We start from the raw sequence: 452,366 nt of genomic DNA on the forward strand, positions 1-452,366 counted from the left end.
GCTGATCGCCACCCTGACCAGCGGCAAGGATGAGGACTTCGCAGACTTCCTCACCACTGGCGCATATGAACTGTTGGAAAAGGAGTACGTGAGCAAGCCATGATCAACCCCTTCGATGAGTCCACGCTGGGCAGCGTAGAAACGCTGCTGGCCGGCACAGACCAGCTGCTGGAACAGTCCTACCCGGGCGATTCCGGGGCACGCCAGCCCATCCATACCGTGTATGTTCCGGGCGACAAGTACACCCCCGACCTGCCTGCGGCCTGGGGCCGGAACGCCATTGCGGCTGCCGGCGGCCTCATGGGCCTGTCCGCCTTGGCGGCCAAGCTGAACCTGGCCGAGCCGCAGCGCCTGGCGGAGCTGGTGGCCGACAAGCTGGCCAGCGAACCCATCGAAGACTTGCGCATCGACTTTGAAGACGGCTTCGGCAATCGCAGCGATGCCGAGGAGGACGCAGCCGTGCTGGCCGCGGCCGACTCGCTCGCTGCGGCCGTGGCCGCCAACAAGGCTCCCTCCTTCATCGGTATCCGCTTCAAATGCTTCGAAGCTCCGACCCGGGCCCGCGGCATCCGCACCCTGGGGCTGTTTATTTCGCAGCTCCTTTCCCATGGGGAACTGCCTGCTGGCTTGCGGTTGACCCTGCCCAAGGTCACCACTGTGGACCAGGTCAAGGCCATGGTGCTGCTCGCCGAACAGCTGGAGCAAGCCCACGGCCTTGAAACGGGCAAGATCCGCTTCGAAGTCCAGGTTGAAACCCCGCAGGTGATCATCGCCGCCGACGGCACCCACCCCGTGGCCCAGCTGATCCACGCAGGCCAAGGCCGGGTATCTTCCCTGCACTACGGCACCTACGACTACTCCGCCTCACTGGGCGTGGCCGCCGGCTATCAGTCCATGGAACACCCGGTGGCTGACTACGCCAAGGATGTCATGCAGGTAGCTGTTGCCGGCACCGGAGTTGAGCTATCCGATGGCTCGACCAATATCATCCCTGCCGGCGACCCGGAAAATATGGCCGAAGCCTGGGCGCTGCACGCCCGGCTGGTCTCCCGCCACCTGGCCCGCGGCATCTACCAGGGCTGGGACCTGCACGAAAACCAGCTGCCCACCCGCTACCTGGCCACCTTCGCATTCTTCCGCGAGGGCTTGCAAGCGGCCGGCACCCGCCTGCGCAACTACGTCCACCAGATCAGCTCCACGATCATGGATGAGCCCGCCACCGCCCGGGCCCTTGCCCGCTACATCCACCGCGGGGTCACCTGTGGTGCGGTGAGCGCCGAGGAAGTCGCCGAACTAGCCCAGATCACCCTGTCCGAACTTGAAGCGATCGCGCTGAATCGCTCCCACGCCTAAGGATCCTGTCATGACTGTTCCAGCAATCCAGAACTCCTCATCCTATTTCGCTAACTTCGGAGGGCACCCGCCGCAGAGCGATCTGCTCACCGATCGCGCCATCGTTACCGAGGCCTACACGGTCATCCCCAAGGGCGTGCTGCGCGACATCGTCACCAGCGTCTTCCCTGAGTGGACCAATACCCGCGCCTGGGTTTTGAACCGTCCGGTCGCCGGCGGCGCCACCACCTTCGCCCAGTCCATCGTGGAAGTTGCTCCAGGCGGCGGATCCACCAAGCCTGAGCCGCAGGCAGAAGTCCAGGGCTTCATCTTCGTGCTCACCGGCCAGCTGACCGTGGTCATCGAAGGCACCGAGCATGTGCTCGAAGACGGCGGCTTCGCCTACCTGCCAGCAGGGGCCACCTGGTCGGCACGCAATGACGGCACGGAGCTCACCAGTTTCCACTGGCTGCGCAAGCGCTACGAGCCACTGGCTGGCGTGGATGCCCCGGGCCCAGTGGTTGGCAACGAGCGGGACGTCGAGCCCGGTGCCATGCCAGGCACCGATGGCAAATGGCGCACCACCCGCATGCTCGACCCGAACGATGTGGCCTTCGACTTCGGCGTGAACATCGTGACCTTCGAGCCGGGCGCATCCATCCCATTCGCCGAAACCCACGTCATGGAGCACGGCCTGTACGTGCTGGAGGGCAAGGGCGTGTACCGCCTGAACGGCGACTGGGTTGAGGTTGAGGCCGGGGACTACATGTCTCTGCGTGCCTTCTGCCCGCAGGCTTGCTACGCCGGCGGCCCGGACAACTTCCGCTACCTGCTCTACAAGGACCAGAACCGCCAGATCGCGTTGTAAGCTGGCGCGACAATAATCTTCCGGGGCCAGTACCCGCGCAACCCGCCGCATTGCCGGCACGCCGTATCCGATTCACTGTCCGAGTGATGTTTCATCTTTACCAGGACATGGCGGGCCGGTGCAACGGGTTTTGCGCAGGTGCTGGCCCCGGTTTTATTTGCCCACAATTACAATCAGTCCGAATTAATGCCGGTAAGCACTCGGTTTCTGAAATCGCCGGCTGCTCATCAACTACAATTCCGCGCTCAACTAGTCACAGATTCGTCGTCGTCGATCCGCACGTCTTGACGCTGTTCAGCGGGTGAACTGAGGATCAAGCGACGCTCAAGACGCGTGAGACTTTGCGAGGTCGGTTCTGCGAGGGCTGGTTGCAACGAAATACGCAAGAGATCACCGACCCGTTGCTCATCCAACTCCACTCCAACCGCTACCAAGGCGTCATCGGCAGGGTCAGAACCTGGTGTGGCCAACTGAAGATGTGGTTGCCATCCGACCATGTTGACCAGAAAGCGTTGCGTGCCGCGACCGGTCCGCAATTTCACGTGCCCCTTGAGCCGGTAAGCGTCTGCCGGCGGGTTCTCGAGAAAATCCAGCAGGGCTCCCGGATCTGCCGGCTCGGGGCAGGGCACGGTGACTGCGTGGGCATGCGGCGCATGGCTGTGGTCATGTTCGGCCCGTGAAGCAGCGGCCAGGGGAAGCTCATCCGACGGATCTTCATTCATGGCGATATCAAAGACCAGCTGAGGATCTATGGCGGCGTGCGAAGCTGGAACGATGGCCACCTGCGGGTTCGCCTCGCGGACCCTGTCGCTGATCCGCGCGAAGGTCGCGTCCCTCGTCTTTTCCGGGAGCATATCCAGCTTGTTGACCACCACGAGGCTGGCCGCGGTGAAACGGGCAGGCGCCATGGCTGCGGTGTCCACCGTATGTTCGTGCTGCACCGCGTCGATGACATCGATGATGCCTCCGGGGCGCACTCCGGGCGCGTTGCCGTAGCGCAGGAGCCGATCCACATTGATCGGGTCGGCGGCACCGCTGGCTTCAACGATGATTGCGTCCAAGCGGAGCTTTGGCTGGGCCAGCTTTTCCAACAGCTCGTCCAGCCCGCCACTGTCCGGAAGGCAGCACACGCAGCCGCCGGCAATGGATTCGGCGGCATCAATCTGCCCGGTGATCAGGCCGGTATCGACATTGATCTTGCCGATATCGTTGATGATCACTCCAACTCGGGTTCCCGGACGGGTCAACAAGCCATTGAGCAGACTGGTTTTGCCCGCGCCGAGATATCCGGTGAGCACAATAACGGGGATCAAGACCGGTTCCTTTTCAGCTGGACGAGCGGGCCATGCCCATTCTCCCGGTTAGCCAAGGCAAAATCACGGGTGGGCACACGTGGGCGAGGCGGCTACCAGGTTGGAAGGCCGGGAATCGGTCCGTCGGCTTTGATGTTGCGGGTATTGCCCCGGGCCAGCCATTCAGACAAGCCTGCGCGGTTGGCGCGGACGGTCAGCGAGCCATCGCCGACGACCCAAGTGTCGCCTTCTTCGCTGAGAAGTGTCATGCCTGGAGCATTTTTGGCGCGCATGGTGCGCACTGCAGCCTGGATGGCATCTTTTTGGGAAGCCGGATCGGCTTCCCCAATGGTCCAGGCGGTATCGAGATCGTGATGGTGGATGGCCACTTCAGTGATCCGCAAGGCCACGATGTCAGCGGCCGGGATGATCTTGCCGTGCAGGTCGACTTCTTCCACAGCTAGCTCACCAGCCAGGCGCTCGCACTGCTGCGCGAAGTAGTTCGCAGATTCGTCGAAAGTAGCGAGCAGTTCCTCGCGGGGCAGCGCGGCCAGCTGGTCGATTTCGGCGTTGCGAGCTTCCTGCGACGCATAGAGTTTTTGCGGCTCTCCACTGGTGGCCCAGTCGACAAGTTTCACCAGGGTGCGGCCATTGGAAGCCAGGTGCGCGATGACGTGGGCGCGGCTCCAGCCCTCGCACAAGGATTCGGCAGCTAATTCTTCGGCGGACAAGGCATGCACCGTAGCGGACATCATCGCAGTTTCGCGAGCAAGCCGGGAGAGATCCGAGTGCAATTGCGCAGTATTGATCATGTTGCCACCCTACCAACGCGGGCCTTAGCGCAATAAAGATTTCGTCATGGATATGAGCGCGGCCTGGAGTGATAACTTCTGCGCGCCGGCTCAGTTTCGGCCAGCTTGTGCTGTTTCCCGAGCGAGGTTCTTGTTGATTGCTGGGGCTCCTTCCCGCCATCTCTGTTCGGCCCGTGCACCCCACCAAGTGGCAACAAGAAGCACCAGTGCTCCCACGTATCCCAGCGCGCTGATTTTGTCGCCAGCCAAGAGCACTCCGGCGAAGAGCGCCCATCCTGGTTCTGTGCCAAGAAGCATGCCGGCGCGTGAAGCCGACGTGTGCTTTGTGGCCCACAGCTGGCCCAGGAAGGAAAAGATGGTGCAGCCCAAGCAGAGGTAAACAACGGTCAACCAGTTCGCGACGCTGAACCCCGGCAAATGTTCCATCAACGAATTGCTTCCCCACACGGTGAAAATCACCGCTCCGAAAGCGATCTCAACTGTGGTCAATCCCAGCACATCGGCCTTCCGTCCAACGGTGAACCGTGCCTCGGCAACACCGAGCAGGGCCCGCGTGGCCGCAGCGGCGAGCATCAATCCATCTCCCGGATTGATCCCGGAGAATCCGTTGCCGCCCACGAGCAGCGCAATCCCGAGCAGGGCAAGCAGGACACTGGCGGCCAAGGATGCTGAAAGCCGCCTCTTGGCGTGCAGGGATTCGAGGATTGGGGTGAAGAGAATGGAAACGGCGATGATGAGTCCGGCATTGGTGGCACTGGTGAGCGTGACGCCAATGGTTTCCAGCGCAATGGTCGCGGTACGCAAGATACCCAGAAGGATGCCGGGCAGGGTCGAGTCCCGGAGCCGAACAGCGGGCCGGGCGAAATTGATGGAAAGCAGGATCACCGCTGAGGGAAGGAACCTGATGCACATTACGGCTGCGGCAGATGAGGCGTCCGCAAGATCCTGGGCTGCCAAGTAGCTGCCGCCCCACATTATTGCAATGAGCAGCAGGAGGACATCGGGAAGGACGCGGCGGACTGTCGGTGGAACACTAGGCATGTTATTACTGTAGAAAGCTCAACCATTAAGAACAACGGCCATTATCTTCAACATCCAGTAAGCTAAACTTCATGGAAGTGCATCATCTTCGAACCCTGCGCGAACTAAGAGACAGGGGTTCTGTTACCGCGGTATCCCAAGCATTGCATTTGTCCCCATCTGCCGTATCGCAGCAGCTGGCTGCGTTGCAACGAAGCGTGCCCATCCCGCTGACCGAACAACGGGGCCGCGTACTGGTGCTCACTCCTGCCGGAGAACGGCTTGCGGATGCCGGTGGCGAAGTGCTGGAGGCCCTTGCCCGTGCCGAGAATTCCGTCTCGGAGTATCTGACGGGCTCCAGAGAGACCGTTTCTGTTACCGCCTTCCACAGTGCCGGTCTTGCCTGGTTTCCGGCGCTGATCGCCAGCGGCTTGAACGATCCGGATGGGCCCATGGTCCGCTGCCGGGATGAAGACGTTTCGATCAACGAGTTCGCCAATCTGGTCTCCGACCATGATGTGGTCATTGCGCACCGTCCGCTGGCCTCAGAATCCTGGCCGGGCAACAGGGTGCACGTTACGCCTGTCCTGCAAGAGCCAATCGATGTGGCACTGCACCGCGAGCATCCCTTGGCGCAGCAGGATACCGTGCGCCTGGCTGACCTAGCAGGTGAAACCTGGGTCGCGGCGCATGAGGGGTTCGCTCTGGAGCCGCTGCTCGTGCAAGCGATGTTTGCCAGTGCCGGCAACCCAATCCAGATCGCGCATCGCGTGAACGAGTTCAACCTGGTCGCCGCTATTATTGCCGAAACCCGAATAGTCGGGTTGCTGCCTCGATATACCGGGCTGACGCCGAACTTCCGGAAACAGGTAGTGCTCCGCCCGCTGGCGGACCTCTCGCTTGGGCGCCAGATTGATATTCTGACCCGGCCCGAAGCCCGGACCAGGGTAAGCACGCGAACCGTCATTGACCGAGTCATCAAAGTTGCCGAGCAAACCCGCCTGAGTGCCGAAGGGGAGATGCAGCGCTCCTTCAAGTCCTAGGTGCCATTGGCCGGAGGCTCCAACGCGTCGCCGGGAGGGGAGAAACTTTGTCTCCCGAATCATGCGGAAGCAGTGATGCAGGCAGATGGCTCTTTGCTGTTCGCTGTTGAGGCAACGCGGTTCGTTCCCCCTCGCATGAGCCAGTTGGCACGTAGCCTAGAGGTAAGAGAAAAGTGATCAGGGGAGCAGCTCGGTGGCCAAGAAAAAGAAGAAGCAGAAGCCCAAGCAAGGGCACCCGGCACGCCTGCAAGGGGATGTCATCTCAATAGAGCGGGCGAAAGTGAAGCGCGGTTTGGACGCCCTCGCGGTGCAGTTCACCCGGTGGCTTGAAGCCCAGCATGGGGATAGCGAGCTGGCTCCCATGGTGTTGGCCGCAGTGGGCGAAACGCTGGGCTTCTACGCCGAGGCAATAGAACTGCGCAGCGTCACCGATTTTGATCCGCCGCAGCTCTTCACCGTGCTGACCGCGACCATCGAATTTGAAGAAGCCGAGGACCCGGATGATGACTCCGGGGAACTGCGCGATCTCGTGTTCACCGCGTGGACCGTCTACCTGGACTTCTTGCGCGAAAACGGACTATGGGATGGTGACCCAGCGGGTCTTGAATGGCTGCTGGAATCGATCAATTCCGATGACCCGTTCAACGAGCCAAGCGCAAAGAAGCCGTTGGATGTTCCAGAAACCGCAGAGGCCGCGGTGGCTGAAATCGCCCAAATGCAGGTCTCCAAAATGGGCCGCGTGCTCCTTGCCTGGGCCACCACCGCCGGCCATAGCTACTGGGCGGCTGGCCCCGGCCCGGAATTCATTCCCCAAGCAGCCCACGCGGTGCGCGGGCTATTCCCGAAGGATCTTGAAGCTTCGAGCCGGAACAACGTTGCCGCGGTGCTGCTTTCCGCCCTCGAAAGGGCTGGAGCGCTGGACACCAAAATCGCTGCTGTCCCGGAATACGGCAAAAACGCACGCGACTTCATCGCAGCGGACACTGCGACCTCCTTCGAGAGCAATTACGCCTATCTCAAAACCGTTCTTGACCTGGTTCTGGAGCAGCCAGAGCGCAGCGATGAGGCGGGACTTGAGTCGTGGGGCCTAGCGAACCTCTGGTTGCTGGAGGCGGTTGACGGCAAAGCGCATTCGGTTGCTGCAGCCCGCGACGAGTTGTTCCCGGAAGCTGCTTGGGCCGGTGCGCATCAGCGCATGGAGCTGTTGCGTTCCCTTGGCTTGGTGAACGAAGGAAGCACCTACGGCATTCCGGGCATTGTCCGCCTGGCATTGACCGACCTCGACAGCGAAGAACCAGGAGGCGATGCGCCCTTGGAACCGGACATGGCAAACCTTTTTGCGGAATCCGAAGAGCTCCAGGAAGAGCCCAAGCGCCTGAAGCGCACCGAACCATACACCGGCAAGGCGCTGCAGCTCAAGCTCACCCTGCGCGAAGCCAAGCCGCCCATCTGGCGCCGCGTGATGGTGCCCGCCGACCTGAATCTGGCCGACCTGCACGACATCATCCAGATCAGCTTCGACTGGTCCGATACGCACCTGCACCAGTTCTACGGGAAGAACTACAAGGTCAGTTATGGTCCACAGAACCCGCATATGAAGAGCGATATCGACGAGTCGACGGTACTGCTCTCCAAGCTGTTCAAACAGCCCAAGGACCGCCTGGCCTACGCGTATGACTTCGGCGATGACTGGCGGATCGGTATCGAGGTCGAGGACGTCCTCAAGGCCGATGACGGCCAGCTGCCGCGGTGCATCGGTGGACGCCGTATGGCGCCGCTGGAAGATAGCGGTGGAGCGCTGAACTGGAACGAGATGGTCGAAGAACTGAAGAATGAGCAGCCGCTGACCATGATGGATGACGTAATTCCTGAAGACGCGTCACTATACCCAGGCGAGGATTTCGACCCGGCAGTGTTCAGCATCGAGGAAATCAACGAGAACTTGGACGCGGAGTTCTAGACCCGGACGGTTAGCCGCACAGGCTTTGGCTGGCCTTGCGATTGGTGGTTTTCACCGGTGACTTTTCCGGCTTCTCTACGCTCTGGTAGTCCTGGCCCAGGTGCAACTGGACACCGTCAATAGCCGCGGTCACCGGCTTGAGATCCAGGTTCAAGTCTTTGGCCAGGGCCACGGCGGTTTGCTGCGCCTGAACGGTGTCGGCTGCCAGCAAGGTGGTAGCGCTCTGCACGCTCGCCGCATTGCCGACACCGGACACCGTGAACCCTTGCTCGCTGGCCTTCTTGGCGTAGTCGCCGGCGAGATTCGCGACCCGGGCAGCATTGGTGATGTGCACGTTCGCTTCGCGGCCATTGCCTGCGGCGGCCGCGCCAGCATCGGAGTTCTTGCCGGACTTTGTGCCTGCGAGGGCGATCGGCGAGTCTTCCCTGAGGCTCGCAAAAAGTGATTCTGCGTCTGCGGAGGGGACTACGCGATTGCGGTTCTGCGGTGCCGGCGACCAGGGCATGGTCATGAAGGTGATGTTATCGGAAGGAACTGCTTGGGCCCGGGCCGCCAAGGCCGTGAGATCCGAGAGCGAGCTCAAGCCGGGGTCGACCGTCAGGGACGAGGTGGCCGCGTCCAGGAACGAGTACAACCGGTCCGGGCGGGCGAGCGTTTCGCGGCTGGTAGCCTGCTGGACGATGGCAGACATGACCATTTGCTGGTGGCCCAGCCGGGCGATGTCGCTGCCATCGCCCACAGCGTGGCGGGTTCGGGCCAGAGCCAGGGCACCGGTGCCATCGACCTTCTGGTCCCCGGCTGGTAGATCGAGCTTGGCCTTGGGGTCCTTCATGGGCTGCGGCAGGCAGACATTGACTCCGCCCAGCGCATCCACAATGGAGATGAAGCCTTCGAAATTGATCTCGATGAAGTGGTTCAGCTGCACCCCGGTCAACGCCTCAACGGCGGCCACCGAGCAGGCCGGACCGTAATTCAGCGCCGAGTTGATCATGGCCACGCCACCGGACGAGGATCCATGCCCGGTGTCTTCGCAGGCCGGCATGTCAACCAGGGTGTCACGCGGAATCTGCACCGCGTCGATGCGCTTGTTGCCCGCGGCCACATGGACCAGCACCATGGAGTCGCTGCGGGCACCGCTGCCCTTGCCAAACCCCGAGGCTTCAAGGTCGCGGGTATCGGAGCCGAGCAGCAGCAGATTCAGCCCGTGGCTCGAATCGGGGGCGGCGGATTCGGAGTTGCGCATGGATGCTGTGGAGATGTTGCCCTGCAGCTTGAACCAAAGCCCGCTTGCGGCGACAACCAGGGCAATGACCAGTGCAAAGACGAGCAGAAGCGTGATGCGCCGGCGGCGAGGTCGGATTCGAAGCTCGGTCATCTATGGGCCTCCTGCGTTCTTCATCTGGTCATGGGTCAACTTCCAGACGATCACGAGAGCCATGAGTTGCACCAATAGAATTGGCGATCGGATCCATGCATCGAAGCTATGGCAGGACGCGCAGGCCAATCACTGCACGGCAAACCCCCGTGCCGGTGCAATGACTCACAAGAAGTGCAAGAACTCTGCCAGTGCAGGATTCTGGAACGGGTCGCGGCGGTAGATCACACCGATGGCCCTGCCGGTTCCAGCCGGCAGCGCCAGCTGCTTTCCGCCATAGACTTCCGCCGTGCTGGCCATTGTGCTGGGGATCATCGTGATCCCGCCGCTGGCAATGCTCAGAGGCACCAGGGCATCGCGCTGAACCGTGGTGATGATCCGCGGCGGGGTGCAGCCAAGCGAACGGTAAACCTCATCGGTCACCTTGCGGATGGAGGTGGGCTGGGGCAGGCTGACCAGGGTCAAATCCCTAAGCAGCTGCGCGTCGAGCTCGTTGGCGGCGTCCAGATCTGCGGGGAGCACTGCCGAGAATTCCTGGTGGCAGACCAGGTGGGTTTCCAAGTCTGCGGGGACTGCGTGGCTGACGCCGAAGGCCGCATCGGCGCTGCCCAGGCGAATCGCCTCCACCAGTTCATCGTGGTCCTGGACGCTGAGGATTTCCAAATGCACCCCGGGATGCTTTTGGTGGAATTTGCCTGCATACTCTGGCAGCACGCTGCCAATGAGTGACGGCAGGCCAGCGATGCGCAGGGAACCAGTTTTCAGTGCCCTGGTCGAAGCACCCAGGGCATTGATCGAGGCCAGCTCGTCGAGCATTCGACGCCCAGCGGGGACTATGCCGCGGCCGGCAGCGGTCAGCTGCATCGTGCGCCCTGCCGCACGGAATATCGGCATGCCCAGGCTCTGTTCGAGAGACTGGATCCGGCGGGAAAGGGAAGGCTGCGAGATGCCCAGGATGTCGGCAGCCGCGGTGAAGGATCCGTAGTCGACGACGGTGATAACAGCGGCGATCTGGGGAAGGGAGACGCTGCCGAGATCTGATTGAGTGGCCATGGCGTGAAGGTCCCTAGAAGATGTAACGGCAATAGTGCTTTCGCAAAAACGCTAGCATGACCGACTGTGGCCACCGGTTAACGCACGCTGCGGCGGGATGCTCCGTCCAGGAACATCCCGCCGCAGCGGCTGAGCTAGTTGGCCCCTAGGTTTCGGTGCCGTCGATGGCCGCGCCAGCCGGAGTCGCCCCGCCTTCGTCGGTCCAGTCCTGGCCAACCTCATCATTCAGCGCAGGGTCGGAAATGGTATCGGGGACTTCGGCTTCGTCCTTGTTCAGGAATGCGTCAGAGTTATTTGCAGTCATAATTCCATCCCTTTCGTTGGCTGGACTGCCAACCTAGCAAGAGATCCACGGCAAATGCATCCTCGGAGACCGGCTTTGAGGATTTCACCAGCAAGCCGCTAGCCAACGTTGCCTGGGCCCGCCGTGGATTCGCGGATGACCAGCTTCGGAGTGAAAACGAACTGCTCCCGCACCGCGTCTGCGCCAGCCTCGGCTTCGCGCAGCAATACGTCAACGGCGGTTCGCCCGATTTCTTCGGCCGGCTGGCGCACCGTAGTGATCGGGACAACTGCCGACTGCGCGAAGTCGATATTGTCGTACCCCACTAGCGCGATGTCCTCAGGCACGGAAAGCGAACCGGACATCACCAGGGCTTGCAGGATGCCCAGTGCCAGCAGGTCATTGGCGGCGAAAATGCCATCAGGGCGTTGGTCTGGGTTCATCGCCAAAATGCGCTCGCCGACAGCGCGTCCTTCAAGGACTGTCAGCTGCTTGGTGGGCATTACCTGGAGGACCGCATCGGCGGTGCCGGCGATCACAGATTGGGCGCCTTCCAGGCGATGCTGCACCTGTTCAATGCTTTGCGGGCCGCCAACAAACGCTATGTTCTTCCGGCCGAGATCCACCAGGTGCTGTACTGCAATGCGCCCGCCTTCGACGTCGTTGACCGAAACGGAGGAGAAGCTGCGATCCCCGCTGCCGCGGTCAACCAAGACCACTGGGGTGCCTGCCTCGCGGATTTTCCAGAGGCGGCTCAGGTCGCTGTGCATAGGGGAGATGAGTATTCCGGCCACCCGCTGCTCATCAAAGAGATCCAGGAGCTGTTGCTCGGTTGTCAGCGAGTTATCGCTGGCGCCCATGAGGACCGTGTAGCCATTTGCCAGGGCCCGGTGCTGGGCACCCTGGGTGAGATCCATGAAGAAGGGGTTGCGCGCGTCCAGGACTACCAGCCCAAAGTTTCGGCTGTGTCCCGCGCGCAGCTGCCGGGCAGCATCATTGCGGACAAAGCCGAGCTTCTCGATGGCTGCGGTCACCTTGGTGACGGTGCGTTCAGAAACTACCTCGGGGCGGTTGAGCACATTCGATACGGTGCCCACAGAAACCCCGGCTTCGGCGGCGACTTCCTTAACGCTGACGGCCACGGAGGATTCCTGTTCTGATTGAGGTTGCTTGTCTTGCGAGTATATCCCGGGCTCTGAAAATCAACTCAACCCAAGAATTATTGAAAGGTTTCAAATAATGTCGAGGCCGATCCTCAAATTGACTTGCTGTCAGCGCGTGAAATGCCTTACACTCAATAAATCGTGACATTGAAACGATTCATTTTGTAAAAAGTGAGACGGTCGCGGGAATACCGACAACGACGTTTGGCACAGAAGGGAAACACCGTGCGCGTTTGCTTCCAGTTGCAAGTTCTCCCGGAACTCATGGATCAATACATTGAACGCCACCGGAAAGTCTGGCCGGAAATGCTCGAAGCCATCAATGACGCCGGGCGCCGGAACTACTCGCTCTTCCTTCGTGGCGACGGGCTGCTTATCGGTTACTACGAAACCGACGATGATCAAGCGGCCCAAGCGGCCCTCGACACTGATCCACGCACCGCGGCATGGGAAGCGCAAATGTCGCAATTCTTCCTCAGCCTCGACGGGCGCGCAGACCAGCAGGCCCAACGGCTCACTGAAGTATTCAACCTCGAAGACCAGCTGGCAAGCCTTCCAGAAACAAAGAACTAGCACACCGCAACCGCAGAAATGGAGAGGTCTATGGGCGCAACGCTGAGCCCCGAGAACCTGCAAACCCTCAACCGACTGGCCATCGAGGTCCCTTCGTGGGCCTACGGAAACTCCGGCACCCGCTTCAAGGTCTACTCCACCGCGGGCACGCCCAGGGACCCCTTTGAAAAGATTGCCGATGCCGCCCAGGTGCACCGGCTCACCGGCCTCGCGCCCTCGGTGGCCCTGCACATTCCATGGGACAAGGTTGAGGATTTCGCCGCGCTGCGTTCCCATGCCGAGAATCTCGGGGTGCGCCTGGGAACGATCAACTCCAACACCTTCCAGGACGATGACTACAAGTTCGGCGCACTGACCCATGAAGATCCGAAGATCCGCCGCAAAGCCATCGACCACCATCTGGAATGCATCGAGGTCATGGACGCCACCGGCAGCCAGGATCTCAAGATCTGGCTGGCAGAGGGATCCAACTACCCCGGCCAGGCCGACATGCGCGGGCGCCAAGACCGCCTCGCGGATTCGCTGGCAGAAATCTACGCCCGGCTGTCCGGCGAGCAGCGCCTAGTGCTGGAGTACAAGTTCTTCGAGCCGGCTTTCTACCACACCGATGTTCCCGACTGGGGCACCTCCTATGCCCAGGTGGCTGCCCTGGGCGATCGAGCCATGGTCTGCCTCGACACCGGACACCACGCGCCAGGCACCAACATCGAATTCATCGTGATGCAGCTGCTGCGCCTGGGCAAGCTGGGCTCCTTCGACTTCAACTCGCGCTTCTACGCCGACGATGACCTGATCGTCGGATCCGCGGATCCATATCAGCTCTTCCGCATTATGGCCGAGGTGATTCGCGGTGGCGGGCTGGAGGAGCAGAGCACTATTTCCTTCATGCTTGACCAGTGCCACAATGTCGAGAACAAGATCCAGGGCCAGATCCGCAGCGTGCTCAACGTCCAGGAAATGACCGCCCGCGCCCTGCTGATCGATCGCGTCGCTTTGACCGAGGCGCAGATTTCCGGGGACGTGCTGGCCGCCAACGAGATCTTCATGAACGCGTTCTACACCGATATCCGCTCGGAACTTGAAGTCTGGCGCGCCGAACGCGGCCTGCCGGCAGATCCGATGCAGGCCTTCCGCTCATCGGACTACCAAAACCGCATTGAAGCCGAACGCGTCGGCGGGGTTCAAGCAGGATGGGGAGCATAAATGCGTACCGCAGCAACGAAGCGCGGCATCTCTGGATGGAAAGCCACCATCGCGGTGGCGATGAGCAACTACATCGAGGCTGGCGCCATTATAGCCCTGGCCACCAGCCTGAGCTTGTGGCAGTCGACATTCGGCTTTGACGACGCGCTGGTCGGCGTGATTGCCGCTGTGTCCGCCAATGCCTTTGGCGCGGCGCTGGGCGCCATGATCGGCGGCCCATTGTGCGACCGCCTGGGCCGCAAATTCATCTACACCTATGACCTGATTCTCTTCATGATCGGTGCCTTGCTGATCACCTTCACCTTCAACACCACGCTGCTGGTGGTGGGAGTGGTGCTCATGGGTATTGCCGTGGGCGCTGGCGTGCCGGCTTCCTGGACCTACATCGCCGAAGAGGCGCCCGAGGAATCACGCGCCGCCCATGTGGGCACCGCACAGCTGGCCTGGTCCTTTGGCCCGGCCGTGGGCTTTGCCCTGGCCATCATGGTCGAGCCGATGGGCGTGAGCGGATCGCGGCTGATCTTCTTCCACCTGTTCATCGTCGCCGCGGTAACCTGGTGGGTCCGCCGAGGCCTGCCGGAATCCACCCGCTGGAAAGAGCAGCGGGCCACCGAGCTGGCCAATGGAACCAAATTGTCCTTCTTCTCCGGCATCCGCGGATTGCTGGCCGAACGCAAGAACTGGTCGGCACTGCTGTTCCTGATCGGGGTTTACGGCCTGTGGAATACCGTGGCAGGCCAGGCCGGAATCTTCCAGCCGCGCGTCTATGAAGCTGCTGGCGTTGAATCGGCCACCCAGCAGAACCTGCTCCAGGTCCTGGTCTGGATGCTGACCGCCGCGGCCACCTACTTCGGCTTCATGAAATATGGCGACCGGGTCTCGCGCCGCTGGTTGTACTTTGCCGGGGCCCTGCTGGGCATCGTGGCCTGGGCGGTGCTGATCTTCGTTCCGCCCGGAGCGTTCTCGTTGCTGTTCTACGCGGTGGCCTGGGGTATTTCAGCCGGCATCGGTGCGCAGGCCTTCTATGGCCTGTGGACTGCCGAGCTGTTCGCCACCACGTACCGCGCCAGCGCCCAGGGCATGTTGTTCATGCTCGCCCGCGTCATGGTGGGCCTGCTCTCGCTGGTCTTCCCGGTGCTGCTCACCAGCATGGGCCTGGAAAAGCTCGGCCTGCTGATCCTGGGCCTGCTGGCAGCGGCACTGCTGATCGGAACCATCTGGGCTCCCGAAACCCGCGGCAAGTCCCTGGAAGAAATTGAAGTAGCACGCTACGGCAAGCTGGTCGCACCCCACAAGGTCGACGCGTAAGCGCCTGCGTGGATCCCCGAGAAGAACTACCGAGAGAATCATGACACAAAGCATCGCATCAACGGGCACCAGCACGGCAGCTCAGCTCATCGAGCGCTCCAACCGCCTGGGCCAAGACAAGAAGAACACCAATTACGCCGGTGGCAACACCTCGGCCAAGGGCAGCGCCATCGACCCGGTCACCGGGGAGAGCGTCGAATTGCTGTGGGTCAAGGGATCCGGTGGCGACTTGGGAACGCTGACCGAGAAGGGCCTGTCCACCCTGCGCTTGGACCGGATGCGTTCGCTGGTTGATGTCTACCCGGGCGTAGACCGCGAGGATGAAATGGTGGCAGCATTCGACTACTGCCTGCACGGCAAGGGCGGCGCAGCCCCCTCCATCGACACCGCCATGCACGGACTGGTCAACGCCAACCACGTTGACCACCTGCATCCAGACTCCGGCATCGCCATCGCCACCGCCAAGGATGGCCGGGAACTCACGGCCAAGATTTTCGGCGGCAAGGTGGCTTGGGTGGATTGGCGTCGCCCTGGCTTCCAGCTCGGGTTGGATATCGCGCGGATCAAGGATGAGAATCCACAAGCTATCGGCTGCATACTGGGAGGCCACGGAATCACGGCCTGGGGCGATACCAGCGACGAGTCCGAGGCCAATTCGCTGTGGATCATCGACACCGCTGCCGCATACATCCAGGAACATGGGGAGCTTGAGCCATTTGGTGCAGTCGTCCCCGGCTTCGAGGCCTTGGCTGACTCCGAGCGCCGAACCCGCGCCGCGGCACTGGCCCCGACCATCCGCTCCCTGGCCAGTGCCGACAAGCCAATGGTCGGCCACTATTGCGATGACGAGCGGGTCCTGGACTTCCTTTCCCGCGAGAAGCTGGCGCAGCTCGCGGCACTGGGCACCAGCTGCCCAGATCATTTCTTGCGGACCAAAATCAAGCCATTGGTCCTGGACCTGCCCGCCTCGGCCAGCATCGAGGAACAGCTGGAGCGGCTCAAGGAATTGCACCTCGAATACCGCGAGGACTACCAGCGCTACTACGAGAACCACAAGGACGAGAACTCCCCGGCCATGCGCGGCGCCGACCCGTTGATCGTCCTGGTGCCCGGGGTGGGCATGTTCTCCTACGGTGCCAATAAGCAAACCGCACGGGTAGCCGGAGAGTTCTACCTCAACGCCATCAATGTCATGCGCGGCGCAGAAGCGCTCTCGACCTACACCCCGATCTCCGATGCGGAGAAGTTCCGCATTGAATACTGGGCTTTGGAAGAAGCCAAGCTGCAGCGCATGCCGCAACCCAAATCCCATGCCGGGCGCATCGCGCTGGTGACCGGAGCGGCTTCCGGAATCGGCAAGGCCGTGGCCAAGCGGCTGGCCGCCGAAGGCGCCTGCGTGGTGATCGCCGATCTTGATCTGGCCAAGGCGAAAGAGGCCGCGGCGGAATTGGGCGGCACGGATGTGGCCGTGGGGGTCGCCGCCAACGTGGCCGATGCCAGTGCCGTTCAAGCTGCGATCGACGAGGCCGTGCTGGCCTTCGGCGGACTGGACCTGGTGGTCAACAACGCCGGCTTGTCGCTGTCGAAGCCGCTGCTGGAAACCACGGAAGCGGACTGGGATCTGCAGCATGATGTGATGGCCAAGGGATCGTTCCTCGTCTCCAAGGCGGCAGCCAAGGTGCTGATCGAGCAAAAGCTTGGCGGGGACATCATCTACATCTCATCCAAGAACTCCGTATTTGCCGGTCCGAACAATATCGCCTACTCGGCCACCAAGGCAGACCAGGCCCACCAGGTCCGGCTGCTGGCTGTCGAGCTCGGAGAGCATGGCGTCAAGGTCAATGGCATCAATCCGGATGGCGTTGTGCGCGGTTCGGGGATCTTCTCCTCGGGCTGGGGTGCCCAGCGCGCCGCGACCTACGGAGTGGCCGAAGAAGATCTCGGCCAGTTCTACGCGAACCGGACGATCCTCAAGCGCGAGGTCATCCCGGAAAATATTGCCGATGCGGTATATGTACTGACCGGACCAGAATTGACCCGCACCACAGGGTTGCACATTCCAGTAGATTCTGGGGTTGCTGCAGCGTTCCTGCGATGAGCGAGAACGAGACGAGCCGCCTGGTCGCGGCCATCGATCTGGGGGCCACCAGCGGCCGGGTCATGATTGGCGAGCTGGTGGACGGGAAGGTGCAGCTCACCCTCGTCCACCGCTTCGCCAATGGGCCGGTGCCACTGGAGCAGTTCGAGCCCGGCGCCTCGGCGCAAGGCTTGGCCTGGGACATCGATGAATTATGGTCGCAGATCCGCCAGGGGCTCAAAATGGCCTTTGAGCTGCGTCCGGACATTTCCAGCATCGGGGTCGACTCCTGGGCTGTGGACTATGCGCTGCTCAAGGACGGGCAGCGCCTGGGGCAGGTGCGCCACTACCGGGATCCGCGCAATGAGCTTGCCGTTCCCAGCCTGGAAGAGAAGTTCAGCCGAGCCGAACTTTTCGAACGCAACGGGCTGCAATTCCTGCCATTCAACACCGTGTACCAATTGCAAGCCGAGCAGCAGGATAGCCGGTTGGAATCGGCAGACCAGTTGCTGCTCGTGCCCGACTACGTCAACTGGCTGCTGACCGGCCAGGCTCGCTGCGAGTGGACCAATGCTTCTACTACGGGGCTGCTTAATCAGCGCACCGGTTCCTGGGACGAGCCACTGGCGCAGGCGCTCGGGGTTGCCGGCAAGCTTGCCCAGATGGTGCATCCGGGAGAGGCAGTCGGTGCCTTGCGCCCCGAGCTGGCCCGGGAATTCGGTGCCGCAGGCTCGGTGCAGGTGGTGGCCGTTGCTTCGCATGACACCGCCAGTGCCGTGGCGGCGACCCCGCTAACGGGTGATAAGTCGGCGTACATCTCCTGCGGAACCTGGGGACTAGTCGGTGTAGAACTGGCCGATCCGGTGCTCACGGCCCAAGCCCGGGCAGCGGGTTTCACCAACGAATTGGGCCTGGATGGCTCGGTGCGCTTCCTCAAGAACGTCACCGGAACCTTCTTGCTCAGCGAGTCAGTGAGCCACTGGAACCAGCAAGCCGAGCTTGCCGGTCGACCGGAAATCCACTTGGCCGACCTGCTCAGCCAGGCCGCGACGCTGGCTGTTCCGCCGGTGCTGATCGATCCGCAAAATGAGCAGTTTCTTGCCCCGGGGCAGATGCCAGCACGCATCAGCGACGCGATCGCCCTTGCTGGCGGAACAGCGCCAGAAACTCCTGCCGGGCTGATCCGCGTGGTTCTCGAGTCGTTGGCCGCCAGCTTTGCCGCCCAGGCCCATGAAGCGGCCCGGCTGGGCGGATTCGAGCTGGAAGAGATCCATATTGTCGGCGGAGGGTCGCAAGGTGAACTGCTCTGCCAGCGCACCGCTGACCTCGCTCGGGTGCCGGTCATTGCCGGGCCTGTGGAATGCACCGCGTTGGGCAATGTGCTCGTGCAGCTGCGGGCGATGCCGCAGGGTGCCGAGAAGGTCGAAGATTTGCGTGCGATGGTTCGCAGGTCTGTAGTTTTGCGTGACTATCAACCAGTTAGCGCGCTCAAGCAGGCATAGATCCGTGTGGGAATCTATGCCACCAGTGATCCTCCAGCTGCGCAGGCTGGGGGATCACTTCTTTTCAAGCCTTGCGCTGAACGAACACCACTGAATCTTCCATAACCGCCGGTTCGCCGGTCGGAGCGATGATGCTGCGTTGTACGACCTCGGCCTTCACGATGTTCCACTGGTCCAGATCCAGCGATAGCGCTTCGAGTTCTTCGGCCGGCGTAGGAAACGCTGGAAACTCATGATCCACCGGCGGCGCCCATGAAGGACGCGCCGCATGAGACAGGGCCAGCAGGTGTCCGCCCGGAGCCACGAAGCTCGCGGCCTTCCGCAAGAAATCAGCGCGAGGGAACTCGAACGGTGCCTGGAAGAAGCTCAGGGTGACCAGATCGAAGGTCAGATCCGTGTCCCACTGGCCAAGATCGGAGGCCACAAATTGCACATCGGCTTCGTCAATATCGTGTTTTTTGGCCTCTTCGCGGGCGCGGTTGATAGCGGTGGGGGAGATGTCCAAGCCGGTGGCCTTCCAACCGTGCGTTGCGAGCCACAGGACATCGCCTCCTTCGCCGCAGCCGATGTCCAATGAAGTTCCCGGCGTCAGGGGCGACACGAGATTTTCAATGACCTGGTTGACCTTGCCCGACCATATGCGCTCGGATTGCCCGTAGTGGTTTTCCCAGAAAGCTACGCCGTCTAGTTCTTCGGCGCTGTGGTGATGGCCCATGGTTTTGCTCCTCCGGTTGTGTGGCAGATGCTCTGAAACGACCTTATCCACCAATTCGTTCCTCGCGCGAGGGGATTTGCGCCAGAAGCAAGTTCTGGTCTGCCTAGCGGGAGCTGACCTTTCCGAAGAGGCCTGCGATCGAAGAGAGGACCATGGGCCTGCACGCAATCCAGGCCCCGGCGATAGCCAGCAGCGACAAGGCAAAGAACAACAGCCCTGTCCAGTTGTCCGCATACTGTGCCGGATCTGCAGAACCCTGGGCCGCGTACATATGGTTCAGATTGCGCAATGCCCCGGTGGAGAACACCAGGATCACGTGAATCACGATGAACAGGACGAAGTAGATCATGGTCGGGAAGTGCAAGGCGCGTGCTAGCTCGATGGGGTAATTCTTGTTCAGCGATGGGTTCTTCGGCCAGAACGCGCTTAAGCGGAATCCGGTGATCACCGCCAAGGGCGCGGCGATGAATACGGTGATGAAGTACGCCAGCTGCTGCAGCGAGTTGTAGTTCACCCAGCCATTTTCCGTAGGCCAATCCAGCGTCAGATATTGCAGGGCTGCCGAAAGCGCGTTCGGGAACACCTCCCAAGACGTCGGTACGATTCTCATCCAGTGTCCCGAGGCGAAGAGCACGACGATGAACGCCAGGCCGTTGATAATCCACAGCAGGTCCAGGCTCTGGTGAAGCCAGAGGTTGATGCTGACCTTGGGGCTGCGCTTGGAGGTCCAGTAGGCAGGCGGCTTTTTCTGATGCCGCACCAGCAATCCGGAACGGATGATCAAGACCATCAGGAAAAAGTTGAAGGAGTGGTTCCACGCTAGCCATGCGGGTACTCCCACGGGTGCCGACTCGGGCAAATGATACTCGCCGGGATAGCGCTGGATAAAGGCCGCGACCGAGTCGGTGCTGGTGATGCCGCGAGCCACCAGAACCACTGCGGTAGCCATGCCCAAGGCGCAGAAGGCACCGAGAACACTTGCGAGCACCCACTGTTTGCTGGTCAGCGGGCCATGGCGTTTCGGCTCTGGCTTGGCTGGCTTGGCAGACGTGGGTGCGGGTGCCTGGGCGGGCGCCGTGGCAGGAGGCTGAACTGCGGCAGGCTCAACAGGCGGCGCTGCCTCCTGCTTCGTCATAGACTCAGGTTCTGCTGGGACCTGCGCCGGGGCTGGAGCTTCCACGGCTTCCGGAGGGGCAGCCGTGCTTAGCGGCGCTGCGATGAAGCTGCTTGGAGGCCAGGGCTGGCCATCGGCCACCCGGGGCAGGCCCCGTCGAATCCCGGGAGAATCCGAACTGGCCGCAATCACGCTGGCAGCCGGGGGCTGCGCAGATTCTGCGGCGGGTTCAGGCGCCGCCGGGGTTGGTTCTGGCGCCGGTGCTGGTGTTGCCGCAGGTGAAGGCTGGGCCTTAGCCGTACTGCTCGGGATATTCGCAGTGGTGCCGGACGGCGGCCAAGGATCCCCGCCCGCTACCCGGGGCAGTCCCTGGCGCAGTGCTTGCGTGGGCGCCGTAGCAGCTGCTGCCGGCACGGCGATAACTTCCGCGACCTGCGGGGCAACAGTGTTTTCGGCTTCCACCGGTGGCCATGGATCGCCGCCGGGAATCCGGGGCAGGCCCCGCCTCAGGTTCTTGGATGCTGGGCTCATGGTTACTGCGCCTTGCGTGCTTCCAGCGCAGAAATCACCTGGGGAACCACCTTGCAGACGTCGCCAACGATGCCGAAGTCGGCGATTTCAAAGATGGGGGCATCCCCATCCTTGTTGATGGCCACAATGGTCTTGGCGGTCTGCATTCCGGCCTTATGCTGGATGGCTCCGGAGATGCCCAGTGCCACGTAGAGCTGCGGGGAAACCGCAACGCCGGTCTGGCCAACCTGCGCGCCATGCTCGATGAACCCGGCATCCACCGCGGCGCGCGAGGCGCCCACACCGGCTCCCAGGGCATCAGCCAGCTGGTACACCAGTTCAAACTGCTCGGCGCTGCCTAGCCCGCGGCCGCCGGAAACCACCCGGGTGGCCGTGCGCAATTCGGGGCGAGCCGAATCGGCCTCGGCCTTGCTGACATCCTGCACCTGGATCTCCGGGCTATTGCTCCCGGGCACCTGCAGGGCGGTCATCGCCATATCCTGGGCTTGGGCCCGGGCCTCGATGCTGCCCACGCGCACAGTGATCACCGGTGCGCCAAAGGTCGGGGCGCTGCTAGTCGAGTAGGCCCCGCCATATATCGAGTGGCTGGCAATTACACCCTGGTCATCACGCTGGACTCCGAGCGCATCCACGCTCAAGGCCAATTTATTGCGTACCGCGAAACGGGCCGCCACCTCGCGCGAGGCCAGGGTATGGCCCAGGAGCACCGCTTGCGGCTGCACCACTTCGTAGGCCTGCTGCAAAACATCGGCCAGCGGGGAAGTGGGCACTGCGGAGACGACGCTTGCGGTCAATACCGCCGCGGCGCCGGAAGTGGCGGCCTGGGCGGCAAAAGCTTCGAGATTTTCTCCGGCCGCGGCAATGACCGCCACCGGGGTGCCAACGCCGCCGGCCGCGCCAAGCAGCTCGGCGCTATTTTTCGCCAGCTCGCCAGCGGCAGTGGTTTCCAGGAATACCAGGATGGAATCCGGGGCAAAACTCGTCATGGTCATCTTTCCGTTCACACCAGATTGTTCTTCGCCAGGAATTCGACCAGCGCCGCACCGGCCTGTCCGTCATCATTCATGATGGTGCCGGCCTCGCGGGGCGGCCGTTGGGTCACCGAGAGCATGATCGACCGGGCGGTATCGGCCGGCAGCGCTTCAACTCCCAGATCGGCCAGGGAAAGGACTTCGATCGGCTTCTTCTTGGCGGCCATGATGCCCTTGAAGTTCGGGAAGCGGGCATCGGGCAGGGCCTCGGTGATCGAGGCGATCGCCGGCAGCGGGGTGCTGACCTTGGCGGTGGCTCCCTCCAGCTCCCGGGTGCCGGAGAGCACCCCGTCGGCGATGGAGATCTTGGACAGCGAGGTGGCTGCGGGCAGGGACAGCAGCTCGGCCAGCATCACTGGCAGCATTCCCGCCGAGCCGTCGGTGGACATGTTCCCGGCAAGGATCAGATCGTACTCGTGGCGGCGCAGTGCCGCCGCCAGCACCTGCGCGGTGAGCACCAGGTCGGCGCCGAGCAGCTGTTCGTCGGTGATCTGCACGGCGTCGGCTGCCCCCATGGCCAGGGCCTTCCGGAGGGTGGGCTGGATGGAATCCGGTCCCATGCTCAGCACCGTGATCTGGGTATCCGGATCTGCGTCCAGCACCTTCAGCGCAACTTCCAGCGTGCGCTCGCCGATTTCATCAAGCACCGCTTCCGAGGCGGCCCGATCGGCCAGGCCGGTCTGTTGATCCAGAGCACGGTCCGCGCCGGTATCCGGGACCTCCTTGATTAGAACGGCGATCTTCATTCGGTTCTCCCTCGTACCGCAGGTGCTAGGACTTCCAAGTTCCTCTGTTGCTCATCTTGTCCGATTCGCACCGATAGGTCAATGGATTCTCCCCGGACACCGTAGGCTTGAAGCACAGCGCACCATCGAGAACCCAAAGGATCGCCCATGGCCAGCAAAAAGCGTCAAAGCAAGAAGAACTCCGGCGCGGGAAATCCAGCAAAAGCTGTCCAGCGCGGACGCAGTGTGTACCGCATCCAGGTGGAGCAGCATGTAGATTCGCTGCGCGAAGACTACGCCGCCTGGGTTGCCACCACGGTCCCGGCCTTCTCCCCGGAAGATGCCGCCGCCGCGGCGAATATGCAGTTGTTTGTGATCGGGGCAGTTGGCACCGAATACGCTCAAAGGGCCGGCAACTCCAACCTGCGCGATATCGATATCGACCTCTTCGGCGAAGCCCTGGCCGAGCACCTGATGAGCATTCCCGAGACCATGGCTCCGGAACCGATCTTCAGCTCGTGGCTGGACTACCTCAGCTTCTTGGAGGAGAACAGGCTCTGGGAGGGGGCGCCGGAGAACTTCGAGGCGCTGCGCGAAATGCTCGAGGACACCCTCGACGGCTTTGCCGAAGGCGACGCGGAAATCTGCGAGCTGCTGCGCGGCACCGAGCTGTTCACCAAGGTCAAGGCCTTCGCCCTGGCCCTGGGCGACGGCGTGGACATGTCCGATGACAGCGAAGCGGGCATCCAGGCCCGCACCCGGGTGCTGCTCGCGCTGGGCCTGGATCCGCAGGCCTTCGACACCGACGGCCCGGCACCGCTGGTCTTCACCTACATCTGGGGTGCCGCCAGGCTGTCCGTGGTGGACTTCGAAGGCCCGACCATGTACCTGGACGAAGAATCCTACGACCTCATGGTCGATGGCGACCAGGCCGCCAGTGCCCAGATCCTCTTCGAAATGGCTGTCGGCTGCGTCCAGGCCCACCTGAATCCGGCCTTTGACGTTACCCTGCGCGATGAAGCCCACTACCTGGTGCTGCGCAACCTGCTGGTCACCGCCTCCACCGGACGCGATGGCGATCTCGAAGGACTGCGCCGCAATGTCGGGCCGAAGAACTACGACGCGGTGCTGCCCGAGGCCCAGTCCGCCATGGAATCGCTGGTCCACTATGGCTTGCTCGCCAAGGACGGGGAAACCTACAGCATCGACGAACGCCTGGTGCCGGTCATCTCTGCGGGCATCACCGAGGTCGAGACCTTCTTCGAAGAAGCCGAATAGCGCCACCGCGCCCGGATCCGCCTAGCTTGCTCCTTGATCCGGGCGCGCAGCGGCAATTGCGATCAGCTTCTTCAAGACCTGGACGTTGATGTCCTCCAATTTTTTCACGTACACGCAACCGGCCCCCTCGGTGTACTTGCCAAGCTGGGGTAGCAGCGCCTCCCCCTCGGGAAGATCCTTCAGCCCATAGAGGGAGAGCTGGGCCTTGCGCGGTGAAAATCCGGTTTTGGGCCAGGTTCCGGTGTTTTTCGGGTTGGCCGGTGATGCGTAGACATAGGTTCCGTAGCCTACGATGCTTGGCCCCCACATCACCGGCTTTTCGCCGGTGGCCTCGCTGAAAATCTTTTCCAGCGCCTCGCCATCCACCCGGCGCTTTTCTGGCGTGGCGGCCGCGATGAACGCATGTGGATCAACGTTGGTGGGTAGGGTCTTCTGGGTTGCTGCCAAGGGCTTGCTCCTGTGGTGTTGCGGGTTCTTCTGCTTGGAAAATCGTTGAGAGCTTGCGGTACTGCTTGCTGCTCATGGCCAGCAGCGCCACAAGGATCATGATCAGCCCGCCCACCAGGAAGATCAGCGCGATGCCGCGGGCCTGTCCAGACCCCAGCAGCCAGCCAAACTGGTCATCGCCCTGCTCGCTGCGCATGAAGGGGATGATCCAGTACTGGGCGATCGGCGCAATCAAGAACGCGGTGATCGGCGCCGCCGCGGCCTCCATCATTTGCGCAAAGCCAAAGACCCTGCCCTGGCGGCGGAAGGGCACCACCTTCTGGATGACGGTTTGCTCCGAGGCCTCAACCGCCGGAATCAGCGTCATGTACAGCCAGATGCCAGCGATATACAGCCATGTCCATTCGCGGATCGTGAAGATCGCGCCAAGCAGGCCCATGGCCGCCACCAGCCACAGCATCGTGCGGATCGGGTTTTTGCCCAGCCCGAATTTCGCGATCAACAGGCCGCCCACGATAAAGCCGGTGGATGCCAATCCGAAGGTCAGCCCCCAGGCTTGCACGGACATGATGGTCAGCCCGTAGGGATCCATCAGCGCCATATAGGTTCCGCCGATGAAGTTGTTGAACATCGAGAAGATGATCAGCGCGAACAACCCCGGTATGGCCATCACGGTGCTGAAGCCCAGGCGCAGATCGCTGGTCTTGGTGCGCCCTTCCTCCTTGACTGGCTCTTCCTCTGGAATCTTGATCTGGATCAAATGCAGCATGGTCAGCACCACCATCACGATCGAAATCGCCAGGGTCCAGCCCATGCCGAGCCAGCCGATGGCCAAGCCGCTGAACACGCTGGTGATGATGAAAGCGATGCCCTGCACCGTGCCCACCAAGCCGTTGGCATTGGCGTGGCGTTCGACCGGAATCAGCAGGGTAACCGTGGTGGACAGGGCGATGCCGCGCATCTGTTCAACGATGGCGCCAAAGAGGATCACCAGGCAGAAGAGCCAGAATTGCCAGCCGCCTACATCCAGGATGTCCTCGGTGGGCAGCCACAGATAGATCAGCCCGGCCAAGCTGAATGCGACTGCGGTGATCATCGCTGAAAACAGGAACACCGACTTTTTGCGGTGGTTGTCCACGATGGTTCCGAAAATCATGGAGAACAGCGCGATCAGCAGCATGAAGGCACCGCCGATGATGCCGGTGGCCATCACGTTCTGGGTTTCCAGGTACACCCAGAAGGTCAGTGCGAACCACAGGAAGCTGGTGGTGAAGTTCGCGACGGCGGTATTGATGAGAACATGCACAAAGCTGCGTTGCCCATCAGCAGGTGCCACGCGGTCTTCGGGCGTGGACGGCGCGGTGTTTTCGGTGTGCTCTTCACTCATGGGGCGACCTGCTTCAAATGGTGCCGGTGGTTGTAGGAACAGAATACTCTGCGAACAGGCGGGCCGGCAGGTGTCCCGTGGCTTGTTATCCCGGATCCCTCGGTGGCCTCGAGCCGAAGGATTTAATCCGTCAGCAAGCAGCCCGCTGCCCGCCGGATGCCTCGGTGCTGAAGCCAGCACAGACTCAACCGCCAGGTGCAGTGCATAGGAGCGAGGCACACCAGGGGACGGAAGGCGAGCCAATTAGAGCCACTGCCTTGAAGGGCTGGCCGTTCTGGGGTCGGGGCTTATGGGAGATCTGGTTCGTGTGACGTGACGGATAAATTCCGTCATTCAGGATCCTTGCATTCCAGCTGGCCGCTCAACCCGAATGCTGAGATCGCCATCGCCAAGATCGGGAATGCCCAGAACTCGTCGAAGGTCGGCAGGTGAAGCCACCCTGCGCTCAGGACACCGGTTGTGCACGTGTTCAAAGCGTTCGACGTTCTCTACGCTGCCGGGAATGACCAGTGAATTCAGTCCGTGGGGAGTGCGCCAGCACTTGGATCCGTCCGGTCGGTTGGTCACTCGCCAGCCCAGCGCGTGCTTGAACATCTGATGTTGCTTGCACAATAGCTCGGTGTTCTCGCGGTTGGTGTGGCCACCGGTTTCCCACGCTTCAACGTGGTCAACCTCGGAGTTATCCGCGGTGCGCCGGCATCCGGGGTAGCAGCAATGCTGATCCCGGGCCCGCAGGAATTCCTTGAGTACCCGGGTTGGCTTGTAGCGCTTGCGTCCGACATCCATCACGGCGCCGCTAAATGGGTCGGTGAGCATCGGGATGATTGAAGGGGCGTCCTTGGCCACCTGCATGGCTGCACCCAGGGGGATTGGCCCATAGCCCTCCAGGTCCGCCATGCCGTACTTTGGATTGGCCAGCATCTGCAGAGCAGGGATCGTCAGGACTACCCGGGGCTTCAGCGGGGTGCCGTTGGTGGTTGGCCAGCCATTGATCAGGGCATCGCAGAATATGTCGGCCATCAGCTGGGCCTTGGTGCGGGTGTCCTCCGGATCCTTGTGTTGGGATGCTTCGTAGTCCAAGGTGTTCAGGATGGAGCGTACGTTGACGATGGGCGCGACGAGCTTGATGGCGCCCATCCCATCTTCCATGTCCCAGCTGGTCACCTTCCTCGCATCGGCCGCCTTTTCATGCCGGGCGGAGGCCGCTTCGGGACTCGATCGGTCGTGGAAACGGCGGGCTCGCTGGCTGATCGTGTCATCGCTGGCGGTAGCGGCAACAGGCAAAAGCTGGTGCTCCATCAATTCAATCTGCTCCGTGGAGAGGTCCTGCGAATTCTTCACGATGGAGCGTGCCGCCGACGGCGTAATCTGCCCGGCGGCCAGGGCCAAAAGAGTCTGTGGGCAAACGTGGCGCAGGCCCTTGGCCGTGAACATCCGAGCGCGAGCCTTTTCGCTTGTCACGCGCAGGGCAATCGCCGCTTCGGCAATGAAGTTGGACGTGATGATCTGGTCGCTCGCGCGGTCCACTGCATAGTAGTTGGCACTGAGCCGTTCACGACGTTCCTGCTCGGATTCAAGATAGGGCTTGGCGACCGCATCCTCGGCAAAAACTTGGGCGACCAGCTCAACGCTGTCAGCCATGATGACCGAGGACGCAGCATCAAGCATGCTGTACATCTTCTGGATCTTCTGCAGTCGAACTAGGCCTTCGCCGGGGTCCTTGAGCGGGCCAGCGTTGAAGAGCTCGTCAGCAAGTTTCTTCATCGGCCCATAGAACATCTGGTGCTCGATGTGGTCGGCGAAGAACGAGTCGGATTGGGATTCGCCGCGGGTGCCCGGCGGATCTAATGGCAGGCGATGCTCGTCGTCATCGCCGGGGGCAAAATAAAGATTTTTCATACCTAATTTTCCCGCGGATTCCGGACAGTTTGGCTGGTTATCCACAGGTTTTGGGTGCTTCATCGGGTAGGTTATTGAATTGTTAGGCAAAGAAGTTGCGGTCACAATTGGGCCACAATCAATACAGCCGAAATCCGCGATAGTGGACGGGCGATCCGAGGGAGAGAAAAGCATGATATTTGGCAAAAAGGGCGACGAAGCAGTGCGCAACAAGTTGGCATCCACACCGGCCCCGTACCGGGAGATTGCCCTTCGCCTGCACGAGATTATTTGTGAAAGCGCGCCGTCGCTGGAACCCGTGGTTCGCTGGGGCCTTGCGTTCTACGTCAAGGAAGGCAAGGACGTCTGCTACATCAAGCCAGACAAGGCATACCTCGCATTCGGGTTTGGCGAAGTAGTGAATCCGGCCTTTGAAGAAGGCGCGCTGATGCATCCGGTCGCGTGGACGATCACCGCGCTGGATGAGGCGACCGAACAGAAAATTCGCGCCCTGGTGCAGAAGGCTGCCAGCTGATCACCTAGCTGGAAGCGCGGCGCGGCCGAGAACGGCAGCGGATGATTACCCGAAACAATGGCATAGCGAGAAGCATAAAAAGCAAGACCATTGCTCCGATGCTTAGCAAGTAGAGCGGTAGCTCTAGGGCAGCAGCCGCGTCGACGTCCCAATCCGCAAAGGTATCGCCCACGGAGTTCATATTCGCGAAGGACGCGAAAAAGTACGCGGGTGCTCCCAGCATCAGGATGAGGCTGCAAAGCGCGCTGGTTAGCCAGGGGGCAGGCGCGAATTTTTCGGAAAGTGCGATCCAGGTCCACATGCTGGCAAGGAACAACCCCGATGCCGCAAATACGACTCCGCCAAGGGGGCTGTAATCCTGATTCGCTATGCCCATAGCTGCGATTGTCTCATCCAGGGGTCGGTGGCTGGCCGCAGTCACAGCCCAGTTGTTCATCAGCATCAGGCCTGTGAAGGCGTATCCGGAAATCATAATGAACCCGGTGATGGCCAGTGCCTTTTTCATAAGTGAAGTGTAGCGCGGCATGGGGGCATGCTTGGCAGGCGGGAGACCCCGGACTATGGTTTGAATGTGATGCAGGGCACTATTTGAAGTGGGTCGAAGGAGCAGTCGATGAAGGCTTATGCCAAGGGCGAGAGCGAACCGAAGCTGCTCGATGAGACCATTGGAGCCAACTTCGAGCGGACGGTGGCCCGGCTGGGCGACGCCGAGGCCTTGGTGGAAGCCAGCACGCAACGCCGCTGGACCTGGCAGCAGCTGGATGGGGAGATCAACCGGCTGGCCAAGGGCATGATCGCCGCCGGACTCAATCCAGGGGACCGGGTGGGGATCTGGGTGCCGAACTGCGCCGAATGGGTCTTCACCCAGTATGCGACGGCCAAGATCGGCGTCATCCTGGTCAATGTCAACCCGGCCTACCGCACCCATGAATATGCCTATGCGGCCAACCACAGCGGGCTGCGGATGCTGGTGGCGGCCTCTGAATTCAAGACCAGCAACTATCGGGCCATGGTGGAGCAAACGCGCGCCGAGACGCCGGGCCTGGAACGCGTGGTGTTCCTGGGCACCGATGATTGGCAGCGGCTGCTGGACGAGGGGTCGTCGATCGAGGATGCCGAACTGGCCGCCCGGCTGGCGGCAACCAGGGCAGAAGACCCGATCAATATCCAGTACACCTCGGGGACTACCGGATATCCCAAGGGCGCGGTGCTCAGCCACCGCAATATCCTGAACAACGGCCATCAGGTCACCGGGATGATCGACCTGGGCGAGCACGACCGGCTGTGCATCCCGGTGCCGTTCTACCACTGCTTCGGCATGGTCATGGGCAACCTTGGCTGCACCTCGCGCGGTGCCACCATGGTCATTCCCGCCCCGGGATTCGACGCCGAAACCACCCTGAGGGTGGTTGCCGAGGAGCGATGCACGGGCCTGTACGGGGTGCCCACGATGTTCATCGCCATGCAGAACCTGCCCAATTTCAAGGAGTTCGACCTCTCCACGCTGCGCACCGGCATCATGGCTGGTTCCATCTGCCCGGTTCAGGTGATGCGCCACTGCGTTCAGGACATGGGGATGAGCGCGGTCTCCATCGCCTATGGGATGACCGAAACCTCCCCGGTCTCCTGCCAGACCCGCAGCGACGACGACGTTGAGCGCCGCACCGCCACCATCGGCCGGGTGCACCCGCACGTGGAAATCAAGGTGGTCGATCCGGCCACAGGCGCTACCCTGCAGCGCGGGGAAACCGGCGAATACTGCACCCGTGGCTACTCGGTGATGCTCGGCTACTGGCAGGACGAGGAGAAAACCCGCGCCGCCATCGATCCCGACGGCTGGATGCATACCGGCGATCTGGCGGTGATGCGCGAGGACGGCTACTGCACCATCGTGGGCCGGATCAAGGACATGATCATCCGCGGCGGCGAAAATATCTACCCGGCCGAAATCGAGGAATTCCTCTATCGGCACCCGGATATCGAGGATGTCCAGGTGGTGGGCGTGCCCGACGAGAAGTACGGCGAGGCGGTCTGCGCCTGCGTGCGCATGAAAGCAGGGCGCGAGCCGCTGGGCATCGAGGCGGTGCGCGAGTACTGCAGCGGCCAGCTCGCGCATTTCAAGATCCCGGCCTACGTGCAGATTCTTGATGATTTCCCCACCACGGTCACCGGGAAGATCCGCAAGAACCAGCTGCGCGAGGACGCTGCGAAATTGCTGCAGCTCTAGGGCGCGCCCTGTTCGTCCGGTGCTGAGGAAAAGCGGTGCTTTTGCTGGGGGTGATTTGCATCTCCGCGCGGTGCCTGGCTGCGCGCAAGATGCTAGCTTGGCTAAATAACTTTCTTGGCCAAAATCCACCGGAGGCGCGCCTCCGACAGGCCCGTCCGTGCGGTGCCGCACGGTGAACCTGTAACGTGAACGGAGCGCGTACGTGCAAAAGCATTTCAGCCGATGGGTGGGCATCGCTGTTGTCCTGATTGTCGTGGCCGCGGCCGCGCTGCTGCTGTGGTCCATCAGCCTCAGCGGCAAGCCGGTGGCGATGTGGAACCCAGTGGAGCTTCGGATCGGCGCGCTCTGGACCACGTTCTACAGCACCGAGCTGCCCGATCTGTCCATCTTGGTGTTCGCCGTGTCGGCCGCGGTCATGCTGGTGCTGCTCGTGGTGCTTGGCGAGCGCTTCGTCACCTGGCGCTATCGGCGTACGCCAATCCAGAAATCGAGCCGTCCGCTGGCGCCGAAAGCAGTCATGGCCCGCACCCGCGGTGTCCACGCAGGTGAAGTCGCCGTGACCGTGCTGATTCCGGCGCATAACGAGGAAGCTTCCCTGCCCCTTACGCTCAAGGCCCTCGAGGAGCAGAGCTTCAAGCCATCGCGGATCATCGTGGTGGCCGACAACTGCACCGACGCCACCGTTGCGGTGGCCCGCGAGCACGGTGTCGAGGTCTTCGAATCGGTGGAGAACAAGCACAAGAAGGGCGGGGCGCTGAACCAGGCGCTGCAGGCGATTCTGCCGTCGATGGGCGATAACGACTGCGTGATGGTGATGGATGCGGATTCGCAGATCGGCACCGGATTCCTGGAAACCGCGAAGGACCGGTTCTCCTGGGACCGCGCGCTGATGGCGGTGGGCGGGCTCTTCCACGGCGAAGAAGGCCATGGGCTGCTTGGCCAATTCCAGCGCAACGAATACACCCGCTACCAGCGCGAGATCGAGCGCCGCAATGGCCGGGTCTTTGTGCTCACCGGCACCGCCTCGGTCTTCCGCGCAGCAGCCCTGCGCGAAGTGGCCGCTGCCCGCGGCACCATGCTGCCGGGCAACCCGGGCGAGGTCTACGACACCGCCGCGCTGACCGAGGACAATGAGCTGACCATTGCGCTGAAGACCCTCGGCGCGCTGACCACCTCGCCGAAGCGCTGCACGGTGGTCACCGAGCTGATGCCCAGCTGGAAGATGCTCTGGGCCCAGCGCCTGCGCTGGCAGCGCGGTGCGCTGGAGAACCTGGGCGCCTACGGGGTGAGCGCGCAGACCTCGCGCTACTGGGCACAGCAGATCGGCATCGGCTACGGGGTGATCGCCCTGTTCAGCTACTTCGCGCTGATGCTCATAATGCTGGTCTCGATGGACACCTGGGTATGGTTCCCGTTCTGGATGCTGCTCGGAGCGCTCTTCGCGGTGGAACGCATCGTCACCGTCTGGCATGGCGGATGGCGCGCGCGGATCGTCGCGGCGCTGGTCATCCCGGAGCTCGTCTACGATGCCTTCTTGGACCTGGCCTTCCTCAAGGGCGTGGCGGATATCGCCTTCGCCCGCAGCGCGGACTGGAAGCATGTCGAGCACGCAGGTGCCGCACGGAAGGAATTGGGCTGATGGTGGAACTTCTGGTGCACGTGCCGCGCGGGATCATCCTGCCCGAGAGCGTGCTGCTCAGCGACTGGTTCGCGGTGCTGGCCTCATTCGTCGCGATCAACACCGTGCTGTACCTGGTGCTCGGGCTGGTGAAGCTGCTGCCGGTGATCCGCCTGAAGAGCATGCAGGGGCGGGAGCGGCGTTCAGAAACCCGGAACATCGATCCCGAGGCGTCCGCGTAGCACGGCCATCGCTTCAGGCAGATGCTGTGCTTCGAGGCCGGGGCTGAAGTAGAAGCCCTGGGCGTAGTCGAAGCCCAAGTCCAGGGCCAGAGCCAGATGCTGTGCGGTTTCCACGCCTTCGACCAGGGTCTGCGCATTGATCGCCCGGGCCGCGGCCAGCAGCAGATCCACATGCTCGTGCGCTGCGGGCGATGACTGGTAGTGGACGAACAGCGAACGGTCCAGCTTCACGATGTGGGGCTTGAGCATGGTGATGCGTTCGCGGGTTGCGTAGCCGATTCCAGCATCGTCAACCAGCAAGAGGCAGCCGAGCTCATCGGCGCTGATCCGGGCCCTGCCGCACAGTTCCGGTGCGGAGAGCTCATGCAATTCCAATCCCCAAGCCAGCCGGCGGTCCAGCTCCGGGCGTTGCTTGGCGAAAGCATCGATGGCTGGCCCCGAAGCATTCATGGTGAGCAGCAGGCCATCGGGAATGGCATTGCTGGCGGCAAGGACCTGCTCTAGAGCGCGCAGTTCCAGTTCAACTAGACTGCCTGCAAGGCGGGCTTCATTGAAATGCGCCTCTGGAGTGCGGCCATCACAGAACCTGGCCAGCGCTTCGAAGCCCGCGAGGGCATGGCGCTGCAAGTCTATGAGTGGCTGGAATACAAATTTCATCATCCGCCGATCAGGCCGAAATTGAAGGACTTTGCCGTCGCTGCATTGCGCGGCTCGCTAGTGGAAATCTTACAATGGACTGGATATGGATACGCGGTTTCTGGGGAAAAAGGACCGACGAGCACAGGTCGGCAGCAGCTGGTGGTACCGGCTGGTGCCGCCCAGGGCTCGCGCAATCAAGCGCCCTGAAGTAGCGGTAACCGGGTTCATCGCCTGCTTCTTCATAGTTTTCTACCTGATCAATTTGACCTACGACTTCGAGTCGGCGCTCAGGCAGTCCCTGGGCTATATCCGCTTTGCCGGCGCGATCCTGGTGCTCTTGCTGATCTACATCAAGCTGGACCGCTTCCCGCTGTGGATCAGCTACTTCTGGGTGCTGACCGAGCTCGTCGCCTTCGTCTGCTTCGTGGGACTCTCCTCGGATTTCGAGCAGATCGCCTTCCGGCTCCAGGAATTCCCGTTGATCACCCTGTACCTGGCCTGGCTCTTCAACCCCAGGCTGGTGCGAGGGACCATCTACCCGGTGCTGGCGTGCACCCTGTACCTGGCCTACTTCTACGGGCCGCAGTCAGGCATGGCGCTGCACAGCGGATGGCTCAATGTGCTCAGCCTGCTGCTGCTGACCATCGGCGCCTCCGTGATCGGCAGCTATGTGAAAGCCCGCTTCCACTACCAATCCGAGGTCGACGAACTCACCGGGGCGGTCAATCGCCGCGGGCTGCAGCTGCGCGGAGAACTCATGCTTGCGTCGTCACAGCGCTACCGGCGGCCGCTGGCGGCGGCCCTGCTGGATATGGACAAGTTCAAGGCAATCAATGATGAAGGCGGCCACGAGGCGGGCGACCGGGCCCTGAAGGACCTGGTGGCGCATCTGGAGACGAGCACGCGCAAGAACGACCTGGTAGCCCGGTTGGGCGGCGATGAGTTCGTGATCCTGTTTCCGGGCACCACGCGCACCCAAGCCCAGCTCCTGATGGATCGCGTGCAGGGCTCGTCGTCGCAGGCGTGGAGCTTCGGTGTTGCGCAGGCGCGTACGGACGACAACCTGAGCACGATGATCCTGCGTGCGGATCGAGACATGTATGCCTCGAAGCGCGATCGGGCCTCGCGCGAAGGCCGAAATCCGGGGGACATCGGCGCGAAATAAAACCGTGGCAGGCTTGAGCCATGGATATCAGGATGATCGAAGCCGATCCGCTCGCCGAATCGATGCAGCGCATGGTGCAAGAGCATTTGGCCGATATGGCGCCTACTGCGCCGCAGGAGAGCCGGCACGCCTTGGATGCCAGTGCGCTGGCCGGGGAAGGCGTCACGCTGTTCCAAGTCTGCTCCGGCGAAACGGTGATCGGCATGGGCGCGTTCAAGGACCTGGGCGGGCAGGTGGCGGAGCTGAAAAGCATGCGCGTGTCCCCGGAGTTCCGAGGACAGGGCATCGGCCGGCGGCTGCTGGACGAGCTGATCGGTTGCGCCGCGCGGCGCGGTTTCACCCAGCTCTGCCTGGAGACCGGAACCCATGAGTACTTCACCGCTGCCCGGCGCATGTACCAGGCTGCCGGCTTCACCCCGTGCCCGCCTTTCGGCGGCTACCAGCTCGATCCGAACAGCATGTACTACCGGCTGCAGCTAGCCTAGTTTCCCGCCGAGGCGGTCCTGCATTTTCTGGCTGGCCACATTCAGCCCGCGGATCTGGACGGTCTTGCCGTAGTTCTGGTATTTGGCGCGAATCGAATCCACCGCCGCGATGGTGGAGGCATCCCAGAGGTGCGAATCGGACATGTTCGATGACGATGCGCTCGGGGTCCTCGGCGTAGCGGAACTGGGTGTACAGGTCGTTGGATGAGGCGAAGAACAGCTCGCCGTTGACCGCGTAGAGCGCCTGCTCGCCGGACACCGTGCGGGTAACCGTGACCATGTGGGCCACGCGGTTGGCGAAGAGCACCATCGCCGAGAGGATGCCCACGCCCACGCCGATGGCGAGGTTGTGGGTGGCCACGGTGAGCACCACGGTGATGGCCATGACGAAGGTTTCGCTCTTGGGCATCATCTTCAGGGTGCTCGGGCGGATGGAGTGCCAGTCGAAGGTGGTTGCCGAGACCACGATCATCACCGCGACCAGCGCGGCCATCGGAATCTGCGCCACCACATCCCCGAGCAGCAGCGCCAGCAGCAGCATGAAAATGCCGGCAAAGGCAGTGGAGATGCGGGTGCGCCCGCCCGAGACCTTCACCCCCACCATGGTCTGGCCGATCATCGCGCAGCCGCAGATGCCGCCGAAGAACCCGGTGACGATATTCGCGGTGCCCTGCGCCCAGGACTCGCGGGTTTTGCTCGAAGGGGTATCGGTGATGTCATCAACCAGCTTGGCGGTGAGCAGGGATTCGAGCAGGCCCACAAAGGCCACCGCGATCGCATAGGGCGCGATGATCTTCAGGGTCGCCAGATCCAGCGGCACCCCGGGCAGGTGGAAGATGGGCAGCGAATCGGGCAGCTCGCCCTTGTCGCCTACGAGCGGGACGGCGACCTTCGCGAAGATCGTGATCGCGGTGAGCACCACGATGGCGATCAGCGGCGCCGGCACCGCCTTGGTGATCTTCGGGAAGTAGCAGACGATCCCCACGCCGAGGATCACCAGCGGGTAGACCTGCCAGGGAACATGGCGCAGTTCGGGCATTTGCGCCCAGAAGATCGAGATGGCCAGGCCATTGACGAAGCCGATCATCACCTGCCGGGGAATGAAGCGCAGCAGCTTGGCCACGCCCAGCAGCGCAAGGGCCACCTGGATGACGCCAGCCAAAACCACCGTGGCAAAGAGGTACTCCACTCCGTAGCTGCGCACCAGCGGGGCCACCACCAGCGCCACCGCGCCGGCCGCCGCGGAAATCATGGCCGGGCGCCCTCCGGTGATCGCGATGACCACGGACATGGTGAAGGAGGCGAAGATGCCCACGCGCGGATCCACGCCGGCAATCACGGTGAACGCGATGACCTCGGGAATCAGCGCCAGGGACACCACCAGCCCGGCGAGCAGCTCGGTCTTGAGCAGCCGGGGGGATTTGAGGGTGCGCCACACCGACTGTCGCTGCATCGGGGTCAGTTCTGCGATCGCGGTGCTCACCGGGACTCCATTCAAAAAAGTGCCCCGGGACAAGTTGGAGCGGGGACCTATCTACGGTATCGCACCGGGCGCTGGCGGCGGTTAAATTCGAAGCCCCAGCCGGCCCGGATTGCTCCGGGGGCTGGGGCTTCTCGATCATCACTCGCACCTTCATGAGGTGATTTCCACTCTAGGGCCGCTGGCTGTGCGTCCAATTAGCAGGGACTGCGCGTTGTCTGCAGGTGTTCGCCGGCCGTGATTCCGCCGGCGCCAGAGGGCAAAAAATTGGCCCTGCCGCAAGACCGGCAGGGCCAATTTTTCGTCATCACTCGCACCTTCAATGAGGTACTTACCAGCCTAGGGGCGGCGCCTGTGGATGAAATAAGCGTGCACTGCATGCTGCCCATGGATCCGCTCGCACCTGCGTGCGGAGCCGGGTTAAAGAAGAATTCCCGCTGGGCAATATCCAGCGGGAATTCTCACGATCATCACTCGCACCTTCAAGGAGGTGTTTTCAACAGTAGCGGCGCTTTCTGTGTCGTCCCTTTGGCTCAGCTACGCATTGCCGATGATTGGGCGCAATGCACATAGCCAGCCCGGTGCTGGTGCGGCAAATACAGTCATGGGCCCATAGTTCCAGGCAGGCAAGCTGCCTAAGCTGGGAACATGACTCCTCAGCAGAAACCAGTCCCCGCAGCCAATGGCGTGCTGCAGGTGGCAATTGTTCCCGACTCCTTCAAGGGAAGCGCCCGGGCCAGCGAAGTGGCCACCGCGCTCGCACAAGGATTCTCCAAGGGGGCCGCGAGCCGCCAGCGCCAGATCGAGATCACCGCGGTGCCCTTTGCCGACGGCGGCGAAGGAACACTGGAGGCGCTGATCGATGCCTGGGGCACCGAAGCGATCACGGTGGACACCACCGACGCCCTGGGCCGCGCGGTCGCTTCCCGGCTCGGGCTGTCCGCGGACAAGAAGATCGCCGTCGTGGAAGCCGCCGAAGCTGCCGGTCTGCCGCAGGTCAGCGACGTGCCGCGCAAGCCGCTTCAGGCCACGACCCGGGGTCTGGGCCCGCTGGTGTCGCGCGCCTTGGATCTCGGGGTGCAGCAGATCATCCTGTGCCTGGGCGGGTCCGCCACCACCGACGGCGGCACCGGCCTGCTGGGCGCACTGGGCGCCAAGTTCCTTGACGAGCACGGGCAGCAGCTGCCAGCAGGCGGCGGCGCACTGTCGAAGCTGGCGAAGATCGACATGTCCGAACTGGATCCGCGGGCCGCCGCGGTGCAATGGCAAATCGCCTGCGATGTCACCAACCCGCTGCTCGGCGCCCAGGGCGCGGCAGCGATCTTCGGCCCGCAGAAGGGGGCTTCCGAGCAGGACGTGCAGCTGCTGGACCGCGGCCTGGGCCGCTTGGCCGACGTTCTTGAAGCGGATACCGGCCGGAAGCTGCGCGAGCAGCCGGGCATGGGAGCAGCCGGAGGCCTGGCAGTGTGCCTGGCCTCGTACTTCCCGGTGGAGCTGATCCCCGGATGGCAACTGGTAGCCGAGGTGCTCGATGCGCACCGGATCCTGGGTGCCGCGGACCTGGTCATCACCGGCGAGGGGCGGCTCGATAGCCAGTCGCTGAACGGCAAGGTGGTGTGCGGGGTGCTGGAAGCGGCCGGGGAGCATGCTGAGGTGATCGTGGTGGCGGGGTCCGTGGACCTGGGCGACGAGCAGCTGGACCAGGCCGGGATACTGGCGGCCTATTCCATCGCACCCGGGCCGGCGAGCCTGGCTCAATTGTCCGCCGATACCCTCGCATTGGTTGAGCGCACGGCGTTCAGCGTGGCCAGGACCTACCTGCCGCCGGCTCCACCGAGGGGATGAAAAGGCGCATCCGGTTTTCCGCCAGGAAGACGATGCGCCTAGCGGCGGCCGGTTTCTACGATTGAATCATGATGAAGAAAAAGTATGCAGCCAGCGCCTTGCTGGCTGCGCCCATGGCCCTGCTGCTCAGCGGATGTTCCGTTTCGGATCTGATGGTTGATAAATACGATGAGTCCACCGAAAAGTCTGCCAAGACCTCTGAAGAAGGCGTTTCGAGCGGATTGCTGCCCGCTTGGGTCCCTGCCGGCGGCACCAACGTGGAGCTCGTGCAGCGCAATACCGGGATGGAAAGAATTTTTGCCATGGACTTCACCGGGGATTTGCCCGCCGAAAAATGCCTGCCGATTAAATCTGCTGGACACCCATCCGAAGCGGAACTGAAGAAGGCCTATGCTTCGGATCCGCGCACCAAGGATTTCGATGCCAAGGAGATCTCCTTGACCAGGACCCTTGAAGCGCAGTGGTGGCCGCAAGGCGCTGAAGACAAGACCACTGAGCTCTGCGGCCGATTCTGGGTCCACCTCGCCGATGGCAAGCTCTATGCTTTCGCGCCTGACAGCACGAGCACCGCCACGGCAGTGCTGCAGGAGCGCGACGCTTCCTAGGCTTTCCGTGGATCTCGCTGGCGGGGCTGGTTCCGGGCGGCATAAAACCGGCAAGCGGCCAACCCGGCCAGGCTCAGCGCAATCAGTCCAGGGCCCAGCAGCCCGGGCAAGCGCTGATTCCATGTCATGTTGAGCACTACCAGCAGGCTGACGAGGAAACCTCCGGTGAAGTAGCTGATCGCCGAACTCATGATGGACCTTTCAACGCGATGCTTGACTGGGGTGAGCCTAGCATCACCGGGCGGCAAGGTGAAGGAGCCCCGGGCCTTCCCTGCCCGAAGCAGGGCGGGGAAGCTAGGATGATTCCATGAGCGAAAAGGAGCAACCTCGACTGTCCGGCGCATTGGCGCAAAAGGTCGTCGATACCATTGCACCGACAATTAATCGCCATGTGAACATCATGAACGCCCATGGAATCATCATCGCCTCCAGCGATGCTTCGCGCGTGGGCACGCTGCACGAAGGAAGCGTCGAAGCCATCCGGCGCAACGAGATCATCAGGGTCACCCAGGCCGATGAAACGGCGGGAACCCAGCCGGGAGTGAACCTTCCTTTGGCGCTGAACGAGCGGTTGTGCGCAGTTGTCGGCGTGACCGGCGCGCCCCACGAGGTCGAGCCCCTGGCGAATCTGATTGCGCTCACCGTCCAGCTGCTGTTCGCCCAGGAGCGGGAGCACTCGCGCAGCGCTCGCCGGGCGGCCGAGGCGAGGGACCTTATTTCGGCCTTGCTAGCCGGGCGGGTTGCCGCGGAAGTTATCGACCGGGACCTGGGGGCGCACGGACTGCGCGGGCCAGTGCAACTTGAACTGTGGCTGCCGCGCGATGGCCAAGACCCCTTATTGGGATTGCCTGCTGTCGAAGGCGCGCGCACTTCATGGGTCAACCTGTTCGGCGCGCACTGGCGGCTGCGGACGAGCGCCGATGATGCACCAGGCCAGGATCCGGAATCCAGCGATCGTTATCTTGGCGGAGCGGATGCATTCGATGCCGGTGCGCTTTTGGCGCAGGCCGAAATGATGCGCACCCTGGTGGCGCGTCCCGCGCTGCTTCCGCAACGAGCACACCGGGAAATCTGGAATCAGGACATCGCGGTGGCCGTTGCGCGGACTCCGGCTCGGAGCCTGGCCTATCTTGCGGCACCGGCCCGGGCGCTGAATCAAGAACAAGCAAAAACCCTGCTGGTGGTCGCCGCGGCATCCGCCATGTCGCAGGCCTCCGAAGCATTGCACATCCACCGCAATACGCTGGTGCAGAGACTGGAGCGGATTGGCCAGGTCACCGGCGCTGATATTCGCCAAGCCAATGAATCGCTGCGGCTGCAGCATGCCATTTACGCGCGCATTGCACGTGATGAGATGCAGATTTTCTAGCTGAAGTTCCTCAAGGATCGCCGATTTACGTCAAAACAAGCCGTTGTCTCGGAGCGCAATGTTCCGATCATTGCATATCCTGCGGATCCTCGGCATTCCCATTGACGCGTCGTGATTCCGGGATGGGCGATGCCACGCTGCCGTTGGCGCCCGGGCAGGCCATGAACTGGCTTCCGTTCGCCAGGTGAATATCCTTATTCGACGTAATATGCGGAAATATGACGCTGATTTAGCGCCTGCCCGCCGCTTCGAAACCTTGCCAGCCCGGGATTTGTGACGAGATCTGACGCAGTGTTCCCTCCAGTGACGCGTTGACGGCAAGCTCCAGGGATCAATGCTTGACTCGGATAACACCCCATCCAGAGCGGCTGAGAGACCTGGCTCCACGACGCCGCAGCAAGTCTGCCTCCTGCAGATAGTGCTAACGCCAGGTTCGATGGAACTCCCGGGGCAAGAAGCGTGAACTTCTGCCCGGGATCCCTCGGTTCGATATGTCCAAGAGAGGGACGGCATGACTCGCACTCGCCCGAACACCCTGAAATTTGTTGCTGCCGCACTAGCGGCAGCAACGCTGCTCTCCGGTTGCTCGCTGAAGGAACCACGCCCCGAAGCAGCGCCGGCCGTGGCGCCAAGCAGCAACCCGCAAACCCAGCAGAAGCTCGACGATGTTCCTTCGCTCGAGGGCAAAAAAGTGGGCATCGCGGCAAAGGACATCCTGCACGACTACTCGCGCGTGGTGTATCAGCAAATCCAAGAACGCATCAAGGAGCTCGGCGGAGAGGTCATTGCCACCCAGGCCGAAGCCAAGGACGAGAAGCACGTTTCGGACGTGGAAAATCTGATAACCCAGTCGCCCGATGCCATCGTGGTGATCCTGGGCGACGCCCAGACGCTCACCCCGGCCCTGGCCAAGGTGGATGCTGCAGGAATTCCGCTGTTCACCATCGACTTCCAGAGCGAATACTCGAAGAACAACGTCACCAGCGATAACTGGAACGTCGGCACCACCCTGGCTCGCACCATGGCCGAGGACCTGCACGGCAAGGGCAAGATCCTGGTCTTCAACGGCTTCCCGGGCGTGACACCCTGCCGGATCCGCTACAACAGCCTGAACCTGGTGCTCGAAGACTACCCGAACATCGAGAAGATCACCCCGGAACTGCAGGACAAGTACGAAGGCACCATCGAAGATGCCAAGAACCAGATCCAGGATCAGCTGCGCAGGCTGCCCGAAGGCGAAGTGGATGCGATCTGGTCCTGCTGGGATATGCCGCTGATCGGCGCCGCGCAGGCCATCGATCCCACCGATAATGACATCAAGCTCTACGGAGTCGATGCGGAACCCGGGGCACTGGATTTGATCGCGAATCCGCAGAGCTCCTACCAGTTCACCGTCGCCCAGCCCACCAAGCAGATTGCTGCCACCTCTGCCACGAATATTGCGCTGCTCCTCAACGGGCAAGCCGACCAGGTTCCGAGCACCAGCTACGCCGAGCCGATTTTTGTGGATAAGGACAACGTGAATCAGGTGCGCAATGACAACGGAATCTAGCCTACTGCTGAGCATGGTCGGGATCGGCAAATCCTTTGGCGCCGTCACCGTGCTGGACGATGTCCACCTGCAGCTGCGGGCCGGGGAAGTGCTCGGCCTGGTAGGTGAAAACGGTGCCGGAAAATCAACCTTGATCAAAATCCTCACCGGGTTGTACACCCTGGATTCGGGGCGGATCGAGCTTGCTGGCCAAGAGGTGCAGATACGGCGCCCGGCCGATGCCGAAGCGCTGGGCATTGAGGTGATCCACCAGGACCGCCACCTGGCCGGACGCCTGACCGTCGCCGAACAGCTGTATCTTGGCACATCCAGGAACCGCGGATTATGGCGCCAGGAGCGCACCGTGCAAGAGGCGGCCCGGGCCGATATCCTGCGGACCACCGGCCAGGAGCTGGACACCGCTGCCTTTGTCGACGAGCTGAGCGTTGCCCAGCAGCAGCTGATCCAGATCGCCCGCGCCGTGCTGGCCGAACCCAAGGTGCTGATTCTTGACGAGCCGACCGCTCCGTTGGCCAATGACGAGGTCGAGCAGCTCTTCGGCACCATCGGCCACCTGCGTGATCGCGGGGTGGGGATCATTTTCATCTCCCACTATCTACAGGAACTGCAGCAGGTCACCGACCGGATCACGGTCTTGCGCAACGGCAGGAATGCCGGGGATGCCAGCTTTGCGAACGGCGACAGCATTGAAGATGTCATCGGCTTGATGCTGGGCAGCCAAGTCAGCGAATTCTCGCACCAGCAGCGCGAGGCCCCCGCCCGCCAAGGCGAGCCTGCCCTTCAACTCTCGGGCCTGTCGGTGGCGGGCAAGCTGGACGGCATTGATCTCACGGTGGCTCCCGGGGAAATCGTGGCCGTCACCGGGTTGGTGGGATCAGGCATCGAGGTGCTCGCCGATGCGGTCACCGGCAATCATCCGCATGCGGGCACTGCCCTGCTGCACGGCCGCCCGGTGGCTTCTGCCGCGGACTTTGTCGCCCGAGGCGGCGCCTACGTCCCATCGAACCGGCACCGCGATGGCATCTTCCTGCGCAACACCGTGCGGGAGAATATTGCCGCCGCCAGCCTGCGGAAGGTCGGCAGCCGGCTTGGGCTGCTCAACGCACGCAAGGAGCGGGATGCTGCGAGCGGGCTGGTGCGGCACCTGGATATCCGCCCGGGCAATCCCGAAGCGATTGCCTCCGGCCTTTCAGGAGGCAACCAGCAGAAGACCGTCTTGGCCCGCTGGCTGGCCAAGGGCTCAGACGTGCTGGTCCTGGACCAGCCCACCTCGGGCGTCGATGTGGGAAGCCGCGCGCATATCTACGCGGAGATTTCCCAGCTGGTGCAGGACGGGGCCGCCGCGCTGATGGCCAGCGTGGATCTGGAAGAAGTGGTGGGCCTGGCCGACCGGGTCCTGGTGCTTTACCGCGGCCGGATCATCGCCGAGCTGCCGTCCAGCCAGGCGAACACCGAAAGAATTCTGCAACTGGCTTCCAGCGGGCAAGCCAGCGGAGAACCACGCGAAGAGGTGAACGCATGAGCACCACCCTTGTCCCCGCCAGCCAGGCGCCGGCGCGCATCGCTCAAGGCAGGAAGCCGGGGCTGGCCGCCTGGATCGGCTATGCCGGCATTGGAGCAGTGCTGCTGCTTTTCGCTTTCGGTTCCCCTTTTTTCCTGACAGCTTCGAATATCGCGACGATTCTCACCCAGGCCTCGGTGTTCGGCATCGCCGGAGTGGGGCTCGCGATCGTGATCATCGCCGGCGGCGACGACGTGCTCAATGGCGGCATCGACCTCTCCACCGGAGCGGTGGCGGGACTATCGGGCACGGTGACCGCGCTGGCCGCGGCTGCCGGAACCCCCGGACTGTTGTCGATGCTGTATGGAGTTTTGGTGGCCACCGTGATCGGCGTTGCCAACGGCCTCTCGGTCACCTTGGGCTTGCGTCCGCTGCTGGCTACCCTGGCCACCATGGGCGTGGCCGCTTCGCTGGAACTGGTCTTCAGCCAGAACCTGAAGATCGCCGTGTCAGGCAGCTTCTTCGAAGCAGCCCGGGCCAGCGTCTTCCTGGGGATCCCTTTGGCTGCTTGGATCATGGTGCTCATCGGGGCACTGGGCTGGTGGGTTTATGGCAAGACCAGCTGGGGCGTGAACTCCTACGCCGTGGGCCAGAATCCGACGGCCGCCCAGGTGGCCGGATTGGATCCTCGCCGCTACCGGCTGGCCAGCTACATGCTCAGCTCGGCGCTGGCTGGCCTGGCCGGCACGCTGCTGGTCGCCAGGCTTTCGGCCGCAGTTCCGGGCATTGGAACGCAGATCCTGCTGGACATCGTTCTGGTGGCCTACATGTCCATGATCTTCTCCCGGCGCCGGCTGGCCAGCGTCGTTGGCACCGTGCTGGCCGCGGTGTTTGTCGCCGCCTTGGACAACGGACTGACCCTGCTGGGTGTCGCAAGCCAATGGGTGGGCGCGGCCAAGGGCCTGCTGATCCTGCTGGTGCTCGCCAGCGTGACCCTGCGCGGAAGGAAGAACCGATGAATGCCGCACAAACCCTGGCCGCGCCACCGGCCCCGGCCCCTGGCGCCGCGGTAGTGGGGGGCGGAAAGAAGCGTGGCAGGCTGCAAGCATCGCGGCTGGTGGCTCCGGCCACGCTGGCCTTGATCCTGATCACCTTCTCGGTGCTCAGCCCGGTGTTCTTCACCGCGGGAAACCTCGTGGGAATCCTTGGGCAGGTGGCACTGCTGGCGCTGGTCGCCATCGGGCTGACCCTGGTGGTGCGGGCCGGCGGCATTGACCTGTCCATCGGCGTGGCCCTGGATTTGGGCGCCTTGGCCAGTGCCTGGCTGATCCACGACGGCTATCGTGCCTGGGTGGCCGTGGCCGGCGGGCTGCTCTTCGCCCTGGCGGTCGGGCTGGTCAACGCGCTGCTGATCGTGATCCTGCGGATCCCTGCCTTCCTGGCCACGCTGAGCGTGTGGTTTGTCGGCACCAGCGTGCAGCAGCTGTTCACCGGCGGCGGCGCGCCGATCTACCTCTCGGCGCCGCTGGTGCCGGACGGTTTTGCGGTGATCGGTCGGGGCTACTTCCTGGATATGGATGCCGCGGTGATCAACGCGGCATCCGTTGCCGTGGCGGTGGCGCTGCTGCTGGGAATCACCCGCTACGGGCGCAAGCTGACCATGGCCGGCGAACAGCCAAGGGCCGCAAAAATCTCCGGCCTGCGGATCAATGCGCTGATCATTAGCGCCTATCTGTTGTGCGCGGTGATCGCCGGATTCGCCGGGGTGGTGCTGGCCGCGCGTTCCAACGGCTATGTTCCGGGCAGCGGGCAGGCCTATTTGATGGATGCCATCGGCGCGGTTTTCATCGGTGCGACCATCAGCCGCTACGGGCGGGTATCGGTGGGCGGCACGCTGATCGGCGTGGTGATCTTCGGGCTGCTGGATAACGGGCTGAACCTGATCGGGCTGTCCTTCTTCTGGCAGGATCTCGCCCGCGGACTGGTTCTGCTGGCGATCCTGCTCGCCGCCGTGGTGCTCGGGCGGTCCAAGGGCCAGCCGGCCACCGGCATCTTCGCGCTGCTGCGCATGGCCCAGCGCCAGGCACAATCCACCACAGTGAAGGGAAGCACCAGAATATGAGCAAGCGCATCCATCTCAACGCCTTTGACATGACCTGCGTCAGCCACCAAAGCCCCGGGCTGTGGCGCCACCCGCAGAACCGGGCCGACGAATACAACACCCTCGAATACTGGGTGGATCTGGCCAAGACGCTGGAGCGCGGCGGTTTCGACGCCCTGTTCCTGGCCGATGTGCTGGGCATCTACGACGTCTACCAGAATTCCAGCGGTCCCGCCCTGCTGGATGCCGACCAGGTTCCGCTGAATGATCCCTTCATGCAGGTTTCCGCCATGGCTGCTGCCACCAGGAACCTCGGCTTTGCGGTGACCAGCGCGCTGACCTACGAGCAGCCCTATGCGCTGGCCCGGAAGTTCTCCTCCCTGGACCACCTCACCCGCGGGCGCATCGGCTGGAATGTGGTGACCAGCTATCTGGAATCGGCGGCCCGCAATCTGGGGATGACCCGCCAGCTGGATCACGACGCGCGCTATGACATCGCCGATGAGTTCATGGACGTGGTCTACAAGCTCTGGGAAGGATCCTGGGAGGAAGACGCGGTCATCAAGGATCGGGAACGCGGCGTGTATACCGATCCATCCAAGGTGCACCCGATCAACCACCACGGCGAATACTTCAACGTGCCTGGCATCCACCTCTCCGAGCCATCCATCCAGCGCACCCCGGCGATCTTCCAGGCCGGTGCATCCTCGCGCGGCCGGCGCTTTGGCGCGCAGCATGCCGAAGGCATCTTCCTGAATTCGATCAATACCGCGGTCACCCGCCGCCAGACTGATGCGATCCGCGACGAGTTCGAAGCGGTGGGCCGGCCCCGGGATGCCGCGAAAATCTATGCGCTGATGACCACCGTGGTGGCTGATTCGGATGCGCAGGCGCAAAAGCTCTACCGCGAGTACCAGTCCTATGCCTCGCGCGAAGGCGCCATGACCTTCTATGGCGGCTGGTCCGGGTTGGATCTGAGCCAGTATGCGCCGGATGAGGAGCTGCAGTATCTGGAAACCAATGCGGCGCGTTCGGCGGTCTCGATTTTCACCACCGCCAGTCCGCAGCAGAAGTGGACGCCCAATGCCATTGCCGACTACCTGGGCGTGGGCGGCATCGGGCCGGTGCTGGTGGGGTCGGCGGAAACCGTGGCCGACGAAATCGAGCGCTGGGTGGATGAGTCCGGATTGGACGGGATCAACCTGGCCTACGCCATCACTCCCGGCTCCTTCGAGCAGTTCACTGATCTGGTGGTTCCCGAGCTGCGCAAGCGCGGACGGACGTGGGCCGGCTACGAGGGCAGCACGCTGCGCGAATATCTGACGGGTCCGGGCAGCACCCGCGTGGCCGACGACCACCCCGCAGCTGCCTATCGCGGCGCCTATGCGGGCAAGGCCTCTGCGCAGGAATCCAAGGCGAGCCAAACACCGGACGCGGTCCTGGGCGCCAAATGACATATCGGGAAATATGACGGTGCTTCCGCCCGTGCGCAGGGCGCTGAAGATGTCGATTCATGACGATATTGAGGCAGATGACACCCTGTCTGCCAAGCGTCGCCCGACGATGTTTCACTGGTAGCACACGCCATCCCAGCGGCCCAGAGACCTGCAGGAAGTGCTAACCAAGTTCGATGGATCCGCAGAGCTTTTCTGCGTCCTTCGGAATCCATAACCCACAAGGAGAACGAAGATGACTGTACTGCCTACCCAGGTGCCGCGCGTGCCCTACACCGGCACAGCCGATGAGGCAGAGCTGGCCCGCTGGCGCGAGATCGCCCAGCAGGCAGCAGGCCAGCTGGCCGCTGACGCGCTGGAGCGGGACCGGAAGAATGCCCAGCCTTTTGCCGAAGTGCAGTTGCTGCGCGAAGCAGGCTTGCTGAATCTGCTGGTTCCCGCCGAGTTCGGGGGAGCAGGGGCGCACTGGGAAACCGCTTTTGAGGTGGTCCGCATCCTGGCTGCCGCCGATGGCTCCATCTCGCAGCTGCTGGCCTACCACTACGTGAACCAGTCGGGCATCGCCTTCTATGGCGCCCCGGAAACCCAAGCCGAATGGTGGCAGCGCACCGTCGAGGGCGGATGGCTCTGGGGCGACTCGGTCAACCCGGTGGACCCGACCCTGAGCCTCGTTCCGGAAGGCGATGGCTTCCGGCTCAATGGCGCCAAGCGCTTCTCCACCGGCTCCGGGGTGGGCGAGGTCATTGTGGTCAACGCCGAGGTCACCGAGGGCGAACGTGCCGGCCAGGTGCTGGCCTTCGTCATTCCGCGCGCCCGCGAAGGCTTGGAAATCGTGGATGATTGGGACTACCTGGGACAGCGCCTGAGCGCCTCGAACTCGCTGAAGTACCACAATGTGCGCATCGAAGCCCGGGACCTGCTCGGCGAGGTCACCGAAGAACCAGTATCGACCCTGCTCACCCCGGGCATCCAGCTGGCTTTTGCCAACTTCTACCTGGGCATTGCCGAAGGCGCGCTGGCGCGCGGCAAGCAGATCCTGCTGGGACGCAAAAACGCCTGGTTGTTCTCGCAGGCCGAGACCTACTCGCAGGATCCGATCTTCCAGCGCACCGTGGGCGAGCTCAAGGCCCGCACCGCCGCGGTGGCGGCGCTGGCCGAAAAGCTGGGGCGCAAATTTGATGCCTTGCTTTCCAAGGGCGCGGAGGTCACCGGGTCCGATCGCGCGGCGCTGGCCGTGGACATCGCCGAAGCGAAGGTGGTCTCCACCGAGGTCGGCGTCGAGGTGGCCAACCGGATCTTCGAGGTCACCGGATCATCGTCCACGGCGAACTCGGTCGGGCTGGATCTGTACTGGCGCAATGTGCGCACCCACTCGCTGCACGACCCGGTGGACTACAAGAAGATCGAGGTCGGCGCGTACTTCCTGCGCGGAGAATCCCAGCCGCTATCGCTCTACACCTGAGAACTTCTACACAGAGGAACCTGAGATGACTGTACTTGCCACCGGCAACCGTCTGAGCCAGCTCAAGGCTCGTTTTGCCCCGCTTTTCGAGCAGATCGCGGCCGGAGCCGCCGAACGGGACCGCAGCGGGGAACTGCCCTACCAACAGATCGCGGACCTGGCCGCCGCCGGTTTTGGCGCGGTGCGCGTCCCCGAATCCCACGGCGGCGCAGGAGCCACGCTGCCCGAGCTCTTTGAACTCCTTGTCGACCTGGCTGCCGCTGATTCCAATATCGCCCAGGCGCTGCGCGCCCACTTCGCCTTCGTCGAAGACCGGCTGATTGCCGCCCCGGGGCCCGGCCGGGACAGGTGGCTGGCGCGCTTCGCGGACGGAGAGCTGGTAGGCAACTCCTGGACCGAGGTCGGGGCGGTGAAGGTGGGCGAGGTGATCACCAAGGTCACCCCGGATGGAAACGGCGGGTTCCGGATCAACGGCACCAAGTACTACTCCACCGGTTCGATCTTCGCGGACTGGCTGGACACCTACGCGGAGCGCACCGACACCGGCAAGCGGGTCATCGCCGCGGTCAGCCGCCATCAGCCCGGCGTGGAACTGGCCGATGACTGGGACGGCTTCGGGCAGCGCACCACCGGTACCGGAACCTCGACGTTCACCGATGCGCTGGTGGCCGAGGAAGACCTGATCGACTTCGACACTCGTTTCAAGTACCAGACCGCCTTCTACCAGCAGGTGCTGTTGGCAGTGCTGGCTGGCTCGGCCAAGGCAGCAGAGCGGGACTTCGCCGCGGAATTGAAAGCCCGGAAGCGCACCTTCAGCCATGCGGCCGCCAATGTTGCGGCCGAGGATCCGCAGTTGCTGCAGGTGATCGGCGAGGTGTCGGCGGCGGCTTTTGCCGCGGCCGGAACCGTTGAGCGCGTGTCGCAGGCCCTCCAGCGCGCCTATGAAACCGCGCTGGCCTTGCAAGCTGGGCAGATCACGGAGGAAGAAGACGAGGCGGCCAATGATGCTGCCGAGGTGGCCAGCGCGCAGGCGCAGGTGGTGCTCACTCCGCTGGTGCTCAACGCCATCACCCACGCCTTTGATGCGTTGGCGGCCTCGGCTACCAGCGTGTCGAAGAACCTGGACCGGCACTGGCGCAACGCGCGCACCGCGGGTAACCACAATCCGTGGGTGTTCAAAGCTCGGCTGATCGGCGACCTGGCAGTCAACGGCACCGAGCTGCCACGCGTGTGGGCCATCGGAGCTTCGAAGTAGCCGCCACTGTTCTTGCAGGCCCAGCATTCTTTGGAAGATGCTGGGCCTGCAGTCTTTAGATCAGTGTTTCAATTCTGGCAGGATCAAAAGTGATGGATTGGGCCAGCAATTGAACTGCTTCAGCACGCTTGGTTTCCGCATCGACGTCTTTTCGGAATTGCGTGTTTCGAGCGACACGTTCACGTTCAAATTCCTGTTCAACACCAGATAGTTCCTGCGCGAGGGCCACAGATAGGCCATCGCGGAGTTCTTCGAGGGTTGTATTGGAAATTTCCAGTCTCCGGTTGACCACATTCAGTTCAACATCGGGATATCCGGCGGAACGCAAGCGATCGCTGACCCCGGTGCCGGTGAGGAAGTCGACTTCCTCGGGCTCAGCGCGTCGATTAAAGACCACAGCTACCAAGTACTTCTCTGGTGCTTGATCGGTAAGCAAGCTGCTTGGAAGGCTGTCCAGCAGCACGGACCCAAGTTTCAGCGATTCTCGTTTGGAGTTGGAGGAGTTAGTTAAGGAGTCCATGATTGATGCCTTTCATTGTTTACGAGTGTCGGCCGGTCTCTTGGGTGAGCTGCGTGGGCGTGGGAAGCGGCCGCTGTTTGGATTGGACGAACTTTTCAATGCGTCGTTCGGGTCCAAGAATTGGTTCTTGGGAGCTATAGGCGATCTTTTTCCATCCACAGGAGGTGCACGTCCAGACCACCTCGCGCATGGTCATTTGGGTGTCTTGACGTAGTCCTACGTCATGGCCGCCTTCGTTGTCCCATCTCTTGAGCTGGTTTTGCTCATCGATGTATCGGCGGGTTTCGGTTTCGACCAAGGCGTTTCGATAACACCTTGGGCAACTGATCGGCTTGTCCATGACTGGTTCTCCGTTGCGTCTTAGCCGTTATTGCTGCGAGAGTCGCAGACTGTGTGATTTGCTGTGGATGCCATGTCACGGTGGCGAGTCGTAAGCCCCCGATGTGCAGAAGCGGGAGACGGCGTTTGCAACGAGGAAGAACAGATGCAAGCGGAGCAAGCTGCGCTGCCAGCGGTGCAAAGGCGGCGGGGTTGTTCGGGCCAGAATCCTAGGATCCGAAGCATGAGAGGGATAAGGCTGGCAGTGTCAGCCGCCCAGAAGAATACTTTCCGGTTCAACACTGGTGCGTTAATCTGAACGCCGTCCTGGGAATCTAGGGACGGCACAAGAGCTCAATGCCGGAAGGAGGAAGCCTCCAAAATGGTACAGAAGTGGAAGTCGGCTCCATCTCCAGTCTACTCCGCTTTCGCTTAGTTAAACCGGGAGTTTTCAGCGAGTTCCAGTGCGTCCTGGTTCGCAGTGATAGATAGCTTCGCTAACTGTCGCGGATCTCACTGGTGAATGAGAGCCAGCGCACTGCTGTTCGAAACTAGAATTGTTGAGGACTTTCAACAATTTCGAGGAATACCATGACTGCTCAGGGACAACCAAATAGCCCTTTTAACTTCATCCAGGTCGTCATCGCCGCACTGGGCGCCGGCTACCTCAATGCCATCATCTTTTTCATCGGCATCGCTTCGGGCGCCTCGATGAAGGTTGGCTCCAACCCTGAGAAGGTTGTCGGCTTTGACAACATCCTGCAGTTCACCTGGCTGCCGCTGCTGGTCTTGGGTTTTGTGGTCTTTCTGATCGGACGTGCCAGCAAGGGCTTCGTCAAGGTAGCGCAGTGGATCGGACTAGCCGTTGCCGTTCTCTCGATGATTTCCCCGATCATGACCGCAACCGATGTAGCGACCGGCGTGACCCTGAGCGTCATCCACGTCGTCACCGGTGCTGCCTGGTTCTTCGCCGTGCACTACGGCAACAAGAAGCTGCACGTTCCGTCCAAGGATGTAGTGCTTGCCTAGGGCTCCTGAATTGAACACTTCGGCACCGCAGATATCCATCTGCGGTGCCGAAGTGTTTTCACCAGCAATTCCCTAGATGCCGCGCAACCATGCGGTCGTCGCCGAAGGCAAAAGGCCATCGGCATCCAGCGGCGCACTGGAAAGCAGCAATGTGCCCTCGGGAAGCGCTTGCGGCTGGGCGCTGAAGTTGGTGATGCTGATCCAGCCATTTGGGCGGGTGAAAGCGAGCACTCCTTCGTTCGCGTCGAGCCATTGGAGGGACTCCTCGCTTTGCAGTTCCCGGCGCAGGCGCAGTGCCTCGCGATAGAGCTCTAGCGTGCTTCCTTCCATGCCGTCTTGGGCCACGACGCTCAGCGGGCCGAAGGACTGGGGTTGCGGCAGGTGGGGTGCTGCTGCGCCAAAGCCGAAGGACGGCCCTTCGGTGTCCCACGGGATCGGGACGCGGCATCCGTCGCGACCCACCTCTACGCCCTTGTTCCTGAAGAAGGCGGGGTCCTGACGCTGGTCATCGGGGATCCTGCTGACCTCTGGCAGGCCCAGTTCCTCGCCTTGGTACAGGTAGGCGCTGCCGGGCAAAGCCAGTTCCAGCAACGTGGCCGCGCGGGCGCGTCGAAGGCCCAGCGGCACATCCAGCACCGACGGATCGGCTCCATGCAGCAGCCATTTCTTGGCAGAGTCCGGATCTCCTGCAAGCGGCAGGCCATAGCGGGTTGCGTGGCGCACGACGTCATGGTTCGAGTAGACCCAGGTGGTCGAGGATCCGGCGATGCCCGCCTGCTCGAGGTTGAAGGAAATGATCTTCCTGAAGGCCGCCGCGTCAAAGTCGGCCTGCAGCAGATCGAAGTTGAAGGCCTGGCCCAGGCCCGTGGATCGCGCGTAGGCCGGGCGGCGGTCGGATTCGGTCCAGGCTTCGGCCACGGCGATGCGGGGAGGATCGTACTCGTCGAAGACTTGGCGCCATTGCACGTAGATGTCGTGGACCTCATCGCGGTCCCAGATGGGGTGGGTGCCATCCCAAGGGTGGGCGTCAAGCTCGGCCTTGGTCGGCAAATTGGCCAGTGGGATGTCTTTGGCCAGGGCATGGGCCACGTCGACGCGGAAGCCGTCCACGCCGCGATCGGACCAGAAACGAAGGGTCTTCAGGAAGTCTTCGCGGACCTCTTTGTTGGCCCAATTGAAATCGGGCTGTTCCTTGGCGAAAAGGTGCAGGTACCACTGGCCATCGCCCACTGGCTCCCATGCGGGGCCTCCGAAGAGGGACTCCCAGTCTGCAGGAGGCAATTCGCCATTGGCACCGAGACCGTCGCGGAACACATAGCGATCGCGCTCGGCTGAGCCCTTGGGCGAGGCCAGAGCGGCCTGGAACCATTCGTGGAGGTTCGATGAGTGGTTGGGGACGATATCCACGATGACCTTGATGCCTGCTTGATGAAGCTGCTGCGTCATGTGGTCGAAGTCTTCCAAGGTGCCCAGCCGCGGGTCCACATTGCGGTAGTCGTCCACATCGTATCCGCCGTCGGCCAGCGCGGAGGGGTAGAAGGGGGAGAGCCAGACTGCATCGATACCCAGATCCTTGAGGTAGCCGACTCGCGAGCTGATTCCCTTCAGGTCGCCGAGGCCATCGGCGTTGGAATCCGCGAAGCTGCGGGGGTAGATCTGGTATACGGCAGCTTGGCGCCACCAGGTGGCGTCCTTGGATAGGGCGGTGCGGTCTTCGGTGCCTTGCAGGGTCATGGGGTTCCTTTCGGGATGTTTCCAGCCTAGGGGCGGCCAGATGAATCGGGTAGTGCGGTTTCAGGATTTAACGGCGCCTTGGGTCAGGCCTGACATCACCCAGCGCTGGGTGAAGAGGTAGGCCACTACGCTGGGAGCCATGGCCATCAGGTAAGAGGCAAAGGACACATGGTAGTTGTTCGAGAACTGGGTTTGGAACAGTTGCTGAACCACCGGAAGGGTCTGGTTCACCTGTTCGGAGATGATCAGTGATGGCATCATGAAGTCGTTCCATGAACTGAGGAACGCGAAGATGGCCACCGTGGCACTCATTGGGGCCAAGAGCGGAAAGATGATCCGCCAATAGGTCGTCCAGTTGCTGGCTCCATCGATCCGCGCGCTTTCTTCCAGTTCGCCGGGCAGACCCCGCAGGAAAGAGGTGAAGAGCAGGACATTGAATGACAGCCCGAACATGACATGCAGGATGGCGACACCTGCCGGATTATCCAGCCCGAAGATCCCGGTGAGCTTGACCTGGGATAGCGCCAGGACCGGGAACGGGAGGAACATCGCCCCCAGAAGGTAAAAGAAGCTAAAGCGGTAGAAACGCTTATTCCAGTTCCGGTGGATCGCATATGAGGCCATGGAAGCCAAGAGCACCGCACCGAGGACTGCTACAAGGGTAATCACAAGCGAGATGGTGAAGGCCCGCGGGAAGTTCACCAGGTCCCATGCCGCGGTGAACCCTTCAACCGAGAAGGGCTTTGGCAGTGAAAAGGCTTGCCCGTCGACTGCCTGCTTGGCTGATTTGAAAGCCATCGAGACGGTGACGAAGAGGGGTGCCAGAACCGCCAGTGCGCAGACACCCAAGATGCTGGTGGCCCACCAGTTGACGCGTTCGCGCCCGATGCGTGCTCGTGAGCGCTTGTTGAGTCTTTGCTGCAATGTGAGGCTCATTTTGCTTGTCCCTTATTGGTCAGGCGCAGCTGGAAAAGCGCGATAATCAGCGAAATGATGAAGAAGACCGTGGCATTGGCCATCTGGTAGGCATAGTCGCCACGCTCGAATCCGGTGAAAATTGTCATGGCGATCGACCGGGTTTTCACTCCTGGTCCACCGTTGGTCAAGCCGACAATGATGTCGTAGGCGCCCAGAAAATTCTTGAAGCCGATAATGATGTTGATCCCGATGTATCCGATCATCAGGGGAAGCGTGACATGCATGAGTTGCCCGATGGCGCTGGCGCCGTCCAACGATGAGGCTTCGTACAAGTCGTAGGGGATCGCCATGAGGCCTGCGATGTAGATGAGCATTGCCGAGGGAACGGCCTGCCAGGCGGTGACGATGACGATGGATAGCCAGGCGAGATCCGGGTTCGACAGCAATGACGATTTAAGGACTTCAATGCCCAGATTCTCGCCCACGGTGGGCAAGGTGTTGGAAAACAAGAAGTTGAAAACGTAGGCGATGACAATTCCTGAAATGACCATGGGCATCACAAAGATGGTCCGCAAAGCGACGCGGGCCCGGATCTGCGCGGTGAGCCCGACCGCCAGGAGAAACGCCAGCGCATTGGTCAGCACCACGGTCACCAGGGCGAAACCGATGGTGAAGCTGTAGGCGCCGATGATGGCAGGATCGGTAAAGAGCGCGGCGTAATTAGCCAGCCCGATAATGTTGAAGTCCCCGAATCCGACCGAGTCGGTGAAGCTGAAGAAAATGCCCATGATTGCGGGAACAGTAATGGCAATGGTGAAGCAGATCAACGCGGGGACAAGGAAACCCAGGTAGGTGGCATCGAAGTGATGCCGCTTCACCGAACGGCGGGGAGCGGCGGGCGCTTTTTCGCTCCGGGGCCTGGTTGGGGCAGTTAATGACATGGTGTTCTCCTGGCCTGGCTAACTGCGCTGGGCCAGCCGGGCCCAGTCCGCATCGAGGGTTGCTAGGGTTTGCTCTACGCTGCCGCCGGTCACCAGGCCCTGCATGTAGTTTTCAAAGGGGATGGTTCGCGGAATCGCGGTTGAAACTCCCTGATAAAGGCGCCCGGAATCGATGTAGGGCTGCAGCTGCTTCAGCCGCGGGTCCTTCGTCGGCGGGGAGTCGGAGCGGACGCCAAACCCGAGGGCTGATTCGTTATACGCATCCTGGATATCGGGTTGGCAAAGGAAGGCGAGAAGTTCGCGCGCCTCGGCCTGGTGATCGGACTGTTCCGGGATCCAAAGCGCGAGGTCGAGATTGACCCTGATTTTCAAGTCCTGGGGGTCTTCGGTCATCGGCAAGGGGAAGGTGCCAATATTGGCGTCGGGATTGGTCTTGGCTATTTCGGGCAGCGCCCATGGTCCTTGCATGTACATGGCTGCCTGGCCATTTGCGAAGGCAAGGTTGCCGTCGCCGTAGCCGCGATTGGCTGCATCCGAATTCGAAAACTTTGCCAGTTCCTGCATCTTGGTCAGAGGATCGGTGAAGGCCTTTGAAAAGGAAACGGCGGCGTCGGGGGTGAAATCCGAACCGATGTCCCGCAATGCGGCAAAGTGCTGGTTGATGTCGAGGGCACCGCCCAAGGTGTAGTCGGCCAAGCCCTGCGAAGCAGTCCATGCATCCTTGAACGTGGAGTAGATGGGGGTGATTCCGAGGTCGGACAGCTCCCCGCAAAGCTCCAGCAGCTCTGAATAGCGAGTAGGGATGGCAAGATCGTGCTTCTCAAAAATGTCCTTGTTGTAGAGCACCGCGGCGCCCATCATCGAATAGGGCAGCACCGATGTCCGCCCAGGATAATCCGGGTAGAGATCCAGCAACTGCTTGATGAATGGGGCGTTCATTTTTTGCTGAGGCAGATCAGAGAGGTCGGAAAGCGCCCCGCGTTCCTGGAACCGCGCCATTTCGAAGTTGTAATTGAGGCAGCCCAAGTCCGGTGGGTCGTTGCGGGCAAACGCTGCCGAGAGCCCGGCGGTTACTTCGTGGGTTGCGTTCACGATTTTCTGGGAAGCATTGAACTGGCCCAGCAGGTCCCGGAAGTAGGGAACCACTTCCGGCTTGGACTGGTTGAACCGAATCGTGGTTCTGGGGTCGCTGTTGCTGCAGCCGGTCAGCGCCAGCGTTCCCGCCGCCATCATCGATGCAATGAATGACCGCCGTTTCAGGGGTCGAGACAAGGCGCTTGATCCAAAATTCATCGGCTTCTCCAGTGGTTAAGTGAGGCAAAACACTTTATTTCCGAAGTAAATTTAGCATCTAAATAAAGTGCCGTCTATACTTTGAACGTGAGTCCAGTGAAAAATATCGATGCTCAGGGAACCCAGCCCGCAGAAAGCGCTACCGCGTTGCGCCGCCTAAACACCCGGCGCGTCCTGGACGCCGCATGGGACCGCGAAGCAGTGACAGCCAGTGAACTCATCTCGCTTACCGGCTTGACCAGGGCAACAGTGCTCAACCAGGCAAAAGAACTGGTTGAATCCGGCTGGCTCACCGAGGCCAAGGACACCCGGGCTGCCGGAGCGTATTCCAAGGGACGCCCGGCGCTGCGCTATGAATTGAACCGGACACATGGCTTCATTGCAGGGATCGACGCAGGCCAACACCGCATCAGCCTGACGCTCAGCGATCTGCGGGGAGTTGGGCAGACCCGCACCGAGGCAAAGGTCGACCCGCTGGCCTCAGGGCGCCATCGAGTGGAAACCACCGAAAAACTGCTGGCCGGCGTGCTGGCCGAATTCAAGGTGGACAAGCTGGCAGCCGTGGTGATCGGTGTCCCAGCGCCGGTTGATTCAAACGGTGCCTCTCCGGATGATGACAATGGCTTCTGGGGCAGCATGAACCCGCAGTGGCAAGCCGCACTCGGCAAATACACGCACCTGTTGAGGATCGAAAACGACGCGAATCTGGCTGCCATCGCCGAACTGGCAAACGGCACTGATGGCTCCTTTGCCTCGCTGATGGTTGGCGAGCGCATCGGTGCCGGAGTGGTGGTTGACAACCACCTACTGCGTGGAGCCAAAGGGCTAGCCGGGGAAATGCGATTCCTCGCGCACGTTGCCGGGGTCGGGGATGCCCACGGGCTGGGCTACCTGGCTCGCGAACAAGCCAAAGCAGCTTTGTCCCAAGGCGCCAGCAGCAGTTTGGCGTCGCTGGACGAGGATTCATTGCGCGCAGAAGACGTATTCCATGCGGCTGCACAAGACGACCAGCTGGCCCAGTCAATCCTGGAATCCCTTGGAGCCCGGCTGGCCCGGATCAGCGCCGTCATTTCCGGTTTTGCCGGGTTGGAGCGTGTGGTGCTCTCCGGGGCGATGGCAGAAATCCTGGAGCCGGTCGTTGCCATCGCCCAGCGCGAGCTCGCCCAGGAACCAGCCCTGACCTGTGTCCAGTTGACCACTTCGACCTTGGGTGCAGAAGTCGCGATGCGCGGAGCAATCGACCTCGGCGTGCAGCTGGTGCGCACCGCGGCCCCCTTCTAGGCCACCGAGCGCATGCGCCCGGAGCGCCAGATAGAGCAGAAAGGCCTTGTGCATGGCACCGATGGAGTACCGGGGCGATGCCATTGCAGCCTAAGCTGCGGATGATCGAATACCCGCGCCGGACTCCGGATCCCGGTTCTTGCCTGTGCACTGGGCCAGGACAAGTGCGGCCCGATAGCTGCCATCCTCAAGCACGGACATGGCATCCAGTTCCTGCAGCCCGATGGGCAGGCACGTCGCATCGACCCAGCTCTCGGAGCTGCTTTGATTCACCCACGAATCTTCCACTATCAGTACAGGGCTTTGTGCAGTGCCTGCTATCCCATGGCAAAGTATCCAATGCGGAACGTCGAAACTAAGCATCTTTTCCAGCGATACCAGCAACAGCACCTGGGCGCCGTTGGCTACCGCATCACTGATCTGAGACATATCCAGGCGTTTGGCGTGCATGGCGAGTCCTGCGGCTTCGGCATGCAGCCGTGATTGCCCCTGGAGTATTCCGCGCCAGTCGCGTTCGGTCTGCGAATAATAGTCCACCATGACCGGCTGGTCCGTATCGAGCCACACTGACACCAAGCTCTGCGGCCAGCGCCGGGTTAAGGCCAAGCCCAATTCAATCGGCTCGCAGGCCATGAAGTTGGTCGCCTGGCGCCACAGCACCAGCTCCGCAATACGCAGTTTTTCGAGAGACTCGATTTTGGAAGTTTCTTGGTGTGCAGCGAGCGCGGCGACTGCTGCGCACGTGAAGTTCTCGCTCTGCTGGTAATGCGGGCTCTGGATGTATTGGGCTGGATTGAGCCAATGGACGTAACCGGCCATCGGTGCGGGGCAGGCGGTCTGCGCGGTGCGCCGTGGAGCGGGCAGCCGCTGGAATCCGAGGTCCTCGGCCAAGGCGGGCAGTTCGGGATTTTCTGTCCAGATCTCCCATTTGATGCAGGCCAGGCCTTGCTGCCGGGCATAATCGAGGACTTCCCGTACAACCCGTTCCCGGTGCGTTGCCGTGCGCGCAAGCACGCTGGAAATTTTTACATAGGCTCCGGCCGAACGGGCAGTAAGCAACGCACCGCCGGTGACGGTGCCGTCGGCTGCTTGAACGGTTAATACCCGCGCGGACGATGCGGAAGGGCCACGTTCCCAGGCATCATCGAGGGGCCCCAGATGCTTCAGCCGGTCTTCATGGCACGAGGTGGCAAAGTCTTGGACGGCGACAGCGGGGGCGGTGTGCTGGGACATGGATTCTTTCCTAGGGGAGGCTGGACATGGAGCCGATTTCCGGGAGAAATCTAGCCGCGCGAGCGGTAGAGCAGCCAGATGAAATACGGGGTTCCCAGGAGGGATACGAGCAGACCGGCTGGAATCTGCGCCGGAGCGATGATGGTGCGCCCCAGAGCGTCAGCCAAGGCGACAAGGAATGCTCCGAAGAGGACCGACACCGGAATCAGCCGGTGGTGGCGTGAGCCGACCAACGACCGGGCCAGGTGAGGAGCGATCAGTCCGACAAAACCGACAACGCCGATGGCCACGACGCTGAGAGCAGCCAGCACTGCCGCGAGGGCCAGGGCGACGAGCCGGGTCCGTGCAGTGGCGACCCCCAGCGTCGTGGGCAGGTCCTCGTCAACGGCGAGCAGATCGAGCGTGCGGCTCATGAGCAGGACTATCGGAAGCGCAAGCAGGAGCATTATGGCCACCGGGATGACATCGGCGAATTCCCTGCCGTAGGTCGAGCCGGAGAGCCAGGTGTAGATCCTCGGGGTCTCCCACGAATTGATGCTCAACAGCAAATAGGTGGTGAGTGCCGAGAGCGCGTAGCCCGTGCCGATGCCGATCAGCACAAATCGTTCCGGGGAGAAACCTCGCCGCCACGCTAGTGACGCGACGACGGCAAAGGCCGCCAAGCCAGCAGCCACTGCAAAAATCACCAGCAAGGATCGGGAACCGCCAAAAACGGTGACGACAATGGCTGCGCCCAGGCCCGCTCCTGCGGTGATGCCCAGAATCCCGGGTTCTGCCAGCGGATTGCGTACCGTGCCCTGCACCAGGCATCCTGCTAGCCCCAGGGCGGCTCCAGCGCACAACGCCGCTGTGGTGCGTGGCGCCCGTTCGGAGAAGGCCCTGTCGATCAGTGCCGGGGCGGTGTCTTGGAGCCATAGCGCCAAATCTCCCAGGCGCAGCAAGATGCTTCCCGATAGCAGTCCAAGCACCGCCACGCCGATGAGCAGGACCAGGCCCAGTGCAAGGGCGAATGCGAAGTGCCGGCGGCTGCGCAATGTGCTGGCCACCTGCAGCCGGTTGCGGGCATGGGACGCTTCAGGAAGCCTGAGAGCGAGAGTGACGATCAGCACTCCGCCCAGCACCGCGGTGGGAACACCGGTTGGAATGGAGGCCGCCCCCTGCGCGCCAAGCAGCGCCCGTAGCACCACATCGGCCAGCAGAATCAGCAAGGCGCCGATCAAGCCGGTCGCCGGGAGCAAAAACAGCTGGCGGCGCAGCACCACGAGCCTGCGTGAAAGCAAACGAGCCAGCACCGGAGCGCCGAGCCCCACAAACGCAATGGGCCCGGCAAGCGAAACGGAGACGCCGGTGAGGAGCACCGCGCATAGCAGCACCAGGATGCGAGTAGAACGAACCGGAATCCCCAGAACCATCGCGTTGTCATCCCCGAGGGAGAGGACATCTAGCCTGCGTGAGAGCAAGAAGCATATGGCCAAGGCCACCAGCATCACTGGCAGGCTGCGCAAAAACGCGTCCAGATTCAACTGGGCTAGCGAACCTGAACCCCAGGCGTACAATCCTGTGGTGTTCTCCTTGAAGAGCAACAGGATAATGCCGCTGCCAGCTTCTAGCGCCATCGCGATCGCCGAACCAGCAAGGATCAACCGTGTGGTGGCGCCCCCACTGTTCCGGCCTGCAAGTGCCAGTACAGTTCCTGCAGCCAATAGGCCGCCGGCAAAAGCCACCGCACTGGATACCAGGGTGGACAGGCTGAGCCCGAGCGCTGCCACAATGCACAGCGCGAAATAGGCGCCGGAAGTAACAGCCAGGGTATCCGGCGAGGCCAGCGGATTGCGGGTGACTGATTGCAGCAATGAACCCGCAACGCCCAGGGCGAGTCCTACTGCTGCCCCTGCGCAAAGACGCGGCAAGCGGGAACCAGTGAAAATCTCGGAGGCCTGTACTCCTCCCACGCTGGTGCCATCTCCGGTCAAGGCCCGCAATAGTTCAGGCAGCCCTACCCCCGAAGTGCCCTGGGTCAGATGCCATGCACCGACCACGAGCACTGCGGCAAGCAAAGCTGCCAGCACCCCGGCCCCGGCCGCGAGGTGCGTGCCGCTGGCCGAAACAGCCAATGGTTGCAACTCGCGAGCCGGAGCAGCGGGGTTCCCGTGGCGGGCTGGTGGCTCTGCGGTTTTTTCAGCGGTGTTCATTGCAGCGGCGGACTACTTGGCTTCCGAAGCGGAGGTGAGTGCGTCGGCGAATGCATCCACAGCTTGGCTGGTGGACTTTGGTCCACCGGCACCCCAGATGTTCGGGAACTGGTAGGTTCGCCCTTCCTTGACCGCGGTCAGGTTCTTCCAGATCTTGCTGGATTCAAGTTCGGTGCTCCAGCCGGTACCGGCATCATTGGAATAGAAGAGATTGGCTTCGCCGACACCGGCCAGGCCTTCTACGTCGGTCTGGGCCAGGCCGTACTCCTTGTTCACGCCACCTGAGCCGAAGGACTTATTTACCTCGTCGTTCCAAGCCGGTGTCAGTCCCAGCTCCTTGCCCAGTTCAGTGAATAGCGCCCCATCGGTATACGGCCGGATGGTGAGATTCGATCCTTCAACCCAACCGTCAAAGAACAGGAAGTCAGTTGTCTGAGGTTGCATATCGGCTACTTCCTGCTTCTTCTGGGCTAGATGGGCGTCGAATTCCTTCAGCACGGCCTCGGCGCGTTCGGTGCGTCCGGTGGCCTTCGCGACCTGGGAGAAGACGTTCTTCATGTTGCCAATGGGATCTGAAGAATCGTTGCCCTTCAGTGCCAGGACTGGGACATCTCCCTTGTCGAGCTGGGAGAGCACGGGGTCGTCCTCGCTGAAGGCGTCCACAATGATCAAATCCGGGTTGAGCGCGTAGATGGAATCCAGGTCTGGCTCGCCGCGCTCACCAACCGATTCAACGCCTTCAGGGAGCTTTTCAGCGGTGACATAGGTGTTGTAGCCCTCCGGGGAAGCAACACCCACGGGGTTCACGCATAAAGTCAGTGCGTCTTCGATCTCCTGCCATTCAAGGACAACCACGCGTTCGGCTGGCTTCTCGAGGTTCAGGGTTCGTCCTAGATCATCGGTCATCGATACCGGATCCGTGCTGGTCTTTGTTTTGTCCTCAGCGCAGCTGGCCGAGGCGACCGTGGTGCTTTGAGCGGGCGCAGAGCTGGAGGTGTCGGTGACGCCGCAGCCAGTTGCGGAGATGAGCAGGGCAAGTCCGGCCAGACTGGTGACGGCGCTACGGGCGAGTGCAGGCATGAGTTTTCCTTGGTGATTGGTGGGGTGATAGTTGAATTTGCGGGTTAGCCACGACGGTGGCGGCTGACCGGTTCAACGCGAAGCGTTCCGCCAGCTGCATCGTTGTGCACCTGTACGGTGATCTCATAAACCTCCGTGAGGTTTTCCGCGGTGAGAACTTCAGGAGGGGTTCCAGTGGCATGAACACGGCCGTGTTTCATCAAAACCAGGGTGTCGGCGAGGGCCGCCGCCTGGTTGAGGTCATGCAGCACGATGCCGATGGCCAGTGCGTTTTGCCGGGCGAGATCATGGACCAAGTCCAGGGTCTCGACTTGATATCTCAGGTCCAGGTGGTTGGTTGGCTCGTCCAGGAGCACCACGTTGGCTTGCTGGGCCAGGCACACGGCTAGCCAGACGCGTTGGAGCTCACCACCAGAGAGTTCCCCCGCGGCTTTGCGCGACATGCTGCTGGTGCCGGTGAGGTCCATGGCTTGGTCGATAGCGGCGCGGTCTGCGGATGACAGCCCAGCGAAACCCCTCCGGTGCGGATGCCGGCCAAATGCGACAATATCTGCCACGGATAATCCTTCCGGCGTGGCATGGGACTGGGCGAAGAGGGTGACTTCATGGGCGAAGTCACGACCGCTCAGGGTGCTGATTTCGCGTGGCCGGCCCTGGGGGCCGGTAAGCGTGATCGTCCCCGCGGTGCGCTCGTGCAATCTTGCCATGGAGCGCAGCAAGGTGGACTTGCCGCTGCCATTGGGGCCGATGAGCGCGGTGATTTTACCCGGGGATAATCTGATGGACGCGTTCTCGACAACGGTCTGCTTGCCGTAGCTCAGCACGACATTCTCTGCGTGCATGCTGCCTGTGGCCGCAGTCATGACAGCTGGCATGCGTGTTCAAAGGACAAAATAAGTCCGTGACGAGTATGGATTTTCACTTAGGTAAGTCTAAGTTAACTTAGAGATGTCGGCAATCGATGATTCTCGACAGATAATCAGGTTTTCCGGTCAAATATCCGTATTGCCACTAGTGAATGCGCCAGGCGTGCATCCCATAATGCGCCGAAAGGCATCGATAAAAGTGCTCGGCTGCGCGTAGCCCAATAGGTCCGATACATCCTGAACGCTCTCGCCGCTAGCCAGCAATTCCAAGGCGCGATGGATTTTCACCGCCTGGCGCCACTGAGCGAAAGACAGCCCCGTGGATTCACGGAAGGCGCGTGTAATGGTCCGGGCGCTGATCCCGCTGTCTGCCGCCCACTGATCAAGGGAACGCTGATCTGCGGGGTCTGCGAGCAAGTGGTCGGCCATGGCGCTGATCCGTGGATCATCGGGCAGGCGCAGTGCAAGTTCATTCTCTGAGGGTTTGAGTACGTCAAAAACGACCGACTCCGCCCTGGCTCTCGCTGTTTCTTCCAGATCCTTCTGGGATAAATGCACCAATAGGGACTCCAGCAAGGGCTCCATCGTGATGACCGTGGGGTTCCTGAACGCAGTGGAAGTTCGTTCGGGGGCGAAGAAGGCGCTAAAGAGCTTGATGCGCGCGGTCAGCCGCCCGCCGTGGAGCTTCCTGGCTGGAATCCACAGTCCATACCCTTCGGAAACGGTAAAAATCTGTCCCTCGATCTGGGCGGTCAGCGTTCCCTCGCGTGCCCACAGCAGCTCATGGGCATCGTGGAAATGAGGTTCCCACTCCGTGGAAACGTCTATGGCGTGGGTCTCACTCAAGATCACGAAAGACGAAGTGGCACCGCTGGGCAAGGCGGATGCTTGCGCCAAGGCTGTGCCTGGCTCACGAGGCCACGCGCCGAGCCCGGAAGCGGAGGCAGGGAGGTAGGTCATGCTAGCAGTATAGAAAGCGAACCGGCAGTGAGCAGCAACCCGCGGGGCTGCCGCTCACTGCGAGCGCACGTCAAAAAGGTACTGGTCCAATTCATCGGTGCGGGCCTTCAGGATGAATCCGCGGTTGGCCAGTAGGGTTGCGGACACCGAATTGCCCGGGGCGACGCTGGCACTCAGTGTTGTGGCTCCGAAGAGTCCGGGCACCATGGCCATGGTGCGATTAAGCATTTCCCCGCCAACGCCGCGTCCCCAGTGCGCCGGTGAGACCCAGTACCCAATTTCTATACTGCTCTCCTGCCGAGTGGAAAAGATCAGGCCGACCGGTTGCTTGGCCATGGTGGCCACAAACCAACGTGATGTGCCGACGTGCATGGGATCCTGGTTCTGCATGGCGGCCTCGACGCACGAGTCGATGTCCTGTTGATTCCACGGCTGTCCAAAACCGATAAAGCGGACTACGCGTTCATCGGAAGCCAAGGCGGCAAAGAACTCTGCGTCGGCAGCGTGAAATGGGCGCATTTCCAGCGATGGAGGGACCAGTTTGTGCTCGCTTTCAAGGGTGGATAAACGACAATGATGCGTCGGGCCAACGGGTACCGGGCCGTTGAACCCGGTGTCTGGATCGTGGGCGGCCACCACGATCTTGCGCGAGCTTTCGTTCACGTGGCGCGCAAGGCCAGTCTAGCCGAGGACACCGTGCCGCGTACCGGGTGCGATAGCGGAGTCCTTGCTCATTGCCGGCCTGCTGGCACGCCGCAATGCGTTAGGCCAACTTGCCTGCGTGATCCAAGGTTGCACGGGCTTGCTTGAGCAGTGGCTCATCCACCATTTTCCCGTCCAGGGAGAAAACCCCGGGATGGCGCTCGGCTTCAGCCAAAACGCGTTCGGCGAGCTTCACTTCCGCGGGTGTCGGGGCATAGGCCCGGCGAATGATCTGCATCTGGCTTGGGTGGATAGACGCCTTGGCTGCGAATCCCGAGGCCTTGGCATCCTGGGATTCCAGGAACAGTCCTTCGCTATCCGGGATATCCAGATACACCGAGTCGATGGCCGCCTTGCCCTGCGCGGCCGCGTGGATCAGCACCTGGGAACGGGCGAAGCTGGCCACCTGGCGGTAGCTGCCATCCTCATGGCGCGAGGAGGTCCCGCCTAGCGAGGCGACCAAATCCTCGGCACCCCACATCAAGGCCACCACATTCGGGGTGGAAGCAATCTGCGCCGCATTGGCAATGCCGGCAGCCGTTTCGCACAGTGCCACGACCTCGTAGTCCGCGAGCCGGGCCGATTGCGCGCCGGACTGGACCTTGGGCAGCATTACTGTGGTGTAGCTGGTGTGCTGCAGCGCTTCGAGGTCCTTCGCGAAGTACCCGGTATCCACGGGGTTCACCCGCACGATGGTGCGGGCAGGATCCAGACAGCTTTCGCGCAAAGCGCGCCGGGCGGCCTCCTTGTTTTCCTGGGCGACGGCATCTTCCAGATCGAGGATTACCGCGTCGGCGCGGCCAGCCGCCTTGGCGTAGCGCTCGGGCCGGTCGGCGGGGCAGAACAGGATGGCCGGGCCCATCAGGAATTCACTCATCATCCGCCGCCTTCTTCGACTCTTCATGGGCCTGTTTGGTCCACATCAGGCAGGTGCGCGTGGCGGTAGCGACCACCTCGCCGTGCTGGTTGCGCCCGGTGTGGGCCATCGATGCCAAACCTTGGCCGGGCCGGGATTTCGAGGGGCGCAGCGCGGTGATCTCGGTTTCGGTATAGAGCGTATCGCCGTGGAACATGGGGTGGGGAAACTTCACGTCATTGATCCCCAGTTGTCCGATGATGGTGCCCTCGGTCAGCTGCGCCACCGACTGGCCGATCATGGTGCTCAGCGTCAGCAGCGAATTGACCAGGGGCTTTCCGAAGGGCTGGGTGCTGGCCCACGCCGCATCCAGATGCAGTCCCTGGTTGTTCATGGTCATCGTGGTGAAGGCGATATTATCCGCTTCGCTCAAGGTGCGCCCCGGTTTGTGGGCGTAGATGGCGCCCAGGACCAGCTCGTCGAAATACAGCCCGCGCTGTTCAATCTTTTGCCCGCTCATGCCGAATGCTCCTTGTCCTCGACGTGCAGTGGTTCCACGGTGGCAATGACCTGCTTGGCCTTGACGAGGTCACCGGCCTTCAAAGCCGGCAGGCGCACGATTCCATCGGCCGGGGCCAGCAGCTGATGCTCCATTTTCATCGCTTCCACAATTGCCAGCAGCTGGCCGGCGGCTACCTGCTGGCCGTCGGCCACCTGGACCGAGATGACGGTGCCGGGCATCGGTGAGAGCACCTCTGGGCGGTAGCTGCCAGATTCCTTGGCGAGGCTCTCCAGCGCTCGCTCCAGCACCTCTTCGCGAGGCAGCGCGCGCAGCGATGCATTCCAGCCTCGATCACTCAGCCACAGTGTGCCGTCGGCGTCCCAGGCGTGCTGGATTCCGCTGCGCACGCCGTTGATCTCGAGGCCCGAGCCGAGCTCCCGGAGAAAGTGCTCCTGGCCGCCAACGCTGACCTTGTTGCCCTCGGGCGTGACGAGCAGGAAGGTTGCGGCCCGGTCCTGCCCGGTGTCGAAGTGCCGGGTGATCGGGTGGTGGTGTTGCGCCCGCCAGCCATCGCGCATGCCCCAGGGGCTGGTGCCGGCGGGCCGTCCCAGGTATTCCAGATGCGCCGCCAGCGCCAGCTCGAGCGGGCCGGATTCGCGGAATCTGAACTGCTCCATCTTGCGTTCGATCAGGTTCGTATCCAGCTTGCCGGCAATGACGTCCTCGTCGGCCAAGAGCAGGCGCAGGTATTCGATGTTGGTCAGCACGCCCAGCACGACGGTCTCGGACAGCGCGCGGTCCAGGCGAGCCACCGCTTCGGCGCGATGCGTGCCCCAGGCGATCACCTTGGCGAGCATCGGATCGTAGTGGGCGCTGATTTCCAGCCCGTCGCGCAGCGAGCTGTCCACGCGCACGCCGGTCGGCTCGCGCACCTGCAGCACCGTGCCCGTCGAGGGCAGGAAGCCGGCGGCAGGGTCTTCGGCGTACAGGCGTGCCTCGATGGCGTGGCCAACGAGGCTGACCTGGTCCTGGGCGAAGTCCAGCTGCTGCCCGGCGGCGATGCGCACCTGCCAATCCACCAGATCCAGTTTCTGCCCGTTGACCCGCACCACTTCTTCGGTGACCGGGTGTTCCACCTGCAGACGGGTATTCATTTCCATGAAGAAGAATTCGTCGGGATTCTCGCTGCTGGCCAGGAACTCCACGGTTCCAGCACCCACATATCCCACCGATTGCGCCGCCGCGATCGCGGCCGCTCCGATGCGTTCGCGAATCTGCGCCCCGTGCTCCAGGTTCTCGAACAGCGGGGCGGGGGCTTCCTCGATGACTTTCTGGTGGCGGCGCTGCAACGAGCATTCACGCTCGCCGAGGTGCACCGTATGGCCGTGGGAGTCAGCCAGGATCTGCACTTCGATGTGCCGCGGGTTGCGCACCAGGCGTTCCAGGAAAAGAGTGTCGTCCCCGAAGGCCTTGAGGGCGGTACGCCGGGCGCTGGCCAGCGCCTCGGGGAGCTGGCCTGCGGATTCGACGGAGAACATGCCTTTCCCACCGCCACCGGCAGATGGCTTGATTAGCAGCGGGAAACCGACCTCGGAGGCGGCCTGGATGAGCTGTTCATCGCTCAACGCGGGTTCCGCGATCCCGGGGACCACCGGAACCTGGTGGGACTGCACATGGTTCTTGGAGCGGATCTTGTCACCCATGAGGTTGATGGAGTTCACCGGAGGGCCGATGAAGGCAATCCCCGAAGCCTCCAGGGCGCGGGCGAAGTCCACATTTTCGGATAGGAAGCCGTATCCCGGGTGGACCGCCTGGGCGCCGCTGGCCTTGCACGCATTGATGACCGCGCTGATATCCAGGTAGCTCTCATTGGCCGGTGCTCCGCCAAGGCGGATGGCGGTATCGGCGTGGGCAACATGCAGTGCATCGGCATCGGCGTCGGAGTAGACGGCCACCGAGCGAATGCCCAGGGCGCGCAGGGTGCGGATAATGCGCACCGCGATTTCCCCGCGATTCGCGACCAGTACCGTATCAAAAAGTTTTGTGTTCATCATGGTCTCCTCGGCTACATCCGGAACAGGCCGAAGCTGGTCTCGGGCACTGCGGTGCGGGCGCAGACATCCAGCGCAAGGCCCAGCACCCGTCGGGTATCGGCCGGGTCGATGACCCCGTCATCCCATAAGCGTGCGGTGGAATAATACGGGTTGCCCTGGGTTTCGTACTGTTCGCGGATCGGAGCCTTGAAGCTCTCCTCGTCTTCGGCGCTCCAGGTTCCGCCGGAGGCTTCCAGCCCGTCGCGTTTGACCGTGGCCAGGACAGAGGAAGCCTGGGTGCCGCCCATCACCGAGATGCGGGCGTTCGGCCACATCCACAAGAAGCGCGGGGAATAGGCGCGCCCGCACATGGAGTAGTTGCCGGCGCCGAAGGAGCCGCCGATGATCACGGTCAGCTTCGGAACCCTGGCGGTGGCCACCGCGGTGACCATCTTGGCGCCATGCTTGGCGATGCCGCCGGCCTCGTAGTCACGGCCAACCATGAACCCGGCAAGGTTCTGCAGGAAGAGCAGGGGGATGCCGCGCTGGTCGCAGAGCTCGATGAAGTGCGCGCCCTTCATGGCGGACTCGGAGAAGAGCACCCCGTTATTGGCGATGATGCCCACCTGGTGGCCGTGGATCTGCGCAAAGCCGGTGACCAGGGTGGTGCCGTATTCGGCCTTGAACTCGTGGAACTGGCTGCCGTCGACCAGCCGGGCGATCACTTCATGCACGTCATAGGGGGCATTGACATCCACCGGGATCACCCCGGCCAGCTCGCTGGCGGGATAGCGGGGCTCCTCGATCTGCTGGACGATGTTCCATGCCGGGGCAGGATTCGGCGGCAGGGTGGAGACGATATCGCGGATGATCATCAACGCGTGCTCGTCGTTCTCGGCCAGGTGGTCCACCACCCCGGAGGTTTTGGCGTGCAGGTCCCCGCCGCCCAGTTCCTCTGCGGTGACGATCTCGCCGATGGCTGCTTTCACCAGCGGAGGGCCGCCGAGGAATATGGTGCCCTGGTTGCGCACGATCACGCTCTCGTCGCTCATCGCCGGGACATAGGCGCCGCCAGCGGTGCAGGAGCCGAGCACTGCGGCCAGCTGCGGGATCTTCTTCGCGGAGAGCTGCGCCTGGTTGTAGAAAATGCGCCCGAAGTGCTCGCGGTCGGGGAAGACCTCATCCTGCATCGACAAAAACGCCCCGCCCGAATCGACCAGGTAGATGCAGGGCAGGTGGTTCTCCAGCGCGATTTCCTGGGCGCGCAGGTGCTTCTTGACGGTCATCGGGAAGTAGGTGCCGCCCTTGACGGTGGCATCGTTGGCGATGACCAGCACGTGCCGGCCGTGCACCAGCCCGATGCCGGCGATCATCCCGGCGCCGGGGCTGGCACCGTCGTACATGTCCTCGGCAGCCAGCGGGGCAATCTCCAGGAACGGGGATCCCTCGTCAAGCAGATGGTCCACGCGCTCGCGGGGCAGCAGCTTGCCACGCTCCACGTGGCGGGCGCGGGACTTCTCCGACCCGCCTCGGGCGGCGCGTTCCAAACGCTGGTGCAGTCCGGCCAGCAGCGGTGCGTTGGCTTTGGTATTGATCTCGAATTCTGCGGGATCCGTGTGGGAAGAAAGCGTCTTCACTTTTCAGTCCTTCGGTTCGGGTTCGCTGGCAACGATCGGGGGCGCGGGGAGGTCTTCGCCGGCCAGTGGCGAGTCGTTGGCGACAGCGAGCATTCGCATGGCCAGGGAAACAAAGTTCAGCTGCACCTCGGACAGCGGAAGCCTTCCATCGCGGCGGTACCAGTGGTTGGCGCCGGTACCCATTTCCATGATGGCCAACCGGGCAATGCCAAGATCCACGGTGTTGAAAATGCCCCGGTCGGATCCGTCAAGAAGCACCTGAGCGAAGAGCCGTTCGTAGTCATCGCGCAGCACTTGCATTTGCTGCGCGTTCCCGGGAGACAGTGCGCGCATTTCATGTTCGGCCACGCGGGAGGTCTTGGGATTGGAGGCAGTGAATCCGACATGGAAGGCCACCAGCAAGGCCAATTTCCGGGTGGGGTCGGTGCTGGTGGCAAGAACCTGGCGGGCGCCGTCGATCATGGATTTGAGGCAATTTCTGATGATGCCGACCAGCAGCTCCTCTTTGCCGCCGACGTAGTGGTAGAGGGTGGCGGAATTCAGGCCCACCGCGGTGCCCAGCTCGCGGATACCGGTGGCGGCGAATCCACGACGCGCAAAGCAGGTCACCGCCGCTTGCTGTACTTTACCCAGTTCCAATGGACACCACCTCGTGTTTTCAATCAATCGATTGACAGTGTCTATCAAATCTGAGAACAAGTGTGGTGTCAATCACTTTTGTGATGGGTTGTTAAGCCGCCGTCGGTTCGAGGTGGTGAAATATTTGGCTTTTCGTTTATGAATCAAATGCAGAAGATTAGACTTCATGATGATATTTACCGATGAATCTGAGTTAATCCCATTCGGGTGACCATGAACTACGACCGGAGAGCACTATGCCGCACCCCATTGACAGCGTCGTCAACACCAGCAAGACCAGCCGCCGAAATCTGATTGCTGGTGCGACTGGCCTGCTGGCGCTCGCAGGACTCGGCGCCTGCGCGAGCGACAAGTCCGTGCAAGCCACCCCTGTCAACCACGTCGCCGTGCCCAAGACCCCGGATGATGTGCTCAAGGCACTGGCTGAAGGGAACCAGCGTTACGTTGCGGGGAATGTGCAGCATCCCAACCAGGATTCGCATCGGCGCGATGAGCAAGCCGAGCACCAGACTCCCTTCGCCCTGATCCACGGGTGCGTCGACTCGCGAGTCGCCCCGGAGATGCTCTTCGACCAGGGGATCGGCGACCTCTTTGTCACCAGGACTGCAGGGGCCGTTCTGGATGACACCCTGGTAGGCAGCATGGAATTCGCCGTTTCCGCGCCGTACTCGGTGCCCCTCTTGGTCGTCCTCGGGCACACCGCCTGCGGTGCCGTGACCGGAACCCTCAAGGCCATGGAGGCAAACCCCGAGGATCCAGCGCTACCCGGCGAAATGGATGACTTCGCAGAGCAGATCGCGCCGGTGGCCCGCAGCCAGGAAGTCTCGGGAACCGGCAGCGCTGCGGTGAGCGAAGTAGTAAAAGCCAATGCGCTCGCCGTAGCAAAGCAACTCGTGGAACGCTCGGAGATCATCCGCAAAGCGGTCCAAGAGCAGCGCACCCGTGTGGTGCCGGCCGTTTATGACCTCGAAACCGGTGAAGTGAGCTGGCTGCAGAGCTAGGTTCAACTGCGAAGCCGCGGCCAAAGAGAAATCCCCGCCGGCTATGCCGGCGGGGATTTCGACGATCATCACTCGCACCTTCAATGAGGTAGCTACTACGTTACGCAAGCATCCTATGCCCCAGCTGAGCACGGGCTTCGTGCGGGCAATGCATCCGGGGCACGACCCCGCCCAGCGTCGCGCTGCGCGAGAAGGCGCTCCGCTAGTTCTTTTCGCGCAGCGTGACGGACTCGATGGCCTGGCCGTGAAGATCCTCAATGACAAGGTCGACGACTACTTCGTCCCAGCTGATCAGCGGGCTGATGGCCTCGCGAACGATGCCAAGGATCTGTGGCTCGATGGTGCTCACAGTGCTGTCATCGGCCATGCTCACATGGCACTGGATTTTCCAGCGAAGGTGCGGGATCATCGCGTCGGTTGCTTTGATTTCGGTGTAGTTCAACTGCGTGGTTGTCGAAACGGTGAACGCCTTGCGGATGGCCTTGATCAGATCGAGGGATGACAGGCGCTGGGGCAGGCCTGTGGCGGGATCCTGCACATCCCAGATGCGCTGGCGGGGCCCAAGGCTGGCAATTTTCCCAAGGATGCCCTTCGAGAAGGCATCCGGCTCGTGCTCGGGGGTTGAGGTCTGCAGCAATCGGGTGATGAACCCGTTCTGGTCCTTGAGCCGCTGGCGTTCGGCATGGCACCAGCGGCACTGCAATTCGTGCAGGTCGGCGGGTTCGTCCAGATTCAGCAGGACGTCTTCGGAGGTACGTCCGCAGGGGAGGGTTGTCATGACACCGCCTCGCTGATTGCATTGCGTGCTCGGGCGAGTCGCCCTCGCACCGTTGATTCTGAAACGTTCGTGACCAGGGCAGCTTCCTTGTAGCTCATGCCTTGGAGCGCGACCAGCACGAACGTCTGGCGTAGCGCCGAGGGCAATCCATTGATGATCTGCCAGGCATCGGCAACTTCACCACGTTGCACGGCCACGTTCTCGGGCAGTTCCCGGTCGGGCACCGGGGTTTGCTCTAGCACTTCATCATCCACGGTTTGCTGGTCGTTGGCACGTTGGCGGATGCGATCAAGGCAAATATTTCGGGTCATCCGGTAGAGCCAGGTCTTGAATGCGGCACGTTCGCGCAACGAGCCCAATGACTGCCACGCGCGGATCCAGGCGTCCTGGGTAGCGTCCTCGGCATCGTGCCAGCTGCTGAAAAAAGTCTTGCAATATTGACGCAGGCCGGGCGTCATCACTGTGACGAGTTCGCCAAATGCTTCGGGGTCGCCTTCCATTGAGCGACCAACAAGCATAGCCAGCCGGGTCGGTTCCAAGCACCCTCCTTGAGTGACCTAGATCACATTCAAAATGTGTGAGGATTTCTTTACAGCTCTCGTCTGTATGAGTGTAAGGCAAAAAATATCCCTTCAATGACTGAGGAGACCATCATGGTGCAACGAGATTCCCAAGGGCCGATCATCAAGCCAACCGGCGAAGAGCTGGAGCGCCAGGCCAAGGCGGCGTCAGCCAATGAAGCGCAAGCCAGCGAGAAGCTGCGCGGTCCGCTACACACCGAACTGGGCAAGACGACCATCGAGGACCGCGTTGTCCAGAAGATCGCCAGCATCGCCACCCGCGAGGTATCCGGCGTCTACGCAATGGGTAACGCCGCCCGCCGGACTTTCAACTCGCTGGCCGAGCGCATCCCCGGTGCCCAGGCCAACGCCGCTGGCGGAGTGAGCGTTGAAAAGGGCGAGCAGCAGACCGCGATCGACGTGTCGATCGTCGTTTCCTACGGATTCTCCATCGTCGAGGTCTCCAACGAGATCCGCTCGAACATCATCGCCCAGGTTGAGCGCGCCACCGGCCTGGAAGTCATCGAGGTGAACGTGGAAGTCACCGACGTGCACCTGCCAGAAGACGATGACGATGACACTGAAACCCGTGACGGCCTGAAATAACTGTCCGCAGCTAAGGAGCAGAACATGTTACACGTCAAGTGGGGGCTGGCTATTGGATGCCTGGCCGGGCTGCTGATTGCCTTCGGTTCATTCACCCAGTTTGTGGTGGTGGCGTTCTTCACCATCATCGGCGCGGGAGTGGGTTGGCTATTGCAGGACAGGGTTGATCTCGGCCAAGTGTTCAGCAAACGCCGGCGGTGAGGCAGATGGCAAAGCTGTCCTCGCACCGTGGAAGCACCACGGTGAACACGGGCGTCTATTCAAAAATTGCTGCCCAGGCGGCCTATAAAGTTCCGGTGGTCGGCTCGGCCGCTGGCGGGATCCTGGGACTGGGCAAGTACCGGGACTTTGATAGCCGGCCCAAGGCCAAAGTCGAGGTGCTCGGGAACATGGTGGTTATCGACCTGGATCTCGGCCTGAGCTATCCGAGCAATGTCCAGCAAGCCTGCGAAGACGTGAGAAATATGATCGCTGCGGATCTGCGCGCATACCTTGGCGTTGAACAGGTGCAAACCGATATCCGGGTGAGCTGGATGTCGGCACCGGATGAAGGAACCAGAAACAGGAGGCTGCGATGAACAGGTTCTGGCACGTTCGCAGTGCTCGCACTTTGACCCTGGCGATCAGCTTTGCCATCCTGTTGGCCGCAAGCATGATCCTGGCGCTGTCCTGCATCTTGCGTTTGGCCGACGGGCGTTGGCCCGGCATTGCCGAGCAGGGCGTTAATGCGCTGCGCGGCCTGCGCTTCAGCGACAACCTGGCAGTTATCGCCATGGCGGTCCTTGCGGTGCTCGGCCTGCTGCTGATGCTCAGCGCGCTGATTCCGGGGCGCCGGCAGAGCATCCTGCTCACCAGCGATGATCCTTCAGCTGGATCGGAACAAGCAATCTCATGCCGGGGAATATCGACCTTGGTGGGGCATGAAGTTGAGCGAACCGATTCGGTCACCTGGGCAAGGGTGAAAACCAGTCCGGCCCTGGTGCACGTGAGAGTGCAGACTCCGGCCCACTCGGTCCAGCGCGTGCAGGAAAACGCGCAGGCGCGGGTGCAGGGAGTGATCGATGGCTTGCCATTGCAACGCGCTCCCAAGATCAAGGTCTCGGTGCAACAGCGAGGTGGGAGCTGAAATGTTCAAAACGCATGTGGTGCGACAGCGAATCATCCTTGTGATCCTCGGTCTGGTGCTGTTGGCCGGCGGCGGTTGGGGCCTGGCCTCCGTCTGGCGGGGGCGTCTTTCAGGCAATGATTTTGGCCAGGGCGAGATTGGCAACAGCCTGCCGATCGATCAGCAGTACCTAGTGCCATTGGGATTGGCGATAGGGATTGCGGGCATGGTGCTGTCGCTGGCCGTGTTGATCACCGCCATTCCACGCCGCCCATCGGCACACAAATTCAGATATCAATCAGGAACGGAAGGGGTGAGCGAGATCGAAACTTCGGTTATAGCCAAGGCCGCAGAGACCGCTGCGCAGACGCAACCAGAAATCGTGGACGCGAATGTCCAGATTGGTGGAAACGCCACCGAACCTGTGCTCTATGCGCGGTTCACCTTGCGCGCCGATGCTCCGGCGAATCGCGGTATCGAGCTGGTCAATGACCGAGTGATACCGGATCTCGAAATGGTGCTGGGAGCGCCTTTCGCCAGCAAGCACGTTTCATTCAGCTTCCAGAAGCCGGAAAAGCAGGATTCCCAGAAGGCCGTGCTCATCTGAGCCGGCCCCGGGCATCAAGAAATAATCATCAGCGGCAGGCTGTTCGTGCCACAACATTGGGGAGTAGAAACAAATGGGAATTATTGGTTGGGTCATCCTTGGCCTCATTGCCGGTGCGATTGCCAAGGCCATCAAGCCGGGAAGGCAGGGCGGGGGCTGGCTGGCAACGCTCCTGCTGGGCGTAGCCGGTGCGCTGCTTGGCGGTTGGATCGGTTCGGCTATTTTCGGTGTCGGCATTAGCCAGTTCTGGTCATTGTCGACGTGGCTGCTGGCCATCGGAGGTTCCCTGATCGTGTTGATCGTGTGGGGACTGGCGACCGGCAAGCGAGGCTAGAGCTCAAGGATGTGGGCGGGATCCATTTCGGATCCCGCCCACAGCCTTGAGTTCTGGAACTTCTACATGATGCCGGTTGGCACCAGCAGCAACCAGGACAGTGCCGGTGCAATCAGCACTACGGCGCCTGCGTACATCATCAGCTGCTTGTAAGTGCGGGTGCGATCGCTTTCCTTCACGTTGGCCACGACCAGGGCGCCGGCGGTGGAGAACGGGGAGACATCAACCACGGTCGCCGAGATCGCGATGGCTGCCACTGTGCCCGAGGCGCTCAACGAGCTGACGGCCAGCAGCGGTCCGGCCAGCGGAATGAACGCGGCAAGCAATGCGGTGGATGAAGCGAAGGCCGATCCAATGCCGATCACATAGCACAGCACCAAAGCGATCAAGACCGGTGCGCCCAGAGCCAAAGCCATATGGGCCAGGGTGTCGATCACGCCAATGTGGGTCAGCAGCGAGACGTAGGTGATCATGCCGGCCACCAGCAAGACGGTGGACCAGGAGATGCCGGCGACGAACTTCTGCTGCTCCTTGATATTCAGCAAGGCCAGCAGCAAGCCTGCGCTCAAGGCGACAAAGCCGATGGGCAGGCGCAGGACCAATGCGCAGAAGAGCATGACGCCGATCAGCACCAGGGTGTAGATCTGCTGTCCTCGCGGACGGGTGGAGCGGATCTCTTCGACTTCCGCATAGCCTTCGCCCCCGGCGGTGCGCAGCTTGCCCATCAGGGCAAAGACGATCACAGTCAGGATCGACAGGATCAGGTTGATCGCAAAGCTGGCGGCAAACAGCGCGTTGGCCGATACCGGGAAGCCGTTTTCCATGGCGATGTCATGGACCAGGACGCCGGAGACCGACAGCGGGGAGAACCCGCCGGCGTGGGCGCCATTGATGATGAAGGCGCCCATCAGCAGCGGGTGGATGCGCGACTCGTAGGCAAAACCGATGGCTGCTGGTGCCAGCAAGGCGACGGCTGCAGGGGAGAAGGTGCCCAGCGAAGTCAGTGCCGCGGCGACCAGGAAGAAGACCCAGGGGAGCAGCATGGTCTTGCCGCGAACCATGCGCACGCAGTTGCGCACGATGATATCGATGGTGCCGTTGTGCTGCGCCATCGAGAAGAAGTAGGTGACGCCGATGATGGTCAGCACGATGCTGGCAGGGAAGTCCGCGAGGATCTCCTTGTCATCCATGCCCAGCATGAAGTAGCCGATGCCGAAGGAGGCGACCAGGCCCATCACGCCGATGTTGACCGGCCACTTGGTCGCGATGATGAACATCAAGACCAGCACGACCAGGGGGATGACCTGTTCGGTGCTCAGCGAGGCTCCGGTGCCCGAAGGCTCGGCGCTGGATAGCGCCGGCCCTGCCACTACGGCGATGAGCACCGCTATGAAGGCGAGCGCGGCAACGATGAGCAGGTTGCGCTTGGAGCGCCGGTTCTGGCGGCGCGGGTCCACCGTATCGACGTCGAGGTTTTCTTGTCCGGCTGGGGGTGCAGCTTTGAACCCTGTATTAGTCATGGTCGCTCTCCTCAGCGGCTGGCGCTTGCTAGGTCGGTCCCGGCAACGCTGCCGAGGGACTCCGGGAGGTGGATAGTGGAACTGGCGATGGAGCGGGCGGTGCGATCCACTCCGACGTACATGGAGCCCTCGCGTTCTTCGCTCCAGGTCTCGATCACTCCGGCGGGAGTGCGCAGGCGCAGCGTGGGGCGGGGAGCGCCACCGGTGATTTCGCCCAGCACCGTGCCCGGTGCCTGGGCACCGAGGGTGAGCGCGACGCTTCCGGTAATCGCCAGCGCCGGGTGGGGCTTGCCCATGGAAAGCATCATGACGCTCGCATCGCTGTCCTTATCCTGTGGCGCCGCGGCAATGGCGAGCTTGGGGATGGCCCGGGCGGCCTGCCCGGGGGTGGCGGCCAAACCCATGCGCACCGCGGCTTCGCGGCGCACCTGATCCAAAGCGGCGAGTTGCGGGTCGATGGCAGCCATCCATGAATCATAGTTGGCGGTGTCAAGGCCGAGTTCTTCCGCCCGCAATACGACGACCGGAGCTCCGGCATCCAGCAAGGATGCTGTCCATGCGCGGCCTGCGGCAACCAGGGTGTCCGAGGGATTCCCGGTGGGCAGGAAGCTGCCGGTGGTCTTGCCTGCCGGGTCGCGGAAGCCGAGCCCGACCTTGTAGCCGGCGCGTGCGACGCCTGGCATCTGGGCTTGGGGAACGATGGGTAGTGCTCCATTGGGCGTATCAACACGCTGGATGATGATCTGGCCGGTATTCGTATTGCGCGTGATGACCCGGGTGATGTCGCCGGAGGGCGTGATCCATCCCTGCTCGATGGCGTAGAGTCCGACAACTGCCGAGCAGTTGCCGCAGTTGCTTCCCCAATCGACGGTGGCTTCTTCGATGCCTACCTGGGCGAAGGTGAATTCCACGTCAATTTCGGCGTCTTCGGAACGGTGCAGGATGACTGCCTTGCTGGTGGTCGAGGTTGCTCCGCCGACGCCGTCGATCTGGCGCGAATCAGGGCTGCCGAATACTTTCGGCAGCAATTCATCGAGGTTGGCACCAGTTTCTTCCAGGTGCTCGGATTCGAAGACCCAGCACTTGCTGGTTCCTCCACGCATCCATTCAGCTTGTATGTTCATAGTCATTCCTGCATCTCGTCGTGCCGCGCGTTTCGCTCCCGGTCACTCGGTCCGGATCCATCGTCATCCGGCTATGGAAAAACCATAATCTGCATCACATTTGAAGTCTACGTACATAAGATGCAAGGCATTGTAGGAATACTTAATTTGCATTGATTTCAGGACTGTGGGCCAAGATTTTCAAAGCTTGGCTCCTTATAAAAAGGTAGGTGTCCAACATCAGAACCACTGATTTTAGAGATTGAACAAGATATTCAGTTCCTTGAAGTACTGCTTATGCCTTCTCGCTGTTACGGGCGAAAAGAATTTTGGGGCGACCTGCAGAGCGACGTGACGGACTGTGCCAGTAGAGCAAAATGCCGTTGCATCACGCGGCGCGCGATGCAACGGCAGGGCAAGCATAGGGTGCTGCAAATAGTAGGTTGCTTTGGGGGTGCGTTGCAGCTAGTGCGGGATCAGCCCGCGACGATGATCTCTACGTTGGCCTTCTTGAACGGCGCGAGCTGGCCCGTGCTGGCCTGCGCGTCCGTGATCAGCGTCCAGCCATCGGGCAATTTGGCCCACGCGTGGAAGGGGTGCTGATTGAGCTTGGAGCTGTCGGCCAGCACAAAAACTCGTTGTGCCCGCGAAGCCATTTTCTCCTTGAGGCGGGTCTGCACCAGGTCCGCTTCGCAGATGGCGTCAGGGGTGACCGCGTCGGCACCGAGGAAAACGGAATCAAAGCTCATCCGCTCCAGGCAGTATTCGGCCAGCGGCCCGACAAAGGCCGCGCTGCGGTGCCGCAAAGTTCCGCCAAGGCACTCCACATGCACCGACTCCGCCTCGGCTAGTTCCTCCACCACCACCAGAGAGGTGGTGGCTACGGTGAGGTCGCTGGCATCACGCAGTTCATGAGCCAAAGATGCGACTGTTGATCCCGAGTCAAGCAGGATGGTTTGCCCCTCGGCCACCAGCGAGCGCGCCTTGCGCCCGATGGCGTTTTTGGCGGCGGCGTTCTCCATGTTCCGCTGGCGGAACGTGGACTCGATCACCGGGGCGGTCAAGGGCATCGCGCCTCCGTAGGTGCGCGCGATCTTCCCTTCGCCGGTCAGCCGCGAGAGGTCGCGCCGGATCGTGGAAGCAGTGACACCGAAGCGTTCGGAAAGTTCCTCGACACTGGCCAGGCCGCTGGTATTGGCCAGTTCGAGGATTTGCCCTTGGCGCACCTTGGCACTGGTTGACATGGGACCCTTCCCCTCCTGAGTCGGTGAATCTACTACGCCGAGTGTATCGGCATTGCTCCGGTTCGCTTACTTGACCGGGACCGATGCCAAGTTCACCGATTGCGCCAGTGCCTCGATCATGCTTCCCACCTCCACAATTCCCTTGCCTGCGATATCAAATGCGGTGCCGTGGTCCACTGAGGTGCGGATGACTGGCAGACCCACGGTGATGTTCACGCCGGCTTCAATGCCGAGAACCTTCACAGGGCCGTGGCCCTGGTCGTGGTACATGGCGACTATGAGGTCGTAATCGCCCCGGCCTGCCAGGAAGAAGGCGGTATCGGCGGGCAGCGGGCCAATGGCGTTGACCCCGTCGGCCTGCAGCTTCTCAAGTGCGGGGGTGATCTTTTCTTCCTCTTCGCCGTAGCCGAACAGGCCATTCTCGCCGGCGTGCGGATTGATGGCGCAGACGCCGATCTTGGGATTCGGATTGCCGGCGCGGACCAAGGCTTCATGTCCGCGGCGGACAGTGCGCTCGACCAGACCGGGTTCGATTTTCTTGATCGCATCGATCAGGCCGATATGCGTGGTCACGTGGATGACCTTGACCTTGGGAGTGGAAAGCATCATCGATACCTCCTCGACGCCCATGAAGTGGGCGAGCAATTCGGTGTGCCCGGGATAGATATGGCCGGCTTCATGCAGTGCCGCCTTGTTCAGTGGAGCAGTGCAGATGCCGTGGACTTCGCCGCGCATGGCCAGCTCGCAGGCGATGCGGATGTAGTGGTAGGCGGCATTGCCGGCTTCGCTGGAAATCTTGCCCCATTCGAGGTCCTCAGACAGCAGGTGGGGGTCGATGACATTGATGCGTCCGGGGGCAAACTGGGCTTGCGCGACTTCGGAGATCTCCACGATCTCGGCCTTCAGGCCCAGGGCGGCGGCACCGAGCGAAAGCCGGTGGCAGTCGCCAATGACGATGGGGCGGCTGATCTTGTAGGCATTAGCATCCAGCAGGGCTCCGACGGTGACTTCGGGGCCGACGCCTGAACCGTCACCCATGGTGACGGCGATAAGAGGGCGGGTGTCCAGGGTGGTTGTGCTCATGGATTCTGGCTCCTGTGATAGAGGGGCGCGTAGCTCGCGCAGGGTGGTTAATGCTGTAGTGAGGATGCTGGGGCTGCCGAAGGAGCCGGGTTTGGTTCCAATCAGCCGTCCATCGGGGGCCTGGCAAATGACAACTCCGGGCTCCAGTTGTTTCAGCGGAGCCAGGGAGGTGACGCCGAGGTCATCGAGGACGGCTCGGGCAGTTTCTCCTCCCGTGAGGAAAAGGTCCGCCCCGGGGTGCTTGGCCAGGAAACCTGTTGCCTGTTTCCTCAGCTGCCGGAGCACCGCGGTTGGATCGGTCCCGCTGCGCGTTGCGCGCAGAATCACCGGGGCTCCCGGCGTGGGCGAAGGCAATTCATTGATGGTTTCGCTGCAGGGAATTCCGGCCTTCCGGGCAAGTTCTAGCTGCTGCCCGGAGGGGCTGGAGGCGGAACCGATGACGCCGAGGATGCAGCGCGCTGGCCCGCCCGGCGGGGCAGGAGCTTGCAGGGTCATGCCCTGGGGTGGTGCCGAGCGCCGGGACAAGGTGCTGACCAGCTGCGTGTTCAACGCGCCGGTGCCCACCAGGATACTGCGCTGGAATTGCTGCGGATTGGTGGTGCGCAAGGTGAGCCAGGCATCGGCAATGCCCAGCAGGTCGTCCTCGGTCGCGCAGTCCACGATGAGCGCTGACGCGGAATTCGCCGCGGCGGCCAGCTGGTCTTGGAGCGGTTTCCCGTCGGACAAGCTCGCTGTAGCTGTGTCGAGGTCGCCGAGAAGCTCCGTGACGGTTTCTGGGGCCTTCGCGGCTTCTACTTGCCAGGCATCCGTGGATGACAAGGGCCGGCCGGCAACCAGCGGTCGGCCATTTTTGACACTTCGTTCCATATGGGGCAGCGCGCCAGCAATAATGAGCCGGTAGCCGGCATCGGTCAGGGCGCCGAGCTCCGCATTGAGATTGCCGCGCCACAGCGAATCGATCTTCTTGAAGATCATGGTGCCTTGCGGCAGCCCCTGGACCAGCTTCTGGATGCGCCGGTGGGCGTCTGCCGGTTCCAGGTACCTGCTATCGGTGTCCATAACGGTGACGCGGCTTGCGCCGCTTGGAGATCCTGGGGCGGAGCCGAGGGAAATCCGAGTCGGAAATCCATGATCGCTCCACGGCAAAGATACTTCGCAGGAGCCGGAAAAATCGTCGGCGAGAATCAGGAATTCCTGGTGCTTCTTGGCCATTTGAGTGCTTGTCACCTCCTTGAATGCAGTTCCGGGTAGCTCCGGAGATCCGCGTGCTTCTGGAGCCATCATGGCACAGTTGCGCGAAATGCGCTATGCCTATTGCGCATTTCGCGCAATCGTGACAAAGTGACATTGCGATACACATCACAGCGAGTGGACGGCCCTTCAAACAATGGGGCAAAGCGCTCCAGAACATCGATTGGGAGGTCGAAGATGACCGCACGATTCTCAGCCCCTGGGGTGTCGCGGCGCCAGCTGTTGAAGCTGGCCGGAGCCGCTGGGCTCTTTGCGGCAGTGGGGATGAGCGCCACCGCGTGCGCAGGACCCACCGGATTGCCGGGAAAGGACACGCTGACCCTGGCTCTGAACCGTTCCCTGGTTTCACTGGATAACAAGCTGAACCAGTTCGATGCGGCCGTCACCGTGCAGCGTTCGGTCCGCGAGGGCCTGACCGCCATCGGCCCGGATATTGCCCCGATTCCGATGCTCGCCGAATCCATGGTGATGGCATCCCCGACTCGTTGGACCGTCAAGCTCCGCGAAGGGATCACCTACTCGGACGGGCGCCCGGTCAAGCCGCAGGATGTGGCCACCGCCCTGGAAATGTACGCCAAGGTGCAAGGCTCCTTCGTCGCCAGCTTCTTCCCCGAATTCCCCACAGTGACCGAAGTGGATGAGCGGACGTTCCATTTGGACTCCAAGGGGCCCATCCCGATCCTGGATGCGCTCATGGCGCTCATCCTGATTTCTCCTGCCGAGGATAACAAGGCAGAAGAGCTACAGACCGGTGTGGGCACCGGGCCCTACGTTGTCCAGTCCTATGACCGCGGCGCCGGGACCTACACGCTGGTGCGCAATGAGAAGTACTGGGGCGAACCGGCACCAATCCGGCAGGTCAACGTCCGCTTCCTGCCCGAAGAATCCTCCCGCGTGATCGCCTTGCGCAGTGGCGAAGTAGATGTCATCGATTCCATCTCGCCCAATTCCATGGAACAGCTCCAGGGCCTGCCCGGCGTCACCATCGACACGGCCTCCTCGCTGCGCTTGAACCAGATCTTCTACAACTTCCGCAAGCCGAAGTCCCATCCGCTCGCCGATCCCAAAGTCCGCCAGGCCCTGTCCTTCGCCATCGACGGCAAGGCCCTGGTGCACGATGTCCTGATCGACACTGTGGAACAAGCGCAGGGCGTGACCCCGACAAGCCTGTCCGGATATGCCAAGACCGGTGATTATGTGTATGACCCGGGTAAAGCCAAGTCGCTGCTCTCGGATCTCGGAGCGGAGAATCTGAAGCTCAAGATCATCTGGGAGACCGGCGAATTCCCCTCGGATACCGCCATCATGGAGGCTCTGGTGCAGATGATGGGGGATATCGGAGTGAAAACCGAGCTCCAGCAGTTTGAACCCGGCGGCAATATCCTGCAGTGGCGCCAAGGCAAGGAAGGCGACTGGGACCTGCTCGGCAACGGTTTCTCCAGCCCCACAGGTCTGGCCATCACGATGCTGCAGGGCATGTACGCCGGCACCGCGGAAAAGGAAAAGACCCGCGACACCTACCAGGGCTACGTCAACAGCGATGTCGAACGCAAAATCGCCCGCGCGGCCTCTGAAGTCGATGAAGCCAAGCGCACCGCATACCTCAAGGTCGCCCAGCAAGCAGTCTGGGACTCGTGGCCCTGTGCCTGGGCCTTTACCCCCAAATCAATTCTTGCCCGCCGCAACCGCGTGCAAAACCTGGAACTATCCGCCGCCAACGCCTACCCGCTGGCCCGTGTGGGATTGGAGAGCTAAGCCATGCTGACCTATCTTCCCAAGCGCATCGGACAGGGACTGCTCACGGTATTCCTTACCGTATCCGTCGTCTTCCTGCTCATCCGCATGGCACCGGGCGACCCGGCTGCCTCGTTTGCCGGGCCCCTGGCCACCAGCGAACAGCTGGCCGCTGTCCGCGAGCAATTCGGCCTCGACAAGCCGCTCTTGCAGCAGTACGTGATCTTCATCGGGCAGCTCTTCACCGGGCACCTCGGCCAGTCATACTCCTTCCAGGCACCGGCCGTGCAGGTAGTCATGGACCGACTGCCCTATACCCTGACCCTGGCTACCAGCTCCATTCTGCTGGCCGCACTGGTCGCCATCCCGCTGGGAATGTGGATGGCCCGCCGTTCCGACACCGACGCCGAACTGGGCGTGAACGTTGTGACCATCGCCGGGCAGTCCATGCCCGACTTCTGGACCGGCATCATGCTGCTGACTGGATTCTCGGTGCTCATCCCGCTGTTCCCGGCGTCCGGCTTCACGACCTGGGGTGGCCTGGTACTGCCCACCATCACGGTTGCGATTTTGCAGATCGCCCTGGTTTCACGCATGGTCAAGCGCGAGATGGTCACAAATTTCAACGCCCCCTACCTCACCATCGCCCGATCCCGCGGTGTGAGCGAGCGCGTACTGACCTGGCGCTACGCACTGGGCAATGCCGGAATCCCCGTCTTCACCGCACTGGGTACCCGCTTCGCGGCCATGCTCAACGGCGTGGTGGTAGTCGAAGTCGTCTTCGGCTGGCCCGGCGTGGGTTCGCTGATCGTCCGGGCCCTGGAAACCCGAGATTACCCCCTGATCCAGGCCACTGTGCTGATCACCGCCCTGCTGGCCGTCGCTGTCCAGCTGCTGATCGACCTGGCCTACCCACTGTTGGACCCACGGGTCCGCCTCGGAAAGGCAGCGTCGGCATGAGCGCAACAATCCAAAACCCCACGCATACCCCGCAGCCGGCAGCCCGGTCGGCCGTCACCAAGGAGATGCTGAAGAAGTCGGCAGCCGCCCGGCGGGCCCGTTCGACCCGCATCAAGCTATGGCTCGGGACCATCCTCACCTTGCTGGTCGTCCTGCCGATCGCCCTGGCGAACTTCCTGCCCATCGCCGACCCGAATATGCAGGATCTGGGTGCGCGGCGCCTGGCTCCCCTGGTGGACGGACACCTCTTCGGCACCGACCAGCTGGGACGCGATCTGCTCTCCCGCGTCCTGTTCGGCGGCCAGACTTCGCTGATGATCGGTGTGCTGGCGGTCGTCGTATCGGGCGCCGTGGGCGTGGTCCTTGGATCCATCGCCGGGTTCTACGGCAAGTGGGCCGACGTGATCATCTCCCGGGTCCTTGAAGCCCAGTTGTCTTTGCCCCTGCTGATGATGCTGCTGTTGGTGGTGGCCCTCTTCGGCCCATCGATTCCAGTGATCACCGGTGTGATCGCCATTGCGCAGTGGCCTGAAGTTGCCCGGCTGACCCGGTCCCTCGTCCTGGTCGAGCGCGAGAAGCCGTATGTTGATGCCGCCAAGACCCTGGGTCTTCGCAAACTGGAAATCCTCGCCAAGCACGTGATCCCCAATGTCTTCAAGCAGGCCAGCCTGGTCATCCTGCTGCTGCTGGCGCAGGCAGTGCTGCTGGAGAGTGCCTTGTCCTTCCTCGGCGCCGGGCCGCAGCGCCCCTTCTCCACCTGGGGCCGGCTGATCTCTGATGGCCAGGACTACATCACCACCTCATGGTGGATGGTGACACTGCCAGGCCTGTTCATCGTCGTCCTGGTGGTCGGGGTCAACCTGCTGGGCGATGCCCTGCGCGATGGAAACCTCCGCCGCACTTCCAAGAAAGAAGGCCAGTGATGAGTGAGCAAAACACCGCAGTACTGGAAGCCAGCAACTTCAGTGTTGAACTGATGACCGACAATGGCGTATTCAAAGCGGTAGACAACGTCAGCTTCCGCATCGGCCATGGCGAAACCGTCACCATCATTGGCGAATCCGGTTCCGGCAAATCCACTACCGCGATGGGACTGCTTCAGCTGCTGCCCCGAGGCTTGGCAGCACTGTCCGGCCAGGTAAGCATCAAGGGCGAAGATGTGCTGGCCAATCCAAAAGCCATCGCCAAGTTCCGCGGGCGAGGCTTGGCCCTGATTCCGCAGGATCCCATGACGGCGCTGAATCCGGTAGCTACCATCGGTGCGCAATTGCGCGAAGCGATCAAGGTCGCCGGACGGATCACGGGAAAGCACGAGCTTCAGGAGAAAGCCGTTGAACTGCTCGAGCAGGTACGCATCCCATTGGTTGAAGAGCAGCTGAAGAAGTTCCCGCACCAGCTCTCGGGCGGCATGCTGCAGCGAGTGCTCATCGCTATCGCGCTAGCCAGCGAACCCGAGCTGTTGGTGGCTGATGAACCGACCAGCGCGTTAGACGTCACCGTGCAGGCCGGCATCCTCGACTTGCTGTTGGAACTGCAGCAACGACGCGGGATTTCAATCTTGATGATTACGCACGATATTGGTGTGGCACGGCTAGTTTCCGACACAATCCATGTGATGAAGTCGGGGAAGTTTGTCGAGTCCGGCCCGGCGGCGCAAATTGTCGATGCGCCAGTGCAGGAGTACACCCGCAAGCTGCTTGCCGCAGTGCCCCGGCTGGGAACCTGGGATGAAACAACGATGGAAGCAGAGGGAGCATCATGAACCAGCCAGCACCGTTCCTCTCGGTGAAGAATCTCAGCATCGAATACAGCACGCGCAATGGAATCTTCCGGGCGGTCGACGATGTCTCCTTTGACCTTGAACGCGGCACTACCTTGGCCGTGGTCGGCGAATCAGGATGCGGCAAGTCGACCATCGCAAAATCCATCATGCGCCTGCTCAAGCCCGCCAAGGGGCAGATCCTGCTGGACGGAACCGACCTGGTACCGCTGAACGAAAAGCAGCTGCGCCCGTTGCGGCGCAAATTCCAGATGGTCTTCCAGGATCCCTACGGCTCGCTTGACCCGAGCCAGAGCGCGGAACAAATCATCACCGAACCGTTGAAGATCCAGAAAACCGGGACCCCTGCAGCACGCCGCAAGGAAGCCCTGCGCTTGCTGGACCGGGTGGGCTTGCCCGAAGGGGCGTTGCATAAGCGGGCGAATGAATTTTCTGGCGGACAGCGCCAGCGCATCGGCATTGCCCGGGCTTTGGCCTCCAAGCCAGAACTCCTGGTCTGTGACGAGGCCACCAGCGCACTGGACGTCTCGGTGCAGGCGCAGGTGCTCAATCTGCTGGCCGAGATCCAGGAAGACACCGGTATTTCCTACGTGTTCATCTCGCACAACCTGGGCGTGGTGCAGGAAATCAGCCAGCAGGTCATGGTGATGCAGAAGGGAAAGCTCGTCGAACTGGGCAGCACCGAACAGGTGCTCACCTCGCCGGCAGAGCAATACACCCGCAAGCTGCGCCGTGCAGCACTTGACCCGAGCCACATGGAAGGCGTGAAGCCACGCCACATCCTGGCTGGGCTCACCAGCTAAAACAGCAAGATAACTATCAAGGAAGCAAAGACGATGGCTAACAACACCCCGGCGGCCCTGGTTCTCGGAACCATGACCTTCGCAGACACCGCGGACGCCCAGGCCAGCGAGCAAATGCTCAATACGGCACTGGAAGCAGGAATCACGCACATTGATACCGCCAACGCCTACGTCGGAGGAGCCACCGAAGAACTGCTGGCCACCTTGCTGGAAGGCAAGCGCGACTCGGTATTCCTGGCCTCCAAGGCGGGCATGCCCCACGCCGATGCCGGAAAAGATTCTCCGCTGTCCCCGGCGGCGTTGCGCCGAAGCGTCGAGTCCTCCTTGCGGCGCTTGAACACCGACCGGCTGGACCTGTTCTACCTGCACCAGCCTGATTACGCCACCTCGCTGGAGGCTACCCTGGGCGAAGTCGCGAAGCTTTACCAGGAAGGCAAGATCCTGTCCCTGGGAGTCTCCAACTTTGCCGCCTGGCAGATTGCGCAGGCCAGCCATGTGGCCGAGTCAGTTGGAGCACCGCAACCGGTGGTGGCCCAGCAGCTGTACAACCTGGTAGCGCGGCGCATTGAAACCGAGTACCTGCCTTTCGCCCAAGCCAGCGGGGTGCAGACCATGGTCTACAACCCGCTTGGCGGCGGACTGCTCACCGGGCGCCATAGCTTCGCTCAGCAGCCGCAGGAAGGGCGCTTCGGCAGCTCCCGCTTGGCCAGCATGTACACCGAGCGCTACTGGGACGAAGACCTCTTCAAGGGCATTGAAGCGCTCAGTGCGCTGGCCAAGGACGCTGGCATCAGCCTGATCGAACTGTCCCTGCGCTGGCTGGCCTACCACCAGGGCGTTGACTCGTTGCTGCTGGGCGGATCCAATGCAAGCCAGCTGAAATCCAATATTGCCGCCATCGCCAACGGGCCTTTGGACCAGGCGCTGGCTGAAGCCGCCGCTGCGGCCACGGCCTCATTGCACGGCCCCATGCCTGCCTACAACCGCTAATCACGAAAGAGATACCAACACCATGACTTCAGCAGTTGCCACCGAATTCGCCCGCAAAATCCGAGACCGCGAGCCGGCTGTCGGGTACTGGGTGGTGCTCGATTCGCCGGTCTCCACCGAGCGCATCGCACGCCTGGGCTATGACTATGTCGCCCTCGATGCGCAGCACGGGCTGATCGGCTACAACGGCATGCTCACCGGGCTGATGGCCATCGATGCCTCCGGCCAGGCCGCCGGAGTGGTCCGCGTGGAAGCCAACAGCGCCACCGCCATCGGCAAGGCACTGGATGCGGGCGCGGTGGCTGTCATCGTGCCACTGGTCAATGACGCGCAAGACGCCGCCAACGCGGTGAAGGCTGCCAAGTACCCGCCCCACGGCATCCGCTCCTACGGTCCGATGCGTTCTGCCCTGCGCGTGGGCCCGGTACCCGCGGAATCTGATGCCACCACCATGGTCTTCGCCATGATCGAGACCCCCGGCGGACTGGAAAACGTGGAAGAAATCGCCGCCGTGGAAGGCCTGGACGGACTGTACGTCGGGCCAAGCGACCTGGCCTTGGCCATCGGCGCCGCGTTCCCCGGGGATCCGGCGATCAAGGAGGAATTCGAAGCTGCGCTCAAGCGGGTCAGCGCGGCCGCGCAGGAAGCCGGCATTGCCGCCGGAATCCACAATGCCAACGGCGAGCTGGCCCAGCAGCGCCTGGGCGAAGGCTATACCTTCGCCACGGTGGCCTCGGACCTGACCCACCTGGAAGCCGCCGCGGCAGCCCACCTGCAACAGGCCCGCTCCTAGCCAATCCCCAGACCCCAAGGAAGCACACGATGTCGTTGACCGAATTTTCCACCATCACCCCCGACGGACAGATCCACGAGGACGGGGCGCTGGCGTACGCCTACCTGCCGGCACCCACCGTGCAGTCCCACGCCGCCAACCTGATGACTCTGGGCAATGGGGATTTGGGCTGCGTTTGGTTCGGCGGGACCCAGGAAGGGGTGGCGGATATCAGCATCTACTTCTCCACCCTGCAGCGCCTGCCCGAGGGGCAGTGGGCCAAGCATTGGTCTGCCGCGCGGCAGCTGTCTTTTGACTCCACCCGCTCCGAGCAGAACCCGATTCTCTACTGCCACGGTGAAGAGCTCTGGCTGCTCTACACCGCCCAGCATGCGGGAAACCAAGACACCTCCGAGGTGCGCCGCCGCATCTCCATCGACCACGGAAGCACCTGGTCAGAACCAGAAACCCTGTTTGCCGCCACCGAGCACGGCGGGGTCTTTGTCCGCCAGCCGCCGGTGCAGGTCGGCGGGCGCCTCTTCGTGCCGGTGTTCCGCTGCGCCACCGTGCCAGGGCAAAAATGGGTGGGGGACTTCGATGATTCGGCGTTGATGGTCTCCGCCGACGGCGGGGCCACGTGGACTGAGCAGATCATCGAGGGTTCCACCGGCTGTGTGCACATGAACGTTGCGGCGCTCGCCGACGGAACTTTGCTGGCGTTGTACCGCAGCCGCTGGGCCGATTGGATCTATGCGTCGCGTTCGGCAGATGGGGGAGTTACGTGGAGCGTTCCTGAGGCTACTGAATTGCCGAATAACAATTCCTCGATCCAGTTCGTTTCCATGGATGACGGGCGCCTTGCCCTGATCTACAACCACTCCCAGGCTACTGAGCAGACTGAACGGCGCCTCTCGCTCTACGACGAGATCGATGATGAGGGATTGGATTCCAGCGTAGATGGCCCGGTCGTTTTTGAACCGGTTCCTGCCGAAGACAGCGGCGTGCGCAAGGCCTTCTGGGGCACACCGCGGGCACCACTGACAGTGGCGATCTCTTCGGATCACGGGCACAGCTGGCCAGCACGGCGGAACCTCGAAGTGGGCGACGGCTACTGCCTGTCCAATAATTCCCGCGAGGGACTGAACCGGGAATTCTCCTACCCTTCCATCCATGAAGGACAGGACGGGGCCTTGCATCTGGCCTATACCTACTTCCGCCAGGCCATCAAGTATGTGCGCATAGATCCGTCATGGGTCAGCGCGCCGGAGACAAGCGATCATGCCTAGCGCACTGGTGACCGGAGCCAGCTCGGGCATTGGCGAAGCGATTGCCACCGCCTTGCTGGATGCCGGATATGAAGTCACCGGACTCAGCCGCCGGGCCCCGTCGATCAGCAATGACCGGTTCAGCTGGCGAAGCACCGATTTGGGGGACTTGGCCCAAGTCCAAGAAGCCGCCGGGGAGCTGGCGGCTCCCGACCTTTTTATCCATGCCGCAGGCTATATGGCGACCGGGGTATTGGGCCAGCTCAAAGCAGAGGACCTGGCAGGGATGCACGCAGTCCATGTGCAGGCGCCGATGGTGCTGCTCAATTCCCTGGCACCGAAGATGGACGATGGTTCCCGCATCATCCTGGTCGGCAGCCGGACCATGAGCGGTGTCGCCGGAAAGAGCCAATATGCGGCCACCAAGTCGGCGCTCGCCGGGCTGTCGCGCAGCTGGGCCATGGAGCTGGCGCCGCGGGGCATCACCTGCAATGTCGTGGCGCCGGGCCCGACCGACACCCCGATGATGGTTGATCCGCGACGTGCAGGCGTGCCCCCGATGACCCCGCCGTTGGGCGCCCTGGTGGATCCGGCCGATGTTGCCGCGCTGGTGCTGTTCCTGGGCGGCGAGCACGGCAAGTCCATTACCGGCCAGGTGCTGACCATCTGCGGTGGCGCGTCTCTGAAGGGCTAAGCCGATATGCATGGCTGGCGCAAACCGTCAGGGCGATGCCTGCGGTTTGCGCCAGCGCAGTGCCGCTAGAGGCCTTGCAGCAGCATGCCGCTGATTTTGCGTCGTCCGGAGAACAGCAGTCCCGCCGCGATGAGGCCTGCCAGGGCGTTGATCGAAAAGAACCCCGTGGGTGTGGTCAGCGAGTAGATCTGGGCGAGGGCTCCAGCGAGGGTGCTTCCAATGGCGAGGTTCAGGAAGCTGAGCCCGACAAGCTGGGATGAGAAGGCCGCCGGGCCAATCGCGGTCGCCAGCGAAAGCCCTGTCGGGCCCACAAGCATTTCAGAGGCTCCATGCACCATCATGCATCCCAGCGCAATGAATAGCGGTATGGGAACTGCGCCGTAGACTTGCGATGCGAAGGCCAGCGCGACGTATCCCAGGCCGACGCAGAAAATTCCCATGGATACCTTTGCCGGGGCAGAGGGCTGCCTATCGCCCAGCCTTTTCCACAGGGCCGCCAAAAAGGGTGCCGACGCGGCGCTGGCAACGGTGCCGGCCATGATGATCCAGGCAGCCGGGACCTTCCAGCCCGCGAACGATGCATCGACGAATTCGTCGATGAACATCGGAGCCGTGGTGTACATCTGCATGAGCAGGCTGAAAAAGATCGTGATTCCCGCGAAGACGAAGATGTATCCCTTGACTCGCTGGTGTTCAGCAGCGGTGACCTTGGCCGAGCGCAGCATGAGCGCGAAGTACACCACGGCAGCGCCGACGGTCAGGACAGACGCATAGATGGTGAGGCTGGCCAGTGCCAGGACGCCCGTGGACAGCGCTGCCGATACGGCTCCGATGGTCATCAGCAGGGAGGTGACGGCGGCGGCCTTTCCGGCTCTGCCCAGCGGACGGGCTACCACTGCGCTTTGGGCGGGCAGATGCTTCATCAGCACTGCGTACTGGATCAAGCTCAGGCCGATCACCACTGCGGCCACGGCGAAACCTGCATGGAAGCCATGCTGGGTTTGGGCGAACCCGGTGCTCAGGGGGCCGAGAATCGAACCGACGCTGATGCCCATGAAGAAATAGGAGAATCCCGCGTCGCGCTCGCTGCGCGGACGTTGCGCATACAGCATCCCGACGATCGCGGTGATGTTGGTCTTCAGGGCGCCGGTGCCCAGGATGATCAGGCCCAGGGCGATTCCCAGCCCATTGAGCCCAGGGATGGCTGCCAGGCAAATGTGCCCCGCCGTGATTGCCGCGGCACCGTAGAGGACCAGGAGCTTGGGCGGCATGACACGTTCGCTGAACCAGGCTCCAACGAGCTGCGACAGGTAGACGGCTCCGCCGTAGGCCCCCGCTACGCCACCAGCCTCCAGCGCATTCAGGCCCAGCCCTCCCCGGTTGAGCTCGTAGATCAAATAGAGGGTCAGGATGCCCTGCAGGCCGTAGAAGGAATAGCGTTCCCACATTTCAACGAACGACAGCGCCAAGACGCCTCGGGGCATCTTTCCGGCCTCGGAGGGCGGCGGAATCGTCGCAGTGCCGACATCGGCGGATGGCCCAGTTTCTTTCATGATGCATGACTCCCAGTGAAGTAGTGCGAGCTTGGTGATGGACTGGGATCAGCGTAGGTCAGCAGTGGCGCGCGCCACATTGTCTCTGATGCTAATTTTCTGGGCTGCCTTTGTCAGGGGTGACAAGTTCATTGTGGCGCGCCATGGGAATTGCTGCCGATGGGTTCAGGCGACCCGTTCGAGTTGCCGCAGCGATTTCGATTCGCCCCATTTGACGCAAAATATGCCGGCGAGGAGCACTATTCCGCCGACGATTTGGCTTACGGTGGGAAACTCGGAGAGCAGTAGCCAAGCGAGCAGGACTGAGAACGGCAGCTCCATGTAGCTCGCAAATGAGCCGACGGTGGCACCCAGGAATCGCAAGCCCAGGATCCCGAATGTGTACGCTGCGACGGTGCCGATCACCAGAAGCGCGGCGACCAGGTACCAGGGTGCGGACATGCCGCCGACGGCAACGTCTTGTGAAGAGATCTTGAACGGCAGCACCCCGAGAAGCACGCACGCCCCCGACGTGGCGGCGCCGATCATCATTCCCAAGCCGGTGAAGGGGATGGAAGGAACGCTGATCCGTTGACTCGCTGAAACCAGGTAGTAGACCGCCAGGCACAGAGCGGCGGCCAACGCCAAGAAGATGCCGATACCGCTGAACGAGGCACCGCCTGGATCGAGGATTCCGAGCATTCCGGCACAGGAGACGGCCAAGCCGATGGATGTGGCCAAGGCCGGGGGACGTTGCGAGCGCAGGCAGGTCCAGGCAACGACCAGCAGCGGCGCCGTCATCTCCAAAAGCAGGGCCAGCGCCACTGGCAAATACTGAATCGAAGCAAAGTAGAAGCCCTGCATGCCGGCGAATGAGGCGATTCCATACAGCGAGATCGCCAACCAGTTGGACCGCGCGTTGGACCAGTGCCCGCGCATGAGCCATAGCGTAGGCGCCAGGAGCAGCAATGAACTGCCAAGTAGGCGCAGCAGCAGCACCGCTCCCGGCGTCCACTGCGTTGTATAGAGCGCCTTGGCCCATGGCCCTGAGGCGGCGAAAAAGAGCGCCGATACGAGGGTGAAGGTGAATCCTAGGATGAAATTTCTGGTCAACGCTCTGTACCTGCTAGCTGACGGGCGGGGTTGTCCTCGTGCCGGGTGGACTGCAGCTGGCCGGCACGATGATCGGATCTGGTCCCATCCTAGATTTCTTGCCTTGGGTGGGCTCTTGTGAGCTTGCACGATTATCCGAATTTCTTTATCAGATGTGCTAAGTCATTGGGCCTGTTGTGCGTGGCGCGACCAGCGCCCTGCTTGCTGTCCAAGCGTCGCGTTCGGAGCCGTGAAGCGTGGGCCGCGGTCTCTTTCGATGGCGCTGCAGTCCCTTGCTTGTCCCTGAATTGCGGTCGGCGCCTGAGGTTTTTCGGGCGCAAGAATTGCGGTTGAAAAAAATGTGGCCTGGGACGCATTTTCGTATTGACGGAGCAACCGGAGAGACTCTAAGCTGTGATCATTAGATAAACATATAGTTCACCTGATGAACATTAAACGAAGGGGTTTGGGATGACTAAGGAGATGCGCGTCTTCGCGTTCGACTTCAATGGCCCGGCGCATCTTTCCGCTGGAACGTGGCGCCATGCAACCGACCGGGGCAACGAATACAAAAAGCTCAGCTACTGGATCGAATACGCGAAGCTTCTGGAAGAGGCATGCTTTGATGGCATCTTCTTCGCCGACAACGACGGCTACCACGAGATGTACAAGAACTCGGTGGACGACTCCTTGAAGGACGCGGCGCAGATTCCCACCAATGACCCCTCGTACTTGATTCCGGCAATGGCCGCGGTGACCAAGCACTTGAGCTTCGGCGTCACTTCTTCCACTGCCTATGACGTGCCCTACAAGCTGGCTCGGAAGTTCTCGACCCTCGACCACCTGACCGACGGTCGGATCGGCTGGAACGTCGTCACCTCGTACACCAACAGCGCTGCCCGCAACATTGCAGGCCTGGAAAAGGCCCAGGCGCATGATGACCGCTACGCACGCGCCGAAGAGTTCATCGACGTTGCCATGAAGCTGTGGGAATCTTCATGGGAAGATGACGCGGTCGTCCGCGATGTCGAGTCGTCGACCTACGTGGAACCGAGCCGGGTTCACAATATCGAGCACCAGGGCGAGCACTTCAGTGTTCCCGGAATCCATCTGTGCGAGCCATCGCCGCAGCGCACCCCGGTGATTTTCCAGGCTGGCGGATCGCCACGCGGAGTGGCACTGGCCGCGCAAACGGCCGAAGCGGTATTCCTGAACGCCATGAACAAGGAAGCGCTGAAAAAGCAGGTCGACAATCTGCGTGCCAAGGCCGAAGAATTCGGCCGCAACCCGGATCACATCGCAACCCTGCAGATGATCACCGTGATCAGCGCCGCCACCGACGAGGAAGCCCAGGCCAAGTACGAAGAGTACCTGGAACTCGTGTCCTATGAAGGGGCGATGGCCCGCTACAGCAGCTGGTCGGGAATCGACATGTCCCAGTTCGGTCCGGATGTGCCGTTTAAGAACGTTGAAACGAATGCCGGCCAGACCATGCTGAACTTCTTCTTGAAGATGGATCCAAGCAAGGACTGGACCCCACGCGACATTGCCGAATACAGCGGCATTGGCGGAACCTCCCCGGTGATCGTGGGAGGACCGCAGAAGGTGGCTGACGAACTGATTTCGTGGATCGAGGAAACCGGTGCTTCCGGATTCAACCTCGCCAATGCCGTGAAGTTCCAGGACATCAAGGATTTCACCGAGTTCGTCGTCCCCGAACTCCAGAAGCGCGGTGCCATGCGCACCAGCTTCACCGGCAGCACCTTGCGTGAAAGCCTCTTCGGCGAAGGCGTCGCCCGCCTGCCAGAGGACCACCCGGGTGCCGCGTACCGCAAGCAGCTGGCAGCCAAGGCCTAAAGGAGAAAAGCCATGTCGATTATCGTCACCCAAGAATCCCCGGATATCGATCCGGCCGAGTACCGGAAGGTCTTCGGCGCGCTCCCCACGGGCGTCACCGCGATCACCGGCCTGACCGCCGAAGGCAAGCCCATGGGGTTCGTCGTTGGCACGTTCATGTCGTTGTCGCTGGAACCGCCATTGGTCACTTTCTGCGTGGACAAGGGATCGAGCACCTGGCCGACCCTGCGTTCGCTGGGCCGCTTCACCGCGAATATCCTGTCCACCGAGCAGCTGCCAGTCTGCCGCGCACTGTCCCGCAAAGGCGAGGACAAGTTCCAGGGCCTGGACTTCGAAATCGGTGAAAACGGCACTCCGCGCATCGCCGGTGCCACCGCCTGGATCGACTGCGAAGTGCTCTCCGAGGTCGTTGCAGGAGACCACTACATGATCGTGGGCGGCGTGGACGCCATGGAAGCCAGCGAGCGCGAAGCCCTGCTGTTCCGCGGTGGAAAATTTGGAGAATTCGAGCTGTGGCCAGCCCCGGCTCCTGAGGCAAAGAAAGCATAGCGCCATGTCAGAAATGCTAGATAAGATCACCAGCGCCTGGACCCGTGCATGGAGCCAGGGAGAAACCAAGGCCTTCGAGGAATTGGTCAGTGCAGACTACGTCCGCCACTCCAAGTCCGGAGCGGAGGCGCTGGAACAGGTAGTCGCGCAGATCGAGGAATCCCACCGTGCGTTCAGCAACTTCACGATGGAAATCCTGCGCGCCATCGAAGGCGAGAATGAAGTCGCGATCCACTGGCGCAGCGTAGGCCGCCACACTGGCGAGTTCATGGACGTGCCGCCAACCGGACGCGAAGTGATTGTCTCCGGAGCATCCTTCATCCGCTTTGACCAGGGCAAGATCACCGAAGAAGACGTCATCTGGGATCCGCGCGAAATGCTCTCCGCGATGAGCATCTGGCACCTGGGCGACACCCGCCGCAAAAAATAAACCGCGAGCTGGCGGGCCGGGCCATCTGGCCTGGCCCGCCACTGCCGCAGCATTCACACGTCGTATCCGCGAAGGTAAGAGATCCCTATTATGTCAATCAACATCGAACAGACCGCCCAGCGTCTCATTGACGCCCGTGCCACCCGTACCCCGGTCGAGAAGCTCATCGACGAGTCGCTGAACCCGACCACGGCCCAAGCCTTCGCAGTCCAGCAAGAACTGGTGCGGCGCAATGTGGAAGCCGGGGATGCGATCGCCGGCTTCAAGCTGGGAAACATCGCCAAGGCCATGCAGGACAAATTCGGTGTTGACGAGCCGGACTACGGCTACATCCTGGCCAGCCAGTTCTACCCGGAAAACCTGCGCATCGCCGAAACCGAATTCATCGAGCCGTTCATCGAGCTGGAGCCCGGCTTCGTGCTGAAGAAGGACCTGGGAGGACCACATGTCACCGCGGCCGACGTCATGGCCGCCACCGACTTCGTCGTTCCCGCCCTGGAAATCATCGATTCGCGGATCCGCGATTGGAAGATCGGCTTGTTCGATACCCTGGCCGACAACGGATCCATTGGCGGGATCCTCATCGGCGGCCAACCGCGCAAGCTCTCGGAGGTGAACCTGGCCAACCAGCCCGGCGTCATCGAATTCGATGGACAGCAGGTAGCCAGCGGAAACACCAATGAGGTCTATGGAAACCCGATTTCCGCCATCGCCTGGCTGTGCCGGCGCATCGCGGAATACGACGTGACCCTCAAGGCGGGGCAATTCATCCTGCCAGGCAGCTGCCTGGCCGCGGAAAAGATGATCCCGGGCACCCGCATCACCGGCCGTTTTGAAGGCTGGGGAGAAATCTCCTTCGATTACACGGCAGCGAACTAGCCTCGCTGGGTGCTGCGACCCGTCGACCGACCTACAGAAAAGAGAGACACCATGGCACTGGACATCGCCCAGAGCACCGAAAACACCACCAGCGAACAGCTGGAATCCTATCTGTCGGCAGCCCACAGCGCTTTCGGAGCCTGGGCAGAGAAAACCCCGGCGCAACGTGCAGATGTGCTCGACGCCGTCGGCGACGCACTGGATGCGGCCGCCGATCAGCTCATCCCCGTCGCCATCTCGGAGACCAACCTTCCGGAACCTCGGCTGCGCGGCGAGCTGAAGCGCACCACCTTCCAGCTGCGAATTTTTGGCGAATTGCTGCGTGCCGGTGGCTATCTAGATGCCCGCATCGACCACGCCGATCCGCAATGGCCGATGGGCGCGCCGCGTCCGGACCTGCGCCGAACCCGGATTCCGCTGGGACCGGTGGTCGTCTTCTCCGCCAGCAACTTCCCGTTCGCCTTCTCCACCGCAGGCGGGGATACCGCCAGCGCCCTGGCGGCAGGCAACCCGGTAATCGTCAAGGCCCACTCAGGCCACCTTGAACTGACCCGCGCCACCGGCGAGGTCGTAGCCAAGGCCCTGGACGAGGCCGGCGCTCCGGCGGGCCTGTTCCATGTTGTCTTCGGGACCGAAGCCGGGCGCACCGTGCTGCTCGATTCCCGCATCAAGGCAGCGGGATTCACCGGTTCGATTCCTGGCGGCCGTGCCCTGATGGACCTGGCGGTCTCGCGCGATGAGCCGATTCCGTTCTACGGGGAGCTGGGCAGCAACAACCCGGTCTTCGTGACCCACGCCGCCGCCGACTCCCGCGGCGAGCAGATTGCGGCGGACTTCGTGGGCTCCTTCACCATGGGCTCGGGCCAGTTCTGCACCAAGCCGGGCACGCTGTTCATCCCGCGCAACTCGAACCTGCGCGCAGCGCTGCAGGCCCAGGCGATTCCCGCCGGAGCCCCGATGCTCAATGAACGCATTCGCGAGGGATTCACCCAGGTGCTCCAGCAGCTCGCTGGCCACGACAGCGTATCCGTGCTGGCCCAGGGCCAGGAGCCGTTTGGCGCCGCCCCTTCGCCGACCTTGCTGGTCACCGGGATCGAGGATCTGCTGGCCGACCCGCATATGCTGCAGACCGAATGCTTCGGACCCAGCGCGCTGGTGGTCGAATACGATACTGAAGACCAGCTGCTGCAGGCAGCGCGGACCTTCGAAGGGCAGCTGACCGCCACGCTGCAGGCTGAAGACGATGACCATGTAGCCGAGCTTGTCTCGGTGCTGGCCAACAAGGCCGGGCGCGTATTGTGGAACCAGTGGCCCACCGGGGTTTCGGTGACGTATGCGCAGCAGCATGGCGGACCCTACCCGGCGACCACTGCGGCCGGTTCGACCTCGGTGGGCACCGCTGCCATCGAGCGCTTCCTGCGTCCAGTGGCTTTCCAGAACTTCCCGCAGCACCTGCTTCCAGCACAGCTGCAAGATGCCAATCCTGCCGCGGTGCCGCAGCTGGTCAACGGAAAGCCGGTGAACTAGCGTGGCTGCTACCTCCGCGCCGCGGCCGCAGGCACAGGTCCTGCACAATGCGAAGAACGCCTCGCTGGCCGATCTGGTGCCCAAGCCGACCGCGGTGAACGGGACCACGCCAGCCGATGCGACGGACCAGTTGGCCAGCTTGCAGGCCAGCGCGGTGGATATCGGCTTTTGGACGTGTTCCGCCGGAGAATTCGCGACCGCCCGCCACGGCGTGAACGAACTCATCCTCGTGCTGGAAGGTTCCGGAACGCTGATTTCGGAAGCTGGCGAGCGCACGGATCATGTGGCCGGCGACGTGGTGCTGATCCCTGATGGCTGGTCCGGGACATGGCAGATCCATGAGCAGTTCACCAAGCAGTACATCACCGTGGCGATCTAGCCGCGGACGCTGCCGATTGCGGCCCGCCGGGCATTGTCCTGGTGGGCCGCTACCCGGTTAATGACCCGGTGGCCGGCGGCGACATGGCGGAAAGGGCCTGCTGGACTTCTGCGCTGGCGCGCTGCAATTCATCGGCGATCCGCCGGGCGCCGAGAAGTTTCATGCGCTCGGTGGGGCCGTAGGCCGCCATGGCGCCCAGCAATGCCCCGGATCTGTGGCGCACCGGGACGCTGAGCGAGAAAAGGCCAGTTTCCAGCTCGCCATCCAGGACCGCAAATCCGTCCTCGCGCACCCTGACCAGCTCTGAGAGCAGGTCCTGCCGGGAGGTAATGGTCTGTTCGGTGGACTACTGGTAGCGGTGCCTTGGGGGCGCTTGTCGATCCAGCTATGTTGGCCCCGGGTCCCAAGCGAGTATGCGCTCGTGAGGCTCCGGTTGACGATGTGGCGCGGGACACTATAAAATAATGATCATTAGATAAACATTACGTTCATCTAATGATCACTATTTTGACTTTGGCCTTGGTCTTCCGGGGAAGATCCAAGGCTGGCGCATCATGAACATTTCAGGAGAGGAGTACGCCATGCAGGTAGTCAGTGGAGTCGTTGAGCACGGAGATGCACGCGGCCGTGAATTGGGATTTCGGACCGCCAACATTTCCATGCCCCAGCGCGATGAGCTCAATGGCGTGTGGGGTGCCCAGGTGCGGCTGCCGGACGGTCGCTGCGTGATGGCCACGGTTTCCATTGGCCGGCGCACTACCTTCTACCGCGTCGGCGGCCAGGTGCTGCTCGAAGCGCATCTCCTGGATTTCGACGAGGATCTCTACGGCCAGTACCTCGAAGTAGTGCTGCTGGACTTCCAGCGCCCGCAGTATGCCTATGCGGACGTCTCGGCGCTGGTGCACCAGCTTCATGAAGATGTGGCTGTGACCAGGGAGCGCCACGCAGTGCTTGAGCAGGTCCCCGCATGAGCGTCGAGGCTGTGCCGCGGACTCTGGCTCCGCCGGCCTGGGCGGTGCAGCGCGTGGCGACTGCTATCGAGCGAGGGGTGGAGGGGCAAAGGCGCCCCGATCCCAAGCGTGTTGCCCAAAAGACTGGCATGAGCAAAAGCCTGGCTCGCCACTGCCTCGCCTATCTCAGCGACCGCAGCTAGCGCCGGAAACAGCCCGGCCCCCATGGAGACGAGCTACTCCATGGAGGCCGGGCTGTTGGCTATGCAGGGGAGTTGTTCAAGGAATCAGCACCAGTGCTCCGGTGGTCGAACGGGACTGCAAATCGGCATGTGCCTGGCGCGCTTCGCTCAGTTCGTACGCTCCGCCAATGGCCACATCGAGCGATCCGTTGTACACGCCCTGGAGCACGTCGTTGGCGCGCCACAGTAGTTCTTTCCGGTCGCGGACATAGTCGCCGATAGTTGGGCGGGTCAGGTACAGTGATCCGGCGGCGTTCAGGTCCTGGGGATCGAAGGGTGGCACCGGGCCACTGGCTGCGCCAAACAGGGCTACCGTTCCGCGTATCGCGGTAGCCGCCAGCGATGCCCGAAAGGTGCTCGCGCCCACTCCGTCGTATGTGGCGGCCACACCGCGGCCGTTGGTCAGCTCCCTGACCTGTTCAGCGACCTCGGGCCCGTAGCGCACAACGTGGGCCGCCCCCGCCTTCAGCGAGGCCGCGGCCTTGACGTCGCGGGAGACCGTCGTGATGACCCTGGCGCCGCGTGCGACGGCCATCTGGGTCAGCAGCAGCCCCACGCCCCCGGCTCCGGCGTGGATCAGAACGGTGTCCTCAGGCTGGATCGCATAGGTCGAATGTGACAGGTAGTGGGCGGTCATCCCCTGGGCGAGGCACGAGGCCGCCTTGGCGGCATCGAGCTCGCGTGGCACAGGTACTGCGGCTTCGGCAGGGACAGCGACGAGCTGCGCATATGAGCCGTGCGGGGATGTCCATGCCACGCGGTCCCCGGCTGCGAAGCCGGAGACCTCGGAGCCCACGGCTTCGATGACCCCGCAGGCCTCGTCACCGGGGATGAATGGCAAGGGCGCCTTGTAGATGCCTTCGCGGTAATAGATGTCGATGTAGTTCACGCCGATGGCTTCGGTGCGCACCAGCAGTTCGCTGGCGCCAACGGCCGGTTCCGGAGCCGAAACGTATTCGAGGACTTCGGGGCCGCCGAAACGGCTGAGTTGGATGGCTTTCATGGTGCTCCTTGCTGGATGCCGGGCGCCGAGCGCGTCGTCCGGATCAATCGCTGCGCCGTTCGGACAGCGGCGCAGCCGGCATCCGGAAGCGACAGGTCGATGTGCTGCTCTGCGCAGCGTCGCATGGATCCGGATGCCGGCCACCGGCAGTGCAGTCATGACCACCAGTCAAGCTGTCCCCGTGAGCAGGACTTGCCGTGGCACCACCCTATATCTTAATGACCATTCTGTGAATAGTATGGTCATTAAATGAACTCTTGTTGCGTGCGCCGCTTCTTGCCGCTGGTGGCATCGGCGGCTGCGCCGCGCGGCCGAAGAGCGACTGCTCCCGCACCGATGGCCAGAGCTGCGGCAAAAGGCGCGGCCTCGCCGAACGCGCCGGCGATCAGCCCGAGTAAGGGGCTGGCCAGGGCTTGCCCGAAGGCAATCACCAGGAATGCCGTGCCCACTCCGACGGCAGGTGTCTGCGGATAGACCGTGGTGCTCCAGATCATCAATATTCCAGAGGCCCCGATGTAGCATGCGCCGAAGACGGCCATGGCGGCCCATCCAATAACTGCGGAGCCGGGGTAGAGCAGCAACAGTGTTGTGCCGGCCAGGGTACCCAGGCCTGCTCCGGTCCAGCAGGCGCGCAGCCCGAACCGCGGTGCCAGGGAGCCGGCGAATCCTCCCACCAGTCCGCTGGCCCCCCCAGCGGCACCCAGGCCACGGTGGTGGCAGAACTGCTTTGGCCACCGGCCTGCACCTTGAAATCGATGCCGAAGTTCAGCACCGCAGTGCTCATGGCGCCCAGCCCGGCCGCTGCCAGCAGCAGCCGCGGGGTGCCCGAGGGGAGCAGCGGGGACAGCGAGAAGCGCTCCAGGGCGCTCGCTTGCCCGCCGGGCGGGCCTGGGTTCCGGCGGGCTGGGGGCTTGGGGGTGGCCTTGGCAATCCACAGCGTGCTCAATATTGCCAAGGCGGCAAAGAGCAGCCAGGCGGTGCGCCATTGCGTGGATGCGGCGAGGGCGAGCGGGACGCTGATGATGATCCCTATCCCCGCGCCTGAATTCACCATGGTCTGCACGCGATGCTGGTAGGTGACGGCAACGTTCTCGGCTATCACCGTTGTCAGCGGTGGGGAGACCAGGCCTGTGCAAAGCCCGGTGGCGGCCACGCCGAGGCCGAGGGCCGTGGTTTTGGGCGCGATGGCAATGAGGGCCATCGCCGCCGCCGCGATCATTCCGGAGCAGATCACTAGCTTGCGGGCTCCGAACCTGCTGGTCAGTGTCGTCCCGGCGAAGATCGTCAGGCAATACGCGAAGTAGGAGGCCGGGGCGAAGAATCCGATGCTTGCTGGCGACAGATTGAATTCCGCCCGGAAGATCGGGGTGAAGAAGCCGTAGCCGAAACGAGCGAGCCCGTAGCACACGGCGACCAGGGCAATGCCGGCGCTGGCCAGATTCAGGGTGGGGGAGGCGCGCAGGGGCCTCCGCCTGGGGGGAGGGTCGTTTCCACTTCACCTTCTTGGGATTGTGCACGGCAAGGCCAGATGCCTAGCAGGCTGCGCTGGCTAGCGAAAGCGCGCAGGGGCGCAGCCAGGCCTTGCGATGCGGGGGAAAGATGGCAGGTACCAATGGGCGATGAGCCGGATCATGGGACTGCTGTCAGATCTTGGGGCGCTGGGATTTCGGAATTTTCGATTCGAGGTGTGGTCAATTGTTTCGCGCTCGCCGCGAGGCTGAGGCAAACAGGGAATACCTAGGTCACCCGCGGTTTACTGGGCGGTTTTCGCCCGGGGGTAGCGCGGCGCGATGTGATCTGCACCAAGAAATCTTTTCAAAATGTGTTGTGAATCACCGTGGATTAATGTTCACTAGATAAATCAAGTGATCATCTGCTGAACGTAGTTCGGTGGAGGTCGGCGTCAACGCTGGAAGATCTGTTGTCGCCTCGAAAGGGCAATGGGGCCCGAATTATTCCCGGCAGGAAAGAGAACACGGTGAGCGAATCATCGAAGGTGCAGCGTCCAGCGCTGCCGAAAACCACTCGCAGGTTGCAGGCCGATGACTGCATTGTCGTGGACCAGAAAGAACTGCGCCAAGCGCAGATCGGTGCGGGCATCGGCAATTTCATTGAATGGTATGACATCGGCGTGTATGGCTATCTTGCGGTGACAATGACCGCGGTCTTCACCGAGGGCATGGACCAGTCCATGGGCTTGCTGGTCACGCTGCTCGGTTTCGCGGTCTCGTTTGTGGTCCGCCCGCTGGGCGGCATGATCCTGGGCCCGCTGGGCGACCGCATTGGACGGCGCAAGGTCATGTTCTTCACCATCGCGCTGATGGCAGCGGCCACGACGCTGATCGGCCTGCTGCCCACGGCCGGGCAGGTGGGACTGTGGGTGATCATCCCGCTGTACCTGCTGAAGATGATGCAGGGATTCTCCACCGGCGGCGAGTACTCCGGCGCAGCCACCTACGTTGCGGAGTTCTCTCCGGACGGCCGAAGGGGCTTCATGACCGCTCTGCTGAACTCGGGCTCCATGCTCGGCTTTGCCGCCGGTGCCGCGGTTGTCGCGGTGACCACCATGCTGACCACCTCGGCATGGGGAGAAAACGCCATGCTGGCTGGCGGCTGGCGTATTCCATTCCTCGTGGCCCTGCCCTTGGGAATAATCGCCATCATGCTGCGGCACCGGATTCCGGAGTCGCCAAGCTTCGAAGTGGCCCAGGATCATGCCGATGCCAAGGATGTTAATCCGATCTTCGTGCGTCACAATCTGCCAAACATCTTCCGTCACTACTGGCCGCAGATCCTGCTGGGCATTGCGCTGATCGCCGCTGACGGCACCTCGTCCTACATGCTCACCAGCTACATGCCGACCTACCTTGAAACCGAGACCGGATCCCCGGCGGTGCATACTGCGATAGCCGCAGTCGCGGTGCTGGTGCTGCAGGCGATCCTGATCCCGCTCGTTGCCATCTGGTCAGACAAGATCGGACGCCGCCCGATTTACATGATGGCCACCATCGGCAACCTGGTCCTGCTCGTTCCGGCCTTCGCCCTGATGCATGTCGGCGAGCTGTGGTCGCTGTATGTCTCGCTGGCCCTGGTCATGCTGCCCAGCGCGTTCTTCCTCGCGCTGACCGGAGCCGTGATGTCCGAGCTGTTCCCGACGGCATCCCGTTTCGGGGGAGTTGGGGTGACGCACAACATCTCGATCTCGATCTTCGGCGGCACCACGCCGCTGGTCAGCCAGATCCTGGTGAACGTGACCGGAAACCACTATGCGCCTGCCTACTACATTATGTTCTTCTCGGCGGTGGCGCTGTTCGCGGCATTCAAGATGCGTGAAACCGCTTCGCGGCCGCTGCTCGGATCCGTTCCAGTGGTGCGCAGCCGCCAGGAAGCCGAAGCACTGGCCCAAGGCCAGGACACCAATGAGCATCTCGATACCTCGACCATGATGCTGGTGTCAGCTCCAGCGGTCGGCGAACGCCACTAAGCCTGCTTGAAGTGACTAGCCAGCAGTGCGGCTGCCGTCTCCCTGCGGGGAGGGGCAGCCGCACTGCTCTTGGGCGGGCGGTGGAATCCCCTCCGGCCCGAGCGCGATCCTGGCCCGCTCATCGCAAATACATCGAGCAAAGAGGGAAAGCCGATGGCCATGTTCTGCCACGGCCGCGGCACCAGTGAAACGCATGCATCAAGAAAAGGACGCGCAACTATGGAACTTGCCGGAAAGACCGCCATCATCACCGGAGGCGGACAGGGCATCGGCGGCGGAATCACCAGCCGCTTCCTGGAGGCCGGAGCGCGCGTGGCGGTAATCCAGCGGCGCCCGCTGGCGGAGCCGTTGGCCAGCCAGCCAGGAGTCATGGGCGTTCAGGCGGATCTCAGCGACCCGGCGTCGATTCCGCACGCGGTCGACCAGGCGACTGGGTTCCTGGGGACGATCGACATCCTGGTGAATAACGCCGGGATCATGCTGGAGCGCAGCGTGGAAGACCTTCAGCTGGCCGAGTGGGAACTGATGATGGCGTTGAACCTGCGCGCGCCGCTATTGATGGCCCAGGCCCTGCTTCCGCATTTCCGCGGCAATGGAGGCGGAAGCGTTATCAATATCGGCTCCATAGAGGGCATCGCAGCCAATCCGGGGCATGCGGCCTATGCGGCGTCGAAGGCGGGCTTGCATGGGATGACCAAGGCACTGGCCGTGGACCTCGGCGCAGACGGAATCCGCTGCAACGCCATCGCCCCAGGATGGATCCACTCTGCACTCAGCGAGAACTATCTCGAGGCCCAGGGCGATCCGGCTGCGGCCAGGGCCGGGCTGAAAGCGCTGCATCCGGTGGGCCGCACGGGGAGGCCCGAGGACATCGGAAATCTCGCCGTGTTCCTGGCCAGCGATCGCGCGGGATTCATGACCGGGGAAGTTCTGGTTCTCGACGGCGGGCGCATGTCCAAGCTTCCACTCTCGTTCTGAGCGGGCGGTGGGCGCTCAAGCCAGGGGAACAGCATGGCGGCGGGCCGGCATTCGGGAGAATGCCGGCCCGCCGCCATCTGTGGTGGCCGCTTGCCCGTTGCCTGGCTAGGCCCGGTGGTCTGCAGCGGGCAACGGGAAGGTGCCGGTGTCGATCAACGGGTCGTTGTCCTGGTTTCCGGCGAGGGCCACTGCTTCTTCGCGGGATTGGACCACCGGGAAGGAGCCGAGCAACGGACGCTTGGCGGTTTCGCGCATCTTGAACAGCGCCAGCAGGGCGATCAACGAGAAAGCCATGACATACAGTGCCGGCGAGTACCAGGCGCCGGTGCCTTGGACGAGAGCCTGGGAAACCAGCGGCGTGGTGCCGCCAAAGATGGAAATCGCCAGATTGTGCGTGATTCCCACGCCGGTGTAGCGCGACGCGGTAGGGAACAGCTCCGACATCACCGCGGCGGTCAGGGCGAGGAAAGCCGAGCTGGGGACCGAAACCAGGAACAGCGCCAAATACAGCGAAGCCAATGTGCCAGATTGCATGAGCGCGAAGGCAGGCAGCAGCAGGATCAGGTTGCCGATGGTGGCAATCATGTAGACCTTCTTGCGCCCGATCCGGTCGGCCAGGATGGCGAAGAATGGAATCATGGCCGCTTGGACCGCGAGGATGACCACTGCGGCCAAGGCGGTATGCGAAGCGTGCACGCCGACCTGGGTCTCCAGATAGGTGGGCATATAGCTGGTCAGGGTGTACGAGCTGGTGCCGTCGGCAGCGATCAGCGCGATGCCCACCAGGATGTGCGGCCAGTACAGCTTGATTACTCGGGGCAGGCTATGGCGCACGAAAATGGAATCCGGGTGGTGCTTGACCGGAGCGTCGCTGGCTGCCTCGAAGGCCGGGGATTCAGGCAACCTGCTGCGCAGCGTGACCGCCACGATGCCCAAGGGCAGGGCCAAGAGGAATGGAATGCGCCAGCCCCCATTGAGCATGGCCTCCGGGCCCCAGTTGGATTCGGCGATCACGGTGGTCAAGGCAACCACCCCGGCGCCAGCGGCGAATCCGAGCTGGGAGCCGACATTGAGCAGCGAGGTCATAAAGGCCCGCCGGCCGTCTGGCGAGAACTCAGCGATGTAGGTGGAGGCGCCGGAGTATTCGCCGCCGGTGGAAAATCCCTGCATCATCTTCAGCAGATACAGCGGGATGATCACCCACAGGCCGACCTGGCCGGCGCTGGGAAGAAGCCCGATGAGGGTCGTGGCGATGGCCATGAGCATGATCGTGAAGAACATGACCTTGCGCCGTCCGATGCGGTCTCCCAGCGGACCCAGCACCATGCCGCCAATCGGGCGAACCACGAAGGAGACCGCGAAGCCGAGCAGGGTTACCAGCAATCCCCATGAGGAATCCATGCCCTCGGTGAAGACCTTGGTCATCAGCACCGCGAGGTAGCCGTAGACGCCGATGTCGTACCATTCGATGAAGTTGCCTACGCCGGCTCCGATCTGCGCCTGGCGCAGGGATTTCTTGTCGGCGATGATGCAGTCATCGGGCCGCAGCCGTCGAGACGGCCCGCTGATCTGGTTGCGTTGGGGTCTTGGCTCTGACATGTTTCCGCCTTATCAGTTTCCGGCCGCCTGCGAGTTTTGGGGCCTGTGCGAGCGCAGCCCGTGCGCTGCGCTGCGCGGTGCTGCATCGCGGGGTGGATGCTCAAAGTTCTAGGGTGCAGGATCGGCATTTCGTTGGTCGGCCGACGCTATGGCTCCTTGCGGGCCAAGTGCTCTTGACGACTCGTCCGGGAAACAATAGTGTTCACTTGATGAACGGCTTGATTACCTGCTGAACAAAAGAATAAGCTGAATTGTGTGAGCCAGTCAACATCAATGTTGGCATGGAGTGATATGCATCCCAGCGGAAATCGACCTGCACAGCGTGCCGGTCGGTGCCCATTTTCCGGGTCCAGCACTGTGGCCGGGGCCGGAGCACCTTGAGGAGTGGAACTTGAAAATTCATGGAACAAGCTCGCGGAGCAGCCAGCAGCCATTGCCTGTAATGGACTTGGAAGCCGATGGGCCGCACTTCGGCCTATGGGTCACCTGCCGGGATGCCGCCGTGGTCGAAACGGCGGCCGCCGAGTCTTTTGACTGGATTTGCGTCGATGGCCAGCATGGCCATGCCGAGCTGGGGGATTACCGGGCATTGTTCGAAGCCTCCCATGTCTTCGGGGTGCCTGCGGCGGTGCGCGTTCCGAGCCACGAGCTCGGGCATATCGGGCGTGCCATCGATGCCGGGGCCCGCATGATCATCGTGCCCACGGTGGAGAATGGCGAGCAGGCCAGCGAACTGGTCAGGGCCTGCCGCTTCGCGCCGCGTGGACAGCGAAGCTACGGGCCCACTCGGCTGATTCCGCGCTATCCGATCGATGCTCCCGGCGCGCCGGGCAGCGATCCACTGGTGGCGCTGATGATTGAGACCGCTGCGGGGCTGGATCGCCTGGATGAGATTCTCGGCTCCGGTCCCGACGCGATTTTTGTCGGCCCCTACGACTTGGCTCTCAGCAGTGGCTGGAGCCTGGAGCAGTTGACCCAGGGCGACAAGCGGCATGTGCTGGAAGAAATCGCCGAACGCGCCGCCGCTGCGGGTATCGTGCCCGGAATCTACGCCGGCGAAATCGGCTTGGCACGGCAAATGACCGCCCTGGGGTTCCGGTTCATGCCGGTGGCCACCGACGGAGCGCTCATCGCCCTCGCGGCGCGGCAGATCCTGGCCGGTGGAAAATGACCCTCCGGCATCACATGGCGAGCGTGGCACCGGGGCCATGGGCCCATTTGCGCCGCGGGGATATTGTTGCCGTCCGGTTGTCCCCGGGGGCCAGTGCCTGCGCAATCATCGACACCATTGACAGCGAAGGCCGGTTTCTCTGGATCAGGTTCCCGCACCAGAGCGGGCGGCGGCTGATCCATCATCTGGATGGCATCAGCGTGCAGCCGCTTGATGGCGCGGCCGCATCCAGGCCGGGGCGGCCGCGCCTCTAGCTAGGTGCGCTGATCCATATCCAGCTGTTCCCAGGCCTTGCGGGCCAGATAGAGCTCGGCGAGATCGGCGACTTTGCGGACGCTGCGTCCGCACAGGGTTTCTGCCTGCCTGATCCTGTAGGCCAGGGTTTGCCGGTGGATTCCCAGTCGCGACGCCGTCTTCTGCCACTGCAGGTCATCATCCAGCAAGGCGAACAGCGAGCCGCGGTACGTTCCCACCGAAGCAGCGCCGGCGCCGAGATCGCCGAGCACGCTGGCCACGATCTGCTCGGCTTCGCTGGCGGATCGGGCCAGAAGCGAGACCTGGGCGCCACTGTACTCGGCGACCGGGTGGCTGTCCGTCGCGTCCTGCAGCGCATTGCGTGCTTCTTCTGCCGCGCCGGCAAGATCCGCAAAGCGGTGCTGCGGCGCACTGAGCCCCAGATGCGTCCCGGTGCCATGCGCCAGCGACTCGAGCACGGCTGCGTCGCGGTCCCGCACCACGGCAAGGGCCTGCTGCTTCCGGCTGAGCGCCAGCGGCGGCAACCCGGTCAGCGCGAGGGTCATGGAGAGCAATCCCAGAGCGCTCTCTGCGGCGCAAGCCACCCTGAACGATTCCCCCGCACTGAGCCAGCGTCCGTCCATCAAGTCCTTCTCGCCCAGCTGCCCATCGAAGGCCAGGCGCAGTTTCGCCTCGGCCGACGTGGATTCGCTGACGGCCTCTTGCAGCAGCGCGTTGGCGTCCACCGTGAGGATCTGCTTGAGATGGACCAGCACCAGGGAATCGAGTTGCGCCTGGGCAGGCAGCAGCAGCTGGGTGGGGCGCAGTGTCGGCAGCGAATGCCGACGCGGCACCTCGGGCACCTTGTCCCCGATGACCAGGCAGCCGGTGGCCGTATCCTGCACGGCCACCTCTACGCCGCAGAGCTTTTCCACCCAGCGCCCGCGGCGCTTCTCCAGCTTGGCCTGGGAACCGGCCTCCTGGTAGAGCCGGGAGAGGATGAGCACGCCGCGGTTGAGCTCGTTGGTGGTGACCGCGGCCACCGTGCGGGCTATGACCACGAAGGGTGTCATGGGCCCGGTGGACAGCAGCGGGAAGTCCAATCGATCGGCTTCGGCCAGCATCTGCGGTGAGAGCTCTGGCGCCAAGCCATCTTGGCCGACCGTCATCCCGGCGATTCCCGCGCCGGCGGCCCGGAACACGAAGTCCACTTGGCCGGCTGGTTCCGCAGGGAGGTTCAGCCCCAGGGTCATCAGCAGCTCCTCGTCGCCCAGCCAGCGCCACGGTTCTGCGGACTCGCTGGTTTGCGCCCAGCGCACGGTGCGTTCAAGACCCCCGGCACCGGCCAGCACCTGGGTATCCAGCGCCGGGTCGGCGATGAGGTCGGCGATACTCAATAATGCAGGCACGAGGAACTCCTTTTATCAGTTGTGATAATCATGGCCGAAAAATCATGTGCATGTATAAGTGTGACGAACTTGTCGGCATCCTAGGCTGGGAGCAAAGACCACGCTATTGCATCAAAGGAGCCACTATGAACACCGCATACGACACCGACGTCATCATCATCGGCGCCGGATTGGCCGGGGCCACCGCAGCCCGCGAACTGGGAGCCAAGGGCGTGGACACCATTGTCCTGGAGGCCCGGGACCGGTTGGGCGGCCGGCTCTATACCGAACAGCGCTTCGGCCGCTACCTGGAATACGGCGGCAACTGGATGCACTGGACCCAGCCGCACGTCTGGGCCGAGGTCACCCGCTACGGCCTGGAAGCAGACCGGTTGGCCCGCGCCGAGGAGACCTTCTGGTTCGCCGACGGAAAGCTGCAGAAGGGCGACCTGCCCGGCTTCATGGAGCTGATCGACCCCGGCATGGAAGCGCTGGTGGGCAATGCCGGAAAGATCCTGCCCCGTCCGGACCTGGTGGCCGGCAGCGAGGAATTCGCCGCCGCTGACCAGCTGACCCTCCAGCAGGCGCTGGACGCGCTCGACTTGAGCGACGACGAGCGCCAGGCCAATGAAGCCGCCTGGGTAGGCCACTGCAACGGGCCGCTGGACCAGGTGGGCTTCAGTGCCGCCCTGCGCTGGTCCGCCGCCACCTCGGGAGCCTGGAAAGTCATGCACGAGGCGAGCGCCGTCTACCGGCTGAAGGACGGCAACGACCAGCTGGTCAACTCCATCGCCGCGGACATCAAGGGGGACATCCGGCTGAACAGCCCGGTGACCTCCATCGCCCACGATGACCAGGGCGCTACTGTGGTCCTGGCCGATGGCTCGGCATTGCGTGCCCGCAAGATCATCCTCACCGCTCCGTTGAACATCCTGCACGAGCTCCAGATTGAGCCGGCGCTCTCTGAGGTCAAGCTCGCGGCCAGCAAGTCGGGAACCGCATCCCAGGGGGTCAAGCTGTGGATCCGCGTCAAGGGGCCGATCACGCCGTTCTTCGCCTATTCCACCCAGGACCACCCGCTCTCGGTGGTGCGCACCGAGTTCGTCTCCGACGAGGATGCGGTGCTGGTCTCCTTCGGGGCCGATGCCTCGCGCATCGACGTGACGAACGTGGATGAGGTGGCCAAGGCCCTGAGCGTGTGGCGCGACGACCTGGAGATCCTCGAAGTGGCCGCCCACGACTGGAACGCGGATCCGTACGCCAAGGAGACCTGGCTCATCCACCGTCCGGAAGCCTACACGCAGAGCCAGGCAGAGCTGCAGCGGCCTGAAGGCAACTTGCATCTGGCGGGCGCCGACATCGCCAACCTGTGGGCGGGCTTCTTCGACGGGGCCATCGAGAGCGGCCTTCGGGTGGCCCGCGAAGTTTCCGAAGAGCTTAACCAGTCGAACTAAGTGTTCACTGTGCGGTCAACAAGTTAGGCTGAGTAGAGGACAACTCGAAAGGCAAGGTCCCATCATGGGAGCAACGACCGAAAAAACCAGTGGCGGAGTCGCCTCGAACCGTTCGGTATCCCGGGCTATCGCCGTGCTGCGCGCCCTGGCTGCGCACAGCACGGCGATGACGGTCACCGAGATTGCCAAGCGGGTGGAACTGCCCCGGGCCACGGTTTTCCGGTTGCTGCTGACCTTGGAAGAAGAAGGGTTCGTGGACCGCGACGACACCCATTATTCCCTCGGCTGGGACTTGGCGCGCATCGCCCAGGACGTCGACCCGGCGGCGGGCCTGGTCTCGCGGGTGAGCGATGTCGTCGACGACATCGCCGAGGCGATGAAGGAAACCGTGACCTTGAGCGTGCGGCGCGGCCGGTACGACCTGGATCTCGTGCAGCAGGCCTCGCCACGCTCGATCGGCGTGACCATGTCGGATATGAAAGGCATGCGGTGGCCGCTTCACGCCTCGGCCACCGGAAAATTATTGCTGGCCGAGCTAGAGCCGGAGCAGGTGCGTGTTGCCACAGGCAACAAGCTGGAAAAACTGACGCCTTCCACCATCACGAATTTCTCGGCGCTGGAGCGCGAACTGGCATCGGTGCGCGAGCAAGGCTGGGCCAGCACGATCGATGAGCTCGAAGAAGGCATTATCTCCGTGGCTGTGCCGCTGCGCGGTGCCGGCGGCGACTTGGTGGCGTCGCTGGCATACATTGCGCCACGCCACCGGGTGGGTACCGACAAGCTGGAAACGCAGAAAATCGAGGAGCTGCTGCGCGGGGCCCAACAGCTGCGCAAGAGGATCGTCTCGCTCACTGACGCCGAGCCGGCCCTGGCCAACTAGCTGCCCTGATATGTGCCCCGCCTATTATAACGCCGCCTCCTGCCCTTGTGCCGCGCACTTCCCAGCCTTAGGCCAGCATCGCATTGGGCAGACCGCCGTAGGGATTGCCATCAAGGGTGGAATACCGGAGATCGACGCAGACGTTGATGCCGAGAGCTCAGTTCTGGCTGCGAGGCAATCACGACGGGACGGATTCTAGGGCCCCATGCGGCAAGCTGGCACGAGTTTCTGATGGCCTCTTTCTTCCTCTGGTCTCACACAGTGCTTCGTGTACCTGTTGAAGGAGAAGGCGGATTCGGTGGCCGGGCAGCCGGTAAACCTTGCCCCTCAAGAAAGTGCTGTTCGCAGTCCAAGGCGGTATTCCAGCGCCTTGCCCCAATGCTGCCTCTGCAGTAGATGACGGGGTTTTCTTGCGCTTGATGAGGCAACCGGTTTGAACCATGACGCGGACCGACGCGCCCGATCCTGCGGCCCTGCACGGGCGTGGGAACGAGCGCGTCGGGCGCCTTGCCTAGTGCCAGAGGCCCAAGGCGAACTCGGCAATGACCGTGGCCAGTATGAAGGACGCTGTGATGGCTACCAGCCCCACCGGGACGATTTTCCAGCCGATCTTTTTCAGCAGGCCTACATCCTTGCCCAGCGACAGCCCGGCGCAGGTCAGCACCACAGTGGTGATCGAGAGGAACGGGATCGCGGTGAGCGTGTCGACGAAGAATCCGGCCACCGGCGAGATCGGGCTGGTCAGCACCGCGATCAGCGTCGTCAGCCAGATTAGCGACGGGATCTTGTTCCCGGTCAACTTGGCCAGGTAGCCGCCGAGAACCACAAAGAGGCTCATGACCGCGTAGGAGAGGACCAGCTGCCAGCCGAAGCCCTCGGCGATCGAGGCGGTGGCGATGCCCATGATCGAGAGCACCGGCAGGGTGGCCCACAGCGGCACATTCTCCACGGCACCCACCTCGGAGGCGGACTGGGCGAACTGCGCATTGGCGTCTTCGATCTTGCTGCGGGCGGAGTCCTGGTCCGGCAGCGTGCCGGTAGCCTCGGCGACCGCGGCCAGCTTGGCCTTGCGCTTCGCGCCGGTGAGCAGGTTGTAGACCTTGTTCGCCAGCGGAAGGGCTACGAACATGCCCACATAGGTGCCCATGATGGTGGTGATCAGATTCGAGACCGCGGCCATGGACAGGATCGCCTGTTCCATCTCCGGGTGCACGGCCGCGATGCTGGCAGCCGAGGCGGCCATCATGGAGCCGGAGCCCACGCCGGCGCCCATGGCCATGGCCAGCGGATCGAAGATGCCCCAGCTGGCCACCACGGAGGTCACCAGCGAAATGTAGATCGCGCCGAAAATGGTGCCGAAGACGTACATGGCCAGCACGCCGCGGTATTCGTCGGAGTTGGAGCCGAAGCGGGCCGAAACCATCGCGAAAGAGGACTCGCGGTCGATGGAGAAGGTCGCGCCGACGGTGGAGCGCCCCATGCGCAGCAGCACCGCCAGCGGCAAGGCCAGCACGATCGTGCCCAGCAGGTGTCCGATCTCCTGCAGGAAGAGCGCCGGGCCGGCCTGGACGAGCACCGGGATCTGCGGGCCGATGTCCGCGGAGAGGCGCACCACCAGCAGCAGCACAGCGATCGCGGAGAAGCCCGCGGCGATCTTCTGCGCGCGGATGGAGACGGGCTTGATCTTCTGCAGGGTCAGCACCGTGCCGATGACCAGGCCCCAGACCATCGGGAAGATCAGCAGGGTGCCGATCCCGACGTCGAAGGTCTTCTTGCCGATCAGCTCGGCGATGACGGCCACCAGCAGGGCGAGGGCCGCAATGGGCAGCGCATGCTTGGCGCTGATGCCGGCGGGGGTGGAAATGGTTTTCATGATGGGTCCTATGTGCGAGTGGGAGCGGGCGGCTAGGCCCGGCGGTAGGCGGCGGAGAGGTAGCGGTCGCGGTCGGCCAGCACTCCGGCGGCCACGGTGGCGGCCAGGGACAGCGCCGCATCATCCATTGCGCTGTAGGCCTGGCCGGTGTTGGCCGCGGCGGTGAAGCCGGCGGAGTGGATCGGGGCGCTGGCCCCGGGAACCGGGAACATCGGATGGATCGCGGGGATGACCTGCGAGATGTTGCCCATGTCGGTAGATCCGCCACCTCCGGTGCCGGCCGCGAGCAGCGTGACGTCGACGCCGCGGGCGGCCATGGCATCATTCCAGAAGGTGCCGAGTGCATCGTCTTGGAGCACCGGCTCGTAGACCGGCTCGGTGGCCTCGAATTCCAGGGTGGTGCCGGTGGCGGTGGCCGCGCCCTCGAAACAGCGGCGCACCTTGGCCAGGGTCTGCTCGTAGGCGTCGAGCGAGAAGGCGCGCACTTCGAAGTGCACCTCCGAGTAGTCCGGGATGATGTTGGTGACGTGCCCGGCCTCGGCGATGTAGGAAGCCACCCGGTGGTTGTCCGGCAGCTGCTGGCGCAGCAGGCCGATGGCCACCTGGGCGATCGTTGCGGCATCTGCGGCATTGACCCCGCGGTCCGGCATGGCAGCGGCGTGCGCGGCCTGTCCATGGAACATCGCCTTGAAGCGTCCCACTGCCTGGGTGGTGGTGCCCAGCGGGTTGGTGCTGCCGCCCTCGGAACCGGGATGGGCCATCAGCGAGAGCCCGACCCCGTCGAAGGCCCCGCGCTCGAGCAGCAGGGCCTTGCCGCCGCCGTGCTCCTCTGCCGGGGTGCCGATGGCCTTGAGCGTGATGCCCAGCTCGTCCACCAGCGGGGCCAGTGCCAGCGCCGCGCCCACGGTGGAACCGGCGATCAGGTTGTGGCCGCAGGCATGGCCGACGCCGGGCAGGGAGTCGTACTCCACGCAGATTCCCACGACCAGCCCGCCGTGGCCGATGGTGCCCTCGAAGGCGGTGGGGATATCGCAGATGCCTTCGGCTACTTCGAAGCCGGCATCGCGCAGCACCTGCGCGATGGTGCCTGCTGCGCGGCGCTCTTCGAAGGAGAGCTCGGGGTGGGCATGGATGTCCTGGGCCATGGCCACGACAACTTCGCGGGCGGCCTGGTAGTTCTGCTCCAGGCGGGCGGAGAGGTCCGGGTTCTGGGCGATCAATGTGCTCATTGGTGCTGTTCCTTTGTTAGCGGTCGTAGACGCCGAGCTCATCCCACAGGTCGTTGACCTGTTCGAGCTGGGGTCGAATGGTTTGTGATTCGTGGGCCTCCATGCCGGCCAGCAATCCGTACACCACAGATAGCGCGGCGGTGGCCGACTGGAAGGAAAAGACTCCTTCGCTCGGGACCGGCAATACGTAGGTGCTGTGCTTGGCCACGGGCGAGGTGGACAGATCGGTGATCGAAATGACGGTGGCCGAGCGCTCGGAGGCGATTCGGGCGGCGATTCCCAACTCGCTGATGGGACGCCAGAGGTGGGTTATGAACACCACGTCCCCGGGCCCCAGCGAGTTCAAGGCAGCAGCCAAGTGCACGCCAGAACGTTGTTCATGGGTCGCTGGATAGCCCATCACCGCGGCCAGGTGGGCCAATGCGAGAGACGGTGCGCCATGCGAGCCTTGGCCGAGGCACAGTATGCGTCGTGCTGTGCACAGCGCCTCGATGCTCGCGTCCACGGTTTCCGCGCTGATCAGGGAACGGGCAATTTCCAGGTTCTTGTGGTCCTGGGCCAGGGAGTCGTGTACCGGCGAGGTGACGGGCACCAGATTGCTGAAGGGCTCGCTATGCGAGATGTAGACCAGGAACTGTGCGCGCAGTTCACGCTGGAAGTCGCTCCAACCGCTGTAGCCGAGGGCCTGGGCAGTACGCACCACAGTGGAACTGTTGACCCCGGCGCGAGTGGCCACTTCGGTCAATTCTCCGTAGGCCGCGAATTTCGGGCCCATGCTCAATGCATCGATGACCCGTTGCTGGGACTTGGTGAACTTGACACCGCTGAAGAGCTCTCCATGCCAGTCGCTGGACTGTGCGGCAGATGCCGTATCTGACAACTTTGACTCCCTTGACTCATGCAGCATCAGATGTGATGCAGGACATGGAATATTCCTAACTCTGCAAGAGTAGATGCAAAATTAAGGTTTTGCATAGGGTGATGCAAAAAATTGCGGTGGCATGACGTCCGTTGTTTTGCCGTCAGCGGAGGGCCCAGACACCTGGGCATGTATCCGGATGAGCAAGAACAAGGCGCGATTGCCCAGGTGGCCGCAGCCGTTGGAAGCCCTGGCATCTACCCGCATGCAGCAGCTATCGGTGCCTTACCTGGAACAAACCCGAGAGTGGATATGTCGCATAGCGTCGTCGGAGGTACGGACACACGAGGTGGCTTTGCAGTTCATATTTGCATCTAGAGGGCTCGCTCTCGTCCGGCTCAGCTGCGGCAATCATGCTTGGCGATCGTCAAAATGCCCGCGAGTTCGACCCGGGGCAGCGGTAAGCGAGGTTACCGTGAACACGGGAAAAAAATAAAGCAGCCATCGGGCGGACGTACTCATTTGGGGCACTGCCTTGCGCTGGCGCCGGAGCCCGGACGGGCCTGCCCTGAAGCGAAAGCCGCATCTGACATACTGGGAACGTGCAACATTCCTCCCGTTCAGCCCGTGTGCTCAGAGGCATGGTGGTCGCGTTCTGCGTGACCGCCGTTTCCCTGTTATCCCACGTGCTGGCGGGAGGCCCAGTCCCGGGGTTGTTGAATGTCGCGCTGCCGCTGTCGTTATCGGTGCTCCTGTGCATTCTGCTCGGCGGACGGCATTTGACACTGATCCGGCTGATCATCATGGTGGCTGCCAGCCAGATGCTGTTTCACCTGACGTTCTCCATGGGGTCGGGCCATGCATCGATGGTGGAGCCGGGCCCCGGCAGCCATGGCGCGCATGACATGTCCATGATCCTGGACCTGCCACAGGCTTCGGCAATGCCGGTCGCCCAGCACAGCGGCACTTCGATGGTCGTCGCCCACGTTATGGCTGGCATTGCAACGGTGTACTTCGTGCATCGCGGGGACGAGCTCCTCGCAGTCCTTGCCGGCCTCGGCGCCATTTTCACCTGGACCAGGTTCTGGGTGCTCCTGGCCTATTCCTGCCAACCCGCTGCACCCCAAGCCACCGTACTGGGTTGGGAAGAACCCCGGACTTTCATCATGTCCGTGTACCACTCGAGCGTCATCCGGCGCGGACCTCCGGCCGTGGCAACAGCGTAGAAGACCTCACTGCGATCGCCGCTTGCGGCAATGCCGCATCGTGATTAGGACTTGAGGCCGGTCTTTTTGGCATGCCCAGGATTTCCCCTGCTCGGCCAGGCCATGTCCACAGCACATTGGAAGATGCCAGAGCTTTCCGCAGGACTGGACGATCTCGGGCGGCGCATCCATCATGCAGCTGCCCCGCGGGCTTCAACCGACGCGCGGCGTCGCGAGTATCTGCGCGTTCCCATCCCCGGATGACGGGGCTCAACCACGCTCACGGCGTCAGAGCACACTGCCCGAATCTTCGGATCACGGGGAGGCCCGTTGCTGCCTTGCGCCTTCACGAAGCCTTATCGGGGTTTCGTGCACACTTCACAGGATGACCATTGAAAAAATCATTACGTTTTCACACCGCCATGCTCTCTGCCAGTGCCCTTGTTTTCCTGGCCGGCTGCTCCTCCGCCGAGACAGGAGAGCCGCAGGCCTCCCCGGCAGCATCCACCATCGAGGCGAAAGACCTCTGGCTCAAGGCGACGGAGGACGACATGTCCTCGGCCTTCGGCACCATTGAGAACACCGGCGACCGTGAAGTCACAATCATCAAAGTCGCCAGCGCCGTATCGGCGAATACAGGGCTGCACGAGACCGTACCCAACGAATCCGGGTCCATGGTGATGCGCGAGAAAACCGGCGGTTTCATCATCCCGGCCCATGGAGAACTGAAACTCACTCCAGGCGAAAACCACCTGATGATCATGGACCCCCAGAAGCCGCTGCAGGCAGGGGACGACGTGACGCTGACTCTCGTGTTCTCGGATGACAGCAGCATCGAGCTGACAGCGCCGGTCAAGGATTTCGCTGGAGCCAAGGAAAGCTACGATGGGGCCTCTTCGCAGAGCGGGCACGGACACTAATGGCCGGGGAAAATCCAGTGGCCGCCAAATGGCCAAGCCGCCGGGGGCTGCTCTTTGCGGGGGCGGCAACCGGGCTTGGAGCCATCGCCGCCCTGGGCATCGACTCGCTCGCGCAGTCGGCATCTCCTGCCGGGGCTTCCGAACCATTGCACGGGCCAGAGACGGTGCCTTTTTATGGCGAGCATCAGGCCGGGATCACCACAGAACCGCAGGCCTACGCAACCTATGTCGGCTTGTCGCTTCGCGAGGAGGCAGATCGCGACGGTGTCCAGAAGCTGCTGCGTTTGCTCACCGACGACGCGGCCAGGCTCACCCAAGGACGCGAGGCCCTGGCGGATACCGAGCCTGAGCTGGCGGGCCTGCCAGCCCGCCTCACCGTGACCTTCGGTTTCGGCGCAGCAGTGCTCGAGCTGGCCGGTTCGGCAGCCACGCACGTCAAGCCATTGCCGGAATTCGGAATAGACCGGTTGGAGCAGGGCTGGTCCGGTGGAGATCTGCTGCTGCATATCGCCGCGGACGACCGGCTCACGGTGTCCCATGCCCAACGCATGCTCTTGAAGGATGCCCGAAGCTTCGCCACGGTGAAGTGGATACAGGATGGTTTCCGCCGGGCTCGGGGTTCCGAAGCCAGCGGAACGACGATGCGCAATCTTTTCGGCCAAGTCGATGGGACCGCCAACCTGGTTCCCGGAACCGAAGATTTCAACCAGCTGGTCTGGAACGAGGATGGAAGCACCACCATGGTGCTGCGCAGGATCCACATGAATCTGGAAACCTGGGATGAAGCGGACCGGGCCGGACGGGAATTCAGCGTCGGCCGGACCTTGGACAACGGTGCTCCGCTGACTGGTTCGCAGGAACATGATGAGCCGGATTTCCGGCGGCTGACCGTCAACGGCTTCGCCGTGATTTCCGACCAGGCCCACATCCGCCGAGCCCGCTCGGAGAATCCGGGCGAAAGGATCTTCCGCCGGGGCTACAACTACGATGTGCCTCCCACCGGCGAGAGCATCTCTGATTCCGGGCTTATTTTCGTGTCCTATCAGAAGAGCGTTTCCAAGCAGTACGTGCCATTGCAGCAACGGCTGGATCAGCTTGACGCGCTGAACCAGTGGACCACCCCGATCGGCTCCGCAGTCTTTCTCATCCCTCCGGGCTGCCAGGAGCAGGGGTTCATTGGCGACAGGCTTTTCGGCGCGTAGCTAGTCATCCGTATCCGGCTTTTTCACCAAGGAATTTCCATGACTCTTTTGGACGCAACAATCCCAGAACCACAACCATCCCAACTACCGGCCAGGCCAGCTGCATCGCATAAGGGCTGGCTCGGGCAGCTGCTGCTGCGCCTGCACTTCTACGCGGGGATCTTCATCGGTCCCTTCATCCTGGTTGCCGCGCTCAGCGGGGCGCTGTACTCGCTGACACCCCAAATCGAACAGGCAGTCTATGCGAAGCAGCTGCAAGCACCCGTCGCAGCTTCCTATTTGCCGCTCGCTGACCAGATCGGGGCAGCCAATGCCCATGTCGGCGAGGGGAACACACCCGTCGCTGTTCGTCCTGCGCCCAACCCAGGAGACACCACCCGGGTCATGTATGCCGACCCGAACCTGGGCGAGAGCGAGACGAGAGCCGTATTCGTGGATCCTGCTACCGCCGAAATCCGAGGCGACCTCACCGCCTACGGAACCAGCGGCTCCCTCCCGCTTCGCACCTGGGTAGACCAGCTGCACCGGAACCTGCACCTCGGAGAGGCAGGCCGCCTGTACAGCGAATTGGCGGCTTCCTGGCTGGGGATTACTGCCCTTGCCGGAATCGGCTTATGGGTTCTGCGCATCAGGAAAACCAAACTCAAAAAGGACCTGCTTCGTCCCAACCCCAATGCCAAAGGCTACCGAAAGCTTGCCAGTTGGCATGGGGCCCTAGGTCTTTGGATTCTTCTCGGCGCGCTTTTCCTTTCCGCTACAGGAATCACTTGGTCAACCCATGGCGGTGCAAACGTCAGCGAACTGCGTTCGGCTTTGAACTGGGGCACTCCCTCAGTTGCCACGGACCTGTCCGGGTCTGCCGATGCTTCCGTTGACGAGCATGCCCACCATCATGGTGCTGCGGCTTCCCCTGCCGGAGCAGCGGTCAATCCAGCGGCCTTCGACACGATGCTGTCAATCGGACGGGAGATGAACATCAACACCGGGCTGGTGGAAATCAAGCCTCCGCCAGCGGAAGGCAAAGCCTGGGTCGTGCAGGAAATCCAGCGTTCCTTCCCGACCGAAGTCGATGCGGTATCGATCAATGGGCAAACGCTACAGGTGATCGACCGGGTCGATTTCAAGGAGTTCAGCCTCGCTGCGAAGCTTACGCGCTGGGGCATCGATATCCACATGGGATCCATGTTCGGCCTGCCGAATCAAGTCCTGCTGTTCGTGATCGCCTCGGCCATCGCCGCCCTGGTGGTGCTCGGGTATGCGATGTGGTGGAAACGCCGCCCGACGCGAATTCCGGCGCGGCCAGTGGGGAAGCCGCCGGCGCGCGGAGCCTTCGCTCGCGCGCCATGGTGGGGACCAGCCCTGGTTCTGCTAGCAGCTGCCGGACTGGGAATCTTCCTGCCGCTGCTCGGCATCAGCCTGGCGGGATTCCTGGCCGTGGATTTGATGGTTGGAACGTTTCAAGCCAGGCGTGCCCGTCGCGCAACATGCTGTAACTGAGCAGCTGGAACACTAAGCACAGTGTGTCCAAGGCAGGGCCATTCTCCACGTCAAGAAGCCGCGGCGTACGGCCCTGCCTTTGCCTTGCCGAAATAGGTATGGTTCCAGGTCGCGGCGTACGGTGCACCAGAAATTGTGGTGACTCGAGGATGGCCAGAAAAAGGCCGTGCCCGCGCCAGCGACTTTGCGCGGGCCCGCGGACTCCCAGCTGCTCGGTTGCGCGGCTGGCCAGATTCCGATGCCAGTTGTTCCGTGGATCGATCCAGGAAGCTGCGGATAGGCGTTTTACGAGCCCGAATGGATCTTTTGCGAGCCCGCTGCGAGAGGATGACGAGCTGGTGATCCACAGTTTGTTTTGTCGTAGCGAATCGTACAAATTCAGCAGTTCTGCACCCTGAATGATAACTGCCAGCAAGCTGGTAACCAGCTGGATGGTGTCCGATTATGCAGTTGGTGCCATCCTACTAAAGTAGTATTGACGTTACTCAATTCTTGTGCTGACCAGTGGGTTTAATGAACATTTGATGAATCTGGACGTAATATTTGCGCACATAGGTAATTCTCAGGAAATTGCTTGCTAGTTTGACGGTACACATGCATCAACCGAAACTGCCCAGATGTTAGTCATTGCAAGCAACGGAGGACGAGAAATGAATATGGTCACTGCTCTCTTTGATTTCCACAAGGAGCATATCGGCGGCCTGTGGAGCTAACCGTAGGCCCCGCGGCGCCATTCCAGCTGAAACCCGTTGATTGGCGCTGTTGCTGAATGAGGATTCGGCACCCTCTATGCGGGTTTGGCCAGTCCCATTCGTTGATCCATAGGCGCTTTTATCTCTCGCGCTAGGGATTCGGACTCAAAACTACCGATGCCCCGCAGGGATAGGCGTTCCAGCGACAAAAATACAGCCCCCATCAGTTGGAAGTCCCGGATGGGATGTTTGCCGACTGCAATGGCCCTGCCAAGGCAGGTCGACGCAACGTCTATTGCTGGGCAATCCGGGTCTCCATCCTTTCGCCATCTGGCGGACAAATGTTTAGTCAGATGCTTTAATCGATTTCGCGTGTCTTTTTTCAGTAGTCAAACGCGAATCATCGAAGAGATTAATTTTAAGAAACTTTTGTAAATCACTTGTGTTTCCCCCTTCGAGCACGCTTGGATAAACCTTGGGGAAACCTTGAGACGACAATCACAAGCACTTCAAAGCAAGGAGGGTGTCCGTATGCGACGCTCAGAACGCAAGACAGCACCAGCAGTAACTGCCGGATGGTGGAGACGCCCAGTAGCACTGGGGATGGTCTCTTCGGTTGCTGTCACGACTTTCGGCCTCCCTGCCATGGCCGACGTAGACACCCAGCCAGATGAAACCACTGAAGCAGCGGCCAGCAATATCGACCTGAGCCTGATTGGCCAGGAACTTGCCGGCGGCGGACAGAGCCGAGCTCTGTTCCCGAGCGGACCCGCAACAGATGACGGAGCACTGAATGCTTCTCTGCTGGGGGGACAGCTGCTTGACCTGGGCGGAGTACAGCTGCCTATCGACGACATCATCGATTACGGAGAGCTTGGTGCCCTGCTCTCCCAGTCCACGGCTACCGATGCCAAGAATGGCGAAGCCATTTCCGGTATCGCTGGGGCCGACGGATCCATCAGCCTCGATGGCGAGGCCGGTGGCTTTGGCACCGCGAAACTAGACCTACTTTCTCTGTTCCGTGCAGCTGGTGCTGACGGACTCACCGACGACATCGTCAGCACCGCTGAATTGACCGCGGGCGTCGGTGGAGCACATGTCCAGGCCATTGACGGCGAATTCCAGGATCCTGATGGCGTGGGTGGCGACGGGCAGTACCGTGTCGCTGAAGCCAACCTCGAGCTGGAATCGCCAATTGTCAGCCAGCTTGCCGACGGCCTGTATGACCAGCTGGGGACAGTGGACCAGACGCTGGAAGACACCATCAATGGGATGAGCCAGATCACCGACCTGATCGATGGCATCACCAGCGCACTCCCAGTGGGCATTGACGCCAACGTCACCGCCGAATCGAACATCCGGGAAGAAGTCTTCCAGGAGCTGTTGGCGCAGCCGATCACGTCGAAGAACGAAGTACTGAGCATCGACCTCTCCACGGGCAAGCTCTATGTCGACCTGGACAAGGCCTACTCCGGTGAGCGTCCAGAAGGCGTTGACCTTCCTGACGGCATCAACAACCAGAATCCAAACACCGAGCTGGTCAGCAACGAGATCTACCCGATCATCGCTGAGACGATCCACGATCTCATTGAAGAGGTCATCAAGGTCGCCACCAACGCGATTGAAGGCGCAATCTCCAGCATCACGCTGAACTTCGATATCACCCAGTCCTCGCCACTGGGCGATACCAATGCCAGCTGGAGCGTTAACCTCGGCGCCGAGACCGTGGAACCGGTCGATTGCTCCGGCCCAGCATGTGCTGTTCTTGAGCCATTGATCAATTCCGCAGTCATCCCGCTGGTCAACACCGCAGTTGTGCCGATCCGCGACTTCCTGGTCGGCGACGGCGGACATGCCATCTACGACCTGCTGATCACCGACATCAAGACCAATGCGATGACGCTTCCAATCCGCCAGGTATTGGAACCAGTCTTCACGCTAATGGCCCAGGTTGTTTCGGTACAGCTGAACCGCCAGGTCACCACCACCTGCGAGGGCCCAGACGGCGAGCTCACCGACAGCCTCGAAGTCTCCGCGCTGAGCATCGGCCTCTTGCAGGCTGCTGACGCAGGCCGCTTGAACCTCGGCACCGCCGGTGTCCGCATCGGTGCGTGCGACGACGCGGCAGTTATCAACCCGGCGATCACCTTGGATCCAACCTCGGTTGCTCCAGGCGAATCCACCAACTTGACCGGTACCGGCTTCACTCCAGAGGGCGACGTCAGCCTGCAGCTGACCGACCCCGAGGGCAACCCGGTCGGTGATCCGATCACCGTCCCAGCCGACCCAGAGGGCAACGTTCCTTCGACTGCAATTCCAGTGCCTGAAGGTTCCGCACCGGGCGATTACAAGGTTGTGGCTACCGACGTCACCACCGATACCCCGGTAGAGAGCCCACTGACCGTCACCGACGGCGGCGTGCAGCCAGGCAACGGCTCCATCGGAGACCTGGTCTTCGACGATGCCGACATGGACGGCGTGCAGGACGAAGGCGAAGCCGGCGTTCCAGGCACCACCGTGAACCTGCTGGATGCCGATGGCAACCCGGTCAACGATGCCGAGGGCAACCCACGCACCACCACCACCGACGAAAACGGCAACTACTCCTTCGGCGAATTGCCGGAGGGCGACTACACCGTGCAGTTCGTTGCTCCTGAAGGCAAGGCATTCTCGCCTGCAGATCAGGGCGGCGACGACGCGCTGGACTCGGATCCAAACGCCGAGGGTGTTACCCCGGTTATTTCGGTCACCGCTGAGACTCCAACCACCGACGCAGTGGATGCTGGTCTGGTTGACGACGACGCGGCAATCGACCCGGCCATCACCTTGGACCCAACCTCGGTTGCTCCAGGCGAATCCACCAACCTGACCGGTACCGGATTCACCCCTGAAGGCGATGTCACCCTGCAGCTGACCGACCCAGATGGCAACCCGGTCGGCGATCCGATCACCGTGCCAGCCGACCCTGAAGGCAACGTTCCAGCCACCGAAGTACCGGTTCCAGCTGACGCCCAGCCAGGCGACTACACCGTTGTGGCCACCGATGTCACCACCGATACCCCGGTAGAGAGCCCACTGACCGTCACCGACGGCGGCGTGCAGCCAGGCAACGGCTCCATCGGCGACACCGTGTTCTCGGATGACAACGGCGACGGCCTGCAGGACGAGGGCGAAGCCGGCGTTCCAGGCACCACCGTGAACCTGCTGGATGCCGAAGGCGACCCGGTCAATGATGCCGAGGGCAACCCGCGCACCACCACCACCGACGAGAACGGCAACTACTCCTTCGGCGAATTGCCAGAGGGCCAGTACAGTGTCCAGTTCGTTGCTCCTGAGGGCAAGGCATTCTCGCCTGCCGACCAGGGCGATGACGACTCGATCGACTCGGATGCTGGCAGCGATGGACGCACCCCCGCGGTGGCACTGACCTCGGCAGCACCGGCTAATGACACGGTTGACGCCGGTCTGGTCGACGCTGATGGCGAGATCAACCCGGTACTGTCGCTGGATCCGACCTCGGTCGCTCCTGGCGAATCCACCAACGCCACCGGTGACGGCTTCACCCCTGAGGGCGATGTCACCCTGCAGCTGACCGACCCTGAGGGCAACCCGGTCGGTGACCCGATCACCGTGCCGGCTGACCTTGAGGGCAACGTTCCAGCCACCGAAGTGCCGGTACCAGCTGACGCTCAGCCAGGCGACTACACCGTCGTGGCTACCGACGTCACCACCGATACCCCGGTCGTCAGCAACCTGACCGTCACCGACGGCGGCGTACAGCCAGGCAATGGTTCGCTGGGTGACTTCGTCTTCGAAGACACCAACAGCGATGGCCTGCAGGACGAAGGCGAGCCAGGTGTCCCAGGAGTTGTCGTAAACCTGCTGGATGCCGAGGGCAACCCGGTCAACGACGCTGATGGAAACCCTGTCACCACCACCACCGACGAAAACGGCAACTACACCTTCGGCGAGCTGGCGCTCGGCGGCTACACCGTGCAGTTCGTTGCTCCTGAAGGCAAGGCATTCTCGCCTCAGGGAACCAACGAAGATGGAGCAGTCGACTCGGATCCTAACGCCGAGGGCTTGACCAACGTCTACACGCTGACCGAGGAAGCGCCAACCACCGATCAGGTGGATGCCGGCCTGGTTGACGATGACGCTGCCATCGACCCTGCGGTCACCCTGGACCCAACCTCGGTTGCTCCAGGCGAATCCACCAGCCTGACCGGTAGCGGCTTCACTCCTGAAGGCGATGTCACCGTGCAGCTGACCGACCCCGAGGGCAACCCGGTCGGTGACCCGATCACCGTCCCAGCCGACCCTGAGGGCAACGTTCCAGCCACCGAAGTACCGGTTCCAGCTGACGCCCAGCCAGGCGAGTACAAGGTTGTGGCTACCGATGTCACCACCGATACTCCGGTAGAAAGCCCGCTGACCGTCACTGATGGAAGCCTTCCAGGCGGCAACGGCGAGCTCGGCGACCGGGTTTGGAGCGACCTGGATGCCGATGGCGTGCAGGATGATGGTGAAGCTGGCGTATCAGGAGTCACCGTCAACCTGCTGGATGCCGAAGGCAACCCGGTCAACGACGCTGATGGCAACCCTGTCACCGCAACCACCGATGACAACGGAAACTACACCTTCGCCGGGCTTGCACTGGGCGAGTACACCGTGGAATTCGTTGCTCCGGAGGGCGCATCCTTCTCACCGGCCAACGCCGGCGATGACGATGCTCTTGACTCCGACGCAGCCGAGAATGGACGCACCGAAGTGGTGGCGCTGACCTCCACCGCTCCTGCGAACATGACGGTTGATGCCGGTATTGTCGACGCTCCAGCCGTGGACGAGGCCACCGTGACGGTGGACCCGACCGAGGTGAAGCCAGGCGAGGAAACCCAGGTGACCGGCGATGGCTACGCTCCGAACTCGGACGTGACCGTTCAGCTGGTTGACCCAGAGGGCAACCCGATCGGCGACCCGATCACTGTCACCACGGATGAGAATGGCCACTTCACCACCCCGCTGCCAATCGGCGAGGACGTGGAACCAGGCGATTACAGCGTGACCGCAGAGGACGCCGAAGGCAACAAGGACACCGTGGACTTGACGGTCGCCGAACCAGACGGCGAGAACCCCAACCCGAATCCGGGTGGCGACGGAGAGCTCGGCGACCGCGTATGGCGCGATGCCAACAGCGACGGCATCCAGGACTCCAACGAATCCGGCCTGGCCGGTGCCGTGGTGAACCTGCTGGACGCCGAAGGCAACGCCTACACCGACGCCGATGGCAACCCGATCACCACCACCACGGATGAGAACGGCAGCTACGCCTTCACCGGCTTGGCACTGGGCGAGTACATCGTTGAATTCGCGGCACCTGAGGGCGCTTCATTCTCGCCGGCAGAAGCTGGCGACGATGCGGCAGTGGACTCCAACGCCGGTGAGAACGGCCGCACCAGCACCGTCACCCTGACCGCCGCGGCTCCGGCTGACCGGACCATTGACGCTGGTATCGTCGATGCTCCTGCAGTCGAGGAAGCAACGGTTACGGTCAACCCTGACGAAGTGGCTCCGGGCGAGAACACCACCGTCAACGGCGAGGGCTACGCTCCGAACTCGAAGGTCGCGGTCCAGCTCAAGGACGCGGAAGGAAACCCTGTCGGAGAGCCGGTAGAGGTTACTACCGACGAGAACGGCAGCTTCAGCACCGAGATCACGGTTCCAGAAGATGCAGTTCCGGGCGACCACACCGTGGAAGCCACCGACGAGGACGGCAACTCGGACGACGCTCCGCTGACCGTCACCGACCCGGATGGCAACTCCGGCGAGGACAACGGCGAGCTGGGCGACCGCGTATGGCGCGATGACAACGGCAACGGCCTGCAGGACGATGGCGAGTCGGGCCTGGGCGGTGTCACGGTGAACCTGCTGGATGCCGAAGGTAACCCGGTAGCAGGCGAATCGGGCGATCCGGTCACCACCACCACCAACGAGAACGGCACGTACAGCTTCGCTGGCCTGAAGATTCAGCAGTACATCGTTGAGTTCGAAGCACCAGAGGGAGCATCCTTCGCACCGGCAGGCGTGGGCGCGGACCGCGGCATCGACTCCGACGCCGGGGAAAACGGACGCACCGAGGTCGTCACCTTGACCAGCCAGGCTCCGGTGAACCAGGGCGTGGACGCCGGCATCACCGATGCACCGGCAGTGGAGGAAGCTACCGTTACGGTGAATCCGGAAACCGTTGCACCGGGTGAAAACACCACGGTCACCGGTGATGGCTACGCACCGAACAGCGAAGTGACTATCACGCTGACCGACAAGGACGGCAACCCGCTGGGCGATCCTGTCAAGGTCACCACCGACGAGAACGGGCACTTCAGCACCGAGGTCACCGTTCCTGAAGATGCCGAGGAAGGCGACTACACGGTCGCTGCCGAGGATACCGAAGGCAACAAGGACACCACGCTCCTGAAGGTCGTCGATTCGGATGGCAACGGCAACGACGGCGCCTCGATTGGTGACTTCGTCTGGGACGACTCCAACAAGGATGGAATCCAGTCCGCCGATGAGGCCGGAGTACCAGGTGTCGGTGTCAGCCTGCTCGATTCCGAAGGCAACGCAGTACTCGATGCCGATGGCAACGCAGTGGTCACGACCACCGGCGAAGATGGCAAGTACGGCTTCGGCGACCTGAACTACGGCGAATACACCGTACAGTTCAACGCCCCAACCAACGCCAGCTTCACCACCTCGGGCGCCGGGGATGACCGGTCCAAGGACTCGGATGCAAACCAGGACGGACGCAGCGCTGCAGTTCAGCTGTCGACCGCCTCGGCCAGCAACCAGAGTGTTGATGCCGGTCTGATCATCGATGAGAACGCCGAAACCCCAACCTTCACCGTCACCCCTGACGAGGTAGCACCGGGCGAGGAAATCACCATCGATGGCGAAGGCTACGAGCCGAACACCAACATCACCATCGAGTTGCGCGACAAGGACGGCAACGTGATCGAGACCATCGACGTCATGACCGACGACGAAGGCAAGTTCACGACCAAGATGACCGTCCCTGAGGATGCGGAAGAAGGCGATTACAAGGTCGCCACCGTTGATCCAAAGGGTGTCGAGCAGACCCGCGACCTGCGGGTCACCGACAAGGACGCCAACACTTGCGCCGCTGAAGAATCCATCACGGTAACTCCTTCGAAGGTCAAGGCCGGAGAAACCGTAACCGTGAAGGGCCAAGGATTCACCGAAGGCCAGGTTGTTGAAATCACCGTTACCGGTGAGGACGGCAAGCAGGTCGAGGTATCCATCGCTGAAGCCGCATCGGCCCAGTTGATCACCATCGATGAAAGCTGTGGCTTCGAGTTCAAGATCCAGCTGCCTGAGGACATCAAGGAGGGGCCATACACCGTAGACGTCAACGACGAAGACGGCAAGACCATTGACTCCGGCGAGTTCGAGGTAGTCGGTTCGAACGACAACAACGGCACCGACAATGACGGTGACAACAATGGAACCGACAACAACGGTGACAACGACAGCGACAACGACAATGACGGCCTGGCCAACACCGGTGCTGAAGTTATCGGATACTCGGTGCTCGGCCTGCTGGTTGCGGCCGGCGGTGTCGCCCTGACAGTAATGGCTCGCCGCCGCTCGCAGCGCAGCTAATCAAGACAACGACAGATGCCCGTGATCTGTTGTAAATAACACCAAGATGGGGAACCTGGTTGTGGGTTCCCCATCTTGGCGCGTTAAGGCACGCGAATCCAGGAACGCAAGAGAAAGCCAGCTTTTTACTAGACTCATGACTGTGCTCAGCAACTTAGTTTCGAAATCATTGACCGGCCTGGGCCTCGCCGTGGCCGTCACGCTGCTTGCCGGCTGCCAGAACGCCGCCCCGCCTGCAGTAACCCAGCCCTCGGCTTCCGCCTCGCCCCAGGGGCAGGCGAGCTGCCCGGAAGGAAGCCAATCGCTGGCCAAGGACATGACCAGTGGCGCCACCTGGTCGATGTGCTTCTCCGTTGATCCCAAGCTCGGCATGGTCTTGAGCGACATCGCCTTCGCTCCACCGGCCAGCGAGCCGATCAAGCTGATCAGCTCGATGTCGCTGGCCCAGCTGGAAGTGCCCTATGACGACGGCAACCGGTCCACGTCGGATATCACCACCGCCGGATTCGGTGGTTTGAATATGCATTCGCTGACGGAGATCGAATGCGCAGGCGAGCTGAAGAGCCACCCGATTCCCACTATCGGGGACGGCACGAAGTTCGGGTCCGTCGAGGAGCGCCCGGTGCTCTGCAGCGACATGGTCGATGCCGGGTTGTCCTACCGCTCGGCAGAGGTCGGCGAATTGCTGGCCAAGCGCAAGGACGACTGGCAGCTGTCGACCATTTCCAAGGTCGGCTGGTACGAGTACATCAACCAGATCACTTTCGGCGCCGATGGAACCATTCGCCCTTCGCTGGGAGCCACCGGCGATCTCTCGCCGGCGGACTACAGCGACGCGGAGCACGGCAGCGCCGTCGGCCAGGGCGATCAGGATCATGCCTCAAGCCACTCGCACAACGCCGTGTGGAAAATCGACTGGGCGCTGGGCGGGGACACCGGCCAAAAGGTCCAGCAGTACGATTCCAAGCCAACCGGCAAGGACGGGGAGCATTCACCCATCGTCGAGGGCAAGTACTCGACGATCCCCGCACCGGCCACGGCCCAGTGGACCGACAAGCGCTGGTGGAAGATCTCGGCACCCGGCATGCTCAACGAAGACGGGCATGAGATGTCCTACGAAATCAGCATGGGGAAAACCGACAGCTTCACCTTCATCGACGACCAGCGCAACCACGAGCACTCGGGCGATTCCGATGACAGCATCGGCTACGATGTCGCCTTTACCAATGCCGATGACTGCCAGGTATTCGCCACCTATAACCGCGGCGGCTGCGGTCGCGGAGTGCTGGATTACGTCCAGAAGCAGCAAAATGAGAAGCTCGACGACCTGATCTCCTGGGTGGCCGTGGGCTATCACCACGTCCCCCGGGATGAGGAGCAGTCTCCGATGGAGGTGCACTGGCAGGGGTTCAACCTGGTGCCGCGCGACTTGACGGCACAGCGCCTGGACGTGCCCGAAAGCCGGCAGGATCTCAACGGCCAGCCCCAGGACTGGGACGGGCAGATGCCGCCAGCGCCGTAGCGCCGGCGGCCAGCCGGCCCATGGAAGTGCTACCGGGCGTTGGTCCGCTTTCCATCGACATAGGTGGCCACGACGTCGACGGTGCACAACTCTTCCGGGGCTATCATCAGCGGATCGGCTCCGAACACCGTCAGGTCCGCGGCGGCGCCGATGGCCAGCTGCCCGCCGGTGGCGCCGGTGCTGGCGTGCACATTGACGGTATAGCCTTCCAGGGCCTCGCGTGCGCTGAGCTTATGCCGGGGACCGGTTGAATCGCTGCCTTCGACTTCCGTGCGCCGGCGGGTCTGGGCATCGGCCATGATCAGGCGCGGATCGTAGGGGGCCACCGGCCAGTCCGAACCCAGTGCGAGGGTGATGCCCGCATCGGCGACATCGCGCAGCCGGAAGGCGAAGGACGCCCGGTGTCCGCCGAGGCGGCGCGACCACGGATCCGAGCCGTCCGCGCGCACGAAGTGCGTGCAGTGGGTCGGCTGCATGCTCACCGTCGCGCCGCTGGCCTTCAGTGCCTCGAAATCCTCATCGGTCATCTCTTCCAGATGCTCGATGCGGTGCCGCACCCCGTTCTGAGGCAGGCCGCTGATCGCCTTGATGACATAGCCGATACCCTGGTCGCCAATGGCATGGGTCGTGGTGGTGACTCCTGCCTGGGCCAGCCGGCCCAGATTGGCCAGGTACTGCTGCGGGTCGAGGTACAGGGATTCGGTCGACTCGCCTTCGGCGTCCGGCTCGTAGAGCCAGGCCGTGCCGTTGTCGATGGTGCCATCGATCATCAGCTTGGCGCCGCGGATGTTCCAGCGCCGCCCTTGGACTCCCTGCAGCTCGATGACCTTGTCCACCGCCTGCGGCCCGTCGCTGGCCATGACCCAGGGGGCAACACGCAATTTCAGCGGCAGGTCCCCGATCTCCTCCATCAAGCGCAGCACCTGGAGCGAATCCGGGTCTCCCAGATCCAGCATCTCGGCGCCGGTGAGGCCCTTGGCGGCCATGTCGCGCAGCAGCTGGAAGGTGCCTTCGGCCTTGTCCTGCGCGGTGAGCGTGGGCAAAGCCTTCTCCAGCAGGGCCATGGCGGCGAATTCCAGGATGAAGCCGTTGGGCTCGCCCTGCTCGTTGGTGGCGAAGCTGGAGCCGTCGGCGAACTTCTCGGTGCCGGTGATCCCGGCAGCCTCCAGCATGGGCTGGGAGGCCAGGGCCGAATGCGCGTCGAAGCAGGTGATGTACGATTCGCGTCCGGGCGCCGCGATATCCAGGAAAGACCCGCTGGGTTTTCCGGTGCCGAAGATGGCCACGTTGAGCCCATAGCCGAGGACTGGCGAATCTTCCGGCTGCGCCGCGGCGTACTCCCCGAAGACCGTGATTGCCTCGTCGACGTCCTTCACATCGCCCATGAAGATGCCGCGGGCGATGTTCTGCCCGTAGATCGGGTGGACGTGCGCATCAACGAGCCCCGGAGTGATCGTCGCCGAGCCATGGTCGATGACCGCTACGCCTGGCTTGATCCACTGCTGCGCCTCTTCCCGGGTGCCCAGCTTCTGGATGATGCCATCGGCAATGCCGATGGCCGAGTGGTTCTCGGTTCCGCCAAGGCTGTGGATGGTGTCAGCGAGGATGATCGTGTCGAGGGCAGGCATCATGGACTCCTAAATGAACGGCATTAATTATTCCTATAGTAACGGGCGCTGCAGGCGCGGTCTATGGGCTGCTGGCCGCACTGCCCGCCAGCCAGCAGCTTTCCGCTATTCGAGGTGAACTTTCTTGGAATGCGGACATGGCGGTATCTTCGGAGCATGGTGAACGCATCTGCAGGGACTCGGGCGATCGAGCCATTCGTGGACCGGGACTGGCCGCTGGCCCACCATGATGAGGTGGTGGTTGCCGAAGTCCGCTGGCGCCTCGACGGAGCCTCCGGCGGGCAGGGCTATCGACGCGGCCATATCCCCGGTGCGGTGTCCTGCTGTGGTTCCGGGATCACTGCATGCCGCAACCTGCTGGCCTTGGAGCAGGCCGGGCTGGGGATTGGGAAGTTCTATCCCGCGGGATGCTCCGAATACGCGGCGTCCGGCGGGCGCGGCTCAGCGCTGCGGGAGGCCGCCCGGGGGCAGTTCCAGGAATAATTCTGCGGCGGTGCGGATCACCGGGGTCAACTCGGACAAGGCCAGCGGATCGGTGGTGTTGACGTAGCTGCCGGCTCCGTCGATGATCACGAAGATTCCAGTGGCTGCCCGCTTGGCGTCGGCCGCGGTGATCCGTCCTGCTTCCTGAGCGCGGGTGACCAGCTTGGTCAGTTCCGCGAGCGAGAGGGCTTCCTGCGTGCTGACCAGGCTGCGCAAGGAGGGGCGATAGCGGGCGAGGTGGCGGGCATTGAGCCAGAGCTTGCCGAGATTCTCAAAGTCCGGAGCGGACACGTTGGACAGGAACTGCGAGATGTTCCCCAGTTCATCGCCTTCCAGCATCCCCTGCGAGAAAATCGCTTCGCGTTCCCGCGAGGCCGCCAGCTCGAAGGCGGCGCAGGTCAGTTCGTCGATGCTCTTGAAGTAGTGGCTGATCAACCCCGGACGCACATCCAGCTTCTCAGCGACCAGCCGCATGGTGACCTTCTCCAGGCCGAGCTGCAACGCCAGTGCGGCGGAGGTGTCCAGGATCTGGGCGCGACGGTCTTCCGGATTCTTGCGTATCCGCGGCCGGGGAGTGCTTGACGTCATGCGTTTACCCTAATAGATTTGGAACCTACAGTCTATTGGTGTAAGCACCAATAATTCGGAATGGTGGGGCTAGTGAACGCAGACTTGATTGTCCGTGCGCGGGGACTTCGGAACCCGGGCGGAGATCCGCTGGCAGCGACGACGCTGGCCATCCGCGGCGATCGCATCGTGGCCATGGGCGGAGACGAGATCCTGCGCGAACACGCCGCAGCGCACACGCGCATCGAAATGATCGACGGCGTGATCCTCCCTGGTCTGGTGGATATCCACACTCACCCGGTCTGGGGCTCCATCGAACGCGGCACTTCCCTCGACCTGGACCGCATCGGCACGCTGGGCGAATTGCTGGCCGCAACCGGCGAGCGCATTGATCAGCTCGGGACGCGGGACTGGATCACCGGCTTCAACCTCGACGTCAACCTCTTCGACGGCCAGCCCAGCGGGCAGATCCTCGGCGAACGCTTCCCCGGGGTGAAGATCAGCTACATGACCGCGGACGCCCACGCCCTGGTGGTCAGCCCGGCCGTCATTGCCCACCTGGGCATCACCGGCCGCGAGCAGTTCGCCGATGCCTCCCGGATCCACACGGACGCTCAAGGCGCCCCCACCGGCTACATCGTGGAGCTTCAGGCCATGGATCTGGTGATGGCGCACTACCCGGACCTGCCCATCGAGCAGGCAGCGGACCATGTCCTCGCCGAGCTGAGCCAGATGGCGGCCTGCGGGCTCACCGGGGTGCATGCTCTGGACTTCGCAGAGCCCTCCGAGGCCGTATATAAGTATTTGGACGACCGCGGCCTGTTGCCGCTGAAGGTACGCTGCTCCCCGCTGATCCCCGCCGATTCGGGGCCCGAGGCCTGGGAACGCGCCGTCGAACAGCAGGCCCTGGGCGGGAGGCGCTGGCAAGTCGCCGGGGTGAAATTCATGCTGGACGGGACGGCGGATAACGGCTCGGCTTGGTTCGCCCACCCGGACTGCTACGGCCAGAACACCGATAGCCTCTGGCGCAATCCCGAGGCCTACCGCCGGGCCATCGCCTATTTCAGCGCCCGGGGCATCCCCACCGCCACGCATGCCATTGGCGATGCGGCCGTGGCCTATGCGCTGGACGCCATCGAGGCCGCCGGACCCGTCGCAGGTGGGGCGCATCGGATCGAGCACCTGGAATCCATCGGCGACCAGTTGCTGCCGCGCTTCGCGCAGCTCGGCGTGATTGCCAGCGTGCAACCCGTGCATGGAATCCGGTTGACCAGCCCCGACGGCAGCGATAACTGGTCTGTCCGGCTGGGAAGCGAGCGCAGCGCGCATGGCTGGCGCACCCGCGACCTGCTCCGGGCCAAGGCGCCGCTGGCGCTGGGCTCCGACTGGCCCATCGGTGCCGCCGATCCACGGATCGCCCTGGCCGATGCGCAGTTGCGCCGCCCGGTGGAACAGCCAGGGGCCATGCCGCTGCACTTGGAGCAGGCGCTTACCGCCGCCGAGGCCTATCACGCGATGACCAGCGTCCCGGCCCTGGCTGCGGGCCAAGAAGGCGGGGGGATCCTTGCCCCCGGGGCCTGCGCCGACCTGACGATCTTCGCCCGTGACCCGCTCAGTCTGGAACCGCGGGCCCAAGCCGCGAACCCGGTGCTGGCCACCATCGTCGATGGCAAGCTGGAAGACCACCGGTGTGACGCCCCAGGGAACGGAAGCTAGGAAAAACCGCACCGGCTTTTGGCGCAACTGTCGCGTGCCGTGGATGTATGGGCGCATGGCCCCCGAACTTCTGGCGGAGGGGCTATCAACGAGGCTGTCTAATCCAGAAGGCTCAAGTGCAAGGCGCGGCTTCGTTGCAGACCACCCGCGGACGTACCGTCATGGAGGCGGGCCTGCGACAGGTTCTCAGCGCTGTCACTTTTCCCAGGGCAAGTACGTCCTGCACGTCTTCTTGCCAGATTCCCCATTCCCTCGTGCGCTTGCCGAGGGCTAAGGGCCTTGAGGGCGAGCAGCTGACGACCGGGCTAGGTGGACAGTATGGATCGAAGCAAGATGCGCAACTGGCGTTTTGGTACCGTCAGGAAAGCGAAGCCAGCCAACTCAACAAGGGACGCCTGGTGAGGTTACTGCTTGGGGTGAGTGTGGTTACTTTGCCTTTGGGCCGCTGGCTTGAGACCTGCGGCTTGCGCTGAGCCGGCTACCGGATTTCGTTCCCTGGATGTTGGGCATCATAGATTTCACGGGAATGACTGATTTCTTCTCGGTGCGCAAGCGACCAATCAGCGAGCGCCTTTACAAGGTGGGTCAAGCTCGCCCCTGTCTCAGTGAGCCGATAATCCACTTGAGCAGGCATTGTCGGATAGGCCGTACGAAGAACCAAACCATCACGTTCCAGCCGCCGTACGGTCAGTGTCAGCATCCGCTGGGAGATGCCATCGATGGCGAGTTGCAGCTGTCTAAAGCGCCTCACACCGTTCGCAAGCTCTACGATCACGAGAACTGACCACTTATCACCCACCCGATCTAGTACGTCCCGAATCCCGCAATCAGGGTGGTTCTGTTGCCCGCAGGGCTCAAGCTCTGCTGGCTGAGTGGTTACTTCGGTGTTCGTCACTGACATCAAACTGCCTTCTTGTGGACCTGTTTGGAACGGTTGAGACTGATTGTAGTTACTGGTAAGAACCACTTGGGAGAATCAAACAACATGATCATGGTGACAGGCGCAAAAGGTCAGCTCGCAACACTCATACTCCAGGCGCTCTCCGATCGGGACATCCCAGCCATAGGTGGCAGCCGCGCTGCCGGCGATGGCCAGCGTTATCTTGATTTCGACAATTCCACGAGTCTAGATTTCATGGGTATTTCAATTCTTGTCCTAGTTTCGGCCGGGTATGCCGAGGACGATCAAGTCATCGCACGTCATCAATCTGTCCTCGAAGCTGCCGTTCGCGACGGAGTTCATCATGTGATTTACACGAGCCTGACCAGCGCAGGTGATCATCTCGGTTTTGCGCTGGCCCACCGCGCCACTGAAAAACTGGTCAAAGCCAGCGGCCTTGGCTGGACGATTCTGCGCAATGGCTTGTATGCCGAACTTTTCGGAGCATTGCTGACCTGGACGTCTGATGGTTTGGAATCAGCCTTTGGCGACGGGGCGCTTTCTGCCGTTGCCAGGGCAGATTTAGCTACCGTGGCAGCAATAGTCGCGAGCGACCCTGCCTCACACACAGGTAAGACCTACGATTTGGTGGGAGCACCGATCACGGTCAAAGATGTTGCGGATCGTCTCGGCGCCCGTCACCAGAAGATCAGCCTTAGCGAATATCGTTCGCAGCTCCTCCACGATGGAACTTTGCTCCCGTTCCAACCTCCGATGCTGACTTCGATTGCCAGCAGCATTCGGCACGGGCTCCTCAGCAACGCCAGCCCTGATCTTGAACAGCTACTCGACCGGCCCATCACCGACGCGCTAGCCACAGCTGCTGGTGCCGTATCCGCAATGACCACCAGTTCGCACTGATCACACGGATTCTCCGGCAACCCAGCAGGGCCTGCCTGCGCATAGAGCGTCCCAGATCGAGAGGTGCAAGCAGCCCGAACGAATGACCAGTATCTGCTCTGAAGCCTTGCATGGGGAAGCACCGGGGCGTATCACCAGCCAAGGGGTATTCCGTGACATTTCGGGACAGCGGTATCTAGATGCTCTGGTTTAGCCAAATGCTCCGGCCACGGCCAGCTCCGTGAGCGCACTCGCGGAGCCGTCTATGACTACAGATCTCAATCCGGGTCAACCACACCCTCAGCAGCAGGCTGCGTTCGTCTACAGAGCGGGGAGTCATCGTCTTTTACTGAAGAAGACACTGCAGAAGCTGGCATCGGCTTCCTATTCTTGACCCAGGCAGCGAGCGCCTTGGGGTCCGGGAATGCCTCGGCGCACCAACCATTTCTTTGCCCCCTTCGCCAGCCTTGATTATTGGCACTGGCCAGTGAGCGTGTCGCAGATGGCAGAAAACCCGTGCGGTTCATCGAAATGATCGATGGGCCGCACGGGTTTTGCAAGGGATGGCGCCGAATCTAGCCGAGCTGCGCGGTCGCTTCGCTCAGCTCCAGCAGCAGGTTGGTCTGCACCTCATGCCATTGGGCAGTATCTGGCTCGGGCCAGCTTGAGAGCTTGACGATCACCAGGTCCTGAGAGGGGTCGATCCAGAGGTTCTGCCCGTGGATGCCGATGCCGGAGATGATGCCGCGCTCATTTCCGGTGCACCACCATTGCCGGGCATAGGATCCCCGCGGGAAGAGCTGGGCGAAGCCCTCGCTGGCCATGTGCTCTGGCAGGCCCCCGGCGAAGACCTCGGCCACCCAGCTTTCTTCGACCACGCGGCCTCCGGCGGCCATTCCGCCGTCGAGCATGAGGCGGCCGACCTTGGCCAGATCGCGGGCGGTGCAGCTGATCCCGCCGTTGGCGAAGCCGAAGCCGCGATCGTCCACGGTGATCATGGCATCGTGATCGGCACCGAGCTTCTGCCACAGGAAGCGGCCCAGCGCCTGCGCGTAGCGCAGCGAGCTGGCGCGCTCGATCACCCAGGCCAGCACGTCGGTGCCCGCCGAACAGTACTGGAACTTCTCGCCGTGCTTTCCGCTGCCGCGCAGCGTGGCCAGGAAATCGCCGGTACTGCGCGGGTCGCCGTCCAGCCGCGGGCGCCACCCGGAGGAACGGTCATGGCGTTGCACCTCGGAGGCCGGGTTCTGGTAGTTTTCGTCGTAGTCCACTGCCACCAGCATGTCCAGCACCTGGCGCACGCTGGCATCGCCGTAGGCTGATGGCGCCAGTTCAGGGACGTAGTGGCTCACCGGAAGGGATACGTCCAGCAGCCCCTCCATTTCCAGGGCGCCGGCCACGAGCGCGCACAGGGATTTCGATACGCTCATCAGCAGGTGCGGCTGATCCGCATCGCTGCCGCCGTGGTAGTACTCGGCCAGGATGTCATTGCCCCGCAGGACCACCAGGGAGTCGGTGCAGGTTTCTTCGAGCCGGCGCTGCAGATCCGGCATGGACTGCGCTAAGGCGTCGAGGCGAACCGTGGGAACTGCCGGCAGTGCAGACCTGGTGATCCTCGCGTGGGCGGTGACCTCCTCCATGTGCGTGAAAGCCCAGCGATTATGCCCGGCCTCCTGCCAGGTGGCGAGCAGTTGGTTGTCGGGGGCGTCGAACGGGTAGCGCGCTGGATGCGCCGCGGCGCGCTGGGCCGGGGACGAGGATGGCATCAGGCGACCTCCTGCTTTCGCGCCGATTTCTTGAACAGCAGCGTGTAGACCAGGGCCGATACGGCCATGCCTGCCGGCACCGAAAGGTCGATCCCGCCCAGCAGCAGCGCCAGGGGGCCAGCCCAGACATCGGTGGAGAGGAACAGCGCCGACGCCAGGCCGCCGGCCACGAGCGCCACGATCCCGGCGACGCTGTAGCCCGAGCGGTACCAGTACTTGCCCGAAGGGAACTGCTCGAACAGCTGCAGGGAATCGTAGCGGTTGCCGCGCAGCAGGATGTCGGTGGCGTAGATGGTGATCGTCGGCACCGAAATGATCAGCAGGAACTGCAGCATCAGGTTCACTGCATCGATCAGCGAGGTGGAGACCGCAAGCACAAAGGTGAAGATTGTGCCCAGCACGCCGATCAGCACGGCCGAGGGGATGCGCTTGATCGGCACGCCGATGGATTGGAATACCATGCTCGCCGTGTAGGTGGTCATGCCGTTCAGCGCCACAGTGTTCAGCACCACTCCCACGACCAGCAGCACGCCGAGCCAGCCCGGCAGCATGTCCATGAGCGCGAAGTCGATGCCGATCTCCAGAGCATCGAAGGAAACGAGGGTTCCCAGCAGGGCGCCGACGCTCAGGAAGATCACGCCCGGTACCGCGCCGCCGAGCGCGGTAGCTGCGATCACGCGCGATGTCCTGGTTTCGCTGGGCAGGTAGCGCGCCATATCCGCGCTGTTGGAATAGGACAACGGGGTGGATGCCAGGATGGCGAATCCGATGCTCAGGGAGATCCACAGATCGAGGCCGCCCAGCGGCTCAGGCTGAACGAAACCGAAATCGGCCTTCGACAGGATGAACACCGTCACTACCACGAAAATCGCGAGCAAAGCGGCGGTGACCACCGAGTAGCTGCGCAGGATCAGCCCGTGGCCGTAGACGGCGACCAGCACGGTGATTCCCGACACCGCAATGGTCACCAGTGCCTTGGCCAGAGTGTCGTTGCCCATGCCGAGGCGCCGCAGCAGTTCTGCGCCCATGAAGGTGGAAGCCACCCAGTTCAAGGCGAGGAAGATGCCCGACACGAACCAGCCGTAGAAGGCAATCACGATGCGGTTTCCGCGGATGCCGTAGATGGCACGGGTGATCACCGAACCCGAAGTGCCTGCCGACGGGCCGCTGGCCGCGACGATTCCCGGAAGGATCCAGAGCAGGTTGCTGGCGATGATCACGAGCACCGCCTGCCAGAGCTCGAGGCCCAGCACGAGGGTGAGCGTAGCTCCCATGGTGAGGCTCAGGATGCTCACGTTAGGCGCGGCCCATACTGCGAACAAGGCCCATGCGGTGCCGTGGCGTTCTGCGGGGGCGATGAATTCGATCCCGCGTTTTTCTGGATGTTTGGCGGAATCCGCGACTTCGGAATCAAGGTGCGCGCTACTCATGGCTCGCAATCCTTCCTGCTGGGTTTGGCCGCATCGTTGAGGCGTCATGCTCAGTGTTTGCGCTTGTTGGTCACGTGACCAATTAGTTTCAAGGTTCAATTACAGCGCCCGCAATCCGGCAGTGTCAAGCCTCACAATCCATCGCATCGGGGCAGTTGGCGACAAAGTCCAGCGTGGGCTGGGTAATTGCAGAAAAATTCCCCCCCCGGCCCAGCATGCTCCTAATCCGGCCTCGGCCGCCCAGGGGGCCGCGTTTCCGGCCGATGGCGGGTGCCACGGAAAACTAAGTTGTAGACAAGTTGTATACAACTAGTCTACAGTACTTGATGTGCATTACATCACCCTGAAATCGCGGCTCTAGCGGCCGCCCCCTTCCACCGTGAAACAGAGGAGAACTAGATGACTGAAACTGCATCTACTCCAAAAATCCGCAAGCACACATCGCTTCCCACTGTCGCCGCTTCGAGCCTCGCCGGCACCGCGGTGGAGTGGTACGACTTCTTTCTGTACGGCACCGCCGCCGCACTGGTATTCAACAAGTTGTTCTTCCCCAGCGATGACCCCTTCGTGAGCACCATGCTCGCCATGGGAACTTTTGCCGCGGGCTTCTTGGCACGCCCGCTGGGCGCCATCGTTCTCGGTCATCTCGGCGACCGCAACGGGCGCAAAGCCACGCTGGTGGCCAGCCTGATGCTCATGGGCGTATCCACCACGTTGATCGCGTTGATCCCCACTTATGAGGCCATCGGAATCGCCGCACCGCTCCTGCTGTTGCTGCTTCGCCTGATCCAGGGCTTCGCGCTGGGTGGCGAATGGGGTGGGGCCGTCCTGCTGGTTTCCGAATACAGCAACGACTCGAGCCGCCGCGCATTCTGGGCTTCATGGCCCAACGTGGGACCGCCGCTGGGGAACCTGATGGCCGCAGGAGTGCTCGCATTGCTCTCCGCCACCATGGCCCCCGAGGCCTTCCTCGCCTGGGGATGGCGCATCGCCTTCGGGCTTTCGGCCCTGCTGGTGATCATCGGGCTGGTACTGCGCCTGTACGTGGAGGAGACCCCGCTGTTCAAGGCGCAGCAGGCCAAGTCCGCAGGCCAGGCCAAGGGGAAGCTCCCGCTGGCACGGCTGCTGCGCGGGAACTGGCGGCAGATCCTGATCGCCGCCGGAAGCCGCATGGGGGAAAACGCGGGCTTCTACATCTACTCGCTGTTCATCATCACCTACGTCACCGAGATCCTGAAGCTGGAGCGCGGGGTCGGGCTGGGCGCGGTGATGATCGGCCAGGGCGTGGCGGTGGTGGCCATTCCGCTGATGGCCATCCTCGCCGACAAGCTGGGCCGCAAGCCGATCCTGTTTGCCGCCTCGGTGGCGACCATGGCCTGGGGCTTCGCCTTCTTCGCGCTGCTCGATACGCGCTCCACCGCGATGATCGTGATTGCCGCAGTCGGCGGGCTGCTGATCTTCTCCGCCTACAGCTCGGTCATCGGGGCATTCTTCTCGGAACTGTTCCCCACCGAAGTGCGCTACAGCGGAACCTCGGTGGCCTACAACATCGCCTCGCTCATTGCCGGCTCGCTCTCCCCGCTGATCGCCCTGGCCCTGTACCAGGGGTTCGGCACCGGAATGGCCATCGGACTGTATCTGGCGGCCATGGGCCTGATCTCGGTCATCTCCGTGGCGTGCGCCAAGGAGACGAAGAATATCAAGCTGACCGACCTGGACGCATAAGCTAAGAGAAAGGGCTTGCATCGTTGCCTCGAGAACACCACACCAGGACATGGACCATGAGCATATTCCAGACACCAGCCGCCACTGCGCCCGAGCGTGCCTACCAGTGGCTGCGCCAGCAGATTGCCGAGCTCCCATGGGACCAGGAGGCGTTCTTGAGCGAGAACTCCATCGCGGAAGCCGCGCAGAGTTCCAGGACCCCGGTGCGCGAGGCGCTGTTGCGGCTGGAGGCCGAGGGCCTGGTGCGGCGCATTCCGCACAAGGGCATCTATGTTCCCGCGCTGACCGCCGCGGACATCGAGGAGATCATGGAAGTCCGCCAGGTCATCGGGGAATGGGCGACCTGCCAGGTCGCCCAGCGCCGGCCGGAGACTGTGAACCGGCTCCAGCAGCTGCTCGATGAGCAGCGCGGCTGCCTGGATGACGCGGTCAAGTTCATCGAGCTCGACATCGCATTCCACAAGACCATCGTCGAGGCGGCCGGAAATGCCACCCTGGCCCAGGTCTACGACTCCCAGCGTATCAAGCAGGAACGCGTGGGAATCCAGGCGGTGCTCGCCACCGCAGAACGCTACGCGGCGGTGCTGGCTGAACATGAGGCCATGCTGCAGGCCATCGCCTCGGGCGATGCCGAGCAGGCCCAACTGGCCGCCCGGCGCCATATCCACTCGACCCGGGACGCGATCAGCGCCCGCAGGGCCCGCTAGAAAACACCCCTGAGGCACCCCGGCCCGACGCCAGCGGCGTCCGGGCGTGGTTCCGTGCACCCAAAAACCGTCCATTAAGGCCATGATCCATGGATTTCAACCTTGTCCACCTCACCGGATCCGAGCCCCGGGGCACCGTGCAGCACGCCGACTTCGGCCTGCTGGTGCTCGCAAGCCTGGACCCTTCGATAACCCTTACCCAGACAACTGCCAGGAGCAACGCATGAGCAGCAGCACACCATCCCTACTCGAGTTCGAGGTCGCTGGAACCGGCGAACGCCTGGCTCTCGCCGACTTCACCGGAATGGTCGCCGGCTACACCGGTCGCGATGAGCACGCGGTGCGCGAGCACATCGATGAACTGGCCGCCATTGGCATCGCCCCGCCGCCGGCCGTGCCGATGTTCTACCCGGTCGAGGCCAGCACCTTCACCAGCGCCGAATCCCTGCAGAGCGCGGGCAAGGCCACCAGCGGGGAGGTGGAGCCGCTGTACATCCGCCACCGCGGCCGCTACTACCTCGGCTTGGCCTCCGACCATACCGACCGCGAACTCGAAGCCGTGGACATCCCCGACTCCAAGCGGGCCTGCCCCAAGCCGGTATCCCGCCAGGTGGTGGCCATCGATGACCTGGAAGCCTTCAGCCTGGACGGGGCCCGCGCCCGCAGCTGGGTCGACGGGGTGCTCTACCAGGACGGAACGCTGGACAACCTGCGCACCCCGGCCAATGTGGTCGGGCTCTTCCTGGAGCGCCATGGCATCGGCGACGGGGACTTCGCCTGCCTGGGCGGGACCCTGCCGGTGATCGGCGGCAAGTTCACCTATGGCACGCACTGGCGGCTCGAGCTGGAGCTCCCCAGCGGCGAAACCCTGATCCACACCTACACCATCCATCACGAAGGAGCCTAAGCACATGCGTACCGGAACCGAGTACCTGAACTCCCTGAAAGACAACCGCCGAATCCTGCTCGACGGGAAGGTGGTCAGCGACGTCGCCAACCACCCGGCCTTCGCCAGCGTGGCCAAGACCGTCGCGGAGCTCTACGACATCGCCGCCGACCCGGCCAGCAACATGCAGTACCACGCCGAGGAGATCAACGGCCCGGCCAACCTGGTCTTCAGCGCACCGCGCACCGCAGAGCAGATGCAGCGCCGCCGCGACGCGGTGCAGCGCTGGGCCGAGCACACCCACGGCTGGGTGGGGCGCAGCCCGGACCACGTGGGCACCTTCTTCGCCGCCTTCGGCACCCACCCTGAAGTCTTCGAGCACCCGGAGCGCGACTTCGCCGGCAACGTGCGACGCTACTACGAGCGCATCCTGCGCGAAAGCCTGTACGTCTCCTACGCGATCATCCCGCCGCAATACTCCCGCGCCACCACCGCCTCGGGCTGGGAAGGCGACTTCCTGCAGGTGGGCGTGGTCAGGGAAACCGATCAGGGGCTGATCGTGCGGGGCTCGCAGATGCTCGCCACCGGCGCGGCCATCGCCGATGAAATCTTCATCACCTGCATCAAGCCGCTGGGCCCGGACGATGTGGACTTCGCCGTCTCCTTCGCCCTGCCGGTGGACACCGAGGGCCTGAAGCTGCTGTGCCGCCGCCCGTTCGCCCCGCAGGCCTCCAGCGACTACGACTACCCGCTGACCAGCAAGTACGATGAGCCGGACTCCCTGGTGATCTTCGATGACGTGCTGGTGCCCTGGGACCGGGTGTTCATCGACCGCGATCCGCAGAAGCTGCGCCGCCAGTTCTTCGACACCGGCGCGCACGCGCTGGGCAACTGGCAGGCGCAGACCCGGCTGAACACCAAGCTGCAGTTCATCGGAGCCGTGGCCCGCAAGATCACCCAGGTCAACGGCACCGAGCGCATCCCGGGCGTGCAGGAGAAGCTGGGCGAGCTGGCCGCGACCATCTCCTCGGTGGAGTCCGCGCTGATCGCGGCCCAGCATACCGCCACCGTGGACGAGGCAGGCTGCCTGATCCCGGGCAAGCGCGCGCTGTACGGCGTGATGGGCCTGCAGTCGGAAACCTACCCGAAGGTCATCGAGATCCTGCGCGACCTGGTGGGCGGCGGCGTGCTGCAGATGCCATCGGGCGTCAACGACATGCACAGCCCGATCACCGGCCCGGATGTGGCGCGCTACATCGCCTCGCCGGATGTGCAGAGCGAGGAGCGCATCAAGCTCTTCCGGCTGGCCTGGGACATCATCGGCACGGAATTCGCCGGCCGGCACCAGCAGTACGAGATGTTCTACGCCGGCGCCCCGTTCGTGGTCAAGGGCGCGTACACCTTCCGCAACTACGGCTACGAGAAGCACGTGGCCCAGCTCGACGAATTCCTGGCCAGCTACAGCTCCAAGAGCTCGATCCTGGCTGCATCAAACTAAGAGGAGAATTAACATGGCAAAGCCAGAGTACGAATTCGGACCGGCCTCCCGCGTCGAGTTCAGCAACTGCAATCCGCATGTCGAGGGCCTGTCCGAGGCCATCCTGGCCCGCGACGACTCCTCCGATGCGGTCACCCGCATCCTGAAGTTCGAGCCGGGCACCGACACCAGCCCCAACGGCCCGCTGCGCCACGACTTCTGGGAAGAGGTCTACATCTTCGAGGGCTCCTTCGTGGACCAGCGCCTGGGCCAGACCTTTAGGGCTGGCGACTGGGCCACCCGCCCGCCGGGAATGGAGCACGGACCGTGGATCTCGGAGAACGGGGCGAAGATGTTCGAGGTCCGCTACTACCAGAAGGACAGCTAGCCATGGCATTGCCACAGACTTTCTGCGCACCGGACCCGCTGGCCATGCGCCAGGCCATGGGCCGCTTCCTGACCGGCGTCGCCGTGGTGACCACCGAGCATGGGGGCGAAGGCTCGGGCATGACCATCAACTCGCTGACTTCCATCTCGCTGGAGCCTCCAATCCTGATGGTGTCGCTGAACTTCAACACCCGCACCGGGGATGCCATCCGCGATGGAGGGCGCTTTGCGATCTCCATCCTTGGCGCCAAGCAGGAGGCGGTGGCCCGCCAATTCGCCACCCGCGGAGGATCGCGTTTCGAGGCAGGCAGCTTCGACACCACCCCCGGCGGCCTGCCGGTGGTTGCCGAGGCGCTGAGCCAGCTGGAGTGCCAAGTCGTGCACCAGTACGACATCGGCGACCACCAGGTCTTCTTCGGCCAGGTCGTGGCCAGCCGCGACCGCGACGGCAGCGGCCTGGCGTTCAATGCCGGCAAGTTCGGAAGCTTCGAAGACTTCAATCACGAACGGGCACCCTGGCTGTTCTAACCGGGCGGCAACGGGAGCACAATGATCTTCATTGGGCCGCAAGCTTTGATCTTACGGCCCAATGAAGCATTCAACGGCTTTACGTACTAACTACTAGGAGAAAACGAATGAAAATCGCACTTGCGCAGATCCTCAGTACTGCAGACATCCGAACAAACCTCGAGCTGGTGAAATCCCACAGCGCCGAGGCTGCTGCACAGGGTGCACAGCTGATTGTTTTCCCGGAGGCGACGATGCGTTCATTCGGCAATGATCTGCAGTCAGTAGCTCAGGAGAACAGCGCGGACTGGGCTGACGCCGTGCGTGCCATAGCAGCCGAACACAACATCACTATCGTGGTAGGCATATTCACCCCCGGGGAAGGCGAACGCGTCCGCAACACACTGCTCATCACCGGACCTCACGTGGACAGGTCCTATGACAAGATCCACCTCTACGATGCTTACGGCTACCAGGAGTCGGATTCCGTCACTCCGGGTGACAAGACACTTACCTTCGTGGTGGACGGTGTAACGTTCGGAGTTGCTACCTGCTATGACGTGCGCTTCCCTGAAATCTTCTTTGCGAACGCGGCCAATGGAGCTCAGGTGAACATCGTGTGCGCATCCTGGGCCATGGGGCCGGGCAAAGTGGAACAGTGGCAGCTGGCAACCCGTGCCCGCGCGATGGATAGCACTACATATGTAGTGGCTGTAGACCAAGCCGACCCGCATACAGTGCCCGGGGCGCTGGTGACCAACGACCCGCTGGGCGTGGGGCATAGCTCTCTTATCGCACCGAATGGAACCGTGCTGGAAGACTTAGGTGATGCACCTGCCCTACGCATCGTTGACATTGATCCTGAGGAAGTCGAACGTGTTCGCACGGGCCTTCCGGTGCTTGCCAATGCCCGCTTGCGTTCGAAAAACTGAGTCCGCCAACGGACAAGTAGTTTACTTATTAGAAAGATTTGGGGCGGTGTTATCGAAATATCGCCGCCCCAAAAAATGGTGCAGGAACACAAGTGCATGAAAGTTAGTTTCGAATGGTGTCAAGCCCCGGGTTTAGAAGAGGATTCTCAACTAGTTTTCCTGCGAGGCTTCCACGACCGTGCAATTCTGTTCGTCCCACTGTTGATGGATCTGGGCTGGCGACCTCTAGCCAAGTGCTGAGTGCAGCCTCTTCGTGTTGTGCCAGCCAACCCACCTCAGGGCCTCGGCCATAACTTCAACCTGCCCTGACCACACGCCGGTTGATCAATTCTGCATCGTAGACCGAATTGAGCGCCTCGGCCATGGCGTTGTCGAACGAATCGCCCTAGGAATCCACCGAAGCGATGGCCTTGGACTCGGCCAGAGCTTGCCCCTATCTGATGGACAGGAATTGGACGCCGCGGTCGCTGTGGTGGACGAGTCCGGTCACGTCTTCGCCATCCCTGTATTTCTTGGCAGGGGCCATCATTAATGCGTGCCTGGCCAGTGACTCTCGCATGTGGTTGGCGACTTGCCAGCCCACGATTTCGCGGCTGAGCACATCAAGAATGAACATGGCATAGACCCACCCAGCCCGGGTAGGGATATAGGTGATGTCAGCGACCCAGAGCTTGCATGGTGCTGCAGCGGTGAACTGGCGATCCGCCAGATCCACAGGTCATGTTTCCGGGTCCGCGAAGAGAGTCTTGGGCTACTTCCGTTTGCGGCGAATCCCGTCAATTCCAGATTTCTTCTTTAATCGTTCCACCGTGCACCGGGCAATTGGCCCGAACGCTTCGGCATGCTGATTGTTCATTTCATGCCACATCTTCCATACCCCGTAGCAGGTGTCCCTGGGTGCGGACGAACATGACAGCCGTGGCGGCAGCCAGAAGAGATGCCAGAACCATGTGGAACCCGACCGCCAGTTCGGGCAAGCCGTTTCTGGCCTGGAAGATGCCCAAGGCTGCTTGCAGTGCCTGGATGGCTACCAGCAGAGCCGCCCACTTCCATGATTCATGCTTCTTCGAGTGAAGCACCAGGGCCAGGATCAACGTCATCGCGATGAGCAGGTAGCTGGGCCAGGCATGGACATGCTGGAGAATCACCGCATTGAATCCATTCCTTCCTGCCGCCGCGTCCCCTGAATGAGGCCCGGCTCCGGTAGTGAGCACACCGAGGATGACCGTCACGGCGGTGAGGCTGGAATTGGCCCACAGGCTATTCTTCAGCCATCGCGGGGAGGCAAAGCTCGCGGGGGTACTCGCTCCGGCTCCCAGCCGGTCCACGAAAAGCGCGCTGAGGCAGACCAGGGTGAGCGACGCCAGGTAGTGGAATCCGACGATGAACGGATTCAGCCCGGTGAGGACGGTGATTCCTCCGACCAGTGCCTGGGCCATGACGCCGACAAGTACCGAGCTGGCCAGGATGTACAGGTCCTTGCGTTGTGCTCTGAGCTGGAAGACGCACAGGAGCACGGCAAGAGCGAGCCCGCCAACCAGTCCGGTCAGGGTCCTGTTCCCGAATTCGATCAACCCGTGGATGCCCATTTCAGGGGTGTTCACGAGTGATTCCTGGGTGCACAAGGGCCAGGTGGGGCAGCCGAGGCCAGAGGAGGTAAGGCGCACGGCGCCTCCGGTTGCGATAACGAGGACTTGGGCCACGAAGGAGCACCAGGCAAGCACGGTGACTTTGCGGTCCAGGCGGGTGGGCAGGCGGAACGTGCGCGCCAGGGATGCGGGATTCTTCACGGGGGTGGCGGAGGAAGGCCGATTCGACATGGATCTTCTAACGGTCTAGGAGGAAGGGGAGGAAGCGTCCGGAGATCAGCTGGTGGGCTTCGGATAGTGAAACCAACGCCGTGCCATCACCTGGCTGGAGGCCGTAGTCGCCGAACTGCGCGTGGGTCACGCCGTTCAGGGTGGCGCTGCTGGCATTCTCCGAGAACTGGTTTTCGAAGCCTTCGACTTTTTGCCTATTGATGACTTCGTCCCGGTCGCCGTAGAGGGCCAGCACATCGAGGCCTGGATGGTCTTCCACCTCGGTGGACGCGCAATACGACGCGAAGAGCAGCAGCTTCGCCACCCGCTGGTCGTCTGCGTATTCGCAAGCCTTGACTCCGCCCATGCTGTGGCCTCCGACAGCCCAGGAATCGACTTCAGGCGCCAAATCCATGATGTCGTCGAGGCTTCCAAGGTGGAGCAGCGCGATATTCAGCGGCGGCTTGGCAATGAGGACAGTCACTCCGTTTTCAGCCGCTTCCGAGAGTACCGATGCGTAGGCCGGGGGCTCGACCTTGGCGCCCGGGAAGAAGACCAGGCCTTGCCCGGTTGGCTCTTGGGCCGGCTGTAGCTTGATGGCCTTGCCGAGGTCCTCGTAGGTCAGATCCTCGTCTGATTGCACGCTTTCCAGCCGCTGCGCGTCTGCAGGAAAGCTTGACGAAACCCATACGATCGAGGCTGCCAGGGCGCCGAGGATGAGGATTGAAACGGAGATGAGGATGATGGTCCACAACCGGCGCCGAGAGCGCTTTTTGGGTGATCCCGGCGGCGTGGCATCTCGGTCAGGGGTATTGGAGGCGGGCGAAGGCATGGCATCTTTCATGAAGGGAAGTAGTACGGTAACCGTAGCATATTGTGGGTTAGAATCACTAGGTGAGCCTTGACCCCAACCACAACCAGGAACTGTCCGCCGCTGCCCTGCGGGAACTCCAGGACGCATTCGGCGCCGCCAGCGCGGAGCTGGCCCGCAGGATGGCGATGAATGCCACGGATGCCCTGGCCATCGAATATATTGCGCTCTCGGCCACCGCGCTGAGCCCCGGGGAGCTCGGGGAACGCTTGGCCATCACCCGCTCCTCGACGACGGAGGTGATTGACCGCCTGGTTGCCGCGGGGCATGTCGAGCGGATCAGGGATGAGCGCGACCGCCGCCGATTCAGGCTCATGCCTACGGCCCGGGCGACGGATCGGGTCCGCACCGAGCTTGCCCCGCTGGTCACGGCGCTCAACGACGCTTCTGCGGGGTTTTCCGGCCCCGAGCGCCTGGCCATCTCCAGCTATCTGGCCCGGGTGGCCCATGCCTATCGGGACTTCGCCTCCGATGCGCAGCAGGCGGATTGCTGAGGCAAGGCGCACGGCAGCTTCCGCGATGCGGCGACCGGCGCCGGCGCCATGCGGGATCTCGCGCAGTCCCCGGGATCAGTAATACACGGCCAACGGCCCATTGGGGCCGGGGATCACTGTAACCGGGGTCTCGAAGACTTCGCTGAGAACGTCGTCGCGCATGATCTGCTCCGGGGAACCGAATTGCACGACCTTGCCGTGCTTCATCGCGCAGATGTGGTCGGCGTAGTGTCCGGCGAAATTGATGTCGTGCAGCACGATGACAATGGTGCGGTTCAATTCGGCCGCAGCCCGCTTCAGATGCTGCATCATGACCACCGAGTGCTTCATGTCCAGGTTGTTCAGCGGCTCATCGAGCAGGACCGTATCGGTGTCCTGCGCCAGCACCATCGCGACATAGGCGCGCTGGCGCTGTCCGCCGGACAGCTCGTCGAGGTAGCGTCCCTCCAGCTCGCCCAGATCGAGGAAGTCGATGGAGCGCGAGATGATTTCCTCGTCCGCCTGGTTCAACCGGCCCTTGGAGTGCGGGTAGCGGCCAAAGCCCACCAGCTGGCGCACGGTCAGCCGGGTGACAAAGTGGTTTTCCTGGCGCAGGATCGACACGATCTTGGCGAGGTCCTTGGAATTGGTGGTCGTGACATCGTAGCCCGAGACTTCGATGGTTCCCTCATCGATGCCCAGCAGGCGCCCCACCATCGTGAGCATGGTGGATTTGCCGGCGCCGTTGGGTCCCACCAGTGCGGTGAGGCCGCCGGAGGGAATCTCCAGGGTCACCGGGCCGATGGAGACCGTGGAGCTGTACTTCTTGCTGACGGATTCTAGGGTAATCACAGTCGTCCCTTTCGCAGGATGAAGATCAAGAAGGTGATGCCGCCGACGGCTTCGATGATGATGCCGACCACGCCCTGGGCGTAGAAGACGTTCTTCATGATGAAGTAGGCGCCCGCCAGGACGACAAAGCCGATCAGGAAGGACATCGGGTAGATGTAGCGGTGGTCGTAGGTGTCTGCCAGCTGGTAGGCCAAGGTGGCCACCAGGAATCCGAGGAAGGTCAGCGGCCCGACCAGCGCGGTAGTGACAGCCATCAGGATGGAGACGAAGAAGAGCGTCTTCATGACCTCGCGGCGGTGGTTGAGGCCCAGGTTGGTTGTGGTTTCCTTGCCCAGGGCCAGGATGTTCATCTTCTTGGAAGCGAGCACCAGATAGCCTCCGGCCACCACGACTAATGGAATGGCCACTGGCATGTAGCTCATATCCGCGTTGGACATCGAGCCGAACAGGCGGGCGGTGAGCACGTCGAATTCGCTGGGGGTCAGCAGGCGCTGCATGAAGGTGGAAATCGAGCCCAGCCCGGTGCCGATGATGATGCCCACCAGCAGCATGATCTGGATATTGCCGAGCCTCCCCGAGAGCAGCCAGCCATAGAGGGCAACCGAGAGCCCAACCATGATGGCTACCTGCAGCACGAATTGGCTGACTCCGGTGAAGAATGTGATGCCAGCGGCACCCAGGAAGAAGACCGCTCCGGTCTGCACCACCCGGTACAGGGCCTCGAAGCCCATGATGGACGGGGTGATGATGCGGTTGTTGGTCGCTGTCTGGAAGGCGACGGTGGCGATGGCTTGGCACAGCGCCACGATCACCATGGTCAGGATATTGCTCGCGCGCAGCTTCGCGATAACCCAGAATCCGGTGGATCCCAGCGGCATGGGGTTATCCCAGGCCAGTGTCGCGAAGGCGAAGAGCACTGCCAGCCCGATCAGGATCCACAGGGTGATCCAATAGCGCTTGCGGACCTTGGGCGTGGGCAACGGGCCCGATGAACGGCCGGGATGATGGGATCCCAGTGCGGGGGAGATCATGGAATTAGCCAACTTTGCGCTGCCTCAGCAGAAGGAAGATGAAGACGATCGCGCCGAGTACGCCCAGGATCAGGGAGACCGGCACTTCGAAGGGCATGATGATGGTGCGCCCGATCAAATCGCACAGCGTGGTGATCGCGATGCCCAGCAGGCACACCCAGGGCAGATTGCTGCGCAGGTCGTCGCCGCGGATGAGCGAGACGATATTCGGCACGATCAGGCCCAAAAACGGCAGGTTGCCAATCACCACGGTGACCACGCCGGTGGCGACAGCGATCAGCGCGGTGCCCAGCAGCATCACGCGGCGGTAGTCCAGGCCCACGTTGGTGGCGATCTCTTCGCCCAGGCCTGCCACTGTGAAGCGGTCGGCCACGATGTAGATGGCCACGGCGACCAGGGCGACAATCCACAGCACTTCGTATTGGCCGCGGATCACCGAGGTGAAGGACCCGGCCATCCAGATGCCCAGCGACTGGAGCTTGTCGGTGGACAGCGCGAAGAACGTGGAAAAGGCGCCGACAACGGATCCGAGCATGATGCCCACGATCGGGACGGTCAGCGAGGCCTTGAGGGACACGCGCTGCAGGAACAGGAAAAAGACCATGGTGCCGATAAAGGCAAAGACGATGGCTACGCCCATTTTGGCCAGAAGGCCCGCGGTGGGGAAGAGCACCAGCATGGTCAACAAGCCGAGGCCAGCCCACTCTGTGGTGCCGGTGGTGGTGGGTTCCACGAAGCGGTTCTGGGTCAGCAGCTGCATGACCAATCCGCTCATGGCCATGGCTGCCCCGGCGAGGACCAGCGCGATGGTGCGGGGGATGCGGGTGATGGCGAACATCTGAGCGCCATCGTCCTTGCCGAAGATGTCGTAGACGCCGGTGAACAGCGAGAGGGCCAGGAGCAGGAGAACCCCGAGAATTCCTAGTGCGAGTTTGCCGGTGAAGACCTTGGATTTGGTCCGCACGGGCGCAGTGGTGCTTGTCATGTTGCCGCCGTGGAAAAGTGTGGTGGGAAAACAGCTTTAGTGGCGACGCCGGAATCCGGCGTCGCCACTAGAGCTGGTGGAAATGCATGGCTGCTACTTGGCAGCTTCCAGCGCATCGGCGAATTCGTTGAGGAATTCGGTGTAGGTCTGGATGCTCTCGTTGGTGTAGGTGTCCGCCGGCATGACCACGACGTGGCCTTCCTTGGCAGCGGTCACATTCTGCAATGCCTCGGAATTCTCCAGCAGATCCTTGGCGGGCTTGTAATCCTCCCCGTCGGCGCCTACCGCGGCATCGCGGTCCATGACGATGATCCAGTCCGGGTTGGACTTGGCGATGGCCTCAACCGAGACATCGTCGCCTTCATGATCGGTGGAGGACTCGTCCAGCTCCAGTGCCGGGGTCAAGCCCAGGAAGTCGAACATCGGGCCCACGGTACGGCCGGTGGTTGGAGCGGAGTAGCCCAGCTCGCCGCCCGAGGCAATCAATCCCATGACAGTGTCGTCGCTGTTGTAGGCATCCTTGACCCGCTGCTCGGCAGCTTGGAAGTCGTCAACCAGCTTCTTGGCTTCATCCTGCTTTTCAAAGATTTCGCCCAGGGTGGTGACCTGGCGTTCCAGCTCGGAATCGAAGGCTTCGCCATCGCGCGGATCCAGCGAAACGATGGTGGCGTCGGGGGCCAGTTCCTGGAACTTCTCGGCATATTGCGTGTAGCGCTGCCCGTTGATGATCAGGTCCGGATCAACCGTGACCACAGATTCCAGGTTTGGCTCCTTGTGGCTCCCGAGGTCGAGGATTTCCTGGTCCTTGGTGTAGGAGATCGTGTCTGGCATCAGCGAGACCGCACCGGCGGTGAGCTTGATGCCCCAGGCATCGAGCGTCTCGAAGGTGCGGTTGTCGGTGGCGACAACAGACTTGGCCGGCACAGCTACGCTCTTTTCGCCGTCGTTGTCGGTGAAAGTCACTGTCTTGGCGTCGGCAGCGTTTGCGTCAGCGGCCGTGCCGGTGTTGGAACCGCAAGCGGTGAGAGACAGTGCAGCAATGCTCAGAAGGGCAGTGGCACGCAGCTTCATGGAGGCCATGACGTCCTTTTCTTATGGCAACCTTCATTGGTTGCGCGTGTGAATGTTCTGGTAATTAGCTTAGCCTTAGCTGATCAAATTAAGCCAAATCTTATTGGTGTTGACTATGTCACTTTAGGTAGTATTTCCACACCAAAATATTCGCGAATAATACAAATTTTTCGACAGTTCGCCTTTGATCTGGCCGATCATCGCAAAAATTAGCAATCAAAATAGTTCTTTATTTGAGCTTCGGGCGTGCATGAGCGACGCCAGGCTGGCCCACGTTCCTGTCGAAGATTCGGTAGGATGCGCTTATGACTGCTTCCCTGGACCAAGTCACTTGGCCGGCCACTGCTGACAGGGTTTCCCTGCGCCGCTTGGCCGAAGACGATTTGGCAAGGACATGGAAATACCGCAAATTGCCAGAAGTGACCGAATGGATCACCTCGGCTCCCCAAGACTTTGAATCATTTCGCGCGCAATTTCTAGAGTCGGGGAAAATCAATCGCGATATCGCAGTCGAGATCAGGGGACCGGGTGGCGAGTCCCAATTGATTGGAACGATCATGGTCTTCATCAAGGATGCCTGGGGCCAACGCGAAATTCTGGATCGGACCCAAGCGGTGGAAGCGGAACTCGGGTGGAGCTTTGACCCGCAATTCACAGGTCAGGGCTATGCGACTGAAGCGGTACGCCGGGCCATGAAGCTATGCTTTGAAGAATTAGGTCTCCGCAGGATCGTTGCGGGATGTTTCGCGGCCAACGAACCCTCGGCCAAGCTGATGGAACGTGTGGGCATGCGAAGGGAAGCCTTTGAGAAATCCAATAGCCTGCATCGCAGCGGTGAATGGATGGACAGCTATTCCTACGCGATGCTCAGGGATGAATGGGTGGCAGAACCCTAGTGGTCTTGCCGGGCAGTGTGCAGGACTAAATCCAGTAGTTCTTGCACGTCTTGGGAGCGCGAGGTCCAATAGCCGGTATCCAGCCCGAAGCCGAGCATGGCTTCATCGGCACGTTTCTTGAAGTAGTCCCGGTGGTCTTCCAGGGCGTTGGCAAGGTCGGCAAATTGATCGTTGCTCAATTCCAGGGTCAATGTTTTCTGATTCATGAGCGTTTGTCCTGTGTCTGGTGTGGGTCTATGCGCAAAAGATTACGCCCGGGTCGCCTGGAATGAAAAGTGATTCGGAGCGGATTGCCAGCTTGAGCCTATTTATTGGTGATCATGGAATATCCCGCTGGCGATGGCGGTTATGCCGACTGTAGCGATGTGAACAATGATCAGAAGGAGTAGCGCATGTCTGAAGATCGTCGAGTTGTATTCGTAGGCGGCCACGGGAAGATAGCTTTGCTGGCGGCGCCCAAATTGGCCGAGCGAGGTTTCGCTGTCGACTCCGTGATCCGCAACCCGGAACACTCCGGGGAAATCTCGGGGATCGGGGCCACTCCGGTAGTACTCGACATCGAAAGCGCCGATGTCGATCAGCTTGCCGAGGCTTTCCGCGGTGCCCATGCCATTGTCTTTTCCGCAGGTGCCGGAGGCGGAAATCCGCAGCGCACCCGCGCTGTGGACTTCGAGGCCGCCGTGCGTTCCATGAAAGCCGCCGAACGGGCCGGCGTCAGCCGTTATGTGATGGTCTCCTATTCGCGTGCCCTGGTGGATGTCGAAAACCTGAACCCCGAGAATTCCTTCTACACCTACGCGAAGGCAAAGCACGATGCGGACGCTGTGCTGCGAGGCACCGGCTTGGACTACACCATTCTTGGTCCGGGCGCGCTGACCTTGGAGCCAGCCAGCAAGAAGATCTTGATTGCCGACGGCGCCGGCAACATCGATGGAAAGTCGCCCAGCCCGGAGACCGGCAAGGTTTCCCGCGAAAATGTCGCAGAAGTCATTGCGCACGTGGTGGATGCCGGAGCTGCGGTCCGCGCGACGGTGAACTTCTACGACGGCCAGACCCCGATTGCCGAAGCAATCCGCTAAACAATTCAATTGCAATTGATCCCTGCATCCTTGTGGTTGCAGGGATTTTTTGTGCCCGCAGTGAACTCGATGCTCGTAACGAAAGCGATGATGTGAAGCGGGTTCGCAACATGCATAGGGGATCATCAGGCGGTGACCTACGCTAGGCACTGATTCGACCGTAGTGAAAGATGAACCAATTATGCCTAACGTTCCCAACTCCCATGACCCAGCGAGAATGCACCTGGTCTTGATGCTTGTGCTGACCTTTTCGACAGGGATTATCGACGCCGTCGGCTATCTGGGCCTGGACCGGGTCTTCACTGGAAACATGACCGGAAATGTGGTGATTCTCGGCATGGCGCTCATGGGCGCCGATGGGCTTCCTGTGCTGGGTCCTTCCGTGGCGCTCGTGGGTTTCGTATTGGGCGCAGCCATTGCCGGCAGGGTGCTGAAAAAAGAAGATGCGGGATGGAGCCAGCGGACTACTGTATTGATTGCGGTGGTTGGCCTCTTCCTGGTATTGACCGCTCTAGCGCTCTTTGCCGACCTCCACCAGGTATCGGCAGGCGCGGCCCTTTCTGTGACTGGATTCATCGCGGGGGCCATGGGCCTGCAGGCCGCAACCGCACGTCATCTGGCCGTTAAGGATGTGACCACCGTGGTGGTCACTTCAACACTGACCGGCCTCGCCGCGGACTCGCCACTCGGCGGAGGAAGCGGCAAATACTGGGAGCGGCGGTTGCTCGCGGTGGCGCTCATCCTGCTCGGAGCGGCCGCCGGTGCCGCCTTCTTGCAGGTGCATATCGGCGTTGGCGTTCTGTTTACCGGTGTGCTTGCCATCGGTGTTGCCATGGCAGGGGAACGCTCGCGGCAGCAGATGGCCTTAGCGCGTGCGCTGGTCGAGGCGAGCTAGAAACTGCGCAAAAAAGTTTGGTCCCGATGCCGAAGCATCGGGACCAAACTTTTGTCATCACTCGCACCTTCATGAGGTAATTACGACTCTAGTTGCACAGTCTGTGCGCTGACTGGGATGAGCCTGCGCATTCACTTGGCACTGCGGCTAGGGCTCATCAGGCCGGCGGCCGGATCCCCGGCAAGACGGGATCCCGCCTTGGTACAGCCGCTGGCTTGAAGCCCGGAGCAGACCATCGCCCGTACCACCGTATGACTCCGCGGGGCGAAATGTAGACTCCAGGGCGACGAAGGCATATCCTATGATGTAGAGCACTATTCCGACTGGCGGAATTAAAGTTTCATCGTTTGAAAGGAATCTAACGCCCATGAAGGATGTCATCGACCTGGACAGCCCCCGTGACCTCATCGGCTACGGCCGCCATACTCCGGATCCGCAGTGGCCTGGCGGTGCAAAGCTCGCCGTCCAGTTCGTGGTGAACTACGAAGAAGGCGGAGAAAGCAACATCCTCGACGGCGATGACGCCTCGGAATGCCTGCTCTCGGAAATCGTCGGGGCTGCGCCCTGGCAGGGCCAACGAAACCTGAACATCGAGTCCATCTACGAGTACGGTTCACGCGCCGGTTTCTGGCGCCTGCACCGCATGTTCACGCAGTTGCAGCTGCCGGTAACCGTCTACGGTGTCACCACCGCCATGGCCCGCAACCCCGAAGCCGTCGCGGCGATGAATGAAGCCGGCTGGGAAATCGCCAGCCACGGCTATCGCTGGCTGGAATACAAGGACGTTCCCGAGGAAATCGAGCGCACCCACATCCGCGAGGCCGTGCGCCTGCATACCGAAGTCGCCGGCGAACGCCCCTATGGCATTTACCAGGGCAAGCCCTCGGACAACACCCTGCGCCTGGTGCAGGAAGAGGGCGGCTTCCTCTACTCGGCCGATACCTACGCTGACGACCTGCCGTATTGGGTCGCCACCGACGAAGGCAAGCCCTTCTTGATGATCCCCTACACCCTCGAAGCCAACGACATGCGTTTCGCCAGCGCCCAGGGCTTCAACTCCGGCGACCAGTTCTTCTCGTACCTCAAGGACACCTTCGACACCCTGTACCAAGAGGGCCAGGAAGGCGCTCCGAAAATGATGTCCATCGGCCTGCATTGCCGCTTGGTCGGCCGTCCTGGCCGAGCCGCGGCGCTGCGCCGCTTCCTCGAGTACGTGAAGTCGCATGAGGACATCTGGGTCACCCGCCGCGTGGACATCGCGCGCCACTGGCATGAAAAGCATCACCCGGAGAACGCTTCCCGCTAAACCGGGGAGTGCGTCCTGAACTGCTTTTGAAGTAAGTGAATAGATTGTCTGCGGGCACCGTGCCCTCTGGTGGAAACCGGAGGGCACGGTGCCCGCAGGTGCATCTGAAACTTGTGCCTTGGCAGTTGTGGCTATTTTGTTGCGACGCCGTCAATGTCCAAGAATAGAAAGTTGGTGGAGCGGTCACCGTACGTGGATAATTGAGTCATAAGTAATACGGTGTAGAAATGCCCGACCCCTGTGTAGGATCGGGCATTTGAAGAGCAGGAATTTGCATCGCACTTTCCTGCTGCCATACGACTAAGTAACGGGCATCAACGTGAATCCATCAGAATCAGTCGGCCGATCTAAATCATTAGTCCAGTAATCTTCCACGGCAGGAACTATCACGGCATACTCTGTCCAGTAATCAATGTCGGTGCTCTCTTCGACGTACTCGTTCCAGATTTCGTCACCGATTTGCGAAGGAATCTTGACCAGTGACTTGAACTTTCCAGTTCGCTCGCCAGTGCCTGAGTACCTGACTTCGAGCACAGCACCGTCAACCTCTGCAGTAATTGAGCCTAGCTCATCAGCCGTTCCTGAACTTTGCAGAAAATTATTAATGCGTTGCTGCAGCTCTTTGTCTGTGAATTCTTTCATGTTCCCTACGCGACTTCTCGGACCCAGTTAGGGCCAACAGAGACACCTTCACAATAAGTTGTAATGACGCCCCTGTGATACCCATCGTTCAATCGGTTGTTGCTGACGACTTCACGAACCATGATCGTTTTCTCAATCACGCACACAACCCAGCACTTGTATTTAGTGGCCGGGGTTCGGTAGACAATAGTATTTCCAATTACGGTGCGGTACTTGGGAAACTGGGTGGTTTTCTGAATCATTCTGAGCGACACGTTGTGCTTCTGGACATGGCGCCAACCCCAGGTCGGGGTCCCCCACCTGATGACTGTCGTCTTGGCTTTGTTGTCCTTCCACTTGGAATAGATGCCGTAGTTCAAAGCCGCCGGCGAGGCCACCTTGAGTCCAACAGAATCTTCCTGTTTCGCGTGAGCATTCTTCATATCCGTCCGCGCGATCTTGCCCGACGCGGTTTTCGGAACATCACCAAAGACAAACCTAATTTCTTGTAGCCTCGCCTTTGAGGATTTCTCTGAGTATTATCAAGCAGTGTGGTCGTTGTAATACCTGTCACGATATGTAATATTTCTTTACCGTTTCGACATTGAGTTATCACCTCACATGGTGTGAGGAAATAGCCTCAGCATCATGTCAAACATTGTTGCGGCTGATAGGTCGATATCGTCTAGGAATGGTGCACTGCTCTCGTTCGCCTTCATCGCGGGAGCTTTCGCTCTCGGTACGAGCGAAAATGTCATTGCAGGTATCCTTCCCGAGCTAAGCGCATCATTTGATGTTTCAGCCGGAACAGCTGGAATACTTGTGACAGCATATGCCGGGACTGTTGTTGTTGCCGGACCAATTCTGACCCTCTTTGTGAACCATCTGAGCTCGCGTCGGGTACTCATTGGTTCTTTGTGCCTGTATCTGGTGGGTGCACTTGTAGCGGCGGTGAGTCCAAACTATTCGACGATGTTGATCTCCCGCATCTTGGGAGGTCTGGTCCACACCACGATCATGGTTGTTTTCATGACGACGTCGATGCGCTTAGCGCCGAAAGATCGACAAGCATCTGCTGCAGCAAGAATAACTTTAGGCCTCTCAGTGGCTACAGTCCTTGGCGTTCCGATCGGCGTGGCAATCAGCCAAGCGTTTGACTGGAGATGGGCCTTCTTGCTCATTGCAATACTCACAGCATTTAGTCTTGCTGTGATACTGCGAGCGTTTCCCAGAGAAGAGCCACAAACTGAACCTGTAGCACGGGCTAGCAGTCTAGATTCACTACGCCGACCTCAGATTTTGCTGGGAGTCATCACCACGGCCCTGGCTGCAATGGCCGCACTGACATTAGTGGTATACATTGCCCCGTTCCTAACAACAAGTGTCCTGTTCCCCTCTTGGTCAATTACTTGGATCATGCTTGCCTACGGCATCGGATGCATCCTAGGGAACAGCCTCGGCGGCATGATTGCCAACAGAAATCTCGTTTACGCACTCGTCGGTACAGTCACTGCGACATTTATCGCGCTCCTGTTTCTTGGCATATTCCCATCCAACGGTTACCTCACCGTCATGCTGATAGTCCTATTGGGACTAGCATATTTCTCGACTTTCCCAGCGCTTAATACATGGATCGCTCAATCATCTAGCGATGTCTCACCCAATTTGGCTCTCGCTGTTAACAGCTCGGCTTTCAATATCGGCATCGCACTCGCTGGAGTACTTGGCGGCAGTTACATCAATAGTGGCAGTCCAATAAGTGGTTTGCCCATCGTCGCAGCGATCCCCGGGGGGCTGGCAGTGTGCGCCGCATTTGCAGTCTTCATGTTTTTTCGGAAGACGACGAGCATCAAAACCCCGCTTCGCTAAATCTTCCATTACGTCAATCAGCAGAAAATTGAAATGTCTGCCGAAACAACCCTCAAAAGGACAAAATTTTGGAAATCATGACTGAAGGTCTATTTCGGCTCAGCGAAAATAGTTGGAGAGTGTCTGCATCCAATCCTGTGACCTATGAAGTCCACACGCACCGCTCGTTGTTTAATCTTGAAGATCCGTTTCTTGCCGAAACGTTGCTCAACACCGGCGGCCTAGAAGTAGTCGGCCGACGCTCGAATCGCCGACTCGTGGTCATTGATTCGGTTGTTTACGGAATCTACGGCTCAGAAATCCATGACTACTTTGCAACCCACGGTATCTACATTGTTGTGGAGACTATTGATTCAAACGAAACCACTAAGCACGCTGCAACTGTTGAGACAATACTTGAAGCGATGGCTACTTTTGGTATTGATCGCCGACGTGAACCTGTAATTGTCATTGGCGGTGGCGTGCTATGCGACATTGTTGGATTTGCGGCAAGCATATATCGACGCGGTACACCATATGTCAGGATTCCGACTACTCTCATTGGGCTGGTAGATGCCGGCGTTGGAGTCAAAACAGGTGTGAACCACGGGGGAGGGAAAAATCGGATCGGCACCTATGCTCAGCCCAGTGTTGCTTTGCTCGATTCAACATTTCTTCGGACAGTCCCCGAAAGGCATCTCTCCAACGGAATGGCAGAGATACTCAAAGTAGCTCTCGTAAAATCCTCTGAGCTGTTCAAAGTCATTGAGCAGGCTAACCTCATAGGCGTTTCTGAAGTCTTCTCGAACCCCGAACATGCCGACATTGCAGATCATCTCATGAATGAATCAATTCAGCTCATGCTCGAAGAATTGCAACCGAATCTCTGGGAATCCAACCTCGAACGATGCGTCGATTATGGCCATACCTTTGGACCCACACTGGAAATGCATGTGCTTCCTGAACTACTTCATGGCGAGGCCGTTGCCATCGACATGGCGCTCACAACAGGAATTTCCTTCCACCGAGGACTGATGAGTAAGGACCAAGCGCACCGAGTACTCGACGCGATCAAGGGCATCGGTATTGATCCGTGGTCAGAAACCCTTAACGACGAACAACTCATGATGACAGCAGTAGACGACATCACGAAACATCGAGATGGATTGCAGCGAATCCCGCTGACACGGGGATTGGGCGGCCATCTCTTCGTCAACGATATCGGTATTGACGATGTCCGCGCCGGAGCAAGGTTCATTCAGTCTTCTGTTCTTTCGGAAACAAACTAAGGAGAACCCATGGAATCCCATGGTTACGTCGCACCTGGTTATGAGAGCGTACGTGAACAATTCGATGTGAACCTGGCCAGTGTGGAGATTGGTGCAGCCTTCGCCGTTTATCACCATGGCCAACCAGTCGTAGATTTATGGGGCGGAATTGCAGATGCTGCTACCGAACGCCCCTGGAACCGGAACACTAGCACGGTAATCTTCTCCGGCAGCAAAGGTATCCTTTCCTCTGTTCTTTTATGGTTGTGCGACCAGCGAATCTTAGATCTCGATAAACCGGTCTGTCACTACTGGCCAGAATTCTCTTCTCTTGGGAAGTCCCACGTCACAGTGAGCGATTTCGCCACCTACGCTGCCGGAGTACCCGCTATCCGGCAGCAAGTCCTTGGACAAAATGACATCAATGATCCGCGGGCAATGGCGAAGCTGATCGCGCAAGAACCAATTACCAAATCTCCACAACTGATCTATGGCCCATTCACCCTCGGATGGATCCTTGACGAATTGTGCGTTCGTACTACAGGTTTGGAAGCAAGAGAGATTTTTAGGGAGAGGATTGCGAACCCTCTTGGACTAGAGTTCGGGTGGGGTTCCAACGCTGTCCAAGATCTTGCCAGCGTGCATCATGACGATGAGTTCGCTCGCCAGTACGACGTTCTTAATTTTCACGAAAGCGCGCTTGTTCGTGATATTTGGGCAAACCCCATCCCTTTTACTCAAGGTGAGAACCAGTGGAACCGGCCAGAACGCCGAGACTCGTATATCCCTGCAGCAAATGGTGCAGGCACAGCACGCTCCATTGCGAAGCTTTATTCGACGCTCATCGACGATCTCCACGGAAAAAATGGCACCGAGGGAGTCGTTGCTGCCCCGCAGTCAGTAGCCAAGGCCATTGACCTTAAATTTCGTGAGAAAGACGAAGCTTTAGGTTTCCCTTTTGCTTATGGCTATGGCGGATTCCGTCGACGTAGTCAACCTCGTGAAGGCCTCGACGGCGACATGTTTGGTCACGATGGTGGAGGAGGGTCGGCTCATTTTGCGTGGCCGGCGGCCAGAATCGCACTGTCATACACCCCGAACAGACTACTTGATATCGGAAACAACGACCACCGTGCCAGCTCTCTCATCCGAGCACTCAAAGAATCTCTGGCTAGCTTAATGGCGGAGAAAATCAGCTTATGAAACAAATTGGAGGCGGACGAGCCTCGACCGCTGAAAGAGAAGACTACGGAATTTCTCGACGGGGGGTTGTCGCTGGGCTTCTTGGAGCGAGTTTTGCTTCGTCGCTCCCCGCGTCAGGAGCCTCAGCGCAGCAAGCACAACGAAATTTAGTGGCGGCTAGCGTCAACGTTCCCATTATCAAACGTGACCAAGACCCACAATACGATTCCATGGTTGCTGTCTATAACCGCCGAATCCGGGCAACGCCTCAACGAGTATTCGCACCCCGCACGGGGCAAGAAACAGTGGCAGCAGTCCAGCAAATTATCGACTCCCACGAACGTTTGAGCATTATCAGCGGCGGCCATTGCTTCGAAGAATTTTCTCTACCTAAGGATGTTCAATCCGTTATTCACGTTGGCGCGCTCAACCACGTCGGGTTCAACTCTGACCGGCAGAGTTACGGTGTCGGAGCTGGAGCGCGACTATTGAACGTTTATGATTCGCTTTTCCGCGATCACGGCGCCACCCTCCCCGGGGGTGTGTGTTACTCAGTGGGCGCAGGAGGTCACATCACGGGCGGAGGATACGGCTTGCTTTCACGTGCCCACGGGTTGACCGTCGATCATCTCATTGGAGTAGAAGTAGTGACCGTCGATCGCCAAGGAAAAGCCTCCCTCGACTACGTGACAAAAGAATCGGAACGCGACCAAGCTGACTTGTTTTGGGCACACACCGGTGGCGGAGGAGGAAATTTCGGAGTAGTCACGCGATTCGACTTTCACAGTGAAGGAACCACAAAGGGTCTCCCATCACCGCCTGCAACTGTGCACCTGGTTAATTGCAGTTGGCCCTGGGACGGTGTTACTGAAGAACAATTCGATGCCTTTATAGGAGTCTTCGCTGAATGGTGCATCACCCATAAAGTTTCTGACAAGACAACCAACCTCATCTTTCCATGGTTGATCGTTCGTCATCGTGACCATGGTGGGCTTGGAATGGTTATGCAGGTAGCCTCCGAGTCAGCAATTCCTATAGCTAGGCAACTCGTCGAGGACCTAGCCCGTGCTCTGCACCGCGATACGCGAGACGACTACGTGAGTTGGGAACAAATGCCATGGATGAACGCTGTCAGGCTTATCGGTACAGCCAGCGGCGAGAACCATGACCCCAACCGTCGAGGAAAGCAAGGATCAGCGAACCTTATCCGAGGGTTATCACCCGACCAGACCGCACACCTCTACAAGGCAATGACAACCTCCATTCCGGGTTCCGTCTCCGCCGGAATGGATATTGCGGCGCTCGGTGGCGCCATCGCCGAAATTGAAAACGACGCAACCGCCGTATACCAACGCAACAGCACCATGAAGTTCCTGGTCCAAACTTTCTGGAAGTCCGAGACAGACGACACCGCCAATATCGACTGGCTAAGGAATACCTACCACGGTCTCTTTCCCGAGGGCGCACCTACTTACGACAAAAACACTGCCGGCAGCTACATTAACTATCCCAACTCAGATCTCTCTGATACGCGCTGGAATACATCCGGGCTCAGCGCTGGAGAGATCTACTACGGAAAGAACTATCCCCGTTTACAGCGAGCCAAACGTAGATGGGATCCGAACAATATCTTCCACCACACTCAATCAATTCAGGCATCATGACTATTACCCGCTCATGGACAGCTAAAGGTCTATTATTCGACCTTGACGGAACTCTAGTAGATTCCCACCAGGAAATTGCTTCCGCATGGACAACAATTGCTAACAAGCATTCCCTGTCGGTAGACAACGTCCTTGCATTACTTCCAGGAAGGAGGGCAAATGAAATCCTGCGATCGCTCAATATTGCTGATGACGAGATCGAAACCGACCTTCATTGGCTAGAACGCAAACAAAACAATCCAGGCCAGCTCGATTCCATCGCTGGTGCACACCAATTGTTGAAGGTACTTCCACCCGAATCATGGGCTGTCGTGACGGCAGCTCCGAAAAGCGTTGCTCTCGCACGGCTTGATGCCGCAAAATTGCCCCGGCCACAAGTGCTCGTTGCTGCAGAGGACGTAGAACACGGTAAACCCGCACCGGACGGATACCTACTTGCAGCACAGTTGCTTGGCTTCTCCCCGAAAGATTGCGTTGTCTTCGAAGATGCACAAGTCGGAGTCGACGCAGCCTTAGCTGCAGGTTCTCGCGTCATCAGCATCGGCACGCTGGTTGGTAGAAGCGAGCAATCAATTCAGGATTACCGCCAACTTCAAATAGAAAGCATCAACCTCGATGCGATTTCTTGGAACATACCTCGCAAAGACTCGGTGCAGGTCCAATGACACAGCCGCGTGACGTAGCAATGGACATCGGAGGAACTTGGTTTCGAGTACTGGACAACGGAATCCAACAGAAAACTCCGAGTCCCAGTAAACTCAACAAACCAACGACTCCGTCACCCGAGCTATACAGGCGATTAGTGGAAAAAATCCTTGATGCTGCACCATCCGCCGGCACTGTAGCAATCTCGCTAGGGGCAGCAACTGATGATGTCGAGAATAGGATTCTGGGCTCGGGTCCTCTCTGGGGGAACTGGACACCACCCCACGACCTGCTTCAGGCTCTGGAACGAGAACGACCTGATCTCAACTGGTCAGTATTCAATGATGTTTCTTGCTCACTGGCCCACTTCGCTAAAAACTATGGAAATTCGGAGACCAGACACATTGGTTTCCTTACCGTGAGTTCGGGAATCGCACTTCGAATTGCCAATCTAGAATCTGGCACCATCGTTGTTGATTCTTCAGGAACACAAGGGGAAGTAGGGCACCTACGATTACCCTTGCATCGAGATACAAGAACAGTCCAAGGCCTTACCTGTGAGTGCGGCGGTGAAGACCATATAGCTTCCGTCAGCTCAGGGCCCGGAATTAGGAGAAGTGCAGAGGCGCTCAACATGCCTGACTTCACACCCGAAGGATTCGTCGATGCACTTAACCAGCGCAATGACAAAGCGCAAAAGCTGTTGGATACAGTCACCGCGCCGATCGCTGAACTACTCCGAACTGTCTGGACTGTAAAACCGGAAGTGGGACTCATCGGTATCGGCGGAGGTGTCCCCGAGGCACTGAGCGAACATTACGATCAAGCACTAAGACGGCACCTGTCTCAGGACGCTGGCTATGCCTCACTCGATCCCAGAATCTGGGAACAAGGTTTTCGAACTCTCAGCGCTGAGAACCCCGTCAGCAATTTACAGGGCGCACAACTACTCGCGCAAGGCTACCTACTCATCAAGAAATCAAGGACACTCACACATGCCAGATAAGGGCCCATACAAAGCGATAGTGAGACATTCAGGTTCCAGCACCATTGTCGAAAAACAGTATCCAATCATCGAACCAGGAGATCTAGTATTAGCCCCAGAATCCGTCAGTTTGTGTGGCACCGACCACCAGATGCTAAGAGGCATTCGAAATGACCCCTCACCTATCCTCGGGCATGAAGGAGCCTGTCGAATAATTGATGGGGCTAATGAAGTTAATGGATTCACACTTGGGCAGCGTGTAACGCTAAACCCAACCAACCCAAATGATCCATCCTTTCTACTCGGGCATAACATCGACGGGCTATTCCAGCAACGAGTTGTCATTCCACGCCGAGCAGTTGAATCCGGAATGGTGGTGCCAATTGAAGACGAACTTAGCTCAGACATAGCAACCCTCATTGAGCCATTGGCAGTGGTCGATTATGCGCTGGCTTGTCTCCAATTATCCAAAGCTGAACAGCTCGTGATTATTGGCGATGGTCTTATCGGAAACCTTGCTGCATGCCGCGCATCAATGAGCGACCGCTGGTCGCATGTTGTTCTAGTGCATTCCACGGAACAAGGAAAAAAATGGAGCGAAAACACCTGGGATGGTACAAAAGTTCAGAGCTTCTCAACAGATGAATTCAACAACAGCTTGGCCGACGAGCCAATTGGATGTCTTATTGCTACCCACCGGGATCGCACACCTGAATCCATAGACCTGATTGCAAAAGCAGCTGGAGTGCACTTGCTGGCAGTGCATGTCATCGGCGGAGTCGCACCGCAAGATCAATCGAGACACTTCCCAGGCGTGGACCTCACAGGAATCAGGGCAGCAAATACGGGTGGCCCTTGGCCCCCTAATCGCACGATTCACGAATCCGAAAACGCAAAAGTAGCCTTCACCGGCAATCGGGGCGTTACCAGCAACGCCCTAGCCCAAGCTGCAACTGATCTGACAGGAATCATTCCAGACGTAGCGCCACTGATCTCACACAGCCTTGATCTTCAACCAGCAGTTGAACTCATGAACCATATGGTGGCAACGCAGAGCAGGCACATCGACAGTCGCCCCATCATGAGGCTAGTTATTTCCATGAACCCAGAAATGACCTCGAAGTGAAGACAATCCCCACATCCCTCCCCACAGAAAACAGGAGAACCCAATGAAACCGCTCGCACTAGTCACAGGAGCAAGCTCGGGAATTGGGCGTCAAGCAGCACTGTCCTTGGCCCAATCGGGGCACAGAGTCATTGTTGGCTACGGGAAAAACCACAATGCTGCTGAACAAACAGCTGCCGAAATCAGGACGCAGTACGGGGTATGGGCAGAAACTGAACAGATTCAACTTGATGAACCAGAACAAACCAAGAAGTGCATCGATTCGATCCTAGGTCAGCATGGACCCGTTGATGTCTTAGTAAACAACGCTGGAATTAATCGCAGAGAATCTTTCCTCACAGAAAGCATCACATCGTGGAATCGGCTTCTGGACGTCAATCTCACCAGTCCCTTCGTCATCGCACAAAGGACTGCCAAAGCCATGGTCGAAGAAGGAATTCCAGGACGAATTATCAATGTCACCAGTGTCCACCAGCGTATACCGATTACTGGCGGTAGTAGCTACTGCGTGGCAAAAGCTGGACTAGGCATGCTGACTCAGAGCATGGCACTTGAATTGGGGGAGTATGGCATCACGGCGAACGCTGTAGCTCCCGGAGAAACAGCAACCCCCATGAACAGCTCAGATCCGAATTACACCGCCTACACGGTTTCCCGGCCAGTGCTACCAATCCCCCGACCAGGTGATCCCAAAGACGTAGCACAACTGATTACGTTCCTGACTTCCCCCGCGGCAGGATACGTCACCGGGCAAACCTTCGTAATTGATGGAGGGCTTGAATTAATTGCTGCAGATGCAAACGTACGATCAGTATTGAACTAGTTGGATTCGGGACCGCTTAACAAGGACGCGATGTAATCACGGGTGCTCATGAGGTCCCGAATCTCACTATCAATCCGGTTCACTTCATTTTGAAGATCTCCGAGCAGTTCACCACAGAGATCCCTGACATTGATGTGTTGAGCGATGCAATCAAACAAGAACCGAATCTGATTTGTCTGGAACCCTCCCCGAATAAGGAAACGAATCAGATTAGCCCGTGGGATATCAGACGAAATGTACAGCCGATGCCCACGGGTCGTACGTTCTGGGTGGAGCAACCCTTTATCTTCGTAATACCGAAGGAGGCGTTCGCTGATTCCAGTGCGGGATACCATTTCTCCAATCGACAATTCGACCGAATTGGGTACGGCTGTTTCAGGAACCGGGAATGAGGAGCCAGAAACAGGGGGATTACCTTCGTGCAATGGAGGTTGTCGAAGGCTCTGCTGTCGGGTCATACTCCTATAGTAATTCGGCAGGGTGCTTATGTATGGAAATGCGCAGTCCTGTAGAGACCACGGAAATAATTGATCAAGAGGCGTTTAAGGTTCAAGATCGCTGATCAATCAGACACGTAAAAGAATCTTCCCTGGCGAATGTAACGTCATGTTCGCTTTCAGCGCTTGTACAGCGTCATCGAAAGCATATTCGGCAGCTATTCGAACTTTTAGCATTCCCTGGGATGCAAGCTCAACAACACGTTCCAATTCGTCTTCTGGATGTTGAAGTCCAGGAATACCTGCAGCCTGCGAGTATTTAGTACCCCAGACGGTGACCGCTCTTGAACAATGTCCGAGTAACTGATGAGTAGCTTCAGCTGGCTCTTTCCCCCCGATTGCATCAGCAATGGCAGATACTGCCGCAATCGACTTCACAGCATTGACAACTTCAGGACCATACTCGACAGGCACCACCCCAAGCGAGCGGAGGTATTCGTGATTATGGGTAGAAGCTGACCCGATGACAGTCGCACCCCTGCCTATAGCAATCTGGGCCGCCGAAGCGCCCACGCTTCCAGCAGCACCGTGAATCATCAAAGTGTCACCAGAAGTAATTCCCAACTGGTGAATTATTGAGTAACCTGCAACTGCTGATGAAGGTAATCCGGCTGCCTGCTCAACCGTCAGTGACGAAGGAAGCGGCACCACGAAGCGGCCATGAACAATCTGTCGTTCTCGGTAGCCTCCCGCGCGGCTGCCCACTACTACCTTCTGTCCGATATGTAGATGAGAAACCTCGGATCCGACGGCTTCGACAGTACCGACGCTTGCCCAACCGGGCACACCATTCGGAGGCCGAGATTCTTGGGATCTGAAAGCACCCGAGATCATCTTCCAATCAATCGGGTTAACGCCAATAAGTTCGTTGACGACAAGAACCTCCCTCTTCTGGGGAACGCGCAGAGACTCAATCTCAACCTGAAGAACATCGGGCGTGCCGTATTCCCGGTAAACAAATTTCTTGTTCATCTAAAATCCAATTTCTAACCGTTTTTGCAGCTGCTTCATATAGACAATTTGTCTCTAAAAGTCAGCATCTCCATGTGCAGAAGCGAAGTATCGACGTAGTGAAGCAAGAGCCAATGAATCACCCCATTGACCTAGTTCAACCGATACTACGACCTGACATGATGTGAGGATCTAAATTATTGGATAGTGCGGTCACCTGTGTGTCATATCTATGGGGAGATCTCACCAGATGCTCCTGACGAACAGTCCACTGCGCCCTTTCATGGATATCGCCCTGCAGGTGCGACAAAAACCATTGAGCTTAGGCGCGAAAAAGCGATCACACTCTGTACCTATCAAGTGTTGAAGCTGAAATGTCAGCAAGTATTGAAAAAGGGAAACGATGATCATGAAAAGGCGGAACATGTGAAAACGGCAGGAAAAGAAAGCATAATCATGCTTCTCTAAGCCTGGCGAGGTGAAAACGCGATCTCAATAAACAGATGAAGTAGATCGTCTAACAACGCATTGCTGGCGCATGCCTGTAGCTTGATGTGTCTGACCTATCTCACCTGCAGGTGAAAGTACTATTTAGCGCCTCATCAAATAAACCAGTCCGGAAAAGATCATCACTATGCACGAAAGGAAAGTATTCGAATGAACCTAAGAAAAATAAGTGTTGCCGCTGCTGGCGCAGTCCTAGCTCTGGCCTTGGCTGGATGCTCATCATCTGTGACCCTCCAAGGGGAAAAGGTGGGTAACGCGGGTGAATTCTTGGAGGAAGCTGACCAGCTTTTTACTGAGACCGTTGCTAACGCACCGGCCGACTCGCTAAGCAGCAGTGATGACTCCCGATGCTTCTATGAGAAGAACGGGGAGGACATTACTTCCGTTGTGCATTGTGGCCCTGTGAAAATCCTTGGACATGAGGGCAACTATTTTCCTATAAGCTTCGAAACCAAAATCGACTCTGATAGTAAAAAGATTCTCAGCGACCCGCAGGTCAGCGAAGCGGCAGCCAACCCTGCCGGGGAGCTTTTCCGTCCCGACGGCAAAAAGCCAGCAGACATCGGAAGCGTTGCTCAACCAGCAGGCCCTCAAGCAACTCAGAAGAACTTCGCAGTGGTCATGCCATTGGACTCGGTGAGTTCTCCATTGAATTTCGAGGACTTGGAGAAGCGTTCCTTCCTGAAAGCGCCGGCAGCGAATGTGAGCGTAGCCCAAAAAGCGACAAATGAGCTGATTCCTGGCGAAGTGCTCAGCAAACTGCAGGGCAATGACGCTTCGTCCGAGTCGTCCTCGGGAGGTAGCCAGGAGTTTTATCGTCCTGCCGAAGACCAAAGCTTGTCGATGTACAAGATCTCCGTAGGCTCGCCTGACGAGCTCGGGCCGAAACTCGACACCGGGTGGTCCCAGCCGGAAGGAGCCAAAGATGCTGGCCTTTCACTGTCGATCAAATCAGGATCGCAGCGTCTTAACGTTGCTGGTTCATTGACTTCAGTTTCCTTTGGAACAAACGAATCGAAAACCGCCACGATTTCCTGCAGCTCCGTCCCGTGTCAGGCCCTGGATGGAAAAGACTACCTTCTGGTGGTCTCGTCGGAAGACAGCGCAGCTCCGTCGTTGGTGGGCACCACTGACGGGAAGGACCAAACTGTTGCCCTGGGTACCGGGCAAGTTTCTTCGGAGGTTTCCTCCGTGGCTTATGAGCGCGAACGCCTGCGCCAGCAAGTGTCTGCCGCGTGGGGTACCCAAACCGAAGAGATCGTGAGCCAGAAGGCTGCTGGTGAAAACGGCGAGCCCACTGAGCTAACTTTTGGTGGATCGGTTGGATCCGCGTATCTGACTCCGTTTGAGACGACCGCTGGGTGGGCGCCAGAAGGTAAGGCATGGCTCGTTCTGCAGGTCGATGACATGGTGCTCGATGAGGGCTACTACTCTTCGGATGCCTCGGTGGATTGGCCAAAATCCTGGACAGCGAAGGTAGGCAAGCAAAGCATCGCAGCGCAGCCTGAAGCGATTAGTGATCGAGCAGTTTTCGAGGTGCCAGCAAATCTGAAAAAGGCTGACGTTTCCTTCCAGCCTTCCGGTGTCGTGACTTACCGGCATGCTGACGAGAACTATAGCAGCAACAAGAAGCAGAAGGCGTTCACTGTGGAAAAGGCGCTGAAAGTCGAGGTGGAAATCCCATGAGCCTGAAGTTGAAGAAGTCGCTGTCGCTCATCGCGTCCGGTGCGGCCGTACTAGCACTGTCCGGTTGTTCGGATCCACAAGATAATCCGGCGCAAACCGCTCAGGAAGCGATGAGTCGCATCATGGATGGAAAAACGGAGGAAGCCTGCGAGCTCATGGCGTCCTCAGAGGGAGCCTTCGTGGAGGGCACCGAAGACCATGCCGGGTGCATCTTGATCATGACTCGCATGAAGTCCTTGATGGAGCCCTACAAAGAGCAAGACCTGGTCGTGAGCTCATCGTCGATCGATGAAGCCGAAGGCGCAGCCGAAGTCACCGGCGATGATGTCAACGATGAATTCAAGGAATTCTTCGACGACAATCATTTGGACCTGATCCGCATCGATGACAAGTGGTACATCGAACTGCGGTAATACCCAGCACTATGCTTCTGGTCGTGGCCAACTGAAAAATTTTCCAGTTGGCCATGGCCAGAAACATTTAATCATCGCAGGAAAAGGAGCAATCTTTAATAACCTCGGTTCTCCGCTGTTTAGGGCTGCACAGAGCAGTGCCATTCGGTCAGAGCTACTCGCTAAGCTAGCCGGAAGTTCAACGACATGGTTACCCGCTCTACCGCCTCAGTTCTTGTTCAGCCAAGTAGCACGGTCACAGTAGGCACCATCAGGGGTCGATTTGGTCCCAGTGCAGAGCAGGAATCCAAAGGTTTTCCCTCGCGCAGCGCGGCCGCCGGCGCCTTTCGTGAGGGCCCTGGCCTTCGGGGAGACAAACGGTACGACCCTCGGGCTCCTTAAGCCGAGGCAAGAGAAGACCACGCAAGCCATCACCTGCCTGGACTCCATCCCACTGGAGGTACGTCCCGCCAGGACAACCACTGCACTTTGTTCCGTGGGCGCTCGCCGTGCGCTGTGCCGTCTTACTTGCACTCAGCGTTCAGATAGTGGTGCCTTCCGGACCATCCGGGCTACCTCGGTGCGCTAGAGGGGAGTCCCATCGCCCGCAAGGCACATAGGTGCCGCGGCCAGCTTGCTGACACCGCATCCTTTCGGGCACTCGGACGATGTGTGAACTTTGAGCCCCGAGCTCTAGACTCACTCAGGATTTGCGGGGCTTTCAACTGGTGCGTTGGCTGGTGCTTTGCTGCGCACTTTTCCCATGTCGCGTGGGATGACGCTATTCTTTTCCTTGCGGGTTTTCGAGTGGCCTGCACGCTCCCGCAGCGGGTCACCTGATGGTGGCCCGCTGTTCCTTTACCCCAAGGGAATCGGTTGTAGCCAGGCGCCGGGGACATACCATCATCGGCAGCCAGGTAGCGAGGACAGGTCGGGGCCTTTCGCCACTCGGTCTCTTCCCTGGGTGCTGAGAGTAGGACCCAGTACTTCTCTTCAAAGCCTTCGCTGCTAGTTTCTGAATTCAGCGTTCAAAACCCAGCCGCCAAGCGCGGCGGCAAACCCGTCAGTATCAGTTGCTTCCAGAGTTGCCAATGAAATGGCCCCACTTCTTGTGCTCAACTCGATGTCTATTTTTGAGAAGACATTGCGCTCCCACTGGCCCGTGTTACGCATATTGATGTCAGGACTAATGTAAAGCACTGCATCGCCACGCATAAACTCTTTGCTCGCAGCATATTTCCGATACTCTGCGGCAAGGATGCTCTTATCTACATCAGCGTGAACCTCCTCGGAAATCTTAGGACCATCTTCTCCGGAATGATCTAGATGGACTCCGAAGAGAGACGCCGGCAGTACGAGGTGGTCCATAAGGCTCAGACCGGTTTCTAACTCGGCTCCGCCACGAGCATTGACTGTCTTTGATGCAGCTTCCAGCTGTTCAAGCCGGTGAATCAAAGTCCGTGCCCCCCACCGTTCAGCAGGTCCGTGATCAATGCCGAATACACGTACCAACCACCCGGCGGAGCCGTCCGGTAGGTAGTTGCCGTTAAGGCCCATTTTGGTCGCCCTCGTGATATCCGCCGCCTGCCAGACGCGAGAGTCAGCATCGACCGGATCATGGCCGGTAGGCAATAACTGAAGCGATTCTTGACGGGCCCTAGCATCGATCTCTAGTTCATCAGCAATTGAAAGACGTTGTGCTCGCGTGAGGGTGTTTGCCACCGTGGGAAAACCGAAAGATAGGCCTTCGGCCAGGTCACTTCCTGTCCATGAATCATAGTGACGGCAGCCTTCGAACATTGGGCCACTGATCGTGGGTACGTCCGTAGTTTCGCGCAAAGCACGGATGAGCGATTGCAGATGTGCTTCAGCTTTATCGTAGACGTCAAGCCAAGCCGCTGCGTCCCACATGGATTCTGACATTCGAGTCAGGCTATCTGCAATTCGAGAGGCTTGGGTTGAATCGGTGAAGGTGGTGATTTTCAGGCTGTGCGATTCGGCGTATTCGCCAGGCCAGGTAGCGATGACAGCAGTTTTTCCTTGTGATGGCAGGCAACTGTATAGAGTCAATGTGTACTCCAATTTTGAATGATGCTGAGCAAGTCGTTGAACTGCGTCTGTGGTTTGGGCAACTACTAGGAGCAGGCGCAATGAAGTCAAGGCTTGAGCAAAGCTAAGAATATTGGGGATAACGGTAACTTTGCGGCACTACCGCGAAGCCAATCCGATATTGAAATGATAGACCATGGGTCGAAGGTATGAGCGGAAAACACGCTGAGCGATCGGACCCGCACGACGATCGCCGATGGTTGTGTTCAGGTCGATGCCTTCACACTCAGGAGCACCACGATGATCCTCTGGGGACAGGTCCACCACGCACGAGGATACTTTCTGGATACCGTCTACGTGAATGAGAAAAAGCCTGCCGTCAGACTCCAAAAGGAGGTGCTTGCAGGGCTGCTGCAAGCCAAGAACCTGTCTGGTATCAGTGACTTCAGCGGGTGGTACTTCATTGTCGAAGGCCGCTTCCAGGAGAACGTAAAGGGTGCACCCTACATGGCGCTCGACAATGCCCAGAAGATCGCGTTCCTCCCGCCCCAGAACTCGACAAGCGACCAGCAAGGAGGACCTTGGAAATCCCATGCTTGAAAACCGCCGCGACGCAGAAAGAAGGTCCGCTCCATCTTGATGCTGATTGATGGAGCGGACCTTCAGCGTTGGCGGCACAGCGTTATATTGCGCTAGCTGCCTGGGCCAGCGGCCAGCCGGTCACGGTCTTTGGCCGCGGGGGAGCGTAGGTGCGCACCTTGGAGGTGCTCAGACCCATCCGCACCAGCGATTCGGCGATGGTCACCGCCGCGCGGACACCATCGACAATCGGCACCCCGGTGGCTTCGCGGACCTGTTCTTCCAGCTCGGCCATGCCGCCGCAGCCAAGGCAGATGACTTCGGCCTTGTCCTGCTCGACGGCGATTCGCGACTGCTCGACGATGGCGGCCACGGCACGCTGGGGATCTGATTCCAATTCCAAGACGCCCAGGCCGCTGGCCCGTACCGAAGCCAGGCGGTCGGTCAAGCCCGCGAGTTTCAAGCGGTCTTCAATCAAGGGCACAGCACGGTCCAAGGTGGTCACCACGGAGTACTTGTGCCCGAGGAATTGCGCGGTGGAGGCAGCGGCTTCGGTGATGTCCACGACCGGAACATCCAGCAGTTCCTGCAGGCCTTCGCGCCCGTGCTCGCCGTAGCCGGCCTGGATCACTGCGTCGAAGGGCTCCGGGTAGCGGACCACCTTGTCCATAACGGCAATGGCGGCGAGGTAGCTCTCGAAGTTGCCTTCGCAGGAGTCGGCGCCGAAATCCGGGGTGAGCTCGACGATTTCCGTGCCCGGCGACGCGACCTGCCGTGCCGAATCGCCGATGGCCTGGGTCATGGAAGCAGTGGTATTCACATTCAAAACAAGGATTCGCATGACGCTCCTAGTGGGTTGGGGTCACGGCGATCGGCTCGCCGTCGATGTCTGCCAGGTCGTGCTGGCGCTTGGCCAGGGCCAGGTACGCGAGGGCGCCGGCGCCGGATCCAAGGAACCAGGCAAACGGGCCGACGCCGCTCAATGCGGGGACGAAGGCCAGCACCAGGGCGATCACCGAGCTGATCACCAACGCGCCAACGGCACGGAAGTTCACGCCGCGGGTGAAGTAGTAGGTGCCTTCGGGGTTCTCCCGGTAGAGATCCATGACGTTGATCCGGGCTTTGCGGATCAACCAGTAGTCGGCCATGATGATGCCGAAGAGCGGGCCGAGCAAGGCGCCCAGGCCCCCGAGGAAGTAGTTGATGATTTCCGGGGAGTTGTAGAGGTTCCACGGCAGGATCACCAGTCCGATGACGCCGGAGATCATGGCGGCGCTGCGGAAGTTCAGCTTCTTCGGGAGCAGGTTGGTCAGCGCGTAGGTGGGAGCCACGAAGTTGGCCATCAGGTTCACGGCAATGGTCAGCACCAGCAGCGCGGCCGAGGCCAGCAGCAGCAGGAAGGTGTTGGGGATTGCTCCGACAACATCCGATGGCGAGGTGATGACCTTGCCGTTGATGGAGAACTGGGTCCCGGTCAGGACCACGACGATGGCGCCGAAGAACAGCATGTTCAACGGGATGCCGAAGAAATTGCCCTTGACGATGGATTTCTTGGAGACGGCCCCGCGGGTGAAATCGCAGAAGTTCAAGACGAAGGTGCCATAGATGGAGACCCACAGCGCGGCGGCGCCGAACATCGCGGCCCACATGGCGCCGCCGGTCTTGGTTTCACCGGTGCTCAGCGAGATGCTGAATCCCGATTCGATGAGCATCCAAATGGCCAGGGCCAAGAAGGTCGCCAGAATCACCGGGCCGGCGAAGGCCTCGTATTTGCGGATCATCTCCATGCCGTAGCTGACGATGACCAGCTGGATGGCCCAAAGCGCCACGAAACAGATCCAGCCCAGGGTGTTCAGCCCCAGGAAGCTGGAATCTTGCAGGCCGGCAGCGCCCGGGGCCACGGCGATCACCATGACCGAGAGCACCTGCGAGGCCAGGTACGTCTGGATTCCGAACCAGGCGATGGCCACTGCGCCACGTATGAGGGCCGGGATTTGGGCGCCGTTGATGCCGAAGGCAATGCGGCTCATTACCGGGAAGGGGACTCCGGTCTTTTCGCCCATGAACCCCGAGAAATTCAGCAGGGCGAAGAGCAGGATGGCGCCGATGGCCAGCGCGCCGAGGATTTGCCCGGCGCTCATGCCCAGGGCGAAGAGCCCGATGGCGAAAGCGTAATTGCCCAGCGAGTGCACGTCGTTGGCCCACAGCGTGAAGATGCTGTAGGCGTTCCACGAACGGCCCTTGCGGGTGGTGGGCGCCAGGTCCTGGTTGTACAGGCTGGGGCTGAGCTCGTGGGGGTTCGAGCGGTCAATGCCCTGGCTGGCAGATGAAACGATGATTGGTTCGGCGGAGCTGGGCTCCGAAATTTCTTGCCTCATGGTGAGGTCCTCTTCTCAGAAGCATGCTGAGGGCAGGACGATGCGGCCCGGTGTTATTTGGCGGGGTATCGTGCGCCGTCAGCGCGCATGCTCGCGGCATGCTGGTCTATTCGTAGTCGGTGGAATGCGTGGGTCCGCTTCAAGGGGACCGGAGCACGCGCTACGGATAGATCGGCTGGCCGAAGTTCCGGTAGAACTCCGAAGGGGTGCCAACAACTGGCTGAATGGCAAACGGCTGTTGCCAGTTTGGGCGTCCTGCTGGACTGCCTATGTGTCGTGCGCTCATGGCTGCTCCTGAGCTAGAAAAATTCACTCCGAGATGTGTGCCACATCACCTGCACAACAACTGTAAGTCTCCAGGGCGTCTACCGCAATAGAAAATCCGGATTTCATATAGCGGAAATGCCAGTGAAACCCATTTGCCATGTCAAGGCCTTGCCGGATTCCCCATGGATCCGCTTCTGACGATTGAGTTTCGCATATTAAGCAAAAGTTACTCGATCGATAGCGGAACCATGCGGGCATTGGTGCGATGCGCCGGGTCGGCCAAGAAGTCGCCCGCAAGGGTTGACAGCCCTTCGCCCGGGGACTTAGTGTTTTCATAAAGCAAAACCTAATTTCCATAAAGCGGAAAATTAGGAACGTGGTCTTGGAGGGAAATCCGGTGTCCTACACTCTGAATTGCTCGATTCTTCTAACTGAACTGCCGCTGCTCCAGCGCGCTGAGGCAGCACGCCAGGCAGGATTCGACAGCGTCGAATTCTGGTGGCCCTTTGCCGAAGCCGTTCCCGCAGACAAGCAGGTCGACGAGTTCATCGACTCGCTCAAGAATGCAGGCGTCCAGCTCGACGGCCTGAACTTCTTCGCCGGCAACATGCCCGAAGGGGACCGGGGCCTGGTTTCCTGGAAGGGACGCTGCAGCGAATTCAAGGACAACGTCGCGGTTGTGGCCGCCATCGGCGAAGCCACCGGCTGCACCTCCTTCAATGCCCTGTACGGCAACCGCCTTGAGGACTACACCCCCGAGGAGCAAGACGAGCTGGGGCTGACGAACCTGCTTGTGGCTACCGAGGGCGTCGCCAAGATCGGCGGCACCGTGCTGATCGAGCCGGTCTCCGGCACCGAGGCCTACCCGCTGAAGACCGCCGCCGACGCGCTGAAGGTCGTCGACGCCGTCAAGGCCGAGGGCAAGGGCAATATCGCACTGCTGGCAGACTTCTACCACCTGGCCGTCAATGGCGACGATGTCGCCGCGGTGATCGAATCCCACGCCAAGGACTTCGGCCACATCCAGATCGCCGACGCACCGGGCCGTGGCGCACCGGGCACCGGCAACCTGCCGCTGTTCGACTGGATCAACCGCTCGGTCGAACTGGGCTACACCGGCAAGGTCGCCCTGGAATACAAGCAGGATCGGGCCACCGCCTTCGAGTGGCTCAAGACCGCCTCCGCCAACGCCTAAGCATCCGCACCACCTAGATTTTTGGAGAAAGACATGTCGCAGAACGTTGCATTCATCGGCCTAGGCATCATGGGCCTGCCGATGGCGAAGAACCTGGTCAACGCCGGCTTCACCGTCACCGGTTTCAACCGCAGCCAGAAGGCCATCGACGCGCTGGTCGCCGCCGGCGGCAAGGGTGCCGGCTCGATCGCCGAAGCCGTCAAGGACGCAGACGTCGTGATCACCATGGTTCCGGATTCCCCGGACGTGGAAGCAGTTGCCACCGGCGCCGAGGGCGTTTTCGCCAACGCCAAGCCCGGCGCCCTGTGGATCGATAACTCCTCGATCCGCCCGGACGTCGCAGTGAACCTGTCCAACCTGGCCCGTGAAGCAGGCCTCCGTCCGCTGGACGCCCCGGTCTCCGGCGGCGAAGCCGGCGCCATCGAAGGCGTGCTGTCCATCATGGTCGGCGCAGAAGCTGCCGACTTCGAGGCGGCCAAGCCGGTGCTCGAGGCAGTGGGCAAGACCATCGTTCTGGTTGGCCCCTCGGGCTCGGGCCAGACGGTGAAGGCCGCCAACCAGCTGATCGTTGCCGCCAACATCCAGGCGCTGAGCGAAGCAGTGGTCTTCCTCGAGGCCTACGGAGTTGACACCGACTCGGCCATCAAGGTCCTCGGCGGCGGCCTGGCCGGCTCCAAGGTCCTGGACCAGAAGGCCCAGAAGATCCTGGACCGCGAATTTGCCCCGGGCTTCCGCCTGGCCCTGCACAACAAGGACATGGGCATCGTGACCTCTGCCGCCCGCGAAGCCGGAGTGGTTCTGCCGCTTGGCGCACTCGTGGCCCAGCTGGTGACCTCCACCGTGGCTTCCGGAGACGGAGCGCTGGACCACTCGGGCCTCTTCCGCGGCGTCCAGCGCCTGTCCGGCAAGGTCGAAGCGCCGGTTCCTGCCTAGTTTTCCCGCAACTTCCTGCGGCGGGCGGCGCTGGTAGCGCCTGCTCCTCAGATCACGGCACGCAATGACCGCCATGCGGGCGCCGGTCCCGGCTTTCAGTGCTCAGTTGGCCGCGGCCGGCACCGCCGGCGGTGCGTGAGGGCCCCGTTCCTGCCCGTTACCAGTATCTGGTGCTCAAGGAGCAGGCGTTGTGGTGACTCATGCGCCGCGCCGCCCGCCGCAGGTACTTAATAACTTTTCTTCCCAGCTACCCATGAACAGCTTGCTTGTTCTTCCTAAAGGACGTGTTTGACATGCCAAAGATGCGCGCAGTTGATGCCATCGTACAGATCCTGGAAAAAGAGGGTGCCACCGAGGCCTTCGGCCTGCCAGGAGCAGCCATCAATCCGCTGTATTCGGCGATGAAGGACCATGGCGGCATCCGCCACACCCTGCACCGCCACGTCGAAGGCGCATCGCATGCGGCCGACGGCTACTCGCGGGCCACCGGCAAGATCGGGCTGTGCCTGGGCACCTCGGGTCCTGCTGGCACCGACATGATCACCGGCCTCTATGCCGCCATCGCGGACTCCATCCCGATGCTGTGCATCACCGGACAGGCGCCGACCAGCGTGCTGCACAAGGAAGACTTCCAGGCCGTGGACATCGAGTCCATCGCCAAGCCGGTGACCAAGTACGCCTCCACCATCCTGGAGCCCGGCCTGGTTCCGGGCACCTTCGCCAAGGCCTTCCAGATCATGCGCTCCTCGCGTCCGGGCCCTGTGCTGCTTGATCTGCCGATCAACGTGCAGATGGCCGAGATCGACTTCGACATCGACGCTTACGAGCCATTGCCAGTGGACAAGCCGAAGGCCACCCGCGGCCAGGCGGAGAAAATCGTCGACCTGCTGCTCAGCGGCCAGAAGCCGCTGATCATCGCCGGCGGCGGCGTGATCAACGCCAACGCCTCGGATCAGCTCGTCGAGCTGGCCGAAGAGTTGAACATCCCGGTTTCCCCGACCCTGATGGGCTGGGGCGCGATCGCCGATGACCACCGCCTGCAGGCGGGCATGATCGGCATCCAGACCCACACCAAGTACGGCAACGCCACCTTCCTGGAATCCGATGTGGTGCTGGGCCTGGGGAACCGCTGGGCCAACCGCCACACCGGCGCCCTGGACGTGTACCGCGCGGGACGCAAGTTCATCCACGTGGACATCGAGCCGACCCAGATCGGCCGCGTCTTCTCGCCGGATCTGGGGATTACCTCGGATGCGGCCGCCGCGATCGACGCCATCCTGGAGGTGGTGCGCGAGCGCAAGGCCGCAGGCGCCCTGCCTGACTACAGCGCGTGGGCCGATTCGGCTTCGGCACGAAAGGGCACCGAGCACCGCAAGACCAACTTCGATAACATCCCGATCAAGCCGCAGCGCGTGTACCAGGAAATGAACGCGGCCTTCGACCGCGACACCACCTACGTGTCCACCATCGGCCTGTCGCAGATCGCCGGCGCGCAGATGCTGCACGTCTTCGGCCCGCGCCGCTGGATCAACGCGGGACAGGCTGGCCCGCTGGGCTGGACCGGTCCGGCAGCGCTGGGCGTAGTGCGCGGCAAGCCAGGTCAGAAGGTCGTCGCGCTCTCCGGCGACTACGACTTCCAGTTCATGATCGAAGAGCTGGCCGTGGGCGCGCAGTTCAAGCTGCCCTATGTGCACGTCGTGGTGAACAACTCCTACCTGGGCCTGATCCGCCAGTCGCAGCGCGGCTTCGAGATGGATTACCACGTGCAGCTGGGCTTCGACAACATCAACTCTCCGGAAACCAACGGCTACGGCGTGGACCACGTCAAGGTTGCCGAAGGCCTGGGCTGCAAGGCCGTGCGTGTCGAGGATCCGGCCAAGCTGGCCGACGGCTTCGCCGAGGCGCAGCGCCTGGCCGAAGAGTTCCAGGTGCCAGTGGTGGTCGAGGTCATCCTGGAGAAGGTCACCAACATCGCCATGGGCGCAGCCCTGGACGCTGTGAACGAGTTTGAAGATCTGGCATTGACCGCCGAAGATGCACCAACCGCGTTGGTGCCGCTCGGCGCAAATGTCACCGTGAGTGCCTAAAGGTTAGTCGTCACTACCTGGACACGCACAACTGTTTTGGCGCGGGGCACCGGTTCACCAATTTCGGGTGTGCCCCGCGCCATAACCATGTCATCTGGCATAAAGCTGCCGGATGCATAGTACTTTCAACCAGAGGCACCAACTGCGACAGCACTTATTGGTCTCGTGCTGCGCGGCATGCAATTGATGGCCGTCGATTGCGGATATGCCGCTGAATTCCAGACCCCGCGCGGTGGGCTGATCCGCAAGGAGAACTAGCCTTCTGCTGTTCAATGCTCCTCCCGATTCACGGATAACGCCGTGAATCGGGAGGAGCATTGCCATATCCAGCACTTGGCACATGGGCTTTGCGTAACGAACCCATATCAATTAGCTGAGAACCATGATTCGCCCGTCAATCACGGCTTAGGGTGGAAGCCTATGGGGATAGCGCTGCAGTTACTTTCGATGACAGGAACAGGTATGGACGCGAACTCTGCCCCCTCGCTGGTGACCAAGGAAATCAGTGATCTATCCTTTGGCGAAGTCTTGTCCACTTCATTGATCTGTGTAGTCATTCTCCTGACTGTCCTGATCGGTTTTGGCATCAAGACCTACCTGCACCTGCGCAAGACTAGAGGGACCAAGGTCGAGAAAGCAGATGTTGAAGCGGCCGCTCAACCCAGCACCACGGCTGCTGAGCCTGATCCGGATCACGGTGCCCCAACCCGTGAAGTGCACTCGATGCTTGGCGCGATTCGCAAGTCCGAGCCGGCACTGGGCAAGTTTGACCCTGGCAATTGACGGAATTTTTCCTTCACCACAGTTTTAGCGACGTGCATTTGCCGGATACGTGTTCCTGGCCTCAACGCCTTAGGATCAAGGCATGACCGAAAATACTGTTCAAGAACTGCCGCCGGTTAATGGCCAAGCGGCTGCGGCCATGTGGGACGACTACTTGGCAAGTCGAGGTATCAGCGAGGACGAGGCCCCGCATCATGTCGCAGAATCATTCGGTGATCACCCTGCGCTGGCCGATGAGCTCTTGAACGAGATTCTGCATGGAACCAAAAGAGCCACGTCATCACTGGCCAGCGAGTATGCCTATTATGGCGAGCGCGTTCCACAGCCGGAAGACCACTGCATCATCTGCAACGGAGCGGGGGAGCCCCGGGCAATCTTGCGGATTACCAGCGTGGACCGTGCCAGCTTCTACGAAGTTGATGAGCAGTTCGCCGCCGCTGAAGGCGAAGGGGATTTGAGCCTGGCCTACTGGCGGCGCGAGCATGAAAAGTTCTGGCGCCGCACGCAAAAATCCATTGGCCGCCAGTGGTCCCCAGAAGATACTCAAGCACCTGGCGGCGAACTGATCCTGGAAAGATTCGAAATCTGCTGGCCCGAAGACTACGCCGACTAGCAGGCAGTGGAGCACGGCATTTGTTGTACTTCGCCATGAAATGCAGGAGCAGAAAATTCGGGCGTAGGCTGGGTTCAGAAGCTTCCACCACGGTGAAGCGCAATCACGAAAGGCTATCCATGTCGATTGTCGTCATCAATGCACTGTCGGTTCCCGCGCAGGCCGGAGAAGAGCTTGAGAAGCGCTTCGCGGCACGCAAGCAGTCGGTAGACTCCTCGCCAGGCTTCGAAGGTTTCAAGCTGCTTCGCCCGGTCAGTGGCGAGGACCGCTACTTCGTATATACGCAGTGGGCCACACGCGAGGACTTCGAGAACTGGCGAGACCAGCGTTCGGGCGCCGCCCACTCCGGCAGCGAGGGCAAGAAGCCTGTAGCGCAGGGCGCGGATTTGATGGAGTTCGAGGTCGTAGAACTCTAAGCCGAGCTGGAACTAGGCGAAGGGAGGGAAGGCCCGCCGGATCTTCCCTCCCTTCTGCATGCTTGGGCCCGGCTCCTTCAATCGACTTGCAGCGGAGCCGAGTAGGTGGTTCGCGAGGTGCGGATGGCGGAATTGATCAGCAGCGCTGCACCCAGCGCGATGCACAGCATCGCTCCGAGCATGAAGGTCATGTTGATGCCGCTCGGGGTGGCTTCGCCATTGAAACCAGCATGGGTGGCAAGGATGGCCGAGGAAATTGCAGTGCCAAATGAGGAGCCGACGGTGCGCAGCACCTGGTTGAAGCTCACCGAGCTGCCCAATTCCTTCACGGCAACGCTGCGCGCAATCAGTGCTGGCATGGCTGCATAGCTGGCACCCATGCCAAGACCGAAGACCAGCATGCTGATCAGGATCTCCCATAACTCGGAATGCAGCAGCCACAACAGCGTTCCAGCCAAGGACATGATGATGGCGCCAATGGGCAGCATGATTTGAATGCCGGCCTTCTTGGCCAGGGTGCGCACGATCCTGTTGGCCGCGAAGCTTCCCACCGAAAGCGGGAAAATCACAAAGCCGGCCGAGAATACGGGCAATGCCAGCCCGTATCCGGTGGATTCATCAGCCTGGGCAACGAGGGATGAAACGGACATGCCGATATACAGGGCTGCACCGAGCGCAATTGCTGAGATATTGGCCAGGAGCACTTCGCCCTGCTTGAGCGTGCGGAGGTTGATCAGCGGATGTTCCAGCTTGCTCTCGACCAGGACCCACACCGCCAAGATGATGGAGGCAAAGACGAGCAATGCCAGGATCGGTGTCGAGCCCCAGCCCCATTTGGGGCCTTCCGAGATGGCCAGCAGCAAGGACCCCAGTCCGAGGGTCAGCAGCAGGGTGCCCAGGTAATCAAAGGGGCGGGATTCGGCTTGCGAATCGGGACCGGCCGGGACGACTTTCCAGACCACGATGATGGTTGCCAGCACAAAGGCGGCGCCAAACCAGAACGCAAAACTGTAGTCGAAAAGCCCGGCAATGATTCCGGTCAGCGGGTAGCCAATGCCGATTCCCGAGGCGACCGTTACCGAGAGGGTTGATATGGCTGGCTGGATCTTGCCCTGTTCTACATAGCGGCGGGCGATGGAGATCGTAATCGGAACGATGCCGTAGGACAGGCCTTGCAGGGCCCGGCCGACCAAGAACAATTCGAAGTTCTGCGCCGCGGCAGCCAGCACCGATCCGATGAACATGATGCCCAGGGAAACCAGCAACAGCCGCTTTTTGTGCGGCCCGTCGCTCAATCGACCCAGAATCGGCGTGGCGACGGCACCGGCGAGCAAGTTAACCGTGAGCATCCACTGGGCGGTAGCCACGTCGACATTGAATTGGGAAGCAATCGAAGGGACCAGCAGCATGCCCAAGGAGGAAACGATGGCGGTGGCCAACGCGGCAAAAACCAATGCGGGAAGCAGCACGTTGCGGGTGGTTGCGCTGGTCATCAGTTGGCCGCCTTGCTGATCTTGGCCAGCGCCGGAAGGGCATGGTGGATGAGCTTGAGCTCCTCGGCGGACAGCTCGTTGCCGATCGCGTTTTTGAGTGCTTGGCGGCCCATTTCGACTTCGGATTCCAACTTCCGATGACCGGCCTCGGTCAGGTGGAACCACAGCTTGCGGCGATCGGATTCATCCTTGCGCCGCTCGATTAACCCCAGCGATTCCAGTTCCTTGGTGGACAGCGAGATGGCCTGCTGGCTTACTCCGATCGCGCGGCTTAACTGCGTTGCGCTGACGTGCTCTTCTGCCGCGAGGGTCCGCAGAATGCCGATTTTTCCCGGAGAGATGGTGCGTGCCGAGTGCATGAGGTTGAGCAGGGGGGATAGCGCGTCAAAGAGCAGCTGCGGCAGGTCGGGGTTCTCTGGGGAATATTGCATAGCTATAGAATACAATTAACTTGTACAAGTTTGTTGACGAGTTCTTGTCTCCTCGATCACCAGCATTCCGGAATCCAACGCGCAGGTTCCGCGCCTTTCCGGATGAAACCGGAAAGGCGCGGAACCTTGACGCGGATATGGATTATTTTCCGGGTGATGCCGGCTCAGTCCTGGGCCTTCACCGCCAGCACCGGGCAGTCGGCCTCGATGAGGATGCGCTGCGCGATGCTTCCCATCAGCAGCTTTCCCACCCGGGAGCGCTTGCGCAATCCCAGGACAATCAGGGTGACCTGATGGTCCTGTTCGGCCTGGAGAACAAAGTCGGCGGGATCATGGACGGTTCCGGACTGCGGCAGGATTTGCAGGGGGACACCGAAGTCGAGCAGGGCATTCAAGTCGATGCCAAGGCTCGCCTCAGAGATCGGTTCCCTGTCGAGGTTAGCGATCAGCAACGAGTCCTGGGCCTTATGGGCTTCGGCCAATGCCCGTCGTATGGCAGCCTTTCCGGCTGGGGTAGCGCTGAAACAAGCGAGGATTGCCATGGAATTCTCCTAGGTGAAAATCGGATCAGAGCCACGAGGCCAGCAGGCCCTGGGGCAGATCGATGGGTAGCAGGGAAGGCAGCGCCAACATCAGGACGAAGAACACCAGGGTGTAGATGATGGTGGTCTTGATTCTGGCGCGAGCCACGATCAGCAGGAAGGCCGGGAGGAAAATCGAGATGGCCGCGAGATAGCCCAGCAAGGCGGTCAGGACGAGGAACCCGGCCATCCAGGCAAAGGTGCGCAGTGCAAAGGAAGCATCGGCGGTCCACTTCGGGCCCCACGCAGCGCCGCCGGTTGCGGCCGCGGCACCCGTCATTCCCTTGATCGGGCCACCGGGAGGAGCCGTTGAAGCCGTGTCCCCGCCGGTAGGCGTCGCATGCCGGCCCGGGGAATCCGGACCGCCGTGGGCTGCGGCGGCATTCGCAGGGATTGCCGCCTGGCCGGCCAAGTACGCGGTGGCATCAACGGATACCCGATTCGAAGCAGCCGCGGCCAGCTTCCGGGTTCGCAGCTCTGTGACCAGCAGGACCAGGGACATGATGACCCCGACCCAGCCGACCAGTTGCGGAACCAGCTTGGCATCGGGCGAGTAGCTGGCAGAGAGCACCAGCGAGCCGGCAAAGACCAGCAGCAGGACGGCAGCTGCACTCAGCGACCAGACAGAGTTCTTCAACGGGGCCTCGGCATCCGGGGCGCTGTCGGACTTCGGGTCATCATCCGCGCCGAGCTGGCGGCGAGCACGGAACCACTTGAAGATATTCCAGAGGATCGGCAGCACCAGGATGGCGATGAACACCATCGTGCCCGGGCGCAGCATCCAGTCGAAGCCCTCGTACAGGCTGTCGGTCAGGAAATAGTAGCGTTCCATCGGGATGGCCAGCACAAAGCCGATCAAGAAGGGCGCACGCGGGAATCCGGTGGACTTCAAGACCCATCCGGCCACACCGAGCAGCAGCATGATCCACAGGTCCCCAAGCTGTCCGCCTTCCTGGAAGGAACCGAGCAGCATGATCACCACCAGGCCGGCGGCGAGGATGGAGAACGGGACCTTGGTCAGCGAGGAAAGCGGGCGGACCGTCATGAAGCAGAACAGCGCGCCGAGGACCGAAGCGATGGCGAAAGCCCAGATGATCATGTACATCAGGTCCAGGTGTTCGTTGATGATGCTCGGGCCTGGCTGGATGCCGTAGGTCAGCAGCATGCCCAGCAGCATCGCCGAGGGCACGCCGCCGGGAATGCCGAAGAGGAAGGTGGGGATCAGGTCGCCGGCTTCCACCGAGTTGTTGGCGCTTTCCGGGCCGACGATGCCGCGCGGGTCGCCCTTGCCGAACTTGCGCTTGTCCTTGGCGGTCGCGACGGCCTGGCCGTAGGCCAGCCAGGTGCCAGCGGTGGCGCCCACGCCGGGCAGCACCCCGGCCCAGATGCCGATCAGCCCGCCGCGCAGCACCTGCGACCAGTGGGTGAGCCATTCGCGGATGCCCGAGCCCCAGCCGCCGGTGACTTCCACCGACTGCTTGTCGCCGCGGCGCTGGCTGGCGCGCGAGGCGATCTCGGCCAGGCCGAAGATGCCCAGTGCCACGGCCACCAGGGACAACCCGTCGCCGAGGAACAGCGAACCGAAGGTGAAGCGCTCCTCGGCGGTGGTCGGCGCGGTGCCGATCATGCCCACCAGCAGGCCGGCCAGGCCGGCGGTCAGCCCCTTGATCACGTTGCCGCGCGAGAGCACTGCGGCCAACGCGACGCCGAGCACCGTGAGCATGAACAACTCCGGGCTGGCGAAGGAGAGCACCAATGGCCGGGCCAGCGGGATGGCCAGGGTCAGGCCGATGGCGCCGATGATGCCGCCGGCCATGGACGAGAGGAAGGCCAGGGACAGGGCGCGCTTGGCTTGGCCCTTGCGGGCCATCGCGTAGCCGTCGAGCATGGTGACCGAGGCCGAGGCCGAGCCCGGTGCGCCGAGCAGCACCGCCGAGACGGTGTCCGAGGTGTGAACCACGGCCAGGGCGCCGATCAGCAGGGCCAGCGCGGAGGCCGGTTCCATGCCGAAGGTCACAGGCAGCAGGATCGCAACGGCTGCGGTGCCGCCCAGTCCCGGGATCAGGCCCATGACAAGGCCCGAGATAACGCCGATCAGCAGCATGAGCAGCATGCCCGGATCGGTCAGCGAGGCCAATGCGGCCAGTGCGGAATCCAGCATTGTCGTGCCTCCTTAATCTAATTCGATGCCGTAGGAGTCCTTGAGCAATGCGGTGACATAGCCCTTGGTCTCGTCGGTCACGGTGTAGGCGTCCTTGACGCGCTGGGACAGGTTCTCATCAGCGACGATCGGGTAGCCGCCGAGCACCTCGGCCGCCTTCTTGTTGAACTCCTCGTCGCCCGAAAGCTCATGGGCCGAATCACGCAGCAGGTCCACGGCTTCTTCCGGGGCATCCTTCGGTGCCCACAGGCCCTTCTGGTAGGTGTAGGTCAAACCCAGCAATGTCTTGTAGGCCTCCAATTTCGGCCCGCTTGGCTCCTTGCCATGCAGGTCCTTGTACACCTCCACCACGGTGGGGGCATCCGGGAAGTTCGGGTCCCGCACGACCTCACCGTGCTCATCGAGCTGGCCGAAGGACATCAGCACCGTGGCGGAGCCTTCCTTGGCGATTGGCTCGACCGCTGAGTGGTAGGAGGAGGTGGTCGAGTAGTCGATGTCCACCTCGCCGCGTTGCAAGGCCAGGTTCACCGGTCCACGTCCCTCGAAGCCGAAGGTCGCCGTGATGTCGGCTTCGAGCAGGTCGAAGGCGACCAGGGTGGTCAAATCCAGGCCGGTGGCCGAGATGCCGCCGAAGACCAGGGGCTTCTTGCGGTCGATCAGGTCCCGGGTACTCTTGACCCCGGCAGCGGTGCGGGCGTAAATCACCCCGCCGGTGCCGTTGACCAGCACCGGCTCGAGGTCCTCGAAGGAATACTTCACCACATGGCGGTCCAGCACCCAGGGCACCACGGTGGTCGCGGTGCTCACCAGCAGTTCGGTGCCGTCATCGGCGGCCGAGGAGGCGAAGCGGTTGCTGCCGGTGATGCCTTCGCCTCCGGCATCGTTGATCGGGGCGAAGCCCGGTTCCCCGGGAATGTCGTGGACCAGTTCCTGGCCTACGAAGCGTGCCCAGGTGTCGGTGCCGCCGCCTTCAGCCAGAGGGATCACCACCTCCAGGGTTTCCCCGGCGTAATCGCCGTCGGCCGTGGTAGCTGGTGGGTTCAAGAGCCCGCCGCCCACCAGGGTGGCGCCGAGCCCGAGCACCGCGAAGGCCGCCACGGAGGCGAAAACGGTGCGCCGGCCGTGGGGTGGAGGGTCCGGCTCCAGCTGCTGCTCGTCCAGCCCAGTGCCCTGGGCCAGGATGACGGCCGGATTCTCCGTGCGCTCGCCGGCCGGATCGAAGCTGAGGGTCGCATCAGCCAGTTCTCGGGCGGTGCGTGAGGTGCCCACGGCCAGCTGCCCGTCGATCTGGCGTTGCCAGGTGGTGATCAGCCCGGCCGGGGTCTGCAGGCGCAACTCGCCGTCCGGGGCGCTGGCCAGCTGTTGGGCGATCAGCGTTCCGGGATGGTGCGCGCCCAGGGTCAGTGCGACGCTGCCGGTGATGGCCAGGGCTGGATGAGGTGCTCCCATCGAGAGCATCATGACCTTGATGTCGGCATCGCTGCCAGATTCGGCAGGGGCCACAATGGCAAGCTTCGGAATGGCCCGCTGGGCGTCCTCTTCTGTCTTGGCCAAGCCCATGGCCACGGCGCCGGCACGGCGGATGCGCTCCAGCCGCGGCATTTCGGCCGTGCACGCGGTGGGCCACTGGCGGAAGTCCGCCGTGCCCAGTCCTGCGGTCTGCGCATCGATGATGACTACCGGGGCGCCTGCATCGATGAGCGTTGCCGTGATATCGCTGCGGGTACGCGGGTCCTCATCTTCCACGCTCAGCGTAGATAGTTCCTTGCCATCTGGGAACAGCGCACCCGTGGTGGCTCCTGCCGGATCAAGGAATCCGATGTCCACGGCTTGCCCGGGGAATGGCACGCCGGGGATGAATGCTTCGGCTTCGGAGCCGTCGAGGTTCATCCGCTCAATGAGGATCTGCCCGGTGTTGGTGTTGCGGATGCGCACGGTGAGGATGCCGTCCTCTGGTTCCACCCAGCCCCGCTTGAGCGCGTAGGGCGCGATGACTGCCGAGCAGTTTCCGCAATTGCTTCCCCAGTCGACGACCGCTTGGTCGATGCCGACCTGGGCGAAAGTGTACTCGACATCGATGCCGGGCTCGTCGCTGGGGCCCAGGATCACCGCTTTGCTCGTCGTTGAGCTGCCACCGCCGACTCCATCAATTTGGCGTGGGTCAGGGGAACCGAAAAGCCGCAGCAGGACTTCATCGGTGGTGAATCCCGGGACGTCGAGTTCGCTTCGCTCGAAGACCCAGCATTTGCTGGTACCCCCGCGCATCCAAGTCGCCTTAATTGTGTGTTTCATTGGGCTGAACCAATCTATCGAGAACCGCGAGCCGCCGATAGATGTGATCGCCGACACGTAACCTGCTATCGATAATCCGTGAAGAGTCACTTTATTAGTAGTTACAAGAAATTCATTAGACTTAAGCGATACTTAAATCATTGAGATCACGGGCAGGATTCTTATTCCAAGCGACGCGGGGAAGCGAAAGGGTTTCTGGAACTGCTCAATGTATCCAAGAGAATCCATGAAGTGTAAGCTTTCTGAAATATAGTTAAGTTCCACTAAAGGATTCCGCTGTGCTTGATATAAAAAGATTGCAAATCTTGCTTGCTGTGGTCGAGGGCGGATCGGTGACTGCCGCGGCCGATGAGCTTTTCTACACCCCGTCGGGTGTTTCGCAGCAATTGCGCAAGCTGGAAGAAGAAGTCGGCCAGCCGCTATTGCAGCGCCGCGCCCGAGGCATGGTGCCCACCGATGCCGGGCACGTGCTTGCCGGTCATTCCCGCTCGATCTTGCGGCAGATGGACGCGGCGATTGCCGACCTGGACCAGCTGGCGGGACTGAAAAGCGGCAGCCTGAGCCTGGGCACGTTTCCCACCCTCGGCAGTTCCTTCCTGCCCTTGGTGATTAGCAAGTTCCGGAAGCTCTATCCCTCGATCAAGCTGGATGTGCGCAGTACCCGTTTGCAGGAGCTGATGGGACTGCTGTCGCGCGGAGAAATCTCGCTCGGCCTGCTCTGGGAATACGAATGGATGCCGTTGGACCGGGCCGACTTTGAACTCACCACGCTCTTCACCGAGCCAACGGTGCTGGTGGTAGGAGCGGATCACCCGCTAGCGCAATTCGAAGAGGTGGATATGGCTGCCACCGCGAGCGAGCAGTGGATCGTCAGGGCCAATATGCATCCTGTGGCAGAGCTCTTGGAGCGTTCGTGCAACGCCGCTGGATTCTCGCCGAAGATTTCCTTCCAGGCCAATGACTACCAGGAAGCCCAGGCCATGGTGTCCGTGGGCTTGGGCATCGCGTTGGCCCCGCAGTCGGCCGTCATGAATCCGCACCCGGGGGTCAAGATCCTTTCATTGGGCCCGGGCGCGGCGGCCAGAAGCGTCGTTCTGGCCCAGCGCCGCGATCGAGTCCGCGCGCCGGCGGAAAATGCGTTCCAGACGCTGCTTGTCGACATGGGCAAGACCTGGATTGAATAGCGCGAGCAGCTAATCCGCGGGCCTCGCCTCCCTGCTTATCGAACGCGCCGAAAAATACCCGATGCGACGGGCGGGCAGAAAAACCTTGACCCGACTCTGGTGGTGTTCTAGGCTTCAATATAAACTGATATACCAAGTGGATACTAAGCGGAATGGGCTGATGAATTTTTCCCGCCTCCCACATGCTGGCAAGCTGAAGCGCTGCTGAAGCTCGCCGACTTCCCTTGGCCTTGGACTGTCTTGTCGCGAATTCTGAGCGAGGAAAAATTCCCATGATCACTACCGAAACCGTCACCAGCTATCTTGAGCGCCTCGCCTCAAGAGCCCCGGCGCCCGGGGGCGGTGCGGCGGCCGCGCTGCACGCCGCGCAGGCTGCGGCACTGGTGTCCATGGTTGCCGAGTTCACCTCCGGCCCACGGTATGCCGAGGTCGAAGAGCAAGCGCAGCTCATCGCCAAAAATGCAAAGCAGCTGATGCGCGAAGCGCTGTTTGCGGCCCAGGAAGATGAGCGGCTTTTCGGCCTGCTCAGTGCAGCCTACGCCCTGCCCAAGGACACCGAAGAGCAGAAGGCCAGCCGCCGCGAAGCCATCCGCCATGCCACCATCGAAGCTGCGGCGCCGCTGGTATCGACCGTTGACCTGGCATCCGCAGCCATCACGCTGGCCCAGGAACTGCTGCCTATTGGCAACCGCTCGGTCTGCAGCGACGTGGCTGCCGCGGCGGAGTCGGCCCGTGCTGCGCTGGGCACCGCTTTGGCCACCTTGGAAATGAACATCGCTGCCATCAAGGACGAAACTGAGCGCGAACGGCTGGGCCAAGCCACCACCAAGGCAAGCGAAATGATCAACCACGCAGAAGAGCTCAGCGCAGCAGTTCGTTCGGCGGTCTCGGCATGACGGCTCGGCGCTTGAGCGGAAAACCGGTGGCTGACGAGATCCGCGCCAAGACCGCCCACATGGTTGAAAATCTGAACCGCGACGGCTTCAAGGCCAAGGTTGCCGTTCTGCTGGCCACGGAGAATGAAGCCACCGCGTGGTACGTGCGCTCCATCGAGCGGGCCGCAGCTCAGCAGGGCGTTGAATGCCAGGTGCTCCAGATGCCTGAAGCTGATCAGGATCAGCTCGCGGCGGCAATCACGGCCCTGAATGAAGACGAATCCGTGCACGGGATCATTCTCCAGACTCCGTTGCCCGAAGGCGTGGATACCGCGGCCCTGGTGCAGTTGATCGATCCGGCTAAAGACATCGATGGAGCCAATCCATTGAGCCTTGGCCGGCTCAGCGTAGGACAACCCGCCTTTGCCCCCGCCACCGCGCGTTCGGTGGTTGAAATCCTGGAACATTACCGGATTCCAATCGCTGGCCAGCATGTGGCCGTGGTTGGTCGCTCGGCCGTGGTGGGCAAGCCCTTGGCCCAGCTGCTGCTGCAGCGCGATGCCACAGTGAGCATCTGCCATTCGCGAACTGCGCAGCTGGCCGATTTCACCAAGCCTGCGGCCATCACCGTCATGGCCGTTGGCCGTGCCAACCTGCTTACCTCCCAAGAAGTTGCCGATTCCTCGGTGGTCATCGACGTGGGCACAAACGTGGACGAAGCAGGGCAGCTGGTCGGAGACGTGCACGCGGCGTCGGTCCAGCCGAAGGTGCGCGCGCTCAGCCCGGTACCTGGAGGCGTGGGCACGGTGACCACAGCGCTGCTCATCTGGCATACCGTGCAGGCCGCTGCGAAAGTTTGCGAGTCGATCATGTGGAGAGGAGAGCCCATGACCACACGCCGGTAGCAGTACGCCAGCGTTCAGGTTCGACTTTGGCGGGCAAACCAGCCCGCCGGGCCGCGAAGGGTGCTGGAACGGCCGGTGCCAGGCGCAGCGATGAAAAGACCTGGGCTTTTCCGACGACGTGGTGATATGGGATCTGTTGGTCGGATACTGTCCAAATGGCCGCCGCATCATTGATTTGGAGATCAATGATGCGGCGGTTTCTGCTGTCATGACGCTGGCTGAAAGAGCGGGGCCGCGCAGGCGCCGGATGATCAGCTTTCGGTACCCGGGGAATGCGCGCGCTGACCTGATTTCATGTGGTTATAGGAATCGAGGGCCGCTTGCCGTGATTCCTTCAGATCCACCACCGGCTCAGCCGCCAATGGGGCATAACGGGCTACGTAGGCGCCGGATGGATCGAACTTCTTGGCTTGGAGTTGCGGATTGAAGACCCTGAAATAGGGCGCGGCGTCGGCTCCGCAGCCCGCGACCCATTGCCAGTTGGCCGTATTGCAGGCCAGATCCGCGTCGACCAGGGTATCCCAGAACCATTTCTCGCCAACTTTCCAATGCAGCCCCAGGTTCTTGACCAGCAAGCTCGCGGTGACCATGCGCACGCGATTGTGCATCCATCCCGTCTGCCACAGCTGGGCCATCCCGGCATCCACCAGGCCGAAGCCCGTTCGGCCGCGCTGCCAGCAGCGCGTGAAATGGGCTGCGCGAGGCGATTCATCGGGCCAGGCCCAATCGAAATCGTCGAATTCCGAGCGCAGGTTCTCGGCGGGCAGCTCCGGGTGGTGATAGTAGAGATGCCAGCAGAAATCCCGCCAGGCGACTTGGCGGCGCAAGGCCAGGGCGCCTTCAGCGCCATGCCCAGTGCTGCTGGCGAGGGCGCTGAGCTCACTCCACACTTGATGAGGACTCAAGTGGCCCCAGCGCAGCGCCGGGGAGAGCGCCGAGGTTCCATCAAGATCCGGGCGGTCATGCCGGTCAGCGTAGTGCTGCGCGATATCCTCGAGCACCTGCGCCAGGCGTGCCTGGGCGGCGGGTTCCCCGGGGGTCCAGGCATCCGCCAGCCCGGTGGACCAATCGGGTGAACTGGGCAGCAGCTCCCAGCTGGCCAGCGTATCGCTGCCAGGCAATTCGATGTCTGGCGGGGACTGTGGCTGCGGAGCGGGGAGGGGCTGGCGGATCTCGGTGCTGCGCAGGGCGTTGTGGAACGGAGTGAAGACCTTGTAGCCGGTGCCCGCTTGGGTGAGCAGTTCCCATGGCTCATGCAGCAGCGCGCCTGCGTGGCTTTGCGCGTGCATTCCCGCTTTGCGCACGTGGTCCTTGATCAAGGTGTCCACCGTGCGTTCGGCCTGCCCATAGCGCCGGTTCCAGTGCACCGCGGCGACGTTGCCGTGGCCGGTGATTTCCTCGATGATGTGCAGGCTGGTTCCGCGGCGCAGGATCAGCGGGATGCCGAGCTCCTGCAGCGATGCGCGCAGGCTGATGAGTGCATGATGAAGCCACCAGCGGGCCGCCGAGCCCAGCGGCCTGATCCCGGGGGAATGCTCATCGAGGATATAGAGGGCAACAACAGGTCCCGCTTCGCTGGCGGCCAGCAGGGCCGGATGGTCCGCGGTGCGCAGATCATCTCGGAATAGCACCAGCTGGTAGCGCTGTGCGGTATCAATGCTGCTGTTGGCCGTCATGACGCCAGCCTAAATGATGGCCCTCAAGGATGAAGGATGGCAGTCAGGTCTTACTCAGCAACGCGCGGGCGCGCTTGCTTAAACAGCTTGAGGACATCGGCACCGATGTCCTCAAGCTGTTGCGTTCCATGGCGCTGTCCCGCGGGGACGGCGCCTAGTTCACAGGGGTGACAGGGTCCTCGCCGCGCAGCACAGCCAGCGTGTTCTCGCTGGCCAGCACCGCCATCGCGGTTCGCGTTTCCACGGTCGATGAGCCCAGGTGCGGCACCAGGGCCACGTTCTCCAGTTCCAGCAGTTCCGGGTGGACCGCTGGTTCCTTCTCGAAGACATCCAGCCCGGCCCCGGCGATGGCGCCTTCGCGCAATGCCTGCGCCAGCGCGGCCTCGTCCACGATCGGGCCGCGGGCGGTGTTGACCAGATAGGCTTCCGGCTTCATTGCCGCCAGCTGCTCCGCACCGATCAGGTGATGGGTGTTCGGGCCGTAGGGGCAGTGCAGCGAGACAACATCGGAGATGGCCAGCAGCTCGTCGAGCTCGACCCGCCGCGCACCGAGCTCGGCGGCGGTTGCCGGATCGATTTCGCTGCGCGACTGGTAGACGACCTCCATGCCGAAGGCCTTGGCCCGGCGGGCCGTGGCCTGGCCGATGCCGCCCATGCCCACCACGCCCAGGGTCTTGCCCTGCAGGCTTGAGCCGAGCAGGAAGAACATGCCCCACTTCCATGGGGTTCCGGAGCGGATCAGGCGTTCGCCTTCGCCCAGGCGGCGGGTGGCCATCAGGATCAGGCCGAAGGCGATATCCGCGGTGGCCTCGGTCAGCACTCCCGGGGTGTTGGTGGCGCGCACGTTCCGGGCGGTGCAGTCGGCCACGACGATGTTGTCGTAGCCCACCGCCACATTGGAGACGACCTGCAGCTGCGGGCCTGCGGCGTCCAGCAGTTCCGCGTCCACGCGCTCGGTCAGCAGGGTGACCAGCGCGTCGGCGCCAGCCACCTTGCCCAGCAGTTCTTCGCGGGAGATCGACTGCTCGCCGTCCCATGCGTCCACCTCGTGCTCGGCGCGCAGCTTTTCCAGCGCGGCATCCGGGATCCGGCCGGTGACTACTACCTTCGCCATTACGCCTCGATCCATTCGCGCAGCCGGCCCAGGCCTTCGCGGATGTCCGCGGTTTCAATGCCCGAGTAGGCCAGTCGGATGTATTGGCGTTCCTCGCCGGGCAGGCGGCGGCCGAAGTGCTCGCGGGTGCAGAAGGAGACGCCGGTGTTCTCCAATGCGGCGGTGGCGAATTCCCCGACTTCGGTGAAGCCTTTGCGCTCCATGGCCTCGGTGACATCCGGGAACAGGTAGAAGGTGGACTGCGGAACGGCGACGCTGAATCCCGGGATCGAATTCACGATCTCGCAGGCGACGTCGCGGCGTTCCTTGAGAGTGTCGAGCATTTCCTGGACCGGCTCCTGCGGCCCGGTCAGCGCGGCGATGCCCGCCCACTGCACATAGTGGGTGGTGCATGACTCGTCGTTGGTGTTCAGCTTGCTCATGACATTGGCGATCTCAAGCGGCGCGACGGCGCAGCCCAGGCGGGAGCCGGTCATCGCGAACTTCTTGCTGAAGGTGTACAGGATGACGGTGCGCTCGGCCATCGAAGGCAACGCTGCGATGGAATTCGAAACCCCCTCGTAGCGGGTTTCGAAGTAGGCCTCGTCGGAGAGCACCCAGAGGTCATGCTCGATGGCCAGCTGGGCCACCGCCTCGCGTTCGGCGGCCGTGGACTCGGCGGAAATCGGGTTTTGCAGGTCGTTGTAGATGATCGCCGTGGTGTTCTCGGTGATCGAGGCGCGCACCTGCTCCAGGTCAATGGCGAAGCCCGACTCGGTCGGCACGTAGTTATACGGCACCGCAGTGCCACCGAGGTACTCGATCTGGGATTCGTAGATCGGGAAGCCCGGGTTCGGGTAGAGCACTTCTTGGCCCGGATCCATGACCGCCTGCAGGAACTTGGTGATCACCGGCTTGCCGCCGGTCATCACCACCACGTTGTCGGCGGTGAATTCCATGCCGCGGCGGGAGCCGATGTCATGGGCCAGGGCTTCGCGCAGCTGCGGGATGCCGGGGCCCGGGCAGTAGCCGGTGTAGCCGTCGTTGATGGCCTGGTTCATGGCGCTGACGATGTGCGTCGCGGTGGGGATGTTGATATCGCCCAGGTGGAACGGGTAGACGCGGTTGCCCTTGGCCTTCCAGGCTGCGGCGGCCTGCGCCACGCTGAATGCCGTTTCGGTGCCTAGCCGTTCGAGGCGTTGTGCCAGTTGTTGCATAGTGGAGATCTTTCGTTGGTGGGGAGTTGGCGCAGGGCTGCTGCGCGGATTCCATAGCCGAGGACGCGGTCGGTGCTGAGTTCAGCCTTCCGGGCCCCCATCCTCACAAGATGGTGTTACTCGGAAACCTTGGCCAGATCCGGATACAGCGGATGAGCTTCGGCCAGCTCCAGAACCCGGTCCTTCAGCTCTGGCAACACCGAGGTATTGCCATCAGCACCAGCAATCAACGCCTGCGCAATGATCTCGGCCACCTCGGCAAACGCCGCCTGGGAGAAGCCGCGCGTCGCCAACGCCGGAGTACCGATGCGCAAGCCCGAAGTCACCATCGGCGGACGAGGATCAAACGGCACCGCATTGCGATTCACCGTGATCTCCACCTGCGCCAGCAAATCCTCGGCCTGCTGGCCATCCAACTCCGAATTACGCAGATCAACCAGAACCAGGTGCACATCGGTGCCACCAGTCAGCACGCTGATGCCCTTGGCCGCCACATCATCCTGAGTCAAACGCTCAGCAAGGATCTTGGCACCAGCCAAGGTGCGCGCCTGGCGTTCCTTGAACTCTTCGGACGCAGCGATCTTGAAGGCCACTGCCTTGCCAGCAATCACGTGCTCCAGCGGACCGCCCTGCTGGCCTGGGAAGACTGCAGAGTTCAGCTTCTTGGCGATCTCGGCATCGTTGGACAGGATGATGCCGCCACGAGGACCGGCAAGGGTCTTGTGGGTGGTCGAGGTGACCACGTGGGCGTAAGGCACAGGAGACGGGTGCAACCCGGCAGCGACCAGGCCGGCGAAGTGCGCCATGTCCACGAACAGGTAAGCGCCGACCTTGTCCGCGATCTCGCGGAAGCGCTTGAAGTCCAGCTGGCGCGGATACGCCGACCAACCGGCCACGATCATCTTCGGCTGGTGCTCCACGGCAAGGCGCTCCACCTCGTCCATGTCCACCACATTGGTCTCTTCGTTCACGCCGTAGGGCACGATGTTGAACAAGCGGCCGGAGAAGTTCAGCTTCATGCCATGGGTCAGGTGCCCGCCGTGGGCCAAGTTCAATCCCAGCACGGTGTCGCCCGGGCGGACCAGCGCGTGGTACACCGAGGCGTTGGCCTGCGCGCCGGAGTGCGGCTGGACGTTGGCGAAGTTCGCGCCGAACAGTTCCTTGATGCGCTCGATGGCAAGGGTCTCGATGACGTCGACTTCTTCGCAGCCGCCGTAGTAGCGGCGGCCCGGGTAGCCCTCGGCATACTTGTTGGTCAGCACCGAGCCCTGGGCCTGCATGACAGCCTGGGCGGTGTGGTTCTCCGAGGCGATCATTTCCAGGCCGCGCTGCTGGCGGGCCAGTTCAGCGTCGATGCGCTGCGCCACCTCCGGGTCCAGGGTTCCGAGGTCTTCGGTCAATGAGCTGATGGACAGGTCCTGGGTACTGGTCAACGAATTCTCCTAATGTACGAATTGCAGACAACTGATATATCAATAGTTTATGACAAGGCTATGAGGCGAATCCTGATGAGTCAATAGTCTGGGAGACATTCATTCCAAGGCCACAGCTGGAAGCGGACAACGGCGGAAGGATCAGGGAGATTTATACACATGCGCGCAGGAAGCTTCATGGCGAAATGCGCTTGCCGAGGTTGAAATGGCAATCATGTCCCGCTGGTAGCCAGGGGTGGTTGTTCAAGGTTCCGGCAATGCTCGCGCAGACCCTGGCGGGCATGTCTGGATGTCTTTCGGGATTCCCATGCCTTTCACGCGGTTCGACATCGTGCGCTGCTGCCTGTCATCTCAGGTTCCGGACACGAGGGAAAAAACTTTTAAATAATCCAATCCGGATTGTTCATGGCCCCGAATGCCCTGTGACAACCCAAACCAAGAGGTTTGGAAAACCGACTGGCCCAACGGGGTCGCCAGGTAAGGAGTTCGACATGAAAACCATGCAGCGCAAGACAGTAGGACTGCTCTCGATTGCCGCGGTCGCCGCATTCGGATTGAGCGCTTGCTCGATGGACAACAGCGCCGAGTCCACTCCAAGCAGCGAAAGCTCGGCATCAAGCATGGCGCCGAGCAGCTCGGATTCTTCCATGGATTCGGGAATGGCCAGCGAATCGGCCATGGATCCCGCCGCCAACCTTGTTGGCTCAGGATGTGCAGCGTACGCAGAAGCAGTGCCCGAGGGTGACGGTTCCGTTGCTGGCATGGCCCAGGATCCGGTAGCAGTGGCAGCGTCCAACAACCCGTTGCTGACCACCCTGACCAAGGCAGTATCGGGAAAGCTGAACAAGGACGTGGACCTGGTAGACACGCTCAACGGCGATGAGTTCACCGTCTTCGCACCGGTGGATGACGCATTCAAGGCCATTCCAGAAAAAGACCTGAACGCTGTCGTGTCGGATGCCGACATGCTGACCAAGGTGCTGACCTACCATGTGGTCCCAGGCCAGATAACCCCCGATGAGTTGAAGGGCGATCTGGAAACCGTTGAAGGCGACAAGGTCAAGATCAGCGGCAGCGGCGATGACCTGATGGTCAACGATGCCAAGGTCATTTGCGGTGGCGTGCAGACTGCCAATGCCACCGTCTACCTCGTTGATTCGGTGCTGATGCCACCGGCAAAGAACTAGCATTACGGCTTAAAGCCGAAGAAGCCAGGGAACGGGCGATTCGTAATTTGGGGGAGGCCCGTTTCCTGGCTTTTTGCTTGCCTCTGGCTGGATCGTACTTACCTTGGCTGCCCGCTTGCAGTGGCCTGCCTATTGGCATGAAATCCAAGATCGGTTGGTCCGCTGGCGCTGACGTGTTCGGTTCTTGCCGGCAGGTTGCGGAGCGAGCCGGGCCCCATCATAGTGAGACTTAAATGCAAATCCGTCCGATGTTTCGCGAAACCGGTCAACAGCCGTGGCGGCTCTTTACTATGCAGCGGCCATCCATACGGGGAAGGTCTTGACTGTACGTGGTTTGTCCGTTGTATCAAATTACTCGTTTCGCAGTCTTCATCTGGACTGCGGCGATTTCAGCAACAGGTTGACTGACTGCGTGGCGACGATCCTCTAGGCGAAATTTCACTACTTAACTTGACTCGTTATCGGGTGTAGTTAACTTAGAGAGCTGGCTCCCTGCGTAAGCCGTCGAACCCGATATTTTACTTTATGTAAAGCAAAATATACTTAGTCACCGATGGTTTACCGGAAGACTCTAAGTTAGTCCTGGTCAGCCGAGGATTCCTTTAGTTTTCTTTAGTCTTCCAGGTAAAGTAGATGTCGCAGTTGCGATCTCCATCTTCTAGAACATAGGAATTGCGGATATTAACGGCGATCTTGCCCTGATCATTGCTGAACGGTTCACCCTTGTAGGAGGCGAACAGCTTGGACAAACGCACTGGAACGTCGGTTGCTACCCGGACAGCTTTGCCAGGATGTTGCTGCGCAAGCTGAGCGAACTTCTCGACCTCGTACTGTTTGCCGATGGTGCGCGTGTTAGCTCGTGTTGGGGGTAGGTCGCCAATGAAGGGAGACGAATCCGTGGACATGTGACCTTCCTTAGAGCACGCTATTTCGAAACAGTTCCTTGTCCACTTTACAACGGCATGAAACATGAGGGGAATTTGTTTGAAACTGCACGGATTCCTGGGAAATTCCATTGCGTGACGCCGTCATTTTCGGCTGATCGATACGTCCGCCGAAACTCTTCATGCCAGTCAGAACCTCTTCCAGTTTGCTTTCGCCATTCCATGACGCGACCGCTCCCCTCGCAGTCCTGCATCACTGCTGTTCATTTTTTCCTGGGCAGTCGCGTGACTTATGCCTTCCACTGCAATCGGCGGCTACACGCACGAAAACGAAAAAATTCTCATCTTCGCTCCCTGACGAAATCCATTAGTCCTGAAATCATCGTTCAGCATGTGTCACGAGCAGCCGAGCCTATGGCTGGCTATATCGATCTGAAGGGGTCAGCTCCTCCAAGCGCAGGGACCCATAGTCTTTTTGCTTCTTCAAGAATTGGGTTACTGGCCTACCGCTTTGGTGATCCCTTCAGGGAACCATCGAAGGTAGCTGGATACGGAGGAAACGGATAAAGGTTTTCCCATCAATGAAGACTTTACTTGCTTTACCGCACATAAAAACTTTCGGGTAGCGTATCGCATCGAACCCCAACTCTGCCTTGGCCTGGGTTTTATCAAAAAGACTATTCGCAAAATAGGGCGAACTGGGAGCCGATAAGCCTTACCTTTCGGCAGACCTTTGCCATCAGCTTAGATGAGCACCTCTTCTATTGCCCCGTCGCTTGCCGAAGCCCGTACCTTCAACGTCGGAACGTATCTTGCACGATAGTCACCTCCTGGTTCGATTGGGTCTGAATCGTCCCATTCATAAACGACACATCTTAGAGTATTGGTCAACCGTCCAACGAGAAGTGCCAACGGGAATGGGCAACGCAGTAAAATGTGTGTCTGCGCGTTATTATTTTCATTCGATATTGCACGGATATGTGCCGCGATCTCAGAAGCAATACGGCCAGCGTCTTTCGGGTCTATGAGCGAGTTATCTAGGTTTGAGATATGACGCCAAGCCACAATAAAATCACGGCTTTCCTCAAGGAACCGGCTGAACGCAGTATCGCTACGTTGAGGTAAAAGATCAATGTATATGGCAACGGAAGGCCTACCTAGTGGGATAGCCGATTGGTTCTTCCCTTCGTCTAGAATCTGCACCTTTGTCATATCATGCAAATTAGATTCACTTTGGCTTTCCCAGTCGACGCCCTTTTGATCAATAACCACCATTTTGCCAACTCGCGACGAAGGAAGCGCTGCGCCAACGGCGAATCCGACTGATAGGTGTCCTCCTCCCCGAATGCAAAGACGATGCGCACCTGAACGGGTAACCGCATCTGGTAGCAGGCCTATAGTGTCCTTAAGATCATGTAAGCCCTCGGCATTTGGAAGACGTTCGTGCCCAGAGGGACGTAGGCGGATGTCTAGCTCGGCTCCAGTACGGTCATACACCTGCGGAGTGTTTCTAGTCTGAAGACTAAGATTGAAAGTCTGTTCACGATTTTCAACACGTTCTCGTAGAGAAGCAACTCGATGCCACACTAGACCGCGCGTCAGAGCTTTAAGCCCCTCGCGAGTTGCTGGATTTTGATCTACACCACTTAACTGTCCAGGCCGGCGTGCCAGCAGCCGGTCTGGAGCATCATAGTCCGTCCGCGACTCAACGTTTTGGACTGAATTCGCGATTCCTAGTACGAAATTCTGATGGCGTTGATGTAGCTCAATAAGATGAGGTGCCTCGACCATTCTGACTACTCGACTGTTTACGACGTCCGGTGTAACAACAAGAATTCCGCCCGAGATCCCCGCAGCAATTGCCTGCTCAAGGCGCTCTTCGGTATCTCCTGGCGGCAAATCGTCTCGATCGCGCCACACTGGGATCCCAGCCGTTCGAAGAATCCATGCAAGTTCTGCAGTTATCGCAGTTCCGTCATTCTGCCGGTAGGAAATAAAAATCGGGTCTGAGGGATCGAGTGTTTGGTGCCTACCGGTCATGAAACTTCCTCTTAATTATTCCTGATGAATGATCCGAATATTATTGGGAAAATAACTTAATTCACAATTCAGTATCGTTCATTTTTTCCATCTTTATTCGCTGAATCTGCTTGCTATCAATTAACCAAGTAGCGGTAGTGGTTCGACCTGATGAATCGACGCATGCAATGATGGCAACGAATCGTGCAAATGCGAGTTCCCTGTCGTGTAGATGACGCAAATACGAGTGCAAATCTACGTTGCTCGGTGATAACGGTCCAGAAGGATGAGTGTGCCATTCCCCAATCCACTCGCTTTTGTCGGTATTCCAAGCAGTTTGAGCTAGTTTTTGTGCATGTTCGAGATCACGTATGAATGTATTCTGACCGCGTTGCGCTCCTGGACCAGGGTCCCCGGCATGCCTAATTATAATATTTCCGCTCCTAGTTTCGGTTCCAAGTAGAATTCCACCTGTTTCTAACCCGTCATAAGAGCGCTTTGCTTCGCGGTTGATTGAAGCACGTGCCGAATCAGAAATTTTTATTTGGCGCATCTTTCCATGGCCTTCTCTCAAGGGAAACAAGTCGGACATGATGGGCGTGGCTCTGGCAATGAGGACCATCGAATGTCGCATGCCCGACTTATATCAAAGGGAGCCGACAAATCACCAATAGGACGGAGACCGACTGTGGCAAGCTCACCAGGTAACTGTTGCGTGTGGTCACCATGAATCGACTCAAGCAGCGTAGCCACTGCCATTTTGGCGGCGAGCGTACCAATGTAGCGAAGATCTGGCGGTACGGCAGTCATAGGACGGTGAACGTGCCCGGTTCCGTAGCCCAGCTCTTGGTCTGCCTCAGCATCCATAGCCCCGTGGTCGGAGAGATGACGACGTAGGCATAACAGACAACCAAAGCGAGGAGTTGGGCGAAGCCTAACAATCTCACCCACAGCGCCACCGTCTAGAACGCAGGCCATAACCAAGGGCTTTTTAGCATGCCGTGCGAGATGGCTGACTACACGTCTAGGACCAATGCCATCCGCGGCGCATATCACCATGTCGACGCCTTTAAGAAGGGGAGCTAAATAATGAGCTTGATTAACAACATTTAGCCGATGTGCGGCGACTTGTTGGCTTGGCCATCGTTTGGCAAGATAATCTTCCATGGCCGCTACCTTGAAGCGCCCTACGCTTTCTGGACCGAGTATATGGCGAAGCGTGTTATGCCAAAGCAATCGATCTGGATCAACTAGTTCGACCCGCCCAACTCCGTACCCAGCTAAGGATTCAATAGCGGAGCTACCGATGCTTCCACAGCCCACTACCATCACACTGTTAGTAGCCAGTAGTTCGATAGGCCATTTACCGGAAAGCTGACCCAACCCAATTTCGTCTGGTTCAATTTCGAGCTGAAGTGGATATACCTGATCTCGACTGATCAGCCATCCTACGAATTCCGTAATCCCTACTTCCTTTAGTTCTGAAGGAATACTGGGGTCATGCGTAACGACAATATTGAGTGTATTCCCAGGATCCATAACGCCCGGGACCATTCTTCTGAAGGCATCGAAACCGATTGCAGTACCGGGACGGCTGGCCAGAGAAAAATGATGGATGTGGGCATCATTCTCTGAAAGCCTTATCCACTGCCCAACCGCATTATTGTCACCGGAACGAAGTGTGGTGTATTGGCGATCAATTACTACTTGTTGGCGAATGCCTTTGGCTGTTTCAACCGCGTGGACTACATACATATCATCTGCGGGAACACAACGAAGTGCCAGCGCACCACGAATTAACTTGGAGTCTGAGATCTTAGACTTTGCGTCGCTGGTCATTAATACGTATGGGTCATGGTTAGGCATCCGGAGACCTGTCATGATCGGCTATTCTGGTTGATTCTAGGTTAGCCACTGCCTCCGCGATCAAATGGTCGTAGGAAGGATCTGAGACTATTCCATTGACCGACATCTGATTGATAGAGCCGGCCTTCATGAGTGCATACTCAATTCTCCATCCCGCGGCCTTGAGTAGTAGATCGACGATGCTGGCTTCCGGTTGCCATCCGCCAAGGCTTTGGAGGAGACATAGAGACCCGTCAGGCGCTACGTGCCAGGCTGACTGAGTCCTTTCCCAAAAAGTCGGTGTGGGACTTAGCGGGTAGATGGCTGGTGGAACCATGGGATGTGCAGAAGAATAAGAGAGGTAGATTTTGAGCTCGGATTGTCCTAACAGGTCACTCAGAGCCGCTGGGCGCGATCTTTCGAATGGCCAGCAAGGGATCTGCCCCATCCATCCTCCATGTATCGACCCCTCGTGGGAGGGGCTTATATATTCAAGGGATGGAGTGAAATCATGGACCTCTCGTTGATCACGCGCTAGGCGTGCTGGATCCCGTTCCATCCAAGAAACCGGGACAAATTCAGTTGCGTCTGAAGCTGGTATGTCCACATCATTCATCCCTGTGGCGTGTCCTTCACCAAGCGCGGAGTAGCCGGCAGGGTTGCAGGTGCTAGGCCTCCTCTTGGCTTTGGCGGTTTAGGGAAATCGTCACCAAAGACCTCGCCCCAGTATTTAATAGCATTAGTTGAGTCATTGTTAATCTGAGCTCGTACTGCTTTGATCGTATTTTCTCGTGCAGACTGCAGGCAGTCGCTAAATTGAGAATAGTCAAGGTCAGGCTGAATCGGACCGCACAATCCAGCCGGATCGTGGACTTCATTTCCTCCTGCAATTTGATAGGAGGCGCTGACAAAAAACTGATTAATAGCTGATGGCTGATTACTGTTTGTTGGCAAGCAATCAAGCGAGAGAACCTCTGTTACAAGCGACTTGATCTTTATTTCCTGTACCGAGGCCCACCATTTAAGCATTCGGACGGTTTCAGTAAAATCGTTCCACTCGTTCTGACGAGTTGCTACCTCAGCAATAAGGTATTCGGGATCGCAGGAAACCCAATCCTTTGAGATCGCTTCCGGAATTAATAGCTTTCCTTCGCGCCTCAGTGCGGGCATCGCATCTACAGTAAAAGCATCCGGATCATTCGGGTCATCTAGAAAACATTTGACGGCATGATTACGCCAACGAGCAAGCCGGACTGCCTTCTCATACGTCCCGTTAGTCGCACCGAGTAACGCATTGACTCGCTCACGCGTGTGGTTGAGCGCATCAGATGCTGACTCTCCGGGACTTCCCCAGTCTGGGTGGTCGTCCTCGTTGAAAATGATAATCACGTCAACATCGTGGATAGGATCTTTGTGAGTCCCGCGAGCGAAGGATCCGGAGGGTACGACCTCTTTAACGTCTTGCTCCGTCTCGAATGCTCCAGCAAAGAGATCACGCCTGATACGCGCCTCGCGGACATTTTCACTGTCCGCATTGACAACTTTCTGGAACGTACTAAAAGCTTCTGCCACGTTCATATCGACTCCCCCAGCCAACTCGAATGTTTACTGCCTATCATAGCCAGAAAATAGTTACTATAGATCCCCATTATGAGTTGATCCCCCGTTCGCTCGATCATCTTGTGATCGATGAAAGAAGCGTTATCAAAAGATGGACGAGGGAACTAATTCTGAGTTTCCAGACGACGAGTGATCAACAACCTTACCCACGAGTTGGATACGATTCTAGATATGTCGAAATCGTTCGTTTTTGACACAGCGAAATCTATCAAACTGCATCACACCATTTCAGCTGAAAATTCAAGGGGCATTTTCGCGCAGCGGTTCAAAACACAGTTCCATAATCTATAGAGTAATTTTATCTGTAACTGACGAATTTTGATACTTTTCAAGGCGTGGAACGTCTTCTTGGATTCGCGCGAGTGAACACTCACGCACAGAACCGAGAGCAGTAGGAAGCCGAGCTGCGTGCTGCTGGCGCGGAGATGATCTCTATCATTCACGGCGAATCAACCCGTATTGCCAGTCGCCAGCAATGGGGGAGCATGTCTGGTGTGCATGAGATCCGGCGACACGCTTGTGATCCGAGCGCTGGGCGAGATAGTTGGCACCGAACGGATGGCCATCTATAGGATCCTCTTTAGGGACTGTCAACAACACAACGGGGGAGCGGGGCATCAAACTTCATAGCCTCACAGAGCCATTCTGGACATTAGCGTGAGCTCGCCAATTGGCGAGCAATTATAGGAATCATGTCAGTCTTGGCGCAGCTGCGCGTCTCAACGATCCGGGAGAACCCCCGCAGGGGATTGGAGAGCCAACGCGCTTAAGGGACGATCGACTGCCGTGCTACTGCAGTGTCCGCAAAGCGCATAGAAGAAGAACTGGGCATATGAGCTGCGGGCAAAGCCTATCCACAATTAGCCAAATCCATAGGAGTTAGCACTTCTGCGATCCAACGAGCTTTACGCCAATTGCAGGAAAATTCCGATAATTGTTCCTGAAAATCTGCATGAAGTCGACTCTTTCCGAGAATTGCCCTTTTCATCATTTGCAACATATTGATAACAAAACGCGGGTTTTTCGAAAAAGTGGAAAATTTACAAGAGAAATGAAATAGGCTCCATGTAGGTCAGATCACATGCTTTCGCGGCATAGGTGGCGCGCCCAACATTATTGGGGCTGACTTGATGAATCACTCACGTCATACCGAGGGGAAGTATGAAGAACGGCAAGCGTCGGATCGTTGCATTTTAAGCGCTGCTTGTTTGGCATCGGGAGCCGCAATCGTGGCGACGCCAGCTCTCGCAGCTCCAGATGAGTCGATTTCAGGAGGGGTAATAGGTACTCCTGCCGCAATTAGCTGCGGTGGTTTCGCGGGGAGTTACTACACTGTCACCAACATATCAAAAGTCAAGAAAGTCACCCATGCCAGTAAGCACTACAACGGTACAAGCAGTAATTCAACGGCAACATACTCTTCCGCGAAGCAGCAGACCTTGACCGCCGGGGTGACTTATTCTGCAGGGGTATCTGCAGGAGGAACTGCTGATTTCAGAGCAGTTGCCGCCAAGCTTGGAGCCAATACCCGTCTAGATTTGGCCGCTTCAGGATCCAAAACTAGTGGAAGCACCCTCTCGATTTCTGCCACCATCAAGCCAAAGAAGTACGTTGTCGTAGCAGCCGGCAATACTCAAGTCACTGGTAAGTGGAAGAAGAACTATTGCGCTTCTGGAAACTCGGGAGTTGTTGTTAAAGCCAGTGGAACCGGTAAATCCCACACCATCCGTGAAACCGCCACGGTGCAATGCGACCTGTCGCAGCCATCAGGATCGCTCGCAGGATTAGCTAAGTCTAGGTACTGCTAGAAGAAGGAGAAACTAGATGAAGCGAAATGCCTTCGCAGCATTTGCTTTTGGGCTAGCCCTGGTGATCACTTCATGCACGAACCAGGAGAAGACCCAAAGCGGGGAGACTCCGGAGCCTGCATTAGCCCCTGTTGCTTCATGCGATCGTCCGTATGTGGTCAGTGACGGCGAGTCCAAGGGAAAGTCGGAATTCATTCGAGTCGACAAGTTCTACGATCAGGATATGAGCGAAACTTTGCTCGACAAGAAGGTTGCCTCATCCATCCAATGGGCTCCGCAGCCCGAGTGGGATAACCAGGACGAAGTGCTGAAAGCTGTCAATGAAGTCTCACCGGATGCAGTCAAGGAGCAGCCTTTCCTCTATATAGAGGGGATTGAAACAATGCTCAAGAACTCTGAACAATCCTCTGGATTTCTGGGGTACTATGCAGCAACGCCTATGACCTATAAATTCAGCGTGCAATGCCAGAATGATCAGGGCAATTGGTATCAGTTGAGTTTTTCTACCTGGACTGAGTCTGATCTGGGGATTATCGACTGCAACTTGAAGTTAGACATGGATGCTCCCAAGGCGGCAAGCAAAGCATACGGCGCGTACTGCCAGGATTCTTAGGACTAAATTCCGCATAGTTAAACAGAGCGGGGACTGCCCTTCGGATGGAGGACAGTCCCCGCTCTTCTTGCCGTCAAGGAAGATTGCGTCTGACCATACACAAGCGACAGCTCTCCTCCAGGGTTCTGAAAACTGGGGTTTTCCACCTGAGGCTATTCTGCGCCAGTGGATGCCAGAGCTTGCCGCGGGTCTGGCAACTGGTATCGCTTGCCCGCGAAGCCCGGCGCCTGCATGGCATGGCAAGAAGGGACAACGTGGGCTACTGCAGTGTTTTGCCAAAACTTCACGCGGAATTCGGCAATCGTCACCGAGCTGAGACGGTCGAAGAATTCTCCGATGGTGACCGTGGCAGGGGAGGGGGCAACGATGCGCAGCGCCGATTGCGGGGTGGTGATGTGGAGCATGCGCAGCTCGTCGCTGCGAGGATCGAGCATGGCGACCAGTGCTGCTTGTCCGTGGATGGAGACCATTGCCATCACGTCATTAAGTGGTTCGCTAGAGCGGGCCATCACGATGGGCATTCCCGGTGCCCAGCCGTATGAAGCCAAATGGGACTTGCCCTCACGGGTGGCGAGAAAATCGGCGACCCTCACGGCGGTCTGGGTTCTAGCAATTCGGCCTGGCATTGTAGATACTTCCCCTTCTTGCATTCCTCAGTGAATATGGTTCATCTCAGGGCCCTGTTGCGATGCGTCTGAGCATCATCGACCGGCCCGGTTTTCGTGGACCATCGAGCGATCCACAGTGGCCATGGTGCTGCACTAGGCCATGCTCAAATCTGCGTGCGTCCCTCCTGTCTCTGGCCGGAAGCCTTCGGTGGCGGTCAGAGCCGGGGTTGCGAAGGGATCGTCCAACCAGCCGGCGCAGTGCCCGGAATCCTGCAGGCGTTCTGGCTGCGGAAAAAGATTCTCCCGGCCTGCCACCGCGAACTGCAGGTTGCGCACTTCGAACTGGATACCCAGTGACTGCTCCATCTGCGGCAACAGGATGTCATTGACGTACTGCATCAGCGCCGTGACGTGTTCTTCGCTCTCTGCTGTGCAGGTCAGGTTGACGACCAGCTTTTCCGGGGTTCCCTGGATAGTGCAGAACGCCGAATGAACTGTGCTCTGGAGTTCGCATTGCTGTGTCCCGAAGAATGCTATGTCCCGCATCCTCGCCGCCCACGCGTTGTTGCCTGCGTTTTTCTTATCTGCGGAAACTGCTAACTGCTCTTTCATCTTGTGCTCCGGCACTGGTCAGTGTTTCGTAGTAGAATATATGTAGACTGGCTAACTATTAGATAGGCTACATTATTTTTTTCAGAAAAGGCAAGCTGGAATTTCGCAGTGAGGAGCGAAAGGCCCTCAAGTTGCTCGGGCATTGCGCTCGTATCCGACGAAAGGAGTTCTCATGAGCCACTACGAGGCAAGTGGATATTGGTATGGTGACGGCCAGTCGGCTCCGGAGGCCGTCGACTTGCTGAACCTCATGCGCCGCTATCGCGACGCAGAGCGGAACATGCGCGCCAATACCCGCGGATCCATGGGGATGAACGAGACAGACATGACTGCTTTGCGCTTCTTGCTGGGAGCGCACCGAAAGGGCGAAGTGCCCCGTCAGCGCGATTTCGCCGAGAAACTCGGCATATCCAATGCCTCAGTGTCAGCCCTGGTCGACAGGCTCTGCCGCGACGGGTACGCGCAACGGGTCATGCATCCGGCCGACCGCAGATCTGTGGGCATTGTCCCAACCCAGTACAGCGACACCGAAGTGCGCGGAACTTTGCAGCAGATGCATGAGCGGATGATGGCTGCGGTTGATGGGCTCAACGCAGAAGAGCGAAAGGCAGCCGCAAAATTCTTGCACGCCCTCATTGCCAGCGTGGAGTGGAATGATCTTGATCTAGGCCATGCGGCGCAGCGCGATCACGAGCTTCGCGATGTACCCGGGAGCAACCTTGCATCTTCCTAGGGCGACAGCTGGGAATCGCTGCTCGGCTCCGTGGGACTGATATCCCTTCGCCAAGCGGGGTAGAGGGAGCATTCCGGCGGAGATGCCATTCAACGCAGCGGCCTCGATCCTATATCCAAGGTTTCCCCGCCGATGCTGAAGAAAACCTTGAGGCGGATGCCCCAGCTGCGCTGGATGCGTAGGTTGAAGCCCAAAGGAGATAGGCGACCATATAAGAGAGGGTGATTTGAATGCCACGCAGGCGCATCGAAGTCAGTGTCAGCCATGACGAGTTCGAAGACCTCAACAACGCGCTTGAGGACCACCGCAATGGCTTCACGGATATGGCAGAGGAAGCGTCCAACGGACTTGGCCTGGAACCCGAGTACTGGGTGGGCCGGGCCAATGAAGTCCAAAGCCTGCTCGAAAAAGTCCACGAGTATAGCAGTGAGGAAACGGCAGCGGCCAACGACTCGAATCGAACCCGGAGAAGCGGGCACCGGGCAGACCGCGAGGCGCAATCGGACCCACGTGACTAGGCCGTGCGATGGCCCAAAGAATTCTGGATCACTATTGACCGCGGGCGCGCCCTTCAAGGGCGCGCCCGCGGTCATTGTCTTGATAACTAGGCGCGCTTGCGGGTCAGCAAGCCCCAGATGACGAGGACAACGAGCGAGCCGCCAATAGCCAGCAGCCAAGTCGAGAGCGACCAGAACTGGTTGATTCCCACATTGAAGATCGCGGAGCCGATCCATCCGCCAACGAGCGCTCCGACGATGCCCAAGAGCAGCGTCGCGATCCATCCGCCGCCCTGCTGCCCGGGCTTAATGGCCTTGGCAATAGCCCCGGCGATCAGTCCCAAAACGATCCATCCTAGAATGCCCATGGAGATTTCTCCTCTGCTCGGTTTCACGGTGTTCCGGTGGTGCCTGCTGGCACCGCCTTCCAGATAAGCAAGGTACTAGAAGCCGCTGAAGCATCGATGCCAAGCTGGGTGCTTCCTGGGAGCCCGGCGCTTGCGATGCCCGGAAAATCGCCTTGGCATTTAGCACATCCAAGAGGAGAGGCGCAACGCATCTTTAGGAGCCGGTTGACGCGGCAAAGGAACTCGATCGCTTCGTGACTGGGCAGAGTCCGATCCCGCAAGCAGGCATCCTGGCAGCGCAAAGGCCGGGCGGCTGTTCAGGGTGAACAGCCGCCCGGCCTCTTCCGCAGCTAGTCGCTAGCTGGCCGTGCTGGCCAGCGACAGGCCGCGCAGGCGGTCCATCTGCGGATCGTACAGCGGATCGTCAACCACGGTGGCGGCGATCGGCTGGCCGAAGTACTCGATCTGCACCGAGTCGCCGGTTTCCACCGATAGTGGCAGCCAGGCGTAGGCGATCGGCTTGCGGACCGTGTAGCCGTAGGCGGCACTGGTGATGTAGCCCGAAGCCTTGCCGTTGACATACACCGGCTCCTTGCCCAGGACCACGGAGACGCCGTCGTCAATGGTCAAGCAGCGCAGGCGCTTGGTGGCGGCTGCGGCGCGTGCGGCCAGGGCCGACTTGCCCACGAAGTCCACGGTCTTGGCGGCCTTGACCGCGAAGCCCAGGCCAGCCTGTTCCGGTTCGTGCTCGCTGGTCATATCGGTGCCGAAGGAGCGGAAGCCCTTCTCCAATCGCATGGAGTTGAAGGCCTCGCGTCCGCCGGCGATGATGCCCTGCTCCTGGCCGGCCTCGAAGAGCACGTCCCAGAGCTTGGCGCTGACATCCGCCGAAGCGTAGAGCTCCCAGCCGAATTCGCCCACATAGGACAGGCGCATGGCAGTGACCGGGATGCCGGCAATGGAGATCTGCTTGGTGCGGAAGTATTTCAGGCCCTCGTTGCTCATGTCATCGTCGGTGACCTTGTTCATCACGTCCAGGGCCAGCGGGCCCCATAGGCCGATGCACGAGGTGCCGGCGGTGATATCGCGCACGGCGGCCCACTTGCCCGGGTTGGCGGCGTTGAACTTCTTGGCCTCGCGGTTCAGGTAGGCGACATCCACATTCGAATTGATGCCGGCCTGGTAGACCTCGTCGGAGAGCCGGGCCACGGTGATGTCGCTGGTGATGCCGCCGGCAGCATCGAGCAGCAGGGTGTAGCTGACCATGCCCGGGGCGCGCAGCATGTTGGCCGTGGTCAACCCCTGCAGCAGTTCACCGGCACCCGGGCCGGTGACCTCGACGCGCTTGAGCGGGGTCATGTCGAACATGGCCACCGCGGTGCGGGTCTTCCAGGCTTCCACCGCGGCGATCGGGGAGTGGAACTTGTCGGACCAGGCATCGCGTTCCGGGGCGGCCCATTCTTCGGGCAGCGACTCCAGCAGCGCGGCGTTGGCCTCGTACCAGTGCGGGCGCTCCCAGCCTGTGCCTTCCAGGAAGAAGGCGCCGAGGGCCTGCTGGCGGGAGTAGAACGGGGAGGTACGCACGGCGCGCGGCTTGGTGCGCGGCTCCAGCGGGTGGCGGACGTCGTAGATTTCCACGAAGTTCTGCTGCGAGGTCTCGCTGACGTACTCCTTGGTGGTCTGCATGTCCTCGAAGCGGTTCAGGTCGCAGTCGCTCAAATCGGTGGTGGAGGTGCCGGTGGCAATCAATTCAGCCACGGCCTTGGCGATGCCCGGAGCGTGGGTGACCCAGACGGCTTCGGCCGCGTAGAAGCCATCCACTTCCTTGGACTGGCCGACCAGCGAGCCGCCGTCCGGGGTGAAGGAGAAGATGCCGTTGAAGCCGCGCTGGATCTGGGTGTTGCGCAGATCCGGTAGCAGTTCCTGGGTGGCTTCCCACTCGGCGGCGAAGTCCTCGGGGGTGAAGTCCAGCGAGGAAGGCATGCGCTCGTGGGTGATCTCCTCCGGGCGGTAGGACTTGAGGGTATCCAGGTCCACCGGCATCGGCCGGTGGGCGTAGGAGCCGATGCCGATGCGGTCGCCCCATTCGCGGTAGTAGAGGTCGCGGTCCTGGTAGCGCAGGATCGGGCGGCTGGCGCCGTTGGGCAGCTCGTTGACGCCGGCCAGCGATGGGGCCGGGGTGGTCCAGACGAACTGGTGGCCCAGTGGCAGCAGCGGGATCGAGGTGCCGACCATCTTGCCGATGTTAGGGCCCCAGAATCCGGCGCAGGAGACGACGATATCGGCCTCGAAACGGTCCTCGCCGCAGATCACCGCGGCGACCTTGCCGCCGGAGACCTCGATGTCGGTGACGATGGTGCGGTCGCGGAATTCCACACCCGCGGCCTTGGCGCGTTCCATGACCAGCTGGGTTCCCTTGGCGGCCAGGGCCAGGCCGTCGCCCGGGGTGTACAGCCCGCCGAGCACCTTGCCCTCGGCAAGCATCGGGAACTTCTTCAGGCACTCGTCGGCGTCGATGACCTCGGCCTCGACCCCGTAGGAGCGGTTCCAGCCGGCGCGGCGGTGCAGGTCGGCCAAGCGCTCCTCGTTGGTGGCGATCTCCAGGCCGCCCACCGGGAGGAAGGAGCTGGTGCCGTCGGCGCCGATCAGCGAGCTGAGCTTCTTGATGGTGTACTGGGCGAACTCCGTCATGGACTTGGACGGGTTGGAGGAGTACACCAGCCCCGGAGCATGCGAGGTGGATCCGCCGGGGATATCAAGTGGTCCTTGCTCGATGACCAAGGTGTTGGTGTGGCCCAGGATGGCCAGTTCGTCGGCCAGGTTGGCGCCGACAATGCCGGCGCCGATGATGATGACCCGAGGGGAAACAGGGGACATGGTGACTCCTTTGAAGCTGGATGGCTAAGTGTGTGGTGGAACTGGCGACTAGGCGTCGATGACCAGGTCCGTTTGGGCGGTGGAACAGCACGGGAGGAATTTGCCGGCGGTGATTTCCCGGGCGCGGATGCCGCCCTGGTGGTTCATGTTCACCTCGCCGGAAAGCTTGACGACCTTGCACGAGCCGCACATGCCCTCCTGGCAGTTGGCGCCGATGCGCACCCCGGCCCGCTGGGCCGGGCCCAGGATCTTTTCCTCGGGGTTGATCTTGACGTTGATCCCCGAGCGCACGAAGCTCATGGTGATGGTGCCTTCGCCCACGGTCTCGAATCCCGAGGTATCTGGCGGAAGCTGGTCGTCCACCGGTTCGGCCGGCGGGACCGGAGCATCGGCAGCAACTGCGATCAGCTCCTGGCCGCTGGCCTCGATGGTGCCGGTCTCGTCGTAGTCGGGCTCGTACATGCCCAGTTCCGGCGGCTGGCTCTCGTAGAACTCCTCCACCGACTCGGCCACTTCCTCGGCGATGGACTCGGCGAGCACGATTTCCTTCTGGTATTCCAGCAGGGTCTTGCGGTCGCCGGAGAAGAATTCCATGAACACCGAGGTGTCGTCCACCCCGACCTCGCGCAGCAGCTGCGTGGCCGAGTTCAGGTAGCCTTCGGGCCCGCAGGCGAACACCTTGCGGCCATTGGCGTCCGGGGCGACCTCGTCGATCATCTTCGCGGAAAGCCGGCCGGCGAAGCCCTTCCAGCTCTTGGGCTTCTCGCGGTCGCCCAGGGAGTAGAACACCTTGATGCGGGTGTCGACCTTGGAAATGTATTCCAGCTCCTGCCAGAAGGCGAAGTCCCCGGGCACGGTCCCGTGGCACAGCACGATCACATCGGCCTGGCCCGGCAGGGAGTGGATGGTGCGCACCATGGACATGATCGGAGTGATCCCGGCACCGGCAGACAAGAACAGGTAGCGTGCCCGGCGGTCCGAGTCTCCCAGGTGGAAGGCCCCGACCGGTCCGAGCATATCCAGCACCATGCCCGGGCGCAGGTTCTCATGGGCCCACGAGGAGACCAGGCCCTTGGGGTCGCGCTTGATGCTGACGTTGAAGGTCCAGGGGACAGTTGGCGCGCTGGAGATCGAGTAGCTGCGATCCACCGTGTCCTCGCCCTCGCCGTAGACCGGGAAGGCGATGTTCAAGTACTGCCCTGCGCGGAAGGCCAGCGGCGCGCCATCGAGGCGGCGGAAGACGAAGGTCATCAGCCCGCCGGCTTCCTCGATGTTCTGCACGCATTCGGCCAGGAATTCCTGCGGATGCCAGGGCCCCAGCGCCTTGGCTGCGCTGGCTGCCTGGTCCTGGGTGCTGAGCACCCGGTTCCACGGCATTTCCAGTCCGCGGATGCGCTGTGCGGTGGAGGTTCCCACTACGGTCGTGCCACCGCTCATGCCAGGTGCTCCAGGACGCGCTGGGTGTACCAGTTGATGAAGGCCTCGACCTGGTATTCGCTCTTCATGTACGGGCCCTGCTGGTAGGCGGGGCTTCCTGCGCCGGTCTGGCACAGCTCCACGAAGGCCTTGTCCTGGATGTTGGTCTGCTTCCAGGTGTGGGTGAGCTTGTCCAGGTCGTAGTCGACGCCTTCCACGGCGTCATCGGCGACCAGCCAGGTGGTGCGCACCAGGGTCTGGTGCTCGTTGATCGGGTAGGCGCCGAAGGTGATGACATGGTCGGACTGGAAGTGGAACCAGGAGTTGGGTTGCAGGTGCATGGAGCAGCGGCCCAGGCGGAAGTCGCGCAGATCGCCCAGCAGCTTCTTTGACAGGCGGCGCCCGTCCGGGGAGAAGGATTCGCCTTCGCCGTCCAGGGATTCGCGGGAGATGCGGATGCCGGCAATGCGGGTATCGAGTTCTTCGATGACTTCGTAGGGCAGCCCGTAGCGGCGGCAGCGTTCTTCCAGCGCCTCCTTGGCGGCCTTGTTGCGTTCCCAGACCTCTTCCAGATGCGGCGGGACCAGCTCATCGGTCAGGCCCCAGGTGGGGAACAGCGAGCAGGCCAGTTCCGGGTGGCCATCGCAGTGGTAGCACTCGCGGTTGTTCTCCATCACGAGCTTCCAGTTGCCCTCTTCGATGATGTCCTGCTGGTAGGCGACCTTGGCGCGGCCCAGGTCGTGAGGAGCCAGGTAGGGTTCGAAGATCTTGGCGACCTCATCGAAGTCGGTGGGTGGTTCGGCGGCGATGGAGACGAAGATCAGGCCCGCGTGGATGCGGCCGTGGGCGCGCTTGAGGGCGAAGCAGTTCTTGTCGAAGTCGATTTCGCCCGGCGAGGAGGCATGGATCAAATCGCCTTCGGGCGAGTAGGTCCAGGAGTGGTAGCCGCAAACCAGATTGCCGGTGCTGCCCGCGGACTCGGTCAGGACGCGGGCTCCGCGGTGGCGGCAGACGTTGTGCAGGACATTGACCCCGCCATCATCGGTGCGCAGCACGATCAGGGAGTGCGGTCCGTAGTCCAGGGTGACGTAGTCCCCGGGCTCGGGAACTTCGGCCACGCTGGCGGCAAAGAGCCAGTGGGTGCCGAAGATGGCTTCCATCTCGACCTTGAAGATCGCTGGGTCGGTGTAGAACGGGGCTTCAAGGGAAAACCCCTTGCGCCGGTTCTGGAAGAGTTCGGTAATTTCGGCGAGCTGTTGGGTCTCCACAGTCGAAGCGAGCTTGCCACGCGTGCTGCGCGCGGCACTTACCGAAGCGGTCATCTGTTACTCCTAGAAACACAGCGCCTGAGCGCCCTTGAGGTGTGGTTGAGCGGTGAGCTGGATCACGAAAATGATCAACCGCATGAATCGAGACTAGGAATAATTAGTGTCCATGAAAAGCGCAAGATTTCGAACAAAATCATGCACAATTGATGCATGATTGATCCACGCTTGAGCACCCTTCGGGTCTTCTCTTCCACCGGCAACGTGGCACGGACCGCGGAACTGACCGGATACTCGCCCTCGGCGGTCTCGGCGCAGCTGCGCGAACTGCAGCGCAGCCTGGGAATCACGCTGCTGGTCAAGGATGGGCGGGGGGTGCGGCTGACCGCCGCGGGCCGGCACTTTGTGGCGGGGCTCGACTCGATTGTGACGCAGTGGGAGCGGTTGATGGCTTCCTCGCGCACCGCCTCGGGGCAGTTGCAGGCAAGCTTCGGATTGGGCGGATTCTCCACCGCGGCTGCCGAGCTGCTGGCACCGCTGGCCGCCAAGCTGCGCACCAGCCGGCCGGAGATGGAAGTGAGGCTGGTCGAGGCCCAGCCCCAGCGCTGCCTGGATCTGCTGCTTTCCGAGCGCATCGACCTGGCGGTGATCGTCGCGAGCCAGTCGCAGACCGGCACCCTGATCCAGGCCCGGTTCGAGCAGACGGTGCTGCTCGATGACCCGCTGGATGTGGTGCTGCCCGCCGATCACCGCTTGGCGATGAACAAGTCGGTGTCCCTGGAGCAGCTGGCCGATGATCCGTGGATTACCGAATCCGAGCACTCGGTGTACCGGGCGCTCTTTGTCGCCGCCTTCACCTCGCTGGGCGTTACCCCGCATATCGCCCACGAGGCGGTGGAGTGGGAAACCATGATCGCGTTCATCGGCGCCGGGCTGGGTGTCGGCTTGCTGCCGCGGCTGGCCACGCTGGCCCACGTGGACAATGTGGTGCGCCGCCGGATCACCGGGGTGGCCAAGCCATCTCGCCGCATCGTCGCGGTGACCCGCAAGGGGTCACTGGGCTCTCCCATGATCGAGGATTCGCTGAAAATATTGCAGGACACGGCGAAGGGGATTATTTCCCAGCGTTCCGCGGAAGAGTTGGACTGATCCACGGCGGGTCAGCTGCGACACAGATGCACTCCGACCCTGCCGGGCTATTGACATGGATCACACACATGAGGAGACTTTCCTACATCCGATTAGTATCCAACTGATATTTCATGCGAAAGGTCTGGCATGGGAAACCTAGCAGTGAGTTATGCAGGAGCGGGCAAAGTCGAGCTGATCGACACCCCGTACCCGGAGTTCGAATTGAAAGACGGCCCGGGAGTCCACCCGGCCAACATCGGGCGCAAGGTCCACCACGGCGTCATCCTCAAAACCGTCGCCACCAACATTTGCGGCTCTGACCAGCACATGGTCCGCGGCCGCACCACCGCGCCAGAAGGTCTGGTCCTCGGCCACGAAATCACCGGCGAGGTAGTGGAAGTCGGCCGGGACGTTGAGTTCCTCAAGGTCGGCGACATGGTCTCGGTGCCTTTCAACATCTCTTGCGGCCGTTGCCGCAACTGCAAAACCGGGCAGACCGGCATTTGCCTGAACGTGAACCCGGATCGCCCGGGCTCAGCCTACGGCTACGTGGACATGGGCGGCTGGGTTGGCGGCCAGGCCGAATACGTGCTGGTTCCCTATGCCGACTGGAACGCGCTGAAGTTCCCGGATCGCGACCAGGCCATGGAGAAGATCCTTGATCTGGCCATGCTCTCGGACATCTTCCCCACCGGCTACCACGGTGCCATCGGCGCCGGCGTGACTGTGGGCTCCACCGTCTACGTGGCCGGCGCAGGCCCGGTGGGCCTGGCCGCGGCCACCTCGGCCCAGCTGCTCGGCGCGGCCACCGTGATCGTCGGCGACCTGAACGCCGATCGCCTGGCCCAGGCCCGCAGCTTCGGCTGCGAAACCGTCGACGTCTCGCAGGGGGATCCAGCCGAGCAGATCGCGCAGATCCTCGGCGTTCCCGAAGTGGATTGCGGCATCGACGCGGTGGGCTTCGAGGCCCGCGGGCACGGTCACGATGCCGGCAAGGAGCAGCCGGCCACCGTGCTGAACTCGCTGATGGAAATCACCCGCGCCGGCGGCAGCCTGGGCATCCCGGGCCTGTACGTCACCGGGGATCCGGGAGCCACCGACGAAGCAGCCAAGGTCGGCGCGCTCTCCATGCGCTTCGGACTGGGCTTCGCCAAGTCCCACACCTTTGTCACCGGCCAGTGCCCGGCGATGAAGTACAACCGCGGCCTGATGCAGGCAATCCTCTCCGACAAGGTATCGATTGCCAAGAATGTCAATGCCACCGCAATTGCGCTGAAGGAGGCGCCGCAGGGCTATGCGGCCTTTGACGAGGGCGCAGCCCAGAAGTTCGTGCTGGACCCTCACGGCCTGATCAGCGCCTGATATTCGCGCCACCTGAACTCGTGGCGGCAACCGGGCTGGAACGCTGGCGTGCCAGCCCGGCTGCCGCCAGCGCCAGCCCGCCCCGGGCCGGCGCACCCCTCTAGACCCCCAGATCACGAGGCAACTCGTGACCTGGACACAGGCCGGCCGCCGCGGACCACACCCAACAGGCGCCCCGCCTCTTCCCCTCACTGAAGGAAATCCCATGAAGAGCACTGAGCAACCTGTCAAAGACCTCGTCAGCGAGCTGCATTCGGCGCGAAGACGAAGGCCCCGGCGTTATCTGAACAGCGGTACCGACTATTGGGTGTTCGGCATCGCAGGAATTCTCACCCTCGCATTCATCGTGTGGGGCTTCGTCTCGCCCGCTGGTTTGGGCAGCGTCGCATCCACCGCCCTCGACTGGGTCATCACCAATACCGGCTGGGTCTTTGTCATCGCGGCAACGGTCTTCACCATCTTTGTCCTGGTGGTGGCCGCAAGGAACTTCGGCCGCATCCCGCTGGGCAAGGATGATGAAAAGCCGCAGTTCAGCACGGTTTCATGGGTCTCCATGATGTTTGCCACCGGCATGGGCATCGGCCTGGTTTTCTATGGGGTCGGCGAGCCGCTGTACTTCTACATGGTTCCGCCACCGGAAACCGTCGGCGGGCAGACTTCGGCCGCCGTGGGCACCGCCATGGGCACCACGCTCTTCCACTGGACCCTGTTCCCCTGGGCGATGTACGCCATCGTCGGCCTGGGCATGGCCTATGGCAGTTTCCGCCTGGGCCGCCCGCAGTTGTTCTCCTCGATGTTCTCCTCCATCTTTGGCGAACGCGCCGTCAATGGCTGGGGCGGGAAGACCATCAACATCCTGGCCATCCTGGCCACGCTCTTCGGCTCGGCCTGTTCGCTGGGCCTGGGCGCATTGCAGATTGGCGGCGGCATCCAGTCGGCCGGCATCATGTCCTCCGTGGGTTCGGGAATCCTGGTCTTGATCATTGCCATCTTGACCGCCCTGTTTGTTGCTTCGGCCGTTTCCGGGATTGAACGCGGCATCCAGTGGCTGTCGAACATCAACATGGTCTTGGCAGTGGCGCTGGCCCTGGTGGTCTTCATCGGCGGGCCGACGCTGTTCATCCTGAACGTCATCCCGAATGCAGTTGGTTCCTTCATCGCCGATCTGCCACAGATGGCATCGCGCACCGCCTCCTCCGGCGACGGGGACATGGCCAGCTGGCTGTCCTCGTGGACCATTTTCTACTGGGCGTGGTGGGTTTCATGGACCCCATTTGTGGGCCTGTTCATCGCACGCATTTCCCGTGGCCGCACCATCCGCCAGTTTGTCACCGGCGTGCTGCTGGTCCCATCGGCTGTCACCCTGCTGTGGTTTGCGATCTTCGGCGGCGGCGCCATCGGCATCCAGGAGCGCGCCGAGCGCGGCGGAGACATGGGCCAGGCGCTGACCAGGATGGTGGACGGCGCACCGGATATCAACTTCGACTCGGTCCTCTTCAGCTTGCTGGGCAGCCTGAATCTTCCGGGCTGGATTGCCACCGGCTTGATGGTCCTCACGGTCGTGCTGATTGCGATCTTCTTTGTCACCGGCGCCGACTCGGCCTCGATCGTGATGGGTGCCTTGAGCGAGCGCGGCGCCGAAGAGCCAACCAAGAAGTCGGTGATCTTCTGGGGCGTATCAGTCGGTGCGGTGGCTGCAGTGATGCTGCTGGCAGGTGGTGATCATCCGGCGGCCGCCCTGAACGGCTTGAAGAACATCACCATCGTTTCGGCTCTGCCCTTTGTGCTCGTGATGCTGCTGCTGTGCGTCGCGCTGTGGAAGGACTTGAGCCGCGACCCGCTGGTCCTGCGAGAAAAAGTGGCCCAGGAAGTTCTGGAGCAGGCCGTGGATGAAGGCATTGATCGCCATGCCGGCGAGCATTTCAGCCTGATGACTTCAGAACAGCCGATTGTCAAGGTTTCTGGCGATGAGCCGGTGATCCTGCCGGCCCCCGATGTGTCGCCAGAGGCAGCAGGACAAGAGCTGGATCCTGAACAGGGTACGGATCGGGATACCGATCTGGAACCGGAAGGTGCCGGCAGGTAATTGATATAGTCAGTGGCGCCCCTTGGCCTTCGGCTAGGGGGCGCTGCGCAGCGCCTGCTCGAAGTGGGCGACGTGCTCGGTGACCAATTTGGCAGCCAGGTCAGCGTCACCGTCCAAGATTGCCCGCAGCAGCGCTGAGTGCTCCTTGATGTGCTCGGCGATGGGTGGCATCTGGTCGATGACCAGGCACCAGATGCGCGTCACCAGATTATCAAGGCGCACGAGGGTTTCCTCAAGATGCTTGTTGCCGGCAGCCTTGTAGATCAGCCGATGCATTTGGATATCGAGCAGCAGCAGGGAGCGCTGATCGAGCGCCGGATCCAGAGAGTCGATGCGCTCCAGATAGCCGGAGAGCTGGGCGCGGATTTCTGGATCCCTGTTGGCGGCGGCATTGCGTGCTGCTACGGGTTCCAGTACCTGGCGCATTTCGGAGATGTAGTTCAGTTCATGGAAATCTACGGCCGTGGCAAAGGTTCCGCGGCGTGGATAGGAGACCACCAGGTGGTCTGTTTCCAGGCGCTTGAGCGCTTCGCGCATCGGGGTGCGCCCGATGCCCAGTTCCTCAGCCAGTTGCGGCTCGTGGATCGGGTGGGTTGGAGCGATTTCAAGCAGCATCAGGCGATCACGCAGCGCCGCGTAGGCGCGGTCTGCCATTGAACCTTGTTCCGTAATGGTGCTTGAGAATTCCGTGTGCATTGAAAATTCGCTCTCTTCACTGTTCAAATCTCTTTTGCAATAGTCACAGGGTATCGCCTGAGAGTGCATTCATTGATTTTGCCCCGCGAATTCGGTGCATTTCGGTGCAGAATTGCGCTTAAATGCGCGGGGTCGAAGGAACTTGGAAATCTCCGGGGAAATCTTGTTGACGCTGTGCTGGCTCACACATAGTATTGTGATCAGCTATTGATATATCAGACTCTTGATCAAGATTTCCGGCCCCATCAAAGCCGGGGATCACCAGAGTGGTCGGGGCGGCAACCGGCAGTCGAGCAAAGGCTCGCTCAAGGACGGTTTGCAATCCCGGGATCACCACACGCCACTATTTTTCCCCAATCACCACCACGAGCCATGGCGAAGCCAACGCTAACTCGGCGAATGCAAGGAGCGGCACGATGACCGAACCGAACAACAAATACGTCCTGACTTTCACCTGTGCCGAGCGCGCGGGCATCGTGCATGCGGTCACCGGCCTGCTGTTGACGCATCACGGCAACATCCGCGAACTCAAGCAGCATGATGACCAGCGCTCCGGCACCTACTTCCTGCGCATTGAATTCGAAATTTCCTCGGACGAGGGCAATGCCCTGGACATCGCTGACCTTGAATCAAATCTCAAGGACTTGGCCGAAGAGCACGAGGCAAGCTGGGGCTTGCGCCCTGCGGGCCAGAAGAAGCGCGTGCTGATCATGGTGTCCAAGTTCGGCCACTGCCTGCACGACCTGCTGTTCCGTTCGCGGATCGGCGAGCTTCCAGTGGAAATTGCCGCTGTGGTTTCCAACCACCCGGATCACCGCCAGCAGGTCGAGTGGAACGGCATTCCCTTCTTCCATGTACCAGTTACCGCTGCCACCAAGCCAGAGGCAGAAGACAAGCTGATGGAACTGGTGGACCGCTTTGACGTTGATCTGGTGGTGCTTGCCCGCTACATGCAGATTCTTTCTGATGATCTGACCCGCAAGCTCAGCGGACGAGCCATCAACATCCACCACTCGTTCCTTCCCTCGTTCAAGGGTGCCAAGCCATACCACCAGGCGTTCGAACGCGGCGTGAAAACCGTGGGCGCCACCGCGCACTACGTGAACAGCGAGCTGGATGAAGGTCCAATCATCACCCAGCGGGTCCAGGAAGTGGACCACAGCTACGAGCCGGAGCATCTGGTAGCGGCCGGCCGCGATACCGAGTGCAAGGCCCTGTCCGACGCGGTGCGCTGGCACTGCGAGGACCGCGTCTTCATGGATGGTTCGCGCACGGTCGTGCTGCGCTAAATCAGCCTAGGACACCGAAAGCCAGTCACGGATTTGATGCCGTGGCTGGCTTTTGTCGTCCGGAAATATTGTGTTTTTCCTTGCCGGGACCGATTTCTTCAACAAGGATAGGAGCCAGCACCTAGTGCGATCTGCGTCACCATGGCGCATCGATGGCCCCGGCATCAAGGACTAGATCGAGCTTCGAGATTCGGGGGCATCAATTCTTTCATCACCCGTTCCCGTCGAGGAAGAACAAAGGAAGAACCATGCCAGCACGTTCGTCACTGTTCCCAGCAAAAACGATGAAGAAAGGCGCCTGCATGCTTGCAGGATCAGCATTGCTGCTGGGCCTGGGCCTCGCCCCGGCACAAGCCGTCGGCGAAGGGCCGAATGGCAACCCCAACGGAACAACCAATACCTCGATCTTGCACACCTACGACTCGATGGTTGCCGAGCTGAAGACGCAGGATGCCAAGCAATCGGCAATGGATCTTGAAGTGATCGGCCAGTCGGTCAAGGGCCGCGACTTGTACCTGGCCAAGTACCTCTCCGACCCGGGCAACCCGACCATCCTCTTCCTCACCCAGCAGCATGGCAACGAGCAATTGACTACCGAGGGAACCCTTGAAGTCATCAAGCACCTGGGTTCAGGGCGGATGAAAGGCGTATTGGAGAACATCAACATCCTTGTGGTGCCGATGCTCAACCCGGACGGCGCCATGGGGGATGTGGACTTCCCGCTCGATGACTACATCGCTTCGGGGGACCGGCACCTGACCCGCTACAACGCCAACAACGTGGACATCAACCGGGACCACGTGGACAAGACCCAGCCGGAAATCCAGGCGCTGCACAACAACGTGCTCTCTGCCTTCGATATCGACTACATGATCGACCTGCACCACCAGGGAACGCGCTCTGCGGTGGACGGCAAGCTGGTCTCGGGCTCGATCCTCTATCCGACCACACCGGATGTGTCCGATCAAGTGCGCGAAGGATCCAAGCGCCTGGGCTCCATCGTCTACCAGAACGTGGACTCCACCGGATGGGGCCACCTTGGAAAGTACGTCGGGGGTACCGCCAATACCATTGCCCGTAACGGCATCGCGGCGGAATATGGCATCTCCACCCTGCTGTTCGAAATGCGCGGGATGAGCGACCACTACAACGAGGACTATGTGCTGGGCCAGAAATCCAATGGCTACCTGCGCCAGCAGACCGTCCTGACCCTGGAAAGCACCATCAAGGCCGTTGCCGACGGGTCCGTTGAATCAGCGGACACGTCCTTCTGGGACGCATTGCCCGAGCAGTCGACCTTGCCCGGAGAAGAAGCCGACGAATAGGAGCCCGCTGGCAGCGCGGGCCAGCAGTAGCATGGAAACGATGCGGGCCAGCTCGGGCAGCTGGCCCGCCTTTCTGCGCCGGCGTACAGCGTGTGTGCCCGGGCCTTGCCTTGCGCGGATCTCCACCTGTGGTCGGAAAGCCGGAGCCCGAAAATCCTCCTTGGCCACGAGGTCTGATGCCTATGCGCGGTCCTATGCTTGTGAATGGAACATATTGCAACAATTTAAAGAAAGACTTCCATGAGCCGCTTTTCGTCTTCCGATCTTTCCCGCAACGTCGCCCGGATGGCAGCAGGCACCGCCGTGCTGGCACTCGGAGTCGGCCTTTCTGGCTGCGGCGCTGTCGATTCTTTTGACAAGGCGACCTCTGATGCGTGGGCAGTGACCTATGAAGTAGCTGTCGAGGGCAGCTCGGGCAATCAGCTGAGCGAGGTGTCCTATTTCGAAGCTGAAAAGCGGGGAGAGGATTCCAGTGCGGTCACCGAAGACTCGGTTTCGCTGGCCGCCGATGCCAATGACAAGTCGAAGAAGACGTGGTCGGCCGAGAGCATGGTCACGGCTGAAAAAGAAGCCTCCATCTCCGCGACTCCGGGCAAGGACGGAACTGCCACCTGTCGGATCCTGCTGGACGGAACCAGAGAAATCGCCTCGGTAACCGGCGCCCCTGGTGAGCGGGTCCTGTGCCAGGCCACCACCCCGGCCTTCAAGAAGTAGAGGGTGACCGACTATTTGCACTGCAGTCTGGTGCGAAGACGCCTTCGGCCAAGGGGTGCAGCATCGGTGCTTGGCAGCGGCATGGCCTGTTCCGGAATCCGGTTAACGGACACGTCCTGCGATCCCTCTAGCCTGCGCGGAAATCCAGGCCGATTTCCTCCAGCGCTGTGCGCAGGATGCTGATGGCTTTGGGGCCAACTCCGTGAATCGCGAGGAGCTGCTTTTCGGAACACCCGCTGATCTTCTTCAGGCTGTCGTATCCAGCTAGCTTGAGCGCCCGGGGTGCGGTTTTCCCTAGCTCGTGGGGCAGGTCGCCGACGGGGCGCACGTCAGGCGTGGCCATGGGCATTCTCCGCAATGGCAAGATCAGTAGACATGGCTCCACAGTACAGAGACCGGCGGATAGGAGCCAAGCATCAGGCCTGCAGCGTGCATGGCCTGATGCTTGACTCCAGTATCGATGCACCGCAGCCTATTCAGAACGCGACAGCGGGCTTGGCCTTTCTGCCTTCGACGCCAGCAGTGGTGTTCAAGGCAGAATTGACCGCGCGCGGCATCGAGACCGCTTTCAATGGCTCCGTCGATAAAACCTCCCAAGCCATTGGCGAAATCCGATCCAGCCAGATGGATGCGTCCCTCCGGGCGTCTCATTTACCGTCCGCTGCCATGGTGGCTATGAAGCCTTCTTCCTAGTTCCACATGCGGACCTACCGCAGCAGTGCAGAAGACTCCGGATATCTGGAGCAGGCAGAGGCTCCAAGGTCAGTTTCGGCTCCAGCACCAATCACGCTCAGAGGCCATGCGGCACAACGTGCCAACTAGGGAATTTCGAGGCAGACGAGGTAGTTCAATCTATCGGGGCAGCTGCCAAAATCAACGCTGGCTGCCGGACCCTTGAACATTACCGAAAGGAAGAGGAATGCCAACGCTTGGAATCATCGGAAGCGGGAACATCGGCTCGGCAATCGCTCGATTGGCCGTTGCAGCGGATATGGACGTGGTCATTGCGAACTCGCGTGGTGTCGAATCGCTTCAAGAGCTCATTGCCGAACTTGGACCACTGGCCAGTGCCGGCACAGTTGAAGAAGCGGCCAATTCCGCAGACGCAGTTGTGCTTTCCATTCCGCTCACCGCCGTCGAGAATCTCCCTGCAGGATTATTACGCGGCAAGATTGTCCTAGACACCAGCAACTACTACCCCTTCCGTGACGGCCGCATTGCGGAACTCGACACTGGAACTAGGACCACTAGTGAGTTGGTAGCGAGGTGGCTCGATGGGGCGCTTTACGTCAAAGCCTTCGGCAACATCCTTGCACACCATATTCCACTTCTTTCCCGCCCTGGTGATGCTCCTGATCGAACAGTGCTTCCCATCGCGTCGAATGACGTTCAGGCCAAAGGCCAGGCGGAGGCCATTATCAGGCGCCTTGGTTTTGACACCCTGGATGCAGGTACGCTCGCGGAGTCATGGCGGTTTGAACCTGAGTCTGCAGGGTACACCCGCATTTACCTCGCGGATCCGAGTACGCCCGATGAACAGCTGCTCGCCTCGGTCGCTAGCCCGAAGTCTGCGAGTCAAGTCAAGGCCGCGCTGGATTCCGCAACTCGTGTGAACGTTGCCGAACGCGCCTTCTAAGTCGGCTTGCATTCCCTCCGAGGGGAATCTGTGCCGTGCTGTGGGCGTTCCAATCGATTCGCTCACAGGAACCCTCGGCAATATAGTGAGGCAGCTATTTTAAGACGAGGTAGTGGCCATATGAGAGTGACAAGCACGTTCGTTGTCCGGTTAAGCTTCCCCCTACGAGACATCAAGAATGGTCTTTTTCGACTCGCCTTGATTCCCGGAAGCGGGCACCGCCGTGGTTCTTAAGCAGGTTGTTGCCTAGCGTGGCAGGCGCTGCCCGCGCGCTGCGCGGGTGAAGGTCTTGACCAGCATGAGCACCAGCAGGAGGATGCCCACGTAGCCATTGACCACGTAGACGACGTTGACCATCTGGCTGAACGGGACCAGCAGGCCGATGATGGTCCCGAGGATCGCGAGGCCTACGGTGCTGTAGCGGAAGCGGGGCGTGTTGTCCGCGAAGAACCGCGAAGAGACCGTCCACAGCAGCGGGACAGCAGTGGTGTAGATGCCAGCGAGGATCATCGCCGAGATCCCTGATGCCAGTACCGGGCTGATATCGCTGGCCAGCACCAGCATGGGGATCTCGGTCCCGGCGACCTTGGAGATGTTGGCCAGCAGGCCGAGGCCGACGATGATGCACGCCAGCGAGAAGGCGGCGGCACCCAGGCTGCCTCCGGCCACCGCTTCCTTGCGGCTGCGCGCGGTCTTCCCGAGGGCGGTCAGGAATGCGGCAAGCCACAGCATGCAGAATCCGACGTAGGACAGGGCGGAGAGCACCCAGTTGCTGGAGGCCTGGGTGACATCCAGGCTCTGCAGCAGCGCATTGCCGCCGCTGATCCCGTCGCTGCCGCGGACAATACCCACGATGCCCAGTGCAATGGCGATCACGACAATGAGCGGCCCGATCTTGCCGATGATGTCCACCAGCGAGCGCAGGCCGAACCAGACGCTGGCGCCGACGACGACGGCCAAGGCTCCTCCGCCGATGAAGCGCGAGAGCCCGTAGTGCTCCTCGAACACGGCACCCGCGCCGGCGACCATGACGGCGAAGCTCAGGAAAACGAACAGGATTGAGAAGTAGTCGAAGAAGCCGCCCAGGTACTTCCCGCAGTAGTAGTGGAAGATGTGCGAGGGCTTGTCGAATTTCTTGGCTTGGCCCACGATGAAGAATTCGATGATGACATAGGACATGAGCACCAGCACCAGAGCGCCGGTGCCGAAGATGCCCCAGTAGCCGTAGGAGGAGAAGTACTGCAGGATTTCCTGGCCGGTGGCGAATCCCGAGCCGATCAGGAATGCGATGATGGCCCCGGCGAAGGTCAGGACGCGCGCCGGGCTCAGCTTCTGGGCCCCGTGCTCAAGCGTTGGCATAACGTGTTTTTCTGTCACTGTGGTTTCGGCCTGTCGTCTGTGCGGATGCCTTGGGGATAAGCAAGTATCCGGTTGATATATTAGTGATCTCTTTCACAGCATAGGAAAGCTGGAACTGGGGGTCAAAGACCCAGCGGAAGATTACGGGGCCGTTGCTGCTGGAAGGGCCTCAGACCGCGGGCGCAGCCGCGGCCGGGCAAATCATCTTGGCGGCGGCCCCCCTTGAACCGCGCACGGCCCTAGAGTTGGATGGCAGGAGGGCACCTCCTGCAAAAGCGCGAACTAAGGAAATCCATGCACGGTACTGTCTCGACAATCCGCCGCACTGCACGCAGGCTGGCTGCCGGCTGCACGGCGCTGGCCTTCGGAGCAGGGATGGCCGGATGCTCCGCGGTCGACTCCTGGGACAAGGCGACGGCCGATGCCTGGGCGGTGACCTATGAGGTCAGCGTCAGCGGCGGAGCTGCCGATACGCTGCACGACGTGGCCTATCTCCAAGCCCCGGCCCGCGGCGAGGACTCGAGCGAGGTCTTCGAGGACTCGGTGGCCACCGCCAGCGAAGGTAGCGGGGAAAAAGCTGCCTGGCGCACCGAAACCACGGTGACGGCGCAACAGGACGCGGCTATCGCAGCCACGCCGGGCGAAGACGCCACTGCGACCTGCCGGATCCTGCTGGACGGGACCAGGGAACTGGCCGAGGACAGCGCAGGGCCCGGAGAACGGGTGGAATGCTCGGCTGCGACTCCCGCCTTCGGCCAGTAGCTGCGCACCCGCCGCTGCCACCCGCGGCCCGCTGGCACCAGCTGCCTGCGAGCCAACGCACAGCGTACTTCCGGTGCCGGCGATAGAATTGAAGGCAGTCGCCGCGCGGAACACGGCGAGGGGAAGGCAGATCATCGCAGTGGCCCAGAGCAACCGATCCAGCAGCAAGAGCGAGAACCAGCGGGCCGCAGCCCTGTCTTCGGGCAGGGGCGCTCCGGCCCTGAAGCAGATCCTGCGTTTCCTGCTGCTGGTGGCCAAGCTCAGCCACCTGCGGGTGTTCCGCTACCTGTCGGTGATCGCATTCATGCAGGCGTTCAACGGCCTGCTGGTCATTCCGGTGATCAAGTACCTCTTCGGGCTGGCGCTGGAAACCAGCGGCCTGGGCAACGTCACGGACCGGACCTATGCGGTCCTGCTGCACAGCCCTGCCTCGGTGCTGCTCCTGCTGGCCATTGCGGTGCTGGCGCTGAGCGCGGTAAGCGTGCAGTTCGTGGCGCTGATCGTGATGGTCAACCGCCAGCAATCCGGCCAGCCGCCCACTGCGAGGGCGATCTGCAGGGAAACCGCCAGATGCCTGGTCCGGATGCTGTCCCACCCCTCGCCGCTGATGCTGGCCTACTTCTTCCTCGCGCTGCCCCTGGGCGGGCTTGGCTTGTCCTCGGTGCTCATCCAGGGCGTGGATATCCCGCCCTTTGTCACCCGCGAATACCTCAAGGCGCCATTGAGCACCGGAATCTACCTGACGATGATCGGCGCGATCATCTACGCCAATCTCCGGCTGATCCTGGCCTTGCCGCTGATGGCCATCGGCCCGAAAAGGCCGATGGCCGCTCTGGGGGCAAGCTTCAAGGCTACCCGGGGCAAGGCCATCAGGTACCTGCTGCTCATCGGCATCCCGCTGGGGGCCTGCGCGCTGCTCGCCTCGGCGCTGGTGGAAGTTCTGGTGGGGATCTCGGAGGCGGCCGCGCTCCTGCTCAGCGAGCAGAGCGCCGCGCTGGTGGCCACCCTGTGCATCAACACAGGGCACGTGCTCGGCTTCCTGCTGATCGGCGCGGCAACGGTGATCGCAATCCAGGTGGTCGTGGCACTGAGCCGCGAGCACCTGGGGCTTGCCGTGGCCCTGGAGCAACGCTCGCCGCACCACCGCTCAGCGCAGTCCCGGGCGCTGAAGGCCACGGCCGGAACCGCGATCACCGGGCTGGTGCTGTCGGCGAGCTTCTATGCCGCCCCGGCCATGGGGCAGACCGCGGCCGGGGCGCAAGACGCGCAGATCCTGGCCCATCGCGGCTACTCGGCCGGAGGTGTGGAAAATACCCTGGGCGCGCTGGACGCCGCGGCCGCCCATGATGCCGACTATGTCGAGGCCGACTTCCAGGAGACCAAAGACGGGCATTTCGTGGCCAGCCACGACACCAACCTGCTCATGGTCTCCGGGCTGAACAAGAACATCTATGAGATGACCCTGGAGGAAGTCCGCGATGTCACGGTCCGCGAGGGCGGATTCTATGACCGCATTCCGAGCATGCAGGAGTATCTGGAGCATGCCAGGGCGCTGGGCATCCCGGTGCTCGTGGAACTCAAGGTCACCGGGCACGAGAAGAAGGGGTACCTGAAGCGGTTCCTGGCGGAAGTCGATGCCGCCGGAGGTGCCACGGAGAACGTCTACCATTCGCTCAGCACCTGGGCAGTCAAGGAGATCAAGCGATTGCGCCCCGAGCTGCGCGTCGGCCTGACAGTGGCCATGAGCGTGGGCGGGCTGCCCAAGGTCGACTGCGATTTCTACACCCTCGAGCAGGCGTCCTTCACCAGGGAATTCCTGGACCAGGCGCACGCGCTGGACCGGGAAGTCTACGTGTGGACGGTGAACGACGAGTCAACCCTGCGCGAGCTGCTGAGCATCCCGGTGGATGGCATCGTCACCGACAGCGTCGAGCTGGCCTTGCGCGACCGGCATCTGGTGGCGACCAACCCCGCCTCGGACTACCGGGTCGGCTATTCGCTGGCCTACCTGGACCTCTTCCGCTAGCCGCCAGGCCTTTTCAAGGGGTCTCCGGATAGCTGCCGTCACCCAGATCCGGATCCGCCAGGGACTGCAGCGGATCATGCAGGAATACCCGACGGCCCTCATTGCGCATCCGCCGCAGGCCCTCCAGGGTCATCCGCCGGGCGACGTCGGTGAAGGAGAATACCCGGGAGATATCCAGGTGCACCGGTCCGTCGAAATCCGATTCGGAGAACAGGTCCAGAAGCTCCGCCGCCGCGGTGAACTGCACATTGCCCTGCAGGGTGAACGTCTCCCGGGTGCCGCCGCGCTGCACGCCGATGACATCCAGCCTTCCATGGCTGGGGGCCAGCAGGTGCATGCCCATATCCGTGGACAGCCGCTCGAAGGCCCGGCGTGCCCGCTGGCTGTTGCCGTGGGGATCCAGCCTCGGCGAGAAGGCCCCGATGCCCACCTGGTCGGGCAGCACGCCCACCAGCCCGCCGGCCACTCCGCTCTTGGCCGGGATCCCCACCCGGGTCAGCCAGTCTCCGGCTCCGTCATACATGCCGGCCACGGCCATCACCGACATCACCTGGCGGGCCGTGTCCTCGTCCATGATCCGCTCATGGGTGCAGGGCTGGACGCCGCCATTGGCCAGGGTGGCGGCCATGGCTGAAAGGTCGGCCACGGTGACCAGGATGGAGCACTGGCGGGTGTAGCCGGCCACCACCTCATGCGGGTCGCAGGCGATGATGCCGTGCTTGCGCAGCATATGAGCCATGGAGAGATTGTGGTCCGCCGTGCCCAGTTCCGAGTTGAAGACCGCTTCATCAATGCCCAGCTGCCGGCCGGCCAGGCGGGAAAACAGGTCCAGCGCCCGCGCGACCCGCTGCTCGCCGGTGGCTTCGGGGCCCACCAGCAGGCCGTGGGCGGCAATGGCCCCGGCATTGATCATGGGATTCTTCGGCCGGTTGGTGCCCGCCTCCAGCGACAGCTCGTTGAACGCCTCGCCCGAAGGTTCCACTCCGATATGCTCCAGCACCTGTTCCAGCCCGCGATCCATGATGGCCGCGGCGTAGGCGAAGGGCTTGGAAATGGATTGGATGGTGAACTGGACCCCGGCATCTCCGGCGGTGTAGGTGCTGCCCATGGCGGTGGTCACGGCCAAGGCGAAGTAGTCCGGGTTGGCCCCGGCCAGCTCGGGAATGTAGCCCGCGCGCTCGCCGGTGGTGTCACCTTCCAGCGCATCGAGCACTTCGCGCAGGTAGTCGGGGATGGGATTGTGCATGTGCGGTACTCGCTTCCGGAATCAAGCTGGGGCCTCTGGGGTACTGCATCGGTATTCGCTGGCGGCAATTCGCCGGCAAGGCCGAGATTACCAGGGACAGCGTCCGCGGTCTCAGATGCGGACATCGCCCTGGACGCAGGCCGACACCGCCCCGCCGACCCAGACCTCGCCCTCTTCGATGCTGACATGAACGCGGCCGCGGCAGCCGACGGCTGTTCCCTGGGAGGCCACGTAGTTTTCCGGGGCCATTCCCGTGTCGAAGAGCCATCGCCCGAGCCCGGCATTAAGGCTGCCCGTGACGGGGTCTTCCCAGACCGGGTCTCCTCCGAGGAAGGCCCGGACTTCAAACGCGGTCGCATGGCCGGGTTCCTGGGGACCCACCACGCCGATGGACAGGGCTCCCAGGTCTGCGGGATCCGGCGCCAGCTCCAGCACTTCCCGAGCATCGGCCAACCGTATCCCGATCCACTCCGGGCCGTTCACCAGCCATGCCGCGTCGAGGATGCGATCACGCGAAAGGCCCAGCGCGGCCGCAACGTCGCGGATCGTGGATTCATCGGCTGGTTCGTATCTCGTCAGAGGCGGGGCCTGGAAGGCAAAGAGGCCATCAGCGATCCGGATCTTGACCAGGCCAGCGCCGCATTCCTGGATGATGTGGTCCTTGTTCCTGGGCTGCCCGCCGACCGCAAGCCAAGCGGACGCCGAGCCGAGCGTCGGATGCCCGGCAAAGGGGAACTCCTGGACTGCGGAGAAGATGCGCACCTGGTAGTCGGCCTCTGGATGCGAGGGAGCCATGATGAACGTGGTCTCGGCCAGATTGGTCCATTTGGCGAATCGCTGCATCTGCGCGTCATCCAGCCCTTTTGCGTCGTGGACCACGGCAAGCGGGTTGCCGAGATAGGGCTGGTCGGAAAAGACGTCTACTTCACTGTATCTGCGCATGTCGGAAAATTGCTCCAAGGGGTTGGCGGTTGAATCGGTGGGGACGCGCCGTCGCTCGAACGCATGCCCTGCTGGCTACTGGCCTGGTGGCGCAGGCCCTAGCGGAACAGCGATCGCAGTTCCCGATGATGAATTGGGCCAGATGGGGCACCTCCGCCAGGAGCGTCGCGAGTGCATCGCTGAAACTTCCCTGGGCCAGGGCGATGAGGTCCAGCAGCTGTTCCATGAAGGTGCTCCCGGTGAGATTGGCGGACGGCTGCATTCAGAGCAGGGAATGGGTTTTGGGTGTCGTGATCAGGAGAAAACCATCAATCTCACTGTAGCCTGTCGACCCATCTGACAGGTTGAAATGCCTTCACCTTAAAATCAACGGTTGGTTGCTGTTCGATTCCTTGATCTGCTGGCAGAACCGCCCAGGCTTCCAACCCGGTCTTCTTATGGAACCGCTGGCAGGAAGATGCTGTGGCCGGAAGGGCATGATGGACGCTTCGCCCGGCAGCAGATCTGATAGTTTCCCCTGCCTGGCAAGATCGCCGGACAGGATTCGAAGGACAGGGGGGCAAATAATGGAATGGATCCCGCTGTCCAAAGCGGTACTCCTCATTTTGGGATGCGGATTGTTCGTGGCCGTTGAATTCTCCCTGATCACGATCAATCGAAACCAGGTGAAGCAAGCCGCTTGGGCCGGCGAACGCCGTGCCTCGGGTGTCTTGAAGGGCAGGAAAACCTTGCACCGTGGAGGTTATCGAGGCGGCGGCCTCCCATGGCTTCTCGCGATTCCCGCTGGTCCAGTCCGACGGAACCGCCGTGGGGTATGCGCACGTCAAGGACGTCTTGGGAGCTGACGCACACGCGCGCCTGCTGCCGCTGCCGGGCAGCTCGATCCGCGGCTTGCCGTCATTCAACGGCACGCAAAGCATGCGCGCCGCGCTGCAGGAAATGCAGCTCTCCGGCGCGCGCTTGGCGCTGGTGCGCGATGCAGGGACCGATCAGGAACGAACACCGCAGCACCCCGTAGCGGTGGAGCATCGGTCAACGGCCAGGGCAGGACGGCGCAGCCATCCACCCTGGTCGTTGCTGTGCGGCACTGTCATGGGGAACTGGCGAAAGGCGAATTCTTGCGCGAAAGCTGGAGGGTGAGCAGCGAGCCGAGCGCAGCGAAGAGCACCGTCAGCCACCAGGTCGAATTCCAGCCGCCAGTCCATGAAGCCATCGCGGCCAGCAGCATCGGGCCGGTGAAGTTGCCGATATTGAAGATCTGCTGCGCCAGGCCCATGGCCGCTGGCGCCGAGCCACCTGGTGGGGCGAGGTCCACGACGATCCTGGTCACCGTGGTTGGAATGGCGGCCCCGCCCAGCGAGAACATCCCGACGCAAAGCATCTGGACCCATAGCAAGTCAGCCGGATAATCGACCGCGAAGGTCAGTACCGAGGTCAGGGCCATCATTCCGAAGCCAATGAGCAGCAGGGTCCGCCCATTCAGCCCTCGATGCAGCAGCGCGCCGCTGATGATCGCGCCAACTGCGTTTAGCCCGCCAACCACCGCCGAGGCTAAGCCGCCTGCCACCGCGGACAGGCCGAATTCGGAAAAGATCGTGGGCAGGAACCCCACTACGGCCATCCATTGCACGGTATAGCATCCGAAAATGAGCCCGCTGACCCACACCCGTGCGGAACGAGCGGTCATGGCGATGCGTGATGCTGCCATCCGCACGGCTGAAGATCCCGAAGGGCTGTCTGCGGCAACGAATTTCAGGATCAGCGGAATGGGGATCAGGGAAATGCAGGCCAGCACCGCCCACCAGAAGTGCCAGGGAAGATGCTGCAGGGCGACGGCGGTGGAAAAGACGCCGATGAAAGTCGCCAGCCCCATGTAGGCGGCCCACCATCCCACCGCCATGTTCATGGTCTTCAACGGTGCATGCAGCCTGACCAGTCCCGGGCCCATCACCGTGGCCATGATGACCCCGGCGCCTTCGATGATCCGTGTTGCCAACAGCGCAATAGCATTGGGGGAGAATGCGCCCAAGGCGCTGCCGATGGCCACCAGCAGCAGGCCGGCAATGAACGTTCGGCGCTGGGAGATCACCTCGGACAGCAGCGAGACGGCCAATCCACCGGCCATTCCGGCTATCTGGACCACGCCCAGGAGGACGCCTGAGAAGAAGAGCGAGAAGCCGAGTTCTCCGCGGATGATGCCCAATGCGGGGGAGAGCTTCCAGATATGCAACCCCGCCACGACCCCGGAAGCCACGATGATGATCCAGGCGATGTTGGTCCGCTGGGGTGATTGGACTGTCGGGCTATGCACTGCCGCTGATTCCTCCTTGCCTGGGATGCGCACCAGATGTCCCGGCGCTGGGATCCTTACCGGATTGTCGCATCGGCTGTGCCCAGATGCCGCTTATGTTTCGTTCAATGGGAAAGGGCACGGGACCGTTGGGCCATGATTGCTGTCGAGGCATACCATTGAGACCAATCGGCTCGCATTCCAAGTATCCGGGAGACACATGGGAATTCGCATCTACGGCATGGCAGAAGAGCACTGGGAAGACGTTGCCCGCATCTATCAGCTGGGCCTCGAAACCGGAATCGCGACTTTCGAAGCTGGCGTTCCATCGCGCGAACAGTTCTTCAACGCCAAGATCGGGATGCTGTCCTCGATCGCTGTGGCCGCCGATGGAAGGATTGCCGGCTGGGTGGCTGCCGGGCTCGTCTCGGAACGCGCCGCCTATCGAGGGGTGATCGAGCATTCCCTCTACGTGGATTCCGCACGCTCCGGTCAGGGGATCGGGAGTCTGCTGCTGGCTGAGCTGATCCGGCGGGCGGGGGAACAGGGGTACTGGATGATCCAGTCCTCCATCATCGACGCGAACCAGCCGAGCCGCCGCCTGCATCTCAAGGCCGGTTTCCGCGAGGTTGGCCGGCGCGAGAGAATCGCGCAAGGCACACGTGGCGAAGTGGCCGGGCAGTGGCTGGACACCTTTTTGTACGAACTCAGGCTCTGATGGGCGCCGGTGCCTTCTACTTCTGATCGGACAGGATTGCGCCCAGGGATTCCAAGGCGCCGGGCACCACGGAGAAATAAGCCCAGACCCCGCGCTTTTCGCGATGCAGGATCCCTGCGTCCACGAGAATTTTCAGGTGATGGGACACGGTGGGCTGCTTGAGCCCGAGGGGTTCTGGCAGGTCGCAGACGCAGGTTTCTGCATCCTTGTTTTCGGAAACAATCGAGAGGATGCGCAGCCGGTTGGGGTCGCTCAAGGCCTTGAAGCGCGCGGCCAACTGTACTGCGTCCTCTGCCTGCAAGACGTTGGATCCCCGGGACGGCACGCAGCACGGAGCGCCGGAAGCTGGGGCGCTGATTCCCGTTTCGTGCACATGGCTTGCGCCCATATACCTGTACCCCGTTCCCGAATCGGCCAGAGATTGACAAACGTCGATATATTTCATCATACTCAAAATATCGACGATCGTCGATATCTAGCTTTGGAGTGATGACCCAGTGACAGCCGCGCCTGTACCCGATACTGCCCCTGTGGCCCAGAAGCTGTCTTTCCTGGATCGCTATTTGGTCCTATGGATCCTGCTTGCAATGGCCGTCGGCCTGGGCCTGGGACGGATCTTCCCGCAGCTCGGTGAGCTGCTGGATCGATTCACCGTTGCCGGTGTCTCGGTGCCTATCGCCATCGGCCTGCTGGTGATGATGTACCCCGTATTGGCCAAGGTCCGGTACAACGAAACCGGCCGGGTGCTGGCCGACAAGAAGCTGATGATCACCTCCTTGGTGATCAACTGGGTCCTGGCTCCGGCCTTCATGTTCGTGCTGGCTTGGATCTTCCTGGCAGACCTCCCCGAATACCGCACCGGGCTGATCATTGTGGGCCTGGCGCGCTGCATCGCCATGGTGTTCATCTGGAATGACCTGGCCTGTGGCGACCGCGAGGCGGCCGCCGTGCTGGTGGCCATCAACTCGGTCTTCCAGGTCATCGCCTTCGGCGCGCTGGGCTGGTTCTATCTCCAGGTCTTGCCATCCTGGCTTGGCCTGGAAACCACCAGCGCGCAATTCTCCGTCGCCGCCATCACCGCTTCGGTGCTGGTCTTTCTGGGTATCCCGCTGGTGGCCGGTTTCCTGACCCGCACACTCGGCGAGAAGGCCAAGGGCCGGGACTGGTATGAAGGAAAGTTCCTGCCCAAGATCGGCCCGTGGGCACTGTATGGGCTGCTGTTCACCATCGTGCTGCTCTTCGCCCTGCAGGGCGATAACATCATCTCCAAGCCGCTGGATGTGCTGCGCATGGCCATCCCGCTGCTGACCTACTTTGTCGTGGTCTTCGGCGCCGGCATGATCATCGGCCACGCCCTGAAGCTGGGCTACTCGCGCACCACTACGCTGGCCTTCACCGCGGCAGGAAACAACTTCGAGCTGGCCATCGCGGTAGCCATCGCCACGTTCGGCGCCACCAGCGGCCAGGCCTTGGCCGGCGTCGTTGGCCCGCTGATCGAGGTGCCCATCCTTGTAGCTCTGGTCTACGTGGCCCTATGGTCTCGAAAGTTCTTCCCATCCACCCAACTCGCCACCGCTTCAGCCTAAGGAACGACATCATCATGACTGACAATAAAAAACCTTCAGTCCTCTTCGTCTGCATCCACAACGCAGGACGCTCGCAAATGGCCGCCGCATACCTCGCGCACCTTTCCGAAGGGCGGATCGAGGTTCGTTCGGCAGGGTCCGCGCCAGCAGATTCGGTCAACCCTGCCGCCGTGCAGGCGATGGCCGAGGAGGGCATCGACATGTCGGCGGAAACCCCGAAGATCCTGACCACCGAAGCGGTGAAGGAATCCGACGTCGTGATCACCATGGGCTGCGGAGATACCTGCCCGATCTTCCCCGGCAAGCGCTACGAAGACTGGAAGCTGGATGACCCAGCCGGCCAGGGTGTCGAGGCAGTTCGCCCGATCCGCGATGAGATCCGTGAGCGCATCGAAACCCTGATCTCCGAACTGCTGCCTGCCAACTAATCATCGACCTGTAGTTTCCCCGCTGAGGAGTATTCCATGAACCCGACCTATCCTGTGATCGTCATTGGCGCCGGCCCCATTGGCCTGGCCACCGCTGCTCACCTGCGCGAACGCGGGCAGGAAGTGCTGGTTCTGGAAGCCGGAGCGCAGGCCGGGGCGGCCATGGAGCAGTGGGCGCACATCAAGCTTTTCTCTCCTTGGCGTTTCAACATCGATGCCGCCGCCCAGCGCCTTTTGGAATCACCCAGCGGAGACTATGCGGGGGACTGGGAAGCACCGCGGCTCACCAAGCTGCCCACCGGCGGCGAGCTGGTGCGCGAGTACCTGGAGCCCTTGGCAGCGCATCCTGAACTGGCCCCGCGCATCCGCTATGGCTACCGTGTGATCAAGATCAGCCGGGTGCTGGAAGATGGCCGGGGTGCCGACAAGACCCGCACCGCCGGCCGCGGCGAGGCGGCATTCCTGGTGCGCGCCGAAACCGCCGATGGCCAGGTGGATGTGATCGGCAGGGCCGTGGTGGATGCCAGCGGAACCTGGAATCAGCCCAGTCCGGTAGGCCGGGGTGGTATCGAGGCCATCGGCGAAGCCGAAGCCCGCGAGCGCGGGTTCATCCTGGGTGGCTTGCCTGATCCGCTGGGTGCGGACGAACCAGCGCTGGCCGGGAAGAAACTGCTGGTGCTCGGTGCCGGGCACTCGGCGGCCAATACCATCATTGCCCTGGGGCGCTTGCAGAAGAAATACCCGGACACCAAGATCTTGTGGGGACTGCGCTCGGTGGCCAATCCGATTCGCCTCTACGGCGGGGGCGCGGCGGATCAGCTGCCAGCGCGGGGCCAGCTGGGGACCAGCCTGCGCCGGCTGGTGGAGGACGGCAGCGTGCAGCTGCTGGAAAATGTGGCTGTGGCATCGATGAGCCAGGGCAAACAGCTGGCAGTGTCCCTGGCTGATGGCAGCCAGCTGTTAATTGACCGGATTATCGCGGCCACCGGATTCCGCCCGGATCTGCAGATGCTCTCCGAGTTGCGCCTCGATCTGGACGAAAGCGTTGAAGCCCCGCGCCAGCTGGGCCCGCTGATCGACCCGGAATTCCATAGCTGCGGAACGGTCAGCGCCCACGGAGAAAAGCTGCTGGCTCACCCGGAGAAGAACTTCTACATCGCCGGGATGAAAAGCTATGGCCGGGCGCCGACCTTCTTGATGGCCACCGGTTACGAGCAGGTGCGCTCCATTGCCGCCGCATTGTCCGGGGATGACCAGGCTGCGGCGCGGGTGGAGCTGGAGCTGCCGGAAACGGGTGTCTGCTCCAGTGATCTGGCCGGCTCATGCGATGCTCCGGCTCCCGAGGATGCTTCGTGTTGCGCCAGCGGGCCGCAACCGGTGGTCTTCGGGCAGGCGACTGGAACCATGCATGGAAATACGGAATTGATTGGTGGATTGCCAAGAGAGCAGTGGTTGGCTGTTCCCAAGAAGAATGCTTGTGGGGACGATTGAGGCACCAATATCCGCTGGTGTTGGCACTTTGCCGCACTGCATTGGTTCTCTGCGGCCGGTTCCTGGCTGGCCGAAGATGCGGCACAGCGTTTCGCCAACCAGGTGGACCGGGACCGAGTCCTGCTATGCCTCGAATGTCATTCCCTCGAATGTTCAGGACGAGTTCCAGGAAGCCTTCACGGCGGCTCACCGCGCGGCGAGTCCCGGGGCCAGGAGGAACGCCCCGGGACCCACCACCTCGGATACCGTCGTAGGGTGGTATTACAAGGCTGCGTGCAATCCACCACGAGGAGATTTTCCATGGACCCGAAACCTGCGACAATCGATGCCTACCTGGATGCCATCGACCCGAAATTCCGCCCGGATCTTGAACGAATCCGTGCGATCGTGACCAGGCTGGTCCCGGAGGCCGAGGAAACCATCAGCTACTCCATGCCCACCCTCAAATACCAGGGAAGGGCCTTGGTCTTCTTCACCGCCTCCAAGAAGCACATGAGCTTCTACCCCTCCTCCTTTGCCATCGAAGAGCTGGGCGACCGGCTCTCCGGATACAAGGTAACGGCGCATGCTGTCCAATTCACCCTGGGCAACAGCCTGCCGGATGAGCTGATCGAGGATCTGGTCCGGGTTCATCTGCGGCACCTGGAATCATCCGGGCACTAGGCCAGGCCAGGCCGGCTAGCCCTGCCGTGCGGTGACCTCTGCGACCGCCTCGGCCAGCCGGTCTACCAGCAGCTGCGCCTGCTCGTGCTCGATGACCATCGGCGGGCGCATCTTGAGTACGTTATCGTCGCGGCCGATGCGGCTGATCAGCACGCCCTTGTCCTTCATCAGTTCGATGAGCGCCTTGGTGGCGGCCGCATCGGGCTCTTGCGCGTTCCCGGGGCGCACGATGTCGTAGCCGAAGAACAGCCCTTGGCCGCGCACCGCGCCGATCAGCGGGCTGTTCTTGGCGATCTGCTGCATGGCATCGGCGATGAACTTCCCGGTGGCGAGGGCGTTGTCCATCAGTGCCCGATCGCGCATTTCGCCCAGCACCGCGAGCCCGGCCGCGCAGGAGGCCGGGCTGCCGGCGAAGGTGTTGAAGTACATGTTCCGGCCACCGAACTCGTCGAGCAGCGCCTCGGTGGTGACCACCGCGCCAACCGGATGGCCGTTGCCCATCGGCTTGCCCAGTGTCACCAGGTCCGGGGTGATCGAATAGAGCTGATGGCCCCACATGCGGGAGCCCAGCCGGCCGAACCCGGACTGCACCTCATCGGCGATGAACAGGCCGCCGGCGGCCTGCACCCGCTGAGCCAGCCCCTCGACATAGCCGGCCGGGACATTCAGCAGGCCCTCGGTGGAGAAGATCAGGTCGAACAGGGAAGCCGAGAGCCCGTGCCCGGCTTCCTGCAGCGAGGAGATGGCAGCATCGACCTCGGCCAGCGCCTGATCACGCAGCGCCGCCTCGGCCTGCGCATCCAGCCCGGTGGCATCCGGGATGCGCACCGCGCGCACGTGGGTCCCGAACTCCTCGTGGACCGCCAGGCCCGTGGTGAGCTCGGCCAGCGAGGTGGTGTTCCCGTGGTAGCTGAAATCAGAGACGAGGATCCCGCTGCGCCCGGTATGCTGGCGGGCAATGCGCAGCGCCAGTTCATTGGCCTCTGAGCCGCTGTTGACCAGGAACAGCCGATCCAGGCCGGCCTCGAAGGTCTCCAGCAGCGCCTCGGAATAGTCGACCACCATGTGGTTCAGGTACCTGGTGTGCAGGTTGATGGTGCGCAGCTGCCGGCTGACTGCTTCGGCCACCACCGGGTTGGCGTGCCCGACATGAGGCACATTGTTGTATCCGTCGAGGTAGCGGCGTCCGGCGGCATCGGTGAGCCAGGCGCCTTCGCCGCGCACCAGCTCCAGCGGGGTGTCGTAGAACAGCGGAGAGTGCGGGCCGATGGTCGCCACGCGGCGGGCCATCAGCGCGGCGGTGGCCGGGGTCATCTCTTGCTTGGGGGCCACTGAGGTCATGGCTTTTCTCCGATCGTGGATGGTTCGGGGCGGTTCAGCAGCCCGGCCACCAGCAGGCCTATGGCGTCGATGCGGGTTTCCAGGCTCTCCGGCTCGGTGGCGGCCCGGGCCCCTGCGGCGCGCAGGGCGCCGTTGAGGATCTCGGCCAGGGCGTCGGCGTCAGCGCCTGGCACCAGGCGGCCCTCCTGCTGCGCGATGAGCAGGTCGTCGCGGATGAAGTTCTCGAAGGAGCGCGAGGCGGTGCCGGTGACCCCGGCCAGGATCGGGGCGAGGTCCGGCCCCATGATGCCGTAGAAGCGCCCGCGCGGATCGGCGCTGGCCTCGAGCAGGGCCCGGGCCAGGGCGCGGGTGCGGTCGACCAGTCCCTCGGCCTGCCCGCGCAGTTCCACCCCGCGCTCGACCACGGACTCGGCCAGGCGCAGGTAGACCGCGCGGACGATTTCCTCGCGGCCCGCGGGGAAATGCGCGTAGATTGTGCCGCGGGCAATGCCAGCGAGCGCCGCGATCTTCTCCAGGGCGGTCCCGGCATAGCCGCTTTCGCCCAGCAGCTGGGCGGCGGCGTCCAGGATGTCGTTGCGGGTGCGCAGCCGGTTGCGTTCGCGCTGGCTGGTGATGGCTGGTTTCTGGCTCATGGTCCTCGGCTGGTTGTGGTCCCTGATGGTGTGGTGCTGGTGCGGGATCTCAGCCCCGCTGGCACCAGCATAGCCGCAAAAATCAAAAAATTGAACAGTCTGTACTGTTGACAAACACTCTGTTCAACTTTTTACTTGGTATGACCGGACTCACACCCCAATGCCATCTCCGAAAGGCTTCCATGCATTCCGCCAGCACCGCCGAAGCAGCGCTCAGGGCTGTCCTGCCCCGCTACGGCATCGAGGAAACGGCAGAAGTGTCCCTCGTGAAATACCGCGAAAACCATGTCTACCGCGTCACTGATGCTTCCGGGCGCGACTACGCCGCGCGCATCCACCGAGTGGGCTACCGCAGCACCGCCGAGCTGGACACGGAAGCCAATTACCTGCTGGCCCTGGCCGGCCGCGGATTGCGCGTGCCCCGGCTGCTGCCCACCACCGACGGGGCGGCCAACGTGGCTCACGGATCCGGCGGGCAGCAGGTGGTCATCGACCTGCAGGACTGGATCGACCAGGCGGCCCCCATGGGGGACATCGCCCTGGCGCTGGATGGCGACCGGACGCTGGCCGAGTCCGACTTCCACGCCCTGGGCGGGGAACTGGGCAAGCTGCATATCGCCTGCCAGCGGATCGGGGTTCCCGGATGGTTCGCCCGCGGCGCCTGGGATGCCGGGGGCCTGGCCGGCCCGGCCCCGCTTTGGGGCGATCCGGCCAAGCTGCCGAGCCTCGATGAGGCCCAGCGCGAAGCCATCCGCCATGCCATGGCCGCCCTGCGCGCCCGGCTGGCCGCACTCCCGGTGGACGCAGAGCGCTTCGGGGTGATCCACGCGGATCTGACCCCGGAAAACGTGCTGGTGTCCCACGGCGAGCCCACGCTGATCGACTTCGACGATTTCGGCACCGGCTGGCATCTGTTCGACCTGGTGACGGTGCTCTTCTTCTACACCCGGCACCCGCTGCTGGCCGAGTATCGCCGGGGGCTGGAAGCCGGCTACCGCGCGCAGCGCCCGCAGCTGCCCGCCGGATTCTTCGAGCCCTGGGAGGACCTGCTGCTGGCCCGCGGCCTGACCTACCTGGGCTGGGCCGCCGAACGGCACGGGGACGAGGAGGCCACCTTCATCGAAACCCGGGTCGTCCCGGTGGTCATGCAGCTCATCGGGCAATACCAGCCCGCCCAGCGCCAGCCCAGCCAGACTCCAGCCAACGCCCCAGCCAATGGAGGCCGCCCATGAGCCCGGAACGTACTTCCGAGTCCGCTTCATCCGCAGATGCCCCCGTCGCGCTGATCTCCGGAGGCGGCACCGGCATCGGGCTGGCGGCCGCCACCAGGCTGAGCCGGGACGGCTACCGCGTGGTGCTCACCGGCCGGCGCGCCGAACCGCTCCAGGCCGCCGCGGCGAGCCTGGGCGCACTGGCCATCCCCGGGGACATGACCGACACTGCCAGTGCCCAAGAAGTCGTCGAGGGCACCCTGGAGCGCTTCGGCCGGATCGATGCGCTGCTTGCCAACGCCGGGGGCCACGGCTTCTCCACGGTGGCCGACACCGATGACCAGTCCTGGGCCGCAAGCCTGGATGCGAATCTGACCACCGCCTTCAAGCTCTGCCGGGCGGCGTTACCGGAACTGGCCCGCACCCGGGGGCGGATCGCCGTCGTCTCCTCGCTGGCTGGCATCGCCGCCGGCCCCTCGGTGGCCGGCTACACCGTGGGCAAGCATGCGCTGATCGGGCTGACCCGCTCCCTGGCCCGCGACTACGGCAAGCACGGGGTGCGGGTGAACGCGATCTGCCCCGGGTGGGTGCGCACCGACATGGCCGATGCCGAAATGGACGAGCTGGCACAGGCCATGGGCCTGGCCGGCCGCGCGGCCGCCTACGCCAAGGTCACCGAGCATGTGCCGCTGGGCCGCCCGGCGGACCCCGGCGAGATCGCCGGGACCATCGCCTTCCTGCTCGGCCCCGATTCCAGCTACATCACCGGGGCCACCCTGGTGGCTGATGGCGGCGCCCACATGGTCGATCTGCCCACTATTTCCTTTGACGCCCTGTCCTGACTTTCCTGGAGCAACCATGAGCGAAAACACCCTCGTCTACACCAATGCCACGATCCACACCATGGACGCCGACCTCACCACCGTGGATGCCTTAGCGGTGGCAGATGGCCGGATCATGGCCCTCGGAGACGCCGCCCGCGCCTTGCTGGCGGCCGGAGCCCAAGAGGTGGACCTGGGCGGACGCACCGTCCTGCCCGGGCTGATCGATGCCCACATCCACCATGTGCAAGGCGGCAAGAAGGAGCTCTTCGACTTCTGCGTGGCACCCACCGCCAGCCTGGAAGAGATCCTGCAGCAGATCGCAAAGGAAGCCGCCGCATTGCCCGAAGGCGCCTGGCTCACCGGCGGATCGGTGGGCTCCGGGCTCATCGACCAAGTCAACACCGCGCAGGCCCTGGCCCGGCTGGACGAAGCCTGCGCCGGGCATCCGGTGCTGCTCACCGACGACTCGCTGCACAACCGCTGGGCCAATTCGCTGGCGCTCGAGCTGGCCGGAATAGGCCAAGGCACGCCGGACCCGGCCGGCGGCCAGATCTGCCGCGACGCGCAGGGCCAGGCCACGGGGTGGCTGGTGGAAGCGGCAGGCATGATGGCCGAAAAGGCCAAGGAGCGCCTGGACCCCTTCGACCTGGACAAGCTCGTCGAATCCAGCGCCCGCGGCGTGGCCGAATGCAACGCCTTCGGCATCACCGGTTTCCAGGACGCCGCGACTTCGATGCAGATCATGCAGGCGGTCCACCGGCTCGATACGGCCGGGCAGCTCAACGCCTGGGTGGTTTCTTCCACCCCGGTCGAAGAGTTCATCTTCGGCTACGAGCCGGTGGGCCAGCCGGTCATCGAGTCCATGCCCGGCACCGCCAGCGAACACCACCGGCCCAGCTACATCAAGATCTTCCTCGACGGGGTGCCGCCCACGCGCACCGCCGCCTTCCTGAACCCCTACAAGGGCGCGGCCGAATCCGACCCGTGTTCGCACGGCAAGATGACCATGAGCCAGGACCAGCTGGCCGGCTGGCTGCTGCGCACCGCGCCGCTGGGCGTCGGCGCGAAAATCCACTGCACCGGGGATGCTTCGGTGCGCGCGGTGCTCGACGCCGTCGCCCAGGTGCGGGCCGCCGGATTCACCGATATCGGCTACCAGGTGGCCCACGGGCAGTTCATCCACCCCGATGACCTGCCGCGTTTCGCCCAGCTGGAGGTGTCGGCAGATATCTCCCCGGCCATCTGGTATCCGGGAGTAATCACCGAAACCTTCCACGAGGTGCTCGACGAGCCGCAGGCTTCCCAGGTGCAGCCCAACCGCCTGCTGCTTGAGCATGGGGCGCGCATCGCCGCCGGCAGCGACTGGCCTGTGGCGCCGAGCCCCAATCCCTGGCCAGCCATCTACGGCCTGGTCACCCGCAAGGACCCCAGCGGTGCCTTCCCCGGAGCGCTGTGGGAGGAGCAGGCCATGACCATCGCCGAGGCGCTGACCGCCTACACTCGCGCGGCCGCCGAGGCCTGCGGCCTGGCCGATGCCACCGGCAGCCTGGAGATCGGCAAATCCGCGGACTTCACGGTGCTGCCCATCGACCCCATGGCGGTCCCGGCCGAGCAGCTCATCGACTTGCGCCCCGAATCCACCTACTTCGCCGGCCGCCGCGTCTACGCGGCGCAGAGCACGGCATCACGCGGCTAGCGCCGCCCGATCACAGGAGCCTTCCATGTCCCCTATCGCCCGCAATGCCGAACGCAGCATCTACATCTATATCGCCGCCATCTCCGCCGTGCTCAACGCCGTCCTGCTGGTGGCCCCGATCCTGGCCTCGAAGCTCAGCGCCGACCTGGGGCTCCAGCCGGCGCAGGTGGGGCTGATCGCCTCGGTGGAGCTGGGCTGCTTCTCGCTGGCCACGGTCCCGGCCTTCCTGTGGCTGCGCAAGGTCAACATCCGGACCTTGACCATCGCCTGCCTGCTCGTGGTGGTTGCCGGCAACGTCGTCTCGGCGCTGGCCGGCAGCTTCGCCATGCTGCTGGGCATCCGCGCCATCACCTCCTTCGCCGCCGGTTCGATCATCGTGGTGATCCTCTCGCTCAGCGCCAAGGCGGCCAATCCCTCGCGGGCCTACGGGCTTTTCGTGGTCAGCCAGCTGGCCATGGGCGCGGTGATCCTGTTCCTGTTCCCGCTGATCTATGCGCAGCGCCCGGTCTCGGCGGTCTACCTGACCCTGGCGGTGCTGGCAGCCCTTTGCCTGATCTGCGCCCGCTGCGTGCGCGGCGACGAGCTGCGCGCGGTCCCCGGGGAACGCTCCGCGGCCAAGCGCCGGGTCTTCCCCTTCGCCTGCGCCCTGGTGGCGGTGCTCGGCTTCTACATTGCCCTGGGTGGCGTGTGGACCTTCATGGGCCAGATCGCCATCGGTTCGGGGATCGAGCTGGACACCGCCTCGAGCATGATCGGCATTGCCACGCTCTTCGGGGTAGCGGCTTCCTTCGCCAGCACGCTGGTCGGCGAGAACTCCCTGGCACGCTACTTCGTCCTCGGCGGCTTCGCCTTGATGGGCATCTCGGTCGCCTTGCTCTACGGGATGCCCGGAATGGTGCGTTTCGTGCTGGCCGCGGTGCTGTTCAAGATCGCCTGGAGCTGGCTGCTGCCCTTCCTGCTGGCCGAGGTCTCCCGCGTCGGCGGCCCCCAGGTGATGAACGCGACCAATATGGCCATTGGCGGGGGCCTGGCCATAGGCCCGCTGCTGGCCGGCTCGATCATCCAATCCGCTGGCGGATTCACCGTGATGCTTTCGGTGGCGCTGGGGATCCTGGCCGTGGCGGTACTTGCATCGGTCGTGGTATTCCGCGCCTCGGACGCGCGGGCCACCGCTCTGGAGGAACCGGCGTCCCGACCGGTGGGGCCGGTGGCCTCCTAGGCCACGATTCTGGCTGCGACGTCCACAAAGGCCGCGACCCCGGGCGCTGGCTGCTCGTCGCGCGTGGCGAGCAGGACCCGGACCCGGTGCCCGGTCTCCAGCGGGACAAAGCGCACTCCGGGTCTGGCATAGGAGGAAATCACCGAGGAGCCGGCGATATTCAGCCCGATGCCGGCCGCCACCAGCTCCATGGCCTCATCCGCCGAGTCCACCAGCGCCTTGATGGCGCAGCGCTGGGGCAACAGGGGATCGATGGTCTCGTACCAGCCGGGACGCGTCGCTTCATCCGCGGCCTCGCTGAGGGCCGGGCCGATCAGCGTCTCGCCGAACAGGTCTGCCACGGCCATGCGGTCCTGGCCGGCGCACCGGTGCCCCGCCGGAAGGGCAACCACCAGCTGCTCGGTCCACAATTCGGTGCTCTGCATTCCGGCGTAGCGCGCGTGGGGATCCAGCTCGAAGATCAATGCGCAGTCCACCTGCCGGGTGCTGAGCGCGCGCAGTCCTCCGGTGAAGCCGCTGGGCCGCAACCTCAAATCCACCCGCGGCATTCGCACGGCGGCAGCCTGCAGAATGGATCGCAACCCGGCGCTGGAGGCAGGGGTGCCGATCTGCAACACCGAATCCTGCGGCGCGCGGGACCAGCGGGAGATGTTCTCCGCGGCATCCAGGGCTTTGCGGGCCAGTGCCACCAGTTCCTGGCCGCGCCCGGTCAGCAGCACCGCCCGCGGGCTGCGCTCGAAGAGCTTGCAGTCCAGTTGGCGCTCCAGCGCGGAAATCTGGGCGCTGAGCGTGGAGGGGCTCACGTGCAGCAGCGCGGAGGCCCGGGCGAAATGCAGGGTATCGGCCACCGCCATGAAACAGCGCAATTGATGCAGGGTAAGATCCACGCTTCGAGCGTAGCCCATGCACCCGGCGAACCCGTGGCGCCGCGGAACACCCCGCGTTGCACTGGTGATTCAGGTTTTCCGAATGCTGCTTCGGTTTTTCCTGATGGCCAGCGATGCCCTGCCGGGCAGAAGATGGAAAGATGACTTCCTCTTCTTCGAGCTATCCGGTACGCAGCGAAGCGGCGTTGGAGTATCCCGGCGGGGACGGGGCCGCGCAGCTGATGGACCTCTATCTCCCGGATGCCGGCGGGCCCTTGATTCCAGTGGTGATATGGCTGCATGGCGGCGGCTGGTTCACCGGCGACCGCACCCTGGCCCCGGATCTGGCCGGCACCGCGGCCCGCACCGGCATCGCCTTTGCCTCCATCGAGTACCGGCTCTCCGGGGAAGCGAAATTCCCGGCACCGCTGGATGATGTCATTGCCGCGATCCGGCACCTGCGCACCCAAGGGGAGCAGTGGGGAATAGATGGCCAGCGCATCGGGCTGTGGGGCGCTTCAGCTGGCGCCCATCTGGCCGCCGTGGCCGCCCTGGCAGCCTCTTCCGGTGCGCCGGCCGACGCGCAGGTCAGCTGCGTGGCGGCCTGCTACCCGCCGGTCGACCTGGAGCTGATTATCGCAACGCAGCCCGCCGGGACGACCTGGCGGCAGACTCCCGAGGGACGCCTGCTGGGAGAAGAGCCGGGCACGGACGCCGGCCGGAAGGCGGCCCAGGCGGCGAATCCGCTGACCCACGTCTCGGAGAACGCCCCGCCGTTCCTGCTCTGCCACGGCACCGCCGATGCACTGGTCCCGCCGGTGCACTCGCAGATGCTCTTCGAGGCGCTGGCTTCCCATTCAACCGACGCCCGCTTGTACCTGCTCGAAGGCTACCGGCATGGATTCGCCAATCCGCCGGGCCGCCTGGATGTCCAGATCGCGGCCGTCATGGACGACGGACGGCTCCAGGCCGAATCCAGCGCCGCTGCCGTACTCAGGGACACCAGTGATCCAGAACCACGGGATACCTCGTTCAGCTTCGGGCGCATCGAGGAATTCCTGGCCGCGCACCTGCGCCCCTGCGCACCCAAGCCCCTTGCAGAATCAGGAGAAACCGCATTATGAGCACCATTGATCTGGAACGCATCCATTCTCTGGCCCCGGTGGTCAATGCCCTGCCCGGCGAACCCGTTCCCTATTACCTCGCCTCGGGCGAAGGAGAACGGCACGAAGTCGACGGCCAGCTGATCACCGTGGCCGCCCGCACCCAGGACACCGGCGGGCTTTTCGAGGCGGCCTTCATCCTCGGCCCGGCCGGAGCAGGCAGCACCGGCTGCGCACTGGACGCCGTGCAGCGCTCTTTCTTCGTAGTCGATGGCTGCGTGCAGGCCACCGTGGCCGGGCGCACCCGCATCCTGGTCCAGGGCGATTCCTTCCATGTGGCACCCGGCGAAGCCCTGGAGTACCGGCTGCTGAGCCATATGACCCGGCTGTTCATGTTCAGCGCTCCGGGCGGTGCGCTGGCCGATTTGCTGGGCGGAGGGGTGCGCACCGAAAGGCATCTGTTCACCATGGATTCCCCGGCGCCCGCGCAGCTGCAGCTCCCGCAGGGCGTCGAGTCCGGAAGGTCGCTGCACTTGCCGACAGTGCAGGGCGGATACTTCCTGAATGCCGGCGGCGGCGACCACCGGGCGTGGCCCGACGCGCTGAACAGCTATCTGGCGCGGCCCTCGAACACCGGCGGACGCTACTTCGCGGTCAATACGCTGGCCGCGGTGCAGCCCTACATCATCCGCCATTTCCATCGGCTGCACACCGAGAACTTCATCTGCCTTTCCGGGCGCGTCTGGCTCTGGGTCAATGGACAAGAGCTGCTGCTGACCGCGGGCGACTTCCTGCATGCGCCGGCCGGAACCATCCACAGCTTCGCCATCGGCGCGCATAATACCCAGATGCTCGGCCTGCTCACCGGCGGGGTCTTCGAGAAGTTCTTCGACGTGACTTCCGGACCGGCCCATGCCCCGGTGTATTCCGAAGGCCTGGTCGACCCCTCCACGGTGATCGCCGGGATCCAGTCGAACCCCGATTTGGATCTGCAGGTGGTCGGCCCGCCGCCGGAGCGCACTATCGCGCCGGGACTGTAGCACGTCCATCGGCCAGGAGGCTGGAGACAGGCAGGCGATTTGCCTATCGCCAGCCAGGTTTCGCACGCACCTGGGATGCGCCGGCACGCAATTGCTGTGCCCGCGGCCCAACGTTTATGCTGTACCTCGCACTAAATACCGGCGCATATTCGTGCTGGTTGATCTTTTCTCCAGTGAGGTAGCCATGGCAGGAACACAAGACCCCCCATTGCCGGCGCCGCAGGAACCGCAGGGTTCCTCCGGCACCGCGACCGGCACACCGGCGCAGCCCCAGCGGCTTCGCTCGCGCCACGTGATGATGATTACCCTCGGAGGCATCATCGGCGCCAGCCTGTTCGTCGGTTCGGGCAACGTCATCCGCTCGGTGGGGCCAGCGGCCATCATCTCCTACCTCATTGGAGGCCTGCTGGTATTTCTTGCCATGCGGATGCTCGGTGAGATGGCCGCCGCACGCCCAACGATCGGTTCCTTCATGGAATATGCCCGAGTAGGGCTGGGCAATTGGGCCGCTTATCTGGTGGGCTGGCTGTACTGGTATTTCTGGGTCGGGGTGCTCGCCTACGAAGCGGTGCTTGGCGGTGAAACCCTGAACTCCTGGTTTGCCTTCGTTCCGGCATGGGCCTGGTCGCTGATCTTGATCCTGGTATTCATCGGCACCAATGCGATTTCGGTGCGCACCTTCGGCGAGGTCGAATTCTGGCTGGCGAGCATCAAGGTCCTGGCCATCGTGGTCTTCCTCGGCGCTGGCCTGCTCTTCGCGTTGGGCCTGTGGCCTGATGCCGAAATTTCGGTCAGCAACCTGTGGGATCACGGCGGCTTTGCCCCCAATGGGTTCGGGGTGGCGCTCACCGGTGTGGCGCTGGTGATCTTCTCCTACTTCGGCACAGAGATCGCGGTGATGGCCGCCGCCGAGTCGGAGGATCCGGCCAAGGGAATCAAGCAGGCCACCAGCACCGTGATCTGGCGTATCCTGCTCTTCTTTGTCGGCGCCGTATTGATCATCACCATGGTGATTCCATGGGATGAGCTGCCTGAGCCGGTGAACGTGGCCGCCGCGCCATTCACCCAGGTCTTCGAGCTGCTCGGCCTGCCCGGAGCCGCGATGATCATGCAGCTGGTCATCTTCACCGCGGTGATTTCCGTGCTCAACTCCGGGCTGTATTCGGCCTCGCGGATGTTCGCCGCCCTGGCTGATCAGGGGTTCGCTCCCAAGTTCGTGGCCCGCCGTTCCAAGAACGGCGTCCCGCTGTGGGCGCTGGTGGCTTCCACTTCCGGTGCGGTGATCGCGACCATCGTGAACTTCGCTGCTCCCGATTCGGGCGTCTTCGACTTCATCATGAACTCCGCAGGCCTGGTGGCATTGTTCGTCTACGTCTTCATTTCGCTGACGCAGATGCGCTTGCGCCAGAAGATGACGGCGGAAGAAGTCGCGGGTCTGAAGCTGAAGATGTGGCTGCACCCGTGGCTGAACATCCTGCTGTTTGCCGCCATCGCCGGCGTGCTGGGTGTCATGCTCAGCTCCGAGAGCGGCCGGACCCAGGTGTGGACCAGCTTGCTGGCCACTGTGGTGCTGGTTGCCCTGTGGCCGCTGGTGCGCAGGAACCTGAAGAAGCGCGGTGCCTCGGACGGCGCGCCAGCGATCCAAGACGACAACGAAGGTGAGCGCATCAGCGAGCACTAGGGATTATTCAGCAGGCAGCAATCGCCCCCAGCCGTACATCGCGGCTGGGGGCGATTGTCGTCGAAGTTCCCGGAGGTATTGACATGACGCAACAGGGGATTATGCCTCCCTGGCCCTCGTATTGACCTGGCCGCGGCCGCGGGAAGTGCTTTTGCGTGGCGCGTGCACGCGTGCCAGCGACGGCAGCTCAAGGGGTGCACTCAATTCAAAGCTCAACCGGGGCCAGCAGTTGGCCAATAAACGAGGTGCCGATGATCCACAAGCGTTTTCCCGCCCCAAACCTGGCTCAATGCCAAGTGAACGGCATGCACTGGGCTGCCCGTTGGCTCGAAGCCGCCGCCGGAGGTTGCTGATCGCCTGCTTCGCACTCTTCCAGTCGTGCACCGGCTATGCCACAGGTTGTTCCCGCGTTCTGGACACCCCAGGAACGAAGCTGACAATGACGAGGCTGAGCCACGTGGTGAGAACAAATGGCCACGTATAAGTAGGGATGCCAAGCAGTTCTACGAGCGAGCTAACAGGCAAAAGCAAGAATAATGCGCCCAGGGCCACCAGCCACGGAATCCATTTTCCTGCGATGAAAACCGTGCCCAGCGCGATGGCAACGAGGACTCCATTGCAGCCGGTCAGCCCGAGATGGATCGGCGTGCCTGTCTCTCTCAACAGGATCGAAGCCATGGATTCAAAAGCAGCTCCCAATAGCGCGGCGAGTCCCATTTTCCACTGTGCAATGAATAGTCCAGCTAGGATGATGCCTCCGGTAAGGGCGCTGTCCACTAGCACCACTTCGGAAATGCCACTGAGAACAGCGTGGAGGAAATAGCCGATGAACTGCTCATTGACGGGTCCTATAGGGGCTTGCCCCTGGTGGGGTTTAGTCGTAGCAATGAGCATGACCCCGGAGACTGTGCAGAATGGTGCCGTGAGACATGGCAGATTGAAGTGGCGGAGGCTTGGCAAGTTGAACAGCAGCCCGATACCCTTCGCTACCGGGATGGTTGCGATGCCGCCAATCACTGAGATGAGAGCCGATACTTCGCCGGATCCCAAGGATGCGAAGGCCGCCGCGCCGACCAGGGCCCCGCAAAATCCCTGCATGCCCAGGGCGACGCTGTTCTTTTCTCCATCGGTGACTTTTGAACTGAAGATAGCGGCAAGTGCACCCAATATCACCATGAGCGCCATATCTAAATCGTAGAGTGCAAAAGCTACGAAGAATAGGAGACCGGTGAGCGAATTTGACGAGAAGAAGATCTGGGCAAGGCTCCTGCTCAATGGGCAGAGGTAGACCAGAATAATTGACTTGCACACGCTAAACGAGGTGCTCGTGGCCGGAGCGTTCATAGTTGGTGACTTCCCGAAGAAAAGCGAGCAGTGGTGCTCTTTGGCTGGTTGTGGCACAGGTTGCTTATTGCTGAGTCCATGCCGGAGTTGAGCGAGTTCTGCTTCCTGCTGGAACATGTTGAAATAGGGCGGTTCCAGATTATGAAGGCACGCACTCTGGTGGGCGCGAATGCTTCTGGGAAAACTGCAATGTTCAACTGGAACACCGAACTCGAGACCGGCCAAACTTCTGGGCGCCAATTGAGTTATTGGGACTCATTATTTGTCTGAAGCCTGTCGTGAAAGTTTGTCTTTGAATGCTCATCGGAAGTCATGAATTCTGGATTTGAGACGCATTTTAATTATCGATCTGTGCAACTTTCTTCACTTATCAAGAGAAACTGGCTGAATCCTGGAATGAATTGAATACTGCGAGTTTCGCATGAAGCCGTTTGGCCGTTTTGTGCCCCAGGACACATCGTAATGCTATGCAGGTGGCGTATAGTTCAACAAAACCGCTATGGAATGTGACTCAGGTCGCTCCGCGCAAGGCTGTCCAGGGCATGATCAAGTCAGATCTGGCACCCACGTGGCGGGTGGACTTGGCCGTGACGGAGTCCGACTCGCGCCAGTTCCACGGCGACAGGCCTTTCTGCTCCACCAATCTGAAGACCGATCAGGGACTGGAGCAGGTTATTGCGTGCCTGAAGCACGATGTCCTCACGGCAGATCTCGCCCAGTGAGCACCGCCACCGGAGAGATCAGCCTGGATATCGCGGCTCGCTGCTGGACACGGACAACTTGTTGCTGGAACCAATTGGAGTGGCACTGCTTGAATCCATGGATTCGTTGGAAGGCGGCAGTCACTTGGTTTCTATGCTGGTGGTAGACCAGCAGCTGGTCGAGCACGTGCGTGGACTCGCCGCTGAGTCGGCTAATGGAGTGTACTGCGGAATCAGTGCGCTCGCGGGCCCGGGCTTAGCACTGCGTGCGCTGGGCGAGACGGCTTCAAGGCAATCACGGTCGCAAAGTGCTCCGGTCTCATGAAGGACGAGCGCTTAGCGAAGCGGGCGCGGGGCAGCCATGCGGCCTGCAAATGGCTTCACCGCCGACAGGCCAGAATTCAGCCGTTGCTGCGCACCGCGCCGGCAGCGGCGGGTGCAGAAGCAGCAGGTGCTGCCTTCACCGCTGGCGCCGTGGTGCCGGAATCGGGACGTCCGGAATGCTTCGAACCACGCTGTGAGGGGCTCATCCCCGCAACGGCCACCGCGCAGACCGAGGTGAGCACCAGCGACAGTGCTGGGGCGAAGACCGTCCAGGGGGCGCGCTCGACGTAGCCGATGCCTTCGGACAGCAGCAATCCCCATTCCGGGGTGGGCGGCTGTGCACCCAGGCCCAGGAAGCCCAACGCTGCCAGCGCCAAGGCCACTCCGGGAAGGCGCAGCATGCCATGGCGCAGCAAGGCCGGGATGATAGCCGGCAACAAGTGCTTGACGAAGATTTCCCCGCGGCGAACCCCGGACAGCGGCAGCCAGCGGATATGCGGCATGGCCCGCGCTTCCTCGATAAGTGCCGCGGCATGGGCGGACAACGGGGGCCAGGTCACCCACAGCACCGCCACGGCGGCGCCGATCACCGAGGGCCCGAGCAGCGCGGCAATCACGACGCCGGCCAGAATTGGCGGGGTGGCATTGGCAATCGCCGACGGCCCGCGGGAGGTCTCGCCCAGCCCGGCCAGCAGCAGGCCAATGGCCACGGCGCACAGCACGATCAGCACCGCCGGGGCCACCGTGCCCAGGGTTCCATGGGCCACCCGGCCCAGCAGGTCACGTCCGCTGGCATCAGCACCGAAAGGCAGAGCCCAGCTCGGCGCGGCCAGCCGCTGGTGGCTGATCGCGTAGGGGTCGCGGGGCAAGCCGAAGGCCATGATGGCCAGCAGGCCGGTGCAGGTGATTCCCGCGGTCCAGCGCAGCAAGGAGGATTTGCCGCGGAATTCCGGTGGGGCGGAGAGGGCACCGGCAGGCAGCGGGCCGCCGCGCAGCCAGCGCCGGGCGGCGGTGGCCAGAATTCCAATGAGCAATGCCGTACCGGCCATCAGCAGCAATCCCGCCTGCAACGCAGGGATATCCTGCGCATTGGCCGAGCCGAGCAGGAAGCGTCCCAGCCCGGGAATGGCGAAGACCTGTTCCACGGCCACCGCCCCTCCCAGCAGGCCGATGAACACCAGGCCGAACTGGTCGATGATTCCAGCCGCCGCACGGCGCAGCACCCCGGCCAGCAGCACCGTTCCCCGGGCCCCGGCCATCCGCCAGATCATCACCCAGCGCTCGCCGGCTACCGAGGCAATGGCATCGGCCAGCAGCCGGCCCAGCAGCCCGCCGGCCGGGATGCCCAGAGCCAGTGCCGGTAAGACCGCGGTCTCCAGCCCACTCCAGCCATAGGGCGGCAGCCAGTCCAGCTTCACCGCAACCAGCACCAGCAGGATGCTGGCCAGCAGGAATTCGGGCAGGGCGGTCAGTGCAACGCCCAGCGGCCCGGAACCGGTCTGCGGCTTATCGCGCAGCACCTTGAGCATCGCCGGGGTGATCAGGCACAGTGCAACCAGCAGGGCCACCGCGCTGGCGAAGGCCGTGAGCGTGGCCGAGACGGACAGGGCCTGCCAGGCTCCGGGGCCGATCGGTGCGCCGCTGACCCAGGAAGAGCCCAGGTCTCCGCGCAGCACCCCGGCCCACCACTGCAGGCTCGAATGCAGCGGGCCCTGGTCCAACCCCAGCTGCTCGCGGATGGCGGCCAGCGCCTGCGGTGTCGGCTCCAGCTCCGCATAGCGCGCCCGCAGCACTGCGGCGGCCGGATCGGTGCGCGAGAGCCAGGGCAAGGCTCCGGCGAGCAGGAGCAGCACCAGTGCGCTGAGCAGATAGGAGGCGGCGGAAACCAGCGGGGTCTTCTGCCTGGTGAAGCGGGGGAATTTCATGCGGTGTGCCTTCGGGCTACTTGGCGTCGCGCTGCGTCTGCGTGGTGACCAGCGCGCGTTCACGCGGATCCCGGGCAGCACCGGATACGGCGGCATTTTCGCCCTGGATCACCCGCTCGTGCAGCAGCGGGATGGCCGCGTCGGTGCCCAGGATCCTTGCTTCGGCCATCATGATGGCGCGCTGGCGGCCGGTGCCGGCCTCGGTTTCCGATGCGCTGGTGATGCTCTTTTCGACCTGGGCATCGCACAGCTGGGAGATGGCGAAGCCGCCCTCGCAGGTGAAGTCCGAGGCGAAATAGGCCACCGGGTCACCGGAGTCCAGGACCGTGGCGCGGGAGAGGATGAAGGCGTCGAAGGCGCCGTCCAGGGCGTCGGCCTCGATGTACTGGTATTCGCGCACATCCTGCTGGACCTCGAAGCCGGCCGCTTCCAGCTGCTGCTCGAGGATGACGGCCACCTCGGGAAGCTCCGCGCGGTCGGTGAAGGTGCCCAGCGAGATCTTGACGTCCTTGACCTTGGCCGGTTGCGCGCGGTGGCCCAGCAGTTCCTTGTATTCGGCATCGTCGCGGTACCCGGCGGCGTAGGGCAGTGCCGGGCCGAGCAGGCCTTCGGCGACATCGGCGCGGTCCTCGTAGACGGATCCGATGATGGCGGCGCGGTCGATGGCTTCACGGGCGGCCGCGCGCACCGCGGGATCGGCGAAGGGGCCCTTCTTGGTGTTCAGGTACAGCGTATTGGTCCGCGGCATCGGGACCTCGGTGAGCAGTTCCTGGTCCACGGTGGAGGCCTGGCCAGCCGGAATGGCCTCGACGATGTCGGCCTCGCCGGTGCGCAGCGCCGCGGTGCGGGCCGTTCCGTCCGGAACGAATTTCACGTCGATGCCCTCAGCGGCGGCCGGCTCGCCCCAATAGCCTTCGAAGCGTTCCAGCGTCGCCCCGGAGATGCCGTCCACCGCGGTGATCTTGAACGGGCCGGTTCCGGTGTTCACCGGATCGACCCCGTGATCGGTGTAGGCGGCAGCGTCGAAGATGGCCAGCTGCGGGCTGGAAAGGCGCTGGGGCAGCAGCGGGTCGGGATCGCCAGTGGTGATCTGCAGGGTGTGCTCGTCGACCACGGCGACTTTCAAGGCGGTCCCGTTGAGGATGCGCGGCACGGGGGTGGAATCAATGGCCGCCTGCAGCGAGTTGGCGGCCGCCGCGGCCGTCAGGGGTTCGCCGTTGTGGAAGCTGACGCCCTCGCGGATGGTGATGTCCCAGGTCGTGTCGCTGGTGCGCTCCCATGCGGTGGCCAGCCCGGGGGTGGCATCGCCGGATTCGTTGAGGGTCACCAGGGTTTCGGCGGTGGACCAGCGTGAGAGCTTGAATGCGTCATCGCTCAACGGGTCCAGGCCCGAGCGGGGCGGCTGCATGTGGGCCACCGAAATGCGGTCGGTGCTGCCGGCCGGCTCAGCGGAGGCGGAGAAGCAGCCGGTCAGCGCCAAAGTGGCAGCGAGCGGGACCAGGAGGAAGGGCAGGGAGGTGCTGCGGCGACGAGTCATGGAAGTGTGTTTCCTTGCAGATGGATCGGTGAGGTGCGGTGCTCAGCGCGGCGCGCTGATGGATAGCTGGCGTGTACAGCGGGCCGCGAGCTGCAGGTCATGGGTGATCAGCAGCAGCGCGATGCCGGTGTCTTTCGCGGTTGTGAACAAATTTTCTGCCACTTCGCCCGCGGTGGCGGAGTCCAGGGCGCTGGTGGGTTCATCGGCGACCAGCAGCGCCGGGGCAACAACCAGCGCGCGGGCCAAGGCCGCCCGCTGTGCCTGGCCGCCGGAGAGCTCGCGTGGACGCCGGTCCAGCAAGGAGGGGTCGAATCGGGCCACGTGGGCAGCCCGCTCGACTTGCTCTTCGGCATCGGCCTGCGGTGCCAGGCGCGAGAGCGCCAGGTGCAGGGAAGCGCGTATGGAATACCGCGGCACGAAGGCCGCCGCGGCATCCTGCGGGACGCCTTGGACAAGGTGCCTGCGCTGGGCCGAGAGATTCCTGCCGGGCAGCGACCACGGCTCACCGAGCACCTTCACCTGCCCCGCGGACGGGGTGCCCAGTCCCAGGATGATGTCGGCCAGCGTGGATTTTCCGGCACCGGAAGCACCGGTGATGGCCAGGGATTCCCCCGCGTCCATGGACAGGGAGAGAGGGGCCAGAACCTGCCGGGCGCTGGGGCCGGTGCCGCGCATTGCCGCTACTGAAGATGCCTCGAGCACCGGATGGCTCATGCCGGCACCGCCTGCAGTGCGGGCCGAGGATCTTCGCGCAGCTTTCCGGAGTCCAGCTCGATGCGCCGTGTGGCCAGGGCATCGGCGACCTCTGGGTCATGGGTGACGACTACCAGTGCCTGCTGCGCGGAAACCACCGCGTCCAGCAGCCCGAGGATCCTGTCGCGTGAAGCCTCGTCCAGGGCGCTGGTGGGCTCATCGGCCAGGATCAGCGGGGCCGAGCTGAGTGCGGCCAAGGCCACCGCAGCACGTTGCGCCTGGCCGCCGGAGAGCTCTGCGGGGCGGCGCTTCAATAGCTGCGGATCATCCAGGCCTACCGAGGCGAGGGTTTCAGTGACGTCCTTGGCGTTGCGGCCGGTGGCCTTGCGCAGTTGGCGGTCCAGCGGCATCAGCGGATGCAGCGCGTCTTGGCCTCGCTGCGGTATGTAGCCGATGCGTTCGCAGCCGCTGGTGCGAGTCCCGGCGTAATCCAGCTCCGCGGCCCAGCGTCCGGTGATCATCGAGAGCAGCAGGGATTTGCCGCTGCCCGAAGGGCCTGTGATCACCAGGCGCTCGCCGGAGCGGATCTGCAGGCTCGGGATCTCCAGCAGCGGCCGGGATGCGCCGGGCAGGCAGAGCGTGCAGTTGTTCAATGAGAACAGTTCCGTGGCGCTGTGGGCGCGAGGCCGCTTCCCCTTGTTAATCATAATGAGAATGATTATCACTTAACCTGTGCGTGGCGTGCAAATCATGCCACCGGTGCAGGCGATGGGACCTTGCGGGGAGCAAGCATTTCACCTTTTACGAACCGGGCTGTTCCCCGTGCTGATCGCTCCCGGTCCCTGGGGCTGGAATCCGGTGCTTGTCAATCTGTATCGCCCCCGACGGGCACAGATATTCGGCCTCCAGCGCGGCCTGTTCATCACCTGGAGCTGGTTCTTCCTGCAGCAGCTCTGCAAAACCGCCATTTTCCGCGCGATTCTGGAAGGAACGTGGAGCAGTTAAACTGCAATTCCCCGAGGCGATGCACATGGCGCCGTGCACCCTGATTTTCATTGTTGGCTCCTCTGGGCTCTCGTGCGGTCTCGGCCGCGTGGGGATTCCTGGATGGGCAGCTCAGCCGCGGTAGCGTTGGACCAGAGGGCAGGCATAGGGGTCTTGGGTTCTCAAGCCCACTTGGTTCAGGTACGAGACTACGTGGATGAAGGCCTGGGGCAAGGTTCTTTCGGTGTACTTGATGCCCAGCTGCTTGCACTGCTGGCGGATCAGTAGTTGCGCCTCGGGAAGCCGGGAGCGTGGGATGACGGGAAACAGATGGTGCTCGATTTGGTACTGCAATCCGCCCATCAGGAATCGAACCAGCGGGCCGTCGGTGATATTCCGGGACATGAGAACTTGCCGTCTGAGGAAATCAAGATGGATACCAGGTGGGACCGTCGGCATTCCGATGTGGTTCAGCGCGAAGGCTCCACCAAGCATCACCCCGAAAACCACGAGCTGGACGCACAGGAACGCCAGCGCCTTTCCCGCAGGCAAGAACGTCCAGAGGAAATACGCCAGGGCGCCGTGCCGGGCAATGATCATCAGGAGTTCGACTAGCCGGTGCTTCACCTTCGGGGTGAAGAACAGCATCTTCAAGGAAGCAACGTGCAGGTTAAGCCCTTCGAAGCACAGCAGCGGAAGGAAGAACCAGCCCTGGAAACGGGAAATCTCAGCGGGCAAGCCCGTTCGGCGGACGCTGGCACCGGGAGTGAGAACCAGGACGGTCGATTGGACATCCGGGTCTGCGTCCTCCTTGTTCGGATGGGCATGATGGGTATTGTGCTTTGCCATCCACCAGCTGTAGCTCAGGCCCATCAGCAGTCCGGAGATGCACCGCGAGGTCCATTCGTTCCACGCCCGCGAAGCGAAGATCGAACGGTGCGCGGCTTCATGGGTCAGGAATCCAAGTTGGGTGAGGACGACGCCCGCCAGTACCGCGACGATGAGCTGAAACCAGGTATCCCCAAGGGCGGCAACCGCACCCAGGATGGCCGCCAGGGCCAGTATCCATCCCAGAATGGACGCGGCATAATAGGCGTACCTGCGCCGGACTAGGCCGGCATCATGCACCTCGGCACTTAGCTGACGGTAGCTTTCGTCATAGCGGTGGGATTTCATGGGGAGCCTCGATCAAGATGAGATTTCCTTGGACCTCCGATGGCGACAGCAGAGGCCTATGAGACCACCATAGGCTCAGCCGTCTGCCACGTATAGGTTTAACAGCTGATGTATCAGTGTGGCGGGCAATTGTGAGCGATCAAGAATCGACTGTGCGGGCTAGCGCCTCGGCGGCCGTCAATACCCGCATGAAAGCATCGAGGCCGGCTGGCAGTGATCGAGAGCAATGCAGGTTATCGTGAGGAAATGAGCTCTTTAAAGATTTCTCTCGGCGCCATCAACATGACCGCCGAAAACCCACAGGCGCAAGCGACCTTCTGGTCTGCAGTGACCGGCAACGAAATCTCCGGTGGAGGTGACAGCTTCTATCTTGCACCAAATGGGCCAGACGGCTTTGGAATGTTTTTCCAGCCAAGCAGCGGGCCACGTCTGCAGTCGCAGGATTCGCATATGGATCTCACTGTTCCTTGGGGATCACGGGCGCAAGAAGTTCAACGTGCCATCGATCTGGGTGCAACGTATCAGTGGGATGTTCTTGAAGAGCATGAACATGTTCAGTGGACCACCTTGGCTGACCCAGAAGGCAATCTCTTCTGCATTGCAGAGCATCCTCCGGTTCACTAGGCATTGGCCTGCTGCGACGGGAAAAGACGCTATTCTCCCTTCGCGGCAGTCTGAGGCGAGCCCCAAACGCGACGCAAGACATCCCACGCTCCCTGATCCATTAACGAAGTGGGCGTAATGGATACGTAAGGTACGTTGCAGTCTTCGGCGAGCAGCAGTTCTTTTTCCAAAGCTTCCGGGCTGATGGCACCGTCGGAGTCCCAAAGCCCAATCTCTATGCCATAGCGCGTGGAATCCTGATCCACATAGAAGCCGGCCAGCTGATCGGTAGCATAGTAGCTGGTGGAGTCGATGCCCTGGAAATTCCAGATGTTCAGTCGATCAACCATTTCCAGTAGCGCGGCATAGTCTTGCCCGGAGTCCAGACGACCTCGCAAATCTCCGTTAATGGGGGAGCGCACATCCATAGTCAGCTCCACTTCGGTGCCGGACAACTGGGTGGCCACCTCGGCCATGATCTTGCCAACTGCATCGCTACGCCACTCGTAGATAGCGGCGGCATCCGTATCGATCAAACCGTCGGGCTGCAGAGGCCAGCTATTCATGCCGCTGAATTCTTGGAAATCAGTCAGGTCCGCATCACCGAAAGTGTAGGACGGAAACATCATTTCGGTGACGTTGATGCTATCTGGCGAATAACGCTGAACGAGTTCTGAAGCGAGCTCGGTGAGACGCTCCGTGAGTCCGGAATACTTCCACGAAGAGATACTGGTCCAATTCTTTGATGCTTCTCCTTGCGCATTGACGCCAGCGATTTCCGGGCGCTGCTCAAGCTCGCGGCCTAGGAGGGTGTCGATGTTCAGCGAGATGGTGCGTCGGGCTCCGCGATCGCTGCAGATAAATGCATCGATAGCCTCGCGCACATAGTCACGTCCAGTGTCTTCCACCGCGCTGGATTGCAAGTCTTCGTTTTCGGCCCAGGGGAAACCGATCCAGTCCAAGCGGCCCACGGAAATGGACACCCCGGTGGCGTTGACGGAGTCAAGCTGCTCGGCGATTTCTGGAATCCGCGTTGGGTCCGCACTAGTGACGTCCTCGAAACCGATATTGACCACACGAGCATTGGCGGCATCGCTTTTCACCGGGTTATTACCTTCTTTCTCTGGCCGCTGGACCGTGCTTAGGCACTCTTCTTGGGCAGCAGCTACCGGGTGATAAATTCGGGTTTCGGCCGAGGTTCGCCCATACGGCGGCACACTAACCAGGCTCAGCAGCAATACAGAGAGCAGCAACAGCCTCCGTTTACGACGCGAACCCCGGTCCGTGATCATCCGTCGCTGCCCAAAATTGCGCTGAATTCGTGGCTGGAGACTACACCGGTGCGTTGGAGCTTGTTCCATTGCGCGGGCTGCCCGCGGATTTCAAGAACAATTGCGGCCACCATGGTCATGCCCATGGCTGTTGCGTAGAGGGGCCATAGCGGGAAGGTCCACAGATTCAAAAAATCCCGCCACGCGGTATTCAAGATGATGCCAATGACAACAGAGATTACGGTGATCCCCAAGCCCGCCCAGCTGAGGATGGCAATAACTTTCCACAGCATCGAGGTTTGATCATCGTTGGTGATTGACACCTGGCCGGATGGCACCAGATAGGCCAAGGCGGCCAGAACAAAGAGTTGGGCTACCGGGACAAAAACCATGGTGAGAAAATTGAAGAGCAGGAAGGGCCCGAAAGGCCCCACCCGTGGATTGCCGTGAAGCCGCCAATGAATTTTGATGGACTGCAGCAGTCCTCGCGCCCACCGCACGCGTTGCTTCCATAGCGCTCGCAGGGTGGAGGGCGACTCGGCCAGGACAATGGCACGGGGTTCAAAAGCGACCCGGTAACCGGCATCGTATATCCGCCAGGTCAGCTCCAAATCCTCGCCCACGGTATCGGTGCGGAAGCCACCGAGTTCGCGGACCAGGTCGGCACGGAAGGCGCCGATATTTCCGGAGACTACCGGTAGGCAATGCAGGAGAGACAGGGAGCGGCGCACCATGCCGGTTCCCATGTGGGAGAGCACCGAGAGCATGCGGGTCAGGACTCGGTCTAGATTGACCGGCCGGTCATCCCCGCAGACTGCACCCACCGATGCATCGCGGAACCCGGCGAGCAGCCATGGAATGGTCACGGGTGAGAAGATGCCATCGGCATCGACAAACAACAGCACATCCCCGGTGGCTTCTTTGATGCCGCGATTCAGCGCGGCTCCCTTGCCGGCATTGGGCTGGGTAATGGCTCGCACCATCGAGTGGGCTTGCGCCAATTCGTGCATGACCGCCGCAGTGTCATCGGTGGACCCGTCGTCCACGATGATGACTTCTGCCAGCTCGCCTTTGGTGCGCACAATTGATTCAACGCAGGCGCGCAGCACTACGCCCTCGTTGTAGGCCGGAACGATGACCGATACTCGGTAATTTGGGGTTGTCCCGAAGTATCGGGCCGCCCGGCGAGAACGTCCGCGGGGCCGGCGCAATTCCTGCTCGGCATGCGGGAACCCTGGAGGGAGCCTTGTGAGTTTTCCGTTGCGCGTAAACAGCAATCCACGGCGAACTTCAAACCAGATGGCCAGTGGGATGTAGGCCAACTTGATGGTTCCAAAAATGATGATGAGGGCAATCGCCGCGTTAAAGACGATGACCAGTGCTGAACTCATGCATTGCCCACCTTGCCCGGGACAGGGGAACTGGCAAACTGAAGCACTGAATCCACCAACTCCGGTGCTGCCGCGCTATTGGCGCCAAAGCGCGCATTGATCTCTAGAACCACCGGCTGGCCCTCGTCGGTCAGGCGGATATCCAGATCCACCGGCCCGACCAGGTCAAGGCTGGCTACCGCGGCTCTAGCCACCTGGGCCACATGGGCTGTGGTGGCATTGAATTCGCAGCGCTGTACAGATACCGCGTTGCCTATGAGACCTTCGCGTAATTCTGTTTTCTCCACGACAACGCACACATCAACTTTTTTGGTGTCAGGATGGCGGAAGAGCATCGGAGCGAATTCGCGCCCTGGAGCGAAACGCTGGACCAGATCCAAAGACGACAGGTCTTGTGAACCATCTGTCAGCTGGGACGAAGCGAGCAGGCGCACCCCACGGCCACCGCGGGAGACTCGGGGCTTGACGATGGCATACTGGTGGGGGAGGAACCCTGTCACCGAGGGGCGGCCATAAAGGTCGCCACGAACGAAATCCGGTACGGGTACGTGGTCATCGTTGAGGACCAGCATCGTCAGGTACTTATCGTCGGCGATGCGGATTGACGTTTCTGAAGACAGCAGAACTGCAGCCCCAGCTGATTCCAGCAGTTCGCGATTCTGATCCATTGCCAGGATGGGCAGTTCTTCGCTGACTGTGGGAATGACCAGAGCAACATCCTGTTGTCTGATGATCTCCCGAAGAGCGTGAACGTAGCTCGCATCGCGCGCCGCGGGCACCTGCAGGAAGACGCCAAGATGTTCGTCCTCCACCGGGTTCATATCCACCCCGATGACTTGGTGGCCACGGTCATGGAGCTGGCGTGCCAAACTGCTTCCGGCTGGCCCTCCAACTCCGGTAATAAGAATGTTCATTAAAAGTCTCCTACCGTCTTTGAAACCAAACGCATCACTTCAAACCCTTCGGCGCTTTTCTGCTTGACTTGGCTTCCGCGGAAGTTGGCGATGGCTTTAGTGCGAGTGCCAGTCATGTAGGGCTTGGTGCGTTGATCCGAATGCAGCTTGATGGCCTCGACCTTGACATCGGTGTACTTCTCTACATCAACAAAGAATTTTGGCGAGAAGTCTTGACCTACCGAGGGGCTTTCGAAGCAGAGGATGGAGGGGAGCTTTCGCCCTGCGCGCATCACCGCGCGGTGTACTGCTTCGTGGTCCTGGTGGATGTCGGTGGCGGAGTGCGTGAGGACAACATCAGGCTTAAAAAGTGCAAGTTCCTGTTCGATTGCTGCCACCATCTCGTTGGAGCTTTCCGAGAGGCGGGTGTCACAGAAGTCCTGGACTGAGTGGGATTGCGCCCCGAGATAAGCGGCTCCGCGTTGTGCTTCGCGGATTCGTCGTGGCGCGTTGCCGCCGTTTTCTCCTTGGGACATCACAATGATGCGCACCTCATGTCCGGAATCAACGAGTTTGGCAATGGTCGCGCCGCATGCCAATTCAACATCGTCGGGGTGTGCGCCAACGGCGAGGAACCGTTTGGGGTTTTCGCTTCGTGCCGGACGTCTCTGCAAGAAGATGCTCACCATTGAAAAAATGAAGAGCCAGATGGCGGTGATGATGGCGAATCCTGCCCAAAGTTCTGCGTTCTCGGGCACGGAGAGATAGCCGATGACTGAGACAAGCAACACGAAGTTTCCTGCCACCCAAATGATCAAGATCAGCCGGTGGTTTGCAAAATCACGTGCTAGCCAACGCCTGCCCCAACGGCTAAGAGCCGTCGAAATACCCGTGATTGAAACGAGTAGCGCGAAGACACTGATGGTCGCTTGCATATTGCTCTCCTTCTTGGACTTCCGAATGCAAATCCGTCAACGAAGGAGCGATAAATCTTGCGTCTGATGTGGAGCGCACATCAGCCAGAGGTGGACGTGGCATTGGAATTGCCCCCGCGTTCCAATGCCACTTCGATACCTCAGATTTATCCGTTCTCTGCGAGTGATGGATATATCTTGTAGACAGCGTGTGGCGCGAATCGTGACGCGGGGATATGAAGAAAATTCCTTGAGTGTTCAGGGTGGTTTGGCTTTTCCTCATAAAGAATCAGGTCAATCGACACTTTGAAGATTCCCGAGAATTTTCTGATTGCTGCACCCCATCTTCAGTGCAGCGTCAGGGTCGCCTGGATCACACTTTTCTCACGTTAGCGGGGATATTTTTTGCAGGGTCGGTAGGGGTCGGTGTGACCCGCGAGCAGCGAGCAGAGCTTTTCCTCACAATTTCTACTATGGAAGTAATTCCTTGAGATGATGGCTAGAACGCAGATCTGTGCCCGCGGGAAGCGGGAAAAGAAAAATAAAGTTTTTTCGAAAGCAGCGTCACGATCGTCGAATTCTGTGGTCTAAAAATATGTACGCACGAGACTGCGCGAAGTGCAACGCGCAACTTCAGTGCTGGAAATGCGCGGCCAGGTAGCCACTGAAGTGGCGTGGAAGAACATGCAAGGGAGATGAAATGCGAGCAGGAAATCAAGCAGCGGGACTTAGCGACGATGTTCGTGTGGAATCGTCCTTTACTGTCGATACACGCGGCGTGACCCTGTCGGTGGCTCGAGGCAAGGGGGCTAAGGGTGGGATCTTGGCCGTGGACGTTGTGTGGGTCGCAAATTTGGGGAATGATGCAGATGGCCAGGAACGTGATGGCCAGCTGAATGCCGTAGACGTTTTGGGGGCGCTATGACCATAGATTCGGGAGAGATTTTCGCTGAACTCAGCGATGCACACTTAATCCGAGGGATTCGCGGGGGAGATAGAGAATCTCAAGCGCATCTTTATCGACGCCATAAGCAGGTTGCGCTGGCTGTCGCCTATCGTCATACCGACACTTCGTCTGAGGCAGAAGACATTGTTTCGGAAGCATTTTTGAAGGTCTTCCAAGCCATCGAACGTGGCTCGGGACCCCAAGAATTTTTCCGCGCCTATTTGCTGACCGCTGTATCGCGTTGCGCCTTCGCCAGAAATAAGGCTGCGTCGAAGCAGATTGTCGTCGATGATCTCAAAGAGTTTCATTTGCGGGACGCGTATGCCGACGATGTGATGGAGCGGGCCGAATCATCATTTATCATCAACGCGTTTAAGTCCTTGCCTGAACGCTGGAGGATGGCGCTTTGGTATGTCGAGGTTGAGGGACTTGCTCCACGTGAAATCGCTCCGATTCTCGGGATATCGCCTAATGCAGTTTCGGCCTTGACCATCCGTGCGAGGGAAGGGCTACGCCAGGCTTATCTCACGGCGCATATGAAGGTGCTTTCCGGGCTTCCGCAAGAGTGTGCGGAAGTCAGAAAACACTTGCCCTCGCTGGTTCGAGGAACCATTAAGAGCAAAGACGAAAAAGCAGTCAAGCAGCATTTGAAGACTTGCGCTGAGTGCACCGAAGTCTTCTCGGAACTCACCGAGGTCGGCACCAGCCTACGCATCTTTATCTTGCCGTTGGTGGTTGGTGGCACCACTGCACTTGGCGTGCCAGCGGCAGGCGGTATCGCAGGCGCCGGAAGTGTGGGAGCAGTAGCGACAGCTGGTGCTGGCGCTACTGCTGGTGGAACCGCAAATGCCGTTGGCGTTGGCGTAACCAGCGGTGGGGTGTTGGCATCATCCGTGGGTGTTGGCTTGTTGGCCACGACTGCTATCGCTGCTGCGGCAGGCATTTTTCCTAATGCTTTTAAGAGTGCGGACCCTAAGCCGATACCACCTGCGAGCGCAAACGAATACTATCCTGGTCCGGCATCTGAAGTGCTCGTTCCTGAAAGCACTCAATCAGCGGATGATTTTGATCGATCCACGCTGTCCCAGCCTGTGCCGACTTTGGACCCTTCGCCGTCGGAGTATCTTGCTCATACTCCTGGGTTTGTTGATCCAGTGCCCGAGCAGGAGTTTGTCCCGCCGGAGCCAAGCGTTTTCGCGCAAGTTCCAGACCTGGAACTATCGACAGAACCGTCCTCGGGGCCATCCTCGACGATTGCAGTATCCCAGACTCCAACGGTCAATGCCGTGGATCCAAGCGAGAGTTCTAATCCAGAAACAGAACCAAGCGGCGAGGTTAGCGCTGAGGTTTCAGCGACTCAGACGGTGGAGCCTTCAGCCGAGCCTGTTCCTGAAGTTTCCTCGCAGCCTGCGCCTAGTTTGACGACGAGCGAGCCGAGCGTCGGGCCGACTGTCGGACCAACGTCAGTCGAATCTGAAATTCCGACGGAAGAGCCTAGCCCTGAGCCAACCGTGGAGCCGACTGTTGAGCCAACGCCTGGGGTTAGTGAAACGCCTACTGCAGAGCCGACGCCGGAACCTACTGTTGAACCGAGCCCTGAGCCAACCGTGGAGCCGACGCCGGAACCTACTGTTGAACCGAGCCCTGAGCCAACCGTGGAGCCGACGCCGGAACCTACTGTTGAACCGAGCCCTGAGCCAACCGTGGAGCCGACGCCGGAACCTACTGTTGAACCGAGCCCTGAGCCAACCGTGGAGCCGACGCCGGAACCTACTGTTGAACCGAGCCCTGAGCCAACCGTGGAGCCGACGCCGGAACCGACTGCAGAGCCGACGCCGGAACCTACTGTTGAACCGACTCAAACGCCAGAGCCCACTGTTGAACCAACACCGACCATTGAACCGACTCTTGCGCCAACGCCGGAGCCAAGTTCAGAACCGACGGAATCCCCGAGCATTGGGTCGCAAGAATCGTTTGCCGTGGCTATGAGCAGAGACGGCCATCCGTATCTGCCGACGTACACCTTCGATATCACTCCATCAGATGATGCCCAGCATTACATTGTCAACATTGGGATGAAAAACCTGGCTTATGACGTGGTGGATGTTTCGGGGCAGTGCAGCTGGAGCATGACGGGACTTCACTCGCTCAAGCTTTCGTGTGCCGGCCCGATGCAGATGTCTGTGACGACTTTGCAAACGAACAAGTGGCGCACTATCAGTTTCGATTTCCCTGATAGTCCTGAGTCGAGCACTTCGTTCCGCATGCGCTAGCCGCAGATAAAGCTATTGCCCAGGATCTACCGGATCCTGGGCAATAGCTTTATCTGCGGCTGTGAGGCGGCACGGGATTACTTCTGTGTTTTTAGAGGCAGGTCGGTGAGCGGGAGTTCGTGACTCCTGCGCCGACCACCGCGCTGAGCCCCGGCGCCAGCGGCAATGACGACGATGATGCCAAGGGCTTGGAACCACGTTGGCGTCTGGGACAGGATCAGCAAGCCGATAAGGACACCGAACGCTGGTTCAACGGACAACAAGGTGCCAAAGGCCGTATGAGTCATCCGCTTGAGCGCGAGCATTTCCAATCCAAAGGCGATGACCGGAGTGATCAAGGCAATGCCCGCAGCAGCAGGAAGGGTCCACCACGCGAAATCGTGGCTGATGACCTGATGCAAGCCCACCGGCATAGTGGCGATCGCCGCAACGGGGATGGTCAAGGACAGTCCGCTGATGCCAGAGAAACGGTCACCGACATGCTGTGTCAGGATGTTGTACGAACCCCAGCAAATTCCCGCTCCCAGGGCAAACAGCACGCCAACCCCGTCGATTTTCCCGTGCCACGGTTCGGTCAGCAGTACCACGCCGAGGATGGCCAAAGCCGGCCAGACCAGCGCCTTACGGTTCTTGCTCATGAGTCCGGCGACCGTTAGCGGTCCGAGGAACTCGATGGACACGGCAGTGCCTAAAGGAATGCGGTCCACGGCTTCAAGGAAGAGCGCAGTCATGTAGCCGGTCACGACACCGAGAACGATGAGTGCAGGGATATCCTTCTTGCGGATAGAGCGCAGGTTGGGACGAGCAATAATCCATAAAAAGAGAACGCCAAAGCACATGCGCAGCCAGGCTGTTCCGCCTGCGCCAACCTGTCCGATCACGAAGACCGACGTAGCGTTAGAAAGCTGAACCGCCAGCATGGCGGTGATCGCTAAAGTCCACGGCGGGACGCCGTGCAGCGAAGAGCGAGCGTTCACTGAGCGCCTACCATTCGCTTGGAAACCTGCACATCGGTACCCAAGGATTCCAGCGCGTGGCTTAGGGCTTCACCGGCGGCTTCTAGTTCTTCATTGGTCATCGGTGCCAGGGCATCCAGGATGAAGAACGCGGTTGCGGTGTTCTCGGAGAGGGCGGTGCGCTTGCCTTGGCGCCAGTTCCAGCGGCGGCAGGTCACCCCGGAGCCATCGCGCCAGATCACTTCGCCGGCGTCGGGGTTTTCGATGACCGTTTCACCGCCGGCAGTCGTATCAAAAGCTTCATCGCCGGTAGCTCGACTGAGCTGGGCTGGACCCTCGTAGAGATCAAAGTCTTCGCCGCCCAGAGGGATCTGGTGGAGCACGGAAATAGCGTTGTAGATGTCGGTGAGGGCATTCACGCGTGGCAGTCCTGCGGCAGCGCGGCGGGTGAGTGCTTCCAGACTGTTGCGGGTTCGCTGAGGCTTGGCCCCGAAAGCCCGGTACGTTTCACGCCAAGCACTGATCTGCGGTAGCTGATCTACCGGAGTTTCAGCAAGAAGCGCTGTGGCGTGCGCTTCGGCGCGGCGGATGAGATCATCGGCAATATCTGCCTTTGCCTGTGGGTTGATGCCTTCAACAACCAGCAGCAGGGCGCGGTAGTCCGGGCGGAGCTCCAGGACGGCCGGTCCGATGGAGCAGCCATAAAGGAACTCGGTGGGGGTCAGGTTATTTGGCATTGGTGTTCTCCGACTTATGGGTGTGGCCTACGCCTGGTTCGTAGACGCAGAGGCTGAAGGTGGCCGGTGTATTGTGGCTGTTTGCGTAGGAGTGGGCGACGTCGCCATCAAAGGAGATGGCATCGCCGGACTTGAGTTCATGGGCTTCACCATCAACTTCAACGGTGATGGATCCTTTGAGCAGGTAGAGCAACTCACGGGTCCCCTCGGCATGGGCTTCACTTTCGTGGCGCTCGCCGGATGCCAAGGTCCAGTCCCAGAGTTCTACGACTTCCGGGGCATTGGTGCCGGCCACCAGTGTTCCGCGTCCACCGTTCTCGCCAGTCCACAACGTGGCTCCCTCGCCAGCGCGAGTAACTTTCGAGCGTCGTGATTCAGGTGGTTCCACTAGTGCGGGCAGTCCGAGGCCGAGCGCATCGGAAAGCTTGAGCAGCATGCTGATGCTGGCGTTGGCCGTACCTTGCTCAACGTTGATCAGCATGCGCCGGCTGATGCCTGCCTGTTCTGCCAGCTGATCAAGCGTCCATTCATGTTTTTTGCGTTCGCTTTTGACCCGCGCGCCGATGGTCTGGGCAAGTAATTCCGCACTAGTTTCCATGAGTGCATCATATTGCACTAAAAGTGCATTGTCTATCTTCTTGAAATGTTACAGGCCTTGGCACGTGCGTTCCGGCCCGCGTCACATGGATCAAACCCATTGACCCTCTGTGGCGGATCACCTAGGGTAAACAAAAAATGCATATAGGTAATCCAGTTCACGCCGTATGCCCGTCCCGCAGTGTCCGAAAGTGGGCCTCAGCCTTGGGAGAATCGTTGAGCACCGTCATACCTTCAGAGCAAGATGTCCTGGCCGTCGCGAATAAGATCGTGGACGCCTTCGCCGCGACCAATACGCAAGAGTATTTTTCACTCTTCGCGCCCGAAGCCTCGTTCATCTTCCATCCAGAATCTTCCCGACTTGAAAACCGGGCTAAATACGAAGAGTTGTGGAACAGCTGGTTAGTTGAGGGCTGGCAGGTCATCGGCTGCCAATCCTCAGATCAACTGGTCCAGGTCTTTGCCGGCGGTGCAATCTTCAGCCATACCGTAGCCACCGAAATCAAAACCGGCACCGATCCAGAAAACATCGCCACTGATTCATACGTGGAGCGTGAAACCATCGTTTTCCGGCAAGAAGCAGATGGGTCACTTATCGCTATCCATGAACACCTTTCCACCGTTCCAGAAGAAGCAGCCTCTGAAACGAATGGTGAAAACGCATGAATCTCTATCGCAAAGCTGAATCGAAACTGGAAGCCGGGGCGGAAAACTCGGGACCTATCCGCGGGCAGCTTGGTGCTGGACGCATCGGCATGATCTGGCTGGCCGCGAACCTCGTGGTGACCACGCTGCTGACCGGAACCTTCTTTGTCCCAGGACTCAATTTCAGTCTTGCGCTGATCATGATTGTGGCCGGTACCCTGATCGGTGCGGTCATCTTGGTGCTTGTTGGCAATATCGGAACACGCACCGGATTGCCCACAATGGCCATAACCCGTGGAGCCTTCGGAACCAGAGGCAGCCTCCTACCCGTCGCGGCCAACGTCATCGTCCTGATGGGTTGGAGCTGGGTGCAAGCCATGCTGGCGGGCGTCACCGTCAACTACCTGGTTGCCTCAACCACCGGTTTCAGCAACCCGGTCCTGTTCTCCGTCATCTGCCAAATATTCGTGGTTACGCTGGCGCTCTTTGGGCATGAAGGCATTTCACGTGTCGAACCATGGCTCGCTGTGCTGATCTTGGCCATTATGGCCTACGTCTTCGCCATGGCCTTCGGCAAATTTGACCCGGCGGAGTTCGCTGCAATCCCTGCCGACGCTTCGTTGGGCTACACGCCCTTCATCGTGCTGGACATTGTCATCGCCACCGCGATTTCGTGGACCGTGCTTTCGGCGGATATCAACCGGATGGCCCGCACTACGCGCGCCAGCATTGCGGGCGCAGGTATCGGCTATACCCTTTCGACGGTCTTGGCAATGATCCTTGGCGCCACCGCCATTGGGTACGTCATTCTCTCCGGCGGTGAAGCTACAGAATTTGACCCGACGATTCTTGTTGAAGCTTTTGGCGCCCCGCTGGCCATCGCAATCTTCCTTTCGGTCATGGCGACCAACACGATGGCTGTCTACGGAATGATCACTTCAGTGGTCAATTCTCGGCCCGAACGTAAACTGCCATTCCTGGCCACCGCCTTGGTAGTTGGTGCAGTATCCATCCTTGGAGCCACGTGGCTGGCATTGCTGGACCAGTTCACCGACTTCCTGACGCTCATCGGGGCATTTTTCGTCCCGGTCTTCGCCATCATGATTGTCGATTACTACCTGCTCAAGCGTGCCCGCTATACCCGGGACATCCTGCGCCACAGCGGGGGATCCTATTGGTACCGCGACGGGGTGAATTGGATTGCCGTGGCCGTGTGGGTGGCTGGAGCGCTGGTCGCCTACCTGCTCACCTATCTCTTCCCGAGCCCCATTGGCGCCACCCTTCCCTGCTTTGCGGTCAGCTTCCTGCTCTATCTCGGCCTGTCCTGGAACCGGCGTGAACGGGGCCCGCTGGCAGCCCACGAGCATCTGGTTCCAAGCGCCTCCCAGGAAGCGCGCTGATGGAGGCGAGGACAGAATCTGGACTTTGCATGTGAATTTCCGGCCCGAGTGATGCCCTTGGAATTCTGCACATAGACTGGCGATAAACGGGACAAATCAAGCCTGTAATTACTGGCAAGACGAGTACCGTCAACCATGTTTTCGTCGCAGGAATGGGAGCAGCAACTATGGAAATTTCCGGTGCCTTGACGCCCTTCAAATCACCCATGGTGAAACTCGAGCGTCTATTCCACGCCAGCGGAATCGAGCTTTTCGCCAAGCTGGATTCGCTGCAGCTCTCGGGCAGTACCAAGGAACGCACCGCCGAGAACCTGATTACTTCTTTCCTGGATTCGGGCCAGCTGGAGCCCGGCGGCATGGTGGTGGAATCCACCTCCGGGAACCTGGGCATCTCGCTGGCGCGCCAATGCATCGTAAGGGGCATCGAATTCGTGGCCGTCGTGGATGAAAAGGCCAATCAGTCGGCCGTGGAGATCATGCGGGCCTACGGGGCCACAGTGGATCTCGTCCGGGACCCGGCCGACGGCAACCGGCTGGCCGCGCGGCGCCAGCGGGTTGCGCAGCTGCTGGCCGATAACCCCGGTGCCGTGACAACAAACCAGTACGGATCCGAGCGCAATCCCGAAGCCCATTATTCCTCGACCATGCCCGAAATCATGAAAGCGCTGGATGGGGACCTGGACATGCTGTTCATCGCGACCAGCACCACCGGAACGATCCTCGGGTGCCAGAATTACCTCAGGGAGCACCGCCTGCCAACGAAGCTTGTGGCAGTGGACGCGCTGGGCTCGGTGCTCTTCGGCGGGGAAGCCGGGAACCGCCGCTTGCCAGGCCTGGGGGCGGGCATCATTCCCGAGCTGTCCCTGCAGGTGGAACCGGACCGCATCTGCAGGATCCGCGAAATCGACATGGTGCGCGGCTGCCGGCTGCTGGCCCGGCGCGAGGGCATTTTGGCCGGTGCCTCAACTGGGGCGATTGTCGCCGCCATGGGCCAGGTGCTGCCCGAGCTGCCCGCAGGATCGCGCGCGGCCTTCCTCGTCCACGATTCCGGGGTTCCCTATCTGCATAGCGTCTACAACGATGAATGGGTCCAGGAGAACCTGGGGGAAACTCCGGAACAGGTGGACACCCAGTTGCTGGAAGGTGATGCCGCCCGATGATTCGCATAGCGATGATTGGCGGAGGGCCGAAGTGCCTGTTCGCGCTGCTGGAACTCAATGATGCGCTCACCGGCGATGTCGCCGGGCTGGTGCAGGTGGATGTGTATGACCCGTACCCGCCGGGCGCGGGACGGGTATGGAATACCGGGCAGCCCCGGGAACTGAGATTGAATGTCAACTCGCGCATTATCGACGCCTCTTCCAGCCTTTGCGCCCAGACGTTCAACGGCTATCGAGCGCAGGAATCAGCGGCAAGCAGCCACGATGCCTTCCCGCCAAGGGCCCTGGTCGGCGAATACCTCAGCGAACAATTCAGGCTTTTGACTCGGCAGGGAACGCTGCCAGTAGCGCATCGGGCATTGGCGGTGGAACACGTGGAACGCCACGGGGAACAATGGCGGGTAGCCACCAGCACCGGCAGCGTCCTATATGACGAAGTGGTCTTGGCTACCGGCCATGGCCTGGCAGGAGCTGGGCGCGAAGCGCTGCACGGCATGATCCCGGCCGCGGAACTGACCGTCGAGCAATCAGCGCAGGCCACGCGGAAAGTGCCAGCCGGAGCCGCAGTTCAGATCCGCGGTGCCGCGCTGACCGCCTACGACGTGGCCATGGTCTTGACCGAGGGGCGCGGCGGGCGCTGGGAGCCCCTGGCAGGCGGTTCACCGGATGCCTTGAAATATGTGCCCAGCGGTGATGAGCCACGGCTGATCACCATGATCTCGCGGCACGGCATTCCCATGACACCGAAGCCACAGGGCATTCCATCCAGAGCGCAGCGAATTCTCGATAGCTACAAGCTGCAACTGCGCCAGTGGGGAAGCCGTGGCACGCGGGAGATTAGGCAGATGTGGCGCATCCTGTTGGACTGCGCCATCGACATTGCAGATGCCACAGAGGTTGCGGCCAGCGAAGAATCCTTGGCGCGCACCGTGAGGAAGGGGAGATCAGACCAGTTCTCCACCCAGCCCAACCCCTTCGAGCAGATCAGATTCAGCCTTGACGCGCACCATGGACGAAATCCCCATTCCCAGGAATGGGTGTGGGCCGTGGTCTGGTCCGGCCTCTATTCGGAACTCGTCGTATCGCTGGCAAGATTCCAGTGGGACCCGCAGGACCGCAAGGAGTTCAATGCGGTGGCCGTGAACCTCGAACGCATGGCCTTCGGACCGCCGGCGCCCACCGCCCAGAAACTGCTGGCCTTGCACGAGGCAGGAATGCTCCGTCATGAACGGGCCGGCTACGGCGAAGCCGGGGAATCCATAAATATCGATGCCGTGACAGCTCCTGCCGGGGTGCTCTCCGGTCCATGCCCCCAGGGGGAGCCCACCAGCGAATTGATCAGGGGCTTGCTCCGGTCCGGCCAGATCAAGATCAGGCCCGGCGAGCGCGGACTGCTCACGGACACCGACGGAACCTGTATCACTGCCGAAGGATCACGCAATGAATCCTTGGCAGCGCTGGGACGCCCCACCGAAGACCCCACCCTGGGCCATGACACCTTGAACAGGGCGCTGCACCCGGAATACCGGGGCTGGTCCCAGCGCATTATTGCGCAAGTGAACGCTCGAAACCGGAAAGTAGCTTATTAATGCCACCGTTGATGCACGGAACCTTGCCCCTGACCGCCCGCTTGGAACCATGGATGAAGAACCTGGTGGAGGATCCGCAGCTGTGCAAGGATTTGCTCTCTGAATATGGATCTCCGCTGAACGTCCATGATTATTCGGCCATGGGCCGGAACATCGCGCAGTTGCGTGATGCCGCCGCCGGACAAGGCGTTGACTTCCAGATTTATTTGGCACGCAAGGCCAACAAGACGCTGGGGGCCATCGACAAGGCCATGGCCGAAGGCTGCGGCGTGGACGTGGCAAGCTTCCATGAGCTGGAGCAATGCCTGCAGCGTGGAGTCAACCCGGAATCGCTGATTGTCACCGCCGCGGTGAAATCCAGGGCCCTGCTCCAGCTGGCGGTGGAGCATCACGTCGTGCTGAGCCTGGACAACACCGATGAAGCGCTTCAGCTCCTGGAGATGGCCAAGCCGGGAGGAAAATCGGTCCCGGTGGCCTTGCGCCTGGCCTCGGGCAGCCCCCAGATTCCGCCCACCCGGTTCGGGCTATCGACGCAGACGTGGCTGGATTTTTTCGCCGAGCTGGATCACCCCGAGGCCATCAGCGTCACCGGAGTGCACTTCCACCTCAACGGCTACAGCGGCGAGCAGCGCGCAGTAGTTCTTCAAGAGGCCTTGGACTTTGCCGACGCCCTGTCAGAGCACGGGCATGCAGTGCAGTTCGTGGACATGGGCGGCGGAATTCCCATGTCATATCTTGATGATTCGAACCAGTGGAACGGATTCTGGCAGGCTCTTGCCGAACTGCCCGAAGGCGATGAATCCCTCACCTGGAAATCCGACCGGCTGGGCGCCACCGGGCCGCAGCCGAGCACGGCTCTGTATCCCTATCACCAGCAGCTGATTCGCGGCCCGTGGCTTGAGCAGATCCTCGCTGCCCGCAGTGCCGATGGAACGCAGAGCATTGCCCAAATGCTAAGAGCCCGGGGGATCCAATTGCGCTGCGAGCCGGGCCGTTCACTGCTTGATGGCTGCGGGCTGACCTTGTCCGAGGTCGCATTCACCAAACAGCGCAGCGACGGGGTGAGCCTGGTGGGGCTCCATATGAACCGCACCCAGTGCCGTTCCGCCGCTGCGGACTTCCTGGTCGACCCGATCCTCGTCACGGGTTCTGGCCGGCATGCGCAAGGGCGCTCGCCGTACAGCGGCTTCCTCGTGGGCGCGTACTGCATTGAAGAGGAGGTGATCCTGCGCCGGCGCTTCGAGTTCCCGCAGGGCGTGTCCAAAGGCGACATCATCGCTTTTCCCAATACCGGGGGATACCTGATGCACATCATCGAGAGCGCATCGCACCAGCTGCCGCTGGCCAAGAACGTGCGGCTGGAGGGCCGCCAAGCAGTACTCGATGACATCGACCAGATCGGTGCCGGCTTGGGCTAGCCGGCACCGGGCGGGCCGGGGCAGCGGCATCCGCAGGAGCTTTACCCCACGTGGACCCACGGGCGGCGCTGCAGGTTCGGTTCCGCCTCGCGCAGTACCTCGCGGGTCAGCGGGGCGATCTCTCCCTGCCCCAGGAAGATGAACTTGGCGAGGTTCAACAGCGGATTTCCTTCGGTCCAGCGGAAGTAGATGTGCGGCATCACCTCGTAGTCATCGCGAATAGCCATGGCAATGGCCGCGATGGACGTGGAGACCGAGGGTGCTGTGGCTTCGAGGATCCGCTGGCCATGGCGGGTGATGCCGCGGACCTCGATATCCTGCGCGAAGTCCGAGTAGTCGCTGACCTTGATTTCCAGGAACACCACCGGGGCGCGCTGCGGGATATGGCTGGCCAAGATCGCATGCTGATGCTTATGCAGGTAGCGCCGCTTGGAAATCTTCACCGGCTCATGGGCAATCAGCCGCAGCATTCCGGCGCTGCTGGCCTTGTGGATGATATCCACGGCGCAGTCATCAAACCTTACTGAGGTGGCGCGAAGTTCGGTGGAGCGGCGGAACCTGGACAGCAAGGAAACCAGGAGCACCGCGGCGATGAAGAAGGCGGCAATCTTCAACCCATCAGGACGCTCTACGCAGTTGGCAATGGTCGTGTAGACAAAGACCACGCTGGCGGCGCCAAAGAGGACAGTTTTGCCTTTCTCGCCGTGGCGCCGGGCCGAGATGGTCACTGCGATGGCCGCGGAACTCATCAGCACCAGGACACCGGTGGCGTAGGCGGCGCCCTGCGCGTCGACGCTGGCCTTGAAATGGACGGTGATGCCCAGCGCCACCATGACGACCACCAGGACCAGGGGGCGCACCGCGCTGGCCCAGGCCGGGGCCATGCCGAAGCGCGGCAGGTAGCGGGGAATCAGGTTAAGCAGCCCGGCGAGCGCCGAGGCCCCGGCAAACCACAGGATGAGAATGGTCGAGATGTCGTAGACAGTGCCAAAGGCATCGCCCATCAGATGGTGGGCCAGCCATGACAGGGCGCGGCCGTTGGCCTCGCCGCCTGGCTGGAATTCCTGGGCGGGGATCAAGATGGTGGTCACGATGGAGGAGAGGACCAGGAAGCCGCTCATGATCAGTGCCGCCGTTGCCAGCAGCTTCTTGGCGCCCTTGATCCTGCCCGCGGGGTTTTCCTCGGTATCGCCGGGTGCCTTGGAAATCTGCGGCATCACGGCAACGCCGGTCTCGAAACCGGAGAGTCCCAGCGCGAGCTTGGGGAACACGATCAGGCAGACCAGAAGCATCATGATCGGGTCCCCGTGCGCGGTGAACAGCGAATCCATCCAGTTCGAGATCACGAGAGGATGGCCCATGATGCTGGCGGCCGAGACGAGGATGATCACCAGGTTCAATGCCAGGAAGGAGAACACCAGGGTCACGGCGATCCAGATGACTTCCGTGAAGCCGCGCAGGAACAGCGCGCCGAGCAGGATCAGCAAAACGAGGGTGATAGGAACTTCCTTGCCGGTGAACCACTCTGGGGTGAACGGGTTCTCGATCAGGTGCGCCGAGGCATCCGCAGCCGAGAGGGTGGCGGTGATCATGAAGTCGGTGGCCGCGAATCCCAAGAGGACCAGGACGAAGACCTTGCCCTTCCAGTGCGGCATGAGGCGTTCGAGCATGGCGATGGATCCTTGGCCATGAGGGGATTCCTGGGCCACCCTGCGGTACACCGGCAGTGCCGCGCCCAAGGTGACAGCCACCAGGATCAAGGTGGCAAAGGGTGCCAGCGCCCCGGCAGCAAGCGCGGCAATGGCCGGCTGGTAGCCGAGCGTGGAGAAGTAGTCCAGGCCCGAGAGGCACATGACCTGCCACCATTTGGCGCCCTGCCGGTTCTCGGCGTTGGGGTCTTCCTGGCCGACGGAGCTGTCCGTCAGCCATCGGCGCACACGTGATGGCACGGTGCTGGCCGATGCCTTTTGCGGCCCTGGGGCCGACGCATTTGTTGTGTTCACGAAGATGAACAGTACGCCTGAAATGGGCAATAAGTGCCACCTTAAAGCCAACTTTTTTGTTTCCTAGTCAAGTCGCGAATTGATGTATCCGGACCCAAGCTGCGGGCAGTCGAATGGCACTGAATCCACTCGACAACTTTTCAATCGACGTTTTGCTATTTTTAGATAAGTACCTTTTGATCTGTGCTTTAAAAATCGAGATAGAAGACTGACTCGGTAAAGTTCTGATTCGAAGAAGAAATCAGTTCACCATCCGTGATTACCCCTGAAATGGCCGCGAATTTTGTGGCTTTGAGCACAAAAATGCCTTGGTGTAAAGGCTCCATCAAGATTCCACTTTGGGGCATTAAGAGGGCGTTAAGAGAGAGCGAAACAGCTGAACTCCGGATGTGCAATTAGAACGTACCGGCATCGCGCCGGTAGGACGGAAATCGGCACATCGCATGAAGGTGGACAGCAACTTGTTCGTGAAGGTCCAGAGTTCCCATGGTGCAGTACAGGTGCTCAAGGCGCTGACCGGCCCGGTGCGCACATCGCTGCTCAATAATCCCATTCGTCTGGTGCCGTTGGGGTTCTTGGGCGCCATCGTGCTGGGCACCCTTTTGCTGTCATTGCCTATTTCAAGAACTGACCCATCAGCCGGCGGATTCATGCCCGCGGTGTTCACTGCAGTTTCCGCCGTGTGCGTCACCGGGTTGATCACGGTAGACACTCCGACTTACTGGACCCCGATTGGTCAAGGATTCATCCTGCTGCTCATCCAGGTAGGCGGCTTTGGGATCATGACCCTGAGTTCCCTATTGGCTTTGCTGGTTCGCAAGCACCTTGGGCTACGCACGCAACTGGTAGCGGCTTCTGAAACCCAAGCCATGAACCTCGGTGATGTGCGCCGGGTACTCATCTTTGTTGCGAAGACCACCTTCGCCATCGAAGGAGCCATAGCGCTGGTACTTACGGGCAGATTCTTGATAATGAATCCGGCGGATCCCGGAGGCGCTCTATGGGGCGGAATCTTCCACTCAATTTCGGCTTTTAATAACGCGGGATTCGCACTCTATAGCGATAGCCTCATCAGCCACGCCCATGATCCGTGGATCATGATCCCTCTTTGCATTGCGGTGATTCTCGGCGGACTGGGATTCCCAGTGATTCATGAATTACTGCGCCGTAGTGGGTCAAAGAAATGCTGGTCTGTGCATACCCTGCTGACAGTGTGGGGAACCGTGGGTCTGCTAGTCCTAGGCGCAGTGGTTCTCGGCCTCTTTGAATGGAACCGTCCCGAGACGCTGGGCGAGCTGACTCCGGGCGGAAAATCCCTGGGGGTGCTCGGTTTGAGCGTTTTTCCGCGCACCGCCGGATTCAACAATATTGACTATGGGCAGGCTTCTTCTGAGAGTTTGCTAGTCACCGAAATCCTGATGTTCATTGGCGGTGGCAGCGCAGGCACTGCGGGCGGCATCAAGATCAGCACCTTCCTGGTGCTCGCTTTCGCCCTCTGGTCTGAGGCCCGAGGCCACGAGCAGCTCACCGTGGGGCGCCGTGCTATTGGCACCGGAATTCAGCGCCAGGCCCTGTCCGTTGCCCTGTTAGGTGTGGGCGCCGTGGCTACCGGCACGCTAGCGCTGTTAGTGCTGACCGAGCATTCACTGGAAGAGGTCCTGTTTGAATGCGTCTCGGCTTTCGCTACAGTCGGCGTGAGCATGGGCATCACCGCGGACCTGAACACATCAGCACAGTGGGTGATCATTGGCCTGATGTTCATTGGCCGCGTGGGAATTGTTTCAGCCGCCGCGGCCTTGGCCCTACGCCACCGACGCCTGCTGTTCAAGCTGCCAGAAGAACAGCCAGTCATTGGCTAAGCGAGGTACGGTGCTCGCCCGCTTGTATTCCGGTACGATCACTTCGTACCGGCTAGGATCCCGAATGCCAAGGAGCAGCATGGATGTGTCTGACACTGCGCCACAGATCCACCCGCTATTAGTTGTGGCGCTCAGTGGCCGCGGAGGGGCCGAAACCCTGCTGCGCAGTGCCTTGCACGAAGCCTCCAAAATGCCGGGAGCTGAAGTCATGGCAGTGCATGTCCCACTGCGCGGAGTGGGTTCGCATCTGGCGGCATTGGACTCGGAACTGGCGAAGCTGCGCACTGTGGCTGAAGGCGCTGGGGCTACCTGGCATATGGTGCTTGGCCAAGATGTCAGTGAAGCATTGCTCGGATTCGCCCGCAGCACCCAGGCGACGCACCTGATCGTTGGAGCGCCGCTTCCCGCGGGCAAAGCCAAGGACACGGCAGATGCTGTGTCCTTGCAGTTACTGGAGCAAGCGACCGAGCCGGCTGATCCCAGCATTCTGGTCATTCCCATCCCGGCCGAGTCAGCCAGAAAACCCCGGACTGCTCGAAACCGTTTGGGCGGACTTCACCGGCTCAGCATGACGCGTCGAGTTCTCGGCTGGCTCTTGGCCATCACCGGCCCGCTGTTGCTGGCCGCCGGATTCCTCCTGGGCAGCTTGGAAAATGAACTGTTGACCCTCAACTTCCTCAGCCAGCTGACCTTGATAGTCTTCGTGGCATTGCTCGGAGGCTGGTGGCCAGCGCTGACTGCAGCCCTGCTCAGCACCGCCATCCTGAACTGGTTTTTCACACCGCCCACCGGGCAATGGCATATCCATGAGCCGTTCAACATACTGGCTCTGGTATTGTTCCTCGTGGTCGCGGCCGGTGTGGCACGAGTAGTGGACATCGAGGCAAGGCGGACCGCCGAGGCTGGCCAAGCCCGTCATCAGGCAGATACCCTCTTTGAACTTTCCGGTGGCGTGATCCGTGAAGGATTGAGCGTATCTGCGCTGCTTGAATGGCTCTGCCGTTCCTACCAATTGCATGGAGCCGCGCTGGTGCACCGAGGTACCGAGTCCGCACACTCGCACAGCACGGTAGCCACGGCCGGTACCCCACCTGAGGATCCGGCATCCAGCGACTATGCCGTCACCGTGGATCAAGAGCATGTGCTGCTCATTGCTGGAAATCCGCGAGAGGCTTCTGATCAGGGAATCTTTGAAGCCTTCGCCGGACGCATTTCGGCGGTACTGCAACAAAGGCAACTGGCCGAAGCACGGCTTAAGTCTCGAGAACTGGCCGCCGGCAATGCCATGCGCACCGCCCTGCTCGCCGCGGTATCCCACGACTTACGCACCCCGCTGTCAGGGATCAAAGCTTCGGCCTCAAGCCTGCGCATGCAAGATGTGGTGCTCAGTGAAGAAGACACCGCCGACTTGCTGGCAACCATCGAAGAGTCGGCTGACCAACTCAGCGAACGAATCGAAGACTTGCTCAGCATGAGCCGCATCCAGGCTGGTGAACTGGTGGTGCATCGCAGTCCCATCCAGGTCGAAGACCTCGTGGCTTCGGCACTCCGGGATTTGGCCGGGCTACTGCGCCCCTCGAACATTCAGCTGCAGATTCCAGGCGGTTGTCCTCGAGTCAGCGCCGACTATGGTCTGGCCGTGCGCGTCTTGGCCAACCTGCTGGAAAACGCGGTGCGTTATGGCGGAGAAAACCAGCTGCAACTGAAGGCCGTACCACTTCCCGATGTGGTGCAGATCCAAGTCATCGACCACGGTGTGGGCGTGCCCGAAGCCGAAAAAGACAGGATCTTCCGGCCCTTCCAACGACATGGCGACCGGAGTAACACCACCGGGCTAGGGCTGGGATTGGCTGTGGCGAGGGGGCTTGCCGCCGGCATGGATGGGGATGTCAAAGCGCAGGACACCGAAGGAGGAGGGGCCACGATGGTCTTCACCCTGCCGATATTTGAGGAAAGAGCATGACCACCACAGTTTTGATCGTGGAAGATGACCCGCAGATTGCCCGCGCCCTGCTGGTCAATCTCAAAGCCCGCGGCTACCGCACTTTTCATGCTGCCACAGGATTGCAGTGCTTGCAGCTGGCTGCTGACGCGCACCCGGATGTGATCCTCTTGGATTTGGGTTTGCCTGACCTTGAAGGCGGGGATGTCATTGACGGGATACGCGGGTGGTCCAGTGTGCCCATCATTGTCGTTTCCGCACGTCATGAATCCCACAGCAAAGTCGATGCCCTGGACAGGGGAGCAGACGACTTCATTACCAAGCCCTTTGCCATGGATGAATTGCTGGCCCGGTTGCGTGCCGCCTTACGCCGTTCGCTACCTGATCCGGGACAAGCCGTGGTGGAAACCACCGATGGGCGGGTGCGCATTGATCTGTCGAGCCACCAAGTGACCGTTGAAGGTCGGCCGGTGAGGCTCACTCGTTTGGAATGGCGAGTGCTCGAAGTGCTGGCCAGCAATCCGCATCGCCTGATTGGCCGCAGCGAATTGCTGACCACCGTGTGGGGCCCGGAATACGGCGAGGAAGCGAACTACCTGAGGGTGTACATGTCGCAGCTGCGCAACAAGCTGGAACCGGAGCCCTCGAATCCCCGCTATTTCCTCACCGAACTCGGGATGGGGTACCGCTTCACGCCGTGAACTCGCGTTGCGTGATCCTAGTACGTTTTGCCGGAATACCCGAGCTTACGGGAGATCTGTGCGGCCGTGGAGCCCATCACTGATTTGAGTGCCGCCATGCGCTCGTCGGGCATGTATGGGTTGGTGGCGGACATGCTGATCGCGGCGATGATCTGGCCACTGCCATCGCGAATTGGGGCTGCTACGCAGCGGATCCCCGGTTCATTGTCTTCAAGGTCAAGAGCGATTCCTTCGGCTGCATAGGACTTCATTCGGTTCAGGAAAGACGTCTTGGTTTGGTGTGTCGCTTGTTCAATTGGGGACTCTGAATCGAAGGTCGATTCCCATCTGTCAGGGGTGTCCAGCAGCAGGGCTTTGCCGATGCCGGTACGGCTTAGGGGCATTCGCTGTCCAACCCTGGAACGCATCTGGGCGCCCCGGGTTCCTGGCACCTTATCTACATAAAGCACTTGGGACTCGTCTTCCACTGCTAAGTGCACGGTGTCCTGATACTTGCGAGCTAGCTCTTCAAGAATCGGTTTGGCAATCACCGGAACCGGGCTCTGGTACAGCGCATGGAAACCGAGCTCTATCAACGCTGGCCCCAGGCTGAAATCTGTGCCATGTGTGCTGCGAAGGAATCCTCGTTGCACCAAAAGTTTCACCATGCGCTGCGCGGCGCTCTTGCCAATCCCTGCGGCCTCGGCGACCTCGTTCAGGTTGGTAGCACCCCGTCCTACGGCCCGCAGAATGTCGAGTCCCCGCGCCAAAGTCAGCGTGCCTGGAGGCGGCTCGTTAATGGAATCGTCGGTACCCGGTTCGGGATCAGTGGCCATGAATTATTCCTTGAGATGAAAATGATCAAACCCTACCATCCCACTATATACAACGCCTTTTGAACTATTGGGATACGTCCGACAATATTCACATGTGAAGGGGAGCACATCTGGAAGTTGATGTGTGGTCCACGAAATGAAAACAGGAGTTATGACAAACATCGCCGAAGCCCAGCTGATCGCCTTGGACTGGGGAACCACGTCCGCACGCGCCTACCTCATGGGCAACGATGGGGGCATCGTGGCGGAACGCAGTGACGCGCTCGGAGTCATGCAGGTGGCAGCGAAAGCCACGGCGCTATCGCTGTCCCTCAGCGATGCTTTCAAAGCTGCGCTGGCCGAGCTATGCGGGGAATGGCTGGAAAACTTCCCAGACATTCCAGTGATTGCCTGCGGAATGGTCGGTAGTCAGCAAGGGTGGGTGGAAGCGCCTTACCGCCATGTTCCGGCAAATCTCGCAGATCCAGAACTTGAACTCGCTTCAGTCGAAATTGCTCTCAATCGGTCAATGCAAATCATCCCTGGCATTTTGGATCACAAAGAACTTCCTGACGTCATGCGTGGAGAAGAAACCCAGATCCTCGGAGCTCTCGAGCTTGGAAAATCGAACGCAAGCAGTCCTGCAGAACAGCTCTTTCTGCTCCCAGGCACCCACTCCAAATGGGTGAAGGTCTCCGGACGAACCATCACCGAATTCTGCACATCAATGACGGGGGAGACCTTTGCATTGCTGAGTACGCAATCGATCCTTTCCAAGCTAATTGCGCCAAGCAGCTCGGTGAATTGGACGGCCTTTGAACGCGGAGTTGAGGTTTCGCAGTCCAACGAGCATGCCGCAGATCTGATGCTCACGGCCTTTTCGGCGAGAACCTTGGTACTGACGGGACGGCTGAAGAAAACTGAGGTCAGCGACTATCTCTCAGGGCTCATGATTGGCGCTGAAATCCGGTCAGTACTTGGAAACCATGAATCAGATGAAGCTCCGCCACTGACAATTTGCGGAAACAGGGAACTCAGCGCGAGATACGCCCGAGCACTGGCGATTTTCGGAATTGACCAAGTCCAAGAACTCCAAGGCACGGCACCCAAAGGAATCTGGGCTATCGCCAGCGCTCAGGGTCTCTTGCAGACCGCCTCTGTCTAAATTTCCACCATGCCCAATGATTTTGAAAGGAAGGTTTTGCCGTGAATGCTCCTACATCGACTTTGAACACTGCTGGACTCGTGGCAATTCTGCGTGGTCTTCATCCCTCTGAAGCACAAGCAGTTGGCGAAGTCCTGTATGCCAGTGGCTTCCGATCTTTGGAAGTCCCGCTCAACTCGCCAGATCCGCTCCAGAGCATCGAACTGCTGCGCAATGTTTTGCCAGAAGATGCAGTAGTTGGCGCCGGAACTGTTCTGAACGTTGAGCAAGTTCGCTCGTGCCATGCGGCCGGTTCTCAGATCATTGTCTCGCCAAATACCAACGTGCGGGTTATCCAGGAAACGGTTGCATTGGGCATGGATTCATTCCCAGGTGCGGCGACCCCGAGCAATGCGTTTGATGCCATCGAAGCCGGAGCGAAGAACGTCAAAATTTTCCCCGCTGAACAAGTGGGTTTGGCCGGATTCAAAGCCTGGACCGCAGTGCTTCCCGCAGGGATTGGTTTGATTCCTGTTGGCGGAATTGATGAAGAGAACATGTCGCAGTGGGTTGATGCCGGAGCGACGGGTTTTGGCATCGGCTCATCGCTCTACAAGTCCGGCCGAAGTATTGAAGATCTAAAAACGAGGGCAGGCAAACTTGTCGCCGCCTATCAAACGATCCATGAGATGAGGAAGTCTGCATGAAGATTACAAAACTGACCACTTACATGGTGCCACCACGCTGGCTGTTCCTGAAGATTGAAACCGACGAAGGAATTGTCGGATGGGGCGAACCAGTACTTGAAGGCCGCGCCTCCACGGTCGCAGCCGCAGTTGAAGAACTTTCGGACTACCTCATTGGCCAGGACCCGCGGAATATCGAGGACCTCTGGACCGTCATGTACCGCGGTGGTTTCTATCGCGGCGGCGGAATCATGATGAGCGCCCTGGCCGGCATCGACCAGGCGCTGTGGGATATCAAGGGCAAGGCGCTGGGCGTTCCTGCCTATGAGCTTCTCGGCGGCAAGGTCCGCGACAAGATCCGCGTGTATTCCTGGATTGGCGGGGACCGTCCCGCAGATACGGCGGCCGCAGCGAAGGCAGCAGTTGACCGCGGCTTCACCGCCGTGAAGATGAACGGCACCGAAGAGCTGCAGTACATCGACACCTGGGACAAGGTGCAGGGCTGCTTGGAGAATGTCCAGGCCGTCCGTGAGGCAGTGGGTCCGAACGTGGGCATTGGCGTCGACTTCCATGGCCGCGTGCACAAGCCCATGGCGAAGGTGCTGATCAAGGAACTTGAACCGTACAAGCTGATGTTCATTGAAGAACCAGTGCTCAGCGAAAACGTTACGTCCATGCTGGAACCACTGCGCAATTCCAGCACCCCAATTGCCTTGGGCGAGCGCCTGTTCTCCCGTTGGGACTTCAAGGATGTCTTGGCCAGCGGAGCGGTGGATATCATCCAGCCGGATCCTTCGCACTGCGGCGGCATCACCGAAGCGCGCAAGATTGCTGCGATGGCTGAAGCCTATGACGTTGCGGTGGCCTTGCACTGCCCACTGGGCCCGATCGCCCTGGCGGCGAACCTGCAGATCGATGCCGGTGCGTATAACGCCTTTATCCAGGAACAGTCCCTGGGAATTCATTACAACAAATCCAACGATCTCCTTGATTACGTCAATGATCCATCGGTCTTCGCCTACGAGGATGGCATGGTCGCCATCCCTGAGGGGCCAGGCCTGGGCATTGATGTAAATGAAGAGTACGTCATCGAACGCGCAGCTGAAGGTCACCGCTGGCGCAACCCAATTTGGCGTCACAAGGACGGATCCTTCGCAGAATGGTAAATCGTATGTCTCAGTCGACAGTGTCGTCAGCTGCAACACTCAAGAGCACTGGCAAAGCCACAAAGATGCGCTACGTCGTGGCGTTCATGTTGTTCCTCACCGTAGTTATCAACTACATGGATCGTTCAAACCTTTCCGTTGCAGCACCCTTGATTTCCGAAGAATTCGGCCTGGACACGGCACAGCAAGGTCTGTTGCTCTCTGCCTTTGGCTGGACCTACGCTGCGATGCAGCTACCCGGCGGATGGTTGGTAGACCGAGTTCAGCCTCGTCTGCTGTATCCAATCTGCCTGGTGCTGTGGTCGGTGGCCACGATCTTCATGGGTATGGCCGGAAGCTTCATTGCCTTGATTGTTTTGCGGTTGGCTGTTGGTGGCTTTGAAGCCCCTGCGTACCCAATCAATAACAAGGTAGTCACTGCCTGGTTCCCTGAACGAGAACGTGCCACGGCCATTGGCTTCTACACCTCGGGCCAGTTCATTGGCCTTGCGCTGTTGACTCCAGCTTTGATCTGGCTGCAGCACGCAATGACCTGGCACTGGGTCTTCGTAGTGACCGGTGGCGTTGGCGTCATCTGGGGTTTGATCTGGTTCTTCATGTACCGAAACCCCGTGGATTCCAAAAAGGCCAACGCCGCTGAAATTGAGTACATCCGTGATGGTGGCGGACTAGTTGATCTAGGCAGCGCCAAGACCAAGACGGTTGCACCGAAGCTGAGCAAGGCTGACTTTGCCTTGGTGTTGGGACGCCGCAAGCTCTGGGGCATCTATATTGGCCAGTTCTGCCTGACCTCCACGTTGTGGTTCTTCCTGACTTGGTTCCCGACCTACCTGGTGACCTACCGCCAGATGGACTACATCAAGACCGGATTCCTGACCTCTCTGCCATTTGTCGCGGCGCTGGCTGGCGTACTGATCAGTGGTGTTCTCTCCGATTACATGCTCAAGCGTGGAGTAAGCCTGGGCACTTCCCGCAAGCTGCCGATCATCACCGGGCTGCTGCTCTCGATGAGCATGATCGGTGCAATCTTCACGGACAGCACTGCCCTGGTCATCACCTTCATGTCCATTGCGTTCTTCGGCAATGGGCTGGCGTCGATCACCTGGTCATTGGTGTCTGCGCTGGCGCCGTCTCGGCTGATCGGCTTAACCGGCGGGATGTTCAACTTCATCGGCAACCTCTCCTCGATTGCCACACCGATCGTGATCGGCCTGCTGGTCTCGGCCACCGACTTCGGCCCGGCCTTCATCTACATGACGGTCATTGCGGCCGTCGGAATCCTTTCCTATGTCTTCCTTGTCGGAAAGGTGCAGCGCGTCGAGGGCTGAACAATCAGAACCAGCTGGGCCTGCGGGAACGTGCTGGACCCTTCATGAAAGGCCGACCTGCCCACTGGGTTTAACAGGCCCATCGGGCATTGGTTTCCGGATCGTCCAACGTTGGACGGTTTTGGATATAGCTATCGCCGTCCCTGCCAGCTGATGCAAGCTGGCAGGGACGGCGATATTTTTTCAGTTGGCTATTTGCAGGGATGCAGAAACCAGTGCCTAGTGCTGGTTGCCGTTGTTGAAGTGGTAGCCGCCCTGGCCCTGGCTGGCCTGGCCATTGGCGCCTGGACCCTTGGCATCCGTGCCCGGCTCAACGTGGTTGGTCTTGGTGTGCACGATGTCGTAGTAGACGCTGGTGTCCGCAGCGTTGGGGAATACGCGGTAGGTGAAGACGTTCTTGGTCAGCTCGGTGATCGGGACAACGCGCTGGAACAGCACATCGCCAGCGTCATTCTTGGCGTTGATCCAGCGCTCGGTGCCTTCGGCGTTCACGGTCCAGTCGCCCTTGAGCTTCGGGCTGTCATCCAGGTTGTACATGGTGTAGGTGCCATCGGCCTTGAAGTAGGCCCAGCCCACGAAGCTGGACACCGCCGGGTTGTCCAGGGCTACGCGGTTGCCGTCCTGGTCTACGGCGCTGGTGGTCTTCCAAGGGGTTGAAGCCAGGGTCTGCGAAGGAGTCAGGCCCTGCCAAGCCGATGCGCTGGCGGAAACGGTGCCGTCCTGTGCTGGTGCTGGTGCTGCGTTGGCCGGGGCCACGCTGAATACTGCGCCGGCGGCAACTGCTGCGGCAACGGTGGACAGGGCGATACGGCGGGAAATTGGTGAAATGTTCATGGCTTCAACATTACGGATCGCCATATCGGCGCACATCACCCGTTGGGCTATGTTCCTTGGCCTGATGGAGGAGGGCGTGGGCCGGCGAGGCTGCGTCCCACGTCTGAAGAGCACCTGTGAGGCACCGCTGCGGCACAAGATGAATGGCATATTAAAGCGGACAGACTGCTTTCAAATTCATGAAGGGATCCAGATGAGCACCAACCATTTTCACGTCCTTGCCAAAGATGAGCTGTGGACCGTCACTTTGGATGGGCTGCATGTGACAACGTGTGGCTCACGGACGGAGGCTTACCACGAAGCCGTCGCCAAGGCCGGGGAACTCGGATCCGGCGAAATCTACGTGCATGATCCAGAAGGAGACCTGGCCTGGCACGAATCTGTGCCCAAAGACCCAGAAACGCACTAGCATCCGGGCCGCGGTCCAGCCGCTGCATTCGGCTCAGCCTAGAATGCCGCCGGATGGGCAGATGCAGCACGCCTGCTGGCAATCGCAGGTGAAGCGATACCTGGTGCTATCGAGCCGAAGAAACCCGCCGTCCCCGGAGGAATCCGGAGTCGGCGGGCTTTCTGGCAGGGGTCAATCTGGCTATGGGGCTGTTGGCTCTGCGTGATCCGTCGGGGTGTGGATGATATCGAAGTAGACATCGGACTTCTGCGGGTCAGGGAAGACGCGGTAGGTGAATTCTTCATCGGTCAGCGTGACGATATCCGAATCGCGGGTGAACAACACCTTGCCAGCGTCATCCTTGGCGACGATGCTGCGGGTCTTGCCATCTTCGGTGACGGTCCAATCGCCCTGCATCTTGGACGAGTCATCCAGGTTGTACATGTCGAAAGTGCCATCCGCGCGGAAGTAGGCGTTGCCCACGAAGTTGCTGACATCCTTGTCGGAGAGCTGGACTGCCTCGCCCTTCGCATCGGTGGCCCCGGTGGTTTCCCAGGCGGTGGAGGACAGGATCTCGGACGGGGTCATGGTCTCGGTGGACGCTGACACGCTTTGCGAGGCTTCGGCGGTGGTGCCTGCGTTGGCCTGCCCGGCCTCGGTGCCGGCGGTGCACCCGGCCAGCAGTCCGATGGCCAAGGATGCTCCGCCCAGCGACATGAGCAGCTTGGGGATGTTGGAGAGCTTCTTCATATTTCCTGCCTCGATTCGTAAAAGATGTTGTGCACGGATGCCTGGTGGGGCATCGTGATAAATCAATCTTGTCGATTCGAATCAGGGAATACATCGGCCATCAAGCTGGGCCTTGCGGCCTGCTGGATGAGTTCGCCAACGCCTTGCTCACTAGCGCATTCCCTCCCGGCGGATGGCGGTGGTGATTGCCTCGACCCGCGTCTCAACGCCCAGCTTGGCGTAGATATGGGCCAGGTGGGTCTTGACCGTCGCTTCCGAGATGAACAGCCGCTGGCTCAGCTCCTTGTTGCCAAGCCCCTCGACAAGCAGGCTGAGCAATTCCGCCTCGCGGGGAGTCAGCGCCTCATCGGGGTTGCGCAGCCGGCGGAAGAGCTTGGAGGCCACCGGGGCGCTCATCACGCTCTTGCCGTTGGAGGCGCCGCGCACGGCGCTGAAGATCTCCTCCGGGGCTGCATCCTTGAGCAGGTAGCCCATGGCGCCGGCGTCCACTGCGCGCACGATATCCGCATCCGAATCATAGGTGGTGAACACCAGCACCGCCTGCTTGGCGTTGCGCTGGTGGATTTTCTTGATCGCGTCGATGCCGTCCATGCCCGCGCCCATGGCCAGATCCATGACAATGACATCCGGGGCGAGGGTTTCAAGCTGCTTGAGGGCGGCCTCGCCGGAGTCGGCTTCGGCGATCACCTCGATATCCGGCTGGGTGTCCAGCAGCGCCTTTAGCCCGCTGCGGACCACCAGATGGTCATCGACCAGGAGCACCGAAATTGTTGTCATGAGAAGTTCTCCTCGCTGGGGATCTGCGCTGCAATGATGGTCCCGGTGCCAGGGGTGCTTTCCACCGAGAATTCCCCGCCTAATTGTTCCACGCGTTGCCTCATGGCGCGCAGCCCATAGCCACCGGATTCCGACGGAGCCTCGATGTTTTCCGGGGTGAAGCCGCAGCCGTTGTCATGGATGTCCAAGGTGACGGTGTCCTGGAGGAAGCCGATGGTGACGGTGGCCTGATCCGCCCCGGAATGCAGCTTAACGTTGGCAGCGGCGCTTTGCACCACGCGCAGCAGGGCATGGCGGACCTCGGCGGATACCGGGCGCTCCGTGCCAACGACATGCAGCTGGAGATTCGGGACGTAGGCGGACGCGGCTTCGCGGAGCACCTCGGGCAGCGGACCGGTGTCCGTGGCCGGCGAGGCCAGGTCATGGACCAGCCGCCGGGTTTCCATGAGATTGTGCCGGAGCAATTCGCTGGCCTGGCGGACCTCATCCTGCGAGGAGGTTGTTGGCCAGTTCCGGTTGGCGGCTTCCAGCAGCAGCAGGCTGCTGGCCAGGCCCTGGGTCACGGTGTCATGGATTTCCCGGGCAACGCGTTCACGCTCGGTGATAATGCCGGCGCGGCGCTCGCTGGCCGCTAGCTGCAGCTGCGCACTAGAGATCTCTTCGTTCAGCCGGCGCTGCTCTGCCGCGTCCTGTTCCATCCTGTCGAAGATCAGGGTCAGCATCGCGCCGATGGCGATGGGCCCGAGAAGCATCACGATGTCCCTGTCATCGCTGAACATGTACCAGCTGAACGCCGCGGCCAGGATGGTCACCCCGCCGGCCAGATACCCGGCCAATCCGTGCAGCGTCCGGCGGCACAGGAAAAACAAGCCAAAGGAGCACCAGGCGAAACTCGGAGCAAGGAGCACCAGGACCGAAGCGGCCGCCACCAGCACGATGACCCAGGGAGCCTGCCTGTGCTTCCTGTTAACGAGGAATGCGGTGACCAGGTAGAGCGCGCAGACCACGCCAGCGAGCACCATGATCCAGAGATTCTCCACCGGGTCATGGCGCAGGACGTAGCGGATGAGCGCGGTGAGCATGAGCACGGCAAAGCCGACGTGCACCAGGGTGTCGATGTTGGCCCGTGGCGCAAGCATGAATTTAGGGGGAGCAATAGCGGTAGAAATGGCAAGACCTTTGTCGTGATGTTGATGCTTTCCCCATGGTAGAACCTGGGACAGGTTTTGTGCTCCGCCTTCTGGATGGTTTTCATCGCCTATCGGACGATGTCCATGACAGTGGTGGTGCCGGATGATGGGAGGAAGAAAATTCTCCGGACTACTGGAGATCCCCAGCAAGGAGTGTTCATGAGCAAGAACCAGGATCCGTCAACTGCCGCGGAGACCAAGACAATGGGGCTTGGAAGAAGGGCCTTGGGCATTGGAGCACTGTCGCTTGCGGGCCTGGCTGTTCTCGCCGGGTGCTCCATGGCAGCGCCTGAAGCGGAACCCGTGGCTACTCCGGCACCGTCCAGCGCCGGATCCGCAGCGCCAGAAACCACCGCACCGGAAACGAGTCTCTCCGCCGAGGAACAGGAAGAACTGGACCAGCGGCTGATCCGCGCGGCCAAGGACAATGACGTGGAATTGGTGCGGGAGCTGATTTCCGCGGGAGGGGACGTCAATGCCAAGGATGATCTTGAGGATTCGGCCTTCCTCTATGCCGGGGCCGAGGGGTTCAACGAGATCCTGGAGCTCACGCTGGAGAATGGGGCGGACGTCAAGAGCCTGAACCGCTATGGCGGGACGGCGCTGATCCCGGCCAGCGAGCACGGCCATGTTGAAACGGTGAAGAAGCTCATCGAGGCCGGCGTTCCGGTGGACCACGTCAATGATCCGGGCTGGACCGCGATGCAGGAAGCGGTGCTGCTCAATGACGGGGGAGAGGACCAGCAAGAAGTTGTCCGGCTGCTGCTGGAGGCCGGAGCGGACCCGAACATCACGGACCCGCAGGGCCGCACCGCGTTGGAGAATGCGAGGCGCCTCGGCTTCGAAGAGCTGGCGGAGGTCATCGAATCGCACGGGTAGTTCCGGCCGGCGGCCGCGTTACCAATCATTCATTCCACGTTTCCTAACGAGTACGGCAGTCTCGTAATTAGTGGTCACTTTCCGGTGTTTGAGTAATGGTGTTCTCGAATTCGAGGGCACTCGACACTCGCAACGCTAGGAAAGGTCCGCCTCATGCGCCACCCTGCACTCGTCCCCGTGGGCTTGTTCGGCCTCGCCGCCTTGGCTCTCACAGGCTGCCAAGCATCGGCCACCGCGGCCGATGCGCCGATCAAGATCGCCACCCTGCCCGTCTCGGATGATCCCACGGCAGTGAATCCCAATGAAGCCCTCGTGGAATTGCTCGAAGCCGAGACCGGCCGCGAGGTCGAGGTCACCGACGTTCCCGACTACCTCAGCGTGGTGGAAGCCATCCGCGCAGACCATGTCGACATGGGGATCATGAGCGGGTTCCCCTCGGCACTGGCATTGAATACCGGTGAAGTCGATTCCCTGCTGGCCTGGAAGGGCGCCGATGAGCCGGTCTCCACCTGCGTGGTGCTCGACGGCTCGCCAGCCAAGACGCTGGAGGACTTCCGCGGCAAGACCATCGCCTTCGCGGACCAGGCCTCGAGCTCGGGCTACTTCATGCCTGTCTACATGCTGCACCAGGCCGGGCTGGAGCAGGGCAAGGACTATGAAGCCATCTTCGCCGGCGGCCACGAGGGAAGCTTCGCCGCCCTGGAGCAGGGACAGGTGGACGCGGCCTGCACCGCCAACGTGCTCACCGAAATGGGAGCACCGATGTTCCCCTTCGCCGAGGGCGAATGGCGCGGCATCGGCCAGAGCCCCTCGATGGAGATCATGGGCAGCGTGCTGGCCCGCCAATCCCTGGATGAGGAAACCCGGGCCACGCTGCAAGAAGCCCTGCCGAAGATCTTCTCCGAAAAGAACAAGGAAGCTTTGGCCGGATACTCGTCCTTCATCGGACTTGAGGTGGAGGTAGCCCCGGATCCCAGCGCCTATGCCTCCTTTGCCGACATCGCCGAGGTGGCAGGCGTTGAACTGGAGGACCTGAAATGAGTCCATCCGCCAAAGCGGCAGCCCCCGCCCAGCCGGCGCAGCTGATGAGCACCGCCGAGCTGCGCCAGGCGCTGCCGTTGGCCACCGTGCGCGGTCTGGAAGTCTGCTATGACCCGAAGAAGCCGGTGCCCGTGCTGGACGGTGTAGACCTGGACTTGTTCCCGGGCGAGATGGTCTCCTTGCTGGGAGCCTCGGGCTCCGGCAAATCCACCCTGATGAAAACCCTGACAGGGTTTGCCCCGGCGACCGCCGGCACGGTCCGGGTAGCCGGCCATGACCTGCGCAATCTCCAGCGCGGCGAGCTGCGCCAGCTGCGGTCCGAGGTGGGGCAGGTCTTCCAGCAGTTCAACCTGATCCCGCGCTTGAGCGTGCTCTCCAATGTCCTCACCGGTGCCCTGCACCAGGCCGGGGCCATCAACCTTGTGGGCGGCTTCTCCAGCGCCCACCGCAAATACGCCATGGAATTGCTGGACCGGGTGGGCATTGCGCACAAGGCCAAGGATCCGGCACGATCGCTCAGCGGCGGGCAGCAGCAGCGCGTGGCCATCGCCCGGGCGCTGATGCAACGTCCCCGGTTGATCCTGGCCGATGAGCCGGTGGCTTCGCTGGATCCGAAGCTGGCCGACTCGGTGCTGCAGCTGCTGCGGGACATCGCAGTGCAGGACGGCATCCCGGTGCTGGTCAGCCTGCATGTGCTTCCGCTGGCCCTGGCCCACAGCGACCGCATCGTGGGGCTGCGGCAGGGCAAGATGCTGTTTTCCGCCAAGAGCGGCGAGCTCGACGAGCAGTCGCTGAAGGGGATCTACGAAGAGGATGGCAACGATGTCCACTGACACCACCACCGCTTCCCCGGCACGCCAAGAACTGCCGGCCGCCGAGCGGATCCGCCTGGAGCGGGCCTTTTCCCTCCCGCGCGGACGCTTCCTGTTGGGCCTGCCCATCGCAGCGCTCATCCTGTTGTGGTCCGCCGGCGGAGTCGGCTTCGATTTCATCAAGCTCGGCCAGGGAACCCTGAATATGGGCGAATTCCTCGCCCGGCTCTTCCCGCCGGACTTCTCGAAGATCTCCACCATCCTGGAACTGCTGCTCGAGACCCTGCAAATGGCCATCGTCGGCACCGTGCTGGGCGTTGTGCTCTCGCTGCTGGTCGCCTTCGGCGCGGCCTCCACCATCGCCCCGCCGTGGCTGTACTACCCCTCGCGCTGGATCATGAACGTGATCCGTGCCGTGCCGGACCTGGTCTTCGCCTTGATGTTCGTCTCCGCCGTGGGACTGGGGCCCTTCGCCGGCATCCTGGCCATGACCCTCGGCTCGCTGGGCTCCATCGGCAAGATCTTCGCCGAGGCCATGGAATCGGTGGACAAGGGGCCGGTGACCGCCATGCAAGCCGTCGGCGCTTCCAAGCGGCAGATCATCCAGTACGGGATCCTGCCGCAGGCCGCCCCGCTGCTGGTCTCCTATACGCTGCTGCTCTTCGAGGGCAATGTGCGCGGCGCAACCATCCTGGGGCTGGTCGGTGCCGGAGGCATCGGCCTGGAGCTGACCACCGCCATGCGGATGTACGACTACGGCCACCTGTCGGCCATCATCATCTGCATCATCGTGCTTGTCACGATTATTGACCAGGGCAGTGCCCTGATACGAAGGAGAATCACATGAGCACCACCATCCTGGAACTTGAACTCAGCCTCCCGGTGAACCTGCGGGACCTCGGAGGAATCAGCATCGCAGGGGGCACGCTGCGCAAGAACCTGGTCATCCGCACCGATGACATCGCCTACGCGACCCGGGAAGCGGCCGCGCAATGGGTGGGCGAAGGGCTTGCCGCGGTCATCGACCTGCGCTCGCCGGCGGAAGTGGCCCTGACCGGGCGCGGACCGCTGGCGGAATTCCCGGTGGCCTATCACAACCTGCCGCTGATCAGCGACGTGTCCCGCGCAACGCCGAAGGGCGCCGAGGGGTTCACCCATGAGGCCATGGGAAAGATGTACCTGCAGATGGTAGAGCACTCTGCCGCCGCGCTGGTCACGGCGCTGAACATCATTGCCCATGCTCCGGGGGCCACGGCCTTCCACTGCGCCGCGGGACGAGACCGCACCGGCGTGCTGGCTGCCATGCTGCTGCTGGCCTTGGGCGCCAGCGATGAGGATATCGTGGCGGACTACGCGCTGACCGGGCCGAATATGCGCGCCATCATGGAACGCAACCAGCCGGTGATGGGAGCCATGTGGCAGGCCATGGGCGTGGACGTGTCCCAGTTCGATTCCTCGCAGCTGCTCAACGGCGAGATGGATGTGGCAATGGAGATGATGCTCCGAGAGCTGCGGGCGCGCCACGGTGATCCGCTGGCTCCGCTGCGCGAGGCGGGACTAAGCGATGCCACCGTACAGCGGCTGCGCCAGCGCGCTGCGGAGGCCTAGGCTTGGCAGCAATGACCCAGCCGGAGGTCCGGCGGCGTCCAGGACGTCCACGCGATGAAGATCTGGAACAGCTGGTGCTCGATGCCGCGTTGGAGATGATCGATGCGGATCAGGAGATCACGGTATCCAAGCTGGTGGAGCGCAGCGGTGTCAGCCGTGCTGCCATTTACCGGCGATGGCCATCGATGACCTTGCTCATTGCCTCTGCGCTGAATACCGGGCGCGTGGTGCCGCCGGCCATATCCCTGGAAGGGGACCTGCGGCAGAACCTCTTCGAGGCGCTCTTTGGCCACGGGGCGGAGCAAACCGTGGAGATGTATTCGGAATCCCGCTTCCGCCAGCGCATCCGCCTGGTGATGGCCGACAAGGAGCTTCAGCTGGCATATTGGCAATCGCATGTGAAGCTGCGCCGGGTGCCGATCGAGCAGGCCCTGCGCGCGGGGATGGAACAGGGGATCTTGCGCCAGGATCTGGATGTCGAGGCCTGTTTCGATGCCTTGGCCGGTTCCGCGTACTACCAGTTGGTGGTGCGTGGCGACAGCTTCCGCTTGCCGCAGACCCGTGCCAGGCTGGAAGCTGCTTTTGAAACAGTGTGGCGGGGCATGGTCGCGTAGTACCGGGGCAATAAATAGGCGCCTGTGCCATCGAATAGATGGCGCAGGCGCCGTCAGCTATTCCGGCAAGCTGGCAGCGGGCATCCTAGTATTTGTAGGACTGTCCGCCGTCGATAGGGATGACCGCGGCATTGATGAATCCTGCATCACCGGAGAGCAAGAAGGCAACGAGCTGGCCGACTTCTTCCGGCTTTCCAAAGCGCTTCATCGGGTTGGGTTCAACGAATCCCTTGCCGACTTCTTCCCAGTTCTCGGGATCGATTTGCTTCAGGGAGCCCTCGACCATCGGAGTCATGATGGCTCCCGGTGCAATGGCATTGATCTGGATGCCGTACTGGCCGTATTCGATGGCCGAGTTGCGGGTCAGGCCCACGACACCGTGCTTGGAGGCGGCGTAGCCGGATTGGTTGCCGACGCCGCGGATGCCGCCAACTGAAGCGGTGTTGACGATGGCGCCGGACCCCTGAGCGCGCATGGTCTTGAGCACGTGCTCCATGCCGAAGAAGACGCCGTTGAGGTTGATCGAGACGACCTTGTTGAATTCCTCGGAGCCGAAGTCCTCGGTGAGATTCTGTTTTCCTTCGATGCCCGCGTTGTTGAAGAATCCATCGATGCGTCCGAACGCGTCGAGAGTGGCCTTGACGTAGTTTTCCACTTCGGCTTCATTGGCAACGTTTGCGGTGACAAGAATGATCTCGGCGTCGGGAGCGAAGGCGCGGATTTCAGTTTCGGTGTCCTTCAGGCCTGCCTCGTTGAGGTCAACGAGTGCCAGCTTGCCGTTTTCCTTTGCAATCTGGATGGCAGCTGCGCGTCCCAGGCCGGAGCCTGCGCCGGTGATGATGACTGCCTTGCCTTCAAAACGTTCCATGATTCATTTCCTTTCCTTGGTATCAGCGGATTCAATGTCTGATATAGATGCAAACGCATCTTTATGTGGTTTTATTCCCTCGATAGTTCCAGCGTTGCTCATGCGGGTTGAAATTGGGTGAACTTCACATGGATGGGGAGAAAGGAATTGAGATCGAGCGCTGCAGGAGCCAGATCCACGCAGGCAGCTCCTGGAAGCGCAGGCAGATTCACAAATCGAGGTCCCGCCGGTTCAAACCGCCTTGGGCATCGCACGGCGAGTTGATTTTAAGAAACTGACTGAGGGCATCAAATCGCAGAAGAAAGGGCATTGTAAATTGAGGCTTCGCATGTCCAATCGTGACTGACGCGGGCTTGGCCTTCTGGTACTTCTGGAGCCTGTTCAGCAGGCCCGGAAGCTATAACTTCGGGCTAATAGTGAATGCCTGACCGACGAGCTCCGTGCCTCCGGGGTCGAGGTTGGTTACGCCGGTTGTTTCTCGAGGAACTCTTGATAGGTGACGGCAAGAAGCTCACGATCAGGACGTTCTACAAAGGCGCTGGGCAGCATCATCAGCTTTTGCTTGTGTCGCTGTTTCAAACCATGTTCCAGCATCGGTCCGTCGATTTCGTCTAGGAGATCCTTCCGGATCTCGACGGTGTAGTCTGGCGTGATTCCAAGAATCGAGGTGTCAAAGGCAGCATGGTGAATCTTGCATAAGGCGAGGCCATTCCTGACCGACGGGATTCCCTGTTCGTGTGAGTCGGGAATGATATGTGCGGCATCCAATAACTGCTCATGTCCAAGGTTGCATACAGCGCACCGAACTTTGTAAGCGCGAATGACTGATGCCCTGAAAACCGGCTGATGCAAGCGCACTTTGGTTTCTCGGACGAGATATTTCTTGACGATGGTATCCGGTGCCTCAGGAGCAGCCAACTCAGCGAGGGATAGTCCTTTTTCTGAAGCGACATCTAGTACGAATCGCTGGTGTTCGGGTTCTTCGCCGACGATATTTACGGGGCAAAGAACATGAAACCGCATTGGCGAACCGCCGACGCCGATGAACCAGATGATTGGGAGTTTGCGTTCCTGGGCAAGCCTTAGCCCTGAATTCGTATTTTTGTAGGGATCTTGGCCTTCCCACATGTACCTGGGCAAGCCATCGTCGCCAACTTCATCGGCGTAAGGACGTTCTTCGCCTGGCTTCCTGAAGGAAGTCATGATGCTCAATGACGTATCGAGCACTTGTGGTTTGCGAATGCCCTTCATGGGATCGATGAGCTTGAAGGGCTTCTCATCAAAAAAGAAATCATTGATTTCTTCGCGAGTTAGAGAGTATTTTCCATCGTCCGTTCGCACCTTGAGCCATGCGATCGCTTCTTGGCGCAGACGTAAGTCATCAAAATGCGACCATTTACGAACCATTCGATCTAGCTCCTCATCAGACAATATGACTGAAGATTATCAGTTTGAACTGACAAAAAGGGTGATCCGGCGTGCTGCTTGGAACGAGCCATGATAGTTGCTCATGAGGCCATTTTGCCTTGCGAGTCTTGGCGAGCTGTCGGCAACGGTGCCACCAGCCCGATTTATTACCCATCACCTGCAACCGCCAATTGGCGGGAATTATAAAGTGGCACCATCTTGGAACAAGCGCAGTAGTGGATGGTCGGAATCATAGTAAATCCTGCGATCAGATCCTGCGCCTTGTCGGAGGAATCGTTCGCCGGCGCAGTCATCATCAGTACCTCCAGGGCATCTTTCTCCCAAGCTCCCATAACAGGTCCTATCCATTAACCGTAACTACTATCGTTGGTGGGGCTAGCGTCAGATTCAGTCTGTAGGATACTCCCTGAGCTGGTCTTTAGTGCCTCGTTTAGTGGGAGGAGAGTAGAAACCGTTACACGATCACGCTCTGTCATGGGGCTAAACGCCCCGTAACTAACTTCTATCAAATGAGTCAGATGTATCTATTGATCGACTGCGACACCGGCATCGACGATGCCTTGGCCTTGGCCTATCTCTGTTCGCTCGATCATGTGGAGATCGAGGCAGCCATCAGCACCCCAGGCAATGTGGATGTTGAGCAAGTTGCGGCTAATAACCGGGCCCTACTCAGGTTCTGCGGAAAGCCGAACGTCCCAGTGCTTGTCGGAGCGCGTGAGCCACTCCAAATTCCGCTCGTTACAACTCCGGAAACCCATGGACCTCAAGGCGTTGGCTACGCAATACTCCCTGATCCAGGACCTAGCGCTATCGCCAACCAAGACGCTGTCGACAGTTGGATTGAAACAGCCCGAGCGAACCCCGGTGAGCTGACGGTTCTTCTGACGGCACCGCTGACCAACTTCGCCTTGGCGCTGCGCCGCGAACCAAAGCTTCCTTGGCTGCTTCGTAAAGTCGTGATCATGGGCGGAGCTTTCTACTACCAAGGCAACACCACGCCTACGGCCGAGTGGAACACCCACGTGGATCCGCATGCTGCAAAAGAAGTATTTGCTGCCTACACAGAAGCAGCGGAACAAGGAATGCCCTCCGAGAAGCTTCCCATCGTGTGCTCATTGGACACCACGGAACGCTTTGAAATGCAGCCGGAGTTCCTGACCAAATTGGCTGAAGAAGCGGGATGCGATGCGCCCGAACTGGTGCGAGCGAGCGACGCAGAAGGCACGCTCAGCAAAGCATCCAACCCGCTGGTGCGCTACCTTTCCGATGCTTTGCGGTTCTACTTCGAATTCCACCGGCACTACGACCAAGGCTATATTGCCCACGTCCACGACTACTTCGCCGCTGGTGTTGCTGCCGGAACTCTTAAATATGAAACCCGTCCAGCGACCATCGATGTCGAGACCGAATCACAATTGCTGTTCGGGACCACCGTTGCCGACTTCCGTGGCCTGTGGGGCAAACCGGCGAATGCCCACGTGGTCACTATCAATGACCCAAATGCAGGCTTTGAGGAACTGGTAAAACGCCTAGGGGCCTTAGCCCGGAGGCTATCCAAGGATTCTTGAGCGCCACGATGGGTGGGCTAGAATCGTCTATCGGGTCGAGGTGACATAGACCCGCAGCTCGCGCGCACCAAACGGAAATTCGGTGCGCAGCCATACTCGTACCCGAGGACCGCCTCACCATGTCATCAAATCTTCTTTTGCCCGACGATTCTTCGTCGCAAACCCTGCGCCGCCGGCTCTTGGCTATCGCAGGAACCGTTATCCTCGTGGCAACGTACCTGACCTTGATCATCACCCAGCCCATGGGAATCGTCGAGGGACTGGGACAGGGCGTTGCCCTCGGTACCTTCGCCGCCTACCTTGCAGCTGCCGTTCTTCTGTTGCTGGCCGTATTGCCTGATCTTCCTGTCTCCACCTTGACCTTGATTCCGGTAGCACTGGCGTTGAACATCATCCTTGGACAGTTTGTCGGTTCGGTCATGATTCCTCTGTACATCGACTCCATCGGTACGGTCATTGTGGGCTTCTTGGCAGGACGCCGTGCCGGTGCTGCCACCGGTGTACTGAGCACCTTGGTTTGGTCCCTGTTCGCACCCACCGTTCTGCCGTTCGCAGCCGGCGCCGCACTTGTTGGTTTCCTTGCGGGAACCGCTGCACGTTTCGGTGCACTGCGTCGCATCTACCTGGCGCCAGTTGCTGGCCTGGTTGCTGGTGTTCTCGTTGGCGTGGTTTCCTCGCCAGTAGCGACCTTCGTTTACGGTGGTACCTCGGGCGTGGGCACCGGCGCATTGGTTGCCGCCTTTAGCTCCATGGGTGACTCGCTGCTTTCTGCTGTCACCAAGCAGGCACTGATTTCGGATCCAGGGGATAAGGCCGTGGTCTTCCTGGTCGCAGCCCTTCTGGTGTACGCGTTGCCAATGCGCTTGAGCGGCAGCTTCGCCTTTGTCCGCCGCTACCGGGTCTTGGGAAAGCGCGTCAGCAAGTAAGCGACAACCATGCCCCGCACCATCAAACTTCACCCATTCACCATTCTGGCTATTGCGGCAGCAGTTATCACCATGACAACTGCTGCCAGCCTATGGTGGTTGAGCTGCGCCGTCATGGCACTGTGCCTGCTCATCGCGGGATGGTCGGGGCACCTGAAAAAGTTGGCAATTCTCAGTGGTGCCATGCTGCTGCCAACGTTCCTTTCTTTGCTGTTGATTCATGGACTGATCTCCCGGGACCAGTCTCCTGCCATTGCGCAGTGGGGTCCGCTACGCGTGACCATCCACGGTCTGGAAGTGGCGTTGTCGCTGGGCCTGCGTACAGCAGTGCTCGTGGTGGTGGGCCTGCTCTGCGGACTGCTGATTGATAGGCATCAGCTGGTGGCTGCCATTGACTTGTCACCGGTTCCGTCCCAATTGGGATACCTGCTGGCGGCATCATTGTTCTTGTTGCCGCAAATGGCCGAGAAGCAACGACGGATCGGGGAAGCTCAAGCCTTGCGCGGAACGGGAACAGGCAACGGACTGGCTGGCTGGTTCCAGCGTGTGCGGCTCCGCGCTGCCCCTCTCGTCTTGGCCTCGATGCAAGACGCCCAAGACCGCGCAGTTCATCTCTCGGCTCGCGGATTCCCGGCCAGCGGGGCCCAAACCCGGCTGCGTACCGTTCCGGACTCGCCGGTACAGCGAGTCATTCGATGGACGGCGGCCATCTGCGCGGTACTTGGTCCCATCCTGATCCTGCTTCTTGCAGCGTTGGGAGGCAATTAGCCATGGACCGGAAACTTATGCCTCAGGGCACTGCGGTGCTGGGCCTGGATTTGCACACCTTCTCCTACCTTGATGCGCCAGAGCCTGTTCTGCGAGACATCCACTTGGAGGTCCAGCCCGGTTCCTTGACCGTCATTTCCGGGCACTCGGGATCCGGGAAATCGACACTCGGTGCGATTCTCGCCGGCCTGCTTCCGCGCCACTCGATGGACCAGCTTGCCGGTACCCTGAGCGTGGATGGCTCGCTGGTCGAGTTCTCCGATTCTTCGTCCCCGCGAATCGACATCGCCCGGTGGTCCCAGCATGTAGGACTTCTGCCGCAGGAGGCGGGACACTACCTATCGGGGATCCGTGGAACCGTTGCCGAAGAGCTGGCATTCTCGCTGGAGAATGCAGGGATGCCACGTGAACAGATGCATCAGAAAGTCACCGCGCTGGCCCAACGGCTCCGGCTGGATCATCTGCTTCAGCGCCACCCGGATCAGCTTTCCGGTGGACAGGAGCGTCTTGTCGCACTAGCCGCCCTTGCCATCAGCGAACCCGAAGTCCTGGTCCTCGATGAGCCGTTGGCGGGACTGGACCAGCAGGCCACCGCATTGGTTTCCGAGCTGATCAGCCTGCTGCGAGCGCAGGGAACAGCCCTGGTGATTCTCGCCGGAACACACCATTTTTGGGCGCAGGAAGCGGACGCGCTCTGGCTCCTGGATCAAGGGACCTTGCAACGCATTCCCGACGCAGCTGAGCATCAGATAAGAACCGAACCCCAGCGCCAGCACCTCGCCGAAGGCGCGCCCTTGATGCTGAGCATGGAATCGGTTCGCCTTTCCTATCCGGGAGCCTCAGGTCCTGCAGTCCAGGACTTGGACCTTCAGATCCGCTCCGGCGAATGCCTTGGCCTGGCTGGAGCCAATGGCTCGGGAAAGACCACGGTGCTCAAGGCCATCGCCGGCTTGCTGCAGCCTGTTGCTGGAACCATGAGTGTCGCTGGGTCGACCGGCCTCTTGCTGCAGAATTCCTCAGATCAGCTCTTTGAACGCACGGTCCTTCGAGAAGTATCTTTCGGGATTCCCAAGAAGAGCTCCCTGCATCAACGTATTCCTGAAGTCCTGGCGCAACTGGGACTGGAGTCCTACGCCCACACCCACCCCTACGAATTGCCCGCCTCGGCGCGCAGGCTCACCGCATTGGCCACGGTGCTGGTCCGCGAGCCCAAGATCCTGCTGCTGGATGAGCCGACCGAAGGGTTGGATGAGCTCGGAGAGGCCAAGCTCAAAGAAATTATTGCCGCTGTGCTGGCCCGCGGGGGAGCCGTCATTCTTTCCACCCATGATGGGAAATTCATGGACAGCGTTGCCCACCGGGTGCACCACATGAATCAATAGTGACGAAGCAGACAGGGGTTTGATTGACGCGTCATCGACATTCTTGATGCTTAGGAGTAGCGTCGAAGACATGAGGCCGACGGAGATCCCGTGACCATCCAGAAACAGAAAGCGAGTGCATCATGGCTCAGTATGATGTGGCAGATCGTTCGGCAGTAGTGACCGGCGCAGGATCAGGAATCGGAGAGGCTATTGCCATTCTCCTGGCAGCCAACGGAACCAAAGTCGTCGTCCAGGACCTCAATGCCGAGGCCGCTGCCGCGACCGTGGACACCATCAAGGCCGCCGGCGGCGAAGCAGTAGCCGTTGCCGGGGACGCCAGCGATTCAGCCATCATCGATGAAACCATCAAGGCTGCCAACGCCATGGCACCGTTGAAGATCGGTGTCAACAACGCAGGCATCGGAGGCCGTGCCGCCAAGGTCGGCGAGCTCACTGATGAGGATTGGGACAAGGTCATCTCCGTGAACCTGAACGCCGTCTTCCGCGGAACCCGCGCCCAGGCCAATGCGATGATCGAGAACGGCGGCGGTTCCATCGTGAACATGGCCTCCATCCTCGGATCGGTCGGCTTTGCCGGCAGTTCCGCCTATGTCTCCACCAAGCACGCGGTAGTTGGATTGAGCAAGACCGCCGCCGTGGAATATGCCACCTCAGGGGTGCGGGTGAACAGCGTGGCTCCCGGATTCATCGAGACCCCGCTGCTGAAGCAGATGCCGAAAGACGCCTATGACGCCCTGGTATCCAAGCACCCCATCGACCGCCTGGGCCAGCCGGAAGAAGTCGCTGCGCTGGTGGCCTTCCTGGCCAGCGATGCCGCGTCCTTCATCACCGGCAGCTACCACCTGGTCGATGGCGGCTACACCGCAATCTAGTTCTATTGCCCATGGCTGATGATTATGAAGGCTACCGTGCTATAGCTCTTTAGTGAGCTACAGTTTTCGCGATGGTTGTAATGAATCAGTTTCTGCTGGCGAACCGCTCGCCGTCTGAATGGCACGCCGCAGCAAACGCTCACTCCTGGAATAAGGTTCTTTCGAACTTATCCATCCCGCGGTTGGTCTGCGGCTGATTTGTATGGGTGTGCTTGTTTGCCGGTCCCAAGCCTTCTTGAAGGCATGGGACCGGTAGTGCGAATAGGTGCTCGTTGAATACCGTTGCACTGTGATCCGCAAGTGTTGAAATGCGCATTGATCACCGGGAGAAGCCCTTGGTGATTTTATTTTTTGCCTTTCAGGCGCACAATGCATGCTCAATCTCGTTATCTGTCACAGGTTCTCAGTCTTGTGATGGCAGTCAGTCAATTTTGCTATAGACGTCAGGCGTAACGATAATTCATATTTACTGGGGATCAGTAATGATTTTCCTGCCCTATATTTCCTTATACTAGAGTTATTTAGATGGAATTATTAGCACCCATACTAAGTGCACTCCTGGGGAGCGCGGGCCTGTCCTCCCTTATCGCAAGTTGGGCAGGACGTGGACGCGAACAAAGAATGGTCGCCCGACTGGAAAATCTGCGCAAGATTCAAGCATCGATGGACCCCGCTTCATATATTTTCAAGGTAACAGGGCAGGCCATGGAGACGGAAAGTTTGCGCATCTCGATGCTCTCTCTGCAGAGAAGGAGCGTTTTGGCCAGGTCCGGACGTTCAGCCCTAATGGTCACTATTTCTGCCATGATGCTTCTGCTTATCGTTGTAAAGGTCCTGGAATTCTTCTGGGCTGATGACAAACCATATAGCGTGGTGGGACTAATAGGTGCTTCATTAATTGTGGTGTCGTATATCGTCGTCGTCGGCTTTGTGATGGCAGTCATTGAGCGTTACGAAGACGAGCGTGAGTTCTATAAGGTGCTCGCGAGTATCCCGGTCATTGTGGAGACGCCTGAAGTTCGCCGAGCCAAGCGATATCAAAGAATCCGTGCTCGTAGGCGGAAGAAACTGAATAAGTATCAAGATCGGAAGTGGGCTCGGGTGCGCGGCAAAGTACTTCAGCAAAAGCACATTCCTTCCGTGGGAGACCCGCGCCGGAAATAGTATTTCGGAATGGTAGTAAAGATTCGTTCCGAGGCGACTTGGCCCTGCCCGGAGTAGAAGGCTGTATCTAAACATGAGTAAGCTCATATTCTCCGCTGCAGTGGAATAAGTTGTTTGCGACGGTAGTTACGCAATGCAACTACAATTTCCAATTCAGGAGTTCAACCCCATGGATCTGTTTTCCCCACTAGAACTTGGCGACCTCAAGCTGTCCAACCGCCTGGTCATGGCGCCACTGACCCGTTCCCGTTCAGGCAAGGACGGCGTGCCCAACGCTGACGTTGTCGAGTACTACCGCCAGCGCGCATCCCTCGGCCTGATTGTCAGCGAAGGAACCTACCCGAGCTTTGCCGGCCAGGGCTTCGTCCGCCAGCCGGGTCTGGTCACCGAAGAGCAGGTTGCCGGCTGGAAGAAGGTCACCGACGCTGTGCACGCCGAAGGCGGCCTCATCGTCGCCCAGGTCATGCACGCAGGACGCGTCACCCACCCGGAGACCACCGGGGCTGAGTACGTGGAGGCGCCAAGCGCCATCGCAGTGGACGGCCAGTCCCGCACCTACACCGGAAAGCATGACTACCCGGTTCCCCATGTCCTGGGTTCCGAAGAACTTCCAAGAATCATTGAAGAGTTCGTGGCCGCTTCGCACAACGCCATCGCCGCAGGCTTTGACGGCGTGGAATTGCACGGCGCCAACGGCTACCTGCTGCATGAATTCTTGGCACCATCGGCCAACACCCGCACCGACAATTACGGTGGTTCCCCTGAAAACCGTGCGCGCTTTGTCATCGAGGTAGCCACTGCGGTGGCCAACGCCATCGGCGCCGGCAAGACCGCACTGCGCATTTCGCCGGAGCACAATGTCCAGGGCGCCGTGGAAAACGACCGCGCGGATGTCTTGGCTACCTACACCGCGCTGCTGGAAGGCATCGCCCCACTGGGTCTGGCCAACTTGAGCATTCTGCACCATGAACCAAGCGGTGAGCTGGTCCAGTCGCTGCGCAAGACCTTCGGTGGACCGGTGCTGCTGAACACCGGCTTCGCAGAAATCACCACCTACGAAGAAGCCGCGCGCGTGGCCGGCGAAGGCTGGGGAGACGCCGTAGTTGTTGGGCGTCCCGCGATTGCCAACCCGGATCTGGTGCGCCGCTGGAAGGAACAGCTGCCGCTGAACGAACCAGACTTCGCCACCTTCTACACCGAAGGCCCGAAGGGCTACATTGACTACCCGTTCTGGGAGAACTAATAGCGCCAGCTGAATAGCGATGCCAGCGGCCTCGTCCAATGTGCATTGGGCGGGGCCGCTGGCCTTTGCAGTATTTTGCGGTAGTCCTACGAGCCCATCGGGGCCTCGGCGGCAATGCGCATATGCTCGGAGATTTCTGCGCTGACCGCGGCGCTGTCGCCAGCTTCGATGGTGTCCACCAGCTTGAAATGCCGTGCGACATCCATATTGCGAATCCCGCGTTCGTAGCCGCCGAACATGATGGACATGCGGATAGAGCCCTCAAACTGTTCCCAGGCATGCAGCGAGGTGTCATTCTCGGACACCGGCAAAAGGTGCGGTGGAACTCGAGATCCGCTTCGATCCGCTTCTCGATTCCATAGCCACTAGGGGAATCGGCCACGGGTTCCTCCAAAGTGATAGTACGAAATTTCTTACTATCACTTTCTCAGAAAGTGATAGTAACGAATTTTGCTGCTATCACTTTTAATTCGGTAGCCCGTGAGGCGTGAAAAATCAGTCGGGGGCTCTAACATCGAACATGGCTCTAGCACAATCAAGCATCATGATCCGGCTAATAACCTGATCCAGCCGTTGCCTGAGTCCTTGGGCGGATCGGTCCGCCTCCAATACGGCCAATCAAGAAATTGGACTCGGTCCTGCTGCCTGCTGCCTGCTGGGAAAGCGGCAAGCTTCTTGCGGTTTCGAACTTATCCGAACCAGGGCTTCTCGGCGGCGGCGAGCGTCCCATCGTTCTTCGCCATGTTCAGCCACTGATTGACGTACTCCTGGAACTCGTCATCGCCCAGCGGCAGCAGGTAGGCCTTCTGCGAGAAATTGAACGGCTTATCTGGGTGCACCGCGCACAATTCGGGATGCTCATTGGCAACCCAGCGAGTTTCCGAGGCATCTGTGGTCATGACATCGGCACGACCCGCGATGATCTCGTCAAAGATCTTGTTGTTGTCTTCAAAACGGATGATCTCGCCCTTGGGGTAGTTCGCGTCAGCAAACTTCTCGTTGGTTCCGCCGATAGGGGTGATGGAGCGGACCCCCGGCTGGTTGATCTCCCTGACGGTGTCGTACTTCTCCACGTTTTCGCACAGGGTGATGGGAGTCTTCCCCTCGTCCAGGGTCGCTTCGCTGTAGTAGGCCTGTTGCGAGCGCTCAAGGGAAATCGAAACGCCGCCCACCGCGATGTCGCACTTGGAGGTGAAGTCCGGCATCAAATCCTTCCATGTGGTCTGGATGAACTCAGGCTCTACTTCAAGGGACTCCGCCAGGTTCTTGGCCATGTCGATATCGATGCCGGACCATTCGCCGGAGTCAGGATCCAGATAGGTAAATGGGCGGTAGTCGCCGGTGGTGCACACCTTGAGTTTTCCTGCCTCGCTGACACTGGACAGGCGCGATCCAGCGTTCTCGGCGGTTGCCCCGCCGCCATCTGTCGTTTCAGACGGAGCAGAACACCCCGAGACAAACAGGACTGAGCCAAGGGCAAATACGCAAGAGGTGCGGATGAATGACGGGATCTTCTTTGAACGGTCGGTCATAGCCATGAACCTATAAGTTCCCGCAGCCAGCGCACAAGAGCCGGAGCTTATTCTTACGCGCCCGGGTGGCCTCCAGCCGAAGAGACCGCCGCGGTGATGTCCAGGGCGGCGATGAGGTCCTTGCTGTGCTGGTGTTCAGCATTGGCCAGGAAATCATTGAGCGGACGGTGCTCCACCAGCTCACCTTCATAGAACACTGCGACGTCATCACTGACGTAGCGGATCACGTCCATGTCATGGGAAATGACGACAAGGCTCAACCCGATGGTGTCGCGCAATTCAAGCAGCAGATCAAGGATGTGGCGCTGGGCCACCGAGTCCAGCGCCGAGGTCGATTCATCGCAGATCAAGACCTGCGGATCGGTCAGCAGCGCCCGCGCGATGGCCAGGCGCTGAAGCTGCCCGCCCGAGCATTGGCCCGGACGGCGGTCCAGCAATTCCCCGGGCAGCCCGACCTGGGCCATGGCCCGCGCCATGCGTTCAGCAGCCTGATCTTCTGGCAGCCGGTGCACCGCGGCGCTCATGGAGGTGCGCACATCCAGCCGGGGATCAAAGGAGGAGTAGGGCTCCTGGGCAATGATCTGCACTCGGGTTGGCACATCGCCGTGGTTGCTGATGATCTGCCCGGAAGTCGGCTGCTCCAACCCGGCCAGGAGCCTGGCGAAGGTGCTCTTTCCGGAGCCGGAACGGCCCACGACGCCCAGCACCTGGCCGGCATGCAGGGACAAGCTGGTCGGCTCCAAGGCCGCCGGGCCCTTGGCCCGCCGCGTGTAGTTCTTGCTTGCCCCCACTGCCTGAAGCAGGCATTCGGAATTCTCCGGGCGTGGTGCGCGCACTGCCGGAAGGGTAGCTTCAACCAGTTCCCTCGTCTTGGCATGGCGGTCCCGGGAGAAGATCTGCGCGGTGGGGCACTGGTCCACAATCTGCCCATCGCTGACCACCACGACCCGGTCCGCAATGTGCTGGATGCTGGCGATGTCATGGGTAATGAACAAGACACCCACGCCGCGTTCTTGCTGCTTGCGGCGCAGCAGCTGCAGGACTTCGGCCTTGAGGATCGTGTCCAGGGAGGAAGTCGGCTCATCGGCCAGGATGAATTCCGGGTCGGCGGCCAGGGCGATGGCCAGCATGGCGCGCTGGGCCATGCCGCCGGAGAGCTGGTCCGGCCGCTTGCCGGCGATCGGTTTGGCAGGGGAGAGCCCCACCTCCTCCAGCAGCGAGAGCACCTGGCCCTCGTGCTGGCGGGCCTTGCCCCAGCCGTGGGCGCCCAGGGCCTCGAGCAGGTGGGACCGGATGGTCATCCGCGGATTCATCACCCGCTTGGGCTGCTGGAAGAGCATGCTGACCCGCCGGCCGCGGATCTGGTCCATGGCCTTGTCGTCCAGCTGGTCCAGCCGCAGGCCATCGAGCAGGATCTGCCCCTCGGCGCGCAGTTGTTCAGGCAGCAGGCCCATGATCGCCTTGGTCAGCAGGGTCTTGCCGGAGCCGGAGCGCCCGACCACCGCCACCAGTTCCCCTGATCGCAGCGCACCACGGGCCTTGGAGAGCAGCGGCTTCTGCCCGGAAACGACGGACAGGTCGATGAATTCAAGTTCTTCAGCCATGGGATTCCGCCTTGGTTTCGGTGTCCAGCACGTCCTCGCCGCCCAGCACGTGGGTGATGCGGTTGCCCAGCAAGGTCACGCAGAAGCTGACCAGGAAGATGGCGGCACCCGGAGCGATCAATCCCCAGGGGGAGCGGATCGCGTGCGGCTGGGCGTCGGAGAGCATGGATCCCCAATCGGACTGCGGCGGCTGGACGCCGATGCCCAGGTAGGACAGGGAACCGAGCAGCACCAGCAGCAGGCCGAAGCGCAACGCGGCCTGGGCCAGCACCGGGCCGGCCACGAAGGGCAGGACATGGTGGCGCAAGATGAACCAGCGCGAGGCCCCGACATGCTTGGAGGCCTCCACATGGTGGGTGGACAGTGCCTGGGCGGCCATGGAGCGCACCAGGCGGGCGGTGGGAGTCCATGCGACGATGCCGACCGAAAGCACCATGGTGAGGAATCCGGGGCCCATGACCGCAATGATCAGCAATGCGATGACAATTTCCGGCAAGGCCAGCAGCAAGTCGTTGACGCGCAAGAAGATCTCGTCCAGCCATCCGCCGCGCAAAGCGCTGATCAGGCCCAGCACCGTGCCTACCAGCAGGGAGAACAGCGTGGTGATCAAGGCGACAGACAGCGAGAACTGGCCGCCGTGCAGCACCCTGCTGAGGGTATCGCGGCCCAGCGCATCGGTGCCCAGCAGGTGCAGGGCGCTGGGTCCCTGCAGCCGGTCTGCCAGGGACTGGGCATCCGGGTCATAGGGGGAAATCCATGGGGCTGCGATGGTCACGATGACTATCGCCAGCAAGATGAACGCTGGAGCAGAGAGCAGGATCCTTGAAGTAGCGCTTCTAGCCATGACGGACTCCAATCCTCACGTTCGGATCACTGAGCTTGTGGACCAGGTCGATGATGCCGGTGACCAGCACGGCGCAGGTCACCACAACCACCACGCCGCCCTGGGCCACCGGGATATCGCCATTGATGATGGCATCGAAGATCAGCCGTCCCATGCCGGGGATGGCAAAGATGACCTCCACGATGACCGAGCCGCCCAGCAGCCCGGCAAACCAGACGCCCACCATGGTCCACAACGGCAGCAGCCCGTGCGGCACGACGTGGCGCATCAGCGCTTGGGTGCGGCCCAGGCCGCGGGCACGGGCCGCCAGCACATGCTCGGAACCCAGTGCCTGGCGCACGCCCGAGCGCACGGCGACGGTGAAAAAGCTGATGGGGCGCAAGGACAGGATGAACACCGGGAGCACCAGGGAGGCCGGGGAATCATAGCCGGCAGAGGGCAGCAGGGAGAGGCGCACAGCGAAGAGCAGCACCAGCAGCGGGGCCAGGGCGTATTCGGGAATGGCGATGAATGCGTGGGTCATCGAGGTGATCAGCCTGTCCGGCCACTGGCCGGCGCGGGTGGCCGAAACGACACCCAGCACGATGGAAACGAGGATGGCCACCAGCAGGGTGCCGCCGGCCAGGGACAGGGTCACGCCAATGGCGGGCAGCACCTGGTCTGCCACCGGGGTGCCGCTGATATGGGACAGGCCCATGTCGCCGGTGAAGAACCGTCCCAGCCACCGTCCGAACTGCACCAGCATCGGGTCGTGCAGGCCGAATTGCTCGGCGTAGGCCTGCACGGTGGCCTCATCTGCCTCGCCGATGTCCATCCGCGCGCGCAGCAGGGCGCGGACCGGATCCCCGGGGGAGACAAAGGGGACGAGGAATACCGCGAAGGAGGAAAGCAGAACGGCTGCGCCGAGTCCAGCGACTCGGCGCAGCACGGTGGCTAGAGGGGACACGTTACTTGGTCTTCGCCAGATCCTTGGTCAGCACGTAGCGGGTCAGCGGATCCTGGACATAGCCCTGGATCTGCGAGCCCACGCCGTCGATGGCCTGCTCGTTGACCAGCCAGACGTTCACCGCATCCTTGGCGAGGATGTCGCCGGCCCGTCGGTAGAGATCGTGGCGCTTGGCTTCGTCCTTTTCCACCAGGGCCTGGCTGATCAGCTGGTCATAGTCCTTGTTGCAGTAGCCGCTCAGGTTGTAGCCGCCCTCGCAGCTGTAGTCGGCCTGCAGGAAGCCGATGGGATCTGCGATATCGATCATGCGGTTGCGCTGGCTGAGGATCATGTCGTACTTGCCGGCCAGCACATCGGGCTCCACCGCGCCATAGGACTTGGTGACCACATTGGCCTTCAGGCCGATCTGCTTGAACTGCTCCTGGATGATGGCGCCCACGCCGGCGAATTCGGCACGCTCGGTGATCGCGATGATCTCCAGCGGCTTGTCCTGCTTGTAGCCGGAGGCCTCCACCAGCTTCTTGGCTTCTTCGATGTTCACCTGCGGCACGGCGAGATCCGGGTTGGCCCAGGGCTCGCTGGGGGCGAAGGGCCCGGTGGCCGGCTGCGCGGCGCCTTCATAGACGCTGGCGGCCATGGCCGGAAGATCCAGGGCCAGGGTGGCGGCCTTGCGCAAATCCACGTTGTCGAAAGGCGCGCGCGAATTGTTCAGGTACAGCGTGGAGGTGCGCGGGGAGTCGGCCTTGAGCACGCTGATCTTGTCATCGGCTTCAAGGGTTGCCAGGCTGGTGGCCGGGATGGACATGGAGATGTCCGCCTCGCCGGTCTGCACCTGGGTGGAACGGGTGGCGCCGTCGGTGATGTAGCGGATTTCGCCGCCGGCCAGCTTCACCTCGCCGTCCCAGTAGTTCTCATTGCGGTCCAGGGTCAGCGACTGCCCGGCTTTTTCCGAGACCGGGGCGAAAGGCCCGGTGCAATGGTTCATCGGATCGATGCCCGTCTCCGTGTACGCGGCAGGCGAGAGCACCCCGGCGTTCACGCTGGCCATGCGGTAGGGCAGCAGCGGATCCGCGGCGGGGGTGGTCACGCGCACGGTATCCGTGTCAAGGGCCTGGACCTTCTTGATGGTCTTGGGGTTCACCGCACGCGCTGGCGCGGTGGCTTCAAGGACGTGGTTCAGCGAGCCGGCCACGGCCTTGGCATCAAAGGCGGTGCCATCCTGGAACTTGACGTCCTTGCGCAGCTCGAATTCCCACACGGTGTCCGAGGTCTGCTTCCAGGAAGTGGCGAGCATCGGCTCGACCTTCTTCTCGGTCTGGTCGTACTTCGTCAAGGTTTCCAGGCAGCCGGCGATGGATAGCACGTAGGCGTCATCGCTTTCCAAGGCCCAATTGGAGATCGGGGCACGGAAGTTCGCTACGACAACCCGGGCCTCTGGATCCGCCGCCGCTTGGGGGGCAGTGCTGGTGCTGGCGCTGCAGGCGGTCAGCGCGAGGGCAATGGCCGCGAATCCTGCGGTTGCGCTCAATCGTCCAAGGTTCATGGAAATCCTTCGGCAATACGTGATGAATTGGCATCTAATGCAATAGCGCCTTGGTAAGCGTACCCTAATCGACTTGGAATCCATGACGCCGTGAACCGGCCTGGAACGACCGGATTTTCCGCGCGACTTCCCGATGCTCCGGCAGGTCGGGCTGAGTAGCGGATAGTTGGTGCCTCCCATGGAAGTTCTGCTGGTTTCTTGCGTTTTGTGTCCTAGCTCATGCCCCGGTGCCACGGTGCAGGCGCAGCTTGACCACCCGGGCACCGAGCCATGAGGCCAGCAGCAGCGGGATGATCAGCACCAGCCACGGAGCGAAGGAGGGGGCGCCCGAGTCCCGGGTCTGCACCAGCAGCCAGCCGAAGAGCAGATTGCCCAGCAGCACCGCCAGGCCGCCGCAGCTGGAGAGCAAGCCGAAGTAGGAACCGGTGGGATGCTGCCCGGCAAATTTCGGCACCAGGCCCAGCGCCGTGGGGTGCACGCTCAGGTGGCCCAGGGTCATCAGGGTCACTGCACAGAGGATCCGCACCGGAAAGCTGCCATCGCCGAAGGCTGCGGGCGGCATGAAGGCGAGCACCGCAAATCCCGAGGCGCTGAGGATATAGCCCAGGCGCAGCGTGGATGCCGCGCCGATGCGCGCGGCGAGCCAAGACACGGGAAGCTGCAGGCACAGGGTCACGATGGAGATCCAGGCGAAAATGGGCCCCAGCCACTGCGTGGCCAGGTCCTGGCGCTCAAGCTCCAGGGGGATGGCCAGATACAGCTGGTTGTAGGCCAGCAGGTCCGCGGCATGCAGCACGCAGAATGCCAGGAATTGCCGATCTCCCAGGCACTGGCGCAGGCTGCCCCGGGGTTTGCCTTCAGCGGCCTGGGCGCTGTCCTGGCCGCCACCCTGGGCCGGCCGGCGCAGGGTGGCGGCCAGGAACAGGCCGATGGCTGCAAAGAACGCGGCGCCGAAGCCAGCCACGGTGGGAAACCCCCAGCCCCACAAGGCCGAGCCCACCAGGGGCCCGGTCACGGCCCCGATTTCACCGGTGATGCTCAGCCAGGCAAAGAGCGTGGCCCGGCGCACCTGCCGCGCCTCTTTGCGGTCCCTCGCGCTTTGCGCCGCCGCCACCAGGATGTTCAGTCCCGGGGAGAACAGCGCTCCGCCGAATCCGGTGAGCAGCGTGCCAAGGATGAACAGCCAGAGCACCGGGGTGCTGCCCCACAGCGAGGCGGCCAGGGTGAGGAAACCGGCCGCCCGCACGGCGCAGCCGATCAGGATCATGGCGCGGGCGCCGAAGCGGTCGGCCAGCGCGCCGCCGGCCAGGAACAGGCCCTGCTGGGCAAAGGTCCGGATGCCCAGGATCAGGCCCACCGCCGTGGAGGCCAGCAGGAAATCCTGGACGAGGACCACCGCGAGGAAGGGCACGACGGCGTAGAAGCCGATATTGAACAGCGTCTGGGTCCCCAGCAGCACCGCGATGCTGGAGCGTGATGGCGTGGCGGGCGCGGGAAGGGGCATGACTGCCAGTTTAGCCAACTGGAGGGCGCTGCTCAGCCGCCCTTCGCCTCCCCGGGCGGCCCGAGGAATCGGACGGCTACTCCAAGCACCTGTTCGGTGGACTTCAGCTCGCATTCCCACACTGTCAGGGTTTCCCAGCCCAACTCGGCCAGCTCGCGGCGGGTGCGCGCATCGCGTGCCAGATTCTGATCCAGCTTGGGATTCCAGTACCCGGTATTGGAGGATGGCCGTCGTCGTCCCACCGGGCAATCATGCCCGTGCCAGAAGCAGCCGTCCACAAACACGGCCTTGCGCCTTGCGCTGAAGACCAGATCCGGCGATCCGGGCAGCTTTCCTGAGCGCAGGCGGATCTGCGGATGCTCCCGGCGCAGCGTTTCGCGAAGTCCTGCGGGCAGCGCGCCATGCAGTCGGTAGCGGTAGCCGGCCGCATGCAGCAGGCGCCGCAACAGCAGCTCCGGTGCGGTGTCCTTGCTCCGGATCCGCGACATGAGCGCCGAACGCTGCTGTGCCGAGATGATGTCCATGCTCCATGGTGCCGCTGTTGCGCCAAGGGATTCAAGCCGGCAGCCGGGGCCGCCGAGCTGCTATCGGGCCGCGCCGACCGCCAGGACCCCACCGTCGGCGGGGCGGTGCTCGGTGGATACCACGCACAGGATGATGCCGGCGGCCACGGCGGCGACGGGCAACACCGATGGCAGGAAGGTGCCGGCCAGGATGATCGCGACCCCGGCCAGGAATACCGCGTTGCGGGCCGGCGAAAGGTCGCGGCGGAGGATGAGCAGCCAGATGCCCAGGGCGAAGAGGGAGACCGGCACGGAGAGGGTGCCGGCGGTGGCGATGGCCGGCAGCTCGGAATGCCCGCCAGCCTGGTCGATGGCCACTTCGACGCCCGCGGAGAAGGCGCCGGCGGCCGCGAAGATCACGTAATGCGAATATCCGTAGGCCAGCGAGGAGCGCAGCGAGGTGATCATGTGGTGGTGCCCGCGGGAGAAGTAGATCCACCACATGCCCGCGGCGGTGATCAGCGCGCAGGCCGCGATGGTCATCAGTGCGCCGAGGTTCTCGATGGTGTGCAGGCTTTCCACCACGGCATTGGCCGAGGCCAGGATCGATTCGCCCAGCAGGATCAGGGTGAACAGGCCGTAGCGCTCGGTGATGTGGTGCGGATTCGACGGGGTGCGGCGGCGGGACTCGGCCCAGATGGGCACCGAGATCTCCGCGGCCACCAGCACGAAGAAGCCGATGAAGGCCGCGGTTTCCGGAAGCAGGAGCCTGGCGAACCAGGCCAGCTGCACCACCGTGATGCCCACCGCATAGCGCAGGGCGGTGGCGCGCAACTGGGGGTTGCCCAGCGCCACGCGGATCCACTGGGTCACCAGCGCCAGGCGCATGATCGCGTAGCCGATGGTGATCGCGGTGAAGTCGTGCTCTTCCATGGCCGCTGCCGCCCCGGAGGCCAGCACCAGGACCCCGGCCATCTGGATGAAGGCGAGGATCCGGTAGAACCAGTCGTCGGTGTCGAAGGAGGTGCCGAACCAGCTGAAGTTCATCCAGCACCACCAGATGGCGAAGAAGACCATCAGGTAGCCGAGGACTCCGGCACCCAGGTGGTTTTCCGCCGCCATGTGGTGCAGCTGCACCGAGGCGAAGGACACGGCCACCACGAAGACCAGGTCGAAGAACAGCTCCAGCGGGCTGGCGGCGCGGTGGGCTTCCTTCGGGTCGCGGGGCAGCATGGGCGGCAGCAGGCGCAGGGATCTTTGGTTCACGATTGTCGTCTTTCCAAATCGGGCGGCGGGTGATGTTTGGCGGTGCATGGCCAGGTATCGGGGAACAATGGGAACTCGCCCTGGGCCAGCTAGCCTTCCCGGATAGCCATCCTGGACAGCTTGCTTCCCTGGATCTCGAAAATGAAGTTCGAGCGGCCATTGGCGTAGTTCGACTTCCAGTCCCCAATCACGGTGACCTGTCCATCTTGCTCACTGGCGCTCTCGATGTCCAGCCTGCCGCGGGCTCCGATGAATTCCTTGTCGCTCCAGGCTTTGATTTCTTCGCGACCGGTGAAAATCCGTCCCCAGTCGTCCACGGATCCTTCCGGGGTGAATGCGTCGAGGAATCCTTGTTCATTATGAGCGTTGACAGCTTTCCAGAACGATGCCACTGGCTCAGGGACCATAGGTGTTGCCATGATTCTGCTCTCCTTGTTTTCAGCGGGTGGTGTAGCCGCCGTTGGCGAAAATCGTCTGGCCGGTGATCCACCAGCCGTCCGTGGCGAGGAATGACACGATCGGAGCAATGTCCTCGATCTGGGTTAATTGCCCGCCCATCGCCTGCGACTTGTGGAACTCCACGCGCTCATGGGTTTCCTGGCCGTAGAAGAACGGGGTGTCCATCGGGCCAGGTGCAATTGCGGTCACCGAGATGCCACGTGGCGCGAATTCCTTGGCCGCGGCCCGGGTGAAGTGCTCCACCGGGCTCTTGCCTCCGGCATAGGTGGAATAGCCATCGGTGAATGCCGCCAGCAAGGAGGTCACGATGGTGATGATCTTGCCGCCATCGGCAAGGTGCAGCCCTGCGGACTTGATAAAGAAGTAGGCGGCTTTGCTGTTCACGTCGAACATCGAGTCGTACTCTTCTTCCGAAGTCTCCACGATGGGTTTGCGCAGCACCTTGCCGACCGTGTTGACGGCAACGTCGATGGTTCCCAGTGCCTCTTCGGCGTCAGCGAACAGGCGCTCGATGGCTGCCGGGCTGGTGAGGTCTCCGGAGAGGATGACACCTTGGGAGCCTGCCGCCTGGATCGCGGCCAGGGTTTCTTCGGCCTGGGCGCGGGTGGATTCCGAGTTGTAGTGGATGGCGACATTTGCCCCGGCTTCGGCAGCTTGCCTGCTGATCAGCCCACCGAGATTCTTGGCCCCTGCCGCCACGAGTACATTCTTGCCTTTGAGGGTGTGGTTGCCCAAGGTATTCTCCTCCTCGCTATGGCACCAATACACGACTGTGTATCAGTGATATGGGTTACTATAACAGTATGACAGCGGATGGTCGAGGGGATACGCGGGCCCGCATTTTGGATGCCGCGGCGCAGATGATTGCGGACGGGCCGGGGGAAGAGATCTCGTTGCGTGCAGTCTGCGCGGCGGTTGGCGTGAAGATGCCCACCCTGTACCACTTCTTCGGCAATAAGCAGGGCTTGCTTGAAGCGGTCATGGACCGCGGATTCGATCTCTATCTTGCGGAAAAAGAAGCCCATGAAAGCAGCGGGGATCCGATTCAGGACCTTCGGGACGGGTGGGACGCCCACGTGGCGTTTGGCATCGCGAATCCCGGTTTCTACACCTTGATGTACGGCAAGGTGGTTCCGGGATATTCGCCGGCCGCCCAATCGCGCCCCAGCCAGATTCTGCGGGGCATCACTGAAAAGGCCGCGGCCCAAGGCCGCCTGGTAGTGCCAGCCGAGCAAGCGGCCGCGCATATTCTCGTGACGAATATCGGGGTGACCTTGCGGATGATCGTCTTGGCTCAGGAGGACTGGGAATTATCGCGGGCAGTGCGGGAAGGCGCCATCGCGGCCATTACGGGCACAGCATCCTCCAACGCGCCGCGCTCGGTGATGCACCAGGCCCTGGAGTATGCCAATGCCCACCCCGAGGCGCTTGGGCAGGAAGAAACAGCCATGCTCTCGGCATGGCTGCGCCGGCTCTCCGAATCCTGATCGGCCCGCTGCTGGACCTCTGCGCCCTGCCCCGAAGCACTCAGGCCCGCAGGACCTCGATGGCGTCTCGGGGACGGATCATGGGCGGACCAGGAGAGGTCCGCCCACTGGCGTTATCGCCAAACCCCGTGAGGCTTAGCTGGCTCCGTCAATCCCTTCCAGCGCCATCTGCGACGGCTGGCTCTTGAATCCCCTGGTGGTGAATCCCAGGATGACTGCCCCGATAACCAGCCAGATGGAGCCGATGGCCACGGCATGGGCATCAAGCTGGGTCAGGAGGAATGCGATGACCAGCACGCCGATGGCGGGGCAGAGGACATAGAGCAGCGCATTGAGCTTCTTGCCCCCACGGCGTTGGCGTACCCAGTACACGATGACCGACACGTTGACCATGATGAACGCGATGAAGGCCCCGAAGTTGATGAATGATGTCGAGGTGGCCACATCCATGAACATCGCGATCAGGCCTACGGCGGCAATGGCGAGGATGGAGAAGACCGGCGTGCTCCAGCGTTGGTTCAGTTTTCCGAAGAAGCTGCGGGGCAGCACTCCGTCGCGTCCCATGGCAAAGAGCAGGCGGCTGCCGGCAGCCTGGGCCGCGATGCCCGAGGTGAATTGGGCAATAACCAGAGCGGCAAGGAAAATCGCGCCGAAGAGGCTGCCGCCAATGTGCTGTGCGATCTCGAAACCCGCTGCGTCGGAGTTTTCAAAGACTCCGCCCGGGTGCACCAGCTGAACGGTGTAGGCCACGACCACGAAGATGCCGCCGCCAATCAGTGCGATCAGCATGATGGCCTTGGGCACCGTGCGGCGGGGTTCCACCGTTTCTTCGGTCAGGGTGGTGACCGCATCAAAACCGAGGAAGGAGTAGGCGGCGATCGCAGCACCGGCCGCGATCCCTGCAGGGTTCGCTCCGATCCCGGTGAACGGAGAAGCGCTCACCAAAGCTCCGGCTCCAAGCCCGCTGGAAACACTGGCTATGGAGAGGGCCACGAAAAAGACGATGACCAGGATCTGAAAGGACATCAACACCAGGTTCACCCGGTCTGCCACCTTGATGCCGATGATATTCAAAATGGTCGTCAGCACAATGAAACCCAGGATCCACACCGGCATCGGCACGGCCGGGAACTGCGCCTGCAGGTAGGAGCCGCCAATCAGCCAGATCACCATGGGCAGGAACAAATAGTCGAGCATGGTGGCCCAGCCGACCAGGAAGCCCACCCGGCCATCGATGGTCTTGCGCACGTAGGTGTACGCGGAACCTGCCACCGGATAGGCCGCGGCCATCCGGCCGTAGCTGTTGGCGGTGAAGAGCATCGCCAGCAGGGCAATCAGGTAGGCACTGGCGCTGGCGCCGCCGGTTTCAGAAGCGATGACGCCAAAGATGCCCAAAACGATCAGTGGAGTGAGGTAGGCCAGCCCGAAGATCACCAGGGACGGCAATTTCAGGGTGCGGGAGAGCGTAGCGGTGGAAGGCATGGAAAACTCCGTCGTTTTCTAAGAGCGGGAATCGGGTTGCTGCGGCGACCAGCGCGCTGGGGCCAGCGAGCCGCGGTACAGGGGAAGATCAACTGGAGCGTCGCCCGGACGCAATTGCGACCAGACGCAGTTGGTGCCGGCGGTGCCGTGGGTGCGGACTCGCTGCACCACATCCGGGTCGACCCGGATGACCAGTGTGTCTTCGCCCAGGCCGGCTTCGCCCAGCACCATGCCCTCGGGGTCCACGGCAATGCTCCGGCCGCGCCCGACTGGCGCGGCGCAGTTCACGCTGAGCATGTAGACCTGGTTCACGATGGCATTGGCCCGCGCCAGCACCAGCTCCTGCTCGCGATCCTCGCTGGTGGTCTTCACGACGTTCAGGATGGCATTGGCCCCCATCCATGCGAGGTGGCGCGAGTGCTCAGGGAACCATGCGTCGTAGCAAATCGAGAGTCCGACAGCGCCGGCCTCGGCCGCGTTGGCCACAACGAATTCTGTTCCCGGCTGATGCGGTTCGAAGGGCCGCCAGGGGAACATCTTGCGGTAGCGGGCAACGAGCGTGCCATCGGGGGCAAAGAGCAGCTGGGTATTGCGGAATCCACCATCAGCGTCGCGCTCGCCGATGCTGCCCGGGCAGAGCCAGATCTGGTGCTCCGCGGCGATGGTGCCAAGGGCGGCGACAAAGTCGCCGTCCAGGGGAGCGGCTGCGTTCTCCAGAGCCGCGCTGCGTTCTTCGGCAGGAAGATGCTCTGTGCCGTGCAGATGCATTTCAGGGTAGATCAGCATGTCCAAGGATTCATGGGACTGCAGGGTCTTGGCGACATCTGCGTCAAAGCGCTGCAGCGGATTTTCAATGGGCAGCGGGAGGCGCTGGGCTAAGCCGGCGGTGAATATGTGGGGCAACGTGGACTACCTTCGAGGAATGTATAACTGTTCAATATGATCAGTTATACAAATGTATGTGACGCAGTCGATAGACTCAATACATGGCGGCGAAAAATATTCAGGGAACCAGCCGTGCCGACGAGCGCGATATCGAACGGCTGCTTCACTCTGCACCCGGGGCTTCGGCGGTCACCCGCTTGTCAGCAGTGGAAACTGTGCGGGCACGCATCCTGCTGTCAGTGGAGCATGGGCTGCTGGTGCCGGGTGGAAAACTTCCTGGCACTGAATTGATTGCCGCCGGGCTCGAAGTCAGCGTCATCACCGCGCGGCGCGGCTTGGAAAGCCTGGTCGAGGATGGCGTGCTGGAGCGGCGCCGGGGACGCGGGGGAGGGACCTTCGTTGCGCAGCATCCCCCCAAACTCCAAGATGACGCCGTACGGGCTTATCTCGACGGCGTGCCTGCGGTGCTGCGGCTTATCGACCAGCGCAGCCTCATGGAAAGCGCCATCGCCGCGCAAGCCGCTCTCAACGCCAGCGAGGCCCAATGCCTGGAGCTGGAAGATCTGATTGGCCAGTCCGCCAGTGCCATGAATTGGCATGAGCACCATATCCCGGACACCAGGTTCCATCGGCGGGTGGCGGAGATCAGCGCACTGCCCGAAGTTCCTGCCTATCTGTTCTGCTATGAATCACTGCTCAAGTATTTTGTTCCCTATCCGCAAGAGCAGCTTGAAGAGGGGCGGACGCATCATCAACGGCTGGTTGATGCATTCCGCGCAAGAGACCCGTTGGCGGCTATTGATGTTACGCGTGAACATGTGGATGCGCTTCGGCGGGAGATGTTCTTCGGCTTGCCCGGTGGCAATGCGACGGAACCCGGCACCGCCCCTTAGCAAGGGAATCTGCCCGCAGTGGCGGGCGGCGAGATGGAACGCGTTAGAACTGAATGGCTGCACTATTGGGATAGGATCGCATTATGATCCGGGCTGTCTTTTTCCTTGGTATGGGCTTAATTCTTGGTGGTGTTGCCGCTAGCTTCGTCGGTCCTCCGGGAGCTGGGGCGTGGGCCATCGGCACCGGCATTCCGGTGGCGTCCATGGCGCTGGTCTTCTGGCTTGTTGCCCGCAGCCTGCGCGGAACGCAGCCGGAGCATCCGCTGGTTGCCGCAGCCGCGGTGAAAGCCGGGCGCGTGGGCATGGCCCGCGTTGACAGCATCCGCGAGACCGGAACCCGAATTAACGACCAGCCTTTGTGCGAGCTGGAAATCACCGTGCAGCCGCGAGTCGGGCAGCCCTACCGGACGAGGCTGCGCCGGATCCTGGGCTTCGAGAAACGCGCCCGGCTGGCACCGGGCTCCGTGCATCCAGTGGCCATCCTGATCGAAGGCGAACCGGATGTGGGTTTCCTCAAGCCGGAAGAAGTCAGCGACCCCAGCCTGCTCGGGCTTCCAGTGCCTTCGAGCGCCGCGGCTGGTGAACTGCGCATTCCCAAATCAGGCAAGCTGCGTTCCAACGGCAAGCGCAGCAAGCCGCTGATTGGGTCAAGCAGGCGCTGGTTCCCGCTGCGCGCCGTGCTCTACGTGATCATGCTCTGCGCCGGCGCGGCTCTCGTATTGCTGCCACTGCGCTCCGCGGTGGAGTTGAGCCTTGCCTCCCAGAAAGCCACCGGTTCATGGATCGCCGACATGCGCACCGAGCCCGGCATCAGCGCGGCTCTGGATGCGTTGGAGCAGAAGGTGGGCCACGACCGTGTCAGCCAGGTGAACCTGTATAAGGATTTTGTGCTCATTGATGCACCGGTGGGACCGGGCACCCTGAACACCGACACCTGGTACTACCGGGGCGGCGAGCTCAGCAATGACGGCCCCGCCTCAACCCAGCCCGAATCGGAAGCGGAATTCTTCCGTACTTCCGAGGTGAACTGGAAAGATCTCTGGCCTGCAGTGCAATCGAAAAGCCAGGGATTCGGCCAGGAGATCACCGATGACATCGGGATTTTCGCGGAACGTAGCAAGGACTACGACAACGAGAGCGTGAGCTTCATGCAGAATAACGGCCCGGTAGTCCTTCGTTTTAATATCAACGAGCCGTATTCCTCCACCTCGTACACCATGGACTCGCACGGCAAGAACATCACCGAGGATTAGTCCCTGGCGCCCCAGTGCGCATCAGCTGCTTGGCGAACTCCGGCAGCGGCCGAAAAGTTCCACCGCCTGAAGGCGGTGGAACTTTTCGATGATGCCATCAAGCATTGGACATTAGACGATGTCGTGGACCCGGGGGCTTAGCCGTGGGACATCGCCATGGGATGCCGCGACTCAGGCGTGAAGACCGGAACGGCGTTGGCAATGGCGCTGTGCTTCCAATACCGCACCCTGAACGCCAGCATTCCCCGTGCCTCGGATTGCTCGAACAATGCACGTGTCCGGGTGTTCCGGGGCAGCTCGTCGACAATTTCCAAGGCGGCGTTGGGAGGCGAGACATGGATGAAGCGCAATGCCTCGCTGGGGGTGTCCAGCATTGCCACGAGAACCGGGCAATCGTGGACAGAGACCAGAGCCATGACATCTTCCGCAGGCTCATGGGGTTGTGCAATGATCACGGGCATGCCTTGAACCCACCCGTACCGGCTGAGATGGCGACGTCCATCTCGTGATCCTAGAAGTTCCGCGACGCGTTCAGCAGTTTTCGACCTGACGATACGTCCTGGCATTATTACTACCTCCACTTTGCTCGTAACTTTCGAGTGAATCCCCATAAGTCACGCCGCTTCCAACCTTGCGGCATGCCCCGTCGTGCGGGCATAGTTCGCCATCAAGAAGAAGCAGAGTGTGCCTCCAATCTAATTGACTTGAGTAGCGTTCGGGAGTGGTGGCAAACAGCTTTCAGGATTTTTTCAGCTTTCGAAGTGATCGCAGTGACTTTCCTGCTTTTGTCAGTTGGGGATTTTATTTTTCCAAGTCAGGCTCAGGTCAATGCATGCGACCGTCGGAGCGATGGACGATTCATTGCGCGCGAGGCCAAGCGTGCTTGCCCGGCTCGCAGGGATTGATGGGAAAAGGATGGGAATGCAACATTCTGGTGGTTGGCCGTTGCAGGCAAGACGTAGGGTTTCAGAATCCGCCGCCTCGTGGGAGCGGATATCGACACGGGTTTTGACCTTCGCCGAATCCATAAGGCGGAACACTCAACTGAATATCGCCAGGTCCCGCGCCGCGTCTGGCTAGCTCCACCCGGGCTCGCGAGAGCGGCTGAATTTACGCGCAGCACCAGGGAGGCAAGAAATGAGCAGTTTTGGCATAGAAGAGGAATTCTTCTTGTTCGATGGGGAAACGGGGTTGCCCGCAGATTCAGCCGGGGAGCAGTTTCGGCAGGCCCTGGATTCCCAGCGCGATGGCGAGGTGCAGAATGAATTCTTGGCGTGCCAGATGGAGCATGCCAGCGCCATCTGCCAGGACCGGGAACAGGCCTTGGAGGAATTGGCTGCGTTCCGCAGGGATCTGGCGGCGCAAGCGGATTCACAGCAGTTGCTGGTCGCCGGGGTGGGGACGGCACCTATAGCTGCCCCTCGGCCTCCAGAACTCGCCGACAATGAGAGATATCGCCAGATCGGTAAATTCCTTTCCGGGATCGCCTCGGAGCATTACATTTGCGGCTTGCACGTACACGTGTCCGTCCCTGATCCGCAGTCGGGCGTCATGGCGCTCAATTTCCTGCGCGGCTGGTTGCCCTTCCTGTGCGCGTTGGGCGCGAATTCTCCATACTGGAAGGGCGCGGACAGCAGCTTTTCATCGTGGCGGACGATTCACAGCAGACAGTGGTCGGTGCAGGGAATTCCGCCATATTTCAAGGATTACGAGGATTATGCCGCAAGGCTCCAAAGAATCAATGACGCGCCGGCTGTGCCGGACTCGGGCCATATCGGATGGGCTGCCAGGCTTTCGGACAAGTATCCAACGATCGAGATCCGCGTTGCTGATTCGCAGTTGAGGGCCCATGATTCGGTATTGCTTGCGGTGCTGATGCGCGGGCTGGTGGATACCGCGCTGTCCGGAAAGCATGTTCCCGCGGATTACTTACCGGAGATCTTGGACCTGTCGTTGTGGCAGGGTGCCAAGCATGGAATCGGCGGCGAGCAAGTGGACACGGAGACGGGACGCTCGGCAACCGTGGAGGACATGGCCGGGAAGATGCTTCGGCTCATTGAAGATGCCTTGAGGGCGCATGGCGATTACGAGTTTGCGGTAATTTCATTGAGGAACCTGCTGGAGTCCGGCAACGGAGCGGTGCGGCAGCGGGCAGCTTTCGACCAGGGAGGCCTTTTGCATTTGCTGGCCAACGCCCATGCTGAAATGCAGATGTAGCCGGAGTGCAGCGTGGCATCGGGATTCTCGTTGAAGTTGAGGGCCTCGCGCAAGTGTGCGGCGCCGGGACAGCAGGAACGGCCCAGGCACCAGCAGGCCCTGCCGGATAGGAACCGGCAGGGCCTGCTGTATGGAGTTGCTAGACCCCGAGGGAGTCGCGAAGGCGCGCCACGTGACCCTGGGCATCCACACCGTATTCGATCTGGCGCACGGTGCCATCAGCGTTGATGACTGCAGTCGAGCGCAGGGTTCCCACAAGGGTCTTCTCGCCGATGGTCTTTTCCCCGTAGGCGCCGTAAGCGATAGCCACCTCATTTTCCGGATCGGAAAGCAGCGGGAAATTCAGGGATTCGTTGCTGGCGAAAGCAGCGATTTCTTCTGGTGCGTCCGGGGAGATGCCCAGCACGGAGTAGCCGGAAGCCTGCAATGAATTGAGGTTGTCGCGGAAATCGCAAGCTTCGGTGGTGCAGCCAGGGGTCGCGGCCTTGGGGTAGAAGTACACGATGACATTCTGGCCAGAGTAGTCGGACAGTGAAACGGTGGCTCCCGTGGAATCCTTCAACGAGAACGAAGGGGCAGGCTGGCCGGGGACCAGTGGAGTTGAATTCGAAGCCATGAGCATCAACTTTCGTATAGTGATAATTTATTTTCATTCTATGCGATGGGATGCATGGATTGCCAGAGCCTTGGCGTGCTTGCCTGCCTCGAATTAAACACCACGCCGGCGGACCATTCAGTCCGCCGGCGCAGCTTCAAGGGAGGAGGGGTCAGTCATTATCGTGGCTGTGCTCCCCGCCGCGCACCTTGGCGTCATGCGGCTGGGCTTCTGCGCCCTTCCGCCCGGCCTCTGCCGGGTCTGCGCTATTGCTCTCGCCGAAGCTGCCGGTGCTGGCTTCGCCGCCCTTGCGTGCCTGCTCTTCGGTGTCCTCGCGGTTGCCGAACTGTCCTGGGTTGTTCTTGTCTGCCATTGCGGCTCTCCTTTCGTCAGCCTCCCGACCTTTTCGGGAGGGCAACTACGAAATTACGAAGCTGGGCGGGCGGCTTCAACAGCTCGCGGGGAAATTGAAACAGTACCCAGATCTATTCCAGTTGGTGTCCAAGGAACTCGATCTTGCGTTCGATTGTGCTAAAATTTTCCGCCTCGTTCAACGGCTCTGGATATCCAGCGGGTTCTGTGCAAGCACCCTGGCACAAGCTGCCGTGAGTGGCCCTGGGCATGCCCATTCCTTGGTCCGCCGCCAACGTTGGCCGATGATCCTGCGTCCAACACGGGAACAGGCTGGATCCCAGGATGAGTGCATTATCCGTCCAAACCCCTAGCCTCCAGCGAGCGCGACCAACGCTTGGCCAGAGCCTGCATGGCCGCGGCACTCGCTCCGGAGACCACTGCGAATGAAAGCACCTTGCCCAGGGCTGCCTGCTGTTGTTCTTCCGGATTGGCCAGCGAAGGCGGCAGCTCGCCGGTCGCTTTCCGCCATGCAGCCGAGACGAGCCTGGATCCCACCCATCCGGCGCCGAGGGACAGGAGTGTTGTGAAGATCTTGGCCAGTATTCTCATTTTTTCCTCTTTTCCGTTAATGCTGGGTCCGTGGGTTCCCACCGGACCTCCTGCGGATCCTTGTCGTCCCGCCATCCGCGCCACACCGGGTGGCGCAGCAATCCGGCGCTGGTCACTTCGCTGCAGCGCACTTCGCCCACCAGCTTGGGGCTGACCCAGCGGGCATCCTTGCGGTGCGAAGCCGGGACATCTTTGGCGGCCGGCGTCTTGCGTTGAAGCTTCTCCAGCCGGTTGCTTATCTCGGCCAGCTGGGCGTCGCTGAAACCGGTCCCTACCCGGCCCGCGTAGCTCAGTCCCTTGCGGCCCGGGACGGCCAACAGCAATGAGGCGAAGCTGCTGGCCCGTGCGCCGCTGCCTTCCCGCCATCCGATGACGATAGCCTCCTGGTGGATTTCGTGCTTGAGCTTGATCCAGCTTCCGCTGCGCTGCCCGGGCTCATAGAGCGACGCGCATTCCTTGGCGACAATGCCCTCCAGGCCGAGCTCTTGGCTGATCTGCACTGCGTCGGCCACCGTACCGTCATAGGCCGGTGGGATCTTGGCCCGGGGGTGGTCGAGCTCCAGGGATTCCAGCCGACGGCGGCGTTCGGCATAGGGCAGGGCCGTGAGGTCCTCTGGTTCTCCTGACGCGGAGGGCAGCTGAAGGGCGTCGAAGAGCAGGTACTGGATGCTGACGGCGCGGGCTTGCCGGGTCTGCTTTTTGCGCATCGCGGCGACGTAGCGTTGCAGAAGCGAGAAATCCGGCCTGCCAGCTTCATCCAATGCAACGATTTCCCCATCGAGCACCGACCGGTCAGGCAAGAGGGAACCGAGTTCAGCCAAATCCGGGAAAACAGCGGCGAGCTCATGGCCATTGCGGCTGAGCAATGAGAGGACGCCGTCCTGGACTGCCCCGATGGCGCGATAGCCATCCCATTTCATCTCGAAGCTCCAGTCCTGGGTGCTGGAAATGTCCGTGGCGGTGCCATTGGCGGCCAGCATCGGGCGGGGCGGCTGCAGGGACAGGTCCTCCGTGGGCTTCCGGTGATCTGGTTCCGGCGGGCCCGAGGCGCTGTCCGTCGCCGGCTGGTCCTTGGCCAGCTGCAGCAGCCAGTTGTCCTTCCCGCCCATGCTTGGAGCGTGGATCAGCACAAAACGCCGGGGGATCCCGCCGAGCCCGCCGCTGGGCTTGCCCTGCAGGATTGCGATGGCTTCCTTGCCTTCGCGCCATTTCTCGATGGTGCAGGTGCCCGCATCCCAAATGGATACTTCTCCAGCGCCATACTGCCCCTTGGGGATCCTGCCTTCAAAGCTGGCATAGGACAGTGGATGGTCCTCGGTCATCACCGCCAGCCGCTGGACGCCGGTTTCCATCGGCGGCCCCTTGGGCACCGCCCAGGAAACCAGCACCCCCTCATGCTCCAGACGGAAATCCCAGTGCAACCTGCGGGCATGATGCTCCTGGATCACGAAACCCGGCGCGGAACCCTTCTGGCTGCCGGCCGCCTGTCCTGGCTGGGCGGATTGCCCGGGGACCGGCTCAGGAGTCTGCAACGCATCGCGCTTGGAGCGGTAGGCGGCCAATCGATCAGGTTCTTGGCCGGGCGCGCCGAGGGCGGCCAGGGGCGCCAGCGGGTCGATGCCTTCTTCAAGCCGGTCCAGCACATCCTGGAACTCCAGCTGCCTCAGCCCGGAAGCCTCTATTTCCCGCCAGGTCCTGGGCGCGGCGACGGTGGGCCGGGACCGGCCGCGCAGGGAGTACGGGCAGACGGTGGTTTTCGCGGCATTGTTCTGGCTCCAGTCGACCAGGACCTTGTTCTCCCGCAGCGAGCGCTTCATGCTGGCGACCACCAGCTGCGGATGGTCTCTTTGCAGTGAGGTGGCCAGCTCCTTGGCCACTTCGCTGATCTGGTCCGAGCTGTACTTTCCGTCCAGGCCCGCATACAGGTGGATGCCCTTGGAACCCGACGTGACCGGGAAGCTGCGCAGATCCATGCCCTCCAGGATCTCCCGGCAGATCAGGGCGACTTCGGCGCATTGCTCCAAGCCGGCACCGGGGCCGGGATCAAGGTCCAGGACCAGGCGGTCCGGGTTCGACGGTTCCAAGGCGGAATCGAAGCGCCACTGCGGCACATGGATTTCCAGGGCCGCCACCTGCGCGATCCAGGCCAGCACAGCTTCATCGTTGACCAGCGGGTAGGTGTTGGAGTGGGTCTTATGCCTGAGCCTCGCGCGGGGAATCCAGCTGGGTGCAGAATCTTCCAGATCCTTGCGGAAGAATACCTTCCCTGGCTCCTCAGCGGTGCCGACGCCGTCCACCCAGCGCTTGCGGGTGGCCGGGCGCCACGCGGCGTGCGGGAGCAAGGCGGGGGCGACCTGCTGGAAGTAATCCATGACTTCGCCCTTGGTCGTCCCGGTCTGTGGATACAGGATCTTGTCCAGATTGCTGACCTTGAGTTCGTGCCCCGCAACTTTGGCGGTTTGCTCCTTGCGTGCCATTGCCGTTCCTCCGCTTGCCTCGTGCAGCAGAGTCTTGCGTAGATTGGAACCGGGGCGCCAGTGTTCCAATGGAATTTTGCGTCAAGGGCTGCGCAACCTCTACGATTCCTGCCAATTTGCCCGCGCTCCCTACACATCGTGGAAAAAGATGTTCCACTTGCCCCATGCGAGCAATCTGGACTGGATCAATTGCCTTCGGGCTGGTGAACGTCCCGGTCAAGGCCTATGGCGCCACCGAGGACCACGACATCGACTTGCATCAGGTGCATGGCAAGGATGGCGGGCGGATCCGCTACGAGCGCCGATGCGAAGTCTGCGGGAAGAAAGTCGCATACAAGGATTTGGACAAGGCCTATGAGGACGGGGAACGGACCATCGTGCTCACCGACGAGGATCTGGAAGAGCTGCCGGCGGAGAAGAGCCGTGAAATCGAAGTGGTGCAGTTCGTCCCGGCCGAGCAGATCGATCCCTTGATGCTGGAGAAGAGCTATTTCCTGCAGGCCGATTCCAAATCACCCAAGGCCTACGAGCTCTTGCGCCGGACCCTGGAGGATACCCAAAAGCTGGCGGTGGTGCGTTTCGCGCTGCGCCAGAAGACCCGGCTGGGGATCTTGCGCGTGCGCTCCAAGACGATGGTGCTGCAAGCGATCATGTGGGCCGACGAGCTGCGTGACGCGGACTCGGTGGCCCCGGAGAAAGCACCGCGGATCAGCCAGCAGGAATTGAAGATGTCCTCCACCCTGGTCGAGCAGTACAGCAGCGATTTCACCCCCGAAGAGTTCCACGACGACTACCAGGACCAGTTGCGGGCGCTGATCGAGGCGAAGATCGAGCAGGGCGATGAGCTGGACACTGAGGCGACATTCGGCGCCGCCGAGTCCGGGAGCGGTTCTGGGGAAGTCGTCGATCTGATGGAAGCGCTCAAGCGCAGCATCGAGGGGCGCGGCGCCAAAGCCAAGAAAGCTCGGGCCAAGAAGGCCCCGGCCACGAAGAAGGCATCAAACTGACAGAAGTGCCAATACCGGGATCCGGCACTGGCGCTTCGCCGCTAGGTGCACGGGTAGGACTGTCGTACTGGCCGATGTCCGTGGAGGTCCGCGGTGCGGGGCAGAGGAACTGGTCGTAGCGGGCGCCAGTGTCGATGAACTGGTTGAGCCAGACAATGCTGTGCTTGGCGATCGTGATGCCAGAGGTGCTCGGCCCAAACGGCCAGGTCCTCGAGACCCGAAATGCGGCGATGTCTTCTTCTGGTCGCGGTGGTCAGTCAGATGCTGGAATATACGCCCGCGTTGGCCTTGAAATTGTCAGCAACGATTACGCGGTGTTTCAGTACGCGATTCAAGGATCTGGCATATCGCGTTTCTGCACGCTAGAAAGGGCGGAACGAGAGAAGCCCGTTCCGCCCTTTCTAGGATTTATCTGGCGCGCTTAGCGGGCCTGGATTTCCGCTGCCTGAGGGCCCTTGGGACCTGACTCAAGCTTGTATTCAACTGATTGACCTTCTTCGAGGCTCTTGAATCCGAAGCTCTGAATCGCGCTGTAATGCGCGAAGACGTCAGCGGATCCGTCAGAAGGCTCGATGAAGCCGAAGCCCTTTTCAGCGTTGAACCATTTTACAGTGCCAGTAGCCATGTGTATTCCTAATTCTAAATTTGTGGATAAACCACGGTTTATGCGTGTGCCAATTTACTAGCACGGAGTATTTATTATGCGCGTCTGGAGACTTTTCTGGAGCCTGTTTAGGCAGTGATACCAGAACATCGAATTCTGAGTTCGGGTGGCAAGAATTATCAACAAAGATGCATGTAGTTACGGTTGAACTGGTTCTATAGAAACGCAGTTTCCAACCGAATGCCCGGCATGAGACGCAGGGACGAATATTTCAAATGACGCGATTCGCTCTCGTGGAAATCAATTCCGAGGAGGCGCTTATTAAAAATCCAAGGGGGAGATGTAATATCACTGATTTCTGCTTAGTCATATTGCATCGTTCAATAACCATAACATGATTATTGAACTTATGGTTAGGCGAAGCTGGTTGGAACCGGGCGCATGCCGTTGGATTCTCCCAGCGATCGGTCTCTTCACAAAATCGGATCTGGGGAGAATGCCGTCCACCTGCGCGTCGGTCAGTTGCCCGTCAGCTGCGTCAGCTTGAAGCCGATGGTTAGTAGTCGCTGAGCGCGATCGAGGCAGCCACGCGGGTCAATGCTTCCTCTTTGCTGACCTGGAGCAAGCCCGCGATCATTTCGATCATGGTTTCACCCAGCCGAGCCAATATCGCAACGGCCTGCGCGTTGCCTCCATTTAGCTCTGATGCCACGAGGAGAAAGGCTTCTCTGTCTTGTCGGACAAGCGAGGTAAGCAAGGCGACACCTAAAACTGCTTCTGGGCTATTGCCCATGAATTGTTCCCGTCGTTCAGAATGAATTCGAATGATTCTTCGGTGCTTGAGGCGTAAATTCAGCAGCATTCTGAGCTTATCAGGGTATGGGACGCCAATTTTCTCCCCGCTGTTCGTTGGAGTTCAAATCAAGCTTTGTGAATTTGAGGGTGCCCCTTCGATCTATTTCGTATCAAGTTTCCGGCTTAACCCGCACTACTAACCTGCAGGGCAGTAAATCAATCAGTGCGCAAGCACGGGCCATGGGCTGTCGGATTTTCTGGGCTCATATCAGTTCCCGCGGAATGAATGAATTCTTGATACTTGGTTTGCCGGCCGCGGTCTTGCGACTGGAACGGCCAAAAAATTTTGCGGGCATCTCGACTCTTTTCAGTCCCCAAAGGGGCCGTGGAATGCTGATGGTCTAAGTCCGCGTGTCCGCCTGTGCCCGCGACACTGTTTGGCAGATCCAAGACCTCGTAGGTGAAGCCAACCAACCAATTAAGATCTGTGGTCCGCGGATAAACCCTCAGGTGAAACTAAATCAGAACAAGGCTGTTCGATGGGCATTTCTTTGATTGGGGATGCCCCAAGTAGTGCTGGATCCTCTGGCCTGCCAGAGATGCAGCCACGAGCATCCATCTTGGCGACCTACTTTTGGAGGCGCCAACTGGCAAATTTCGGGGGTTATGGCCCGGATGCAACTACCTTGCGCCCGGGGATTTTCAGGCAACTAGCTCGTGCAGTATTTGGGGATTCTGATCTAGTGGATAACTCGCCTACTCTCGTGGGAGAGAATTGATATAGATGTCTTTGCAGGCCAAAGAAGCAAGTAAATAATGATGAAACTACTTCGCGATAGTTTGCTTGGGCCGCCGAATAAAGAAATGTGGTCCAGTGCTGTCGATTTTTTCTGGCCTAGCAACTCCACGATGAGAATTAATCGATGGACACCTTGGACTGCTGGCGCGATTGTGGCGGTATGCTGGCAGCCGGTAGCGTGCTTTCGACGCAAGCGGGTATCTCGTGCCCGGCCGTTTATGGCGGTGGAAAATGAATGTCCGGTAAGTTCTGGGCAACAGTGATTTTCATCCGTACAAAACAGAAGAGCCCCGGTTCATAAATTAGGTTGTGCCACCCATTGGTGCCGAAGCTCAGAGAGCGTCACCTGCGCCACGACAGCCAGCGGACGGGCCTGCGCTACGTTAGTTGAATCCAGGTCGAATGACGGTGCCGGAACAAAGCTCATGGCGTGCATGCCCGCGCCATCAGGGAATGGGCATATCATTCGTGCAATAAGAGACTAGTTAAGTTGTTGGGGATGAGATGAGATTTCGCCATTTGAGTATCGACTGCGCCGATCCGCACGCGCTTGCGATGTTTTGGAGCCAGATGACCGGATGGCCTATATCGGAGGTGGATGAACCCGGGGACTCCGAGGTGCTGATCGAGGCTCCAGCTCCGCTGCCGAGCCTGTTGTTCATCAGGGTGCCAGAAGCGAAAACCGTGAAGAACCGGGTACATATTGATTGGCAGCCGACCGCCCGTTGCCGAGATGCTGAAGTGGAGCGCGCGATATCCCTGGGGGCATCGATATATGAAGATCACCGTTCAGCGGATGGGCGGGGCTGGGTGAGCATGTATGACCCCGAAGGGAATGAATTCTGCATAGAGCGGGGAGAAACGGAACTGGTCGGTTGAGACCGGTTGCCTCTTCGCCTATCCCGTTTCAATTAGTGAAATTCTAGAGGCAATCCTCTTGCCCAAAAATAAAATCATTGATCTGCGCAAATGGTCCAGTCGATATCGGTCGATCTTGAGCTGCATGGTCAGCAATTGAGCGCGTACTCGGTGAAGTGGCCGCATTCGTTGAATCCAAGGCGCCGGTAGACGGGTGCTCCGTCGTGGGACGCTTGGAGTACTGCGGTGTCGTAGCCGATACTGCGGGCGGTGTGCAGGGTGGCCAGGGTGATGGCTGTTCCGTATCCTTGGCGGCGTTCCGATTGCAGCGTTGAGATGTTGTAGATGCCGGCGACTCCGGCGCTGAGGAAGACTTCTGCCGAGCAGACGGGGTGGCCGTCGGCGTAGCCGACCAGGTAGCGCGCTGGTGCATCGGCGGACAGCGCGGTTGCCGAGGCGTGGGCGTAGAAGCCCTGCACGGTGGTGGCTGGCGGGTTCCAATTGGCCGAGAGCACGGTTGCGTAGTCGGCGAGTTCTTCAGGGGTGCTCACTAGGCGGATGTCCAGTCCGGCGTTGTGGGCTTGGGGGAGTGCTCCACGCAGGTCTTTCCACATGCCGGTTTCGGTTTCTGAGGCTTCTAGCCCGGCGTTTTCGAGGTGCTCGGCCAGGTTGCTGGGTGTGCTGGCCGGGCCGACCCACCAGGAAAATGGACGTCCAGCAGAAGCCAGACGCTGAAGTGTCTGCGCGATGCGGGCGGGTGCGGTCGCTGCGGTGAATCGTGCGGCGGCGATGATGTTGAAGGTGTCGTCGCTGAGACCGCTATCAGCGATCATCAGGTCGTTGGTTTCAATGACGGCTGCGTTGTCCATGCGGCGGTGGAGGTGGCAGGCGTGTTCGGCCAGGTTCTGTTCCATGGCGAGTCGCGGATCGGGCATGCCGGGTGATGATTGCTTATCGCGTTCCATGATTATCCATACTAGACATGCAGGCTCGGCGTCTCCGCGGATCCACGTAGAACTGGCGGATTTCGGGCACCTGCCATCCCAGGCATCCCTGTTCTTGACCTCCGGCAACCTCCGCGCAACTCTTGCCGCGAGGCAGGTAGCAGGGAGGGGAATTGGCAGGTTTCAGCAACGCCAAGCGCCTTGCCTTCCTCCAAAAGTATTATTGACATGAATGAATAATTTATGCACTTAGCACTTCCACTAGTTGTTAAATAGAAAGTCACCCAGTTAAAACCGTAATATTTGCGAATATTGGACAAGAGTTCGCTTCTGGTTGCTAGATTCCCTTACATCAACACCCGTTGATACAACGCGAATCGCTCGACATCAGATACGGAGAACATCATGGAATTGGTTAACACTCTGCTTGCAATCATCAAGGGCCTTCTCGGTGGCTTGGGCGGCTAGAGGAAACCTCTAGAGCTTACTTCGAGGGGTCCTGCACCGGTAGCGGTGCAGGACCCCTTTGTTGTAAAGGTGCATGCCAGATCGTGCCCTCAATGATGAAGGTGCTGTGGAAACGATTCGGGTTGGCCGCAGTCGGCAATGCACAGGACGGCACCCGCCGGTTCCGGAAGCAGTATTTGAGCCTGCGTTCAGCACAGGAGCAGGCCACTGCTGATCCTGCCCGTTCGATCCCTGACGGGGTATTTGCGAATCCAGCTCTGAAGGGCTTGCGGCATCTGACCATTTGCGCCGGTTGATCGAAAGATGCCGCCCGCAAAATTCGCGGCTCGGTTCGATAGCGGAACACTTTGGAAGTTAACCAAATCTAGCGTTGCTCGGCAGTTGCCATATCCTGCTCAAACCAGCCATGCGTGAACAGCGCTGCCCCGGATGGACTTGATTCCTTATTGCTGGATCTGCTGCCTGCCAGTCTTCTGCACGTCCTGGTTTGTGCAAGCGCGGCAATTTCCAGGCTGCCCAAGCGCTTGGCGAGCAGCGTGAGGGAGGCTGCGCTGCGGCATCCAGGCGACTGCCTCGCCAAGACTTGAGTTATATTCACGCTCGCTAATGTTATTGTATTAGCATGAATGCGGATAACAAGATATGCGGCTTGGACCCCTCCTCGGAATATGTTGACTTGGCTGCCGAGGTCTTCGGCATCCTCTCGGATGTCACGCGCATCAAGATCGTGCTGGGACTGCGCCGTGCCGGAGAGCTTTCGGTCAGCTCCATCGCCGAGCTGGTCGAGAAAAGCCCTTCCGGAGTCTCCCAGCATCTGGCCCGCCTGCGCATGGCGCGCATGGTGACGACCCGGCAGGAAGGCACCAAAGTGCTCTACAAGCTGGTCAACGAGCACGCAGCCAACTTGGTGGCCGAAGCAGTCAAGCAGGCCGAGCATTCGGTGTCCAACGGGCTGCCGCCGCATCACCACCAGCCGCGGGCCTGAGGAACTACTCCCGAGAGGCATCGTGATGCTCGACGTTCTGTGCAACCGGTCCTACGCCAAGTTATTCAGCGCCCAAATAATCGCGCTGCTCGGCACGGGACTTTTGACCGTTGCCCTAGGCCTGCTGGCATTTGACGTGGCCGGCAGCCAGGCCGGTCTGGTGCTTGGACTGGCCATGACCATCAAGATGGCCGCCTACGTCGCGGTGGCGCCATTGATCAATGCCATCGTGGGCCATATTCCACGCAAGCCGCTGCTCATCGGGGCCGACCTCACCCGTGCCGCGGTGGCGATGTTCCTGCCATTTGTCTCCGAAGCCTGGCAGATCTACATGCTGATTCTTGTCCTGCAGTCGGCCTCCGCCACCTTCACTCCGGCGTTCCAGGCCATCATTCCTTCGATACTTCCCGAAGAACGCGAGTACACCCGGGCGCTGTCGCTCTCGCGACTGGCCTATGACATGGAGTCGCTGGTCAGCCCCTTGCTGGCCGCGCTGTTGCTCACAGCCACGAGCTATCACAATCTCTTCCTTGGCACCGTGGCCGGGTTCTGCGGCTCCGCGGTGCTCGTGTCGATGACCAGATTCCCCGAGGTCGCGGCACCCGGCAAAACCACATTCTTGCACCGGCTCACTGGCGGGTTGCGCGCATTCTGGGCCCGTCCTGAATTGCGCGGCCTGATGGCGTTGAATCTGGTGGTGGCCACGACGACGGCCATGGTCATCGTCAACACGGTGGTCCTGGTCAAAGGCGGGCTGGGTCGCTCCCAGGCAGATGCCGCCCTGCTGCTTGGCGCGTACGGAGGCGGTTCGATGATCGTGGCCTTGAGCGTTCCCCGACTGCTGGACCGTTTTCCTGACCGCCGGGTCATGCTCGGCGGTGCCAGCTGTCTGCCACCGCTGCTCATGGCCGCCGCCTGCGAAATCCATTGGGGGCAGGGAACAAGCCAGTGGATTGCGCTGATGGCCACGTGGCTGCTGACCGGAGCCGCGACCGCGACGATCCTCACCCCTTCGTCGAGGCTGCTACGGCGCAACAGCACGGAGCAGGACCGGCCGGGGATTTTCGCCGCCCAGTTCTCCCTGTCGCACGCGTGTTTTCTGCTCACCTATCCCTTGGCCGGTGCGGCGGGAGCGGCGTTCGGCCTCGCCGAAGCGGCGGTCATCCTCGTCGGAGTGGGCCTGCTGGGAACGTTCCTCGCCTTCTTTTCATGGCGCAGCGGCACTGGGGTGGGAGCCGTGGATGAGAACCACGAAACCACGTAGCTGGCCTGCCGCTGGTCCCGCTGGCTCCGTCTTCAGGGGCAGCGGGCACCGGCCCCAGGAAGCCTTGCAGAGAAGCGTCGTTGCGTGGGCACTGCATTTGCGCGCCTGCGACAAGTTTTCCAGCACGCAACCGGTAGGGGATCAGTCGGGGTTGAACTGGCTGGTGTCAACTTGGTCCGGATCCAGTTCCTCGGGCGGTTGTTTGAAAACGTCTTCGTGTTCTCCAGCGATATTGTCTTTCTCCTCGCCCTTGCCTGGCCTGCGTGCTGCTTCGGGGCGCTGATCCTGTGTTTCGTTGTCCTTTGAACCCATGGTCTTGATGTGCTCCTCTTTCATGTGCAGGTTGGTGTTGCAGCCCAGAATTCCACGGTGGCAACTTTCCGGCAAGGAACGTCCGGTGGGAAGTGCCTGTGAATCCAGATCCCCGTAATTCCGGGGCAGGATCGTGGCCGCCCGATGGTGTTGCCTGCAAAGAAGCTGGGTGGTACCGGCGGAACGGGTTCCTGGCCTTGGTGGATCCAGAAGGATCATGCCGCCCAGTGACGGGCAGAAAAAGCGCCAACGGGCAGGCGCCTAGCCATCGGCGCGCGCTGGAGGACAAGGGGCACAAATCCTATCGGTGATCGCCCGATACAGCGATCGAGAGGCCGACCCCGATGATCGATGCGCCCCCGATTCGTCCGAGGGCCGTCATGCGCCGGGGCGAGTTGGCCAGCCAGTTGCGTGCATGGCCAGCGCTGAGCGCCCAAACGGAATCAGTGATCAGCCGGATCAGCAGAGGGATGATGCCCAAGGCGATGATCTGCAGCGCGGTGCTGCCCAGCGAGGGGTCAACGAACTGCGGGACGACTGCGGTGAAGAGGATCAGGCTCTTGGGGTTGGTGAACCCGACAATTGTTCCTGTGCGGATCGCATTCCACAATGAGGCATTTTCGAGTTCCTTCGAAGGTCCTGAGGCCGCAGGCGCTGCGTGCCGGATGGCCTGGACGCCTAGATAGACCAGGTAGAGGATGCCTCCCCACTTGATGGCCTGGAACAAGAGCTCGTAGCGTTCCAGCAGCGGCCCGAGCCCCAAGGCGATGGCAACGCCCACGCCGAAGCAGCCAATGGCGTTGCCGAAGACGCTGGCCAGGGCATTGCCGCGGCCATGGCTGAAGGCCCGGCCGACAACGAACATGACACTCGGGCCCGGCACAGCGATGAGGACTACGGAGGCTATAGCCAGGCCGATGGCTTGCGTTGCTTCGAACATTGCATGATTTTAGCCAATGAAGGGCCCAAGCACTTGGCCCTTTCGTCATAAATGGTCCAACATGCTGTTCCCACGACCGATAGGCAGGCGGAGTGCTGGCCCTCTGCCCGCGGGTACAGGGAGCTGCGCCATGGACCTGGCGGTCCGGACCACGCACCAGGCTCGCCGCCGTTCGCGGTCTTCCGGCATCGGGCGCCGGTGGTTAACGCGCATTGCTCCTGCACGATGCGCAGTGGGCCGGCATCCCGATGGGCTGCGAGCCCCATGCCTGGAACGCCGATCTCTCCCGGGCGCCCGTGATGCGCTGGGCCACGGCCAGGGCGAGGCGCCCGGGCCGGATCGCACTGCCGGTGCAGGTTCCTGCGAGCTGGCTGGACGCAACTGCTGGCAGCCGGATCCGTTGCCTAGGGTGAAAGGGCAACGGACCACGCCGTTCGCCGGCCAACAGGAAGGGCGCCAATGGGCCAGCAGGAAAACCCGTCCCGCACCGTCGGGCTGATCGCCGATCCCGGCATCGCTGATGCCATGGCCAATCGGGTGGCCCGGCGGCTCGAAGAGGTGCTGGAGAAGCTCGAGGAGCAGGAGGAGCAGCAGGAACAGGAGGAGCATAAGGGACCGTGGGAGGTGACGGTTGCGCCGTTTTCCCTGCCTTTGGGGGACTCGGGCCGAGTGGACCTGGCGGGCAAGGCGCCAGCGCTGCGCCAGAAGCATGGCTGGGACTACATCATCTACCTCACGGACGCCCCGCACTATGTGCAGCAGCGGCCGGTGCGCTCGGTAATTGCCGCCGAAACCGCTTCGGCAGTGCTCTCCATGCCCAGCCTGGGCCTGGCGCGTCCGCGCTCGGTGGCCAAGGCGCTGGCCGAGCTGGTCCGCGAATTATCCACTGGCCTCAGTCCCGCTCCTCCGCCCACGCCGCTGGGCAGGGCGATGAGCGTGCACGCCAGCAGGGAGGACTCGGAGAACGAGCAGAACAGGATTTCCAGCATCGAGGGATTCCGCGGACGGCTGCTGCTCATTGCCGGCATGGTGCGCAGCAACCGTCCATGGAAATTGGTCCCGAGGCTTTCCTCCGCGATGGCCGGCGCCGTGGCCACCGGGGCCTTTGGCGTTTTCTACACCAGCATCTGGTCCATGGCCGACTACCTGTCCAACCAGCGGCTGGGACTGATCACGGTGTCAAGCATCCTGATCCTCACCCTGTGGCTGCTGTTGCATAACCGGCTCTGGGAGAGCCCCAAGGGCAGCCGGCGCCGTGAGCGGCTGGTGGTCTACAACGCCGCTACCGTGCTGACCGTGGGATTCGCTGCCGCGGCCATGTACCTGCTGCTGTTCCTCGCGCTGCTGGCCGCCTCGTTGATTGTCATCGACCAGGAATACTTGGCCTACCAGCTGCACCACGGGGTCACGCTGGCCGACTATGTGAATCTGGCGTGGCTGGCCTCCTCGCTGGGGACCATGGGCGGTGCCATCGGCTCCAGCTTCGAGAACGTGGAAGAGGTCCAGCGCGCCACCTTCAGCCAGCGCGAATACGAGCGCCGCAATATGGATTTCCCGCTCGCCGAGGATGCGGGCTAGGGTTGGTTCTTACCGCCATTGACATGCACGGTTGATCCCACGACATAGGAGGCTTCATCGCTGGCCAGGAAGACGTAGGCCGGGGCGACCTCCACCGGCTGGCCTGCGCGTCCCAGCCAGGTGTCGTGGCCGAACTCCGGCAGCGCCTCGATGGGCTGGCCATCAGAAGGCTGCAGGGGAGTCCAGATCGGGCCGGGAGCCACGGCATTGACCCGGATCCCGCGCTTGGCCGCCTGAGAGGCCAGCGATTTGGTGAAATTGCTGATCGCGGCCTTGGTCGCGGCGTAATCCATCAGGTGGTCCGAGGGATCGAAGGCCTGGATGGATGTCGTATTGATGATCGATCCGCCCTCGGGCAACACCTGCAAGGCAGCGCGGCTCAAGGCGAACATGGCGAAGATATTCACATCGAACGTGGCCTCCACCTGCTCGTCGTCCAGGTCCTGCAACGATTCGACGCTGATCTGCTTGCCGGCGTTGTTGACCAGGATGTCCAGGCCATCCAATGCGGTCACTGCCTCGTCGATGAGCGTAGCGCGGTACCTGCGGTCGCGCAGGTCGCCGGGAAGATGATGCACTTCGACTCCTGCATCCTCCAGCACCGTGGCGACCGCCTGGGCATCCGGCTCTTCGGCGGGCAGATAGGCCAAGGCCACTTTTGCGCCTTCGCGCGCGAAGGCGATGGCCACAGCCGCGCCGATGCCTGAATCGCCGCCGGTGATAAGCGCCCGCTTCCCGGCCAATCGATCGCGGCCTTGGTAGCTGCGCTCGCCGTGGTCCGCTTTCGGCTGCAGCTTGCTGTCAAGTCCCGGCTCCGGCTGGCGTTGTTCCGGCGGGCTGATGCGTTCATTGCCGACACGGTCGGGCTGTTGCGTTGGATTCCCGTTCATTTGATTCCTCCTCTGATTGCGGAAGGACGCCGAACTCTGCGAAATATCGTGCGCCCGGGACTACCACTGTTTCTCCGGGGAGGCGTTCGATTGAACTGGGTGCCCCGGTTTCAGCGCGAATGGCCAGCTGGCTGTCGGCGGCAACCCAGTTTCCGACTCGTTGCCCGGCTTTGTGCTAGGGCGGAAGTCTGGGATTTGGCGCAAAGATCACGGCTGCTGCTGCCAGCCGCCGTGGTACCTGCCTACGGTGGAACTCCAGCCCGCCAATCGGAAGGGAGCAAGGAGCATGGCTGGCACATCGAAGAGCAGGATCAAGGACGAAGAACTCTACGAGGAGCTGCGCGAGGAGGGGAACTCCAAGCAGAAATCGGCGCGGATCGCCAATGCCGCGGCCCGCGATGGGCGTTCCAAGATCGGCGAGCGTGGCGGCAAGTCCGGCGATTACGAGAGCTGGAGCGTGGAGGAATTGCAAAGCCGGGCCAAGGAAATCGGCGTCAAGGGACGCTCGAAGATGCGCAAGGGCGAATTGATCGATGCGCTGCGCAATTCCTAGTCCGAGAACCGGGAGGAAGGGATAACGATGGCTGATCGCGAGAATCCGGAAGACCTGGAACCGGCGGGCCGGGGAGATGGTAGCCCGGGAGACGGGGACAACCACCCGGGCCAGAGCCGGGTAGCCCGACGGGGCGGCATCAACGATGACCCCAAAGAGCAGGACGATGAGGATGAGGAACGCTTCGATGCAGGATGAAGCCGGAAGCAAGAGGAAAGGAGCAGGCATGCAGGAACACGTCAGAGGCGGCAATCGCCATCGGCCCGGACTATGGCTGATGGTTTTCGGCGGGCTGCTGGCCGCCGGATTCGCCATCTACGCCGTGCTGGCGGCGCCAGACAGCACTTCAGGTCCGTTATGGATCGTCGCCGGCTGGGGAGCGCTGGTATTCCTCTATGGCCTGTACCGCTTCATCCGCGGGCGCAGCGCCGTGGACCACCAGCGGGGAGGGACCGATGTGAATGAAGTCTGACCCGGCGCTGGCGCCGCGCGCGCCATGAATTCGGCACCGGGCCGTGCAACGCAGCACAGCGGGGAGGACACTGCCCAGTGTCCTCCCCGCTGTGCTGGCGGCAGTGGCGCCATTGGTTGGGAATGGCCGTTGCGGGCCGCTAGTCCCGGGAAATTCCCTCCACCAACTCTCCAGTGCTGTTCTTGTCATAGAACCGGGCGATATCCGCCTGGGCGAGCATCCCCACCAGGGAATGCCCATCGATGACCGGAAGCCGGCGCACCTGATGCTTCTGCATTGTGCGGATCGCCTCTTCCACCGAATCATTTGCACCTATGGTGACAGGCTTGCCCTGGGCGTACTCGGACACCTTGGTGCTTGAAGTGTCCATGCCCCCGGCGACGCAATTGACGACGATGTCCCCGTCGGTGATCGTGCCGGCCAGGCGTTCGTCGGTTCCGCAAATCGGCAGCATGCCCACCTGCAGCTCCTTCATCATCCGGGCGGCCTCCTGGACCGTGTCGCGCTCATTGACGCATTCTGCCGGAGAAGTCATCAGTTCCCTTGCCGTAACCATGTCTTTGCTCCTTTCCTGTGTTCCTGATCGGACACTTGCCACGCTCCAGCATCCAGGGGCATGGTTCAACGATTGCCAGCGTCCTTTGAGGCAGGGCGCGCCCCAAGCTGGCAACAACTGATTAACCATGTACTCCATGGCCCGATCGCTGATATTCGGTAGAGGGCAAGGGAAGCAACTTGGAAAGGAAAGAGCCATGGGAATTCTGGACAGGGCCAAGGACCTCATTGGGCAGGCAGCCGACAGGCTGAAGGACCCCGACAAGGATCTGGTGGAGAAGACCTGGCCGGCTGGCCAGCCCGATGACGAGCATATTCCCTCGGATTCCGGCCAATCCGCACAGGCCCCGGGAGACGGGGACGCGGACCCTGGCCAACAGCCGCAGCCGATGGAAACGGTGAGCGGCGCAGATCCGGAACTCGACGATTCGATCCGGGACCAGTACGCCCAGAAGCCACACGAGGACGAAAGCTAGGAGAAGAGGCGGCGGCCAGAATGATCAGGCAACGCATGTCAGTTTCAGATGCCGGGCGCTGCGCGGGCCATGCCCGCCCGAGACATACCGGGGAGCGCCGCTGAAATGGGCGCCACCAGCGATTTCACCCATCCGGCGCTGCTGCTGATCGACCTGCAGGATGGGTTCTTCCAGGCCCCGGAGCTGGCCTCGGCACGCGCCCGCTTGGTGGAGCACTGCAACGAGCTGGCTGCCGCGGCTCGAGCGTCGAGGATTCCGGTCTTCAACGTGCGTACGGTGCACAAGGAGGACAAATCCACTTGGACGCTGAAAATGCTCGAGGACGATCAGGGGTACCTGTTCGAAGGATCCGGGAAAGCCGCCAACCTGGCGGAGCTGGACCTGTCTGGAAGCATCGAGGTGCTCAAGCACCGGGATAGCGCCTTCTGGAACACCGAGCTGCTCACCTTGCTGCTGCAGCATCGCGTCAGTTCGCTGGTTCTGGCTGGGATCTGCCTGGAGACGTGCCTTGCGGCCACGGCCGCCGACGCTTTTGCGGCGAATCTGCCGGTGGCGCTGGGTGTGGACGCCACCGCTTGCGCGAACCCGGATCTCAAGGAGCGCACGCTGCAGTTCATGCGGGCGCAGCACCGGCAGAAGCTGATGTCCACGAGCCAGCTTTGCCAGATGTTCGTTTCACCGCATTAACCAACAGGAGAATCGAGGAAAGGAAAGGAAGAACAATGTCACTGGAAAACCCTGAATTCGACGAGGTGCTCCAGGATCTGGACGTCGATGAGCCGCTGGACGGACGCGATAGCCAGCCAGCTGGCGGTTCATCCGATGCGCCTGGGGTCCTTGATGCCGAGGATCCCTTGCGCGGAGTGCAGCAGGTGCTCGAAGAGAGCGACAGGGATCCGCTGGGGCTCAACCCCGAACCGCTCGACGAGCAACGGCCTGCGGACGAGACGGAGCTGGAGGACCCGGAGCTGGAAGCAGGCGCTGGAATAGATGCCCAGCGGATTGCCAACCTGCCTGACCATCGCGAGGCGCCGGATCAGGGGTAGGGGATCCGCCGCCCGGGGTGGATCCCAGCACGTGGCTGCGATCCACCCCGGCGGTTCGATCACTGCCGGGCCGACCACTGGTTCGCCATCATGGGGATCGGCTTGAGCCCGGCTCCCACGCGATCGGCGGTCAGCACGGGATTCCCGGCCAGCACCTTGGAGGCTTCTTCCAGCAGGCCCTGAACTGCCTGCGTAGGTACCGTGAAAGTCCCGTCTGCTTCGGCCACGATTGTCTGCTCCTGGACCCGGATCGAGAACACGGCGACAGCCCCTGAGCGCATCACGCTTTCCACTGAGCTCATCTGCCGTGATTCGGTGAAATCGATTGGATCAAGGACGTGATCGCCAGCCCGCCGCTTCAAGTGCGCCCGGCCATTCACGAAGCGGCATTCGCCTCTTGGGTGAAGAAGGAGATCTTTCCGCTGGCCTCCAGGATCGCCAGCCTGACCGAGCTGTAGTTCTCGATGCCCGACTGGCGGGCCAGCATGCTCAACTCGTCCAGGCCGATGCGTTCCTTGTGCAGGGCCTTGCGGTCCACCACGCCGTCGCGGATCAGCACGATAGGCCGGCCCTGCATCAGCTTGCCCACCTTCGGCCAGCGCATATTGGCGTAATTCAGCGCCGCGGCCAGAACGAGCATGGTGAACACGGCCAGAAGGCTGCCGGTCAGCGAGCGGTCTTCCATGGTGATGCCCTGCTGCACCATGTCGCCCAGCACGATGAACAGGACCAGCTCGAAGGAGCTGAGCTCGCCGAGGGCGGATCTGCCGGTGGCTCGGGTCACCAGCCACAAGATGATGAACGCGGCGGCCGCGCGGATGACGATTTCCATTAGGGGATCCTCCAGGTTTCAATGTCGATGCGTGCTTGGGTGCCGTCCGCGGTGATGCCCAGCGCCCCTTCGCTCTTCGGAGCCCATTGGTCCGAGGCCCGGCCGTGGAAGATGGCGACCATCTGCCCGGCCCCGGACGCAGGGGCTACTTCGAATTCGACCGTGCCGTCGCCCCGTGCGGCCTCGGACTCCGGTTCCGGGAAGACCGAGAAGTCCTCGAAAAGCATGAGGTAGTCCTCATTGAGGGTGAGCTTGACCGTTTCAGGCAGCGGCTCGGGCGAGTTGAGCGCTACCCGCAACTGGATCTCGTTGCCTGCCCGGATCACCGAGGGGTATTCCACCTGGATGTCCAGATTGCCGGCGCGCTGCCCGGTGGTCTTCTTCTGGTCGAATGCGCCGAGAACGGCCGCGATCACCAGGGCGGCGACCGCGAGCAGGGTGGCCAGCCTCAGCCGCCTCCGCCCGCGGTTCCTTTCCTCGGAGGTGATGTCATCCAAGGTCGAGTCCTGGATGTTGGCCTGGAAGATATTCTGCATGGACTATTGGCCTCCTCGCGCTTTTACCTTCGAGGCTAGGCTGTCAGGCCGGTCCGCGGCTGGGCTGGGCGGCAGTTCACAGGAGATATCCAGCCCGCCGATTCCTATTGCGCGCGGAACCTGTGGATTTCGGCGTTTGCCTTGAGCCTGAACGAAATTGGTGCCACCGTGGCAGCAGGAGGCAGCACCATGAATAACCAAGACGTTCTCAGCAAGCAGCAAATCAGCGACTATCTCAAGGACCTGCCGCACTGGCGCGAAGTGCCCGGGGCCATCGCCGCCGTGTTCCAGGCCAAGACCTCGGCGTCGGCCATCGAGCTGTTCAGCGATATCGCCGGGGCCGCCGAAATGGATCAGCACCACCCGGACGTGGATTGGCGCTATGACAAGGTTTTTGTCACCACCACCTCGCATGATGCAGGCGGCATGGTGACCACCCGCGACATCGCCTTGGCCAGCAAGATATCCGAGCATGCCGAAGCGCTGGGCATCGCTGCCCGCCCGGAACTGATCAGCGTCGTGGAAGTCTGCGTGGACAGCGATGCCCCGCGGAAGATCGCGGCGCAGTGGGCGGCCGGTCTGGGCTACCGGGTGATGGAGGACGGTTCACTGGTGGATCCCCACCGCAGGCTGCCGGCCATCTGGTTCCAGGAAACAGCGTCGCCCAACCCGAATCGGCTGCATCTGGATATTTGGGGCCCGTACTCCGAAAGCGCCGGGGTGCTGGACAGGCTGCGGGAGCATCAACTGGCCCTGGATGAACAGCAGGCCCCGAGCTTCGTGGTGGCCACCGATGTGCAGGGCAACCGCTTTTGCCTCTGCACCGAGCAGGACCGATGAATCTCCCAAGGCCATTTGCGCCCAGTGAGGCACCGAATATCCGACGGTGACGCGGGCCACTACGTCAGAAGATCCCGCAATAAAATACAGGTTATTCGATCCTTGCCGTAGATAATTCGTGAGCAGGATGAGATTGCCGTTGTAAACACTAATCTGTAGAACATCGCAAAGGATGAGCATTGCCCCCGGGCACGGGTCGATGCCATTGCCACGCATGTCTGGAGATAGGAACAATTCTCATGATTATTGGAGTTCCCAAGGAAGTCAAGAACAGCGAATTCCGCGTTGCCCTTACGCCTGCCGGCGTCTCGGAGTTCATGGCCCGCGGCCACGAAGTCGTGGTGGAAACCGGAGCCGGAACCGGGTCCGGCAATGCGGACGAAGCCTATGTCGCCGCCGGTGCCCGCATCGCGCCTGATGCCGACGCCACGTGGGCCGAGGCCGAGATGGTCCTGAAGGTCAAGGAGCCGATCGCCTCGGAGTACCACCGCATGCGTGCGGGACAGGTGCTGTTCACCTATTTGCATTTGGCCGCCTCGCGCGAATGCACTAACGCGCTGCTGGCCTCCGGGTGCACCGCGATCGCCTATGAGACCGTGACCGCAGGCCGGACGTTGCCGCTGCTGGCCCCGATGTCGGAAGTGGCAGGCCGCTTGGCAGCCCAGATCGGTGCCGTCCAGTTGCAGCAGCCCAATGGAGGTTCCGGGGTGCTGATGGGCGGAGTGCCAGGCACTCGACCGGCCAAAGTGGTAGTGATCGGCGGCGGCGTAGCAGGGACGCATGCGGCCCAGATTTCCATGGGCATGGGTGCCGACGTCACCATCATCGATATCAATCTTGCCCGGCTGCGCGAAGTGGACCAGGCGTTCAACGGCCGGATCAAGACGCAGGCGTCCCAGCGGATGGCCATTGCGCAGCAGGTCGCCGAGGCCGACTTGGTGATCGGGTCGGTGCTGATCCCGGGCGCGGCGGCGCCCAAGCTGGTCACCGACGACATGGTCGCGGACATGCGGCCGGGATCCGTGCTGGTGGACATCGCGATCGACCAGGGCGGTTGCTTCGAGGGTTCCCGTCCCACGACCCATGCCGAGCCGACGTTCAAGGTGCATGATGCGGTGTACTACTGCGTTGCGAATATGCCCGGCGCCGTCCCGCACACCTCCACCGCGGCGCTGACCAACGCCACGCTGCCCTACGCGCTGCGCATCGCGGACAAGGGCTGGAAGCAAGCACTGCGTGAGGATTCAGGGTTGGCCAATGGACTGAACGTCCATGACGGGTCGGTGACCATCAAATCGGTGGCCGATGAGTTCGGGCTGCCCCTGCTGCCAGCTGAGCAGGTGCTCGGAGCACCGACGCTCGTCTAGCCAGCAGCACGAGCCGGGGCAGGGGATCGGCCAGGCAGGGAGCTGGCCGGCACTGCGCTGGATCGAGCGTGGAACACTGATTGGGCAGAATCAATCGCGAGGATGATTCTACTTGTCGGTGGTGGACACTAGACTGGCAATCGCCCTTCAATCATCGCGCCCTTAATCCGGAGTGGCGCGGTGCCGGAGAGCCTGATGCCAGCGAGGATTTTTCCACATGCTTCTCAAGCTCATCTTGAAACATTCCAAGCCCTATACGGGCTGGATTATTGCCGTTATCATTTTGCAGCTGGCCACCACCATGGCCACTCTCTACCTTCCAAGCCTGAACGCCAAGATCATTGACGTGGGCGTCGTGACAGCCGATGTCGATTACATCTGGCGCACCGGCGGACTGATGCTCATTGTCGCCCTGATCCAGGTGGCCACAGCGGTGGCCGCCGTGTATTTCGGGGCCAAGACCGCCATGAGCGTGGGCCGCGACATCCGCCAGTCGGTCTTCGAGAAGGTCTCCACCTTCTCTGCCCAGGACGTGAACAAGTTCGGTGCCGCCACCTTGATCACCCGCGGCACCAACGACGTGCAGCAAATCCAGATGCTCACGCTGATGGCGCTGAACTTCATGATCAACGCGCCCATCATGTCCATCGGCGGCGTGGTCATGGCCATCCGTGAGGATCCGGGGCTGTCATGGCTCGTCTGGGTCTCCGTGCCTCTGGTCTTGATTGTCGTGGGCCTGCTGGTCATCAAGCTGATGCCGCTGTTCCGGGATATGCAGACCCGCATCGACGGGATCAACGGCGTGCTGCGCGAGCAGATCACCGGCATCCGCGTGGTCCGCGCTTTTGTGCGCGAGCACCACGAGGCCGAGCGCTATGACGATGCCAACCAGAAGCTGACCGACCTGGGTGTCAAGGTCGGCAACCTGTTCGTGCTGATGTTCCCTGCGATCACCATGATCCTGCACCTGTCCACCGCGGCAGTGCTATGGTTCGGCGGACACCGCGTGGATAACGGCGATGTGGAAGTCGGTGCCCTGACCGCCTTCCTGCAGTACATGCTGCAGATCCTGATGGCCGTCATGATGGGCACCTTCATGGCCATGATGATTCCACGTGCCATGGTCTCTGCCGACCGCATCTCAGAGGTCCTTGACAGCCAACCGTCGATGCAGGATGCGGCAGACCGCGAGGTCCTGCTTCCAGAACCGGGCACCGTTGAATTCAAGAACGTGACCTTCGGCTACCCGGGAGCTGAAGCTCCTGTGCTCTCCGATATTTCCTTCACCGCCAAGCCGGGACAGACCACTGCCATCATCGGTTCCACAGGTGCCGGAAAAACGACGCTGTTGAATCTGATCCCGAGGCTCTACGACGCGACGGAAGGCGAGATCCTCATTGGCGGCGTACCGCTGAAGGAATTGGGCCGGGAGGCCATCTCGCGCAATATCTCCGCAGTGCCACAGCGCCCCTACCTGTTCTCCGGAACCATTGCCAGCAACCTGCGCTTTGGTGCGCAGGATGCCAGCGATGAAGAATTGTGGGAAGCACTGGAGATCGCGCAGTCAACCGACTTTGTCACCGAACGCGAAGGCCAGCTTGAATCCACCATCTCGCAGGGCGGCACCAACGTCTCGGGCGGACAGCGCCAGCGGCTGTGCATCGCTCGCGCCTTGGCAGCCAAGCCGATGACCTATTTATTTGATGATTCCTTCTCGGCCTTGGACGTGAATACCGACGCCAAGCTGCGTGCGGCGTTGGCCGAGCCGACCAAGGACGCAGCGGTCATCATCGTGGCCCAGCGCGTCTCCACAATTACCGAGGCGGACCAGATCCTGGTTCTGGACCACGGTGAAATCGTGGCCCGCGGAACCCATGAAGAACTCTTGGAATCCTCGGAAACCTACCAAGAAATTGTGACGTCCCAGCTGAGCGTGGAGGAGGTGGCCTAAGTGGCGAAGAAACAGAAGAACGCGGAACCAGAGCAGCTTGATAGCGAGCTCGCTGCAATTGACGAATTTGAAGTCGCCGCCGGTGCCGATGACTGGAGCGGTGGTGCGCCAGCGCGCAAGGCCGAGCACTTCTGGCCATCGGCCAAGCGCCTTGTCGGCCTGATGTCCCCCTACAAGTGGGGCATGGTCCTGGTCTTTGCGCTGATCACCGTATACGTGGTGCTATCGGTGATCGCACCTCGTGTTCTGGGCAAGGCCATGGACGTGATCTTTGCCGGCTTGATCGGCAAGAACATCCAGGCCGGGACTCCAGCCGACGTGGTCATCGCGCAATTGCGCGACTCGGGCCAGGGAACCCAGGCTGACATGCTGTCCAAGGTCGATTTCGTGCCCGGCCAGGGCATCGACTTCACCCAGCTCTCGCAGCTCATCCTGATTGTGCTCTCGATGTACTTCGTGGCCTCGCTTTTCTCCTGGGCTTCGGGCTGGTTGTTGAACAAGCTGGTCATGCGCGTGGTCTACAACCTGCGCAAGGACGTCGAGGACAAGCTCAACCGCCTGCCGCTGAACTACTTCGATACCCGCCAGCGCGGTGACGTGCTCTCGCGCGTGACCAACGACGTGGACAATATCCAAAATGCGCTGCAGCAGGCCTTGAGCCAGCTGGTGCAGTCGATCATGACGGTCATCGGCATTGTCATCATGATGTTCGTGGTGTCCTGGCAGATGGCCTTGATTGCCCTGGTCGCCTTGCCGCTTTCCGGTATTGCCGCGGGTGTTATCGGCTCCAGGGCGCAGAAGCTGTTCACCGCGCAGTGGAAGAACACCGGTGCGCTCAACGGCCAGATCGAGGAGTCCTTCTCCGGCCATGAGCTGATGAAGGTCTTCGGGCGCGAAGAGGACATGGTGGACCGCTTCACCGCGCGTAACGAAGAACTGTACAAAGCCAGCTTCGGTGCCCAGTTCGTTTCCGGCATGATCATGCCAGTGATGAACTTCGTTTCCTACCTCTCCTACGTCGGCATCGCCGTCGTGGGCGGCCTGCGCGTAGCTTCGGGCGCGATGAGCCTTGGCGATGCCACGGCCTTCATCCAGTACTCGCGTGAGTTCACCCAGCCATTGGGGCAGATTGCGGGTGTGGCGAATATGCTGCAGTCCGGTGTGGCCTCGGCAGAGCGGACCTTTGAGCTGCTGGACGCCGAAGAGCAGGATCCGGAAGATGCCCAGGCAAGCCTGCCTGAGCGGACCGATGGCCATGTGTCTTTCCAGAACGTGTCCTTCTCCTATACCCCGGACAAGCCGCTGATCGAGAACCTCTCCTTCGACGCGGATCCAGGTCATACGGTGGCAATCGTCGGCCCCACCGGTGCCGGCAAGACCACCTTGGTGAATCTGGTGATGCGCTTCTACGAGCTGAACTCCGGGAAGATCATGCTGGATAACCATGACATCACCCAGCTCTCGCGCGCTGATCTTCGTTCCAAGGCGGGCATGGTGCTCCAAGATGCGTGGCTGTTTGGCGGCACCATCATGGAGAACATCCGCTACGGGCGATTGGATGCCACCGATGAGGAAGTCATCGAGGCCGCCAAGGCGACCTTCGTGGACCGCTTCGTGCGTGCATTGCCTGATGGCTACGACACCATCATCGACGAAGAAGGCACCAACGTTTCGGCCGGCGAGAAGCAGCTGATCACGATCGCCCGTGCCTTCGTGGCCAACCCTTCCCTGCTGATCCTCGATGAGGCCACCAGCTCGGTGGATACGCGTACCGAACTGCTGGTGCAGCAGGCGATGGCCGCGCTGCGCAGCGACCGCACCAGCTTCGTGATTGCCCACCGACTCTCGACGATTCGCGATGCCGACACCATTCTGGTGATGGAAGCGGGCAAGATCGTCGAGCAGGGCAACCATGAGCACCTGTTGAAGACCCAGGGCGCGTACTACCGCTTGTACCAGTCGCAGTTTGCTGGTCCAGCCGAGGACGTGGATGCGAATCCGGATACCGCTGCCGTTCCGGCTGTGGCCGCCGGTGCTCCTGTGGCTTCCGATTTGGCACCGGAGGCCAAGGAGGAAACCGAGTAGTCTCTTCCTGCGAAGGTCCCGGTTTCTGGCAGTTCAATCTTGCCGGAACCCGGGGCCTTTGCCGTGCGAGGCCAGTGTTTTAAGAAGCCGCCAAAGTGCGCCATCAGGTCACCAATAGCGCATCTTTCCGCGGATGATGATGCAATGTGATCATGATGCTTAGACAGTTGGAATATCTGGTGGCGCTGGCCAATGAAGGGCACTTTGCCCGGGCAGCCGAGGAATGCGCGGTCTCCCAGCCAGCTTTGTCCGAAGGCATCCGAAAACTTGAAAAGGAACTGGGCGCGCCGCTGGTCAGGCGCGGCCATGCCTTCCAGAGCTTGACCGTTGAAGGGCAGACCGTGCTCAAATGGGCGCGAAAACTCCTGAAAGACCACGAATCGCTGAAGCAGGAAATTGCCCATTACCAGCATGGGCTCAATGGAACCCTGCGCATCGGCACCGTTCCTGCCGCCTCTTCCACCGTCGCAACGCTCACCGACAAATTCGCCCGGGCCCATCCGGAAGTGGGCATCAATATCCAGGCAAGTCTCCGGTCGGAGGAGATTGTCCGCCAGATCAGGAACTATGAGCTCGACGCGGGACTGATCTATGCAGAGCCGCAGGACGTGGCCGGAGTGCTGGTGTATCCGCTCTATGCCGAAGAGCATGTGCTGCTCACGGCGACCGGTGTGCTAGCCAAGGCAGGGGCGGTTTCATGGAGCTCGGCCTTGGATCTGCCATTATGCCTTCTCGACTCGTCCCTTCGAGGACGCCAAGTGCTGGACCAGACCCTGAGCCAGCATGGCATGGAAGTATCGCCGCGAATCGAATGCGACTCGATAGTCACGCTGCTCGCACACGTGTCAACGGGAAATTGGGCCAGCATTGTCCCGCGCCAGTGGTTGCCTCCGCTGGGCACGCTTCCAGGAATCGAGCTGACCCGGCTGGATAATCCGCAGGTCACCTCGCAGATCTCTTTGGTGATGGAAGATGACAACCCATTAACTTTGATGACGCGAGCACTCCAAAAGATTATTTTTGAGATTTTTCCGTCGACTAATGACGGTTCCAATAGTCTTCATAACTGATACTTATCGGATCATCGGATCTGATTGTTGGATTTGATCAATGCAATTCCCTGAACCTAGAAGCGGGCCCGGAGTCACCAACGACTCGGACCATGTGATGGGAGGCGGAAGATACCAATGGAACGAGGCAGCGCTTCGGAGGACAGGGAATGGCGGCAACCGGTCAAGCGCCCCGGTGATCCTGGGCTGCGTGGATGATGGGCAGATCTTCCTCGCTCCGCACAACCATTCGAAATTCCACGCCGAAACGCGGCTCGCTTATTGACTGGCAGCTCTTTGCCATTGCGCACAGCCCGGAGATCCGGCCGGCAATTCGCGTTGGCCTTGGCCTGGGGATCCCCGGGAGTGTGCTGCTGGCAACGGGCAGAACAGACCTCCTTGCCTACGCGGTCTTCGGGTCCATCATCGGAATGTATGGCCGGGCCCCGCATCGGCTGCAGCGCTTGAAGAACCAAGCACTCGGGGCGGCATTGATGCTCTGCGCAGGAATTTGCGGAATCGCTGTGGCTCCCTTGGGCTGGCAGGGATGGCCGTTGCTTGCAGGGGGAGTGTTCTGGGCGGTCTTCAGTTCGGTGATTGCCGATCGATACGGGATCAAGCCCGGCGGCGCCTTCTTTCCCCTGTTCGCTTTCGGCGCGTTGGGAACCCTGCCGGTGGGGGAACTGCCTGCGTTTGAAGGGCTGGCCACATTTGTGGCCACTGCCTTGTTCAGCATCCTGCTCGGGCAGACCGTTCGAGATGAAGGCGTGGAGACAACTGGGGCAGATGCCGAGCCGGTCCATTGGCCCGGCATCCTGCGCAGGGCTCTAACCTATCTGCTGGTCATCTTCCTTGCCGGGACGGTTGGAATTCTCCTGCAGGTGGAACACCTTCAATGGACCATGGCCGGCGCGGCAGTTCCACTGGCTCTAGGCACTGCGCGTGGCCGGCTGCGGCGTGGACTTCATCGTATTGCAGGAACGCTCGCCGGCATCGGCGTGTTGTTGGGAATCGGCCTCCTGTCACCGAGCGAACTGGTGATCGGATGCTGGATCATCCTGCTGATGTTCCCCACCGAGGCCTACATGGCACGAAACTACGGTCTTGCGCTCAGTTTCTTCACACCGCTGATCATCTTGATGCTGCAATTGGCCAATCCGCAGATTGGATCCCAGATGGTGTGGGACTGCGCCATGGGAAATCTTCTTGGAGTTGTTGTCGGCATTGTGGCAGCCGCCGCGATTGAATTCCGACCTGCGTGCCCAGGAACCGGCATGGACAGCACACTGGGAAAGGGCAGCAGCATGAACCTCAGTGAAAAATAAGACAAAGGACTTCTATTTAATAGCCGGAGGTCTACCGCATTCCAGCCAACAGGACATAAGCTGGCCTTGAACTCGCATTTTTTCATCGAGGAAAGGAAAAAGAAGCATGACTGATACATCCGTGCCAACTGTGGGCGCAAAACTTTCTGCAGAATTCTTGGGCACCTTCGTGCTGGTCTTCGGTGGCTGTGGTTCGGCCATCTTCGCGGCAAAGGTCATCGCCGAAGAATCCATCAACATGGGGATCGGGTTCGTTGGTGTCTCACTGGCTTTCGGTCTGACCGTGCTGGTGATGGCCTACGCTGTCGGCCATATCTCCGGCGGACACTTCAACCCGGCAGTCACCTTGGGAACCGCCTTCGCCGGACGTACTCCTTGGAAGGATGTCGGACCTTACATCGTCACCCAGGTGGTAGCCGCTTCTGTCGCCGGCGCGGTGCTGTTCTGGATAGCTTCGGGCAAGGACGGCTTCAACGCGGTGGAGTCGGGATTTGCATCCAATGGCTACGGAGATCGTTCCCCCGACGGCTATTCGCTCGTCGCGGCATTGGTTGCAGAAATTGTGTTGACCGCGATCTTCCTCTTTGTGATTCTGGGTTCCACCGATGCGCGCGCGCCTAAGGGCTTCGCCCCGATTGCCATTGGCCTGTCACTGACCCTGATCCACCTGGTGTCGATCCCAATCACCAATACTTCGGTTAACCCGGCGCGTTCGCTGGGTGTTGCCTGGTTTGCCGGCGGCGAAGCATTGGGCCAGGTCTGGCTGTTCATCGTTGCGCCGATCATCGGTGCCGCGATTGCTGGCGTGAGCTATAAGGTATTGTTCCCGGCATTTGTCGACAAGGGCCGCGAAGGCTTCGACCGCAACTAGGACCTGGACATCGCAATTTCTGATTGATGTCTCTTGGGGCCCGGAGGCGACTGCTGATGCAGTCATCGCCTCCGGGCACTTTTGCGCACGGAGTCGGTAGGTAACAGATTTTCGTCTGGTCGCTCACGGTTGAGGCAATTCCATAGGCAAGGCCATTAGGCTTGTACCATGCAACAATGGCCAGAGCACCCAGTCCGCTACATGGCTGTACGGCCTAAGCAACGCGTCTTCAATGCCGGCAAGTTCAGCAAGGGCGATGTGTGGACGATGGTGGCCTATCTGTTCTTCTTCATCGGGGGAGCGGCGGGGCTGATTTCGCTTATCCCGGGCTACATGACAGCGTTCGAAACCCAGGAGCAAGCGCTCTTCGGCATCAACCTCATCTTGTACGTCGGCTTCTTCATTCTCGCGATGGTCCAGTGCGGTCCGCAGTTCTTCGATTCCTTCAAGACCATGCGCTACCACTCGTGGGCGAAGTGGCTGATGCTGCCCGGAGGCTGGCTGTTGACCATCATGGCCAACGCGCTCATCGCAGGGCTCACCGGCCAAGTGGTGACCAGCGAGAACCAGGCCGCCTTGGAAGGCATGGCCACGACCGTGCCGCTGCCCGTGATGCTGGTCGTCACGGCGCTGTTTGGCCCATTTGTCGAGGAGTACTTTTTCCGGCATCTGCTCATTGGCAAGCTCTCACGTAAAATCAATGTCTGGCTTTGCCTGCTGATCTCCACCGTCCTCTTCGCCGGAATCCACTTCGTCGGCGCGGGTGTAGGGTCGTGGCTGGAAGTCGTCCCCTACTTCATGCTCGGCATCACGATGGGCTTGGCCTACATTCTCAGCGGCAAATCGATGGCCTATTCCTACATGCTGCACGTGCTGAACAACACCGTGGCCCTGCTGGTTGTCTACCTGCTCTACCCGCTGCTCCCTGCAGGAATCTAAGCAGTGCCGTTCGCAGGACATGAACCACGCACCCCGGCCTACCGCGGCATGCTGCTGGCGCTCTTTGCCAGTGGTGTTGCCACCTTCTCCCAGCTCTACGCAGTTCAGGGGCTGCTGCCAGTCATTTCCAATGATTTCCAGATCAGCTCATCCCAAGTTGCGCTAGCCGTCTCATCGGCAACCTTGGGGCTGGCCCTGGCAGTGACTCCATGGGCCATCATTTCGGACCGGATTGGCCGGCGGAAGGTCATCTGCGCGGCCTTGATAGCCTCGGTGCTGCTTGGATTGCTCAGTACCCAGTCGCCGAATTTCGAAACCCTCGTTGTTATCCGCTTCTTCGAAGGCCTTGCCTTGGCCGGGGTGCCCGGCTCCGCTTTGGCGTTCCTCGTCGATGAAATCAGCCCCAGAGCGGTTGCGGTAGCCAGCGGGACCTACATCTCGGGAACCACCCTCGGCGGCCTGGCCGGACGCCTGGTGGCCAGCTTCATTGGAGAACCCGCCGGCTGGCGTTGGGGCATCGCTGCGGTGAGCATCATGGCCGGGCTGGCCACGCTGTTCTTCCTGATCAAGGCGCCGACGGCTCAAGGCTTCGCTCCGATCCGAGGGCAAAGCCTCAGGGGGATCGCTGAGAAGTTTGGCCAAGCGCTACGCGGGAAAATGAGCCTGGTCTATGCCCAAGGGTTCTTGCTGATGGGAGGCTTCGTTGCCGTTTACAACTATCTGGCGTTCCGGCTGGAAGCGCCTCCCTACCTCATCCCGTCGTCCCTTGCGGCTCTGGTGTTCTTGGCGTATCTATCTGGCACCTACACATCGGTGGCCAGCGGCAAAGTGGTGGCCAGAATCGGCCGTCGCAACACGCTTCGCCTGAGCATTCTCACCAGCGCCGTCGGACTGACTTTGACCCTTGCCGGGAACCTGGTGGCCATCGTTGCTGGACTGCTGGTCTTTACGGCAGGCTTCTTCGCAGCACATGCGGTGGCCAGCGGCTGGGTTCCAGTCTTGGCCTCCGGCGCCCGCGCTCAGGCATCCAGCCTTTACAACCTGTTCTACTACGTTGGTTCTTCGGTGCTGGGGTGGCTTATTGGACTTCCGTTCATGCACTTTGGCTGGGGCAGCGTGGTGCTCTCGGTGATCGCACTACAGGCGGTGGCCATGATCATGGCTTCGTTCCTCTCCCAACGGGACCCGTCGTTAGGCGAGGCCTAGATATTCCTTCCCACTAGGTCAGATGATCAAATTCGCCCGATACCCAGCGGGCGTAGCGGTCGGCGGAAAACTGCACGATACGCTGTGCATCAGATCGAACGCAGGATGCGAAGTTGCTGTAGAGCCGGTCAAACTCCAGTACTTCCAAGCCCTTGGCCATTCGGCGCACCACGGCGGCGGAGAGCGGGATGCGATTCGGATAACTGCGCAGAAATGTCACGTTTCCATCGGCCACCGGGAAGATCGCGTCCCCTGCCAGGAGCACTCCGCGCCCATCTGCTCCAGCCTCCCAGCAAGCTACGGTGCTCCCCGGGAAATGTCCGCCCAATTGCTTCAGCGTAATACCAGGCAGAACTTCAAAAGCATCTGTCCACAGCTTGATCGCTGGAGACGAATATTGGACCCAGCGCGCATCAAAGTGCGCCACGTAGATGGGGGCATCACCAAAAGTCTGGCTGTACTGCTGCTGCACGCCATACATATGCGGATGGCTGGCAACAATCCCGGCCAGTCCGCCTCGGGACTGTAGCCAAGCAATGATTTGATCGGTAATCAGCCCGGGAACGTCAAAGAGCAGATTCCCGCCGGTGGTCTGAACCAGCAGGGCGCTTTGGCCAATGCCAATTTCTGGAGAAGCGATGGCAGTCAAGCCCGGTTCAAGTTCTGTCAGTGTCAGCTCGTGTCCGTCAGCTACCAGGTCTTCGGTCCGTACCCAGCGTTGCGTGCCTCCGGGAATGTATTGGCGCTCGTCGGCGCAGATCGGGCACAGCCCTTCAGGCTGTGCGCCCGGAGGAAACTCCACGGCGCATCCTGCGCACTGCCACTGATCGAGGCGCTCTTGGCTCATGGGCTCTGCTGCTCCTTCTGGCCACATCCCCGCGACCCCTGGTTGCTTTCAAGCTAATGCGTTTCTACTCTATCCGGTAGACGGCAACTGCCTGAGGCATCTCGCACAGCGATATTAAATGGTGAAAGAACCCGGTCGTTCGTAGAGTGGGAAGGGTGAGTTCCTCAACCCCCATTGAATCCCCGAAGAGTATCCCGCGGCAGATCCTGGCCCTCGCTGTTCCCGCCCTCGGCGCGCTGATCGCCGAGCCGTTGTTCTTGATGGCTGATTCGGCCATCGTGGGGCACTTGGGAGTGGACGAATTGGCCGGTGCCGCCTTGGGAACCACGGTCTTGCAGACCGCAGTGGGGCTGATGATCTTCCTTGCCTATGCCACCACCCCGGCGGTCGCCCGGGCGATCGGCGCAGGCCGGCCGGGACAGGCCATGGCCGCAGGACGCGATGGCATGTGGTTCGCTCTCGCCCTTGGCGTGGTGCTCTCGCTGCTGGGATATCTTGCAGCCCGTCCTTTTGTGCAGGCCATGGGTTCTGAAGGGGCCACGACAGATTTTGCGGTGGACTATATCCACTACTCCCTGCCTGGCCTGACCGCGATGCTGCTGGTGCTTGCCGCTACCGGTGTCCTGCGCGGAATGCAGGATACCAAGACTCCGCTGGTGGTTGCCACCGCAGGCTTCGGACTGAATATTGTGCTGAACTTCGTCCTGGTCTACGGGGCGCAGATGTCCGTGGCCGGTGCCGCCCTGGGCACTTCGATTGCCCAATGGCTGATGGCTGCGGTCTACCTGTGGATGCTGTTGCCGCGAATCCGCCAACAGGGGATCTCGCTGGCGCCAAGCTGGGCGGGGTTCATTTCCACCGGGCAAGTCGGGTCCTGGCTGATGCTGCGCAACCTGACCATGCGCGCGGCGTTGCTTTTAACTGTTTTTGTCGCCACAAGCTCCGGCACCCAGACCCTGGCCGCGCACCAGCTGGTCTTCACGATCTTCAGCTTCCTGGCCTTCGCGCTGGACGCGCTGGCCATTGCGGCCCAGGCGATGATTGGCCAGGAACTGGGCCGCGGGGATGTTGAGCGCGTTCGCAAGCTCACCGGCATCATGAGCCGCTGGGGGATCTACTTTGGCGTAGCCACTGGGCTGCTGCTGTTCGCCACCTCATGGATCTTCCCGATGATGTTCACCCCAGATGAACAGATCCGCCAGCTGACCACGGTAGGACTGTGGGTGCTGGCCCTGTCCCAGCCCTTGTGCGGACTGGTGTTCGTGCTCGACGGTGTGCTGATCGGCGCCGGGGATGCCCGCTACCTGGGGTTAGTCGGCGTGGTGAACCTGGCGGTCTACGCGCCGATGCTCTGGGCAGTTTTGGCTCTCACCCATGATCCGCACGCGGCCATCTGGTGGATTTGGGTAGCCTTTGCGCTGGGATTCATGGCATCTCGTGGCATCACGCTGTGGGTGCGGGCCCGCGGAACCGCGTGGATGCGGCTAGGCCACTAGCCAGGAGGCTGCCAGCTGGTTGCCCGGACCGCCACTCTTTTATTCCCAGCCCGTCCACTGGAAGTCTGGGGGACGTGCCGGGAACTGGGCTGCCAGCACCTCGCCACCATCATGGCGGCATTGCATGAGCTGAATCGGGCAACACGCCCTGCCGATGAAAGGAGCGCCCTGCAGGGCGGCGCTGCGGCCGTCCTGGGAGCCGCGAACAAGTGCTGCGCCGCCAACTGCCGCTACATCGACCCGCCGGTATGAGCCGGTCCGGGGAAGAATCTGGCTAATCCGTAGAGGAGCTCCGGATTCCACCATGACCAGTCATGCCCGCCGCTGAGCGACTCGAAGTCCACCTGGCCTGCCGGTGGAAATTCGCGCAGGTGCTCCATGAGGCGCAGGCACCCCTCATGGATATCCGTTTCATAACAGCCAGCTTGGATCAGCACGGTGCTGTGTTCCGGCAGCGCCGCGATGCTCTTGGTGAGGTCGGTGTGCCAGAGGGAAGGCGACTGGGCGAGCGCGCAACCCACCAGATGCGGGTAGTGGCAGAGCATCATCAGGGCTGCAAGACCACCAAAGGAAGCACCATTAATTAGCACGTCGTCGCGGCGCAGGGAGATCCGGTAGCGGCTTCGCGCCCACGGCAGGAACTGCTCCGCAATGGACCTGGTGGTTCCCCCGAGCACGGGAAGTTCCTCGCCCCGGATCTGGACGGTGGTGCTGTCGATGAATAGCACATGCAGCGGGGCAAGCTCTCCGGACGCAATGGCGGCATCCAGCGATTGAGCGGCCGCAAGGAACCGGGCGTAGGTGGCACCGTCGTGCACAATGGCCAGTGGCGTCGGCCCGTCCGCCTGGGCCGGCACGTACATCCACAGATTCCGGGGGCGATGGCAATTTTCATCATAAAGCTCGTGATGATGCAGTCGAGGGTGCTTGGTTCCAGGTGCTTGTCCCGGCTCTCCCCAGCCGCCGACCGCAGGACCGGGGCGATGCCGGTCCGGGGTCGCAGCGGCCAGCGAGCCGGGAATCCGGCTGGCAGGGGCGTAGGCCAAGGACACCGGGGCGCCATTCATGCTTGCCCCCACGAACTGGTTGAATTCATCGATTCCGCCAGCGTCGGCGGCCAGCCGGATGGGCCGGCGTTCGGTTTCGGTGCGCCATGAGGGCAGGCCCGCGCCGCGGTGCGTCGTGATGCGGTAGCCAGCACGCCAATCGGCGGGAACCTGCAAGGTGACAGCCCACAAGCCATTCGCGATTTCCTCGAATTCGCTGGCATCGAGATCACGGTGGTCCACCAGCGCATTGGCCGACAAGATCGCGGCGGTCAGCGGTGCTGGCTGCCCGTGATCGGCCAGCAGGAAATGGGCGTACACCAGGGCTGGATCTTCCGTTGCTTCAAAGACCGGGGTGCGCATCTCGCCATTGCGCAAGGCGTGCTTCCAGGCGCGTAGTTCTCCAGCTGACCGGGTGGCACGCAGGTAGCCATAACAGCGCAGGGACCCCGGCGCGGTGCCGGGCCTAGTGTGCATGTTCTTCATGGCCGGGGCGTTCGTAGGCCATCTCGTCGGCGACGCGGTCATGGTCCGAATCATGGGCGTAGGACACCTCATCGAGGGTCCGGTGCCAATAGCCGATGATGAGGCGGTTCGCTTTGGGGATTGCGGCCTGCGCGGCCCAGGACCGGGCAAATCGGACTACCTCGGATTCGGCCGACACCCACAGGTGGATCTGCTGCGGGTGTGCGACGGGGTAGCTTTCCATGGCATTGATCAGATGGCGGGTACTGCCTGCCGGGGCGCCGGCGCGCGAAAGCCAGGTGATGCGCATTCCTGCCGGCGCACGCAGCTCGTGGATCTCCTGGGCATCGGCCACCTCGATGAACACCTCGCCTTCCTGGTTCTCGGGCATCTGCTCAAGGGTGTCGCTGATGGCTGGCAGCGCCGTTTCATCGCCGAACATCAGCGCTGTGCCCCCGGGCTTGAGCACTCGTCCGCCGCCGCCAAAAGCGCCGAGCCTGCTTCCCGCACTGATCCTCTCCACCCATGCGCTGGCCAGTCCTTCGTCGCCGTGGCGGACAAAGTCGATGGCCATCCGCGAGGTTTCGGCATCAAGCCAGCGAACCGTGTAGGTCCTCACCCGCGAGCGCTGGTCTCCGGCAAAGGCCCACCGCCCGGTGCTGGCGTCGCGCTGGGGAAAATCCAGCTCTTGCCCGGGGCGGGGGAAATAGATCTTGATATTGGGGACGGCGGGCCCATCGGCGGCGTAGGAGCGAACGCCTTCCCCCTGGAAGATGACGCGGCGCATCCGCGGGGTGTAGTCGAGAATCTCCTCGACGATCAAGGTATGGGCACTCATGGAGAGGGCTCCTTCGGGTTGGTGGCTAGTGCGGGCTATTGGCGCCGTGCAGGGTTTCGGGTTAGCAGGAAGAGCAGGTACAGGCCGCCGCCGAGCGCGGTGGCCATGCCGATGGGCATTTGCCACTGCAGGGGCAGCTGCTGCAGCGCAACATCGCAGCCGAGCAGCAAGACGGCGCCGGTGAGCGCCGCGGGCACGATGGGGACCGTGCGCGAACCGATCAGCTGGCGAACAATCGCTCCCGAAGCCAAGGCGACGAAGGCTACCGGTCCGGCCGCCGCCGTGGCCGCGGCACTGAGGCAGACCGCGGTGAAGATGGTCACGCGGCGCACGGTTTCGGCCCCCACGCCCAGGGCGCGTGCCGCGTCGTCGCCCATTTCCAGCAGGGTCATCCCGGTGGAATGCCACAGCAGCACCGGTAGGAGGAAGGCCAGGGCCAGCAGGACCAGCAGTGCATCGGACCAGCTGCGTCCGCCCAGTGAACCGGTGAGCCAGAGGTTGGCCTGGGCCGCCAGCTCTGCGTCGCCCTTGGCCAGAAGCAGCGTATTGGCAGCCGAGAGCATGGCGCTGACCCCGATGCCGATGATGACCAGGCGCTGGCCCCCGGTACGCGCCCCGGCATAGGACAGCAAGTAGACCAGCCCCGCGGTGAGCAGCCCGCAGGCCATCGCCGCACCCGCCGTGGCCAGGGCGCCGGCATTGAACACGACGATCTGCGCCACCGCGCCGGTGGCGGCCCCAGTGGTGAAGCCGATGATATCGGGGCTGCCCAACGGGTTGCGGGCGATGGATTGGAAACTCGCTCCGGCCGCGCCCAGGGCCGCGCCCACACCGATCGCGGTCAGCACGCGCGGTGCTCGGATGGAGCCAATGACCAGCCGATCCCGCTGGCTGCCGTGGCCGGCCAGGGCATGAAGGACCTCTGGGGGCGAGAGCCGGATGGTTCCGGTGCCCAGCGCCACGATGGCCAATACGCACAGGAGCACCCCCAGGGTGATCATGATCGTGTGCCGGCGCGCCTTCGTGTAGTGGCTTTTTGCCATTAGCTGCCTGCCTTGAGCATGCGTCGGGCCAACAGGATGAACAGTGGTGCGCCAATCAGCGCGCTCATGGCCCCGGCACCGACTTCATCGGGCCTGACGAGCATTCGGCCGAGGACATCGGCAATGAGCAATGCGAGCGCTCCCAGGGCCATGGACAGGGGAAGCAGGCGCTGGTGGCCGGCTCCTACCAGCATGCGCGCGGCGTGCGGGGCGGCCAGGCCGATAAAGCTGATGGGTCCGGCCGCCGCGGTGGCGGCTCCGGAGAGCAGGACTATTCCCAGCAGCCCGAGCGCCCAGGCGCGCTGCGTGCTGATGCCAAGGGCCTTGGCCGAATCCTCGCCCAGGGCCAGCGCATCAAGGGTGCGCGACATGCACAGGGCCAGCACCGAACCTATCAGGATCACGGCCAGGGTGGCCGGCAGGACATCGTAGCCGCGTCCCTGCAGTGAACCGGTGGCCCAGGAAGCGTATTTGGTTTGGTTTTGCGAAGTTCCGCCGATGATCAAAATGGTGGTGGCTGCCGCGAGCATGACCGAGAGTCCTGCCCCGGCCAGGACCATGCGGGAGAGGTCGTTTCCCCGGGCGCTGCGCTGGCCGAGCAGGAACACGGCGATGCTGCTGATGCCGGCGCCGATAAAGGCAAAGAGCATCAGCACCGCCGGCTGGATCACCCCGAGGGTAATGGCGATGGCCACCGCAAAAGCGGCTCCTGAATTGACTCCGAGCAACCCCGGTTCGGCCAGCGGATTGCGGGTCAGAGATTGCATCAGTGCTCCGGCCAGCCCCAGCCCCGCGCCGACCAGAATGGCCAGGAAGGTCCGTGGGATGCGCAGTTCATGCACGAGCAGGTGCTCGGTATTGGAGGGGTCGAAGCCGGTGATGGCTCGCAATGATTCGCGCAGCCCGATGGAAGCGGAGCCGACGGCAAAGGAGCAGGCGATCAGGATGCAGAGCATGGCCAAGGCCGCCGCCCACCACAGCAGTGGTGAGCGGTGTCCTGGAGCGGTGCGAGGTTGGAACACGTGGCCTTACTTTGCCAAGGAAGGGAAGTCGTTCTCGAAGTAGTCCAAGATCTGGCTGGATGAGTAGTAGTCCAGGCGGAAGGAATTGGCCAGCGGGAAGACATTCTTGCTTTTGACCGAAGGCAGGTTGGCCAAGGTGGGATCCGCGAGGAAGCTCTTGGCGGTGTCCTCGGTGGCCGCAATCAGGAAGGTCGCATCGCCGGTGGCAGACTTGGCCAGGCCCTCATAGGAGGTGAAGACGAAGTCATCACGCTTCTGTGGATTGGTGTTGTACTCTTCCGGCGGCTCAACGACCTCAAAGCCCAAGGAGGAGATCAGCCGGGAGTGCGGTCCAGTGGTTTTGCCCACAGGCGAGGCCGAGCCCTTGTTGTAGGAAACGATGGAGGCGGTGGTACCTGAATCAATGGCCAGCTTTTCCTTCACCTGGGCTGCGCGCTCGTCAAATTCGGAAATGATCTTTTCGGCTTCAGCCTCATGTCCGGTGGCCTCTGCCAACTGCCGGGTCAGCTCTGGCCAGTCCTTATTGGAGTAGTTGACCACGATGGTCGGGGCGATTTCCTTGAGCTGGTCGTAGTGGTCCATCACCGAGTCGGCGCCGGAAGTGGAGACGACGATCAGGTCGGGGTCCTGGGCGATGACCGATTCCAGGTCGAAGTTGCCGATCTTGTACAGCGGCTGCACGTTGGCGGCAGTGGCAGCTTCGCTCCACTGGGTGAAGAATCCGTTGGAGTCGGCTTCCGGCCCCGGGGTGGTGATGGTGGTGGCTGCCACGGGTGCGTCGATAGCCAGCAGGGATCCGGTGGTGGAGATCGCGGTGTTCACGATGCGCTTGGGCTGTTCTTCGATGGTCACCGAACCTTTTTCATCGGTGACGGTGCGTGGCCATTGGCCCTGTTGAGCGGCCGAGGACTGGGTGTCGCTGGTTTCAGGCGTGGCGGAGCCACTGGCAGTGCAGGCCCCGAGGCCCAGCATCAGGGCCGCAGCCACGGTGGTCGAAGCAATCGTACGAAGGTTGAAGCGCACCTGGATTCTCTCCTTGGTGGTGGGTTGCCTGCGGCTGCGCGTGGGCGGTTTCCGGAGGCAAAGCAAGTGGTTGATAACGAGATAGAAGCCTATCCTTAATCACTTAGGGTACCCATACATCAGAAGCGGCATCTGGCCTGGTCCAGGCCTGGGAATCCCGGGCAAGAGCGCGAATGCCGGTGTTCTTCGGCCATGGGGAATCTGTCGTTAAAAGATATTGAGCTGTCCGGAACTTCCCGAGCGATGCACCGAACCGGGGCGACGCCCCCGTGAGGCGGCAAAAGCACGGGAGAAATTCGGGACATGGGCATACCCCGCCCAGCGGGCGACGGAAGGCAGTGGCAGGCCGGCGGCGAGCATGCCTTCGGCCCGGCGCATGCGATGGGCCAGCGACCAGGCGGACAAAGTGCTGCCGGTGGCCTCGCGCCATGCCCGTTGCAGGCTGCGCAGGCTCATCCCGTGCTCCGCGGCCAGTTGGGCGAATCCGGCGTGGGCGCTGGCGTCTACGAGGAGCCGACGGGCAATGGCCGCCAAGCCCGGGCTGTCGGGCCAGCGCAACCCCGGGTATCCGGCAACATCCTCGAGCAGCTCGAAGGCCTTGCGGCGATCGTAGTGCAGCGGGCGCAGCGCGGTGATGTGCGCGATGGCGTGGCGTAGCAGCACCGGCTCCAGTTCCCGTGGCAAGCGCAGCGGAAGGCGCAGGTCGGCCAGGCGCTCTGCCGGCCGCAGGGGCATGCTCAATGGGAAGAACAGCGCGCCGGAATCGATATCCAGGCGGACGGAATAGCCGTCCGGGATGATGAGCAGTTCGCCGGCCTCCACCCGTTGGGTATGGACTTGTTGTTCGCCGTTCCTGGGATCCGCCACGCTGATGGACCCGCGTCCTTGATAGGCCCACAATGCGTAGCGATGCTGTGGAAAGCTCATCCAGCGCGTGGTCAGGGCAGGAACCGGCTGCCAGTGCTCGGCGATGGCGGCAAGGGATTCCGGGGCCGTGGCGCGGCGCCGGAACTCCCGGAAGCCGATGCCGTACTCAGCTGCGATCTGCCGGCGCAGGGTGCGCTCGGAGACTCCTGCCGACGCCGCCAACCCGGCCAGGCTGGGCGCATCGTGCTGGCCCGGGCGCAGCCCTCGACGAGCGCGCGCCAGGGCCTGATGGCGCGCAGCTGGCAGTCCGGGCAGCGGGGCGCTGTGGCGCTGCACGGTGAAGCGCTCCAGATGCTCCACGACCCGGGCCATGGGCAACTGGCCGCGATGCAATGGCGACAAGGTGAGCAGCATGAGGTGGAACATCCAACCGGCGTGGCCCGGAGGAATCTCGATGCGCTGCAGTGCGGCGTTGCTCCTGCTGTGGCGTGCTGGAACCAGGATCGCCAGCGCCAAGCTGCCGGCGGCGTGCTCGACCATATGGGCCATGCGCTGGGGAATCCATAGTGCCTGCCCGGGCAGCAGTTCGATCGCCGCATCCTCGAAATGCACTCGCGCGGTGCCTTGGTGCGCCAAGACCACGATGCTGTAGTCCAGGTTGCACTTCCAGGCGACCTGGACATCGGCGGAGACGAATGGATAGGCCGAGGCGTGCTGGGGCATGGGGCGCTCAGTCGTTGCCGAGCATCGCACGCCGGATGGATTCCATGTGCACCGCCATGGCCTCGGTGGCCGCGGCGGCATCCGAGCCCTGGATGGCGGCCAGGATCCTGCGGTGCTCGGCCAGCTCATCGGACTGCGACATGTAGGGCTGCATGGCTGGCAGCACATAGTGCGCCCGGGCCGTTTGCGCATAGCATCCCTCCAGGACCGCGACGAGGCGGGAGTTGCGCGAGGCAGCGCACAACGCGCTGTGGAAGCGCTGCGCGGCGTGCATGGAGGAGATCGGGTCGCTGATCGCGAACTTCTCCTGGTCTTCGAGATGGCCGGCCAGCTGCACCACCAGATCGGCAGAATGCATCATGGCGACCTGGCCGGCGACATGGGGCTCGAGCAGGCAGCGCAGCTCAAGGACCTCGTAGACGTCATTCAGGGAGATCGGGCGCACCAGGTAGCCCTTCTTGGGCAGTACCTGCAGCAGCCCCTCGCTGGCGAGCTGGCGAAGGGATTCGCGCACCGGGGTCTTGGAGACCTCGAATTCCTGGGCCAAGGCCGGCTCGATGACCAGTGTCCCGGGGGCGAGCTCGCCGCGATTGATGCGATCGCGCAGGATGCCGACAAGCTTCTCGGAAAGCGAGCTGGACATGATTCCCCGATTCCCAGATGGTAATTTTTCGGTCCGCACTGGACGCGGGTCCGAGTCCCAGCTTAGTCTGAGTTGAAATATATTTCAGGAATCTTACAGTGCAAGACTTCACCAGGGGAGCATGGCAATGACGACTGCACAACCCTCGACCCAAGCGCACCAGGTGCGCAACCGGCGGAGAGCCTTGACGGCGTCGATATTCGGCACGGCTATCGAGTGGTACGACTATGCGCTTTACGGCGCCGCCGCGTCGGTGGTGATCGGCCCGCTGTTCTTCTCCGGCGCCGGCCAGTCGGCGGCCTCGGTCGCCGCCTTCGCGACTTTCGCGGTGGGTTTTGTGGCCCGTCCGCTGGGCGGCGTGGTCATCGGGCATCTGGGTGACCGCTTCGGCCGGCGCCCGGCCATGCTGCTTTCGGTGATCCTCATGGGCATTGCCACCGTGGGCATCGGGCTGCTGCCGTCGGCCGAGGCCTGGGGAGCCTGGTCCGTGGCCCTGCTGGTGCTGCTGCGCCTGGTCCAGGGCTTCGGGGCCGGTGCGGAGCTGACCGGAGCAATGACCCTGGTGGCCGAATACGCGGAACCCAGGAAGCGCGGCTTCTACACCTCGCTGGTGCTTTCCACCCCGCCTCTGGGCATTGCATTGGCCACCGTCTGCTTCTACCTGGTCTCGCTCGCGGGGGACCAGGCCCTGCTTGGCTGGGCCTGGCGCATCCCGTTCCTGGTCTCGGCACTGCTTTTCATCGTGGCCATCTACATCCGCAACAGGCTCGAGGAGACCCCGGACTACGCCGCGGCCATGGCCGAGGCCCGCGCCAGCCAGCAGCGCGCCAAGCTGCCCGTGGCCCAGGTCTTCACCGGGCATTGGCGGCGGGTGATCCTCGGATTCCTGGCCATCACCGGCCATAACGCGGTCAATTACATCCTCGCCGTGTTCTCCTTGAGCCTGATGGTCTCCAGCGGCATGGAGCGCAGCCAGGCGCTGCTGGCCGTGACCCTGGGCTCTCTGGTCTCGGTGCTGCTTACCCCGGTGGGAGGCCGGCTGGCCGACAGGTATGGAGCTTCGAAGATCATGGCCGCCGGAAACATCTCGGGCCTGGTCCTGGCCTTCCCGATCTTCGCCCTGATCTCCAGCGGCGAGTTCTTCCTCGGCTTCCTGGGCATCGCCGCCGGCTACGCCTTGGTCATCCCGTGCACCTCCGGCGCCCAGGGGGCGTTCCTGACCGAGCTGTTCCCGGTCCCGGTGCGCTTCACCGGGATCGCCATCGCCCGCGAACTCAACGGCGCCATCGTCGCCGGGCTCTCGCCGCTGATTGCCGCCGCCCTGCTGCAGGCAGGCAACGGGTCCATTGCAATGCCGGCCGGCTACCTGGCCCTGTGCTGCCTGTCCTCGGCAGCCGCCATCTTCCTCGGCGCCCGATCCGCCGCACGCACCCTCTACTAGAAACAACCCCGCAGAGAATCTGGGAGCAAAACATGGGAAACCTCAAACGCCAAATGCCTGACCTGGCCGAGCTGGTGAGCCTGATGAAATTCAAGGCGCCCTCGCTCGATCGCCGCTCCGCGCGTCTGGCAGCCGCCGCCGACATCTGGGACCTGCGGGCGATCGCCAAACGACGGACACCCACCGCAGCCTTCGACTACGTCGATGGCGCCGCCGGACGGGAGACCACTGCCCAGCGCGCACGGCAGGTCTTCGACTCGGTCGAGCTGATTCCGCGCATCCTGCACGGAACCGCGCACTCGGATCTATCCACCAGCATTGCCGGGGCGCCCTCAAAGCTTCCCTTCGGCATTGCGCCCACCGGCTTCACGCGCTTCATGCAGTCCGAAGGCGAAATCGGCGGCTCGCGCGCGGCGCAGAAGGCCGGCATCCCGTTCAGCCTGTCCACCATGGGCACCCGCTCCATCGAGGAAGTGGCCGCCGCTGCCCCGGGAGGACGCAACTGGTTCCAGCTGTACCTGTGGAAGGACCGCGAGAAGTCCAGAGCCCTGGTGGAGCGCGCGGCTGCCGCAGGGTTTGACACCTTGCTGGTGACCGTGGATACCCCGGTGGCCGGGCAGCGCCATCGCGATACCCGCAACGGGATGAAGATCCCGCCGGAACTGACCCTCAGGACCGTCATTGATGCGTCCTACCGCCCGGAATGGTGGTTCAACTTCTTGACTACCGATTCGCTGAAGTTCGCTTCGCTCTCCGAATCTTCGGCAGACCTTCCGAGCATCATCAACTCCATGTTCGATTCCTCCTTGGACTTCGATGATCTGAAATGGATCCGTGAGCTGTGGAAAGGCAAGCTCTTCGTCAAGGGGGTGCTCACCGCGGAGGATGCGGCCAAGTCGAAGGCCGCAGGGGCCGATGGGCTCGTGGTCTCCAATCATGGAGGACGCCAGCTGGACCGCGCCCCGATTGCCTTCGAAGCGTTGAGTGAGGTCCGCGCCGAGGTGGGCCAAGACATGGAGATCATCCTGGATTCGGGCATCATGTCCGGTGCCGACATCGTCGCCTCGCTGTGCGCCGGGGCCGACTTCGTGCTGATCGGCCGAGCCTATCTCTACGGCCTGATGGCCGGCGGCGAGCAGGGTGTCGACCGCGTTATCGAACTGCTGGCCAAGGAGGTGGAGGTGGCCATGCAGCTGATGGGCGCTGCCTCGATCAGCGATCTGGACGGGCATTTGATCCGTCGGCGCTAGCCCTGGAAGAACAACTGATCCACAGATGATATCTCGTGATTCAAATCGTAATTGATGATGTGGTGGGCATATACTGGCCGCATGGACATCACCTTGACGCAGCTCCGGTATTTCAGCGAAGCGGCAGCTCAGCTGTCGATGACCGGTGCGGCCGAGCGGCTGAATGTCGCCCAGTCCGCCGTGTCCAGCGCGGTAGCGCAGCTTGAGAAGCAGATTGGTTCCCAGCTGTTCATCCGGCAGCGGGCCAAGGGCCTGCTGCTGACGCAATCCGGCGAACTGTTTCTCAAAGATGCTAACGCCGTGCTCGCGCATCTCGAAGAGGTCGTGGAGAACGCGAAAGGCGACCAGGCCAGCGTTTCGGGGGTGGTCAGGTTGGCGTGCTTCAGCACGCTGGCACCTTTCCACATTCCTGACCTGGTGAACCGTCTCAAGGCAGATCACCCGGATCTTGTGTTGGAAGTCATCGAAGCCGACGCGGCCGGCTGTTCCCGGGCGTTGAGCGAGGGGCAAGCAGATCTGGCCCTGTGCTATGACCTCGGACTGCCGGAGAATGTTTCCACGAGCACCGTCAGCAACGCCAGGCCATATATTGCGCTGCCCAGGGCGCACAGGTTTGCCGGAAAAAAGGCCATCAAGCTGCAGCAGCTGTCCACCGAGCCATTTATCCTGCTGGATATGCCGCACTCAAAGGACTTGATGCTGTCGATTCTTCGCCAAGCCGGGGTGGAGCCTGACGTCCGATTCCAGTCGGCAAGCTATGAAACGGTGCGCACCTTCGTCGCGCACTCCCATGGATATTCCATTTTGCACCAGCGGCCGACGCATTCAATGACCTACGACGGCAACGAGGTGGCCATCGTGGAAATCGCGGATCAAGTCCCGGAACTGCGCACAGTGCTGGCCTATCTTCGATCGCAGCGGCCCACGGGGCGCATGAGAGCGGTGGCCGATGCCGTGCACGCCCAGATTGCAGGACGCGCCAAAGGTCCGGGCACGGGAGGCATGCAGCCAGGCTAGGCGGCTGATCGATATCGGTTGATCATGGTCTTGACCAGGTGCCGCTGATGCGAAGAAGTGACTTCTGCCGGTTCCAGCATTGACGTAATGTGCAACCCCATCATGGCGTTGATGAGTTCGCTCCGTGCGTGGTTGGCATTCAGCTCCCGGGGAACCTCGCCCAGATCCTTGGCTTCGTTCAGGCACTGGCTGATTTGCACCATCCAGGCGTTCAGGGCCGCTGCCCCGATCCTGCGCAGCGACTCATCGGTTTGCGCCCTCTGCCAGAAAGCAATCGCCACCCGGGCCTCGGCGATGGTAGTTTCATCGGCCGGGATGATTTCAAAGCACAAGGCCAGCAGCGCATCCAGTCCGCGGCGCGAAGCCAGTACGTGGGCGATCCGCTGGTCGGTGCGTTGGCAGATCAACTCGTAGGCCGCGAGCAACAGCTCGTTCTTGTTGGCGAAGTAGTGGGAAATGATGCCGGGAGTGGCATAGCCGCATTCCTTGGCGATATCCCGCATGGTCGCATTCTCGATGCCGCGGGTGGCGATAATGTTCCAGGTGGTGTGGATGATGGCAACACGGCGCTCTTCGTGGTCGACGAGGCGAGGCATGGTCACGCAGCTTTCCGGCGGGCAACGCCGAGTCTGGTCGGTCAGGGGCAGATGGACAGGAACTGGGCCGGCCAGTCCAGGTCCTGTCCATCCTTGCATGGCCGCAGCGGCCAGCCAGCTATGCTCCGCAGTGTCCTGCGGGCTGGCCTGCTGGGGCGGAGCAGTGCGAGCCCGTCGAGGCGGGCAGGTTCAGCATGGGATTTTCATTGAAGAATCCGTGGGGCTTGAGCGTGAAGCCTACGGTATCCACTGGCATGATGGGCCAGTCCTCGGGGCGCGGGAAGTGCGTCAGGCCAAAGGAGTGCCACAGCACGATGTCTTGTCCGTCGATGTCCCGGTCGGCCTGCACGAAGGCCGGGAGCCCGGCTCCGCCTGGATTGCGGTTGACCAAGTCGCCAGCGGCGTACAGTTCTCCCTCGGCGAAGCGCGTGACCCACAGGTCATGCCGGGTGAAGGCGGCACGGGCGGCGATGGATGAGTCATCGGCCATCGCCAGTGTCGGGTTGTTCTGCGGGTACAGGGTGTAGCCGACCGGCTCGCCCACGTGGTTCAGCGAATTCGGATTGCTGACCTGCCAGACGCGCCCTGCAGCGGCATTGGCATCGCGGATCGCCTGCTGTTCGGTGGCCAGGCGCTGCCGGCTCTGGGTGAATGCGTTGCCGTGCGGATTGCCTGCGGATTTCGGCAGGCGGACTACCTCAAGTTCATCAACAGCGTTGGTGTGGCCATCGATCATCATGTCCAGGCGGGCGCCGAAGAGGTGCTGGTGGTACGGGGCGGCCAGGCCCGGCGCGATTTCCGAGGCGTATTCGTAGCCCTTGTGCGGCAACGCCGCGGTGAAGACGATGCCAGTGGCCTTGGCCTCGAATTCGATGGTGCCATCGAGGTAGAGATACCAGTAGAAGCCGTAGTCGTAGTTGCCGACCGTGGTGAAGAAGGAAACCACCAAGCGGCGGTTGCGGCGCACTTCGTTGGACCCTGCCCACTCATCGGTGTGCTTCCAGCCGATTCCGGCATCTTCCTCGTGGATGCAAATCCCGTTTTCGATGATGCGCGGGTTGCCGAAGTCGTCGGCGACCACGGGGGACATGTAGTGGATTTCGCCCAGGCAGTCGCAGCCGAGTTTCAGCGAGTTCGCGTCGCGTCCCACCAGGTATTCGCCGGTGTCGAAGTAGTTCTGCCAGCTGCGGTAGGGGGATGGATCGCCGTAGGGGACCACCATTTCGGAGATGGAGGCGCGATGGATCAATGGGCGGCGTGTGCCGTTCTGGGTGTGGTGGATCTGGTGGAGCACGAGTCCTTCGCGGGCATCGAAGCCGACGCGCAGGTCCCAGCCGAGCCAGGACAGGTGGTTGCCTTCGACGGTGAAGCTGGCTCCCTCTGGCTGGGTGATCTCGATGGCCTTCACATCCGTGCGCAGCTCACCATGGACCTGCGGGTCGGTGTAGTTTCCGTTGATTTCCGGAACGGGAACCGGGCCGTCGTCGATCAGCCGGTCAACGCGCTGGTTTTCGAGGTCGACGAACGCCACCAGGCGATCGATTGGGTGGGCCCATGCATGGTCTTCGGGGGAATTCTGCACGAAGCCCAGTCCGCGCAACAGGCGTTTGCCTTCCTCGTTCTCGTAGTCGAAGACGCCGGCGGATAGAGGTGCGACGCGAACTTGCGACGGGGTCAGCCCGCGCTTGGCCAGGGCTTCGATCCACCCTTCGTCGGTTGCCAAGATCTTTTCGACGGTGTCGAATTCCTCCAGCAGCACCGGGACTTGCCCGTCCTTACCCACCTCGATTTCGCGCTGAGATTCGATCTGCCCGCTGTCCAGGCTGACCGTGATATCCAACGAGCGGGGGATGCTCGGGTCGTAGAGCATGGCACGGATCTTGCGGCTGATCGCTGTCTGTCCGCCGGCGTACAGCTGTTCCTTGGGCGGTTCCAGCAATCCGAGGTAGGCGAAACGGGTGGTCTCTTCTACCAGGCCTGCTTGGGCCAGGATGCTGCGGGCTTGCTGGATCTCTGCTCCGGTCAGCTGCGCCAGCGGATGCGCCGTCTGCATCGCGGTCGCCGAATCTAAGTGGGCCATCTGTTCTCCTCGATTTTTTATGGAACAAGCGTTCAAAATCAATTTCGATTGTGACAGGGCATACACGCAATGGCAACCACTGGACGGGAATATTTCCCACCGGCCCCTGCTCCGGGCTGCAGGTGGGCGCTCATGTGATGGAATTTTCCTTGGTTTCCTGATGGCATTGGAGCAAGACGGGGGGTAGTTCCGCCCCGCGGCACCCTGCCTGATGTGGCGAGCAATGCCTCCGGGGGATCACCAATGCTGGCTGAGGTGTGCGGGCATCGGGCTGGTGTCGGGCCGGGGGTCGCGGCCTTTTGGATCTGAATTTCAGATTTGTATCATCTAATAATATTTGTTTACGCGATTGTTTTGGCGCTCTACTGTGGGTCGTGTGACGCGAAGCACTGTGGTTTTGAGCCAACTGGAAGACGCGTCGCCGCAAGCAGCCCTGGAGAGCTTTGGATATCAGCTCCGCAAGGGAACCACGCCTCCACGGGCCGGATGCGTCCGCGGAGGGAACGGCAAAAGGAAATAGACATGCATAATGATGCATCTTCAACAAGGCTTGCCCAAGACCAGACGCAGCATCTGCAAAAGAGCTTGGGCCGCATGGACCTTCTGCTTCTGGTGGTTGCAGCGGTCGTCTCTATCGAGATCCTTGGGCAGGTCTCCGGTTTCGGTGCTGAAACCTTTACCTGGACCCTGATTCTCGCGGTCACCTTCATGATTCCTTACGGGCTGATCTTCGCTGAAACCGGTGGCGCCTTCACCGAGGAGGGCGGCGTCTATGTATGGACCAGAATGGCGTTCGGACGAGTTGTCGCCGCCATTGCCTCGCTCCTGACTTGGGTGACCCAGCCGGTGTGGGTGGGCGGAGCGATGTCCTTCGTCGCGGTGGAAACCTGGTCCGAGTATGTGGCACCCATAGAATCCGGCTCGATGGGGGACTATCTTTTCAAGCTGGCCTTCATCTGGATCACCGTCACCTCGGCCATTATCAGCCTCAAGCACGGCAAGTGGCTGCCTTCCCTGGGAGCGATCCTCAAGGTCGGATTCCTGGTGTTCTTCCTGGCGGTCACGCTGATCTATGGATTCATCAACGGATTCAACGGCTTGTCCGTCAAGGACTTCTCGCCCAGCGTCGGTGGGTTCCTCGGGCTGACGCCCCTGCTGCTGTTCTCCTTCCTCGGGTTCGAGTCCGGCAACAGTGCCGCGGGTGAAATGAAGAATCCGGCCAAGGACGTGCCCATATCGATTGCGCGGACTTCGCTGCTGGCTGCCGGAAGCTACCTGCTTCCGGTGCTGGCCATCCTCTTGGTGGTCCCGATGGACCAGATCACCGGCATTGGCGGGCTGTTCGGTGCCGTGGAGGAAGTCTTCACGATCTTCGGCGCGGGTGCGCCGGCCATGCTGGCCATCGCTGCCATGGTCTTCTGCTTCGTGCTGGTCTCCCAGGGCGGTGCGTGGATGATTATCTCAGACCGAATGCAGGCGATGGCCGCAGCTGACGGTTCCTTCTTCGGGGGCTACTTCGGCCGGTTCAACCCCAAGCTGGGAACCCCGATGAGGGTCAACACCCTCTCGGGCATCGTGGCAACGATCTTCATGCTCATGGCCATGCAGCTGAACGGATCCAGTGCGGCCATTTTCGGTATCGTGCTGACCATCTCCATCTCGACCTTCCTGCTCAGCTACCTCATTGCGATTCCAGCAGCGGTGCGCCTGCGCAGCAAATTCCCGGCGGTTGACCGCCCCTTCCGGGTGCCGGTATCCGACGGCGTCTTCAAGATCCTCGGCGGCATCTGCTTCGCCTGGATCCTGCTGGGGTCGTGGGTCGCGGTATTCCCCGGCACCCTGGAAGCCGTGCTGGGAGCAGACTACGACTTCGAGGAGATCTGGGGAGTTTCCCAGATGGAATTCGAGCTCTTTGCCGTGGGAACGCTGGTGGCGATCCTGGTCCTGGGCGTGGTCGGCTACATTCGCGGCGCCAAGGTCCGCCGGGTGGAGGCGGATCCCGCTGAGGCCGGCGGCAGCGGGCGAAGCAAGCTTGAAGAGCCGTCCCAGCCATGAGCGCTCTCGCGGCCCGCGGGCGCAGGCAGGCTGCCGCATGGGCACCGTGGGCCGTCGGGATGCTGACCGGGGCCTCGGCTGTGGCGCACTTCCTCCTCGCGGCTGGATCCCCGGGGTCCATGGCGCTGTTCATGCTGGCCGGCGGGCTGCTATGCCTGTGGTGCACCATCCACCCCCTGTTCGGACGCCATGGCCTGCGCCGGCAAACCCTGCTGGCCATGGCCATTTCGAGCGGCAGTGCGTTGATCCACATGGGCCTGATCACCGCCCATGCTTCCTCCGGCGGTCATCGGCACGGTGGCGGGCCGGAGGCGATCGCCGCCCCGAGCGGGCATCTGCAGGAGATGCTGGGCCTGGTCGGCTTTGAGCTGGTGATCGTGATGCTGCTGGCAGTGATCGCCCGCACCCTGGCTAGCGGCCAGCAGGTCGACGCGGATCTCCCGGTCCCCAAGGCTGATCGCACTCCTGCGCTGTGCGCTGGCCGGCTGCTGGTCGAAGGACGACAGATTTAGCATCTGATTTTCAGATTCATATCAATTAAAAGAACTTCTTTACAGATTTGTCCTGCTGGGACGAATCTGGATTAGACACCAACTGACAACTCCCATGGACGGAGCACAACAATGCAGAATACCCGCACAGAAGTAGTGGTGGTTGGCGGAGGCCAGGCAGGCATCGCGATGAGCGAGCACCTGGGCCAGCGCGGCATCAGCCACGTCGTGCTCGAGAAGGACCGCATTGCCGAGCGCTGGCGGACTGGCCGGTGGGATTCCCTGGTGGCCAATGGCCCGGCCTGGCACGATCGGTTCCCGAACCGGGAATTCAGCGGCATCGAGCCCGAAAGCTTTGCCGGCAAGGACCAGGTGGCGCAGTACTTCGAGGAATACGTCGCCCAGATCGGCGCCCCGGTGCGCACCGGAGTGCAGGTCAACCGGGTTACCCGCAATCAGGGCCGCCCGGGCTTCACGGTGGAAACCAGCGAAGGAAGCATCGAAGCGTCCTACGTCGTCGCGGCGACCGGTCCCTTCCAGAACCCGGTGATCCCGCAGATCGTTCCGGCAGATGCCCCGGTGAACCAGATCCATTCCAGCGGCTACCGCAACCCGGACCAGCTTCCCGCAGGCAACGTCCTGGTGGTGGGCGCGGGATCCTCGGGCGTGCAGATCGCCGACGAGCTGCACCGGTCCGGACGCCAGGTCCATCTGGCCGTGGGGCCGCACGACCGCCCGCCTCGGCGCTACCGCGGACAGGACTTCTGCTGGTGGCTGGGCGTATTGAACAAGTGGGAAATGTCCGCGCCACCCCAGGGCGCCGAGCACGTGACCATCGCGGTCAGCGGTGCCCGCGGCGGGCAGACGGTGAACTTCCGTGCCCTAGGGCGCCAGGGCATCACATTGGTGGGCCGCGCGTCCAGCTACCGCGACGGAGTCCTGCGCTTCGATCCGGATGTGGCCCAGAACGTGGCCCGCGGCGACGCGAACTACCTCTCCATCCTGGACGAAGCCGATGCCTACATCGAGCGCAACGGACTGGACTTCCCCCAGGAGCCCGAGGCCCGGGAGCTGGGCGAGCTGCCTGCTTGCCTGGCCGATCCGCTGGCCGAACTCGACCTGGCGGCTGCCGGGATCACCACCGTCATCTGGGCCACCGGATTCTCCGTGGACTACAGCTGGCTGGAAGCAGACACCTTCGATGAGCGCGGACGCCCGCGGCACCAGAAGGGCGTCGCCCAGGAAGCCGGGGTCTACTTCCTTGGCCTGCCATGGCAATCGCGCCGCGGCTCCAGCTTCATCTGGGGCGTCTGGCACGATGCGCAGTACATTGCAGACCAGATCGGCATCCAGCGTGCCTATGCGGCCCACCAGCCCATGACGGCCAGCGCGCTGTCCTCCGCGGCCTCCGCCTGAGCCCGCCATCGCCTTAAGGAAAGAAACCAATGAAGCACACCCGCATCCGCACCTTCAATACAAAAGACACCTACCCGGAACAGAACCTGGATAACGATCTGTGCCAGGCGGTCGTGGCCAATGGGGTCGTCTACCTGCGCGGCCAGATCGGCCAGGACCTGGATACCCGCGAATCGGTGGGCATCGGGGACGTCGAGGTGCAAGCCGAAAAAGCCATGGCCAACATCGAGATGCTGCTCAAGGAAGCCGGAAGCAGCCTTGAGGACATCGTCAAGGTCACCGTCTACCTTATCGACCCGCGCTACCGGGAGACCGTGTACCGCACCATGGGCAAGTGGCTCAAGGGCGTCTATCCGGTATCCACCGGCCTGGTGGTCCAGGCCCTGGCTCGTCCAGAGTGGCTCGTCGAAATTGACGCCACCGCAGTGATTTCCTAGGGAGCATCCATGACATTCAGTGTGATCGGTACCGATGGCAACGGCCGTTTCGGTCTTGCCGTGTCCTCCTCCTCGCCGGCGGTCGCCGCCCGCTGCACCCACCTGCGCGACCACGTCGGCGCGGTCAGCTCGCAGAACATCACCGATCCGCGGCTGGGCACCAGGATCCTGGACTTGCTCCAAGACGGAGCCACCGCGCAGCAGGCGCTGGACGCGGCGCTGGACGGCTATGCGGACGCCGCCTTCCGGCAGCTCACGGTGCTCGACGCCCAAGGGAACCAGGCGCTCTACCACGGGGAGCAGACCCTGGGCATCTATGCCGCAGCCCAAGGGCAGCACTGCGTGGCCGCCGGGAACATGCTGGCCAACGCCGGGGTTCCGCAGGCGGTGGCGCAGGGATTCGCCGAGGCCGGCGGTGAACTTGAACAGCGGCTGCTCGCAGCCCTGCAAGCCGGGATTGCTGCCGGGGGAGAAGCCGGTCCGGTGCACTCGGCGGGACTGGCAGTGGTCTCCGGCCACGGCTGGCGCGACACCGACCTGCGGGTTGATTGGCACGAGGATCCAATTGCGGAATTGGAACGGGTCCTGGACATCTGGCTGCCGCAGCGCGATGACTACGTGCAACGAGCCTTGGAGCCCGCGGCTTCGGCTGGTTACGGGGTGCCTGGCGATGAGCGCTGAGCCATTGGAACGATCTGGCCAATTGAAGCGTTGGCGCCAGCAGGCCTCCGAGAAGGCCAAGGCCTTGCAGGAGGAGCTGGTTGGATTCTCCGAAAAGCTGCATGCCCACCCGGAACTGGGGTGGCAAGAGCACCAGGCCGCCGAATGGACTGCCCAGCTGCTGGAACAGCACGGCTTCACGGTGGAGCGCGGCTACCTCGGATTCCCCACGGCAATACGGGCTGTCTACGGCAGCGGCGTTCGCAGGATCGGGCTGATGGCAGAATACGACGCCCTGCCCGGACTGGGACATGCCTGCGGCCATAACATCATCTCGGCGATGTCCTGCGGTGCGGCCATCGCCTTGGCCGAGGTGGCCGATGACGCCGGGCTGCAGGTGGAACTCTACGGAACCCCGGCCGAAGAAGGCGGAGGAGGGAAGATCGAGCTGCTGAAACGCGGCGCCTTCCAAGGCTTGGATCTGGCCCTGATGGCCCACCCGGCCCCAGTGGACAGCGCGGAGGCCAATCCCTATGCGGTCGCCCACCACCATGTGGAGTACCGTGGCCGGGCAGCGCACGCCGCCGCCTACCCGGAACAGGGCGTCAACGCCAATGATGCTTTTATTGTGGCCCAGGTAGCGCTGGGGCTGATGCGCCAACAGCTTCCGGCCGGCACGCGCGTGCACGGAATCCAGACCAATGGCGGACAAGCACCTAACGCAATTCCAGGAAAAACCGAGGGGCGATGGTACGTGCGGGCGCAGAACCTTGTCGAGCTCGAAAAGCTTGAAACCCGGGTGGAGCGCTGCTTCGAAGCCGGGGCCATAGCCACCGGCTGCGAACTGGAGATGACCCCGGAATCAGAGCCATATTCCGAATTCCGTACCGACCTGCGCGCGCTGGCCATCTACCAGCGGCATGCCCAGGCTTTGGGGCGCCGCTTCGACGCGCCGGCGGAACAGGCCACGATGAATCGGGCTTCGACCGATATGGGCAATGTGTCGCAGATGGTCCCGGCCATCCACCCGTATATCGGGCTGGGCTGCTATCCGGTGTCCAACCACCAGCCAGAGTTCGCTGCCCAATGCGTAGGCCAGACAGCCAATCAGGCCATCCACGACGGATCCATTGCCCTGGCTCTGACCAGCCTTGACTACCTCATCGCTGAAGCAGATTTCCCCGCCGTTCAAGGACCCCAGGCATGAGCGCACCAGCCGTCAATCCAAGCTGGCGCACGGAAACCGATTCGCTGGGAAGCTGCCGCCTGCCCGCCGCGGCCTACTACGGCATCAGCACCCAGCGGGCCCTGGAAAACTTTCCGGTCAGTGGCCGGACCATCGGCAGCCAGCGCCAGTTGATCTGGGCCTTCGGCGCGATCAAGCAGGCAGCAGCGAGGGCCAACGAAGCCCAAGGGCTGCTCCCTGCCTTCAAAGCGCGAGCGATCGAGCAAGCCGCGCAAGAGGTGATGAACGCTGAATTGGACGAGCATTTTGTGGTGGACCGCATCCAAGGAGGCGCGGGAACCAGCACCAACATGAACGTCAATGAGGTCATCGCCAACAGGGCCCTGGAAATTCTGGGATTGGCCAAGGGGGACTATGCGCAGCTGAATCCGATCGACGATGTGAACCGCAGCCAGAGCACCAATGACACCTATCCCACAGCTGCCAAGTTGGCGCTGCACGTTGAACTGGTGGCGCTCTGCGACGAGCATCAGTTGCTGGAACAAGCCTTCCGGGCCAAGGCGGCAGCATTTGGCCATATCCTGAAGGTGGGTCGTACCCAATTGCAGGATGCGGTGCCGATGACCCTCGGCCAAGAATTCCGGGCCTTTGCCGATACCCTGGCAGAAGACCGGGCCCGCATGCTGGAATTGCTGTCGCACCTTTGCGAAGTCAATCTTGGTGCCACGGCCATCGGAACCGGGATTACCGCCACCAGCAGCTATCGAAAAGAAGCCGTCAGGCAGCTGGCAGAACTGACCGGTGTGCCGGTAGTCAGTGCCGAGAACCTGGTGGAAGCAACCAGCGATACCGGAGTTTTCATGCTGGTATCCGGAGTCGTGAAGCGAGCAGCCATCAAGCTCTCCAAGATCTGCAATGATCTCAGATTGCTTTCTTCGGGGCCGCAGGCCGGTTTCAACGAGATCCACCTACCGCCGGTACAGGCTGGATCCTCGATCATGCCGGGCAAGGTCAATCCGGTCATTCCGGAGATGGTCAACCAGGTGGCTTTCCGGATCGCCGGCGCAGATACCACGGTCACCATGGCGGCCGAGGCCGGACAACTGCAACTCAATGCCTTTGAACCGGTGATGGTTGATGCGCTGCTGGAATCCATCCAGTGGCTTGGCACGGCAAGCCTTCTGCTGCGGGAGCGCTGTGTCGAAGGCATAGAAGCCAACGAACCTTTGTTATCCCGCCGCATGGATGAATCACTGAGCGTGGTCACCGCGCTGACCCCGCTGCTGGGCTATGCGCTCTCGGCTTCGCTGGTCAAAGAGGCCCAGCGCAGCGGCGCGAACCTCGCCCAATTGGTCACCCAACGCCAATTATTGGAGCCACAGCAACTGGCCCGCGCGCTGGATCCCAGCACGCTCACCGGTAGTGGCGCACAATGCCCTCCCGGATAAAAGAACCACGCCACGCACCACTTCGCATTGGAGAAAAACAATGACCAAGCTATCTACAGACACGTCATGGCGAGAGCTCGCCGGGTCGCTTCGTCTTGACGGGCGAGCCTTGATTGATGGGCAACGCCAGGACGCCTCGAACGCAGAGACGTTCCCCAGCATCAGCCCGATCGATGGGCGCCATCTGGCCGATATTGCCGCCTGCACCAGCGAGGACGTTGAAGCGGCAGTTGCTTCGGCGCGGGCTGCCTTCGAGGGCGGCCAGTGGAGCCGCATCGGCGCCGCGGCCCGCAAGGAAGCCATGCTGCGCTTGGCGGACCTGATGGAGGTGCATGGCGCAGAGCTGGCATTGCTGGACAGCCTCGACATGGGAAAGCCTATCGCGCAGAGCACCACGGTGGATGTCCCGGGAAGTGTCGAGACCTTCCGCTGGTATGCGGAGCTTGTCGACAAGCTATCTGATGAAATCCCTTCAACTCCACCGGGCACTACCGCACTGGTGACGCGTGAACCGCTGGGCGTGGTGGCGGCTATTACTCCGTGGAACTACCCGCTGGAAATTGCCTGCTGGAAGCTCGCACCGGCCTTGGCAGCCGGAAACAGCGTCGTGCTCAAACCAGCTGGGCAGTCCTCGCTTTCAGCGTTGCGGCTAGGCGAATTGGCTGTGGAAGCGGGCATTCCCGCCGGCGTGCTCAATGTTGTTCCTGGTTCAGGGCGGATCGTGGGAGAAGGGCTGGCGGGCCATATGGATGTGGATGCTGTGGCCTTCACCGGGTCAACGGCGGTGGCCAAGAGGCTGCTTGAAAGCTCGGGGCAGTCCAATATGAAGCGTCTGGGCCTTGAAGCCGGAGGAAAGAGCTCCAACCTGATCTTCGATGATGTCGAGGATCTTGATGCAGCGGCGGCCAAAGCGGCCTTCGGAGCGTTCTATAACCAAGGCGAAGTCTGTTCGGCGAACTCGCGCATCCTGGTCCAGCGCGGCATTGCCGAGCAGTTCATCGAGGCACTGGCCAAGCACAGTGCCGATTATGCACCGGGGGACCCGCTGGATCCTGGGCATGGAGGGGCCGGAGCACTGGTGAACAGCGCCCATGCCGATCAGGTGGAACAGGCCATCGAGAGCGGCCGGAATGACGGGGTCATCCGCGCTGGGGGTCGGCGGCTGACCTTGAACGGGTCCGATGCCTATATTGAACCGACCATCATTGCGCAGCTGCCGGCCGAGCATCCGCTGCACCATACGGAGATTTTTGGCCCCGTGGCGACGATCAGCGTCTTTGATACCGAAGAGGAAGCGATTGAACTGGCCAACGGCACGGAATATGGGCTGGCCGCATCATTGTGGACGACGAATCTTTCCCGCGCCCACCGCGTCGCTGCTCGCCTGGTAGCTGGAACAGTGTCGATCAATACTGTAGATGCGCTGGGTTTGACGACCCCATTTGGAGGATTCAAGCAATCCGGTTTCGGCCGTGACCTATCGGTGCATGCACTGGATAACTACACGGGCTTGAAAACGACATGGATCCAGCACGGCTAGCTCCGCCAGGACCTGCCAAGACCATTGGTTTGGGCCCGACTGCCTATCGCCCCGCACGCGGTTGGCAGTTGGGCCCTTGCAGCGGCACCTGGCGATTCACTACAAAATGGCCTCCGCGGCAATCCTGCGCTGACGCTGCGAACTGGAGCCTCGTATTTCTGTGGCCAGCCATCCACGCGTCCCCGCTTTCGCCATTGCCGAACTGGCGGTTAGTTCTATGCGCGGTAGAATAGAAATTGTGCCTGCACCAAAAACCACCCCAACCCAAGCCCAAGATGTTTTCCGCCCGGTCTTCCTGCGCGGACTCACTGCGGTGGCCTACGCCTTGCTCTCGATCTTCTGGATCGGCGCGGACCAGAAGGCCTTGGCCTATTCAACGGCCGGGTTCCTCGTAGTCACCGGCGTATTCATGTGGCAGTACGTGGCGGTGGATAGTGCCCCGGAGAGATCCCGCGGCCCCTATGCCGCTGGTGCCGGATTGATGCTGCTGGCCGGTATTGCCACCATCTTCCTGCCCTCGGTGGCCTGGATCGGATACATTGCAGCCTTCGCTTTCCTGGTCTCCGGCGTTGCCGAGCTCGTGGTCTTTGCCAAGCTCCGTCACGCCTTCCCGCCGTTCAGGAACCAGCTGGTCACCGGTGCGGTGGGCGTGATTTTGGCCATGGCGCTGTGCTTCAGCGGCGGCATGGACGCCCACGCGCTCTTCGGCCTGATTGGCGGCGGCACCATTGTCCTTGCGGTCTTCGAGCTGATTGCCGGATTCGGCCATCGCCACGAGATGAAGGCAACGGCCGCGCCCGCGACTGATACGTCGGCGCAGGAAAACAACTAGTCTTGAAGTCTGCAGTAAAAGTAGAAACGGAGTTTCTGGTGGGAAACAACAAGAAGAAGCAGCCGTGGAGCCAGTCGATCAAGGGCCCACTGAGCTTCTCGCTGGCCATGGCGATCGTCGCGGGAGTCGTCGGCCTGGTCAGCTCCACCGGCGGATCGCAAAATCCGTTGCGTTTCGACATCGGCTTGGCTTGTTTCGGCATTGCCTTCATCGCCTGCCTTCTGGTCATCTCGGTGATGACCATGGCAGGCAAGGAGAATGATCCAGACCTGGGCAAGGGGACCGGCGTGAACCGATCCTCGGCCAACCCGGACAAGAAGTTTGAAGACTGATAATAAAGCTTAGCCAGAGATCACGCGCTGGGACTGTCCATTACAGATAGTCCCGGCGCGTTCCCGTTTGCGACAAATACGTATCAAGGATTTCCCGTGAGTAGCACCAGTACCACCCCGCCGGCCGGACGCACCCCTCTGGGCAAGCAGCTGCTGCGGCGCAAATCCATCAACGCGATGGCCAATGACGCTGCCAGCAACGCCGGGCTTGGCTCGCTGAAACGCTCGCTGGGTGTCATGCAGCTGGTGATGATCTCGGTGGGCGCCACTCTGGGGACCGGTATCCTGGTCATTCTCGGATCTGCTGTGCCGGTGGCCGGGCCAGCCATCTGGATCGCCTTTGTGCTGGCGGGCATCACCGCGCTGCTCTCCGCGGTATCCTACGCCGAGATGGCGGGCATGGTTCCGGTGTCTGGTTCCAGCTATTCCTATTCCTACGCCACCCTGGGTGAAGGAGTCGCATGGATTTGCGGCTGGTGCCTGGTCTTGGAATACGCGGTCTCCGCGGCGGCGGTAGCTGTCGGAGCCGGGGCCTACGTGAATCAGACCCTGCAGATTTTCGGCTTGTCGTTGCCCGATTCCCTGGCCGGAGGGCCGGGCGAAGGCGGAGTGATCAACCTTTCGGCGTTGATCGTCGTGGTGCTGGCAACCGTTCTGCTGGTGCGCGGAGCCCGCGAATCCGCGATGGCCAATACCATCATGGTGCTGGTGAAAATCGCCATCCTGGTCTTCTTCGTGATCGTCGCCTTTACTGCCTTTAACGCCGGGAACTTCGCCCCGCTGCTGCCGATGGGCGCGGCCGGAGTCACCGGCGCGGCCTCGATGGTCTTCTTCTCCTACATTGGTTTTGATGCAGCCTCCACCGCCGGGGAGGAAGCGAAGAACCCGCAGAAGGACCTGCCGCGTGCCATCATGATCGCGATGGCTTTGGTGACCGCCATCTACGTGCTGGTAGCCGTTGCCGCGATTGGTGCCCGCGAGTGGAACTGGTTCGCCGACTCCGAAGCCGCCCTGGTGCAGATCGTCTCGGAGATCACCGGGCAGCGCTGGATGGTGCTGGCCTTCGCGCTGGCTTCGGTCATCGCCATCGTCTCGGTGGTGCTCACCACCCTGTACGGCCAGACGCGCATTTTGCTTTCCATGGGACGCGATGGCCTGGTTCCGCGCTTCTTCGCCAAGGTCTCGCCCAAGACGCACACCCCGGTGATTGGCACCTACGTCACCGGCCTGCTGGTCGCCATTGCGGCCTCGCTGATTCCGCTGGGGCAGCTGGCCGAAGCCACCAGCATCGGCACGCTCTTCGCCTTCGCGCTGGTCGGCGTATCGGTCATGTACCTGCGCAAGACCCAGCCGGATACTCCGCGCACTTTCCGGGTTCCGCTGTATCCGGTGACTCCGATCCTGGGCATTGCCGCCTGCCTTTTCCTGATGTTCAACCTGGCCGGTATCACCTGGGTGGTCTTCGGGCTGTGGATGATTGTCGGCGTCGGCATCTACCTTGGCTACGGACGCCGCCACTCGCGCTTGGGCGCACTCGATGCCAAGGCCTACCAGCAGGAGCTTGAGCTCTAGAACCGCCATCTACCGGAAGGCACGCGGTGCGCGGCTATGCTGTGGGTGGAAGAGCATCGCAGATTCATAGGAGCATCATGCAGCAGGATCCCATCAGCACCGCAGACCTGTACGACCAGCACGGCGAGTCCTTGCAGTCCGTCTCGGTCCAATTCCAGGACTTCGGCGGACGGCTGTCCTTCCACGGGCCCGCACGCACCGTGAAGTGCCATGAAGACAACGGGCTGATCAAGGAGATCCTCAGCTTCCCGGGCAATGGATCGGTGCTCGTCGTCGACGGCGGCGGCTCGCTGCGCTATGCGCTGATGGGTGACATGATTGCCGCCAGCGCTGAAGCAAACGGCTGGGCCGGAGTGATCATCCACGGCGCCGTGCGCGACCGGTCGGCCCTGGCGGAAATGGAACTGGGCATCAAGGCCCTGGGCAGCAACCCGCGCAAGACCGTGAAGCGCTCGCATGGCGCAGTGGACGAAGTCCTGAGCCTCGGCGACGCGAAGGTGCGCCCCGGGGCGATGGTCTACGCGGATATCGATGGAATCCTCATCGAGCAGTAGCCCGGTACAGGGCTACCGTTTCCGGTCTGCTGCGGGCTCCCATTCGGCGCGGAACTCCTCGGTGCTCAGATTCTCCAAGTCCTCGCGGATCTGCACGATCAGGCGTTCGGCTTCCTCCAAGCTGGAGGTGGTGAAGCGCAGCATCACCGAATCGTCCACGCGGGAATGGACCACGACCTGCGGCTCGTTGGCTTCGAACTCGCCATCGCCCAAAGTTGCCGAGGCGAGCGCGACCACCCAGCGTCCGGCCGCCATCAATGGGTTGCTGTGGGCGGCTTCCAACCGTGCTTCATAGTCGTCCGAAGCGTGTAATTCCTGTGACATGACCTGCCCTTTCAGCTGCTGCAACGCCGGTGTACCGGTGATCTGTTCATCATAGGGCTCAGGCCGGGTTAAAGGCGAGGACCGTTCCCGCCCGCCGTGCCGGACCCGGGCGACGCCCGTAGCGGGCGGCGATGGGCGCCTTGGCGGGTAGAAGCCACGAAGCGGCGCTGCGGAATTTGCCGCGGCACCGCTTCGAGCAAGCACAGGGGAACCCGCCGGTTCGCTGCTCCTAGTTCTTGAGCCCCAGATCGCCGGTGCGGATCTTGGACGTTTCACGCAGGCCCGCCGTGCAAAGGACCAGCACCAGGGCGGCGAAAGCAGAGTAGAGGCCAACGCCCAAGGGATTGCCGCCCATCGCCGCGAAGAGCGCGGCCGCAGCGGTCGCAGCGGTACCGCCACCGAGTGCCGCGCCGGTCTGGTAGGTCGTGCTGATTGCGGACATGCGGGTTTTGCGAGGGAACTGCTCGGAGAGGAAGGCCGGGATGCATCCCTGCGGGGCAGCCATGAAGATATTCAGCAAGGCGTAGGCAAGGACCACCAGCCATCCGATGTGCGCGTCGACCATGGGGAAGAACAGGAAAAAGATGCCGGTGTAGATCGCGGTTCCCCAGCCGACGATCCTCTTGCGCCCATAACGGTCCGAGAGCGCGCCCATGACGGGCGCCGAGATGACGAAGACCGCCGCGCCGATTACCTGGAACAACATGGAAATGGTGGGGGAGTAGTCGCGTTGTTCCGCGTAAGTCACGGTGAAGATGGAACCGATGTAGGCAATGGTGTTGTAGCCGTAGGCAACGCCGATGGCCAGGAGGATCTGCCGCGGATGCTTGCGCAGGGCTTCAACCAGGGGAGCGCCCTGGGTGGGTGCCGCGGAGGGCTTTTCCTCCGGCATGCTTCTACGGGCGAAAAGCCCGACGATGACCAGGGCCCCACCCAGCCAGAACGCCACGCGCCAGCCATAGGAGAACAGCAGGTCCTGTGGCAGAAGGGTCAGCAGCGCGAAGACTCCTGACCCGAGCAGGCTGCCCAGGCCAATGCCCATCGAGGTGAAGCTCCCATAGAGGCCACGGCGCTTTTCGGGGGCATTTTCAACACCTGTCAGCGAGGCGCCGCCCCATTCGCCGCCAGCCGAGAATCCCTGCAGCAGGCGAAGCAGCACCAGCAGGATCGGCGCGGCCACGCCCAGTGTCTGATAGCTGGGCAGGCAGCCGATCAGGAAGGTCGAGGCGCCCATGATGCTCAGCGTGGTGATCAGCACCGTGCGGCGGGAATACTTGTCGCCGAAGTGCCCGAACACGATGCCGCCCAGCGGCCGGGCCAGGAAGCCGGAGCCAAAGGCCGCAAAGGCGATGATTGTTCCCACCAGCGGGTCGAAGCCGGGGAAGAAGAGCTTCGGGAAGATCAACGCGGCGGCGAGTCCATAGACGGTGAAATCATAGAACTCGAGGGCAGTGCCAAAGCCGGCGATCATGAAAATGCGGCGCGCGCTCATGACCGGCTGGGCAGGGGTTTGGATCGCAGTCATCATCATCCTTGGAAGCTAGAAGGTCAGCAGGCCGTTGCGGGCCGAGGCATCGGGATTGCCGGCGAGGTAGTTCAGCTCGAAGTTCTCGGTGTCGATTCCGATGCTCAACAGGGTCTCCCACTGTTCTATGGCAGGCTTGCCCGGCTCTGGGCGCATGCACAGCACGGGCGTTTCCCCGGTCCTGCTCGACAGGATGCCGGCGATCTCCTTGGCCGAGGCAGGCTGGCTGCCTGCGGTGCGTTCGGCAAGATAGCTGTAGCGCTCGGCAGTGGTCGAGTCTGCGGGCATGGTATCGCCGGCAAAGAGGCCGTGATCCAGGAAATGGTTCGTGTGCAATGCCCATCCGCTCTTGGTGCGATTGACGATGCGGCGGCCGGTAGGGCTGAATTCGATGCTGGCGGCTTCTGGATGCGCGCCGCCTTGCATGACGGTGAGCACGGTGGAGGCGCTGACTGCCACGCCCGCGGTGAGGTCGATGGCTTCGGCAATGCTGCCGGCGCGCTCCAGGATCGAGCGGGCGATGGAGTGGACCGGGACGCCGGCCCCGGCCTTGTCCGCCTCATGGGCGAGGATGTTGAAATGCACGCCCAGCCCGTCGGAATTCACGCCGATCTTTCCGCTGATGCCGAATTCGGTGAAGAGCTTCACCCGGCGGCCTTCGTGGCAGGCGAGCTCGTGCAACAGGCCGTCGGAGGCCAGATGCGGGTGCCAGTCCCAGGTTTGGAAGCTCGCAGGCGCGCCCTGTTCCGGGATGAAGACTGCGGTAGAGCACTCTCCCTCCTTGCTCGGCGGTGCCGCGGCCAGGACCTCGGTACGGGCATTGAGGGCCGACAGCTGCCACAGTTCGATGCCCAGCGCTGCGGCCTGGGCCTCCAGCTCAACCGCCAGATTCTCATCCCATTCGCGCAGTGCCCCGTGGGTGTTTTCAGCGATCGTGCGGACCGTGGAGGAGGGAATCTGCATCCTGGAGAAATGCACGAGATAGTCGGCGGCATTGCGCTTAATGAGCGGACCGAAATTTGACGCGATGGCCTGGCCGCGTTCTGCGGGATCAAGCGTGGTGGTACGAAGCGAATGAAGTTGCACGGGGTTCCTCGGCTGGTCGGCGCAACCCAGGGGATTGCGGGCGGGGTTGTAAGCTGTGTTACACGTTAAGGACATAAAACGTTTTATACAACAGGCGCAAACAAATTTTGCCAATGTTGCCAATGACTAGGAAGAATGGCTGGATTTTTGTGATGGCAAGGGCCAGGAAGACCACAATTCACGACGTGGCGAAGGCCGCGAATGTCTCCGTTGCCGCGGTTTCATTTGCGTTGAACGGCAAGGGGACGTTGAGCGACCAGACGCGGGAGCGCATCATCGCCACCGCTGGGGATATCGGGTATCAAGCCGATGCGCTGGCCCGGGGGCTGCGTCGATCCCCGCTGGGCGCCATTGGAATAGTCAATCGATCGCTCGACCTGCTCGGCGAGTACTTTCTGCCCGGCATCGACGTCTTCGACCAGACGATCAGCACGCTCAGCGCCATGGCGCTCCAGCGCGGTATTGCTCCGATGGTGCTGCCGGACCTGACGGGGCCGAAGATCCCTGCAATTTCCCTTGCTCTGGACGGCTATATCGTCGTGTCCCCGCAAAGCAATGATCCAGTGATCGACTTGCTGGATAATCGCGGGATTCCGTATGCCTGCATCGGCAGTGATCCAGGAAGGAAGCACTTCAAGTCCTGGGCATCGGATGACGACGGGGAAAGCTGCTTGCAGGTCATGGAGCACTTTCGCCGGCAAGGAGGCCAACGCCCCGCCTTGCTGCGCGGGGCCAATGAAAATTCATGGAATCTGAGCAGCGAGCAGGCCTACAGATCCTGGTGCAACGATCATGGCCTGGAGCCGAAAGTGCACATTCTCGATGAATCCAGCGGCGTTACCGGCGCTGCGGAGCTTTTCGGGTCTGTCTGGGACAACGGCGCGACGGACGCCATCTACGCGATGACAGCACGGCATGCCGTCGGTGTAGTGGCAGCGGCCTTGGACCAGGGAATCAATGTCCCCGATGAGTTGCTGGTTGCCACTGGATCGGATGCGGAGGCCGCGCGCTTTAGCCGTCCTGCCATCAGTGCCATCCAGTTGAACCCGAATGAGGTTTATGCCGATGCGCTGGATCTGCTGATTGAGCGCATGGAAGGGCAGGAACCGAGCGGGCCGATCTTGCGCAAGGCGCGATTCAGGCCCCGCAGTTCGAGCCTGCGGCGATGACCATCCAGCCAGGTGCGTCAGGATTGCTGCGACCCGCGCAATTTTCCCCGAGCGAAAGGTGGAATCGACAGCCGTGCCCAGTGCGGAATTGCCACGGTTCCCGGGGAGCGGGGTGCCGGTCTAGGAAGACTTGCCGGTCTTCCTCGCCCGGTAGGCGCGAACGTGCTCGCGGTTGGCGCAGTTCCCGGTATCGCAGTACATCTTGGACCGGTTCCGCGACAGATCCAGCAGGGCATTCTGGCAGTCGGTGGAAGCGCAGATTCGCAGCCGCGCTTTGCCGCCCGAACGAATGACCTCAGCCAGCGCCATGGCGGCGTCCACCGCGAGCCTGTCGTACAACGGGGTGCTGGTGGTGGTCGCGTGAAGGTGGTAGCCAAGGTTCTCGCTCTTGATCAATTGCGGCTGTGCATTGGCATTGCGCAGGATCTGGTTGACTCGAAAGACAGCTTCATCTTCGTTGCCGGTCCAGATGCTCTTGAGCTGGGAGCGCAGCTGGCGGATAGAGCGCAACTCCGACTGGTTGTGTGCCCGGGAGCCCTCGAAGTTTTCAGAGTCGAGGAACTCGTCCAGATCCGCGACGGTGGAGAGCATGTCGATAATCTGCACCTCGGTATTCAAAAGATTCACGACGGTCTTCAGCGAAGCTTCGATATCTGGGGCAAAGGTCATAATTCGTTCCTGGGCGGGATGTGGATTGACTGCTTCTCAAGCCTAACCGTATCGTCATGCCCATATGCTTTATTGGCCCTGCCCAGGGCAGAAAATTCTCCAAGAAAGTCATCACCACCCATGAGCGAAACCACCGGTTCGCAGCTGCCTGCTGGCACCCGCGAGCCAGCTGCACGCGGTACCAGCCAAACCCGCGGAATCTGGATTGCATTAGCCTCCTCGGCCGCCTTTGGAATTTCTGGTTCCTTTGCGAGGGGCCTTTTCGAAGCAGGCTGGAGCCCCACCGCCGCGGTAGCTGCGCGCATGGCCGGGGCTGCAGTGGTGCTAGCCATCCCGGCGGCCCTGGCGATGCGCGGACGCTGGGTGCTGGTGCGCACCAATTGGCTCTCGATTTTGCTCTTTGGCCTCTTTGGCGTGGGTGCCTGCCAGCTGTGCTATTTCCTGGCCGTGCAGCGGCTGGATGTCGGCGTGGCACTGCTGCTCGAATATCTGGCTCCGGTGCTGATCGTGCTGGTGCTGTGGGCCAGGCACCAGAAGCGGCCCTCGGCAGCCACGATTGCTGGCACGCTATTGTCCCTGCTGGGCCTGGTGGCGGCCCTAGACCTGACTGGAACATCAAGAATTGATCCGATCGGAGTCCTGTGGGGACTCGGGGCAGCGGTGGGTCTGACCGTGTACTTCTTCATCAGCGCCAAGGTCGATGGCGCGCTGCCGCCGATCATGCTCTCCGCCGGCGGCATGGCTGTTGGGGCACTGTCCATGCTGCTGGTGGGGTCCCTGGGGATCCTGCCGATGACCTTCGCCGCGGGCAGTGGGTCCTTTGCGGGATTCCAGGCGCCGTGGTGGTTGGCCCTGAGCGGCCTGATCCTGATCGCGACGGTGTTTTCCTACACCACCGGCGTCATGGCGGCGAGGGAACTGGGTTCCAAGGTCGCCAGTTTCATTTCGCTGACCGAAGTGCTGTTCGCGGTGCTGTGGGCGTGGCTTTTGCTTTCGGAATTGCCGGGGCTGGTGCAGCTCTTTGGCGGTTTGCTGATCGTGGCTGGCGTGGTGCTGGTGCGCGTTGACGAATTGCGGGCCGTACGCAAGGAACGCTGAGCGGGTGCTGTCTTTGCGCTGGCAGACAAGCCGTATGCGCGCAAAGGCAATCCATGGGGAGTGACCCGCGACACACTTGGGCTATGGCGTCGTGATCCACCTCGGGGTGGCCGGACGGAATGTAGAAAGAGGGGTTGCCATGGGCAAGGTGTCTGTCATTGTGGTCGGAGCAGGTTCAGCGGGATCGGTGGTTGCCCGGCGCTTGATCGATGCCGGCGCCGATGTGACGGTATTCGAAGCCGGGGGAGAAGACACCAACCCTGCGATCCATGATCTTTCGAGGCTAGGCGAGCTCTGGCACAGCCCGGACGATTGGGACTACTACACCACGCCTATGGAAGGCACCGCCGGCAAACGGGTGCACCTTCCGCGCGGCAAGGTCCTCGGCGGATCGCACGCGCTCAATGCAACCATCTGGGTTCGCTGCGCCCAACAAGATTTTGACGGTTGGGCAGAACACTGCGGGCCGGCCTGGGCTTGGGAGAATGTGCTGCCGATCTATCGGGACATCGAAGACTTCACTGGCGGAGCCAGCGACGTCCACGGGATCGGCGGGCTCATCCCGGTTGACAATGACTACGAACTTGATGAGATTCATGCGTCGATTATCAAAGCGGCCGAGCAATCCGGCGTCCCGTTCAACCCGGACTATAATTCCGGCGTTCTGGACGGCGTGTCCAAAGAACAGGTCAATATCGTTGACGGCCAGCGAGTGAATACGTGGAAGGCCTATCTGAAGCCGGTTCGTGGGCAGGCAACGATCATTACCGGCGCGGAAATCCATTCTGTGATTCTCCAGGACGGCACGGTCACCGGAGTGAATTACCGCCAAGACGGGCAAATGCACCAGCTGACCGCTGATCACGTAGTGCTCAGTGCTGGCGCTTTGGGTTCCCCGCAGATTCTGCTGCGTTCAGGAATCGGGGCCCCGGAAGAATTGGAACAAGCGGGAGTGACGCCGGTGCACGCGCTGCCCGGCGTTGGAAAGAACCTGCATGACCATCTGCTGGCTCCGGTGATCGCCAAGACCACGAAGCGCGATATTCCAGCGCCGCGTCAAGGGGTCTCGGTGTCGCAAACGCACCTTTTCGCGAAGTCTCGTGATGATCTTGACAAGCCTGATACCCAGCCAATCTTTTTTGCGGTCCCAATGTATTCACCGGGGATGGAACCCATCGAGGGCACCGCCTTCACCCTGCACTCCGGGATTGTCACCCCCTACAGCCGCGGCGAGCTCACCCTGAGCGGACCCGGGCTGGATGATCCGGTGAATATCGACCTAAACGCGCTGGCTGACCACCGGGACATGGACGCCTTCCTATACTCCATCAAGCAGTGCCGCCAAATGGTTGCCCAGGAAGCACTTGCGGAAATCTGGGGAGCGCAGGAAGTCTATCCCGGGCCAGATGTTCAAGATGACGGGCAACTGGAGGACTATATCCGCAACAACGTGGTGACCTACCATCACCAGGTCGGCACCTGCGCGATGGGCGTTGATGGACGGGCGGTGGTGGATCCCGAGCTCAAGGTGCATGGCTTGCGCGGACTGCGCGTGATTGATGCATCGATCATGCCCAGGATTACCACAGGCAATACCAACGCACCGTCAATTCTGATTGGGGAACAGGGCGCCAAGTTCATGCTCAAGGAACTCGGGCTTGCCTAGACCCTGGACTTCCGCGCATTGTGTCCTTGATCGAATATTCGGTTCGTGCTGGAATAGTTTCGCGGTGAAATGATATTTTGTAGGGATGAGCGACTTCCTGATTCCCCAGTTCCAGTGGAACTCCCTGAGCTATCTGACCTCGCGAGCGGGGCGGGTGGGCACCCAGGAGCTGACCGAGCTCATGGAATCAGAATCACTGACCCGCAACCACTTCATGATTGTCTGCGCGCTCGCCGAGTTCGGGCCGATGTCGCAAAACGACCTGGCAAAGCACGCGAACTTGAATCGTGGGCACCTGGTGGCCTACCTCGACGAACTAACTGAACACAAGATCCTCGAACGCAGCGTTGACCCAGTCGATCGACGCCGCAACATCATTGCCCTGACATCGGAAGGCAAGAAATTCACTGCACGTGCCACCGCTGCGGCCGAACGCAGCGAGGCAAAAGTCTTCGGCGCCCTTGACGCGCAGCAGCAAGAAACCTTGCGAAGCCTGCTGCAACTGGTAGCCCTCAAGGGTGGCGAGGCCCGCAAATGAAGCATCACGTCAAGGAAGTACTGAACCGTTCCGTGGCGTTGGCACCACCTACTCCCTCGGCCATCCCGGCTGCCAAGGCGGCGTTTGCGCTGAGCGTTCCTCTGGTGCTGGTCGCGATTACCGGGCATTTGGATTGGGCGATGTACGCGGCCTTCGGGGCATTCTGCGCAGTCTTCGGCCGCTATGACGGGTACGCTTCACGCTTCTGGCAGCAGCTGTCTGTCGGCTTGGTTCAACTGGCCGCCATGCTTCTGGGAACGTTCTTCTCGCTGATTCACGCGCCGTTCATCATCTGTCTCCTGGTGCTCGCGGTGATCGGGTTCGGGGCGAACTATGTCTCGCATGCGGCACGGTGGTTGCCGGCGGGTCCCATTTTTGCCGTCTTCGCGGGTGGAACCTGCATTAGCATTCCGGCCACCATGCACTCCTTTGCTGGCGTGCTCCTCGTGGGCGGCGGAACAATGGTCTTCAGCCTCCTGTTCATGCTGGGTCTCTCAGCGCGTCGGGCCAGCCTCTTGAATACTCTTCGCGCGGGCTGCTCCTGGACGCCCTCGCCGCGAGCGCTGCGGGAATCTGCGCAAATGGGCTTGGGCGTGCTGTTGGCAGGTGCTGCCGCCGAACTTTTCAATGGCGGACACTGGTACTGGGCCAGTCTGGGAGCCATTGCCGCGGTGACCGGAATCGACGCGTATTCCAAAGTGGCCCGTGGCCTGCAGCGCAGCGTCGGCACCTGTATTGGCGTGATGCTCGCCGCCGCGGTGCTCATCTTCGAACCACCAATTTGGGTCATTCTTGTCGTTGCGATTATCGGCCAGATCTGCATCGAATTGGTGATCCTGCGCAACTACGCCATTGGCATGGTCTTCATGACCGTCACCGCGCTGCTGATGGTTCACATGGTCAGCCCGGAGCCGGCATCCAGCTTGCTTCTAGACCGCGTGGCCATGACGGCATTGGGTGCTGGGGTTGGTGCCGTCCAGAGCATCGTCATCGGGATGCTTGCCCATCGACGTGTGAGTGCCAAGTAGCGCTGGCTTGCTGGTTTAGGCGGTGGTCTGACGGTCCTGATAATCGACCATGACCGCGCCATTAAGCCGGTGCGCATCGACAGAAATGCGCCGGGCCAGGCTCAAGTCCTTCGCTGTGATTCCTGTGTTCAGGCCGTGGGCCAAGTGAAGGGTTACGATGTCGAACCGCCAGTCCACATGAGGGTGGACGTCGACCTTTTCCGCAAGCAACCCAACGAGCGTGATGAATTCCAGCGCGGTGCCAGTCGAATCAAAACGGTAGGAAGCAGTGAATGATTCATTGCTTCGCTTCCACTCTTGAAGAGCGGCTAATCGCTGTTCCGGGGCAAGGCTGACCGGTGATTGAGCGCGGGAAATCTGTCGAATATTAGTCATGAGAGCATCTCCTTGTGAGGCGGAGTTTTATCCCATGGTGCAGGCTAGAGGCCGCCAGTATCATCTTCGCAGTAATTGCAGTGAAGGTACAGGGCGCACAGTGAATGCGCAGGCAGACCCGCACCTTGGCCAAGGTGCGGGTCAGCAGCCAGCGATGCTGGACCATTTCAGACTACTGGCGTGCCTTGTTCCCTGCAGACTCAACGACAGATGACGTTTCCCCGTGGCCGAAGGCCTGGCTGTCGCGGTAGGCCGTTGCTTCATAGCGTTCGTGTGCCACCTTACCCCTGTGGGCCAGACGCAACGCTTCGTGCTGCGGGCTGCGGCGAACAACAAGGTAGCCCAAGCCCAGAACCAGGAACCAAACTGGCGTGACCAGCAGGGCGGCAAAGGTATCCGGCTGAGTGGTCAGCGCCCAGAGGATGAATCCGAAGAAGACCAGCACCGCATACGGCATGACCCGTCCGCCGGGAACCTTGAAGCTGGAAGCGTCGTGCAGGTGAGGGCGGCGGGCGCGGAAAACCAAGTAGCTGAGCAGGATGATGGTCCAGACGAACATGAAGCACAAGGCCGACACCGTGGTGACCAGGGTGAAGGCGCCCATGACCGAATCACCGCTGTAGAGCAGGACGACACCGGCCAGCAGGAACATGCAGGAGAACATCAGTGCGTTCTTGGGAACCTTGCGGCGTGAAAGCTTCGCAAAGCCGGCCGGAGCGTCGGCTTCCAAGGCCAGCCCGCGCAGCATGCGGGAAGTGGAGTAAATGCCGGAATTAGCGCTGGAGGTTGCACTGGTGAGCACCACGAAGTTGATGATGCCGGCAGCCCCAGCCAGCCCGGCCAGGGCGAACATCCCAACGAAGGGAGAGTTCTCGGAGGAGAACAGCTTCCAAGGCTGGACGGTCATCAAGATGATCAAGGCGCCCACATAGAAGAACAGGATGCGGACCGGGATGGAGTTGATGGCCTTCGGAAGGGTCTTTTCGGGATCCTTGGTTTCGGCGGCAGTTGTGCCCACCAATTCGATGCCCACGAACGCAAATACCGCGATTTGGAATCCGGCTACGAAACCCATGAACCCGGTGGGGAACATTCCGCCGTTGGCCCACAGGTTCGCGATTGATGCGGTGGCACCGTTGTGCTGGAAGCCGGTGATGATCATGACCAGGCCAACGACGATGAGCGCGCCGATGGCGACGATCTTGATCAGCGCGAACCAGAATTCGGTTTCGCCGAAGGCTTTTACTGTGGCCAAGTTCAGCACCAGCAGCAGCGCGATGCAGGCCAAGGCAGGAATCCACAGCGGGAGGTCGCCCCACCAGAAAGCAACATAATGGGCGATGGCGACGACGTCCGCAATGCCGGTGACCACCCAGCAGAACCAGTAGGTCCAGCCGGTGAAGAAAGCTGCCCAGGGACCCAGCAGGTCGCCTGCAAAATCGGCAAAAGTCTTGTAGTCCAGGTTGCTCAGCAGCAGCTCGCCCATCGCACGCATGACGAAGAAGAGCATGAAGCCGATGATCATGTAGACAAAGATGACCGACGGGCCGGCGACGGAGATGGTTTTGCCGGAGCCCATGAACAGGCCGGTGCCGATGGCGCCGCCAATGGCGATGAGCTGGATATGCCGGTTGGATAGTCCGCGTTCAAGTGTGGGATCAGAACTGGTGGTACTCATGCTGGTTGCCTTCCAGGAGTGTGGCGTGACGCCTAGCAACTTACTTTGCTGGGAACGCCAGACTCGCCCGGCTCCGGGAAGGCAACGTCAGCCCGCTGCGCTGAGAGCAGCTGCTGCCTATGCCGCTGGAGAGAGCCGTCGAATCGGAGGCGCTGAAAGCGTCACTGTTCGTGGTCCCTCCCCAATCTGTATATGAACCTGAGAGTTTTCACTTCAACCCGACTACTGGGCGAAGCTTGCTCCTTCGGTGAGCACAGTTCATTCTGTGCTGCTTTCCAGAGTTGCCTTCTCGTGGCGGTACGGGTGCCTGAGAGTTTCCCGGGGAGGAAATTGCTCCTACGGCGCCCGCCCTTGGTGAGGACGGGTCTCTCCCGCCACGCATCAGCGGCATATGTGGTGATTGCCATCACAGTATGCGCAGAACTGTGAATGTGATGCAAGTCGCACGACTGAAAGTTTTATTGTTGCCTCGTGGGCCGTCCCACAGGAATGGCCGCGAGCCGGCTTTGCGGATATCGCGGGAATCCGGGCCCTTGTCGGAGGCAAGGGGAGGTGCTGCAGGCGGTCTGCTCGAAACTGTTCCCGCACCTGACTTGAACTCTTGTCCCAACCAGCAGGGTGGTCGCCGTCATCAAGAGCGATGAATGGCAAGTACGCATTGGGATGCCAGTGCTCGATTGCTTCAGGACTCGAAGTGATCTGGCGCAAATCATGACGATGAAAGGAGGGAATCTGCAGGCTATGGCCTATGGCGAAGACGGAGTAGCAACCCTGGACGAGGTCATGAGCTTGAGTGAAAGCGGATGCTTCGCGACTTTCAAGCAAGTCATGACCTGCGTCGGGGAAGCGCAGCGGGCCGGGCGCTATTTGCCGAAGCGGCGCAGTCGCAGCGAGTTGAGCACCACCAGCACCGAGCTGGCCGCCATGGCACCGCCGGCGATCATCGGGTTCAGCAGCCCGAGGGCTGCGATCGGGATGCCCGCGGTGTTGTAGGCGAAGGCCCAGAACAGGTTCATCTTGATGGTTGACAGCGTCTTGTCCGACAGGTCGATGGCTGCGGCGACCTGGTGCAGGTCGTTGCCCATCAGGGTGATGTCGGCCGCCTCGATAGCCACATCGGTGCCCGAGCCCATGGCGATGCCGAGGTCCGCCTGGGCCAGGGCGGGAGCGTCGTTGACGCCGTCGCCGACCATTGCCACCACGCGTCCTTGCTCCTGCAGCGAGGCAATGGCCTTGGCCTTGTCCGCTGGGAAGACCCCGGCGAACACGTCTGCGGACTTGATTCCCACTCCGGCGGCGACCTTGGCCGCCACCGACTGGTTATCGCCGGTCAGCAACACCACGCGCAGTCCACGCTGCTGCAGTTCGCTGATCGCTGCGGCACTCGAATCCTTGACCTTGTCAGCCACGGAGATCACGGCCTGGAACTCGCCGTCCACCGAGACCAGGATCGCCGTGGCGCCCTGGGATTCTGCGTCGGCGAGCATGGTGCGGGCCTGCTGGTCGAGATCGGTGCCCTGGGTGGCGAGCCAGCTGGCGCGTCCGACCACCACCTTGCGGCCCTCGATCACGCCGAGGACTCCGCCGCCGGGATCCGACTCGAAGCCGGTGACCTGGGCCAGCTCGCCCTGGGCTGCTGCGGCCTTGGCGATGGCCTGGGCGATCGGGTGCTCGGAGTGGTGTTCCACGGAGCCCGCCAGCTTCAGCACCTGCGCCGGGTCGACGCCGTCGAGTGCTGCGGTGCCCAGGTGGGTCATCACGCCGGTGGTTACGGTGCCGGTCTTGTCCAGCACGATTGTGTCCAGCTTGCGGGTATCCTCCAGCACCTGCGGACCGCGGATCAGGATGCCCAGCTGGGCGCCGCGTCCGGTGCCCACCAGCAGGCCGATCGGGGTAGCCAGGCCGAGGGCGCAAGGGCAGGCGATGACCAGCACGGCGACCGCGGCGGTGAAGGCGGCGTAGATGTCACCGGTGGCCAGCCACCAGGCCAGGAAGGTGAGAACCGCGATGCCCAGCACAATCGGGACGAAGACCGCCGAGATCCTGTCGGCCAGGCGGGCGATCGGCGCCTTGCCGGACTGCGCCTCGGAGACCAGCCGGCCCATCTGGGCCAGGGTGGTGTCGGAGCCGACGCGGGTGGCGCGGATGAGCAGCCGGCCTGAGGTGTTCAGTGTGGCACCGGTGACTTCGTCGCCTTCTGCGGCCTTTTGCGGGACGGATTCACCGGTGATCAGCGAGGTGTCGATGGCGCTGGAACCGTCGACTACGACACCGTCGGTGGCGATTTTCTCGCCCGGGCGCACCACAAACTGCTCGCCGACCTGCAATTGCGTGGCCGGAATCTTTACTTCTTGGCCATCACGCAGAACGACCGCGTCTTTCGCGCCCAAGCTCAACAGGGACTTCAAGGCATCCGAGGCGGAAGACTTGGCGCGATGTTCCAGGTAGCGCCCTAGCAGTAGCAGCGTGGCCACGACGCCTGCTGTTTCGAAGTACAGTGCGTGCTCGCTCATCGCCATGCCGATGTGCGCCGTCATCTGCGGGTCGAGGATCAGCTGGATGGCGGAGAACAGGTAGGCGGCCAGCACGCCGAGTGACACCAGGGTGTCCATGGTGGAAGCGAAATGCCGGGCGTTGATTGCCGCGGCCTTATGGAAAGGCCACGCGCCATAGAAGACCACCGGAGTGGCCAGGGCAAAGGCCACCCATCCCCACTGCGGGAACTGCGCCGCTGGCACCATGGAGATGATGAACAGCGGGAGGGTGAAGATCGCTGAGATGACCAAGCGGCGCAGCAGGTGGCTGGGGACCAGGTGGTCGTGGCCTTCGTGCGAGCCGTGCTCATCAGCGTGCGGCATGGATTTTTGTTGATCTTCGTGGCCGCCGTAGTGTTCATGGCTTGTGTGCGCCGCCGGATGGACCGGGGCTTTCACCTTGGCCGAGTAGCCAGCGGCCTGGACTGTCTGGACCAGCTGTTCGTTGGTGACATCTTGGGGAACTTGGACCTTGGCGGTCTCCAGGGGGAGGTTGACCGAGGCGGTCACCCCGGGCAGCTTGCCGAGTTTGCGTTCCACCCGGTTCACGCATGAGGCGCAAGTCATGCCCTGGATATCGAGGTCTACGGTGCGTACTTCGGGCAGCGCGTGCTCTGGCGCATGGGAAGACATTGTGTACCTTGCACTTTCCTGCCACTTCAAGGTGGCTTGGTGCCTGGCTTGTAGGGCTAGGCGTTGATTGCTTCGACGGTGTAGCCGGCGTCGTCGATCGCTTCGCGGAGGCTCGCTTCGCTGAGCTTGCCGGTAGCGGTGACGGTGGCGGTGGAGATGCCATTGGCGTTGAGGAGGACATCGACGTCCTGGACGCCGCCCAGCTCCTTGAGTTCTTCGGTGACTGATGCAACGCAGTGGCCGCAGGTCATTCCGGAGATCTTGATTTCGGTCTGGGTAGCCAAAGGAGTGGCCTGCTCACGTGTGGTGATCTGCAGACCCTGGGAGCTGTCGGAGGTGTTCTCTGAGGAGCATCCGCAATTGCAGTTGTGGCTCATGATCTTGCTCTCTTTCGATGAATTTTGTGTGAATGTGAATTGGGGATCCGGGCGGGCTTAGCGCACCAGGCGGGAGATTGCGGCCGTGGCCTCGGCGATCTTGTCCTGGACGATGCTGGGGTCACCGCTCTGGATCGAGGACTTCGCGGCATCGACAACGCAATGGCCGATGTGGTCGTCGATGAGTTGGACGCTGACCTTGTGCAATGCCGCGTTGATGGCGGAAATCTGGGTCAGGATGTCAATGCAGTATTTGTCTTCATCGACCATCTTGGCGACCCCGCGAACTTGGCCTTCGATGCGCTTCAGGCGGCGTTCCAGTGCGGACTTATCCGCGTGATAACCGTGATGCTGCGTATGGGTATCCGGGTTCTGGTTGGTTTCCATACTTCGATAATACCCCCATGGGGTATAAAGTCAAGTACCCCCTAGGGGTATTTAGCCTCCCCACTTAAGCAGAAGAAGCACGATAGGATTTCACCCGTGAGCCACAACGACCTGCACGTGCGTCCGATTTCCAGCGCCGAACACTCAGCCTTCCTTGAAACTGCCCGCGACGTCAGCTTCTTGCAGCGTCCCGAGTGGGCCCGGGTCAAGGGTGGATGGCGAGGCGAATCCCTCGGCTTCTTCGACCAGGACGAACTGGTAGGCGCCGCATTGGTGCTGCACCGGGCTGCCCCTGTAATCAACAAGACCCTGGCCTATGTTCCCGACGGTCCGGTTATCGATTTCCAGGCCCACCGGGCGGAAAACGTCATCCGCCCGCTGGCCGCCTACCTCAAAAACCGTGGCTCCTTCCAGCTGAAGATGGGACCAGGCCGGGAAGTGCGCACCTGGGCCGCAGCAGCCGTGCGCAAGAACCTGGGCAAAGAAGGCTTCACCCAGCTGGCCGACCTGGAACTGAAGAGCAGCTCAGCCCAAGCACTGGCGCTGAATGACGCCCTATTGGACCTCGGGTTCACCAAAGAAGACGTCGGACTGGACTTCGGTGCAGGCCAGCCGGAATATGTGGCCCGTGTTGCCCTGCAGGATGAAGAAGGCAACCAGCTGGACGTGGAACAGGTCATGGCCAGCTACTCGGCCACCACGCGCAACGAAACCCGCAAGGCTTTGAAGAGCACCTTGGAAATCGAAGTGGGCGACACCTCGGACATGGCCCGCTTCCATGCCCTGTACAACCACACCGCGGACCGCCAAGAATTCACCGGCCGCCCACTGGGCTACTTCGAAACCATGCACCGTGTGCTCAATGAAGCTGTGCCAGGATCCTGCACCCTTTACATCGCCAGCAACGAAGGAGTGGACCTCGCAGCGTCCATCGTGATCCGCTCATCCAACCTTGCCTGGTACCTCTACGGAGCCTCGTCCTCGGAACAGCGCAAGATCTTCGCGCCGAAGGCCATCATGAACCGCATGGTGGAGGATTCCATCGCCGCGGGCTGCCGCTACCTGGACCAGGGCGGCGTGAGCGCCACCTTGGACAAGGAGCACCACCTTTCGGGTCTGACCAAGTTCAAGACCAATACCGGTTGCGACATCGTGCAGACCAACGGCGAATGGGACCTTGCGCTGAACAAGCCATTGGCGTGGGCCTTCGAAAAGTACATGAACTGGCGTAAGAAGTAGGGAAATCAGCACCGTGGCAATTGACCCAACCCAGCCATTTGTCCCCGTCATCCTCGGCGGCGACATCGGCACCTACACCCTGGCCCGCGAGTTCTACGAGGCCTATGGCGTTCGCTCCGTCGTGCTTCCAGCTGCAGCCAACGGGGTCATCGAGCATTCGGTGGCCATCGAATTGCGCCCCATCGGTTCGATGGCAGATGAGTCGCGAGTGGTCGCGGCGCTGACCGACTTGGCCACCGAGCTGGTCGCCGATTCGGCCCGCCCGCTGATGCTCTTCGGTTCCCTTGACTTCCACATCATGCTGATCGCCAAGCACCGGGCACAGCTCGACGCGCACTTCGTGATTCCCTATCCCGAATTGGAGACTATCGAAGCGGCCGCGCTGAAGGAAAACTTCTACGCGCTCGCCGAAAAGCTGGACATCGCCCACCCGCGCACCGTCGTCTACCACCCGGGCACCAATCTGGAAGCCATTGCCGAGGACTTCACCTACCCGGTGATCGGCAAGCCTTCAAGCTCGGCGGATTGGATCGCCGCGAAGTTCGAGGGCAAGCAGAAGATCCACACGATCAACAACCGCGGCGAGCTGGAGGCACTGCTGTCCAGAATCGACGGCAGCGGCTACACCTCCGGCTACATCCTGCAAGAATACGTTCCCGGTGGCGATGACGCCATGCGATTGTGCACCTACTTCGCCACCCAGGAAGGCAAAGTCATCTTCGCCGGATATGGCGAAGTGGTCATCGAGGAGCATGCGCCGCTGGTGCTGGGCAACTCGGCCGCCATCGTCACTGGACAGAACGACCAGATGGCCTCCGACGGTGCCCGCATACTCGAAGAGTTGGGGTGGCGTGGCATCGCGATGATCGATGCGAAATACGACCGCCGTGACGGCAAGATCAAGTTTTTCGAGATCAACCCCCGGCTGGGCCGCAATCACTTCTACCTCACCGCCGCTGGAGTGAACCCGGCGCGTTTCTACGTCACCGAGTTCCTCGGCGCCGACTTCGACAACTCGGATCCGCACACCGATGCCGTCGTGGAAACCGCCGCTGGGGTGCTGCAGCTGCACCGCGAGCAGCTGTTCACTGTTTTGCCGCACCACTTGCTCCGCCGATTCCTCGATAGCGGGACCGGCAGGAAAGCGGCGGTGCTGCTCAAGGCAGGCAAGGTGTCCAACCCGTTGAAGTTCTCGGCGGAGAAGAATCCGCGCCGCAAGCTTTACCTGGTCTTGAATGCGGTCAACCACTACCGCAAGTACAAGAAGTTCCCTCCGCGCGCCCAGTAACGCCTGCGCTTAGGGACGCCCTCCAGATGGCTGCCGGCCGACAGCATCAGGCGCTGGCCAGCCGTCCAGGGCTTGAAGCCATGGGCTTTGGGCGACTTCGCCTCCGTCGAGAATGTCGAGGCTCGTGGCGGCCCCCTGAACTTCGGGGACAAGCTCGGCGGACTCGAATCCCGCAGCTGCGCCTATGCCCAGCGAGGTAGTCGCATCTGGATCATTTGCGGTGGACATGGCATTCCACTTCAGCGCAGAGAGGATGCTTTCGCCTGCGGGAATAACCACACGCTGGGATTGAATGCTTGCCATCGGCACCAGTCTGACATCTTGTTGTGCCTGGCCCTGGGAATTGCGGAATCTAACCTGCGGGTACCCTTCGACGGCGCACGGAGCCGTTGAGATGTTCTTGGCGGAGATGGCCATGTACCTTGAGCCCAACGCGGCATCAGGAGAACCAAGAGCCAGCTCCAAATCGTCCTGGCCGCAGGCTGGGGCAGCGGGATCGTCGGACCAAGCTGCCACATTGTCGGGCAGCGGCGCCGGACGGGCATTGAGCGATTCGGGCAGCTTCCCGCCGACCCAGCCCTCGATGACGTCGGCGTAGCCAGCAGTGCTCAAGGTGAATGCCACTGGTTGTTCCAGTGGAGCATGCTTGGCGAGCCAGTCTTTGACCCGGCCGGTGTCTTCCGAGTCTGCCTCGGCGGTGGTGTGCACCGACAGACCGCTGGAATCAAATACTGTGCTTTCGACGGCATCCAGTGCCGCTGCTTCCACGGCCAGATCAAACTCGGCGAGATCCAATCGCTGATCAGAGCTATAGATCAGCGAAGAGTCTTCCAGCCGCAGGGAGACCGGTTCGTCATGCTCGGCCGCATAGCCGCCCAGGACCCTCAACCCTGGGACATCCTTGGCTACCGCAGATCCCTGGCCTACGCTGTGGGCACCGAGCTGGCGCAGGGAGAACGCTTGGATTATTTGCTCTTTGACGTTCTCGCTGCCCGACACGTCCAGCGGGTACAGCACCAGATCAGGGACGCCCGAATCCTGTGGTTCTCCGGCAACAAAACGAACGGAACTGTGCACCTTGGATTGTTGGCCGATAAAGGCCTGTATACGGGATGAAGCCCAGAGCGCGATATCGCCTGCCTGCTCAGGCGCCAGATGCTCATCGAGATTCACCGTCCACGACGCTTGCGAGGAGTTTCCATCCTTGGCATCAACTGAGGTGATTTCATGGTCGACGCTGGTCGAGTCGATCCCTTCCCTCTGATCCAATTGTGCAGCGAGAGCGCAATACTCCTTGGCAGCATCGCAGGAGCTGAACGCGTCCCAGGGCTTCCAGATCAGCACGATGACCACCGCAAGGATCAGAGCCGTGATCATCGCTCCAAGGCGCAGTGGTTTCATTTAGCTACCGTACCAACACGACCACTGGATCGCAGGAGCCAGCGGGTAGAGTTTCAACCACACGTACTTTGAAAGCGAGACCCCATGAGTTTGAAAGATCGCCTGCGCGAAGACAGCATCGTCCACCTGAAGGCAGGCAACGAGCTGGAGAAAACCACCCTGCGCAATATCCTCAGTGCCATTGGCACCAAGGAGAAGTCGGGCAAAAACCCTAGCGAACTCAACGACCAGGATGTCGAGAACCTGTTGCGCAAGGAAGTGGGCAACCGCGAGGAAACTGCGCAGCTGGCAGCCAAGGATGGGCGAACGGAACTTGCAGAGCGCGAGCTGGCAGAGGCTGCGTTCATTTCTACCTACCTGCCAAAGATGCTTGATGAGGCAGAAGCCCAGGGCATCGTGGAGAGGGTGATGGCTGAACTGGCAGCAGATCATGAGCTCACCATGAAGGATATGGGGCAGGCGATGAAGCTGGTTGGAGCCGAAATTGCCGGCCGATTCGACGGCAAGGCCGTCTCGCAGATGGTTCGCGCGAAGCTGGGTTAGTACTGGCGGTTTCCAGTACGCAGGGTCGCTCTTCGGAGCGGCCCTTTGCTGTAGCTACAGCAGCCCAAAAATGTCCAGCAAGAATTCCTAGCTGGCAACCTCTCCGGCGCTCCCATGGGACTCAACGTCTTTTCCAAAACCCAGGTCTGCACGGCTGCCGGCGACCCGTCCAGCTAAGGCAGCGTTCAAGCTGCCAGTGGCAGCACGATTTCGGCTGCGCCGCAGGGAGGGATACTTGCTGCTGACAAAGTTGTCCACCTGTTCCTTGCGGCTCACCAATACCAGTTCGGTACCGCTGCCGCCCTGCTGGCTTTCTTCCCGGTAGAGCCCGCTGATGCGTTCGGCCACCTGGAGGTAAAAACTGCGCTGGAACTCGCGGCGCTCAATGACCTTCTCGGAATCGGTCCGATCCCAAGCCGCATACTTTCCTTCTTCGCTCCACCAATGGCTCATCGCCAGGCTTGCCTGGATCACCAGTGAAGAGAAGAGATTCTTGACGGTGCTCACATCGGACTCGTGGCCGATGACGTACAGGCGGCAGAAGTTCGAGTAGTTCGTTTGCAGCAGGGTTACGGTTCTGAAGGCATGGCCTACCGAAGACAGCCCATCGCGCTGGCCCAGCCGGTAGATGCCGCGCATATCGAAGTGCTCTTCAATGATCGGTTCCTTCTTCTTGCCCGGGCCGGTGGGCTGCGCATCCAGTTCGGCGCGTCCAATGCCATAGCGAACCATGAGCCGCTCGGCGTGTTCTTGGAAGGTTTGGGCCTCTGCAGGGAAATTGGTATTTTCCGCCTTGTTCAGCAGCAGCGCGATCCGTTCCTTCAGACGCTGAAGCTTCTGTTCAGAGGTGCTCATGACATCTTCTTTCCGGGCAGTGCGATGGGTAGCGAATCGGCTTGTGCTGGTTCACGGCACCAGTGTTGCAGGTCATCGGGAATGCTGCTTGGCGGGGTGTGGGTAACTGTTTGGAAACGACTCTAGCCGGTGATGTGATCCGCGCGTAGAGTGAAGGCACCAAGCAGGTCCAGCACGCCCCGGGTCCTTGATTCGAGGCTGGTTTAGGAGAGGTTCTGATGGGTGATTTTCGGACATACACCATGGAAGAGCGGGCCACTTACCTTGCTCCTTCATGCGAGCGTTGCGGACAGCATCGTCACGTTGTGTGGGAAAAAGTCGAAGGTACGGAAACCTACAAGCCGCGTGATGCCGGATGCTCCAATGAAGCCTGCACCGCGTAGGCAATAACCAGTACAACCCATCGCTCAGGTATTTACTTCAGCTGGATTCCCAGAGCAGCAGAGATGCGCTCGGAGGCTGTGGCGAGTACCTGGGCGATATGGTTTTCATCCAATTCCAGCGGTGGATAGATCACCGCAACGGCCGCCGGCTTATCCTGGGGCAACAGCAAGGGGACCGCGATGGAGTGCAGTCCCGGGATGACCTCGTCGTGGCTGGATTCGAAGTCCTTGGCCGGGTATTGCACCGGATTGATTTGCGAGCGGATGACCCGTCCAGGTGCTCCGTTATCAATGGGATGGCGCGTGCCGGGGCGCTGGGCCACCGTTGCATCGGCCATTCGGGGCTCGGCCGTGCTCAACGTGACCGCGGCTTCGCCGTCAAAGACCACCAGCAGGGCAGTCATCCGAAGCTCGTCTGACACCGTTGCCAGATGCGGGGCAGCTGCCGACTGCAGGGACTTGGCGACATTGCGTGCCAAGGCGCCCAGGCGTGCACCCAGTTCCAAATCTCCGGAAGGCATGCGCTCGACAAAGCCATACTGCTCGAAAGTCTTGACCAGGCGGTAGGCCATGGAGCGGTGAATTCCAAGTTGTGCGGCCAGCTCGGCAACGCTTAGCGGTGCAGCGGATTCGCCAATGAGGGTCAGAGCTTCGAGCCCGCGGCCCAAGGTCTGGGACCCGCCTTCGGTGGATTTGGTCATTGCTTCATCATTTCATCCCACCTGCCGTTAGCTCGGCAAGGTACTGCTTCAAGTGATCTATTTCTAGCTCACAGCCTAGCCCAATGCCTCGACGCGGATTCGCAGGGCTAACGGGGTGATAGGCAACGGAAGGCAGGCTGCGCGGTGCAGCCCGCCTTCCGTTGCCTATCACCCCTGCGAGGAGCGCTCCTGGAACTAGCGGATGGGTGGATCAGCCGGCAGCAGGTGCTCGCCGGTTCGATCCGTGGCCAATGCCAGCGAAGAAATGTACTGCAGTTCTCCATCCGGGCCGGGTACCGCGGAGGCCAGCATGTCCGGCCGCTCGAAGCGCAGTCCGGTGACGCAGCAGGTGTACAGCTCGTCGCTCGGGTTGCCTTCGGCGTCCAGCAGCGGGCTGTCGATGCCGTCATCGCTGCGGCGCAGGTAGTAGCGGCCCTTGGTGGCGATGGCCAGCAGCGGCGGCATCAAGAGTGCCAGGCCCACGGCCACCAGCGGGCTGAATGGCTGGATCTGCGGGCCGAGCAGCCCGAAGAACACGGCGATCGAGGCGATGGCAGAGACGAGCATCGAGATGAAGCCCACCGGGTTGACCGCGTAGAGCATGCCGCGGCGGAATTCTGGCACCTTGGGGGAGAGCTTCAGCAGGTACTTGTTGATGGCGATGTCGCTGGCCACCGTGACCACCCAGGCCATGGCGCAGTTCGCGTAGAAGCCCAGTACGGTATTGAGGAAGTCGAACATGTTCGCTTCCATCAGGATCAGCGCGATGCCGAGGTTGACCAGCACGAACACCATGCGCCCCGGATAGGTCTTGGTCACTCGGGTAAAGGAGTTGGTCCAGGCCAGTGAACCGGAGTACGCGTTGGTGACGTTGATCTTGATCTGCGAGATGACCACCAGAACCACGGCCAGGCTCATTGCCAGCCACGCCGGCATCATTTCGCGGTAGACGCCCAGGAACTGGTGCACCGGTTCGTTGGCGGTAGCCGAAGCCTGCGGATCCAGCGTAGCAATCAGGTAGACGGCGATGAACATGCCGGTGATCTGCTTGATGGCACCGAAGATGACCCAGCCCGGGCCGCCAAGAATCACCGCGGTCCACCAGCTGCGCGCGTTGGCGGCGGTCTTGGGAGGCATGAAACGCAGGTAGTCGATCTGTTCGGCGATCTGCGCCATCAGCGAGAGGCAAACACCGGCTGCCAGCATGGCCGAAGCGAAGTTCACGCCCTCGCCGGTGCCCTGCTCGCCGGCATAGTTCACGAAGGTCTCCACGGATTCCGGGTGGGTGGCAACGAGGTACACCATGGGCACAACCATCAGGATCAGCCACAGCGGGGTGGTCCACACCTGCAGCTTAGCCAAGGTTTTCATCCCGTAAATGACCAGCGGGATGACCATGAGGGTTGAAATCGCATAGCCCAGCGGCTTGGGGATCCCGAGTCCCAGTTCCAAGCCCTGCGCCATGATGGCGCCTTCTAGGGCGAAGAAGATAAAGGTGAAGGTGGCAAAAATGACGTTGGTGACGATGGAACCGTAGTAGCCGAACCCCGAGCCTCGGGTGATCAGATCCAGGTCGAGGTTGTAGCGGGCGGCATAGTAGGCCAGCGGGAAACCGGTGACGAAGATGATCAATGCCGCGATCAAGACGCCGGTAATGGCGCTCGCCGTGCCATGGGCCAGGGCAATATTTGCGCCGATGGAGAAGTCCGCCAGATAGGCGATTCCGCCCAGAGCGCTGGTGGCCACCACTGATGGTACCCAGCGCCGGTAGGAGCGCGGGGCGAAGCGCAGGGTGTAATCCTCCAGGGACTCCTTGGCGGCGTTTAGCTGCCCTTGATTCGTGCCGGCGGAAATACGTTCCGGTGCCTGCTGTTGTTCGTTCGTCGCTGTCATGTGCATCAGCCTAGTGAGCGCATGTTTCGCTGGGCTCGGCCGTTCTGTGTCCAGCAGGTAAACAGGATCTCACCACGTGAACCCTTGGTTACATGGGCATCGAAATGGCCCTGTGAAGATGATTTCAGATCCTTGGATGCACCTGTTTTCCCAGTTCAGTTCGCCTATCATTTGTGGCATCGCAGAAAAATGCCGCTGGCCATGGTGTGCGAGGGCTAAGTAAAGCTACACTTGTTTCTATAGTTAGAACAGTGTCGTAACTATAGAGACAATGAAGTTTTTGCGGCACGGACCGAGGAGTCACACCATGCAGATTCACCACCGGGGATACGTCTCGGGAGATCCACGCGTCAAGGAAGCCGCCGGCTACGGGATCAACCGGGCAGCAGAAATTCCCGACGAAATGGATGTATTGATTGTCGGCACCGGACCGGCTGCCTCCGTGGTGACCGCGCAGCTCTCCCGTTTCCCCAGCATCAACGTGCGCGCCATCGAAATGCGCCCTGGCCGGCTGGAAGTCGGCCAGGCCGATGGCATCCAGGCCCGCTCGGTGGAAACCTTCCAGGCCTTTGGCTTTGCCAACGAGGTTATCGAAGAGGCTTACCGCAATGTCGAGATGTGCTTCTGGACCCCGGATCCCGAAAACCCGGCGAACATCAAGCGCCACTCGCGCGCCGCCGACGATGCCACCGGGATGAGCGAATTCCCGCACATCTACGTGAACCAGTCGCGCATCCTGGACTACTTCCTGCGCGACGCGGAACGAGCCCCGGGCAAGGTCACTCCGGACTACGGGGTGGAATACCTCGGCTGCGAGATCGACTCCGGCGCCGAATACCCGGTCACCGCGCACATCAAGTACGTGGCCGGCGAACGCGCTGGCGAAGAACGCACCGTGAAGGCCAAGTACCTGGTCGGCGGCGACGGCGCCCGCAGCCAGGTGCGCCGCTCGCTGGGGCACAAGCTGCATGGCGACGCGGCCCTGCATGCCTGGGGCGTCATGGATGTCATGGTCAATACCGACTTCCCGGACATCCAGGTCAAATGCTCCATCCAGTCCCACGAGGCGGGCAACATCCTGCTCATCCCGCGCGAAGGCGGCTACCTAGTCCGCTTCTACGTGGACCTGGGCGAACTGACCGCGGAAGATGCAGGGGCCATCCGCAACACCCCGGTGGAAGAGATCGTGGCCACCGCCAACCGCATCATCCACCCGTACACCATGGATGTGAAGAACGTTGCCTGGTTCTCGGTCTACGAGGTCGCCCACCGCATCACCGACGGCTTCGACGATGTGGAAGAACACGAGCGCGGCACCCGCTGCGCCCGGGCCTTCATCATGGGCGATGCCTGCCACACCCACTCGGCAAAGGCCGGCCAGGGCATGAACGTATCCATCCAGGACGGCTTCAACCTCGGCTGGAAGCTGGCCGCCGTGCTCGAAGGCCGCGCCCCGGACGCGCTGCTGGATACCTACGCCGAGGAGCGCAAGGTCATCGCCCAGAACCTCATCGACTTCGACAAGGAATGGTCCACCCTCATGGCCAAGTCCGTGGATGACTGGGAAGACCCGGACGAACTGGAGAAGTACTACACCAAGACCCAGGAATTCCCTGCCGGCTTCATGACCCAGTACACCGAATCGGCCATCACCACCGGGCTGGAGCATCAGGATCTGGCACCCGGCTTCCCGGTGGGCAAGCGCTTCAAATCAGCTGAAGTGATCCGCCGCTCCGACAACCGCTGGCGCCATCTGGGCCACTTCCATGAGGCCGACGGACGCTGGCGGGTCTACGCCTTCGCCGATGCTGCGGCCCCTGCCTTGGAAGGCACCGCCATGGCCGACTTCGCTGCGTGGTGGGAGAAGGATTCGGCTTCCCCGCGCAACCGATACACCCCACCCGGGGTGGATCAGGATTCGGTCTTTGATACCAAGGCCATCTACCAGCAGGACTACACCGAGGTAGAACTGCATGACGTGCCGAAGATCTTCCAGCCGCTGAAGGTCCCCTACGGACTGCACGATATCAACCAGGTGTTCGCTGCAGGCCACGGCCGCGACATCTTCCGCGAACGGGAAGTCAGCCGCTCCGGTGCCATCGTGGTAGTCCGCCCGGACCAGTATGTTGCTGGCATCTTCCCGCTGGATGCCCGTGAGGAAATCAGCGAGTTCTTTGCCGGGAACATGCTGCCGGTGGGCACCGGCAAGAACAACTAGGGGCAGCCCCGGCCCCGTGCGATAGGCTGCTCGTCCTGTCGTACGGGGCTGATACTCTCTGGGGCATGAACGCGTTCTTTGATTCCTTGCCGGTGCGCCGCATCGCCGAGCATCCCAAAGCACCCATGGACCGCACCGATTGGGCGGCGCAGATCCCAGCTGTGCGCCAGGTCCTTGATGAAGGACTGGAACTGGGGCAGCTGACCGTGCTGGTCGGTGAAAACGGGGCCGGCAAATCAACGCTGGTTGAAGGCATCGCCGCAGCTTTCGGGCTGAATCCCGAGGGCGGAACCCGCAACTCCATGCACCAAACCCAAATGACCGAATCAGGCTTGTCATCGCACCTGCAGCTGGAACGCGGGGCTGGCGCTTCCAAGGCCGGAGTCTTCTTGCGGGCCGAAACCATGCACGGGCTCTTCACCTATCTGGGATCCATTGGCTCGCGCGGCAAGCACAATTTCCAAAGCCATGGCGAATCCTTCATCGAGTTCTTCACTGAACGCTCCAGCGTCAACGGCCTCTGGGTTTTCGACGAAGCCGAATCAGCGCTGTCATTCAACGGCTGCCTGATGCTGCTTTCGCACATTTCCGATCTGTTGCGCAGCGGATCCCAAGTCATCATTTCCACCCACTCGCCCATTCTTGCCTCGCTGCCGCAGGCGAAAATCTATGAAATCGGCCAGTGGGGGATTCGCCCGGCAAGTTATGACGAATTGGAAATGGTCAGCAACTGGCGCCTGTTCCTCGATGCGCCAGGGCGCTACCTGCGACACTTCGACGCCTGAGTTCATCGAAACAACCCTCGGTTATTGAGGCAGGCGCTCTTCCCCTAAGCTTTTAAGCAAAGGACGATGAAGGGGACGCACCATGGCACAGAAGCGCTCAATTTGGGCTCGAATTTTCGGTATCGGCAAGGCCAACGCCAACGCGGCACTGGACGCCCTCGAGGATCCAAAGAAGATGCTGGATCAGACGGTCCGCGACTACACCAACAACATTGCCCAGGCTGAGCAGGCTGTTGCCCAGACCATCGGCAATCTGCGCATGGCCGAGGACGACCTGGCCAAGCTGAACCAGGAAGCCACCGAATGGGGCACCAAGGCCGTGGCTGCCTCGAACAAGGCTGACGAATATGCGGCTGCCGGGGACGCTGCCAACCAGCAGAAATTCAACCAGCTGGCCACCGTCGCCATCCAGCGCCAGATGTCGGCGGAGAAGAAGGCTGCCTCGTTGCAGTCCACCGTCACCAGCCAGCGCGAAGTGGTCGACAAGCTCAAGACCGGCTTGAATTCCATGCAGTCCAAGCGCCAAGAGCTGGTAGCCAAGCGCGATGAGCTGGTGGCTCGTGCCCGCAACGCCAAGACCCAGACGCAGATGATGGACACCATGAAGGCCTTGGACTTCAGCGATCCATCCAGCGAGATCAGCCGTTTTGAGCAGAAGATCCGCCAGGACGAAGCCAAGGTCCGAGGCGCCCAGGAACTGGCCTCCTCATCGCTTGATGCGCAGTTCGCACAGCTTGAGGATCTGGGCGCAGCCACCGAGGTTGATGCCCGCCTGGCCGCGCTGAAGGCCAGCAGCAATCCCGGAGACGTCATCGAGCAGGCACCAGCCGGCCCAGAGCTAGAAGCAGCGGCCCCGGATCTGTCCGAGGTCGAGGCACGTCTGGCCGCGTTGAAGAACAAGCAGGCCTAGCCGCCACAACAGACTGCAACAGCGCGAGCCGCCAAGGATCAAGAATCCATGGCGGCTCGCGCTGTTGTGCTGGGAGAAGGCTAGTGCTCCCACAGGCCGGGGCCCGAATCCTGCGGGTAGAAGGTAGCATGGCCCGCCGAGACATCCACCGAGATCTTATTCGGCGAATCCATATCCGTGGCCAGCAAATTGCTCACGTCGCCGGCCTCGACATTCTGGCGCAGATCGTAGGTGCCATCGGGTAGCTCCAGCTCCAGGGCTCCGGCGCTCACTTTCGCGGTGATGTTCTGCGGCGCCTTGCCCGAGAGGGTCCCGCTCAAATGCCCGGCGGAAATATCGAACTCGGCCTGGTTGACATCTTCCAGGGACACGTCGGCCCGGCCAGCGCCCAAATGGACCTTGGCCGTCTGTGCAGTGCCGGACATATCCAGCTGGCCGGCGCCCACCTCGATATCCAGGTTCTTGTAGGAGCCCACAGCGTTGAAGTCCCCGGCGGCCAGTTCGAAGGACGCGTCCAGGCTGCCGTCATTCATTGACTCCGGCAGGGTCAGCACAGCGGTATTCTCGTAGGAGCCGCAACCGAAGAAGCACCAGTTATCCCAGGAATCCGGCGAATCCACCACGAGCTTATTGCCTTCGCGCTTCAGCTCCCAGTCCCGGGAATTGGAGCTATCCACCTCCAGCGTGGCCTCATCGACCTTCGCGAAACGCAGATCAAAGCTGCCCGAGCCGGCCGTGATCTGCAGGCTGCCCATCCCTTCCACGCTGGCGTTCTGGGTGGTGCTATCCCGGTTGAGCGCAGCGAAGGCGCTGCGCGCGGAACTGATCAGCAGGGTCAGGATCACCAGGCCGCCGATCACGGCCAGGGTGATATTCAGCGCCGTGCCGTTGGCCCGCGGATTGCCCTGGGGCGTGGGGCGAACCGGTGGCATCCCAGTCATTTGCGTGTCGGTCATGATCCGTTCCTATCTGTGCTGTTGCTGCCCAGGTTTTGTATATGTGCCAGGGCTGCCAGCACACGCCGGTTGCCCGTTCCATCGGCTTCGAGGCCGAGCTTCTGGAAGATGGAGGTGATGTATTTTTCGACGCTGGCTTCCGAAAGGAAAAGCATGGCTGCAATCGCCTGATTGGATTTTCCTTCGGCCACCGCGGCCAGCACGCTGCGTTCCCGATCGGTCAGCCGCTGCATCCGGTCATCGTGGTTGCGCCGGGTCAAAAGCTGCGCCACGACTTCCTGATCCAGGATGGTTCCGCCGGCAGCGATCTGTTCCAACGAGGCGATGAATTCGTTGACATCGGCGACCCGGTCCTTGAGCAGGTAGCCGATGGATCCGGATTGGGTGGAGATCAATTCCGAGGCGTAGCGTTCCTCCACATATTGGGAGAGCACCAGCAACGGCAGATCAGGATAGGCCTTGCGCAGCTGCAAGGCAGCGCGGATCCCTTCATCGGTGTAGCTCGGCGGCAATCGCACATCCAGGATGGCGATCTGCGGGAAGTCCTCTCCAACCGCCGTGTCCAGGAAGTCCATCAGCCCGGTGGCGTCGGGAAGGTCGGCGACCACGCGGTGCCCGCTGTGATCCAGCAATCGCACCAGCCCTTCGCGAAGCAGGACCGAGTCCTCGCAAATCAGTACACGCATGGCACGCTCACTTCCAGTGTTGTTGGTCCGCCGGCCGGGCTGTCGAGCTGCAGGGTTCCACCGGCAGCCACCACCCGGTTGTTGATGCCATCCAGCCCGCCGCCGGGGGTGATGCGGGCTGAGCCCACGCCATTGTCTTCAATCCGGGCCCACAAGTGCTCTTGCCCGTCATGCTCGCGCACCCGCACGGTGACCTGGCAGCGCTGGGCCCGCGAATGCTTGGCCGCGTTGGTCAGCGCTTCGGCGATGGCGAAGTACATGGCAGCCTCTGCCACCCGGGGGTAGCGCCCTTCAAGTTGCACATCGAGCTGGACCGGGATGTGGGAGCGCCCGGCCACCGCGGACAGCGCCGCATCCAGGCCGCGGTCATCGAGCACCGAGGCGTAGATGCCGCGGGTGAGCTGGCGCAGCTCGGTGATGGCCGACTTGGTGGAGGCGTGGGCCTCGGCCACCAATTCCTTGGCCTGCTGCGGGTTGCTGTCGATCTGCTGATGGGCCAGGCCCAAGGTCATCGCCACCGAAACCAGCCGGGGCTGGACGCCGTCGTGCAGGTCGCGTTCGATCCGGGTGCGTTCCACCTCGGCGGCGCGCACCGCTCCCTCGCGCTGAACCGTGGTGCTGCGCACCTTCTCGGTCAGCTGGGTTTCGCGGGCCAAGGACCCGATGATGCCCACGGTGACGCTGCGGTGCAGGAATGCGGTGCCGATGACAATTCCGGCTCCCGCGATCGCCAGCAGCATCAGCCATGGTGCCTGGGCGGCCGGGGTATGCAGGGAGAAGGGGCCCGCGACCGTGTCCACATCGGTCAGCGGGGCGAAGGAGATGATGGCCAAGTGCACGGTCCATTGCAGCACCCCGAGCATGATCGTGCCGATGATGCAGGCGAGCACCAGGCTGCCCAACGAAGCCCACATGCGACCATCGGCCAAGGCCCGGCCCAGCGTTTTCACGTAGTGGCCGAAGCCCGGTCCGCGACGGGCCGGCCAATTCAGCGGCACCGCGTCGATGCCGTATAGCCCGCTGATGCGCACGATTTCGGTGCGGGCCACCGCGAATAATGTGTAGAGCAGGCCCACCAGGAGGAGCAGGCCGATGCCCAGCAGAGGTGTCAGCCCGATGCCCATGGCCAGCCAGGCGATCAGCAGCGAGAGCCCGATGGTGCCGAAGCTGCCGAGCACGGCCAAATGCAGCAGCGTGAAGCCTAATTTCAGTGGCGGGCGCCCGGTTCTGGCGCCCGGTGGAGACCATGGTGTCGAAGTCATAGTTCAACAGTAGATTGCGCGTTGTGGCGCGGATACCGAGGGAACCGGAGAAGTTCATTAGGGAAAACCCGAACTTTTCACAGGTTGGCTCTGGTGGTGGATCCTGATTGAGCGCAAGATGATGGCATGGATACCGTCCAATCCCTGAGAATCGAACCGTTGACCGAGCCGCGGATGGAAGACTTCGCTGCGGTGGTGAACCCGAATCATCGGCAGAAGCACTGCTGGTGTTTGTCTCACCGGCTCAGCGCCCAGGAAATCCGGGAACGCGGCGGAGAGGACCGCTATGAAGCGATGTGCTCGCTGGCCCGCGAAAAGATCGCCCCGGGAGTCATCGCTTATCTGGAGGACCAGCCGGTGGGGTGGTGCAGCATCTCGCCGCGGGCGCGGATTCCGAGGCTGGAGAACTCAAAGCTGATCCGGCCGGTGGATGATCTGGCGGTGTGGAGCATCATCTGCATGGTGGTGCGCGGCGGTTACCGGCGCAGGGGAGTGAACCGCCAGATGGTGCTCGGCGCGCTGGACTATGCCAAGAGCCAGGGCGCACCTGCGGTGGAAGCCTACCCGGTGGATCCCGAAGGCCGGATGGATCTGACTATGGCCTTTGTCGGGACACGCAAGATGTTCGAGGAGGCCGGCTTCGAAGTGGTGGGCGTCAGCGATGCGGTGGCCAGCAGAATGCCGAGGCTGATCATGCGCAAGATGTTGTGATGCATCCGAGGCAGAGGGCCGGTGGCTACCGTTTTTCGGTGAGGGCCTGCATACCTAGCAGGCCCTGTTCATCCAAGCTCTTGTGGAAGTAAGAGGAGATCGCTGTTCTGGCCGCGTCCCCAGCGGCCACCGGGTCGCCGGCCTCGATGGCATCGAAGATGGCGCGGTCCAGGGAGACGACCTTCTTCATTTCGCGGGTTTCATTATCCGCGTGGCTCATCTGATCGTTCATAACCTGCAAGATGGCACCGGCGACTGCCTCGCCACAGATCCGCAGGATGCTGTTATGGCTGGCTTCCCATACCGCGGCGTGGAAATCCAGATCGGCGCGGTTGAATGAATCGGACCCGGTGCTGGATTCGACTTCCATGCGTTCGACGGCGTCGCGCATCGCGGCCAGCTGCTCATCGTTGTGCATGACTGCGGCAAGCTGGCAGGCTGAGCTTTCCAAAACGATGCGGAACTGCACCAGCTCATCGAGCGACAGGGAAGTGATCCGGGTGAGGTTGGCGAAGGACCTTTCCAGATGATCCGTGGATACCGGCAAGACGACCGGACCACTGCGTCCACCGGGTTTGGACGCGATCAGCCCCTGGCTTTGGAGCACCCGCAATGCCTCGCGAACCGTGGGACGGCTGACCGAGAACTGAGTCATCAGCTCGCGTTCGCTGGGCAGATGCTGTCCCGGCTTGATCTCCTTGGACAGGATCGCTTCTTCGATCTGCTGGACAACTCGCTCGTAGGTCAGCGTTGGCACGGCCGGCGTAAAAGTCAGCTTGCTCATGTGGAGCCTTCCTTGGATCGAAAACACTCGGTTGAGGACAAAGATATCCCAGCTGTCGCTTCAATAACATGCAAAACCGAAAACTTCTCAAACTGGTAAGACCAGAAAACTTAGTAGAAATATCAGCATGGATGGTGTTTCATGGATCACATCACTCATTGGCACGTTGAACGATGGAGAATCATGAGCTCGAAGAAAAACCTCTGCCGGTTGGTTACCACAGCACTTGTTGGCACATTGGCTTTGAGCGCGTGCTCTGCCGGATCAAGCTCGACCGCGACCGACGATGCTAGCCAGAAGACTTCGGTCACCGTGGCGTTGACCGGCGAGCCGGTCAATCTCGATTTCACCAAGACCGCAGGCGCCGCAATTCCCCAAGCGCTCATGTCCAACGTCTACGAAGGCCTGGTCGAGATCGACCAGGAAGGAAAGATCCAGCCCCTGCTGGCCGAATCATGGAAACTGAGCAACGGCAACAAAACCTACACGTTCACACTTCGCGACGGCGTTACCTTCTCCAACGGCGAAGCCTTCACCGCCGATGACGTCAAATTCAGCATCGACCGAGTCAAGTCCGACGCATGGGTCTCCAGCCTGAAAGCGAAAATGGACATCGTTGATTCGGTGAAGGTCATCAACGACACCGAAGTGGCTGTCACGCTCAAGAAGCCAAGCAATGCCTGGCTTTTCGACATGGGAACCCTGGTCGGCGCCATGTTCGACCCGAGCGGCGTCGACGACTTGGCCAGCACCGCCATCGGCACCGGCCCTTACGAAATCGAAGCATGGAACCGCGGCCAGTCCATCAACTTCGCCACGCGCGACGACTACTGGGGCGAGAAGCCAGCAGTCGAAAAGGCGACGCTGCGCTACTTCGCGGACGCGGTTGCGACCACCAACGCCTTGCAATCCGGTGACGTGGATGTCGTCTACAACATGCAGTCCCCGGAGCTGCTTTCCTCCTTTGAATCCAACGACCAGTTCCAGGTTCTGGAGGGAACCTCCAACGGAGAAATCGTGTTGTCGATGAACAACAAGAAAGCTCCATTTGATGACAAGCGAGTCCGCCAAGCAATCATGTATGCCATCGACCGCCAAGCCGTCGTCGATACTGCGTGGAATGGCTACGGAACTGTAGTCGGTGGGCCAGTTCCGACAACCGACCCGTACTACGAAGATCTCAATGGCGTTTACCCCTACGATCCTGAGAAAGCCAAGAAGCTTTTGAAGGAAGCGGGCGCAGAAGACCTCAGCGTGAAGTTCACGGTGCCTACCCGTCCTTACGCCACCGCGGTGTCCGAAATCGTCGTCTCACAACTGGCCGATGTGGGCATCAAGGCAAGTATCGAATCCGCCGAATTCCCTGCGGTATGGCTGGACCAGGTCTTCACCAAGAAGGACTACCAGATGTCGGTGGTGCTGGCCGTGGAGAGCCGCGATGTGCTGGCCATGTTCAATAATCCGGACTACTACCTGGGCTACGACAACTCGAAGATCAAGGATGTGGCGGCCAAGGCCGACGCGGCCGATGAAGCCGGATACGTCGACGGAATGAAGAAGGTCGTACGCACCATCGTCGACGACGCTGCCGCGGATACCCTGTTCATCTTCCCCAACATCGTTGTCGCCAAGTCGGGAGTCACTGGAGTTCCAGAAAACTCCGTCACCGAAGCGCTGGATCTGACCGGAATCGGCTGGAACTGACAAGCTGCCGATATCTGAAGGGAATCGCTGATGGGACTTCGAATACTGATCAATGTGGCGAGGTTTGTCGTCACGTATGTGGTGGCTACCGTGGCGGTGTTCTTCTTCATGAGAGCGATCCCCGGTGATCCTGCGCAAATTGCCCTGGGCGTGAATGCGACGCCCGAGCTCTTGGCCAAGACCCGTGCGGAATTCGGCACCGACCGTCCGCTGATCGTCCAGTACTTCGATTGGGCGCTGGGTCTGCCATTTGGCGACTTCGGCACCTCGTATGTCACCCGGCAGGATATCAGCCCGCTGATCCTGGACAGGGTCCAAGTCAGCCTGATCCTTGTCGTATTGGCGATGATCGTGGCCTTGGCTATTGCGGTTCCCTTTGGAACCTACGCAGCGGTCAAGCACCGCAACCCCAGCGGCATCCTGATTAGCGGAATCAGCCAACTGGGAGTTGCCGTTCCCAACTTCCTTGCCGGAATCCTGCTGGTCGTGGTGTTCGCGGTAGGCCTGGGCTGGCTGCCGGCCAACGGGTGGACCCCGCCCGGCGTTGATTTTGCCGACTTCCTGGCGCGCGTGATCTTGCCGGTGCTCGCCCTGGCCTCGGTCCAAGGCGCCATCCTTACCCGGTATGTCCGCTCCGCAGTCATGGAAGTCATGAGTGAAGACTATCTGCGCACCGCACGGTCAAAAGGACTGAGCAAGCTGCAGGCGCTGATCAAGCACGGCCTGCGCAATGCGTCGATTCCGGTGCTCACGGTCACCAGCGTGCAGCTGGCGGCGTTGATCATCGGAGCCGTAGTCATTGAACGGGTCTTCGTTATTCCCGGTTTGGGATCCATGCTGCTCGATGCCGTCGGAAACCGCGATCTGCTCACCGTGCAATCGGTGGTGATGGTGCTCGTGGCCATCACGTTGATCATCAATCTGGTCGTCGACGTGCTCTATACGATCCTTGATCCACGCATCAGAAAGGGAGCGTAATGGCGCAAGAACAAATTGTGGCCAAGCCCGCCCAGCGCAAGCTGTCATCGACATTGATCGTGGGCGGCGCGCTCGTCGCCCTGGTGCTTATCGCGGCCTTGGTCTCCTTTATCTGGACCCCCTATGACCCGGTCCAGGCCGTCCCCGCCGACCGCTTGCAAGGTTCAAGCGCCCAGCATCTGATGGGCACCGACCGATACGGCCGAGACGTGTTTTCCGGGGTGCTCTACGGAGCACGCATCACCTTGCTGGTTGGCCTTGTCGCGGTTGGCATCGCCTTGCTGATCGGCACCCCGCTGGGGATCCTGGCCGGGATGCGCGGAGGCATGACAGAGGAAGTCACCATGCGCGGCGCCGATATCCTGCTAGCTTTTCCGGCGCTGCTGGTAGCCATCATGTTCGGCGCGGTGTTCGGGGCCAGCACCCTGACCGCCATGCTTGCCATCGGTATCGGCTCGATCCCGGGCTTCGCTCGTGTTGCCCGCAGCGGAACGCTGCAGGTGATGAGCACCGAATACATCATGGCGGCCAAGGCAGCGAGCCAGAGCAGCTGGAGGATCGCAAGGCGCCACGTCTTGCCCAACATCATCGGCATGGTTGTCGTCCAGTGCTCCGTTTCCTTTGCCATCGCCGTATTGGCCGAAGCGGCATTGTCCTTCCTCGGGCTGGGCACCCCGCCACCGGTGCCATCCTGGGGGCGCATGCTCCAGGAATCGCAGCAGTTCCTCGGCACCTACCCGATGTTGGCCGTCTGGCCAGGTGTAGCGATCGCGGCTGCCGTTTTGGGCTTTACCCTGCTGGGTGACGGCTTGCGGGACCGGTTCGATCCCAAACTGAACGGAGAGCGCTAATCATGGCCGAAATCGACGTGCGCTCAAACCTGTTGGAAGTCTCCAACCTGACGATCAAAACCAAGACCCGCACATTGGTCACGGACTTCAACCTGAGCATGAAACGCGGGGACCGGGTGGGACTGATCGGCGAATCCGGTTCGGGCAAGTCAATGACCACATCGGCATTGATGGGCCTGCTTCCCGAAGGAGTCAGCGCCCAGGGGTCGATCCAGCTTGCCAGCCATGCCGGAAACCTGGTGGACGCCAGCGACAAGGAACTGCAGAAGATCCGTGGCAAGGACATGGCCATGGTATTCCAGGAGCCGTTGACCGCCTTGAACCCGCTCATGAAGGTCGGGAAGCAAGTCGCGGAAATCATGAGCACTCACAAGAGCGTGGGTAACAAGGCCGAAGCGCGCCAGCGTGCCGTTGAGCTGCTGGCCTCGGTCAAATTGCCGGATCCTGAACGCGCCGCGCGGTCTTATCCGCATCAGCTTTCGGGCGGCCAGCGGCAACGGGCCATGCTGGCCATGGCGCTGGCCAACGATCCGGGACTGCTCTTGTGCGATGAGCCGACGACGGCGCTGGACGTCACGGTGCAACGCCAAGTGCTGGATTTGATCCAGGAATCCGTGGCTGAACGCGGTACCGGATTGCTGTTCATCACCCATGACTTGTCAGTTGTGGCCAATGTCTGCGATCGGGTTCTGGTGATGAACAACGGGCGCATTGTCGAAGAGGGAAGCACCGAAGAGGTCTTCAGCAACCCGCAGCATCACTACACGCGCGGCTTGTTGGCGGCTTCGGATTTGAATGCCACCGGTGCCGATGGGCGGTTATTCACGGTGGCCTCGGCCGCAGCCTATGTGCCACCATCGCTTGATGATCCACAGCCAGAAGCCATCACTGAGGCCAAGGTTTCGGAGCCAGATCAGCAGGCGGCGGCTGACGGCAAGGAACCGGTGATCAGCGTCAAGGATCTTGTCCGCACTTACCCGGTGGGCCGCACGTCCCTTTTTGGCAAGCCGGGCGAAGTGCAAGCGCTGCGAGGCATTTCCTTTGACGTGGCCGCAGGCCAACGATTCGGCGTCGTGGGCGAGTCGGGATCCGGGAAATCTACCCTGCTGCGAATCCTAGCCGGACTCGACCAGCCGACGTCAGGCAGCGTGCAAGTGGCCGGCAACCAAATCGCTGGTGCCAGGGAAAAAGACCTGCTGCAACTGCGCCAGCAATTGCAGATCGTTTTCCAGGATCCCATGGGGTCCCTGGATCCGCGCATGAAAGTCAGGGACATCATCGCCGAGCCTTTGCTGGCTCCAGGGCAAAAGGTCGACAGCGCAAGGCACCGGAAACAGGTGGCCGACATGCTCGGTGCGGTGGGGTTGCCGGCCGATGCCGCTGAACGCTTCCCGCACCAGTTCTCGGGCGGGCAACGCCAGAGGATTTCGATTGCCCGGGCATTGATCTGCGAGCCCAAGGTGCTCGTCGCTGATGAGCCCGTGAGCGCGCTGGATGTTTCAGTCAGGGCCCAGGTACTCAACCTGCTCTCCGATTTGGTCGATGACTACCAGCTGACCTTGGTCTTCGTCTCCCATGACCTCTCTGTGGTGCGCTACATCTGCGACAACGTCGTGGTGATGAACCACGGAGAGATCGTAGAGAGCGGGACCACCGAGCAGATCTACGACAATCCGCAGCATAGCTACACCCGCACATTGGTGAATTCATCAATGTCGCTTCGCGAGGAACTAGCGACTCGCTAGGAGTACTGCCCACATCGAGAGGTTCGCATGTCACAACTATCAGAGCATTCCACAGCACTGCACCAGCTCTCGGCTCGTGAACTCGGTGCGGCCTACGCCGCGCACGAGCTATCACCCGTGGAGGTAGCCCGCTCGGTGATCGGCCGTGTCGAGGAACGCGAGCCGGTACTCAACGCGATGTACACGTTCGATCCTCAGGACGTGCTGCGCCAAGCCGAGCAAAGCGAGCACCGCTGGGCCAGCGGAGCACCCCGTGGCGCCCTGGATGGAGTGCCGGTCACGGTCAAGGAGAATATTGCCCGGGAGGGCATTCCGATGCCTTCGGGAACCGCTCTTTCCAATCCAAAGGTTCCCACGCAGAACGCTCCCATCACCGACCGGATCCTGGAAGCTGGAGCGGTCATTGTCGGATCCACCACCATGCCGGACTGGGGCATGCTCTCCTCCGGGGTTTCCAGCCTGCACGGTATTACCCGCAGTGCGTGGAACCCGCAATGGACTACCGGCGGATCCAGCGCCGGGGCAGGGGCCGCCGCGGCGGCAGGCTACGGGCCCTTGCATGTCGGCACGGATATTGGAGGATCGATTCGGCTGCCGGGCGGATGGCAGGCGTTGGCGACGCTCAAGCCGAGCGCCGGCCTGATTCCGCTGGATGTGCCGTATATCGGCAGGGTCGCGGGGCCGATGGGCCGCAGCGTCACTGATATTGCCCTGTTCATGTCGATTCTTGCTCAGCCCGATCTTCGGGATTACACGACCAGGCCCTATCCGGCCATGGACTGGGCGGCAGAACCTATCGACGTGCGGGGCCTGAAAGTCGCCGTGCACCTCGATGCCAACGCCGGTGCAGCAGTCGAGCCGGAAGTCGCTGCGGCAGTTTCCGCTGTCGCTGATTTATTTGCAGCTGCAGGGGCAGGTGTGGAAGTGCTCGATCCATTCATTGATCAACAGATGCTTGACCGGCTTGATGGTTTTTGGCGGACACGCTCGCTGGCGGACTACCGGGAGCTTCCAGCAGCAGAACAGTCCAAGGTGCTGGACTATATCGTCGCGTGGTGCACCGACGGCGGGAAGTTTGATGGCGCGGATACCATCAGGAACTTCGGGGCCATCGACCAGATGCAAAAGGCGACGATTGCCGCCACCAGCGCATTCGACCTCGTGATTTCGCCGGTGTCCCCGATGGCCGCCTTCCCCGCTGAGCAGCCCATGCCACACCCTGATCCTCATGCCACGATGAGCCACATCGGGTTTACCGTTCCCTACAACATGTCGGGACAGCCAGCTGCGACAGTGAACTGCGGATTCACCAGCGATGGCAAGCCCATCGGGGTGCAGCTTTCCGGGCGGGTAGGAGCAGATGACCAGGTGCTGAAAGCAGCTGGCTGGTACGAATCGCAGCGACCTGCAACCGCTGTACCCAACTGGCTGGAGCTGGATTAGTTCCGGGCAATCCTGCTATTCAGGGGTGCTGCCGAAGGAAGCAAGAGCGGACAAGGCGGTCCGTTCTTCCTCCGCCAGCAGATGGCCGTAATACTCGAAGAGACTGCTACGCGCCAGGTGCTCGGCGAGGTGGGCATCCTGGTAGCGTATGGCCTGGAATACCTGGGCGTGGTGGTCGATGGTGCGCTGCATCAGGGCATGGTCATCGGGGCTCTGCTCGATGCTTGCGGCGATGAGCTGCTCGATGGAGTCGCGCACGGCCTCAGCGGAAATGCGCAAGAGCGCATGGCCGCTGGCATTGGCCACAACATCATGGAAATCCAAGTCGGCCTTGCTGAAGGCCTCTTGTCCCTGTGCCCGGGCCGCGCGCATCCGCGCCATGGCTTTTTCCAGCTGCAAGAGATCGGCCTCGGTACGCCGGGTGGCGGCCAGGGAATTAGCCGATGATTCCAGGGTCATACGGTAAATCAGCAGGTCCGCGAGGCTGGATGCCGAGGCCTGGGTCAGCCGGGAGATCACTTTCTGCAAGGGCCCCGAGGTCGGTGCCAGAATCACCGCCCCGCGGGGGTCGCCAGGACGGGAAGCGATCATGCCGTTGCTTTCCAGCACGCGCATGGCTTCGCGCACCGAGGAACGGCTGACCTGGAAGGCGGTGACCAGTTCGCGTTCGCCGGGAAGATGCTCTCCGGCTTTGAGCTCGCCGGAAAGCACCTGGCGTTCAATGTGATCCACGATGGCTTCGAAGGCTCGCGCCTTCGGTGGTTCTGCGGGCTGCAGTGGCTGCGCCATGGGCGGCATCTTCCTTGACTCAGATCAATTTGGTGGTGTGAAACGGCCGTCGATGGCGGTCCATCCGCCGTCAACGCTCAACACCGATCCGGTGACGAAGCTCGACGCGTCGGAAGCCAAATACACGATGGCCCCGGCCATTTCCTCGGGTTTGGCCCATCGCCCCAGGGCGCTCTTGGTGGCGTAGGCGTTGTACCACTCTTCGTTGGCCTTGATTTGCGCGGTCAGCGGGGTTTCGACCACGCCCGGGGCGATGACGTTGACTCGTACCGCGTGCTCGCCGAACTCTGCCGCGGCGGTGCGAACCAGCTGCACCAGCGCCGCCTTGGTTGCCGCGTAGACGCTTTGGCCCGGTTCCACCACGGAAGCGCGAATCGAGGCCACGCCGATAATGGAGCCGCCGCCATTGGCTGCCAAGCGCGGTGCGAAGGCCTGGATCAGCGAGAATGAGGCGCGCAAGTTGAGGTTGACGACCTTGTCGAATTCTTCCATCGTGTAATCGACGATGCGCTTGCGCACGTTCATGGCAGCGGTGAAGACCAGGGCCGAGATGTCCTTGTAGGCTTCGGCGGCGGCCCGGACCGCTTCGTGGTCGAGAACGTCGAGCCCGATGGCCGTGGCACGGCCACCGAGCATGGCTGCCGTTTCCCGGGCGGCCGCTTCGTTCAGATCGGCGCAAATGACCTGGGCATCGTGCGCATGCAGGGCGAGGGCCGCTTCGCGTCCGATGCCGCTGCCAGCTCCGATGACCAGTACGCGGCGTGAGGCGAACTGAAATAATTGCGTGTAGTCCACTAGGGGGCTTCTTTCTCTGCGGGCTGCTATGGCCGGATCAGCGCCATGCGGGTTACGGTGAACTCTTCTATGGCGAAGCGCGGGCCTTCCCGGCCGATGCCCGAGTCCTTGACCCCGCCGTAGGGCATGATGTCCGAGCGGAATCCCGGGATTTCGTTCACGACCACGCCGCCGACCTTGAGGGTGTCGATGGCGCGGAATGCGGTCTTGAGCGAGCTGCTGTAGATGGCTGCCTGCAGCCCGTACCGGGAGTCATTGAGGATCTCGAAGGCCGTATCAAGATCGGGAACCGTCTCCAGGCAAACAACCGGCCCGAAGATTTCTTCATTCCATAGCTGCAGATCCCGGGGGACATCGCGGATCACGGTTGGCTTCAGGACCCTGCCCTCCAGCTCGCCGCCAGCCAGCACCTGGGCGCCATGGGTCGTGGCGTCGTTGATCCAGCCCAGGATTCGCTGTGTTGACGCTTCGTTGATCACGGTCGCTACCCGCGTTTGCGCGGAGCGGGGATCGCCAACGACGACTTCTTCGAGGCGCGCCAGAAGCTGTGCCTGGAACTCTTGGGCGATTTCCTTTTCCAGCAGCACCCGCTGGATTGAAATGCAGGCCTGCCCGTTGGCGTAGAAGCCGCCGCGCAGAACGGCGTCCACCGCCTGGGGAATGCTGGCGTCTGCGGCGACAATAAAGCCGGTGTTGGAGCCGAGCTCGAGCACGGTTTTCCGCGGGGCGGCGTTCTTGGCAATTTGATGTCCTACAGCCGCGGAACCGGTAAAGGAAACCACCGAGGAACGCGGGTCGCCCACGAGGCGTTCGCCGACGTCGATTCCTCCGGTGACCAGTTGCACGGCTCCGGGGTTCACCGAATGCTCGGCCAATACCTCGCGGATGATGTGCACTGCCCACAAGGTTGCGAGGGGGGTGTTGGGGGCCGGCTTGAGAATAATGGGGCAGCCAGCGGCAATTGCCGGGGCCAGCTTGTGGCTTGCCAGCAAGAGCGGGTAATTGAACCCGGCGATGCCAACGACGACGCCGGCTGGCTTGCGCACCCAGAAGCCCATCATGCCTTCGCCCGATGGCTGCAAGTCCAATGGAACGGTTTCGCCGTGGATATGGGCGACTTCTTCGGCAGCAGAGGACCATGTGGTCAGCGTGCGGGCGACTTCTACCCGGCAGTCAACCAGCGGCTTTCCGGTTTCTAGGACCAGGAGGTGCTCCAGTTCTTCGCGGTGTTCTGCCAGCCGGTCATGAACGGAGCAAAGGATTGCGCGACGAGTACCGGTGCTCAGCCCTTCGACCTCGTCGGCTACCTGCTCGGCGGCGTCCAGGGCTTGGGCCGCGTGATGCACGGTTCCAACCGGTGCGGAAGCAATCAGCGAAGAATCGAAAGGGAAGACGATGTCGGCGCTGTCGTCGCACGGAACCCAATGGCCGCCGATCGGCAATCCTTCTGGATAGGCATTCAGATAAGTCGACACCATTCCTACTTTCGAGCGGTCGCTAGTGGAAGTTTTACTGGTCAGACCAGTAGGTGTTCAAAGCTAATCAGTGATCTAGCTCGCAGTCAATGGATTTATTAAAAGTGACCCCATAATTGAGCGAAAATCGATGCAACCATTGACAAGCAAAAATGCTCGGGGAACAGTAATGGTCAATGAAGAGTCTCTGGATACTGAACTAGAGAATCGGTGGCTCCGGATCCGGGCGGTGAACATGTCAACCACGTGGCGCAGCAACGTGTCCCTGGCGCGTGAAACTGCCGGACTCATCAGCGAACGCATACTTTCGGGAAGGTATCAACCTGGCGAGCAGCTGCCACAGGCGCGGCTATCGGAACAGCTCGGCGTCAGCCGGACCCCGCTGCGCGGTGCGATGAACCTGCTTGAAAACGATGGATTGATTCAGATTGATGACCTTGGCCGGGCCTCGGTAACCCGGATGGCAAGCCGCCTGCTCAAGGAAGTCCTGGCCTACCGGCGGATCATGGAAACCGGCGCCTGCGAACTCGTGCAACACGGCACAGCGTCAGCACCACTGAAACAACTCGCCGCTGGCAATCCCGGCCCATGGACGCCTCGAAGCCGTTCAGGATTCCACACCGGGCTGCTTGAGTGCAGCGGGAATAACCAGCTTCGCAATTCCGTGCCACTAGTGCGCATGAGCGAAGAAGTGTCTTTGCCCGCTTGTGCCTGGTACGAGGAGGCCGCTGCATCCTTGGACCGCCATATCGAGGCATCGATGGATGCGATCATCCATGGCTTTGTTCCACAGGCGCAGCGGGAGCTGCAGAAGTATTTTGACGAACTGCTCAACCTGATCGATGGCAATGAAAGGACCGCATCGTGAACAGCTATTCCATCGCAGTAATCCCCGGAGACGGTATCGGTCCCGAAGTTATGGACGGTGCACTGGAAGTACTGGCGGCAACCGAGGAAATTTTTGGACTCTCCATCAAGTACCACCACTACAGGGCTGGTGCGAAGCATTATCTAGCCACCGGAGAACTGTGGAATCATGATCTGGCGCAGCAGCTGCGGACTCATGATGCGGTGCTTTTCGGTGCCATGGGCGATCCCTCGGTGGAGCCAGGAATACTGGAACGCGGTTTCATCCTTGCGATGCGCCAGGCCTTCGAGCAGGCAGTGAATCTGCGGCCGGTCAAGCTTTATCCCGGCGTCGCGACTCCCATCGCCGGGCTCACGCCTGAGCGCTGCGACTTGGTCATCGTGCGTGAAAACACCGAAGGCGCCTATGTGGGGCAAGGCTCCACCATCCATGCTGATACGCCGAATACTGTCGCCATTCAGGAATCCGTGAATACCCGGCGGGGGATCGAGCGGGTTGTCGAATACTCCTTCAAGCTGGCCATGAACCGCCGCAAGAAGCTGACCCTGTGCCACAAGAAGAACATCCTCATCGAAGCCGGCAAGCTGTGGCAAGACGTCGTGGATTCCGTGGCCGCAAGATATCCGGAAGTCAGCGTGGATTACGTCCACGTAGATGCGATGTGTTTCCATCTGCCGGTAGCCCCGGAAAAGTTCGACGTCGTGGTTACCGACAACCTTTTTGGCGACATCATCACGGATCTAGGCGCGGTCATCCAGGGTGGGCTAGGGGTTGCGGCCAGCGGGAATCTGAATCTTGATGGCTCGGCACCGAGCATGTTTGAAGCGATCCACGGTTCAGCCCCGGACATTGCCGGAAAAGGTTGGGCGAATCCGGTAGGAGCGATTCTCTCCGCCGCGATGATGCTGGCCCATCTGGGCGAAAAAGCAGCGGCGCAGGCAATAGAAGCGGCCGCAGTTAACGTGCTGAAGGACCTTCCGGTGCTCGCCGGCCCGGGCATGGGGATGAGCACGACGGAAATAGCTGCCGTGGTTTCCTCGCACATCCGATCCGACTTCAGCAAAGTCGACGGGCTGTCGGTGATGGACAGCTTGGCGGAAAGCCGCTGAAGCCCGAGTCCTTGTGAAGCCCGGGTTGGCCGAACGTCCACCTGCAGGTGGCCATGCGTTTGCCATCCATCTATCGGTGCGTCAGCTATGGCCGATAGCGTCGCCATCATGGGACGGTTATTCATGGCGCTAGGAGATTCCTTCACCGAAGGCGTGGGTGACTGGGAGCCCCGGCTGCCCAACGGCGTGCGTGGCTGGGCCGACCGGGTGGCCAAGCAATTGTCCAAGGCGGACCCGCAATGGCAATACGTGAACCTGGGGATCCGCAGCCGCCGCCTAGAACAGATTATCGAGGAACAGATTCCGGTGGCGCTGGCACTGAAACCGGAAGTGATTACCTTCTATGCCGGCGGGAACGACATCTTGGAATTCCGCAAGGACATGAAAATTTTCCTTGAGCGATATGCCCAGGCTGTGGCCGACCTCGTTTCGACCGGGGCCAAGGTCTTGCTCTTCACCGGCTTCGACATCCCGGTGCATCCGGTCTTAGCTCCGTTCAAGAGGCGGAACTGGCGCTTCAACGAGTGCGTGCGCGAATTGGCGCTGATGCATCCGGACAATGTGGTGCTCGTGGATTATTGGCAGTGGCATGCCTACCGCGATAAGCGCATGTGGGATACGGACAAATTGCATATGAACCGTGCTGGCCATCGCTATATGGCCATCCGGATCCTCGAGATTCTCGGTTCAGAACATCACTTGGAGTTTGATCCGCTCGGTGCTGCTGAACGGGTGGGATTCTGGCAGGCCACCCAGCGCGATGTGGAGTGGCTGCGGCAATGGGTGCTGCCGATGTTCGGGCGCCGGCTGCGCGGAGTGACCCTGGGCGATGTGCTTCAGCCGCGGTGGCCAGAACCGATGTACCCAGCCAAGGGGATGAAAAAGCAATTCCGCAAACGCCGCGCACTTTCGGATGCACGGCATTCGCGGAATGCAGAGGTGTCCTAGCGTTCGGCCCGGGTCTAGCCCTGTGGTGCTTCCATGGACTGCAAGGCCTCTGGGCTCATCCAGGAAATTTCCCAGACGTGGCCGTCAGGATCCTGGACGGCTGCCTGGTACATTCCGGGGAATGGCTCATCGGCTGGGCGGTAGATGCTTCCGCCGCCGGCCTGGGCGTTGGCGACAAATTCATCCACGCCGTCACGGGTCTCGGAAGACAGGGCATTGAGTGCTTCGCGCTGGCCGGAGCCAAGGCCCGGCTTGTCGCCGTTGACCAGGAAGCTGGAGAAGAATTCTTGTTGCAGGCTCATGACGAAGATGTTCTCGTCGATGATCCAAGAGGTGGCATTCTCATCGGAGAAGGCGGGATTCTTCGTGAATCCCAGTGCCCCGTAGAACTTGTCGGCTGTGGCTAGATCTGCGGTTGGAAGGTTGACGAAGATCATTCGGCCCATGGCTATTCTCGCTTCAGTCTCGGCGGGTGCTGCTTGATGGCAAGTACTACTCTGCGCCATGCTTCGTGCCAGATCAAGGGCATAGGCGAACTTCCTGCAGGATACGACAAGGCCCCGGCCAAGGCACTGTGGCAGTGCCGCTGGTCGGGGCCTTGAAAGCACCCTGAATGCAGTGTGGGCTTAGGGCAAAAGTCGAGGAAACCTAGACGAGCGCCTTGGTGATTTCCAGCGGAATGCGGTCACGGGTGTAGGTGATGTGGTCGTAGCCGTGCGGCTGAGGCGTGCCGTCCTCGCCGATGTTCACGAAGACGATCTTCTCGATGGTGAGAATCGATTCCTGGGTGAAGATGTTGCGCACTTCTGCGCGCAGCGAGATCGAAGTCCGCCCAAAGTCGATGGCAGTCAGGCCCATCTCGATCAAATCGCCTTCTTTTGCCGAGGCGATGAAGTTGATTTCGGACATGAACTTGGTGACAACGTGCTTGTTGCCCAGCTGGATGATGGAGTAGATCGCAGCTTCTTCATCGATCCAGCGCAACAGGCTGCCGCCGAACAGCGTCCCGTTTGCATTCAGATCTTCTGGGCGAACCCACTTGCGCGTATGAAAAGTAATACCCTTAGCCATGCTCAAAATGCTAAGTCAGCGAGGGGGCCTTGCGCTGTTAGGTGATGCACAGTGTAGGTGAAAACACATATGGTCCGCAGCGGGGATTCCCTTCAGTCCCCGGGGCAAGGAAGGCTGGATCCGCACCTTGTGTTCTCGCTTAGTGGTTCGTGGGTGCCAACCGTGTGCGCTGTTGATAAGGTCAAGTCACACAGCACGAATCAACAAGGCCAATAAGGAAGGCAGGTGAAAATGACCTACCCCTCGGAAGGGAATAACGAAACTATTCCTACCGACTTCGATGACGTGGTTCAGCAGGTTTCCACCGGCGAGCTGGAGCATGACCGCATCGATGCCCTGCTGAAGGAAGCGCATGCTCGCTACGCCGACGCAGATGACGGACTCTTAGCCCATTACATCCCCATACTTGGCCAAGCTGACCCCGGGTTATTTGGCATTGCCATGTCCCACGTGGGTGGTTCGGTGCATGCCGTCGGCGATTGCTCGCACCCGTTCTCGATCCAATCCATCTCCAAGATGTTCGTCTACGCACTGGTGGTCCAAGAGCATGGCCGCGAAGTAGTGCGCGAGCGAATCGGCGTGAACAACACCGGCATGTCCTTCAACTCGGTGATGGCTGTGGAGCTGAACAACGGGCTGCCAATGAATCCCATGGTGAATGCCGGCGCCATCGCCACGACGTCGATGATGCCAGGGCGGACTGCCGCCAAGAAGTGGGAAAACGTTCGCGAGGGGCTCTCGGCCTTTGCCGGTCGTCCGTTGAGCCTGGATGACGAGGTCTACCATTCCGAGTCGCTGGCCAATGAGCGGAATAGGGCATTGGGGCACCTGCTCAAGAGCTACGGACGGCTGGAGAATGATCCTTCTGAGGCTGTTGATGTCTACACCAAGCAGTGCTCGCTGAACATCACCGCCCATGATTTGGCGGTCATGGGTGCGACCCTTGCCGATGGAGGAGTCAACCCGGTCACCGGACGGCGCGTAGTCGACGCTGACGTTTGCCGCGACACCTTGGCCACGGTGGCCTCGAATGGCCTGTATGAACGCTCCGGGGAGTGGCTCTTCGAGATTGGCATTCCGGCGAAGTCGGGGGTCTCGGGTGGCATCGTCGCGGTGGCGCCGGGCAAGGGCGCCATTGGCGCGTTTTCGCCACCGCTGGATATGGCCGGGAACTCGGTGCGGGCGCAGCTTGCCATCGGAGCGCTTTCGCGCGCCATGGGGCTGAACCTTTTTGCCTCGGCTCCGGATAGGCGAAGCTAGTTCTGCGGATGGTCGAACTCCTTCGTGATGCGTGAAGATCTGCCAACTAGCTAGACTTTCTTGGACAGGTGTATGGCAAATTCAACCACTTGTCGAAAATCTCCCAACTGTGATGCCCAGAATTGCTATGGCGACCTAAGGTGCCTAGTCAACCGGGCATCTTTGGAGAATGGCAGCTTTCGCGTCATTGGCGGCGGGCGCTCGAATGGGCAGTTCTTCCATGGCTGCGTTCCACCAGCGAAAGGCAGGGGGAGTTGAGTGCTTGAAAAATTTACTAAATAAGCTTTACTTGGAGGTATGTGCCATCTGCGGCACGTGGACTTTGAGGAAGCGTATTTCATGAAGAAAGTAACCAAAGCAACCATTGCGGCTGTGGCCGCTGGCGCGTTGCTTCTCGGCGGGGCCGGCACGGTAGCGCGCTGGCAGGCACAGCAGACCATCGATGCCGGCACCGTGGAAACGGGCCACCTGAATTTGGCCACCGGGGGAGCCGGCGTCTGGGAAGATATCAGCAACCCTGATGCGCCTGAGCCTTTCAACCCGGCAACCCAGCAGCTGGTTCCAGGCGATGTGGTTTCATTCAGCCAGACGGCCACCATCGATGCCGAGGGCAAGAACATCGCCGGTTCGCTGAGTGTTGACCAGCTGGACACCGCGCTGGGCGCGCTGGAAGGCTACGTGACCGTCGCGCTGCAGGTTGATGCTTCGGCTCCGGGGATCACCGAGGAAGCTGACGGAACACTGACCTTTGCCGAGCCGGGAACGTATTCGGTACCGTTCCTTATCACCGTCACCTTTGATGAAGGGGCCGTCGGAGACACTCCGCCTTCGACCTATGACCAGGTTCTCGACCTTGAAGCGCTGACCCTGACCTTGGACCAGGTTCGCGCCTAGCCATGGCGTGTGGATCGGCCGGTGCATGCCCAAACCCTTGAAGTTCGCCATATGCGCGGCTGTGCTTTTGCTGCTGGGAGTCAGCGCGCAGGGCACAGCCGCCAATTGGCGCGCCCAAAGCACCGTGGATCCGCCAGCGCTGGCCAGCGGATCGCTGGCCTTGCTGGCTGGCGGCGAAGCGCAGTACCAGTTCCTGGAGCTTGCAGGCAGCGAGCTGATTCCCGGGTCATTCACCCAGGCGCCGCTTCAGATCAGTAACGCGGGCACGGTTGGCCTGTCGTACCAGCTCAACGGGGCGATTAATGCGGCCGCCTCGCCAAGCAGCGCCGATCAGGCACTGGCTAGCGCCTTGCGGCTGAGCGTCTATGCCGGCATGGACCCGGCAGCCTGCGAAGCCGGCCAGCCATTGGCTGGCGAGGCACTGTATGCAGGACCCCTGGGCTCTGCCGCAAGCTTTGCGAATGCCAGGGTACTGGATGCCGAGCCTGTGCCCGAGAGCGAGACCTTGTGCGTGCGTGTTGCGGTTCCGTCCGGGGCGGCGCAATCGGCCGCTGGCGGCACAGTGGAACTGGCCCTGAAGTTTGCAGGCCAGCAACGATGACTGCTGGACACGTGGTGCGCCGCAGGGATCTGCGCGAGCGAACGGGAATCTTGTGGTGGTCCGGGCAGGTGTTTTCCTGGCTGCTGCTGTTCATCGTGCTGGCCCTGATCGCTGTGATGATCGTGGTCCCGAAATTGGGCGGGGCGACGGCGTATACCGTGCTGACCGGATCCATGAGACCGCAGTTTCCGCCCGGAACGCTGGTGGTGGTCAAGCCCATCGATCCCGAGTTGCTGCGCATCGGTGACGTGGCGACCTACCAACTGGTATCGGGGGAGCCCGAAGTGGTCACCCATCGCATTGCCGGCATCGGATCCAGCCTTGCGGGCGAAGAGCGCTTCACCTTTCGCGGGGATGCCAATAATGTCGATGACCAGCCGGTGCAGCCCGAGCAGATCCGGGGCAAGCTCTGGTATTCGCTGCCCATGCTCGGATTCGTCAACAGCGCCCTGTCCGGGCAGCAGAGGACCTGGCTGACGTGGGCCGCCGCGGGCGGGCTGATGGTGTATTCAATGGTGATGTTCGCGGGCGCTTGGCGCGACCGCAAAGGAAGGGGCAGTGATGGATAGGGTCCGGGTCAAAATCGCCGTGGGCGCTATCACCGCTCTTCCCTGCCTTGTCCTTGGCCTGGCGGTGCCGGCAGTAGCGGACGCGGAAACAGATCGCGGGCTGAGCTACAGCCTGGATGGGCGCAGCTACGCCCAGAACCCTCCGCCGATCTTTGCTGGGGTCCACGCGTTGGTGCCCGGCGATGAAGTCGCCAAATCCCTGTGGATCAGAAATGATCGGGACCGGGAAATCGAGGTCAGCGTCCGTGCGGTCGCGCCAGCGGCGTCAACTGAAATCTATTTCACGACAGTCGGCGCCTCGACGTTCACCTTGGTGCCTTCGGGAACCACAGAGGTCGAGCTGCGGCTCGGATTGCCTTGGTCCGCGTCCAATGGCTCTGAGGACCAGCAGGTGCCGGCATTGGAAGTGCGCGTGGATGCAGTGGAATTGGCCCAGGAGGGCGGTGGCCCCGATGCTCCGGGTCCGGAGCAAGAAGCGGATCTCCCGGATACTGGATTCAGCGGTGCCGTGCTGTGGGCGGCTACTGGCATCCTGGCGCTAGGAGGCGCCGTGCTGGCTGCGTCCAGGCGAATGAACCGACGTGAACAGAAAAGGAACGGGGCACAACGATGAGCGAACGTTCACTGCGCATCAAGGCGGTATTGTCCTTGGGCATCCTCGTGGGATTCGGCGCTGTTTCCACCCTGGCCTCGTGGACGGGCGAAGCCACCGCCACTGCCGGAATCAGCACGGCAACCGTTGCGCTGGGGGTTGGAGCCACCGCGGGCACCGCCACCTCGACCAGCTACCAGATGCCGATCAACGGCAACAGCCTCTTTCCGGGGTCCAGCTCGGCCTCGGTGGTGACCGTCAAGAATACCGGCTCCATCTCCGCGCCGTATGCCTTCCAGGGGGCAATCACTGAATCGGGATCCGCGGCCTTGGGCGCGGGACTGACTATCGTGGTGAAAACCGGCGCCACGGTCAGCGGAAGCGGCTCCAGCGTCACCTGCTCGGGCGGTACCACGCTGATGACGAAGAACGCCGGCTCCCAGTTCGGCAGTGCCTCGGATCCCAGGCCCCTGGCTTCAGGCGGCAGCGAAACGCTGTGCGTGCAGTACGCGCTTCCCGTGAATGCGGCCAATGCCCTGCAATCAGCGTCAACGACGGTGTCCCTGGCCTTCACCTCGACCGTGGGGTCTTGAGATGGCGGTGAATCGAACCCGATCGGATCGGGCATCCTCGCTGGGGCCCTTCCAGAAGATCCTGCTGAACACCTGTGCTGCCCTGGGTACGCTGTGCCTGGTGATGGCGGTGCTGGCCCTGGCGTTTGGAATCAAGCCGCTGGTTTTCGCCTCGGGCTCCATGTCTCCGGGTATTCCCACCGGATCCCTGGGACTGGCCGTTCCTGCGGCTGCCGAAGACGTTGTCGTGGGCGACGTGGTGTCGGTGGTCAACAGCGGGAACCAGCGGATTACCCACCGAGTGGTGGAGAAGGTCCCGGGTGGATTGGTGCTCAAGGGAGACGCCAACCCTGTTCCCGATCTGGAAACCTACCAGGCCGGCCAGGTGGATCGGCTGTTCGTGGGAATTCCCGGGCTGGGCTATGTCGTTTCCTGGCTCAGCCAGCCCTGGGCCTACTCCCTCGGGGGCTTGCTGTGTGCCTATTTGCTCTTCATCGCCTTTCGCGGCAAAGGCAGTGCGGAGGATAGTGCCGGCGGAATGGGAGCGCCGCCGATGCGGCGAGCGCAGACCCATCGCGACGAAGGAGGACGGCCCCAGCCGGAGCCGGGAACTGGCCGATGGCCCCGATTAGCGGCCGGGTTGGCCGTGGTGGTCTTGCTCGCGGCTGTTGCGGTGCACGGCCCGAAGGCTGAAATGACCCAGGCCGCCTTCACCGGAACCGCTAATGCGTCCTCGTCCCTCAACGCGGGCGCGGTGGCTCCGGCCACCGGGCCGCTGGCCTGCACCGAATCCGGCGTATTGCTGACCACTGCCAACATCTCCTGGCCTGCACAGCAGATTCCTGCAGGAGCCAGGCTGGTGCTGAGGTTGCAGACCGATGCCTCCACCTATGGCTATACGAATCTGGCGGCTGGCGCGACAACGGCGTCTTATGGGCCGGGGCTGAATCTGCTGGGCCTGGTCACCTCGGGCGGGTCCCGCTCCATGGAGCTGAAGCTGCTGGTTGTCTACACCACCGATGGCAATGCGGTGACGGAGACCGGCAGCAATATCGGGTGGGTTTCGCCCTTGGGGACCTCGCCCACCCGGAGCATCGTCTATCACCCAGGCCTATTGCTCGCCAGGGACTTCACCTGCTCCTAGCCGCCGTCGCTGCCGGCTGCAGCCTGGTGGCCCAAGGCGCCCAGGAGCATCGAGAGCCCGAGCTCGAAGGTGGTTTGCGGGCGGCTGCTGTCCGACAGGCCGGCCTCCAGTGCCTCCTTGAAGTAGTTCGATGACTCGGGAGCAGCTTCCCACACGATCTTTGGCGCGGCCGCGTCCAGCGCCGAGCCCAGGACGAAGGAATCGATGATGGTGATCGCCTGCAGGCGCTGCGCCGGCTCGATTCCCGCCATGGCCAGGGCTTCGGCCAGCGCGTCGTAGACGCGCAGCGTGGTGCTGTCCCGCACCGTATGGCTGGTCAGCAATGGTATCAAGCGGGGGTGCTTGGAATAGGAGGCCCAGTATTCGGTCGCGATAGCCCGCACGGCTTCCTGCCAGCTGACATTTCCCAAATCCGGCAGCTCGATCTCTGCCATGGCCCGCCCTCGCATCAGCTCGATGATCTCTCCTTTTCCCTGAACATGGTTATAGAGGGAAGAGGCGGAAACCGAGAGTTTCCTGGCCAGCTGCGGAAGGGTGAATTCGCCGTGGGCATCGACGAGCCCGAGCGCTGCATCGGCAATGGCCCGGGTGCTGAGCTTGGGTGTGGAAGGCCTTGCCATGGGTTCTCCGGTCGCGTCGAATGTTCTTGGCTTGAGCATACACAAATTAAACGAAAGTCATTCGTTAAAACACTTGATTTCGCCAACAGTACGCATCTATTCTAATAAACGAATCACATTCGTTTAAACCCGTGAAGGTGCATCATGCAAGAAATACTGGCCCTGAATCCACCGGCATCCCCGGCCCGCGTTGAAGCTGCAGAGCGCGGCACGATCACCGTGGCGCTGGTCCAGCACCGCTGGCACGAGGATCCGCAGGCCCTGCGCGACGAGCTGGAAGACGGCATCGCCCGCGCGGCCTCCCACGGCGCGCAGATCGTCTACCTGCCAGAAGTCACGCTGAGCAAGTACCCGGCCTTCGTGGTGCCGGATCCCGGAGCGGCCGACGAGACCGCCGAGGACCTTGAAACCGGCCCCACTCTGACCTTCGCCCGCGCGATGAGCGCTAAGTACAACCTGCACGTGCACATCTCGCTGTTCCGCAAGGCCCCCGCCGCCGACGGCCTGGGCCTGAACACCGCAGTGGTCGTCTCCCCGGAAGGCGAGATCGTCGCGCTGACCAACAAGCTGCACATCCCGCGCACCGCCGGCTACTACGAGGACAAGTACTTCCGCGAAGGCCCGGCCGAAGATCCCTACCCGGTCCACAAGATCGAGGCCCTGGGCGACCTGGCCATGGGCCTGCCGACCTGCTGGGACGAATGGTTCAGCGAGCCGCCGCGCATCTACTCGCTGGCCGGCGCGGACTTGCTGGCCTACCCGACCGCCATCGGCTCGGAGCCGGACCACCCGGACTTCGACACCGAGCCGCTGTGGCGCCAGACCATCGTCGGCAACGGCATCGCCAACGGCCTGTTCATGGTGGTGCCCAACCGCTGGGGCGATGAAGGTGCGCTGACCTTCTACGGTTCCTCGTTCATCTCCGACCCCTACGGCCGCATCCTCGCCCGCGCCCCGCGCGACGAATCCGCGGTCCTGGTCGCCACCTTGGACCTCGATGCCCGCCGCGACTGGCTGACCCTCTTCCCGTTCCTGCGCACCCGCCGACCGGAGACCTACGCGGCAATGGCGCAGCAGCGCAACGATGCTGGCTTGGGCGAGCAGGAGAAGGCGCATGCCTAGATTCTTCATGCCGGCGGAAACCGAGGCACAACAGCGCATCTACATGGCCTTCCCCTCCAGTGGCTACACGCTGGGGGATACCGAAGCGCAGGCCGAAGCGGCCCGCACCACCTGGGCCAACGTCGCCCGCGCGGTGGCAGCCTTCACTCCTGTGACCATGGTGGTCGACCCGTCGGCCGAGGCTGATGCCCGCCGCCATCTGGGCGACGAGGTGGCCTACGAGCTGCGCGAGCTGGACGACGCCTGGATGCGCGATATCGGTCCGACCTTCGTCCGCGACGGGAATGGCGCACTGGCCGCCATCGACTGGAACTTCAACGGGTGGGGCGCCCAGTCCTGGGCCTCCTGGGGCAAGGATTCGAAGATCGCCGCGGAGGTGGCGGGGCTTGAGCGCACCACTCGCGTGCAGTCCTCGATCACCAATGAGGGCGGCGGCATCCATGTGGATGGCGAGGGCACCGTGCTCGCCACCCGCAGCGTGCAGCTGGATCCGGGGCGCAACCCCGGTGCCACCGAAACGCAGATCGAGGAAGAATTCTCCCGCCTGCTGGGCATCAGCAAAGTCATCTGGCTGGATCGCGGCCTGACCCGCGACAACGAGGAATTCGGCACCCGCGGGCACGTGGACATCGTCGCCTGCTTCCCGGAGCCCGGAGTGGTGCTGTACCACGACCAGCAGGACCCCGCGCACCCGGACTTCGAGATCTCCGCCCAGGTGCGCGCCACCCTGGAGGCCGCAACGGATGCCAAGGGCCGAAAGCTGCAGCTCATCGGGGTCCCTGCGCCGAAAGCCCTGCGCGATGAGGAAGGCTGGGTGGACTATTCGTACATCAACCACCTGGTCACCAATGGTGGCGTGATCGCCTGCGCATTCAATGACGAGAATGACGCCGTGGCCGCAAAAATCCTGGCCGATGCCTACCCGGGCCGAGAGGTGGTGGCTGTCGATGCCACCGAGCTCTACGCGCGCGGCGGAGGAATCCACTGCATAACCCAGCAGGTGCCAACGGTCTAGGCCGTCCGCCAGGCGCAGCTGCGCCTTGAGCCCCTGAACGACACCGTTCAGGGGCTCTTCACTTATTCTCAGGCATTGCGGCGCCGCGGGGCCGCAGGTGCAAAGCGCTGCTGAGGTGCCGCATTTAATGCAGAGCGATGGAGCGGTGCGGCCAGCACCGGCAATGAATATGAAAGTGATTCATTTTATGCTTGCGTGAGACCTGCATCACTCCCTATCATCGTAAATGAACATCATTCTATTTATTCTTGGAGGGCAAGACCATGGACGCACTCGCGCGCTGCGCCGAAGAAAAGGCTCCGGTGATATGAACGGCGGCACGAAGACCAGCACACTGAGCACCAGCCCTGTCACCAAGACAGGCAAGGGGCTGACCGCCGGGCAGATCGGACTGTTCACCGCAATCGTCATCGGCGTTTCTACTATCGCCCCCAGCTACGTGGTGGCCAGCACCCTGGGCCCCACCGCCGAAGCCGTCGGCACCCACCTGCCGGCAATCTTCATCCTCGGCTTCATCCCGATGTTCCTGGTTGCCCTGGGCTACCGCGAGCTGAACCGGGCGATGCCGGATAACGGCACCACCTTCACCTGGGTGTGGAGGGCCTTCGGCCCGCGCGCGGGCTGGATGGGCGGCTGGGGCATGCTGGCCGCGAACATCATCGTGCTCTCCAACCTGGCCGGCGTGGCGGTGGACTTCTTCTACCTGTTCCTCGCTCAGCTCACCGGCAAGGACTCCTTGGCCGACCTCGCGGCGAACCCTTGGATCAACGTGGCCACCTGCCTGGTCTTCATGCTCGGCGCCACCTGGGTCTCGGTTCGCGGACTGCACGCCGCCTCGCTGCTGCAGTACCTGCTGGTGGGGTTCCAGGTAGTGCTTCTAGTATGGTTCTCCATCGCTGCGTTCACCAAGGCGGCCCCCGCGGTGGACTTCTCCTTCGAATGGTTCAACCCGATGGGCATCGACTCCTTCTCCGCCATGGCCATCGGCCTGAGCCTGTCCATCTTCGCCTTCTGGGGATGGGACGTCTGCCTGTCCATGAACGAGGAAACGAAGAATGGCGAGCGCACCTCCGGCTTGGCTGCCGGATTCACCGCGGTGATCGTGCTGGGGATCTACCTGCTGACCTCCGTGGCCGCCACCGTGTACGCCGGCGTGGGGGATGCCGGGCTGGGCCTGGCCAACCCCGAGAGCATCGGCAACGTGTTCGCATCGCTGGCCGGCCCGGTGATGGGCCCAGCCGCGATCCTGCTCTCGCTGGCCACCTTGGCCTCCTGCGCGGCCTCGCTGCAGTCGACCATGATCTCGCCTGCCCGATCGATGCTGGCCATGGGCCACCACGGGGCGCTGCCTGCGGCGTTCACCCGCATCCATCCGAAGTTCGGGACTCCTGCCTTCTCCACGATCGTTGCCGCAGTGATCTCCACCGTGTTCTACGCGCTGATGCGCTTCGTCTCCACCAACGTGCTCAACGATACGATCCTGGCCCTGGGCATGATGATCTGCTTCTACTACGGCATTACGGCCTTTGCCTGCGTCTGGTACTTCCGGCATACGCTGTTGGCCTCGCCGCGGAACTTCATCACCCGCGGGTTGGCCCCGCTGCTTGGCGGGGTGGCGCTGGCGGCGGTGTTCCTCCAGACCATCGTGGATTCGCTGGACCCGGCCTATGGCTCGGGCACCGAGATCGGCGGACTGGGCCTGGTATTCCTGGTCGGAGCCGGCATCCTGCTGCTCGGCGCGCTATTCCTGGTTGGCGCACGCAAGCGGCGCGGGACATTCTACGCCGCCCGTCCCGAAACCAAATACGTCAAGCTGGAAGAGCCCTCCTAGCAGCATTTCGCCCCGCACCCCGCAGCCGCTGCGGCTGCGGGGCGCTGTCGGCTCAGGCCAGGCCGGCGGAGCTGCGCCGCTCCAGGAAGATCGGCTTCGCGATGCTGCGCGTGGCCGAGAACAGCGGCTCGGCCTGGCGTTTGCCCAGCGCAAGCTCGGCCAGGTACTCGCCGATAGCGGGAACGAACTTGAAGCCGTGTCCGCTGAAACCGGCGCCCACGGTGAGCGGGCCAAAGTTGTCGAGGATGAAATGCTCGTCCTCGGTATTCGCGTAGGTGCAGGAGACGGTGGAATAGCTCGAGGGGTCCACGCCCGGAAGCCACCTGGCGGCATACTCTTGCAGGGCGCGCACCTGTGCTTCGCTGGCCCGGTGCGGCCGATGCCCGGGATCGATGATGTCCCCGCTGCCATGCCAGCCAACCTTGATCCCTTCGCCAGGGGTATGCATTCCATAGATGGGGCCGTAGACCGTCGAGCCGCTATCCCGCCGGGGATCCAGGCTGTGGTTGAACCCCGGCCAATGCACCGGCTGGCCGATTTGGGCGAAATGCACCGGATGCTCTTCGGTGACGTGGATGGCAGGCAGCTTCATCTGGCCGCCGAGCAGCTGCCTGGTCCAGGCCCCGGCGGTGAGGATAGCGTGGCGGGCGCTGATGCCCGTGCTCGCGCCATTGGCCTCCACCTGCACCCGGACGCCGCCGGCCGGGAGCACTTCCAGCTGCGAGGCCTGGTGGCCGTGCTTGATCACGGCCCCGGCCGCACTGGCCAGCTGCTGCAGCGACGAGACCGCCAGATCGGCGTTGATCTGGCCGCCAGCGGGAATATGCAGTACTTCGGTCTCGAACTTCATGCCGGCAAAGCGCTCTTCGGCCGCATTGATGTCCAGCAGCTCGCTGGCAAATCCGGCTCCGGCCAGAACCTCGTGCATCTGGCGCTGCTCGGCCACGATGCCGTGGTTCACGAGCCCTGTGCGCTGCAGCAGCTGGGTGCCGGCCTGCGCGGAAATCTCATCCCACAAGACGTTGGCCCGCTGCAGCAGGCGCAGGTATTCGGGGCGGCTGTAGGCGGGATTGAAATTACGGGTGGTTCCATGCGAGGCGCCGTTCAGGTGGCCCGGCTCAAAGCGCTCCAGCAGCAGCACCTCGTGTCCGCGCTGCGCCAGGGACAGGGCGGTCGCAGAGCCCATGGCCCCGCCGCCGATGATCAGGAATTCTACGTTGTTGCTCACTTCTACAGCCTAGAACCCAAGTCCCGGCGCCGTCAGGTCAGCAGACGCAATGTCCCTGGACTAACGTAATAGTTGGACGGCAACAAGGATGTGGAGGCAGCGTGGAGCAGAGCGCGCAACTGGCGACGGTGATCGCCTTGGCGGCAGCGGTCTTCGTCGGGGCTTCCACCCAGCGCATCTCCGGCATGGGCTTCGCGCTGGTGGCCTCTCCATTCCTGGTCATGGTTCTCGGTCCGCATGAAGGAATCACGCTGGTCAATCTGCTCGGCGCCTGCAGCAGCCTGCTGATTTTCCTTCAGGTGTTCCGCCAGGTGGAGTACAAAAAAGTCGCGTTGATCCTGATCCCGGCCATGCTCATGACCATCCCCGGCGCGTGGGTGGCCGCCAGGGTGGATGGGCCATGGCTGTCCATCGGCATCTCGCTCATGGTGATCCTCGCACTGGTATCCAGCTTCCTGGTCCGCAACCTTCCGGCAGCCCAAGGCAAGACGATGGCCATCGGGGCCGGAGCGGTATCAGGCTTCATGTCTGTGACCGCGGGAGTCTCCGGGCCGGCCATCGCCGGATACGCCGTGGCCAGCCGGTGGCCGCAGGCGAAGTTCGCGATCTCCGTCCAGCTGTATTTCCTGGTGCTCTCCAGCACCTCCCTGCTGGCCAAGGGCGGAGTGCCGCACCTTCATTGGACCCAGTGGGTGGCCTGCTTTGGCGCCATGCTCGTGGGGATCCTGCTGGGAAACTATCTGGCACCGAAAATCCCTGCCAAATACAGCAGGATCTTCGTGGTGCTGATCGCCTTTGGCGGAGCCATCGGCCTGATGGCCGAAGGCATTGCCGCGCTCGCCGGCCAGTAGGCCCAAGCTACACCGGATGCGGGTTCGTCAACCTCAATGGGAGAATGGGGGATGTGCCATACCTGAATGCCGATGCCGCCGTGAGCCATAGAATCACCGAACTCGATATTGAACGCCGGGCCTTGTGGTCCGGCTTGCTCTGTTCGCTCTTCGGGCTGGTAGTGGGACTCATTGTTTTCGCCGGCGAACGCCCGGCGTTGTTCGGGAAGCTGTCGGTGGGCGTTGTTTCGGCGGTCTGCGGCGCCGCAGCGGCCGGATGCAGCAGCGCCTATGCCTTCCGCACGATGCTGCGCGCCCGCGAACCCTGGCTGAAGCGGATTCCCAAATGGCGCCAGGTAGTCGCTGCGCTCGGGCTGGTGTTGGTGCATGTGGCGAGCACGGTGATGATCTTGCTGGTGGTCTTCCACCTGTTCCAGCAAGCCTTCTTCGGGCTGCGCCTGGATGTGCTCGCCGGATCGCTCGCCGTGGGTGTTGCCACCGGCATGTCGGCATACCTGTGCCTGGAAGCGACCGCGCGCATCAATGCCGAGACCCTTTCGGTAGTCCTGGGAATCTTCATGGCTGCCGGGGTGCTGATCAGCATGCTGCTCGCCGAAGACCAGGGCTGGTGGCAGAGCATGTTTTCCTCCTTGGGGACCACGCAAGCGGGCATGGGATCCTTCTGGACCTTCAACCTCACGCTGGTGGTCTCCGGATTGGTCTTGGCAGCCTTCTCCGAATTCTTGACCCGCGACCTGGTGCGCCTGTCGCAGACCTACCGCTGCCGGCCGAGCCTTGAGCGCTACAGGCTCGCCAGGATGGTTCGGCCACGCCCGCGGATCGTGCGCTGGTGCCTGCTGATCGTCGCGGCAGGCATCATCGGCATCGGCTTGGTGCCGTACAACGTGTCGGTGGAAGTGCACTCGGCCTTGGTGCAGATGGCGTCGATCGCGATGATCATCTTGCTGCTGGGCACTATTGTGCTGCTTCCGGGCTACCCGGCCGTGTTCCACCTGCTGTCCTACGCGGCCGTGGGCGCAATCTGGGTAGCTTTCCTGCTATGGACCGAGTGGATGTACTACAACCTGACCGGATTCGAATTGTCCGTTGTCGCAATCCTGTTCAGCTGGATTTCAGTGTTCATCCGGACCACCTCGGCGATGACCCAGGATCGCTCCCAGCAGCGGACCACCCACGGCCCGGAGGACATCTCCATGGCGAAGAAGGAGTCCGGGCAGGGCCAATGATCCTGCCGATCCAGTCAAATATCCGTCGGAAGGCTGAAGAATTCTTCCGCCTCGCGAAGGTAGCCTGAAAGCATGTTGATCACGGAAAAGCTCTACCTGTTGATGGCCAGAGAGCCCGAAAAGCCGGAGTCGGTTGTGTCAGCTGCAGGATTCGGAATGAACGCGGCGATCCTCTCCGATCTGATGATTGCCGGGCGCGTGGCTTTCAGCGACGACGCGCAGCGGCAGATCCAGCTGATTGGCGCCGGCCCCTGCCCGGACCCCGTGCTGGCCTCGCCGCTGGCGAAGCTGGAAAAGCGCGAGAACCTGACACTCGACGATGCGGTGAAGATCCCTTCGCTGTGCGAACCGCGGCTGGTGACCGATTCGCTGGCCAAGGCAGGCATCGTCGAATATGGGGAACGCACCCTGCTGGGCCTGGGCAAGGAGCGCGTGCGCATCATCAATGGGCAGATCCAGCGCCAGATCCGGGCCGACCTGCAGGCCGCCCTGCAGGGGAAGAGGATCCCCGGAACCAGCGATACCACGGTACTGGCCATCTTGCACGCGCTGGGCATCGCGCACCAGGTGCTGGAAAAAGAGCTGCTGCCCATGTCCGCCAACGAAGCGCAGCAGCGCATCACCGAACTGGCACAGGATTCTCCGGCCGCCGACTCGGCCCAGCGTGCAGTAGCCGCAATGAATGCCGCGATTACCAGCCACCGGGTGATCCCGCCGGCACCGGGCAAGAAATAGCGGCCGGGCATCCACGCCAAGCTGGCAAATCACCAAGGCTGTTTACCTTCGGGCCCATCGGTCCTACGCTCGGTACATGCCAGTGAAGATCAGAACGATCCAAACCGCAGTCCCAGCGACCGTCTTGGAACAAGAGGCAACACGAGATGTTTTTGCCAGCCAGCCTGATTTGACCCGATTGGGGCAGCGGCTGATCGCCACCTCATTCAATTCCGCCCAGATCCGGACCAGGTACAGCTGCGTCGATGAATTCAATTTGAACCTGCCGGCGCCGGAAAACCCCCTTTTCTATGACCGCGCCAGCGGCCAGCTGCGCTCGCCGACCACAGCGCAGCGCAACCAGGTCTACCTGGAACAGGCCAGCAAGCTCTTCATCCAGGCCGCCGAGCGGGCGCTCGCCGCCTGTCCTGAGCTGGCTGCGGAGCAGATCACGCACGTTATCACCGTCTCCTGCACGGGGTTCTACAATCCGGGCCCGGACTACCAAATCGTGCGCGCCCTGGGATTGAAGGCCAGCACCGTGCGCCACCATCTGGGCTTCATGGGCTGCTATGCCGCTTTTCCCGCCCTGCGCGCGGCCCGCGATTTCTGCCTGGCTGACCCGCAAGCCACGGTGCTGGTGGTCTGCGCGGAGCTGTGTTCCTTGCACGTGCACAGCTCCAACGACCCAGACACCATCATGGGCTCGGCGATCTTCGCCGACGGCGCCGCCGCTGCCATCGTCTCCGCGCAGGCGCCGACCGGCTTGGACATGGATGGATTTGAAACCGTGCTGACCCCGGTCGGCGAAGAGGCCATGGCTTGGAACATCGGGGACCACGGTTTCGAGATGATGCTCGGAACCTATGTCCCGCACATCATTGACGAGCACATCAGCGGCGCCTTGGAACCGCTCTTCGCGAAGGACGCGGATCCCGGGCTGGGCGTGCCGGGCATCAAGCACTGGGGACTTCATCCCGGGGGCCGGGCCATCCTGGACCGGGTGCAAAAACGCCTGGGGCTCTCCGATGAGCAGCTGGAACCCGCCCGCAACATCCTCGGGGGCTACGGGAACATGTCCAGCGCGACGGTGCTCTTCGTGCTCCAGCAGATCATGGATGATGCCCGCGCGGAAAGCGGCGATCGGGTCTGCGCCATGGCTTTTGGCCCGGGGCTCACCGTGGAGACCGGGATGTTCACCATCAGCAAGCGGCAGTGAGCCGGGCCATGCAACGCGATCCGCAAGCCAGCGAGCAGATGGACCGGCCCGACTGCGATGCCCTGCTGCTGCGGCGCACCTACGCGCAGTTCCCGTTGGTGAACCGCGCGGTGAGCGGGTGGCGGAAGAATTACGAACTATTCATCCGCCCTGTGCTGAGTGAGCGAAAGCGGGCAAGAATCCTTGATATTGGCTGCGGCGGCGGAGACATCGCGGTGAACCTGTACCGCTGGGCGCTCGCCGACGGGCTGCAGGTCACGGTATGCGGCATCGACCCGGACCAACGGGCCATAGATTTCGCTCGCGCGGCGGGCCGCCGCCGTGGGATTCGCGAGCCAGCCGTGGAGTTTCTGCCCCTGGGAAGTTCGCAGCTGGCGGCCGACGGTGAGCTCTTCGACGTGGTGCTCTCCAATCATCTGCTGCACCATCTGAATGCGACCGAACTGCAGCAGCTCATGGAGGATACCGAAAAGCTATGTTCGGTCGTGGCGGTGCACAGCGACATCCGGCGCTCCGGGCTGGCGCTGGCCCTGTTCGGGGCAGCCACCCTGCCGTTGTCTGGAACCTCCTTCATCCGGCGCGACGGGCTGGTCTCCATCCGCCGCAGCTTCACCGTCGCTGAACTAGTCCAGCGGGCTCGGCCCGGGTGGGACGTCGAGGCGGCCAGCCCCTACCGCAACCTGTTGATCTGGCGGCCCGCGTGTGATCGATGATGTAGCAATTATCGGGGCCGGTCCAGTGGGCCTGTGCCTCGCGGTGCTGTTGGCGCTGCGCGGAAAGAGCGTGCGGGTCTTCGAGCAGCGCAGTGCGCCAAGTTCCCATTCGCGGGCCATCGGGCTGCATCCTCCGGCGCAGGGGATTCTTGAGCTGGCAGGGGTCGGCCGGACGGCGCAGGAACAGGGGGTGCCGATCATGCGGGGCATCGGAATTTCCCGCGGCCTCCTCGTGGGGTCCATGGATTTCGGCGTCGTCGGCGGCAGCTATCCACAGATCCTGTCCCTGCCGCAGGTCGCAACCGAGGGGCTGCTGCGTGACAGGCTTGCCCAGCTGGCTCCCGAGGCACTATCGGCCAGCTGCACCTTTGAACGAGTGCTGGACGCGTCGCATTCGCACGTGGAATTCATTGCCGGCGGCACGACCCATAGTGCACGCTGGCTCGTTGGCGCCGATGGGGTGCATTCAACGGTCCGCACCCAGTTGCAAGTGCCATTCACAGGGAAGGCGCATAAGGACCACTACAGCATGGGGGATTTTCCCGATGCCACAGATCTGCAGCACACCGCGGCCTTGTTTCTCCACTCCTGCGGCATCGTCGAATCTTTCCCGCTGCCCAGCGGCGTGCGGCGATGGGTGGTGCGCACCGGAAGCGGCTCGAACCCGCGAACAGCTCAGCAGCTTGCCGTGGAAGTGGCACGGCGCACCGGATTCACTGTTGATCCGGAAGACTGCAGCATGTTCAGCGAATTCGGCACAGCCTCTCGCTTTGTCTCCTCCATGGTCCATGGCCGGGTAGTCCTGTTGGGTGATGCTGCCCATCAGATCAGCCCCATTGGCGGGCAGGGCCTCTGCCTTGGTTTCGCTGATGCGCAGAGATTCTCCGAGGTCGTCGCCGGGGTGCGGCAGGTGGAGGGTTTTTCGGCAATGCAGCTCCGGGCCGCCCGTGCTGCGGCACGCCGAGCACAGCTCAATATGCTGCTGGGCCGCCCCGTTCCTTCCTTCATGCTCCCGGTGCGTGATGCGGTGTTCCAGCTGGCGTCATCTGCTCCGCGCATCCATGATGCAGCAGCCAGAAGCTTCACCATGTCCTGAGCGGAATCGCCTCCGCGCTGGAATCACAGAAGTATTGCATCTGCGACACAGCCCGATTACGCCAGTGAGCTGCACTGCGGTCGGCCGAGAACTTCGCGCATTCTCCGCCACCCACGATTTCTGACTAGTTGAAACGGGGAATGCAGGACTCTTCGAACTTTCAGCGTCGGACGACTGTGTTGTTGAGAGCACCTCGAGGCTTTCGCGCTGACTTGTCCTCACGCATCGCGCAGGGATCAGCGCCGGGGCGCGGAAGGGGTCACGCTTGGATAACCATTATTTCCATCTATAGGATTAATGGTTTTTGAACTGCACAATGGTTGGGTCCCCGCACCTTATGCAGCGGATGCATAGTGCATCGAAAGGAAACCACACCATGGGAAGAATCAGCAGCAGAATACTGGCAGCTGCAGGTGCCAGTGCATTGGCGCTGGCAGCGGTGCCGCCCGCCGTCGCTGCGCCGGCAGAAAAAGACTCCAGAAGCTGGCTGGAAGCTGAGCAGTCGGTGGTCGGTGAAATGGAAGGCTTCGACGGCAACGCACATCTCATTGACTTCATGAGCTGGCCACAGGGGAAGGGAGAGGTTGCGGTAGTGAATTTCGACTGCCCCGCAGGCACGCCGCCGTCGTGGGATCCGGACAGCGGATGTGAAGTCTTGGACATCGTTGGCATGTATGGGTACGACCTCGATATTGGCGTCAACAAGAAACTGACGTCCGGAACTATGAGCGGAGAAGTCCGGGTTTATCTGGGCGCCTTTGAGGACGGATCGCCGATCTGGGGCAAAACCTACAACATCGACGTTGCCATGGAAGGCCACGGCGAGGTGGAGAAGACCGACGAGCGGCAAGAAGGCTACCGGGAGCTTCGTAGAACTCGCGCAGCGATGGTTGAGTCGGGATCACTGGTCGACGCGGAATTGGGGTACGAGTTCGACCTGTCCGACGCCGAAGGCGCACTGGTTCATCAACGGTCCTGGTCGCAGTACGAATAAGTGCTTCACTGCCCCGGTGCTCTCGTCCAAGCATCGGGGCAGTGCTGCGCGTGCCCAAACTCACCGCCAAAAACGAACAGATGCATGAAACAATGGGTAGCAATGACTTCCATCGATTCCACCCCACTTTCCGCTGACGAACGCAAGGCACTGCGCACCGAGCAGGCCGCGGCCCAGCGCGCCCAGCAGCTGCGCATCTCCAAGTCCCGAGCCAACGCCGAGGGCCGTGCCCAGGTCGTTCCCACCGCTGAGGGCTGGAAGCAGGAGATGGGTGCCGATGGCCGTCCGGAACTGCAGTTCGCCACCAAGCGCCGCGTTTCCCAGCCGCCAACGCACCTGGCCGACCTGTCACTGGCCGAGCGCCAGGCCAAGCTGAAGGAACTGGGGCTGCCTGCCTTCCGCGCCAAGCAGCTCTCCGTGCACTACTTTCAGCACTACACCACCGACCCGGCGAAGATGAGCGATCTTCCCAAGGAACGCCGCGAGGAACTGGCCGAAGCCATGTTCCCCAAGCTGCTGACCGAGGTCAAGCGCCTGGAAACCGATGATGGCAAGACCATCAAGTTCCTTTGGCGCCTCTTCGACGGTTCACTGGTCGAGTCCGTGCTGATGCGCTATCCAAACCGCATCACCTTGTGCATCTCCTCGCAGTGCGGTTGCGGCATGAACTGCCCATTCTGCGCCACCGGCCAGGCAGGCCTGACCCGCAACATGTCCACCGCGGAAATCCTGGACCAGATCGTCCAGGCCAACCGCGTGATTGCCGAAGGCGGACTGGGCGGCCAGAAGCACCCGGACGAGCGCGTTGGCAACATCGTATTCATGGGAATGGGCGAGCCGCTGGCGAACTACAAGCGCGTCATGAACGCCGTGCACCGCATGGTCGCCGAGGCCCCTGAAGGCCTGGGCATGAGCGCCCGTGGCATCACCGTTTCCACCGTGGGACTGGTTCCTGCCATCCGCAAGCTGGCCGACGA

The 452,366-nt window shown here is 61.5% G+C and carries 427 protein-coding genes, 2 pseudogenes and 3 riboswitches (2 of these 432 only partly in view); of the genes and pseudogenes, 238 read left to right on the forward strand and 191 right to left on the reverse strand.

The annotated features are described in order from the left end of the window. The 3 genes in view from aceB to ACT7DV_RS06450 are tightly spaced (at most 10 nt apart) and all read left to right on the forward strand, a layout consistent with a single transcriptional unit that may run on beyond the window. A protein-coding gene (aceB, locus tag ACT7DV_RS06440) for a malate synthase A (RefSeq protein ID WP_444661408.1) crosses the window boundary here: on the forward strand, positions 1–103 show its 3' portion. The gene continues 1,529 nt to the left of window position 1, outside the view; the window shows 103 of its 1,632 coding nt (coding positions 1,530–1,632); the start codon falls outside the window, past its left edge; its stop codon occupies positions 101–103. Continuing rightward, positions 100–1,353, forward strand: coding sequence for a DUF6986 family protein (locus ACT7DV_RS06445; protein WP_444661409.1), 1,254 nt, complete (start codon positions 100–102; stop codon positions 1,351–1,353). Before aceB ends, ACT7DV_RS06445 begins: the two co-directional genes overlap by 4 nt. 10 nt (positions 1,354–1,363) lie before the next feature. Further along, a complete protein-coding gene (locus tag ACT7DV_RS06450) occupies positions 1,364–2,200 on the forward strand; it encodes a bifunctional allantoicase/(S)-ureidoglycine aminohydrolase (protein WP_146277003.1) in 837 nt (278 codons plus the stop codon). A gap of 245 nt (positions 2,201–2,445) precedes the next feature. On the opposite strand, the gene ACT7DV_RS06455 is transcribed toward ACT7DV_RS06450, so the two are convergent. The 3 genes from ACT7DV_RS06455 to ACT7DV_RS06465 all read right to left on the reverse strand — a co-directional run bounded on the left by ACT7DV_RS06455 (position 2,446) and on the right by ACT7DV_RS06465 (position 5,345). Further along, the gene (locus ACT7DV_RS06455) at positions 2,446–3,513 is read right to left on the reverse strand and encodes a CobW family GTP-binding protein (protein ID WP_444661410.1); all 1,068 of its coding nucleotides are present in this window, start codon (positions 3,511–3,513) and stop codon (positions 2,446–2,448) included. Positions 3,514–3,605: 92 nt separating this feature from the next. Next, positions 3,606–4,304 carry a maleylpyruvate isomerase family mycothiol-dependent enzyme gene (locus tag ACT7DV_RS06460; RefSeq protein WP_444661411.1) on the reverse strand — a complete coding sequence of 233 codons (699 nt, stop codon included), beginning with the start codon at positions 4,302–4,304 and terminating at the stop codon, positions 3,606–3,608. 90 nt (positions 4,305–4,394) lie between these two features. After that, positions 4,395–5,345 (reverse strand): DMT family transporter, encoded by a 951-nt coding sequence (locus ACT7DV_RS06465; protein WP_444661412.1) that lies wholly within the window; start codon positions 5,343–5,345, stop codon positions 4,395–4,397. Positions 5,346–5,416: 71 nt separating this feature from the next. Between ACT7DV_RS06465 and ACT7DV_RS06470 the strand changes: the two genes are divergently transcribed. Together ACT7DV_RS06470 and ACT7DV_RS06475 are read left to right on the forward strand one after the other, a co-directional pair. Then, the gene (locus ACT7DV_RS06470; protein WP_444661413.1) at positions 5,417–6,367 is read left to right on the forward strand and encodes a LysR family transcriptional regulator; all 951 of its coding nucleotides are present in this window, start codon (positions 5,417–5,419) and stop codon (positions 6,365–6,367) included. A gap of 193 nt (positions 6,368–6,560) precedes the next feature. Continuing rightward, positions 6,561–8,327: a plasmid pRiA4b ORF-3 family protein gene (locus ACT7DV_RS06475; RefSeq protein ID WP_444661414.1), complete on the forward strand. Its 1,767-nt coding sequence runs from the start codon at positions 6,561–6,563 to the stop codon at positions 8,325–8,327. A 10-nt stretch (positions 8,328–8,337) separates the two neighbouring features. On the opposite strand, the gene ACT7DV_RS06480 is transcribed toward ACT7DV_RS06475, so the two are convergent. From ACT7DV_RS06480 to ACT7DV_RS06495, 4 genes are all read right to left on the reverse strand, one after another. Then, a complete protein-coding gene (locus tag ACT7DV_RS06480; protein WP_444661415.1) occupies positions 8,338–9,702 on the reverse strand; it encodes an LCP family protein in 1,365 nt (454 codons plus the stop codon). Positions 9,703–9,867: 165 nt separating this feature from the next. Next, positions 9,868–10,755 (reverse strand): LysR family transcriptional regulator, encoded by an 888-nt coding sequence (locus tag ACT7DV_RS06485; RefSeq protein ID WP_444661416.1) that lies wholly within the window; start codon positions 10,753–10,755, stop codon positions 9,868–9,870. 145 nt (positions 10,756–10,900) lie between these two features. Then, positions 10,901–11,059, reverse strand: a complete 159-nt coding sequence (locus tag ACT7DV_RS06490; protein WP_444661417.1) for a hypothetical protein — start codon at positions 11,057–11,059, stop codon at positions 10,901–10,903. A 98-nt stretch (positions 11,060–11,157) separates the two neighbouring features. Further along, entirely contained in the window at positions 11,158–12,180 is a 1,023-nt protein-coding gene (locus ACT7DV_RS06495; RefSeq protein ID WP_444661418.1) for a LacI family DNA-binding transcriptional regulator, read from the reverse strand. Positions 12,181–12,426: 246 nt separating this feature from the next. On the opposite strand from ACT7DV_RS06495, the gene ACT7DV_RS06500 reads away from it, so the two are divergent. From ACT7DV_RS06500 to ACT7DV_RS06520, 5 genes are read left to right on the forward strand one after another with little or no spacing between them, the layout of a single operon-like run. Continuing rightward, positions 12,427–12,774 (forward strand): L-rhamnose mutarotase, encoded by a 348-nt coding sequence (locus tag ACT7DV_RS06500; RefSeq protein WP_444661419.1) that lies wholly within the window; start codon positions 12,427–12,429, stop codon positions 12,772–12,774. A 30-nt stretch (positions 12,775–12,804) separates the two neighbouring features. After that, positions 12,805–13,977, forward strand: a complete 1,173-nt coding sequence (rhaI, locus tag ACT7DV_RS06505) for an L-rhamnose isomerase (protein WP_444661420.1) — start codon at positions 12,805–12,807, stop codon at positions 13,975–13,977. Then, complete coding sequence (locus ACT7DV_RS06510) at positions 13,978–15,285, forward strand: MFS transporter (RefSeq protein ID WP_444661421.1); 1,308 nt, start codon at positions 13,978–13,980, stop codon at positions 15,283–15,285. It begins immediately after the preceding gene. A gap of 40 nt (positions 15,286–15,325) precedes the next feature. Then, the gene (locus ACT7DV_RS06515; RefSeq protein ID WP_444661422.1) at positions 15,326–17,383 is read left to right on the forward strand and encodes a bifunctional aldolase/short-chain dehydrogenase; all 2,058 of its coding nucleotides are present in this window, start codon (positions 15,326–15,328) and stop codon (positions 17,381–17,383) included. Continuing rightward, entirely contained in the window at positions 17,380–18,864 is a 1,485-nt protein-coding gene (locus tag ACT7DV_RS06520) for a rhamnulokinase (protein WP_444661423.1), read from the forward strand. Before ACT7DV_RS06515 ends, ACT7DV_RS06520 begins: the two co-directional genes overlap by 4 nt. Positions 18,865–18,928: 64 nt before the next feature. Here ACT7DV_RS06520 and ACT7DV_RS06525 read toward each other — a convergent pair whose 3' ends face one another. The 4 genes from ACT7DV_RS06525 to ACT7DV_RS06540 form a co-directional block, all read right to left on the reverse strand. Next, the gene (locus tag ACT7DV_RS06525) at positions 18,929–19,579 is read right to left on the reverse strand and encodes a class I SAM-dependent methyltransferase (RefSeq protein ID WP_444661424.1); all 651 of its coding nucleotides are present in this window, start codon (positions 19,577–19,579) and stop codon (positions 18,929–18,931) included. A 103-nt stretch (positions 19,580–19,682) separates the two neighbouring features. Next, positions 19,683–21,224, reverse strand: a complete 1,542-nt coding sequence (locus tag ACT7DV_RS06530; protein WP_444661425.1) for a cytochrome b/b6 domain-containing protein — start codon at positions 21,222–21,224, stop codon at positions 19,683–19,685. A gap of 2 nt (positions 21,225–21,226) precedes the next feature. Beyond that, complete coding sequence (locus ACT7DV_RS06535) at positions 21,227–22,210, reverse strand: electron transfer flavoprotein subunit alpha/FixB family protein (protein WP_444664789.1); 984 nt, start codon at positions 22,208–22,210, stop codon at positions 21,227–21,229. Positions 22,211–22,224: 14 nt separating this feature from the next. Then, on the reverse strand, positions 22,225–23,001 hold the full coding sequence (locus ACT7DV_RS06540; protein WP_444661426.1) for an electron transfer flavoprotein subunit beta/FixA family protein: 777 nt from the start codon (positions 22,999–23,001) through the stop codon (positions 22,225–22,227). A gap of 147 nt (positions 23,002–23,148) precedes the next feature. Here ACT7DV_RS06540 and ACT7DV_RS06545 point away from each other — a divergent pair, with 147 nt between their 5' ends. After that, positions 23,149–24,258: a hypothetical protein gene (locus ACT7DV_RS06545; RefSeq protein ID WP_444661427.1), complete on the forward strand. Its 1,110-nt coding sequence runs from the start codon at positions 23,149–23,151 to the stop codon at positions 24,256–24,258. Between the two features lie 21 nt (positions 24,259–24,279). Here the strand turns inward: ACT7DV_RS06545 and ACT7DV_RS06550 are convergent, their stop codons facing one another. The 3 genes from ACT7DV_RS06550 to ACT7DV_RS06560 all read right to left on the reverse strand — a co-directional run bounded on the left by ACT7DV_RS06550 (position 24,280) and on the right by ACT7DV_RS06560 (position 27,991). Continuing rightward, entirely contained in the window at positions 24,280–24,705 is a 426-nt protein-coding gene (locus ACT7DV_RS06550) for a DUF1801 domain-containing protein (protein WP_444661428.1), read from the reverse strand. Further along, positions 24,668–26,092, reverse strand: a complete 1,425-nt coding sequence (locus ACT7DV_RS06555; RefSeq protein WP_444661429.1) for an MFS transporter — start codon at positions 26,090–26,092, stop codon at positions 24,668–24,670. The genes ACT7DV_RS06550 and ACT7DV_RS06555 overlap by 38 nt, the downstream gene beginning before the upstream one ends. A gap of 333 nt (positions 26,093–26,425) precedes the next feature. Next, entirely contained in the window at positions 26,426–27,991 is a 1,566-nt protein-coding gene (locus ACT7DV_RS06560) for a DUF222 domain-containing protein (protein ID WP_444661430.1), read from the reverse strand. Between the two features lie 172 nt (positions 27,992–28,163). On the opposite strand from ACT7DV_RS06560, the gene ACT7DV_RS06565 reads away from it, so the two are divergent. Then, positions 28,164–28,505: a DUF1801 domain-containing protein gene (locus ACT7DV_RS06565; RefSeq protein ID WP_444661431.1), complete on the forward strand. Its 342-nt coding sequence runs from the start codon at positions 28,164–28,166 to the stop codon at positions 28,503–28,505. Between the two features lie 4 nt (positions 28,506–28,509). Here the strand turns inward: ACT7DV_RS06565 and ACT7DV_RS06570 are convergent, their stop codons facing one another. Further along, positions 28,510–29,010, reverse strand: coding sequence for a hypothetical protein (locus ACT7DV_RS06570; protein WP_444661432.1), 501 nt, complete (start codon positions 29,008–29,010; stop codon positions 28,510–28,512). A gap of 108 nt (positions 29,011–29,118) precedes the next feature. Between ACT7DV_RS06570 and ACT7DV_RS06575 the strand changes: the two genes are divergently transcribed. The 3 genes from ACT7DV_RS06575 (at position 29,119) to ACT7DV_RS06585 (ending at position 32,592) form a co-directional block, all read left to right on the forward strand. Next, positions 29,119–30,732 (forward strand): AMP-binding protein, encoded by a 1,614-nt coding sequence (locus tag ACT7DV_RS06575; protein WP_444661433.1) that lies wholly within the window; start codon positions 29,119–29,121, stop codon positions 30,730–30,732. Positions 30,733–30,934: 202 nt separating this feature from the next. Next, positions 30,935–32,371, forward strand: coding sequence for a glycosyltransferase family 2 protein (locus ACT7DV_RS06580; RefSeq protein ID WP_444661434.1), 1,437 nt, complete (start codon positions 30,935–30,937; stop codon positions 32,369–32,371). Beyond that, positions 32,371–32,592, forward strand: coding sequence for a hypothetical protein (locus ACT7DV_RS06585; RefSeq protein WP_444661435.1), 222 nt, complete (start codon positions 32,371–32,373; stop codon positions 32,590–32,592). Before ACT7DV_RS06580 ends, ACT7DV_RS06585 begins: the two co-directional genes overlap by 1 nt. Here the strand turns inward: ACT7DV_RS06585 and ACT7DV_RS06590 are convergent. Further along, positions 32,554–33,252, reverse strand: a complete 699-nt coding sequence (locus ACT7DV_RS06590; RefSeq protein ID WP_444661436.1) for an EAL domain-containing protein — start codon at positions 33,250–33,252, stop codon at positions 32,554–32,556. The two genes, ACT7DV_RS06585 and ACT7DV_RS06590, sit on opposite strands and share 39 nt — an antisense overlap. A gap of 82 nt (positions 33,253–33,334) precedes the next feature. Here ACT7DV_RS06590 and ACT7DV_RS06595 point away from each other — a divergent pair, with 82 nt between their 5' ends. Both ACT7DV_RS06595 and ACT7DV_RS06600 read left to right on the forward strand, forming a co-directional pair. Then, positions 33,335–34,396, forward strand: a complete 1,062-nt coding sequence (locus tag ACT7DV_RS06595) for a diguanylate cyclase (protein ID WP_444661437.1) — start codon at positions 33,335–33,337, stop codon at positions 34,394–34,396. Between the two features lie 20 nt (positions 34,397–34,416). Beyond that, positions 34,417–34,881: a GNAT family N-acetyltransferase gene (locus ACT7DV_RS06600; protein WP_444661438.1), complete on the forward strand. Its 465-nt coding sequence runs from the start codon at positions 34,417–34,419 to the stop codon at positions 34,879–34,881. Here the strand turns inward: ACT7DV_RS06600 and ACT7DV_RS06605 are convergent. Beyond that, positions 34,873–36,334, reverse strand: a pseudogene (locus ACT7DV_RS06605) (SulP family inorganic anion transporter). The gene ACT7DV_RS06600 and the pseudogene ACT7DV_RS06605 overlap by 9 nt on opposite strands. 675 nt (positions 36,335–37,009) lie before the next feature. Between ACT7DV_RS06605 and ACT7DV_RS06610 the strand changes: the two are divergent. Then, complete coding sequence (locus ACT7DV_RS06610; RefSeq protein WP_444661439.1) at positions 37,010–38,206, forward strand: glycerate kinase; 1,197 nt, start codon at positions 37,010–37,012, stop codon at positions 38,204–38,206. A gap of 68 nt (positions 38,207–38,274) precedes the next feature. Continuing rightward, entirely contained in the window at positions 38,275–38,811 is a 537-nt protein-coding gene (locus ACT7DV_RS06615) for a hypothetical protein (protein ID WP_444661440.1), read from the forward strand. On the opposite strand, the gene ACT7DV_RS06620 is transcribed toward ACT7DV_RS06615, so the two are convergent. Continuing rightward, entirely contained in the window at positions 38,808–39,002 is a 195-nt protein-coding gene (locus ACT7DV_RS06620) for a hypothetical protein (RefSeq protein WP_444661441.1), read from the reverse strand. The genes ACT7DV_RS06615 and ACT7DV_RS06620 overlap by 4 nt on opposite strands. Positions 39,003–39,118: 116 nt before the next feature. On the opposite strand from ACT7DV_RS06620, the gene ACT7DV_RS06625 reads away from it, so the two are divergent. From ACT7DV_RS06625 to ACT7DV_RS06660, 8 genes are all read left to right on the forward strand, one after another. Next, complete coding sequence (locus tag ACT7DV_RS06625; protein WP_444661442.1) at positions 39,119–40,180, forward strand: sugar diacid recognition domain-containing protein; 1,062 nt, start codon at positions 39,119–39,121, stop codon at positions 40,178–40,180. A gap of 352 nt (positions 40,181–40,532) precedes the next feature. Continuing rightward, positions 40,533–40,623: riboswitch (SAM riboswitch) on the forward strand. 68 nt (positions 40,624–40,691) lie between these two features. After that, positions 40,692–41,732 (forward strand): substrate-binding domain-containing protein, encoded by a 1,041-nt coding sequence (locus ACT7DV_RS06630; protein ID WP_444661443.1) that lies wholly within the window; start codon positions 40,692–40,694, stop codon positions 41,730–41,732. After that, positions 41,716–43,254, forward strand: a complete 1,539-nt coding sequence (locus ACT7DV_RS06635) for a sugar ABC transporter ATP-binding protein (protein WP_444661444.1) — start codon at positions 41,716–41,718, stop codon at positions 43,252–43,254. Before ACT7DV_RS06630 ends, ACT7DV_RS06635 begins: the two co-directional genes overlap by 17 nt. Further along, complete coding sequence (locus tag ACT7DV_RS06640) at positions 43,251–44,252, forward strand: ABC transporter permease (RefSeq protein WP_444661445.1); 1,002 nt, start codon at positions 43,251–43,253, stop codon at positions 44,250–44,252. Before ACT7DV_RS06635 ends, ACT7DV_RS06640 begins: the two co-directional genes overlap by 4 nt. Continuing rightward, entirely contained in the window at positions 44,249–45,355 is a 1,107-nt protein-coding gene (locus ACT7DV_RS06645) for an ABC transporter permease (protein WP_444661446.1), read from the forward strand. The genes ACT7DV_RS06640 and ACT7DV_RS06645 overlap by 4 nt, the downstream gene beginning before the upstream one ends. Further along, the gene (locus tag ACT7DV_RS06650) at positions 45,352–46,788 is read left to right on the forward strand and encodes an LLM class flavin-dependent oxidoreductase (protein ID WP_444661447.1); all 1,437 of its coding nucleotides are present in this window, start codon (positions 45,352–45,354) and stop codon (positions 46,786–46,788) included. Before ACT7DV_RS06645 ends, ACT7DV_RS06650 begins: the two co-directional genes overlap by 4 nt. A gap of 235 nt (positions 46,789–47,023) precedes the next feature. Beyond that, a complete protein-coding gene (locus tag ACT7DV_RS06655) occupies positions 47,024–48,250 on the forward strand; it encodes an acyl-CoA dehydrogenase family protein (protein WP_444661448.1) in 1,227 nt (408 codons plus the stop codon). 25 nt (positions 48,251–48,275) lie between these two features. After that, entirely contained in the window at positions 48,276–49,505 is a 1,230-nt protein-coding gene (locus ACT7DV_RS06660; RefSeq protein WP_444661449.1) for an acyl-CoA dehydrogenase family protein, read from the forward strand. A gap of 55 nt (positions 49,506–49,560) precedes the next feature. Here the strand turns inward: ACT7DV_RS06660 and ACT7DV_RS06665 are convergent, their stop codons facing one another. Next, positions 49,561–50,025, reverse strand: coding sequence for a hypothetical protein (locus tag ACT7DV_RS06665; RefSeq protein WP_444661450.1), 465 nt, complete (start codon positions 50,023–50,025; stop codon positions 49,561–49,563). Positions 50,026–50,044: 19 nt separating this feature from the next. Then, a complete protein-coding gene (locus ACT7DV_RS06670) occupies positions 50,045–50,323 on the reverse strand; it encodes a hypothetical protein (RefSeq protein ID WP_444661451.1) in 279 nt (92 codons plus the stop codon). Between the two features lie 611 nt (positions 50,324–50,934). Here ACT7DV_RS06670 and ACT7DV_RS06675 point away from each other — a divergent pair. After that, positions 50,935–51,372 carry a DUF6069 family protein gene (locus ACT7DV_RS06675; protein WP_444661452.1) on the forward strand — a complete coding sequence of 146 codons (438 nt, stop codon included), beginning with the start codon at positions 50,935–50,937 and terminating at the stop codon, positions 51,370–51,372. A 72-nt stretch (positions 51,373–51,444) separates the two neighbouring features. Here the strand turns inward: ACT7DV_RS06675 and ACT7DV_RS06680 are convergent, their stop codons facing one another. Genes ACT7DV_RS06680 through ACT7DV_RS06695 form a run of 4 tightly spaced genes read right to left on the reverse strand, consistent with a single transcriptional unit; the run spans position 51,445 to position 56,258 of the window. Continuing rightward, the gene (locus ACT7DV_RS06680; protein WP_444661453.1) at positions 51,445–53,106 is read right to left on the reverse strand and encodes a glycoside hydrolase family 13 protein; all 1,662 of its coding nucleotides are present in this window, start codon (positions 53,104–53,106) and stop codon (positions 51,445–51,447) included. Between the two features lie 60 nt (positions 53,107–53,166). After that, a complete protein-coding gene (locus ACT7DV_RS06685) occupies positions 53,167–54,042 on the reverse strand; it encodes a carbohydrate ABC transporter permease (protein ID WP_444661454.1) in 876 nt (291 codons plus the stop codon). After that, positions 54,039–54,965 carry a carbohydrate ABC transporter permease gene (locus ACT7DV_RS06690; protein WP_444661455.1) on the reverse strand — a complete coding sequence of 309 codons (927 nt, stop codon included), beginning with the start codon at positions 54,963–54,965 and terminating at the stop codon, positions 54,039–54,041. Before ACT7DV_RS06690 ends, ACT7DV_RS06685 begins: the two co-directional genes overlap by 4 nt. 18 nt (positions 54,966–54,983) lie before the next feature. Continuing rightward, positions 54,984–56,258, reverse strand: coding sequence for an ABC transporter substrate-binding protein (locus ACT7DV_RS06695; RefSeq protein ID WP_444661456.1), 1,275 nt, complete (start codon positions 56,256–56,258; stop codon positions 54,984–54,986). An 87-nt stretch (positions 56,259–56,345) separates the two neighbouring features. Here ACT7DV_RS06695 and ACT7DV_RS06700 point away from each other — a divergent pair, with 87 nt between their 5' ends. Beyond that, positions 56,346–57,539 carry an ROK family transcriptional regulator gene (locus ACT7DV_RS06700; protein WP_444661457.1) on the forward strand — a complete coding sequence of 398 codons (1,194 nt, stop codon included), beginning with the start codon at positions 56,346–56,348 and terminating at the stop codon, positions 57,537–57,539. A 90-nt stretch (positions 57,540–57,629) separates the two neighbouring features. Here the strand turns inward: ACT7DV_RS06700 and ACT7DV_RS06705 are convergent, their stop codons facing one another. The 11 genes from ACT7DV_RS06705 to ACT7DV_RS06755 form a co-directional block, all read right to left on the reverse strand. After that, positions 57,630–58,772: a peptidase C39 family protein gene (locus ACT7DV_RS06705; protein ID WP_444661458.1), complete on the reverse strand. Its 1,143-nt coding sequence runs from the start codon at positions 58,770–58,772 to the stop codon at positions 57,630–57,632. A gap of 50 nt (positions 58,773–58,822) precedes the next feature. Further along, positions 58,823–60,964: an iron ABC transporter permease gene (locus tag ACT7DV_RS06710; RefSeq protein ID WP_444661459.1), complete on the reverse strand. Its 2,142-nt coding sequence runs from the start codon at positions 60,962–60,964 to the stop codon at positions 58,823–58,825. Positions 60,965–60,976: 12 nt separating this feature from the next. Continuing rightward, positions 60,977–62,044 (reverse strand): ABC transporter substrate-binding protein, encoded by a 1,068-nt coding sequence (locus tag ACT7DV_RS06715; protein ID WP_444661460.1) that lies wholly within the window; start codon positions 62,042–62,044, stop codon positions 60,977–60,979. A 44-nt stretch (positions 62,045–62,088) separates the two neighbouring features. Further along, positions 62,089–62,907 (reverse strand): ABC transporter ATP-binding protein, encoded by an 819-nt coding sequence (locus tag ACT7DV_RS06720; protein ID WP_444661461.1) that lies wholly within the window; start codon positions 62,905–62,907, stop codon positions 62,089–62,091. A gap of 129 nt (positions 62,908–63,036) precedes the next feature. Then, complete coding sequence (locus ACT7DV_RS06725) at positions 63,037–63,870, reverse strand: helix-turn-helix domain-containing protein (RefSeq protein WP_444661462.1); 834 nt, start codon at positions 63,868–63,870, stop codon at positions 63,037–63,039. Positions 63,871–63,924: 54 nt separating this feature from the next. Continuing rightward, on the reverse strand, positions 63,925–64,533 hold the full coding sequence (locus ACT7DV_RS06730; protein WP_444661463.1) for a GNAT family N-acetyltransferase: 609 nt from the start codon (positions 64,531–64,533) through the stop codon (positions 63,925–63,927). 100 nt (positions 64,534–64,633) lie between these two features. Continuing rightward, the gene (locus ACT7DV_RS06735) at positions 64,634–65,452 is read right to left on the reverse strand and encodes an HpcH/HpaI aldolase/citrate lyase family protein (RefSeq protein WP_444661464.1); all 819 of its coding nucleotides are present in this window, start codon (positions 65,450–65,452) and stop codon (positions 64,634–64,636) included. Then, a complete protein-coding gene (locus tag ACT7DV_RS06740) occupies positions 65,442–65,948 on the reverse strand; it encodes a MaoC family dehydratase (RefSeq protein ID WP_444661465.1) in 507 nt (168 codons plus the stop codon). The genes ACT7DV_RS06735 and ACT7DV_RS06740 overlap by 11 nt, the downstream gene beginning before the upstream one ends. Beyond that, positions 65,945–67,984, reverse strand: coding sequence for an acetyl/propionyl/methylcrotonyl-CoA carboxylase subunit alpha (locus ACT7DV_RS06745; RefSeq protein ID WP_444661466.1), 2,040 nt, complete (start codon positions 67,982–67,984; stop codon positions 65,945–65,947). The genes ACT7DV_RS06740 and ACT7DV_RS06745 overlap by 4 nt, the downstream gene beginning before the upstream one ends. Positions 67,985–67,995: 11 nt before the next feature. Then, a complete protein-coding gene (locus tag ACT7DV_RS06750; RefSeq protein ID WP_444661467.1) occupies positions 67,996–69,600 on the reverse strand; it encodes a carboxyl transferase domain-containing protein in 1,605 nt (534 codons plus the stop codon). A 3-nt stretch (positions 69,601–69,603) separates the two neighbouring features. Further along, entirely contained in the window at positions 69,604–70,239 is a 636-nt protein-coding gene (locus ACT7DV_RS06755; RefSeq protein ID WP_444661468.1) for a TetR/AcrR family transcriptional regulator, read from the reverse strand. Positions 70,240–70,475: 236 nt separating this feature from the next. Between ACT7DV_RS06755 and ACT7DV_RS06760 the strand changes: the two genes are divergently transcribed. Then, a complete protein-coding gene (locus ACT7DV_RS06760) occupies positions 70,476–71,240 on the forward strand; it encodes a carbonic anhydrase (RefSeq protein ID WP_444661469.1) in 765 nt (254 codons plus the stop codon). 202 nt (positions 71,241–71,442) lie between these two features. Here the strand turns inward: ACT7DV_RS06760 and ACT7DV_RS06765 are convergent, their stop codons facing one another. Continuing rightward, positions 71,443–72,018: a hypothetical protein gene (locus ACT7DV_RS06765; protein WP_444661470.1), complete on the reverse strand. Its 576-nt coding sequence runs from the start codon at positions 72,016–72,018 to the stop codon at positions 71,443–71,445. After that, positions 72,015–72,557: an RNA polymerase sigma factor gene (locus ACT7DV_RS06770; protein ID WP_444661471.1), complete on the reverse strand. Its 543-nt coding sequence runs from the start codon at positions 72,555–72,557 to the stop codon at positions 72,015–72,017. Before ACT7DV_RS06770 ends, ACT7DV_RS06765 begins: the two co-directional genes overlap by 4 nt. Before the next feature lie 96 nt (positions 72,558–72,653). Between ACT7DV_RS06770 and ACT7DV_RS06775 the strand changes: the two genes are divergently transcribed. The 6 genes from ACT7DV_RS06775 (at position 72,654) to ACT7DV_RS06800 (ending at position 75,230) form a co-directional block, all read left to right on the forward strand. After that, positions 72,654–73,184: an Asp23/Gls24 family envelope stress response protein gene (locus tag ACT7DV_RS06775; protein ID WP_444661472.1), complete on the forward strand. Its 531-nt coding sequence runs from the start codon at positions 72,654–72,656 to the stop codon at positions 73,182–73,184. A 24-nt stretch (positions 73,185–73,208) separates the two neighbouring features. Next, positions 73,209–73,385, forward strand: coding sequence for a hypothetical protein (locus ACT7DV_RS06780; protein ID WP_098945523.1), 177 nt, complete (start codon positions 73,209–73,211; stop codon positions 73,383–73,385). A 5-nt stretch (positions 73,386–73,390) separates the two neighbouring features. Next, positions 73,391–73,762 carry an Asp23/Gls24 family envelope stress response protein gene (locus ACT7DV_RS06785; protein ID WP_444661473.1) on the forward strand — a complete coding sequence of 124 codons (372 nt, stop codon included), beginning with the start codon at positions 73,391–73,393 and terminating at the stop codon, positions 73,760–73,762. After that, on the forward strand, positions 73,759–74,310 hold the full coding sequence (locus ACT7DV_RS06790; RefSeq protein WP_444661474.1) for a DUF6286 domain-containing protein: 552 nt from the start codon (positions 73,759–73,761) through the stop codon (positions 74,308–74,310). Before ACT7DV_RS06785 ends, ACT7DV_RS06790 begins: the two co-directional genes overlap by 4 nt. 1 nt (position 74,311) lies before the next feature. Then, complete coding sequence (locus ACT7DV_RS06795; RefSeq protein ID WP_444661475.1) at positions 74,312–74,896, forward strand: hypothetical protein; 585 nt, start codon at positions 74,312–74,314, stop codon at positions 74,894–74,896. A 73-nt stretch (positions 74,897–74,969) separates the two neighbouring features. Beyond that, complete coding sequence (locus ACT7DV_RS06800; protein WP_444661476.1) at positions 74,970–75,230, forward strand: GlsB/YeaQ/YmgE family stress response membrane protein; 261 nt, start codon at positions 74,970–74,972, stop codon at positions 75,228–75,230. Between the two features lie 62 nt (positions 75,231–75,292). Here ACT7DV_RS06800 and ACT7DV_RS06805 read toward each other — a convergent pair whose 3' ends face one another. The 4 genes from ACT7DV_RS06805 to pdxA all read right to left on the reverse strand — a co-directional run bounded on the left by ACT7DV_RS06805 (position 75,293) and on the right by pdxA (position 81,407). After that, positions 75,293–76,750 carry an SLC13 family permease gene (locus ACT7DV_RS06805; protein WP_444661477.1) on the reverse strand — a complete coding sequence of 486 codons (1,458 nt, stop codon included), beginning with the start codon at positions 76,748–76,750 and terminating at the stop codon, positions 75,293–75,295. 11 nt (positions 76,751–76,761) lie between these two features. After that, positions 76,762–77,874 carry a PrpF domain-containing protein gene (locus ACT7DV_RS06810; RefSeq protein ID WP_444661478.1) on the reverse strand — a complete coding sequence of 371 codons (1,113 nt, stop codon included), beginning with the start codon at positions 77,872–77,874 and terminating at the stop codon, positions 76,762–76,764. 455 nt (positions 77,875–78,329) lie between these two features. Beyond that, positions 78,330–79,097, reverse strand: coding sequence for a DeoR/GlpR family DNA-binding transcription regulator (locus ACT7DV_RS06815; RefSeq protein ID WP_444661479.1), 768 nt, complete (start codon positions 79,095–79,097; stop codon positions 78,330–78,332). A gap of 66 nt (positions 79,098–79,163) precedes the next feature. Then, complete coding sequence (pdxA, locus tag ACT7DV_RS06820) at positions 79,164–81,407, reverse strand: 4-hydroxythreonine-4-phosphate dehydrogenase PdxA (RefSeq protein ID WP_444661480.1); 2,244 nt, start codon at positions 81,405–81,407, stop codon at positions 79,164–79,166. Positions 81,408–81,608: 201 nt separating this feature from the next. Here pdxA and ACT7DV_RS06825 point away from each other — a divergent pair, with 201 nt between their 5' ends. From ACT7DV_RS06825 to ACT7DV_RS06865, 9 genes are read left to right on the forward strand one after another with little or no spacing between them, the layout of a single operon-like run. Continuing rightward, entirely contained in the window at positions 81,609–83,186 is a 1,578-nt protein-coding gene (locus ACT7DV_RS06825) for an ABC transporter substrate-binding protein (RefSeq protein WP_444661481.1), read from the forward strand. A gap of 3 nt (positions 83,187–83,189) precedes the next feature. Next, positions 83,190–84,125: an ABC transporter permease gene (locus tag ACT7DV_RS06830; RefSeq protein WP_444661482.1), complete on the forward strand. Its 936-nt coding sequence runs from the start codon at positions 83,190–83,192 to the stop codon at positions 84,123–84,125. After that, positions 84,122–85,048, forward strand: a complete 927-nt coding sequence (locus ACT7DV_RS06835) for an ABC transporter permease (RefSeq protein WP_444661483.1) — start codon at positions 84,122–84,124, stop codon at positions 85,046–85,048. The genes ACT7DV_RS06830 and ACT7DV_RS06835 overlap by 4 nt, the downstream gene beginning before the upstream one ends. Further along, positions 85,048–85,887, forward strand: coding sequence for an ABC transporter ATP-binding protein (locus ACT7DV_RS06840; RefSeq protein ID WP_444661484.1), 840 nt, complete (start codon positions 85,048–85,050; stop codon positions 85,885–85,887). The genes ACT7DV_RS06835 and ACT7DV_RS06840 overlap by 1 nt, the downstream gene beginning before the upstream one ends. Continuing rightward, entirely contained in the window at positions 85,884–86,708 is an 825-nt protein-coding gene (locus tag ACT7DV_RS06845) for an ATP-binding cassette domain-containing protein (protein WP_444661485.1), read from the forward strand. Before ACT7DV_RS06840 ends, ACT7DV_RS06845 begins: the two co-directional genes overlap by 4 nt. Positions 86,709–86,741: 33 nt before the next feature. Then, positions 86,742–87,698 carry an aldo/keto reductase gene (locus tag ACT7DV_RS06850; protein WP_444661486.1) on the forward strand — a complete coding sequence of 319 codons (957 nt, stop codon included), beginning with the start codon at positions 86,742–86,744 and terminating at the stop codon, positions 87,696–87,698. Between the two features lie 22 nt (positions 87,699–87,720). Then, positions 87,721–88,491, forward strand: coding sequence for an HpcH/HpaI aldolase family protein (locus ACT7DV_RS06855; RefSeq protein ID WP_444661487.1), 771 nt, complete (start codon positions 87,721–87,723; stop codon positions 88,489–88,491). 29 nt (positions 88,492–88,520) lie between these two features. Next, positions 88,521–89,756, forward strand: coding sequence for a sialidase family protein (locus ACT7DV_RS06860; RefSeq protein WP_444661488.1), 1,236 nt, complete (start codon positions 88,521–88,523; stop codon positions 89,754–89,756). Beyond that, entirely contained in the window at positions 89,749–90,429 is a 681-nt protein-coding gene (locus ACT7DV_RS06865; RefSeq protein ID WP_444661489.1) for an SDR family NAD(P)-dependent oxidoreductase, read from the forward strand. Before ACT7DV_RS06860 ends, ACT7DV_RS06865 begins: the two co-directional genes overlap by 8 nt. A gap of 65 nt (positions 90,430–90,494) precedes the next feature. On the opposite strand, the gene ACT7DV_RS06870 is transcribed toward ACT7DV_RS06865, so the two are convergent. Both ACT7DV_RS06870 and ACT7DV_RS06875 read right to left on the reverse strand, forming a co-directional pair. Continuing rightward, on the reverse strand, positions 90,495–91,982 hold the full coding sequence (locus ACT7DV_RS06870) for a peptide MFS transporter (protein WP_444661490.1): 1,488 nt from the start codon (positions 91,980–91,982) through the stop codon (positions 90,495–90,497). A gap of 165 nt (positions 91,983–92,147) precedes the next feature. Then, a complete protein-coding gene (locus ACT7DV_RS06875; RefSeq protein ID WP_444661491.1) occupies positions 92,148–93,074 on the reverse strand; it encodes a DMT family transporter in 927 nt (308 codons plus the stop codon). Positions 93,075–93,524: 450 nt separating this feature from the next. On the opposite strand from ACT7DV_RS06875, the gene ACT7DV_RS06880 reads away from it, so the two are divergent. The 6 genes from ACT7DV_RS06880 (at position 93,525) to ACT7DV_RS06905 (ending at position 98,674) form a co-directional block, all read left to right on the forward strand. Next, entirely contained in the window at positions 93,525–94,910 is a 1,386-nt protein-coding gene (locus ACT7DV_RS06880; protein ID WP_444661492.1) for an LLM class flavin-dependent oxidoreductase, read from the forward strand. Between the two features lie 12 nt (positions 94,911–94,922). Continuing rightward, positions 94,923–95,459: a flavin reductase family protein gene (locus ACT7DV_RS06885; protein WP_444661493.1), complete on the forward strand. Its 537-nt coding sequence runs from the start codon at positions 94,923–94,925 to the stop codon at positions 95,457–95,459. Positions 95,460–95,463: 4 nt separating this feature from the next. Then, complete coding sequence (locus ACT7DV_RS06890; protein WP_444661494.1) at positions 95,464–95,889, forward strand: ester cyclase; 426 nt, start codon at positions 95,464–95,466, stop codon at positions 95,887–95,889. A gap of 90 nt (positions 95,890–95,979) precedes the next feature. Then, positions 95,980–96,768, forward strand: a complete 789-nt coding sequence (locus ACT7DV_RS06895; protein ID WP_444661495.1) for a 2-keto-4-pentenoate hydratase — start codon at positions 95,980–95,982, stop codon at positions 96,766–96,768. A 51-nt stretch (positions 96,769–96,819) separates the two neighbouring features. Next, positions 96,820–98,295 carry an aldehyde dehydrogenase (NADP(+)) gene (locus tag ACT7DV_RS06900; RefSeq protein WP_444661496.1) on the forward strand — a complete coding sequence of 492 codons (1,476 nt, stop codon included), beginning with the start codon at positions 96,820–96,822 and terminating at the stop codon, positions 98,293–98,295. 1 nt (position 98,296) lies between these two features. Further along, positions 98,297–98,674: a cupin domain-containing protein gene (locus tag ACT7DV_RS06905; RefSeq protein WP_444661497.1), complete on the forward strand. Its 378-nt coding sequence runs from the start codon at positions 98,297–98,299 to the stop codon at positions 98,672–98,674. Positions 98,675–98,723: 49 nt separating this feature from the next. Here the strand turns inward: ACT7DV_RS06905 and ACT7DV_RS06910 are convergent, their stop codons facing one another. Further along, positions 98,724–99,005, reverse strand: coding sequence for an IclR family transcriptional regulator domain-containing protein (locus ACT7DV_RS06910; protein WP_444664791.1), 282 nt, complete (start codon positions 99,003–99,005; stop codon positions 98,724–98,726). Between the two features lie 223 nt (positions 99,006–99,228). Here ACT7DV_RS06910 and ACT7DV_RS06915 point away from each other — a divergent pair, with 223 nt between their 5' ends. Next, positions 99,229–99,645 (forward strand): riboflavin kinase, encoded by a 417-nt coding sequence (locus ACT7DV_RS06915; protein WP_444661498.1) that lies wholly within the window; start codon positions 99,229–99,231, stop codon positions 99,643–99,645. Between the two features lie 258 nt (positions 99,646–99,903). On the opposite strand, the gene ACT7DV_RS06920 is transcribed toward ACT7DV_RS06915, so the two are convergent. From ACT7DV_RS06920 to ACT7DV_RS06930, 3 genes are all read right to left on the reverse strand, one after another. Next, on the reverse strand, positions 99,904–101,028 hold the full coding sequence (locus tag ACT7DV_RS06920) for a quinone oxidoreductase family protein (RefSeq protein ID WP_444661499.1): 1,125 nt from the start codon (positions 101,026–101,028) through the stop codon (positions 99,904–99,906). 86 nt (positions 101,029–101,114) lie between these two features. Beyond that, positions 101,115–101,363: a hypothetical protein gene (locus ACT7DV_RS06925; RefSeq protein ID WP_444661500.1), complete on the reverse strand. Its 249-nt coding sequence runs from the start codon at positions 101,361–101,363 to the stop codon at positions 101,115–101,117. Then, positions 101,363–102,331, reverse strand: a complete 969-nt coding sequence (locus tag ACT7DV_RS06930; RefSeq protein WP_444664793.1) for an MFS transporter — start codon at positions 102,329–102,331, stop codon at positions 101,363–101,365. The genes ACT7DV_RS06925 and ACT7DV_RS06930 overlap by 1 nt, the downstream gene beginning before the upstream one ends. A gap of 516 nt (positions 102,332–102,847) precedes the next feature. On the opposite strand from ACT7DV_RS06930, the gene ACT7DV_RS06935 reads away from it, so the two are divergent. Beyond that, entirely contained in the window at positions 102,848–104,353 is a 1,506-nt protein-coding gene (locus ACT7DV_RS06935) for an MFS transporter (RefSeq protein WP_444661501.1), read from the forward strand. Between the two features lie 219 nt (positions 104,354–104,572). Then, complete coding sequence (locus tag ACT7DV_RS06940; protein WP_444661502.1) at positions 104,573–105,331, forward strand: SDR family NAD(P)-dependent oxidoreductase; 759 nt, start codon at positions 104,573–104,575, stop codon at positions 105,329–105,331. 105 nt (positions 105,332–105,436) lie between these two features. Here the strand turns inward: ACT7DV_RS06940 and ACT7DV_RS06945 are convergent, their stop codons facing one another. Continuing rightward, positions 105,437–106,930 (reverse strand): MFS transporter, encoded by a 1,494-nt coding sequence (locus tag ACT7DV_RS06945; RefSeq protein ID WP_444661503.1) that lies wholly within the window; start codon positions 106,928–106,930, stop codon positions 105,437–105,439. Between the two features lie 391 nt (positions 106,931–107,321). On the opposite strand from ACT7DV_RS06945, the gene ACT7DV_RS06950 reads away from it, so the two are divergent. Beyond that, positions 107,322–108,101 (forward strand): HpcH/HpaI aldolase family protein, encoded by a 780-nt coding sequence (locus tag ACT7DV_RS06950; RefSeq protein ID WP_444661504.1) that lies wholly within the window; start codon positions 107,322–107,324, stop codon positions 108,099–108,101. A gap of 254 nt (positions 108,102–108,355) precedes the next feature. Here ACT7DV_RS06950 and ACT7DV_RS06955 read toward each other — a convergent pair whose 3' ends face one another. Next, on the reverse strand, positions 108,356–109,744 hold the full coding sequence (locus ACT7DV_RS06955) for a PucR family transcriptional regulator (protein ID WP_444661505.1): 1,389 nt from the start codon (positions 109,742–109,744) through the stop codon (positions 108,356–108,358). 125 nt (positions 109,745–109,869) lie between these two features. Between ACT7DV_RS06955 and ACT7DV_RS06960 the strand changes: the two genes are divergently transcribed. Both ACT7DV_RS06960 and ACT7DV_RS06965 read left to right on the forward strand, forming a co-directional pair. Then, positions 109,870–111,177 carry a flavin monoamine oxidase family protein gene (locus tag ACT7DV_RS06960; RefSeq protein ID WP_444661506.1) on the forward strand — a complete coding sequence of 436 codons (1,308 nt, stop codon included), beginning with the start codon at positions 109,870–109,872 and terminating at the stop codon, positions 111,175–111,177. Between the two features lie 64 nt (positions 111,178–111,241). Next, positions 111,242–112,057, forward strand: a complete 816-nt coding sequence (locus tag ACT7DV_RS06965) for an IclR family transcriptional regulator (protein WP_444661507.1) — start codon at positions 111,242–111,244, stop codon at positions 112,055–112,057. A gap of 511 nt (positions 112,058–112,568) precedes the next feature. Here the strand turns inward: ACT7DV_RS06965 and ACT7DV_RS06970 are convergent. From ACT7DV_RS06970 to ACT7DV_RS06980, 3 genes are read right to left on the reverse strand one after another with little or no spacing between them, the layout of a single operon-like run. Beyond that, positions 112,569–113,930: a DUF3100 domain-containing protein gene (locus ACT7DV_RS06970; RefSeq protein ID WP_444661508.1), complete on the reverse strand. Its 1,362-nt coding sequence runs from the start codon at positions 113,928–113,930 to the stop codon at positions 112,569–112,571. A 32-nt stretch (positions 113,931–113,962) separates the two neighbouring features. Beyond that, on the reverse strand, positions 113,963–115,159 hold the full coding sequence (locus ACT7DV_RS06975; protein ID WP_444661509.1) for a M20 family metallopeptidase: 1,197 nt from the start codon (positions 115,157–115,159) through the stop codon (positions 113,963–113,965). A gap of 16 nt (positions 115,160–115,175) precedes the next feature. Further along, a complete protein-coding gene (locus tag ACT7DV_RS06980; RefSeq protein ID WP_444661510.1) occupies positions 115,176–116,039 on the reverse strand; it encodes a MurR/RpiR family transcriptional regulator in 864 nt (287 codons plus the stop codon). 581 nt (positions 116,040–116,620) lie between these two features. On the opposite strand from ACT7DV_RS06980, the gene ACT7DV_RS06985 reads away from it, so the two are divergent. From ACT7DV_RS06985 to ACT7DV_RS07015, 7 genes are all read left to right on the forward strand, one after another. Continuing rightward, positions 116,621–117,244 carry a hypothetical protein gene (locus ACT7DV_RS06985; protein ID WP_444661511.1) on the forward strand — a complete coding sequence of 208 codons (624 nt, stop codon included), beginning with the start codon at positions 116,621–116,623 and terminating at the stop codon, positions 117,242–117,244. A gap of 102 nt (positions 117,245–117,346) precedes the next feature. Then, positions 117,347–117,487 (forward strand): hypothetical protein, encoded by a 141-nt coding sequence (locus ACT7DV_RS06990; RefSeq protein WP_444661512.1) that lies wholly within the window; start codon positions 117,347–117,349, stop codon positions 117,485–117,487. A gap of 128 nt (positions 117,488–117,615) precedes the next feature. Further along, positions 117,616–118,143 carry a copper chaperone PCu(A)C gene (locus tag ACT7DV_RS06995; protein WP_444661513.1) on the forward strand — a complete coding sequence of 176 codons (528 nt, stop codon included), beginning with the start codon at positions 117,616–117,618 and terminating at the stop codon, positions 118,141–118,143. Beyond that, on the forward strand, positions 118,143–119,345 hold the full coding sequence (locus ACT7DV_RS07000) for a Dyp-type peroxidase (RefSeq protein WP_444661514.1): 1,203 nt from the start codon (positions 118,143–118,145) through the stop codon (positions 119,343–119,345). The genes ACT7DV_RS06995 and ACT7DV_RS07000 overlap by 1 nt, the downstream gene beginning before the upstream one ends. Before the next feature lie 39 nt (positions 119,346–119,384). Further along, a complete protein-coding gene (locus tag ACT7DV_RS07005) occupies positions 119,385–120,842 on the forward strand; it encodes a PepSY-associated TM helix domain-containing protein (RefSeq protein WP_444661515.1) in 1,458 nt (485 codons plus the stop codon). Positions 120,843–122,065: 1,223 nt separating this feature from the next. Beyond that, positions 122,066–129,214, forward strand: coding sequence for an SdrD B-like domain-containing protein (locus tag ACT7DV_RS07010; protein ID WP_444661516.1), 7,149 nt, complete (start codon positions 122,066–122,068; stop codon positions 129,212–129,214). A gap of 142 nt (positions 129,215–129,356) precedes the next feature. Continuing rightward, entirely contained in the window at positions 129,357–130,736 is a 1,380-nt protein-coding gene (locus tag ACT7DV_RS07015; RefSeq protein WP_444661517.1) for a copper amine oxidase, read from the forward strand. Positions 130,737–130,765: 29 nt separating this feature from the next. On the opposite strand, the gene ACT7DV_RS07020 is transcribed toward ACT7DV_RS07015, so the two are convergent. Next, positions 130,766–132,364: an amidohydrolase gene (locus ACT7DV_RS07020; protein ID WP_444661518.1), complete on the reverse strand. Its 1,599-nt coding sequence runs from the start codon at positions 132,362–132,364 to the stop codon at positions 130,766–130,768. A gap of 156 nt (positions 132,365–132,520) precedes the next feature. Between ACT7DV_RS07020 and ACT7DV_RS07025 the strand changes: the two genes are divergently transcribed. Next, entirely contained in the window at positions 132,521–132,847 is a 327-nt protein-coding gene (locus ACT7DV_RS07025) for a hypothetical protein (protein WP_444661519.1), read from the forward strand. Here ACT7DV_RS07025 and ACT7DV_RS07030 read toward each other — a convergent pair. Then, positions 132,806–133,435: a TetR/AcrR family transcriptional regulator gene (locus tag ACT7DV_RS07030; protein WP_444661520.1), complete on the reverse strand. Its 630-nt coding sequence runs from the start codon at positions 133,433–133,435 to the stop codon at positions 132,806–132,808. The genes ACT7DV_RS07025 and ACT7DV_RS07030 overlap by 42 nt on opposite strands. A gap of 72 nt (positions 133,436–133,507) precedes the next feature. Between ACT7DV_RS07030 and ACT7DV_RS07035 the strand changes: the two genes are divergently transcribed. Continuing rightward, positions 133,508–135,130: an amidohydrolase gene (locus ACT7DV_RS07035; RefSeq protein ID WP_444661521.1), complete on the forward strand. Its 1,623-nt coding sequence runs from the start codon at positions 133,508–133,510 to the stop codon at positions 135,128–135,130. Positions 135,131–135,608: 478 nt separating this feature from the next. Here ACT7DV_RS07035 and ACT7DV_RS07040 read toward each other — a convergent pair whose 3' ends face one another. Next, on the reverse strand, positions 135,609–136,031 hold the full coding sequence (locus ACT7DV_RS07040; RefSeq protein WP_444661522.1) for a winged helix-turn-helix transcriptional regulator: 423 nt from the start codon (positions 136,029–136,031) through the stop codon (positions 135,609–135,611). Positions 136,032–136,043: 12 nt separating this feature from the next. Between ACT7DV_RS07040 and ACT7DV_RS07045 the strand changes: the two genes are divergently transcribed. Further along, entirely contained in the window at positions 136,044–136,931 is an 888-nt protein-coding gene (locus ACT7DV_RS07045) for an NAD(P)H-binding protein (RefSeq protein ID WP_444661523.1), read from the forward strand. Between the two features lie 554 nt (positions 136,932–137,485). Here ACT7DV_RS07045 and ACT7DV_RS07050 read toward each other — a convergent pair. Next, a complete protein-coding gene (locus ACT7DV_RS07050) occupies positions 137,486–138,676 on the reverse strand; it encodes a serine hydrolase domain-containing protein (protein WP_444661524.1) in 1,191 nt (396 codons plus the stop codon). Then, positions 138,676–140,106, reverse strand: coding sequence for a purine-cytosine permease family protein (locus ACT7DV_RS07055; RefSeq protein WP_444661525.1), 1,431 nt, complete (start codon positions 140,104–140,106; stop codon positions 138,676–138,678). The genes ACT7DV_RS07050 and ACT7DV_RS07055 overlap by 1 nt, the downstream gene beginning before the upstream one ends. 399 nt (positions 140,107–140,505) lie before the next feature. On the opposite strand from ACT7DV_RS07055, the gene ACT7DV_RS07060 reads away from it, so the two are divergent. The 8 genes from ACT7DV_RS07060 to ACT7DV_RS07095 all read left to right on the forward strand — a co-directional run bounded on the left by ACT7DV_RS07060 (position 140,506) and on the right by ACT7DV_RS07095 (position 146,727). Then, positions 140,506–141,831, forward strand: a complete 1,326-nt coding sequence (locus tag ACT7DV_RS07060; RefSeq protein WP_444661526.1) for an MFS transporter — start codon at positions 140,506–140,508, stop codon at positions 141,829–141,831. 56 nt (positions 141,832–141,887) lie between these two features. Further along, entirely contained in the window at positions 141,888–142,538 is a 651-nt protein-coding gene (locus ACT7DV_RS07065; RefSeq protein ID WP_444661527.1) for a GntR family transcriptional regulator, read from the forward strand. Positions 142,539–142,627: 89 nt separating this feature from the next. Next, positions 142,628–142,765: a hypothetical protein gene (locus ACT7DV_RS07070; RefSeq protein WP_444661528.1), complete on the forward strand. Its 138-nt coding sequence runs from the start codon at positions 142,628–142,630 to the stop codon at positions 142,763–142,765. Continuing rightward, positions 142,762–143,445 carry a DUF2848 family protein gene (locus ACT7DV_RS07075; protein ID WP_444661529.1) on the forward strand — a complete coding sequence of 228 codons (684 nt, stop codon included), beginning with the start codon at positions 142,762–142,764 and terminating at the stop codon, positions 143,443–143,445. The genes ACT7DV_RS07070 and ACT7DV_RS07075 overlap by 4 nt, the downstream gene beginning before the upstream one ends. 4 nt (positions 143,446–143,449) lie before the next feature. Further along, entirely contained in the window at positions 143,450–144,922 is a 1,473-nt protein-coding gene (locus ACT7DV_RS07080) for a 4-hydroxyphenylacetate 3-hydroxylase family protein (RefSeq protein ID WP_444661530.1), read from the forward strand. 13 nt (positions 144,923–144,935) lie between these two features. Continuing rightward, the gene (locus ACT7DV_RS07085; RefSeq protein WP_444661531.1) at positions 144,936–145,289 is read left to right on the forward strand and encodes a cupin domain-containing protein; all 354 of its coding nucleotides are present in this window, start codon (positions 144,936–144,938) and stop codon (positions 145,287–145,289) included. Between the two features lie 2 nt (positions 145,290–145,291). Then, positions 145,292–145,816, forward strand: a complete 525-nt coding sequence (locus tag ACT7DV_RS07090) for a flavin reductase family protein (protein WP_444661532.1) — start codon at positions 145,292–145,294, stop codon at positions 145,814–145,816. Between the two features lie 107 nt (positions 145,817–145,923). Further along, a complete protein-coding gene (locus tag ACT7DV_RS07095) occupies positions 145,924–146,727 on the forward strand; it encodes a carbon-nitrogen hydrolase family protein (protein ID WP_444661533.1) in 804 nt (267 codons plus the stop codon). Positions 146,728–147,160: 433 nt separating this feature from the next. Here ACT7DV_RS07095 and ACT7DV_RS07100 read toward each other — a convergent pair whose 3' ends face one another. The 4 genes from ACT7DV_RS07100 to ACT7DV_RS07115 are packed head-to-tail and all read right to left on the reverse strand — an operon-like array spanning position 147,161 to position 149,358. Continuing rightward, a complete protein-coding gene (locus ACT7DV_RS07100) occupies positions 147,161–147,442 on the reverse strand; it encodes a DDE-type integrase/transposase/recombinase (RefSeq protein WP_444661534.1) in 282 nt (93 codons plus the stop codon). A 36-nt stretch (positions 147,443–147,478) separates the two neighbouring features. Then, entirely contained in the window at positions 147,479–147,595 is a 117-nt protein-coding gene (locus ACT7DV_RS07105; RefSeq protein WP_444661535.1) for a hypothetical protein, read from the reverse strand. Further along, a complete protein-coding gene (locus tag ACT7DV_RS07110) occupies positions 147,585–148,547 on the reverse strand; it encodes a COX15/CtaA family protein (RefSeq protein ID WP_444661536.1) in 963 nt (320 codons plus the stop codon). Before ACT7DV_RS07110 ends, ACT7DV_RS07105 begins: the two co-directional genes overlap by 11 nt. 7 nt (positions 148,548–148,554) lie before the next feature. Continuing rightward, positions 148,555–149,358, reverse strand: a complete 804-nt coding sequence (locus ACT7DV_RS07115) for an alpha/beta hydrolase (protein ID WP_444661537.1) — start codon at positions 149,356–149,358, stop codon at positions 148,555–148,557. 62 nt (positions 149,359–149,420) lie between these two features. On the opposite strand from ACT7DV_RS07115, the gene ACT7DV_RS07120 reads away from it, so the two are divergent. Further along, the gene (locus ACT7DV_RS07120) at positions 149,421–149,891 is read left to right on the forward strand and encodes a MarR family winged helix-turn-helix transcriptional regulator (RefSeq protein ID WP_444661538.1); all 471 of its coding nucleotides are present in this window, start codon (positions 149,421–149,423) and stop codon (positions 149,889–149,891) included. Between the two features lie 75 nt (positions 149,892–149,966). On the opposite strand, the gene ACT7DV_RS07125 is transcribed toward ACT7DV_RS07120, so the two are convergent. The 4 genes from ACT7DV_RS07125 to ACT7DV_RS07140 all read right to left on the reverse strand — a co-directional run bounded on the left by ACT7DV_RS07125 (position 149,967) and on the right by ACT7DV_RS07140 (position 153,818). Further along, positions 149,967–150,722, reverse strand: a complete 756-nt coding sequence (locus ACT7DV_RS07125; protein WP_444661539.1) for an iron ABC transporter ATP-binding protein — start codon at positions 150,720–150,722, stop codon at positions 149,967–149,969. Further along, positions 150,719–151,753, reverse strand: coding sequence for an iron chelate uptake ABC transporter family permease subunit (locus ACT7DV_RS07130; RefSeq protein ID WP_444664794.1), 1,035 nt, complete (start codon positions 151,751–151,753; stop codon positions 150,719–150,721). The genes ACT7DV_RS07125 and ACT7DV_RS07130 overlap by 4 nt, the downstream gene beginning before the upstream one ends. Before the next feature lie 4 nt (positions 151,754–151,757). Continuing rightward, complete coding sequence (locus tag ACT7DV_RS07135) at positions 151,758–152,738, reverse strand: ABC transporter permease (protein WP_444661540.1); 981 nt, start codon at positions 152,736–152,738, stop codon at positions 151,758–151,760. A gap of 93 nt (positions 152,739–152,831) precedes the next feature. Beyond that, positions 152,832–153,818, reverse strand: coding sequence for a siderophore ABC transporter substrate-binding protein (locus ACT7DV_RS07140; protein WP_444661541.1), 987 nt, complete (start codon positions 153,816–153,818; stop codon positions 152,832–152,834). Between the two features lie 296 nt (positions 153,819–154,114). Between ACT7DV_RS07140 and ACT7DV_RS07145 the strand changes: the two genes are divergently transcribed. Further along, a complete protein-coding gene (locus ACT7DV_RS07145) occupies positions 154,115–154,705 on the forward strand; it encodes a GNAT family N-acetyltransferase (RefSeq protein ID WP_444661542.1) in 591 nt (196 codons plus the stop codon). Here the strand turns inward: ACT7DV_RS07145 and ACT7DV_RS07150 are convergent. After that, on the reverse strand, positions 154,702–154,911 hold the full coding sequence (locus tag ACT7DV_RS07150; protein WP_444661543.1) for a hypothetical protein: 210 nt from the start codon (positions 154,909–154,911) through the stop codon (positions 154,702–154,704). The genes ACT7DV_RS07145 and ACT7DV_RS07150 overlap by 4 nt on opposite strands. 186 nt (positions 154,912–155,097) lie before the next feature. On the opposite strand from ACT7DV_RS07150, the gene ACT7DV_RS07155 reads away from it, so the two are divergent. The 3 genes from ACT7DV_RS07155 (at position 155,098) to puuE (ending at position 157,985) form a co-directional block, all read left to right on the forward strand. Continuing rightward, a complete protein-coding gene (locus tag ACT7DV_RS07155; RefSeq protein WP_444661544.1) occupies positions 155,098–155,784 on the forward strand; it encodes an SDR family oxidoreductase in 687 nt (228 codons plus the stop codon). 181 nt (positions 155,785–155,965) lie between these two features. Beyond that, the gene (locus ACT7DV_RS07160; RefSeq protein WP_444661545.1) at positions 155,966–156,679 is read left to right on the forward strand and encodes a YoaK family protein; all 714 of its coding nucleotides are present in this window, start codon (positions 155,966–155,968) and stop codon (positions 156,677–156,679) included. A gap of 367 nt (positions 156,680–157,046) precedes the next feature. Then, positions 157,047–157,985, forward strand: a complete 939-nt coding sequence (gene puuE, locus ACT7DV_RS07165) for an allantoinase PuuE (protein WP_444661546.1) — start codon at positions 157,047–157,049, stop codon at positions 157,983–157,985. Between the two features lie 300 nt (positions 157,986–158,285). On the opposite strand, the gene ACT7DV_RS07170 is transcribed toward puuE, so the two are convergent. Both ACT7DV_RS07170 and ACT7DV_RS07175 read right to left on the reverse strand, forming a co-directional pair. Continuing rightward, entirely contained in the window at positions 158,286–158,627 is a 342-nt protein-coding gene (locus ACT7DV_RS07170; protein WP_444661547.1) for a hypothetical protein, read from the reverse strand. A 5-nt stretch (positions 158,628–158,632) separates the two neighbouring features. Further along, positions 158,633–159,049, reverse strand: a complete 417-nt coding sequence (locus ACT7DV_RS07175; RefSeq protein WP_444661548.1) for a hypothetical protein — start codon at positions 159,047–159,049, stop codon at positions 158,633–158,635. 205 nt (positions 159,050–159,254) lie between these two features. On the opposite strand from ACT7DV_RS07175, the gene ACT7DV_RS07180 reads away from it, so the two are divergent. The 8 genes from ACT7DV_RS07180 (at position 159,255) to ACT7DV_RS07215 (ending at position 168,147) form a co-directional block, all read left to right on the forward strand. Further along, entirely contained in the window at positions 159,255–160,475 is a 1,221-nt protein-coding gene (locus tag ACT7DV_RS07180; RefSeq protein ID WP_444661549.1) for an MFS transporter, read from the forward strand. A gap of 77 nt (positions 160,476–160,552) precedes the next feature. Next, positions 160,553–161,743 carry a sedoheptulose 7-phosphate cyclase gene (locus tag ACT7DV_RS07185; RefSeq protein ID WP_444661550.1) on the forward strand — a complete coding sequence of 397 codons (1,191 nt, stop codon included), beginning with the start codon at positions 160,553–160,555 and terminating at the stop codon, positions 161,741–161,743. Positions 161,744–161,752: 9 nt separating this feature from the next. Further along, a complete protein-coding gene (locus ACT7DV_RS07190) occupies positions 161,753–162,925 on the forward strand; it encodes a serine hydrolase domain-containing protein (protein ID WP_444661551.1) in 1,173 nt (390 codons plus the stop codon). Continuing rightward, complete coding sequence (locus ACT7DV_RS07195) at positions 162,922–164,568, forward strand: BBE domain-containing protein (RefSeq protein WP_444661552.1); 1,647 nt, start codon at positions 162,922–162,924, stop codon at positions 164,566–164,568. Before ACT7DV_RS07190 ends, ACT7DV_RS07195 begins: the two co-directional genes overlap by 4 nt. Then, positions 164,565–165,233, forward strand: a complete 669-nt coding sequence (locus tag ACT7DV_RS07200; protein ID WP_444661553.1) for an HAD-IA family hydrolase — start codon at positions 164,565–164,567, stop codon at positions 165,231–165,233. The genes ACT7DV_RS07195 and ACT7DV_RS07200 overlap by 4 nt, the downstream gene beginning before the upstream one ends. A gap of 20 nt (positions 165,234–165,253) precedes the next feature. Further along, complete coding sequence (locus ACT7DV_RS07205) at positions 165,254–166,219, forward strand: ROK family protein (RefSeq protein ID WP_444664796.1); 966 nt, start codon at positions 165,254–165,256, stop codon at positions 166,217–166,219. Beyond that, entirely contained in the window at positions 166,209–167,324 is a 1,116-nt protein-coding gene (locus ACT7DV_RS07210; protein WP_444661554.1) for an alcohol dehydrogenase catalytic domain-containing protein, read from the forward strand. Before ACT7DV_RS07205 ends, ACT7DV_RS07210 begins: the two co-directional genes overlap by 11 nt. Before the next feature lie 43 nt (positions 167,325–167,367). Then, complete coding sequence (locus tag ACT7DV_RS07215) at positions 167,368–168,147, forward strand: SDR family oxidoreductase (RefSeq protein WP_444661555.1); 780 nt, start codon at positions 167,368–167,370, stop codon at positions 168,145–168,147. Here the strand turns inward: ACT7DV_RS07215 and ACT7DV_RS07220 are convergent. Both ACT7DV_RS07220 and ACT7DV_RS07225 read right to left on the reverse strand, forming a co-directional pair. Further along, positions 168,144–168,605 carry a MerR family transcriptional regulator gene (locus ACT7DV_RS07220; RefSeq protein WP_444661556.1) on the reverse strand — a complete coding sequence of 154 codons (462 nt, stop codon included), beginning with the start codon at positions 168,603–168,605 and terminating at the stop codon, positions 168,144–168,146. The genes ACT7DV_RS07215 and ACT7DV_RS07220 overlap by 4 nt on opposite strands. A 108-nt stretch (positions 168,606–168,713) precedes the next feature. Continuing rightward, positions 168,714–169,616 (reverse strand): alcohol dehydrogenase catalytic domain-containing protein, encoded by a 903-nt coding sequence (locus ACT7DV_RS07225; protein WP_444661557.1) that lies wholly within the window; start codon positions 169,614–169,616, stop codon positions 168,714–168,716. Positions 169,617–170,252: 636 nt separating this feature from the next. Between ACT7DV_RS07225 and ACT7DV_RS07230 the strand changes: the two genes are divergently transcribed. Both ACT7DV_RS07230 and ACT7DV_RS07235 read left to right on the forward strand, forming a co-directional pair. Continuing rightward, positions 170,253–171,788 (forward strand): hypothetical protein, encoded by a 1,536-nt coding sequence (locus ACT7DV_RS07230; RefSeq protein ID WP_444661558.1) that lies wholly within the window; start codon positions 170,253–170,255, stop codon positions 171,786–171,788. Next, a complete protein-coding gene (locus ACT7DV_RS07235; protein WP_444661559.1) occupies positions 171,785–172,201 on the forward strand; it encodes a hypothetical protein in 417 nt (138 codons plus the stop codon). Before ACT7DV_RS07230 ends, ACT7DV_RS07235 begins: the two co-directional genes overlap by 4 nt. A gap of 987 nt (positions 172,202–173,188) precedes the next feature. Here the strand turns inward: ACT7DV_RS07235 and ACT7DV_RS07240 are convergent. After that, the gene (locus ACT7DV_RS07240; protein WP_444661560.1) at positions 173,189–174,262 is read right to left on the reverse strand and encodes a hypothetical protein; all 1,074 of its coding nucleotides are present in this window, start codon (positions 174,260–174,262) and stop codon (positions 173,189–173,191) included. A 267-nt stretch (positions 174,263–174,529) separates the two neighbouring features. Here ACT7DV_RS07240 and ACT7DV_RS07245 point away from each other — a divergent pair, with 267 nt between their 5' ends. Then, the gene (locus ACT7DV_RS07245; RefSeq protein WP_444661561.1) at positions 174,530–174,829 is read left to right on the forward strand and encodes a hypothetical protein; all 300 of its coding nucleotides are present in this window, start codon (positions 174,530–174,532) and stop codon (positions 174,827–174,829) included. 82 nt (positions 174,830–174,911) lie between these two features. Here ACT7DV_RS07245 and ACT7DV_RS07250 read toward each other — a convergent pair whose 3' ends face one another. The 3 genes from ACT7DV_RS07250 to ACT7DV_RS07260 form a co-directional block, all read right to left on the reverse strand. After that, positions 174,912–175,649, reverse strand: coding sequence for an aspartate/glutamate racemase family protein (locus ACT7DV_RS07250; RefSeq protein ID WP_444661562.1), 738 nt, complete (start codon positions 175,647–175,649; stop codon positions 174,912–174,914). Positions 175,650–175,656: 7 nt separating this feature from the next. Beyond that, a complete protein-coding gene (locus tag ACT7DV_RS07255) occupies positions 175,657–177,186 on the reverse strand; it encodes an NCS1 family nucleobase:cation symporter-1 (RefSeq protein WP_444661563.1) in 1,530 nt (509 codons plus the stop codon). A gap of 160 nt (positions 177,187–177,346) precedes the next feature. Then, positions 177,347–177,472: a hypothetical protein gene (locus ACT7DV_RS07260; RefSeq protein WP_444661564.1), complete on the reverse strand. Its 126-nt coding sequence runs from the start codon at positions 177,470–177,472 to the stop codon at positions 177,347–177,349. A gap of 378 nt (positions 177,473–177,850) precedes the next feature. Between ACT7DV_RS07260 and ACT7DV_RS07265 the strand changes: the two genes are divergently transcribed. The 6 genes from ACT7DV_RS07265 to ACT7DV_RS07290 all read left to right on the forward strand — a co-directional run bounded on the left by ACT7DV_RS07265 (position 177,851) and on the right by ACT7DV_RS07290 (position 183,480). Further along, the gene (locus ACT7DV_RS07265) at positions 177,851–178,648 is read left to right on the forward strand and encodes a hydroxypyruvate isomerase family protein (protein WP_444661565.1); all 798 of its coding nucleotides are present in this window, start codon (positions 177,851–177,853) and stop codon (positions 178,646–178,648) included. 33 nt (positions 178,649–178,681) lie between these two features. Then, entirely contained in the window at positions 178,682–179,581 is a 900-nt protein-coding gene (locus tag ACT7DV_RS07270; protein WP_444661566.1) for a 2-hydroxy-3-oxopropionate reductase, read from the forward strand. Between the two features lie 293 nt (positions 179,582–179,874). Next, positions 179,875–181,668, forward strand: coding sequence for a glyoxylate carboligase (gcl, locus tag ACT7DV_RS07275; protein WP_444661567.1), 1,794 nt, complete (start codon positions 179,875–179,877; stop codon positions 181,666–181,668). Positions 181,669–182,130: 462 nt separating this feature from the next. Continuing rightward, complete coding sequence (locus ACT7DV_RS07280) at positions 182,131–182,451, forward strand: hypothetical protein (protein WP_444661568.1); 321 nt, start codon at positions 182,131–182,133, stop codon at positions 182,449–182,451. Between the two features lie 82 nt (positions 182,452–182,533). Beyond that, the gene (locus ACT7DV_RS07285; protein WP_444661569.1) at positions 182,534–183,064 is read left to right on the forward strand and encodes an ASCH domain-containing protein; all 531 of its coding nucleotides are present in this window, start codon (positions 182,534–182,536) and stop codon (positions 183,062–183,064) included. Positions 183,065–183,183: 119 nt separating this feature from the next. After that, the gene (locus tag ACT7DV_RS07290; protein ID WP_444661570.1) at positions 183,184–183,480 is read left to right on the forward strand and encodes an antibiotic biosynthesis monooxygenase family protein; all 297 of its coding nucleotides are present in this window, start codon (positions 183,184–183,186) and stop codon (positions 183,478–183,480) included. Between the two features lie 77 nt (positions 183,481–183,557). On the opposite strand, the gene ACT7DV_RS07295 is transcribed toward ACT7DV_RS07290, so the two are convergent. From ACT7DV_RS07295 to ACT7DV_RS07315, 5 genes are all read right to left on the reverse strand, one after another. Then, positions 183,558–184,973, reverse strand: coding sequence for an MFS transporter (locus ACT7DV_RS07295; protein ID WP_444661571.1), 1,416 nt, complete (start codon positions 184,971–184,973; stop codon positions 183,558–183,560). Beyond that, positions 184,973–185,404, reverse strand: a complete 432-nt coding sequence (locus ACT7DV_RS07300) for a MarR family winged helix-turn-helix transcriptional regulator (protein ID WP_444661572.1) — start codon at positions 185,402–185,404, stop codon at positions 184,973–184,975. The genes ACT7DV_RS07295 and ACT7DV_RS07300 overlap by 1 nt, the downstream gene beginning before the upstream one ends. 164 nt (positions 185,405–185,568) lie before the next feature. Next, on the reverse strand, positions 185,569–185,946 hold the full coding sequence (locus ACT7DV_RS07305; protein ID WP_444661573.1) for a universal stress protein: 378 nt from the start codon (positions 185,944–185,946) through the stop codon (positions 185,569–185,571). A gap of 25 nt (positions 185,947–185,971) precedes the next feature. Further along, positions 185,972–188,146 carry a tripartite tricarboxylate transporter permease gene (locus ACT7DV_RS07310; RefSeq protein WP_444661574.1) on the reverse strand — a complete coding sequence of 725 codons (2,175 nt, stop codon included), beginning with the start codon at positions 188,144–188,146 and terminating at the stop codon, positions 185,972–185,974. 12 nt (positions 188,147–188,158) lie between these two features. Beyond that, positions 188,159–190,438: a PrpF domain-containing protein gene (locus tag ACT7DV_RS07315; RefSeq protein WP_444661575.1), complete on the reverse strand. Its 2,280-nt coding sequence runs from the start codon at positions 190,436–190,438 to the stop codon at positions 188,159–188,161. Positions 190,439–190,716: 278 nt separating this feature from the next. Here ACT7DV_RS07315 and ACT7DV_RS07320 point away from each other — a divergent pair, with 278 nt between their 5' ends. From ACT7DV_RS07320 to ACT7DV_RS07330, 3 genes are all read left to right on the forward strand, one after another. Further along, on the forward strand, positions 190,717–191,622 hold the full coding sequence (locus ACT7DV_RS07320; RefSeq protein ID WP_444661576.1) for a LysR family transcriptional regulator: 906 nt from the start codon (positions 190,717–190,719) through the stop codon (positions 191,620–191,622). 272 nt (positions 191,623–191,894) lie between these two features. Beyond that, complete coding sequence (locus tag ACT7DV_RS07325) at positions 191,895–192,518, forward strand: cyclodeaminase/cyclohydrolase family protein (protein WP_444661577.1); 624 nt, start codon at positions 191,895–191,897, stop codon at positions 192,516–192,518. Then, a complete protein-coding gene (locus ACT7DV_RS07330) occupies positions 192,515–193,402 on the forward strand; it encodes a bifunctional 5,10-methylenetetrahydrofolate dehydrogenase/5,10-methenyltetrahydrofolate cyclohydrolase (RefSeq protein WP_444661578.1) in 888 nt (295 codons plus the stop codon). Before ACT7DV_RS07325 ends, ACT7DV_RS07330 begins: the two co-directional genes overlap by 4 nt. A 251-nt stretch (positions 193,403–193,653) precedes the next feature. On the opposite strand, the gene ACT7DV_RS07335 is transcribed toward ACT7DV_RS07330, so the two are convergent. Continuing rightward, the gene (locus tag ACT7DV_RS07335) at positions 193,654–195,078 is read right to left on the reverse strand and encodes a cryptochrome/photolyase family protein (RefSeq protein WP_444661579.1); all 1,425 of its coding nucleotides are present in this window, start codon (positions 195,076–195,078) and stop codon (positions 193,654–193,656) included. A gap of 29 nt (positions 195,079–195,107) precedes the next feature. Here ACT7DV_RS07335 and ACT7DV_RS07340 point away from each other — a divergent pair, with 29 nt between their 5' ends. Beyond that, positions 195,108–195,236, forward strand: a complete 129-nt coding sequence (locus tag ACT7DV_RS07340) for a hypothetical protein (RefSeq protein ID WP_301540615.1) — start codon at positions 195,108–195,110, stop codon at positions 195,234–195,236. Here the strand turns inward: ACT7DV_RS07340 and ACT7DV_RS07345 are convergent. From ACT7DV_RS07345 to glyA, 3 genes are all read right to left on the reverse strand, one after another. Further along, positions 195,233–196,192: a 2-hydroxyacid dehydrogenase gene (locus ACT7DV_RS07345; RefSeq protein ID WP_444661580.1), complete on the reverse strand. Its 960-nt coding sequence runs from the start codon at positions 196,190–196,192 to the stop codon at positions 195,233–195,235. The two genes, ACT7DV_RS07340 and ACT7DV_RS07345, sit on opposite strands and share 4 nt — an antisense overlap. After that, positions 196,192–197,388, reverse strand: coding sequence for a pyridoxal phosphate-dependent aminotransferase (locus ACT7DV_RS07350; protein ID WP_444661581.1), 1,197 nt, complete (start codon positions 197,386–197,388; stop codon positions 196,192–196,194). Before ACT7DV_RS07350 ends, ACT7DV_RS07345 begins: the two co-directional genes overlap by 1 nt. Positions 197,389–197,504: 116 nt before the next feature. Then, the gene (gene glyA, locus ACT7DV_RS07355) at positions 197,505–198,821 is read right to left on the reverse strand and encodes a serine hydroxymethyltransferase (RefSeq protein WP_444661582.1); all 1,317 of its coding nucleotides are present in this window, start codon (positions 198,819–198,821) and stop codon (positions 197,505–197,507) included. Between the two features lie 491 nt (positions 198,822–199,312). On the opposite strand from glyA, the gene ACT7DV_RS07360 reads away from it, so the two are divergent. After that, positions 199,313–200,008: a fasciclin domain-containing protein gene (locus tag ACT7DV_RS07360; RefSeq protein WP_171918453.1), complete on the forward strand. Its 696-nt coding sequence runs from the start codon at positions 199,313–199,315 to the stop codon at positions 200,006–200,008. 602 nt (positions 200,009–200,610) lie between these two features. On the opposite strand, the gene ACT7DV_RS07365 is transcribed toward ACT7DV_RS07360, so the two are convergent. The 5 genes from ACT7DV_RS07365 to ACT7DV_RS07385 all read right to left on the reverse strand — a co-directional run bounded on the left by ACT7DV_RS07365 (position 200,611) and on the right by ACT7DV_RS07385 (position 206,334). Further along, positions 200,611–200,913, reverse strand: a complete 303-nt coding sequence (locus ACT7DV_RS07365; protein ID WP_444661583.1) for a hypothetical protein — start codon at positions 200,911–200,913, stop codon at positions 200,611–200,613. Between the two features lie 723 nt (positions 200,914–201,636). Then, positions 201,637–202,932, reverse strand: coding sequence for an SAVED domain-containing protein (locus ACT7DV_RS07370; RefSeq protein WP_444661584.1), 1,296 nt, complete (start codon positions 202,930–202,932; stop codon positions 201,637–201,639). Between the two features lie 61 nt (positions 202,933–202,993). Further along, positions 202,994–203,464 (reverse strand): Mov34/MPN/PAD-1 family protein, encoded by a 471-nt coding sequence (locus tag ACT7DV_RS07375; RefSeq protein ID WP_444661585.1) that lies wholly within the window; start codon positions 203,462–203,464, stop codon positions 202,994–202,996. Positions 203,465–203,481: 17 nt separating this feature from the next. Next, entirely contained in the window at positions 203,482–204,777 is a 1,296-nt protein-coding gene (locus ACT7DV_RS07380) for a HesA/MoeB/ThiF family protein (RefSeq protein ID WP_444661586.1), read from the reverse strand. Positions 204,778–205,368: 591 nt separating this feature from the next. After that, a complete protein-coding gene (locus tag ACT7DV_RS07385) occupies positions 205,369–206,334 on the reverse strand; it encodes an SMODS domain-containing nucleotidyltransferase (RefSeq protein WP_444661587.1) in 966 nt (321 codons plus the stop codon). Between the two features lie 1,271 nt (positions 206,335–207,605). On the opposite strand from ACT7DV_RS07385, the gene ACT7DV_RS07390 reads away from it, so the two are divergent. Both ACT7DV_RS07390 and ACT7DV_RS07395 read left to right on the forward strand, forming a co-directional pair. Beyond that, positions 207,606–208,184: a hypothetical protein gene (locus ACT7DV_RS07390; RefSeq protein ID WP_444661588.1), complete on the forward strand. Its 579-nt coding sequence runs from the start codon at positions 207,606–207,608 to the stop codon at positions 208,182–208,184. A 16-nt stretch (positions 208,185–208,200) separates the two neighbouring features. Continuing rightward, positions 208,201–208,797 (forward strand): hypothetical protein, encoded by a 597-nt coding sequence (locus ACT7DV_RS07395; protein WP_444661589.1) that lies wholly within the window; start codon positions 208,201–208,203, stop codon positions 208,795–208,797. Positions 208,798–208,949: 152 nt separating this feature from the next. Here the strand turns inward: ACT7DV_RS07395 and ACT7DV_RS07400 are convergent, their stop codons facing one another. Both ACT7DV_RS07400 and ACT7DV_RS07405 read right to left on the reverse strand, forming a co-directional pair. Continuing rightward, positions 208,950–209,423 (reverse strand): hypothetical protein, encoded by a 474-nt coding sequence (locus ACT7DV_RS07400; protein ID WP_444661590.1) that lies wholly within the window; start codon positions 209,421–209,423, stop codon positions 208,950–208,952. A 135-nt stretch (positions 209,424–209,558) separates the two neighbouring features. Then, complete coding sequence (locus tag ACT7DV_RS07405) at positions 209,559–210,017, reverse strand: hypothetical protein (RefSeq protein ID WP_444661591.1); 459 nt, start codon at positions 210,015–210,017, stop codon at positions 209,559–209,561. A 172-nt stretch (positions 210,018–210,189) separates the two neighbouring features. On the opposite strand from ACT7DV_RS07405, the gene ACT7DV_RS07410 reads away from it, so the two are divergent. Further along, positions 210,190–210,750 (forward strand): MarR family winged helix-turn-helix transcriptional regulator, encoded by a 561-nt coding sequence (locus ACT7DV_RS07410; RefSeq protein ID WP_444661592.1) that lies wholly within the window; start codon positions 210,190–210,192, stop codon positions 210,748–210,750. Positions 210,751–210,980: 230 nt separating this feature from the next. Then, the gene (locus tag ACT7DV_RS07415) at positions 210,981–211,268 is read left to right on the forward strand and encodes a hypothetical protein (protein ID WP_444661593.1); all 288 of its coding nucleotides are present in this window, start codon (positions 210,981–210,983) and stop codon (positions 211,266–211,268) included. A gap of 86 nt (positions 211,269–211,354) precedes the next feature. Here ACT7DV_RS07415 and ACT7DV_RS07420 read toward each other — a convergent pair whose 3' ends face one another. The 4 genes from ACT7DV_RS07420 to ACT7DV_RS07435 form a co-directional block, all read right to left on the reverse strand. Further along, the gene (locus ACT7DV_RS07420) at positions 211,355–211,615 is read right to left on the reverse strand and encodes a GlsB/YeaQ/YmgE family stress response membrane protein (RefSeq protein ID WP_022875799.1); all 261 of its coding nucleotides are present in this window, start codon (positions 211,613–211,615) and stop codon (positions 211,355–211,357) included. A 336-nt stretch (positions 211,616–211,951) separates the two neighbouring features. Then, on the reverse strand, positions 211,952–214,471 hold the full coding sequence (locus ACT7DV_RS07425; protein WP_444661594.1) for a GcvT family protein: 2,520 nt from the start codon (positions 214,469–214,471) through the stop codon (positions 211,952–211,954). A 48-nt stretch (positions 214,472–214,519) separates the two neighbouring features. After that, on the reverse strand, positions 214,520–215,908 hold the full coding sequence (locus ACT7DV_RS07430; RefSeq protein ID WP_444661595.1) for a flavin reductase family protein: 1,389 nt from the start codon (positions 215,906–215,908) through the stop codon (positions 214,520–214,522). Continuing rightward, positions 215,905–217,209, reverse strand: coding sequence for an aromatic ring-hydroxylating oxygenase subunit alpha (locus tag ACT7DV_RS07435; RefSeq protein ID WP_444661596.1), 1,305 nt, complete (start codon positions 217,207–217,209; stop codon positions 215,905–215,907). The genes ACT7DV_RS07430 and ACT7DV_RS07435 overlap by 4 nt, the downstream gene beginning before the upstream one ends. Before the next feature lie 156 nt (positions 217,210–217,365). On the opposite strand from ACT7DV_RS07435, the gene ACT7DV_RS07440 reads away from it, so the two are divergent. From ACT7DV_RS07440 to ACT7DV_RS07450, 3 genes are all read left to right on the forward strand, one after another. Further along, positions 217,366–218,301: a LysR family transcriptional regulator gene (locus ACT7DV_RS07440; protein ID WP_444661597.1), complete on the forward strand. Its 936-nt coding sequence runs from the start codon at positions 217,366–217,368 to the stop codon at positions 218,299–218,301. A gap of 129 nt (positions 218,302–218,430) precedes the next feature. Beyond that, positions 218,431–219,645 carry a formaldehyde dehydrogenase, glutathione-independent gene (fdhA, locus tag ACT7DV_RS07445; protein ID WP_444661598.1) on the forward strand — a complete coding sequence of 405 codons (1,215 nt, stop codon included), beginning with the start codon at positions 218,431–218,433 and terminating at the stop codon, positions 219,643–219,645. A gap of 205 nt (positions 219,646–219,850) precedes the next feature. Next, on the forward strand, positions 219,851–221,731 hold the full coding sequence (locus ACT7DV_RS07450; RefSeq protein ID WP_444661599.1) for a BCCT family transporter: 1,881 nt from the start codon (positions 219,851–219,853) through the stop codon (positions 221,729–221,731). A gap of 33 nt (positions 221,732–221,764) precedes the next feature. Here the strand turns inward: ACT7DV_RS07450 and ACT7DV_RS07455 are convergent, their stop codons facing one another. Continuing rightward, positions 221,765–222,385: a GntR family transcriptional regulator gene (locus ACT7DV_RS07455; protein ID WP_444661600.1), complete on the reverse strand. Its 621-nt coding sequence runs from the start codon at positions 222,383–222,385 to the stop codon at positions 221,765–221,767. Between the two features lie 458 nt (positions 222,386–222,843). Between ACT7DV_RS07455 and purU the strand changes: the two genes are divergently transcribed. The 3 genes from purU to ACT7DV_RS07470 all read left to right on the forward strand — a co-directional run bounded on the left by purU (position 222,844) and on the right by ACT7DV_RS07470 (position 225,755). After that, positions 222,844–223,716 carry a formyltetrahydrofolate deformylase gene (gene purU, locus ACT7DV_RS07460; protein WP_444661601.1) on the forward strand — a complete coding sequence of 291 codons (873 nt, stop codon included), beginning with the start codon at positions 222,844–222,846 and terminating at the stop codon, positions 223,714–223,716. Between the two features lie 284 nt (positions 223,717–224,000). After that, positions 224,001–225,041 (forward strand): M14 family zinc carboxypeptidase, encoded by a 1,041-nt coding sequence (locus tag ACT7DV_RS07465; RefSeq protein ID WP_444664797.1) that lies wholly within the window; start codon positions 224,001–224,003, stop codon positions 225,039–225,041. A 240-nt stretch (positions 225,042–225,281) separates the two neighbouring features. Next, positions 225,282–225,755 (forward strand): hypothetical protein, encoded by a 474-nt coding sequence (locus tag ACT7DV_RS07470; protein ID WP_444661602.1) that lies wholly within the window; start codon positions 225,282–225,284, stop codon positions 225,753–225,755. Positions 225,756–225,882: 127 nt separating this feature from the next. Here the strand turns inward: ACT7DV_RS07470 and ACT7DV_RS07475 are convergent, their stop codons facing one another. Continuing rightward, positions 225,883–226,098 (reverse strand): hypothetical protein, encoded by a 216-nt coding sequence (locus ACT7DV_RS07475; protein ID WP_444661603.1) that lies wholly within the window; start codon positions 226,096–226,098, stop codon positions 225,883–225,885. Positions 226,099–226,121: 23 nt separating this feature from the next. Beyond that, positions 226,122–226,406, reverse strand: coding sequence for an FAD-dependent oxidoreductase (locus tag ACT7DV_RS07480; protein ID WP_444661604.1), 285 nt, complete (start codon positions 226,404–226,406; stop codon positions 226,122–226,124). Positions 226,407–226,674: 268 nt separating this feature from the next. On the opposite strand from ACT7DV_RS07480, the gene ACT7DV_RS07485 reads away from it, so the two are divergent. Next, a complete protein-coding gene (locus ACT7DV_RS07485; RefSeq protein ID WP_444661605.1) occupies positions 226,675–227,391 on the forward strand; it encodes an NADPH-dependent F420 reductase in 717 nt (238 codons plus the stop codon). A 246-nt stretch (positions 227,392–227,637) separates the two neighbouring features. Here ACT7DV_RS07485 and ACT7DV_RS07490 read toward each other — a convergent pair whose 3' ends face one another. Further along, positions 227,638–228,750, reverse strand: a complete 1,113-nt coding sequence (locus tag ACT7DV_RS07490) for a YkvI family membrane protein (protein WP_444661606.1) — start codon at positions 228,748–228,750, stop codon at positions 227,638–227,640. Positions 228,751–229,044: 294 nt separating this feature from the next. Here ACT7DV_RS07490 and ACT7DV_RS07495 point away from each other — a divergent pair, with 294 nt between their 5' ends. Continuing rightward, positions 229,045–229,512 carry a hypothetical protein gene (locus ACT7DV_RS07495; RefSeq protein ID WP_444661607.1) on the forward strand — a complete coding sequence of 156 codons (468 nt, stop codon included), beginning with the start codon at positions 229,045–229,047 and terminating at the stop codon, positions 229,510–229,512. 139 nt (positions 229,513–229,651) lie between these two features. Further along, complete coding sequence (locus tag ACT7DV_RS07500; protein ID WP_444661608.1) at positions 229,652–231,538, forward strand: glycerophosphoryl diester phosphodiesterase membrane domain-containing protein; 1,887 nt, start codon at positions 229,652–229,654, stop codon at positions 231,536–231,538. Positions 231,539–231,551: 13 nt separating this feature from the next. On the opposite strand, the gene ACT7DV_RS07505 is transcribed toward ACT7DV_RS07500, so the two are convergent. Both ACT7DV_RS07505 and ACT7DV_RS07510 read right to left on the reverse strand, forming a co-directional pair. Beyond that, positions 231,552–232,784, reverse strand: a complete 1,233-nt coding sequence (locus tag ACT7DV_RS07505) for a glutaminase (protein ID WP_444661609.1) — start codon at positions 232,782–232,784, stop codon at positions 231,552–231,554. A gap of 111 nt (positions 232,785–232,895) precedes the next feature. Continuing rightward, positions 232,896–233,726 carry a PhzF family phenazine biosynthesis protein gene (locus tag ACT7DV_RS07510; protein WP_444661610.1) on the reverse strand — a complete coding sequence of 277 codons (831 nt, stop codon included), beginning with the start codon at positions 233,724–233,726 and terminating at the stop codon, positions 232,896–232,898. Between ACT7DV_RS07510 and ACT7DV_RS07515 the strand changes: the two genes are divergently transcribed. Beyond that, positions 233,725–234,066, forward strand: coding sequence for a hypothetical protein (locus ACT7DV_RS07515; protein ID WP_444661611.1), 342 nt, complete (start codon positions 233,725–233,727; stop codon positions 234,064–234,066). The genes ACT7DV_RS07510 and ACT7DV_RS07515 overlap by 2 nt on opposite strands. Before the next feature lie 395 nt (positions 234,067–234,461). Beyond that, positions 234,462–234,866, forward strand: a complete 405-nt coding sequence (locus ACT7DV_RS07520) for a hypothetical protein (RefSeq protein ID WP_444661612.1) — start codon at positions 234,462–234,464, stop codon at positions 234,864–234,866. Here ACT7DV_RS07520 and ACT7DV_RS07525 read toward each other — a convergent pair. Next, entirely contained in the window at positions 234,817–236,037 is a 1,221-nt protein-coding gene (locus ACT7DV_RS07525; RefSeq protein ID WP_444661613.1) for an MFS transporter, read from the reverse strand. The genes ACT7DV_RS07520 and ACT7DV_RS07525 overlap by 50 nt on opposite strands. A gap of 199 nt (positions 236,038–236,236) precedes the next feature. On the opposite strand from ACT7DV_RS07525, the gene ACT7DV_RS07530 reads away from it, so the two are divergent. Continuing rightward, positions 236,237–236,734 (forward strand): GNAT family N-acetyltransferase, encoded by a 498-nt coding sequence (locus ACT7DV_RS07530; RefSeq protein ID WP_444661614.1) that lies wholly within the window; start codon positions 236,237–236,239, stop codon positions 236,732–236,734. 16 nt (positions 236,735–236,750) lie between these two features. On the opposite strand, the gene ACT7DV_RS07535 is transcribed toward ACT7DV_RS07530, so the two are convergent. Next, positions 236,751–237,122: an ArsR/SmtB family transcription factor gene (locus ACT7DV_RS07535; RefSeq protein ID WP_444661615.1), complete on the reverse strand. Its 372-nt coding sequence runs from the start codon at positions 237,120–237,122 to the stop codon at positions 236,751–236,753. A gap of 142 nt (positions 237,123–237,264) precedes the next feature. On the opposite strand from ACT7DV_RS07535, the gene arsB reads away from it, so the two are divergent. The 4 genes from arsB to ACT7DV_RS07555 all read left to right on the forward strand — a co-directional run bounded on the left by arsB (position 237,265) and on the right by ACT7DV_RS07555 (position 240,902). Then, entirely contained in the window at positions 237,265–238,320 is a 1,056-nt protein-coding gene (gene arsB, locus ACT7DV_RS07540) for an ACR3 family arsenite efflux transporter (protein ID WP_444661616.1), read from the forward strand. 14 nt (positions 238,321–238,334) lie between these two features. Then, positions 238,335–238,748, forward strand: a complete 414-nt coding sequence (locus tag ACT7DV_RS07545) for an arsenate reductase ArsC (protein WP_444661617.1) — start codon at positions 238,335–238,337, stop codon at positions 238,746–238,748. 36 nt (positions 238,749–238,784) lie between these two features. Further along, the gene (locus tag ACT7DV_RS07550; RefSeq protein ID WP_444661618.1) at positions 238,785–240,239 is read left to right on the forward strand and encodes an FAD-dependent oxidoreductase; all 1,455 of its coding nucleotides are present in this window, start codon (positions 238,785–238,787) and stop codon (positions 240,237–240,239) included. Positions 240,240–240,539: 300 nt separating this feature from the next. Further along, positions 240,540–240,902: an iron chaperone gene (locus ACT7DV_RS07555; protein ID WP_444661619.1), complete on the forward strand. Its 363-nt coding sequence runs from the start codon at positions 240,540–240,542 to the stop codon at positions 240,900–240,902. Between the two features lie 15 nt (positions 240,903–240,917). Here the strand turns inward: ACT7DV_RS07555 and ACT7DV_RS07560 are convergent, their stop codons facing one another. Beyond that, complete coding sequence (locus ACT7DV_RS07560; protein ID WP_444661620.1) at positions 240,918–242,243, reverse strand: aspartate aminotransferase family protein; 1,326 nt, start codon at positions 242,241–242,243, stop codon at positions 240,918–240,920. Next, a complete protein-coding gene (locus ACT7DV_RS07565; protein ID WP_444661621.1) occupies positions 242,240–242,989 on the reverse strand; it encodes a TetR/AcrR family transcriptional regulator in 750 nt (249 codons plus the stop codon). Before ACT7DV_RS07565 ends, ACT7DV_RS07560 begins: the two co-directional genes overlap by 4 nt. Before the next feature lie 68 nt (positions 242,990–243,057). Between ACT7DV_RS07565 and ACT7DV_RS07570 the strand changes: the two genes are divergently transcribed. Genes ACT7DV_RS07570 through ACT7DV_RS07585 form a run of 4 tightly spaced genes read left to right on the forward strand, consistent with a single transcriptional unit; the run spans position 243,058 to position 247,825 of the window. After that, positions 243,058–244,107, forward strand: a complete 1,050-nt coding sequence (locus tag ACT7DV_RS07570) for a phosphotransferase enzyme family protein (RefSeq protein ID WP_444661622.1) — start codon at positions 243,058–243,060, stop codon at positions 244,105–244,107. Continuing rightward, complete coding sequence (locus ACT7DV_RS07575) at positions 244,104–244,928, forward strand: SDR family NAD(P)-dependent oxidoreductase (protein ID WP_444661623.1); 825 nt, start codon at positions 244,104–244,106, stop codon at positions 244,926–244,928. The genes ACT7DV_RS07570 and ACT7DV_RS07575 overlap by 4 nt, the downstream gene beginning before the upstream one ends. Positions 244,929–244,944: 16 nt before the next feature. Next, complete coding sequence (locus ACT7DV_RS07580; RefSeq protein WP_444661624.1) at positions 244,945–246,606, forward strand: amidohydrolase; 1,662 nt, start codon at positions 244,945–244,947, stop codon at positions 246,604–246,606. A 25-nt stretch (positions 246,607–246,631) separates the two neighbouring features. Further along, complete coding sequence (locus ACT7DV_RS07585) at positions 246,632–247,825, forward strand: MFS transporter (RefSeq protein WP_444661625.1); 1,194 nt, start codon at positions 246,632–246,634, stop codon at positions 247,823–247,825. Here ACT7DV_RS07585 and ACT7DV_RS07590 read toward each other — a convergent pair. Beyond that, the gene (locus tag ACT7DV_RS07590) at positions 247,822–248,712 is read right to left on the reverse strand and encodes a LysR family transcriptional regulator (protein ID WP_444661626.1); all 891 of its coding nucleotides are present in this window, start codon (positions 248,710–248,712) and stop codon (positions 247,822–247,824) included. The genes ACT7DV_RS07585 and ACT7DV_RS07590 overlap by 4 nt on opposite strands. 140 nt (positions 248,713–248,852) lie before the next feature. Between ACT7DV_RS07590 and ACT7DV_RS07595 the strand changes: the two genes are divergently transcribed. The 3 genes from ACT7DV_RS07595 (at position 248,853) to ACT7DV_RS07605 (ending at position 252,515) form a co-directional block, all read left to right on the forward strand. Then, complete coding sequence (locus ACT7DV_RS07595; RefSeq protein ID WP_444661627.1) at positions 248,853–249,815, forward strand: alpha/beta hydrolase fold domain-containing protein; 963 nt, start codon at positions 248,853–248,855, stop codon at positions 249,813–249,815. Further along, positions 249,812–250,834, forward strand: a complete 1,023-nt coding sequence (locus ACT7DV_RS07600) for a cupin domain-containing protein (protein WP_444661628.1) — start codon at positions 249,812–249,814, stop codon at positions 250,832–250,834. The genes ACT7DV_RS07595 and ACT7DV_RS07600 overlap by 4 nt, the downstream gene beginning before the upstream one ends. Positions 250,835–251,018: 184 nt before the next feature. After that, the gene (locus ACT7DV_RS07605; RefSeq protein ID WP_444661629.1) at positions 251,019–252,515 is read left to right on the forward strand and encodes an amino acid permease; all 1,497 of its coding nucleotides are present in this window, start codon (positions 251,019–251,021) and stop codon (positions 252,513–252,515) included. Positions 252,516–252,902: 387 nt separating this feature from the next. Here ACT7DV_RS07605 and ACT7DV_RS07610 read toward each other — a convergent pair whose 3' ends face one another. Continuing rightward, a complete protein-coding gene (locus tag ACT7DV_RS07610) occupies positions 252,903–253,976 on the reverse strand; it encodes an urea transporter (RefSeq protein WP_444661630.1) in 1,074 nt (357 codons plus the stop codon). 404 nt (positions 253,977–254,380) lie between these two features. Here ACT7DV_RS07610 and ACT7DV_RS07615 point away from each other — a divergent pair. Continuing rightward, positions 254,381–254,581: pseudogene (locus ACT7DV_RS07615) on the forward strand (urease accessory protein UreG); the annotation flags it as partial. Positions 254,582–254,961: 380 nt separating this feature from the next. On the opposite strand, the gene ACT7DV_RS07620 reads toward ACT7DV_RS07615, so the two are convergent. The 6 genes from ACT7DV_RS07620 to ACT7DV_RS07645 all read right to left on the reverse strand — a co-directional run bounded on the left by ACT7DV_RS07620 (position 254,962) and on the right by ACT7DV_RS07645 (position 261,199). After that, the gene (locus tag ACT7DV_RS07620) at positions 254,962–256,809 is read right to left on the reverse strand and encodes an ABC transporter permease subunit (RefSeq protein WP_444661631.1); all 1,848 of its coding nucleotides are present in this window, start codon (positions 256,807–256,809) and stop codon (positions 254,962–254,964) included. Positions 256,810–256,825: 16 nt separating this feature from the next. After that, on the reverse strand, positions 256,826–258,346 hold the full coding sequence (locus ACT7DV_RS07625) for an ABC transporter substrate-binding protein (protein WP_444661632.1): 1,521 nt from the start codon (positions 258,344–258,346) through the stop codon (positions 256,826–256,828). 42 nt (positions 258,347–258,388) lie between these two features. Further along, complete coding sequence (locus ACT7DV_RS07630; RefSeq protein ID WP_444661633.1) at positions 258,389–259,060, reverse strand: ATP-binding cassette domain-containing protein; 672 nt, start codon at positions 259,058–259,060, stop codon at positions 258,389–258,391. After that, positions 259,057–259,746, reverse strand: coding sequence for an ATP-binding cassette domain-containing protein (locus ACT7DV_RS07635; RefSeq protein ID WP_444661634.1), 690 nt, complete (start codon positions 259,744–259,746; stop codon positions 259,057–259,059). The genes ACT7DV_RS07630 and ACT7DV_RS07635 overlap by 4 nt, the downstream gene beginning before the upstream one ends. A 94-nt stretch (positions 259,747–259,840) precedes the next feature. Then, positions 259,841–260,095, reverse strand: a complete 255-nt coding sequence (locus tag ACT7DV_RS07640) for a ferredoxin (protein WP_444661635.1) — start codon at positions 260,093–260,095, stop codon at positions 259,841–259,843. Between the two features lie 60 nt (positions 260,096–260,155). Then, a complete protein-coding gene (locus tag ACT7DV_RS07645) occupies positions 260,156–261,199 on the reverse strand; it encodes a fatty acid desaturase family protein (RefSeq protein WP_444661636.1) in 1,044 nt (347 codons plus the stop codon). A 213-nt stretch (positions 261,200–261,412) separates the two neighbouring features. Here ACT7DV_RS07645 and ACT7DV_RS07650 point away from each other — a divergent pair, with 213 nt between their 5' ends. Further along, positions 261,413–261,823 (forward strand): VOC family protein, encoded by a 411-nt coding sequence (locus tag ACT7DV_RS07650; RefSeq protein ID WP_444661637.1) that lies wholly within the window; start codon positions 261,413–261,415, stop codon positions 261,821–261,823. Between the two features lie 29 nt (positions 261,824–261,852). On the opposite strand, the gene ACT7DV_RS07655 is transcribed toward ACT7DV_RS07650, so the two are convergent. The 4 genes from ACT7DV_RS07655 to ACT7DV_RS07670 are packed head-to-tail and all read right to left on the reverse strand — an operon-like array spanning position 261,853 to position 266,148. Beyond that, on the reverse strand, positions 261,853–263,094 hold the full coding sequence (locus ACT7DV_RS07655; RefSeq protein ID WP_444661638.1) for a hypothetical protein: 1,242 nt from the start codon (positions 263,092–263,094) through the stop codon (positions 261,853–261,855). Further along, a complete protein-coding gene (locus ACT7DV_RS07660; RefSeq protein ID WP_444661639.1) occupies positions 263,091–264,464 on the reverse strand; it encodes a glycosyltransferase in 1,374 nt (457 codons plus the stop codon). Before ACT7DV_RS07660 ends, ACT7DV_RS07655 begins: the two co-directional genes overlap by 4 nt. Next, the gene (locus ACT7DV_RS07665; protein WP_444661640.1) at positions 264,461–265,378 is read right to left on the reverse strand and encodes an ATP-grasp domain-containing protein; all 918 of its coding nucleotides are present in this window, start codon (positions 265,376–265,378) and stop codon (positions 264,461–264,463) included. Before ACT7DV_RS07665 ends, ACT7DV_RS07660 begins: the two co-directional genes overlap by 4 nt. Next, positions 265,378–266,148 (reverse strand): PIG-L deacetylase family protein, encoded by a 771-nt coding sequence (locus ACT7DV_RS07670; RefSeq protein WP_444661641.1) that lies wholly within the window; start codon positions 266,146–266,148, stop codon positions 265,378–265,380. Before ACT7DV_RS07670 ends, ACT7DV_RS07665 begins: the two co-directional genes overlap by 1 nt. A gap of 1,044 nt (positions 266,149–267,192) precedes the next feature. Between ACT7DV_RS07670 and ACT7DV_RS07675 the strand changes: the two genes are divergently transcribed. After that, positions 267,193–269,490: a sigma-70 family RNA polymerase sigma factor gene (locus tag ACT7DV_RS07675; protein ID WP_444661642.1), complete on the forward strand. Its 2,298-nt coding sequence runs from the start codon at positions 267,193–267,195 to the stop codon at positions 269,488–269,490. 77 nt (positions 269,491–269,567) lie between these two features. Here ACT7DV_RS07675 and ACT7DV_RS07680 read toward each other — a convergent pair whose 3' ends face one another. Genes ACT7DV_RS07680 through ACT7DV_RS07690 form a run of 3 tightly spaced genes read right to left on the reverse strand, consistent with a single transcriptional unit; the run spans position 269,568 to position 271,781 of the window. After that, the gene (locus ACT7DV_RS07680) at positions 269,568–270,467 is read right to left on the reverse strand and encodes an EamA family transporter (RefSeq protein ID WP_444661643.1); all 900 of its coding nucleotides are present in this window, start codon (positions 270,465–270,467) and stop codon (positions 269,568–269,570) included. Continuing rightward, positions 270,464–271,183 (reverse strand): B3/B4 domain-containing protein, encoded by a 720-nt coding sequence (locus ACT7DV_RS07685; RefSeq protein ID WP_444661644.1) that lies wholly within the window; start codon positions 271,181–271,183, stop codon positions 270,464–270,466. Before ACT7DV_RS07685 ends, ACT7DV_RS07680 begins: the two co-directional genes overlap by 4 nt. Further along, a complete protein-coding gene (locus tag ACT7DV_RS07690; protein WP_444661645.1) occupies positions 271,173–271,781 on the reverse strand; it encodes a helix-turn-helix domain-containing protein in 609 nt (202 codons plus the stop codon). The genes ACT7DV_RS07685 and ACT7DV_RS07690 overlap by 11 nt, the downstream gene beginning before the upstream one ends. Before the next feature lie 215 nt (positions 271,782–271,996). Here ACT7DV_RS07690 and ACT7DV_RS07695 point away from each other — a divergent pair, with 215 nt between their 5' ends. The 5 genes from ACT7DV_RS07695 to ACT7DV_RS07715 all read left to right on the forward strand — a co-directional run bounded on the left by ACT7DV_RS07695 (position 271,997) and on the right by ACT7DV_RS07715 (position 277,992). Then, on the forward strand, positions 271,997–272,446 hold the full coding sequence (locus tag ACT7DV_RS07695) for a YybH family protein (RefSeq protein ID WP_444661646.1): 450 nt from the start codon (positions 271,997–271,999) through the stop codon (positions 272,444–272,446). After that, positions 272,443–273,825, forward strand: a complete 1,383-nt coding sequence (locus ACT7DV_RS07700) for a purine-cytosine permease family protein (protein WP_444661647.1) — start codon at positions 272,443–272,445, stop codon at positions 273,823–273,825. The genes ACT7DV_RS07695 and ACT7DV_RS07700 overlap by 4 nt, the downstream gene beginning before the upstream one ends. 167 nt (positions 273,826–273,992) lie before the next feature. Further along, positions 273,993–274,985 (forward strand): pyridoxal-phosphate dependent enzyme, encoded by a 993-nt coding sequence (locus tag ACT7DV_RS07705; protein ID WP_444661648.1) that lies wholly within the window; start codon positions 273,993–273,995, stop codon positions 274,983–274,985. Next, positions 274,982–276,574 carry an FAD/NAD(P)-binding protein gene (locus ACT7DV_RS07710; protein WP_444661649.1) on the forward strand — a complete coding sequence of 531 codons (1,593 nt, stop codon included), beginning with the start codon at positions 274,982–274,984 and terminating at the stop codon, positions 276,572–276,574. Before ACT7DV_RS07705 ends, ACT7DV_RS07710 begins: the two co-directional genes overlap by 4 nt. Then, complete coding sequence (locus tag ACT7DV_RS07715; protein ID WP_444661650.1) at positions 276,574–277,992, forward strand: alanine racemase; 1,419 nt, start codon at positions 276,574–276,576, stop codon at positions 277,990–277,992. The genes ACT7DV_RS07710 and ACT7DV_RS07715 overlap by 1 nt, the downstream gene beginning before the upstream one ends. Positions 277,993–278,033: 41 nt before the next feature. Here ACT7DV_RS07715 and ACT7DV_RS07720 read toward each other — a convergent pair whose 3' ends face one another. Continuing rightward, the gene (locus ACT7DV_RS07720; protein ID WP_444664799.1) at positions 278,034–279,845 is read right to left on the reverse strand and encodes an amino acid transporter; all 1,812 of its coding nucleotides are present in this window, start codon (positions 279,843–279,845) and stop codon (positions 278,034–278,036) included. A 539-nt stretch (positions 279,846–280,384) separates the two neighbouring features. Here ACT7DV_RS07720 and ACT7DV_RS07725 point away from each other — a divergent pair. The 3 genes from ACT7DV_RS07725 (at position 280,385) to ACT7DV_RS07735 (ending at position 284,497) form a co-directional block, all read left to right on the forward strand. Beyond that, complete coding sequence (locus ACT7DV_RS07725; protein WP_444661651.1) at positions 280,385–281,854, forward strand: TrkH family potassium uptake protein; 1,470 nt, start codon at positions 280,385–280,387, stop codon at positions 281,852–281,854. Between the two features lie 79 nt (positions 281,855–281,933). After that, positions 281,934–283,817 carry an ATP-binding protein gene (locus tag ACT7DV_RS07730; protein ID WP_444661652.1) on the forward strand — a complete coding sequence of 628 codons (1,884 nt, stop codon included), beginning with the start codon at positions 281,934–281,936 and terminating at the stop codon, positions 283,815–283,817. After that, on the forward strand, positions 283,814–284,497 hold the full coding sequence (locus ACT7DV_RS07735) for a response regulator (RefSeq protein ID WP_444661653.1): 684 nt from the start codon (positions 283,814–283,816) through the stop codon (positions 284,495–284,497). The genes ACT7DV_RS07730 and ACT7DV_RS07735 overlap by 4 nt, the downstream gene beginning before the upstream one ends. A 17-nt stretch (positions 284,498–284,514) precedes the next feature. On the opposite strand, the gene ACT7DV_RS07740 is transcribed toward ACT7DV_RS07735, so the two are convergent. Then, positions 284,515–285,312 (reverse strand): IclR family transcriptional regulator, encoded by a 798-nt coding sequence (locus ACT7DV_RS07740; RefSeq protein ID WP_171919012.1) that lies wholly within the window; start codon positions 285,310–285,312, stop codon positions 284,515–284,517. Positions 285,313–285,463: 151 nt separating this feature from the next. Between ACT7DV_RS07740 and ACT7DV_RS07745 the strand changes: the two genes are divergently transcribed. From ACT7DV_RS07745 to ACT7DV_RS07760, 4 genes are read left to right on the forward strand one after another with little or no spacing between them, the layout of a single operon-like run. Continuing rightward, positions 285,464–286,456: a 2-dehydro-3-deoxygalactonokinase gene (locus tag ACT7DV_RS07745; protein ID WP_444661654.1), complete on the forward strand. Its 993-nt coding sequence runs from the start codon at positions 285,464–285,466 to the stop codon at positions 286,454–286,456. A gap of 41 nt (positions 286,457–286,497) precedes the next feature. Further along, positions 286,498–287,142: a 2-dehydro-3-deoxy-6-phosphogalactonate aldolase gene (locus tag ACT7DV_RS07750; RefSeq protein ID WP_444661655.1), complete on the forward strand. Its 645-nt coding sequence runs from the start codon at positions 286,498–286,500 to the stop codon at positions 287,140–287,142. Next, positions 287,139–288,287: a galactonate dehydratase gene (gene dgoD, locus ACT7DV_RS07755; protein ID WP_171919009.1), complete on the forward strand. Its 1,149-nt coding sequence runs from the start codon at positions 287,139–287,141 to the stop codon at positions 288,285–288,287. Before ACT7DV_RS07750 ends, dgoD begins: the two co-directional genes overlap by 4 nt. A gap of 5 nt (positions 288,288–288,292) precedes the next feature. Further along, a complete protein-coding gene (locus ACT7DV_RS07760; protein ID WP_444661656.1) occupies positions 288,293–289,615 on the forward strand; it encodes an MFS transporter in 1,323 nt (440 codons plus the stop codon). 219 nt (positions 289,616–289,834) lie between these two features. On the opposite strand, the gene ACT7DV_RS07765 is transcribed toward ACT7DV_RS07760, so the two are convergent. Then, entirely contained in the window at positions 289,835–290,449 is a 615-nt protein-coding gene (locus ACT7DV_RS07765) for a DUF4822 domain-containing protein (protein ID WP_444661657.1), read from the reverse strand. A 193-nt stretch (positions 290,450–290,642) separates the two neighbouring features. Here ACT7DV_RS07765 and ACT7DV_RS07770 point away from each other — a divergent pair, with 193 nt between their 5' ends. Further along, complete coding sequence (locus ACT7DV_RS07770; protein WP_444661658.1) at positions 290,643–290,858, forward strand: hypothetical protein; 216 nt, start codon at positions 290,643–290,645, stop codon at positions 290,856–290,858. A 180-nt stretch (positions 290,859–291,038) separates the two neighbouring features. On the opposite strand, the gene ACT7DV_RS07775 is transcribed toward ACT7DV_RS07770, so the two are convergent. The 3 genes from ACT7DV_RS07775 to ACT7DV_RS07785 all read right to left on the reverse strand — a co-directional run bounded on the left by ACT7DV_RS07775 (position 291,039) and on the right by ACT7DV_RS07785 (position 293,503). After that, entirely contained in the window at positions 291,039–291,587 is a 549-nt protein-coding gene (locus ACT7DV_RS07775) for a DUF4822 domain-containing protein (protein WP_444661659.1), read from the reverse strand. Positions 291,588–291,737: 150 nt separating this feature from the next. After that, a complete protein-coding gene (locus ACT7DV_RS07780) occupies positions 291,738–292,364 on the reverse strand; it encodes a response regulator (RefSeq protein WP_444661660.1) in 627 nt (208 codons plus the stop codon). After that, positions 292,361–293,503 carry a histidine kinase gene (locus ACT7DV_RS07785; RefSeq protein ID WP_444661661.1) on the reverse strand — a complete coding sequence of 381 codons (1,143 nt, stop codon included), beginning with the start codon at positions 293,501–293,503 and terminating at the stop codon, positions 292,361–292,363. Before ACT7DV_RS07785 ends, ACT7DV_RS07780 begins: the two co-directional genes overlap by 4 nt. Before the next feature lie 210 nt (positions 293,504–293,713). Between ACT7DV_RS07785 and ACT7DV_RS07790 the strand changes: the two genes are divergently transcribed. From ACT7DV_RS07790 to ACT7DV_RS07815, 6 genes are all read left to right on the forward strand, one after another. Continuing rightward, entirely contained in the window at positions 293,714–294,433 is a 720-nt protein-coding gene (locus tag ACT7DV_RS07790) for an ankyrin repeat domain-containing protein (protein ID WP_444661662.1), read from the forward strand. 153 nt (positions 294,434–294,586) lie between these two features. Then, complete coding sequence (phnD, locus tag ACT7DV_RS07795; RefSeq protein WP_444661663.1) at positions 294,587–295,474, forward strand: phosphate/phosphite/phosphonate ABC transporter substrate-binding protein; 888 nt, start codon at positions 294,587–294,589, stop codon at positions 295,472–295,474. Continuing rightward, positions 295,471–296,307, forward strand: a complete 837-nt coding sequence (locus ACT7DV_RS07800) for a phosphonate ABC transporter ATP-binding protein (RefSeq protein ID WP_444661664.1) — start codon at positions 295,471–295,473, stop codon at positions 296,305–296,307. The genes phnD and ACT7DV_RS07800 overlap by 4 nt, the downstream gene beginning before the upstream one ends. Beyond that, positions 296,297–297,133 carry a phosphonate ABC transporter, permease protein PhnE gene (gene phnE, locus ACT7DV_RS07805; protein ID WP_444661665.1) on the forward strand — a complete coding sequence of 279 codons (837 nt, stop codon included), beginning with the start codon at positions 296,297–296,299 and terminating at the stop codon, positions 297,131–297,133. The genes ACT7DV_RS07800 and phnE overlap by 11 nt, the downstream gene beginning before the upstream one ends. Continuing rightward, positions 297,130–297,894: a tyrosine-protein phosphatase gene (locus ACT7DV_RS07810; RefSeq protein WP_444661666.1), complete on the forward strand. Its 765-nt coding sequence runs from the start codon at positions 297,130–297,132 to the stop codon at positions 297,892–297,894. Before phnE ends, ACT7DV_RS07810 begins: the two co-directional genes overlap by 4 nt. A gap of 11 nt (positions 297,895–297,905) precedes the next feature. Continuing rightward, positions 297,906–298,508: a TetR/AcrR family transcriptional regulator C-terminal ligand-binding domain-containing protein gene (locus tag ACT7DV_RS07815; RefSeq protein ID WP_444661667.1), complete on the forward strand. Its 603-nt coding sequence runs from the start codon at positions 297,906–297,908 to the stop codon at positions 298,506–298,508. A gap of 85 nt (positions 298,509–298,593) precedes the next feature. Here ACT7DV_RS07815 and ACT7DV_RS07820 read toward each other — a convergent pair whose 3' ends face one another. From ACT7DV_RS07820 to ACT7DV_RS07830, 3 genes are all read right to left on the reverse strand, one after another. Beyond that, positions 298,594–299,376, reverse strand: coding sequence for an SDR family oxidoreductase (locus tag ACT7DV_RS07820; RefSeq protein WP_444661668.1), 783 nt, complete (start codon positions 299,374–299,376; stop codon positions 298,594–298,596). Positions 299,377–299,838: 462 nt separating this feature from the next. After that, on the reverse strand, positions 299,839–300,783 hold the full coding sequence (locus tag ACT7DV_RS07825; RefSeq protein WP_444661669.1) for an HNH endonuclease: 945 nt from the start codon (positions 300,781–300,783) through the stop codon (positions 299,839–299,841). A 167-nt stretch (positions 300,784–300,950) separates the two neighbouring features. After that, positions 300,951–301,136 (reverse strand): hypothetical protein, encoded by a 186-nt coding sequence (locus ACT7DV_RS07830; protein ID WP_444661670.1) that lies wholly within the window; start codon positions 301,134–301,136, stop codon positions 300,951–300,953. A gap of 186 nt (positions 301,137–301,322) precedes the next feature. On the opposite strand from ACT7DV_RS07830, the gene ACT7DV_RS07835 reads away from it, so the two are divergent. The 7 genes from ACT7DV_RS07835 (at position 301,323) to ACT7DV_RS07865 (ending at position 308,730) form a co-directional block, all read left to right on the forward strand. Then, positions 301,323–302,372, forward strand: coding sequence for a nucleoside hydrolase (locus ACT7DV_RS07835; RefSeq protein WP_444664801.1), 1,050 nt, complete (start codon positions 301,323–301,325; stop codon positions 302,370–302,372). 119 nt (positions 302,373–302,491) lie between these two features. Beyond that, a complete protein-coding gene (locus tag ACT7DV_RS07840) occupies positions 302,492–303,298 on the forward strand; it encodes an ECF transporter S component (RefSeq protein WP_444661671.1) in 807 nt (268 codons plus the stop codon). Positions 303,299–303,307: 9 nt separating this feature from the next. Next, complete coding sequence (locus ACT7DV_RS07845; protein ID WP_444661672.1) at positions 303,308–304,066, forward strand: energy-coupling factor transporter transmembrane component T family protein; 759 nt, start codon at positions 303,308–303,310, stop codon at positions 304,064–304,066. Positions 304,067–304,068: 2 nt separating this feature from the next. Then, positions 304,069–305,448, forward strand: coding sequence for an ABC transporter ATP-binding protein (locus tag ACT7DV_RS07850; RefSeq protein WP_444661673.1), 1,380 nt, complete (start codon positions 304,069–304,071; stop codon positions 305,446–305,448). Positions 305,449–305,570: 122 nt separating this feature from the next. Beyond that, positions 305,571–306,323, forward strand: a complete 753-nt coding sequence (locus ACT7DV_RS07855; protein WP_444661674.1) for an SDR family NAD(P)-dependent oxidoreductase — start codon at positions 305,571–305,573, stop codon at positions 306,321–306,323. Between the two features lie 525 nt (positions 306,324–306,848). Next, the gene (locus tag ACT7DV_RS07860; protein WP_444661675.1) at positions 306,849–307,487 is read left to right on the forward strand and encodes a hypothetical protein; all 639 of its coding nucleotides are present in this window, start codon (positions 306,849–306,851) and stop codon (positions 307,485–307,487) included. Positions 307,488–307,656: 169 nt separating this feature from the next. After that, entirely contained in the window at positions 307,657–308,730 is a 1,074-nt protein-coding gene (locus ACT7DV_RS07865; protein WP_444661676.1) for an alkene reductase, read from the forward strand. Positions 308,731–308,816: 86 nt separating this feature from the next. Here ACT7DV_RS07865 and ACT7DV_RS07870 read toward each other — a convergent pair whose 3' ends face one another. The 11 genes from ACT7DV_RS07870 to ACT7DV_RS07920 all read right to left on the reverse strand — a co-directional run bounded on the left by ACT7DV_RS07870 (position 308,817) and on the right by ACT7DV_RS07920 (position 319,666). Then, entirely contained in the window at positions 308,817–309,035 is a 219-nt protein-coding gene (locus ACT7DV_RS07870; protein ID WP_444661677.1) for a hypothetical protein, read from the reverse strand. A 384-nt stretch (positions 309,036–309,419) separates the two neighbouring features. Then, complete coding sequence (locus tag ACT7DV_RS07875; RefSeq protein WP_444661678.1) at positions 309,420–310,262, reverse strand: transporter substrate-binding domain-containing protein; 843 nt, start codon at positions 310,260–310,262, stop codon at positions 309,420–309,422. 53 nt (positions 310,263–310,315) lie between these two features. Beyond that, positions 310,316–311,866: an ABC transporter ATP-binding protein gene (locus ACT7DV_RS07880; RefSeq protein WP_444661679.1), complete on the reverse strand. Its 1,551-nt coding sequence runs from the start codon at positions 311,864–311,866 to the stop codon at positions 310,316–310,318. Beyond that, entirely contained in the window at positions 311,859–312,710 is an 852-nt protein-coding gene (locus ACT7DV_RS07885) for an ABC transporter permease (RefSeq protein WP_444661680.1), read from the reverse strand. Before ACT7DV_RS07885 ends, ACT7DV_RS07880 begins: the two co-directional genes overlap by 8 nt. Next, positions 312,703–313,656: an ABC transporter permease gene (locus ACT7DV_RS07890; protein WP_171919094.1), complete on the reverse strand. Its 954-nt coding sequence runs from the start codon at positions 313,654–313,656 to the stop codon at positions 312,703–312,705. Before ACT7DV_RS07890 ends, ACT7DV_RS07885 begins: the two co-directional genes overlap by 8 nt. A 1-nt stretch (position 313,657) precedes the next feature. Next, on the reverse strand, positions 313,658–315,199 hold the full coding sequence (locus ACT7DV_RS07895) for an ABC transporter substrate-binding protein (RefSeq protein WP_444661681.1): 1,542 nt from the start codon (positions 315,197–315,199) through the stop codon (positions 313,658–313,660). 217 nt (positions 315,200–315,416) lie between these two features. Beyond that, positions 315,417–316,703 (reverse strand): MFS transporter, encoded by a 1,287-nt coding sequence (locus ACT7DV_RS07900; protein WP_444661682.1) that lies wholly within the window; start codon positions 316,701–316,703, stop codon positions 315,417–315,419. A 32-nt stretch (positions 316,704–316,735) separates the two neighbouring features. Continuing rightward, positions 316,736–317,227, reverse strand: a complete 492-nt coding sequence (locus ACT7DV_RS07905) for a very short patch repair endonuclease (RefSeq protein WP_171919091.1) — start codon at positions 317,225–317,227, stop codon at positions 316,736–316,738. 60 nt (positions 317,228–317,287) lie between these two features. Then, a complete protein-coding gene (locus ACT7DV_RS07910; RefSeq protein WP_444661683.1) occupies positions 317,288–318,472 on the reverse strand; it encodes a low temperature requirement protein A in 1,185 nt (394 codons plus the stop codon). Positions 318,473–318,561: 89 nt separating this feature from the next. Continuing rightward, a complete protein-coding gene (locus ACT7DV_RS07915; RefSeq protein ID WP_444661684.1) occupies positions 318,562–318,891 on the reverse strand; it encodes a nuclear transport factor 2 family protein in 330 nt (109 codons plus the stop codon). Positions 318,892–318,910: 19 nt separating this feature from the next. Then, positions 318,911–319,666 carry an SDR family oxidoreductase gene (locus ACT7DV_RS07920; RefSeq protein WP_444661685.1) on the reverse strand — a complete coding sequence of 252 codons (756 nt, stop codon included), beginning with the start codon at positions 319,664–319,666 and terminating at the stop codon, positions 318,911–318,913. Positions 319,667–319,734: 68 nt separating this feature from the next. On the opposite strand from ACT7DV_RS07920, the gene ACT7DV_RS07925 reads away from it, so the two are divergent. Continuing rightward, complete coding sequence (locus ACT7DV_RS07925) at positions 319,735–320,418, forward strand: TetR/AcrR family transcriptional regulator (RefSeq protein WP_444661686.1); 684 nt, start codon at positions 319,735–319,737, stop codon at positions 320,416–320,418. A gap of 135 nt (positions 320,419–320,553) precedes the next feature. Here ACT7DV_RS07925 and ACT7DV_RS07930 read toward each other — a convergent pair whose 3' ends face one another. Further along, a complete protein-coding gene (locus tag ACT7DV_RS07930; RefSeq protein ID WP_444661687.1) occupies positions 320,554–321,900 on the reverse strand; it encodes an APC family permease in 1,347 nt (448 codons plus the stop codon). An 18-nt stretch (positions 321,901–321,918) separates the two neighbouring features. After that, positions 321,919–322,803, reverse strand: coding sequence for a carbon-nitrogen hydrolase family protein (locus ACT7DV_RS07935; RefSeq protein WP_444661688.1), 885 nt, complete (start codon positions 322,801–322,803; stop codon positions 321,919–321,921). Positions 322,804–322,886: 83 nt separating this feature from the next. Between ACT7DV_RS07935 and ACT7DV_RS07940 the strand changes: the two genes are divergently transcribed. Beyond that, positions 322,887–323,678: a FadR/GntR family transcriptional regulator gene (locus tag ACT7DV_RS07940; RefSeq protein WP_444661689.1), complete on the forward strand. Its 792-nt coding sequence runs from the start codon at positions 322,887–322,889 to the stop codon at positions 323,676–323,678. A gap of 83 nt (positions 323,679–323,761) precedes the next feature. Beyond that, a complete protein-coding gene (locus ACT7DV_RS07945; RefSeq protein WP_444661690.1) occupies positions 323,762–324,931 on the forward strand; it encodes a hypothetical protein in 1,170 nt (389 codons plus the stop codon). A 137-nt stretch (positions 324,932–325,068) separates the two neighbouring features. Here the strand turns inward: ACT7DV_RS07945 and ACT7DV_RS07950 are convergent, their stop codons facing one another. Further along, the gene (locus tag ACT7DV_RS07950) at positions 325,069–325,386 is read right to left on the reverse strand and encodes a hypothetical protein (RefSeq protein WP_444661691.1); all 318 of its coding nucleotides are present in this window, start codon (positions 325,384–325,386) and stop codon (positions 325,069–325,071) included. Positions 325,387–326,068: 682 nt separating this feature from the next. Here ACT7DV_RS07950 and ACT7DV_RS07955 point away from each other — a divergent pair. After that, positions 326,069–327,148 carry a carboxylate-amine ligase gene (locus tag ACT7DV_RS07955; protein WP_171919084.1) on the forward strand — a complete coding sequence of 360 codons (1,080 nt, stop codon included), beginning with the start codon at positions 326,069–326,071 and terminating at the stop codon, positions 327,146–327,148. A 139-nt stretch (positions 327,149–327,287) separates the two neighbouring features. On the opposite strand, the gene bcp is transcribed toward ACT7DV_RS07955, so the two are convergent. The 4 genes from bcp to ACT7DV_RS07975 form a co-directional block, all read right to left on the reverse strand. Further along, complete coding sequence (gene bcp / locus ACT7DV_RS07960; protein ID WP_444661692.1) at positions 327,288–327,764, reverse strand: thioredoxin-dependent thiol peroxidase; 477 nt, start codon at positions 327,762–327,764, stop codon at positions 327,288–327,290. 151 nt (positions 327,765–327,915) lie between these two features. After that, positions 327,916–328,116 (reverse strand): hypothetical protein, encoded by a 201-nt coding sequence (locus ACT7DV_RS07965; RefSeq protein ID WP_061956178.1) that lies wholly within the window; start codon positions 328,114–328,116, stop codon positions 327,916–327,918. A 332-nt stretch (positions 328,117–328,448) separates the two neighbouring features. Next, on the reverse strand, positions 328,449–328,706 hold the full coding sequence (locus ACT7DV_RS07970; RefSeq protein WP_444661693.1) for a DUF4235 domain-containing protein: 258 nt from the start codon (positions 328,704–328,706) through the stop codon (positions 328,449–328,451). Continuing rightward, positions 328,703–331,183 (reverse strand): ATP-dependent DNA ligase, encoded by a 2,481-nt coding sequence (locus ACT7DV_RS07975; RefSeq protein ID WP_444661694.1) that lies wholly within the window; start codon positions 331,181–331,183, stop codon positions 328,703–328,705. Before ACT7DV_RS07975 ends, ACT7DV_RS07970 begins: the two co-directional genes overlap by 4 nt. A gap of 164 nt (positions 331,184–331,347) precedes the next feature. Here ACT7DV_RS07975 and ku point away from each other — a divergent pair, with 164 nt between their 5' ends. Beyond that, positions 331,348–332,190 (forward strand): non-homologous end joining protein Ku, encoded by an 843-nt coding sequence (ku, locus tag ACT7DV_RS07980; protein ID WP_444661695.1) that lies wholly within the window; start codon positions 331,348–331,350, stop codon positions 332,188–332,190. Here ku and ACT7DV_RS07985 read toward each other — a convergent pair. The 3 genes from ACT7DV_RS07985 to ACT7DV_RS07995 form a co-directional block, all read right to left on the reverse strand. Next, positions 332,105–332,422: a poly(ethylene terephthalate) hydrolase family protein gene (locus ACT7DV_RS07985; protein ID WP_444664803.1), complete on the reverse strand. Its 318-nt coding sequence runs from the start codon at positions 332,420–332,422 to the stop codon at positions 332,105–332,107. The two genes, ku and ACT7DV_RS07985, sit on opposite strands and share 86 nt — an antisense overlap. Positions 332,423–332,611: 189 nt before the next feature. Beyond that, positions 332,612–332,815, reverse strand: a complete 204-nt coding sequence (locus tag ACT7DV_RS07990; RefSeq protein ID WP_171919941.1) for a cold-shock protein — start codon at positions 332,813–332,815, stop codon at positions 332,612–332,614. 535 nt (positions 332,816–333,350) lie between these two features. Continuing rightward, positions 333,351–333,506, reverse strand: a complete 156-nt coding sequence (locus ACT7DV_RS07995) for a hypothetical protein (protein ID WP_444661696.1) — start codon at positions 333,504–333,506, stop codon at positions 333,351–333,353. A gap of 1,401 nt (positions 333,507–334,907) precedes the next feature. Here ACT7DV_RS07995 and ACT7DV_RS08000 point away from each other — a divergent pair. Beyond that, on the forward strand, positions 334,908–335,267 hold the full coding sequence (locus tag ACT7DV_RS08000; RefSeq protein WP_253917573.1) for a VOC family protein: 360 nt from the start codon (positions 334,908–334,910) through the stop codon (positions 335,265–335,267). Positions 335,268–335,395: 128 nt separating this feature from the next. On the opposite strand, the gene ACT7DV_RS08005 is transcribed toward ACT7DV_RS08000, so the two are convergent. Beyond that, positions 335,396–336,211 (reverse strand): GNAT family N-acetyltransferase, encoded by an 816-nt coding sequence (locus ACT7DV_RS08005; RefSeq protein ID WP_444661697.1) that lies wholly within the window; start codon positions 336,209–336,211, stop codon positions 335,396–335,398. A 530-nt stretch (positions 336,212–336,741) separates the two neighbouring features. On the opposite strand from ACT7DV_RS08005, the gene ACT7DV_RS08010 reads away from it, so the two are divergent. From ACT7DV_RS08010 to ACT7DV_RS08020, 3 genes are all read left to right on the forward strand, one after another. Beyond that, on the forward strand, positions 336,742–336,954 hold the full coding sequence (locus tag ACT7DV_RS08010; protein ID WP_444661698.1) for a hypothetical protein: 213 nt from the start codon (positions 336,742–336,744) through the stop codon (positions 336,952–336,954). Between the two features lie 326 nt (positions 336,955–337,280). Beyond that, positions 337,281–337,643, forward strand: coding sequence for an ArsR/SmtB family transcription factor (locus ACT7DV_RS08015; protein ID WP_171920397.1), 363 nt, complete (start codon positions 337,281–337,283; stop codon positions 337,641–337,643). 25 nt (positions 337,644–337,668) lie between these two features. Beyond that, a complete protein-coding gene (locus tag ACT7DV_RS08020; RefSeq protein ID WP_444664805.1) occupies positions 337,669–338,907 on the forward strand; it encodes an MFS transporter in 1,239 nt (412 codons plus the stop codon). A gap of 141 nt (positions 338,908–339,048) precedes the next feature. Here ACT7DV_RS08020 and ACT7DV_RS08025 read toward each other — a convergent pair whose 3' ends face one another. Together ACT7DV_RS08025 and ACT7DV_RS08030 are read right to left on the reverse strand one after the other, a co-directional pair. Continuing rightward, positions 339,049–339,243, reverse strand: coding sequence for a hypothetical protein (locus tag ACT7DV_RS08025; protein ID WP_444661699.1), 195 nt, complete (start codon positions 339,241–339,243; stop codon positions 339,049–339,051). Positions 339,244–339,520: 277 nt separating this feature from the next. After that, positions 339,521–340,159: a LysE family translocator gene (locus ACT7DV_RS08030; protein WP_444661700.1), complete on the reverse strand. Its 639-nt coding sequence runs from the start codon at positions 340,157–340,159 to the stop codon at positions 339,521–339,523. A gap of 130 nt (positions 340,160–340,289) precedes the next feature. On the opposite strand from ACT7DV_RS08030, the gene ACT7DV_RS08035 reads away from it, so the two are divergent. After that, a complete protein-coding gene (locus ACT7DV_RS08035; RefSeq protein WP_444661701.1) occupies positions 340,290–340,658 on the forward strand; it encodes a hypothetical protein in 369 nt (122 codons plus the stop codon). Further along, positions 340,619–341,737, forward strand: a complete 1,119-nt coding sequence (locus ACT7DV_RS08040; RefSeq protein WP_444661702.1) for a hypothetical protein — start codon at positions 340,619–340,621, stop codon at positions 341,735–341,737. Before ACT7DV_RS08035 ends, ACT7DV_RS08040 begins: the two co-directional genes overlap by 40 nt. On the opposite strand, the gene ACT7DV_RS08045 is transcribed toward ACT7DV_RS08040, so the two are convergent. Continuing rightward, positions 341,734–342,627 (reverse strand): SDR family oxidoreductase, encoded by an 894-nt coding sequence (locus ACT7DV_RS08045; RefSeq protein WP_444661703.1) that lies wholly within the window; start codon positions 342,625–342,627, stop codon positions 341,734–341,736. The two genes, ACT7DV_RS08040 and ACT7DV_RS08045, sit on opposite strands and share 4 nt — an antisense overlap. 286 nt (positions 342,628–342,913) lie before the next feature. Between ACT7DV_RS08045 and ACT7DV_RS08050 the strand changes: the two genes are divergently transcribed. From ACT7DV_RS08050 to ACT7DV_RS08060, 3 genes are read left to right on the forward strand one after another with little or no spacing between them, the layout of a single operon-like run. Further along, on the forward strand, positions 342,914–343,180 hold the full coding sequence (locus tag ACT7DV_RS08050; protein ID WP_061956189.1) for a DUF7218 family protein: 267 nt from the start codon (positions 342,914–342,916) through the stop codon (positions 343,178–343,180). Positions 343,181–343,207: 27 nt separating this feature from the next. After that, on the forward strand, positions 343,208–343,378 hold the full coding sequence (locus ACT7DV_RS08055) for a hypothetical protein (RefSeq protein WP_444661704.1): 171 nt from the start codon (positions 343,208–343,210) through the stop codon (positions 343,376–343,378). A 28-nt stretch (positions 343,379–343,406) separates the two neighbouring features. Further along, positions 343,407–343,652, forward strand: coding sequence for a hypothetical protein (locus ACT7DV_RS08060; protein ID WP_444661705.1), 246 nt, complete (start codon positions 343,407–343,409; stop codon positions 343,650–343,652). 139 nt (positions 343,653–343,791) lie between these two features. Here ACT7DV_RS08060 and ACT7DV_RS08065 read toward each other — a convergent pair whose 3' ends face one another. Continuing rightward, entirely contained in the window at positions 343,792–344,208 is a 417-nt protein-coding gene (locus tag ACT7DV_RS08065; RefSeq protein WP_444661706.1) for a CBS domain-containing protein, read from the reverse strand. A gap of 196 nt (positions 344,209–344,404) precedes the next feature. On the opposite strand from ACT7DV_RS08065, the gene ACT7DV_RS08070 reads away from it, so the two are divergent. The 3 genes from ACT7DV_RS08070 (at position 344,405) to ACT7DV_RS08080 (ending at position 345,729) form a co-directional block, all read left to right on the forward strand. Beyond that, positions 344,405–344,683, forward strand: coding sequence for a hypothetical protein (locus tag ACT7DV_RS08070; RefSeq protein WP_444661707.1), 279 nt, complete (start codon positions 344,405–344,407; stop codon positions 344,681–344,683). Positions 344,684–344,788: 105 nt separating this feature from the next. Further along, positions 344,789–345,370: a cysteine hydrolase family protein gene (locus tag ACT7DV_RS08075; protein WP_444661708.1), complete on the forward strand. Its 582-nt coding sequence runs from the start codon at positions 344,789–344,791 to the stop codon at positions 345,368–345,370. A gap of 35 nt (positions 345,371–345,405) precedes the next feature. Further along, on the forward strand, positions 345,406–345,729 hold the full coding sequence (locus ACT7DV_RS08080; protein WP_444661709.1) for a hypothetical protein: 324 nt from the start codon (positions 345,406–345,408) through the stop codon (positions 345,727–345,729). A gap of 59 nt (positions 345,730–345,788) precedes the next feature. On the opposite strand, the gene ACT7DV_RS08085 is transcribed toward ACT7DV_RS08080, so the two are convergent. The 3 genes from ACT7DV_RS08085 to ACT7DV_RS08095 all read right to left on the reverse strand — a co-directional run bounded on the left by ACT7DV_RS08085 (position 345,789) and on the right by ACT7DV_RS08095 (position 347,097). Continuing rightward, positions 345,789–346,031 (reverse strand): hypothetical protein, encoded by a 243-nt coding sequence (locus ACT7DV_RS08085; RefSeq protein WP_444661710.1) that lies wholly within the window; start codon positions 346,029–346,031, stop codon positions 345,789–345,791. Between the two features lie 74 nt (positions 346,032–346,105). Then, a complete protein-coding gene (locus tag ACT7DV_RS08090; RefSeq protein WP_444661711.1) occupies positions 346,106–346,561 on the reverse strand; it encodes a DUF421 domain-containing protein in 456 nt (151 codons plus the stop codon). After that, positions 346,561–347,097: a hypothetical protein gene (locus ACT7DV_RS08095; RefSeq protein WP_444661712.1), complete on the reverse strand. Its 537-nt coding sequence runs from the start codon at positions 347,095–347,097 to the stop codon at positions 346,561–346,563. Before ACT7DV_RS08095 ends, ACT7DV_RS08090 begins: the two co-directional genes overlap by 1 nt. Before the next feature lie 189 nt (positions 347,098–347,286). Here ACT7DV_RS08095 and ACT7DV_RS08100 point away from each other — a divergent pair, with 189 nt between their 5' ends. The 9 genes from ACT7DV_RS08100 to ACT7DV_RS08140 all read left to right on the forward strand — a co-directional run bounded on the left by ACT7DV_RS08100 (position 347,287) and on the right by ACT7DV_RS08140 (position 358,730). Beyond that, complete coding sequence (locus ACT7DV_RS08100) at positions 347,287–347,937, forward strand: 4a-hydroxytetrahydrobiopterin dehydratase (protein WP_444661713.1); 651 nt, start codon at positions 347,287–347,289, stop codon at positions 347,935–347,937. Between the two features lie 239 nt (positions 347,938–348,176). Then, the gene (gene ald, locus ACT7DV_RS08105; protein WP_444661714.1) at positions 348,177–349,304 is read left to right on the forward strand and encodes an alanine dehydrogenase; all 1,128 of its coding nucleotides are present in this window, start codon (positions 348,177–348,179) and stop codon (positions 349,302–349,304) included. 217 nt (positions 349,305–349,521) lie between these two features. Further along, positions 349,522–351,255 (forward strand): ABC transporter ATP-binding protein, encoded by a 1,734-nt coding sequence (locus tag ACT7DV_RS08110; protein ID WP_444661715.1) that lies wholly within the window; start codon positions 349,522–349,524, stop codon positions 351,253–351,255. Further along, positions 351,256–353,340: an ABC transporter ATP-binding protein gene (locus tag ACT7DV_RS08115; protein ID WP_444661716.1), complete on the forward strand. Its 2,085-nt coding sequence runs from the start codon at positions 351,256–351,258 to the stop codon at positions 353,338–353,340. A gap of 152 nt (positions 353,341–353,492) precedes the next feature. Next, positions 353,493–354,410 (forward strand): LysR family transcriptional regulator, encoded by a 918-nt coding sequence (locus ACT7DV_RS08120; RefSeq protein WP_444661717.1) that lies wholly within the window; start codon positions 353,493–353,495, stop codon positions 354,408–354,410. Between the two features lie 194 nt (positions 354,411–354,604). Then, the gene (locus ACT7DV_RS08125) at positions 354,605–355,714 is read left to right on the forward strand and encodes an FUSC family protein (RefSeq protein WP_444661718.1); all 1,110 of its coding nucleotides are present in this window, start codon (positions 354,605–354,607) and stop codon (positions 355,712–355,714) included. A 106-nt stretch (positions 355,715–355,820) separates the two neighbouring features. Beyond that, complete coding sequence (gene aqpZ / locus ACT7DV_RS08130; RefSeq protein ID WP_444661719.1) at positions 355,821–356,585, forward strand: aquaporin Z; 765 nt, start codon at positions 355,821–355,823, stop codon at positions 356,583–356,585. 168 nt (positions 356,586–356,753) lie between these two features. Then, positions 356,754–357,524: a lysostaphin resistance A-like protein gene (locus ACT7DV_RS08135; RefSeq protein WP_444661720.1), complete on the forward strand. Its 771-nt coding sequence runs from the start codon at positions 356,754–356,756 to the stop codon at positions 357,522–357,524. A gap of 3 nt (positions 357,525–357,527) precedes the next feature. Beyond that, entirely contained in the window at positions 357,528–358,730 is a 1,203-nt protein-coding gene (locus ACT7DV_RS08140) for an MFS transporter (RefSeq protein ID WP_444661721.1), read from the forward strand. Between the two features lie 13 nt (positions 358,731–358,743). Here the strand turns inward: ACT7DV_RS08140 and ACT7DV_RS08145 are convergent, their stop codons facing one another. Continuing rightward, on the reverse strand, positions 358,744–359,577 hold the full coding sequence (locus ACT7DV_RS08145; RefSeq protein ID WP_444661722.1) for a hydrolase: 834 nt from the start codon (positions 359,575–359,577) through the stop codon (positions 358,744–358,746). 146 nt (positions 359,578–359,723) lie between these two features. Between ACT7DV_RS08145 and ACT7DV_RS08150 the strand changes: the two genes are divergently transcribed. Then, entirely contained in the window at positions 359,724–361,073 is a 1,350-nt protein-coding gene (locus tag ACT7DV_RS08150; RefSeq protein ID WP_444661723.1) for an MATE family efflux transporter, read from the forward strand. Between the two features lie 230 nt (positions 361,074–361,303). Here the strand turns inward: ACT7DV_RS08150 and ACT7DV_RS08155 are convergent, their stop codons facing one another. The 7 genes from ACT7DV_RS08155 to ACT7DV_RS08185 form a co-directional block, all read right to left on the reverse strand. Beyond that, positions 361,304–362,605 (reverse strand): alpha/beta hydrolase-fold protein, encoded by a 1,302-nt coding sequence (locus ACT7DV_RS08155; protein WP_444661724.1) that lies wholly within the window; start codon positions 362,603–362,605, stop codon positions 361,304–361,306. Beyond that, positions 362,586–363,422, reverse strand: coding sequence for a siderophore-interacting protein (locus tag ACT7DV_RS08160; RefSeq protein WP_444661725.1), 837 nt, complete (start codon positions 363,420–363,422; stop codon positions 362,586–362,588). The genes ACT7DV_RS08155 and ACT7DV_RS08160 overlap by 20 nt, the downstream gene beginning before the upstream one ends. Positions 363,423–363,457: 35 nt before the next feature. Beyond that, positions 363,458–364,465, reverse strand: coding sequence for a FecCD family ABC transporter permease (locus ACT7DV_RS08165; protein ID WP_082689530.1), 1,008 nt, complete (start codon positions 364,463–364,465; stop codon positions 363,458–363,460). Then, the gene (locus tag ACT7DV_RS08170; protein ID WP_444661726.1) at positions 364,465–365,487 is read right to left on the reverse strand and encodes a FecCD family ABC transporter permease; all 1,023 of its coding nucleotides are present in this window, start codon (positions 365,485–365,487) and stop codon (positions 364,465–364,467) included. Before ACT7DV_RS08170 ends, ACT7DV_RS08165 begins: the two co-directional genes overlap by 1 nt. A gap of 6 nt (positions 365,488–365,493) precedes the next feature. Further along, positions 365,494–366,510, reverse strand: a complete 1,017-nt coding sequence (gene fepB / locus ACT7DV_RS08175) for a Fe2+-enterobactin ABC transporter substrate-binding protein (RefSeq protein ID WP_444661727.1) — start codon at positions 366,508–366,510, stop codon at positions 365,494–365,496. 207 nt (positions 366,511–366,717) lie between these two features. Further along, entirely contained in the window at positions 366,718–368,100 is a 1,383-nt protein-coding gene (locus ACT7DV_RS08180; RefSeq protein ID WP_444661728.1) for a helix-turn-helix domain-containing protein, read from the reverse strand. Positions 368,101–368,107: 7 nt separating this feature from the next. Next, on the reverse strand, positions 368,108–368,743 hold the full coding sequence (locus tag ACT7DV_RS08185; protein ID WP_444661729.1) for a GntR family transcriptional regulator: 636 nt from the start codon (positions 368,741–368,743) through the stop codon (positions 368,108–368,110). A gap of 127 nt (positions 368,744–368,870) precedes the next feature. Between ACT7DV_RS08185 and ACT7DV_RS08190 the strand changes: the two genes are divergently transcribed. The 3 genes from ACT7DV_RS08190 (at position 368,871) to ACT7DV_RS08200 (ending at position 372,451) form a co-directional block, all read left to right on the forward strand. Further along, a complete protein-coding gene (locus ACT7DV_RS08190; protein WP_444661730.1) occupies positions 368,871–370,184 on the forward strand; it encodes an MFS transporter in 1,314 nt (437 codons plus the stop codon). Between the two features lie 32 nt (positions 370,185–370,216). After that, entirely contained in the window at positions 370,217–371,434 is a 1,218-nt protein-coding gene (locus ACT7DV_RS08195; protein WP_444661731.1) for an alpha-hydroxy acid oxidase, read from the forward strand. 81 nt (positions 371,435–371,515) lie between these two features. Continuing rightward, the gene (locus ACT7DV_RS08200) at positions 371,516–372,451 is read left to right on the forward strand and encodes a LysR substrate-binding domain-containing protein (protein ID WP_444661732.1); all 936 of its coding nucleotides are present in this window, start codon (positions 371,516–371,518) and stop codon (positions 372,449–372,451) included. On the opposite strand, the gene ACT7DV_RS08205 is transcribed toward ACT7DV_RS08200, so the two are convergent. Both ACT7DV_RS08205 and ACT7DV_RS08210 read right to left on the reverse strand, forming a co-directional pair. Further along, complete coding sequence (locus ACT7DV_RS08205; protein WP_444661733.1) at positions 372,448–373,047, reverse strand: TetR/AcrR family transcriptional regulator; 600 nt, start codon at positions 373,045–373,047, stop codon at positions 372,448–372,450. The genes ACT7DV_RS08200 and ACT7DV_RS08205 overlap by 4 nt on opposite strands. A 118-nt stretch (positions 373,048–373,165) precedes the next feature. Continuing rightward, positions 373,166–375,127: a primary-amine oxidase gene (locus tag ACT7DV_RS08210; protein ID WP_444661734.1), complete on the reverse strand. Its 1,962-nt coding sequence runs from the start codon at positions 375,125–375,127 to the stop codon at positions 373,166–373,168. Positions 375,128–375,649: 522 nt separating this feature from the next. Between ACT7DV_RS08210 and ACT7DV_RS08215 the strand changes: the two genes are divergently transcribed. The 12 genes from ACT7DV_RS08215 (at position 375,650) to rraA (ending at position 387,650) form a co-directional block, all read left to right on the forward strand. Next, the gene (locus ACT7DV_RS08215; protein ID WP_444661735.1) at positions 375,650–377,182 is read left to right on the forward strand and encodes an APC family permease; all 1,533 of its coding nucleotides are present in this window, start codon (positions 375,650–375,652) and stop codon (positions 377,180–377,182) included. Next, entirely contained in the window at positions 377,179–377,694 is a 516-nt protein-coding gene (locus ACT7DV_RS08220; protein WP_444661736.1) for a hypothetical protein, read from the forward strand. The genes ACT7DV_RS08215 and ACT7DV_RS08220 overlap by 4 nt, the downstream gene beginning before the upstream one ends. 111 nt (positions 377,695–377,805) lie before the next feature. After that, a complete protein-coding gene (locus ACT7DV_RS08225) occupies positions 377,806–379,089 on the forward strand; it encodes a flavin-containing monooxygenase (protein WP_444661737.1) in 1,284 nt (427 codons plus the stop codon). A gap of 29 nt (positions 379,090–379,118) precedes the next feature. Then, positions 379,119–379,526, forward strand: a complete 408-nt coding sequence (locus ACT7DV_RS08230) for a RidA family protein (RefSeq protein WP_444661738.1) — start codon at positions 379,119–379,121, stop codon at positions 379,524–379,526. A 9-nt stretch (positions 379,527–379,535) separates the two neighbouring features. Then, a complete protein-coding gene (locus tag ACT7DV_RS08235; RefSeq protein ID WP_444661739.1) occupies positions 379,536–380,207 on the forward strand; it encodes a DUF1028 domain-containing protein in 672 nt (223 codons plus the stop codon). Next, positions 380,197–381,393 carry a M20 family metallopeptidase gene (locus tag ACT7DV_RS08240; RefSeq protein WP_444661740.1) on the forward strand — a complete coding sequence of 399 codons (1,197 nt, stop codon included), beginning with the start codon at positions 380,197–380,199 and terminating at the stop codon, positions 381,391–381,393. The genes ACT7DV_RS08235 and ACT7DV_RS08240 overlap by 11 nt, the downstream gene beginning before the upstream one ends. Then, positions 381,390–382,820 carry an aspartate ammonia-lyase gene (locus tag ACT7DV_RS08245; RefSeq protein WP_444661741.1) on the forward strand — a complete coding sequence of 477 codons (1,431 nt, stop codon included), beginning with the start codon at positions 381,390–381,392 and terminating at the stop codon, positions 382,818–382,820. Before ACT7DV_RS08240 ends, ACT7DV_RS08245 begins: the two co-directional genes overlap by 4 nt. Before the next feature lie 40 nt (positions 382,821–382,860). Next, complete coding sequence (locus tag ACT7DV_RS08250; protein WP_444661742.1) at positions 382,861–384,360, forward strand: aldehyde dehydrogenase; 1,500 nt, start codon at positions 382,861–382,863, stop codon at positions 384,358–384,360. Between the two features lie 238 nt (positions 384,361–384,598). Next, entirely contained in the window at positions 384,599–385,192 is a 594-nt protein-coding gene (locus ACT7DV_RS08255) for an HdeD family acid-resistance protein (protein ID WP_444661743.1), read from the forward strand. Positions 385,193–385,230: 38 nt separating this feature from the next. Further along, positions 385,231–385,524: a hypothetical protein gene (locus ACT7DV_RS08260; RefSeq protein WP_236995204.1), complete on the forward strand. Its 294-nt coding sequence runs from the start codon at positions 385,231–385,233 to the stop codon at positions 385,522–385,524. A 177-nt stretch (positions 385,525–385,701) separates the two neighbouring features. Then, positions 385,702–387,096 (forward strand): amino acid permease, encoded by a 1,395-nt coding sequence (locus tag ACT7DV_RS08265; protein ID WP_444664807.1) that lies wholly within the window; start codon positions 385,702–385,704, stop codon positions 387,094–387,096. 77 nt (positions 387,097–387,173) lie between these two features. Then, entirely contained in the window at positions 387,174–387,650 is a 477-nt protein-coding gene (gene rraA / locus ACT7DV_RS08270) for a ribonuclease E activity regulator RraA (protein ID WP_444661744.1), read from the forward strand. Between the two features lie 12 nt (positions 387,651–387,662). On the opposite strand, the gene ACT7DV_RS08275 is transcribed toward rraA, so the two are convergent. The 3 genes from ACT7DV_RS08275 to ACT7DV_RS08285 all read right to left on the reverse strand — a co-directional run bounded on the left by ACT7DV_RS08275 (position 387,663) and on the right by ACT7DV_RS08285 (position 390,585). Then, positions 387,663–387,974, reverse strand: coding sequence for a hypothetical protein (locus ACT7DV_RS08275; protein ID WP_444661745.1), 312 nt, complete (start codon positions 387,972–387,974; stop codon positions 387,663–387,665). Positions 387,975–388,203: 229 nt separating this feature from the next. Continuing rightward, the gene (locus tag ACT7DV_RS08280; RefSeq protein WP_444661746.1) at positions 388,204–389,499 is read right to left on the reverse strand and encodes an MFS transporter; all 1,296 of its coding nucleotides are present in this window, start codon (positions 389,497–389,499) and stop codon (positions 388,204–388,206) included. 15 nt (positions 389,500–389,514) lie between these two features. Beyond that, on the reverse strand, positions 389,515–390,585 hold the full coding sequence (locus ACT7DV_RS08285; protein WP_444661747.1) for a C45 family autoproteolytic acyltransferase/hydolase: 1,071 nt from the start codon (positions 390,583–390,585) through the stop codon (positions 389,515–389,517). Positions 390,586–390,707: 122 nt separating this feature from the next. Between ACT7DV_RS08285 and ACT7DV_RS08290 the strand changes: the two genes are divergently transcribed. Continuing rightward, the gene (locus ACT7DV_RS08290) at positions 390,708–391,754 is read left to right on the forward strand and encodes a LacI family DNA-binding transcriptional regulator (RefSeq protein ID WP_444661748.1); all 1,047 of its coding nucleotides are present in this window, start codon (positions 390,708–390,710) and stop codon (positions 391,752–391,754) included. 120 nt (positions 391,755–391,874) lie between these two features. Here ACT7DV_RS08290 and ACT7DV_RS08295 read toward each other — a convergent pair whose 3' ends face one another. Then, on the reverse strand, positions 391,875–392,423 hold the full coding sequence (locus ACT7DV_RS08295) for a CGNR zinc finger domain-containing protein (protein WP_444661749.1): 549 nt from the start codon (positions 392,421–392,423) through the stop codon (positions 391,875–391,877). A gap of 120 nt (positions 392,424–392,543) precedes the next feature. Here ACT7DV_RS08295 and ACT7DV_RS08300 point away from each other — a divergent pair, with 120 nt between their 5' ends. From ACT7DV_RS08300 to ACT7DV_RS08315, 4 genes are all read left to right on the forward strand, one after another. Further along, a complete protein-coding gene (locus ACT7DV_RS08300; protein ID WP_444661750.1) occupies positions 392,544–393,521 on the forward strand; it encodes an EamA family transporter in 978 nt (325 codons plus the stop codon). Positions 393,522–393,660: 139 nt separating this feature from the next. Further along, positions 393,661–395,187, forward strand: a complete 1,527-nt coding sequence (locus ACT7DV_RS08305; RefSeq protein WP_444661751.1) for a GMC family oxidoreductase — start codon at positions 393,661–393,663, stop codon at positions 395,185–395,187. An 85-nt stretch (positions 395,188–395,272) separates the two neighbouring features. After that, on the forward strand, positions 395,273–395,725 hold the full coding sequence (locus ACT7DV_RS08310) for a MarR family winged helix-turn-helix transcriptional regulator (protein ID WP_444661752.1): 453 nt from the start codon (positions 395,273–395,275) through the stop codon (positions 395,723–395,725). Further along, positions 395,722–396,753: an FUSC family protein gene (locus ACT7DV_RS08315; protein ID WP_444661753.1), complete on the forward strand. Its 1,032-nt coding sequence runs from the start codon at positions 395,722–395,724 to the stop codon at positions 396,751–396,753. Before ACT7DV_RS08310 ends, ACT7DV_RS08315 begins: the two co-directional genes overlap by 4 nt. A gap of 15 nt (positions 396,754–396,768) precedes the next feature. Here ACT7DV_RS08315 and ACT7DV_RS08320 read toward each other — a convergent pair whose 3' ends face one another. The 5 genes from ACT7DV_RS08320 to ACT7DV_RS08340 form a co-directional block, all read right to left on the reverse strand. After that, positions 396,769–397,128, reverse strand: a complete 360-nt coding sequence (locus tag ACT7DV_RS08320; RefSeq protein ID WP_444661754.1) for a 4a-hydroxytetrahydrobiopterin dehydratase — start codon at positions 397,126–397,128, stop codon at positions 396,769–396,771. Positions 397,129–397,300: 172 nt separating this feature from the next. Next, positions 397,301–398,806: a D-serine/D-alanine/glycine transporter gene (gene cycA / locus ACT7DV_RS08325; protein WP_444661755.1), complete on the reverse strand. Its 1,506-nt coding sequence runs from the start codon at positions 398,804–398,806 to the stop codon at positions 397,301–397,303. A 176-nt stretch (positions 398,807–398,982) separates the two neighbouring features. Beyond that, positions 398,983–399,090, reverse strand: a riboswitch (glycine riboswitch). Between the two features lies 1 nt (position 399,091). Further along, positions 399,092–399,190: riboswitch (glycine riboswitch) on the reverse strand. 479 nt (positions 399,191–399,669) lie between these two features. Continuing rightward, the gene (locus tag ACT7DV_RS08330; RefSeq protein ID WP_444661756.1) at positions 399,670–401,973 is read right to left on the reverse strand and encodes a heavy metal translocating P-type ATPase; all 2,304 of its coding nucleotides are present in this window, start codon (positions 401,971–401,973) and stop codon (positions 399,670–399,672) included. Between the two features lie 56 nt (positions 401,974–402,029). Further along, a complete protein-coding gene (locus ACT7DV_RS08335) occupies positions 402,030–402,350 on the reverse strand; it encodes a heavy-metal-associated domain-containing protein (protein WP_444661757.1) in 321 nt (106 codons plus the stop codon). A gap of 57 nt (positions 402,351–402,407) precedes the next feature. After that, complete coding sequence (locus ACT7DV_RS08340; RefSeq protein ID WP_444661758.1) at positions 402,408–402,737, reverse strand: metal-sensitive transcriptional regulator; 330 nt, start codon at positions 402,735–402,737, stop codon at positions 402,408–402,410. Positions 402,738–402,833: 96 nt separating this feature from the next. Between ACT7DV_RS08340 and ACT7DV_RS08345 the strand changes: the two genes are divergently transcribed. Both ACT7DV_RS08345 and ACT7DV_RS08350 read left to right on the forward strand, forming a co-directional pair. Then, positions 402,834–403,976, forward strand: a complete 1,143-nt coding sequence (locus ACT7DV_RS08345; protein ID WP_444661759.1) for a lipid II:glycine glycyltransferase FemX — start codon at positions 402,834–402,836, stop codon at positions 403,974–403,976. Positions 403,977–403,989: 13 nt separating this feature from the next. Continuing rightward, on the forward strand, positions 403,990–405,264 hold the full coding sequence (locus tag ACT7DV_RS08350) for a carboxylate--amine ligase (RefSeq protein WP_444661760.1): 1,275 nt from the start codon (positions 403,990–403,992) through the stop codon (positions 405,262–405,264). Positions 405,265–405,273: 9 nt separating this feature from the next. Here ACT7DV_RS08350 and ACT7DV_RS08355 read toward each other — a convergent pair whose 3' ends face one another. Continuing rightward, on the reverse strand, positions 405,274–406,665 hold the full coding sequence (locus ACT7DV_RS08355) for a DUF4232 domain-containing protein (protein WP_444661761.1): 1,392 nt from the start codon (positions 406,663–406,665) through the stop codon (positions 405,274–405,276). 84 nt (positions 406,666–406,749) lie between these two features. On the opposite strand from ACT7DV_RS08355, the gene ACT7DV_RS08360 reads away from it, so the two are divergent. Beyond that, positions 406,750–407,208 (forward strand): GatB/YqeY domain-containing protein, encoded by a 459-nt coding sequence (locus tag ACT7DV_RS08360; protein WP_444661762.1) that lies wholly within the window; start codon positions 406,750–406,752, stop codon positions 407,206–407,208. 87 nt (positions 407,209–407,295) lie between these two features. On the opposite strand, the gene ACT7DV_RS08365 is transcribed toward ACT7DV_RS08360, so the two are convergent. The 3 genes from ACT7DV_RS08365 to ACT7DV_RS08375 form a co-directional block, all read right to left on the reverse strand. Beyond that, on the reverse strand, positions 407,296–408,063 hold the full coding sequence (locus ACT7DV_RS08365; RefSeq protein WP_444661763.1) for a DUF2786 domain-containing protein: 768 nt from the start codon (positions 408,061–408,063) through the stop codon (positions 407,296–407,298). A 415-nt stretch (positions 408,064–408,478) separates the two neighbouring features. Beyond that, positions 408,479–409,147, reverse strand: a complete 669-nt coding sequence (locus ACT7DV_RS08370; RefSeq protein WP_444661764.1) for an IclR family transcriptional regulator — start codon at positions 409,145–409,147, stop codon at positions 408,479–408,481. 195 nt (positions 409,148–409,342) lie between these two features. Further along, complete coding sequence (locus ACT7DV_RS08375; protein WP_444661765.1) at positions 409,343–411,040, reverse strand: purine-cytosine permease family protein; 1,698 nt, start codon at positions 411,038–411,040, stop codon at positions 409,343–409,345. Positions 411,041–411,347: 307 nt separating this feature from the next. Between ACT7DV_RS08375 and ACT7DV_RS08380 the strand changes: the two genes are divergently transcribed. The 3 genes from ACT7DV_RS08380 to ACT7DV_RS08390 all read left to right on the forward strand — a co-directional run bounded on the left by ACT7DV_RS08380 (position 411,348) and on the right by ACT7DV_RS08390 (position 414,953). After that, positions 411,348–413,258 carry an FAD-dependent monooxygenase gene (locus tag ACT7DV_RS08380; protein WP_444661766.1) on the forward strand — a complete coding sequence of 637 codons (1,911 nt, stop codon included), beginning with the start codon at positions 411,348–411,350 and terminating at the stop codon, positions 413,256–413,258. A 65-nt stretch (positions 413,259–413,323) separates the two neighbouring features. Continuing rightward, on the forward strand, positions 413,324–414,043 hold the full coding sequence (locus tag ACT7DV_RS08385) for an AAA family ATPase (RefSeq protein ID WP_444661767.1): 720 nt from the start codon (positions 413,324–413,326) through the stop codon (positions 414,041–414,043). An 82-nt stretch (positions 414,044–414,125) separates the two neighbouring features. Next, positions 414,126–414,953, forward strand: a complete 828-nt coding sequence (locus ACT7DV_RS08390) for a PspA/IM30 family protein (RefSeq protein ID WP_444661768.1) — start codon at positions 414,126–414,128, stop codon at positions 414,951–414,953. A gap of 80 nt (positions 414,954–415,033) precedes the next feature. On the opposite strand, the gene ACT7DV_RS08395 is transcribed toward ACT7DV_RS08390, so the two are convergent. Genes ACT7DV_RS08395 through ACT7DV_RS08405 form a run of 3 tightly spaced genes read right to left on the reverse strand, consistent with a single transcriptional unit; the run spans position 415,034 to position 417,857 of the window. After that, positions 415,034–415,909 carry a DUF4097 family beta strand repeat-containing protein gene (locus tag ACT7DV_RS08395; RefSeq protein ID WP_444661769.1) on the reverse strand — a complete coding sequence of 292 codons (876 nt, stop codon included), beginning with the start codon at positions 415,907–415,909 and terminating at the stop codon, positions 415,034–415,036. Beyond that, complete coding sequence (locus tag ACT7DV_RS08400; protein WP_444661770.1) at positions 415,906–416,595, reverse strand: response regulator transcription factor; 690 nt, start codon at positions 416,593–416,595, stop codon at positions 415,906–415,908. Before ACT7DV_RS08400 ends, ACT7DV_RS08395 begins: the two co-directional genes overlap by 4 nt. Next, positions 416,583–417,857 carry a sensor histidine kinase gene (locus tag ACT7DV_RS08405; protein ID WP_444661771.1) on the reverse strand — a complete coding sequence of 425 codons (1,275 nt, stop codon included), beginning with the start codon at positions 417,855–417,857 and terminating at the stop codon, positions 416,583–416,585. Before ACT7DV_RS08405 ends, ACT7DV_RS08400 begins: the two co-directional genes overlap by 13 nt. A gap of 126 nt (positions 417,858–417,983) precedes the next feature. Between ACT7DV_RS08405 and ACT7DV_RS08410 the strand changes: the two genes are divergently transcribed. Then, a complete protein-coding gene (locus ACT7DV_RS08410) occupies positions 417,984–418,568 on the forward strand; it encodes a GNAT family N-acetyltransferase (RefSeq protein ID WP_444661772.1) in 585 nt (194 codons plus the stop codon). A gap of 25 nt (positions 418,569–418,593) precedes the next feature. Here the strand turns inward: ACT7DV_RS08410 and ACT7DV_RS08415 are convergent, their stop codons facing one another. Next, a complete protein-coding gene (locus tag ACT7DV_RS08415) occupies positions 418,594–419,352 on the reverse strand; it encodes a FadR/GntR family transcriptional regulator (protein WP_444661773.1) in 759 nt (252 codons plus the stop codon). Between the two features lie 183 nt (positions 419,353–419,535). Here ACT7DV_RS08415 and ACT7DV_RS08420 point away from each other — a divergent pair, with 183 nt between their 5' ends. From ACT7DV_RS08420 to ACT7DV_RS08440, 5 genes are read left to right on the forward strand one after another with little or no spacing between them, the layout of a single operon-like run. Continuing rightward, positions 419,536–421,056, forward strand: coding sequence for an ABC transporter substrate-binding protein (locus tag ACT7DV_RS08420; protein ID WP_444661774.1), 1,521 nt, complete (start codon positions 419,536–419,538; stop codon positions 421,054–421,056). Positions 421,057–421,086: 30 nt separating this feature from the next. Continuing rightward, positions 421,087–422,034, forward strand: a complete 948-nt coding sequence (locus ACT7DV_RS08425) for an ABC transporter permease (RefSeq protein WP_444661775.1) — start codon at positions 421,087–421,089, stop codon at positions 422,032–422,034. Continuing rightward, on the forward strand, positions 422,034–422,885 hold the full coding sequence (locus ACT7DV_RS08430) for an ABC transporter permease (protein ID WP_444661776.1): 852 nt from the start codon (positions 422,034–422,036) through the stop codon (positions 422,883–422,885). Before ACT7DV_RS08425 ends, ACT7DV_RS08430 begins: the two co-directional genes overlap by 1 nt. Before the next feature lie 2 nt (positions 422,886–422,887). Next, positions 422,888–424,630: a dipeptide ABC transporter ATP-binding protein gene (locus tag ACT7DV_RS08435; RefSeq protein ID WP_444661777.1), complete on the forward strand. Its 1,743-nt coding sequence runs from the start codon at positions 422,888–422,890 to the stop codon at positions 424,628–424,630. A 27-nt stretch (positions 424,631–424,657) separates the two neighbouring features. Continuing rightward, positions 424,658–426,073: an amidase gene (locus ACT7DV_RS08440; protein WP_444661778.1), complete on the forward strand. Its 1,416-nt coding sequence runs from the start codon at positions 424,658–424,660 to the stop codon at positions 426,071–426,073. A gap of 15 nt (positions 426,074–426,088) precedes the next feature. Here ACT7DV_RS08440 and ACT7DV_RS08445 read toward each other — a convergent pair whose 3' ends face one another. Genes ACT7DV_RS08445 through ACT7DV_RS08455 form a run of 3 tightly spaced genes read right to left on the reverse strand, consistent with a single transcriptional unit; the run spans position 426,089 to position 429,135 of the window. Next, positions 426,089–426,862, reverse strand: a complete 774-nt coding sequence (locus ACT7DV_RS08445; RefSeq protein WP_444661779.1) for a FadR/GntR family transcriptional regulator — start codon at positions 426,860–426,862, stop codon at positions 426,089–426,091. Between the two features lie 24 nt (positions 426,863–426,886). Beyond that, on the reverse strand, positions 426,887–427,657 hold the full coding sequence (locus tag ACT7DV_RS08450) for an SDR family NAD(P)-dependent oxidoreductase (protein WP_444661780.1): 771 nt from the start codon (positions 427,655–427,657) through the stop codon (positions 426,887–426,889). Positions 427,658–427,683: 26 nt separating this feature from the next. After that, positions 427,684–429,135, reverse strand: coding sequence for an aldehyde dehydrogenase family protein (locus ACT7DV_RS08455; protein ID WP_444661781.1), 1,452 nt, complete (start codon positions 429,133–429,135; stop codon positions 427,684–427,686). Between the two features lie 232 nt (positions 429,136–429,367). Between ACT7DV_RS08455 and ACT7DV_RS08460 the strand changes: the two genes are divergently transcribed. The 3 genes from ACT7DV_RS08460 (at position 429,368) to ACT7DV_RS08470 (ending at position 432,057) form a co-directional block, all read left to right on the forward strand. Further along, entirely contained in the window at positions 429,368–430,000 is a 633-nt protein-coding gene (locus ACT7DV_RS08460; RefSeq protein ID WP_444661782.1) for a GntR family transcriptional regulator, read from the forward strand. Next, the gene (locus ACT7DV_RS08465; protein WP_444664809.1) at positions 429,994–431,109 is read left to right on the forward strand and encodes a 3-isopropylmalate dehydrogenase; all 1,116 of its coding nucleotides are present in this window, start codon (positions 429,994–429,996) and stop codon (positions 431,107–431,109) included. Before ACT7DV_RS08460 ends, ACT7DV_RS08465 begins: the two co-directional genes overlap by 7 nt. Positions 431,110–431,196: 87 nt before the next feature. Further along, complete coding sequence (locus ACT7DV_RS08470; RefSeq protein ID WP_444661783.1) at positions 431,197–432,057, forward strand: SGNH/GDSL hydrolase family protein; 861 nt, start codon at positions 431,197–431,199, stop codon at positions 432,055–432,057. 14 nt (positions 432,058–432,071) lie between these two features. Here the strand turns inward: ACT7DV_RS08470 and ACT7DV_RS08475 are convergent, their stop codons facing one another. Together ACT7DV_RS08475 and ACT7DV_RS08480 are read right to left on the reverse strand one after the other, a co-directional pair. After that, complete coding sequence (locus tag ACT7DV_RS08475) at positions 432,072–432,503, reverse strand: VOC family protein (RefSeq protein ID WP_444661784.1); 432 nt, start codon at positions 432,501–432,503, stop codon at positions 432,072–432,074. Positions 432,504–432,705: 202 nt separating this feature from the next. Next, on the reverse strand, positions 432,706–433,128 hold the full coding sequence (locus ACT7DV_RS08480) for an acyl-CoA thioesterase (RefSeq protein WP_075972515.1): 423 nt from the start codon (positions 433,126–433,128) through the stop codon (positions 432,706–432,708). Between the two features lie 231 nt (positions 433,129–433,359). On the opposite strand from ACT7DV_RS08480, the gene glsA reads away from it, so the two are divergent. The 7 genes from glsA (at position 433,360) to ACT7DV_RS08515 (ending at position 438,760) form a co-directional block, all read left to right on the forward strand. Further along, entirely contained in the window at positions 433,360–434,388 is a 1,029-nt protein-coding gene (glsA, locus tag ACT7DV_RS08485) for a glutaminase A (protein ID WP_444661785.1), read from the forward strand. 339 nt (positions 434,389–434,727) lie between these two features. Then, positions 434,728–435,282 (forward strand): alternate-type signal peptide domain-containing protein, encoded by a 555-nt coding sequence (locus ACT7DV_RS08490; RefSeq protein WP_444661786.1) that lies wholly within the window; start codon positions 434,728–434,730, stop codon positions 435,280–435,282. Between the two features lie 25 nt (positions 435,283–435,307). Next, positions 435,308–435,883: a hypothetical protein gene (locus ACT7DV_RS08495; protein WP_444661787.1), complete on the forward strand. Its 576-nt coding sequence runs from the start codon at positions 435,308–435,310 to the stop codon at positions 435,881–435,883. After that, on the forward strand, positions 435,880–436,452 hold the full coding sequence (locus tag ACT7DV_RS08500; protein ID WP_444661788.1) for a signal peptidase I: 573 nt from the start codon (positions 435,880–435,882) through the stop codon (positions 436,450–436,452). The genes ACT7DV_RS08495 and ACT7DV_RS08500 overlap by 4 nt, the downstream gene beginning before the upstream one ends. Next, positions 436,442–437,065, forward strand: a complete 624-nt coding sequence (locus ACT7DV_RS08505; RefSeq protein WP_444661789.1) for a hypothetical protein — start codon at positions 436,442–436,444, stop codon at positions 437,063–437,065. The genes ACT7DV_RS08500 and ACT7DV_RS08505 overlap by 11 nt, the downstream gene beginning before the upstream one ends. Next, complete coding sequence (locus tag ACT7DV_RS08510) at positions 437,062–437,637, forward strand: hypothetical protein (RefSeq protein WP_444661790.1); 576 nt, start codon at positions 437,062–437,064, stop codon at positions 437,635–437,637. The genes ACT7DV_RS08505 and ACT7DV_RS08510 overlap by 4 nt, the downstream gene beginning before the upstream one ends. Position 437,638: 1 nt before the next feature. Further along, a complete protein-coding gene (locus tag ACT7DV_RS08515) occupies positions 437,639–438,760 on the forward strand; it encodes a signal peptidase I (RefSeq protein ID WP_444661791.1) in 1,122 nt (373 codons plus the stop codon). On the opposite strand, the gene ACT7DV_RS08520 is transcribed toward ACT7DV_RS08515, so the two are convergent. After that, positions 438,757–439,380 (reverse strand): TetR/AcrR family transcriptional regulator, encoded by a 624-nt coding sequence (locus tag ACT7DV_RS08520; protein WP_444661792.1) that lies wholly within the window; start codon positions 439,378–439,380, stop codon positions 438,757–438,759. The two genes, ACT7DV_RS08515 and ACT7DV_RS08520, sit on opposite strands and share 4 nt — an antisense overlap. A gap of 144 nt (positions 439,381–439,524) precedes the next feature. On the opposite strand from ACT7DV_RS08520, the gene ACT7DV_RS08525 reads away from it, so the two are divergent. The 3 genes from ACT7DV_RS08525 (at position 439,525) to ACT7DV_RS08535 (ending at position 443,348) form a co-directional block, all read left to right on the forward strand. Further along, the gene (locus ACT7DV_RS08525; protein ID WP_444661793.1) at positions 439,525–440,502 is read left to right on the forward strand and encodes a nitrilase-related carbon-nitrogen hydrolase; all 978 of its coding nucleotides are present in this window, start codon (positions 439,525–439,527) and stop codon (positions 440,500–440,502) included. Next, complete coding sequence (locus ACT7DV_RS08530) at positions 440,495–441,517, forward strand: agmatine deiminase family protein (protein WP_444661794.1); 1,023 nt, start codon at positions 440,495–440,497, stop codon at positions 441,515–441,517. The genes ACT7DV_RS08525 and ACT7DV_RS08530 overlap by 8 nt, the downstream gene beginning before the upstream one ends. Positions 441,518–441,824: 307 nt before the next feature. Continuing rightward, complete coding sequence (locus tag ACT7DV_RS08535) at positions 441,825–443,348, forward strand: APC family permease (RefSeq protein WP_444661795.1); 1,524 nt, start codon at positions 441,825–441,827, stop codon at positions 443,346–443,348. A gap of 52 nt (positions 443,349–443,400) precedes the next feature. Here the strand turns inward: ACT7DV_RS08535 and ACT7DV_RS08540 are convergent, their stop codons facing one another. After that, positions 443,401–444,576: an FAD-dependent oxidoreductase gene (locus ACT7DV_RS08540; protein WP_444661796.1), complete on the reverse strand. Its 1,176-nt coding sequence runs from the start codon at positions 444,574–444,576 to the stop codon at positions 443,401–443,403. A gap of 101 nt (positions 444,577–444,677) precedes the next feature. On the opposite strand from ACT7DV_RS08540, the gene ACT7DV_RS08545 reads away from it, so the two are divergent. The 8 genes from ACT7DV_RS08545 to rlmN all read left to right on the forward strand — a co-directional run. Beyond that, complete coding sequence (locus ACT7DV_RS08545) at positions 444,678–445,427, forward strand: sulfite exporter TauE/SafE family protein (protein WP_444661797.1); 750 nt, start codon at positions 444,678–444,680, stop codon at positions 445,425–445,427. Positions 445,428–445,480: 53 nt separating this feature from the next. Continuing rightward, a complete protein-coding gene (locus ACT7DV_RS08550; protein WP_444661798.1) occupies positions 445,481–446,653 on the forward strand; it encodes a hypothetical protein in 1,173 nt (390 codons plus the stop codon). 72 nt (positions 446,654–446,725) lie between these two features. After that, the gene (locus ACT7DV_RS08555; protein WP_444661799.1) at positions 446,726–447,388 is read left to right on the forward strand and encodes a GOLPH3/VPS74 family protein; all 663 of its coding nucleotides are present in this window, start codon (positions 446,726–446,728) and stop codon (positions 447,386–447,388) included. 76 nt (positions 447,389–447,464) lie between these two features. Further along, on the forward strand, positions 447,465–448,586 hold the full coding sequence (locus ACT7DV_RS08560) for a type III polyketide synthase (RefSeq protein ID WP_444661800.1): 1,122 nt from the start codon (positions 447,465–447,467) through the stop codon (positions 448,584–448,586). Positions 448,587–448,594: 8 nt separating this feature from the next. Next, the gene (locus ACT7DV_RS08565) at positions 448,595–449,299 is read left to right on the forward strand and encodes a methyltransferase domain-containing protein (protein WP_444661801.1); all 705 of its coding nucleotides are present in this window, start codon (positions 448,595–448,597) and stop codon (positions 449,297–449,299) included. Beyond that, a complete protein-coding gene (locus tag ACT7DV_RS08570; protein ID WP_444661802.1) occupies positions 449,289–450,395 on the forward strand; it encodes an FAD-dependent oxidoreductase in 1,107 nt (368 codons plus the stop codon). Before ACT7DV_RS08565 ends, ACT7DV_RS08570 begins: the two co-directional genes overlap by 11 nt. A 376-nt stretch (positions 450,396–450,771) precedes the next feature. Beyond that, positions 450,772–451,389: a hypothetical protein gene (locus ACT7DV_RS08575; RefSeq protein ID WP_444661803.1), complete on the forward strand. Its 618-nt coding sequence runs from the start codon at positions 450,772–450,774 to the stop codon at positions 451,387–451,389. A gap of 102 nt (positions 451,390–451,491) precedes the next feature. After that, on the forward strand, positions 451,492–452,366 hold the 5' portion of the coding sequence (rlmN, locus tag ACT7DV_RS08580; RefSeq protein ID WP_444661804.1) for a 23S rRNA (adenine(2503)-C(2))-methyltransferase RlmN. 424 nt of this gene lie beyond the right edge of the window; only the first 875 of its 1,299 coding nucleotides appear in the window; the start codon lies at positions 451,492–451,494; its stop codon lies beyond the right edge, outside the window.

Source organism: Glutamicibacter sp. TV12E (assembly GCF_052441935.1).
GTDB lineage: Bacteria > Actinomycetota > Actinomycetes > Actinomycetales > Micrococcaceae > Glutamicibacter.

Bases quoted from the DNA above. Each gene is read 5' to 3' on its own strand.
- ACT7DV_RS06445 (WP_444661409.1), top strand. From the start codon at position 100: ATGATCAACCCCTTCGATGAGTCCACGCTGGGCAGCGTAGAAACGCTG.
- ACT7DV_RS06450 (WP_146277003.1), top strand. From the start codon at position 1,364: ATGACTGTTCCAGCAATCCAGAACTCCTCATCCTATTTCGCTAACTTC.
- ACT7DV_RS06460 (WP_444661411.1), bottom strand. From the start codon at position 4,304: ATGATCAATACTGCGCAATTGCACTCGGATCTCTCCCGGCTTGCTCGC.
- ACT7DV_RS06465 (WP_444661412.1), bottom strand. From the start codon at position 5,345: ATGCCTAGTGTTCCACCGACAGTCCGCCGCGTCCTTCCCGATGTCCTC.
- ACT7DV_RS06470 (WP_444661413.1), top strand. From the start codon at position 5,417: ATGGAAGTGCATCATCTTCGAACCCTGCGCGAACTAAGAGACAGGGGT.
- ACT7DV_RS06480 (WP_444661415.1), bottom strand. From the start codon at position 9,702: ATGACCGAGCTTCGAATCCGACCTCGCCGCCGGCGCATCACGCTTCTG.
- ACT7DV_RS06485 (WP_444661416.1), bottom strand. From the start codon at position 10,755: ATGGCCACTCAATCAGATCTCGGCAGCGTCTCCCTTCCCCAGATCGCC.
- ACT7DV_RS06490 (WP_444661417.1), bottom strand. From the start codon at position 11,059: ATGACTGCAAATAACTCTGACGCATTCCTGAACAAGGACGAAGCCGAA.
- rhaI (WP_444661420.1), top strand. From the start codon at position 12,805: ATGGGCGCAACGCTGAGCCCCGAGAACCTGCAAACCCTCAACCGACTG.
- ACT7DV_RS06510 (WP_444661421.1), top strand. From the start codon at position 13,978: ATGCGTACCGCAGCAACGAAGCGCGGCATCTCTGGATGGAAAGCCACC.
- ACT7DV_RS06515 (WP_444661422.1), top strand. From the start codon at position 15,326: ATGACACAAAGCATCGCATCAACGGGCACCAGCACGGCAGCTCAGCTC.
- ACT7DV_RS06520 (WP_444661423.1), top strand. From the start codon at position 17,380: ATGAGCGAGAACGAGACGAGCCGCCTGGTCGCGGCCATCGATCTGGGG.
- ACT7DV_RS06525 (WP_444661424.1), bottom strand. From the start codon at position 19,579: ATGGGCCATCACCACAGCGCCGAAGAACTAGACGGCGTAGCTTTCTGG.
- ACT7DV_RS06530 (WP_444661425.1), bottom strand. From the start codon at position 21,224: ATGAGCCCAGCATCCAAGAACCTGAGGCGGGGCCTGCCCCGGATTCCC.
- ACT7DV_RS06535 (WP_444664789.1), bottom strand. From the start codon at position 22,210: ATGACGAGTTTTGCCCCGGATTCCATCCTGGTATTCCTGGAAACCACT.
- ACT7DV_RS06540 (WP_444661426.1), bottom strand. From the start codon at position 23,001: ATGAAGATCGCCGTTCTAATCAAGGAGGTCCCGGATACCGGCGCGGAC.
- ACT7DV_RS06545 (WP_444661427.1), top strand. From the start codon at position 23,149: ATGGCCAGCAAAAAGCGTCAAAGCAAGAAGAACTCCGGCGCGGGAAAT.
- ACT7DV_RS06555 (WP_444661429.1), bottom strand. From the start codon at position 26,092: ATGAGTGAAGAGCACACCGAAAACACCGCGCCGTCCACGCCCGAAGAC.
- ACT7DV_RS06560 (WP_444661430.1), bottom strand. From the start codon at position 27,991: ATGAAAAATCTTTATTTTGCCCCCGGCGATGACGACGAGCATCGCCTG.
- ACT7DV_RS06565 (WP_444661431.1), top strand. From the start codon at position 28,164: ATGATATTTGGCAAAAAGGGCGACGAAGCAGTGCGCAACAAGTTGGCA.
- ACT7DV_RS06570 (WP_444661432.1), bottom strand. From the start codon at position 29,010: ATGAAAAAGGCACTGGCCATCACCGGGTTCATTATGATTTCCGGATAC.
- ACT7DV_RS06575 (WP_444661433.1), top strand. From the start codon at position 29,119: ATGAAGGCTTATGCCAAGGGCGAGAGCGAACCGAAGCTGCTCGATGAG.
- ACT7DV_RS06585 (WP_444661435.1), top strand. From the start codon at position 32,371: ATGGTGGAACTTCTGGTGCACGTGCCGCGCGGGATCATCCTGCCCGAG.
- ACT7DV_RS06590 (WP_444661436.1), bottom strand. From the start codon at position 33,252: ATGATGAAATTTGTATTCCAGCCACTCATAGACTTGCAGCGCCATGCC.
- ACT7DV_RS06595 (WP_444661437.1), top strand. From the start codon at position 33,335: ATGGATACGCGGTTTCTGGGGAAAAAGGACCGACGAGCACAGGTCGGC.
- ACT7DV_RS06600 (WP_444661438.1), top strand. From the start codon at position 34,417: ATGGATATCAGGATGATCGAAGCCGATCCGCTCGCCGAATCGATGCAG.
- ACT7DV_RS06610 (WP_444661439.1), top strand. From the start codon at position 37,010: ATGACTCCTCAGCAGAAACCAGTCCCCGCAGCCAATGGCGTGCTGCAG.
- ACT7DV_RS06615 (WP_444661440.1), top strand. From the start codon at position 38,275: ATGATGAAGAAAAAGTATGCAGCCAGCGCCTTGCTGGCTGCGCCCATG.
- ACT7DV_RS06620 (WP_444661441.1), bottom strand. From the start codon at position 39,002: ATGAGTTCGGCGATCAGCTACTTCACCGGAGGTTTCCTCGTCAGCCTG.
- ACT7DV_RS06625 (WP_444661442.1), top strand. From the start codon at position 39,119: ATGAGCGAAAAGGAGCAACCTCGACTGTCCGGCGCATTGGCGCAAAAG.
- ACT7DV_RS06630 (WP_444661443.1), top strand. From the start codon at position 40,692: ATGACTCGCACTCGCCCGAACACCCTGAAATTTGTTGCTGCCGCACTA.
- ACT7DV_RS06635 (WP_444661444.1), top strand. From the start codon at position 41,716: ATGACAACGGAATCTAGCCTACTGCTGAGCATGGTCGGGATCGGCAAA.
- ACT7DV_RS06640 (WP_444661445.1), top strand. From the start codon at position 43,251: ATGAGCACCACCCTTGTCCCCGCCAGCCAGGCGCCGGCGCGCATCGCT.
- ACT7DV_RS06645 (WP_444661446.1), top strand. From the start codon at position 44,249: ATGAATGCCGCACAAACCCTGGCCGCGCCACCGGCCCCGGCCCCTGGC.
- ACT7DV_RS06650 (WP_444661447.1), top strand. From the start codon at position 45,352: ATGAGCAAGCGCATCCATCTCAACGCCTTTGACATGACCTGCGTCAGC.
- ACT7DV_RS06655 (WP_444661448.1), top strand. From the start codon at position 47,024: ATGACTGTACTGCCTACCCAGGTGCCGCGCGTGCCCTACACCGGCACA.
- ACT7DV_RS06660 (WP_444661449.1), top strand. From the start codon at position 48,276: ATGACTGTACTTGCCACCGGCAACCGTCTGAGCCAGCTCAAGGCTCGT.
- ACT7DV_RS06665 (WP_444661450.1), bottom strand. From the start codon at position 50,025: ATGGACTCCTTAACTAACTCCTCCAACTCCAAACGAGAATCGCTGAAA.
- ACT7DV_RS06675 (WP_444661452.1), top strand. From the start codon at position 50,935: ATGACTGCTCAGGGACAACCAAATAGCCCTTTTAACTTCATCCAGGTC.
- ACT7DV_RS06680 (WP_444661453.1), bottom strand. From the start codon at position 53,106: ATGACCCTGCAAGGCACCGAAGACCGCACCGCCCTATCCAAGGACGCC.
- ACT7DV_RS06685 (WP_444661454.1), bottom strand. From the start codon at position 54,042: ATGAGCCTCACATTGCAGCAAAGACTCAACAAGCGCTCACGAGCACGC.
- ACT7DV_RS06690 (WP_444661455.1), bottom strand. From the start codon at position 54,965: ATGTCATTAACTGCCCCAACCAGGCCCCGGAGCGAAAAAGCGCCCGCC.
- ACT7DV_RS06695 (WP_444661456.1), bottom strand. From the start codon at position 56,258: ATGAATTTTGGATCAAGCGCCTTGTCTCGACCCCTGAAACGGCGGTCA.
- ACT7DV_RS06705 (WP_444661458.1), bottom strand. From the start codon at position 58,772: ATGTCCCAGCACACCGCCCCCGCTGTCGCCGTCCAAGACTTTGCCACC.
- ACT7DV_RS06710 (WP_444661459.1), bottom strand. From the start codon at position 60,964: ATGAACACCGCTGAAAAAACCGCAGAGCCACCAGCCCGCCACGGGAAC.
- ACT7DV_RS06715 (WP_444661460.1), bottom strand. From the start codon at position 62,044: ATGCCTGCACTCGCCCGTAGCGCCGTCACCAGTCTGGCCGGACTTGCC.
- ACT7DV_RS06720 (WP_444661461.1), bottom strand. From the start codon at position 62,907: ATGACTGCGGCCACAGGCAGCATGCACGCAGAGAATGTCGTGCTGAGC.
- ACT7DV_RS06725 (WP_444661462.1), bottom strand. From the start codon at position 63,870: ATGACCTACCTCCCTGCCTCCGCTTCCGGGCTCGGCGCGTGGCCTCGT.
- ACT7DV_RS06735 (WP_444661464.1), bottom strand. From the start codon at position 65,452: ATGATGAGTGAATTCCTGATGGGCCCGGCCATCCTGTTCTGCCCCGCC.
- ACT7DV_RS06740 (WP_444661465.1), bottom strand. From the start codon at position 65,948: ATGAGCGGGCAAAAGATTGAACAGCGCGGGCTGTATTTCGACGAGCTG.
- ACT7DV_RS06745 (WP_444661466.1), bottom strand. From the start codon at position 67,984: ATGATGAACACAAAACTTTTTGATACGGTACTGGTCGCGAATCGCGGG.
- ACT7DV_RS06760 (WP_444661469.1), top strand. From the start codon at position 70,476: ATGCCGCACCCCATTGACAGCGTCGTCAACACCAGCAAGACCAGCCGC.
- ACT7DV_RS06765 (WP_444661470.1), bottom strand. From the start codon at position 72,018: ATGACAACCCTCCCCTGCGGACGTACCTCCGAAGACGTCCTGCTGAAT.
- ACT7DV_RS06775 (WP_444661472.1), top strand. From the start codon at position 72,654: ATGACTGAGGAGACCATCATGGTGCAACGAGATTCCCAAGGGCCGATC.
- ACT7DV_RS06780 (WP_098945523.1), top strand. From the start codon at position 73,209: ATGTTACACGTCAAGTGGGGGCTGGCTATTGGATGCCTGGCCGGGCTG.
- ACT7DV_RS06785 (WP_444661473.1), top strand. From the start codon at position 73,391: ATGGCAAAGCTGTCCTCGCACCGTGGAAGCACCACGGTGAACACGGGC.
- ACT7DV_RS06790 (WP_444661474.1), top strand. From the start codon at position 73,759: ATGAACAGGTTCTGGCACGTTCGCAGTGCTCGCACTTTGACCCTGGCG.
- ACT7DV_RS06795 (WP_444661475.1), top strand. From the start codon at position 74,312: ATGTTCAAAACGCATGTGGTGCGACAGCGAATCATCCTTGTGATCCTC.
- ACT7DV_RS06800 (WP_444661476.1), top strand. From the start codon at position 74,970: ATGGGAATTATTGGTTGGGTCATCCTTGGCCTCATTGCCGGTGCGATT.
- ACT7DV_RS06805 (WP_444661477.1), bottom strand. From the start codon at position 76,750: ATGACTAATACAGGGTTCAAAGCTGCACCCCCAGCCGGACAAGAAAAC.
- ACT7DV_RS06810 (WP_444661478.1), bottom strand. From the start codon at position 77,874: ATGAACATACAAGCTGAATGGATGCGTGGAGGAACCAGCAAGTGCTGG.
- ACT7DV_RS06815 (WP_444661479.1), bottom strand. From the start codon at position 79,097: ATGTCAACCAGTGCCAAGGTGCGCCAAGGGCAAATCCTCGAACTGGCC.
- ACT7DV_RS06825 (WP_444661481.1), top strand. From the start codon at position 81,609: ATGACCGCACGATTCTCAGCCCCTGGGGTGTCGCGGCGCCAGCTGTTG.
- ACT7DV_RS06830 (WP_444661482.1), top strand. From the start codon at position 83,190: ATGCTGACCTATCTTCCCAAGCGCATCGGACAGGGACTGCTCACGGTA.
- ACT7DV_RS06835 (WP_444661483.1), top strand. From the start codon at position 84,122: ATGAGCGCAACAATCCAAAACCCCACGCATACCCCGCAGCCGGCAGCC.
- ACT7DV_RS06840 (WP_444661484.1), top strand. From the start codon at position 85,048: ATGAGTGAGCAAAACACCGCAGTACTGGAAGCCAGCAACTTCAGTGTT.
- ACT7DV_RS06845 (WP_444661485.1), top strand. From the start codon at position 85,884: ATGAACCAGCCAGCACCGTTCCTCTCGGTGAAGAATCTCAGCATCGAA.
- ACT7DV_RS06850 (WP_444661486.1), top strand. From the start codon at position 86,742: ATGGCTAACAACACCCCGGCGGCCCTGGTTCTCGGAACCATGACCTTC.
- ACT7DV_RS06855 (WP_444661487.1), top strand. From the start codon at position 87,721: ATGACTTCAGCAGTTGCCACCGAATTCGCCCGCAAAATCCGAGACCGC.
- ACT7DV_RS06860 (WP_444661488.1), top strand. From the start codon at position 88,521: ATGTCGTTGACCGAATTTTCCACCATCACCCCCGACGGACAGATCCAC.
- ACT7DV_RS06865 (WP_444661489.1), top strand. From the start codon at position 89,749: ATGCCTAGCGCACTGGTGACCGGAGCCAGCTCGGGCATTGGCGAAGCG.
- ACT7DV_RS06870 (WP_444661490.1), bottom strand. From the start codon at position 91,982: ATGAAAGAAACTGGGCCATCCGCCGATGTCGGCACTGCGACGATTCCG.
- ACT7DV_RS06880 (WP_444661492.1), top strand. From the start codon at position 93,525: ATGACTAAGGAGATGCGCGTCTTCGCGTTCGACTTCAATGGCCCGGCG.
- ACT7DV_RS06885 (WP_444661493.1), top strand. From the start codon at position 94,923: ATGTCGATTATCGTCACCCAAGAATCCCCGGATATCGATCCGGCCGAG.
- ACT7DV_RS06890 (WP_444661494.1), top strand. From the start codon at position 95,464: ATGTCAGAAATGCTAGATAAGATCACCAGCGCCTGGACCCGTGCATGG.
- ACT7DV_RS06895 (WP_444661495.1), top strand. From the start codon at position 95,980: ATGTCAATCAACATCGAACAGACCGCCCAGCGTCTCATTGACGCCCGT.
- ACT7DV_RS06900 (WP_444661496.1), top strand. From the start codon at position 96,820: ATGGCACTGGACATCGCCCAGAGCACCGAAAACACCACCAGCGAACAG.
- ACT7DV_RS06915 (WP_444661498.1), top strand. From the start codon at position 99,229: ATGAACATTTCAGGAGAGGAGTACGCCATGCAGGTAGTCAGTGGAGTC.
- ACT7DV_RS06920 (WP_444661499.1), bottom strand. From the start codon at position 101,028: ATGACTGCACTGCCGGTGGCCGGCATCCGGATCCATGCGACGCTGCGC.
- ACT7DV_RS06925 (WP_444661500.1), bottom strand. From the start codon at position 101,363: ATGATCTGGAGCACCACGGTCTATCCGCAGACACCTGCCGTCGGAGTG.
- ACT7DV_RS06940 (WP_444661502.1), top strand. From the start codon at position 104,573: ATGGAACTTGCCGGAAAGACCGCCATCATCACCGGAGGCGGACAGGGC.
- ACT7DV_RS06945 (WP_444661503.1), bottom strand. From the start codon at position 106,930: ATGTCAGAGCCAAGACCCCAACGCAACCAGATCAGCGGGCCGTCTCGA.
- ACT7DV_RS06960 (WP_444661506.1), top strand. From the start codon at position 109,870: ATGAACACCGCATACGACACCGACGTCATCATCATCGGCGCCGGATTG.
- ACT7DV_RS06965 (WP_444661507.1), top strand. From the start codon at position 111,242: ATGGGAGCAACGACCGAAAAAACCAGTGGCGGAGTCGCCTCGAACCGT.
- ACT7DV_RS06970 (WP_444661508.1), bottom strand. From the start codon at position 113,930: ATGAAAACCATTTCCACCCCCGCCGGCATCAGCGCCAAGCATGCGCTG.
- ACT7DV_RS06975 (WP_444661509.1), bottom strand. From the start codon at position 115,159: ATGAGCACATTGATCGCCCAGAACCCGGACCTCTCCGCCCGCCTGGAG.
- ACT7DV_RS06990 (WP_444661512.1), top strand. From the start codon at position 117,347: ATGTCCACAGCACATTGGAAGATGCCAGAGCTTTCCGCAGGACTGGAC.
- ACT7DV_RS07000 (WP_444661514.1), top strand. From the start codon at position 118,143: ATGGCCGGGGAAAATCCAGTGGCCGCCAAATGGCCAAGCCGCCGGGGG.
- ACT7DV_RS07005 (WP_444661515.1), top strand. From the start codon at position 119,385: ATGACTCTTTTGGACGCAACAATCCCAGAACCACAACCATCCCAACTA.
- ACT7DV_RS07010 (WP_444661516.1), top strand. From the start codon at position 122,066: ATGCGACGCTCAGAACGCAAGACAGCACCAGCAGTAACTGCCGGATGG.
- ACT7DV_RS07020 (WP_444661518.1), bottom strand. From the start codon at position 132,364: ATGCCTGCCCTCGACACGATCATCCTCGCTGACACCATCCACAGCCTT.
- ACT7DV_RS07025 (WP_444661519.1), top strand. From the start codon at position 132,521: ATGGTGAACGCATCTGCAGGGACTCGGGCGATCGAGCCATTCGTGGAC.
- ACT7DV_RS07030 (WP_444661520.1), bottom strand. From the start codon at position 133,435: ATGACGTCAAGCACTCCCCGGCCGCGGATACGCAAGAATCCGGAAGAC.
- ACT7DV_RS07040 (WP_444661522.1), bottom strand. From the start codon at position 136,031: ATGTCAGTGACGAACACCGAAGTAACCACTCAGCCAGCAGAGCTTGAG.
- ACT7DV_RS07050 (WP_444661524.1), bottom strand. From the start codon at position 138,676: ATGCCATCCTCGTCCCCGGCCCAGCGCGCCGCGGCGCATCCAGCGCGC.
- ACT7DV_RS07055 (WP_444661525.1), bottom strand. From the start codon at position 140,106: ATGAGTAGCGCGCACCTTGATTCCGAAGTCGCGGATTCCGCCAAACAT.
- ACT7DV_RS07060 (WP_444661526.1), top strand. From the start codon at position 140,506: ATGACTGAAACTGCATCTACTCCAAAAATCCGCAAGCACACATCGCTT.
- ACT7DV_RS07065 (WP_444661527.1), top strand. From the start codon at position 141,888: ATGAGCATATTCCAGACACCAGCCGCCACTGCGCCCGAGCGTGCCTAC.
- ACT7DV_RS07070 (WP_444661528.1), top strand. From the start codon at position 142,628: ATGGATTTCAACCTTGTCCACCTCACCGGATCCGAGCCCCGGGGCACC.
- ACT7DV_RS07075 (WP_444661529.1), top strand. From the start codon at position 142,762: ATGAGCAGCAGCACACCATCCCTACTCGAGTTCGAGGTCGCTGGAACC.
- ACT7DV_RS07080 (WP_444661530.1), top strand. From the start codon at position 143,450: ATGCGTACCGGAACCGAGTACCTGAACTCCCTGAAAGACAACCGCCGA.
- ACT7DV_RS07085 (WP_444661531.1), top strand. From the start codon at position 144,936: ATGGCAAAGCCAGAGTACGAATTCGGACCGGCCTCCCGCGTCGAGTTC.
- ACT7DV_RS07090 (WP_444661532.1), top strand. From the start codon at position 145,292: ATGGCATTGCCACAGACTTTCTGCGCACCGGACCCGCTGGCCATGCGC.
- ACT7DV_RS07095 (WP_444661533.1), top strand. From the start codon at position 145,924: ATGAAAATCGCACTTGCGCAGATCCTCAGTACTGCAGACATCCGAACA.
- ACT7DV_RS07105 (WP_444661535.1), bottom strand. From the start codon at position 147,595: ATGTGGCATGAAATGAACAATCAGCATGCCGAAGCGTTCGGGCCAATT.
- ACT7DV_RS07110 (WP_444661536.1), bottom strand. From the start codon at position 148,547: ATGTCGAATCGGCCTTCCTCCGCCACCCCCGTGAAGAATCCCGCATCC.
- ACT7DV_RS07115 (WP_444661537.1), bottom strand. From the start codon at position 149,358: ATGCCTTCGCCCGCCTCCAATACCCCTGACCGAGATGCCACGCCGCCG.
- ACT7DV_RS07130 (WP_444664794.1), bottom strand. From the start codon at position 151,753: ATGATCTCCCCCGCACTGGGATCCCATCATCCCGGCCGTTCATCGGGC.
- ACT7DV_RS07135 (WP_444661540.1), bottom strand. From the start codon at position 152,738: ATGACAAGCACCACTGCGCCCGTGCGGACCAAATCCAAGGTCTTCACC.
- ACT7DV_RS07140 (WP_444661541.1), bottom strand. From the start codon at position 153,818: ATGGCCTCCATGAAGCTGCGTGCCACTGCCCTTCTGAGCATTGCTGCA.
- ACT7DV_RS07145 (WP_444661542.1), top strand. From the start codon at position 154,115: ATGACTGCTTCCCTGGACCAAGTCACTTGGCCGGCCACTGCTGACAGG.
- ACT7DV_RS07150 (WP_444661543.1), bottom strand. From the start codon at position 154,911: ATGAATCAGAAAACATTGACCCTGGAATTGAGCAACGATCAATTTGCC.
- ACT7DV_RS07155 (WP_444661544.1), top strand. From the start codon at position 155,098: ATGTCTGAAGATCGTCGAGTTGTATTCGTAGGCGGCCACGGGAAGATA.
- ACT7DV_RS07160 (WP_444661545.1), top strand. From the start codon at position 155,966: ATGCCTAACGTTCCCAACTCCCATGACCCAGCGAGAATGCACCTGGTC.
- puuE (WP_444661546.1), top strand. From the start codon at position 157,047: ATGAAGGATGTCATCGACCTGGACAGCCCCCGTGACCTCATCGGCTAC.
- ACT7DV_RS07170 (WP_444661547.1), bottom strand. From the start codon at position 158,627: ATGAAAGAATTCACAGACAAAGAGCTGCAGCAACGCATTAATAATTTT.
- ACT7DV_RS07175 (WP_444661548.1), bottom strand. From the start codon at position 159,049: ATGAAGAATGCTCACGCGAAACAGGAAGATTCTGTTGGACTCAAGGTG.
- ACT7DV_RS07180 (WP_444661549.1), top strand. From the start codon at position 159,255: ATGTCAAACATTGTTGCGGCTGATAGGTCGATATCGTCTAGGAATGGT.
- ACT7DV_RS07185 (WP_444661550.1), top strand. From the start codon at position 160,553: ATGACTGAAGGTCTATTTCGGCTCAGCGAAAATAGTTGGAGAGTGTCT.
- ACT7DV_RS07190 (WP_444661551.1), top strand. From the start codon at position 161,753: ATGGAATCCCATGGTTACGTCGCACCTGGTTATGAGAGCGTACGTGAA.
- ACT7DV_RS07195 (WP_444661552.1), top strand. From the start codon at position 162,922: ATGAAACAAATTGGAGGCGGACGAGCCTCGACCGCTGAAAGAGAAGAC.
- ACT7DV_RS07200 (WP_444661553.1), top strand. From the start codon at position 164,565: ATGACTATTACCCGCTCATGGACAGCTAAAGGTCTATTATTCGACCTT.
- ACT7DV_RS07205 (WP_444664796.1), top strand. From the start codon at position 165,254: ATGGACATCGGAGGAACTTGGTTTCGAGTACTGGACAACGGAATCCAA.
- ACT7DV_RS07210 (WP_444661554.1), top strand. From the start codon at position 166,209: ATGCCAGATAAGGGCCCATACAAAGCGATAGTGAGACATTCAGGTTCC.
- ACT7DV_RS07215 (WP_444661555.1), top strand. From the start codon at position 167,368: ATGAAACCGCTCGCACTAGTCACAGGAGCAAGCTCGGGAATTGGGCGT.
- ACT7DV_RS07220 (WP_444661556.1), bottom strand. From the start codon at position 168,605: ATGACCCGACAGCAGAGCCTTCGACAACCTCCATTGCACGAAGGTAAT.
- ACT7DV_RS07225 (WP_444661557.1), bottom strand. From the start codon at position 169,616: ATGAACAAGAAATTTGTTTACCGGGAATACGGCACGCCCGATGTTCTT.
- ACT7DV_RS07230 (WP_444661558.1), top strand. From the start codon at position 170,253: ATGAACCTAAGAAAAATAAGTGTTGCCGCTGCTGGCGCAGTCCTAGCT.
- ACT7DV_RS07235 (WP_444661559.1), top strand. From the start codon at position 171,785: ATGAGCCTGAAGTTGAAGAAGTCGCTGTCGCTCATCGCGTCCGGTGCG.
- ACT7DV_RS07245 (WP_444661561.1), top strand. From the start codon at position 174,530: ATGATCCTCTGGGGACAGGTCCACCACGCACGAGGATACTTTCTGGAT.
- ACT7DV_RS07250 (WP_444661562.1), bottom strand. From the start codon at position 175,649: ATGCGAATCCTTGTTTTGAATGTGAATACCACTGCTTCCATGACCCAG.
- ACT7DV_RS07255 (WP_444661563.1), bottom strand. From the start codon at position 177,186: ATGAGGCAAGAAATTTCGGAGCCCAGCTCCGCCGAACCAATCATCGTT.
- ACT7DV_RS07260 (WP_444661564.1), bottom strand. From the start codon at position 177,472: ATGAGCGCACGACACATAGGCAGTCCAGCAGGACGCCCAAACTGGCAA.
- ACT7DV_RS07270 (WP_444661566.1), top strand. From the start codon at position 178,682: ATGTCGCAGAACGTTGCATTCATCGGCCTAGGCATCATGGGCCTGCCG.
- gcl (WP_444661567.1), top strand. From the start codon at position 179,875: ATGCCAAAGATGCGCGCAGTTGATGCCATCGTACAGATCCTGGAAAAA.
- ACT7DV_RS07280 (WP_444661568.1), top strand. From the start codon at position 182,131: ATGGACGCGAACTCTGCCCCCTCGCTGGTGACCAAGGAAATCAGTGAT.
- ACT7DV_RS07285 (WP_444661569.1), top strand. From the start codon at position 182,534: ATGACCGAAAATACTGTTCAAGAACTGCCGCCGGTTAATGGCCAAGCG.
- ACT7DV_RS07290 (WP_444661570.1), top strand. From the start codon at position 183,184: ATGTCGATTGTCGTCATCAATGCACTGTCGGTTCCCGCGCAGGCCGGA.
- ACT7DV_RS07295 (WP_444661571.1), bottom strand. From the start codon at position 184,973: ATGACCAGCGCAACCACCCGCAACGTGCTGCTTCCCGCATTGGTTTTT.
- ACT7DV_RS07300 (WP_444661572.1), bottom strand. From the start codon at position 185,404: ATGCAATATTCCCCAGAGAACCCCGACCTGCCGCAGCTGCTCTTTGAC.
- ACT7DV_RS07305 (WP_444661573.1), bottom strand. From the start codon at position 185,946: ATGGCAATCCTCGCTTGTTTCAGCGCTACCCCAGCCGGAAAGGCTGCC.
- ACT7DV_RS07310 (WP_444661574.1), bottom strand. From the start codon at position 188,146: ATGCTGGATTCCGCACTGGCCGCATTGGCCTCGCTGACCGATCCGGGC.
- ACT7DV_RS07315 (WP_444661575.1), bottom strand. From the start codon at position 190,438: ATGAAACACACAATTAAGGCGACTTGGATGCGCGGGGGTACCAGCAAA.
- ACT7DV_RS07325 (WP_444661577.1), top strand. From the start codon at position 191,895: ATGATCACTACCGAAACCGTCACCAGCTATCTTGAGCGCCTCGCCTCA.
- ACT7DV_RS07330 (WP_444661578.1), top strand. From the start codon at position 192,515: ATGACGGCTCGGCGCTTGAGCGGAAAACCGGTGGCTGACGAGATCCGC.
- ACT7DV_RS07335 (WP_444661579.1), bottom strand. From the start codon at position 195,078: ATGACGGCCAACAGCAGCATTGATACCGCACAGCGCTACCAGCTGGTG.
- ACT7DV_RS07340 (WP_301540615.1), top strand. From the start codon at position 195,108: ATGAAGGATGGCAGTCAGGTCTTACTCAGCAACGCGCGGGCGCGCTTG.
- ACT7DV_RS07345 (WP_444661580.1), bottom strand. From the start codon at position 196,192: ATGGCGAAGGTAGTAGTCACCGGCCGGATCCCGGATGCCGCGCTGGAA.
- ACT7DV_RS07350 (WP_444661581.1), bottom strand. From the start codon at position 197,388: ATGCAACAACTGGCACAACGCCTCGAACGGCTAGGCACCGAAACGGCA.
- ACT7DV_RS07360 (WP_171918453.1), top strand. From the start codon at position 199,313: ATGAAAACCATGCAGCGCAAGACAGTAGGACTGCTCTCGATTGCCGCG.
- ACT7DV_RS07365 (WP_444661583.1), bottom strand. From the start codon at position 200,913: ATGTCCACGGATTCGTCTCCCTTCATTGGCGACCTACCCCCAACACGA.
- ACT7DV_RS07370 (WP_444661584.1), bottom strand. From the start codon at position 202,932: ATGACCGGTAGGCACCAAACACTCGATCCCTCAGACCCGATTTTTATT.
- ACT7DV_RS07375 (WP_444661585.1), bottom strand. From the start codon at position 203,464: ATGCGCCAAATAAAAATTTCTGATTCGGCACGTGCTTCAATCAACCGC.
- ACT7DV_RS07380 (WP_444661586.1), bottom strand. From the start codon at position 204,777: ATGCCTAACCATGACCCATACGTATTAATGACCAGCGACGCAAAGTCT.
- ACT7DV_RS07385 (WP_444661587.1), bottom strand. From the start codon at position 206,334: ATGAACGTGGCAGAAGCTTTTAGTACGTTCCAGAAAGTTGTCAATGCG.
- ACT7DV_RS07395 (WP_444661589.1), top strand. From the start codon at position 208,201: ATGAAGCGAAATGCCTTCGCAGCATTTGCTTTTGGGCTAGCCCTGGTG.
- ACT7DV_RS07400 (WP_444661590.1), bottom strand. From the start codon at position 209,423: ATGCCAGGCCGAATTGCTAGAACCCAGACCGCCGTGAGGGTCGCCGAT.
- ACT7DV_RS07405 (WP_444661591.1), bottom strand. From the start codon at position 210,017: ATGAAAGAGCAGTTAGCAGTTTCCGCAGATAAGAAAAACGCAGGCAAC.
- ACT7DV_RS07410 (WP_444661592.1), top strand. From the start codon at position 210,190: ATGAGCCACTACGAGGCAAGTGGATATTGGTATGGTGACGGCCAGTCG.
- ACT7DV_RS07415 (WP_444661593.1), top strand. From the start codon at position 210,981: ATGCCACGCAGGCGCATCGAAGTCAGTGTCAGCCATGACGAGTTCGAA.
- ACT7DV_RS07420 (WP_022875799.1), bottom strand. From the start codon at position 211,615: ATGGGCATTCTAGGATGGATCGTTTTGGGACTGATCGCCGGGGCTATT.
- ACT7DV_RS07425 (WP_444661594.1), bottom strand. From the start codon at position 214,471: ATGTCCCCTGTTTCCCCTCGGGTCATCATCATCGGCGCCGGCATTGTC.
- ACT7DV_RS07430 (WP_444661595.1), bottom strand. From the start codon at position 215,908: ATGAGCGGTGGCACGACCGTAGTGGGAACCTCCACCGCACAGCGCATC.
- ACT7DV_RS07435 (WP_444661596.1), bottom strand. From the start codon at position 217,209: ATGACCGCTTCGGTAAGTGCCGCGCGCAGCACGCGTGGCAAGCTCGCT.
- ACT7DV_RS07440 (WP_444661597.1), top strand. From the start codon at position 217,366: ATGATTGATCCACGCTTGAGCACCCTTCGGGTCTTCTCTTCCACCGGC.
- fdhA (WP_444661598.1), top strand. From the start codon at position 218,431: ATGGGAAACCTAGCAGTGAGTTATGCAGGAGCGGGCAAAGTCGAGCTG.
- ACT7DV_RS07450 (WP_444661599.1), top strand. From the start codon at position 219,851: ATGAAGAGCACTGAGCAACCTGTCAAAGACCTCGTCAGCGAGCTGCAT.
- ACT7DV_RS07455 (WP_444661600.1), bottom strand. From the start codon at position 222,385: ATGGCAGACCGCGCCTACGCGGCGCTGCGTGATCGCCTGATGCTGCTT.
- purU (WP_444661601.1), top strand. From the start codon at position 222,844: ATGACCGAACCGAACAACAAATACGTCCTGACTTTCACCTGTGCCGAG.
- ACT7DV_RS07465 (WP_444664797.1), top strand. From the start codon at position 224,001: ATGAAGAAAGGCGCCTGCATGCTTGCAGGATCAGCATTGCTGCTGGGC.
- ACT7DV_RS07470 (WP_444661602.1), top strand. From the start codon at position 225,282: ATGAGCCGCTTTTCGTCTTCCGATCTTTCCCGCAACGTCGCCCGGATG.
- ACT7DV_RS07475 (WP_444661603.1), bottom strand. From the start codon at position 226,098: ATGGCCACGCCTGACGTGCGCCCCGTCGGCGACCTGCCCCACGAGCTA.
- ACT7DV_RS07480 (WP_444661604.1), bottom strand. From the start codon at position 226,406: ATGAGACGCCCGGAGGGACGCATCCATCTGGCTGGATCGGATTTCGCC.
- ACT7DV_RS07485 (WP_444661605.1), top strand. From the start codon at position 226,675: ATGCCAACGCTTGGAATCATCGGAAGCGGGAACATCGGCTCGGCAATC.
- ACT7DV_RS07490 (WP_444661606.1), bottom strand. From the start codon at position 228,750: ATGCCAACGCTTGAGCACGGGGCCCAGAAGCTGAGCCCGGCGCGCGTC.
- ACT7DV_RS07495 (WP_444661607.1), top strand. From the start codon at position 229,045: ATGCACGGTACTGTCTCGACAATCCGCCGCACTGCACGCAGGCTGGCT.
- ACT7DV_RS07505 (WP_444661609.1), bottom strand. From the start codon at position 232,784: ATGCACAATCCCATCCCCGACTACCTGCGCGAAGTGCTCGATGCGCTG.
- ACT7DV_RS07515 (WP_444661611.1), top strand. From the start codon at position 233,725: ATGTCGGAAAATTGCTCCAAGGGGTTGGCGGTTGAATCGGTGGGGACG.
- ACT7DV_RS07510 (WP_444661610.1), bottom strand. From the start codon at position 233,726: ATGCGCAGATACAGTGAAGTAGACGTCTTTTCCGACCAGCCCTATCTC.
- ACT7DV_RS07530 (WP_444661614.1), top strand. From the start codon at position 236,237: ATGGGAATTCGCATCTACGGCATGGCAGAAGAGCACTGGGAAGACGTT.
- ACT7DV_RS07535 (WP_444661615.1), bottom strand. From the start codon at position 237,122: ATGGGCGCAAGCCATGTGCACGAAACGGGAATCAGCGCCCCAGCTTCC.
- ACT7DV_RS07545 (WP_444661617.1), top strand. From the start codon at position 238,335: ATGACTGACAATAAAAAACCTTCAGTCCTCTTCGTCTGCATCCACAAC.
- ACT7DV_RS07550 (WP_444661618.1), top strand. From the start codon at position 238,785: ATGAACCCGACCTATCCTGTGATCGTCATTGGCGCCGGCCCCATTGGC.
- ACT7DV_RS07555 (WP_444661619.1), top strand. From the start codon at position 240,540: ATGGACCCGAAACCTGCGACAATCGATGCCTACCTGGATGCCATCGAC.
- ACT7DV_RS07560 (WP_444661620.1), bottom strand. From the start codon at position 242,243: ATGACCTCAGTGGCCCCCAAGCAAGAGATGACCCCGGCCACCGCCGCG.
- ACT7DV_RS07570 (WP_444661622.1), top strand. From the start codon at position 243,058: ATGCATTCCGCCAGCACCGCCGAAGCAGCGCTCAGGGCTGTCCTGCCC.
- ACT7DV_RS07575 (WP_444661623.1), top strand. From the start codon at position 244,104: ATGAGCCCGGAACGTACTTCCGAGTCCGCTTCATCCGCAGATGCCCCC.
- ACT7DV_RS07580 (WP_444661624.1), top strand. From the start codon at position 244,945: ATGAGCGAAAACACCCTCGTCTACACCAATGCCACGATCCACACCATG.
- ACT7DV_RS07585 (WP_444661625.1), top strand. From the start codon at position 246,632: ATGTCCCCTATCGCCCGCAATGCCGAACGCAGCATCTACATCTATATC.
- ACT7DV_RS07595 (WP_444661627.1), top strand. From the start codon at position 248,853: ATGACTTCCTCTTCTTCGAGCTATCCGGTACGCAGCGAAGCGGCGTTG.
- ACT7DV_RS07600 (WP_444661628.1), top strand. From the start codon at position 249,812: ATGAGCACCATTGATCTGGAACGCATCCATTCTCTGGCCCCGGTGGTC.
- ACT7DV_RS07605 (WP_444661629.1), top strand. From the start codon at position 251,019: ATGGCAGGAACACAAGACCCCCCATTGCCGGCGCCGCAGGAACCGCAG.
- ACT7DV_RS07610 (WP_444661630.1), bottom strand. From the start codon at position 253,976: ATGTTCCAGCAGGAAGCAGAACTCGCTCAACTCCGGCATGGACTCAGC.
- ACT7DV_RS07620 (WP_444661631.1), bottom strand. From the start codon at position 256,809: ATGAAATTCCCCCGCTTCACCAGGCAGAAGACCCCGCTGGTTTCCGCC.
- ACT7DV_RS07625 (WP_444661632.1), bottom strand. From the start codon at position 258,346: ATGACTCGTCGCCGCAGCACCTCCCTGCCCTTCCTCCTGGTCCCGCTC.
- ACT7DV_RS07630 (WP_444661633.1), bottom strand. From the start codon at position 259,060: ATGAGCCATCCGGTGCTCGAGGCATCTTCAGTAGCGGCAATGCGCGGC.
- ACT7DV_RS07635 (WP_444661634.1), bottom strand. From the start codon at position 259,746: ATGATTAACAAGGGGAAGCGGCCTCGCGCCCACAGCGCCACGGAACTG.
- ACT7DV_RS07640 (WP_444661635.1), bottom strand. From the start codon at position 260,095: ATGAAAATCAGGGTGCACGGCGCCATGTGCATCGCCTCGGGGAATTGC.
- ACT7DV_RS07645 (WP_444661636.1), bottom strand. From the start codon at position 261,199: ATGAAATCCCACCGCTATGACGAAAGCTACCGTCAGCTAAGTGCCGAG.
- ACT7DV_RS07655 (WP_444661638.1), bottom strand. From the start codon at position 263,094: ATGATCACGGACCGGGGTTCGCGTCGTAAACGGAGGCTGTTGCTGCTC.
- ACT7DV_RS07660 (WP_444661639.1), bottom strand. From the start codon at position 264,464: ATGAGTTCAGCACTGGTCATCGTCTTTAACGCGGCGATTGCCCTCATC.
- ACT7DV_RS07665 (WP_444661640.1), bottom strand. From the start codon at position 265,378: ATGAACATTCTTATTACCGGAGTTGGAGGGCCAGCCGGAAGCAGTTTG.
- ACT7DV_RS07675 (WP_444661642.1), top strand. From the start codon at position 267,193: ATGACCATAGATTCGGGAGAGATTTTCGCTGAACTCAGCGATGCACAC.
- ACT7DV_RS07685 (WP_444661644.1), bottom strand. From the start codon at position 271,183: ATGCCAAATAACCTGACCCCCACCGAGTTCCTTTATGGCTGCTCCATC.
- ACT7DV_RS07690 (WP_444661645.1), bottom strand. From the start codon at position 271,781: ATGGAAACTAGTGCGGAATTACTTGCCCAGACCATCGGCGCGCGGGTC.
- ACT7DV_RS07700 (WP_444661647.1), top strand. From the start codon at position 272,443: ATGAATCTCTATCGCAAAGCTGAATCGAAACTGGAAGCCGGGGCGGAA.
- ACT7DV_RS07705 (WP_444661648.1), top strand. From the start codon at position 273,993: ATGGAAATTTCCGGTGCCTTGACGCCCTTCAAATCACCCATGGTGAAA.
- ACT7DV_RS07710 (WP_444661649.1), top strand. From the start codon at position 274,982: ATGATTCGCATAGCGATGATTGGCGGAGGGCCGAAGTGCCTGTTCGCG.
- ACT7DV_RS07715 (WP_444661650.1), top strand. From the start codon at position 276,574: ATGCCACCGTTGATGCACGGAACCTTGCCCCTGACCGCCCGCTTGGAA.
- ACT7DV_RS07720 (WP_444664799.1), bottom strand. From the start codon at position 279,845: ATGTGCCTCTCGGGCCTGGACTACTTCTCCACGCTCGGCTACCAGCCG.
- ACT7DV_RS07730 (WP_444661652.1), top strand. From the start codon at position 281,934: ATGGATGTGTCTGACACTGCGCCACAGATCCACCCGCTATTAGTTGTG.
- ACT7DV_RS07735 (WP_444661653.1), top strand. From the start codon at position 283,814: ATGACCACCACAGTTTTGATCGTGGAAGATGACCCGCAGATTGCCCGC.
- ACT7DV_RS07740 (WP_171919012.1), bottom strand. From the start codon at position 285,312: ATGGCCACTGATCCCGAACCGGGTACCGACGATTCCATTAACGAGCCG.
- ACT7DV_RS07745 (WP_444661654.1), top strand. From the start codon at position 285,464: ATGACAAACATCGCCGAAGCCCAGCTGATCGCCTTGGACTGGGGAACC.
- dgoD (WP_171919009.1), top strand. From the start codon at position 287,139: ATGAAGATTACAAAACTGACCACTTACATGGTGCCACCACGCTGGCTG.
- ACT7DV_RS07760 (WP_444661656.1), top strand. From the start codon at position 288,293: ATGTCTCAGTCGACAGTGTCGTCAGCTGCAACACTCAAGAGCACTGGC.
- ACT7DV_RS07765 (WP_444661657.1), bottom strand. From the start codon at position 290,449: ATGAACATTTCACCAATTTCCCGCCGTATCGCCCTGTCCACCGTTGCC.
- ACT7DV_RS07770 (WP_444661658.1), top strand. From the start codon at position 290,643: ATGAGCACCAACCATTTTCACGTCCTTGCCAAAGATGAGCTGTGGACC.
- ACT7DV_RS07775 (WP_444661659.1), bottom strand. From the start codon at position 291,587: ATGAAGAAGCTCTCCAACATCCCCAAGCTGCTCATGTCGCTGGGCGGA.
- ACT7DV_RS07780 (WP_444661660.1), bottom strand. From the start codon at position 292,364: ATGACAACAATTTCGGTGCTCCTGGTCGATGACCATCTGGTGGTCCGC.
- ACT7DV_RS07785 (WP_444661661.1), bottom strand. From the start codon at position 293,503: ATGCTTGCGCCACGGGCCAACATCGACACCCTGGTGCACGTCGGCTTT.
- ACT7DV_RS07790 (WP_444661662.1), top strand. From the start codon at position 293,714: ATGAGCAAGAACCAGGATCCGTCAACTGCCGCGGAGACCAAGACAATG.
- phnD (WP_444661663.1), top strand. From the start codon at position 294,587: ATGCGCCACCCTGCACTCGTCCCCGTGGGCTTGTTCGGCCTCGCCGCC.
- ACT7DV_RS07800 (WP_444661664.1), top strand. From the start codon at position 295,471: ATGAGTCCATCCGCCAAAGCGGCAGCCCCCGCCCAGCCGGCGCAGCTG.
- phnE (WP_444661665.1), top strand. From the start codon at position 296,297: ATGTCCACTGACACCACCACCGCTTCCCCGGCACGCCAAGAACTGCCG.
- ACT7DV_RS07810 (WP_444661666.1), top strand. From the start codon at position 297,130: ATGAGCACCACCATCCTGGAACTTGAACTCAGCCTCCCGGTGAACCTG.
- ACT7DV_RS07815 (WP_444661667.1), top strand. From the start codon at position 297,906: ATGACCCAGCCGGAGGTCCGGCGGCGTCCAGGACGTCCACGCGATGAA.
- ACT7DV_RS07820 (WP_444661668.1), bottom strand. From the start codon at position 299,376: ATGGAACGTTTTGAAGGCAAGGCAGTCATCATCACCGGCGCAGGCTCC.
- ACT7DV_RS07825 (WP_444661669.1), bottom strand. From the start codon at position 300,783: ATGGTTCGTAAATGGTCGCATTTTGATGACTTACGTCTGCGCCAAGAA.
- ACT7DV_RS07830 (WP_444661670.1), bottom strand. From the start codon at position 301,136: ATGGGAGCTTGGGAGAAAGATGCCCTGGAGGTACTGATGATGACTGCG.
- ACT7DV_RS07835 (WP_444664801.1), top strand. From the start codon at position 301,323: ATGTATCTATTGATCGACTGCGACACCGGCATCGACGATGCCTTGGCC.
- ACT7DV_RS07840 (WP_444661671.1), top strand. From the start codon at position 302,492: ATGTCATCAAATCTTCTTTTGCCCGACGATTCTTCGTCGCAAACCCTG.
- ACT7DV_RS07845 (WP_444661672.1), top strand. From the start codon at position 303,308: ATGCCCCGCACCATCAAACTTCACCCATTCACCATTCTGGCTATTGCG.
- ACT7DV_RS07850 (WP_444661673.1), top strand. From the start codon at position 304,069: ATGGACCGGAAACTTATGCCTCAGGGCACTGCGGTGCTGGGCCTGGAT.
- ACT7DV_RS07855 (WP_444661674.1), top strand. From the start codon at position 305,571: ATGGCTCAGTATGATGTGGCAGATCGTTCGGCAGTAGTGACCGGCGCA.
- ACT7DV_RS07860 (WP_444661675.1), top strand. From the start codon at position 306,849: ATGGAATTATTAGCACCCATACTAAGTGCACTCCTGGGGAGCGCGGGC.
- ACT7DV_RS07865 (WP_444661676.1), top strand. From the start codon at position 307,657: ATGGATCTGTTTTCCCCACTAGAACTTGGCGACCTCAAGCTGTCCAAC.
- ACT7DV_RS07875 (WP_444661678.1), bottom strand. From the start codon at position 310,262: ATGACCGACCGTTCAAAGAAGATCCCGTCATTCATCCGCACCTCTTGC.
- ACT7DV_RS07880 (WP_444661679.1), bottom strand. From the start codon at position 311,866: ATGGCTGAAGAACTTGAATTCATCGACCTGTCCGTCGTTTCCGGGCAG.
- ACT7DV_RS07885 (WP_444661680.1), bottom strand. From the start codon at position 312,710: ATGGCTAGAAGCGCTACTTCAAGGATCCTGCTCTCTGCTCCAGCGTTC.
- ACT7DV_RS07895 (WP_444661681.1), bottom strand. From the start codon at position 315,199: ATGAACCTTGGACGATTGAGCGCAACCGCAGGATTCGCGGCCATTGCC.
- ACT7DV_RS07900 (WP_444661682.1), bottom strand. From the start codon at position 316,703: ATGCCCCTTCCCGCGCCCGCCACGCCATCACGCTCCAGCATCGCGGTG.
- ACT7DV_RS07905 (WP_171919091.1), bottom strand. From the start codon at position 317,227: ATGGACATCATCTCGGCACAGCAGCGTTCGGCGCTCATGTCGCGGATC.
- ACT7DV_RS07915 (WP_444661684.1), bottom strand. From the start codon at position 318,891: ATGGCAACACCTATGGTCCCTGAGCCAGTGGCATCGTTCTGGAAAGCT.
- ACT7DV_RS07925 (WP_444661686.1), top strand. From the start codon at position 319,735: ATGACAGCGGATGGTCGAGGGGATACGCGGGCCCGCATTTTGGATGCC.
- ACT7DV_RS07930 (WP_444661687.1), bottom strand. From the start codon at position 321,900: ATGCCTTCCACCGCTACGCTCTCCCGCACCCTGAAATTGCCGTCCCTG.
- ACT7DV_RS07940 (WP_444661689.1), top strand. From the start codon at position 322,887: ATGGCGGCGAAAAATATTCAGGGAACCAGCCGTGCCGACGAGCGCGAT.
- ACT7DV_RS07945 (WP_444661690.1), top strand. From the start codon at position 323,762: ATGATCCGGGCTGTCTTTTTCCTTGGTATGGGCTTAATTCTTGGTGGT.
- ACT7DV_RS07955 (WP_171919084.1), top strand. From the start codon at position 326,069: ATGAGCAGTTTTGGCATAGAAGAGGAATTCTTCTTGTTCGATGGGGAA.
- bcp (WP_444661692.1), bottom strand. From the start codon at position 327,764: ATGGCTTCGAATTCAACTCCACTGGTCCCCGGCCAGCCTGCCCCTTCG.
- ACT7DV_RS07965 (WP_061956178.1), bottom strand. From the start codon at position 328,116: ATGGCAGACAAGAACAACCCAGGACAGTTCGGCAACCGCGAGGACACC.
- ACT7DV_RS07970 (WP_444661693.1), bottom strand. From the start codon at position 328,706: ATGAGAATACTGGCCAAGATCTTCACAACACTCCTGTCCCTCGGCGCC.
- ACT7DV_RS07975 (WP_444661694.1), bottom strand. From the start codon at position 331,183: ATGGCACGCAAGGAGCAAACCGCCAAAGTTGCGGGGCACGAACTCAAG.
- ku (WP_444661695.1), top strand. From the start codon at position 331,348: ATGCGAGCAATCTGGACTGGATCAATTGCCTTCGGGCTGGTGAACGTC.
- ACT7DV_RS07990 (WP_171919941.1), bottom strand. From the start codon at position 332,815: ATGGCTACTGGCACTGTAAAATGGTTCAACGCTGAAAAGGGCTTCGGC.
- ACT7DV_RS08005 (WP_444661697.1), bottom strand. From the start codon at position 336,211: ATGGAACGCGATAAGCAATCATCACCCGGCATGCCCGATCCGCGACTC.
- ACT7DV_RS08015 (WP_171920397.1), top strand. From the start codon at position 337,281: ATGAATGCGGATAACAAGATATGCGGCTTGGACCCCTCCTCGGAATAT.
- ACT7DV_RS08020 (WP_444664805.1), top strand. From the start codon at position 337,669: ATGCTCGACGTTCTGTGCAACCGGTCCTACGCCAAGTTATTCAGCGCC.
- ACT7DV_RS08025 (WP_444661699.1), bottom strand. From the start codon at position 339,243: ATGAAAGAGGAGCACATCAAGACCATGGGTTCAAAGGACAACGAAACA.
- ACT7DV_RS08030 (WP_444661700.1), bottom strand. From the start codon at position 340,159: ATGTTCGAAGCAACGCAAGCCATCGGCCTGGCTATAGCCTCCGTAGTC.
- ACT7DV_RS08035 (WP_444661701.1), top strand. From the start codon at position 340,290: ATGGACCTGGCGGTCCGGACCACGCACCAGGCTCGCCGCCGTTCGCGG.
- ACT7DV_RS08040 (WP_444661702.1), top strand. From the start codon at position 340,619: ATGGGCCAGCAGGAAAACCCGTCCCGCACCGTCGGGCTGATCGCCGAT.
- ACT7DV_RS08045 (WP_444661703.1), bottom strand. From the start codon at position 342,627: ATGAACGGGAATCCAACGCAACAGCCCGACCGTGTCGGCAATGAACGC.
- ACT7DV_RS08050 (WP_061956189.1), top strand. From the start codon at position 342,914: ATGGCTGGCACATCGAAGAGCAGGATCAAGGACGAAGAACTCTACGAG.
- ACT7DV_RS08055 (WP_444661704.1), top strand. From the start codon at position 343,208: ATGGCTGATCGCGAGAATCCGGAAGACCTGGAACCGGCGGGCCGGGGA.
- ACT7DV_RS08060 (WP_444661705.1), top strand. From the start codon at position 343,407: ATGCAGGAACACGTCAGAGGCGGCAATCGCCATCGGCCCGGACTATGG.
- ACT7DV_RS08065 (WP_444661706.1), bottom strand. From the start codon at position 344,208: ATGGTTACGGCAAGGGAACTGATGACTTCTCCGGCAGAATGCGTCAAT.
- ACT7DV_RS08070 (WP_444661707.1), top strand. From the start codon at position 344,405: ATGGGAATTCTGGACAGGGCCAAGGACCTCATTGGGCAGGCAGCCGAC.
- ACT7DV_RS08075 (WP_444661708.1), top strand. From the start codon at position 344,789: ATGGGCGCCACCAGCGATTTCACCCATCCGGCGCTGCTGCTGATCGAC.
- ACT7DV_RS08080 (WP_444661709.1), top strand. From the start codon at position 345,406: ATGTCACTGGAAAACCCTGAATTCGACGAGGTGCTCCAGGATCTGGAC.
- ACT7DV_RS08085 (WP_444661710.1), bottom strand. From the start codon at position 346,031: ATGAGCTCAGTGGAAAGCGTGATGCGCTCAGGGGCTGTCGCCGTGTTC.
- ACT7DV_RS08090 (WP_444661711.1), bottom strand. From the start codon at position 346,561: ATGGAAATCGTCATCCGCGCGGCCGCCGCGTTCATCATCTTGTGGCTG.
- ACT7DV_RS08095 (WP_444661712.1), bottom strand. From the start codon at position 347,097: ATGCAGAATATCTTCCAGGCCAACATCCAGGACTCGACCTTGGATGAC.
- ACT7DV_RS08100 (WP_444661713.1), top strand. From the start codon at position 347,287: ATGAATAACCAAGACGTTCTCAGCAAGCAGCAAATCAGCGACTATCTC.
- ald (WP_444661714.1), top strand. From the start codon at position 348,177: ATGATTATTGGAGTTCCCAAGGAAGTCAAGAACAGCGAATTCCGCGTT.
- ACT7DV_RS08110 (WP_444661715.1), top strand. From the start codon at position 349,522: ATGCTTCTCAAGCTCATCTTGAAACATTCCAAGCCCTATACGGGCTGG.
- ACT7DV_RS08120 (WP_444661717.1), top strand. From the start codon at position 353,493: ATGATGCTTAGACAGTTGGAATATCTGGTGGCGCTGGCCAATGAAGGG.
- ACT7DV_RS08125 (WP_444661718.1), top strand. From the start codon at position 354,605: ATGATGGGCAGATCTTCCTCGCTCCGCACAACCATTCGAAATTCCACG.
- aqpZ (WP_444661719.1), top strand. From the start codon at position 355,821: ATGACTGATACATCCGTGCCAACTGTGGGCGCAAAACTTTCTGCAGAA.
- ACT7DV_RS08135 (WP_444661720.1), top strand. From the start codon at position 356,754: ATGCAACAATGGCCAGAGCACCCAGTCCGCTACATGGCTGTACGGCCT.
- ACT7DV_RS08145 (WP_444661722.1), bottom strand. From the start codon at position 359,577: ATGAGCCAAGAGCGCCTCGATCAGTGGCAGTGCGCAGGATGCGCCGTG.
- ACT7DV_RS08155 (WP_444661724.1), bottom strand. From the start codon at position 362,605: ATGAAGAACATGCACACTAGGCCCGGCACCGCGCCGGGGTCCCTGCGC.
- ACT7DV_RS08160 (WP_444661725.1), bottom strand. From the start codon at position 363,422: ATGAGTGCCCATACCTTGATCGTCGAGGAGATTCTCGACTACACCCCG.
- ACT7DV_RS08165 (WP_082689530.1), bottom strand. From the start codon at position 364,465: ATGGCAAAAAGCCACTACACGAAGGCGCGCCGGCACACGATCATGATC.
- ACT7DV_RS08180 (WP_444661728.1), bottom strand. From the start codon at position 368,100: ATGCCCCAGCACGCCTCGGCCTATCCATTCGTCTCCGCCGATGTCCAG.
- ACT7DV_RS08185 (WP_444661729.1), bottom strand. From the start codon at position 368,743: ATGTCCAGCTCGCTTTCCGAGAAGCTTGTCGGCATCCTGCGCGATCGC.
- ACT7DV_RS08190 (WP_444661730.1), top strand. From the start codon at position 368,871: ATGACGACTGCACAACCCTCGACCCAAGCGCACCAGGTGCGCAACCGG.
- ACT7DV_RS08195 (WP_444661731.1), top strand. From the start codon at position 370,217: ATGGGAAACCTCAAACGCCAAATGCCTGACCTGGCCGAGCTGGTGAGC.
- ACT7DV_RS08200 (WP_444661732.1), top strand. From the start codon at position 371,516: ATGGACATCACCTTGACGCAGCTCCGGTATTTCAGCGAAGCGGCAGCT.
- ACT7DV_RS08205 (WP_444661733.1), bottom strand. From the start codon at position 373,047: ATGCCTCGCCTCGTCGACCACGAAGAGCGCCGTGTTGCCATCATCCAC.
- ACT7DV_RS08210 (WP_444661734.1), bottom strand. From the start codon at position 375,127: ATGGCCCACTTAGATTCGGCGACCGCGATGCAGACGGCGCATCCGCTG.
- ACT7DV_RS08215 (WP_444661735.1), top strand. From the start codon at position 375,650: ATGCATAATGATGCATCTTCAACAAGGCTTGCCCAAGACCAGACGCAG.
- ACT7DV_RS08220 (WP_444661736.1), top strand. From the start codon at position 377,179: ATGAGCGCTCTCGCGGCCCGCGGGCGCAGGCAGGCTGCCGCATGGGCA.
- ACT7DV_RS08225 (WP_444661737.1), top strand. From the start codon at position 377,806: ATGCAGAATACCCGCACAGAAGTAGTGGTGGTTGGCGGAGGCCAGGCA.
- ACT7DV_RS08230 (WP_444661738.1), top strand. From the start codon at position 379,119: ATGAAGCACACCCGCATCCGCACCTTCAATACAAAAGACACCTACCCG.
- ACT7DV_RS08235 (WP_444661739.1), top strand. From the start codon at position 379,536: ATGACATTCAGTGTGATCGGTACCGATGGCAACGGCCGTTTCGGTCTT.
- ACT7DV_RS08240 (WP_444661740.1), top strand. From the start codon at position 380,197: ATGAGCGCTGAGCCATTGGAACGATCTGGCCAATTGAAGCGTTGGCGC.
- ACT7DV_RS08245 (WP_444661741.1), top strand. From the start codon at position 381,390: ATGAGCGCACCAGCCGTCAATCCAAGCTGGCGCACGGAAACCGATTCG.
- ACT7DV_RS08250 (WP_444661742.1), top strand. From the start codon at position 382,861: ATGACCAAGCTATCTACAGACACGTCATGGCGAGAGCTCGCCGGGTCG.
- ACT7DV_RS08265 (WP_444664807.1), top strand. From the start codon at position 385,702: ATGGCCAATGACGCTGCCAGCAACGCCGGGCTTGGCTCGCTGAAACGC.
- rraA (WP_444661744.1), top strand. From the start codon at position 387,174: ATGCAGCAGGATCCCATCAGCACCGCAGACCTGTACGACCAGCACGGC.
- ACT7DV_RS08275 (WP_444661745.1), bottom strand. From the start codon at position 387,974: ATGTCACAGGAATTACACGCTTCGGACGACTATGAAGCACGGTTGGAA.
- ACT7DV_RS08280 (WP_444661746.1), bottom strand. From the start codon at position 389,499: ATGACTGCGATCCAAACCCCTGCCCAGCCGGTCATGAGCGCGCGCCGC.
- ACT7DV_RS08290 (WP_444661748.1), top strand. From the start codon at position 390,708: ATGACTAGGAAGAATGGCTGGATTTTTGTGATGGCAAGGGCCAGGAAG.
- ACT7DV_RS08295 (WP_444661749.1), bottom strand. From the start codon at position 392,423: ATGACCTTTGCCCCAGATATCGAAGCTTCGCTGAAGACCGTCGTGAAT.
- ACT7DV_RS08300 (WP_444661750.1), top strand. From the start codon at position 392,544: ATGAGCGAAACCACCGGTTCGCAGCTGCCTGCTGGCACCCGCGAGCCA.
- ACT7DV_RS08305 (WP_444661751.1), top strand. From the start codon at position 393,661: ATGGGCAAGGTGTCTGTCATTGTGGTCGGAGCAGGTTCAGCGGGATCG.
- ACT7DV_RS08310 (WP_444661752.1), top strand. From the start codon at position 395,273: ATGAGCGACTTCCTGATTCCCCAGTTCCAGTGGAACTCCCTGAGCTAT.
- ACT7DV_RS08315 (WP_444661753.1), top strand. From the start codon at position 395,722: ATGAAGCATCACGTCAAGGAAGTACTGAACCGTTCCGTGGCGTTGGCA.
- ACT7DV_RS08320 (WP_444661754.1), bottom strand. From the start codon at position 397,128: ATGACTAATATTCGACAGATTTCCCGCGCTCAATCACCGGTCAGCCTT.
- cycA (WP_444661755.1), bottom strand. From the start codon at position 398,806: ATGAGTACCACCAGTTCTGATCCCACACTTGAACGCGGACTATCCAAC.
- ACT7DV_RS08330 (WP_444661756.1), bottom strand. From the start codon at position 401,973: ATGTCTTCCCATGCGCCAGAGCACGCGCTGCCCGAAGTACGCACCGTA.
- ACT7DV_RS08335 (WP_444661757.1), bottom strand. From the start codon at position 402,350: ATGAGCCACAACTGCAATTGCGGATGCTCCTCAGAGAACACCTCCGAC.
- ACT7DV_RS08340 (WP_444661758.1), bottom strand. From the start codon at position 402,737: ATGGAAACCAACCAGAACCCGGATACCCATACGCAGCATCACGGTTAT.
- ACT7DV_RS08355 (WP_444661761.1), bottom strand. From the start codon at position 406,665: ATGAAACCACTGCGCCTTGGAGCGATGATCACGGCTCTGATCCTTGCG.
- ACT7DV_RS08360 (WP_444661762.1), top strand. From the start codon at position 406,750: ATGAGTTTGAAAGATCGCCTGCGCGAAGACAGCATCGTCCACCTGAAG.
- ACT7DV_RS08365 (WP_444661763.1), bottom strand. From the start codon at position 408,063: ATGAGCACCTCTGAACAGAAGCTTCAGCGTCTGAAGGAACGGATCGCG.
- ACT7DV_RS08370 (WP_444661764.1), bottom strand. From the start codon at position 409,147: ATGACCAAATCCACCGAAGGCGGGTCCCAGACCTTGGGCCGCGGGCTC.
- ACT7DV_RS08375 (WP_444661765.1), bottom strand. From the start codon at position 411,040: ATGACAGCGACGAACGAACAACAGCAGGCACCGGAACGTATTTCCGCC.
- ACT7DV_RS08380 (WP_444661766.1), top strand. From the start codon at position 411,348: ATGCAGATTCACCACCGGGGATACGTCTCGGGAGATCCACGCGTCAAG.
- ACT7DV_RS08385 (WP_444661767.1), top strand. From the start codon at position 413,324: ATGAACGCGTTCTTTGATTCCTTGCCGGTGCGCCGCATCGCCGAGCAT.
- ACT7DV_RS08390 (WP_444661768.1), top strand. From the start codon at position 414,126: ATGGCACAGAAGCGCTCAATTTGGGCTCGAATTTTCGGTATCGGCAAG.
- ACT7DV_RS08395 (WP_444661769.1), bottom strand. From the start codon at position 415,909: ATGACCGACACGCAAATGACTGGGATGCCACCGGTTCGCCCCACGCCC.
- ACT7DV_RS08400 (WP_444661770.1), bottom strand. From the start codon at position 416,595: ATGCGTGTACTGATTTGCGAGGACTCGGTCCTGCTTCGCGAAGGGCTG.
- ACT7DV_RS08405 (WP_444661771.1), bottom strand. From the start codon at position 417,857: ATGACTTCGACACCATGGTCTCCACCGGGCGCCAGAACCGGGCGCCCG.
- ACT7DV_RS08410 (WP_444661772.1), top strand. From the start codon at position 417,984: ATGGATACCGTCCAATCCCTGAGAATCGAACCGTTGACCGAGCCGCGG.
- ACT7DV_RS08415 (WP_444661773.1), bottom strand. From the start codon at position 419,352: ATGAGCAAGCTGACTTTTACGCCGGCCGTGCCAACGCTGACCTACGAG.
- ACT7DV_RS08420 (WP_444661774.1), top strand. From the start codon at position 419,536: ATGAGCTCGAAGAAAAACCTCTGCCGGTTGGTTACCACAGCACTTGTT.
- ACT7DV_RS08425 (WP_444661775.1), top strand. From the start codon at position 421,087: ATGGGACTTCGAATACTGATCAATGTGGCGAGGTTTGTCGTCACGTAT.
- ACT7DV_RS08430 (WP_444661776.1), top strand. From the start codon at position 422,034: ATGGCGCAAGAACAAATTGTGGCCAAGCCCGCCCAGCGCAAGCTGTCA.
- ACT7DV_RS08435 (WP_444661777.1), top strand. From the start codon at position 422,888: ATGGCCGAAATCGACGTGCGCTCAAACCTGTTGGAAGTCTCCAACCTG.
- ACT7DV_RS08440 (WP_444661778.1), top strand. From the start codon at position 424,658: ATGTCACAACTATCAGAGCATTCCACAGCACTGCACCAGCTCTCGGCT.
- ACT7DV_RS08445 (WP_444661779.1), bottom strand. From the start codon at position 426,862: ATGGCGCAGCCACTGCAGCCCGCAGAACCACCGAAGGCGCGAGCCTTC.
- ACT7DV_RS08455 (WP_444661781.1), bottom strand. From the start codon at position 429,135: ATGGTGTCGACTTATCTGAATGCCTATCCAGAAGGATTGCCGATCGGC.
- ACT7DV_RS08460 (WP_444661782.1), top strand. From the start codon at position 429,368: ATGTCAACCACGTGGCGCAGCAACGTGTCCCTGGCGCGTGAAACTGCC.
- ACT7DV_RS08470 (WP_444661783.1), top strand. From the start codon at position 431,197: ATGGCCGATAGCGTCGCCATCATGGGACGGTTATTCATGGCGCTAGGA.
- ACT7DV_RS08475 (WP_444661784.1), bottom strand. From the start codon at position 432,503: ATGGGCCGAATGATCTTCGTCAACCTTCCAACCGCAGATCTAGCCACA.
- ACT7DV_RS08480 (WP_075972515.1), bottom strand. From the start codon at position 433,128: ATGGCTAAGGGTATTACTTTTCATACGCGCAAGTGGGTTCGCCCAGAA.
- glsA (WP_444661785.1), top strand. From the start codon at position 433,360: ATGACCTACCCCTCGGAAGGGAATAACGAAACTATTCCTACCGACTTC.
- ACT7DV_RS08490 (WP_444661786.1), top strand. From the start codon at position 434,728: ATGAAGAAAGTAACCAAAGCAACCATTGCGGCTGTGGCCGCTGGCGCG.
- ACT7DV_RS08495 (WP_444661787.1), top strand. From the start codon at position 435,308: ATGCCCAAACCCTTGAAGTTCGCCATATGCGCGGCTGTGCTTTTGCTG.
- ACT7DV_RS08500 (WP_444661788.1), top strand. From the start codon at position 435,880: ATGACTGCTGGACACGTGGTGCGCCGCAGGGATCTGCGCGAGCGAACG.
- ACT7DV_RS08510 (WP_444661790.1), top strand. From the start codon at position 437,062: ATGAGCGAACGTTCACTGCGCATCAAGGCGGTATTGTCCTTGGGCATC.
- ACT7DV_RS08515 (WP_444661791.1), top strand. From the start codon at position 437,639: ATGGCGGTGAATCGAACCCGATCGGATCGGGCATCCTCGCTGGGGCCC.
- ACT7DV_RS08520 (WP_444661792.1), bottom strand. From the start codon at position 439,380: ATGGCAAGGCCTTCCACACCCAAGCTCAGCACCCGGGCCATTGCCGAT.
- ACT7DV_RS08525 (WP_444661793.1), top strand. From the start codon at position 439,525: ATGCAAGAAATACTGGCCCTGAATCCACCGGCATCCCCGGCCCGCGTT.
- ACT7DV_RS08530 (WP_444661794.1), top strand. From the start codon at position 440,495: ATGCCTAGATTCTTCATGCCGGCGGAAACCGAGGCACAACAGCGCATC.
- ACT7DV_RS08535 (WP_444661795.1), top strand. From the start codon at position 441,825: ATGAACGGCGGCACGAAGACCAGCACACTGAGCACCAGCCCTGTCACC.
- ACT7DV_RS08555 (WP_444661799.1), top strand. From the start codon at position 446,726: ATGTTGATCACGGAAAAGCTCTACCTGTTGATGGCCAGAGAGCCCGAA.
- ACT7DV_RS08560 (WP_444661800.1), top strand. From the start codon at position 447,465: ATGCCAGTGAAGATCAGAACGATCCAAACCGCAGTCCCAGCGACCGTC.
- ACT7DV_RS08565 (WP_444661801.1), top strand. From the start codon at position 448,595: ATGCAACGCGATCCGCAAGCCAGCGAGCAGATGGACCGGCCCGACTGC.
- ACT7DV_RS08575 (WP_444661803.1), top strand. From the start codon at position 450,772: ATGGGAAGAATCAGCAGCAGAATACTGGCAGCTGCAGGTGCCAGTGCA.